The organism is Paenibacillus rhizoryzae, assembly GCF_059686995.1.
In genome coordinates this window covers 1-461,373 of sequence record NZ_JCAALT010000004.1, presented here as the reverse complement: position 1 = coordinate 461,373, position 461,373 = coordinate 1, and the positions used below count along the sequence as shown (strand labels likewise).

The window sequence follows — 461,373 nt, the reverse complement described above, 5'->3', positions numbered from 1 at the left end:
ACCTCCGACGTTACGAATGAACGATTGGTTCAAAGCAGCAAAGATTATGTGAATTATCTTAAAACAGTGAAGCCCGCTGAGAAATAATTCGCGATAGCATATAGGATAAAGGACAAGCAATTTTACTTAGCTGATTTTAGCGGTAGGATTGCTTTTATTCTATATACAACTTCGCCTTTGTAAGGTATCGTAAGTTTGAAAGGAACATTATATGTTTCTAACAAACATGGGTATGATCGATCTGGGAGGATGAACAGATGGCCAAGCTTCACTTGCTAAGCAACGCGCATTTGGATCCCGTATGGCAGTGGGAGTGGGAAGAAGGGGCTGCCGCTGCCGTCTCTACGTTCCGCGCCGCCGCTGAATTTTGCAGGGAGTATGACGGGTATGTTTTCAATCACAATGAAGTTATTCTCTACAAATGGATTGAAGAGTATGAGCCTGAATTGTTCGAGGACATTCAGGAGCTCGTGCGACTGGGCAAGTGGAACATCATGGGTGGCTGGTACCTGCAGCCGGACTGCAACATGCCGTCAGGGGAATCGATCGTCAGGCAGATGCTTCATGGGAGAGCCTATTTCTCGGAAAAGTTTGGCGCAAGGCCGACTACAGCGATCAACTTCGATTCGTTCGGACATTCCCGCGGGTTAGTGCAGCTTATGCGCAAAGCCGGCTATGATTCTTATCTGTTTATGCGACCCGATGATCATACTGTAGGACCGGAGCGCGAGTTTCGATGGATTGGCTTTGACGGGTCCGAGGTGATGGCTCACCAGACTTATTCGTATAATACACTTATGGGCCAAGCCCGTAAGTCGATCGAGAACTGGCTTAGCAGCCACGAGGGCAAGCCGCTCGGGCTCATGTTATGGGGTGTCGGCAATCATGGCGGCGGTCCATCTCGTGTAGATTTAGATGAAATCGGCAAGCTGATGGAAGCACGCAGCGATGTTCAAATCGTACATTCTTCACCGGAGCAGTATTTTGCTGAACTGGCTCCGCAGTCGGCGGAATTACCGGGCCATGCCAATGATTTGAATCCGCGGTTTGTCGGCTGTTATACATCCATCATTCGAATTAAGCAGAAGCATCGTTTGTTAGAGAATGAACTGTACGTAACCGAGAAAATGCTCTCTGCAGCCGCTATTGCCGGTAAATTCGCTTACCCAAGAGAAGAAATGCAGCAAGCAACCTATGATCTGCTTACTGCTCAATTCCATGATATATTGCCAGGCTCGTCGGTACAGCCTGCCGAGGACACGTCCTTGCGTCTGCTCGGACATGGACTCGAAATCGTCTCGAGACTGAAGGCAAGAGCCTTCTTCGCCTTGGCGTCCGGACAACCCAAAGCAGCGGAAGGCGAATATCCGATCCTGATTTATAACCCGCATCCGTTCCCGGTATCCGGCGTGTTCGCATGCGAATTCATGCTGGCGGACCAGAACTGGAAGGACGAATTCTCGATGCCTGTCGTTTATCAAGATGGGAAGCGAATTCCTTCTCAGCCTGAGAAGGAGCATAGCAATATTAATCTGGATTGGCGTAAACGCGCCGTGTTCTATGCGGAGCTCGCGCCTTCTTCGATGAATCGATTTGATTGCCGCATTGAGATGCTCCCTGCCAAACCGCAGCCGCAGCTTGAGGTCGATCAGCAAGCGATACGTTTCTCGAACGGCCGTATGGAAGCCGTTATAAATACCCGTACAGGTTTGCTGGATGCTTATCTGGTGGATGGTGTTTCCTATGTGAAGGAGCGGGCATTCCTGCCGGTTGTCGTGGCTGATAATGAGGATCCATGGCGCATGGATATGAATCGTTTCGAGCCGGATATTGGATCGTTCCAGCTAATGGACAAGGGGGCAGGCTCTGATTTCTCCGGATTGCGGCATGCGCTGCTGCCTTCCGTTCGGGTAATCGAAGACGGCGCAGTGCGAACCGTAGTTGAGGCTGTTCTTGCCTATCAGAACTCCAAGCTGGTTCTTACATACAAACTTCCTAAGCAGGGCAGCGAGCTCGAAGTGCATGTGCGGGTGTTCTGGAATGAGAAGGACAAAATGCTGAAGCTGTCCATTCCGACGATGTTTACGGATGCAGCGTATATCGGGCAAACGGTGTACGGTGTACAGACGCTGGATACGACAGGGCAAGAAACTGTGGCGCAGAAGTGGACCGCAGCTCATTCGGCGCAGCAGCAAGCCGCTTTGACTTTAATTAATAACGGCACTTATGGATCGGACTTTCAGGATGGCGCCATTCGCCCGACGCTGCTTCGCAGTCCCGGTTATACGACGCATCCGATTATGGATCGGCCGCTTATCGTGCAGGACCGATTCTCGCCGCGCATTGATCAAGGGGAACGCGAGTTTACGTATTGGCTGAATGGCGGTGCAGCGGAGGAACGGCTTAGCGCCATCGACCGTGAAGCGGTTCAGCGCAATGAAGCACCTTATGCGTTGTCCTTCTTCCCATCCGGCCGCGGAGAGCAAGTGAAGCCGCTCGTTATTCTGAAGGATGAAGTCGTTCAATTAGGTGCCTTCAAGCAAATGGAACGCAGCGATGATTACGTGCTTCGCCTGTTTGAACCAACCGGAAATGCGCGGGAAACGGAAGTGGAGATTCCACTGCTAGGAATTACTTGCACGGTTGCGCTTGGGCCATTTGAAGTGAAGACCTTCCGTGTTTCAGCTCGCGAAGGAACGATTGCTGAGGCGTCACTAATGGAAGAGGATTGAATGTGATGTGAAAAAACCCGCCAGAGAAGGAGCGTGCTTCCTTCTCTGGCGGGTTTTCTGTTGGAGGGTGATTAAGGCTCATCCATTGCATCCGGATAAACGTCTTCACCGGGGTAATCACGGTATATACCTGCATGCAGCTCACGGTTCTCGTAATCAAATCGATTCGGCGGCCGCTGATCGACTCGCCACGGTTTGCTTTTGGTAAGCGATTCGGACACGATCCTGGAACCATACGGTCCATCGGGAAACTCTTGTGCATTGAGATCGTTCCGCTGCGATTCGACCGACTTCACATCTGTGTAGGGCTGACGGTTTTCTTTCATAAACATGCAGATTCCTCCTGCGGCGGCTAATGGTTTAAATATAAGAAAGTATAAGTTGTTCTTTATACTCTGCTTATATTTCTGAAGAAGACACTAACTTCGCCACCTAAGGAGGCGGAAGCCGTTTCTTCATGACCGTTACAGTGTACCCGAGCTCAGTCGGTAAAATGCACCGTTCCCACCACAAATTCTAAAAATTGTTTAAGATCGGCGGCTTCCTCTTCCGTCAGTTTATACGTGAATTCCAGGTAGCCTTCTTCGTCCAAATCGTCTTGACCGACAATCGCGGTGCGACCGCTTTGCAGGTCGGTAATCAGCTTCTTGCCGTAGAAACGGTTGGTCGTCATAATGGCGAGATCGAAACGCTTAAGGTTGGGTGTTATAAAAGTGACGAAGCGGGTTGTCGTTTGCTCCGTCGTATCGGACATAAAATCATAATCAGGCAGCAGCATTTCGAGTTCCTCCTTTATTCTGCATCTATCATAGCATTCCTTTCTGCGACGGGGCAATCGGGCGTAAAGCCATGAATTGGAAAATTGACTCTTGTCACGCTTAGGACGGCTATGCTATGATGTGAGCAATCAAATCGTTGCATCGTGAGGAAGCACCTCTAACGCCATATCTATGGCGTTAGAGGTGCTTTTTTTTGTAAATATAAGAAAGTGTAAGTTTCACCTTATACCATCTTATATTTCACCTTGCTTGCGCCGCTTCGAAGTTTGATCAAACTAATCTATCGGGTGGAGGTGGGCCTGCATGCAGGTCGTATTTTTGAACACATTTGAGAAGGTAGGACAAGACAGCCGTGCCGAACAAGCGCAGCTGTCCATCTGCGAGCAAAACGGTGTATGGTCGGTCATTTGGACGGAATCGTATGTAAACGGGCAGGATGAGCAGCAAGCGGTTTGGTTTGAGGGCGGTTCCTGGGAAGAGATGATGACGGCTTTCCGCCATGGCATCGCCGTTCAGATGGGCGAAGGCTATACGCCGCTGATCGATGGCATGCTGGAGGAGCGCCGCGGCCAAGAAGGGCTCGGCAGTTTGTATTCGATGATTCAGTGTTATGGTGAAATGAACACCGATCCTGTTCTGTTTGAAGCCCTGCGCGAATGGCGCCGGACGAAAGCGGTGGAGGGGAAGAAGTCGGCTTATCTTATCGCCTCCAATCGGATGCTCTGGATGATTAGCAGCTTCGTGCCGCATCAGCCTGAGGAGCTTCTGCAAATTCCAGGTTGGGGCGAGACGAAGCAAACTGCTTATGCGGAAGAAGTACTTGCAATTACGCGCACCTATCAACGCGAACGGAGCTTTCCGCTGGACTGGGTGTCTACCGCAATCGATCCTAAGGTTTACATCAAGTGGGTGTATAAGCAGAAGGAAAATAAGTATAAGTCGCAGATGGATCGTCAACAGGAGAAACAGAAGCTGCTTCGCGGAATAGCCGAAGGCAACTCTATAGAAGGGCTGCTGGCTCAGATCGAACTTCCTCGCAGAGATCTCATGGAGCGTATCGAGAAGCTGGAGACGGAAGGGTACGATATTGAACCTCTGATTGAGAGAGAGCTGGAGTCGATGCCGGAGTCGGAGCAGCAGCTTGTATGGGATGCATTGCTTGCCGTTGGCGACCGTTATTTGAAGCCGGTTCTGCAGCGCGTGTATGGTGAAGAAGCTGCGCAGGGGAAGGGGAAATCGCTTGATTTGATCTACGATCGGTTAAGACTGATTCGTCTACGCTATCGCCGGATGAAGATCAATCAAGTATCCTAAGGTCATACGGTCGTCCAGATCGGATCTTCGAATTGAATGGATGCCCCGCAGTCGCAAGAAAGTCCTGTCTCGTAGGAGCGGTTGCCGATCAATTGAGCGACCGCTTCGCGGAGCTGATGTTTGGAGGGGGAAGGAAGTTCATTGCTGCCGAGAATCGGCTGCAGCGGGTCTTTCTCCCGAAGCCATACCAGAATAGCGCTTATGATTGTTGTTGCATCCGACATAGCCATGTCCCACAACTCCCAAACACTTTCCGTATGCAGCGTATGTCCATCGACAGGATCGAGCCAAGGCGCATGGGACTCGTTTAATATATCTAGTTGAAGCGAATCGCGTTTATAGACGAATGGTTCGATTTGGCCAAAAGTAAGCAGGCGTCTGATCCCCGTAGGATCATAGAATAAACGCTGCGCCGCAATCATATCTCGCATGGCGCCGGTCCAGTGCTCACGGCGAATCAGCGGAGCGAGCTGCGGGTAATGAACAGCGGCAATTTGCTCGAACGCATCCACGACGGAAGCGGGAAGCTCCCCTTTATTGTTAATTTCGCGCCATACCTCAGTCTTCCACGTCTCCGTACCAAGCAGCTTACGAACAATGAGTGTATCCATAATGACTTCAAAACGTTGATGATCCCATTTGCGAGAGCCGGAGCGGCTGAATACGTAAGGATGCATGACACGATCCAATAAATGATGCAGCACAAATCCCAGCGTGTAGACGAGCGCATCGCCTCCCGCTGCAGAATCTGCTTCGGATGTACTATCCAGAGCATCCAATAGGTCCAGAAGAACGGGGCCGCAGTGGAATTGATGCATTTCGCTCCCGAGCTGGGTCATCGTTTTCCCTTTCTGCCAAGGCAGGAAGCGATGATAGAATAGAAAATCCGGGCCTTGACAGCCCATATTAAACATATTTTTTCGGTGCGGTGCAGCAATTAATTGCTGTTCACCAATCACTTGCAGGCATTGCTGCCCAAATAGAAAATGGGTCCATACATTCGGCACGGTTATCCTCCCAGAGACTCTTGTTCGACGCATTTCTACAAATCTTTAAACTTCAGCTCTAATTGAGTAGTATACTTGACCTAACTATTCTTGTATAATCATTGGTAAAGATGAATGCCATCGAATTAAGTCGAAAAGGGGCGCTACCTCACGATGAAGGCTGAATATATTAATCCCTTCTTAGAGTCCGCTAAAATAGTCATCGAACAAGTCATCCAAATTCGGCCTTCAACTGGTCAGCTCGGTGTGAAAGAAGTTAAGTTTACCCAGGATTATATTTGGATACAAATCGGAATAAACGGTCAGATGAACGGTGATATTGTATTTGGATTAAGTGAAGAAGTAGCATTGAAAATGGTGTCGGCTATGATGGGCGGATATATCATTTCGGAAATGGATGAGATGGGCAAAAGCGCAATATCGGAGCTTGGCAATATGATTAGCGGAAATGCCAGCACGATGCTCTTTAATCAAGGCGTGCGCGTCGACATTACTCCTCCGAAGCTGGTGCTTTCATCGCAGGCGACTGATTTTAAAGCTACGAAAGCGTTAACCATTCCGCTGATTATGGATGGAATCGGAGAGCTGGACATCCAGGTACTAATTGCATCGTAACACGATTCGAGCTCCCAGTGGAGCTTTTTTTCGTGTTTAGGACCATAAGTAGCGGTCCTATTTTGCCTATTTGTACCTGTTGCAGTAAACTGAAAGTCAGGTGATCACGATGTTGCGTGGGAAAATTGTACTTATAACCGGTGCGGCGAGCGGGATTGGCGCGGAAACGGCCAAATTGCTGGCGGCTGCCGGAGCGATTCCGATCCTTACCGGACGAAGGCTGGATAAGCTTCGTGAGGTTGCGGCTGCTATCGGAGGCACGAATGGCTGCTATAAGATGGACGTGACCGACAACGAAGAGGTTGAGAGCGTCGTGCAGCAAATCGCGAAGGATTTTGGCCGGATCGATATATTGCTGAACAATGCGGGGTATGGGGTATTTGAGCTTTTCGCGGATGCTCCGATCGAGCGATTCCAAGAAATGATGGATACGAACTATATGGGTATCATTCGGTGTACCAAAGCGGTGCTGCCTATTATGCAAAAGCAAGGCGGGGGCCATATTATTAATGTTGCCTCTATGGCCGGGAAGCTTAGCACATCGAAGTCATCAGGTTATGCGGCAACCAAGCATGCCGTTCTTGGGCTAACTAATGCGATGCGATCGGAATTTGCTTCCATGAATATTTATGTTTCGGCGATTAATCCGGGGCCAATCGATACCCCCTTTCTACATATAGCAGACCCGCAAGGCCATTATGCGAGTAAAGTGCAAGGCTTTATGCTGAAGCCGGCGCGTGTGGCGGAAGTGATTGTGCAAGTGATGAAACGGAGAAAGCCGGAAGTGGATTTGCCGCGGTCGGCATCCATCGGCATTCGGATTTATGGATTATTTCCGCGTTTGGCAGATCGGCTCGCAGGGCGCTGGCTGAATCGGAAATAGGAAGCAAGCAGATGAGGAGTTTGATGAACGTGACATGGGAAACATTGCAGCTGCATCCGCAGCTAGTAGAAACACTGCTTTCGAACCAAATTGAAAAACCGACCCCGGTGCAATCGGCGACGATTCCCGTATTGTTAGCGGGGCATGATGTATCTGCAAAATCGCAGACGGGTACAGGTAAAACGCTTGCGTACATGCTGCCTGCGCTTCAGCGTGTGGATACGGCTAAACAGGATGTGCAGGTTATGGTGCTTGCGCCAACGCAGGAGCTGGCGATGCAGATTTTTCGCGTTGCGGAAATCTACGGCGAAGCGATCGGCGTGAAGACGCAGCAGCTCATCGGAGGCGCATCGATGCAGCGCCAAGTCGAGAAACTGCGGCAGCATCCGCATGTTGTCGTTGGTACACCGGGACGGATCCATGAACTAGTGAAGTCCGGTAAGCTGAAGCTGCATCATATAAGGCTTGTGATTATCGATGAAGCGGATCAAGTGTTTAATCTGGGCTCGACGGTCGAGGTTGAAACGCTGCTGCGGGGCATGGTACGCGATCGGCAGATTGCGTTCTTCTCGGCGACAAGGCCGCAGGCGATGGTCGATGTGGAAGCACGCTGGATGCAGGATCCGCAGCGCGTGGACGTGACGGCAGATCAGAATGCCGGCAAACAGGTGAAGCATTATTTTGTGGTGTGTGAACGTCGTGACAAAGCTGATACGGCGAGGAAGCTCATTCGGATGCTGAAGCCAGCCGCAGCGCTGCTGTTCATCAACGAAACCGATGAGATTGCCAATTATGAAGCGAAGCTGAGCTATGAAGGGTTTAGCGTGGAGACGCTGTATGGCGATGCGGATAAACAGAAGCGTGCTTCGACGCTGGCTCGTTTCCGTGAAGGGCGTCTTCAATTGCTGGTAGCAACGGATGTTGCGGCTCGCGGACTCGATATTGTGGATTTGCCCTTGGTTGTACATCTGGATCCTGCATTGGATGCGGATCATTATGTCCATCGCTCCGGCCGAACCGGGCGGATGGGCAAGCCGGGCACGGTTATCTCCATTGTGACGCGCCAACAGCTGTTCATTATGGATAAATTCCGCAAGCAGCTCGGCATTGAGCTGCAGGAGAAAACGATGTCTCACGGGAAGCTGTGGAATCCCGGTGAGGAGCAGGGAAGTCGCGATTCTTACAGTCGCGATGCTTCTCGCGGTGGGCAAGGCGGAGCGGGTGAACGCGGGGCAGGCTTCGGCGGCGCGGCGCGCGGCGCTGGTGCAGGCGCGGGTAGAGCCGGCGCCGCTCGGCCGATGCGCCCGGCTGCTGCGAGCGATTCGCGCCTGGCAGCGGCGAGCGAACGCGGAAGCGCGGAGGCAAGCGGCTCCGGCGGCGCGAGAGTCGGCACAACGGCGGGCCGACCGCAAGCAGCTGCTAAGACAGCAGCGAAGCAGCCGGTGAAGCCGACGAAGTCCAAGCGCGATCAAGAACGCGAACGCAAGAACAAAGGCGCGCCGAAATGGCTGAAAGCCAAGTGTGACGGCGAGCAGCAATAGATGAAAGCAAGGCCGTCTCAAAACAGCATGATGCTGTTTCTGGGACGGCCTTTTTTGGGCCGATGCCCTAACGAACCCTACAGGCTTTATTTGGTATAAAAAGGAACTTTTTCACTCCGTATTCCTACACTAGCGCCCCTAGGGTTCGTTAGATTTGTGAGGAGGCTATTTTCGTGTAAATAAGGCCCTCATGGTTCTTTAGCGCCTCAGATGCATACGAAGAAATGGAGATAATGCAAAAAAACTGTACCCGAGAATCTGAGGTACAGTTTTCTACAAACTAATCTAAAGCCACCCGCTGCATCGCCCGGTATTCTTGGGGCGAGACGCCTTCCTTGCCTTTGAACGTGCGGCTGAAATGCGCGCCGTCATAGAATCCGGCGGCGTGCGCGATGGCCGTGATCGGCATCGATGTCGTTTCGAGCAGCCGTTTGGCTTGCTCGAGGCGAATCGCGTTCATATAGATGCCGATCGTGACGCCGGTCTCTTGCTTGAACAGCTGATTAAGATAACGCTCATTCAGCGAATATCGCGCTGCAATCTCGCGCAGCAGCAGCCGCTCGCCGGCGTTATAAACTCGTTCGTGCAAATCGTTCATGACCGCATGAATGAGCTTATGATGCGGACTTTGTGAGGTTTGCGATATGCCATGATAGATACGCACGAGCAGATGCAGAAAGTGCTGCTTCACCAGGACCGAATCCTGGCGTCCTAAATTCAGCTCAGCCATAATTGCCTGGTAGTCCTGCTGCAAGCCTTGAACGGCCATTGGCCGCGTATCCAGTTTGAGTTTGGCGAACAGCTCGCGGAAAGCCTTATTGATCTCCGCTTTGTCCGAATAGAAGCCAATATAATAAAGCCGAAACTGCCCGCCTGCGCAGGAGCTATTCCGAAGCGTATCTTGTACAGCAAACAGATCACTTTGCTTCAACTGGACGGGCTGACCGTCTTGGATAACCAGCTGGCTCCCGCCGGCCAAGTAATTGAGCTCGAACCATCTGCCCGGACCATCCCAGCCTAAGTTCTCCCAGAATCCGCAGGAATGGATACGAATATGGTTCCAGTTCTGATCCACCAACTTGATCAGCGCCTCTACACCGAGGCGAGGCTGGTTGTCAGCATGCATGCGAACCCCTCCAATTCATCTTACAATTATACAAATGGAGAAGTAGACATACAATACATTACGTGTTTCCGACTGTATATTCTAGGTATGGATATACAAATTGATCGACTAGAGGGGACGACGATAACAATGAAACCAATCACTGCGGAACAAGCGAAGCTAGATCAACAATTCTACGAGGAAAACGGCTACTGGATTAGTCCGGTTGTCTTTGATGCGGAAGAGGTAGAGGCGCTGCGCAAAGCGCATGATCGCATTTGGAATCAAGATTTCGACGGTGACGCATACCCGCTTACGGAATGGTTCCCGAGTGATAACCCTACGCGTCTGCGCAAGATCGACAATGCTTGGTGGATCAACGACGAGGTGTACAAAACGGTAACCGCTCGCAAACTCGGCAAATTGGCGGCAAACTTGATGAATACGAGCGAAGTTCGCGTCTGGTATGACCAAGCGATCTACAAGCCGGGTACCGGCAAAGGCCAAGAAACATCCGTAGGCAATGTAGGCTGGCACCAGGATTATGTGTACTGGCAATGCACCAACACAACAAACCTAGTAACGGCGTGGATTGCACTGCAGGATACGGATCTCTCCAACGGCTGCATGCAAGTGATCCCAGGCTCGCACAAATGGGGATTGCTGAACTCCGACGGCTTCTTCAATACGGAGCTGGAGGCCGTGAAGAAACAAATGGAAGTCGATGAGAAGCCATGGCGCGAAGAGCCGCTTATTCTGAAAGCCGGCCAAGTCAGCTTCCACCATTCGTATACGATCCACGGATCCAGACAAAATTATTCCAACGACCCGCGTCTAAGCATCGTTGCGCATTATATCCCCCAAGGAACGGCTTATAAGAAGATTCAGAACGTCGATAATATTCGTCTGCTAGGTCCTCGTCCGAAGGAAGGCGACCTGTACGACAATCAATATTTCCCATTGGCATACTCGGCTTCCGAAGAAAAATAAGACTGATTTTTCCGCGTCAAACCTCGGTTTTTGACGAATGGACGAACTTTATTTTGACCATGACCCCCTTAAATGTCGTGCCACTCCCCGAACGATATGAGCGAAAGTAAAAAAGCGGCACGGACCGCATTCGCGAGGAGAGTGGCAGCACCATGAAAAAAGCCATTTTGAAAAAGGCGGCAATTACATCAGTGGCGTTACTAACCCTGGCAGGTGGCGCAGGCAGCGCTTTTGCTCACGGTAATGACAAAGGACACGATGGCGGGAAGAATAGTCACGAAGATAAGAAAGATAAACACGCGATCAACCTTCAGTTCAAGGATGAGAAAGAACTGAAATGGGCGCTTGAGTACATTATCCGTCTGGCATCCAAAGGCGTGTTCAACGGTTATGACGACGGTACGTTCAAACCGCAACAGAAGATTACGCGCATCGAATCCATCGTTGCAGCTGTTCGTTTGATGGGTTTGAAAGACCAAGCGGAATCGCAAGCTGAAATGAGCACAAAGCTTCACTTTAAAGACGCAGACGTGCTTGCAAAAAAATACCCATGGGCAGTCGGATACGTGGCTGTAGCGCTTGAGAAAGACTTGTTCAGCGAGACGGACGATGCCATTCAACCGGACAAGCCGGCAACTCGCCTGTTCGCGGCGACGCTGCTTGTGAAAGCATTGGGCCTGGAAGCGGAAGCGAAAGCGAAAGTGAACTCGGATCTGACATTCCGCGATGCGGATAAAATTCCTGCAGGTTCCGTTGGTTATGTTCAAGTAGCCATCGAGAAAGGTCTTATCACCGGTTACGAGGATAACACTTTCCGTCCAAACCAACCGGTAACACGTGCAGAACTTGCAGCTTTGCTTGACCGTACGGACGAGCAGCTTCCGGATCAAGACGCTCAAGCTATCACAGGTAAGCTGAAAGCTGATCCAGCAAGCAACGCAATCGTAGTTGTGAAACCGAACAACACTGAAGTGGCACTTGCGCTTGACCCGAACGTCTTCATCTTCCGCAATAACGTGAAGGTTGCCGTATCGGCACTGAAAGCAGGCGACGAGGTTCTTGTTCGTACGTACCAAAACAAAGTAGTCTTCATCGAAGTAACCAAGCTTGCTGCTGAGCAGCCTGCTGTTACAACTCAAGTTGGCTTGTTCAACTCCTATTCCTTGAATGCACAAGGTAAAATCGCAACGATTTCGATCACGCGTACTGAGAACGGTACTACACAAGCGTATGTGTTTAACACGGCTCCTGACGTAGCGATTGTTGGCGATGCATCCTTGCTCGTAGCCGGTCATGCGGTTGAACTAACTGTCCTTAATAACCTCGTTTATTCCATCAAAGTCGTATAATATACGAGCACGTAAAGGGCCCCATGTCCTGCATTGCTGCAGGCATGGGGCTTTTTGCTTGCGATTTTTCATTTAGCCGAAAATTTGGTAGTATCAGGGTGAGAATGTAGAGGTGATCAGGATGAAGCCAGTCTTAGAGGTAAAAGGGTTAACAGGCGGTTACAGCCCCCGCAGGCCGGTGCTCCATGACTTGTCCTTCGAAGTCGGTGCGGGCGAAATGGTTGGACTCATTGGTCTGAACGGTGCAGGCAAAAGTACGGCGATCAAGCATATTCTCGGGCTGATGCAGCCGCATAGCGGGGAGATCCGCATTAGCGGCCATACGCTGGCGGAGAATTCAGAGGCATATCGCAGCTCGCTGGCCTATGTGCCGGAGTCGCCGCTGCTCTTCGATGAGCTGACGGTTGAGGAGCATCTGGCATTGACGGGCATGGCCTACAATGTAGATGAATCCTTATACAAGCAGCGAACAGAGAGCTTGCTGGATGAGTTCTATATGACGCCGAAGAGAAGCGCTTTCGCGGCCCACTTGTCCAAAGGCATGCGGCAAAAGGTCATGATCATGAATGCGCTGCTCGCAAGACCTGCGCTGTATGTCATTGATGAGCCGTTCCTCGGTCTTGATCCGCTCGGTATTCGTTCCCTGCTGGATAAACTGGTCGAGGTAACGAAGGAAGGCTCCTCCGTGTTTATGAGCTCCCATATCTTATCGACGGTAGAATCGTATTGCAGCCGGTTTATCGTGCTGCATCAAGGCGCCGTTGTTGCGCAAGGCACGCTGCAGGATGTGTGCGAGGCAGCCGGAATGCCGCGCGAGAGCAGAGCCGGTTCGCTTGAAGAAGCCTTCTACCGGCTCGTGGCAGGTGGAGGGTCTAATGGAGCGATCGGTTGATTCCTTATGGCGTACGCGCTCAAGCACATTCTGGCGCGGAGCACTGCCTTATTTTCGCTATATTGTTCAGAGCGGGTTGCCAGGTGTAACGATCATGCTGCTGCTGGCCGGTTTGGCCGGTTACGGGATGCTGCTCCGAGATATGCCGGCATCCTTCCCGATCACGCTTGTTGGCGTGGCCGTGCTGACGCCGTTCATTTGCTGGAGTCCTCTGAGGACATGGCTGCGCGAAGCGGATGTGGTGTTTCTGGTGCCGCGTGAAGCGCAGCTGCCCTCCTATCTGAGACGGTCGTTTCGTTATAACGGGATGGGGATTACGGCTGCAGTTCTGCTGATGTGCGGCATTTATATTCCGCTCTACATCGCGGCGCATGGCCAGACAAGCTCCATCATGATCATAGTTGCAGCGCTGCTGCTAAAGCTGCTGCACATGGGGGCGGCTTGGCGCGAGCGTCAGCTTGTCCATGCTGGAAGCAGGCGCAGCATCAGACTGCTTCGTTGGTCCGCAACGGCGGTAGGTGTCGGCGCGCTGCTGCATACCGAGATAGGGAAGACAGCGATTTATCTCGCCGTTGTTGGTTGCCTCTTCGGACTTCTATACTTACGGATGCCGCGTTATCCGATTCCGTGGCTGCTGCTCATTGAGGAAGAGAAGCGCACTCGGCGCAGGTACGATGTTTTCTTCGGGGCGTTCACCGATGTGCCGACTGAATCGGCAGCGGTCAAATCACGGCCGTATGCGTCATGGATGGCAAGGCGAATTCGATACCGAAGAGAGCATGCATTTGTTTATCTTTATACGTTTACACTGATTCGTACCGAGCTTGGCGGCATATTGCTGCGTTTAACGGGACTTGGCGTGTTTACGGGCTGCTTATCTGCTTATTCCGGCCTGTGGTCAGGCTGGGGATCGGCAGGCGTCTGCATTCTGTTCGTGTGGTTAAGCGGGATTCAGTTGAGCGCGCTCACGCAAGCGCATCGCCATTCGGTCTGGCGGCATGTCTATCCGCTGCCGGAGCAGACTCGCCATGATGCGGTAGTGCGCGTCGATCGGCTGGCTGCTCTCCTATGTGCCATACTAATTTGGCTTCCGCAGATCCTGCTGCTGCCGGCTCAAGGATACACGGTACAGGCGTTGACCGCACTTGCGTTGTCGCTGCTCTACGTCCTGGCGCTCAGGCCGGGAAGAGTGAAACGCAAGCTCGTGTCTGATCCGGATGAGGATTAAACTTTTGCATAAAACCAGTTTGAAGTGTATAATAGACACTTATTGAAGACGTCGATTTACCGGAGGAGCCTGTCACTGACAGGCTCCTTTTTGTTGTCTTTATTTAGTAATATTTTACATCTCATCATCGAATTGGAGGAAGAAATGATGGAACAACAAGCGATTTGGGCAATTATGATTTTCTTAGTGGCATACGCGCTCATTCTATCAGAGAAAATACATCGGACGATCATCGCCATGTTAGGCGGCATCGCAGTGGTGCTGTTTGGTATCGTAGATCAATCTACGGCGCTGCATCACATTGATTTCAACACACTGGGTTTGCTGGTCGGCATGATGATCATCGTGTCGGTAACGGCTGAAACGGGTATTTTTACTTTCGTAGCGATAAGAGCGGCTAAGGTTGCGAAAGGGGAACCGATTCGTATATTGATTGCCCTATCACTCATCACAGCGGTCGGCTCCGCTTTCCTGGATAATGTGACGACCATTCTATTGATCATCCCGGTAACGTTTAGCATCACAAAGCAGCTGCGCGTTGCGCCGATGCCGTTTATTGTGACGCAGATTATTTCTTCAAATGTAGGCGGGACGGCGACGTTGATTGGAGATCCTCCGAATATTATGATCGGAAGCGCCGTGAAGGAGCTGACGTTCATTGCTTTTATCGAAAATTTGGCTCCGATTGCTGCACTGATCATGGCGCTCTATATCCCGCTGTTTATCGTTCTGTACCGAAAACAGCTCCATACGACGGATGAACGCAAGCAGCGCTTAATGGCGCTTGATGCAGCGAAGTTTATTACGGACCGTAAGCTGCTTATCACAAGCATGTCGGTATTAGCTGCGACGATCGCGTTCTTCTTCCTTCATCAGGCACTGCATGTGGAATCAGCGACTGTTGCTCTCGCCGGAGCGTTTGTGCTGCTGTTGCTTACAGGCGAACATAGGATGGAAGAAGCCATTCGCAAAGTGGAATGGACCACGATCTTCTTCTTTGTCGGTCTCTTCGTGCTCGTATCAGGTCTGGTCGAAACGGGAGTCATCGCGGAGCTTGCCGCCAAGGCGATTTCGTTAACGGAAGGCAATGTCGCAGCCAGCTCTATGCTCATCCTATGGCTTAGCGCGATTGCCTCGGCATTCTTGGACAATATTCCTTTCGTGGCTACGATGATTCCGATGATTCAAGAAATGGGAGCGATGGGAGTGGGAAATGTGGAGCCCTTATGGTGGAGTCTCGCGCTCGGTGCATGCCTGGGAGGAAACGGAACCTTAATCGGTGCGAGTGCCAATCTCATTGCAGCCGGCCTGTCTGCCAAGGAAGGGCATCCCATTCGGTTTCTTGCTTATTTCAAAATTGCGTTCCCCCTTATGCTCCTATCCATCGCCCTATCCAGCGCGTATATCTATGTTAGATATTTGCTTTAGACAACCTTGCCATTCAGGAAGCAATCTCAGTCCGTTATCAATAGGACTAAGGTTGCTTCTTTTTCTATGAAAATTAACGACAATCCGTCAAGAAATCGTCGTTAAAAGGAGACTAGTATTTGTGGCAGCGCTTCATCCATGCGTTCAAGCAAAATAGAGGTGCAATAATGCAAATTCTTTTCGACAACGTACATGCCTGAAGGGTTTTCATGGAAAATGACAGTTTTATGCAGGAAGAAAAAGAAACAACAATTTTTATGGACGTTCTGTGAAAAATTGGAGAGAAAAGCATAAATAATGCGTTCGTACATAGATTATTTTATCCATTGCAAGAATGGTAACTAGTTCATTTCGACATGCGTGCGAAGCGGGACTGTCGAAACGTAGGGCACGAATGTGCTGGAAGTAGGATTCAAACTTTATGGCTGGAAGGTATACTGAATAACGAATTGAGGGCATTTCTCAAACCTATCAACTAACCAATTAGACCTAGTTTAATAATTTAAAGCTGGATTTTAATGCTGTTTTTCATTTTCAAATAAATGGAAAATAGTATATGTAAATAAGGATATATATTGTAGTTGAATCTGAACCATGTGGCGGCAGTTTTGGTGGTACGTAAGCTCGATCAGAGAAGGAGAAGATGTTGTTGATGAGCAAAAAAAGAATGGTGGCTATGCTTCTTGCTGGAGGCGAAGGAAAGCGATTAGGCGTACTTACACAGGAGTTGGCGAAGCCTGCAGTGCATTTCGGAGGGAAGTATAGAATCATTGACTTCACGTTAAGCAACTGTGTACATTCGGGCATTGATACGGTCGGTGTGCTGACGCAATACCAGCCTCTTGTACTGAATAGTTATTTGGGCAACGGCAGCCCATGGGGACTGGATAGACGCGATGGCGGGATGTCCATTCTCCCTCCGTATATGAAACAAAAAGGCGGTAAATGGTATAAAGGCACGGCGAATGCGATCTATCAAAATATCGGTTTTATCGAGCAGTTCGAGCCCGAATATGTGCTAGTCATCTCCGGCGATCATATCTATAAAATGGATTACAATCGGATGCTGGAGCAGCATGAGGCGCGCGGAGCCGATGTTACGATCGCTTGTCTGCAAGTAGACTTGAAAGAAGCAAGTCGGTTTGGCATTATGCATGTCGACGATTCAGGGGCGATTACGTCCTTCGTTGAGAAGCCGAAGGTACCAACGAGCAATCTGGCCTCAATGGGTGTTTATATCTTCTCGTGGTCGGCACTTAAGAAATATTTGATTCGCGATGAAGCCAATGAACTTTCGGGTAATGATTTTGGTAAAGACGTTATTCCGGCTATGCTCGATGATGGGATGAAGCTGGATTCCTATACGTTTGACGGGTATTGGAAGGATGTCGGCACACTGGAGAGCTTATGGGAAGCGAACATGGATCTGCTCGCGGAGACGCCTTCCCTTAATTTGAATGATAATCATTGGCCGATTTATTCGGTTCAACCGAATCGTCCGGCACATTTTGCGGGAGCTGGGGCAAAGCTATCGAATTCGTTAGTCACGGAAGGCTGCATTGTGGAGGGGACGGTTGTAGGGTCGGTACTCTTCTGCGATGTTCAAGTGGGGCCGGACAGTCGAATCCAGGATTCGGTTATTATGCCGGGAGTGCGAATTGGCAAGGGAGCCAGCATCTACAAGGCAATCATCGCAGAGGGAACCGTTATCCCGGACGGTGCTACGATCGGCAGCCCGGAATTCAGTGAGGTTACGGTAGTGAATCATCATTCCATAACGGAGGTAGAGCAGCTGTGCAAGCAAATATTCTCGGCATAATCAATCTCATCCATGCACCGGATGAAATGGGGTCTCTTACGGCGAGTCGTTGCTTAGCTTCTGTTCCTTTCGGCGGCCAATATCGGCTGATCGATTTTGCACTATCGAGTATGGCAAACTCCGGTATTACGAAGGTTGGCATATTCGCCCATACGAAATACCGGGACTTGATGGATCATCTTGACTCGGGTAAACACTGGGATCTTACGCAGCGGGATAGCGGGTTGTCCATCATTCCGCCGTTCATAATGGAACATGCGCATGAAACGAAACGCGGCGACCTGTATCACTTTTATCAGAATCGCGATTACTTTATGCATCATTCCTGCGAGTATGTTGTGATTACACGCGGTTATATGATCTGTAACGTGGATTTTAAACCGGTAATTGCGGCTCATCAAGCTAGCGGGGCAGATATTACGATCATCTGCAAACAGATGAATAACCTGCTGGGCGGCAAAGCACGAAAGGTCATGACGAATCCTAGCGGCCGCATCACCTCCATTGAGAAGATGGCTGACGAGGCGGACAATGATCTGATTTCTATGGAAATGTATATCATGCGCAAGGAGCTGCTGCTTGATTTGGTCGATACCTCTTTGGCGCAAGGGCAGGATCATCTCGTGGAGCATGCCATCATGGGCGGGGTTGATCAGCTCCATATTCAGAGCTATGTGCATGAAGGCTGTTTAGGCGTGGTCAATACGTTAGCCAGCTATTATGAGAACAGCATGCAGCTGCTGCGTCCCGGTATTCGAAAAGGGTTGTTTGCTCAACGGGGAAGCATCCTAACGAAGCTGAATGACGAGCCGCCTGCACGGTATGTCGAAGGCTCGAGAGCAAGCAATTCGATTATCGCCAACGGCTGCATCATTGAAGGGACCGTGTTGAACAGCATCCTGTTTGAAGGGGTTCATGTACGCAAAGGAGCGGTCGTCCGCGATAGCGTAATCATGTCTAACAGCATTATTGATGCGGATGGATTCGTGGACCATGTGATCCTGGATAAAGACGTCCGTATGACGTCAGCAGAGAGGTATGCTTAAAGGGACTTGGTGCGGCGGAATATAAAAAGGGCAGTGAGGATAGGTCGTAATCATGACCTTCTCTCACTGCCCTTTCTGCTTTGCGGGAACTTAGCAGAAGCTTCGATTTATTTGCTGGCAACCGCGACATCTTGAACGGCTTTGTAGATCGTATCGAACAGCTCTTCGAGGTTGTCTTCTTCAATGCAAGAGAAGGCTACACGAAGGTCGGTTTCGCCAAGCGCGATTGTACCGATTTCGTAAGCGTCGAGCAGATGGGTACGGACGGTTTCAGCTTCTACGTTGTTCAGCTTGAGGCACATGAAGTAACCGGAGTTGAACGGATAGTAGGACCAAACATCGCCGTAGCGGCCGCTGTCGAGCAGCTCCTTCACGCGGTTGGCGCGGCCTTTCATAATCGCGTACTTCTCTTCCTTCTGCGGTTCGAAGTCCTTCGATTGCAGCGCATGAAGCACGAAGGTTTGGGAAGGATGCGGGCCGCTGGAAATCGTCGCACGTATGATGCCGAGTGTCTTCTGCTCAAGTGCAGCAAGCACGGCATCGGATGCACTCGCATACGTAATGAATCCTACGCGGAAGCCCCATACGTATTCTTCCTTCGTCGCGCCGTCGACTTTGATCGGCAGCACGCGAGGGTGAAGATCGGACAATTGACCAAACAGCGATTCATGCATGGAGCCCTCGAAGAACAGACCGAAGTACGCATCGTCGGTCACGACTACAACATTGATGCCGGCTTCTGCCGCATCGCGGATTGCCCCAACGATTTCAACCCCTTCTTGCGCGCCCGGTGTGTAACCGGTCGGGTTATTCGGGAAGTTGAGTACGACGATCGCTTTGCCTTTGCTCTTCTGAGCAAGCAGTGCTTCGCGAAGTCCGTCGCTATTGAAGCGGTTCTCGTTGTTATAGAGCGGGTATTGCACGATTTCAGCTCCGCGGCGAATGCCGAAGGTCAGCTCGTAATTTTCCCAGTTCTTGTTCGGAATAATAACGGCGTCCCCTGCATCCGCGAAGAGGTCCGCTACAATGCTGAGGCCATGCGTCAAGGCGTTCGTAACGACAGGATTGCCGTAGTTTTTATTTGCAAGCGAAGGGTTCTCCTTCAGCATTTTGCCGCGCCATGCGGCACGCAGCTCCGGCTTTCCCGCCGGTGGTGCATATTCATAGAGATCCTTCGGATTATAAGCGGAGAGCGTGTCTTGAATGACCTTCAAATGCATAGGCTGGCCGTTCTCAATGGCAATACCAATTGTTGCATTGTACTTCTTCGCCTTCGCTTTTGCTTCGGCTGATTGGCTCAAAATGCCTTCCTTCGGGAAATAAATAGCTTTACCGAGTGTTGACAACATGGCGAATACATGACCATTCTCTCGCTCTATCGTAGCGTTCAATTGCTGGGCAAGTGGGTTCATCGACTTCATTCATCCTTCCGGCGTTTCATTCTCGTTTGGTTTCCATTGGAAACCGTTTAGGAGATATTATATCACTTATTGGGAGTGGAAGGCCATGTTACAATCACATTTTTGTAACAATTATTTCATGGGGGCCTTCCATCCGGCAGGGTGTCCATATTGGCAAAGGAATCGCAGTATTGTATGATGACAACGATATTGTTTTTGCAAACGGAGGAAGCTGAGATGCTGCACTGTGCGCCCACATCTTTTCAATTAAAACCCGCGTTAGCCAAAATCGTCTGCGAGCCGGGCTGGAAGTGGCAAAAGCGCGAAAAACCGCTGGCGAATTACGACCTATTCTATGTATGGAGCGGCAGCGGAGAAGTTAAATTAAACGGCGTGCCTTTCTCTGTCAGTAAAGGGAGCTGTTTTCTGTTTAAGCCGGGGGATTATACGAGTGCGACTCATAACCCGCAGAAGCCGCTTGTGCTGACTTATATTCATTTTGACGTTTCGGATAACGTAGGCATCGTACCGCAATCTTATCGGATGCTCAAGGAAACGGTAGATTTCGAGCATCTGTTGTCCCGTTATGTACGACTGTTTCTTGTGAAGACCTTCGCCGCGGAGGAAGAGGCGCAATTGATCTTAAAGCAGCTCATGATCTACTTGCTGCGCGAGGATCTGGAAGGTCCGGTAGAGCGAAAGGTCAGCAACCAATTGACGGAAGCCATTCATGAAGTGGCCAACTATATTCGGCAAAACCCCGGGATCGCGCATCGTGTGGAAGATTTGGCACAGCGCGCCCAGCTGTCGCCGAGATATTTCTCGATCAAGTTCAAGGAACTGATCGGTTCATCGGTGCAGAACTACATGATTCGCACGCGAATCGATCGGGCGCAGCATTTGCTCATGCATGCCGGCATGAATGTGACGGAGGTCGCCGATGCGCTCGGGTATCGCGATATCTTTTTTTTCAGCAGGCAGTTTAAGCAGTATACAGGAAAGAGCCCGTCGGAAATCCGATAGGCTCTTTTTTTTTGTTCGTTATAGGTACAGGCAGTTCCTTAGTAGCTTCAGGCCAAATAATATACAATGCAGCATAGTCTGAATGAACGGAGAGAGGCGAAATTATGGCCGAGTCAGCTAAGAAAGCCCGTATTTCATTATCGGCTCCAGAATTTACGTACTTTAACGAAATCAAGTATTCTGTAGGGAATGACCCGCTTGTGCAAGTTGATCCCCTGCGTAAATTGGCAAGCGGCAATTATTTGGTTACGCTGCGCGTAAAAGGGACACTGAAAGCGAAAGCACTCGCTACACTTCTCGTGCTGAACAAAAATTTGGGAAGCTATCGGATACTGGTACGGGTACGAGACAGCCAAGGCAAGCTGGTAATGCCGATTACACGAAGCCTTACTCCGCGTGCCATCGCAATCCTCTTCCGGCGGGCATTTTGCACGAATCGGCTGTTCAAATTTGTTGCGGTAAGAAATAATTTCGGCCTAGTATCCGTATATCCGGTGTTTAAAGTATTTGTCGTCCAATTCTATAATGATGATCTATCGGACTTCTATAGCAACTATAATAACGTGGCCGCAGCAGTCTTCCGAAACGTCCTCAGAAAAACGATTCAAGGCGCGACGATTCAATGCTCAACAGCTCAGAAAAAGTAGGGTTGCAGGATCGCAGCAAGGCAGTCTGAGGCCTGCCTTGTTCGGCTGTGCTTACACATTGGCGTTAGTCTCCTATGGCTTTCGCATGAGGACAGTAGCGCTGCATGAGGGCAATGGTCTCCGCATCCATCGGAAGATCTCGCTTAACGAGCTGATCTGTGATCGTTGCTTTCTCTGCTGTCTTCAGGTTCTGTCCGAATTTGAACTTCCCTGTCATTCGGTCGGCATCAATCCTTACAACAGCTACACCCTTCAGACGAGGAATATAGTCGGGGTCGCTTGCATCGATTGATTTGTAGCCGCCTTCCGGCTGCAGCTTGCGCATGAGCGCTTCGAGTGCTTCTGCTTTCTCTTTCGGATCATCGACAACGGCAGCGCAGCCATCTATGCGGACCGATTTGAAGAAAGCCGTAGCCGGACAAGCCATCAGCGGATCGGTGAAGTAAGAAGGAATGATCGCATATTCTTTGGCGACCATGAAGCTGACGCGCTCGTTCGCTTTGAGCTGCGTCATTTTATTCCCGGCTCTGCTTCCGTGGAAATAAATGCTCCCGTTTACATAGACGAAATTCAGCGGAGTCATGTTTGGCTCGCCGCTTGCTGAAACGGTCCCCAGAAATCCGAAGCTCATCTCGCCCAGGAAGCTTTCGATTTCCTCGTAATTCTCTTCTTCATTCATCGCGAATTCTTTCCTGCGCATCGTGAATCCCCCCATTACTTTGCAAAATAGTGTCCGCGCGCCGGACTTAATAGGTATGAGCATACTGCGATTATTGACAATTAAAAAGATCCAATTTAGTCTATTTTCACTAGACCAATTATCAGGTGAGCGTTAGATGGGGCAGGTGGGTTTTATGGATATGGATTTTCGCATTCCCTATGAGCGGTACTACGAGGAACTCGGACGCAAGACAGAGGCGCTGTTTCATGCGCTGCGCGAAGGGATTATGAGCGGAACGTTGGCGGGAGGGACGCGGCTGCCTTCCAGCCGGAAGCTGGCTGAACTGTATGGCGTGTCGCGCGGTTCCGTGAATTAAGCGTACGATATGCTGATTGCGGAAGGGTTTGCGTGGGCTGAGGGCGGGAGTGGAACCTTTGTAAGTGCAGCTTCAACCGGGGAAGCGACTGGGAATGGTGCGTCTGGGGCAGCAACTGGTGCCAGTGCGGATATCGCGTTATCAGCTTGGGCGGAGCAGCTTACCGCATCCAGGAAGTTGTTCACGACCATCGAGAGTCACCCTGTCGTGGAAGCAGCCGGCGCGGAGGCGATCAGCTTCCGGATTGGACATGTGGATTCCTCGCAATTTCCGGTGGAGGAGTGGAAAGCCGCGATGCATGCCGAGATTCGCGAGATGATGGCTGCTTTCCCTGCTATAAGCAGTGAAGTCGAAGGCTACCTGCCACTTCGGGAAGCCATCGCGAAGGATCTGCGACGTGAACGGGGGATACGCGCGGCTGCATCGCATATTTACATTACAAACGGCTCCATGCATGCGATCGCTCTGTTGTCCATGCTGCTCGTACGTCCGGAATTGCCCGTAGTGGTGGAGAATCCGAGCTTTAATGGAATTCGCAGAGCGGTTGCCGCCGCTGGAGGTAAAATTCTTTCAGCGCCTGTGGACAATGAAGGCATAGTGCCGCAGGACTGGCCGTCTAAGCTGCTTGTAGTGACGCCTACGCGTCAATTTCCTACAGGCGCAGTGTTATCGGCAAAACGGAGAGTGGAGCTGCTCAAGTGGGCGGGGAGGCAAGGAGCCGTCATCATTGAGGATGATTACGACAGCGAGCTGCGCTGGGGAGGCAGGCCGGTAGAGCCGCTGAAGGCGCTCGATCGGGAGGATCGTGTCGTCTACATGGGAACCTTCTCGAAGACGATGTTCGTTGAATAGCGCATTGGTTATGTGGTATTGCCTGCTTCATTAGCAGAGCCGTTCCGCCTTGCGAAAGCGCTGCTGGAACCGCATCCTTCCGCGCTTGTTGAACAGCGTGCGCTTTCACATTTTATTATGAGCGGCTGTTACTCCCGTCATTTGCGGCGAATGAAGCGGGTCATCGGTCGGCGGCTGCTTGCGTTTCGCGAACACTTCGAGCCGCGTCTGACGAGGTGGTTCAGGTTTGTTCCTGCGGATGCGGGACTTCATGTGTATGCCGAGTGGCGAGGCGATAGGGCAAGCTATGCTCGTCTTAAGGATGCGTGTGAGACGGCGGGCATACTGTGGTCTGTCGGCGACTCTTCCTGGGAAGGGGAAGAGCCGTACAATTCGGTATTGTTTGGCTTCTCTCATCTGACAGAGGAGCGGATCAAGGCAGGAGCAGGGCGGATTGAAGCGATAGCAGTGTCGTTGTTTGGGGACGGGGCGGAGTGAGCGGTACCTTGTTTCTAATACACAAACAAAAAAGCTGCCTCAAAAGTCGGAAGCTAGACTTTTGAGGCAGCTTAATTCGCTATGTGTTGGAAAGGGTGCCGAGTTTCTCGCCCATGCGTACTTTAAGTCCTGTCTTCAAATCCGGACGCGGAGAGAAGCTGTCATCCTCGGTTAGCAGTACAACGGTTGAACCAAACTCGAAGTAAGCAAGATCTGCACCTTTGTCCATACGCTCCTGAAGGGGCAGTACATATTTGATACTGCTGACATTCATTGCGCCAACCTTAACGATGGCGGTCTCTGCGTTTGCATGTCGCATGTAGGTGATGAGCCTTTCATTGCGGCTCAGCACGCGGCGCATATGCCGGAGGCCGAAATCGTTGACGGGATAAACTTTGCCAAGTACATGCTCGCGTTCTACAATCGTGCCTGCAATAGGCGTATGTATGCGGTGATAGTCGGTCGGGCTAAGGTACAGCACCATATAGTAGCCATTCTTGTAATTCTCCATGCGGGGAGAGCGATTGAGCAGCTCTTCGATGGTGTAATCCTGGCCTTTGACATTAAGAATCGTGCCTTGCTCTATCGGACCGCAGCCTGTAATGAGTGCATCAACCGGACTGACAAGCGCAGCGGGTTCTGCATCAATCAAACGTGCGCCGGGCTTCAAGCGCCTTGTGAAAAACTCATTCAATGTAGAATAGTCATGCAGCTGTTTCTCGGCTTCCTCTATAGCGATCCCGTACATACGAGCGAATCTTGGAATAAATCGCCGGCTAGCGGGCGACTGGGCAAATCGACCGGTTATTCGCGAAATCCATTTGCGCGAGCTAAGCTCAGTCATGGATCGGAGCAGCCATTTGGTCATGCCGGTAGTTCACGTCCTCTCTGGATTAAACGGGGGTTTATCGTGGTGGTCTCCGACTAGTTTGACATATCGCGACTCATTTATCAATAGAGTTCCCTGGAAGCACGTTTAAGGGAGGAATATGTATGCAAATACTGTCATATGAGGTGATCGAATGACAGGCTTAATGCTTATTGGAGCGATTGTTGGGGGCTTTATTTTGGCGGTGCTTCGGGTCAAGTACGACAGTCTTCGAAAAATCATTGATGGGCTGGCGGTTCTGGCTTATCTGGGGTTCTTCAGTATTGCAGCGAACAGTGTGGCGAGGACATTGCTCGACGATACCGTTTTTATGACACAGGTGCATGAGGTGCTGCTGAGTCCGATTTTTCTGGGAAGCGGCGCTTATCTGGGACCGTATGGATTATGCATGCTTCTGCAGCAATTGTGGAGCAGACGCCGGTAAGTTGGATGCAGCGGAATCGTTGGAATGGGGCCTCTGTCGGAGTCAGCGAGCGAACCTTGTACGTATGATAGGAGAAGCAAGCTGTTGAAAGAGAGGCGGGCTTCGTTCATGGCTAGAGCTAGAGCTAAAATCGCATTTGTGACACCGGGTACGTATGTGCTGCCTTCTCAAAGCAGCAGCTCCGTGGAGCGCGTTGTAGAGAAGCTTGTGCCACTGCTTGTTCCTCGTGTGGAAGCCTATATATATGGGAGATCAAGCCGGTCGCTGGATAATAGGACGATGCTAGGAGGCGCGGCTGTTGTGCGATATCCGGCTCACAATAAACGGTTATATTTGAAGCGGGTGGGCCAATCCATTATGACTCACCAACCGGATTTACTCCAGATCGAGAATAGGCCTCATTATGCCTTGAAACTAAAAAGACTGCGGCCGCAGAGCAAAATATGGCTGAATCTGCATTCCTCGACTTTTATCCGCAAACAAGCCATAAGCAGCGCGCTCCTTACCCGGAGTTTCCGAGCGGCTGATCGCATTATCGTGAATAGCGAGTATTTGAAAGAGGACGTGGCCGCTCGGGTACCGGAATGCGCCGATAAGCTGCACGTCGTGTATCCCGGAGTCGATACGGAACGTTTTCAGTCGCAGTACTCCTTGACGGGGGCTTATCGCAGGGCTCAACTGCGAACTGAACGCGGTTGGTCGGGCAGAAGCGTGATCCTGTTTATGGGCAGGCTCCTTGCGATCAAAGGGGTCCACCATTTGCTGAAGCTCATGCCTAAGCTTGTGCAGCAGCATCCTTCGGCGCTTCTGGTTATTGTAGGCGGCGCGTTCTACGGTTCCAAGCGCTCAACTGCTTATGTGAGGCAGCTGCGGCAGCTTGGTCGGAAGCTGAAGGGGCATGTGCAGTTCGTGCCTTATGTACCATATTCCGAAGTGCCGAGCTGGTTCCTCGCAGCGGATGTCGCTGTGGTTCCGTCTGGGAAGCGGGAGGCGTTCGGCCTAGTGAATGTGGAGGCGATGTCCTGTGGGTTGCCTGTTGTCGCGACGCGGGCCGGCGGCATGAAGGAAATTATTGAGGACGGCGTAACCGGTTATTTGGTCAATCCGGACGATGTGGTGAATGAGATGCGGGAGCGATTGCTGGAGCTTCTGCGCGATGATCAGCTGCGAATGCGGATGGGGCGACAGAGCCGGGAGCGAGTGGAGCAGCATTTTACATGGCAGCATTCGGCTGAGCGATGGCTGGAATTGTTCCGAGACGCACAGGTGAAAGCCGATGATGGGAATGCGGGGGACTGATTGACGAGATAGTTAAGAGCGGAAGATAAGAACAGAAGATAAGAGCAGAAGATAAGAGCAGAAGATAAGAGCGAGAGATAAAAACTGTAAAATAAAGGTTGAAAATTGTCGAACTCCAAAGTAAGATAGGAAGTAACCAAAGAGAGAAGATAGTAGGCAGCAATGAATAACGTTGCGTGCGAATTTTATTGAGACGACATGCAGGAAGCACCTGCTTGCGGCTGATTATTCAGCTTGCGAGTAGGTGCTTTTTTTGTGTGACCGGTTGGATGAAATGGTAGAAAATGATAGATTTTTCTCGTCGAATTGTAGCAAAAAGTGGTAGAATATGTTAGTTCCGATAAAAGCTGCGTAGTCAAATTCAACTTAGAGGAGTGTTTGGAATGAAGATGTTTTATTCGCTTGTGGTTGTAATTATGTTGATGGTGATCTCTTTGGGCGTGATGGGGATTGTGCAGGCTAGTAATGAAAAGGCAGGCGCGCCGCGAGTGGATAGACCGGGAGAAAATGTGGTGGAAGATTAATAGGATCTGCTGGGACAACGAGAAAGTCTATTAAAAGTGGAGATTTTAATCCGAAGTGCTAGAACCCTGTTAACACTTAGAACCTTGGAGGTCTACGAAATGAAGAATCTATTAATGAAATTCAGCTATATTAGTTTATCTGTCTGCTTGCTTGTTTCTTCCCAGCTTTTCGCTACCAAAACAACTGCCTCTGGTACCGCCTTTGAGCATGTCGTCGAGACCACTCTTCCAATTCAAATTCTTTATAATGCTCGTAAACTTGATCTAGCTAATACCAAACCAGTATTTAAGGATTATACGGTATTTGTTCCATTGCGCGTAGTTTCAGAAGGATTATCTGCAAACATTAATCTTTCCGGGAAGAATGTCACTATCACAAGAAAAGGAACAGTTATTAAGCTTTTGATTGGATCTGATAACGTTACGGTGAACGATAAACAGATGACAAACATTAAACCGTCATATATGGCAAACGGAAGAACCTATGTGCCGATTAGAGTTGTTTCCGAGGGTTTTGGAGAATTGGTCGATTGGGATGGATTCAATCAGATGGTATGGATCGGAAATAAAAAGATTCCGAAGATTGAGGATATTACAGCAGCTAAGAAATCAGAGGATTATAAAGATTACTTTATTGGTTATGAAGAGAGAATCAAAGACTACACTGATAAATACGTCCCATTAAGAATCATCACTGTCGACGATTTTCCATTAGTTATCGAAGGTGCAACCTACTATCGCGCAGATCTATCTAACACGAATATTAAAACAAAAAAATATATCAGATTTTCTAGTAATTACTCCGTATCAATGGGAAGAAGGTTCGCTCTATTAAAGAAAGGTGTTAAGCCAGTAACTATTGCGGAGTCCGCTTTTCTGAGAGAAAAATCCGTCAACAAAATTAACGGGTTACACTTCCTTTACAGCGAACCAAGAAGAGAAAACGATCTTAGCTCCGCAGAATATATCAATATTCCAGAAGACTATACGACAATCCTTATTAAAAACCCTTGGAGGAAATAATTCAGCATGAATAGCAGGATAATTCGAACTATTTCATATACTTTATTATGTTCCTTACTTATTGGCCTAATATTCCCTCTAATATCCAGAGATGCTAATGCCGCTGTTGAGGACGGAAGCTCCAGTATACAGCCGACGTATGACGCTGCTAAGAAGAAATGGTACGGAGTTGCAATGCTGTATTACGACATTTGGACAGACAGCGCCGGGAATTGGACAACCGAATCACCTGGAGATAGTCCGAACATGGATTGGAATTATTCTTTTACATTTAAAGATAGATCTATACGAGATGTGAAGGTATATAAATTCAATTCATACACAGATATGCAGTATTTTGATAAATCAAGAATAGATCCTCTCGAAACATACGGTGACAAAGAGTTTTATATAAGCAAGAACATATCAACCGTTAGTAGATCCACTCCATCAGGAACAGGAACAAGCACTATTTCATTTATATTAAGTATTAAAGGATTACTTGATTCAAAAGAATTATATCTCATTAGAAACGAAACTGGCGCCTGCGGAAGCTGCGCCCCTCTTGTAGAAGGAAGACGTTACTTCTTTCCTGTTCTACTAGAATTTGAACTCGACGGACAAATGGTCATTAATCACTACAAAACAGATGGGACAAACCTTGCTTCTGTATGGCCGCAGAAAAAGATTAATATGACCGTAGGTAACCAATATCCTCCAACAAACGCGGAAACAAACGTAATTTACGATTATGTAGGGTACAAAAAAAGTACGACTGATCTCCCACCAGCTGGATCTATTACAGCGGGACAGCCACGAGTTACATATGATGGGTTATATGACACGTATACGTTGAACTATTATTATGAGAGTGTTGCTGCTGCTGATGGAAAGGCTTATATTCGTCATGTTACAACTACAGGTGAAAGCTTGGCTTCTATGTTTAATGATCGTGATGTTAATTTAAAGAATGGTGAATCTTTCTTGCCAACTCACCCGTCAGCTGCGGAGTACACCTATAAAGGTCATGTGAAAACGACATCAGGTACGAAACCTAACGATTTTAGCAGTCCGGCAGCTGGTGAGTATAGCATTCCTTCCTACAGTAGCTCCTCTTTCAAAACGCTCTATCTTTACTATGTTTACGATGTAGTCATCGCCGGTAAGATCCATGTTCGGCACATGGTTCGTAACAGTTCGTCCGAACCTTATGTGCAGCAGACCGATGAACTGATTCCAGTTACGACTTTACCGCATTCTCAAGTGGTTTCCGCCAATTCTGCAACATATGGAATACTTCAAGGTAAAAATCTTTCTTATTTTGCGTATTCGAATACCGTAACAGCTGGTTCGAGCGCCAGTGTGAATTTAACCGCAGCTCTTCCAGAAGCGTATGTAACATTCTTTTATGAAAAACCAAAGGATACCGGCCCTAATAATCCACCAACATTTCAAATTGGATTTGTTTATCCATATGCTCCAACCAAACCGCTGACCCAAGTCTTAGAGGGAACGGTGCTGGATCTCATTTATATTGAAGACCCATCCGTACCGACTCCCTATGATCCAGATGGTGACTCAGTTACGTTCTTGGGCTTTGATTTTGGAGTAGGGAATGCATTCGTGCAGTCAATCCCTTCGAAGAGCACCGATTATATGAACGGTCAGCATAGTTTGACCATGGACACGCGTGGTTCTCACCGAGTTTGCGCACAGATGAGAGATGAGCATGGAGCCTTGGCAACAGCGTGTACAACCATTCAAGTCGTACCGCCAAATCCAGTCCCGATCATCGATGGACCTTTAGAGGTTGTAGAGGGAAGGCCGCTGTCGAGTCCATTTGGTTCCACTCATAGTTACAGTCCCATTGCTGGCCGATCCATCGACCATGCAAGAGACGAGTGGACGAACAAAAAGACTATCTACACAACGCCTGGTACTGAAATTATTTCACTGCACGTTTATGATTCGATTGGATTGAAATCATTGGCACCTGCTCAGCATACGCTGACAGTAAAGCCGGACTTGCCTCCAGATGTGACGATCACCGGCCCTTTGAAGCTGCTTAGAAACGTCATAGGCAATTATTCAATCGATATATTCAGTATCGACGGTGACACGATCGTGTCCAAGCAAATTAAAGAGCGTTACGATAAAGACAATGATGGTAACTTTGTTGAAGAAACCCCTGTCACCATAAACTACGGGACTGGGAAAATCGATCTCAAATATGTAACCGTTGGAAAGCGCCAAATTGAAGTCTGCGGAACAGAAGACTGGGGAAAAAGCACCTGTGAATCCATCATCATAGACGTTATTAATGATGCTCCATTTGTTTCGTTTGAGATGAAAGGCGATAATTCTTCTCCGCCTATGTATGGGATGACGTACAAATTAAGGCCAAGTGATCTAGTGTCTTCAACGTGGAAAAATACAAGCCCAGTGAAGCGATGGATCTGGGATAGTGAGGAAAACTCGCTGTCTAGTGTGGTCTCAAACGGAGTTAACCTTTGGAGAGGGCCTTCAAAAACAGGAATAACGGTTAGTCCCATGATGGATCAAAGTGAGAGTATAGTCTTGTTTGATGATTACAAGATGGTTGTGGTTCCAAACAGCGCTAAATATGATCACGATATACAGATTTATAAAGGTTCGACTCTGCTACGCACCTATTCGCAAATAAGTGTAGCCGAAACCGATCGAAGTTCAGAGTTGGTCTATGTTTTAGACTCGAGCTACGATTACCTTTATACCTTTACACAGTTGGCACTAGGACAGACTCCAGAACTAAAGATTAGTAATCCTACTTCTGGCTGGGGCGTCGCGGGAAGTGATCATTTCATTATTGGCACCCATTCTTTGTTGGCTAACAAGCCCATTAAATTTAATCTGGATTACAAAAAGGTATACACGACCAGAAACTTTCCGCAAATGTCCTTTAGTGGGCAAGATGGATCTGAAAATTTCCCATACTCTTCATCGTATACATTAAATTCCACAACAACTTTCACAGAAGACTTACCGGCCGGGGTGTTTTATGTTCCTACGGGAAAGGCACATGAGGGAGTGTCTATATCTCCATTAGGTTATGACGCAAACGGAAATGTTTACTATGAGTCTTTCGATAAGTGGTCTAGAACGCCATCACAAGGATCTTCATCGAGTATGACTTTCTATGAGCTGGCATTGACTAAACTTGACGGCAAGACAGGAAAACTCATCTATACCATTAAGGATGGTACAATGTATGATTCTCAATTTGGCGGGTATAGTCGTAGTAACGGCTATAGTTTTGGAGGAAAGCTAGCCAATAGTTTCGACGGCAGTAAAATTGGCTATATTGTCCGTTATAGCGGTACGCATAACTTAATCACTAGAAAGGCAAGCGATGGCAGCCTGCTTCTCTCCAAAGCTTTAACTGCAACTGACTTCATTATTGGATCATACAAAGACTACATTATTGTTCAAGCAGCTAATGAGATTCGCGCCTATAAATTTAGCGATCTGTCACTTGCATGGACGACAACGGGAAGGATAAACGATGTTAAAGTCACGCCAAATGGATATATGTATGGCACCTATGATACACAGGTTCTGCAATTAGATTTAGAATCTGGTCAGTTAACGACACTTGCTACTATGGGAGCGTATATCTATTCTTTAACAACTTTAAAGGATGGACAACTAGACGTTGAATCAGGGTTTAAAAGTCATTACCTTCTGGCATCATCAACATTACTAGGTAGATATTATGATTCATACGGGCAGTTCTATAGCGATACGCTGCCCAAAGAAGATGATTTTTCATTAGGGTATAAGATGAAATACAATTTCAAATTTCAAGACACCGATAGTTCATCTGGTTTTTCATTCCGCATGGTAGATAAAGATAATATGTATCGGGTTGAAGCTTCTAATGATACCGTGCGTTTGGTGAAAATCGAAGATGGAACGAGAACCGTTCTATCGCAAGCTGCGTTCATCATGCGATCGGGGACGTACACGGCATTTACGGTTAAAGCATTGGCCGACAACATTAAAATTTATGTCAACGGTACTCCATTAATCGATGTTGAAGATCGTACATTTACTGAAGGCATGTATGGGCCCTATGGTAATACTGAATTAACGGAATTTAAGGATATGGAGCTTACGGAAATCACCATTAACAAGTCCTTGATGCTCAATACGGCTTTGGTTGGAGATAACGTATTCTATTCCCTTACCAATTTGGATACGGAGAATGACCCTTTAATCGATGCTAAGACGAAGTGGACGTATAACAAAGTAGCTGAGAAGTTCTTAGATGCAAGTGACGGCAAGTCAGGTCCTTCGAACTTATCGGGAAAAACGTTTACTACACCTAAATCTCCGTTTGATAAAATTGGCCTTTATGATGTGAGCTATATAACGACAGATGATCCAAATGCTGCTCATCTATTCCCGGATCTGACATTTGAAGATTATCGAAAGGAATCAAACACGCACAGCACTCAAGTCATTGTTCATCGCAGACCGATTTCAAACTTTGCACTTTCCATAAATGCAGATGGAACAATAAAGTGGACAGACAATAGTCACGATCCAGACCGATATTTAAGCGCAACAAACTACTCAATCGAGGCTACAGGCATTGACTACAAAGTGACTAAAGGTGTGATGGAGAAAGCATTTTACTACATAACGCCAAGTGGAACGATGGTTAATCAGAAATTGGTGGCACCTCAAGAGCTAGGGAAGTATGAGGTTGGTATGGCCGTGAGGGACGAGTATCAAGCATGGAGTACGTACTATGTGGTCACTATCACAGTATCTAAAATCGCGGGCGCAAATGACCCGCCGATCCCTGGTTTTACCACTACACCAATTAATACGTATCGCGGTGATCCCATCACAATTGACTCGACGGCAAGCGATAAAGAAGATGGCGGACGTGAAAATCTCGCCCATCAGTATTTTATCTTGAGTCAAACCACGGGCGTTGAAATCTTCCAGAGCGCGGTGAGGACGACATGGTCGAAAACATTCAATACCATGGGTACATTCAGTATCCGCCAAGTCGTCACGGATTCTCTTGGGCAGGAAACTCAAATAAGTAAAAACGTTCAAGTGATGAATCGGAAGCCGGTTGCGGATATGGATATTCCGAGCAGTACGGATCAAAACAATCCGACGAAGCTAACCATTCTTCGCCCAACCTTTAAATGGAATTATGGCGATCCGGACGACGATCCGCAAACCAAGTACCAGCTCAAAATTTATCGATATGGCGGCATCTTAGAGAAGGATTCCGGCGTTCAGAGTGGAGCGCTCCTCTATTGGAATCCTGATACCGATCTACCGGAGAAGGTCAATATGTACGTGATCGTCCGCGTGTTCGATGGGTATGACTGGAGCGCGTATAGCTCGCCTAAATACTTCTTTATTGAAACGAACCAGCCGCCTACCGCGGATTTTGACTGGCTCCCTAAACCCGTCTATGAAGGTGACCCTATTACGCTGACGCATGTTATTGCAGATCCGGATAAGGATCATTTGGATGTGCAGTACTCCATAACGGATTCAATCGGAGGCAGTCAGACGTACAATTACAACGGAGCCCATCCTTACTCCACTTCAGGTCCGAACTTCAAAGGTGTACTGCCTGGAGTTTATACTGCTCAGCTTACCGTTTCTGATGGGAAAGCCCCTCCGGTCATCGTTCGTAAAACCATCACCGTGCTGCCGCTGTCGGTTAGCGGACAAGTGAAGCATACGGCACTTTGGGATGAACGCCGTCAGGAAAGTAATCTGGCGGTTAGCGGCAACGCGAATAGTCCACGAGCCTACTCGGTGTATTGGGCGGGGGAGAAATTTATGTTGTCTGGGGCAACGACTGCTACCGGAACCGCGACGATTGCCGATCAAGTGAACGTTACGATGAATGGGATAGCGGTTGATCTTAATCCGACCCATGCAGCGAAAACCTCTTGGACTGGAGAGATGTGGGAGGAGAGCTTTGAGGAACTGGATGATGGACCGCTGACATTCACGTTCAAAGCCTTCTACAATAATGGTACAGTCAAGACAACGAATGTGACGATCACGATTGCCGGCGATGTGCAGCAAACGGTCGGCGTTCATCGCGTGCAGTAGGTGTAATCTTCAGTTAGAAATCGAGCAATAGGTGTTGTTATGCAAAAAGTGCAAAGGATTAGGACAAGGCTGCTCCTACTTGGGGGCAGCTTTTTCGCGCCTGCAATCTATGGCGGACAACAGGTTTCACCTTGCTGTCGACCATGTCCTGTCGTTTTCACGCAACATATTTATCCGAACGTTTTCAAGGCATAGGCCACCGTTTACAAATAATTTGACCTTTGACCATGTGACCAGCCCATGGGTGAATGCATATGATACCTATGACATTTGAGGTGGAAGAAGGAGAGGGCTATGGCGAAGAGCAGCAAAGGAAAAAGCCCCAAAGGGCGGAAGCCGTTATTTTATGTGGATAATCCGAACGCGTCGGAGTTGAAATGGCTCGAGGAATTGAAGAAGAAAAAGCCGACATCGGCGAAACCGGAAGAGAAAATGGTTCAAGTGAATGCAGCAGCACCTGTATTGGAATCTCCAGAAGAGGTTTCACAGCAAGTGGAGTCGGAGCAGCAGCCTCCTCAGCAAGAGGTTGAAGTTACCGCCGTGCAGGAAGCTTCGGAGGTCGTGGAACTTCAAATGCCGCAGCCGGAGCTAATTGTGGCTGTCTCGGAAGAGCCGGTCGCACAGATTCCACATAAACAAACGGAAGAAGAACTACAGGCTTTGACGGAAGAAATTGAGCGGCTGGCCCGCGAGAACGAAGAAGCAGAGCGACTTCATATTGAGCAAATGGAAGAGCTGTTGAAACAGGAGCTCTTGCGCAAAGAGGCGCTGGTGGCTGAGAAGCGTATGCCGGATTCACCGCTTCCTTTCATACACACCGATGACATCGCAGACAATGCAGTTACATCGAATAAATTGGCATTTGGTTCTGTTGACTCCGATCGGATTAAACAGAGTGCGGTCATTACGAACACGATTGCCGATTTCGCGGTGGAAAGTATCAAAATTGCCAATGGTGCCATCATTTCGTCCAAAATCGCATCGGAATCCATCACGGGCGACCATTTGACGAAGAATGCCATCTCAGGCACCAAAATTCGAGACCGTTCCATAACTGGCGATAAGCTGCGTGACAACAGCATTACGTCGGAGAAGCTGGCTGATCGGACAATTAGCGCCGATAAGCTTGCGGAAGGGTCCATTGAAGCGAAACATTTGAAGCCGCTCATTGTTACATCGGAGCTGCTCGAAGATCAAACGATTACATCCAGCAAAATCAAAAGTGCGGCGATCCGCACCGAAAATATTGCAAATGAAGCCGTCTCGACCTCCAAGCTAGCGGAAGGCTCGATAACCCGCTCAAAGCTGCGCGATGGCTCGATCACAGGTGAGAAGATCAGCATTGGAGCGATCGACTCCTCGCATCTTCAACCCGGACTTTTGCTTGCGGAGCATGTAGCCCCAGGCGTGCTGTTAGGGAAACATTTGGCGCTTGGCGAAATTACGGCTACCCATTTGGTCGAAGGCGCGGTCGGCACCAGAGAGCTGAAGGCTGGTTCCGTAACGTCTGAATCCATTGCCCACGGAGCAGTCAGTTCGAAGGAGCTGCAAGATGGCGCTGTGAAGTCGCAGCATATCGCTCCCGCCGAAATCGGCACCGAGCATGTGCAGGATTATGCAATCTCCTCTCCCAAAATTGCGGACCTGTCGATTTCCACGATTAAACTCGTCGATCATGCGGTTACAGCATCCAAGATCGCGGATCATAGCATTACGGCAAGTAAGCTGACTGACGATGCGGTACACGGCAAACACCTCAGCAGACTCAGCATCAGCGGCGACAAAATGTTATCCGACACGATCGAAGAACGCCACCTGGCGGAGAACTCGGTCGGTTCGAAGCAGTTGATTGATGACAGTGTAGCTACCGGTCATCTGACCAACGGTTCCGTAACGGATAAGAAGCTTGCGGCCCTGTCGGTGAAGCAGGTTCATATCAGCGCTGCTGCTGTCGGTCAAGTACAGCTGCAGGATGCATCGGTCAGCGAGCAGAAGCTTATCGATGGCAGCGTAAGCAGCGCTAAGCTGGCAGAGCTGTCCATTCAGACTAAGCATCTGGCGGATGAGTCCATTACGTTTGACAAAATCGCTCCGGAAGCGATTCGCGCCTTCCATCTCTCGCCGGGAACGGTAATGGAAGAAGCCATCTCACCGGAAGCAGTCTCCTCGCTGCATTTGCAGCCGGGACTTATCGAAGCGTATCACATCAGCGAAGGCGCAATTGAAACAAATGCGCTTCAAGACGGTGCAGTGAAGTCCATTAAGCTGGCAACCGGTTCCGTATCGGAGCGGCATTTGGCGGCGGGCTCGATTCACTCTCACCATTTGGCAGATCATATCGTGAATTCCCTCAAGCTTTCTCCGGAAAGTGTTTCTACGGATAAGCTGACGGATTGCGCGGTGACATCGAGCAAGCTGGCGGACAGCAGCGTAACGACTGCTAAGCTGGTGAACGGTTCGGTTACCGGAGATCAGTTGGCTTTTGGCTCCGTTACGCGTAAGCATCTGGCAAAAGGGGCAATCGATGCCGAGCATCTTGCGAAGGGCATTATCGGCGAACGTCATTTGTCCGCTGGTGTTATAGGCAGCGATGCGCTTGCACATGGTGCAGTTACGGGCGATAAGCTTGCGCTTGGATCCATTAGCAGCGGCCACCTGGGCAGCGAGTCAGTCAGCAGCAAGCACTTGGCAGAGCAATCCGTTTACGGCGCGCATCTTGCACCGGAGAGCGTTCGCGATGTTCATTTGAGCAACGATTCGGTAACCGCAGCGAAGCTGAGCGAAGGCAGTGTAGCGGGCTATCATTTGCAAAATGAAGCGGTAAGCTCCAGAGCGATTGAGCCTTCCGCGATTCATGGCCAGCATGTGGCCGCATCGGCGATTGATTCCAATCATATCGCGGAATCCTCGGTTGGGAGTATGCATCTCAAAATCGACAGCGTCCTGCAGCTTCATATGTCTGAGGAGTCTGTCGGCACGGATCAGCTTTGCGATGAAGCGGTAACAAGCTCGAAGCTGTCATCGTTGTCTGTGCATGGCGATCACATTCAACTGGAGACCATAGCGGGCAAACACTTGAAGGCAGAAGCCATTCAAGGGTATCACATCCGCAAAGGGTCGATCTCCCAAGCGCATCTGGCATCGGAGTTCTACACGTTTGATAAAGCTCCGGATGGCATTATCCATGGTATCAAAATCAAACGAGGTACCATCAGCAACGATACGCTGAGCGATGGAGCTGTCAGCAGCGCGAAGATCGCAAGCGGAGCGGTTGGGTCTGAAGCGATCGGCACATCGGCAGTCGGCGAAGGCCATCTGCAGCCAGGCGCGGTAACGCTTAGCAAAATTGCGCCGAAATCGATTGCCAGTGCGCATCTGACGGCAGGCGCTGTCGGAAGCGAAGCGCTGGGCGAAGGCGCGGTGATCAGCTCGAAGCTGGCAAACGGCGCAGTCGGCTCGGATGCGTTAAGCGAAGGCGCGGTCGAAAGCTCGCACCTAGCTAACGGTGCGGTTGGTACGGAAGCGCTGAGCGACAGCTCGGTTACGAGCGAGAAGCTGGCTAAAGGAGCAGTTGGCGCGAAAGCGATCAGCGACGGAGCGATAACAAGCGTGAAGCTTGCGCATGGAGCAGTGAACACAGATGCGCTTGGCAACAGCGTCATTACAAGCGCGAAGCTGGCGCTCGGAGCTGTAGGATCGAAAGCGCTCGGTGACGGCGTGGTAACAAGCGCGAAGCTGTCGAGCGGAGCAGTCGGCACGGATGCGCTCGGCGATGGTGTGGTAACAAGCGCGAAGCTGTCGAGCGGAGCGGTTAGCACAGAAGCGCTTAGCGATAGCTCCGTGACAGGCGTGAAGCTGGCGAACGGTGCGGTTGGCACGAAAGTGCTGAGCGACGGAGCGGTTACAACCGCGAAATTGGCACTGGGAGCAGTGAGCACGGAAGCGCTCAGCGATAGCGCAGTGACAAGCGAGAAGCTCGGAATAAGTGCGGTAAGTTCGCAAGCGATCAGCGATGGAGCGGTAACAAGTGCGAAGCTTGCGCTCGGATCGGTTAGCACGGAAGCGCTGATTGATGGCTCAGTGACCGGCGAGAAGCTGGCAAGCGGAGCTGTAAGCGCAGATGCGCTGGGCGACAACGCGGTAACGAGCACGAAGCTGGCACCCGGGTCGGTCGGCACGGATGTACTCGCCGATAACGCAGTAACAAGCGCGAAGCTGGCCAAAGGAGCCGTAAGTGCTGAAGCACTGGGCAACAGCTCGGTAACCAGCGCGAAGCTGTCGAGTGGGTCAGTCGGCACAGAGGCGCTTGGCGATAATGCGGTAACAAGTGCAAAGCTGGCAAGCGAATCGGTCGGTACGGCTGCGCTTATTGACAGCTCAGTGACCAGTGCGAAACTTGCAAGCGGAGCAGTCGGCACGGATTCACTCGGCGATAGTTCGGTGACAAAAGCGAAGCTCTCGAGCGGAGCAGTTGGCACGGATGCGCTCGGCGATAACGCGGTAACAAGCGCGAAACTGGCCGGCGGCTCGGTCGGCACGGCAGCACTCGGCGATAACGCGGTAACGAGCGCGAAGCTGGCAAGCGGAGCAGTCGGCACGGCAGCACTCGGCGACAGCGTGGTAACAAGCGAGAAGCTCGTAATCGGAGCAGTCGGCACAGAAGCGCTGAGCGATAACGCGGTGACAAGTGCGAAGCTGTCGATCGACTCGGTCGGTACGGAAGCGCTCATCGATAGCGCGGTAACAAGTGCGAAGCTTGCGCTTGGCTCGGTCGGCACAGCGGCACTCAGCGATAACGCAGTAACAAGCACGAAGCTGGCAGGCGGAGCGGTAAGTACGAAAGTGCTGTGTGACGGAGCGGTAACGAGTGAGAAGCTCTCAAGCGGAGCCGTTGGCTCGGAAGCACTGAGCGACCATGCGGTAACAAGTGTGAAACTGGCGAGCAGCGCGGTCGGCACGGAAGCACTCAGCGATAGTGCGGTAACGAGTGAGAAGCTGGCAAACGGAGCAGTCGGCACCAATACCATCGTCGACGCAGCCGTAACAAGCGAGAAACTGGCTGGCGGAGCAGTCATTACGGAAACGCTCGGCGATCATGCGGTAACGAGTGAGAAGCTGGCACTCGGGTCGGTTGGCACTGACGCGCTTAGCGACAGCTCCGTAACGAGCACGAAGCTCGCACTCGGCGTAGTGGGCGAAAGCCATCTGCAGCACGGGGCCGTAACCTCGAACATTATTGCGCACAAAGCCATAGGCTCAGCGCATTATGCAGTTGGTTCCGTTGGCAGCGAGGCGCTTAGTGATGGAGCTGTCAGCGGTAACAAGCTGGCTAACGGCGCAGTCGGCGAGAACCAGCTGCAAGCCGGTTCGGTTACGCTAAGCAAGATTGCGGCACGTTCCATTACCACTTCGCATCTTATCCCGGGCTCCATCGAAAGTGCAGCTTTATGCAACGGTTCGGTGACCACGGAGAAGCTGGCAGTAGGCGCAGTCGGCACAGAAGCACTCGCTGACGGGGCTATTACGGCCGAGAAGCTTGCACCTGGAGTGCTTGCACCTGCTCAGCAAACCTTGTCAAACGGCTGCATCGAGGAAGGCCACATCGCCAATGGCGCAGTAAACGCGGCTAAGCTTGCAGAAGGCGCGGTACAATCCAGCAAGCTGGAGGACGGATCGGTAACGACCGAGAAGCTTGCAGAAGGCGCGGTGCAATCCAGCAAGCTGGAGGACGGATCGGTAACCACCGAGAAGCTCGCAGAAGGCGCAGTAAACACAGCTAAGCTTGCAGATGGCGCGGTACAATCCAGCAAACTGGAGGATGGATCGGTAACCACCGAGAAGCTCGCAGAAGGCGCAGTAAACACAGCTAAGCTTGCAGATGGCGCGGTACAATCCAGCAAACTGGAGGACGGATCGGTAACCACCGAGAAGCTCGCAGAAGGCGCAGTAAACACAGCTAAGCTCGCAGAAGGCGCAGTAAACACAGCTAAGCTTGCAGATGGCGCGGTACAATCCAGCAAACTGGAGGATGGTTCCGTAACTGGTGTCAAAATCGCCCTCGGCAGCATCACTGCAGCTCACTTCGCCGAAGATGCATTCCCGGCTCAGACAGCTCCGGCTCCGGAATTCGCTTTGGAAGGCAGCTTGCTGCAAGACGGCAGCATCAGCAGCGAGAAGCTGGACTTCACGCCGGTTACGACGGTTAAACGGCAATCCGCCGTCATCCAGCAGTTCGGGCTTGCGCCATATAACTTCCAAGGCCAAGGCGAGCAGCTTGACGTGACGATCGGCTTCGATCAGCCTTTCAGCAACAATTCCTACGTGTTCGTTGCAACGACAGACCAGCCATCCTGCTACGCTGTGATCAAGACCAAAACAGCCGCGGCGGTTCAACTGACAATCGTGCGGACTCGAATCAGCCCAGAGCCAATCGGTCTGGTAAACTGGATCGGAATCGGCCTATAAACAATCGTTAATGAATAGCCGGGGTCTCCTAAGGGAGCTCCGGCTATTTGGCCGTTACGTATATTTCAGTTGACAGCGCTCTCTTTTCTCGCGTACGATGTACCTATCAGATAGGTAGCAAGGTGAAAGGGCGAACAGCGGACAATGAAGAAAATACAAAAAATACTCGTGCATGAACAAGTATCGCAAGAGATCCAGAACTTCATAGAAGCGAAGGAACTTTCCGAAGGCGATAAGCTACCCTCTGTAGAAGAGATGACGCAAATGTTCGGTGTCGGTCGCTCCTCGCTGCGCGAAGCACTTCGTTATTTGGAAGCCATGGACATTATCCAGGTTCATAATGGGAAAGGGATTTTCGTCAAAGACGTCAACACGTTCCGCTTTACCGGGAAAGTGAAGATCGAACGAGAGAAGAATTTCCTGCTATCCATTCTGGAAGTGCGTAGAGCGCTGGAAGGGCAGTCTGTTGCGCTGGCTTCCAAACGGATAACCAGCAAGCAAATTGCCGAAGTAGAAGAATGTTTGGAAGAATACCGCATTTTGAAAGAGGGCAATAAGGACACTTCGCAGATCGATTTAGCTTTTCATCATCACATTATTAAAGCTGCGAATAATCCGGTGCTAGAGACCGTACTAGATTCGATTTCAGGCTTATACGAGAAATTTTTTAACGATCCGCTTGGGGACAAGCAGCTCTTTGATGAGACGTATCCGTTTCATATTACTATGTTTAAAGGCATTGCAGCGCATGATACGAGGACCGCGATGGAAGAGTTCGGCAAGCTGATGGACTGCATCGAGGAGAAAATAAAAAGCGCCAAGTAAGCGCAATTTTTTCCTTGACAAGGTTTAAGCGCTTTCACTATAATCAACCTATCAGACAGGATGACTGCATGACTGTATGATACATGATAATAAATAGGGGGATGACATCAATGACAAGTCGCAACAAGCTTCTTACTACACTGCTTTGTGGTGTTGTATCAGTGGGTCTTTTGGCAGGATGCGGTAACAATTCGAATGACAGCACGGCTAGTAACTCAAACGCAAATGCAAACGCAGGTGACGAGAAAGTAAAGCTACGCATGATCGAAAGTTTAACAAGTCCGAACAGAACGAAACTGATTCAAGCCTCGATCGACAAGTTTGAAGCTGCGAATCCGAACATTGAAGTCGAATTCATTTCCCCTCCATTCGACCAAGCGGACAATAAAATCAGAACGATGCTGGGTGCCAAAGAGGATATCGACATCCTTGAGGTTCGTGACCTGAACGTTGCTGAAATGGTAAATAACGGCTTTGTTGAGCCGCTTAATGCATACACCGATAAATGGACCGATTTCGGAACATTGACACCGATCTCCCAATCCGTTGGTTCGGTAGGCGATAAAATCTACTTTATTCCAAACGGCCTCTACGAGAGACAATTGTTCTATCGTGCCGATTGGTTCAAAGAACTTGGGTTGACACCGCCAAAATCATGGGACGAGCTCTATGAAACAGCGAAGAAGCTGACTGACCCGGCGAAGAACCGTTTCGGTTTCTCCTTCCGTGGCGGTTCAGGTTCGACAGGTACGACAGATGCCATGATCCTCTCCTTTAACGGCGAGAAAGTAAATACAGAAGACTCCATGTTTACGAAAGACGGCACGACGATCTACTCGACGCCGGAAGCGAAAGCAGCAATGGAGCTCTACCTCAAGCTTTACAAGGATGCATCGCCGCCGGATTCCGTTAACTGGGGCTTCCAAGAGCAAGTACAGGCGTTTACTTCCGGCGTAACAGGCATGCTGCTTCAAGATCCGGACGTTATTCAATCGCTCAACGAGAAAATGCAAGCAGGCACATGGGCAACAGCTCCATTGCAAACAGGTCCAACAGGCAAAGCATTGCTCGCGGCAGGTGGAGCAGGCTGGGGTATCGCGGCAAACTCCGAGCATAAAGATGCGGCTTGGAAGCTGATCGAATTCCTGTCGAGCCCGGCTGAAAACACGCAATTCTCGAAAGACTACGGCCTAATTCCGATTCATTCCAGCGCTGCTGAAGATGAGTTCTTCAAAACAGGTCCATACAAAACATTGCTCGACATGTCCACTCAGCCAGATACGTTCGTAAACTTCAAACCGGCATTCCAGTACGCAGGTAATGCACAATGGGGACAAGTTGCAATGGAATCTACGCAAGCGCTTCTGCTTGGTCAAGCGAATCTAGATGATACGATGAAGAAGTGGGATAAGTACTGGGTAGATGAAAAAGCAAAAGCGACAAAATAATGATTAAACAGGAGGGCGGCGACAAGCCGCCCTTACTAAATTCCAAGAGCAAGGCGGTGTCTTATGAAAAATCAACGCATCTTTATACTATCGGGGCTGCTTCCCGCTTTGTGTCTCGTGCTGGTGTTTACGTATTATCCGTTCTTAAAAGGAATCTTAATGGCGTTCCAGGATTACAAGCTGTTTGATTTACGTAATGTGCATTTTGTCGGTTTGGCTAACTTTAAAGCAGCTTTCCACGATCCTAAAATTATCATGGCCATGAAGAACAGCGCCTACTGGGTGTTCTGTTCCTTGATTTTGCAATTTACATTCGGACTCCTTCTTGCTTTGGCAATGAAGAAGCAATTCAGAGGCAGAGGGATTTATCAAGGTTTTGCATTCTACTCTTGGGCATTATCCGGTTTCCTTATCGGGTTGATCTGGAAATGGATGTTTAACTCCCAAATCGGGGTTATCAACGATCTGCTTCTCAAGTTAGGCATTATTCACGAACGTATTGGTTTTCTATCGGATCCGAAATGGGCGATGGTTTCCGTTATTGTCGCCAACGTATGGTACGGCGTAGCCTTCTTCGCAATCATGCTGCTAGCTGCTCTGCAATCCGTTCCCGGCGAGCTCTACGAAGCTGCAGACATGGACGGTGCTTCCGATACGCGGAAGTTTTTGAACGTAACCTTGCCTTACATTATGCCGACTATTATCGCGACAACGCTGCTGCGTGCGATTTGGATATTCAACGATCCGACGATCATTTACGGCTTGACCAATGGCGGCCCTGCCGGAACTACACATATTTTGTCCTCGCTTATGCTGGATAAAATCCTATACGGCGGAGATTACGGTGCCGCATCAGCAATCGGTATTATTATGATAATTATTCTGCTGCTTTACACAATCTTCTTCCTAGCAGTCACAAAGGCTGAGAAAGTAGGTGATTTCTAATGAAGCAACGCCTTCTGAGCCTGTTTCGAATCGGTTACTTATCACTGTACTTAATCGGAATGATCTTCCCGCTTTATTGGATCGTCATCACGTCGCTGAAACCGCAGAAGGATATTTTCTCCTATCCGATTAAATATTGGCCGACTACATTTACCCTTGATAACTTCATTAACATTTTTAAAATATCCAAGTTTCACATTTACATCGGCAACAGCTTTCTGATTGCGATCTCGGCCGCATTCGTTGTATTGGTGATTGCGGTATTGAGTGCGTATGTACTTGCTCGCTTTACCTTTAGAGGACATCGCCAAATCATGCTTGCGTTCTTCATCACACAGATGCTGCCCGGATTTATCGCGCTTGCACCGCTGTATCTCATGATGAGCCACATGCATTTGCTTAACCACCGCATAGCTCTGGTTCTGATGTATACAGTCGGACTAATCCCATTCTCGACCATTATGCTGCGCGGCTTCTTCCAGCGGATTCCCGGCAGTCTTGAGGAAGCGGCTATGATTGATGGCTGCTCACGTTGGACGGCATTGATCCGGATTATTATACCCGTCATGCTGCCAGGTATTGCATCTACTTTTATTTTCGCTTTCGTACAGAACTGGAACGAGTTGTTCCTAGCCGCATTATTTATGGATAACGATTCACTCAAGACAATTCCGGTCGCCATGAACTCATTTATTCTCAAATTTGACGTCGATTGGGGCTCAATGTCAGCAGGAGTAGTATTGTCAATCATTCCAACGATTTTGATTTTCGCCTTTGCACAGCGTTTCATCGTTGAAGGTTTGACACAAGGAGCAGAAAAAGGATGAGTAAAACCGGGCACGATGCAGTTACCGATAGGGAAAAACAATTCACAAAAGTCTCTTATGATGAGCTTGATTCGAGGCATCACGGTGCGATCCATATGCCGATTTATCAGAATAGCTTGTTTGCTTTCCAAACGTACGAAGAATTCGACACTGCTTTTCAAGCTCTGCTAGACAATCATATTTATTCGCGCGGCAACAATCCGACGGTAACGTATCTGGAGCAAAAGCTTGCGGAGCTCGAAGGCGCGGATAAAGCGAAATGCTTCGCATCCGGTATGGCTGCCATTTCATCGGCCATCTTGTCTTCGGTACAGCAAGGGGATCACGTTATTTGCGTGGATCAGGCTTACGGACCGACGAGAGAGTTTCTGGGAAGCTACATGGTGAAGTTCGGCGTGGAAACGACGTTTGTCGACGGGACCTCCATTGACAGCTTCAGGGCTGCGGTACGTCCGAATACAAAGCTGTTGTATCTGGAGAGCCCGACCTCAGGACTGTTCGAGCTGCAAAATCTGCTTGAATGCGCTGCTTATGCCAAGCTTATTGGCGCACGGACGATTATTGATAATACGTGGGCAACGCCTTGCTTCCAGAGTCCGCTTGATCTCGGCGTGGATCTGGTCGTACATTCCATCACGAAATACATTAGCGGTCATAGTGACTGTGTCGGCGGCGTCATACTCGGCTCGCATGAGCTGATTGATCAAGTCGGGTATGCCGAGTATATGCTGCTTGGCGGTCTCATGACGCCGCAGACTGCAGCGCTCGTTTCCAAGGGGCTGCGCACATTGCCGCTGCGCATGCAAAGACACGAAGAGAGCGGGTTGCTGCTGGCAGAGTTTATGAGCCGCAAAGCGTATGTAAGCCGCGTCAATCATCCGGGCCTGTCTTCGCATCCGCAATATGAGCTGGGCAAAAGCCAGATGAAGGGCTATAGCAGCTTATTCTCCTTCGTAACGGATGAACCGCTTGCGAAGATGAGAGCTTGGGCGACGAAGCTGCAATATTTCAAGATCGCGGTCAGCTGGGGCGGTTTCGAGAGCCTCGTGACGGTAAATTCACTCCCACCGGGGAGTGACGGACAATCCGCTACGGTAGTTAGGCTGTACGTGGGAATGGAAGATCCGAAGGATCTCATGGCGGATATTGATCTCGCTTGGAATTCGCTGTAAGTAGGTTCGTGAACGGATATAAAAAGGCTGAGCGTCGGTTTTTCGATGCTCAGCCTTTTTTTCGTGGGACTGCGTCGAAAACAGCTATTTTGTGAGGGCAGAGAGTAGTGAAATCGAACTCTCAGCATCGAAAGCAGCGAATCCGGTGGCCAGGTGATTGTTGAGAGTGCGAAAAAGCGACTTTCAGCTGTGAAATCGAGCTGAAATGATGCTGAGAGTCGTGAAATCGAACTCTCAGCATCGAAAGGGCGAATCCGGCGGTCAGGTGATTGCTGAGAGTACGAAAATGGGACTTTCAGCTGCGAAATCGAGCTGAAATGATGCTGAAAGTCGTGAAATCGAACTCTCAGCATCGAAAGTAGCAAACTCGGCGGTCAGGTGATTGCTGAGAGTGCGAAAAAGCGACTTTCAGCTGTGAAATCGAGCTGAAATAATGCTGAGAGTAGGGAAATTGAACTCTCAGCATCGAAAGCGGCGGCTTGGGGAGGCTGAGTATCCTAGGAGGAAGTAATGTGATCTATCAGTTGTGAGATCCTTTCGCCGAAGTGGTGCACAATCCGTAATCCGCAACCTGCAACCGGCGTCGGAAACCCTCAATCGGCAGCCGCACGCACCAACCCCCAACCCCCAACCCCCAACTACTAGCTGTGAACCGCTAACGATCCACAGAGGTCTTAATTGCACCAAATGGCTGGTTTTAAAAATCTAACGAACCGTACGGGCGCTATTTGGCCTCTAGATGCCACTTTTCGCCCTATTTCCACTAAATAAGGGCTCTACGGTTCGTTAGGTTTGAAAAGCGGCTGTGTACCCCTGGATAACGCCCTCACGGTTCGTTAGAGCGGAATGACGGCAGCGAGCTTTTCTCGGACATAGCCATCCCGTTTTCTGGTTCGTCGATGAGGGAACCAAATCACAAATAATAAGAAAGGGATTGTCCTGTCATCCAACGATGACTTCGAGGACAATCCCTATTTTAGTTCTGAATCCCCGCTGCCCGATTACTGCTTGCCGCTTAAGAAACGGTAATCGTATTGTTTGCCGGTACGACTGATGATTTTGTACCCGCAAGAAGTGCGGGCAATGGTGTAGTAAATCGGCACATTGCCGTCGGGATCGCCGGATAACATAGCGCGGACCCGGATTCTGGTGCTCGTAATGCTCAGAATGCGTACGGATTCGACGAAGTCCGGGATGGGGCCGGGATCGCCCAAAATGACATAAACCCTCCCATTGTGCACGATGGACTTCAAGCTGCGAAGCTGCATGCGGCTGAAAGCTATGCCCCAATATTTGCGGAAATACGCGTAAATTTTGGTCCTGGTGCTGTAGCGTAAGGGCAGCTGGATGTATTCTGTTCCGCCAACTTTAATCTCTTTTCTATTAAAGCTGGAGTCATACACATCAAACCAAGCCGCTTCTGCTTTGTTTAGGAAGACACGGAGTGCTTGTCGAAGCTGTAAGCTTTCTACCATTTGGCATCACCTCCTCTATGCCAACAGCATATGTAATTAGGTAGATTCAGTGACGTGAAAAGCGCGTAAAATCAGCGCGGCTCTTGCCTTAACGTACATCAGCCGTTCCTCTTGCACTCTATCGTCCATAAACTAACTGGTAAAAAGATGAATATGGAGGTGAACGAGATCATGAAGCCTAGCAGCGGAAGAGTCAGCGAGCAGATTCCGAAGCAGCCGCTCCTAAATGATAGAGTCTATGCCGGGTTATCGAAGGCATCCGGGGGCTACGCCAATCGCGCAGTGTGGAACGAGACCTCCGCCGCACCTCCAATCGCAGCAGCAACTCCCCCAAGGCAACCGCCGCCTTCCCGAAAAAGCAAACCAGTGGCTAATTCCGTCCCACGAGCAAGCAAGAAGGCAAGTGTGAAGAAGTCCGTACCGAATAAACGGGCGGCCAAGCAGCCTACGATCGTTCAGCATTCGCCCTCTGCGAAAGTTGCGTCGACACAGCCTAAGAAGACATTCTCCAAAACTGCCTACCACCAGAAACAGAGGCAATCTCCGTCAATTGAACCCGTTAAGCGGCAGGCATTCGCGATAGCTGAGCCACAGCCAATGCCGGTTTCGCAATCGCAGCCGAAATCACACCAACAATCGTATCCGCTCCCGCAGCCTCATCAACAGCCGGAGCCTATAGTAACGGTATCTGCAGCACCGGCTAACCCGGTCGTTTCGGTTATCATCCCGGTCATGAATGAGCGCCGTACCATTGGCAAAGTGATTCAAGAAGCGAAGAAGGTTCATCCCAGCGTAGAAGTGATCGTCGTCATCAACGGATCGACTGACGGTTCGGCGGCAATTGCACGGCGTAAGGGAGTTAGGGTTATTACGTTCGCGGAGCCGCTTGGGCATGATGTCGGTCGAAGCGTCGGTGCTGCTGCCGCCAGCGGACAGGTGCTGCTGTTTCTCGACGGCGATATGATCATCAAGGCATCCGGGCTGAAACCCTTCGTTCAATCGGTACTCCAAGGGGGAGTGGATGTGGCACTGAACGATTATTCCGGCCCGACGAACAAATCATCCGTCCACAGTGTCGTCCTCGCCAAACATGCGCTGAATACGATTCTGAGGCGTCCCGATTTGAAAGGCACCTCGATGACGGCCGTCCCCCATGCCATCAGCCGAACCGCTCTAGCGAGAATCGGCGCCGATGCACTGGCGATTCCTCCGCTCGCGCATGCCAAAGCCGTACAGCGTGGACTTAGCGTGCAAGCAGTAAAACGCATTAATGTGGGGAAGCTCAACTTGCCCCGCAAGCAGAGAGAACGGACGAATCCGCTTGAGCTGCTTATTGTAGGCGATCACTTGGAAGCCATTGATTGGCTGACGAAGCAGACGGATGATCGCGGCGGCTACACGGATATGGAGCGAAAACGTTATTTGGCGAGGTGAACGTATGCAATCCAGGAAGTCAGGCCGCTCAGGCAAAAGAGCATCGATGACCCGCACGCATCGCTCGCGTGCGTCGCGAGCAGGCCAAGAGCGCGCTGCTGCCGGCAGCTATACCGGCAAGCTAAGAAATGCCTTTCATGCCGGCCATGCCGATGCTGCGCTTCTGCGCAAGAACGGGCATATCACGCAGGCCGGCACCACGGAGGCGAAGCTGCGAATGAATGAGCGCTGGACGCAGCGCTGCGCAGGCAGAAACCACACCGATGCGCTGCGAGTCAAGCTGCTCGCGGAAGGCAGAGCGTATGCCGACGGCTTCGCCGCCGCCCTGGATTTGCCGCGTGGCTTATGGCAGCCACTCGCGATGAGCAAATCAGTTTCGGCTGTCGTCCTCTCCGTCCCGGGCATGAATCCGTCCGCGATCAAGCAGCTGCTGCGACTGCCGCTGCAAGAAGTGATCGTCGTGCTGGAAGGTGGCGGCGAAGGTGGGTTTGCTGAGCTTCGCGCGGTACCGGAGATCACGATCATGCAGATCGGAGAGGCGCTCGGCTCAGATGTCGGGCGGGCGATCGGCGCACGAATGACAAGGTCCGACATTGTCCTGTTTGCCGACGGACAATCGCTTATCCCGGCAGAGCAGCTAGCCCTAATGCTCTCGATTGCAGAGACCGGTGCGGATATTGTCATGGCGGATCAGACGCCGCTGCTTGGGATTTTCAAGAGCTGGGATGAAGCTGCGCGGGTTAGAGCATTCATGAACTGGTCGCTCGGTCGCGCTGAACTACTGGCAAACTCGGTAGAGCTGCTGCCCCATGCCTGGTCACGGCACGGAATGGAAACCGTTGGCGTATCGACGCTTGCGGTCCCGCCGGTGGCCCACATGGCGGCTATCCAGCACAAGCTCTTAATCCGAAGCTGCTCGCTCAGCAAAGTAAGCAAAAACAAGTCGGTCGCGATTAGAGGGCCGGTAGGCGTGGTTTCCAAGGAACTATCCGTTGGCGACCACATCGAAGCACTGCAGACTGCAATGAGATCGAAGGGTCCAAGATTGGCATTTCCAGATCAGGTTCGGCGGCGCGCCGCTGCGGGAGGAACAGCAACATGAAGGGCATGACGAGCATCATTATACCGAGCTATAACGGCCTATCACTTCTCCAGGGTGCCATTGAAGCCATTCGCCGGTATACCGACCCGAAGGAGTCGCCTTATGAAGTGATCGTCGTCGACAACGGCTCTGATGACGGCACATGCAAATGGTGTATCCGTGAAGGGATTCCCTGTCTGTCACTGGCCAGAAACACAGGGTTTCCCTTTGCCTGCAACCGCGGATTGCGCATGGCACGCGGTGAATATCTGATGCTGCTGAACAACGACGTGACCGTCTCGGCCGGTTGGCTGCCTGCTTTGGTTAGAGCCCTGACGGCACGCGCAGATATCGGCATAGTTGGTCCTGTAACCAATTACATCAGCGGAAGACAGCAGGTGGATTACCCGTTCCATTCGATGGAAGAGTTTCATGGCCAGGCGGCCATAGCGCTCGTAAAAGAAGCGAAGCGCAGTGAGCCGATCATGCGGCTGGTTGGCTTCTGCATGCTGTTCAAGCGTTCAGTCTATGAACGGATCGGTGAGCTGGATGAGAGGTTCACGCCGGGTCACTACGAGGACGATGATTACTGCTTCCGGGCACGCATGCACGGGTACAGTCTGCTCATGTGCAGGGATGTGTTCGTTCATCATCGCGGCAGCGCCAGCTTCAAACGCAGCAATCCGCAGGAAGTGCAGCAGCTCGTCGAGCGCAATCGGCAGCATTTTATCTCCAAGTGGAAGGTAGACCCTGCTAAGTTCATGTATTGAGCGCAAAGGAGGTTATTTATTTGAAAGCTGTTATCTTGGCCGGTGGTACGGGAACGCGCCTTATGCCGCTGACGAAGCTCTTGAACAAACATTTGCTGCCGGTCGGGAGGCTCCCGATGATTTGCTATAGCATTAATAGCCTGCAAGAAGCCGGCATTACGGACATTTTGCTCATTACAAGCCGAGTCTCCGCGGGGATGTTTACTTCGTTTCTCGGAAGCGGTGCAGAGTACGGGGTATCACTTACTTACCGCATCCAGGAAGAAGCAGGAGGGATTGCGCAAGCGCTTGAGCTGGCGCGGACTTTCGTCGGCGAGGATGCCAAATTTATCGTACTGCTGGGTGACAATTTGTTCGAGGATTCACTGGCCCCTCATCTGGAAGCATTCATGGAGCAGGCTGAAGGTGCGATGGTGCTGCTCAAGCAAGTGCCTGATCCGGAGCGCTACGGGGTACCGGTCTTCGATGAAAGTGGACGGATTATTCATATCGATGAGAAGCCGCAGAAGCCTTCAACCGATAGCTGCGTAACCGGAATCTATATGTTTGACGGCGAAGTCTTTCATTTCATTGCGGCACAGACGCCATCACACCGCGGCGAACTGGAAATAACCGATGTGAACAACGTTTATGCGAGCATGGGAAAGCTGGCGCACCGGTATATCACCGGTTGGTGGACAGATGCCGGTACGTTTCAATCGCTGCTTGAGGCTTCGATAAAGTTTAGCGGGGATGATGGACCATGAAGGTGACGACGCATAGGGTGGCGGGTATTCATAAGAATGTGATGCTCACGAGCACTAGCCGTCAGGGGCAAGGTCAGATTGCCGCCAAACGGAATGCGCCTCCGCCGGCGTCTCAGCCGCAGCAGACCCGCACGCCTGCAGCGGCTAAGACGTCGGGAGGCCCTTCGCCGCAGAAGAGCGTGATGAAGCGGGCGGTCCCGGCGATAACCGGAGGAGGAGGCGGAGGCGGAGCTGCAAAAGCCGGGCAGTCGAGGAAATCAAGCTCGAGCGGATCCAAGAAAAGGACAAGAGGGCGGAAGTCGTCCCCAGTCAAGAAACGGGGACGCCGCCGGGGACAGCGTGTTGCTGCCTTGATGCAGCCGGGTATGGAACATGGGCAATTCCACGACAATGCTTTTACAGCCGGGTATGAGCTTGGCAAGTACGAAGGCGGAGAACTGCTGCTCGAACAAGCGCTGCCGATGAATTTGCTGCTCCCGGAGGTGCGGCTTCAAGACGTCATTGCCATCGGTGCCGAGCAGTTGCGGCCAAGGTGTCTGCCGCTAATGGATGTTCATGAGGTGTTTACCGAGATGGAGCAGGCCATTCATGAGCGCAGACCGTGTGCAGTCGTCAGGCTGGGAGACGGAGAGCTGCTGACGCTCGCTCAGGAAGTCGTCTACGACACGGGTACGATCCAGCGAGAGGGTACCTTTCTCCCGTATGCCGGCGTAAATCCACCCGATCTGCTGGCGAGGGACCAGCTCGTGCACGCTATACGCCATGCGCATATTGTCGGTGTGCCGCTGGCGCGCAGGAAGCATTTTCACCCGCTGCTCCATCCTGTGTTTCGCGCGCATCAGCTTGAACCCGCGACGCTCCGGATGACCAACTCGACGGTCAACTACGGGCTATCTCAAGCCGGATTGCTCGGCAGCCTGCTCGCCGGCAAGCAGCTGCTTGTCATCGGCAATGCGGCTCCGGCGCTGGCACATATGCTTACGGAACGAGGATTCATCGTGTCGGGGCTTATCAGCCCGGTACGGGGAGTGCGTGACGTGGAACGGGTCATCTATGAGATGCGGCATATTGAATTTGATTTGGCGCTCGTTTCCGCGGGAATTGCGGCTGTTATGATTTGCACGCGGATCGCGCACGAGCGGGGCAAGACGGCGCTTGATTTTGGCCATATGGCAGATGCCATTGTGAAGGGTCAGATCGCGCTTACGCATTAAGGATAGGAGAGGGCAGAGCGGATGAGAAGGCAAGCGCATGCGCATCGCAAGCGGAAGAAATCGGCGGCTACGAGTACCCCTGCGGCCCGCAAGACGAAGAAATCCGGCCGGTTTCCAATCGGAATGGCAGCCGGCTACCAAGAAGGCGTCCGCACGGGGTATTTTGGCTTCGGTACTTATTTTGAAGGCACAAGCATCATAATTCCAAGCTACAACAAGGTGGATTTCCTGAAGAAATGCATTATCAGCATTGAGCAGCATACGAGCAGTCCCTATGAAATCATCATCGTGGACAATGCGTCTACCGACGGTACGGCTGCTTATCTGCGCGGACTCGGCAACCGAGTGCGGTATCGGGTGCTGGAGACCAATCGCGGCTTCGCCGGAGCAACCAATATCGGGATGATGATGGCCAAAGGCACTTATTTGATGCTGCTGAACAACGATACGATCGTGACAGAGCGTTGGCTCGACAATATGATGGCCTGCTTAAACAGTGATCCCACCATCGGCATGGTTGGCCCCGTGACGAACTATATCAGCGGCGATCAGCGCATTGAAGTACCGTACAAGAGCGTGAAGGGCATAGCTCCGTTCGCAAGGCTTTATAATATTTCAAACCCGGCCAAATGGCAGCGAACCGACCGATTAACGGGCTTCTGCCTGCTGTTTCGACGCGAGCTGTGGGATCGAACGGGCTATCTGGACGAAGGCTACCGGATTGGCAATTATGAGGATGACGATTACAATATCCGTGTCCGCTTGCAGGGGTATGGGCTGGCTATCGCGCGCGATTCCTTCATTCATCATTTCGGCAGCGTAAGCATGAAGGCGCTTGGAGAGAAGCTTGTTGAGGTTAACGATCATAATTTGCAGGTGTACGTTGAGAAATGGGGCAACCCCCATGATCTTGTCCGGCAAGTTCTGGCGATGGGGACAGCGGTGGATCGGGTGCAGGGGGAGTCGCTCTTCTTCCCGCAGCATGTCGTCGTCCGCGGCGTATCCGGAGCGCTCTACTGGGTGGAAGGCGGAATGCGGCGCCCGATTGTGGGCCAAGTTGCCCTGCCTATTGTTCGGCTCTCGCAAGTGGATTTGCGCCGCTGGCCGATGGGGGAGAGCATAGCAGCCGAAGCTGTGGAAGCAGGCTGGCAAGGGAGAAGCATCGACGGCTCACTAACGATGCAAGGCGTGACTGCCGCCGGAGCGGATGGCAGCTTCTATGTGATCGAGAACGGCGTTCGGCGCAGAGTGGCCAGCGCGAAAGCAGCAGAGGCATGGTGCCTGCAGTGGAAGCCTGTCGGATTGGTGACGGAGGAGCAGCTCGGCATGCTGCCGGAAGGGCTGCCGATTATCGCTCCGGTCCAGGTTGCCGATCAGTTATAGCTTCTCTGCGGTCTTGGCTGTGCCAAGCGGAGAGGGCGGCGCATATGTTAACAAAGAGACCGATTCCTGATATTGCGATAGGTAAAGGAGGGACTGCGCCTTGCAGCATATCGTAACGGAAATGATTGAGCATATGTCACATTCCCATGAGCAGCTGGCGCGCGTCTTGGAGGCGAAGCGTCATGTCGCTGTCCGGATGGCACAGATTGTGCATGCGTTGCCGGATACGCACCCAAGCTTCGGCGGGGTCGGCGAGCTGATGGATAATTCGCAAGTGATGACGAAGAGTGTAGTCGCTTATTTAAACAGTATTGCAGAGCTGCAGGAGTCGCTTGCCCTAACGATTTCGGTCGTGATGAAAGAGATGGACATCGAGGACGAAGAATAAGCGGAGGAAAGGAAGCGTGCTGGTGATGAGTCGAGAAACCGCATATATCAGAATGCTGGATGCCTCCGCTAAGCTGCAGTGGAATGTGGCAATGATTCTGGAGGCAAAGGCTGTCGAAGCGGAGAAGGTTCGCGCTTGGCTGTGCAATCATATTACACCGGACGCATTTACGGAGCAGCAAGACCAATGGAAGTCCTCGATGATGGTCCACGACCAGCTTGTCGAAGTGATTGACGGACTTGCGAAGCTCAATCATGGGATGACCAACGTGCTGAAGGCAGCACTGCGCCAGGTGGATGATATGGGGATGGGAGCGGGACCGATGAACGGCATGGAAAATATGCTGGGCGGACCGTTCGATATGGGAGATCGGCGGCAATGAGTTGGAGCTTGAAGGAGCGGGAGGTACGAATTGAGCTGCTAGCGTCGCTCTCCCGCAGCCAGCAGGCCGTCGCTCGCATTCTGAACAGCGTCGCAGATGAGGCCGAGCGTGCATCCGGTCTGGCAGAAGCCATACAGCGCAACATGAAGCGCCTCGAGGCGATGCAGCTGACGCTTACGACAATGGTAAGCGCCATGGAGAGCAGTGAAAGCCAAAGACGATGCAGAGACAGCCGCTCTGCCGAACCGTGGCTGAATGCAGTCGTCCAGGTTGGTTCGCGTCCAATACGGGAAGGTAAAGGAGGAACCGGAAAGTGATTGCAGCGGGAATAAGCGGGAAGAAAAGCAGTAGGTTACCACTTTCACCACGAGTCACACCGAACAAGACTTCAAGTAAGCCAGAAGGAGCAGGCAGTCAGAAGAAACAGGCGACCTCTACGACGAAGCGCAGGCGTACGAAATCAGGCACCGGCAAATCTTCCATGCGAAAGCAGAAGCGTGGACGGAAGCGGGGGTTAAACAGTCACAGCTATAACCGGGCTTTCGACAATGCCTATAATCAAGGCTATAATCTCGGCTTTGCCAAAGGCTTCGAGGATGGCCATCAGCTTGCCTATGAGCAGCAGACCTAATGACGATCAAGCAGCTTGGAGGGAGTTCGGGCCATCATAGGAACGGGCTTGTACTCCCCTACGAATTGCTTGGCACAAGGGCCGGAAGCAGCAGCAGCTTCACTTCGTGTGCGGGAATGGGGTAGCCGATCAGATAGCCTTGCGCGCCGTCGCAGCCTTGCTCCTTCAAGAGAGCAAGCTGTGTCTCGTGCTCGACGCCTTCAGCAAGCACCTGAAGCTTAAGGCTGTGAGCCATGCCGATGATCGCAGTGACGATGGCCAAATCATCTCGATTGTGATCAATATTGCGAATAAAGCATTTGTCCATCTTGAGCGTGTCCACCGGAAATAGGCGCAGGTAGCTGAGTGATGAATAGCCGGTTCCAAAGTCATCAATAGAGATATGAACGCCGAGTGCCTTCATTTCGTGCAGTTTGCGAATAAGCGGGGCTTCGAAATTGGAAGAAGCAACGCTTTCTGTAATTTCAAGTTCAATGAGCTGCGGTTCGACCCCCGTGGAGAGCAGGATCGTCTTCAGCATCTCAATGAGGTTGTCCTGCTTGAATTGACGAACCGATAGGTTCACGGACACCGGCAGCGGGGACAAGCCCGTTTTCTTCCAAGCATTGATTTGATCACAGACCTGCCTTATCACCCATTCGCCAATCGGAACAATAAGCCCCGTTTCTTCAGCAAGCGGAATAAATTCAGCCGGCGAAACGATGCCGAACTTCGGATGCGTCCAACGCAGGAGAGCCTCGAAGCCGCTCAGACGGTTGCTCTGCAAATCTTTCTTGCCTTGATAGACCAAATGCAGCTCGTCTTGCTGCAGTGCTTTGCGCAAGTCCTGCTCCAGCATCATTTTCCGCAAATTGACCTCGTTCATCTCATTGCTATAGAAAGCGTAGTTATTTCTCCCCTGCCGCTTAGCCGCATACATAGCCGCATCCGCGTGAATCAGAAGCGTATCGGCATCCTGCCCGTCTTTCGGATACATCGCAATCCCGATACTCGTCGTAACAATAATATCTTGCCCTTTGAGAATAAAAGGTTCGGAGAGCCGCTCCAGCAGTGGCTCAACCAGCGTTCCCACTGCCCCAGCGTCGCTATTCGGCAGCAGGATGACGAACTCGTCGCCGGCCAATCTGGCCGCGAACACGGATTCTTGTAGCGTAGTCCGAAGCCGATTGGCGAAGCTCTTGAGCAGTCGATCTCCCAGGGGATGGCCGAATGTATCGTTAATGGATTTGAACCGGTCCATGTCCAGGAACAAGATCGCGAAGCTGCTTGGCTGGTTAGCGGCATTCCGAAGCTCTGCTTCCATCTTCATAATGAATTGATAGCGATTCGGCAAGTCGGTTAATGGATCGTGGTACGCCATATAGTTAATGGTTTCGCGTGCGATCTTCGTTTCCGATATATTACGGAAGTTCGAGAGGATGGCTGGGCGATTATTGAATAAAGTTGAGATGGAATTTGTTTCCACCTCGATCACGTCACCATTCAGCTTGTAAATACGGAGCTCGGTGTAATCCAAGGTGGTTTTGCCTGCGATGAGGTCAGCCGCTTTCGCGCGGATCAGCTCGTGATACTCCGGCAAAGCAAGGTCAAATACATCAACGCCGATTAATTCATCCAAGTGCTTCGCGCCGAGCATCGTCATTCCCGATCTATTCATATGTACAATCTTATTGTCGATTTGCACGATATTGGCTTCGGGAGACAGCTCGAATATTTGCCGGTACCGGTTCTCGTTATCCAGTGCTTTCTTCTCGCTGCGCTGCGCATTCGAAATGATTTTGCCTCCAATGATACATACGCTGACACAGGTGATACAACACATGGTAAACAACGTGAACTGTACAATTCGGTAGAGCAGATCCGTTTCGAGCAGATAAGGATTGAACAATTGATGGATGATGAGTACAAGGGTGCCGTATCCACTTGCCAGCAGCGTCACGTAGCGGTCCAGATAGATGAGGGAGAGTAGCGCGAAGAGGAAGACTACGTTTCCGGAATTCGGCGTCGGTATAAACCACATGACAATGAAGCAGAGCAGGAAGGAATAGGCTGAAATAATCAATTTCCCTTTAAGCGTTTTATAGGTTTGTCGGTAAACGAAATAGAGCACAAGGCCAAGCGGGATCACGGACGAGACGAATCGAATAAAGACCTGAAAGGTAATCAGCTCAAGCGAGAGAACGGTTACATAAATAGGGAGCGAGGTAAGGATCAGAAACATCAAGGTAAAGGTCAGAAGCTTCGAACTGAACTTCTCGTATGGGGTTGCCAAGCTGATCACATCCTTTCTACGTCGATATGGGTATGCAAAAAAGCCTCAGGCCCTCGGAGTGTAAGATGGCGGCAATAGACCGATACGCATCTTCACGCTTGGAGGAACCAAGGCCAGCAGATTAACTTCGGCAGTCTGGCAGTCGTATCTAATCTCTAATTAGGAGAAAAGACTTAGATCCAATGACTTTGCGTCCCCTGCTTTCGAAGGGTTTGCCTATGAGAATAGATTCAATTTGGCGAAAAATGTAGGAATATAGTTCTATTTCTATTTTCCATAATATCTCAGTGTCGTGAATGGGTCTCTGGAACCTATTTAAAAGGATAGAGTTGGTATTTATAGACGTGAATGACGACTGTCACTGCTAGGAATAAGGACTAAAGATATATATTGATAGGACTATATGCATAGTTCCGATTAAATATACACTCTCGATTGACACAGATGATACACATATCATATAGTCAAGCTAATCTAGTAGAGATGAAGGTGAATAGGCTGTCTACGTACCCGTATCACCGTATTAAGGAAGATATTCGAAAGCGCATACATGTAGGGGAGTGGCAAGGCGCTTCGCGCCTGCCATCGAGCCGCACTTTGGCGGAGTCCTATCAATCCAGCGTAAATACGATAGAAAAGGCTATTAAGGAACTGTGCGGGGAAGGTCTGCTCACGCGGGACAACCGCCGGGGTACTTATCTCGCAGATGGCGGGCTGAGTTCCGTATCCCAGAGGAATAGCCGCGGTGGGAACATAAGCGGAGGCGGGAGCGGACTAATCGCCGCTTCGGTTATCGGCATCGATAATCCGCTCTGGGGAGCCGCCCTGCGTGGGATCGAAGATGTGCTGCAGCCGAAGGGCTTTCAACTGATGAGCAGCAGCGATAACCGAAGCCTCGATAAGCTGGAGGCTTTCGTGACGAGCGCGATTGCAAGACAAGTGGATGGAATCATTCTTAGTCCGATCCACGATGGTCAGGATGGGCCTCGCAGTCGGCAGCTCTATGAGAGGTTGGCAGCAAGCGGCATCCCGGTCTTATTCCTGGATAGGCGCGTTTGGGATATCGATATTCCCTTTGTGACAAGTGACAATGCTTCGGGAGCCTATTCGCTCACGAAATTGCTGCTTGCCAAGGGACATCGGCGGATTGCTTTCGTACGCAATTCGGATCTCAGCACGTTCTATGAACGGCTGCTTGGCATGAGACAAGCCTTTATTGAGGCGGGTATTCCGTTCGGGTCTGACTACGACTTGTGCATCCCGACCCGGTTTGAGAATTTCGAGAGTGAGTTCGAATTCTTTGTTTCTCGGCTTGAGGAAGTGCTGGGTACGATGCGATATACGGCTGTTTTTGCAGCGAATGATCAGATTGCCGAGGCTGTACTTGTCGCACTTAAGCGTCTCAGCAAACGTGTCCCGGAAGACATTTCTCTTGTTTCTTATGATGCGCAAGGGTTGAATGGGAGGCTTCGATTGGATATTACGGGTGCAAACCAGCCTTTCTATGATATGGGACGAAGTGCTGCCCTTCAATTATTGCATGCGTCAGAAGGCAAGCAGCCGATCGCGGTTGCCGGACATATTTGCAAAGCGGACATTCATTACGGCAGCTCGGTTTGGGAAGCAAAGATTGAATAACAAGGGTGGTACTTGCTTATGAGCCTCATTCGTCTGTTTCAAGAGAAGAAATATTTGCTGCGCATATTCTTATGGATTACCAGTATTACTCTGCTAATCGTCGTATCGTTCTCCACGCTTGTTTATGTGAATGTGGAGAAGAAGGTGTTCAAGAGCGAATACGAGAACAGTCAGAAGGTGCTCTCGCAGATGAAATACAATATCGATTATCTCGATACGATGATTCGCAACATCACGCTCTCCACGTATGGCAGCAATGACGTGAAGGCGCTCATGTATTTGAACGATGAGGAAACGTACGAGCATTTGAATGTCATCAATAAACTAAACGCGACGATTGTGGCGAACAATCCGTTTATCCAATCTATCTACATTTATAACAATCATAAGAAATTGTATTACTCGACATACGGCGATTTATATCATAAAGACGCGGAGCTCGATAAGGTGCTGCAAAGCTACACGAGCATTCCGGTCCTTCGCGCAATCGTGCGCCGCAGCGCGGAAGCCGCAGACCAAGGCGCAGGCGGTGCTGCGAATACGGTATTAAGCTATATCATGTATGAGACGACGGATCGGGATAACCGCATGGATGGCGCCATTATTCTTAACATTAAGCTGGACTGGCTTGTCGATAATATTCGTGCGATTAACCGGATTGAAGCAGGTGCGAGAAGTGAGCTCTACATCCTGGACAGCGGCAATGGACTGATTGAGACGGATCCGGCGAATCCGGTACAAACGTCAACATTCGCGAATACGATCAGGCAAGCTTACGTAGACAAGGCGGGCAGCTCGGAAGCACAGTCTGCGCAGCCGTCTGGTTTCTTCAACCAGAGCATCGGCGGCGAGAAATATATCATCTCGTATATCCGGCTCGAGAAGACGGGATGGACACTGCTGGATGCAAAGCCGTACAAAGAGGCATATGCGAACCTGAAGCAGCTGCTGGATACGATTCTGCTCATTACAATGGCGATCTTTGCCGGAGCGCTGCTGTTGACCTTGTCTGTTTCAAGAGGGATCTACAAGCCGGTCAGAAGGCTGATGGAACAGACCTCGCGCGGAGGCTCCGTGACCCCGGGGGCGAAGGATGAATTCTCTTATTTAACCGAGGTGTACCAGAAATCGAGAGAGCAGCTGTATGAGTATCATCTGGAGAAAAACAACAACACCGGCATTATGAAGCTCTATTTTCTCAAGCGATTGCTCGTCGACAGCTTCAGTATGAGCAGTCCGGCTTTCGGTGAGGCGCTCCATTCCCTCCATCCTGCAATGTCGCAGGAGAAGCCGTTTCTCATCTGCGTGCTGCGCATCGACAACTATAAGCTGTTTATGACGAAGAGCTTGGTCGAACGGGAGCTGCTGCGCTTCGCGATTGCCAACATCACGACGGAAGTAATAAGCCGTTCATTCGCGCATCAAACGGTGGACATGAAGGATGATTCGTTCACGATTCTTCTCAATATCGATTCGGCCTCGCAGGCAGACGCGGTTAAGGAGCTGCTCATGGAAGCGCAGCACTACATTAAAGAGCATTACAAAATCTCGTTCTCTGTCGCTATCAGCGAGCCGATCGAGGACTATCAAGCTATCGCGGCGGCATATAGCCACACCTTCACGAACAGCTCTTATCGTTACGTGCGAGGACATATGGCGGTCATTACGCAAGCGGAAATCGATGAGCAGACGGGCAGTATTGATATGGAGCAGGTGATGGAGCTTACGGGCAAGTTCATCGAGGTTGTTAAGAAAGGCGATCCTGTTCGAACGGAAGAGAAGTTCCGCGAGCTGTTCCGGTATATCCGCAAGCTGGAGTACAGCGACATTATGCTCGTCAGCATGCAGGTTGTGCATCATTTGAAGAAGGCTGTATACGAAATGAACCGGACGCTCAAGGAGCCTATTCATATTCATGCGAAGCTGCTGAACAGGGAGTTGTATGAAGAGGAGACGGCGGAGCAGTTCGAGGAACAGCTGCTTGAAGCGGTTCAGACGATTACGAGTGAGCGAAAATCGGCTGCCGAGGAAGGGAATCAAGTCGCGGCGGATACGATTAAGGCTTTTATCGATTCGAATTATTTTGACTCCTCGCTGTCGGCGACCGATATATCGGGCATGATGCGGCTCTCAGCCTATAAACTGAGCAAGATATCCAAAGAGCATTTCGGCATGTCGATACCGGAGTACATCAATCAGATCCGGTTGACGAAAGCGGTAGAGTGGATGGAGAACTCGAAGCTGAGCATTCAGGAAATCATGCGCCGAGTCGGAATCGAGAATGAAAGCTATTTCTATAAATTGTTCAAAGCGAAGTTTGGCATGACGCCGCGGGAATATATTGCCGGGCGAGGGAAAGGGTAGAACCCATTTCCCCACCGTTGTGGAAGTTGAGATACGAAAGACCGCCGATTCCGCTATCGGCGGTCTTTTTGTATATAAGGTCAACCGGAATATACGGTTAACTTTAACGAACCGTACGGGCCTTATTTGATCAAAAAGTAGCGATTTGAAATTCTAACGAATCCTACAGGCCTTATTTGCTCCAAAACCCGTGTATTTCTATCTATTTCGACTAAATAAGGTCTCTGTGGTTCGTTAGAAAAAATGAGGAGCCCATTTCTCCCACATAAGGCTTCTACGGTTCGTTAGAATCGTGAGGGAATGCATTCGGCTGCTGCTGTGGAGGTGGCGATGAAGGAAGGAGATACACGGCGGTCGTGATCGCTTGCGCGAGCATGCTCGGCTGCTTCACGTTTATGCATCCACAGTACAAGCGAGCTCTATGTAAATCACAACGCTATTTATCCATAATCCTTCAGGTCTATGAAGGATTATTTGTTTTGCCTAAAAAGCAGGATTAGCTAGTTTTTTTGTTTTTGTACAGTGGATTTTCGGCGCATTTCAGTATCGTACAGTGCTTTTTTGACCCCGCAAAAATGAGCAGTTTCGCCGCTGCCCAAAAGCGCCGTATGCTCAGAATCGTAAACAACGAAATTGCAAAACCGCATAAAGGAGGAGCATATGAGCAGAGGAACCACTTTGGTTTTCAAGAAGGAATGGAAACATTTCATGAAAGGCAGAAGCTTATTACTGATTAGCCTGCCTGCGATCATCGTCGTCTTTATCTTCTATTACCTGCCGCTGTTTGGCATCGTGATCGCATTTAAAGACATCAATTATGCCGACGGCATTTGGGGCAGCGCCTGGTCAGGCTTAAACAACTTTAAGTTCTTCTTTAATTCCCAGGATGCGATGCGGATAACACGAAACACGCTCCTGTTGAATGGGGTATTCATCATCGTCGGGACGTTCTGCTCCGTTATCGTAGGACTGCTGATGGCGGAAATGGGCAGACGGCTCGTGAAGATTTTTCAAACGATCCTATTCTTCCCTTACTTTCTCTCATGGGTTGTCGTCGGGTTTGTTACTTATATTCTGCTGAACCCCACGTATGGCGTCATCAATAAGGCAGTGGAACAATTTCATGGCACAGCCATTGATTGGTATGGCAATCCGTCCTATTGGCCGCTCATTCTGACGCTGACTTATTTGTGGAAGAACGTCGGTTACACCGCGATTATTTTCTTCACCGGCTTAATTGCGATCGATTCGAGCTATTATGAAGCCGCTTCGATTGACGGAGCTTCCCGTCTTCAGCAGATTCGCAACATCTCGATTCCACTGATTACGCCGCTCATCACGATGCTGACCATGTTGAATATCGGACGTATTTTCTACTCGGACTTCGGCTTGTTCTACTTCATACCGAGGGACGCAGGGATGCTCTATTCGACAACCGATGTGATGGACACCTACGTGTATCGGTCGCTGCGCGTCGTCGGAGATCTCGGCATGGCCTCAGCGGCAAGCTTGTATCAGGCGGTTGTCGGACTCATCTTAGTCCTGACCACGAATCTGCTCGTTCGAAAATACAGCAAGGACAACGCGTTGTTCTAATGGAGGTGAGCGCAAATGCACGCAGCTAGAGCGGGCAGACTGGGCGGCAACAATGTACTGATCGTACTGGTTCTGACCCTGCTGTCGATTCTGATTGTTTTTCCGTTGCTGTACGTGGTATCGGTATCGCTCTCCTATGACGCCGACATCGCCAGGTACGGGTACCAGCTCATTCCGAAGCGGTTTACGTTTACCGCCTACTCTTATTTGCTCCAGAACCCGAAGCTGCTGCTGCAATCGTATTTCATAACGATTGTTGTGACAGTGGTCGGAACCGCAATCGCTCTGCTCCTTACGTCTTCCATTGCTTATGTCATGACGCGCAAGGATTACAGATACAGCAAGGCAACTACATTCTTCGTGTTCTTCACGCTCCTCTTTAATGCGGGACTTGTACCTTCCTACATGATCATGACGAATGTGCTGCATCTGCAGGATACGATTTGGGCGTTGATTCTTCCCTATGGCGTCAGTGCTTGGTTCGCGATGCTGATGAAGGGGTTTATGCAGGGGCTGCCGTTTGAAATCATCGAATCCGCAAAGATCGACGGCGCAACGGAGCTGAGTATTTTCGTGCGAATCATACTTCCGCTATCGAAGCCGGCTTTGGCGACGATCGGGTTGTTCTACGCGCTGGCGTTCTGGAATGATTGGTGGCTTGCCATGCTCTACATTCAGAACGAGAAGCTGATTCCGCTGCAGTTCTTCTTGAACCGCATTATGACCAATATCGAGTTCCTGACTAAGAATGTGCAAGCAGGAATCAGCGTCGATCTGAGCGCGATTCCAACAGAGTCATCCCGTATGGCGATCGCGATTCTCGCTGCTGGTCCAATGCTGTTTGCCTTCCCGTTCTTCCAAAAATATTTGGTCAAGGGATTAACGGTTGGCGCGGTCAAGGGTTAAAGCTCATGAATGAGGCTCGGCTTGAAAAGTTGTACTGGATTATCGGTCCGTTCTCGGATGATAATAAATAGTAATCACAGGAGGGTTATTTCAATGAGAAGAAGAGGGTTCAAGTTTGTTACGGCAACACTGACAGCGGTTCTTTCCGTTAGCATGCTGCTTAGCGGCTGCGGCAACAGTAACACAGAGAACGATGCAAAATCGTCTGCGAACAACGGCAGCACCAAGGCGGATAACACGGCAGCAAACAATTCGGCAGCGAACACGACTGCAACGGATGCATCGAAGCTCGATCCCTATGAAATTACATGGTATTTGCCGCAAAGCGTTTTCCCGGATGCGAAGCTCGTACAGGATGAGATGAGCAAGATTACGAAGGAGAAAATCAATGCGACGCTGAACATTCAGCTCGTCGATTGGGGCACCTACGATCAGAAGATGCAGGCCATTGCCGCTTCCGGTGAGAATGCGGATCTGATCTTCACCTCCAACTGGACCAACGATTATTTGCAAAATGTGAATAAAGGCGCGTTCCTGGACATTACGGATCTGCTCCCGCAGTACGGACCGGACATTCTAAAGCAGGTGCCGGAAGCAGCATGGGATGCGGCCAAAGTGAAAGGCAAGCTTTATGCCATCATTAATACTCAAGTACTGGCAAGAACACCTGGCGTTCTGATTAACAAGACTTTCCTCGATAAGTACGGCTTCACAGCGGATCAATTTAAGACCCTTCAAGATTTGACGCCGTTCTTCGAGAAAGTTAAAGCCGGCGAGCCGGATAAATTCCCGTTCAGCCTGAAAGGCGACACCGATGTCATGGGCAACTACGGCAGTGCGCTTGGCATTGAATATTTCTCGCAGAAAAACCCGGGTGTCGTCTATATCAACGATGACAGCTCGAAGGTTGTTAATTTGTACGAAACCCCTGAATTCACGAACTTCTTGAAGCTCATGCATGAATGGTTTGAGAAAGGCATTATCCGCAAGGATGCTTCCACGCTGAAAGATACAAACTCCGATGAGCTGGCAGGTAAATACGTGTCCTCCACATTTACCGTTATCAACCCGGATTCAGCGGCAAACCAGGCGGCAAAATTCGGCGGCGGGGATGCAGCGAACGTGGCAGCGGTTGAATTCTCCAAGCCTTACATGAGCACGGGCTCCATCATTGCAACGATGACGGCGATCTCCCGCACGTCCAAAGATCCGGCCAGAGCGATGATGTTCTACAACCTGCTCTATTCCGATCCGCAACTGTTTAATCTGATGAGCTTCGGTATCGAAGGCAAACATTACACGAAGGCTGGGGACGACCTCATTCAGAAGATCGACAACACCGGCTACTGGATGGATTCCGGCTGGGAGTATGGCAATATGTTCAACTCCTACCGCACAAGCCCGACACAGCCGAAATGGTTCCCGGCAGGTCCTGACAAGAATGCGGCTGCTATTCCTTCCAAGCTGCTTGGCTTCTCCTTTGATCCGAGCAATGTGAAGAGCGAGCTTGCGCAAACGGCCTCCGTCGTGGATGAGTTCTACGCAGGGCTGGTAACCGGCATCGCCGATCCGGATACGACACTGACGAAGATGAACGAGAAGCTGAAGAAGGCAGGTCTTGATAAGATTTTGTCGGAAATGCAATCACAGATCGATGCCTGGAAAGCATCGAAATAAATGACGAGGTCGGCGTTTCTTTCCTGATTAGGAGGAGGAATCGCCGGCCTTTTTTTGTCCGAAATGAAACGAGCTTCTCTGCTGCTAGGATGGCGAATGCCGGTTCATCTTTATGGAAAATTTACGCAGAATAGCGTCGAATAAAGGAGGTAAATGCTGAATTTTGTCGAAAATGTATCGTACTATTGAAGTGCTTGCTAGGGATGACCAAGATTAATAAGGAGGAAACACCATGATTACAACAATCTTCAATCCTGCTATTAAACTAATGAATCGCTTGAACTACGCGCAGAAATTTATCATTATTGGCGTTGTTCTGATCATCCCGGTCGCATTATTGATGTACTTCTACATTTCGGAGAAGAAGGTCGGCATTGAATTCGGCAGGAAGGAATTAATCGGAAACCAGTATAACGCAGGCATGAAGAATATGCTGCAGATTGCACTGGACCTGCGGGAGCAGACGACTTCCCTTCAATTAGGTGAAATCGGAAGCGAGGCCGCGATTGCTGAGAGTCAGAACTTGATGGAGATGGCGATGAAGCAGCAGCAAGCGCTTGAAGACAAATATGGATCAAAGCTTGGGACAGAGACGGCTTGGAAGAAGCTGCAGTCCGATTGGCAGGATTTCAAGAGCAGCATGCCCAAAGCAGGTGTAGTGGATGACGAGTACAAGAAATATGATGTGCTGGTACAGGATCATTTGGATTTAATTACATTAGTAGGCGATCATTCGAATTTGGTCTTGGATCCGGATTTGGATTCGTACTATATCATGGATATTAGCTTAGTGAAGCTTCCGTATATAACTGATTTGCTCAGCGCATCCGCCGTCATTGCAAACCGTGCGATCTATGACGGAGAGTTGACGCAATCGACGAAGCGGCGATTGGATCGCAATTTGACTCAAATCGAGAGTAATCTCGCGGAGATCGAGAAAAACCTGCAGACGGTTTACGCCTACAATCCTAGCTTGCGAGAGGATATGAGCCGCGTTGCAACGGAATCGGCTGCTTCATTCCATACGTTCGTGGAGCTGATGAATGAACGGTTTATGGAAGCGAATCGGGTACCTGTGGGAGCAGGGAGTAAGGATGATTTGAGTGGTGACGCGATATCCGCGGCTTTCTCTTTGTACGAGACCTCCTCGGATGTTCTGAATGACTTGCTGCATAAGCGGGTGGATGGCTTCACATCCGAACGGTTGCAGAGCACGCTCTTTATTTCGCTGCTCCTGCTGCTGGCGACGTATCTAACCATCGGATTCTGTATGTCCACGCGAAGTTCGCTTCGGCAGTTGGCGGACATTTCAGCGAAGGTGGCACGGGGCGATTTGACGGTGAACAGCGATTTTACGTCGAGGGATGAGGTCGGCCAGTTCTCGCGTTCGTTTAATGATATGGTGACGAGCCTGCGCAGCGTCATTGCTCATATGAAGGAGTCGGCGAATTCCGTTTCCGTTGCTTCCTTCGATATTACGAAAAGTACGGATGAGATCGCCAGAGGGAGCAATGAGCAGGCAAAATCCGCCCAGTCGATTAATGAGCTGATGCAGGAGCTATCGGTCGCGATCGATACGGTTGCCGTCAGTGCAGAAGGTGCTGCTAATCTGTGCGGCGATACGCGAAGTGTAGCAGAGGCGAGCGATCGGATCGTACAGCGCTCCATTCAAAGCATGGACGTACTCAGCGATAAGATGAGCACCTTGCAAACAGCATCGTCAAAGATCGGTGAAATTATCGGCGTGATCGATGAGATTGCGCAGCAAACCAACCTGCTTGCCTTGAATGCGGCGATTGAAGCGGCAAGAGCAGGGGAGAACGGCAAAGGTTTCTCCGTTGTAGCCGAAGAGGTACGTAAACTGGCCGAGCGCAGCAGCGAGGCGGCCAAACAAATTACCGGCATTATCGAAGAGATGCAAACCTTCGCTTCGGAGAGCTCGCAAGCGGCGCTCGATTCCGTCCTGTTCGCGAAACAAACGGGCGAATCCTTGGTACATATCACGCAAAAGGTGAGCGAGGTTACGGTGCAAGTAACCGATATCGCCGCAGCCAGCGAGGAGCAGTCGCGCCAAACAAGAGAAGTGCTCGAGGCCATCGAGAACATCGCGGCAGTCAGCGAGGAAGCTTCGGCCAGCTCCGAGCAGACGGCGATGAGCTCGCAAAGCCTCTCCGGGCTGTCGCAGCAACTGTCCCAGTCTGCGGCAAGGTTTACGGTTTAAATTTGTAGGTGCCAAGAAAGTCCCGTGGGGGGACTTTCTTGGCACTTTTGTTTTTTGGTTGGAGGTAGCGCCAACCGCTACTTTACCTCTGAGATGAAGCTGAGAGTCGGGAAAACAGACTAACCTAATACCTCCTGTGATGGATGCTGAGAGTGGGAAAATCCAACTCTCAGCGCTGAAAACATGCCGAAATGAAGCTGAGAGTCGGAAAAACCGACTTTCAGCGAACCAACTAACCTAATTCCTCCTACGTCGGATGCTGAGAGTGCGAAAACGGAACTCTCACCGCCGAAACCACATCGAAATGAAACTGAGAGTTCTAAAATTGAACTCTCAATGATCCAACTAACCCGTTTCCTACTGGGTCGGATGCCGAGAGTGCGAAAATTGAACTCTCACCGTCCAAACCACATCGAGATGAAGCTGAGAGCTCTAAATTCGAACTCTCAGTGAACAAACAACCAAATTTCCTCCTGAGTCGGATGCTGAGAGTACAAGAATTGAACTCTCACCGTCAGCGATGTCGGATATGCTGATTAGCGTTAACCCGCTAATAGCACCCAGAAAAGATGAGATTACTGGGTTTCGGCGATCGAGCTACTTTGAGAGCGATATATCCGCTTAAGCGCATCGATTCGACTACGTTTCAATGCTGTTAGCGGAATATCCGCTGACAGCCCCAGAATGGAGGGCACTGGCACAACCCAACTAGAACATGAAGAGGCTGACCTTTAATCATCATCGATGATTAAGTGTCAGCCTCTTCATGCTGTTTATCTCTCGCTGCCCCATAGGTCCAGCAGCTCTCTGAATGAGATGAATGCTGAGCTGACCGGAGTCACCTCAAACCAACATCTGAAGATGAATGCTGAGTTGACCGGAGTCACCTCAAACCAATCATCTACTGAAAGCTGCGCTTGGTGCCGTTGGTGAGGACGGGCAGGCATTTGATTTCGCTGGTCATGCTGGAATGGCAGATGGGGCAGCTTGGAAATTCGCCGAATGAGAAATCATTTCGCATCCAGCAGCTGCAGTCATCGTTACTGCATGTCCAAATGGACGTTTGCTCTTCCGGAATCGGTTCAACCACTTTCTTTGAGAAATGAATAATCAAGCCCTCCTTCATGTTCATGCCGTAACCTCTTTTAATATGTGACTGTACTGCCAGAAATATACTACTTTTTTCAAGACAATCTGCCTTAGGGGTCAAACGCCAATTTTGTAAGCCAAGCGGACAAGTGACCAAGAGCCTTGCCTGTCATTCGCATATATATGGAGACAGAATACTCGAAAATCAGGGGTGGAGCGCGTGCAGGCGAAGCGAAAATATTACGCCAAGGCAGCAAGAAAAGGATTCGCCGCTGGATACAGCAACGGCCAGCGGGATGGCGCTTGCGACTTCATCTACCGGCGAATGCATCCGGCCGCAGCATTCCCCAAAAGGAATGTCTGCGTACTGTACATTCCGCAGGGCTTTGAAGCCATCGACCAAGGCATCATTGAAGCGCTTCGCCAAACCGTGCGCGAGGTGCATGTAGCTGACGCTAAATTCATGGCCGAGCAAGCTTCGTTCATCAGACCGGATTGGATGCTGGTCCTCAACGGATTGCATGTGTTCCCGGACGATCATTTGCAGCAGGTGGATGCGGTGCGGGCCATGGGCATTCGTACGGCCATTTGGTTCGCGGATGATCCGTATGTAACGGCAGATACGGTGCATATCGCGCCGCATTACGATGTTGTGCTTACGCATGAGCTGAGCACAGTTGACCTGTACAGGGGACTTGGCTGTGCTGAGGTGGTCTACATGCCGCTGGCTGTCGATCCCAATTGGTTTAAGCCCATGAAAGTGGAGGCGGTGCATCGCAGCGATATTTGTTTTATCGGGCAAGCATTCTGGAACCGCGTGGAGCTGTTCGATGCCATCGCTCCTTACCTGAAGAACCGCAAGGTGTTTATTGCTGGCGGCCTATGGGATCGACTGCGCCACTATAAGCAATTGCAGAAATTCATTCGAATGGGCTGGCTGCCGGTCGATGAATCCATCCGCTACTACAACGGCGCCAAGATAGTCATTAATATGCATCGGACTACAGAGCAGGGCAAGGACAATAAAAACGAGCTGAACCTGCCGGGCAGATCCATCAATCCGCGCACGTACGAGATCGCAGCCTGCGGCACGCTTCAACTAACGGATGTGCGTGAAGATTTGCCAAACTACTATGTGCCTGGCGTGGAGCTCGATACCTTTCATTCACCGGATGAGCTCATTATGAAGCTGGACTACTACTTAAAACATGAAGAGCAGCGCAGACAAGTTGCCTTACGGGGGCTGCATCGCACCTTGAAGGACCACACATTCGCTCAACGTTTGCAGCTGGTAGCCGAGGTGCTGAAATGGTGATTAGGAGCAGAAGGAAAAGGTTCAAGCAGGGAGGGGCGAATCGAATGGCGACCAAAACACGAAGACGCCGGATCCGCAAGGGCAAAGTGGTTCGGGGACTTCGGGGTGAAGCGCGGGGCAGAGTAGACGGATTCCGGCTTGGCTGGCAGCACGGTCATTGGTTCGGCCAATGCGAGTCGGTCTTGCAAAATACGGCTCAGACTCAGATTTTCCCTGTGAGACAGGCGCATGTGCTGTTTGTCGCGACGGGCAAAGGATTCCCATATTCGCCGCTCGATGAGGCCATAGCGAATGCGCTTCGTGCGCAGGTGACCCAATTGACGATTACGGATACCTTGCAGCCGGTAGCAGATATCGCGCTTCGGATCAGACCGGATATTGTAATCGTGCTCGATGGCTTACAGTTCAATGTCGCCCATGCCGATGCCATGCGGGCAGCCGGAATTCGGACCGCCATCTGGTTTACAGATGATCCTTACTATACGGACATCACCTCAGGTATTGCGCCGCATTACGATGAAGTGTTTACCCTAGAGCTGGTCTGTGTCGACTACTACCGCAGGCTAGGGTGTCCGAATGTCTATTATTTGCCGCTCGGAGCAGATCCGGCAGCGTTCAGACCGCGCAATCCGCTGAGGTCGCAGCGTCACGATATTTGCTTTATCGGTTCGGCTTATTGGCGGCGCGTTGAGTTTTTTAATGAGGTTACGAAATTTCTTGCCACGAAGGATACGCATATCTCAGGTATCTGGTGGGAGCGGCTGAAAGACTTCCAACTCATGAAGAACAAGATTGAGCTTGGCCGCTGGATGGGACCCGAGGAAACCGCGAACATGTACAACGGCGCCAAAATCGTCATTAACATGCACCGTGCCCACGATGATGAAACCTTCAACAATAATAGTGCAGGCATCGGCGCAGTTTCACCGAACCCGCGGACATTTGAAATTTCGGCCTGTGCAGCACTGCAGCTGACAGATGTTCGCAGTGATCTCGTGTCCTTTTACACCCCGGATGTGGACATCGTGACCTACGCTTCGCCGCAAGAGATGATAGACAAAATTCACTATTATCTCGCGCACGAAGAAGAACGAAAGGCGATCGCCATGCGCGGGATGTACCGAACGATGCGGGAGCATACGTATGGCAAAAGGATCGAGAGACTGCTTGCGATATTGTTTCCCGGTTAATAGGGGGACAGCTGTCCATCACGGTGAGCAGCGGAGTTAGAATTGGCCGTATTTGTGCGTTTGGAAAGGTTCAAATGTCGTGCCGCGCAAGTAGCCTTCTCAATATATTGTACAACTAGGGTTTTGATAGCTGCGAAGAAACAGGTGGAGGGGAGTCAACCAATTGAAGCTTAGCAAACCAAAAATGCTAGTATTCTCGCATATTTGCAGCCCTCAATATGTGACCGGCGCTGAGAAATTGCTGCTGTTTATGGTCAGGGAGCTGTTGCCCTCCTTCGCCTGCACGCTCGTCGTTCCCAATGAGGGCATTATTGCCGTAAATGCTCGCAAGCTGGGAATAACGGTCATCGTGCATCAAATTCCGCTGGTCGTGCCTCTGTATCTAGGACTCTCTCATATGACCGATGAGATAGGCGCTCACCAGCAGGACCCGCTATGGCTGCAGTTGATCCAGCTCATCCACTATGAGCGGCCGAGCATCATCATCGCCAACACCTGCGTACATCCGATGCCTGCGATTGCCGGCAAGATGCTCGGCATTCCTGTCGTCTGGACCGTCATGGAAGCCATCCGTGAAACGCCTCACACGGCGCTGGCAGCTTCCATTATCGAGCAGTATTCCGACTACATCGTCGGCATCTCGGAGACGACTCTCGCACCGCTCCGCACCCCGGGGATGATTCCCAAATCGACGCTGATTCCGCCATCTTGGCAGCAGAGCGAGCTGAATCCCGAGAGCTGGCAGCAGCATCGTATCAATCGGCGAGGTCAGTTGGCGATACCCGATGATCGGCGGCTGGTGGGGTACATTTCATCGTCCATCTTCGAGGCGAAGGGACTAGAGCATTTCATGCAAATGGCCGTCAACACGGCCGAGCAGCATCCGCATGCCATGTATCTCATTGTAGGGAACCCCGTGGATCAGGGCTATTTTGACAAATGTATCGGGATTGCCAGAGACCGCGGACTGATGGAGCGATTTCGCTGGGTTCGGTTCGAGGAGCAGGTGGAGACGGTTTATCCGGCCATGGATGTACTCGTTGTACCCAGTTTAACGGTGGAAGGGTTCGGCATGACGGCGCTCGAGGGCATGGTGTTCGGGAAGCCGGTCGTCGTGTACGGCTCCGGCGGACTCTCTGAAATAGGCCGAGCTACCGGAAATGAAGCCTATGTTGTGCCGATGGGGGATACGGAAGGGCTGACACACCGTGTATCGTCCCTGCTCGCAGATGAGGCTGCACTTCAAACGATCGGTGCTCGCAATGCACAGAAGGCGCATGAAGTGTATGGGATTAGCGCTTATCGTGATCGACTAAGCAGGTTCATTGCTACGCTCGCCGTTCACGGATACTACCCGCCAACTGTGCTCAAGGGCAGCACGCCAACGATCTACAAGTTTGACAATGGCGTTCTCAGACCTTTTCGATCGAAACGCTCCTTCTATAGAGCAGGACATCGGATGGAAGAGATTCGCGAGGTACCGGATGTTTACATTGCCGCATGGCCGAAAGGCGCGCCGATTGGCACGGCGTACAGAAGTAGAAGAAAGGGTCGCAAACGGCTGGCAGGCCGAATAGGGAAGACCGGGCGCCGCCGCAACGGCGTTCGAAAGCAAGGCAGCTTGAAGCGCCGAAGGCAGCCGGGGCGCCAGAGAAATCGGGCAAGGGGCGCTAAGAAGAAACGATAGCAGCTCACCCGTAAGTTGAACGACGAAGGAGGGACGTTTCATGCGCGTTGTAACGATTTTGGGCACGCGCCCGGAAATTATACGACTGAGTCTTATCATTCAGAAGCTGGATGCGCTGGCCGAGAAGCATGTGCTCGTGCATACAAGACAGAACTTTTCGCCGTCGCTCAGCGATGTGTTCTTTCAGGAGATGGGGCTAAGGCAGCCGGATTATCTGTTCACGGAGACAAGGCAGACGCTCGGCGGGCAATTGTCCGTCATGTTTGCAGAGGTGGAGCGAATTCTGGTTGCCCATGAGCCGGATGTAGTTCTGCTGCTTGGCGATACGAACAGTGCACTCTGCGCCATCATCGCGGAAAGGATGGGGATTCCGGTTGTACACATGGAAGCGGGCAATCGCTGCTACGATCTATCGGTGCCGGAGGAGAAGAATCGCCGCATCATCGATGCCATTGCAAGTATTAACATGCCGTATACGTCATACAGCAAGAACAATTTGCTGCGCGAAGGGTTCCCAAGCAATCGAATTGTGCTGACGGGCAATCCCATCCATGAAGTCATTGAACATTACAAGCCGCAGATTGATGCCAGCGATGTGCTGGAACGCTTCAGTCTGCAGCCTGGCAGTTACGTGCTCGTGACAGCGCACCGCGCGGAGAACGTCGATGTGCCGGAGCGGTTGACCGGCATACTGGAGGGGTTAAATCGCGTAGCGGCGCGCTTTGACAAGCGTGTTATCTGCAGTGTTCATCCGCGGACGAGATCGCGGATCGACAGCGGTTCGGTGAGCGTGGAGATGGATGATCGGGTAGTTTTCTATGAGCCGCTGGGATTCTTCGACTTTGTTCGGCTGGAGCAGCATGCGTTTTGCGCCATCACGGACAGCGGCACCGTGCAGGAAGAATGCTGCCTGTTCGGAGTTCCGACCGTCACCATTCGGCAGACGACGGAGCGTCCGGAAACGATCGATTGCGGCAGCAACGTCGTATGCGGCTTGAAGGCAGAACGAATCGAGGAGGCTGCGGTCATCATGACTTCGCTGCCTGCAGCTTGGGAGTGTCCGGACGGATATTTGGCAAAAGATGTGTCGGATAAAGTGGTTAAATTTGTGCTTGGAGGGAAATGGAATGTTTACTAATCAGCGCATACTGGTCACCGGGGGAACAGGGTCCTGGGGCTACGAACTGATCCGCCAGCTGCTGCCTCAGCAGCCCAAACAAATTATTGTGTTTTCCCGTAACGAGTCCAGCCAGGTGGCGATGAGCCGCACGTTTGAGGATCCGCGTCTGTCCTTCTGTATCGGAGATATTCGTGATAAAGAGGCCTTGATGCGTGCTTGCGAGCGTGTCGATTACGTGTTTCATTTGGCAGCGCTGAAGCATGTGCCCGTTTGTGAGGATCAGCCGTATGAAGCGCTCAAAACGAACGTCATCGGAACGCAAAACGTCATCGAAGCCGCCATCGCAAACGGGGTCAAACGAGTGGTCTATATCTCTACCGACAAGGCGGCGAATCCGTCGAATTTCTATGGCATGACCAAAGCCATCGGCGAGAAGCTGATCGTGTACGCGAATTTGCTGCATTCCAATACGACATTTGTCTGCGTACGCGGTGGAAATGTACTTGGCACGAACGGTAGCGTCGTGCATCTGTTTATGAATCAGATCAGAGAAAAGGGGCAAGTGCGGATTACGGATATGAACATGACGCGGTTCTTCCTGACCTTGCAGGATGCAATCACGTTATTGTTCAAAGCATCGGAGGAAAGCATTGGCGGGGAAATCTTCGTGATGACGATGCCAACCTGCCGAATCGTGGACTTGGCTGCTGTGTTGATCGAGGATTTGGGCATTCCCGCGACAATGGTGACAACAGGGATCCGCCCAGGGGAGAAAATACATGAGATTCTGCTGACAGACCACGAAAGCACGACTACGGTTGTGTACGATGAAGAGTATTTGGTCATCCTGCCAACCCTAGATATTCCGGGGCTTCGTCAGCATTACAGCAGCTATCCGAGCGTCGATTTCGAGAGCTACAGCTCCAGTCAGTCGCTGCTGACGAAGGAAGAAATTCGTTCGATGCTAAACCGGGGCGGGTTTCTGTCATGAAGCTGCTCATTATCGGAGGAAGCGGCATGGCAGGTCATGTTCTGATCCAGTATTTTGAACAGCTGCATCCCGAAATGGATGTTGTGTACACGACGCGATCTGCAGAGGAGGGAGCTAACGGGCTTCATCTGGATGCTCTGGACCATGAGGCTGTAGCTGCACTTGTGCGTGCGGTTCAGCCGGATATCATTGTCAATGCGGTAGGCGTGCTGAATCAGGATGCGGAGCAGCACCCGCTGGCCGCTTATCAGGTGAACGGGTTTCTGCCTCACTGGCTGCGGCATCTGGCGGATCATCTAGACACGCCTGCACGCGTCATTCATATCAGCTCGGACTGCGTATTCAGCGGGATGAAAGGGGCGTATACGGAGCTGGATGTGCCAGATGGCACCTCCGTATATGCAAGGTCCAAGGCGCTTGGAGAAGCGCCGGGATCCCGTCATCTCACGATTCGCACTTCCATTATCGGTCCTGAAATCCGGCCGCAGGGGATCGGACTGCTAAAGTGGTTTCTGGAGCAAAAGGGAACTGTCAGCGGCTATGCGAGAGTTTGGTGGAACGGGGTCACCACGCTTGAGCTGGCCAAAGCGGTGGATTATGCAATTGCAAATCCGACGATTGGAGGATTGGTCCATTTGACAGCTGCCGAAACGGTAAGCAAGCTTACGCTGCTGCACTTGTTTCAATCCGCTTTCCAGGTGAGCGGAGTTAAGATCGTATCGGATGACCGGCTTTATTTGGATCGGACGCTTGTTTCCTCGCGCAATGATTGGGGTTATCTTGCACCAGGCTATGTGACGATGCTGGCGGAGCTTGCGAACTGGATGAATGAAGGTTGAGCCGCCCGCGCCTGCTAGTAACAGGGGCCGGCGGCTTCTGCGGCGAGCATGCCTGCCGGTACTTTAGCAGCGCAGGCTGGGAAGTGACGGCGGTCGTTCGCCGTCTGCCGCAGCAAGATGCGGAAGAATGGACGTGGCTGAACGCCGTTCATGCGGTCGAGGCCTGCGATCTGGCTGCGCAGTCCGAGGTGCTGGCGGTAATAGAGCGCGCCAAGCCGGAATATGTGCTGCATTTGGCAGGTGCCAATGCAGTTGGCGCTTCATGGAATGATCCTGCAGCTGTGCTGCAAAGTAATGTGATGGGAACCGTGCACGTGCTGGAAGGCGTGCGGCGGTTAGGGACTCCTTGCCGGGTCGTAGTAGCCGGCTCGATGCTGCGTTTTCCGCTCGTTGCATCTGATGACGGAGGTGCAGAACGGCCGCAGCCGCAGCATCCCTACAGCTTGAGCAAGACGATGCAGGTGCTGATTGCGCAGAGCTGGACGTCGCTCTACGGCATGGAGGTCGTGATCGCCGAGCCGTCGAATCTGATCGGCCCCGGCCGATCCGGCGGCTTGTGCGCGCTGCTTGCGCGCTACGCGGCCAAGGCGGAGCAGGCAGCAGCGAGCGGTGCTGCTGCGCCGGCGCCGTTCCGGCTGTCCTCGCGCAGCGAGCAGCGCGATCTGCTTGATGTGCGCGATGCGATTCGCGCCTATGAACTGCTGCTGCGCGCCGGAGAGAGCGGCCGCATCTACCCGGTCGCCTCGGGCGCGATGCGCACGCTTGGCGAGATCGCGGATGCGTTCGACGCGCTGGCGCGGCATCCGCTGCAGTGGGAGGTTGGCGAGTCGCAAGCCGCCTCGCCTGCACCGGTGAATTGCGAAGGCGTCATCGCCCTTGGCTGGACGCCTTTAATAAAGCTAGAGCAGTCGCTGCGCGAAACGCTGGAAGCGGCGCGGCTGCGCTGAAGCTGAAGTATGACAACTGAGAAGAAGCAGCAGGAGGCAGGTAGGATGGGAAACCCGAGGGTGAGTATCGTCATCCCCTTTTATAACGACCCCTATGTGACGGAAGCCATCGAGAGTGCACTCGCGCAAACCTATGACAATATCGAAATTATTGTCGTGGATGACGGCTCAACGATGCATGCAGAGAAGCTGCGTCCGTACGAGGGACGAATTCATTACGCCGGAAAAGTGAACGGCGGCACGGCAAGCGCGCTGAACGCGGGGTTCCGCCTAGCCAGCGGCAAGTATGTAGCATGGCTCAGCTCCGACGACCGCTTCTATCCAAACAAAATCAAACGCCAAGTCGAGGCGATGGAAGAGCAGGAAGCGCTCATCAGCCATACCGGCTTCGACATCATCGACGGCCGCGGCAAAATGACGGAGCTCGACCTCATTCCGCCAGGCTACGAGAACGGCGCGTTCTATCGCGCGCTTCAAACGAGCAACCCAATTAACGGCTGCACGGTCATGATGAGCAAAGCGCTCTATCGGATTACCGGCCCGTTCCATGAGGGGCTGAAGTATACGCATGATCTCGATTACTGGTACCGCGTGCTGCTGACCGGCATTCCGTTTCTGCTCATCCCCGAGCCGCTCAGCGCGTATCGCCGCCACGAGGAAATGGGGACTGTCCGCCACCGCGACGCGATTGCCATTGAGGTGAAGTCAACGTTCGCCCAATACGAGAAACGTTGGCGCTCTTATATTACGCAGCTCGGCTTCGGCCCTCCTCGAACGGCGAAGACACCGGCTTCGGTCAATCGCACAAGGACGAATCAGAAGCGCAAGTCGGCTCGCGGCTAGGGCGTATCGCCAATGGACATTGGCAGATCCACAAATTTAATGAAACTGCCGTGATTGCCGTGATCCACCCCCGTTGTAACTCAGCCGCCGCTGAATAATTCCGCAGCAGATTGCTTTTCACTCTAACGAACTCCAGAGGTCTTATTTGAGCGAAATAAGACGATTTGAAAATCTAACGAACCCTACAGGTCTTATTTCATGTTTTCATGCTCTTTTTCGTTCCAATTACCCTCAATAGCGTCTCTATGGTTCGTTAGAATAGATTTCGGGTTATTTTCCGGTAAATAAGGGCTCTATGGTTCGTTAGCATGTTTAATCGAAAACAGCGATGAAGTCAAAGTGGTGACGGTCTATCGGTATATCAACGGGCTAGCCGCTCCAGCTCGGCGTCTAGAAAATGCTGCACGAATCGCAACATTTGCTAACCAAACAGGGCTTTACCACTCCTTGCGGGGAGAAATGTTGCACACCGCGCAACAATTCTCCTAGAATGAGGGCCAAAACCAGCAAATGTTGTATATTTAGCAGCATTCTCTTCAGCAGCGCAAATACAGAGGCAGTGACGAGGTTATAGTGACTTCGCCGCTGTTTTTTTGTTGGCGGTCTTTGTTTTTCTAGCCATTTGCTTCGGCGTGTTTTTGATTTATCGCAAGAGTAAAGCTAGATTCTGGTGTCTGTCTAAGGTTCATGTTGGTGCATCCTTGTGGCTCCTACAGCTTGTAGGCCATACAGGCGCGACAGTTGTGAGGGTTTCGAGTTAATTCCGTGCCAACAAGTGGTATAATCACCTAAGACGGACGGAATCAGAAGGGGCATTGTCATGAGCGTAATACGATTGGAAGATGTAACGAAGAAATATGAAGAGACGCTGATCTTTCGCAATATTTATTTTAAAGTGACGCAAGGCGAACGAATCGGCTTGATTGGGCGCAATGGTGCCGGGAAGTCGACGGTATTCAAGCTCATTATGGGACAAGAAGAGCCTACATCCGGGAATGTGGAAATAGCGCCGCAGGTTAGAATCGGGTACTTCTCGCAATTCTCCGAAATGCACGGCAGCTTGTCTGTGCAGCAGGAACTGGAGAATTGCTTCGAGCAAGTCGCGCTGATCGAGCGTGAGCTGCAGGAGGTCGGGGAAAAGCTGGGTGTCGTCACCGATGACGGCGAAATGGAGCGGCTGCTTGCCAGACAGGCGGAGCTGTTCGAGCAAATGGAGCATCTGGATGGCTGGAACGTGTCCGTTGAAATTAACACGGTGCTGACGAAGCTTGGGTTTAATGACAGGTCGCGCCATCAGCCGGTTGATGAGCTTTCCGGAGGCTGGCGAAACCGTGCGGCACTGGCCAAAATGCTGATCGAGCTGCCTGACGTTGTTCTGCTCGACGAGCCGACGAATTACTTGGATATGGAAGGGATCGCGTGGCTGGAGCAGTGGCTGTACCGCTTCAAAGGCGCGATGATTCTCGTATCGCATGACCGGCAATTTATTGATAAAGTGGTGACGCGTACGATTGAGATTGAAAACTATCATTTTCAGGAATACGAAGGCAACTACACCGATTACATCCGCAAGAAAAAGATGCGCAAGAAGGAGCTCGACCGCCAGTTCGAGTGGGAGGAAGAGCTGCTCCTTATGGAGTCCGAAGCAATCGACAGCCGTGCAAGCCGCAAATCGTCCAAGGATCGCCTCTCCCGTCAGTTGGCGGATAATAAGAAGCGGATCGAACCGCATCCGGTTAACGTGCTGATTACGGATATCTATGAGAAGCTGCGTTTTCCGGACAAGCTGTGCGAAGTGAAGAATATCAGTCAATCCTATGAGGGACGGCAGATTTTCGAGCATGTTAGCTTCGATATTCAGAAGGAAGACCGGCTGGTCATCGTTGGCCCTAACGGAAGCGGGAAATCGACGATGATTAAGGTGCTCACAGGTCAGGAGAAGCCTGAATCCGGTGAGGTAACCTGGGAGAAGGGCGTCAGCTACGCGTACTTCAACCGCATGTGGGAGGAGCTTGATCCGAAGGATACGGTTAGCCATGCCGTGAACACCTATGGATTGGGCTTGGATGCACCGCGCAAGAAAGTAAACAAATTCCTCTCTATGCTGCAGTTTTCGGAGATGGATTTAAGCAAGTTCATTGGCAATTTATCCGGTGGACAGAAAGCCCGTGTGGCGCTGGCCAAATGTCTGCTCTCGGGAGCAGCCGTCATTATCTTGGATGAGCCGACGAACCATCTGGACCTGACGAGCATTCAGGTTATGGAGCAGGCGTTGATCCATTTCCCGGGGGCTGTCATAACCGTCAGCCATGACCGGTTCTTTATCGATAAGATCGGCACGAAAATGCTGACCTTCGACCCGGCAGCGGGAATAAGCATACAGAATCTTTAGTCATAGGGAGGCCGGACACTCGATGAAGTGCTTCCGGCCTTCCTATTTAGAGGGAGCGTATCGCAATGAAATTATCCATCTCAACAGAGTCGAATGCAGATGACAAAAGCTATGTTAGAAGCCAGATGGCCGCGTTTAATCAGAAGCATTTTCCACAGGACCGACGGTCACATCTATGGCGGCTTAGTCGGTGAGATATGCTGGAATTGGCTGGAGGTCCACCACCTGTATGTAAATGAGAAGCTGCGACATGGCGGCTACGGGACGATGCTGCTTGATGAAGCGGAGCGGATTGCCAGGGAGAAGAAGTGCGATTTCAGCAAACTGGATACACTAAGCTTCCAAGCGCTGGACTTCTACAAGAAACAGGGGTATGAAACTTATGGAGTAATACCGAATGCAGGCGGCTTTGACCGGGTATCCCCTTAGGAGGTACCCGGTTTTGCGTTTGCTAGGATCTCTCTATGACGCTACTGGTAATTCGGTGGTAGGTTGTCTAGGAAGACGTCTTAGAGGAAGTTAATATTTTGCTAATAACATGTCTGAATTTTACTTAGTTCACTATGGTATCTTTAGGATGTTGGGCTTTGAAAGGCCCGATTTCCTCTCGCAGTTTCATGAAAGCGCTTCAGTTTCGGAGTCAACGACATCCAGATTCATCTTACCTAATCCTAATCCGTTCGTGAGGGAGGTGGTGCAGAGAAATGTGATCGGCTTTGCAATGAAACGTAGGCTAGTGAAAACATGTGAAAAGGAGAGATGCAGCGATGTTCAGAAGAAAGTGGAAGCAAGGCATCTATGGTGCCATGGCATTTACGCTCATTGCCAGCGGTTTGCTTGCGAATGAAGGGAAATCCGAAGCGGCACCGATTCCCGAAACGGTAACGTACAGCGCATTTTCCTCCTTTGGTACATCACAAGGCGTGGGCAATTGGTTCAATATGAAGAAAACAGGAAGCACGTATTCCTATCTCAGCGTCTATGATGCCACTGCACCGGCTAAGTGGAAAGAAACCTCCGGTTATCCGTACGTGAGGGACTCCTTCTTCCATCCGGAGACAACCTATGATGCGGTGAAGAAATGGGTTGCGCCGCAGGCAGGCAATGTCGACATTACGGGCAATGTGCTCAAGGTCAATGCCAGCAGTAACGGCGTTGTGGCGAAGATTTTCAAAAATACGACGCAGCTCTGGAGCGCTACCGTGACGCCGTCAGCCGATGTCACGCCAAGCGGGGTATCGGACATTCATGTGGAGGCTGGGGATGCGCTGTATTTTGTCATCAATGCGAATGGCAATATGAACTTCGATGAAACGAATTGGTCGCCGGTCGTGACGATGACCACGGCAATCAAGATCGAAGCGGAGAGCTACAACGCGATGTCCGGCGTTACACCGGCGACGACCCCGGATACAGGCGGCGGCCAGCAAGTAGGCAGCTTCGATACGAATGATTATATGGTGTACAACAACGTGAATTTAAGCGGCGGCTATAAGACGCTTGAGGCTCGCGTTGCGGCGACAGCTACAGGCGGTAAATTCGAGGTTCGGCTCGACAGCCTGACTGGGCCGGTAATTAGCACGTTTACAGTGGCCAATACGGATAGCTGGAATACGTTCGAGACACAAACTTGGCCGATCACGGGCACTGCTACAGGCACGCATAATCTCTATGTGAAGGGGATATTGGGTTCCGGTATCGCGAATATCAACTGGTTCCGGCTGACGAACAACAATTCGCGCGGCGCAACGATGCCATTCACAACCTACGAAGCGGAAAATGGAACACTTGGCGGCGGAGCGACCACGAATAATGATACGACGATGAAGAAAGAAGCGGCTTCCGGCAAAAGCTATGTGCACCTCGATGCTACGGGCGAGTCTGTGCAGTGGACGAATGTTCGCGATGCGAACCGGATGATTCTGCGGTACAGCATTCCTCAGAATACGAGCGGGACACTGGCACTCTATGTCAACGGCGTGAAGCGCCAAGACTTATCGCTTACCTCCACGTTCAATTATGATACGGCGCCGGGTAACTCGTATGTACGCAGCTTTGACGATAAGGATTTTGCAATCGATATCAATGCAGGAGATACAATTAAGCTGCAAAAGGATTCCGGAAACGGACTCTCTTGGTACGGGATCGATCTGATTGATCTGGAGACAGCGGCGGCCCCAATTGCGATGCCGGCGAACTATATCTCGGTCAAATCGGCGCCATACAATGCGGTTGGCAATGGAATCGCCGATGATACAGCAGCGATTCAAAGTGCGGTTAACGCCGCGGCTTCGGCCGGCAAGAACGTCTGGTTCCCTCCAGGGACATACAACCAAAGCGATAAAATCGCTGTTCCTTCAGGCGTAAGCGTGAAAGGCGCAGGCATCTGGTATTCCCATTTGCATAGCACGGTTACGAATGGAATTTGGGGCGGCGAAGTAGGATTCACGCTGAATAATAACACGACGATCTCAGATCTTCGCATTAGCAGCGTGGATACGCAGCGGGATGCGCATTATGGCATCGTCGTGCTGACGAATCCCGGTACGGGCTCCAACAATGTGCTGCAGAATCTATGGGCAGAGCATATGGGCTGCTTGGAAGGCTGGACGGATTGGTCGAACTCGACCATTCAGAATGTGCGGCTGTACAATACGTACTTCGACGGCATTCATTGGGGAGATGACGGGAACTCCGGCAACCTCGCCCAGAACAACTTTATGCGCGGACTAGGCGATGATGGCGTCGCGCAGGTGAATCTGATGAACTTCCCGGGCGTCGCGCAGAATAACGTGGGGCAATTCAACACGATTATCGCCAGCTACTGGGGCCGCGGCATGTCCGATGTTGGCGGCAACAGCTTGATCTTCCGCGATAACTACATCGACAGCACATTCAACGCGGGCATGATTGTCACGACGGAGCCGGTTGAGCCGACGAAACCTTCGTATACGATCAGCGGCCTCAAATTCCAACGGAACACGATTAACAAAGCAGGCCATACCGGTCATAACCATGCGGGCATTCAGTTCTGGCTCTACGTGAATCCGATGCTCAATGTGCGAATCGAGCTCAACAACATTACAAACGGCGAGACGGAAGGCATTCATATCGACAACACGACTTACGGAGACAGCGGCGGTCGGACGCAGTTCAACTTTAACGTTGCCTCCGGCAACGCGCTGCCAAACTATACGAACGCGAATCCGTTAGTAGTGCCGGTGTTGAACGGGAATACAGGGTTCTAGCAATCTGAAGCTATTGCAGCGATAGGTAACATAAAGAAGATGCTGTCTCAAATGGGGGCTTCAGATAGGTATTGAAGCCCTCAGAGGCAATTTTCAGATGAAAAAGTGGCGTCATAGGTCTCCTACCTGTGGCGCCATTTCTCGTCTTCGTTCAACTGCGGCTTTCTTCAGCAAATTATGGGGCAAGCGAAAGCCACCTGACCTCTAAGCTTACTTTTTGCAAGCCTCGAAGCAGCAACCTTCGAAATCCTCGGTTGTTTTTGATTTGCGAAAAAGGCTTTCCGGTTCATACATGCGCCGAACGGACAGTGCGTAGCCTCCTTCACTTTTCAATCGCTCTCTTGCGACCTTTTTATGGCGCTGATACTCCATACTTATAGCTTGGCGAGGGGGCTGCTATATGACCGGTCGCCACTGGTAACGCAGGACTAGATTTGTCGCTAACGAATCGTAGGGGGCTTATTTGCTACAAAAAACCCGGTTTGAAATTCTAACGAATCCTACAGGCCTTATTGGCTCCAAAACCCGTGCATTTCTGCTTAATTCCGCTAAATAAGGCCTCTGTGGTTCGTTAGAATTTTAGAAGTGCTCAATTCTCCAAAATAAGACCTCCACGATTCGTTAGAGCGGCGAAGGTTGGAGAGAAGCCTTAACCTATTCATTCAGGGGAAAACAGGAACAACAGCGATCAGAAGAACATTCGACTGCGTAAAGAATGCGGCAAAACCAATGCCTATTAAGAGAAAAAGGGACTATCCCTTCGTCATCATCGATGACTTTTGGGACAGACCCTTTCCTTTGCCTTTCATTACCCGAAATAAGCGGAAGCGTTCAAGTTCTCCGGACCGACGCGGGCAATTCCTTCCGATCGAGCGATTGCGAATAACGTGTAGGGCTGAAGCCCCGATGCAGGCGCAGGGATATTATAATCGGATGCAGAGAATCCAACCGTGTGTATGCCGGAATCGAATGAATGCTGCGATTTGTAAATAAGCGAATCGTCGATCGCAAGACCTCTTACCATGTAAAGCTCAAGTAGGAAACCTTGCGGAAAATCCGTAGGAAGCGCGACGCCTGCCATCCCCGTCAATTGAACCCGGATAATTCCAGGGGTATCGTGTGGAATGTTCAGTCCTACCTGTCCAACGATGACAGGGGTATCGAGCGGGAAAATATCAAATTCCGTGAGAACGACGGGAATATTGCTGGATGTTCGTGCATCGATAAGTTGTCCCATAGCAGCACCTGCTCCTTTTCTACTAAGTTATGCAGAATCGCTAGAGATGGGAAGGGACATGTGTCAGTAGGATCGTGAAGAGGATTCATTTTATCGGCTCTCGAATATAGTTGAGATGCTTATGGCGGTGATAGAATAATGAAGCTCAGGAAAGGCGGTAATCAAACCGATGAACGACATTCGTTTCCCGATCGGACCATTTCAAGCGGCGCCGATGACTACACATGAAGAACGAGCAGCCCTCATCAAGGAGATTCCCAGCATTACCGTGTCGTTGAGGAAGCTGGTTCGCAGCCTCGGTTCGGAGCAGCTAGACACTCCTTATCGCGATGGCGGCTGGTCTGCCAGACAGATCGTGCATCATCTGGCCGACAATGATATGAATGCGTATTTGCGGTTCAAGCGGGCATTGACCGAGGAAGAGCCGCTCGGGGCTACGTACCGGGAGGATTTGTGGGCAGAACTGCATGATTATAGAGAGGTTGCGATCGAGGATGCGCTAGACTTGCTAGAGATCCTTCATCGGCGGTTTGTGACTTTACTTCAAGGTCTGAACCCGGAGCAATTCAGCAGAAAGCTGCGAACACTGGCGCTTGGCAGTATCACGCTGGATACAGCGCTGCAGCGGTTTGTCTGGCATAATCGGCATCACGCGGCGCAGATCGAGTCGCTATGGTATCGCTTAAACTGGAGCGGGTCAGCGGCGATCTGTTTCAATGCTTCCGGCCAGCTCCTCATGGTGCTGCAAGGGAAGCCGCATGAGGAGAAAAGATGGTCTGTCCCGTCAGGCGGGCGGGAGGCGGATGAATCCTATGAGGACTGCTGCATACGCGAGGTTTTCGAGGAAACAGGCTATCGCATTCAATTGGGGGAACAGCTCTTATTGAAACATGACAGAATCGCCTATTTCAAAGGCGATATTATCGGCGGCGAGCGCCGTATCCAAGATCCGGACGGGTTGATCTATGATATCGCATGGAAGTCAGCTGACGAAGTTAGGGAGCTGGCATTATCTTTCGAAGAGGATCGTGAGCTGCTTGTTAAATTAATAGAGGAGCGAAACGGCGTAGGAATCTAGCACTAGCCTTACACCATCTTTCCAATAGGTAGATAGAAGGGGGAGCAGCGTAAGCGGCCGGGATATTTTGTTGCCGCTTTCATTCGTGTAAGGTATGCTGAGAGTGGATTGAATGCTATCAAGTGAAGGTGGAATCTTATGCCATTTTGGCAATCCGTTCGGTTTAAGATCGTATTCGGTTTTCTCCTCATGACCGCACCTATGGTGCTCTTCCTTGTCTACAATAATATCTATGCGACTAAAGTCGTACGTGAGCAAATCTCGCTGCACTATAATAATTTGATGGAGCAGCAGGTGCAAAATAACGACGCGATCCTGCAGGAAACGATGCGTTATTTGTACCGGATGCAGGGCGACCCGAACATTCAATCGCTGCAGCAGCTGTCGCTGGCCGAAGATGACTCGGACTATACGATGGTGAAGATGGAGCTGACCAGACGGTTCCTGCTCGATACCGGCTACTATAATAAAGTGGACACCTTCTTCGTCTATTCCCGCAAGGACGACGATATGTTTTTTGCTACGCAATACAGCTTCCATTTCGCGGAAGTGCAGTCCGCCCTGCAGGACTATACCACGAAACTAGCCTCCAAAGCTTTACCGGAAGAGACGCAGCGCTGGGAGCGTTTCTCCATTCCCAACGACACCAATTACCTCATCAAAACCGTCGATCTGGGCTCAGGCGTCTATATTGGCGCACTCGTGCAGGTCGATCGTTTAAATGAGGTCTTAAGCAAATTTGACGTTGGACCCGATGGCGCTGCGTTCGTCGTGGATCCGGCGGGCAATCCGTTAACGAACTCCCCCTTGCCTGTCGTACAGGAATCCATCGTGCAGATGGATATTGTGGAGATGACCAAGCAGAACAGAACGACTTGGAACCAGAATCATTTTCTCGTCATCACGCAGCCTTCCGCCATTTCGGATATCCACTATATGATCGTGATTCCGGAAACTTATATTTTGAAAAACCTTCCTTATTTCCAAAAGATGCTCTACATCTGGATTCCGCTCACGGTAGCCATTGTCTTATCCTTCTATTTGCTATTCCTCCAGCGAGTGATGTTCAAGCCGCTCGTTGGGTTGGTACGGGGCATGCGGAAGCTGGGTCAAGGCCAGTTCAACGTAAGGATGCCGGTGAACACGGATAACAGTGAATTTGCGTTCATGTCAGGGACGTTCAACCAAATGGCTGAGCAAATCGAGAAGCTGAAGATCGACGTTTACGAGGAGCAGATTCGTGTCCAGAAGGCGGAGTACAAGCATCTGCAGATCCAGATCAATCCTCATTTCTATATGAATAGCTTGAATATTATTTATAATTTGGCCGCCTTGAAGGACTACAAGCTGGTTCAGAAAATGAGCCTGCACCTAGCGGATTACTTCCGCTTCGTGATGCTAGGCCATCGCGCCGTAGTTTCGCTCGAGGATGAAATTCGGCATATCGAGCATTATCTGGAAATTCAGAAAATCCGGTATGTGGCGAAGCTGGAATATGAAATCCAAATGATGCCCGAGCATGCGCCGGTGCCAATTGCTCCTTTATTACTGCAGCCTTTCGTCGAGAACTCGGTCATTCATGGTTTTAATAAAAAGGTTCAGGATGGGCTGCCTTTCCGCATTGGCATTTACTCGGAGCAGGATGAGGAGGACGCGGGCAGGTTCATTAAGCTGACGGTCATCGACAATGGTCCGGGATTCCCCGAGTCGGTTCTGGAGGGGCTGCAAACCGGTGTGGAGCTTGAAGGCGCCGGCGAGTATCACTTAGGCATATGGAACATTCTGCGTCGATTCCGCATGTTATACGGCAATGATGGCGGCATCACATTCATGAACGGAAAGCCGGGAGGGGCCATCGTGCAGATGCGTCTTCCCATAGAGAGACCAAATACGTTCGAAGGCCATGAATAACGGTCAGACATACGATGGAGGGCGATAATAGTGGTAAGCATGCTCGTTGTAGATGATGAGATCTATGCACTGAAAGGAATCGCGCAAGGTATCGATTGGAGTGACTTACCCATTCAGTCTATCTGGGAGGCCGAAGATGTAACGCAATCGATCCGGGTGCTGGAGGAGCATCCCGTGGATTTGGTGATATCCGATATCGAAATGCCCGGCATGAATGGACTTGAGCTTCTCCGCTGGATTCGAGACAACAAGCCGCAGACGCTGACGATATTCCTCACGGGGCATGCGAGGTTCGATTATGCGCAGGAGGCTATGCATAATGGCTGCTTTGACTACATCTTGAAGCCAGTCGATCATGATGATCTGAAGTCGATTGTGAAACGCGCGATTACGGAGATCGGGATGCGTAGGGAACGGCTGCAAATCGAGGAATTGGTGGATGCGAACCGCAGACAATGGACAAGCCAGCTTCCGATATTGGTCGAGCGCTTCTGGCAAGAGCTGCTGGCTGGCCGAGTGAGGCTGTCCCCGGAACGACTTGATCGCCAATTGGAGTCCTATCAAATCCCACTATCTGCGAGCAGCAAGGTTCTTCCGGTTCTGCTTAGTATCGAGCAATGGGATATTGAGCTGGATGCCCGTGATGAGAGCATTATGGAGTATGCGCTGCGCAAATCAGCTGCGGAGATCATCCTGGGGAACGGGCCGGGCACGGTGCTGCAGGACCGAAATGAGCTCAATATGGCGCTGCTCTATCTGAATGACAGCGAGACAGCCGATCGAGATAGACTTCTTCGGAGATGTGCCGAGTATGTGCAGGCTTGCCAAACCTATTTTCACTGCCGAGTCTCCTGTTATGTGGGGGAGCCGGCAGCTATTGGCGGATTAGCCGGCGCGCTCGAACGATTGCAGCAATTGGAACGCGCCAATGTATCCGCGCCGCAGTCCGTACAGGATGCGACAGCACAAGTGGGCTTGGAAGCAGTCGGTACGGATGCCGGAATCCCGATTCCTTCTTTTCCCGATTGGGGGGCGCTTCTCGATAATGGCGGACATGAACAGCTTATCATCCAATTGGAAGAGACGTTAAAACGCTGGCAGGCCGAGCAAGCCAGTCGTGAAGCACTGGAGCTGTTTCACTATGGTTTCCTGAACATGCTGTATCGCGCAGCCTATCTCAAAGGTTTCTCGATCTATGATGTGTTTACGGTCCAAGAATTGAAGGAAATCCAAGCCGCTCGTAACTCTCTGCAGCTGATGGTTTTGGCTGGGAGAATGGTAGCCAAGATGGGACAAGCGCTGGCAGAGCGTCCGCGTGATGCATCCGCCGTCATTGCGAAGGTGAAGTCATTCATTCAAGAGCATGTACATACGGAACTGACTCGTGACGATATAGCCGCGCACGTCTATCGTAATCCGGCCTATTTATCACGCTTATTCCGCAAAGAGACAGGGCTCTCGCTGTCGGACTACATGACGGAGCTGCGTATCGAACGAGCGAAGCGATTCCTGGTCGATACGAACGATAAAGTAAGCAACATAGCAGAGGAAGTCGGCTATGTCCATTTTTCCTATTTTGCCAAGCTGTTCAAGAAGATGACCGGATTATCTCCGCAAGATTACCGCAAGAAACATCAAAACCTCCGCTAAACGTCTAGCCCCCGCAATTCGATTCCCCAATGTCACCAAAGTGCTATGTGCGTCATCTCAGTAGATAGATGGAGTCGGTGCCCAGCCTTTACAATAAGTGTACAAGACAAGAAGAAACAGCCGTCGCCATCCTCGGTAGGGACGGTAAGTTTCTTCCCATAGACTTACTTTATAGAAATGGAGGGCAAACCTTCTAAATGCTATAAGGTGGACGAAAGGATGGTTATGGGGATGACTCCTTCAACGGAAGCCGCGGAAGTCGTAGCGAAGGCGAAGGCGCCTAAAACACGAACCAAGCAAAATATCGGCTATTGGAAAAGATACGGAGCTTTCTATATTATGATGGCTCCCGCGCTGCTCGTGTTGTTAATGAACAATTACCTTCCAATGATCGGCTCTTTAATCGCTTTTAAGCAAATCGAGTATACGTCAACGAGCTTCATCAAGAGCTTCCTGGAGAGCAAATGGGTCGGCATGGAAAACTTCAATTATCTGTTCAGCACGACCGACGCTTGGACCATCACCCGAAACACGCTGGCCTATAACGCGGTATTTATCGTCTTGAACCTGGTGATCGGAGTTACGCTGGCGCTTCTCTTCAATGCTATGCGAAACCGCCGGTTGGCGAAGCTCCACCAGACGGCCATGTTCCTGCCTTACTTTCTGTCGATGGTCGTTATCTCTTATCTTGTATACGCTTTCTTAAATCCGGATATCGGAATTCTCAACAAAATCGTGCTCCCCGCGTTTGGGATAGAGCCTGTAGATTGGTATACGGAGTCCAAGTGGTGGCCTTTCATTCTGCCCATCATTAACACCTGGAAAGGGATTGGCTATTATGCAGTCATCTTCCTTGCGGCCATTATTGGGATCGATAACGAGTATTATGAAGCGGCGACGATCGACGGTGCTTCCAAATGGCGTCAGATCTTCAGTATTACGCTCCCGTTGATCAGGCCGGTCATTATCATTCTCACCTTCCTGCAGATTGGACGTATTTTCTACTCGGATTTCGGGTTGTTCTTCCAAGTCACCCGAAATTCAGGCATTCTCTATGACACGACGCTCGTCATTGATACTTACGTGTACCAAGGATTTATCGTGAGCGGGGATATCGGGATGTCTTCTGCGGCCGGCTTGTACCAAGCGGTTGTTGGATTCGTACTGGTGCTGCTATCAAATCTGGTTATTCGTCGGATCAGCAGAGACGATGCCTTGTTCTAAGGGGGAACCATGTGAATGGCAACGACGATTGTGACCAAACGGAAAAAGGGACTTCATGAAATATCTAACCTTTCGAATTTCTTTATCAACGGATTCTTCTGGATTTACACGCTGATATGCGTTCTGCCGCTGCTGCTCGTCATTGCCGTTTCTTTCTCCGATGAGAACTTGGTTCTCGTTAACGGCTATAAGTTCTGGCCGGAGAAGTTCAGTGCATCAGCCTATGATTTTCTGCTGAGCGATTGGCAAAGCATCGTCAGATCGTATGGCACTTCGTTATTCGTTACGGTTGTCGGTACATTGATTGCGATCACGATGATGTCGCTGTTTGCGTATCCAATCTCAAGACCGGATTTCAAGCATCGCAAAGTATTTTCCTTCATCATGTTCTTCACTCTTCTATTCAATAGCGGACTGGTACCCTTCTATCTACTGTATGCACAAGGTCTCCACATGCGGGATAACATATGGGCGCTCATGATTCCGATGTTCGTTCAGCCGTTCTTCGTACTCGTGCTGCGAACCTTCTTTACGAACTCGGTTCCACCTGCTCTCCTCGAATCGGCCAAGATTGACGGTTCAGGCGAGTGGCGGATATTTGCTCAAATCGTACTTCCGCTCTCCTTACCCGTATTGGCGACGGTTGGCTTGTTCTGCACGCTGAGCTATTGGAATGATTGGTTCCTAAGCCTGCTGTTCATCAATCATGACACTTTGTACACGATCCAGTTCCGTATGTATCAAGCGCTGCTGGATATCACCTTCTTAAGCGCCAATTCGTCGGCCTACTCGGCCATTCTGGCTCAAAATCCGGATTACCAGCTGCCTACAGAGACCGTGACGATGGCGATGGCGGTGGTCGGAATTGGTCCGATCGTGTTTGCTTATCCGTTCTTCCAGCGGTACTTCATCAAGGGCTTGACCGTTGGAGCGATTAAGGGATAGGCGGGGAGAGAAGGCAGAAATGCAGGTATGCAGGAATGCAGGAATGCAGGAATGCAGGAATGCAGCAAGCGGTTCAATTCTATTGGCTCGTTCCGGTTTAGCCGGTTGAGTATACAGAGCACTTAATCTTATAAGGGAGGCACTACCGCATGTTCAAAGAAAAAAGCAAGCTGGGAAAAAGCATCTCTCTGATTTTAGGCGGAAGCCTTGTTTTATCCGCGTTACCGGTTGCCAGCGCCGCCGGTAGCAGCACTCTGGCTCCTTACAAGCTTACCTTGTATTATCCCGGCTCACCTGCCAAAGATGAGGCTCAGATCGAAGCGAAAATGAGCAGGTATCTGACAGACAAAATCAATGCGACGATTGACCTCATCCCGATCGATTGGGGCCAATGGGACAGCAAGATGAACCTGCTGAAAGCAAGCCGCGAGCCGATGGACGTCATCTTCACGGCACAATGGAACGGCCATGCCAACGATGTGGCGAAGAAAGTGTTCCTTGCGCTCGATGATGCGAAAGGTCCGGCCGGCAATTTGCTAAGCAAATACGGCAAAGACATTACGAAGTCGCTCGACCCGGCATTCCTGGCAGGAGCTAAAGTAAACGGGCATAACTACGGCGTGCCGACTAACAAAGAATTGGCAGCGCAAGGCGGCGTAATCTACCGCAAAGATATTGCGAGCAAGCTCGGCTTGACCGCTCAGCTGAATGCCGTGAAAACAGTCGATGATCTTGCGCCGATCCTGGCAAAGGTGAAAGCGAAAATGCCAAGCATGACGCCGCTGTTCCTGCGTGACGGCGAAACCTTCAACTCCCACTATTTCATTCAACAGGATTACCTTGGCGATACGACGATTGAAGGTCTGATTCGCAAAGACGGCACGAGCACGAAGGTTATTACACGCTTCGACGATAAGAAGTACATGGATCAGTTAAATGTTACACGCAGCTTCTACAAGAAAGGCTACATCAACAGAGATGCGGCAACAACGCAATTGTCCGGTCAAGATGCTTTGAAGAAGGGCAATGTGTTTATGATCGTGTCCTCCTTGAAGCCGGGCAAAGATGCTGAAATGGCCATAGCCGCGAATTTGGCAGGCAAGCTGCAGCAGATTAACATGACGGAGCGGACGGTTTCGACGGGTGAAACCGCAGGCTCCATGCTGGGGATTTCCACGACTTCGAAGGATCCGGCACGTGCGATGATGTTCATCAACCTGCTTCACTCCGACAAATACTTAAATAACCTGCTCAACTTCGGTATTCAAGGCGTGCATTATGAGAAAGTATCGGGCGAAATTATTAAACCAGGTCCGGATGCAGCGAACTACAATCCGGGAGCGACTTGGATGTTCGGCAATCAGTTCTTGAACTATGTTTGGAATACGGAAGCTCCGGATAAATGGGCAAAGTTCAAGAAGTTCAACAAAGGCGCGAAACTGTCGCCGGCGCTTGGATTCACGTTTAATGCCCAACCGGTCAAATCGCAAGTAGCCGCGCTCGTTACAGTGCGCAGCAAATACATCGCCGGTCTGGAAACAGGCGCAATCGATCCTTCGAAAGCGGCTGAGTTCCAGAAGAAAGAGAAAGCAAACGGGCTCGATAAAGTGCTCAAAGAGAAGCAAAAACAATTGAACGCGTTCCTTGCTTCGAAGTAATCTAGCAGCCGGAGTTGTCGGATTTGCTGGATTTGGAAACCCGCTGGGCCCTCGGCCCGGCGGGTTTTCTTGTTGGACTGGAATTAAGCGGATATGCCGCTTAAGAAGTGGAACAACCGCCGAACCCCCGGTAAACGCGCCTTATCGGGGAGCCGTAATTCGGATATACCGCTTACAGCCTCCAATCGAGGTCGATTGTTGCACCATAAGCGGATATGCCGCTTACAGCGTCCAAACAAGGTCGATTATTGCACCATAAGCGGATATAGCGCTTAAGAGGTGTAATAACCGCCGCAGCACCAATAAACTTGCTTTTTTGGGGGAGCTGAGAGTACGATTCACGAACTCTCAGCATTACATTTGCTCGTTTCCGCGTCTGAGAGCTCGAATATGAATCTCTCAGTCTCCGGCGTAGGCGGAAATGAGGAGATTGGTTAGTTGAGAGTACGATTTTGGAACTCTCAGCATCACATTTGCTCGTTTCCGCGTCTGAGAGTTCGAATATGAAACTCTCAGCCCCGGGCGTGAGCGGATATGGGGAAGTTAGCTAGCTGAGAGTACGATTTTCGAACTCTCAGCATCAATACTGCGCGTATTCGCGTCTGAGAGTTCGCATATGATACTCTCAGCCACAGACGTGAGCGGATATGGGAAGTTAGCTAGCTGAGAGTACGATTTTCGAACTCTCAGCATCAATACTGCGCGTATTCGCGTCTGAGAGTTCGCATATGAAACTCTCAGCCACAGGCGTGAGCGGATATGGGGGGAGTTAGCTAGCTAAGAGTACAATTTTCGAACTCTCAGCATCAATACTGCGCGTATTCGCGTCTGAGAGTTCGCATATGAAACTCTCAGCTACAGGCGTGAGCGGATATGGGGAGTTAGTTAGCTGAGAGTCGGATATGTAGACCGCGCCCCCAAAAAGGGCCAATGATCGGAAGCATTGCTTCCATTCATTGGCCCTTCGTTTTAATGACCGCTAGGTCGATCCAGCTGAAGCGATGCCGTTGAAGACGGCAGGGCCGATCAGGACGAGATCGAAGAATCCGTCTCTTGCAATAAACAGCGTGTAACGGATTTGTCCGGATAACACATCGGCCGCAGGCGGGAAGTCACCGGCAGTGATGCTGATTGGAAACAAAGCGCTCCAGAAGTGGATGTTAAATTGCTCACTTAGAATGGTGACGCCTGTTCCCGGAGTGCCATCGCCGCCTCGTTCGACGAAGAGGGAAACAACGGTTGGTTCCAGTGGGATCTCCAATGTCGGCTCCACGGATGATGCAAAATCAATAACAGCAGTTCCGGTCAAGGAAACGCGGACATTGTTCGTGTTCAAGGGGACTGCAGCTCCAACTTGTAAGCCGATGTCTCCGATCAAGATCGGCAAATTGTCTAACGGCTCATCTCCGCCAAAGTCGTTACGATGCACGGAAATACGTGTATCCAGAAATTGATTGGGCATATAATCACCTCCATTCAATACTATCATTCTATGAAAATGCAGAGAAAATGGACTAGTCTCTGGCGCATTTATTACGTTCGCAGGTCCTATCTTTCGCGGGAGCTGGGAATGCCAGGAAGGGATTCCAAACGATCGTGCAGAAGAAAGGGACTGAAACGATCAACGCGATCAGAAGCGAAAAGGAGAATCACGATGGTTGGAGCGATTTTACTATGGTTGTTTATGATGGCCGTTTTCTTCTTTATCCTGTACTCGGTTATTCAGGCCGCGCTGGATTCGTCGAATATGGCGAAGAACATTCAGGAGATTCGAGACTACTTATACGATTCAAATAGAGAAGGTAAAACAAACAGACGCGCTGTTGCCGAACAGCTCCTATCGACTCAGCCGGGCGCACCGCAAGACCTTTACGAGGAATGCCCCGCCTGCGGCGAGAAGGTCATCCAGCATGATCCGGAATGTCCAAGCTGCGGCTTGAGACTGAAGGATTAATCGCTATTCAGCATCCATTGAGAGGAGCAACACGACATGAACAAAGTATTGTTAACCGGCTTTGATCCGTTTGGAGGAGAAACGATCAACCCCGCTTGGGAGGTGGTCAGCCATTTTCAGCAAAAGGAATTTACCAATCTCGAACTGGAAGTCAGACAGATCCCGACGGTGTTCGCCAAATCCATAGCAGTACTAAAGCAGGCCATTCTGGAGGTGCAGCCGGATGTAGTCATCTGCGTTGGGCAAGCCGGCGGTCGCAGCGACATCGCCATAGAACGAGTCGCGATCAACTTGAACGATGCACGTATTCCGGATAATGAGGGAAATCAGCCAATCGATGAGGCAATTGTCGAAAATGGTCCGGCCGCGTACTGGTCCTCTTTGCCGATAAAGACGATTACCAAGCAACTGCGCGATTCCGGGATACCTGCTTCGGTATCCCATACCGCGGGAACGTTTGTATGCAATCATCTCTTCTATGGGCTTCAGCATATGATCGAGACGGAGTTTCCGGCAATAAGAGGCGGCTTCATCCATATCCCTTACCTACCCATCCAAACCGAGCAGAAGCCACAGATGCCGAGCATGATCCTAGAGGACATGATAAAAGCAGTTGAAATCGCCGTGATTACAAGCGTTCAGCATAATCACGATATTATCGCTCCCGAAGGTCAGCTGCACGGATAGAATGATCAAGATTTCTATGGCAAAATTGAAAAATCGGTCGTTTTTTTATATTGTCCACGTTTGCCCAAAAGCCTAGAATACAGACGAAAGGGGTGAGGCCGCACGATTTGTGTTCTAAGTCGATTAACCACACTCCGGCACTCTGAATTTGGATGGATCAACAGGTTCGGTTTCACGCCTGTCCATCGGCGAAGGCGTTCATTTGCAGTGAGTTTGGCTATGAGGGATCGGGAAGCGCATTCACGATTTTACGACCTGCCGTGGATGCCGGTAATGAGAGTAGTGGGCATGACAGTGAAGAGCGTGAGCGTAATAGTGAAAAGCATGAGAGAGATGAGCATGATAGCGACTGGGTGCTGTGTCTGAAGCAAGCCTAACAAAGGGGAGAGCGCGTGTTATGGTAAGTCAGGCAAGGGAGATATCCGTGTTGCGGTACGGTTCAACCGATCCGCTGCCGGAGCGGCGGCTGCTGAAAGCAGGTCCGCTGACTGCAGTGCTGGAAGAAGGCGGACTTCGATATATTCGCTATGGCGGGCAGGAAGTAGTGCGCGGCATTTATGCCGCTGTCCGTGATCAGAACTGGGGCACGATTAAGCCGGTTTTTCGGGAATTTCGAGTAGCGGAGCACAGGAATGGGTTTGAGGTCCGTTTTGTTGCGGAGCATCGGCAGGGCGAGATTGATTTTGAGTGGGAGGGATCCATCACCGGGTTGGAGGATGGAACCATTCGTTTTACATTCGACGGGGAAGCGCGGTCGGATTTTCTTCGTAACCGGATCGGCTTCTGTATCCTGCATCCTTCCGATCTGGCGGGTTGCAAGGTTGAAGTGGAGACGGAGGAAGGAACGGAGAAGCGGACAACTGCGGGAGTGTTCCCGGAGCGGATTTCGCCGCATCAACCATTCCTTGGCATGACAGCTATTCGCCACGAGATAACGCCGAAGCTGGTCGCAGAGGTGAAATTTAGCGGCGATTTGTTCGAGATGGAGGATCAGCGCAACTGGACGGATGCCTCTTACAAAACCTATTGTACGCCGCTCAGCATCCCTTACCCGGTAGCAGTTTCGATTGGGGCGCGAGTGAAGCAGTCGGTGACACTTAGGTTGATTGGTGAGAGAGCGGACGCGGCAGAGGCTGTGGGTTTGGGCTCTGATGAGGTTGGGGGAGACGTAGTGGCCACGGCGGAATTATCAGGCGCACAAGAAATGAAAGTGGAACTCCTTGACCATGCGGTTGGGCATGTTCCCGGAATTGGTTTAGGGATGGCGCCGGGCCGTCCGCTTGCGATTTCTGAAATTAATGCCCTTCATCCGCTTGCTCTGACTTTCCTTCGAGCAGTCATCCGATTGGCTGATGATGGCTGGGAGCAGGAGCTTGCGAATACGGTGGCGGCTGCAACGGCGCTCGGTGCCGGTGTAGAGCTTGAAGTGATTGTACCTGGAGAATGGAAAGGCGAAAGCCCAAGTCAACGTATGCTTGAGATGCTTGTTCAAGCTATCGCCGAGGCGGAGGCTGTCGTGGATACAGTGTTTGTATTCCCGGATGCCGGCTATGTGAGCCATTACGAGCTATCCTCCATGCTTATGAAACTGCGCGATTCGGCGAAGCTGTCTTTTCGCGTGGGCGGAGGGACCCGTGCTTACTTTACGGAGCTCAACCGCGCGGAGCTGCCGCTCGCTCCGCTGGAAGCGGCAATGTACACCATCAATCCTCAGGTGCACGCTTTCGATATCGCATCGCTCGCCGAAACGGTTTTCGCGCAGGCGGATACGGTTCGCAGCGCGCGCAGCATCGTACCTGATGTGCCGCTAAGCATTGGCCCAATTACGTTCAAGCCGCGTTTGAATCCGAACACGACTAGTGAGGAAGGCAGGCGCAAGTCCGAAGACCGCGCTAATCATACCGATGCGAGGCAATGGTCCTTGTTCGGCGCGGCGTGGACGCTCGGCAGTTTGCGCAGCTTATCGGAAGCAGGCGCGGAGCGGGTCTGCTATTTAGAGACGGTAGGGCCGCTTGGCGTTATGCGTGATGGCGGGGAAGGGAAGTATCCGCTCTATCATGTACTAGAGGCCGCGGCTAAGCTGCAAAGCGCAGAAGTGCTGGATTGCCGGGTGTCTGACCGATTATGCTGCGATGCGCTCGCTGTAAGAGGTAACGACGGCGCAGTGACGCTGCTCGCAGCGAATTATACTAACGAGACAATACGCGTTCGCGTGAAGTCAGCGGCGTTTCAGCCGGTGGAATTGCTCACCCTGGATGAGCGAGCGTTCCAGCCGCTGGCGCCGGTCGCATTTCCGGCACCGATGGTGCAGGATGACGGCTCATTTGAGCTCGAGCTGCTGCCGTTCGCGCTTGCAGTGTTGCGATAAGGCTGGAAAGAGAACAAGGATGCGAGCATCGGCCCGCATCCTTGCTTTTGTTATGTGGAGAAATGTTTCGGTACTAATCGGACACAGGTTTTAATTCGAAGTATTCGGAATGCGAGCTCCATTTTACCAGCATCTTCGCGGTTGTATTAGGCACTAATACCGTTTTCCCGATAGATGGAATCAACACATAAATTCCCTTCTCAGGTGCTTCGGAGATTATGGCCCCGGAGCCGCCGACAGCATCCCCAAATGAATATTCTGTAGAAAGCTGGCCGGTAGGCTTCGGATCTGGTCCGTTATACACGAGAACTTCTTTCATATTGAATTTATCTGCGCCTTTCAGCTTGTAGACGAACAGAACAGCACTCCAATTATCGGCATGCCCTCTATATTCGTAGACGTATTCAATATTGGCATCGATCAATTCGGGAAAATTTGTTTTGCTAATGCCCCCATAAATATCTGATGGCTTCGTACAGCCGCTAAGAACAACGATACTGCATAAAATGATAAGTGCGCTCATCAACCATCGTGCGATGTCCCTCACTCCTTTGCTTCCAGATATAACCATTATATCATCTGCTTATTAGTTGTTGAGTCGATTGGAGTAAGTTAATAAACAATCGGAATTTACAACAAAAGAAAGCCCTTTTGCAATGCTTCCTCACGGGCTTCGTACTACAATGTGAAGTAGAAGGGAGCGATAATAGTGAATCAATTTGTATATGAGGACGAGCGACTAAATGCGATTTCGTTTCCGATAGGCGGCATTGGCACAGGCTGCATCGGTCTGGCGGGTAATGGGAGATTGATGGATTGGGAGATTTTGAATCGTCCTAACAAGCGCAGCATGAATGCACTTAGCCATTTTGCAATCAAAGCAGAGGATGGCGAGCGTGTGCTTGACGCTCGGATTTTACAAGGGGAGCTGCATCCTCCGTATATGGGTGAACCGGTCCGGGGAGGCGCGCTGCATTCGGGTTATGGATTTGGCCCACATGCTGGGACGCTGGGTGGCATGCCCCATTTTGAGAAAACGGTCTTCACAGGGACGTTCCCGATGGCTGATATCGAGTTTCAAGATGCAGCTTTCCCGGGACAAGTGCGGATGAGCGCGTTTAATCCGTTCATTCCCTCGAATGAAGACGATTCCAGTCTGCCGGCAGCGTTCTTTACGATTACCGTGACGAATACGACCGAGCAGGCATTAACCTATACGGTCAACCTATCATCGGCAAATATGATGAAAACCTCGCCAAGTTTGCACCGTTATGTGAATGATAACGGCTTGAAACGAATACATATGGCAACGCAAACGGAGCAAAGCGACAATCCGGAGTATGGCGAACTAACAATGGCTACAGATCAAGCGGATGGCAGCTATCAATTGTACTGGTACCGCGGCGGCTGGTGTGATTCGCTGGAGATGTTTTGGCGGGATTTTACTGCATTTGGACCTTTCAACAATCGCGAATATGAGCCGGATGCAAAATTCCGCAATCAAGACATGGCTTCACTGGCAGCTTCGTTAAACGTTCCTGCAGGCGAGTCGCGCAGTGTGAGGTTCATGCTCGCGTGGAGCAGTCCGTTCATGTACAACCATTGGAATCCGGAAAAAGACGGCAAACGTACCATCTGGAAAAATCACTATGCCGTCCGATTCGAAGATTCTCTCGCCAGCAGTACGTATGCGTTTGCGGAGTGGGATCGACTGGAGCGTGAAACACGGCTTTTCCGTGATGCGCTATACGGGTCAACGCTTCCGGCGGCTGTGTTGGATGCAGTAGCGGCGAATTTATCGGTGCTGAAGTCACCAACCTGTCTGCGGCTTGAAGATGGTTCCTTCTATGGATTCGAGGGTTGCATCGAGGATGTTGGTTGCTGCGAAGGCTCCTGTACGCATGTTTGGAATTACGCTTATGCGCTGCCGTATTTGTTCCCACAGTTGGAGCGGAGCATGCGCGATCTGGACTTTAACTATAATCGCCGCGAAGACGGCCGGATGCAGTTCCGACTGGCGCTGCCGGTGGGCCGCGAACGCTCGAATTTCCACGCCTGCGCTGACGGACAATTCGGCGGGATCATCAAGCTGTACCGCGATTGGCGGATTAGTGGGGATGACGAGTGGCTGAAGGGGCATTGGGAAGCGGCAAAATCAATGATATCCTACGCCTGGGCTGAGACGAATGAGGATCAATGGGATGCAAATCAAGACGGCGTACTGGAAGGGCGGCAGCATCACACGCTCGATATGGAGCTGTTCGGGCCAAATTCGTGGCTGAACGGATTCTATCTGGCCGCTTTGAAGGCAGGTGCGGAGATTGCGGATTATCTCGGCGAGCCAGAAACGGCGGAGCTGTACCGCGGACTGTTCGAACGTGGTAAAGCTTATACCGACCGCGAACTGTTCAACGGAGAATATTATACGCAGTTGGTTCAATTGCAAGATTTGTCCCTGCTTACCCGTTATTCGGAGGGGAATTCGCTGTTCGGCGATGCAGTAGAGAAGGCATACTGGAATGCGGAAGCAGGCGAGATCAAATACCAAATCGGCGAAGGCTGCAGCATCGATCAGGTTGTCGCGCAGTGGCATGCCAACTTGTGCGGATTAGGCGAAATTTTCGATCCGGCGCAGACGAGAACAGCGCTGCAATCGCTCTATCGCTATAATTTCAAAAGCGAGATGAGAAAAGAAGCCAACCCATGGCGGCTGTATTCGCTTGGCGATGAAGGCGGGCTGCTCATTTGTACTTGGCCGGAAGGTCGAATGAAGCCTGCTGTTCCGCTTACCTATAATTCGGAGACGATGACCGGCTTCGAATATCAAGCAGCGGTGCACATGATTCAGGAGGGCTTGTACGAGGAAGGATTATCGGTTGTAGAAGCCATTCGCCGCCGCTATGACGGGAACCGCCGTAATCCGTGGAACGAAATCGAATGCGGCAGCAACTACGCCCGTTCCATGGCCAGCTACTCGCTGCTGCATGCATACAGTGGATTTCACTATCACAAAGGGCAGGGGCTGCTCGGTTTCGAACCTAAGGTTGCGGCCGGAGTGGAGTGCTATCAAGCGTTCTGGGCGCTCGACGGTGCTTGGGGAACGGTAAAACTTGGCGAAGATGCGCTTGAAATTGAAGTGCTCTACGGGGAATTCGCGCTTCAGCGCCTGCAGTTGGGGGAAGCGCTCGTAGATCGCGTTCAAGCCGTGCGCCTCGGTAACGAAGAGTTGCCATTCGAGCGCAGCGGAGTCCAGCTTTGCCTAGTAAGCGGCAGTGCGTTGATCACACCACATAGTACAATCCAGGTGGTATTGAGCTAGATGAATGGAGTGGCTCTGGGAGTAACACAGGTGGGATAGCGGTGAGTTTGGCGGAAGTGAGGCTCTGGGAGCAACAGATTAGTGGAAAACTGGTGAGTTCGGCTGAAGAGTGACTCTTAGAGCAACACATTGGCGGGAAACTGTTGATTTCGGCGAAAGAGTAGCTCCGAAGGCAACACATTAGTGGGAAACTGGTGATTTCGACGAAAGAGTGGCTCCGAGGGCAATACATTGGCGGGAAACCGGTGAATTTGGCGAAAGAGTAGCTCTCAGGGCAACACATTAGTGGAAAACTGGTGAGTTCGACGAAAGAGTGGCTATTAAAGTAACATATTAGTCCATGAGCCGAGTATCGGTGGAAACCGCAAAAGAAGACCACCCAGGGATCTACATGAGCGGAATATCGGTGGAAACCGCAAAAGAAGACCACCCAGGGATCTACATGAGCGGAATTTCGATGAAATCCGCGAAAGAAGAGCACCCAGGGATCTACATGAGCGGAATTCCAGCGGAAACCGCCAAAGAGAGGTATCCAATACCTCTCTTTGGCATCTCTACTGGCGCTACCAAGCTACCAAGCTGCCAAGCTGCCAAGCTTCACTTGCCCTCATTCACCCCGGCCCGGTATTGTCCGGGGGTGATCCCCGTCGTCCGCTTAAACGTGTTGGCAAAATGGTGATTGTCGGTAAAGCCGCAATAATCGGCGATTTCGTGCATGGTCAATTGGCTGGTGCGGAGCAGCTCCTTCGCGTGCTTGAGCCGGAGCGTTAGAAAATAATGATAAGGCGAAACGCCGAATGTCTCGCGGAACACAACGTTGAAGCGCGGCACGGACAGATTCGCCTTTTTTGCCATGTCGGCTACGCGCAGCGGCTCCGAGATATGCAGGGCAAAGTAGGACGTCACCCAGCCGAGCAGCGAATGGCTCTTATTCGGCGTCCGCTCCTCCTCGACATAGGGCTCAAGCAGCTGGAAAATCAATTGAAGAGCAGCACCCTGCGCCTTCATTCGATTATGCAGGCCGCAAGCTCCGTCATCCCATGCCTGAATGAGCGCGATTAGGGTTTCGACAAATGCCGATTTATTTTTGGGAGTAAAGATGGTCGGTACCTGCTGAAAGCCCTCCAACTCGGAGATCCGAGGCTGGATCAGCTCCTCTTGCCCAGCTAACTGAATTTGCCCGGGTAAGGTGACGAAGCTGCGCTCGCGATGCGGGTTATAGAACAGGTCCATATGGACATACGGAGAAATGGTATCCGTCGTCCCCTCCAGAATATGAATATCGCCGGGCTGCAGCATGCAGAACTGCCCTTTGGTTATGGTCAAAACCTTCATCTCGCGGGTAAGCGTCACGCGCATCGTTCCTTCTTGCACATAAAGAATGGCATAATCCAGCAAGGTGCGCTCGCCGAGGAAGAAGGGTTTGCGAATGGCATTCGACGCGGCGCGTATGTAGGGAACAAGATCAAGCTGAGTTGGATTCATAGGTAACCTGCCTAGTGTAAAATAGTCCGTCGACTCTATCATAGCAGGTCTAGCAGAGGGAATGCTCAATTGGATGATAATACGTAATCAGTAAAAATTTACTTGACGATCGCAATGGTAAGCGATTACACTAGGGTAAATTTGTAAGAGGATGGAGCGTGCAACGATGAACCAGTTCTTGACAGCAGTTATCGGTTAATCGATATCTGAATAGGCATGATAGCTACAACGCGTGAAAGACAGCTGCTTAGCAGCAGTTTGTTTGTGTTGTCAGCTACCGTGCACCTGTCATGAACATTCATCATAAACGCTTGGCCTAATCGGACGCGCAGCCCATGCTGCGTACTCGTGCTGCCTGAAGCCGTAGATGGACATTTGTTCATCTACGGCTTTTTTGCGTGCATTTTACTCTCTTCCTACAAAAAATCCATGACGAAAGCAGGAAACCCTTATGAAACCATCTCAATCGTATACGATCTTTTTCTCGCAACGAACCGGAAGTACTTTGCTCGCATCCGCATTAGAATCAACCGGTGTTGCGGGGGTTCCGAGAGAATGGATGCACTTTAACGATCCCGAAACAATCAGCTTACAAGAGATCGAGCAAAAATTGAAAGAAGGGACTACCCCGAACGGCGTCTTTGGCATCAAAGATTCGATATGTTTCCCTCAGTTTGATAAGTGGATCACGTGTTTCAGGAAGACCTATGGTCTGGCGGACGATGTATCGCGTCCAATAGCGTGGGAGAGCGCTTTTCCAAATTGCAAATATATCTTCATGACTAGGCGGAACAAGGTTCGCCTTGCCGTTTCCTGGTGGCGTGCGATCGTTTCGGACGAATGGCACCGCGGGCATGGGCAGCAACCTAGTGATGTCGATATTTCCAATCAGTATAACTTCGATGCGATCAATCATTTGGTAGCGGAATCGGTACTGCGCGAGGCGGCGATGGAAGAGTTCTTCCTAGAAGGCGGAATCACGCCGATGACTATCGTCTATGAGGATTTTATCCGAAATTACGAGGGAACTGTGCTGGATATCTTGACTTATTTGGGCTTGGAGACGGAGGGTGTTGTCGTAGCGCCGCCGCATTTCGATCAGATTGCAGACGACATAGCCGAGCAGTGGGTACAGCGCTACCGTGAGGAAAGACAGAAGGATTGGACGAATCGCGCTTGGTAATTAGGGGGACATACAGTGAACAAACACGCTGAAGAAGTATTAACGCATTATCCGATACTAGAACCGATTATTGCATTCATTAGACATAACGAAAATATGACTTATAAAGTAACCGAGTCGGCCAGCGGTATTAGCTATCTGCTGCGCATTCATAAGTCCGTTACTGAAGGGCTGTCGGGCATTCAGCATTCACGGGAAGGGCTGCAAACCGAGATGGAGCTGCTTCGCGAACTGAATCGGCATGAGGTCATGCGTGTGCAGAAGCCTGTTGCGAATACGAACGGCGAATGGGTGACGACGCATCAATCCGACGAACTGGGTACCGTCTATGCGACGATGCTGGCATGGGTTGAAGGTTCGATCCTGGATGATACGAATATCCATATCGGACAACTCGAATTCCGAATGGGTGAACAATTGGCGGATTTCCATAATTTCACGCGGCAGTATATGCTTCCTGTGGCCACTACTCGTCCGAGCTATGGTGCGGAGCGGCTGGACTCTGTATTAGCCGAGCTGCATTATGGCGTGGAGGCGGGCGTTTATAGCAGCGAGCATTTTGGCATTATCAAGGAAGTGCTAGGCGTCGTGAAGAAACAAATGCAAGAGTTGGACGCAAGAGGTGATGCGTGGGGCCTTATACATGCTGATTTTCAGCGGAATAATGTCATTCTTGCAGAGGGAGAAGGGAACCCGGTTTTCATCGATTTCTGCTTATCGGGGTTTGGCTACTTCCTATTTGACGTAGGCAGCGCGGTCACACTGTTTAAAGGTGCACAACGAAGAACGTTCCTGCAAGGCTACGCTTCTAAAACCAACTTCTCCAAGGAAGATATCCGTTATATTGAGGGTCAAATCTTCTATGATACTTTCATCGGCTACGCCTTCTTCATTCGTGATGCAGAGCGTAACGGTTGGATAAAAGCGCATGCGGCCAGAGTCTGCGACACACTATGCGGCGATTTTCTTGACGGCAACGAAGTGCTTGAGGCGATCTAGTAGGATAACGGAAAGAAAGAGAATGCCCGCCGAATTGTTTTCAGCAGGCATTCTCTTCTTTGCTAGTTGAATCCGGTTCGGTTACCCGGGCAGTGTTGCGAGCAGTTGATCGAGTAGAAGGGCGTATTTGGCATTCACCGCATTGGCTTCATTCATAACCGTGTTGAAGTTTCGGACCGTTCCCATCTGGGAATGGCGGCGGTACAACGTGAGCGGCTCATTCAGATAGTGAAAATCAACACGAGAAAGCAGCACGCGGATCCACATGTCGTAGTCATGAGTATAGGGCAGGCCTTCGTTAAAGCCTCCTAAACCGTGGAACAGCTCCTTCGTCATCATAACGGTACATCCGTTTACCGGACAACCGTGCCGAATGCCGTTGATGAACGCTTTGGCTGATGCATATTTGACTGCTGCTGTATATTCCGTAATGGTGCCGTGTTCATTGATGAGATGGTAATCCGTGTGGCAGATGCGCGCCTGCGTTTGTTCCATATAGGCTACTTGCCGCTCCACTTTATCGGGTGTAAAACGGTCGTCGGAACTAAGCCAAGCAACGTATTTGCCCGTGGCCATCGTGATGCCGTAGTTCAGCGCGCTGCCTGTTCCGCCGTTGCTTTTGCCGATATAATGAATGCGGCTTCGATAGGGAGCAATCACGTTCTGATGCCGAGTCGAGCCGTCATCGACGACGATGATTTCGATATTCGGATAAGTTTGATAGAGCGCACTGACGATAGCTTGATCAACATAAGGATCGTTATAGAAGGGGATGACGATCGACACTTTTGGCAGCATGATCTTTCTTTCACCTCGACAGTTTCATATCTATCCTTACTATATGGGGACAGGGCGAATGCAGACACAGCAGGTGTTCTTAGGTAGAGGACCATTTTTGCGGCAACCTTACTCAGGCATGAACCATTAATCGCAGGGCGACGAAAATATTGATTAGATCAGCCGCATATCGGCTTGGGGAAAAGGCGGTTTGGATATGGCCCTGCGCATTTCGAATGATGAGCTCTCTTAGCGGCCGATTATCCATGAGATCCTTTGCTTCGCGAACAGCCTCTTCTACCGTATGGCTCGCGAAAAATTTACCGGTCTGATTATGCGTAATGAAACAGCGCACGCCGTCGGAATCTGTGGAAAGCACCGGACAGAGGCAGCTCATCGCTTCTGCGACAGCATAACCGAAACCTTCGGTCGTCGAGGTGGAAAGCAGCATACCGCCGGAATCTCCGATTGCGGATAAGTAATGGGGGATGTGACTGTGCGGCATGTTGGAGCGTATCGTGATATTATTCTGAAGATTGAGCTCATACAGCTTGGCGTAGAATTTATCTCGCTCGCCCGGCTCCGAAATCGTCGCGTCTTCAAACATCCACAGCTGCAGATTCGGGCGTTCCTTGACCAATTGACCGCATATGGACAGGTAAAGCGGCCAGTTTTTGTTGTGTTCCAGTCGACCGATCCAGCCTAGAATCGGCGCACCTGTAGGGTTCAATAGAGGCACATGATGGTGGATGAAGCTGCCGGTGTCGATCATATTTTGCACATAGAATCGGGGGAGGTCACCCAAGTACGTCTGAAATAGCCCCATTAGATGCGACGTTGGCGGACTGATGGCCGCTCTGGCGTAAGTTCGAATATAGCCCGAGGCAAAAGCGAACGTAGCCAGCGCCTGCTCCTTCGTGCCCAGCCCTTGAGCTTCGTAAATCATGGTACCCCGGTAACCAAGTCCATACAGCCGCTCCAGCATCAGATGGTCACAGGTTACAACAATGGCATCATACTGTTGCGCGGCAAGAATCGATTGGATCTCCTCATTACTATTGGTGATAAAATGAGGGATTCCCGTCATATTCTGCCTACCTGCTCCATCCCACAAATAGAGTGCGTGCGCCTCAATGCCAACCGCGCGAAGCGCATGATAGCGCAGCCGATTCAGCGTTTCGATCCCGCCGCTTGGAATAAAATACGTGAACAGCAGCTTCATTACTTGCGAACCTCCCTATCTAGCAAACACTTATGAATACTATATGTGGAAGAGTAGGGGCGCGTGTGGGTAGTTGTTGGAGAGCGAGAAGCTTTTGGTGCGTTTCACGCGCAACGATGTATACTGAAAAGGACGAAGTTTCAGTGCCTATATCCATGCGAGAGGAAGGGTGAATATGAATATCCAATTGGCATTAGATGAAGTAAACGCTGCAGCCGGAGAGAAATCGGAGGGGGTAGTGTTTGCTCCTATAGTGATGGCAGGTGTGTTGGACTCAGGTGCGTTGCGGCAGGTCGCTCCTTTTGTGAGTGAACGGGCATATGGCGAGGTTGTACTTGTCGTCGATGCGAATACGTGGGAAGCAGCGGGGGAAGAGCTTGCCGCGCATCTTGATGAAGCGCGGGCGGCTTACCGGGTTTGTGTGTTGAAGCCAAATGCCCAAGGGGATGTCATCGCGGATGAGCGGACTATTGTGCAGCTCATGCTGGAAACGCCGCCTCATGTCGGGGCGATTCTGGCCGTTGGCTCCGGCACGATCCATGATATCGTGAGGTTCGTATGTTACCAGACGGGGCGCGATTTCGTGTCCGTTCCAACAGCGGCGTCGGTAGACGGGTTCACCTCGGTCGGCGCTCCGATCATTGTCGATGGCGTCAAAATAACGGTTCCGGCCGTCGCGCCCTGCGCCGTCTTCGCGGACGTGAACGTCCTTGCAGCTGCACCTCAGCGTCTTACGGCAGCAGGCTTCGCCGATATGCTCGGCAAGTTTACGTCGCTTGCCGATTGGAGGTTCTCGCATGAACTGGCTGGCGAGCCCTTCTGCCCGCTGGCTTATGAGCTCACCGAGCAGGCGCTCATGAAGTGCATCGCGAACGTAAACGAAATCGCTTCCGGCTCGCCCAAAGGTGTTGGCGTGCTGATGGAGGCGCTGCTGCTGTCCGGCTGGTCGATGCTGCTGGTCGGACATTCCCGCCCGGCGTCTGGGGGCGAGCATCATTTGTCGCATCATTTTGAGATGGCGTACATACGCGAAGGCCGCCGGCAGCTGCTGCACGGGGCCAAAGTCGGCGTGGCGTCGGTGCTGCTCGCCGAGCTGTACCGCGAGCAGCTGGCTGCGGAGTATCCCGCCATCTATGGCGAGCTTCCGCATGCTGACCAGCTGCGGGACTGGCTCCGCGCAGCCGGCGGACCCGCCGATCCGGACGAGATCGGCCTGTCCGAGGCGCTGATCGCCGAAGCGATGCAGGAAGCGCATAAGCTGCGGGATCGCTACACGGGCTTGAAGCATCTGGTGCTGCGGGCTGGTTCTTGAGAGCTGGGAGTTGAAAAAACCGACTCAAAGCACGAAAGCTAGACTGAAGGTGATTTCGACGAGAGCTGAGAATCGCAAAATCCGACTCTCAGCCCGAAAACTAAGCTGATTTCATATCGACGCTGTAAGCGGCTATTCCGCTAAGTTTCCCTCGCGTATCCGCGCCAAGTGCTCCCGCTCCTGCGCGCATCCGCCCCAACCAACAAGAAAGGGCCGTACCCAAGTCAACAAAAGTTGACCCCAGGTACGGCCCTTTCTTTTACTTCGCAGCAGGCTGCAAATAATTCGCGATAAACTTAAACGCGTTGTCGCGTTTCTCGCCGTTGATCCGGATGCCGGCAATATACTCTTTGCCGAAGACCGGAACGCCCTTCATCAGCGGGCTGTTGGTGATATCGACGCCGTACACATGCGGTTCCGGCACGTCTTCCGTCACGGTTTTCATAGCCTGCTCCGGCTTGTAGCCCGGGCCAAGCTTGCTTAGATTCTCGCCGTCAAGCGGAAGCAGCGAGCCATCCTGCGCGAGCTTGATGAAGTTATCCCGATCCATGATGTAGACGTCGGCTTTGTTCATCATGAGATCGATCATGCTTTTCTGAATCATAGCGGAGTCCTGCTGGCTGTTCATTTGGGAAGGCACGTACGTGAAGAACACGGTGACGCGCTTCCAATCCGGGAACTGCGAGAGGAACCGGTTCTCGAGCGGCTTCAAGTCCGACATCGGATAAGTGCCGTCCTCGCTGAAGTACTCGCCGAAGAAGGAAACGCTCACATCAACAGGCGGCAGCTTCGCAAGTTCAGCCATTTCATGGCGATGATCGATATAAGCACGCGTTCCGAAAATAATAATCAAAATGACAGCGATTACACCAAGAACATGAAACTTATAGTAATTAAAGAAGTGCTCGGTCTTCTGAACAAAAGGCCCCATTGCCTTATATTTTCCGTAATTCGCTTGATTAAACTGTTCCGTCGTCTTCTGGTCTTCCATCTCCAGGATCAGCTTGTACGCCCGGTTAATCTCTTCCAGACCGATACCTTGCTCTTCGGTATGCTCGGATGCTTCACGTTGCTTGGTTACACGGTCACGGCGGATCAGAATAAAATAGCGTTTCTCCACATCTTCCTTCGCTGCGCCTTCCGGCAGGCCAAGCAGCTCATAAGCCTGTTTCAGATCATTCATAAGCGGGCTACCTTCTCTTTCTCTTAAACTTAAACTGGTATTTCTACTAGTATACTTCCTTTGCCCCCATTCGACAAAATAAAACAAAACAGCCCCGCCATGTACATTATGGCAAAGGGCTGTCAGCCAGCTTTTATAGGGTCCAGCGAAGCAGGAGAGCGGACTCCGTCAAGCCGCCGCCGAAGCCGTAAAGCAAGACCACATCACCGGTTTTGATCTTATCATCCTTGATCGCAAGATCGAGAGCGAGCGGGATCGACGCGGCGGATGTATTGCCGTATTGCGCCATACTGGTCAGCGTGTGTTCGAGCGGAATCCCGGTTCGTTCGCAAACCGATTCAACGATCCGCATATTGGCGCTGTGCGGCACGAACCAGTTAATGTCCTCCAGCTTCAGGTTGTTTTGATCCATCAAGGCTTGAATGCCTTTAGGAACAGTCGTTACCGCCCAGCGGTACACCTCGCGTCCGTTCTGGACGATCATACCGTTCGTCTGAATCGGTACGCCATCGATGGCAGGAGCTAGCGAGTAACGGTAGAGATGCTGGCCGTCGTTGCCTTTCGTATTGTTATAGGAAGCAAGGAACGCTCCGTCTTCGCTGCGTTCCACGAGCATCGCTCCTGCACCGTCGCCGAACAGAATGCAAGTGGAACGGTCGGTGTAATCCGTCGCTTTGGACAGCGTCTCCGCGCCGATGACGAGAATTTTGTGATACGCGCCTGAGAGTAACAAGCCGTTGGCAAGCTGCAGAGCCGAGACAAACCCGGCGCAAGCCGCCTGAATATCGGCTGCCCCGCACGAAGTAATCCCGAACTCTGCCTGTACCCGGGCAGCCATACTCGGGAAGTAGGTATCCGGAGTAGTCGTTGCAACAAGGATGTAATCGACATCCTCAAGCACGACTCCATAGCGGAGCTGCAGATCCCGAACTGCGCCGAAGCAGAGGTCGCTGCAGAATTGATCTTCCGCGGCAATCCTTCTTTCTTTGATACCGGTCCGCTGGAAAATCCATTCGTCCGTCGTCTCTACCATCTGTTCTAAGTCGTGATTTGATAATATTCGTTCAGGGACGTAAGCGCCAAAAGCTGTAATGGATGCCAATGATCGTAAAGGGTGTTGCAGCATGTTCCTCATCTCCTTAGTACCTGGTACTATGATCTGATATTAATAAATTCAGCGTACACCTTTTTATTACACATGTCTATAGAGAATTGATTGCTAACGAGTCCGAATGGGTTCCTTGAAAAGGTATTTTGCGCATGTAAGCCTAAGTTTAACCAAAAGCATCATGAACATGCAGCACGCCGGCGAAGACTTAATAGAATTTTAAGATCGGGTTCACCAATTTTTCAGAAGCATCGTTTAACCTGAGTAGGCGATCCATTGTTAACGGGGACAGTCGAAAGGTTTAGTCTCAAGTTGCACTGGACTCGTTGCAATGCATTCCTCTTGTTTTTTGCACAAGGATACTTTATGTTTGTTCGCAAAGATGTATAAGCACGAAGGAGATTTCTGCAATGTCCATTCGTTTCAAATTGCTCTTATCTTACGCGGCGATGCTTGTTATTCCGCTCGTTTCTATTCTGCTTCTTTCGCTGCTTATGGTCGTTTTTTTCAAAGGGGACTTGCAGAACATCAAAGGGATCTACGAGACCACGGAGGATCGGTTCGATCATGAGGACGTGGAGCATATTGCCAAAGAAATCAAACGGTCCGTACAACGCCAGCCTGATTTATTGAAAGATCGCACGTATCTCGATGAAATGACGACAGAGCTTCGGGGCAAAAACGCCGGGATGGCCGTGCGTGTAAATGATGCGATTCTATATCGTTCACCGGACATTCAACCGGTTTTGAAAGCCACAGGGGCGTTGCCGCCATTTGAACGGGGGGATGCCTTCAAGCAATACCCGCTCAAGAAGATCGGGAATGCGAACTACTTGTTCCTTCAGTTTGATTTTAGTTATTTGAATAAAGGGCAGGGTACCATTTTCATCATTTCGAAGATCGATCCAACCACCTATTTTATCCGAAAATATTTCCCGACCTTATTCATAGCCATGCTCTGCATCTTGGTGCTGACTCACCTGTTCCTTACTTCAATGATGTCCAGAAGCATTATCCGTCCGCTTCAAGCGCTTCGGAATGCAGCCGGTGCAATCAAGGAAGGCCAGCTGGATTTCAAGCTCGATGTGTCAGGAAAAGATGAAATCGGCCAATTAGGTGTTGCATTCGAAGAGATGCGCTCACGCTTGCAGCAATCGATTCAGGTTCAAATGCAGTATGAGGAGAACCGCAAAGAATTGATCGCGAATATATCGCATGACCTGCGAACGCCGCTTACAGCCATAAGAGGTTACATCGATGGAATTATGGATGGCATAGCGGATACGCCGGAGAAAACCTTAAAGTATATGCAAACGATCGCCGCCAAAGGAGACGAACTCGATCATCTGATTCAGGAGCTGTTCCTCTACTCCAAATTAGACTTGAACCGTCAGCAGTTTCAATTTGAAGCGGTGAAAGTGGTGCCTTTCCTTATGGATTGGGCGGAAGAGCTGCAATTTGAGCTGGAGAAGCGCAACATGAAGTTTCACAGCGAGTTCAATCTTGACTCGGAAGTGATCGTTTCGCTGGACAGGGATCATTTTAGACGCGTGCTGAACAATATTATTCAGAATAGCTTGCGATATATGGACAAAGATCAACCGGAGATTAGGTTGTCGGCATATCGGGACGGTGATGCGGCCGTTCTTGAAATCGCGGATAACGGAATCGGCATTGAACCGAGTGCGCTTGAGCATATTTTCGAACGATTCTACCGGGCAGACGAATCACGCAGCGCCCAGACAGGCGGAAGCGGACTTGGTCTAGCTATCGCCAAACAAATAATGGAAGGGCATGGGGGCACAATCACAGCTTGGAGTAAGCTGTCTGTTGGCACAACGATTAAGCTTAGTATCCCCATCGCACCGAAGGAATGATCATGATGAAAACCATACTTCTTATTGAAGACGATGTATCCATTTCAGAGCTTCAACGGGATTACCTGGAGATAAACGGATTTAAAGTGGAAATGGCTTCCGATGGCGAAATAGGTTTGCAGATGAGTTTAGCTGAGACGTATGATCTGATCATTCTTGATCTGATGCTGCCGAAGCTGAACGGCTTTGAAGTATGCAAGAAAATTAGAGAAAAGAAGAATACGCCTATTCTGATGGTCTCTTCAAGGCGGGAAGATATTGATGTTATTCGGGGTCTGGGACTTGGCGCAGACGACTACATCACGAAGCCTTTTAAGCCTGCTGAACTTGTCGCCAGAGTGAAGGCCCACATTGCGCGATATGAACGTTTAGTGGGAACGGCGGAAACGAAGAACGATATTCATATTCGCGGGCTTCAGATCGATCCGGTTACGCGAAAGGTGTTCGTGAACGAGGCCGAAGCGGTGCTGACGACGAAGGAATTCGACCTGCTCTACTTCCTGGCGAAGCACCCGAACCATGTATTCAGCAAGGACCATTTGTTCGAAAATATTTGGGGTATCGATGCGCTTGGGGATATGCAGACGGTAACCGTTCATATTCGGAAAATCCGCGAAAAAATCGAAAGCAATCCCGCCGATCCGACTTATGTCGAGACTGTATGGGGGACGGGCTACCGTTTTAAAGGATAACGTAAAGTCTGATCATCGCGATCAGGCTTTTTTATTTAATAGAATATTAAGAAACGGTTCATAGCGGGTTTAGGAATAGGCACTAAAGTAGGATTAGCTTAGACAGGGACAACCATTACACAAAGGGAGTGTGCTCACGTTTTCATGCAAAATATAATTACTGCTATCGTCCAAGGAATTGTGGAGGGACTGACAGAGTTTCTGCCGGTATCCTCGACGGGACATTTGATATTGTCGGGTAAGCTTATGGGATTCTCCGGAGATAAGGCAGATACGTTCGAAATCATTATTCAGCTAGGCGCTATTCTGGCCGTAGCAGTCATTTATTGGCGGCGGATACTCAATCTGCTTGGCTTTACTCGTTTGAAGATCGATCCAAATGCACAGGCAAGCAATTCGGCGGCTCAGACTCATAAGCTGAATCTCATCCATGTGATCGTGGCTTGTTTCCCGGCTATGGCGCTTGGCTTGATTTTGCATTCCGTTATCAAAAGCTACTTGTTCTCCCCCTATACGGTGCTCGCCGGTTTGGTATTAGGCGGGGGGTTCATGCTGCTTGGCCAGAAGAAACAAGCCGTTGTTCAAGCAGAAGGCATCGACCAATTAACCTATAAACAGGCGCTGATGATCGGTTTATTTCAATGTTTGGCGTTATGGCCCGGCTTCTCCCGTTCCGGTGCTACGATTGCCGGTGGATTATTAGCCGGCGTTAGCTACCGGGCATCGACCAATTTCTCCTTCCTGATCGCGATTCCCATGATGGTTGCTGCAAGCGGGTATGAGCTGATCAAGAGTTACGACACGCTGACTGCCGCAGACGCAGGATTCTTTGCAACCGGATTTATTGTCGCCTTCCTCGTGGCGCTGCTAGCCGTTATTACCTTCTTGAAGCTGCTGGAACGATTCTCATTGAAGCCTTTTGCGTATTATCGTTTTGCGCTTGCAGCAGTGTTCCTGGTTTATCTCACGCTGACAGCATTTTAGATGACGGGGATGCGGGAGAGGAGAGTACGATATGTTACCAGCCCTGTCCGACCTCGTAATCGAACACTATGAATACCGCTACATGCCTTCGGGACAGCCTGTCATCGAACTGATCGTTAAGAATAGGGGGGCGGAAGAACAGCTTGGCGACCTATCGGTACAGATCGGCAAAGTGTTAAGTTCCGCTCAGAACGAGTATAGGTTCAAGAACGTCGGTGTTGCGATTACACGCAGCAATGTCGCCTTCCTGCCGGGAAAGCCGGAGCAGCTCGTTTTCCACAATGCCCCCATACTTAAACCTGGCGACTATGAATTCGATATTCGCTTACAGCGCAATAAGGACTCCAATCGGAATCAGTTTGATTTTCAAGTAGCACCGGAAGAATTTACGCTGGCCAAGGCAAGAAGAGAGAGCAACCAAGAGGTTTCGTCGAAACGGGGAGCGGGAAATGGGATTGTTCAGGACATTGCGATTCTTCTTATGGCCTGTTTGCTAGTTACGGTACTGGTAAAGAAAAGGCAATAGCCATGCATGCGAATCTCACATTCTGGAAAGCCTATATTGTTACTCGGATGTCATATCGAATTAGGGAGTCGGCATACATGAGCGTCATTCATAATTACCCATTGGTCGCCGGATTGGCTGCCATATTCATCGCGCAATTTATAAAGGTTCCCGTTTATTTGATTACGCATAGGACGCTGGATCTCAAGCTCGCATTCAGCACCGGTGGAATGCCGAGCTCGCATTCCGCGGCCGTGACGGCATTGACGACAGCAGTCGGCATCCAGGAGGGATTCTCTTCGAGTATGTTTGCAATCGCTTGTATGGTTGCGGTTATTACGATGTACGACGCGGCAGGCATTCGCAGGCATGCGGGAGAGCATGCCTCGCTGCTTAATCGGATCGCCAAGAAGCTCTCCGTGCAGCGGCATGAGAAAGTCGATCCCATGCTGAAAGAGATGCTCGGCCATCGCCCCATCGAAGTGTTTGTTGGCGCGCTCTTTGGCATAGGAATCAGTATTTTGCTTCAGTATGCTTATTAACAACACGAAAGTGATCGTCATTGAAATGTAAACCATCGCTATTCAATAGCGGTGGTTTTTTTGATTGCTGCAAAGCTGCTACTTTCTAATCTCCATATTCCCCTTGCTGCAAAGACATGTTATGGTGGGAGATGCCGAAATCGCTTTCAAAGGCGGATGGAAATATGAAAGGAAGGCTGACCGGGTATGTGGCCGAGGCTATTAAAGATGAATACACTTCGTAATCAAATGCTGTTTGGTTTTCTACTCGTCCTCATTATCATTCTGATCTTCATCGGCGGGGTTATTTTTAATTCGGTCTCAACCCTCCTTAAGAACAATGCGGAGAAACATATTCAGCAAACTGCAGTCCAAGCCAACGGGCGGCTCGAGAGCGTGCTTGATCAGATCGATTCCTTAACAACGCTTGTGTCAACGAACGGTTACGTGCAGCAATTGCTATTAAAGGAGTGGGCCGGTAAACCTTCGACTTTCACGGAGAAGCAGGCGCTTCCGCCCATTATAAATCTCGTCCAAATGTATACGGACGGCATAAAGTCGGTTGAATTGTACAATAAAGATCGCAATCGGCTGTATCCGCTGGATGGCGGCAATCTGGACGACAAGGTGAGCGAGGATTGGATTGAGCAGGCAACGGCAAGGAAAGGCAGCATTGTTTGGTTCGGGATTGACCCGTCAGATCCGTCCTCGCTCCTGGCCATACGGCGCATCAGTCTCATCCATCAATATTTTACTACGGGCGGCTATTTGCTCATTCGTGCCGATCGGAGCAAATTCGCGCTAAAGGGACCGTTATCCGGAGAAGGCGAATCCGAGACGATGCTGCTCATCGCCGGTGATGGTCAACTGATCACCTCAAACGATGACACCATCACGCAGTCTGAGGCAGTTGGGCTTATGGCATCCAAGAAGCAGACCGTCACAATGGGGCATCAATCTTTTATCGTCGTGAAACAGAGATCCTCCGTATCCGGGTGGACATTGCTTATTTTAACTCCTGTCGATGCCATCACGAAGGGGATCTCGGTCGTGCGGACAACCATTGTCGTATCGGCTTGTATCGGGGCATTCTTGTTCGTACTGCTATCCTTCTTCTTGTCGACCATCATAACCCGACCGATCTTTAAGTTGATCAAGACGATGAGAGGTTCCCGCCTTAGCATTCTGAAGCCGACAGAGAGCGTGTCTTCTACGATCGAAATCAAGGAATTGAACTACTCCTATAATCAGATGGTCGATAACATCAATGAGCTGATAAAGCTGGTTTACGAGAAAGAATTGTCGCAAAGCCGTACAGAATTGAAAGCACTGCAAGCCCAAATTCATCCTCATTTTCTATTCAATACCCTTGATACGCTGTATTGGTCCTTGCTCGAAAAGGACGAAGAAAAGCTTGCTTCCTATGTGGTGGCCATGTCCGATTTGTTCCGATACACCATCACAGGCTCGAGCAAGGATGAATGGGTCAGCCTTCGCGATGAGATGGAGCATATCGAACGATATCTACTGATCATGAAGATGCGCTTTGAGGATCGGCTAACCTGGAGCATCGAAGGCTCGCCGGAATTCGCCGATATTCAGCTCCCCAAACTGCTGCTTCAGCCGCTTGTGGAGAATGCAATTCTACACGGCGTGGAGAGCAAGATTGAGCCGGGACGTGTCGACTTGAGGGTTGATCGTGCCGCGGATAATATTAGGATAACCGTAAAGGACGACGGCGCAGGAATGGATGATGAGAATCTCCGTCTATTGGTTGAAGGCTTGCATAATGGGAAAGTAACTTCATCCAAAAATTCCGGAGTCGGCATCGCCAATGTAGAGCGGAGACTTCGACTGTATTTCGATCGTGAAGGAGATTTAGGTTCACGTATATCCATACACAGTCAGAAAGGTGTCGGCACGCAAATTACGGTTACGATACCCATTGATAGGGGGAGCTATTGAAAATGAGAAACCGAACTATTCTCATCGTGGATGATGAGCCGCGCTCAAGAGAAGGAATGAAGAAGATGCTCGGGACATTAACCGGTGGCCCATATGAGATCATAACCGCCGATAATGGTTTTGCAGCATTGGAGCGTTTGACGCAAATGACTGTCGATCTCATGATCACGGATATTCGCATGCCGGAGATGAATGGTCTGAGTCTTGTCGGTCATCTGAATGAGATGCAGCTGGCGCGCCGCCCCTCTGTTGTTCTGATCTCCGGTCATGCCGAATTTGAATACGCGCAACAAGCGATTCAACTCTCTGTCGTCAATTATTTGTTGAAGCCGGTCAGTCGGGAGAAGTTGTTTGCTGCCGTAGAAGAAGCACTGAAGGCAGGCGAAGAGTGGAACCGGATTGGGCTGATGCAGAAGATGTCCGATCCGAAATTAATGGCTGTTAATGACGATGAAGCCGGTTTAAGTGAAACGGTACGCAAAGCGATCCAATACGTGGATGCGCATATCGAAGAAGCGGTCAGCTTGAAGGATGTTGCCGCGCATGTCCATCTGAACGGAAGCTATTTCAGCTCGCTCTTCAAAGAACAGACCAATATGACCTTCAGTGAGTACGTCACCCGAAGGAAGCTGCAGAAAGCAAAAGAGCTTCTCGTCAAGACGAACGTGCCCATAGCGGAGATTGCCGAGCGTATCGGCTATCAGACGGCGAAATATTTTAATAAGCTATTCAAAGAATATGAAGATATGAGCCCGGGGCAATATCGATCTGTTATGAATCTTCCGGATTCGGAGACCCAAAAATAGTGGAAGTTTAGGCAAACGCCGTACCCTTATCCCCTTTGGGAACCGATGGTAGACTAAATCTAGAAGGAAAGCGCATACATCCTTCGCAAACGTTAAGGGGGAAATAAAGACATGAAGAGCAAAGTATTATCGCTTGGCACTCTGCTTATCGCCACACTGTTAGTTGTAACCGCTTGCGGAAGCAATTCCGGCACTAACAACTCTGCCAGTTCAAACAACGGCACCTCCGAATCAACGAATACGAATGCTGCGGCCGATAATTCCAATTCGAATGCCGCTACCGCATCTGACGAGAAAATCACGCTCAAAATGATGCATTTATGGCCGGACGGCAGCAACTCTGCCCAAAACAAAATGGTAACCGAAATCATTAAAGAATTCGAAGCAGCGAATCCGAATATTACGGTTGCTACAGAAGTCCTTGAGAACGAACAGTACAAGAACAAGCTGAAAGTATTGTCCGCTTCCAACGATCTGCCGGATGTCGGATTCACATGGGCGGCTGGCTTTATGGATCCCTATGTAAACGGTAACATGTTTGCACCGGTGGACGATCTTCTGCAAGGGGAATTGAAGGACAAGTTCGTAGCGGGCACGACTGAAGCGTACTCCTTCGGCGGCAAAACCTACGCGCTCCCAGTGGAGCTGAACATTGTACCGGTCTACTATAATAAAGATATTTTCGCAAAATATAATCTGCAAGCGCCGCAAACGTTGGATGATCTGAAAACCATCATCAAAACGCTGAACGACAACAAAGTAACGCCGATTACGCTGGGCGGCAAAGACGCATGGCCGTCCTCGTTCTGGTACATGTATCTGGCTGACCGTATCGGTGGTCCGGATGTCATGGACAAAGCGGTCGCGGGCAATGACTTCACGGATCCCTCCCTGCTCGAAGCGGCCAAACAAGCGCAAGAGCTCGTTAATCTGAACTCGTTTGTGAAAGGCTATAACGGACTTTCCAACGATGAAGCCAAATCGTTGTTCATGAACGAGCAGGCTGCGATGTTCGCAATGGGGACATGGGAAGTTCCGAACTATACGACAGCAGCGGATGTACCGCAAGAATTTAAAGACAAAATCGGCTACTTCAAATTCCCAACCGTTGCAGGCGGTAAAGGCAATGTGGACGATTGGGTAGGCGGACCGGGCGTAGGATTATTCGTTTCTCAGAACTCCAAGCATGTGGATGAAGCAAAGAAATTCGTTAGCTTCTTCGTTCAGAAGTGGGGAGAGCATTCCGTAACGGATGCAGGCGTTATTCCGGCAACGAAGGTGGATACTTCCGCAATCAAGCTGCCGCAAATGTTTATCGACTTACTGAACGAATTGAACAAGGCAAGCAAAGTTACGCTCTACTTGGATACCCAAATGAAGCCGGGGGCTTCCGATGCACATCACAACCTTGTGCAAGCGCTTCTTGGCAAAGCGGTCACAGCGGATGAATTTATTAAGAAACAAGATGAAGCTCTCAAGGCGGGCAAGTAATCAACGAGAACGAAGTGCGGAGAAAGGCGCAGCCGCCGGAGCGGATGCGCCTTTCCCTCTATTAACTTAGCAGGAGGCCATGACAATTATGAATTCAGTCATGTCGAACAAACGAATCATCGCGCTATACGTCCTGCCGTCCCTGTTGCTGATTCTCGCGATTATTTATATACCGATCGTGCTGACCGGATACTACGGCTTAATGAATTGGAACGGCATTGGCAAGATGGACTTTATCGGTTTGGATAATTACAAAACCTTGATGCAAGATAGCGTGTTTTGGCACAGTACGTACCATTCCCTCTTATTTGCATTGCTGTCTACAATATGCTTGGCCATCTATCTGGGAGTTGCGGTTATCCTGTCAGGCAAGATTAAGGGAGCCAACCTGATGCGCAAAATCTATTTGATTCCGATGCTGCTCTCATCCGTTGCGATCGCTCAGCTATGGCTGAAAGTGTACCATCCTACGAATGGTATTTTGAATGGCTTGCTGGAGAAGTTCGGGGTGGAGAATACGCCAACCTGGCTCGCAGATCCGAAGATCGTCCTTTATGCCATATTCATTCCGATATTGTGGCAATTTGCAGGCTTTTACATTCTCATTTATTATGCGGCGTTGAAAAATATCCCGGCTTCGCTCGTAGAAGCGGCGAAAATCGATGGAGCCAACTCCTGGCAGGTAGCGATGCGTATTAAGCTGCCGCTCATTTCGGAGGTTATCAAAGTGACCGTCGTTCTCGCCGTTGTAGGTTCACTGAAATACTTCGACTTAATCTACGTCATGACAGACGGTGGACCGAACCAAGCGAGTGAAGTGATGGCATCCTATATGTACCACAAAGCGTTTCGGGAATTCGACTTTGGCTACGGCAGCGCAATTGGTTTCTTCCTGCTCGTGATCTGCTTAATCGCTACTTGGGTGATTCGGCGGTTGACGGCGACAAAAGACACCATTCAATATTCTTAACCAGGAGGAGATCCCCTTGTCCGGTATAACTACCGCTATTCGCCGTCCCGAATTGAAAGTTTCATCCCGTTCGTTTGGCGGCCATATCGGCTACGGCATTCTATATGCGTTACTCGTCCTCACGGCGGTACTCCAACTGCTGCCGCTAGTCTGGCTGCTATTGTTCTCGCTGAAGAACAATCAGGAAATATTCAATCTTTCTCCATTTGCCTTGCCGGAGAAATTGCACTGGAGCAACTACGCCACGGTATGGTCTCAAGGAAGCATTGGCCGGTACTTCGTAAACAGCTTGTGGATTACGGCTGCATCCGTTATCCTAACGGTCCTGCTTGCTAATTTCGTTACCTTCGCGATGACACGAATGAAATGGAGACTTCATAAGGCAGTATTGGCGCTGTTCATGATCGCCATGATGATTCCTGTCCATTCCACGCTGATCCCGTTATTCAGTTTGTTCAAAAGCGTGCACCTGACGGATTCCCAGCTTAGCATCGTTTTATCTTACATCGCCTTTAACCTACCGCTCACGATCATGATTCTAATCGGCTTCTATTATTCCCTTCCACGCGAGGTGGAAGAAGCGGCGATTATGGATGGCTGCAGCGTCAATCGGATGTTCTTCTCCATCATTCTTCCTATGACCGCGTCTGTCAGCGTTACATCCGCGATTATCAACATGATCTATAACTGGAACGAATTTATTTTCGTGAACACCTTCCTAAGCGATGATACGAAAAAGACGTTGACGGTCGGCATCCAGAATTTCGTCGGGCAATATACGACGAATTGGGGCGCGATCGGTGCGACGCTCATGATCAGTATCCTGCCCATTCTGGTTATTTTCTTCCTGCTGAGCAATCGTATCGTGGAAGGAATAGCGGCCGGTTCCGTTAAAGGCTAAGAGCAAGTTCTAAAGTTTTATAAGTAAGTTCAATAGTTTACCTGATGAAGTGATGCGAAATCATTTCTATAATAGGATGAAAGCGATTACGCAATAGAGAAGGAGTGTTTATCAGATGAACACAAAAGCACGAGCAGCGTTACCTAACGAACCAATTGTCACGCACATATACACGGCAGATCCATCTGCCCATGTTTTTGAAGGGAAGCTGTATATCTATCCTTCCCATGACATCGACCATGACGGACCGACTAACGATAACGGCGATCAGTACGCGATGGAAGATTATCATGTGCTGTCGATGGACAATATAGATTCGCCTTGCGTGGATAACGGAGAAGCGCTTCATGTGAAAAACGTGCCTTGGGCGTCGAAGCAAATGTGGGCACCGGACGCTGCTTTTAAGAATAACCTGTACTATTTGTTCTTCCCGGCTAGAGACAAGGATGGCATCTTCCGTATTGGCGTCGCAACAAGCACTTCTCCTACTGGTCCGTTCAAGGCAGAGGAAAACTACATTCCGGGAAGCTTCAGCATCGATCCTGCGGTATACGTGAATGATGATGGCAAAGCATATATGTATTTCGGCGGCTTATGGGGCGGCCAATTGGAGAAGTGGCAGACCGGCACTTACTTGCCTGATGCTGCCGGGCCGGATGCGAATGCTCCGGCACTAGGACCTCAAGTAGCAGAGCTGAGCGACGATATGCTGACGTTCAAACAAGCGCCGAAGGAAATTTCGATCGTAGACGAGGATGGTAATCCGATCCTGGCAGGAGACGAGGATCGCCGATATTTCGAAGGACCTTGGATGCACAACTATAACGGCATGTATTATCTCTCCTACTCCACAGGAACAACGCATAAGCTCGTGTACGCCGTGAGCGACAATCCGGAAGGGCCGTTTGTGTTCAAAGGCACGATCCTAACGCCGGTTCTCGGCTGGACAACGCATCACTCCATCGTGGAATTTCAGGACAAATGGTATCTGTTCTACCATGATGCCTCCCTATCCGGCGGAGTCGATCATAAACGCAGCGTGAAATTCACGGAGCTGCATTACAATGAGGACGGTACGATCCAAACGATCGATCCGTATAAAGAATAGGTTAGGAGAAGGAACGCAGCCTTGGGGCTGGGTTCCTTTTTTTGTACCAGCGGCCGCTGAGAGTCTTAAAATCGTACTCTCAGCAGTAAAACTCCGCCGAAATGATGCTGAGAGTCGCAAAAACCGACTCTCAGCACGAAAACCAAACCTAAAAGAGATACCGGCTGCTGCTGAGAGTCTTAAAATCGTACTCTCAGCAGCAAAACTCCGCCGAAATGATGCTGAGAGTCGCAAAAACCGACTCTCAGCACGAAAACTAACCGTGTAGGCACAGTAAGCGGCTATTCCGCTAATAGAGTGTCATTTGGCCGGTTTGGGCAGCGATAAGAGGATATACCGCTTATTGAGCTAGCAAGTGGGAGATTGAAGCTAGTTTTGCAAGAATTTCGGCGTAATAAGCGGCTATTCCGCTAATGGAGTGTCATTTGGACGGTTTGGGCAACGATAAGCGGATATACCGCTTATCGAGCTGGCATGGGGGCACAATCCCCATAATTATTCAACTACACCCGGGGCGATAATCTGGCAACCCCGCAGTGGGATTTTCCTTCTTATAATTTCGCTAACCAGGAATGGCGCGACGAAGTGAAGAAATACCGCTGTCACCGTATGGCTCAAGAGTGAAGCTGAGCACGAATGATAATAACAAGTATTACGCGTTCAAACGAACGAACAAGACCGGTTCCAGCAAAGCGCTTGTTATCTTGAAGGATCAGAACTCCGCGCAGACGATTACGGTTAATCTGGCAAACACGGATATCAGCACCTCGCAGACTCCGATAGACCTCTTAAATGGCGGCGGAGCAACTGCTATCACGTCATCAAGCTACACGGTAACACTGCCTGCTTACGGATTTACTGTACTGGGTGTAAATTAATCCCAAAACTACCGCTTCATTTCCTAGTAGGGAATGAAGCGGTTTTTTTCGCGTTTCCTTGTAAACGGATATTTACTTTCTGCAAAATTCAAGCATACTTGAATTAACGCGAATTTTGTCAAATAAGGAGACGATCATGATTCGGAAACCTCTGTCCTTCCAGCATCGGTTAATGCTCGTTATCCTCCTGACCGTGCTGCTGCCATCGGTCCTCATCAATTTCCTTACCTTCTCTACCATAAAGACTCAGATGCAGAAGGATGCCATCACGTGGCTGAAAGGCATCACGAATAACTCGGGGCGAACGATGGATAGTTATATTCAGCTTGTCACCGGAATAACCAAAAACCCTGAATACGATAGTACGTTAATGAGCATTTTCGAAAGACATCGGACTAATAAGCATGGCCTGTACGGTTATCCCTATGATGAACGTGTGCAAATCAATGGTTGGCTGTCGATGCTCAGAGAAATGGATGATAACATCTATGCCGTTAATTTTGTCGACATAAATGGTAACCGCTTTCATCTGGGCAAGGATTATGTGGAAGCGAATAAAGATTGGATCGATCGCACCCGTGAACTGAATGGGGGCAGCCTTGTTTGGCCGCCGGTTAAGTTAGCGGATGGGGAAACTGTATTCTCGGTAACGCGCACGATTATCAACCCGAATACCTTTCACGTTACGGCAACGATCCAGCTCGCTTTTCAATTGAATTTCCTTACGCAGGAGGACAACGAGAACTTCTTGCAGGAGGGTGATTTACTGATCCTAGACAAATCAGATCGCGTCATCTTCGATCTGAACGGGAAGAGGACCGGAGAGCGGATGGATTGGAACAACCAAGAGCAGCAATTCCACGTCAGCTATGATTCGGAATTAACCGGTTGGAAGCTTGTCGGCATGGTCCCGGAGCATCTCTTATTTCAGAAGGTGGATCAGCTTCGCAAATGGATTTTACTCGCAAATATCGTCTTCATCCTGTTGACCATGGTCATTGTCTATCTGCTCAGCTATCGCATTACGCGGCCGCTCTGGAAATTAAGCAAGATTATGCAGCAGGCTTCGAAAACAAACTTCATTATCGATACGATCAGCTTCAAGCGCAAGGATGAAATCGGCATGATATCGAACAGCTTCAACCTCATGGTTCGGCGAATACATAATCTCATCGACACGGTTACGGATACGGAGCGAAGGCGCAAGAAGTCGGAAATCGAGGCGCTGCAATCGCAGATTAATCCTCATTTTCTCTACAACACCTTAAGTGCGATCACCATGCAGGCGGAGCTTGACGAGAACTATAAAATTTCGGACATGTCCTCTCTGCTCGGCAAGCTGCTGCGCTACTCGATCGGCAGCCAGGAGGAGTGGGTCGAGGTTCGGCAAGAATGCGATTATATCCGGACGTATATTCGGATTATGCAATTCCGCTTCCCATTCATTCAGTTCGACTTGCAAATCGACGAAAGCGTCAATAATTGGCTGGTCATTCGGCTATTGATTCAGCCCATCGTGGAGAATGCGATTATCCATGGGATTGTTCCGAAAGGGAAAGAAGGGCTGGTCAACATTCATGTAGGTGAGAAGCTGGCGGATTCCGGCGATAGTCGTTTGTTTATTTCGGTTAAGGACTCCGGCGTCGGCATGGATCAGCAGACTGTCAATGCAACGATGATGAAGCTGAGGGAATACGAGGATCAGTCTGGCGGCATCGGCTTGCAAAATGTGTACAATCGCATCGCGCTTTCGTACGAAGGGGATTTCGAATTCACGCTGCAAAGTACAGAAGGAATAGGAACATCATTTTATATCGAAATCCCTAGGAGGCTGCACAATGAGGATCATGATCGTTGAAGATGAAGATCTGCTCCGCGAGGGGCTTGTGAAGATGATTGGGCGGATGGGCTTGAATGGCTCAGTCGTTGCGGTGGCCAGCAATGGTGAAGAAGCATTGGAGCAGCTCTCTCATATCGGTGTGGATCTCATCATAACGGATATTCGGATGCCCAAGAAGGACGGGCTGCAGCTCTTGGAGGAAGTCATGCAGGTGAACCCCAACATACGCTCCATCGTGTTAAGCGGATACGATGATTTTGAGTACGCCAAGCGAGCGCTCAAATTGAACTGTAAGGATTATATTTTAAAGCCCATCATGTATCACGATCTCCTAGAGCTGCTGGGGAAGATAGAAGTTGAGTTTTCCGCTGTGCAGAAGAAAATGCTCGAAGAAGTGAAGCTCAAGGGGATTCTGAATCAGAATCAGTATCTCATCAGGCATGAGTTTCTGCGTAATTTTATTCAGCGCGATAAGGTGCAGCAGGTAGGGACCATCCTAACCGAAGCTGAGAATATTGGCATACGACTGAAGGCGGCCAGCTATTCGCTATTCGCGATTCAAATTGAAGAGAAGCTGGAGACGAAGAATAAATATGGCAAAAGTGATTGGACATTAATGAAATATGCCCTCCACAATATCGTAGAGGAGTTAACAGGTTATGCGCCTTGCTATTATGACGAGCAGGAAGCGCTGATCGTGCTGTACGAAGGCGTTGTGGACGAAGAAATCGTGCTTGCATTATGCAGCCAGATCGTAATGAAAAGCAGAGAGCTATTGAAAATAACCGTTTCGATCGGCATATCGAATACGCATGACCTGCGGAAGCTGTCGATCGGTTATCAAGAAGCGACGCGGGTTCTGAAGTACCGTCTCATCTCCGACAGTCATTTCATAATCTTCTATTCTCACGCAAGCCATAATACGAACCATTCCATTAAACCCTATATGGACCAATTGGCTGAGCTGTTCGATCTGGAGCAAGCAGATAGCGTTATCGAGCGGCTCAAGCAATGGTATGAAGGGCTGAAGCAAGCCGAATTGTCGCTAGACGCTGTTGCGAGCATGGAGAAAGAAGTGAGGATTGTTTTCCATTCTTTGCTGCGCCATTGCGTGAAGGAACTTGGGGATCAGGAGTATGATCTCGGCGCGGAAATCGGCATGATGGAGGCGGCAGATTCCTTCTATGCGAGGATGAATCCTTTAATCAAGGTGCTTAAGGAGATCAGCTCGGACAGCAAGAAGGGGAAAATCGAGAATCGGACGTCAGAGCAAGTGATGAAGTACATCCGGGAGCATTACAGCGAGAATATAACGTTAACTTCGATCTCGGAATACATCTACATGAATTCGGCTTATTTGAGCGTGATGTTCAAGAAGAAGACAGGTAAAAGCATCATTGAATACTTAACCGCGGTGCGGATGGCAGAAGCCAAGAAACAGTTAGTCCACACCGATTTGAAAACCTATCAAATTGCCGAAATGGTGGGATATAACGACGCGGCTTATTTTTCTACCCTGTTCAAGAAATACTGCGGCGCATCACCTCAAGAATACAGAACTATAAATACTCCAAGATAATCTATATTTCCTAGATGGGAACCTAAGCGATCCCCCTATACAATGAAGCAGTAGACAATTCACATGGTCCAGTCAAAACAAATGGGGGGAACCAAAGAATGAAGAAGAAAAACGTGGTGCTTAGCAGTTTGGTAGCGCTGTCAAGCTTATCTCTTGTGGTAGCTGGCTGCTCAAGCAACAACAATTCCGGCTCGAACAACACTGCAGCGTCAGAAACCAATACGGCGGCGACTACAAACAATACGACAAATAATGCGCCGGCAGCTGAAGAAGCAAAGCCGATCAAAGCGCAATTCTACTATGATTTCGCGCCACTTACCGATTACATAAAGGACATCAACCCTATCGTTCAAACATCAGATAACGTAACCTTCGAAGGGGTTCCTTACACGGACACAACGGCTTATCAAACGGCGGTGCGTATTGGATTTACGACACAAGAAGCACCCGATCTCTTCAAATGGTGGAACGGCTATAAATTAAAAGAGCTCGCGGACAGCGGCAACCTGGCCGATATGACAGAGCAATGGAAAGAGCTTAGCGCGGATGGCAATGGCATTCTGCCTTCACTCGCAGGTCCGTTGACGGTCGATGGCAAGGTTTACGGAATTCCGGCTTCTGCGCATTATTGGACGATCTTCTACAATAAGAAGGTATTCGCAGATAATGGCTTAACACCGCCTACAACTTGGGATGAACTGATGAAAATCAGCGATACGCTGAAAGCGAAGAACATTACCCCATTCGGGACTTCGATCAAAGATACTTGGAACGGTTTTATCTGGTTCGAGGATCTGCTGATCCACTCGTATCCTGATTTCTACAATAAGCTCGTTGTCGGTCAAGCGAAATACACGGATCCGGAAATGGTAGAAGTAATGGAGCTGTGGAAATCGATGTACGACAAAGGTTACTTCTCGAAACCGATGACAATGGATGCCGAAATTCCGCAAGCATTCGTGAAAGGCGAAATCGGCATGTACTTGGTTGGAACATGGTACGAGAGCTTCCTGAACGGCGTAGGTTTGAAACCTGAAGAAGGCTATGGCTCGTTCATCATGCCAGCCATTAAGCCGGAAGCCGGTCATACCGTCATCTCTGAGATTACACCGTTCCTAGTATCGCAAAATGCCAAAAACCGCGATGATGCCATTAAAGCTGCCATTTCCTTAACGAAAAAAGAAACGAATGAAAAGCTGCTCAAAGTGTTCGGCGGCGTGCCGACTCGTAAAGATGTGGAAGCAAGCAGCCCAACGATCAAAGCGCTTGTCGACAACATTTCCAAAGACAACTATACGGCGATCACACGTTACTGGGAAGCGACTCCATCCGAGCTTTCCGAGTACGGTTCAAGTGAATTTATCCGCTTCATGCTTAACCCGGATCAATATATGGATGTCCTGAACAACATCCAGAAGAAAGCAGATAAGTACTGGGCAGAACATAAATAATAGTCGATAGGGTTAAGGGGCGTTAGCTGCCTCTTAACCCTGCTTATTATCGGGACCTATGGGAGTGTGACAAGATGAACTACTTCAAGAAACATGGAGAAGCCTTGCTTTATGTATTACCTGCCGCCCTGATGATCACTGTTTTTTTTGTTTCCTCCGTTATCTACACGTTCTTTATCAGCTTTACGGATTGGGATGGATTAACGAGGTCTCACTGGGTCGGTTTGAGTAACTATATCGAAGTGTTTAGTGATGTTACATATATTACCTCGCTCAAGAATACTTTTATGTGGGTTGCATTGTCTCTGATCCTGCCGGTTGGGCTTGGACTTCTGCTCAGCATTCTGCTGCAGCAAATTAAGGGACAACGTTTTTTCAAAAATCTATTCTATCTGCCATACGCCATGTCGCTGACAGTTGTCGGTGTCATTTGGATCTTTCTGTTCTCCTCGAGCGGAATCAACTATCTTCTCACCCATATGGGGCTTGAATCCTGGGCTAAGGATTGGCTGCGTACGCCTTACTATAATACATTCGCCATGCTCGTCGCTTCCGTCTGGCAGGGAGCCGGCACGAATATGCTGCTGTTTCTCGTTGGTTTAGGATCCTTGCCGAAGGATCCGTTCGAGGCTGCCGCGATTGACGGTGCGAATCGGTTCCATATGTTCTGGAAAATAACGCTGCCTCTCTTAAATCCGGTCACGATTGTTGTGCTGGGGCTAGCGCTGGTTAATAGCTTTAAGACATTCGATATCATTTGGGTCATGACGCAAGGCGGGCCTTATCGTTCTTCGGAAACGCTGGCTGTTACGATGTATCGTGAATCCTTCATGCTGTTCCACTTTGGACAAGGTGCGGCGATCTCTATTCTCTTAACGGTATTATCCATTGTTGCATCTTGGTTCTATTTGAAGAAAACGATAGTGGAGGATTGAGGGCATGAAACAGCTTGCAAATGGGATCAAATATATCATTATCATCACATTATCCATATTATGGATTGCACCGGTTATATTAGTCCTGATGAATTCGACGAAATCGATAGGCGATTTCATGAATGGAAGTATGTGGGCATGGCCGAAGAGCTTTCACCTCTTTCAGAACTTAGAGGAAGCGTTGAATGCAGGGAAACTCACCAAATATGTGAAGAACAGCTTTACTTATGGTGTAGTGGGGGCTTCAGCTAGTATTCTAATCTCGGTCTTTGCTGCTTACGGCTTGGTTGTCCTTCGCTTAAAGGGTTCCTTCTACTGGTTCTTGCTGATCTATAGCGGCACAATCTTTCCTTTCCAAATGTATCTGGTTCCGTTATTCTCGGGGTATCAGAAAGTGGGTATCTATGATTCGTTCTTTGGCATGTGTCTGTTCTATACTGCCATCTGTATCCCGTTCTGCGTGTTCTTGCTGCGTAACTTCATGACAACGATCTCGCGTGAATATGTGGAAGCGGCGCAAATGGACGGCTATTCGACTATCGCCATTCTCTTTCGGATCATATTTCCATTCTTGGTGCCGCCGATATCTGTCTTGTTCTTGTTCCAGTTCACGTTTATCTGGAATGATCTCATCTTCGGACTAATCTTAACGCGAAGCGATGATATTCGTCCGATCATGTCGGGACTTGCCGCTATGCAGGGTACCTATATCTCGACTGGCATTACTACGCTGATGGCGGGCATCGTGGTAACGTCGATTCCGACGCTTATTCTGTTCTTTGCCCTTCAGAAGAACTTTATTAAAGGGATGCAGATTACGGTGAAATCGTAGAGGCTTGTGTAAAGGTACCGCTAAACAGAAAGGAGGAGCAAGAATAACGCTTGCTCCTCCTTTGATATGCTCGGCTTATTTATTTGGCTGCAATCAAGTCTTTCGCATAATCCGTTAGCACAATCGTCTTGCCGCCATTCAGGCGTGATTCCTCTGCTGCAAACGCCATTAAATGACTGCGAACAGATGCGGCAGCTGATGTTAAGCCTTCCTGACCGTTGTAGTGCCGCACTTCATTTAAGAAGCTGCGGACGATTCCGGCATCACCGCCGCCGTGTCCCGTTGTTTGGGGAGGAATCGTAATTTCCGTTTTCTGATGAGTCAGAAAATCATACAGCGTAATTTTATCCTCTTCCGCCCGAAGCTCGCCCCGCGTGCCCATAATTTGAATCCTTCGCTCCTGCTCGAACGTAAAGCCGCACATGCTGAACATCGCCGTGGCGCCGCCTTCGAATTCCATGTTCACGACCTGGTGGTCAACGACATTGTTATCGCTTCGATAGACGCAGCGGCCATAGTCGGTCTCCCGCATACCTTGAACAATATTTTCCTTAACCAGATCCGGCGTGAAATGCCGTGCCCAGCCTTTGAACTGATTGCTCAAATAGAATCGAGGTGCCGAATACGGACAGGTAGATTCAACCGAGCAGTCAAGGCAACGCTCCGCGGAGCCTTCGGGAGCATGGTCAGCGTTGAAGTGCATCAAGGAACCAAAGGAGCTGACACGGGTGCACGGTTTGTCCATGAGCCAGGAGAGAACGTCCATATCATGACAGGATTTGGCTAATATCATCGGACTGGATTTGTCCGAATTGTTCCAGTTGCCGCGTACGAAGCTGTGCGCGATGTGCCAATATCCTACATTCTCGTTCAATTGAATGGAGGCTACCTCCCCGATTCGCCCATCCGTAATCGCCTGTTTGATTGTTAACCAGAAGGGCGTATACCGCAGCACATGACAGATGGATAACAGACGATCATTGTCTTTGGCCGCTTGTTCCATATCCAGACACTCAAGCGGGTCCGGCGACATCGGCTTCTCTAGAAGGACGTGATATTTCGTATTCAACGCTTGCATCGTGGGCTCATAATGCATCCGATCCTGCGTGCAAATGACGGCAATGTTAGCAAGCTGGGGCTGTGCCAACAGTCCCTCCCAGGATTCGTAGCAGTGCTCGGGCGGGATGCCATGCGCCTGCGCCATTTTATCACGGCGTACCGGATCAGCTTCCGCTACGGCAACAAACTTCAGCTCATGCGGATAATCCAGTGCAAAAGGCGCGTAGCCCCCTGCACCTCTGGATCCGGCACCAATCAATACAGCAGTTAATGGACTCATTAGCTTCGTGCTCCTTCTTCTTATGTCATTCACTCGCAGTCAAGAAGCTTCGCACCGCGGAGTTCATTTATTGGGATGTGAAACGATCCAGTGCAGCTTGGTAGATTGCGATATAACGATCAAGTCCCATTTTGTTAAGTGTGGCAACATAATTGTCCCATTCATCGAAAGAAGCGTTGCCTACGATGAATTTATCTCTCATCTCATCTACGTAAGTTTGAATATCGGTAGCAAGTGTCGTAAGCTCGGTCTGCTCTTCGCCAGTGAAATTGAATGCCGGCCAAATTTGATCCTGCTTAAGTGTAAGTGCTTCGGATTTCTTCGCATTCTCTACCGACGTTGGAAGTCCTTCTGCGCCTTTAAAGAACTGCTGCTTTACAAATCCCGGATAGTAGCCGCCAGGCCATACTAAATATTGGCTGACTGCTTGATCGAGCGAGAGGCCGTTTGAATTGTTCTTGATCTCATCGGTGTAGTCGACCGTACCGTCTGCTTGCTCCTTGTACGTTTGATCCTTCCAGCCCATGAAGAACAATTTGATGCCTTCCTCGCTGTAGAAATAATCCATCCAACGCATCATCGCCTCTTGATTCTTAGCTTTATCCGTCAGTACGAACATCCCGATGTTTCCTAGGGGAGAACCGATATACGTATAGGTCTGATCGCCGTGAGGTCCTTTCAGCACCGGAAGACCGACATAGCCTTGCTGATTGTAAATGGCTACAGGATCTACGTTGTCGATGACTGCAAGAAGACCGCCTGTTCCTTTGGCGTCAATTTCTTCACTCTGCACGGAAACGATATCCTTCTCCAACAGACCATCCTTGTACAGCTTGTTTACATATTGGAGCAGCTCCTTGTAGTTGGGGTCCGTTGCAACGAAGCGAAGCTTGCCTGTTGAAGGATCCGTATCGACATAAGCATTGGAGTTGCCGTGATTATTAAGACCGAAGGAGCCCTTCAAGTATCCAAGCAGACCGGTTGTACCTACACCGCCCCAAGCAATCTCATCTTGCTTGCTGTTGCCGTTAGGATCCTTCTCCTTGAAGGCTTTCAGCATGTTATAGAAGTCATCCAGATTTTGCGGCTCTGCAATGCCCAGCTTGTCGAGCCATTCTTTCTTGACCCATGGCGTGTTATAGAAAACAGATTTGAATTCAGGATCATAGATAGTCGGAAGACCGTAGATATTACCGTCCGGCATCGTAATGCCTTTTCCGATGATCGGGTATTTATCCATGAGTGCTTTGAAATTAGGTGCATATTTATCGATTAGGTCGTTGAGCGGTACGAATACGCCTTGCTTCCCGTATTTGAACAGATCGGAGCGGGAGAAAGCGGACGCATAAAACAATTCGGGATATTCGCCGCCTGCGAGCAAAATATTCCGTTTTTCCTTGAGACTGTCTTTCTGTGTGGTGTCCCAAACCATATGAACGTTGGTCATCTTCTCGTATTCCTGCCACAGCTTCAAATTGTTCCAGTCCGCATTGGCAAATAGCTTCGCTGCGAACCCCTTCACCGTAATTTTGTCATTCACGATCGGGAAGCCAGCGGTGTTCAGCCCAGCTACTTCTTTTGTGCTTGCAGGTGCGCTCGTTTCATTGTTTGTCGCGGAGCCGGTGCCATTGCCATTGTTGTTCCCGCTATTGCTGCTGCAGGAAGAGACCATGGATACCGATAGAGCGCAGGTCAACAGAATACTCCCCATTTTTGCAACCTTCATTGTTTCTTCCTCCCTTAGCCATCCAATTTATATCCACGCAAAGGAATTATCCTTTTATGGCGCCAATCATAATGCCTTTTACAAAATAACGCTGCAGGAAGGGATAGAGGATGAGCATCGGAATGTTAGCCACGACGAGAACGGCGTACTTGATGCCTTCAACGGCGCGCTGCTGCTTAATTGCGGACTCCGTAGACGCTTTGATCATGTCATCCGTTTGACCTTGTATAAGGATTTCGCGCAGAATGAGCTGCAGCGGGAACTTGCTTTTATCAGATAAGTAGAGGAGGGCATTGAAGAACGCATTCCAATGTCCGACCGCATAGAAAAGAATCGTTACTGCAATGATAGGCATGGACAAAGGCAGGACTACCTTGCGCAAAATTTGAAAATTGGAGCAACCATCGATTGTGGCCGCTTCCTGCAGCTCGCTGGGAATGGTCTGCTGGAAGAATGTACGCATGATGATAATATTCCAGATCGATACCGCGCTTGGAATGACCATAACCCACAGGGTATTCAGCATGCCGAGCTTCTTGACGAGAATGAAGGTCGGGATGAGGCCTCCGCTGAAAAACATCGTGAATACGAGCAGGGCCATGATCACATTGCGTCCGACAAAATCACGCCGCGACAATGGATAAGCACCGCATATCGTCATCAGCAGATTAATGAACGTACCAAGCGAGGTGTACAGAAGCGTGTTGCCGAAACTTCGGACAATGTCGCTGTTATGGAAGATTTTACTGTAGGAATCCAGCGTCAATCCTTTCGGCCAAACCAGAATCTCGCCGCTCATTATGTATTGGGGATCGCTGAATGAGGCACTTAGGACAAACACAAGCGGATAAAGCACGGCAATCACGACAAGGATCAACACCGAATACGTTATGAAGCTAAAGAGGCGGTCACCTCGGGTCTGATCAGCCATTCGTATACCTCCTTACCATAAGCTGGTTTTACTGAGCCGTTTGGATATCGAGTTGACACTGACCAGAAGGGCGAAATTGATGATGGAGCTGAATAGTCCGACTGCGGTTGAGAAGCTGAAATCTGCCTCCTGAATACCGCTTCTGTAGACGTAGGTATCAATAATGTCCGAGCTGCCCATATTTAACGTGTTTTGCATAAGAAGAACCTTCTCGAAGCCGATCGACATCACGTTTCCGAGCTCCAAGATAAACAGAATGATAATTGTCGGCAGAATGCTGGGGATGTTAATATGCCAAATGCGCTGCAGCCGGGTTGCACCGTCTACGCGAGCCGCTTCATGCAATTGATGATCTACGCCGGCGAGTGCGGCCAGATAGATGATAGAGCTCCAGCCTGTCGTCTGCCAGACAGAGGACATCACATATAAGGTTTTAAACCAGGAGGGCTCGGTGAGGAAGTTAATCGGATTGCCCCCGAACAGTTCGATCATGGTATTGACTAGACCGTACCGTGGATTCAGGAACATCATCATCATGCCAACCACTACAACGGTGGATAAGAAGTGTGGCGCATAGGTAACGGTTTGAACAAATTTCTTAAACTTGGCTGCTCGAACTTCGTTCATCAGAAGAGCGAGGAGGATCGGAATTGGAAATCCTACTGCGAGTGAATAAAGGCCGAGACCAACCGTATTGCTGATTAAGCGTTTGAAGAAGTAGCTATTGAATAGCCGATGAAAATGGTCGAAGCCAACCCAGGGGCTTCCCCAAATCCCTTTGTTCGCAATGAAATCCTTGAATGCAATCTGAACACCGTACATGGGGATGTACTTGAACACGATGAAGTAGGCGAGAACAGGTGAAATGAGCAGATAGAGCTGCCAATTTCGAAAGATACGATTCCAAAAGGCTTTTTTCTTTCCCGTTTTGGCAGTCGTCCGAATGGGATTTTGCAGAGCCTGGGCAGTTCGGATAGCCATTTCTTATCACCTCGTCTGTAATTTAATCTTTGTGCGCCTCGCCGATCGATCTTTATGTGATGTTTCATGACATGCACCTATCATAAGAGCGGTGGAAACAAATTGTCAATGTTTTTATCCAAAAAATATAATATTTTTGGATAATGTTGCGGACTGTTTGGATAGAGGGGTGATCCACTGAAAACGCTGGATTTTCTCCTTTTCATCGGTTATATTTCAATATTCTATCATAAGATTAAGCGCTTTCAATATGTTTGGTGATCGATTTTCATAAAGTTTTGCATAAATTTTATCCAAACTATTCGGTCTTTTATCCAAAAATGTGCCTAATTACACGTGGGACCACATCGGTTTTTTGGATAAAAAAATGGCTGGATTTGGTGTTTGTGCAAATTAAAAAGCCCAACGGCGCTAGCCGTCGGGCATTCTAAAGTGAACAACTTAATTAGACGAACAAATTAGTTCGCACTTCGATGATAGTCTGATGACTCTCTGACGATCAAGGAGCACGGAAGCAATATTTTGGGCGGAATCGAAAAGTGACCATCTAAGTAATCCACCATCGCCTTCGCCGCTATACTGCCGATTTCAAATTTAGGAACATGAATAGATGAAAGTGGTGGAGATGTATATTGAGCGAAGGCAATATTGTCCATTCCAACAAAGGCAATATCCTCCGGAACGCGGCATTCCTTCTCCAGAGCGGCTCGCATGGCGGGGATAGCAAGCATATCGCTCGCACAGAAAATGGCGGTTGGCCAATTGGACTTCGGTACGCGTAGGAGCATTTGGGTCATTTGGGTATAGCTTTCGTTCACGTTCCAGTTGGTGTCGATGACCCAATCCGGATTGATGGTGAGATTGGACTGCAACATAGAGAATTGATAGCCGATATACCGCTCATCGTTCTCCATCTTTCGGTAGAAGGCGGGTCCGCCTATGTAACCGATTCTCGTATGCCCCTGCTCCACAAGATGGCGAATAACCATTCGGGCTGCAGCTACGCGATCGCAGTCGACTACCGGCACAGACAAGGATTCATCATTTAAGCTCACGCCAAGAAGGACGACACCTTCGTTCTGCATCAGCTCGAAAAATTCTTCATCGTACCAGCTGACAGCGAGAACTCCCTTCACGTTTGCTTCTCCAAGCATGGCTGCAAGACGCTGCGTATCCTTCAATTCCTCAACGGTACGAACGATGACCGGGGGCTGCCCTAGCTCACTCATTTTCCTGTGGAAGCCTTCCAGTACTTGCGAGAAATAAGGATGATCTCCCATAAGGGACTGGGGGATGATACATACGACTTGCTTCAATGGCGTGCTGCTCTGAGCCTCAGGATGGTCTGAATCAGCAAGCTTGTATCCCAGTTCGACAGCGACACTTCTTATTTTACGTTTCGTTTCCTCACTCACAGGTCGGCTCGTGTCGTCACTAAAGGCCCGAGAAACTGTCGAAATAGAAACGCCTACGCGTTCAGCGATATCTTTCAATGTAGGCACAACGATATCCTCCTTGCTAGGCTGACTGCGGGCAATTGACGCAATCCTCTCACAACGTATTGTAACTTGTGTTCGATGACAAATCCATCCCATTCGGATAGAAGAGGAAGCGTATTCAGAGAGGCAAAAACTTATTTAAACGGAAATGGATTTTTCTTCTTGCGCAATGAGCTGCCGTTGTTTAATATGAACTTATAAATTACCAAATGAACTTATATGAACGCAAAAGGAGATCATGCCCACATGGAAATCCGTTATGCTTCGCATCCCAATGAAGTTAAAGCTTTTGATACGACTCGCCTTCGTGAAGAGTTTCTGATTGAACAGCTATTCGCCCCTGACGAACTCAAGCTTAGCTACTCTCATGTGGATCGTTTTATTATCGGCGGCGCAGTTCCGGTGAGAGGTTCGGTGAACCTCGCAGTCGATCCTGCAACGATCGGCGCGGCTACGTTTCTGGAGCGCCGGGAGATTGGGATTATTAATGTCGGCGGCAAGGGCACGGTTACGGTGGACGGAGAAGTTTATGCCATGGACAGCAAGGATTGCCTATATATTGGCCGCGGCGCGAGAGATGTCAGCTTCGCAAGTGAAGATGGCTTGCAGCCTGCCAAATATTATTTGAATTCTGCTCCGGCGCATCAGACGTATCCGACGGTCAAAGCTGCGATCAGCGAAGCATCCCCTAATCATCTGGGAAGCTTGGAGAACTCCAATGAGCGAACCATCTACCGCTATATTCATACGGGAGGCATTCAAAGCTGCCAGCTCGTGATGGGGATGACGCTGCTGAAGCCGGGCAGCATGTGGAATACGATGCCTTGCCATACGCATAACCGCAGGTCGGAAGTGTATTTCTACTTCGACATGCCCGATAATGGCGCGGTGTTTCATCTCATGGGCGAAGCGGCTGAAACTCGCCACCTGGTCGTACGCAATGAACAAGCGGTAATCTCCCCGAGCTGGTCGATTCACAGCGGAGTGGGTACGAACAGCTACACGTTCATATGGGGGATGGCAGGCGAGAATCAAACCTTCGAGGACATGGACGCCGTCGCGATGAAGGACTTAAAATAAAGCTGCAATTCAGCATGAAAGTGATGGTTTCCGATGAACCCTTTGCGCAGATACGAGAAAATTATGGAACTATTGCTCGCTTCCCGAGAAGTGATGGTCACCGAACTTAGCGAGCAGCTGCAGGTAACAGGCAAGACCATTCGGGAGGACTTGGCGAAGCTGGAGCAGAAGGGACTGCTGCAGCGCATTCACGGCGGCGCGGTGCTGGCACAGGAGAATCAGCTCGGTATAATGTCGCTGAAGCAAGAAGAAGCGCCCTACACAGCCGAGCATCAAGAGATTGCAGAGCTGGCGGTCTCGCTCATTGAAGCTAACGAGGTTATCGCCTTGGATGGCGGGCGGACAACGCTTGCAATTGCCAAGCTGCTGCCGGATGAGCCGCTTACGGTCATCACGAATGATCTTCACATTATTGCGGAGCTGGCCCGCCGAACGTCGATTCGTTTGGTCGTACCGGGCGGTTATCAAATCCGCAATATGCTGATCAGCTCTGAGGCAGCAGCCTACATTCGCAAATTGAACATTGCCAAGGCGTTCCTATCCGCTACGGCTATCCACGCGCAGTCCGGCTTTACGATCTATTCCGGAGAATCGGCAGACATTAAGCGGGCATGGCTGGAGACAGCCAAGACCTCCTACGTCGTTGCGGATCATTACAAATTCGGTCAAGGTGCGCTCTTCTCATTCGCCAAGTTGAACGAGGTAAATGCGATCATAACGGATTCCGGCATTTCGCACGAGACGGCAGAGCAGTTCCGGCAAGAAGGAGCGACACTTCTTATGGGAGAGAAGGGAGCATGAGGATGAGCTTTGACTTAACAGGCAAAACAGCGCTGGTTACCGGCACATCAGGCGGGATCGGCCAAGCGATCGCAGTCGGTTTGGCTGAAGCGGGTGCGTCCATTGTAGCCGTATCCGCTTCGAACAGCGATGAGACGGTTCGGCTGATTCGCGGCAGCGGCGGCCTTGCTGCCCAAATTTCGGCGGATTTAAGTCAACTCGATAACTTGGAGCCGATGTTTAATGAAGCGGCATCGTATTTCGGCGGCGTTGATATTCTGGTCAACAATGCCGGAACGATTCGCCGCTCTCCGGCAGCAGCGCATTCGCGTTCCGATTGGTTCGATGTCATCGATCTGAATATGAACGCCGTCTTCTTCCTCAGCCAACTGGCAGGCAATCATATGATTAGCAGAGGCAGCGGTAAAATTATCAATATTGCCTCGATGCTCAGCTTCCAAGGCGGCATCAATGTACCCGGTTATACGGCAAGCAAACATGCCGTGACCGGTATTACGAAAGCGCTTGCCAATGAATGGGGCGGCAAAGGCATTCAAGTAAACGCGATCGCTCCCGGTTATATCGATACGCGCAATACGGCTCCGCTCATGGCGGATGAGAAGCGAAGCAAAGCAATCCTGGAGCGGATCCCTGCAGGACGCTGGGGATTGCCGAAAGACTTGCAGGGACCGGCCGTGTTCCTCGCTTCGGCTGCGTCGGATTATATGAACGGCCACGTCCTCTGTGTGGATGGCGGATGGCTGGCGCGCTAGTTTACTAGTTCAACTCAGCTGGAGGCGAGCGTGTGGCAGAGGCGATAGATTGGACGAAGGACAGGTTGAAGAGTTGGCTTGAGGAGCGACAACGGCATTCTGCCGAAGAGAGTATGTACGGCGCAAATGCAAGCAGCGCTGCCAAGTGGCAGGAGATCGCAGGTTCACCACATTATGCAGACAAGGTACGGGAAGTAGAGCAGGAAGGGAAGCTTCTTGAGCAAGAAGCAGTTCCGGAGCTTTCGCCTGAATTGTATCGGCTCTATGAGCGAACGGGGAACCGGTTGTTATATGAAGCTGTTTACTTTCAGCGAAGAAGAAGGCTGGCAACCTTCGCCATGCTCCACTTCTTGTATCCGAGTGAGAAGCGCTACTCCGGCGCTCTTGAGGAAATCATAGCTGCGGTTCTAGAGGAACCGACTTGGTGTTTGCCCGCACATATGAGAGGTCAAGCGATCGATCGCCATATTGATCTGTTCGCGGCAGAGACCGGTTTCGCGCTGGCAGAGATCTTAACGATATCGGGTGATAGGCATCTATCGATCCCGCTTCAGGCTGCAATACGTCTTGAAGTGGATCGGCGCCTGTTCGTTCCTTATTTGAACTATGGCCCGTACCACTGGGAAACGGCGGATCATAACTGGGCGTCGGTCTGTGCCGGTTCCATTGCCTCTGCTGCGCTTCTCATCGAATCGGATTCCGATCGATTGTCTGCAATCATAGAGAAAGCAATCATCACTATGGGGCATTATCTGTCCGGCTTTGGCGAGGATGGTGCATGCCTCGAAGGTCCGGGGTATTGGAATTACGGCTTCGGCTATTTTGTTACCTTCGCTGATCTGCTGAATCGCGGGACTGGCGGCCAAGCCAACCTGCTCGCCGATAACAAGGTGCGAGCAATTGCGCAGTTTCAGCAGCGCTGTTATCTTGCCCGCAACCGGCCTGCTAATTTCTCCGATGCGGTTCCAGTTGTGAATGTTCATATCGGACTCTCGGATTATTTGGCCTCCTACTATGAGGAAGTAGAATATCCTCCGCTCTCGGTACAGGCAAGCTTCGGCGATGATCATTGCTGGCGATTCGCCCATATCCTGCGCAATTTCATCTGGTATAAGCCGCATGTAAGTAGAGCAAAGAACTGGCAGCCCGGAAGCTGGTTTCTGCCGGATGCGGGGTGGCTCGTTTCGCGTTGTACAACAGCTGCAGGCAGCTTTGGGTTTGCGGCAAAAGGCGGAACAAATCAGGAGCCGCATAACCATATCGACGTTGGCCATTTTATAGTGCTGGCAGATGGGGACCCGGCTTTTGCGGCTGATCTTGGCAGCGGTGAATATACGGCAGACTACTTCGGCGAAGGTCGTTACGCCTATGATTGCAACGGAGCGCAAGGTCACTCGCTGCCGATCATTGGCGGGCATCTTCAAGAGGTTGGCGCGCAAAGTGCAGCAGTTGTGCTTGAAGCGCATACCAGTGACGAGGAAGATCGCTTCGAATTGGAGCTGGCTTCTTGTTATCCAAGAAGCGGGCTGACTTCGTACCGGCGGCGATTCTGCTGGCACAAGGAGTCCGAACGGCCGATTCTCGAACTGCGGGATACGTTTCATTTTGCCGGGAAGCCCTCCCCTATAACGGAGACGATCATAACCCGCTCCAAGCCGAAATTTATGGCCGACGGTGAAATTATGCTGCAAGGTGAAAGGCATTCCGTACGGCTTGCGTACGAACCGGGCTGTTACGAGGTGCGGATTGAAGAGCGGAGTTACTCAAATCACTTTGGTAAGGAAGAAAGCTTTTCTCGTATTTTCTTGGATCGAAGGGTAGAAAGGATAGAGGGCAGCGAGTTTCAGCTAGCGTTTCAATTCAAATTTCTGGAATAGGTAGGTGACTCGGCGTGGCGGAGACTGCACATTCGGAAACAACATCGATGCAATGGGTGAATGAAGCGTGGGAGCAGACGATTCTGAAGGTGAAACGAACAAGTGCCCGAATCGGAGCCGAATTCCCTCATGCAAGCCAGGGCGGCCGATATGGATTGGAGGAGCCGCATTGGTGGACGGCAGGGTTCTGGCCTGGGATGCTGTGGCTGCTGCGTGAAGGCGACCCAGCATTTCAAGCGTTAGCGGAGCAATGTGAGCTTAAGCTTGATGAAGTGCTAGACGGCTTCGACCATCTTGATCATGATTCAGGTTTCATGTGGACGCTAACCAGCATATTCAAATACAAGCTGGGCGGCGGTGAAGTTTCACGCAGGCGAGCCCTCAAAGCAGCGAGTCACTTGGCAGGCCGTTTTAATGTAAAAGGCAATTATATCCGCGCTTGGAATCCTTGGCGGGAAGGCGATAACAATGCAGGTCTGGCGATCATCGATTGCGCGATGAATCTGCCTCTGCTATATTTTGCTTCGCGGGAAAGCGGCGATCCGCGTTACGCTCATATCGCCGAAGCACATATGAGCACCGTACTCGCACATTTCATTCGGCCGGACGGGTCGGTTCGGCATATCGTACGGTTTGACCCGCAGACGGGGGAGGTTGCGGAATATATTGGCGGCCAAGGTTATGCCCCGGAATCTGCATGGTCACGTGGGACAGCATGGGCGCTTTATGGACTTGCTCTGGCCGCGAAGCATACGGGCCGTCAAGAATATATCGATGCCGCCAAGCGAGTGGCGCATTTCTTCCTCTCGCAGCTGCCCGAGGACGCCGTATCAGCATGGGATTTCCGCGCGCCATCCGAGACGAAGACACTTCGCGATTCTTCCGCAGGGGCATGTGCTGCATGCGGCTTATTGCTGCTCGCCGATCTTGTTCCTGAAACGGAATCGAGCAGTTATAGGCAAGCAGGCGAGCGGATATTGGAGTCGCTCTTCCGGAATTACGGAGCCTTCGACGACGAGAAGGAGGAAGGACTTATTTTGCACGGCACGAGTCATTATCCGGAGCGCAAAAATGTCGATGTGCCGCTGATTTACGGCGATTACTTCTTCGTAGAAGGACTGGCGAGGCTTAGAGGAAACAGCATAATTCCTTGGGAGTAATGGAAGCGGCTATAGGGCTGTCCCACACGGGGACAGCCCTTATTCATTCCTCTTGCTCTAAATTTCCGAAATTGTTGATGACGACTTTAACCTGATAATTCACTTTCAGCTTCGGATAAAAGTCGCTTCGCCAACGCTTCAGATCATTGAGCGGAAGCTTGCTTCTAAAGTGATTGCCTAAACCAAGGGGATCGCTCTTGTATTTCTGCAGCTTGGCTGTTAACCGTGTCAGCTGCTCGGTCATATACGATTCCATTTCCTTGGTTAATTCACTTTCGGAGGCATCCTTTCTGCTTTCAGTGACGGCAGCTTTTACGAAGAGCTTACCGTCTAATACAGGCCCTTCTTTAGTTAATCGAGCTTTCCATCTCGTTTTAGCGCTTAGAATCATTAGATTTGCATTCTTTAGAACCTCGATCGCAGCACCGTGATATCGGTTTGTAACCACGTTAGCGAACAGGGTCTCTTCCTTTCCCAGGCGCCCGACCATCTTACCTTCTCGCATAACGGCAGATCCGGGAAAGGCAAGCACTGTTTCCTTGCCTGGACGAATAATGGGGATAATCACGTCTTCGGTATAGGATTTCGTTGATTCATAGGCTTCCCACAGTTTGGTTTTGGCTGTTTTAGGTGTCCAGCCGGCCGCTTTATTGGAGTATTTAAAAAAAGTCGTCACATCGGATTGAATGGCATGATTCGTATTGGTAAACAGCTCCTTCATGTTCGCATCCGTAATGGCTACTAATGATCGGGGCGGAATGCCTCTCGTTCTGATGGCATTATTGAATTCATCCTCCAGCCCTTCGACAGCGACCGATTCATGAAAGACGACCATCTCGATATCCAACATATCGATGTAATTCTCGATATTGACTCTCATATTATCGAAGGCTGAGCTGACCGAACTGGATTCATGCGAAATCGTCTTGATCGAAAATGCTTTCTCGGCAGGAATTGGAATCTGCAAGGTGACTTCGAAGGCTTGAGACTCGCCTTTCGCAATACCAACGATAATGGGCATGGTTCGAAGATTGATATCATGGCTGTCCCAACATCCGCTCAGCAGCAGTACGCAGGAGAGGCTTACGAGGACATTCGCTGTTTTACAATGACGTAAGATCATCGAGTCGGGTCATCTCCTATGCCGCGCTTGTCTTCGGTAGTAAGCTCCGGCTATCGCAATCGCCAGCACTAGCCCAAATCGGGCAGGGGCTCCCCATTCTGACAATTTTTCCAGCTCCCCCATATTTACGATTAGCAGTGCCAATATAAGGACCAGCACGGATACCGTGATCGGATTCGTCATCCATTTGGTTAACCTCGATGAACGGCTTGCCATTGCCCGGGTGAGCCAGAGAAGCCCCGTGACGTTCATTAGTGTGCTCAATAAGACAGCCATCACATAGAACAAGGAGAGCCGGTCAAAGAAAAACCAATTTACCCGGATGGAATCCAAGACAATAATCAGCGGATATCGCAGCGGCGCTGCGCCTTCATGCCCGAACATACCAAGCGGGATATAAACGATAATCAAATAAAAGAACAACGAAAAACACCAAGCTCCCCAGAGCCAGCGCTTTGAGACGTTAGAGACCGGGCCAAAAAAACCGATTACACCGATCGTATGGGAGAAGATAAAGAACAAAGGCAATATTTTCGCTTCCCCCAAGAACGAAAATGTCGGTACGAGCGGACTGATCATGTTTAGCGATAAATTGCCATACGTACTCGCGAGGCTAATGATGATGAGTGGAAGTCCAAATATTCCTACGAGAATGGAGAGTCGCAATAACGAATTTCGCCCGGCATATGAAATACATAACGACGAGAAGAGCAGGAGCGCCATTAACACCCAGATCGGCGTATTCGGAAGAAATAACATTTTGAGCAATTGGGAGTGGCCGCGAATGATGATCGTGATGACCAGAACGTTGCTAATGGTTATCAGCCATAGCCAGATGAATCGGGATATTGCTTTCGTTTGTAAGAAACACAGCAGCAGATCCTCTTTGCTTTCCTTAAATCCCCCTATGAGCAAGCGAAGCAAGACGCCTTGGAGCAGCCATCCAAGCACGACTGTCAACCAATGACCGGAGGGTTGGGACTGGATAATGCTCTGGGGGAAAATAAACATGAGCAGACCATATTGAAGCACGATAAATAAAGCGGCGATCGAGATACCTTGCTTCATCGATTCGGTTTCCCTCCCCTCGGAGCTGTGGTAGGCATAAACGGCTTGCTGAGTATCGTGACATTGCTTATTAGGGAGAGCAGTAAAAATAAGCCGCAAACGATGCCGAGAGGGCCGAACAAGGCGGCAAAAAAGAGCATGATGTATCGCCACAGTCGAACAGTTAGCGCGAATTGATAGCCAATAATCGTAAAGTTGGCGATTGTAGAGGCGGCAAGCACGATAATCAGCAAATTGCTGACTAGCTGCGCTTCGACTACCGCTTGTCCGAGGATGATCCCGCCGACCATCGTCATGGCCGGGCCAATGCTCTTGGGCAATCGGACGATAGCTTCCAGGAGCATTTCAATAATAAAGAGCAGGATGAGCGCTTCCGTTAACGATGGATAAGGAACACCGACACGGCTGCGGGCGATGGAATATATCAATTCCAGCTTCATGACATCCGGATTGATAGAAACTAATGCGACATAAGCGGCAGGAGCGATTATGGCGATGAGCGCACCAAGTACGCGGAAGAAAATAATCATGACGGAAAGAGCTGAAGGTAAGTCTAGGTCCGTATCTAAGATAAATAAGTCGGCAAGATGTACGGGAATGATGAGCGCTTCCGGGTAACCCTCGATCAGCAGCGCAATCCGGCCTTGTTTCAGATAGTGGCAGGCTTCATGAGGCGACTCCGTTCTGTTATAGCAGGGGAGCGGGCTCCATAACGGCTGCTGGCGAAGCCACTTTGCTACTTGGCGAGTAGAGGTGAAGTCTTCGTTGGCATGGGCACGAATGGATGCCTCGCAATCCGCAAGCAGTGCCGCATCCACTGTGTTATCGAGAGATAGAATGAGCATACGCTGTTTGTGCGTAGAGCCGACGAGCACAAGCGATTGCTTCAGATGTGCGGAACGAAGCTCATTTCGGATCAAGCCCACGTTCGTCATAATATCTTCGATGAAGCCGGTTTGCGATGAGATAAGGATGTTTTGATTGTTCGGCACATTAATCGATCGGTTCAAGTTTTGAGACAGGGGCTGTACCCAAATGGCTTCCGAGCGGTTTGAGGTGAAGAGAAGAGCACGTCCTTCCAAAAGACCTTGAACGTGGTCCTCTGCCTTCGCCGCTTCTTCAGCGCCAAGTGTCCACTTCAGCTGTTCCCATGAATAGGATTCGGCAGAAGCGGTTTCCTTGATCCGCCATACGGTTGCCGCGACATCGACGAGGCTCGAAAGTGCGAAGAGTTCAACATGTTTGCCGCCGAGCAAAATATACTGATGTTGAAAATCGGGACTCTTCCCGAGTTTTTTGATGACATGTTCCACCATAACCCACCACCTGTGGGTAGTATTGGCAAAGCGCACCGAAATTATGAGACGACTGGTTCTAATAATAGCTACTGATTGTCACACTTTTCCTTTATGATGAAGAGAGAGTGAACATGAACGGTCAGAAGGGGCTGGGTCATCTTGAGTCAAACGTCTGAAATGAGTACGGCATCAATCCGGATAACGATGGAGAAGCAATTCCCGCAGCTCAAATCTAGCGTGTGGCAAATTTTATCCGATACGAACCGGCTCAACCGAGCGATCGGACTTGACCCGGTGAACAAACAGAAACATTCGCCCAGATCCGTCAGCCGCACGTTGAAATCGAAGGCGCTTCAGCTCATTCCGATGGAGTGGCAGGAGTATCCGTTTGAATGGATGCATGAGCAGTGGTATGAGGTGTTTCGACATTATGCCAAAGGGCCGATGAGCAAATTCCGTTCGGGCATTCGGCTGAAAGCTGTAGAAGTAGATGGGGAAGAACATACGATTGTAACTCTTTATTCCAACATCATACCCGCGGCTGCAGCTATGCATCTTCCGGTGAAACTAATTGCACAACGATCCATGCACAAAACATTTCGCTACATAGAGCACGCAATTGCGGCTGCGGGGAGCGAATCCGCCGTCGGAGGCGCCGCTGTCAGCATCAACGCAAATGCTAGTCGCGTTTACAAGGTTAATGAAAGCAAGCTAAGTCAAGTGCTGGAGCAGCTTGACGGACTTGGCTTTAGCGGTGATCCGGTTGAACGGCTGGCCGCGCTTATCAGGCACAGCGATGATCAAGACGTAGCGGACATTCGCCCCTATGTCCTTGCGCAGAAGTGGCAACTGCCGCGAAGTGAAGTGCTGAAGCTGATGCTGCATGGGACCAGGCTTGGTTTATTTAATCTGGAGTGGCGGTTGATCTGCCCGAATTGCCGGGTAGCGGAATCATCCTCCGATAAACTGGCTGCCATTACGGATCGTTATCATTGCGATTACTGCGGTATTCAATACGAAGTCATGTTTGACCGTTATGTCGAGCTGTGTTTCTCGGTTCATCCTGAGGTTAGACGAGCTGTTCGATCCGTTTATTGCGTCGGAGCTCCGGCGATGGCGCCACATATTCATACGCAGCGACTAATACGTGTGGGAGAGTCGATACGGATGGAGCTTCCTGAGCAGTCCATCGATTGGCGGCTGCGTGTTCTTCGCAGCAACGAGCGTCTTGAGGTAAGGCTGTCGGAGCGGGCAGAGGCGAAGGTTGAAGGTGATGCTAGGCGTGTTATTTTGGCGGATCAGGGATGGCAGCAAGAGGTCTTTCATGGAGAAACCGGAGGATGGTTGACGGTGACCAATGCGCGGGATCTCGATGTTATGGTTGTACTGGAACGCGAAGGCTGGGATGATGTTGTCGCGACTGCTTCCCAGGTGACGATGTTCCCTGAGTTCCGATCGCTGTTTGCGTCCGATGTATTGGCCCCGGGACAACAGGCTGGCGTCTCAAGTTTGACGGTACTGTTTACCGATTTATGCGGATCAACCGCTTATTACGAAAGTGTCGGCGATGCGAGCGCTTACGGTTATGTACGGCATATGTTTGATTTTCTGTCGGAGCAGGTTCAGAAGCATGAAGGAGTCGTTGTCAAAACAATCGGTGATGCGGTTATGGCGGTATTCGACAGTCCGGAAGCGGGGTTTAGAGCAGCGCTGAATATCCAGCAGGGCTGGCATTCGTTGAAAGGACTCGACCTGAGAATCGGGCTTCACCATGGACCTGCGGTAACGGTTGGGATGAACGGGCGAAATGATTATTTTGGACGAACGGTCAACATGGCGGCGCGAATTCAGGCTATCGGCGGTCCACGTGAAATCGTGCTCGAAGCGGAGCTGCTTGCAGGGCTGCCATCAGGCTCGATGGGGGCTGCTTTCGTAGTGACGGCGCCATTTACCGTGGAACTGAAAGGCATGCTTGAGCCTGTTCATTTGGTACGCGTGTTGTCGGAGCAGCAAGAGGAAGCAGTTGAGGACATTGCAGAAATCGCGCTGACTGCTACCTAAAAACTTGCCAGCATAGCTCCTCCCCGTTCGGCTAACCCTATATGTGGGCCGCATCAAACGGTTCATACGAAACGGAGGATGAGATGGAATGCAGCGAAAATTGGCAGTGCTCGCAGCCGGCGCGATGTTGACGACGATACTGACAGGCTGTATGGATAAACAAGGGGATCTCGGTAACCGCAATATCCGAAATAACAGTATTGCTTATGACATGAATGGCAACCGAATCATCCATTCCAGATTTGCAAACGATCAAATGAACGAAATGAATCGTGTGGACGGACACCGATTAAACAGTAATAATATTATCGGTCTTCACAAGAACTACAGGCTGGAAATGAGCCAGGAGATCTCAGACCGGCTGGAACGATTGCCTGAAGTGAATAAGGCCTATGTGATGCTGACTGATGACAACGCCTATGTTGGCGTATCGCTGAAGGACAACGCCGATATGAAGGGCATGGGTACGCGTGCCATGAATGTTCCTTCCGCACCGACTCCGCTCAGTCGTACGCAGCGAGCATACCAGCGTCCAAACATGACTACAAAATCGTTGGATACGAAGATCAGTGCAATTGCTACCGGTCCGAACATGCTGCGGGTGTATAACACTAATCCGGCACCAACGGTTCCTAGTGCTCCGAGCCGAATGACGCGGGATGCTGATGTGGCCGGCGGTCTGAAAGACCGAATTGCCAATGAAGTGAAACAGATGGCGCCGCAAGTGAAGAATGTGTACGTTTCGGCGAATCCGGATTTCTTCGATCGCATGGACGCGTACATGAGCGATGTGAAGCTTGGGCATCCAATTCAAGGCTTTATCGCTGAATTTAATGCCATGGTGGACCGCGTATTCCCGCATAGATCCGGATCTTAAACCCCGGAGTTTCGACCCTTCGGCTGCAGAGCTTAGACGAGGATTTATTACTAGTTACTATGAGCAATTAATCAGCAGCCAATTCACGTTCTCTGACGTGGATTGGCTGTTCCCCTTCATTACGCTAAGTTACCATGGAGGAACAAAACTGGCTGAAGCTTGTGCCCATCTTATTCTTGAACATCCGCCCGAACGTATGCACATCTGCATACCCCACGGCATTAGCGATTTCTCCGATCGACATATTCGTTTGAATGGCGAGCTCTTTGGCCCGTTCGATTCGAACGCGCGTTAAATACTCGAAAGGCGTTATGCCGAATGCATCACGGAATTTGATGATAATATAATTGCGGCTGAGCCCCGACATGGCTTCGAGCTCACTATGCTGAATGTTCTCGTTGCAGTGATTGGCAATGTAATTTCGGATGAGCACCATTTTGGTTTTAATCTTCTGCTGACCTTCAGTCTTCGTTTCCTGCTCCTGTTTAATACCCGACAAATCGGCCAAAATGCTCATCAGCAGACCCTGACACTGCGTATGATGCGTCAATCCGGGCTGATGATAATGCGTAATCAGCTGCGTGAGTTTCTTCTCGATATCATGCCCTGCGAAGTTACCTAAGTAACGCTCCTCGCCAAGCATACGCTCAACCGGATAGTTCGTTTCTCCGAAGTCGAATAGGATGGAGATGCAAATATATTTTTCCCCTGGAATCGTATGAACCTCATGAGCCTGGGACGGGGAGTGGTAGATCAAATCGCCGCGCCGTGTAATGTAAGTTCGATCCTCGATGCGATATTCGGCGGCACCTTCAACGACATATTGGAACTGATAGTTGTTCAGCATCCTTCTTGCGATATCCCAGTGCTGCGGCGCGTGAAACAGATGGGCGAGTGTGATGTAGGGGGGATGAAAATACAAACCTGCTACATGCTCGGGCAGTGAGTGATGATAGTAAGGGATTTTGGGCGGCATATTCGTGGTCATACGGGTCGGGATCACCTCTGTGGCGTTAGAGTAGGTGTTGACTATTCAAGATTACTATCGCAATATCGTGTGATTTCTGCAACCTCTTTGTTACTTTCAACTACATACACCTTTCGTCCAAATCCCTTATACTTAGCTCAGAAGCACTTATTATCCATGAGGGAGTGGAACAAATATGGGCACGATCCATGTGGAAATTCCTTTCGTCGATGCAGCGGCGCAGGACAGTATAACGGAGGAACAGGCGCAGTTTTTCTTGGATAACGGTTTTCTTGTCATTCGGAATGTGGTTGTAGGCGAAGAATTGAAGTTGGTGCAGTCTGAAATGCAAGCGCTTTATGAGAAAGGCGCGGCAGGCGTAGACGACGACCCGGATTTCATGTACGGCATTGGTGTGAAATCAGGCCAATCGATCTTTAAACGTGTTGAATATGTCATTGCAAAAAGCGATCCGATGAAGGTGCTGCTCGGTCATCCGTTTATCCTTCGTTCCGTGGAGAAGCTGCAGGGCCGCAACTTCATCGCAACCTGGGATTCCATGGTGTTGAAAGCGCCAAATGAAGGCATTATCGTTCCCTGGCATCGCGATGCGGCGGTACCGGAAGGCTGTACAGATACGCGGCCGATATTCAATGTGGATTTCTATTTGGATGAGGCGGATATGCAAACCTGCTTATGGGTGATCCCGGGGAGCAATAAGTGGAGCAAAGAAGAAGCGGACAACCGCTGCAAGCAGCCTGGTTTCACGACGGAGGATGCGATCCCGGTTCCGATGCAGCCCGGCGATGTGATCTTCCACAATATCGAGGTGCTGCACGGCTCGCCTGCAGGCGACGGCAACCCGCTGCGCCGCACCGTCTACTACGAATTCCGCCCCGGCGAAATCGAAGCCGAATTCGGCCCGCACACGCTGGAGTATCTGGCGCTAAAGCAGCATCTGCTGCAGGATTGCATCGAACGCCGCAAAGGCGCCTCATATGCGCAAGGCGAAACGCCGTTCGCGTATGAGCCCAGTGGCGCATTCGCGATCCGCTCACCGAAGCCGCCTGCGCAATATCGTTATGCGCACGAAGTGTATTGGCGCCGATAGGCGCTTGAGTGGGCCTGCGGCCCGGTCGCGATTTCGCGGCTGGGTCGCGGGTTTTTTGTTATTGCTCAACGAACTATCGCTCCAGATCGCGGTGATTAGTGAGCTTCCCCGCCAACAACCTTCGCGCGGCCGCTGGGCGTTCCTAAATGGAACTCTCCCCGCCGAAATCGCATATTAAAGCAACTGAGAATTCTGAAAAGGAACTCTCAGCAACCAAACTATCGCAACTAACCTCCGCGAGTTCGCTGAGCGTTCCAAAATGGAACGCTCACAGCTGAAATCGCATATTTCAGCAAATGAGAGTTCTGAAATGGAACGCTCGCAACCAAACTATCCCAACCAACCTCCGCGAGTTCGCTGAGCGTTCCAAAATGGAACTCTCCCCGCCGAAATCGCACATTTCAGCAAATGAGAGTTCTGAAATGGAACTCTCAGCAACCAAACTATCCCAACCAACTCCGCGAGTTCGCTGAGCGTTCCAAAATGGAACGCTCCCCGCCGAAATCGCACAAAAAAGTAGCTGAAAGTCCGGAAATGGAACTTTCAGCAACCAAACTAACCCATCCAACCTACGCGCGTTCGCTGAGAGTCGGAAAACCCGACTCTCGCTACCGAAAACGCTGCAAAAAGAAGCTGCAAGTCGGAAAATCCGCTTCTCAGCTCCCAAGCTGCCCCATAAACGTCAAAAAACCTTCTCGCAAACGTTTCCGAATAAATTCGGAAGCATTGCCAGAAGGCTGAGCAAGGTATGCGGTGATTTTCGTCAAATCTTTAATTCCCCAAGCTTTATAAGCTCGACAACCGCTTGTGAACGACCTTTAACGTTCAACTTCTGCATGACGTTGGAGATGTGGTTTCGAACAGTTTTCTCGCTGATGAACAGTTGCTGTGCGATATCCCTTGTGGTTTTATCCTGCACAAGCAGCTCGAAAACCTCGCGTTCACGATGAGTTAATAAGAACTTGCTCTTCTGGTCGCTACCCATTGATGTTTGTCACCCCTCCTTGCTCGGGTTTTTATGGTTTAACAAGGTTAAGGGATACAGTCAAATTATATTATGATCAGGCGCCTGTAGTGGTGCGGTATATTGAAAAAATGGGCGGGTATTTGTCGCCCCATGACAGGTGCGGGGACAATAGTCGAAACAACCAAAAATAGCCAAATATATATTGTGTACTAATGAATCAATATGATACATTAATTATCAAATAAGGACGCATGAATGAGGTGGTTGGCATCACGTTAACGGCAAGGCAAGTCGAAATTTTAAAGCTCGTGAAGCTGCATGCGCCGATTACGGGCGATCAGCTTGCGGAGATGCTGGGGACGGGGAAACCGACGCTGCGCGCGGATTTATCGCTGCTCGTGATGCTGCGGCTCTTGGAGGCGAAGCCGAGAGTGGGGTATTTTCCGGGGACGGCGGCGCAAGGAAGAGAGCAAGTGCTCAAGCGCTGGGAAGACGCATGTGTGAAGGATGTGCAGGGACTGCCAATCAGTGTGGCGGAGACCGCATCCGTCCATGACGCTGTTATTACCTTATTCATGGGCAATGCCGAGGTGCTCACCGTAGTGGATGAGAACCGGCATTTTGTAGGCGTAGTGACACCGAAGGATTTGCTCAAAATCACGCTCGGCAGCAGCAATGCCGCCTCGATTCCGGTAAGTATGGCGATGTCGCGTTTGCCGGCTATTGCAGCCGTGCAAGCCAATCATCCGCTGATGGACGCGGTGAAGAAGATGCTTGTACAGGAGCTGGACGGTTTACCGGTGGTTTCAGGTGAAGAACAGCCGGCGAATCGATATGAGGTCGTTGGGTGGATTAGCAAAACGAATATCCTCCGCTGGATGATGGAGCTGGAATCGGACAGGCAGGGATAAGGAGGCAGGACGTGGGGAGCTCGGGGAAACGTGTGCAGCCGATTTATATTTGCTCGGATGCAGTTGGGGAAACGGCGGAAGCGGTCGTGAAGGCGGCGATGCGGCAGTTCGCTTTTGAAGATGTGAAATTGATTCGGTGCGGCCACATCAAGACGGAGGACGAAATCGTCCATATTGTCGGAGATGCAGCCGGTGCTGGCGGATTCATCGCCTATACACTGGTGCAACCGGAGCTCCGTGAAACGATGAGAGAGGAAGCGCTGCTGAAAGGCGTGCGCGCCATTGATGTACTGGGACCGATGATGCAGGCTTTTATCGATACGTTCAACGATTCACCGAAACGGCAACCAGGCCTGCTTCATACGCTCGACGATGACTATTACCGCCGCATTGAAGCGATTGAATTCGCGGTGAAATACGATGACGGCAAGGACACGAAAGGGCTGCTGCTCGCAGAGGTTGTCATTGTGGGCGTATCCCGAACGTCGAAAACACCGCTAAGCATCTATCTTGCCCATAAAGGCATTCGGGTCGCCAACTTGCCGCTCGTGCCGGAAGTGAAGGTACCGCAGGAGCTTTATCAAGGAATACGGCTCGTCGTAGGGTTAACGATGCAGCCGGAGAAGCTTTCAGGAATACGAACCGAAAGACTTAAAGCGATGGGACTCCCCTTCTCCGCGAAATATGCATCCTCAGAGCGCATCGACGCAGAGCTGGCCTACGCGCAATCGATTATGAATTCGTTAAACTGTCCGATTATCGATGTCACCGAGAAAGCGATTGAAGAAACAGCGGGCATCATTATTGGTTGGCTGCAGCAAGCAAACTGAGGAGGCAGATGTACGATGGAGCGGGAACTGGCACTTGAAATTGTACGCGTAACGGAGCTGGCGGCCCTTGCTGCCGCTCCTTGGATGGGCCGAGGAGACAAGCATCGCGCCGATGAAGCGGCGACGAATGCGATGCGTGGTATGTTGGATTCCGTCTCGATTCGAGGGACGGTCGTCATTGGGGAAGGCGAAATGGATGAAGCGCCAATGCTCTACATTGGTGAAGTAGTCGGCAGCCTTCAAGGTCCGGAGGTGGATGTGGCGGTGGATCCGCTGGAAGGGACGGAGCTCGTAGCGAGAGGGCTCAACAACGCGATGGCCGTCATCGCCGTCGCTCCGAAAGGTCGGCTGCTGCATGCACCGGATATGTACATGGAGAAGCTTGCCGTTGGTCCGGCGCTTGCCGGTAAGCTGAAGCTGGAGGATCCAATCCGCACGACCGTGGAGAAAGCGGCGCTTGCCCTTCACAAGCAAGTTTCGGACTTAACGGTCATGATCCTTGACCGCGAGCGCCACGCGGAGCTGATCCGCTCGCTTCGAGAGGTCGGCGTACGCATTAAGTTTCTGTCGGACGGCGACGTTGCAGGCGCGATTGCTCCGGCATTTCCTGAAGCCGGCATCGACCTGTATGTCGGATCTGGAGGCGCGCCGGAGGGAGTGCTTGCCGCTGCCGCGCTCAAATGCCTTGGCGGCGAGATTCAAGGCCGGCTCATGCCCCTGAATGAGGAGCAGGAAGAACGCTGCAGAGCCATGGGACTTTCCGATCCGCGTAAGTTGCTGCGCATGGAGGATATGATCGGCAATGACGATGTTATCTTCGCTGCTACAGGCGTCACGCCGGGCGAGTTTCTTGGCGGTGTCTCCATGCTGCCGGATCAACGGGCCGAGACCCATTCTATCGTCATGCGTGTGAAGACCCGCACTATTCGCTACATTAAGTCCCAGCATTATTTGCCGAACAAGCCGATTTTGGGTCAGCTATAGGGATATCGATAGCGAAATAAAACTTAAACCATTCAACCAAATAAAGGACGCTGGCGAGCAAACCCTTTACCTACAAGGGAATTGCGCGTCAGCGTCCTTTTTGCAACTGCATTAACGTCCGAGGAATAGGCTACTGTAATAAGAAATGTACTTCGCCTTCATTTGTTCCGTTGTCTGTCCGCGATCGTCGGTGAAGTAGAGAAACGCAATCGGACTCATGGATATCGTAATATGGAAGGCTGCGAACTCGGTATCCACGTTAGGGGCCAAGCCGGATGCAACAGCTTCATCAAGGAGATTCTTCAGCACGCCCGTCACGAATTGAAAAGGCGGCGAGTTGACCATGTTATCCCGATCATCCGAACACCAGGCATCCGGCTGAATCGCATTAAACCACTGCATTTCAGTTGCGATAAAATCAATCCAGCGCGATAAGAACGTTTCCATTCGCTCGCGTACGGGCAGCTGCGCCTCAAGCGCAAGATAAGCGGACATATTGGATGCAAACCGCTCGAAGCGATCCGTGAGAAGTTCCATGCAGAGCTCGGCCTTTGAGGAATAACGTCTGTATAATGTGCCTTGCCCGACGCCTGCGCACTTGGCAATCTGATGCATGCTGACGCTTTCCACACCATGTTCATGAAACAGCTGGGAGGCTGTATCGAGTATAAGCTCTCGGTGTCTGGCGGCATCCTTTCGTTCGCTCCGTTGCTGCATATGCCATGAACCTCCTGAAATTGAAAAAAGTTCACATTGTCTTTCATTGACAATGTGCGTAGCGTTAGGTAAGCTGTATTTAAAGCGGACAATTGTCCATTTATAAAAAACCGAGATGTTCCGAACTAGGTTCCAATGCCTTTATTGTACTCCTCTCCCTAGGAAGGGTCAATGCAAGTGCGGGGATCGGAAGGAGCATAGGACGGGTAAAGGGAGCTGGAGAGTACGATGTCTGCACAAGCAATATCAGCTGCAAAGAGCGAAGAGCCGTTTTCCATTCGGAAAATATTAGGGCCGCTGGCAGCAATTATTATCGGGATTTTCATGGTCGTGCTGGACGGAACAGCCGTTAACGTGGCGCTTCCGGGTTTGCTTAAAGAGTTTAACACGACGTATCAGGTAGTATCCTGGACCGTTACGGGGTATGCACTGGCACAAGCAGCGGTTATCCCGCTTGCCGGATGGTTGTCTGACCGTTTTGGTGCGAAGCAAGTATTCCTCACATCCGTATTTCTATTTACGGTAGGCTCACTGCTTTGCGCATTGGCAACATCTGTTGAAACCTTGATTATTTTCCGTATCGTGCAAGGGATCGGCGGAGGGATGGTACTTCCGGTCGCGATGGCGTTCATTTATCGTCTTAGCCCACCGGAGAAGGTTGGCGCAGTAATGGGGATGATGGGGATTCCGATCCTTCTTGCTCCGGCGCTTGGACCTGTACTTGCCGGTTATCTGGTTGACTATGTCAGCTGGAAATGGTTGTTCCTGATCAACATTCCAATCGGTGTATTCGGCGTATTCCTTGGTATTCGCTCTTTGCCGCGCATTGAGCGTCAGGCAGTAGCCGCACTTGATAAGCTTGGATTCCTCTTGGCACCAATCGCTTTCGCTGGTCTTTCGTACGGTGTTAGTGAAGGCGCGACAAGCTGGACGGCGTCGAAGACGATTATCGGTATTGTTGTTGGTGCAGTAGCCCTTATCTTGTTCGTTATCGTTGAACTCAGACGTAAAGATCCACTGCTTGAGCTTCGTGTGTTCCGTTCAATGGACTTCACGAAAGGGATTGTCGTACAATGGATTTCCCAAATCGCATTGTTCGGCACGATGTTCCTAGTTCCTCTATTCCTGCAGCAAGCACAGCATTACAGTGCATTCGACACAGGACTTATTATGCTTCCGCAAGCGATCGCCGCAGCTTTGTTCATGCCAATAGGCGGGATGCTCTACGATAAGATCGGTGCAAGACCGCTAGTATTCGCAGGGATGCTGCTCGTAACAGTAGCGGCGTACATCTTCTCTCATGTTGATGCAGAATCCGGCAAAATGATGATTATGGGTCCGCTGGCCTTGCTTGGAGCAGGTATGGGGATGTCGATGATGCCATTGAATACGCATCTGATGCAATCCGCGCCGCGTGATCTCGTCAGCCGCGTAACTTCGCTTACGAATGCTGCGCAGCAAATCATGACTTCATTTGCAGTGGCAGGTTTGGCAACCATTCTTGCAAAACGCATGGTGTTCTACGGACCGACAGCTAAGAGTGAGCTTGAAGCTTATTCCCTCTCATTCGGAGATACGTTCCTGATCTTGACGTTCATCGCGATCTTCGGCGCTGTACTGGGCCTATTGCTTCGCAAACCGGCACCGATTGCCGGTGAAGAAGGCAATCAACAACCGGAAATGATGATGCACGTAGGTTAATTGCATCACATCTATATGAAAGAGGCTGAACAGGTGGGGTTTCCCACCAAGTTCAGCCTCTTTTCTCATTCCGCTGCTTAGAATATCCGCCAATCAAGTTCTGCCGACATTGTTTCCAGCAAGTGAACACCTGCTGTGCTGTTTCCTTTCGTACCGAGTGCCGGGCCGATGACGCCGATGCCGTACTTGCCGGGAACTAGGGCGAGTATGCCGCCGGACACGCCGCTTTTTGCCGGGATGCCGACTTTAATCGCGAATTCACCGGATGCGTTGTACATACCGCACATAATCATGAACGTTTTGGCGATCTGTACATAACGCTTCGGTACGATTTGTTTTCCCGCCAAGGGGTCGAAACCGTCGAAGGCCAGAAGCAGAGCCATTCGTGCAAGCTGATTACAGCTGACTTCGATGGAGCAATGCCGGAAGTAGACGCGGAGCACATCTTCAACGTCAATTTCTTCGCCTAGCACTTCGTTATCCTTAAGGAAATAAGCGAGTGAGCGATTCCGATGCGCCGTTGCCGATTCGGAACGAAAGACATCCTCGTTGACGGACAAAGCCGTACCGCCTGCCGCTTCCTCGAAGAAAGCCAGAATACGCTGCGTCTTGGCAGCGGGTGTATCGCCGTGAATCAATGAACTGATTGCAATTGCCCCGGCATTGATAAGCGGATTGAACGGTTTGCCCGGTTCAACAAGCTCAAGCTTCAGCATCGAGTTGAAATCGTCACCGGTCGGTTCCATGCCAACTTTGGCAAACACGCCGTCCTCCCCGTTATCCATAAGAGCCAGGAGCAGTGTGAACACCTTCGAAATACTCTGCATGGTAAACGGAAAATCAGTCTCTCCGGCGCTGATCGTCTCTCCGCCGGCACCCATAACCGTAATACCTAGCGCATCCGCGGGTGCTTTGGCTAGCTCCGGTATATAAGAGGCCACTTGTCCTTCGCTGGCATGCAGCCGGCTTGCATGTACCCATAACGGCAGCGCTTCTCGCAATAGCTCCATCATCATTGTCGCCTCATCCTCTTCGCTGTCCTTTTCTACTTCATAGTGTACGGCGCACCGGAGTTGCTCTGCAAGAGGGAAAAGAATTTCCACTATCTGAGAGCTAGGCCGATCGTGTACAATGATGACAGCAATAAACCTTATCATGGTTAGCAGGAGGCAATATGGTTAAAATCTTACTTTTCGGCGTAATATGGTGGCTGACGGGCAGTCCGTTCCTTGCTGTTCTTGTCCTATTAGCCCTACTCTATGTACTGGACCGCAGATTCATCGGACTCACGCCGAGTTTCGTGAAGCCGCTGCGCAGATTCAGTACGATCAGACGGCTGCGCCAACAAATTATCATGAATCCAAACGATATTCCGGCCAAACACGAGCTCGCACGATTGCTGATTGAACGCAAACGATATAAAGAAGCGAAGGAATGGCTGATGCCGCTGCAGGATGCGCTGGAGCATTCCGCGGAATTCTGGGATGATCTAGGAGCTTCGCTTAGTCACCTTGGTGAAACGGATGCAGCCGAAGCGGCAATCGGCAATGCGCTTTCGATTAATCCGAGAGTCAAATACGGGACGCCTTACTTGCGGTTAGCGGCGATTTATGCCAAAACCAATCCGGAGAAGGCAATCGGACATTTGCAATCCTTCCGTGCCATACATTCTTCTTCCATCGAAGCTTACTATAAGCTGGCTCTGCTCTATACGCAGCTGGGAAGAACGGAGGATGCGAAGCAAACATTGGTAGAATGCGGGACGCTTTACCGAGCATTGCCTCGTTACAAGAAGCGGCAAGAGCGCAAATGGGCGCTTCTAGCATTTTTCAAAAGACTTTCTTCCTAAAAGAAGCGGTGTCAGCATGGACTTTCATGTGCTGAGCCGCTTTTTTGGCGTTAAAAGCCTCCATATTTAGTACGTCACACCCATTATTGTTCAATTCTTTCATTGTCACTCTCTATGAAATCGTAGATAATTGAAGGAAATCTCGAATTTGATCGGAGAGTCTGTCGAAATGCGGCGAAATGCGTGGCTTCTTGCCATTTTATTGATCGCGCTGTTACTTGGCGTAAATAATACCATCTATTATTTTACAACCAAAGATTCATTGGAAGATGGCCTCGAACACGAAATGGAATCCGTTGCAAAGCAAATTGAAATTTCCATTGAGCTGTCACGGGGCGGCGCAGAGAAATATCAAGAGCAAATCGGACGTGAGCTTCGTGCTGCCTCGATCGCTACTCAATTTGCACTAAATCCGGATGTTGAGAAAGTATCCAACTCGCAACTGGTGGAGCTTTCCAAGAAGCTGGATATGGTGGGCATCACGTTGCTCAAACGAACCAAGGACAATATCATCCTCTATAAATCGTCCAGTCCCAAACAGATCGGATATAAGACAAATACATGGAAACCTTGGTACCAAGCCTTTAACCAATTGTTCGATGAGCATAAGGTTACGATTGACTGGGGCCAGCATTTGACGAATTATTGGACAGGTCCATTTGAGTTTGCCACGACGGAAACCAGCTCCATTCAGAAATGGGGTTACTATTACGACGGCACAACCAATTATATGATCGATCCTTACATCAGCTACGACAGCAGACAGCATGATTACGATGATGCGACCGGCGTCGATAAGCTGATCTCGCAGACGCTCAAAGAGAATACATCGTTAAGCGAAATTACAATCATTAACCCGGAAACCTTTGGTGACGGCGAGAAAACAACCATTACCGATAATGGCGAGGTTCTGCAGCACATGACGCAAAATCCGATCATCAATGGAACGTATACGTTTACGAATCCTGATGATTTGGCTAACGTAAAATTGGCGAATGAGAAGAACATAAAGGTCTATCAAAATGCTGTCATTAACGGCAAGCATGTGATCAAGCTGTTTATTCCGGTAGATATTACGAATAAATCAGCCAGTATGCTGGATGAGAACGGTGAACCGCTCAATCGCTATGTCATCTCGCTTGTATCGGATTATGCGACCATTCAACATACGCTGGATAAGCAATTCGTCAATATTGCAATCATTATCGGCATCGTGACGGTGATTAGCTTGATTCTGGTCTATCTGTTCGTTTCTGCTTACCGCAAATCGCAAGATAAGCTGATTCGTAAGGCGCAAGAAACGTATTTGGATGAAATAAACGGTCTGTTCCAGTCGATTCGTTCCCAGCGACATGATTTCGCGAATCATGTACAAACCATTCACGCGCTTGCAGAGCTTGGCAAGACGGAGGAATTGAAGTCGTACGCGGCTGAATTAACCGGCGAGATCAGGGAACTAAACGATATTATCGATATCGGCAATCCGGCCATTGCAGCGCTTATTCGTGCGAAAGGCTTGCAGGCTGAACTGCTCAAGGTGGAATTCAAGTCGGATTTCAATGACATCAATAAGCTTGAGCTTGGGATGAAGTCGCTTGACATGACAAGGCTGCTCGGCAATTTGATCGATAATGCGTTTGATGAGGTGCTCAATTACGCGGAGGGCCAACGTTCGGTTCACATTGCGGCATCCCAGAAGACCGGTTATTATGAATTTGCCGTAAGCAACACCTGTTTGCGCGCAGCCGAGCTTGCGAATAAACCGTTATTCCAAGCAGGCTACACGTCGAAGAAGGGCAGTCATTCCGGACTTGGCCTGCACATCGTGAAGTCCATTGTCGATAAGTACAAAGGAGCCATTAACCTGGCCATAAATGAACCGAATACGGTGACATTTATCGTGAAAGTGCCTTATTAAGTTGCGATTTTACTGAAAATCATACTTGGCCTCTTGCTCGGACTTTCCGGTCCGGACAAGGGGCTTTTATTTTATTCTCATCATGTCTGTCCCAGTTCAAAGCGAAACCGTTTGTGAATGTGGTATAATGGTTGGAATGGTTATTGAGGAACGGGGGACGCATCGTGAGCACGTTTTTTCAATTGGATGAACAGCGGCTGCAGGCTTTGGAAACAGCTGTCGCAAGCAGCATCCCCCTTGAGGTGATGCAGCTTGGCTTTGATTATTACCGCCGGGAGAAGGTGCTTTCCGTTCAAGTGATGGAAGGAACCTCTGTATATGGAACCGTCAAGGATGCTGCAATTTTTGCCGTTACGCTCGACTGCGATGAATTTTCTTTTAGCACTTGTACTTGCCCGGTAAAAGGGTATTGCAAGCACATGGCTGCTGTCTTCTACGCTTATTATGAATACGCGGGAAGAAGTGCGGATGAGGTGCATAACCGCTTGTTATATGGTCGTGATCCAATGTTTGCGGAAGGTCAGCAAGGAGCCGGGGATAGGGCTCCGGCATCGGAAGTCGCTGCTGCAGCTAAGACAGGGCTCGAAGGAGACCCTCGTCTATGGCAGCAAGATATGGAAGCGAAGCACGGTGAAGTATGGCGGCAATGCAGACATTCTTTGCACCCGCTGCAGCCTGTATTGCAGGCGATCAAGGCGGTTTCGAAGAATTGGGACGAAGGGCTCAGAAGGCTGCACTGGATGCATGGCATTATTTTTGTCGTGGAGCAATCCGAGCGGGCTTATTCCCATACGGACAGCTACAGCCGTTACTATTATGAGATGGCTTTTGCGCGGATGACGGAGCCTTGGATCAATCACTACCATGAACTTGCAGGGGAGCTTACACCGGAAACAATGACGGACCTCGAGCGTGTCGGGGTCGAACAATTGCTTGAGCTGTTTCATGAACGGGAAATGGATCGGGAGCAGCAGCTTCACAGGTGGGAGGCGCTGTATTTCTCGATTTGGGGGCAGCTTGTACACGATTCCACTTGGACCGGCAAGGAGAAGCAATGGCTGGAGCATAAGCTGGCAGAGGAGAAAGGCGCGGGGCATGCGAGCTTCTTCGCTCCGATGGCTCTTGCTTATCTGGCTTATGCAGAGGACAACGACGATTATGCGATGGAGCTGCTGTCCAGAACCCAATTTAATCGGACGGCGCTGCTTGCCTGCGATTGTGCATTGCAGCGGCTGGAGGAGCGGAATTGGGCGAAGCTGGAGAACTGGATTCGGTATTTGTATGGCGGTTTATCGATCGAACGGAAATCCAAAGCGTTCGGACCGTTCTTGTCGATGTGCCGTTTGGCAGATCTTCAGCAGCCGGACAATCCGAGCTGGCAGCAGTATTTGGTTTCATTCCTGCCGTATTCCTATTCGGCGTTGACGGAGCATTGGCTGGATCGCAAGCATTATGAGAAATGGGCCGATTTGCAGCTGCTATTCGGCATCGAGCCCGATGAGATGGATATCCAATTGGTGCGGGAGATCAGCAAGGCTGCTCCACGCGTGCTGTACCCGCTGTATCATCAAGCGATTGACGGCGCGATTAGATCGCGTAATCGGCAAGGCTACAGGCAAGCAGTCAAGCTGATGAAGAAGCTCGAGAAGCTGTACAAAGCGGAGGAGCACGGCGATAAATGGAGCCGCTATGTGGATGGTATCGTACGAAAGCATGGGCGCCTGCGCGCGCTGCAGGAAGAGCTTTGGAGGGGTAAAATCATCACATGAGAGGTTACACAGGTACTGAAACGGTCGTCGTTGACGGATTTTGGAATGAGGGCGAAGGCCTGGTGCTGGCAGCTGGGCATGTCGCTGGACTAACGCTTCGTCTGCGCCGCCTTCTCTTCGCTTGGCACGAGGCTTCTTGGTTTGGTGCAGAGATTGAGGAACGTACGGACGAGCGGCTCAAACGGACCGAGCTGCCGTTGTCGCCGGCGATTGCGATGGATTATTTATCTTCTCCGCGGCCGGTCAGGCTGCTTCAGGTGGAATGGACCGATAGGCTGGAGATACTGGCCAAGCTTGCTATGATGATGCGCGAGGCGCTGCTCCACGGCTGGTTCTCGCCGGATTGGTCGCGCTGGCGGGCTGAAGCGAGAGCTTGGCGCCTGGATGTGCCGCGAGATGAAGAGAACACGCGTATGGCGTGGAAACAGCTTGCAGCGCAGCTTGAGGAGCAAGGCGATAGCGGTGCGATACAAGGGTGGCTGACCGGCATTGTGGAAGAGTTGATTGCTTCCGATGATTCGGTAGGCGCTGCTTGGCGCAACGCCGCTTCGCAGGCCGGTGAAGGCGCGCTTATGATGAAAGCGGCCGATGAGGACGATTGGCTTGTTTCCATCGGCATGAAGCAGGACAATGCGCCGTTTCGTACCGCATTGCAGCTGCTGGAGCCGAGCGATGGGCATGGCTGGCGGCTTCGCCCGGCCGTTCGTGACCGCGAAGATGGCGGACGCTGGATGACGCTTGCGCTTAATGAAGCGGCTGGAGCACGGAGCGAAGAGCGGTTTGTGCTGCCGGCGGATGCTCCGGAAGCGTGGCGGGAGCATTTTGCCGAGCGTATGCGCAAGGAAGAGATGAAATGGGCTGCTGCGCTGCCGGAATGGACGCGATCGGAAGAGGGGCTGGGCGATCGTGAAGATGCGGGTCTCATCCGTATTGAGCTGAACGATGCGCAGGCGTATGCATTTCTGGAGCAGGAGAGCGTGAAGCTGCTTGCGGCAGGCTGCTCTGTCCTGCTGCCATCTTGGTGGGAGGCGGCGCGTAACCGCCGCATGAAGCTGAAAGCCAAAGTGAAATCGTCTGTCGGCTCTGCCGAGCAGTCGATGTTCGGCCTTCAGCAAATCGTTGATTTTGATTGGAAGCTTGCCGTAGGCAATGTCGATATGACGGAAGCGGAGTTCATGAAGCTGGCATCCGAGAACCGCAGACTGATGCAAGTTGGCGGCGAATGGGTGCATCTGGACCCGGGCGATATGGAGCGGCTGCGCAAGTGGTTGAAGAAGAATGGCGGCAAGCGCGGCTTAACGATGCGCGATGTGATGGAGATGCATCTGCGCGGCGGGGCAGAGCTGGAGCCGGAGGATGAGCTTCAAGAAGCGTTAACAGCCGAAATCGAGCTGAATGAGCATTTGGCGACTTGGATCGGGCAGCTCAATGAGTCGGCGGACTTGCCGCTTGTTGAAACGCCGGATGCGTTCCAAGGCGAGCTTCGCCATTATCAACTGCAAGGGGTATCGTGGCTTGCGTTTCTGCGGAAATTCGGACTTGGCGGCTGCTTAGCGGATGATATGGGTCTTGGCAAAACGATTCAGTTTACGGCGTATTTGCAGCATGTACTGGAGCATGGTAGCTTTGGGCCTTCGCTGCTCATTTGCCCGACGTCGGTTATCGGCAACTGGGAGAAGGAGCTGGAACGGTTCGCACCGGAGCTTCGCGTGATGGTGCATTATGGACCGAAACGTATGCGCGGCGAGGAGTTTGCGGCGGAAGCGACGGCGGTTGACCTTGTCATTACCTCGTATACGCTAGCTCCAATTGATGAGGAAGAGCTTGGCGCTGTTTCATGGGATGTTCTTTGTCTCGACGAAGCGCAGAATATTAAGAACTACTATACGAAGCAATCCTCCGCGATTCGCGGGTTCTCCGCGCATCACCGGGTTGCACTAACAGGTACGCCGATGGAGAATCGGTTGACGGAGCTTTGGTCGCTGTATGATTTCACAAATCCGGGTTATCTTGGGACGTTGACTGAATTCCGCAAAGCCGTTGTGCTTCCGATCGAGAAGGAGCGCGACGAGGCGCTTATTGCAGAGCTGCAGCGCTGGGTGAAGCCTTTCATGCTGCGGAGGCTTAAGAAAGATCCTGCCATTGCGCTTGCCCTGCCGGAGAAAAATGAGATGCGTACCTATTTGTCGCTGACCGTGGAGCAAGGTGCGCTATATGAGAATATTGTGTCTGAACTGATGAATCAGCTGGAGGCAGTCGGTGCGCTGCAGCGCCGGGGAATCATTCTCTCCGCGCTTACTCGCTTGAAGCAGGTATGCGATCATCCGAGCTTATTATTGAAGGAAGATCGCACGCTGTTCCCTTCCGCATGGGATGTCGATCGCTCCAACAAAGTGCTGCGCGTGCTTGAGATGGTGGAGGAGATTGCGGCGGAAGGCGAGCGCTGTTTGATTTTCACGCAGTATGTGGAGATGGGCTCTACGCTCAAGCGGCTCATTGAAGAACGGCTGGGCATTCCGACGCCGTATCTGTACGGAGCAGTGCCGAAGGCGGAACGCGATCAGATGATCGAGCGATTCCAAAATGAATCGGAGCCGGGCTGCGCATTCGTCCTCTCGCTGAAAGCCGGCGGCACCGGACTTAACTTGACGGCGGCGAACCATGTGATCCATTTCGACAGATGGTGGAACCCCGCAGTGGAGAACCAAGCGACAGACCGCGCATTCCGGATTGGCCAAAAACGCAATGTGCAGGTGCACAAATACGTGACGCTGGGCACACTGGAAGAGCGAATCGACGACATGATTACGCGGAAGCAGATGCTCAATGATCAAGTCGTAAGCCAATCGGAGAATTGGATTACCGAGATGTCGACTGATGAGCTGCGCGAGCTGTTCTCGCTACGTAAGCATCGGCTCAAGGGCTAAGCGATAATGAAGTGAAGAGTGTACAGCAACCGATGGAAGCTAAGCGATAGTAAGTGAGGTGCAAGGCAACCGATGGAAGAATGGACGGATAATCAGGTTCATGATGGTGAAGTAGAGGTTAGTCAGGCAGCGTTGGCGGCTGAGGTAGATGCAGCGGAGGCGAGCGATGCCACCTCCGAGGCAGTGACCGCAGATGCTGAGGTACGTGGGAAGGAAGATGCAGTGCGTGTGAGTGGCGCTGGCGCTGGCACTGGCACTGGCGTAGCAATAAAGGCTACTTCGCCTGCGGTTGATGTATCGCAGCGAACGAGCCGCCTCCATTTAAGCGGCCAACTGGCGGAAGCTTCGCCGGCAGCGGGCCAAGGCACGCCGGAAAGCGTGATCGGGCCAGCCGAGGCCGCGCCGCACTGGCGCGACTTTTACGGCGCGATTCGAACCGCAATTCAGGGGATGCGTGGTGGTGAGTAGTCTCACCACTTGCTATAGGTGATAGAGAAGACGGCGATGATGGTCATCGCCGTCTTTTTTGTACCCCGATAGATGAAGGGGAATGGTTACCGTACATTTGCATATCCCCCTCCTAAACAGGCTCAAGAGAGGTACCAGTTTCCGCTCATGAGCCTGTTTTTGCGTTTTTTTCTCCAAGAGAGGTAATAGGTACCTCTTTCCAATGCCGGAGAATATGGGGATGGGAGGAAGTAGCTAGTCTAGGGATCTAGATCAGCGGCAAAGTGGGGGAATAAGCGAAAGTAGCTCATCTAGGGATCTACATTAGTGGGAAAGTGGGTTAAGGAGAGAAAGAAGCTCAACCAGGGATCTTCATTGGCTGAAGCTCGGAGTAACAAACAACCGTCACAGATGCTCGATAGACAAAGTAGCTCACCTAGGGATCTACATCAGCGGTAAAGTGGGGGGAATGGGCGAAAGTAGCTTACCTAGGGTTCTACATTGGCGTGAATGTAGGGGAATGGGCGAAAGTAGCTCACATAGGGATCTACATTAGCATGAAAGTGGGGGAATGGGCGAAAGTAGCTCATCTAGGGATATAAATTGCCAGGAAAGTGGGGGATAGGCGAAAGTAGCTCACCTAGGGATCTACATTGGCGTGAATGTGGGGGAATGGGCGAAAGAAGCTTGACTAGGGATCTACATTGGCGTGAATGTAGGGGAATGGGCGAAAGTAGCTTACCTAGGGATCTACATTGGCGTGAATGTGGGGGAATGGGCGAAAGTAGCTTACCTAGGGATCTACATTGTCGCACATGCGCAGCAATCGCCGGATACAAGTAGATGTGTAGCTCTAGGAGCCACACATGCGCGGCAATCGCCGGATACGAGCAGATGTGTAGCTCTGGGAGCGACACATGCGCGGCAATCGCTGAACCTCAGCGTATGTGTAGCTCTGGGAGCCACACATACGCAACAATCGCCGATGCAGCGGCGCCTTCCCCAGCGCCAGGCCTCCAAACTAAACAGCAACTTCATTTTTCTTTCCTCGGCAATTTCTTTATAATAGGAAAGGGACTTATTTCCTTATCTCATTCATACATGGAAGAGGAGCTGTGAAATCAAGATGAAGTACACCTATTTGGGACGTTCTGGTTTGAAGGTTAGCCGCTTGTGCTTGGGAACGATGAATTTCGGAGTCGATACGGACGAGCAGGAAGCGTTTCGGATTATGGATGCGGCGCTCGATGCGGGCATCAACTTCTTTGACACGGCGAATATTTACGGTTGGGGCGAGAATGCCGGCCGTACGGAGGAAATCATCGGCCGTTGGTTCGCACAAGGCGGCGGACGCCGCGAGCGTACCGTGCTAGCTACGAAATTCTACGGCGATATGAGTAATAAGAATGACGGACCAAACCGCGATGGCGGCTTGTCTGCTTATAAGCTTCGCCGTCACCTGGAAGCCTCTCTTCAACGACTGCAAACGGATCATATCGAACTGTATCAAATGCATCACGTTGATCGCAATGTCAGCTGGGACGAGCTATGGCCTGCATTCCAAGCCGCTCAAACACAAGGTCAAATCGGCTACGTTGGCGCGAGCAACTTTGCCGGCTGGGATCTTGCCGTTGCGCAAGGCGAAGCAAAAGCTCGCGGTATACTCGGACTTGTGTCGGAGCAACATAAATATAACCTTCTTTGCCGCTTGCCGGAGCTGGAAGTATTGCCAGCTGCACAAGGACTAGGCATCGGCGTCATCCCATGGAGTCCGCTTGATGGCGGCCTGCTGGCTGGTAACGTCCGCCGCGGCGGCGCTGGCAAACGCAGCGGAGACCTTAAGCGCATCGAGCAGCATGCCGCTCAGCTTGAAGCTTACGGCGCGCTTTGCGATGAGCTTGGCGAACGCGAGGATGTCGTTTCGCTGGCATGGCTGCTTTCGAACCCAGCCGTAACAGCACCAATCATCGGCGTGCGTACGGCCGAGCAGTTCGAAAGCTCCTTGCGCGCAGTTGAGCTAGAGCTGGACGAGTCGACATTGAAACGGATCGATGAGATTTTCCCAGGACCAGGCGGAGAAGCGCCACGCGCGTACGCTTGGTAGTCTGTAACTGACTCTATCTGGTTGTCAGTAACCCATCTCTAATTTTCACTTTTAACGCCTAGAGTGTCATGTATGCTTACATCAAGGATACAATTCTCTGATTGAAAACGCTGCCCACAGGATTTTTACCTCCTGTGGGTCGTTTATTATTATCCCTTCCTCACATGCCCGCCCAAAAGTATCCCAAGCTCGTTGTAATTTCGACCTCTTGCGTTCTTTCTGCTCCATCTATAATTCAAAGTGTAAGGAAGAGCGCTAACAAATATACGATTACACATTGGGAGGTCTTTAAATGAAAAAAGGATTTACAGTCGCAGCCGTGACACTCATGTCGGCATCTCTTGTACTTTCCGCATGCGGTTCCAAAGACGACAACAACACAAACAATACAGCGACTAACGCTGGGTCTACTAATACGACGAATAATGGTTCAACAAACGAAACGCCGGCAGCGAAGGACGTTACGCTTTCCCTGCGTCATACACAAATTAAAGAAACAAGCAAAGTGCGTCTGAAAATTTTGCAAGACGTTGTAGCCAAAACAGAACAAGAAAACGCAGGCCTGAAATTCGAACTCGAAGGCATCGACGAAGTGGTAAACCGCGATCAGAAGCTGAAAGCGGAAATGGCAGCAGGCAACCCACCCGATATCTTTGAAGTATTCGGCGGCGCGGACCTGAACCTGTATGTAAAAGCGGGCCGCATGCTCGATCTGACGCCGATCATCGAAGAGCTTGGTATCAAGGACAAGTTCGCAAGCTTGGATGAGTTCACTGTAGACGGTAAAGTGTACGGCCTGCCATTCGGCGGTTACAGCGAAGGCGTGTTCTACAACAAGAAGATGTTCGCAGATTATGGCCTCGAAGTTCCTAAAACATTCGCAGATCTGATCAAAGTATCCGACGCTGTAAAAGCAAAAGGCAAAACGCCATTCGCGCTTGCGGCAAAAGACGGCTGGGTTAACGGTATGTTGTGGAACACGGTGATGGAGCGTCACGTTGGCATCGATGCGTTCAGCAAATTGGTGACTGGCGAGGCAAAATGGACAGATCCTGATTTCGTAGCAGGTTTCGCGGACTACGCAACATTGGTTAACAACGATTACTTCACGAAAGGTGCACTTGGCTTGCCATACGCAGAGCAAGGCGCGCAATTCCTGAAGGGCGACGCAGCTATGGTCTTCACGGGAAGCTGGGATGCGAACCGCTTTACAGGCGACGAAGCAGGCGACCTGAAAGGCAACATCGGGTACTTCTCCTTCCCGTCCATCGACGGCGGTAAAGGCGACCAATCTTCGATCAATGCGTCCTACTCCAACGGTTTCGGCTTCTCGTCGAACCTGAACGACGATCAAAAAGAAGCCGTGAAGAAATTCATCGCTAACTTCTTCAACGAAGAAATCCAAAAACGTACGCTTCTTGAAGACAAAGTACTTCCTTCCATGAAGCTGTCCGACCTGTCCGGCGTAGATCCGCTGATCTCTGACGTTCTGAACGTAATGGGCGGCGCATCGACTTCTTGGAAAGCATTCGACGCTATCGTACAACCGAGCGTTGGCGCCGATGTAGGCGTAGGTCTGCAAGAGCTGATCGGCAAAGTGAAGAAGCCGGAAGAAGTAGCAGCGAAAATCCAAGAGTCCCAAGACAAAGCAAACGCACAAAAATAAGCGCTTAAGCAGCGGCAACGCAGCTAAGCAAACACAACTTGTATGATGGATGGAGGGTGTCCTGCCGTAACAGGCACCCTCTTTTTATACGCCTAACCTGCTAGGAGGATCCCGATGAATCAAGCGCTGAGAAACCCATGGACATATCTGGCTTTTATCGTCCCAACACTAATGCTCTACGGTCTGTTCTTTATCTATCCGGTCATTGTGTCTTTCATTTATGGCTTTTATCAATGGGATGGCATTTCCGAGAAAGTATTTATCGGTATCGACAACTTTACAAGATTGATTCACGACGAAGTATTCTTGAAATCGCTCGGCAACAACTTCTATTTCATGGCTTTTTCCCTTATCGTCAATATCCCGCTCGTGTTTCTTATCGCCATTATGGTAAGCAAAGCAAGACGCATGCGCGGCTTCTATAAATCAGCAGTTTTCGTACCCGTTGTGATCTCCACGGCAACAGTCGCTATTCTGTTCGGCGTATTGTACAACTATGAATCCGGAATGATCAACCAAGTATTGCGCTCGATTGGCGGCGAAAGCTGGGCAAGAGAATGGCTCTCCGACCCACACCTGGCGATGATCTCGATTCTGATCGCGAACGCTTGGCAGAACATTGGTTTCTTCATTGTGCTTTGTCTTGCCGCCATTCTGAATATCCCGAAGGAAATCGGCGAGGCTGCAAAGATCGACGGGGTCAACGCTTGGAGCGAAACCTGGAGAATCACCTTGCCGCTCGTACGTCCGATTCTATTCGTTATGCTGCTGCTAACGGTGTCCGGTACATTAAAAGTGCTTGATATTGTGCAAATTATGACCAATGGCGGACCATTCCAGTCTACTGAGGTTATGTCTACTTATGCGCTCAAAATCGGCTTCCGCTCCTTGGAGCTTGGCTATGGCAGTTCAATCGGTGTAGCGATGTTTATTCTAATCCTAGCGATGACGGCTATCTTGCAGCGCGTATCGAAATCCGAGGAGGTGCAGTACTAATGGATCGCGTCCTAACAAACGGCAAAATCACACCATCGAACGAAGCGGCCCATAAACTGCACCGTTCGAACAAACTACGCAATAGCCAGTGGCCGCTGCATGTATCGCTTTGGGTGTACGTCATTGTCATCCTTTTCCCGCTGCTCTGGCTGCTCCTGTCCTCATTCAAGACGAATCGGGAGATTACGGTTAACACATGGGCATTGCCATCCAAGTTTAACTTCGATAATTACAAGGCTGCATGGGAAAGCGCGCATATCGGCGTGTATGCTCTTAACAGTCTTTATGTAACGGTTGCTGCGTGTTTGCTCACGATTGTGCTTTCATCGGCAACAGCTTTTGCTTTGTCCCGGATGAAATACAAAGTGCTGAGCAAACGCGTTTACGGCTTTATTCTCATGGGCTTGCTCGTGCCTCCGGGCGCGCTGTTCATTCCGCTGTACCGTTTGGTGAATGATCTGAATCTCTACGATACGCATCAGGCGCTCATTTTGGTATACTGCACTTATGCATTGCCAATTACAATCTTCATTCTGCATGCGTTCATGCAATCTGTTCCATCCGAGCTTGAAGAAGCCGGCATTATGGACGGGCTAAGTGCTGCGGGATTGTTCGCCAGAGTGATTATACCGGTGTCGATGCCGGCGCTCGTTACGGTCTTCATCCTTGCGTTCATCGGCAACTGGAACGAATATATACTCTCCCAGCTGCTCGTCACGACAGAATCGCTGCGTACGCTGCCAACCGGTATGGCTACCTTCAATGACGGCTATCGGACGAATTTTGCATCGCTCTCCGCGGCAGTCATTATCAGCATCATTCCGGTGCTGCTCGTGTACATGTTCCTGCAGCGTCAAATTATTGACGGGATGACAGCGGGCAGCGTGAAGGGCTAGGCTTCGCACATACATTGGGTGCGGACTCGCTCGTTTGAGGCTATAGCTGAAATGATAAAGGAGCCGTCCCATGAATCTGCGTCCGAAGCTGCTGCTCGCTTTTATAGGTTTGATTGTTGCACCGCTTATATTTCTAGGCATCGTATCCTTTCTCAATTCGGAGCAGCTGCTGGAGAAGAAATACAGTGAGCAAACGGAGATTACGCTCAAAGCGGTGGGCGGCAATATCCGTTATTTCTTCCGGGAGCTCGATCAGCTCAGTGATATCAGCGTTACGAACGCAACCGTTCAAGATGCGCTGCGCAGCTCCCGCAATTCGGTCAATGATGCAAGCAGGCTAATCGCAATCAGCCAATATGAGAAGTCGCTCGGGAAGCTGCTGTGGCAAAATCCGGCGCTCAGCATGGTGATGCTTTACGGCGCGGACGGGACGATGTTCCGTTCTTATCGTAATGATCCGACTACATTCAAGAACATCACTTACGATATGTTGAAGAACCATGCCATCTTTCCGGAAATAAAGCGGTATAACGGCCGGCCCATGTGGATCGGTCCTTACGAGCAGCCGGGGCTAACCGGCACCGGCGCTGCTTTATTTACGCAGCTGCGCATTGTACGGGACATGGATACGTTCAACGAATCCGGTGTTATGGTGACCCAAGTGAAGACCGATGAGGTCGACAACATGCTGCAGGATTTTACGCTAACAGGCGAACAAGAGACGCAGACGCGTTATTTGATCATCAATAACGGCGGTCTGGTCATGCTGGATAGCAAGCACGAATTAGAGGGAAGATACGCTCAAAATCAAACGCAGCTTCAATTGCAGCACACGCAGCGCTATGTAAGCTCTCGCACCATGTTCAATCATGAGGATTCTCTCGTATCGGCGTATAACCTCGACCGCAGCGGGTGGATCCTTATTTCCGTCAAATCGTGGGAGTCGCTAACGAGCGAGAATGTGCGTTTCGTGCAGTGGATTGGCGGGATTACGCTGTTATGTTTGATTTTTGCGATTCTATTTAATATCTTCTTCGTTAGTCGGGTAGCCAAATCGATTATTCGGGTGGTTCGCAAAATGCGCCTCGTTGAACAGGGCATGATGGACACCCGCGTTCCGGCAAAAGGCAAGGACGAAACCGTACTCCTAGCCCGCAGCTTTAACAGCATGGTGGAGACGATCGGCCGACTGCTGAGCGAGATCCGTACAGAGCAGGAACGGAAACAGCGTGCCGAAATGATGCTGATGCAAGCGCAGATCAAGCCGCATTTTCTATTTAATACGCTGGAGTCGATCAATGCGCTGGCAGCCCAGAACGAAGGCGGCAAAATCATGCAGATGGTGCGCAGATTGAGCATTCTCCTGCGAACGAGCATGCATCATTCGGAGATTATTACGGTGCGCCAAGAGATTGAACATGTACGCAGCTATCTGGAGATTCAGAAATACCGGTTCGAGGATGTATTCAGCTATGACCTGGCAATCCCGGATGAGGCGCTCGATTTTACCATTTTGAAGCTGTCTCTGCAGCCGCTTGTCGAGAACAGCATCCAGCACGGATTCGAAGGGCTTGAGCATGTTGGCGAAATTTCGATCTCGGTTCATCTGGAAGAAGGGTTGGTCATCTTCACCGTTTCCGATAACGGAATCGGCATGAATGAGGCGGCGTTGAAACGGATTAACGGACTGAGCCGCGAAGAAGAGCGGGATCTGGATCTGAACGTTGCCGAGCAAGGCGAGAGACGAGGGCTTGGACTTCGCAGCGTCGCGGATCGGCTGCGCATTCATTATGGATCGCCATACGGTTTGCTCCTGTGCAGCCAGGAGGGGTACGGCACCATTATCCGAATTAAGATCCCACGGAACAGAGGTGAACGGATATGAACGGAAAAGTGCTGCTTGTCGATGACGAACAACATATTACTCGAAACCTAGAGAAGGTTATCCCTTGGAGTATGCTTGGGCTTGAAATCATAGGTACGGCAAAGAACGGTGTAGAGGCATTGGAGCTGCTGCAGAAGGAGCCTGCGGATTTAATACTTTGTGACATCCGGATGCCGGTCATGGATGGACTTGAGCTCGTCAGGCAGATTCGGGAGCGGAGAATGGCTTGCGATATTATTATGCTCTCGGGTTATCAGGACTTCTCGTATACGAGGTCTGCGATTCAGTATGGGGTGAAGGATTATATCCTCAAACCGATTCCTTATGATGAATTGACAGGGGTTATTGCCCGTGTCATGTCGGAGCAGCGCAATAAGCGGCAGCAGGTCAAGGAAGAGCAGCGCAAGCTGGGTCGGATGATTGATTTGGCGAACGAAAAGATTTTGTATGATGTACTGATGGATTATACGGATATTACCCCGGACAACTGGCTGATGGCCGGACAGGAGCAGCTGCTCGGGGAGCCTCAATATACGCTGCTCGTGCTTGATATCGATGCCGGTTCAGCAGATGCGAGGGACTGGCGTGAATGGCCGGACAAAGAGCGCAAGATCTGGAATTTTGCCGTATGTAACGTGCTTCGTGAGACGCTCCAGCTGGCAGGTCTTCAGCAAGCCGTCATCCAAATGCGAGATGGCGAATGGTGCGTCTTGATCCATGGCGAGAAGGCTGTGAATAACGGAGACGGTTCTCCCGACGCCCGTGAGCTGCAGGTGAGGCAGTGGGCTGACATGCTGCTTGCTTCCGTTCGTAATAATGCCAAGCTCCAGCTGCATGCGGGCATTTATGATAAAGTGGCGGCGATGAATGAGCTTTCCTCTGCTTATAAAACAGTGCAGCGAGGTATGCAGCTGTCTATCGAATCGGTGCCGATCGCTGTATACAGCAGCGAGCTTACAGGCGGTTTTGATCCCGGGCGCACGCTATGGGATATAGCGGAGCGGCTGATCGGTGCGATGAAGCGCGGCGATGCGGCCGGCGTGGATGAAGAGCAGAAGCGGCTGGCGGAGCAGCTGCATAAAGCGGGCGGCAGCGCGGAAGGCCGGCTGAAGCCGATGCTGCATTTTCTGGCGCTGCATCTGATGCGGGAGCTGAAGGAAGCGGACTTGCTGCCGCGTGAGCAGGAAGAAGCGATGTGGCGCAAGATGGATTTGCATTTTGGCGTGAAGGATTTGTTTGCGGCGATTCGGCAGGCTTCCAGCGAAGGCGTCGCTCGTTCGACGGACAAACGCAAGCACTCCGAGCGGCAGATGACCGATGCGAAGCAGTTCATGGACCGTCATCTGTTCCGCGATCTCAGCGTGGAAGAGGCAGCTACATATGTCGGGTTGTCGACCTCGCATTTCAGCTTGCTGTTTAAGCAAACGTATGGTGAAACCTTCATCGAATATATTACGCGTCAGCGGATGGAGACTGCCAAGTCGCTGCTGCTTGAAACGCCGAAGAGCGTCGCGCAAATTGCCAAGGAAGTCGGTTATGCGGAGCGGCGGTATTTTACAAAAGTGTTTATGAAGTATGCGGGGCAGAAACCGACGGACTACCGAATGGCAGTTCAGGGGGGCGGAGCGCTGTTAGCGGTCTCCGAGGAATCTGAGGACGAGCATTAACGGGAGAGGTGCGATCGAATCATGGGAGAGCAAGTGCGGGTTGATTGGGGACAATTTAGTTTGCGGGAGAAAATCGGACAGCTGTTTGTGTTCGGATTCCACGGCCATGAGCCGTCTCCAGAGATTGAAGCGCTAATTGGGGACTACGGCGTTGGCGGCATCATCTATTTCACGCGTAACATCGTGGATGCGAAGCAGGTGCATGCGCTGTCTTCCGGTTTGATGGCTTCGGCTGAGCGTTCGGGCAGATCGCCGATGTTTATTGCGGTGGATCAAGAAGGCGGCATGGTGTCGCGTCTAGTGAAAGGCGTTACGCTGATGCCGGGCAATATGGCATTAGGCGCAGCGGGTTCTGCCGGAGGCGTATTCGAATCGGCGGCGATGTGCGGGGAGCAGCTTCGCGCACTCGGCATCAATTTGAACTATGCGCCATGCATCGACGTGAACAATAACCCGGACAATCCGGTTATTAACGTTCGCTCGTATAGCGACCGACCGGAGGTTGTCGGTGAGCTTGGTTTGGCGGCTGTTCGTGGTTACCAGCGGTCGCGCGTGTCGGCGACTGTGAAGCATTTTCCGGGACATGGCGACACAAGCGTCGATTCGCACCGGGATTTGCCTGTACTGCCGCATGACCGGGAGCGGCTGGATGCGATTGAGCTGGTGCCGTTCAAGATGGCAGCCGGCGAGACGGATATGATCATGACGGCACATGTTTGTTTGCCTGCGCTTGACCCGTCAGGCGTACCTTCGACGTTATCGCAGCCTGTATTGACAGGTTTGCTGCGCGAGGAGCTGGGGTATGAAGGCGTCATCGTGACGGACTGCTTGGAGATGAATGCCATCGACAAGTTCTATGGTCCGGAGCGCGGCGCTGTGATGGCGCTGCAGGCAGGCGCGGATATGGTGCTGATTTGCCACACGGCGGCGAAGCAGCGTGCGGCCATTGAAGCGGTCATTGCCGCGGTTGAAAGCGGCGAGCTGACCGAGGCGCGCATCGATGCTTCGTTGGCGCGCATCATGCGCTTGAAGGAGCAGCGCGCGGTAGGCGAGGCGCTTGCGCCATGGGCGGAGGTTGAGCCGACGCTGGATACGCCGGACCAACAGGCCGCTGCGCGTCACTGGAGCGCGGCTTCCGCGACGCTTGTGAAGAACGAGCGCGGCTTGCTGCCGCTGCGGCGCGAAGCGAAGACGCTCGTGCTCTGGCCTGAGATCGTGACCGTGTCGGAAGCAGACGAGCTGCTGACCGACGACGGTACACTCGGCGCCCGACTCGCGGCGCGCATGCCGCATGTAGCGGAGCGGCGCGTAAGCGATGCCGATGCGCTGCATGATCTTGCGGCGTTCGAGCAGATCGTGTTCGTGAGCTACGACGCGGCGAAGCACGCGGACGAGCGCGAGCTCGCGGCGCGGCTGCTCGCGGAAGCGGGAGATCGCACGGTTGCGGTATCTGTCCGCAACCCGCTCGATCTGCTCGCGTACCCGGACGTATCGGCGTTCCTCGCCGTATACGAATGCCGTCCACTCGCGCTGGAATCCGCCGCGGGTGCGCTGCTCGGCGAGTTCACGCCGACAGGCCGACTGCCGCTGACCCTGTCAGCGCAGTACCCGTTCGGCTGGCGCTGGGGCGAGTAGGATTTTGATAGTTGAGAGAGCTGCACCGGCCTTGGGCCGGTGTGGCTTTTTTTATTTGTGTTGCTGGGGAAGCAACACATTATCTTGAAAGTAACCAAATGAGCGAAAGAGTAGCACTAGGAGCAACACATCATCGGGAAAAGTAGCCAAATGAGAGAAAGAGTAGCACCAGGGGTGAAACATCGTCGAAAAGTGGCGGAATGAGAAAAAGAGTAGCTCCATGAGCAACACATTGTCTTAAAAGTAACCAAACGAGAGCAAGAGTAGCACTAGGAGCAACACATTGTTGGAAAAGTGGAGGAATGAGAGAAAGAGTAGCTCCACGAGCAACACATAATCTTGAAAGTAGCCAAATGAGCGAAATAGTAGGACTAAGAGCAACACAAGAGTAAGAGAGGTACCATGTACCTCAGATGAGCAGATATGCGGCGAAACGAGACAAAGAGAGGTATTAGGTACCTCACACGAGCAGATTATCGGCGAAATGAGAGTAAGAGAGGTACCAGTTACCGCACACGAGATAGAAAATCCAGTGGTTATCACAAAAGTAGCTCTCCCAGAGATCTACATGAGCGAAAAACCAGCGAATTCGTCATAAGAAGCTCTCCCAGAGATCTACATGAGATCTACCGCTCATTTTTTTCCCCAACCCTGTCACAAAACCCCCATCTCCCCCGCCTTAACTAATGAAAGCAATCAGGGAGGGTGACAATATTGAATAAAACCTATGACACAGCCGTGATCGGCGGCGGATTGGCCGGATTCATCGCAGCGATAAAGGTGGCGCAGAGCGGCCGCTCTGTCGTGCTGCTGGAGAAGTCGAGCCGCTTCGGGGGCCGGGCGATGACGAACCACAATAACGGCGTTTATCTCAATTTAGGTGGGCATGCGCTATATAAAGCGGGCCGCGCAAATCGTGTTCTGCAGGAGCTGGGCATACGGGTGGAAGGCGGAAAGCCTTCTGCCAAAATGAACGCGATCTGGAACAATCAGCTCGTCCCGATGGGGGCCGATCCGATTGGCATGCTGAAGACGAAGCTGCTCACTTGGTCCAGCAAAATGCAGCTTATGCGTCTGTTGGTCAAATTGACGCGATTAAACGCAACGAACCTCCCCACATCGAGCATTCGGGAATGGGCGGAGCGCGAAGTGCAGGATCCGATGGTGAGGCATGTATTCTACGCGCTGTGCAGGACAGCGACGTATGCATTTGATCCGGATCACCAGCTTGCCGGGCCGGCGTTGGGACAAATTCAGCGGTCGCTCAAAGGAGTAGTCTATCTGCATAAAGGCTGGCAGACGATCGTGGATCAACTGCGTAACCAAGCGCAGCAGATAGGCGTGCACATCGAAGCGGGCAAGTCGGTGAAGGAAATCACGCATCAAGAAGGTAGTGTGACGGGCCTTCTACTAGGCGATGGGGAACTGATAACTACTACTAATGTGATCAGCACAGCCTCCCCTTCCGAAACGTATAAACTTGTGTCCGGAGCCGATGCGACGGTATTAAAACAATGGAAAACAGAAGCCGTCGCTTCCATGGCGGCCTGCCTGGACATCGGACTGAAGAAGCTGCCGGTCAAAGAGCATGAATTTGCGCTCGGCCTCGATCAGCCGATCTTCTTCTCCAATCATTCGGCGCATGCCACAATGAGCGATAACGGTGCGGTTGTGGTCCATTTGATCAAATATAACGGTCCCGGCGAAAGCGATCCAAAGGCGGATGAGCAGCAACTGCTGCAAACGATGAACTGGCTGCAGCCGGGCTGGGAGAACGAAGTTCTCGCCAAGCAATTTCTGCCTAATATTACGGTTACGCACGGTTATCCGCGCATCGGTCAGAAGTCCAAGAACATCGGTCCGGCTGTTTCCGAAATTCAAGGCTTATATGTCGCAGGAGACTGGGCCGGCCATGGCGAATTGCTTGCTGATGCATCGGCCGCAAGCGCCGTTAGAGCAGCGGAAGCAATCGCGCATTCACGAAGTTTGGCTGCTGCAAGGTAACAACTGGGAGGTGCGAACATGAACACAGAATCTAGCGATGGAGCATCGTCAGCGGAGGATTATACGACCTACCGGCCGCTCCTGTTTTCATTAGCTTACCGGATGCTCGGCAGCGTAATGGATGCGGAGGATGTGGTGCAGGAGGCTTTTCTGTACATGAGCATGAAGAAGCCCGAGCATGTCAGCAGCATGAAGGCGTATTTATGCAAAATCGTCACGAACCGCTGCATCGATCTGCTGCGTTCATCTCGCAAGAAGCGGGAAGTCTACGTTGGTCCGTGGCTGCCGGAGCCGCTTGTCCGAGATTCTTCGCTATCTTCCGAAGAGCCGGATGACCGCTATCTTCAGAAGGAATCGATATCAACGGCATACTTGCTCTTACTTCAGCAGCTTTCTTGGGTGGAACGCGCTGTATTTCTGCTGCGCGAAGTGCTGCAGTACGAGTATGACGAGATTGCAGAGATTGTAGGCAAGAGCAGCGCGAATTGCCGGCAAATTTTCCGCAGAGCCAAGGTTGCCATCAGTCGAATACCAGAGCAAGATGATGAGTTGAAATCATCGCTGCAAACGACTCCAATCGCACAACAGCAGCCATCACAGCCGCCGGTCACCGAGAAAACAGCAACAATCGTAGAGCAGTTCGTGCAAGCCCTGATGACTGGGAATATGGGGCAATTGCTCAGCGTTGTCCATGCGGATGCCGTTCTCTACTCGGATGGCGGCGGTAAGGTGAAAGCAGCGATTCGTCCGATTGTGGGCTCCGAGCGCATTGCGGCATTCTTCTTCGGCCTGCTTGCTAAGCTGCCCCAAGATTATACCTACACCTTGTCCGAGGTGAACGGAGAAACCGGCATTGTCGGATACGATAGTCATGGACAGCCGAATAACGTGCATTCTTTTGCGATTGCAAATGGCCAAATCTCATCGATCTATGTTGTCGTCAATCCCGATAAACTGAAACATATAGCACCTGCCGCAGACCAGTAGACCTACCGGTGCAGCCCGAACCCATTATCGTCTTCTATTGATAATTCTGGATTCAATGGCTGCTACGATTTGGTACATGATGGTTGCAAAAGCAGCAATGATAAACAAGCTAGCAAGGACAAGGGTAAAGTTAAACACTTGGAAGCCATAAATAATTAAGTAACCCAGCCCTTCCTTGGCTACCAGAAATTCGCCTACAATAACCCCGACCCAGGCCAGACCGACATTTACTTTAAGCGTCGACACGATAGCGGGGAAGGAAGCGGGCAGAATGACTTTGCTGTACGATTGTGTTTTTGTCGCGCCGAACACCTTCACTACTTTCACATAGTTGGCGTCAACCTCATGGAAGGCGTTATAGATGACCAAAGTCGTAATGATGACGGTTATCGAAAGAATGGTTGCAATGATGGAGAGTATGCCGGAGCCGAGTGCCACGATGAACAGCGGACCGAGCGCTACCTTAGGTAAGGAATTCAGCACGACAAGATACGGATCGAGAACGCGAGCCAGAAAAGGACTCCACCAGATGATCGTTGCAATCAGCAGGCCGCATAACGTTCCTAGTGCAAAACCGGCCGCCGTTTCCCCCACCGTAACACCAATATGAGGCAGCAGCGACCCATCCATTGCTTTCGTGTACAATAGCTTAATGATTTTGCTAGGGTAACTGAACAGGAAGACATCGATCAGCCGAGCTCTCCCCGCATACTCCCAAGAGCCGAGGAAGAGGGCAAGCAGCAATACCTGGGTGATGTGAACAATGAGCTTCTCTTTATTTCTTGCTCGTTTGAATGCCTTATAGATGAGCTGCGGATCGACATTGCTCCGCGGTTCTTTGTTTTGTTCGATTCCAGATTGCTTCGATCCAGACTTCTCCGATCCAGACTGTTCTGATCCGAATGGTTCATTCCCCGATTTGTCGTTCCCCATCGGTGTATTCATCTCCTTCTCTCCAACGCTTCGAACTCCTTCCGCACAATCCGAAACCACTCCTGAAACCCGTCTTGCTCACGCGCGGCAGTGGGCGTCATTTCCGCCAAATAAGCAGGGATGGCAATCTCGCTCTTGATCCGTCCCGGATTTGGCGCAAGCACAATCACTCTGTCGCTCATGGCGATTGCCTCGGCGATATCGTGGGTGACGAGCAGCGAGGTTTTGCGGCGGGCTTTAAGCGTTTGGGAGATCAAGTTCTCGAGCTGCAGCTTCGTTTGAAAATCAAGCGACGAGAACGGTTCATCCAGAAACAAAATATCCGGTTCCGTAGCAAGCGTACGAGCAAGCGCCGCGCGCTGCCGCATGCCGCCTGACAGTTCAGCCGGATATTTGCCGGCAGACTGGCCAAGTCCCAGCTCTTCCAACAGATGAAGGGCGAACTCTTTCTTCTCGCGAGTGAGCTTGCCCATGATTTCCAGACCAATGGTTACATTCTCGCGAATCGTCCGCCACGGAAATAGAAAGTCCTGCTGCAGCATATAGCCGATCTTCGACGTCGGACCTGTGACGGGCTGCCCGAGGATCGAAACCTCCCCTTCGGTTGGAGGAATGAGGCCGGCGATGATGGATAGCAGCGTTGTTTTGCCGCAGCCGCTTGGACCGACGAGGGAGACAAATTCGCCGCTCCTGATCGATAATGCAATCCGATCCAGAGCAAGCGATGCACCTTTCTCATTGACGTACACATGCGTAACATCCTTTACTTCCACGACAGGAATCACAGCGGACACTCCTTCCCTGCGCTTGAAGAGGCCGCACGCAGGCGGCCTGTCTTTCAAGTCTTTCAGTCCTTCAAATCCTCGTTACTTCACATTCTTAATCGCTTGTTCCGCAAACGTATTGTTAACCAGCTTGCCGTAATCTGCCGGAGCATCCAGCTCGCCGGCCGATTTCATCACATCCTGCAGATTGGCCCATTCGGTTTCATCGATGATGGGGTCAGTTGCATAAGAGCCTTGGTCTTTATACCGCTTCACAACGCCGCGGATCAGCTCAATGTCCGTGTCCGGGAAGAATGGCGCGACGGCATCGGCGATTTCATTTACACTATGCTCTTGCACCCATTTTTGCCCTTTGTGAACCGCATTCGTAAACTTCTGGACCGTATCCGGATTGTCATCGATGTAGCTTTGTTTGGTCATGAACACGGTGTAAGGCAGATGGCCGCTCTCCGTACCGAATGACGCAACGACATATCCTTTGCCTTGCTGCTCGATCATGGTAGCAGATGGCTCGAAGAGCTGAACGTAATCGCCTGTACCCGATGTGAAGGCCGGTACGATGTTGGCGAACTCCACATTTTGAATAAGCTCGAGGTCTCTCTGCGGATCGATGCCGTGTTTCTTGAGCGTGAATTCACCTGCCATTTGCGGCATGCCGCCTTTGCGTTGACCGAGGAATTTGGACCCCTTTAGCATGTTCCAATCGAAATTGTCGACCTTGCTGCGGGAGATGAGGAAGGTGCCGTCGGTTTGCGTTAATTGTGCGAAGTTAATGACCGGATCTTCCGAGCCCTGAAGCGATACATAGATGGATGTTTCGGAGCCTACGAGTGCTACATCAATGTTGTTGCTGAGCAGTGCCGTCATCGTTTTATCTCCGCCCGGCGTTGTGGTCAACTCTACGTCCAGCCCTTCATCTTTGAAAAAGCCATTCGTAATAGCGACGTACTGCGGTGCATAGAAAATAGAACGTGTCACTTCACCGATTCGAACCTTGGTCGGTTCCGACTTTTTCCCGCCGCAGCCTGCCAGCAGAAGCGCTAAGCTGATTGCAATGACCGAAAGCCTCATCATACTTTTTCTCATGTAAACCCCTCCATAGACTTTCTGCAAACACGCCGGGGGCAGCTTGCCGTGCAGAAAAAATAAGTATGTTCTCATGCTATGCCGGTGCCCAGAAACGGTGCGTATAAATGGGATTGATTGGATTATTTATGGAAGGGATTGGACGGTTACTGTCGAATTATGGGATATAAGGTGACAAACATTTTGAAGGGATGAATGGAAAATGAGAAGGCGGAATCAAGCCGGAAGGTTATCGGTGCTTGCAATGGCATGGGCAACGGTGTTCCTTCTGGCAGCCGTAATACAAACGCCGGTCAGTGCAGCGGCAGCCCCGGTATCGCAGAAGAATGCAACAGCAATTGTGGTAGTCATCGATGGCAAGCCGCTCCAATTATCGACAGCAGCCCCGCTTATGTACAAAGGCAGTCTCATGCTGCCAATGAAATCGATTATGGATGCGCTGGGTGTCCAAACGGCGGTCAAGCTGGGCAGAATCGATTTGACGAGCGGATCGACCAAATGGAGCGCACATGTGAACGACACGATGCTTCAAACCGCTAAGCAGAATATTCGGCTAAGTCAGGCTCCGGTTATATTGAACGGACGTCTATACGTCTCGGCAAGGCTGGTTTCGATCGTGAGCGGGAAGAACGTGAGCTACGATTCGAAGCAGCAGAAGGTTGTCATCGGATATAGCGAAGCCGATTTGAAAATCTATCAACGCACGCTGTTTGAAGCTGCAATGAGCGGAGACGCTGCGACGATTGAGCGGATGCTGGATCGCGGCGTCGACCCGAATCTCAAGCTGGTCAGTATGTTCGGGAATAATGTTCCGATTGAATATACGGTGTTGAGGAACAGTACGGAAGGGACGCGAGTACTGCTGGAGCATGGTGCGGATGTCAAGCTTTCGTCGAGGGATTTGGTGTCGGAGGCGATATTGAACCAGAATGCCGAGCTGTTAGACCTCCTACTTCCGCAAGGATATAACGTGAATAAAGCGAACCGCGACGGTTATACCTATTTGGATTCCGCATCCGGTGTAATCGGTCGGTCCAGCAATGAAAGCCTATATGTGAACCAATATCCGAAAGTCGAGATCGTGCAGACCCTGCTCGCACATGGTGCTGATCCCGGCCTTGATAACTCCCTGTATGCAGCCATTCAGTGGTCGAGCTATCCCATTGTTCAGCTGCTTCTCAAAGCCGGCGCCGATCCCTACAAGGAAAATCTGAATCACGATACGCCTTATCGTATGGCTGCTTCTCTCGGCACGACCAAATGGTTAACGATTCAAGAGAAACAGCCACTTATTCCAGAGCTGCGCATCGTCGACGCTCAGGGAACTCCGGTTGAGAGCGGTACACTCTATGTGCAGTCCGCCGAAGGCAAATTCGACCGCGACCGCTGGGTGAACTGGGAAGGACTCACCGCATATGCGGACTTGCCTGACGGACTCTATACCATTGTAAGTGTCAGGAGTTACCGTACGACCAGTGTACTGAATAGGCAGATTCGTGTGCAGAACGGACAGTTTGAGAACGAGACGCTGCAGCTGCAGAAACCGAATGTGACCGGAACGGCTGTATTCGAGAACGCATCCGTTAATCGGTCCGGCCAGGTGAACATTTATAATGACCATAACAGTTACATTTGCGACGTCGTTTTGAACAACGGGAAATTCGAGCTCTTCCTGCCGCCGGGGACGTACAGCTTCGGCCAATACTTCGACTTTACCGGTGAAACGTATGCGGCTAAAGGAACATTGACCGTTCCCGCAGAGGGTTCCATCACGGCTAATTTAACCGTGTCTGCGAGCAAGTACGTGTATCCGCAGAACTAAGCGAAACCTTTCTACGAAGGGAATATAGCGAAGCACAAAGGCCGGCGTGTATTGCTAGTCACTCATGGCGGGATCTGCAGAATGATCCATGCTTATTTCAATGAACAATCGAATAAGGCGTACTCTAGCTTTCATACCGGAAATTGTGAGCTTAGATCATACGAAGTGAGAGCGGGCCAAATTAACTGAATACCAAGAGAATGTGCCGCAATACGCAAAGAGAGACGCTCTTATGCCGATGCGGCTTTTTCTTTGGGAGAATTTTAACGCCACTACCCCATGATATGGGATACAATACCAATTACAATGCCTTAGTGAGGTGCCGCAAATGAAAGCTGGCGAATTGGTTGGCAGAGGCCATACAGCGGATGTCTATGAGTGGGGCAAGAATGAGGTTATTAAGCTTTTTCATCATGCCCATGAAGCACCCAATGAAGCGAAGAATGCTGCGATTATTTCGGAGCTGGCTATACGGACACCGCGGTTCGGAGGACTTATCGAGTATGAAGGCCGCTCCGGTATCGTCTATGAGCGAATTAACGCACCTTCCATGCTAAGCAGGATTGAGCCCAATCGCGAGAGCATTATCCACTATGCGAAATTGATGGCGGAGCTTCAATTTCAGCTTCATGAACTGAAGGTTGATTTTACCCCGAATCTGAAGCAAGAGATGCTGAAACATACGATGGCAGCCGCCGAAATTACGGATCCTCAGAAGGATCGAATTATTGCCGTGCTTCGGCAATTGCCCGAAGGACGGGCGTTATGCCACTATGATTTTCACCCGGGTAACATTCTCATGGCGGAGGATGGACCTGTTATTATCGATTGGATGAACGTGTTAATCGGCGATAAGGTCGCGGATGTGGGCCGTACCTCAATGATACTAGCATCGCATTCCTTGCCGCCGGAAGCGCCAAGCTGGCTGCGTGAGGGGCGGAAGCTTTTCCATGAGGTATATAAGGAAGCATACATAGCTTTAAGTGGAGTAAAGGCAGATGAGCTGGAGGCTTGGAGGTTTCCTACTTTGGCCGTTCGTATCCATGAATTGGCTGGCAAGGAACAAGAAGAAATCATTGGATTGCTGCATGAATTATTAAAGGAATAAATTCGACTATGAAGAGGGGCTGAATATCATACTGCGGCCGCGTTATCTCGTGTTTCCCATTCTTATTCTCATTGGAGGAATGTGCTGGTATTTCAACTCGCCCAAATCCGCTGAGGATTCGATCATTAAGCTGTCGAGCGATATCCAAACCATCTATTATGACGATTTGAACGATGGTGTCGTGAAGCACAGCTCGATTCAGATGAATAACGAAGATCAGCATGAGCTGATGTCGATTCTTACAAGTGTTTCTTATTATCGCAGACTAGGCTCAACCAATATTCGTAATGATGGGAAGACGCTGCTGATCACTGTCGTTACGAAAGATAAGCGTAATTTCCAAATCGATATCAATGAACATGGCTATGTCGTTCGAGATAATAAGAAATATCAGGTTAATTCAACCCTCTATGATCGCTTATATGAATGGTTAGGAGAAGCAGCATGACAGCTAAGAAGCTTATTGTACTGGTAGGATTGATGTTCATAATGGGATGTTCTTCGCCCAAGCTTGTTCAGCCCGACTCTCCGGAAAATGTGGCTATGCTCGTGAAACAGGCGATCGATCATCAGAATTTGCAGCAATTGAATATGTACTTCACGGATGCGCTGAAGGGAACCCTTTCGATGGATGATTGGAGTCAATTGAAGGAAACCTCCGCGACCGGGGCCGAACTGCGAACCTATAGCTATCTGAGAATGGACGATGAGATTCTACTGCTGGATATTGTGAAAGACCCCGACTCAGATATGTACAAGGTGCAGGATATCATTCAAGTGCCGGAAGAGAGCAAGGCGATGTTTGATCTAACTGCAGTTAAATAAGCTGCGATATCGGATCCAATCGAACGAGAGTGATGCTGGTTAAGAAGGGCAGCCGGTATCACTCTTTTCTTGTGCCCAAACAATAAAAAAAGTGTAAATGTTCAAAATAGGGATTCCATTATTCAGAAATGATGGTAAATTAGGAATATACATTTCTGGTAACGATACCAGAAATGAGACAGACCATGTTACATGATGACTAACGATGATCACGGAGGTAGACATGAACCATTCGATGTTTAACGGAAGTATCAGCCGGGAGGCTCTGGAAGGCTATCTGTCCAGGGCGGTTACGGCCGCAGATTTGGTCAACAGCACTTCATTGGACGATGACTTGAGGATGATCAAGAATATCGGGGCTAAGTTTCTGGGACGGGCTTCGGGCGTATGGCTGCTGGAAGCTGATGATGCGGAGCATTTCCGGAAGTCCAGGACGCTTGCTGAACGTGTACACGATGTCGACCCGGACATTATGCTGCAAACTTGCATTTTCGAAGCTGTATTCCAAGATGTAGAGAAGATCAAGATCCCGGATTGGGTGTTCAAGGCTTTCCATTTGCCGGCCGAGGATCGCGCTTTCCGCATCGCGGATATGCTGTTTGACGGGAAACCGCAAGGGTTCGTCTGGGATGACGGCGGCGGTATTCCGAATATGAATAAGCTTGAGACACAGTTCTGGTTCTATTACCGGGCGGTAAACTATATCGATGCCGGATATGAAGCGATTCATATGGGGCAGATTCACCTCTATACCGCTGAAGACATCGGGCTCAAGAAGACGGTCTCTTTATTCCAAATGATAAGGGATTATGCGAGAAACCATGCGCGGCGTGGGATTGTGCTGCTGGATGCCCATACGCACGGCGTGAATATTGACGGCCGTTTGCTATTTGATCTTCATTCTATGCCCTACTCCCGGATGCCGATTCTAGATGTACCAGGTGATAAGCTGGCACTGGTGCAAGAAGGTTTCAGCGAAGGCGGTGTGACGCCTAGCGGATGGAGCTGCGAATCTTTACCGATGCTCATGGAGCTCGACAATTGGGGCGGCAAATTCTTCGATGAGCAGGACAAGATCCCAAACGAACGCAGAGCATGGCAGGAATGGTGGGGCTACGATCAGATTGCCTGGTTCGCATCGCAGGATGAAGAGAGCCGCAACCGGTTTCTTGAATACGCCTTCAAATGGACGGCTGTAAACAATACTAACGCTTATATGCAGATGCCGATTCGAAGAACGTTGGGCAGTTATCATGCTCCAATGCCGACTGGCCATGCGTCTGGATTAGAGCTCTCAAACTGCTATCAGGCGAATCGAGCAGGCGATGGCTGTCCGCTTGGTTTCGGACAGGAAGAGAAGATCCGAACGCTCTGGCAATCGGAACAAGATCTGAGGCAACGAGCGGGCAATCCGCTGCCGAACACCTCCTATGGAGCAGATGACAGCTATGATCCCGAGACAGGAATCAAACTTCCGGCTCGCGTCATCCTATACGGAAGCTTCCAGCATCATGTCGGTGCGTTCAATCATGATTCCAATAGCGAAACGACGCGGATGTACTACATCGGCAATGGCATCTACCGGCGCGCCTTTGTCATGCCGTTCAAAGGTTCTTACACCTATGCGGTGGCACCATACGGTACGTTGTCTCAAACCTATTCGATTGACGAATATCCGCGGAGCGGGTCATCGACGAAAGCGACGATGGACATTGAACGAGATAACACGGTTATTGAATTTGTTTTTGATTTCATGAAGCGGAGCCTCACGGTTCAAGTGATCGAAGGATTGTAATGCGGTCCTACTGGGAGGATTCGCTAAAAATAGCTATTGAGATTTGCAATCAATTTTCGTAAAATAAGTTAAGCGCTTAATCTACTGTGGAATAGTAAGAAGAGCGTTATTTTTATACCATAAGGTATAGCGCTTAACCTTATTTAACTAAGGAGGAGTAAAGCATAATGAACACGGTTCGGCTTACGATGGCGCAGGCGCTTCTGCGATTTCTGGATCAGCAATACATCTCGGTGGACGGCGAGGAAATCAAGTTTGTTAAAGGCGTTATGGGCATCTTCGGTCATGGTAATGTAACCGGTATCGGGGAAGCTTTGGAGCATAGCGCAGGTGAGCTGGTCTACATACAAGGAAAGAACGAGCAGGGCATGGTTCATGCCGCAGCTGCATTCGCGAAGCAAAGCAATCGCAAACAGATTTATGCCTGTACGTCCTCGATTGGACCGGGCGCTTTGAATATGATTACGGCCGCTGCAACCGCTACTGTAAACCGCATCCCGGTGTTGCTGCTTCCGGGCGACAACTTCGCCAGCAGACAGCCGGATCCCGTGCTGCAGCAGCTTGAAGTTGTAAGCGATTACACCATCTCCGCCAATGAACCGTTCAAATCGGTCAGTAAGTACTGGGACCGAATCGTAAGACCGGAGCAATTGATGACGGCTGCCGTGCAGGCTATGCGCGTATTGACGGATCCGGCAGAGACCGGTGCAGTGACGCTGGCATTGCCGCAGGATGTGCAGGCGGAAGCGTACGATTATCCGATCCATTTCTTTGACCGTAAAGTGCATTATTTGGATCGCCGTCCACCTGTGCCGGATGCGATCAAACGCGCGGTGAAGCTCATGGCAGGGAAGAAGAAGCCGCTGCTTATCGCCGGCGGCGGGGTCTTGTATTCCTCCGCATCGAGCGAGCTTGCTGCATTCGCTGAAGCATTCCATATTCCCGTTGCCGAAACGCAAGCAGGCAAAAGCGCCATTGCTTGGAACCATCCTCTGAACGTAGGCGCGATTGGGGTTACCGGTGCGCTTGCCGCAAACCAAATTGCGCAGGAAGCCGATCTCATTATCGGCGTAGGCACGCGCTATTCCGATTTCACGACGGCGTCCAAATCAGCTTTCGGTCATCCGGAGGTGCAATTCATTAATGTGAACGTGAGCGGATTCGATTCCTCGAAGCTGAACGGGGTGGCGATTACGGCGGATGCCAAAGAAGGTCTACTCGCGCTGCAAGCTGCACTCGAGGATGCTCGTTATCAGAGTGAACATGTTCTGCAGGATATCAGGGCGATCAAGCAGGTGTGGGATGACGAGGTCGATCGGCTGTTTGCAATGGAGCATGAGCTTGGTATGGCGCAGACTCGGGCGCTGGGCATTATTCAGGAGACGATTGCATCGAACTCGGTTATCGTATGCGCGGCGGGAAGTCTGCCCGGTGATCTTCACCGGCTTTGGCGTCCGACCGAACCCAAAACCTATCATATGGAATACGGGTTCTCCTGCATGGGGTATGAGATCGCCGGCGCATTTGGCGTCGCTTTGGCTGAGCCTCGCCGCGAGGTGTATGCGATTGTTGGAGACGGCGGCTACTTGATGCTTCACTCCGAGCTGGTGACCAGCCTGCAGGAAGGCCGCAAAATCACAGTGCTGCTGTTCGATAACCACGGGTTCCAGTGTATCCACAATTTGCAGAGAAGTCAGGGCAGCGACGGCTTCGGAAATGAATTCCGCTTCCGTTCTTCCGAGACAGGCAAGCTGACCGGCGCGTTTATGCCGATCGATTTCGCGGCGCATGCGCGCAGTCTCGGCGCGAAAGCCTACAAGGCGAGCAACGAGCAAGAATTGAAGGAAGCGCTGCAGCTCGCGAAGCAAGAAACGGTGACTACACTCATCGAGATTCCTGTTGTGCCGGGCACGAATACAGGCGGTTACGAGTCCTGGTGGAACGTCGCAGTTCCCGAGGTTTCAGAGAGCGATAACGTCATTAAAGCAGGCAAAGAGATGAATGCCAAAATAAAGTCCATCCAACTCCTATAAGAGAGGGGCGATCAGCCTATGAAACAGTTGCCATTCCGATTAGGGATTCATCCGATTAATTGGGTTGGAGAGGATGTAAAGGAGCACGGTGACGATACGTCGTTCGAGCGGATCGTGGATGACATCGTTGCGCTTGGTTTGACAGGGACGGAGATGGGACGGAAATTTCCGAGCGATCCGCAGGTGCTGAAGGATGAGCTGTCTCGCAGGGGAATTAGTTTGACGTCGCAGTGGAAATCGGTGCTCTTCTCAGATCCGGCATACCGCGAAGCAGAACTGGACGCCTATCGCTCGCATGCGGAGTTTCTGAAGGAAATGGGAAGCACCGTTATTAGCACCTGCGAGGCGGGAGGTTCATTGCACTTTGATCCGCGTCGTTCTCCAAGTGAAAAAGAGGTGCAGCGTTTAAGCGATGAACAGTGGAAGTCGCTGGCCGAAGGCTTGAATGCTGCCGGCGCGATTGCCAAGGAATATGGGCTGAAATTGACCTATCACCATCACGGAGGAACGGTAGTAGAGCGACCGGAAGAGATCGATCGCCTCATGGAACTGACTGATCCGGAGCTTGTCTACCTGCTCTTTGACACCGGCCATGCCTACTACGGGGGAGCGGATCCGCTGACCGTGCTGCAGAAGCATTACGACCGGATCGCTTATGTTCACCTGAAGGATATCCGGCCTCAGATATTGGAGGAAGCAAGAGCCGAGCAGGCGGACTTCATCACGTGCATTCGCAAAGGCGTGTTCACCGTACCGGGTGACGGCTGCATTGATTTTGGACCGATTCTATCTGAACTAGTAAAACGTAATTATAAGGGATGGGCTTTGCTGGAAGGGGAACAAGATCCCGCGCTGCATCCGGCCTATGAATATGCGAGGAATGCGCTTCAATACATCGATTCTCTGATTTCGGAAGAAAGAAGGTAATCTACGTCATGACCTATGTGTCCTTCAAGGCAGACAGCGCTTATGATTTCGCGGCAATTGGACGTCTCTGCATCGATTTGAATGCGAATGAGATTAATCGTCCGATGGAAGAGACGATGACATTTACCAAATACGTCGGCGGTTCTCCTGCGAATATTACAATCGGCATGGCAAGACTCGGACGCCAAACGGCGTTTATCGGTAAAATCGCGAATGATCAGATGGGCCGTTTCATCCTCGATTATTTGCAGCGCACCGGCATTGAAACGGAGCATGTTGTGACCGACCATACCGGCGCGGTTACGGGGCTTGCTTTTACAGAGATCAAGAGCCCTACCGATTGCAGCATTCTGATGTATCGCGACAACGTGGCCGATCTGCTGCTTGAGGCAGCGGAAGTCAGTGAGGCTGTGATCGCGCAGTCGAAGATGCTCTTAATCTCAGGCACTGCGCTTGCGCAGAGCCCTTCGCGGGAAGCGGTGTTCCAAGCGCTGCATTATGCGAAGAAACATGGAACCGTCATTGCCTTCGATCTGGATTACCGCCCATATACGTGGACGTCCAAGCAGGAAACGGCCGTCTATTATAATCTGGCCGCTGAGTATTGCGACATCATTCTGGGTACGCGCGAGGAGTTCGACATGATGGAGGTGTTCGAGCAAAATCCGCAGCACAGCGACAGCGTAACCGCCTCCAAGTGGTTCGACTATAACGCGAAGATCGTCATTATCAAGCATGGCAAAGAGGGCTCCATCGCCTACACAGCGGATAACAAGAGTCATAGAGCGAAGAGCTTTCCGGCGAAGGTGATCAAAACCTTCGGCGCGGGCGACTCCTATGCCGCCGGATTTCTCCATGGCATCATGGAGGGCTGGACGCTCGAGCAGTGCATGGAATTTGGCAGCGCGGCTGCCTGTATCGTCATTTCGAGTCATAGCTGCTCCGATGCCATGCCAACGGAGAGCCAGGTGCTTCACTATATCGAAGACTGCAATAACGGTAAAATAACGGCTTCATAGTCGCCGCTGACAGACTGTCGATTACGAAAGGGGAATTCGAATATGACTCAAGTGTTGAACAACTGGATCGGAGGCAATTGGGTACCATCTGCCACTGCCTCGCACGAGAACGTATATAATCCGGCAACGGAGGAAGTGCTGGCGCTAGTTCCGCTCTCGACCAAAGAAGACGTTGATCTTGCCGTTCGAACGGCTAAGGAAGCTTTCACGTCATGGAGCCGCACGCCGGTACCGCGCCGGGCTCGTATTTTATTCAAATATCAGCAGCTCTTGGTCGACAATTGGGAAGCGCTCGCCCGCCTAGTCACGCTCGAGAACGGCAAAAGCTACAGCGAAGCTTATGGCGAAGTGCAGCGCGGCATCGAATGCGTTGAGTTCGCCGCAGGAGCACCGACGCTGATGATGGGCAAACAGCTGCCTGATATTGCATCCAACCTTGAATCCGGCATGTACCGTTATCCGGTCGGAGTGGTTGCGGGCATTACGCCTTTTAACTTTCCGATGATGGTGCCATGTTGGATGTTCCCGCTTGCCATTGCCTGCGGAAATACATTTGTCATGAAGCCATCGGAACGTACGCCTCTTCTGGCGAACCGTCTCGCGGAGCTGTTCCAGGAAGCGGGATTGCCGGATGGCGTCCTCAATATTGTTCATGGCGCGCATGAAGTCGTGAATGGAATCCTGGAGCATCCGGATGTAACTGCTGTGTCATTCGTCGGCTCCCAGCCGGTAGCCGAATATGTCTACAAAACCGCATCCGAGAACGGGAAGCGGGTTCAAGCGCTTGCCGGAGCGAAGAATCATTCGATCGTGATGCCGGACGCTGATCTGGATTTGACCGTTAAAGAAATCGTCAATGCGGCATTCGGCTCCGCCGGCGAGCGCTGCATGGCTTGCTCCGTCGTAGTAGCCGTCGGCGAAGTTGCGGATACGCTCGTAAACAAGCTGGTAGAAGCAGCGGATCGCATTACGATCGGAAATGGCATGGAAGAGGGGATCTTCCTCGGCCCCGTTATTCGCGGACCGCACAAAGAACGCACATTGAAGTACATCGAGCTGGGCGAGTCGGAAGGCGCACTCCTAGTACGGGACGGACGCAAGGATGCAGCATCGTCAGGTGAAGGTTACTTCGTCGGACCTACGCTGTTCGATGAAGTGCAGTGCGGCATGAAAATTTGGGAAGATGAGATTTTCGCACCGGTTCTGTCCATCGTACGCGTGCAAACGTTGGAGGAAGCGATTGAGGTGGCCAATCGCTCGGATTTCGCCAATGGCGCATGTTTGTTTACGAAGAGCGGCGCCAATGTTCGCCAGTTCCGCGAAACGATCGATGCCGGCATGCTGGGCGTGAATCTAGGCGTACCTGCGCCGATGGCATTCTTCCCGTTCTCCGGCTGGAAGAAGTCGTTTTACGGCGACTTGCACGCGAACGGCAGCGACGGCGTAGAGTTCTACACGCGCAAGAAAATGATCACTACCCGCTGGTAAGAGGAGGCCTATCGATATGGCGAAGGGGAAAATCAAGATCGGCATTATCGGAGCAGGGCGAATCGGCAAAATACATGCCGACAATCTGCTGCGGATGCCTCAAGTGGAAGTCATCGCAGTGAGCGATTTATTCGCCGGTCCCGAGCTTGAGGAATGGGCGGCACTCCGAGACATTCCACTCGTGACGAAGGACAGCGGGGCGATCATTGCCCATCCGGATATCGATGCCGTGTTTATCTGCTCTTCGACGGACACGCATGTGCCTCTCATTAAGCAAGCGGCACTGGCAGGCAAGCATATCTTCTGCGAAAAGCCCGTCAGCATGGACATCAGACAGACGCAGGAGGCCGTCCAGACAGCGAAACAGGCAGGCGTTAAGCTGCAAATCGGGTTTAACAGGCGTTTCGATCATAACTTTCAACGGATCAGCGAGCATGTGCAGAGTGGCACGATAGGAACTCCGCATATCGTCAAAATCACCTCGCGCGACCCGAATCCGCCGCATAAAGACTACATTCGCGTATCCGGCGGTATTTTCATGGATATGATGATCCATGATTTCGATATGGCCCGTTTCGTGAGCGGCAGTGAAATCGAAGAGGTGTCCGCACATGGGGGCGTGTTGATCGACCCGGTATTCGCGGAATACGGAGATGTTGATACGGCGATTGTAACGCTGAAGTTCGCGTGCGGGGCGATGGGTGTCATTGATAACAGCCGTCAAGCAGTATACGGGTATGATCAGCGGGTCGAGGTGTTTGGCTCCAAAGGCGCGGTAGCCGTGACGAATGATTATCCGAATACAGCGGAGATCAGTACGGCTGAAGGCGTGTTCCGCGATAAACCGCTGCACTTCTTCTTGGAGCGGTATCAAGAGGCTTATCGAGCCGAGACTCGGATCTTTATCGATTGTATCCGGGAGGATCAGCCTGTTCCTGTCAGCGGTTCCGATGGAATGCAGGCTGAGCTGGCAGCACTTGCCGCCAAGTTATCGCTGCTGCTGCGGCGTCCCGTTAAAGTCGCGGAAGCCACGCAGCTTGCGGAGCAGCATTCGATCTTTATCTAGAAGGGGAGATAGGCGACGATGTCGAATTTAATTATTGCGCCGGCTGATCAACCGGATCACGAAGGTAGTATAATGAGCATTACACCGGAGTCGGCAGGCTGGCGGTATGTCGGTTTTCAAGTGATCCGACTGGAAGCAGGTCAAGCCTTTCGGCGTGATACCGGAGATCGAGAAGTATGCCTTGTCCTGCTCAGCGGGAAAGCGGATGTGACAACGCGGTCGCACGAGTGGCTCGCGATTGGAAGCAGAATGGATATATTCGAACGAACGCCGCCCTATTCGGTCTATGTACCGAATGATGATAAATACGAGATTCGCGCAGTTACGGATGTGGAAATCGCCATTTGTTCCGCTCCCGGTCATGGCAATCATGGAGCACGGCTGATTGAGCCTGCGCAAGTCGGCGTGGAAACACGCGGATATGGCAGCTTGGAACGGCAAATTCACAACATTTTGCCTGAGCAGCAGTCTGCTGACAGCATTCTGGTTGTTGAGGTGTTCACGCCTAACGGACATTGGTCCAGCTATCCGCCGCATAAGCATGATCAAGATGCGCTGCCGGCGGAGTCGCTGCTGGAGGAAACCTATTATTTCCGGATTCAGCAGGAGAGAGGATTTGCGATCCAGCGCGTTTACACGGACGATCGCTCCTTGGATGAGACCTTGGTCGTCAAAGACGGGCAAGCGGTGCTTGTACCGAAAGGCTATCATCCGGTTTCCGCGCCTCCTGGATATGATTGTTATTATTTGAATGTAATGGCCGGTCCGGTTCGCACATGGAAGTTCCACAACGATCCGGATCATGAATGGATTATGGTCAACCCGAATCGCTAACAGAATGGTAAGCGGCATAGAAGCAGGAGGAGTTACAAGAGTGAAAGCAACGATTTACGACGTAGCACGAGAAGCCGGGGTTTCCATAGCGGCCGTCTCCCAAGTCATTAACGGGAAAGGGAAAATCAGCGAAGAGCGCCGCGCTTCGATTATCAGCGTCATGGAACAGCTGAATTATAAGCCAAGCCTCATCGCCTCCGCATTGACCGGCAAGAAAACGTATACGCTTGGGCTGCTCATTCCGGATATCTCCAACCCCTTCTTCGCCGAAATCGCCCGGGCCGTGGAAGACCAGGGAGATGTGCACGGCTATAGCCTGGTCATCTGCAGCACGGATAACAAAGACGAGCGGGTCGAACGGTATTTGGATTTGCTTCAACAGAAAAGTGTTGACGGTATTATCATCGGCACGGGGATGGATAGCGGGGAGCTTCTGGAAAAGCTGCTCAAGAAATCCATACCGTTCGCGCTGATTGCGAGGGAGATGCCGGGTCATGATCTCGCAGCCGTCGTCGTTGACGATTATGAAGGAGGCCGAATGGCGGCTCGCCATTTGCTCGGATTAGGGCATACCCGGATGGCCGTTCTTGCCGAGCACCCGAAAGTAATCAGCTCGCGGGAGCGGATTCGCGGTTTCCAAGATGAAGTCGTCGAAGCAGGCATGCAGCTGCCCGAGTACATGGTGAAAATGGGCGGTCGCGACTTAGTTAGCGACGGCAGGCGCAGCGCTTCAGAGCTGCTTCGCTATGCGGATCGTCCGACGGCCGTGTTCTGCTGCAACGATCTGCTTGCGATTGGCGCGCTGCAGGCAGCGAAGGAGATGGGCGTTCGCGTTCCGGAAGAGCTGTCGATTGTCGGCTTCGACAATACGATATTGGCTTCCGTTACGGATCCGTCTCTGACGACGGTTTCGCAGCCGACCGAGCAGATGGGGCAGCTTGCGGTTGACCTGGTTCTGAATAAGAACAACGCAAGCATACCGGGAGAATCGAAGCGGATTATGCTGAAGCCGGAGCTTGTTATTCGGCAATCGACCGGGCGGCCAACCTCTCTCTAAGAGATTAGTGCGTCCGGTCGAATGCTTAGTGCTAAATATTCAGTCATAGCCCCATACAAGGGGCCATTGTCTCTGCTTTCTGGTATCGCTACCAGATATAATTGCACAATTGCATAAGGAGGACATGATCAATGAAGTTCATGGAAATCAATGGCGTTCGTCTGTCCCGGCTCATTATGGGAACCGGCGACTTAAGCAAGCTGAATGGAACGGATATGTTGGACACCTACGTTGCCGCAGGTGGAACGACAATTGACACCGCTCATCAATATAGACGCGCCGAGACCATTATCGGGCAATGGATGGCGGAGAAAGGAAACCGCAGCCAAATGGTCATTATGAGCAAAGGCGCTCACCACAATGACGGCAGCCCGGGGCCTCGTGTCAATGCGGAAGCGATCCGCAAGGATTTGTTCGAAAGCCTTGATCGATTAGAAACCCATTATATCGATTTGTATGCCCTGCATCGGGATGAACCGGGAACGCCGGTTGGACCGATTATGGAGGAGCTGAACCTGCATCTGAGCGAGGGCCGAGTACGGGCGATCGGCGCGTCTAACTGGACGCATCAGCGCATACAGGAGGCTAATGACTATGCGAAGGCGCATGGTCTGTCCGGATTCATGTTCAGCAGTACGAATCTGGCCCTGGCGGTAGCGAATGAGCCAAGATGGGAAGGCTGCGTGTCGGCGGATGAGCAGGCCAGCCAGTGGCATGAACGTCATCAATTGCCTCTGCTTGCATGGTCTGCGCAAGCAGGTGGCTTCTTTACAGGGCTATTCTCTCCCGAAGATCGGTCGAATGCGGAAATGGTTCGCGTCTATTATAACGAGGACAATTGGAAGCGTTATGAGAGAGCGAAGAAGCTCGCGGCAAGCAAAGGCGTTACGGCGCTGCATATTGCCCTTTCTTTCGTACTGAATCGTCCGTTCCCAACGGGCGCCATCATCGGCCCGCGCAGTGATGCGGAGCTGATGGATTCCGTGAAAGCGATGGAGATTGAACTCACAGAAGCAGAGCAGGAATGGCTGGATCTGAAACGAGAGGAGCTCACGGTATGAGAGAGAAGCTGGCAGCTCAGCTATATACGGTAAGAAATGAATTGAAGAAGGACTTTCCCGGTACGCTTCGCGAGCTGAAGAAGATGGGCTGGCATGCGGTGCAAATCGATGGCTTACATGGGAATGATCCGCGCGAAATCGCAGCAGTCATGGATGAGCTTGGCCTGCAAACCGCCGGGATGCATGTCGGCTTGGAGCGAATGAAACATGATTTGCCGGCCGTATTGGAAGAAGCGAGATTATTCAAGACCAGAGACTTTATCTGTCACTCGCTGCCCGATGAACTCATGAACCCGGACGGTTATCGAAATGTACGGGAATCGCTGCGCCAAGTTGCAGGTCAAGTAAGTGCGATGGGCTTCAGGGCCGGCTATCATAACCATGATTTTGAATTCCATACCTCCATGAATGGCCGATACGCGCTGGACTACGTGCTGGAGTTGGATCCGGAGAGTCCGGTCTACGCGGAAATCGATACGTATTGGGTGAAGAAAGCAAATGTGGATCCTCTCACGTACATTCAACCATACGCCGGTCGTATGCCTATTCTCCACTTGAAGGACATGACTGCCGACGAAAGATGTTATTTTGCTGAGGTTGGCAGCGGAATTATAGACTTTGTCCCGATCATCCAGTGGGGAGAAGCGAGCGGCGTAGAATGGTATGCCGTTGAGCAGGATTACTGTCCGGGCAGCCCGCTAGACAGTCTGGCTTTAAGTCTGGAGAATTTGCTCCGCATGGAGCCGGCAATCAAACGTGCCGTAAACAAACAAGCATAGTGGGATGAAGAGAGTGCGATTTCAATCATGAGAAGGAGCCGATTCACGATGCGCAAACCATTAACCGCAGCCCACACGGGCTGCGGCATTTACCCGGATAACACGTTAGCTTCGTTCTTCGAGGCGATGGAGAGCGGTGCCCATATTGCAGAAGTGGACGTACTTGTGACACTTGGGGGCACCGCGGTACTCCTGCATGATCATTCGCCGGCTCTGCTGACCCATACGTATGAGGAATTGAATGCTCCCGAAGTGAGAAAATCACTCTCGCCTGTTTATATCGAGCATGAAATTGCAACTCTGGAGCAGATCCTACGCCTATCAGATTCGGGCGAGATGCTGCTCAATTTGGATTTGAAAGCAAGCGATGCGATCGACTCGACAGCTAAGCTGATCTACAAGTTTGCTGCGCAGAAACGCGTCTTTATAACGGGAGCATCGGATTCGATGGCTTCGAAGTACCCGGATATAAGAGTCATGTACAACACACCTGACGCTTGGACGGAAGGGAAAGGCGAGCACTATGTCGAGTTCGCGGATTCCGTATGCCGGAAAGCGCAAATAGGCGGTTATGCAGGGCTGAACATGGAGAGCTCGACGTGCCGCCAAGAAGTGGTTGATCGCGCCCATGCCGCGGGACTGCTGGTTTGGGTGTACACCGTTAACGATCCGCAAGAGATGAAACGACTGATCGCATTAGGCGTAGATGCCATCACCACGCGGGTTCCAAGGCAACTGTTAAGTATTAATGAAGAGTAGAAAAACGTGTAGCCATATTTGAAATTAGTTGCTATAATAAAACCAATGGCAACGCTTACTTTCCGTTTTCTTGGAAAGTAAATTTTTTAGCCGTTTCTGGTATCGATACCAGAAAATAGAATCAACAAGCACATCATGAATTAGCCATTTCTCCGAAAAGAAGGTGATTCCCGACTCATGGCCAATGTCTCGACGACTTCGCAAGTGAAGCTGAGAAAACCCAGAGCTACTTTGTGGAAAAACATTATGCTGCATCGGTACTTGTATTTCATGCTACTGCCTTGTCTCGTGTTCTTCATCGTTTTCTCGTATATTCCGATGGGCGGCTTGTTGTTGGCCTTTAAGGAATATAAGTTCAACAAAGGCATACTCGGCAGCCCTTGGATCGGTTTAGACTATTTCGTAACCTTCTTCAACTCCTACCAAAGCAAGAGTCTTATCGAAAACACGCTTATTATCAGCAGTATGAAGCTGTTTCTGTACTTGCCTTTCCCAATCGTGCTTGCCCTTATGTTTAATGAAGTTCGCAACAAATGGTTCAAGAACGTGTCGCAGAGCGTGCTTTATCTGCCGCATTTCCTGTCCTGGGTCGTTGTTGTCGGCTTGATTCAGCGAATTCTCGCGCCGGACACCGGCTTGCTCAATCAATTCATTGCCAATATGGGCGGCGACGGTAGTATCTTCTATATGATGGACCCCAAGTACTTCTATCAAATCATGTTCGGCAGTCACCTGTGGAAATCCATCGGCTGGGACTCGATCATTTATATGGCAGCGATTTCAGGCGTTAACCCTGATATGTACGAAGCGGCTAAGATCGATGGCGCCGGCAAGCTTCGGGAGATCTGGAATATTACACTCCCATCCATCATGCCGACTGTCGTTATTTTGTTCATCTTATCGCTTGGAAACATTTTATCCGCCGGCTTCGATCAGCTTTACTTGCTGCGAACGCCGGGAAATATGCAGCTTTCCGATATCTTAGATACTTATATCATTCGCGTCGGCTTACAAGGCGGTCAATATGGCTATGCAACCGCTGTTGGTTTGCTGCAAGGGCTTATCGGTTTGATTCTGGTCGTACTGGCTAATCGGCTATCTCGTAAAGTATCAGACACCTCACTATGGTAGCGCTACCATGATTTGCGGAACGCTCTGATGACGGTGGAAACGTCAATTGACGTATTCATAAAAAAATCGAACTAAAGGGGAAAAACGCATGAGCAGAAAATGGACGAAGTTTTTAGCGATTCCTGTTATGGTTTCCATGCTACTCGCAGGTTGTTCCAACAATAACGGCGGCAACGACACGAGCAATGAACCTGCTGCAAACAGCAATACCGCTTCAGACAGCAATGCCACTGCTACAAATGCACCTGAAGGAAAGCCGGCAACATGGATTGCAGACCGTAAGATTAAGGGCCTCGTGTTCATGGGAACCGACGATTACACCGAGGATATGAACCCTGAAATCAAAGCCCAAATTAAAGAGAAAACCGGCATTGATTTCGAAATCGAAATTATGAAAGCGGAGCATTCGATTGATGGGCTGATTGCAGGACTTGCGGCGAACGATCTGCCGGATTTCGTTGCTTTCTATCTCAATAACAGCGGGCGACCGGAAATGCCGGTCGTGCTGAAAGCGGCTCGTGAAGGCATGTTCACGGACCTGACTCCTTTCTTCAAGGACTCGAAGGTGTACAGCAAGTACTTACAGGATGATTATCTGCCAATGGATACAAAGTTCGGCGTTATGTTCCGTCCGGAGTTCAACGGCTCGGCATACTTCGCACATATGAACATTCAACGTGAAGGCGGTCAAGTGACTTGGAAAGGCGTTGGAGGACCTTACATCCGTAAGGACATCGTAGACGCTCTTGGTATTGATCCGCGCACCATTACATCGACAGATCAGCTCTATGATTTGGCGAAGAAAATTAAAGACGGCAATTTTAAAGACAAGAATGGCGGTCCGGTTACGCCGATCGGTCCATCTTACTGGGGCGGTAAAGAAGTCGGAGCCTTGTTCAATGATCTGGAGTGGGGCGCAGACGACCAACGCATTAAGCAAACGAAAGACGGCAAAATTCTGCACGAAGCCCAAACTGAATTTGCTATGAAGAAAGTAGATTATGTACAGAAGCTAATCAAAGAAAAATTAATACATCCGGAATTCTTCACGATTGACGAAAGCCGTGCAACGGAAGGCGCATTAAACGGCTCATGGGCGATTATCGCCGATACGCACAGCTACCAAGAATACAACCAAGACATGCATTATGTTCCGCTTGGTCCTATTAACCAAGTAGATGGTCCTTATCAAATGCAAATTTCCTATAAATCCGGCTACTCCGCATGGGCAATTCCAACTACAACCGAGAAACCGGAAGAGGTTGTCAAGTTCGCTGATTTCCTTGCAAGCCGCGAAGGCAAACTGCTTTGGAAATACGGGATTGAAGGCCGTGACTACACTCTCGACGACAAAGGCAACCCGCTCGTGAAACAAGAAGTGATAGATTTGAAAGCGAAGGATCCTAACGAAGCGAAAAAACTTGGCTTTGGCGGCGTAGGCAACAACTGGGGAGATATCCTCGGCAGCACAGACAACGATAATAAAGCGGATTTCGGCGAAGAGAACTATGGCGATAACGCAAATTCAGGTCTGTTCCCGGCCGTAGAGAAAATCGCAACGTACTGGAATTTCGATGAGAAGGTTAAGAACGGCGTAGTATCCGATGCTTACCAGCCGAATTCGTTCATTGGCGAGTTTAGCAACGGCGGAGAATTGAAAACCGCACTTGATAATTACAACGACAGCTTGATTCAAGCCTATTACAGCAAAAGCCATGATGAAGCGAAGAAGATTCTGGACAATGCCCTGAAGCAAATGGAAGCTTCCGGCTTGGACGATTACTTGAAGCTTCTTGCTGAGAAGAATGCTGATCCAAAAACGAAGGTAAAGCTATAGCATCTGCCAGCAGCAAATGATTACCAGATGGTTAGGCGGTTTTATCCGCAGCCCGGATAAAGCCGCCTTTCTATTATAGTTTCGGAGTGCGGTTTCTTCGAGGTGTAGAGGAGGGAAGATCGTGAACGAATTTTATAAGATCAGCCTAGGTGAAAGAGTGTTCCGAATCATCAATTATATCCTGATTGTCCTCTTGTGCTTGTCTATCATTCTTCCATTCCTGAACATATTTGCATTAGCGTTTAACCCGGGCAAAGACGCGGAACGCGGCGGTATATTCTTCTGGCCTCGCATCTGGTCGTTCGAGAACTTCATGAAGGTATTTGAAGCTTCTAATATCGCATCCGCCTTCGGGATATCCATCTTCCGCACCGTGGTCGGTACTGTCTCCAGCGTATTTATGACGGCTATGGCCGCTTATGCCCTAAAGAGCAAAACACTGCCGGGCGGGAAGTTCTTCATGATGCTCATTTTCTTTACGATGCTGTTTGGCGGAGGCATCATCCCCTACTACATGCTGCTCAAATCGATTCATTTAACGAACAACATTTGGGTGTATGTGATACCAAGCTTATACAGCGCATGGAACTTGATTATCATTCGAACCTTCTTCCAGCAAATTCACCCGAGTTTAGAGGAGTCGGCGCGAATTGACGGCTACAATGATTTTGCCATCTTTCTGCGCATTATCATGCCGCTCAGCCGGCCCGTTATTGCCGTTATCGGTTTGTTCAACGCCGTAGGACATTGGAATGATTGGTTTACCGGTGCATTCTTCGTCCGCAAAGCCAGCCTGCGTCCGTTATCGACGCTGCTTCAGGAAATGCTGACCAGCGCCGAGGCGATGCGCGACACGCTGAATCAGGCTGCTGGAACGACCAAATACGAGCTGCTCGACAAAATCCAAATCACCGGTAATTCGCTGAAGATGGCGACCATTATAGTAGTGGTGGCTCCGATCATTATCATTTATCCTTTCGTACAGCGTTATTTTGCAAAAGGCATTATGATCGGTTCGATGAAAGAATAGCGGGAGAGAGGGAGAAATCGCAAATGAAGATCTTGAATAGCTACACGCAAACGGGCAAGTGGTGGAGAGGCAGCTTTCACAACCATACGACGAACAGCGATGGCTGGTTCCCGCTGGAAACGGTCTATAAGATGTATGGCGGCTACGATTTTCTGGGTATTTCCGATCATGATAAAATCACGAAACACGAAGGCGAACGCAGCATTCCCACTGTGTTTGATGCCATCGAAGTGAGCAGCAGGCAGACGCATATGCTGCTCGTTAATCCTCCGCTTAAGATGCTTGATCAATACAGCAACGAATTTACGATCGAGAATTATCAGCGGTTGGCCGATATGGCGGTCGATAACGGCGGGTTTGCCGTTCTTGTCCATCCGAACCGCTTTTTCTCCAATTACTGGACGCTGGAAGATATGATGAAGTTGGAACGTTATATTGGCATCGAAGTGTATAACGGTGACGGCAACCCGGAGTACGATATCGCCTTTGATAAATGGGATGCCTTATTGTCCAGCGGACGTAAGGTATGGGGCTTCGGTAACGATGATTCGCATGTGTACGGGCAAGAGAAGCGAGCCTGGAATATGGTTCAGGCGGAAGAAAATACGAATGAAGCGATTACGCAAGCGATCAAGGACGGCAATTTCTACGTATCTACGGGCTATGGATTCGATGCTATTCGCACGGAAGGCCATACAATTGAGATCGATCTCCGTTCGAACGAGCTGCTGGATAAAATGTATAAGTATGTAACGTTTTTCGGTAAAGACGGCCGCGTGCTGCAGGAAACGACGGGCAGAATCAAACAGGCTAAGTACGAATGTAAGGGCGATGAAGGGTATGTACGTGTTGCGGCCTATTTGGAAGGCGGTTATGCAGCATTCTCCCAGCCTTTATTTGTCGAAACCAGTAAATAATGCCCAGAAGTGAAAAGGAGTTTGTTCGCGAGCGGCGAACTGTTTTCAAATTGAATCTATATTAAGAGGGTGAGTAATGTGCAGCCAAAAATAAAAGACGTGGCGCGCCTCGCGGGCGTTTCGGTAACGACCGTTTCCCGTGTGTTAAATGGCGAGAAATATGTCAAAGACGATCTCAAGCACAAAGTGAATCAAGCAATCGAAGAATTGGGATATGCCCCTAGCCATATTGCCCGTAGTTTGGTGCGTAACAAAACGAACCTGATCGGTGTAATCGTACCTGATATTACCTCCAGCTTCTATGCGACGATTCTCAGCAGCATCGAAGAAGCCGCAAGCGCAAATGACTACAATTTGCTGGTGTGCAACATCAGTGAGGATATTGATAAGGAATATAAATACCTGAACGTCTTTCAAGAGATGCGTGTTGAAGGCATCATTATTATGCATGAGAAGATCAATGAGGAGATTCGCAATCTCATTCATAAGATGAAGATTCCGGTTATTTTCTCCAGCGTGAAACCGATGGATCAACAATTCGTATCCGTCATCGTCGACGATTACAAGGCTGCCTTCGATGCGACGAACTACCTAATCGAGCTTGGGCATGAAGAAATCGGTTTTATCGGCGGCGATATGCGAGATATCACATCGGGGCAGAATCGGTACAGCGGTTATCGGAATGCACTGACGAGCAAAGGGATCCGTATCATTCACGAGCATATCCGTTTCGGAGATTACAAGGTAAAAAGCGGTTATGCGCAAATGAAAGAGCTGCTGCGAGTGAGTCAGCGGCCTACTGCGGTTTTTGCGGTTAGTGATGATATGGCCGTCGGGGCGATGAACTGTATCCGTGACCATAATCTACGGGTACCCGAGGATATTTCGGTCATCGGCTTTGATGGCAGCCAGCTAACCGAGCTTACGAGACCCACATTAACATCGATGGAACAGCCGATTCATGAAATGGGCAAAGAAACGATGCGTATTCTGCTGAATCAAGTGGAAACCGGAGAGGTACCAAGAGGTGATCTCGTACTGGAGCATCGATTGGTGGCGCGCGAGAGCTGTATAGCACGGAAGAAATAGTGGAGCAGAGGCAAGCATATCAGGACTAGACGGAGATGAAGCAACCTTGAAAAAATACGACGCCATTGTAATTGGGGACGCGAACATCGATTTGGTCGTTGCCGGCTGCAACGAGCTCCCTAAGCCCGGACAAGAGGTGCTTGTCCAGAATATGTCGATTCACGTAGGCGGCGGTGCTGCGTTGTTCAGCATGGCCTTGGCGAAGCTGGGCTTAAAGATTGCCTTTAACGGCATACTCGGTGAGGATGGTTTCGGACAATATGTACGAGATCATTTTTCTGACTATGGAATCGATACCAGCTATATCCGCAGAAGCAGCAGCAATACCGGCATCTCCATTGCCATCAATCCGGAGAAAGATCGTTCCTTCATTACTTACATGGGATCAAACGCGGAGCTGAGCATGGAGCTGCTTGATATTGAAAGCGTAGCCCTGGCAAGACATGTGCATTTGACCGGTTATCGAGGAAGAGAGAATCATGCGGAATATATGAAAGTGGTTCGAAACATTAAGGCGCAAGGCGTGACGACCTCAATCGATGTAGGCTGGGACGATACCGGCGAATGGTTCACGGGTATTTATGAGCTGATGCGCGAAGTGAATGTATTCTTCATGAACGAGGTTGAGGCTGAGCATTATACGGGCTGTTCGAACATTAAGGACATCATTGCCAAATTGTCCGCTTACAGCAGCCATTTCGTAGTTAAGCTCGGTTCTGCCGGCGCGGTTGCCACCGTAAACGGGCAGGCTCAGTTCCGTTCGGGATTCAAAGTCCCTGTTGTGGATACGACAGGCGCGGGTGATTCCTTTAACGCCGGCTACATCTACGGTTTTCTTAGCGGCCAGCAGCCGGAACAGTGTTTATTGTACGGCAACGCTTGTGGAGCCTTGTCGGTGACGCAATCCGGCGGTAATACGGGAACACCGGATCAAATGGACATGGAACGCTTTCTGTTCGAAAAGGCTAACTGTACAACGGACATCTGGGAGAGCGCATAATTCGACCAAGCGAATGGAGGTCACGAACAGCAATGAATTTCGAAATTAGCCGCGAAACCGGGATTCAGACGGTGATTGTACCTGTATTTACGAATAGTTTGGCGGATTTGCCTACTAGCTGGGAAGCGCTGCGAGCGGCTTCCCTATTGCCGTATATGGGCGGCAGACATGCGATAACATGGTTTTATGGCACTGACAGCGGTCAGGCTGATCTCATGTTAGTTGGCCTAGGTGAAGCGGACCAGTTTAAGATGTCTGTTCTACGTGAGGCGGCAGGGAATGCGGGACGTGCGTTGTATAAGGAGAAGCGGACATGTGCAGCAGTTTCCTTTGAAGCGCTTGAAAGCGCCGATACCTCCAACGCGTGCAGCCTTTCAGGCTATATGGAGGCATGGGTTGAAGGCTCCCTGCTAGGCACTTATGTATTTGATAAGTACAAATCGACGCGAGCTGAGCAGCCTGCCGATATGAAGATCCAACTGTTAGGCGATAGATCGGAGGAACGGACCGAAGCGATTCGTCTGGGCCAGCTTAGAGCGGAGAGTACGATGTGGGCGCGAGACTTGACGAACGAGCCTCCCAACTACCTTCGTCCCCGCGATTTGGCGGATCGAACGGTAGAAAGGTTTGCCGGCACCAAGGCAACGGTTTCGGTATATGAAGGCGAGGAGCTCATGCGCCGCGGGTTTGCCGGATTAGCTGCAGTGGGGAAAGGAAGCATCCATCCGCCCGTATTTCTGGAGCTGCGTTATTGCACGGACGAGACAAAGCCCCTTGTCGCATTAATCGGAAAAGGCATCACGTTCGATACCGGCGGTATCAGCCTCAAACGAGATAATGACATTAGCGATATGCGCATGGACATGGCAGGGGCTGCAGGCGTGCTGGGTGCTCTCGATATGATCGTGCGTGCCGAGCACCCGGCGAATCTGGTTGTGCTTGTTCCATCGGCGGAGAATAGTCCTTCCGATCGTTCGATGCTGCCCGGTGAAATCATCCGATATGCGAACGGACTCACCGTTCAGGTTGGAAATACCGATTCAGAAGGCAGGCTGATTTTGGCGGATGCCCTGGTTTACGCCCATCAGCTTGGCGCTGAGCAGGTCATCGATATGGCGACGTTGACGTATTCGGTCGTTGGCGCGCTTGGTACTGCGGTCGCAGGCGCTTTTGGAGAGAATGAGCTTGTGCAAGCGTTGAAGTCTGCAGGTGAGCCTTATGACGAGAAGATCTGGCAGCTGCCGCTGATCGACGAATATGAAGGCTACTTGTCCAGCGACTATGCGGATACGTCGAATATTAGCAGCGGGAATGGCGGAGGCGCTATTATGGCGGCGTTATTCTTGCGGAAGTTTGTGCATCCCACGCTTACTTGGGCCCATATTGATATGAACGGTCCGAAGGACTGCGCTTCAGCTAAAGGCCAGCTCGCCGTTGGCGCGACAGGCTGGGGAGCTCGTCTATTAGCAGCTTACGTAATGAGTTTATAGCTTTTATAGCCCAGAGAGGAGATCTCCCATGGAACAAAATCGACTTCGCTTCCGATCGAACGGCAGCTTTTCCATTCTGCAATTTACCGATATGCATATCCAAGATGGGGGCGAGAAGGATGCCCGAACGCTCGCGCTTGTCGATCAAATGATCGCGGATGAGCAGCCGGATTTAATCGTCATTACCGGTGATGTCATTGCGAGCTACGATATTGAAGATCAAGAGGGAGCGTTCCGCCGCGCCATTGCCGGAATTGTGAAGTCCGGCATCCCGTTTGCCGTCATTTACGGCAATCATGATTCGGAGAAAGGCATTACGCGTCAGCGGTTGAACCAGATTCTGCAGGAGTACGAACATAACCTGTCCATCGATGGCCCTGAGGACATTCACGGTATTGGCAATTACGTGCTTACCGTCGGGGGTTCTGCCAGCGATGAGGATGCGGCTGCGTTGTATTTCTTTGACTCTGGGGACTACGCGCCTGAAACCATTGGCGGATACGCATGGATTCAGCCGGATCAAGTGGAGTGGTACCGCAATGAATCGGTGGCGCTGAGAGAGAAGAACGGCAATCATATGCTGCCCGCACTCGCATTCTTCCATATTCCGATCCCGGAATACGAGCAAGTTTGTCAGCTTGGCACAATAGAAGGAATCAAAGGCGAGGCGGTCTGCTGTCCGAAATTGAATAGCGGTTTATTCACGGCTATGCTTGAGATGGGCGATGTGATGGGGACCTTCGCCGGACATGATCACGATAACGATTATGTCGGTCAATTATTCGGCATTCGATTATGTTACGGACGCGTCACCGGATATAACACCTACGGCAAGCTTGAGCGAGGCGCGCGCGTGATTACATTAATAGAAGGTTCGCACGAGTTTGAAACTTCCATAAGACTGAACAAACAATAGCTGTACGATATGAAAAGGGAGAATCCGAGGAGGCAATTGCCTCCTCGGATTCTCCCTTTCTTATCTTTACCAACAAAACGCGCTGCACCTCCAAAATGGACGGCGACAGCCGTTTCACCTTATTAGGCTACGATCTCGCTGACGGCTGCGCCTTGCTGCAGCTGGTACATGGCGTAATATTTGCCGCCATGCTCCATAAGCTCGTCGTGATTGCCGCGTTCCACGATACGTCCGCGATCAAGCACGAGGATCTGGTCTGCTGCGCGGATCGTCGACAGACGGTGAGCGATGACGAAGGTTGTGCGTCCCCGCTTGAGCACGTCGAGCGCTTGTTGAATGATCGCTTCCGTCTCCGTGTCGATGCTCGCCGTGGCTTCATCGAGAATAAGGATCGCCGGATCGAAGGCCAGCGCTCGCGCGAAGGAGATGAGCTGGCGCTGACCCGCGGAGAGCGTGCTGCCTTTCTCGATGACTGGCTCATCGAGACCTCCTGGCAGCTGCACGAACATGTCATACGCGCCAACATCGCGAAGCGATTGTTCCACTCGCTCGCGCGTAATCGTCGGATCGTCCAGACTGACGTTCGAAGCGATTGTACCCGTGAAGAGGAAGGGCTCCTGCAATACGATGCCCATATGCTGACGAAGCTGCTGCTTCGCCATCTCGCGCACATCGGACCCGTCCACCGTGATCGTGCCGCGGTCGATATCGTAGAAGCGGAAGAGCAGATTCAGAATCGAACTCTTGCCCGAACCCGTATGGCCGACAAGCGCAACCGTTTCACCTTGCTTGGCGGTGAAGTTGATATTCTTCAGCACGTCTTCGCCTTCTTTGTACCCGAACGAAACGTTATTGAAGGCCACATGGCCCTTATAGCGGTCCAAACGCTGCTCCGATACAGGAATGCCGGGCTCATCAAGGAGTGCGAATACTCGCTCGGCCGATACACGCGCAACCTCCAGGTTGGATAGCTGATTGACCATACCGACAATTGGGGACATCATCCGGTTCATATAATCGATGAACGCGTAGAGGACGCCGACCGATACGGCCGCTCCGAACCAGCCGCCTGCAAACATCCATACCACGGAGATGAAAATAATATTACGGAAGATCGTAAGCAGGTTATGGCTCGTAAACGAGTTTAGATAGAGCAGCTTATTCTGGTACTTGAAATATTCGTCGTTCATTTCATGGAACTCCGCCATCGTTTGTTTCTCCCGGCGGAACACTTGAATAATCGGCATCCCTTGAATGGACTCATTGATCATGCCGTTAATATCGCTCAGACGCGAGCGAATGACATGATTGTAGCTGGATGCGAATTTGCGGTAAATGACAATCCACACATAGAGGATCGGCAGAAGAGGCAGTGCAATCAAGGCGAGCTTCGCATCGAGCACGAACAACGCGCCAATGATCGCGGTCATATAGATAATGCCGGAGAAGAAGTTCGCCAGTACCGATACGTATAGCTCGCGAATCGCTTCCGTGTCATTCGTTACCCGGGCGACGACCTTCCCAGCCGGAAGATTGTCAAAATACTGAACCGGCAGCTCCTGGATATGCCGGAACACGTCGTTGCGCATCTTGCGCACAATCCGGTTGGCGGATACTTGGAGCAGATATTTCTGCCCGTATGCCAGCAGTGCTCCGACAAGTAACAGGCCGACATAACCGGAAGCGAGGGTAATCATGCTCTTGATTTCCGGTTTGTAGAAGGCATAGGTTTCACTTCTGCTCATCTGTACCGAAGGGAACTGCTGCGTGCTGCCATCCTTCGCCGTGACGGTCAGCTGACCGTCCTTAAACGCGTGCGTTCCGGCGCTCGGAACACCCGGTGCATCCACAAAATAATACGTAAGCCCGGTTTGCAGCACATGCACCTCGCGGCCTTTCACTTCGCCTTCCGCCCAGTGGTCAGCTCGTTTGTACCAGCTGTCCTTATAAGGGACGGCGTAACGTCCGTCTTGCTTGCTTTCATACCATGGTTTCTCGATCCCCATAATGTTCGTATCGATCATTCGTTTGGCCAGAAATGGTCCTACAAGCTCGACGGAGATGGCCAAAGCCAGAAGCAGAAGCGCTAGCAGGATGGGCCTTTTATAATGCCAAGCATATTGAAATAATCGTTTTCCGTTGTTACCCATTTTAGTTGTCACCTTCATTTCATTTATCCTCGTATGCGTACAATGGAGCCGGCAATTGTTTATTCTTCCACCAGGGAAGCGAGCTGCTGCCGATCGTACTGCTCTTTATACCAGCCATTGTTCTGAATCAGCTGATCATGCGTGCCTTCTTCCGTAATGCGGCCCTCATCCAGCACAAGAATCCAATCCGCGTGCTGCACGGCCGATAGGCGGTGCGTCGTTATAAGCGTCGTTTTGCCTGCTCGTTCTCTTCGAATGCCTTCTAGGATTTCCGTCTCAGTCTTGGCATCAACAGCCGATAGAGCATCATCCAGCATTAGAATCTCGGGATTGGCAATGACGGCTCTTGCAATGCTGACGCGCTGCTTCTGTCCGCCCGAGAGCGCAACGCCCTTCTCGCCGACCAATGTTTCGAGGCCATCAGGCAGAAACGTGACGTCTTTGCGGAAAGCAGCTAACTCCAGCGCTTTGCCAAGCAGTTCGTCGTCCATGGTGACGCCCGAGGTGCCGTAAGCGATGTTCTCGCGAATCGTCTTACTGAACAGAATCGGCTGCTGCGGCACATAACCGATCCAGCTGCGGATTTGATCGAGCTCAATTTCCGTAATGGAGACGTCGCCGGCCTTCAAGCTGCCTTGGCCCATCGGATATTCGCGAAGCAATTGCTTAAGCAGCGTCGTCTTGCCGCTTCCCGTTCTCCCTACGATTCCGAGCGTCTCGCCTCTGCGCAGCTTAAACGAGATATCGACCAGATTGTCGATCGTCGAGGAAGGATAACGGAAGGTCAATTGCTCGTATGCGATGGATTCCGGAACCGCCATGGCTACCGGCGACTGCGCATCCTTCACATTTGGTTTCATGCCTAGTGTCTCATTGATACGATCAAGCGAGGCATTACCGCGCTGCATAATATTAATCAGTTCTCCAATGGCAAACATCGGCCAGATGAGCATACCGAGGAACATGTTGAACGATACCATTTCCCCAAGCGAAATTTCGCCGCGGAAGACGAGCACGCCGCCATAGCATAGACCGATTAAGTAACTGATTCCGACTAGAATTTTGAGTGCCGGCTCGAACAAAGCATCGATTCGAGCAACCGCAATGTTCTTGCTGAACACTTCATCCGTCATATCGCTAAACCGTTTCCGGTCTGCTTCTTCTTGGACGAAAGCGCGAATGACCCGAACGCCCGAAACGGATTCAAGCACCTGATCATTCAAGTTACCGAAGGCATCTTGCTGCACCGTGAACCGCTCATGGATTTTTTTGCCGAAATGCTGCATTACCAGTGCCAGAAGCGGCAGCGGCAGCATCGCCGCAAGTGTCAGCTTCCAGCTAATCATCACGGCCATAACGAAGAGAATCGTCGTCATGAACACGGTGGAATCGATCAGCGTCAGAATACCAAAACCTGCCGTAGTCGATACGGCGCCGAGATCGTTCGTAGCCCTGGCCATCAAATCCCCGGTACGGTTACGCTCGTAGAATGTAGGCGTCATCTTCAGGAGATGCCCCATCAGCTTGGAACGGAGCGTGCGTTCAAGCATGAAGGAAGACCCGAACAGCAGGGACCACCAGACACAAGTAATGAGATAGATGGCGACCGTAAGGCCGGCCCAGAACAGGAGCAGTTCGGTTAATTTGCCTGTCGTCATCGTGCCTTGCCCGATGCTGTCGACGGCATAACCAATTAATTTCGGAGGCGTAACCTCCATAATGCCAACGATTGTCAGCAGAACGCCTGCAACCGTGTAGCGTTTCCAATGCATTTTGAAAAACCAGCTTAGCTTCTTAAGTACAGAAAACACGTCGATCAACAACCTTTCTAAACTTCTGAGGAACAAAAAAAGGCATACCGCCGTAAGCGATACGCCTGAACCCGTTTGTGCAGAGACAGTTTGAGAACTGCCGCCGCCTGACCCGAGTGCAAATAAAAAGGCGCACGATTACGTCACCGTAACCATGCGCCTTCTACCGTTATTCAGCGAGAATCTGCCATTCTCCGCTTCTTAACGCCGGTTTGCGCGAGGGTTACGTCCAATTCGATTGTATGTTCCGCCTGCAGGCAGAAATGATGCAGCCATATGTCGGTTCAACATATTCGTAACCCTCCTTTCCGTTCTTCAAAGTATATGTGTGTACTTTATCATCGCCCCCTCAGAACTGTCAACGGGGTATTTTGAACGCGTACGCTTATTATTTTCTTGTGAAGAACCAGTAACGCACGGAATTTACATATTATGTTATTCTAGTAGCGATGCGTCTATTAAAGATAAGGTGGGTGTTCGCATGGCCATGGGAAGTCGGATCGCATTGTATCCGAAGGTGATTCGTGACGTGCTCGTCAATCCGGGCATCGGATTTTCGACGTTTCAACGGTTTAACGGGGATCAGCTGAATCCGGGAACAAGGCATTGGACGGAAGGACATCCGATCGAATATCAGAACAATAGCGGAAGCTTGGACAATAGCGAGTATCCCATGACATCGCTCGCCTATTATCGCGTGTACTGGAAGTATCTTGAGCCCGAAGCGGGTGACTATCGCTGGGATTTGATCGACACTGCGCTGACTGTGGCACGCGAGCGCAAACAAACCCTCCAGCTGCGCATTGCGCCATATGGAGTAGGAGAAGCGGAGGATGTACCGGCTTGGTTTCGTGCCCTAGTAGGCAACAGCAGCAGACCGCTGCCGGATGCCAAATGGCAGGTGGACCCGGAGAATCCGCTGTACGCGAAGCATTTTGGCGGCTTTATTCGGCTTATGGGGGAGCGGTATAACGGACATCCGGATTTGGAGACGGTGGATATGTCTATCCTCAGTGCGTGGGGGGAAGGCGAATCCTCTCACCTGTTGTCCGAGCATACGAGAGCGGCTCTAGTAGACTCCTATACCGATACGTTCCTAGATACGCCTTTAGTCATGCTGCTAACAGATCCCTATACCAATGCATATGGTCTGACGAAGGCGAATGTGGGCTATCGGATGGATTGTCTTGGTGATATGACTGAAGGCGCGGCTCATATGCTGGACTGTTACCCGCAGCAGATTATTCAATGCGGCATGCAGAATGCTTGGATGAAAGGCCATGTCTCCTTTGAATCGTGCGGGGTAATGTATTCTTGGTTCCACCGCGGAGTAGATATCGACTACGTGATCGATCAATCGCTGAAATGGCATATGTCCTCCTTTAATCCCAAATCATCGCCGGTTCCTCGAGAATGGGAGAGTCAGGTGAATCGCTGGCTGCGATCAATGGGTTACCGCTTCGCGCTGCGTAAGTGGACTTATCCTGATGTTGTGAAGCCCGGCGGCAAGCTTGATTTTACCTCCTGGTGGGAAAATCTTGGCGTTGCGCCGATTTATCGCAGGTTTCCTTTGGCGGTGCGACTGGTAAACGAACGTTGCTGCAAGGTGTATCTGACAGACGCCGATATTCGGGCATGGCTTCCGGGTGACATCACCTATGAGCGGTCGCTCGACATTCCGCCGGATATGCCCCTCGGTCATTATCGACTGGAAGTTGCGCTTGTCGACAGACTTACCGGTGAACCGTCCATCCGACTTGCATCTGAAGGAAGACAGCCGGACGGCTGGTATGCGGCGGGAACCGTCCACGTTCAGACCGAGCTCGATCCGCCGCCTTCGCCGCTTGGCGAGATTGTGGTGTCACCGTGGCAATGAGCTTATAAGAGCTGGAAAGCGCGGCTAGGGCGATGTTCATCTCCAAAGGGGGCAAGCCACGGCAGCCTTACCTGCACTATAAATACAAATGATAGGCAAACGAGAGTGATCGAGGTGTATATATTGATTGAGTTTCCGCCGATTGCGACAGATAGATTGATTCTGAGAGAGCTGACGCTGGAGGATGCCGAAGAAGTGCTCAAGCATTTCTCAGACCGTGAAGTAACTGCTTTTATGGATATCGAGCCGTGTCAGTCTATCCGGGAAGCTGAGGAGATTATCCGGTTCCATATCGAGGACAGCGGTTGTAGATACGGATTGTTTAGCAAAGAGACCGGATCGATGATCGGCACCTGTGGATACCATTGCTGGGTGAACGATGAAGGAGATGGGTCCCGAGCGGAGATTGGCTTTGATTTAGCCCGAGCTTACTGGGGTCAAGGGTATATGAAGGAAGTGCTCCGACCGATGCTCCAATTGGGATTCGATCTGATGAAGCTTGCTTACATTGAGGCCACTGTTGAAGAGGCGAATGTAAGATGCCGGAAGCTGCTGGAGGCCTTGCAGTTTGTGAGAGAAGAGGAACTGCGGGATCGGCTTATTCACTATAAGTTCATGAAGTCTTTTCATATCCAATAAAGACAGGAGGCTTTGTTTGAAACAAACGGAATACATCTGCGTAAACAACATTATCATTCAAAGGGGAGCGCCGAGGGAGGATAACAGAGTTGCAGCTAATATGTTCTAACGAACTGTGAAGGCGTTATTTAAGCGAAACCAACGGCAAATTGGATCTAACGAATCGTGAGGGCGTTATTGCGTGTAAATGGGGCGACAAGAGGCTGCTTTGCATGGAATAGCGACTGTAGGGTTCGTTAGAATTTTAAATCCGATCATTTTGCTGAAATAAGGCCCCTACGGTTCGTTAGAGAGAATCCTATGAGCATTCACACCGTGAGAGCTCCCTGTCAACTAACTTGCCATAAATACGAACTTATCTGGAGGTTATCTCATAATGGGAATTAAAGATTGGTTTCTGGAAGCCTTCTCCGGTCAAAAGGTTTGTCCGATCGAACATTTGGAAAGCTACAAGCGACTTGGCGAGCAAATTTATTCCCTCCACGTGGAGTTAGCAGACACTACGTCTCCACAAGCGTTGGCGTTTGTGCAAGCAGCCAGAAGCATTCAGAAAATGGCCGATGCTTTGCTGGGCGACGCCTTCTCCGGCGATGAACCAAAGCCGGTTCCGATCGTAACCCATGATCAAGCCGATGTCTGGTACGGGATGCTGCCTGAAATCATGGTTGCCGCAAGACAAGAGGCTTCTTTTGCCCAATCGGCGCGCATTGAGCTGCCTATCCGGCTCGGTGCCCAAATTGAAGGTCCAAAACCATGCCCGGTTCAACACATCGCCGGACTTCGGCATGCAGCCGCCGAAATGGAAGAAATGCTGGCATTGGAAATATCGCTTGCCCGCAATGAGAAGGATCGGTATAGAGAGTCAATTCTGCTCTACGAAGAAGCCCGAACACGGAAGCAGGCCGGGGATTCCATCGTGGGCACGATAACGAACGGTCGTCGTGTTTCGGAAGAAAGCCATGAAGATGCCGAGGAACAATATTGGATGGCGTTATCGAATTATTTGTTAATTGCACAAGGCTTAAAGGATCCCGAGCTGCTCAAATGTCCTTCTGTCGGATCGGGAACGCAGGGCTTGAGCTTCAAACGCTGTAAATTAGATTCGAACGATATTTGGAAAGTGACATCTCCGATGGCTGTTCCTGAGATCAAGCGTGCAGGCGAGTTTTTTCAGGCAGAACGTGATTTGATCGAGCATTGGGAATGTTTTGTGGAAACTCGGGTCGAACGGGATTACGAAACGACAGTGGAAGAGCTGGTGGCCAAAGGGCATATTTCCGAAGACTCCTACTGGTACTGCTGTCCCTTCCCCTCGGTTTACCGGGTGCAGACGGATGCTGTAACCGTATTGGGAAAAGTCATTCCAAGAGGTCATGTGTTTGTATTTGAATATGGCGATGACGGAGCTCCGGGGAAATTCATCACACAAGCCACCTTCCAACCGGCGGATTCACGTAAATACTGCGATGATTAATCGGCAACAGGAGTGGGATGATGGGAATCGTAGATCGGATTAAGGGGCTGTTTCGTCAAGGGCTGCAGCAGCAAGGGAAGCCAGATTCCTTCGAGGCTTACTTGGAGTCTGCGAACGAGCGGTTGCGTGAAATTACGGTGATCGTGCATCGGTTGGAATCAGAGCTGTTATCGGCTAAAGAGCGGATACGTGGTGTTGAGCAACAAAACCTGTCGTTTCGACAGCTGGCAGAACAAGCAGCAGAGCAGCAAAATACGGAAGTCGTACGCCGCTATCTAGAGCAGGAGTATACGGGGAAAGCGCGATTGGCTGCCATGCTCAAGGATATGAAGCAGATGGAAGATCGATTTGTCGGTATGAAAGAGCGTTATTTGCAATTCGTGCAAACGATACAAGAAGCGAGCAGCAAGCACGATGCGATATTGATTCGATCGTTAATGGCGACGACTGAGCTCGAAGCTAATCGCCTATCTTCGTCGAATCATCAGGCAGATGCCTTGCTCGCGAGCAAGGATGAGGAGCGCCGGGTGCTCGAAGCGAGACTGGAGCTCGCACGTTCCGGTCAAGCGGATTCGCTGGATCGGGAAATAGAGGATTTGATTCGAAGCAAACATAAATAAGCAAGTGGCAGCAGCCACGAAACCACTTCCTATCGAAGTGGTTTTTGTTTGTGTGGGCTTAAATGGTCCATTTTTCGTTGTTTCGTCCATTAATCTAAGCCTTTGAAAGCGTTATGGTAGTAGAAAACCCGAAATGGAGCTACATAATGAGCGCGAATCGCCTATTGAATCAAATAGAAAGTCCTTTCTTCATTGGATGCAATTATTGGGCTTCACATGCAGGGACGGCAATGTGGTCGGACTGGAGACCGGACGTCGTCGAAGCGGATTTGAAGAAGCTTGCAAGCGAAGGCATAGAAGTGCTGCGCGTATTTCCGCTCTGGCCGGATTTTCAACCTATTGAGCGCACGTATCGTGAGTTTGGCAATCATTCGTCTTACCGTTTCGGCGAAGAACATTTCCCCGATACAGACGCAGGCCAAGCCGGCATATCCGAAGTGATGATGCAGCGTTTTGAAGCATTCGCAGCGCTCTCGTGTAAATACGGCATCAAGCTGATCGTTGGATTAATTACGGGATGGATGAGCGGGAGGCTGTTCGTTCCGCCAGCGCTTCGCGGCAAGTCGATTATAACCGATGCGGATTCCATTCGTTGGCAGGTCAAATTCGTATCCTATTTTGTCTCGCGAATGAAGTCGGAGGCTGCCATTATTGCTTGGGACCTTGGCAATGAGTGCAATAGTATGGGAAAAGTCGAAAGCCGGGAGCAGGCTTATGTGTGGACAGCTTCATTGTCAGGGGCGATAAAACGCGCGGATGCCAGCCGTCCGCTAATCTCCGGCATGCATTGCCTATTTCCTAATGGGAACTGGACGATGCAGGATCAAGGGGAGCTGACCGACATTTTGACAACTCACCCGTATCCTTACTGGACGCCTTATATGGACTATGAACCGATGGATACGATGCGAGCGACTCTGCATGCCACGGCTGAAAGCTTATTTTATGAGGGAATTGGGGGGAAGCCTTGTTTTGCGGAAGAGATGGGCACGATGGGGCCAATGGTTTGTTCGGATGAAGTTGCAGTCGCGTTCGCCCGTACGAGCATGTTAGCCCAATGGGCTCACGGTTTGCATGGCTTGCAATGGTGGTGCGCTAATGACCAGACGAAGTTGAAGCATGCACCTTACGACGAAGTAGCCTGCGAGGGCGAACTGGGTCTGTTGACTGAGGATGGCCGGGTAAAACCAGTCCTAACAGAAATGGCGAAGTTAAAGCAGGATATCGCGGCTTATCCGATGAAAGAGCTGCCTCCAAGGCGAATCGAAGCGGTATGTATCTTGAATTCGGATCAAGACCATTGGGCGGTAGCTTATGGAAGCTTCATGCTGTCTAAGCAAGCCGGGTTTGATTTGACCTTCCGGTTCGAAGATCAGCCTTTGCCTGACGCAGAGCTATATTTGCTGCCTTCCGTAACAGGCGTTCGGGGAATGCCAAAGCGCAGATGGGAGCAGCTGCTGCAGCGCGTTCAGGAGGGGGCGAGCCTGTATGTGTCAGTCGATGACGGCTACATGCTTCAGTTCTCGGAGTTGACCGGGCTTTCTGTAGTGAACCGGCAGCGGCGTGCGGAGGCGGCACAAGTGATCCTGGGTTCGAAAGAAGATCAGATCTCGGTTCCTTCGTCGTTTCGCTGGACATTCAGCAGCGTTCGGGCGGAAGTGTTGGCGACGGAAGAGGACGGCAATCCGGTACTGACGCGAGCAGCATATGGCAAAGGAACGGTTTACTTTATGTCTCTTCCTATTGAGCTGGCCATGACACAAGGGAAAGCAACATGCGGCCAGCCGGACGAGAATCCCTATTGGAAAGTTTACCGTACGATATCCCGGGAAGCTGTGGAGGGCCGGGCTCTATGCAAGGAAGACCCGCTAGTCGGATTGACGGAGCATCCCGTTACGGATGGCAAGCGCATCGCGGTCCTCATTAACCACACACCTGAGGTAAAGTCAATTCGCGTACAGCTCGCGGAGGGGTGGCAGCTCGAAGAATGCTGGCGCGGCGATGCAGAGGATGCTGGAGATCATATGATCGTAAAGCTTGCTGCCAATGATGGAGCGGTCATTCTGCTGAGACCTCGTTAATTCGATCAGACTTGCTGAATAAGGTTCATGATTGAAGATTAGGCCCTTTAGAAAAGAGGGTCTTTTTTTTATTCGATTTCCACTCTTCACAAGCGAACATATGTTTGCTATTATTGATGGGTGGAACTAATTTCCAATAGAAGCGAGGGATTGTTGATGGGGAGAGTAATTGGATTCGAGCTAAGCAGCCAAGAGCCGGAGAAAGCAGCAGCATTTTATGAGAAGGTGTTTGGATGGCAGATTGCGGAACCGCAATGGGATTATTGGAACGTGACAACCGGCGGTTCCGAGAAGCCGGGAATTGACGGCGGTATCGGCAGAGGTCCGGCGGATCATCCGCATGGGACACGGATTCAAATTGAAGTAGCTTCAATTGATGAGGCCGTTACGAAAGCAAGAGACAACGGAGCGGTCATTGTTCGTGATAAAATGGAATTCGACGATTTCTATCTTGCCTATTTGGTTGACCCTGTCGGTCTGGGAATCGGGCTTATTCAGAAAAAGCAATGAAATGGTGGGTTACGATGCAAGGGATTGAATTATGCCGGCGTTTCTATGAGGAAATCGTCCAACCGCAGTTAGCTGCATTCCCATCGATTGCCTACTCGGCAGCCCTTATCGGACCAGGCAGCGAAGTGCTCGGTTTCGATACGGAGATGTCGCAGGACCATGATTGGGGTCCGCGAACGCTCCTTTTTCTTCACGATTCAGATGAGGAATTAGCGGATCGGCTCCGTGCCTACATAAGCGATAAATTGCCGGAAACGTTCTATGGTGTCCCGGTTGAATCGGAGAAGACTGTAATTACGACATTGCAGCAGTTCACGTGGGATTGTCTTGCTTACGACTTTAGCAAACCGATGGACTCGATTGATTGGCTAACATTCTCTTCGCAAACGCTGCTTGAGTTGACGAAGGGCACCGTGTTCCATGATGATCATGGACGGTTGACTGAGCTGCGCGGGCAATTGCAGTTCTACCCTGATGAGGTGTGGTACTATCTGCTGGCTTGCGTGTGGCAGCGTATCGGTCAAGAGGAGCATTTGATGCTTCGAGCCGGCTATGCCGGGGATGAGCTCGGTTCGGCCGTTATTGCAACCCGGCTAATCCGAGATGTTATGAACCTGTGTTTCCTCATGGAGCGTCAGTATGCACCGTATCCCAAATGGTTCGGTACAGCTTTTGGAAAGCTGCGCTGCGCGGAAACGCTGACGCCGCTCCTTTGGAAGGTTCAAACGGCGACAGTGTGGAAAGAGCGGGAGCAAGGGCTGAACAGCATTTATAAACATATGGCCCATATGCATAACGAACTTGGCATAACTGAACCGGTGCCGGATGAGGTGACGAGCTTCTTTACGCGTCCATTCCTAGTGATGAACGGCGGCGAAATCGGAGGACATTTAGCGAACCGGATTCAAGACGAGGGTCTGCAATGGTTGGTCCGGAACCGATTAATCGGCAGCTTGGATCAAATTACGGACAATACGGATTTCCGGATGCTGAACACGTGGAAGGACGGAGCGGGAAATAGCGCGAGGTCGATTCTGAAACAGCTTTATAGGTTCGGAGACGAAAGATAAAGTGGCAGCCGCAAGCGTGAAGAGGTCCATGGCTCGGGCAGCCAGAAAGAGCCTGGCGAATACTCACCAGGCTCTTACTGTTCTACCCAAGTAGGACTTGTTCCACTTCAAGCTCATATCCATCAGGCTTCACTAGCTGAAGCTCGATATGGGACGGTGCAACCACACGAAGCTGCATTACTTTCGTCTGCTCATCGACTTTCCAGGATACGCTGATGCTGCCGCTGCCCGGAACCGGGACAGAGCCGCGTGCCCAAGTCAGACCAACCGGCTTCGGTGCAACCTCAACCTTTGTCCAACCCGGTGTCAGCCCGCGAACGCCAAGCACCTCGGCACCGAGGAAATAGACCGGACCCGCGGACCAAGCGTGACAATGGCTGCGCGTGAGCATTTTGGAGTTTATCGTAATATTGCCGGTCGGATACACTTCCCAGACGGAAGTGGCGCCTTGGTCTACCATGACCCCATATTGCTCCAGGATATCGGCTGCCATCGTATCTGGAAGTCCGAGCTTGGCCAGCGCTTCATGGTAGAAGAAGGACATGAACGGGCTGCCGATTTGGACGAATGCTGCCGGCGGCTCTACGATGTAACGCTTCAACACTTGCAAGCGTTCCTCAGTAGTAATGTCGCACAAGCAAGCGACTACCTGCGTTTGCATACTGGTTGTAGACGACGGCGAACCGTCAGCATGAATGCAATCCAGATAAGCTTGGCGGCCCTCATCCCATAGGACGTTATTGATGGCATCGCGGATTTGCACGGCACGTTCACGGAATCCTGCTCCGATAAACTCGTCACCGGCGGTATCAGCCAGCTGCGCAGCATCGCGGAGCGCTTTGACGAGGAACATGTTTTGCGGTGCTACGATGCCTTCGCCCGGCTGTTCAAAGGCTGCCCAATCGAGCAGATTCCAGCCGCTAATGTTCAGCAGACCGCGCTCGTCGATCTTCTGCAAGTAATGCTGCAGCGTAAAGCGAACATGAGGCCACATTTCACGCGCAAAGGTTTCGTTGCCGGTGTATTGGTAATGCTCCAGGCAAGCCGAAACCCAGAATAGCGTCCAGTTCGGGATGACACTGCTCCAGCCGCTTGGCACCTGATCGCCATAGAGCGGCGATTGGAAGGCTGAGCCTGGCACAAGGCGTAAACAACGCTCCACGATTTCAGCAGAACCGAATGCATAATAGTTAATCAGTGAGGCATTGCGAGCATCGCCAACCCAATAGGTTTGCTCGAAAGCCGGGCAATCCACGAACGTATCCTCCATGCATAGCCGCGTGGTATCCCGGCTAATCCGCCAAATTTCGTTCAGCTTCGCATTGCTGGATTGGAAGGTACCGACATTGGCGACCGGGAAGTTGCTTTGGATCATTTTGACTTCAACCAGCTTCACCGGCCTTGTTGCACCGCGCACCGTAATCGCAAGATAACGCAGGCCTCGGCGAACGACGGAGACATAAGATTGTCTGCCTTCACGGCAAGTATAACGGAATGTATTGTCGAGCTCATATGTGTATTGGCGCCAGCCATCGCGCATATATTCAAAACCGTAGCCGTCCACGATGGTGCCTTCGGCGGCATCGATCGTAAAGGCCACATATCCGGTCAGCTCACGTCCAAAATCGATCAAGATTTCGGTATCCAGCTCCGCATGCAATGGCACAATGCCCGCATTTGACCCAGCGAGAACGGATTGCTGCAATTGAACCGGAACCGGCTGCGGCAGGTCCACTACACGCCAAGCGGTTTGGGTATAGACGTCGGTAAAATGAACCAGCTGAGGCGGGATCGGATGGATCCACTCGGCAAACTCACTCAGCTGCTCTACGGAATCAATTTGCTTCACAGCTTCATAGAGAGGCTGCTCCTGCTTCATCGACACGCCGGGCTGATGGTCGATATGCTCGGCTGAATCGAATGCTCCGATCTGGGCAAAAGGCACATTACTCATTTGCGCATGCGCAGCAATTGGGGAACGCAGCTCAAACGGTCCGTCGCAATGAAAACCGAGGTGATAGCCATGTCCGTGCGAGCCGCCACTCAGATCGAACAGGATGAAATGCTCGCCTGCCTGCAAGGATAGCTCGAGGAACATGTTTGGCCGCTCACCGGCGAAGTCGTCATCTCTATACCATTTGCCGCCAACGCGAACGCGGAACGGGACTCTGCCTCCGTCCACGGTGCCAATTGTAAAAGCAGCTGCTTCCGGAAGCGTGAGGACAGTAGCCATAAGCCCGATAAAAGAAATCGGATTCGCGTGATTCACGCTATCCGGAACGAGCATCGTGCGAACATCGAATACGGCACTCCAAGCAACCGGCTTTACGAATGACATCTCTTCCACCCGCGCCGGGTAGATCGGCTCTTCGGTTAGATAAGGAATCGATCTTGGCACAAGGCTTGTCCATGGGGCCATGCCGACGTTGCCAATGACCGTTGCCTGCTCCCAAGCTGCATCGTCATATTGCGCATTCACCCAAGCATCATCCCAGTTGCGTGCATCATACCGATCTGTGAACGGCAGCTGGCAAGAGATACGTGAAGAGGCCACATCATAAGCGGTGTGAATTGCAGTTGTCCAAGAATCGTCGGTGCAAAGTAAAGCAGTGCCATCCGTATCCTCGACTTGCAGCAGCAAGCCGCCTCTGCCTCTCAAATATTGAAAGGTAGAAATACCTGAATGCAGCACCAATACCGCGATTGTATTCATAGCGCCACTGTGCAGCAAATGGCCGATTTCATATTCATCGTAAGCCAGCTCAAACGGCCAAGAGCGGACCGGCCCGCGGCCAACCTGCGTTCCATTCACATAAAGAACGTAGCGGGAATCCGCTGTTAGCTTCAGCTTCGTTTCGCTGGTGCCGGTTGGCTCGAATTGAAAGGTTTTACGGAAGCAGCGCCATTCATTGCGAGGACTTTCCTCGCCGCTGCCCCAAATCCAGGATGCTTGCCACATAATAAATTGCCTCCTCTATCGTCATCGTCACCCTCATTGTAAACGATTACTAGCCGACTGAAAGGGCTCATTTCGGACATTTATATAGGGCGATTCGGACATGCTTGGCTTCAATTATTGGCAGCAGCGTCAGTCAAGCAGAACATGACAGCCTGAATCCCCTTTATCTGGGCAAAAAGACCGATTATACGGCGGAATTCAAGCAAGATTCTAGCAGAAGAGGTTATTTGGCCCAGAGCGGTTGGTTAAAGCGCTTACCTGAATTGGCTGCTATGTTACAATGACAGCAATTGGTAGCAGCTAAGTCGAAGGGTGGCCCCGTGCAGATGAAGGCAAGTTTAGGAATAAGATGGAATGCGATCAAAGGCAGTCCGGTTCCAAAGGAGAGAGAGCTTGGGAGGGAAGCGCTGGTTGCGCTGATCATCCACGGCTGCTTTCAATTCGGCGCCTCGATGTCGGGGTTGTTTCTGAACTTGTATTTGTGGCGGCTCACGCATGATTTGGCCGTAAATGGTTTCTATAATATGATCGTATTCTTGTTCACACCTGTTGCGTTCGCGCTAGGTGGATGGATCACGAAACGCAAGGATCGGATGGTCACCTATCGGCTCGGTATCCTCATGATTGCAATTTTCTATCTGCTGGTTGTTATCGCACAGGAGCAGGTAGCGGCGTGGTATGTGCTTTTTGCAATTTTTCACGGATTAGCGTCGGGCTTGTATTGGACCGGATATCTTGTTCTTATGTACGACGTATCGACGGAAAACAATCGTGTCCGATTTCTGGCTATTAATATGGTCGTCTTTAACTTGGCAGGTCTGCTTGGACCTGCGCTTGCCGGCTTTATCATCCAATTCAACGAAGGCTTGAGCGGTTATATCATCACCTTCCTGCTTGCATTCATCATGTTTCTGGTAGCTTCCATTATCAGTTTCCGAATTCCAACGATAGCGTCCCATCACCGCGTCTATCATTTGAAGTTAATGGGCATTGTCATGCGAAAGAACGTGCAATGGGTCAAAGGTCTGCTGGCGTTCTTTGTTCTGGGATTATTTCAAGGCATTATGCTGTTTCTGCCGAACATTCTGCTCTATCAAACCGTCGGAAGGGAAGACTTCGTCGGCTATCTGGGTGTATGCTTCTCCGCATTAACCGTCGCAACCGGGTATGTCATATCGCGTAAAGCGAAGAAGGAGCAGGTGCGCAAGCATGTGCTGTTTTCCACGAGTGGGATTTTGGTAGGTGCGGCATTCCTTCTCTATGATGTGTCTGCATGGACGGTTGTCTTCTATATGGTTGCCTTCTCGATTTGCAATCCGCTCGCAGTGAATACGCTAACCTCCTATTATTACAGGCTCATTGGCAAACTGCCGCTCAAAGGACAGCTCAAGGTTGAATCGGTTGTGATGCGGGAAGTGTTTCTGAATGCGGGCCGGATTATATCGATTACGCTGCTGCTCTTTGTTTCCAAAGACTTGGAATCGATCTGGCTTCCGGTTGTCGTTGCAGGGACGGCTGCAATGCAGTATGTAATGTTCTGGTTAATGAAGGACTAGACTCCGCGGCTATAGAAGAAGTAGGTAGCACCATCATTTTGAAGGAGGCTGAATATGAATCGAACCGCAGAGTGGATCAAAGCCGGCTCAGTCCAAGAATTGAAGGAGAAAGGATCGGCTGTCATTAAAGGCGGGATTGCCGTCTTCGTGCATGAGGAAGGCATCTTCGCCGTCGATAACCGTTGCCCGCATCTCGGGTTTCCGCTTCATATGGGAAGTTTGTGCGACGGTATCTTAACTTGTCACTGGCATCATGCCCGTTTCGACGTTTGCAGCGGCGGGACGCTCGATCCTTGGGCGGATGATGTGCCATCCTATGAAGTCAGTGTGGAAGAAGAGACCGTGTGGGTGAACCCGCAGCCGAAGATAGCGAACCATATTCAGAAATATAAAGATCGCCTCACGGAAGGTTTGGAGCAAAATATTAGCATCGTTATCGCCAAAGCAGTCGTTGGTCTGGTGGAAGCCAATGTGCCGGATGCCGAGATTGCCGGCGTCGGTATCGCCTTCGGAACGCGCAGCGGAAGCGGCTGGAATTCAGGATTGACGATTCTGACGGCGATGGTCCGCGTGATCCCGAAGCTGGACAAGACAGGGCGAATTCTGGCGCTCTATCAAGGCCTCGTACATGTAGCGAGGGGCAGCTCGGGCCGCGGCATTCATTATTTGCTCGGCGCATTGCCGGGTGCAGACGTTTCCTTCGAGCGGCTTGCGGGCTGGTACCGCAATTGCATCGAGGTTCGAGATACGCAAGGCGCCGAGAAGCTGGTCATTACAGCGATTGAGAAAGGAATGAGTCCGGAGCAATTGGCTGATATGATGCTGATTGCCGCAACGGATCATTTCTATCTGGACGGCGGTCATGTATTTGATTTTCACAATAAGGCGTTTGAAGCGCTTGAGCTTGTAGGTGCTGATCAATCCAAGCAGGTGCTCACCTCGCTGCTGCATATGATGGGAAATCCATCTCGGAGCGAAGAACAGCATCACTGGCAGGCACCGATCAATCTGGTTGAGCCGATTCATGAGGCTGTGAAAGAGCTAGCGGAGGCGCGGGCTGGAGGAGTTGCTGCCCTCGATGAAGAGGCCATTCTGCAACAGCTGCTCAGCGAAGAACCGCTTGAAACGATAGCGCTGCTGAAAGAGCTGCTATTGGCAGGCGCAGCACCGTCACAGCTGGCGCAGCTGGTCACGCTTGCCTCTGCCGAGCGCGTAGTCCGCTTCCACACGCAGAACGATCACCGTGATTGGATTGCGGTGCTCCATACGTTCACCTATTCGCATGCTTTGCATGAGCGTTTGTTACGCTCCGGGGAACCGCTGCTTGTTCGTGCTATTTTCCATGGCGCGATGAGTGTGTACTTGGATCGATTCTTGAATGTGCCGTCGGCGAAACGGCCGAAAGCGGCTCCCGGCGATGTGAATGCGGCGACGAATACGGCGGAGCTGCTTCAACTGCTCGATCAGCGCCAGCAAGTAGATCAGGCAGCGAAGTGGGTATTCGATTACTTGAGAAGCAGCGGCGAGATGAATGCGCTGCTGAATACACTCGGTCATGCGCTGCTCCGTGAGGATGCGGAGTTCCATACGTTCCAGATGGCGGAGGCTGCTTTTGCCGAATATGAGCGCTGGCGCTTAAGGTCGGATGAATTTGCGGCGAGGGCACAAGAGACGATGCTGCTTGCTTGTACAAGGTACTTGGCTGCACATGCGCCGACAGCGCGCGAACTGCCGCATACGGCACAAATTGCATGGCGTCTGCATAAGGGCGAACGGTTGTTTGAAGAGTAACGATTAATCGTGTGAGAGGGGATTAAGAAGATGAGTGAGAATTCGAATACGGCATTACTAGTCATTGACGTTCAATCGGCGATGTTCGCGGAGTCATATCCTGTTTATAATGGCGAGGCATTGCTGGAGCGGATCAACGGTTTGCTGGCGAGAGCGAGAGCGGCCGGCGTTCCGGTCATCTATGTCCAGCATAATGAAGGGGTAGGCGAAGAGCTGGAAACAGGTTCCCCGAACTGGGAAATTCACGCCGCGATTGCTCCGATAGGCGATGAGCCGCGAATCCAGAAGTATAAACCCGATTCTTTCTATGAAACGGAGCTTCAGCAAGTGTTGTCGGAGCGAGGCGTTGGCAAGCTCGTCATCGCGGGTCTTCAGACAGACATGTGCGTGAATGCGACGACGACAAGAGCTTCTGAGCTTGGCTATGAAATCATCGTGGCCGGAGATGCTCATAGTACATGGGGATCCGGCGGTCTCACCGCGGAGGAAATCATTGCAGAACATAACGCGCGTTTTTCCTCTTTTGCCCAAATCAGCCCTTCGGCAGACATCGAGTTTTAATAAAAAAAAGGGCGGTCGTCACTTCACTGAAGTGTCGAACCGCCTATTATTCCACCATCTGTGCAACCATCCGCGTTCCTTATTCGCTTGCTCGGATTCTGCCTGTTCGTCTGCTTCCTCCACGGCATTAATCCGTAATCCCCTGCGCAGGTTTTGTTCCAATTCCGCCTGTTGGTATTGCCCGAGCTTCTCTATCGTGTACGTGTTTGTGTGTTGTAACATGTTGTTTTCCTCCTCTCGTTTATAGTTCAATTATGCGCTCGCTAAAAGGGGATAAAAAGAGTAGAATCTTCATAAAACACTTCCCCTTTTCAACCGGGTACAGGAGGGATGATGCTATGCAAATGGCTGCCGCTGAACGCTATTTGGATCTGTATAGTCGATTCGCTGATGGGATCGCGGCGACTGGATCACCTGTTGAAGTTTCGCTTGATGAGCTTGCGCAAGTGCTGTATTGCACAACCCGTAACGTCAAGCTCGTACTGCGTAAGATGGAAGAGGAAAGCTGGATTCGCTGGCTGCCGGGGCGAGGAAGAGGGAATCGCTCGCAGCTGGTCTTTCTGCTGGAGCGCGATACGATGCTGCTTGAGCTCGCGCAGAGAATGGCGCAGCGAGGCGAATATAAGCCGGCATTCGAGTTGATTCATTCCCACGGGAGAGGCTCGCCGGTGAAGGATCGGTTCTCGGAATGGCTGGAGCTTCATTTTGGCTACCGGACGGAAGTGCTGGATGGCAAGCGTAGCGTGGATACGCTGCGGCTTCCCGTGCAAACTCCGATTGTGACGCTGGATCCGGGTGATGTGCTGTATGCGTTTGACGCGCATATGATCAAGCAGCTGTTTAATCAGCTCCTTTATTACGATGTGGTTGCCGGTCGGGTCGTCCCTGCAATCGCACATGCATGGGAGTCCAATAAGGAAGCGACCGTGTGGCAGTTTCATCTGCGCAAAGGCGTTTACTTTCATCATGGTCATGAAATGACGGCCGATGATGTTATCTTCTCGTTAGAGCGGCTGCGCTCCGGGAAGGCACATAGCTGGCTGCTTCGATCGGTGCTTAAGATCGAGAGCGTCGGCTTGCGAACCATTCGAATCGAATTGGAGAAGCCGAACCGTATTTTCCACCGATTCATGAGCTCGCCGGCAGCCTCCATTCTGCCTCGTGAATTACTCGAGCGCGATGAGGAACAGTTCTGGCGCAAGCCATCCGGTACGGGGCCATTCATGGCCGGGGAGTGGAATGAAGATCGGTTCGTGCTTACCGTGAACAAGAATTACTACAATGGCAGAGCGCATTTGGACGGTGTCGTCATCGCGTTCATGCCCCCGGAGCATGGAGATTCTTCGCGCAAATGCTGGGAGAAGCTCATCTGGGATCACGATCTGCAGGATCAGAAGCCGGAAGAGGATTGGGTTACGGTGGAGACGTTGTGCAAAGGCTGCACGATGCTGACTTGGAATTTGGGAAAAGAAGGGCCTCAGCAATCCGCGTTATTTCGCAAGGCGATTGATCTGCTGATTGACCGCCATACGATGATTCGAGAGCTGGGCGAAGACCGGATGTATGCGGCTCGCGGTTTCCGTCCCGACGATAACACGCCGCTTAGGAGCATCCGTCACGATTCTGCGATGGCGCGAGCGCTGCTGCGCGAGTCAGGCTATGATGGGACGCCGATTACGCTTTATACAACTAGCTTCAATATGCGGGATGCCAAATGGATTGCGGATCGCTGCGGGGAGCACGGAGTAGTCGTACATATTGAGCAGCATGACACCAATGATTTTAAGAAAAGGGATCTGATCAACGAGGCGGACACGATCCTGTACGGCATCTTATTTGCGCAGGATGAGGTGTGCGAGATTGAATCCTATGAGCAGCATGGGAGCTTCCTCAAGGAGCATTTGCATCCGGATTTCCGGGCATGGGCGAGGGACAAAATCGATTCGGCCTTAGCCTCGAAGACATCCGAAGAACGCCGACTAATTATGGGGGAAATCGAGGATCGGCTTCGCGAGGAGGGACATGTCGTGTTCCTGCTGCACAAGAAGACGAACACCTCCTACCATCCGGGGATTAAGGGGATCACCATGTCATCGCTCGGCTGGATCGACTTCAAGGATGTGTGGGTGCAGAGTGCGTCGGGATGATTGGGAAGGGAAGCAAGGAGGGCTGGCGGCATGAGAGATGATGCAATGATCGAGCTACTTCGAGGCTATGGGATTCAAGAGCCGCAGCTTCATTTCCTTAGGCATAATGAGAATCGGACGTACAAAGTGGTCGATTCGGAGACGGGTCAACGCTACTTATTTCGTGTTCATCAGCCGCTTACCATTAATTTCGAGGGGCTGCAGCAAACGGATAAGGGATTGTTGGCCGAGCTGCAGCTCATTGAAGAGCTGGGCAAATGTACGAAGCTTGTTGCTCAGAAACCTGTCTATCATAGCTCCGGGAATCTACTGACTCATATTGAACATGATGGGAAAAGGATCCCGTGTTCGCTGCTGACGTGGGTGGAGGGGACGGTTTTGAATAAGCAAACCTGTGAATCCGATCCAGCCATGGCGAAGGAACTCGGGGCTCATATTGCGTCGATGCACCGGTTCTTTCGAAGCTATCAATCGCAGTTCGATTCTGATAGCAGACCTTCGCAAGGTATCGAACGCAATCGCCTGATGATCACTCAAATTCGGCGCGGCGTTGAACAGGGACTTTTTGGCGAGGATGAATTTCATTGTGTGGAGCAAACGATTCGTCTCGTGAATGCTCGACTTGAGAGCTTAGGCAAGTCAGAGGAAACGTACGGAATCATCCATGGCGACTTGAACATGAGTAACATGATTTTGACCCCAGCGGGAGAGATTTGTTTCATAGATTATGGATTATGCGGGAGCGGCTACTACCTGTTTGATGTGGGGATGGGTGCATTGGTCGTCCCCGCGGAGCAACGACTGCATTTTCTTGCTGGCTATTATGGAGACACCGGCGACGTGCCGGATCAAGCGAAGGTGCTGCTGGAAGGCTGGATGCTGATCGCGGTCCTCGGCTACTACGCGTTCCAGATGGAGAATCGAGATGTCCATCCATGGATTCGCGAGCGCATGCCCGGATTCAGCGCGAATCTGTGCCGGCTTTATTTGTCGGGGGAGCCGGTGATGGAGAGGTTTAAAGTGTGAGGAAGCTTCTGCTCCGCTGCAGAGGTGGATTTATTTTAACGAACGACAGAGGTCTTATTTGAGCGTAAAAAGTGGCTTTGAAATTCTAACGAATTCTACAGGCGCTATTTGGTGCCGAAACGCCGTTTTTCGAGCCCAATCCCCTGAATAAGGCCCCTACGATTCGTTAGAAATCATTATCGGCTTATTTCGGGTAAATAAGGCCTCTACGGTTCGTTAGAAATTATGAACTGCTTATTTCGTGGCAATAGGCCTCAACAATGCTTTAGAAATTATGAACTGCTAATTTCGAGCAAATAAAGCCTCGTGGGTGCGTTAGCGTAAGGTGGTTACATACACCAGTTTAACAAAGGAGAGGAAACTCATGTCGGAGGATTTCTATTGCGAGGAAGTTTTAAGCGGTCGAACACAGGTTCAGAAAGTAATAGAGACGGATAATGTGCTTGCGTATTATCACACGCGTCCGTTCTATCCGGTGCACATCGTTGCGATTCCGAAGAAACACATTTCCTCCTTGCTCACTTTGGAGCCGAGCGACAATGACTTGCTTCTAGAATTGCTAGAGGTCGTGAAACAGGTGGCGTCCAAAGTTACGACAGAACACGGTGCATGCCGGGTCATTACGAACCTGGGCCAATACCAGGATTCGAAGCATCTCCATTGGCATGTCATTCATGGTGAGCCGTTGCGCCGCTGAGAACCGGCGTGAATCGGAATCAAGCCGCAGCGCAACAGCTTCAGCAGTTTCAATTTGCTACATCGAACGATGAAGATCATCCAACTCCGGCAGCAACGTTACGCTCTCCTGTTCGTTCGGATCGGTGCGGGCGATGACCGCCGTGCAAACCTCCGAATCCGAACGGTTATATGGCAGGTGTGGCACGCCTGCCGGAATATACATGAAATCCCCGGCTTCGACCTCCATATGCTGTTCAAGCCTCTCGCCATACCACATGCCGGCTCGGCCTGATAATACATAAATCGAAGATTCGTGATTCTCATGCAGATGCGCTTTGGCACGGCCGCCAGGTGGGATGGTTAGCAAGTGCATGCAGAGCCCGGTCGAGCCGACACTCTCAGCAGATATTGCCTCTTGATAGTCGAACCCTTGTTTCCCCTGATAGTTTCCCTTCGTACGAATCCGCATGCAAGTCCGGTTGTCTTCCATCACCGCTCACCTTTTCTTCCGCTCGATTTAGATTAAATGTGAAGCAGTTCCCAGCAAATAGGGGTCAGCAGCAGATTCATAGATATATCCCCAATCGCACCTTCTGCCAGCTTGAGGATAAGCTCCTAAGCTAAGCCTCATGTTCGGACAGCTCATCCAGCGTCTTGTTGAAGCTTGGCGCCATATAAGTCAGGAACCAATTGACCTCTTGCATGTTCAGATCAGCGAGCTTCTGCTCCGTCTGCCCCTTGGCGACAGCGAATTCGCGATTGCCGGAGGACAGCTCGGAGAGGCACTTCATGTACGCATCCAGCAGATCTGCGGCTTTCACCATCTTGAGCAGATCCTTCTCCTCGTCGTCATGTGCAGCTCCGATGACGAGCGGCTCATAAGCAGCCTGCAGCGGCTCCGGCACCATGCTGAGCAGCCGCTCGGCGGCAAGCGCCTCGATCTCGCGGAAGTTCGCGAGCATCTTCGGATTGTGATGCTTGACCGGCGTTGGGATATCGCCGGTGAACACTTCGGTGGCGTCGTGGAACAGCGCCATCGTAACAGCACGGTCGGCATTCAGCGAACGGCCGAACAGCTGATTGCCAATCTCGCAAAGCATATGCGAGAGAAGCGCAACATGATAGGAATGCTCCGCAACATTTTCACGGGTGGTATTGCGCATGAGGCTCCATCTCTCGATATAACGAAGCCGGTACATATAAGCGATAAATGGACTGTCCATATTTGGAAGTAAGCTCCTTCTACTCTAGAAATAGGAGAACATATGAGGCGCCGAAAGCGGTATGCCCGCTCGATTAGGATATGGTATGATATAGATTGATTATATAAGGAAAGACGATTAACGAATAGAGAGAGGAGCCATTTAGGCCTTATGCAGCATTTTGAACAGAGTGTGTATAACCTTATTGTTGAAACTTCTACGAATCTACCGGGAGACGTCCGGAAAGTGATTCAAGCCGCACAAGAGGCGGAGGACCGCGCAACTCGCGCAGGACTGTCGCTCTCCACGATTGCAACGAACATTGAGATGGCGGAGTGCAATGTCTCCCCGATCTGTCAGGATACAGGCATGCCGACCTTTGTCGTTCATACGCCGGTTGGCGCCAACCAAATTGTTATGAAGCAGCAGATTCGCAGTGCCATTGCACGCGCAACGAAAGACGGCAAACTGCGCACGAACTCCGTAGATTCGCTCACCGGCTCCAACACGGGTGACAACCTCGGACCGGGAACGCCGGTTATTCACTTCGAGCAATGGGAGAAGGACGATATTGATGTGCGCCTGATTCTCAAAGGCGGCGGCTGCGAGAACAAGAACATCCAGTACAGCCTGCCGATGGAGATTCCGGGTCTTGGCAAAGCAGGCCGCGACCTCGACGGTATTCGCAAATGTATCATGCATTCGATCTATCAAGCACAAGGTCAAGGCTGCAGCGCGGGCTTCATCGGCGTTGGCATCGGCGGCGACCGGACTACAGGCTATGAATTAGCGAAACAGCAATTATTCCGTCATACCGACGATACGAATACGATTCCCGAGCTTGCTCAGCTTGAAGAATATGTGATGGAGAATGCCAACAAGCTTGGCATCGGTACAATGGGCTTCGGCGGCCAAGTGACATTGCTCGGCTGTAAAGTCGGCGTCATGAACCGTCTGCCTGCGAGCTACTTCGTCTCCGTTGCGTACAATTGCTGGGCTTACCGCCGTCAAGGCGTACTGCTCTCCGCAGACAGCGGCGAGATCAAATCGTGGATTTATCCAAGCGGCTCCGATACACCGATGAAATCGCAGGCTGCTGATGAAGCGGCTGAGGCGGTAACGGAGAACAGTGCACGCCGTGAAGTGGTTCTGAACACGCCGCTTTCCGAAGAAGATGTGCGCAGCTTGAAAGTAGGCGACATCGTCATTATTAATGGTGAAATGCACACTGGCCGTGACGCGATTCACCACCATTTGATGGATCATGACGCGCCGATCGACCTGAATGGCTCCGTTATTTATCACTGCGGACCCGTCATGTTGAAGGATGAGAGCGGTTGGCACGTGAAGGCAGCAGGACCGACGACAAGTATTCGCGAGGAGCCTTACCAAGGCGATATCATTAAGAAGTTCGGCATCCGCGCCGTTATCGGCAAAGGCGGAATGGGACCGAAGACGCTTGCTGCCCTGCAGGAGCACGGTGCGGTTTATCTGAATGCAATCGGCGGTGCGGCACAGTACTATGCGGAATGCTTCAAGAATGTAAACGGCGTCGACTTTATGGAATTCGGTATTCCGGAAGCGATGTGGCATCTGAAGACGGAAGGCTTCGCTGCCGTCGTAACGATGGATTCCCATGGCAACAGCCTGCATGCGGATGTAGACAAGGACTCTTTTGCTAAGCTTGCCCAATTTAAAGAGCCTGTATTTAAATAATTACCAAAGTAGACAATAGAATGAGGGATGCGGTACGCGCAGCTTCGGACTCGCCTTCAATCGAAGGTATGAGCAATGGATGTTTCTTATTATCCCTGGATCACTTATCCTGGGATTCTTTTTTTCTTCGCACCTGCACAAATACGTGCATGCCGTTCCGTATTGCTTCGCCTTCGTCACCTTAACGATGGCGATCGGATGCGGGCTGCAGCAGCTGCGAGCCGTATTAAACCGGCCTGGCGTAATGATTTGGACATTCCTGCTCGCGCATGTCCTGTCGCCTCTAGTGGCGTACGCACTTGGGTATATGCTGTTCGGACCGGATTCCCCGTACGTCGTGGGGCTTGTCCTATTCACCATCATCCCGCTTGGGATTTCAACCGTGCTATGGGTCGGCATGTCGGCAGGAAGCGTGCCGCTTATGCTGGCCATGGTTGTCATTGATTCGGCACTGAGTCCCATCGTGGTACCAACCGGCATTCATCTGCTATTTCGTACCGATGTTGAGACGAATACGTTAGCCATGATGGGCGATCTGCTGCTCCTTATTGTGGCGCCTACGATCATTGGCGTCGCGTTGCACGAATGGTCCAAGGGACGCATTCAGAAAGCAGTTCAGCCGTATGCACCGCCCTTATCCAAGCTATGTTTCACAGCAGTTGTCATGCTGAATGCAGCAGCCATTGCCCCTTCCACAGAAGCGCTTCGCGGCGATCTCTTGAAGGTCGTGCCAGCGGCTCTAGTCATGGTGGGTCTCTGTTATGCAATTGGTTATTTCGGTACGGCGCATTACCGGAGCCGCGAGGTCCAAGTTACGGTCTCCTATGCGACCGGCATGCGGAACATCTCGCTTGGCGTAGTGCTCGCAATGGGTTATTTCAGCCCTCTGGCCGCTGTCCCGGTTGTGCTGTCGATTTTGATTCAACAGCCTCTTGCAACGCTGCATCATTATGTTTTACAAAAACTTAACAATCGCAGTGCTGGCGCAGGCGGCTGAGAACAAGGTACGATGGATGGTGCATGGAGCAACCCGGCTTGGAGGTAGGATGAGATGAACAGCTTTCGCGTGCGACTGACGATGATTCTGATCGGTATGATCGGACTTGCCGTTCTGGCTGCCGGTTTATTTATGGGCAAGACGTATAAGGAAAATCATCTGGATGCGCTGCAAGATAATATGGTGCGCGAAATGAAGATTATTCTTGATCAAATGGATTGGCGAAATGGGGAGCCTGCGTCGGTCTTCAACTATTACACCAGCAACGCAAAACGGCTAAAGGAGATCACGGATACTCGGATCACCTTCATTCGCGGCGACGGTGTCGTGCTTGGCGATTCCGATCATGATCCGCAAACGATGGACAACCATCTGAAGCGAGAAGAAGTGATAGAGGCCAAGAAGGACGGCATTGGCCGAACAACGCGTTACAGCGACACGATTAATGAGAATTTGCTTTATGTCGCGATGCTTGTTCATCCGAATGATCCGAATTCGGACATTATCCGGATGGCGCTCAGCTTGCAGAAGGTGGACGAGAGTGTACAGCGAATATGGATAACCCTCGTACTGGGGCTGCTCATTCTGTTTCTCGCTGCCGCGCTCATCAGCTACCGTGTTGCACTCGGATTAACGCGTCCGCTAGAGCAGATTACTCGCGTCGCAAAACGGATTAAGAGCTTGGATTATCGCGCGCGCGTTCATGTGAAGCGCAACGACGAAATCGGCGAGCTTGGCCTGGCCATCAACGCGATGGCAGATTCGCTGCAGGTGCAGATGACGCGAATACATCAGAACGAGAGCCAATTGGCAAGCGTTCTGGATAACATGATCAGCGGCGTTGTCATGATCGATGCCAGCGGGCATATTGTGCTGCTGAATCGGCGGGCCGAGGAAGTGCTAGGGTTCTCGGTGCGCGAGCTGGTCGGACATCATTTCACAGTGGCCAAGCAGCAGTATGAGCTGTCGCAAATTATTCAAGAGGCGATCGAGCGCAAAGAGCATCTGCGCGAAGAGGTCACCTTCTATTATCCGGAGGAGCGGCTGCTTGATCTTAACCTTGTGCCAATCTTCGAAGATGACGATTCTTTCGGCGGTGTGCTGCTTGTCCTTCAAGATGTGACGGCCATTCGCAGACTGGAGCGGATGCGCAGCGAGTTCGTTGCGAATGTGTCCCATGAGCTGAAGACGCCGATTACGGCTGTAAAAGGTTTCGCGGAAACGCTGCTTGGCGGCGCCGTGGATGATCCGGAAACAGCGCGTTCCTTCTTGCAGATCATCTATGACGAGAGCGATCGCTTGAACCGGCTTATCGGCGATATCTTGGAATTGTCCAAGATTGAATCACGCCGCGTACCGCTGCAATTCTCGCCGATCGAGCTGGCGTCTTTCGTAGAGAAGACGGTTGAACTGATGCGCGCGGAAGGGCTGCAGAAGCAAATCCGGTTATCTTATAAGGCGGATCGGGATGTTTATGTCGAGGCGGATGAAGATCGCCTGCGCCAAATCATCATGAACTTGCTCTCCAACGGAATTAACTACACGCCGGAAGGCGGTAGTGTTTCTATCGTCGTCGAGCCGGTTGGCGGAGAGAATTACGAATCCGTACGCATTCACATATCCGATACTGGCATTGGTATTCCGAAGAAAGATCTGCCGCGCATTTTCGAGCGTTTCTATCGCGTAGATAAAGCTAGATCCCGCAGTTCAGGCGGAACGGGGCTGGGCTTATCCATCGTGAAACATCTTGTAGAACTACACAAAGGAACGATCTCCGTCGAGAGCCGAGTAGGCAGCGGTTCGACGTTTACGATTGAGCTGCCGGTCCTACAATAGCAGCGAACCAGTAATTGGGGTTTCCCCTTCCTCTGAACAATGCTATCATGGTTATGAAAGTAGAACGAGTTACCATGCCGATTATGAACAGCGGCATGCGTGGAAGCCAGGGGGTCAACATGTCACAGAAAGTGTTGGTCATTGAGGATGAGCCGACGTTAGCCAGATTACTCTCGTATAACCTGTCGCAAGAGGGTTATGATACGACTGTCATCGATCATGGTGCGGAAGGCTTGCAGGTTGCTTTGCAGCGCGCATTTGATCTTATTATTCTAGATATCATGCTGCCCGGCATGAACGGTTTCGAGATTTTATCTCGCTTGCGGCAGAGCGGCAACCGTACGCCGGTTATCGTCCTGACAGCCCGCAATGCGGAGGAAGAAGTTGTACAAGGTCTTAAGCGCGGCGCCGATGACTATATGACCAAGCCATTTGGCGTGGCTGAGCTTCTTGCACGCGTATCTGCGGTTCTTCGCCGAACCGGTCAAGATGACGGCAAGCTAACGGAGTCTACGGACAAAGTGATTACGGCCGGCGATTTATCGATTTATCCGGAACGGTATGAGGTTGTCCTTAATGGAGAGACCGTACCGCTAAGGCCGAAGGAATTCGAGGTACTGCTCTATCTAGTTCAACGTCCAGGCGTTGTCGTAACCCGCGATGATCTTATGAATGTCGTATGGGGCTTCGATTATTTCGGCGGACAGCGAACGGTAGACGTACATGTCAGCTCCTTGCGCAAGAAATTGGAGCTGGGTCAGCAATCGGTCGAAATTGAATCCATACGCGGCGTTGGCTATAAGCTGGTTATGCCGAAGAAGCTAGGTTCACCTAAATAAGGTGAACTTTTTTTTTGTCCGCTACATCCAATTTCCGAAGCAAATGATGGTAAAATCACTTTAGAAACTAATGGAGGTGTTTGATCGAATGGTTGCTTACGGTTGGTGCAGAGGGATCGAGGACGCAGCGCTTCTTCACAAATACGGGTTTGATTACATCGAGTGTCCTCTGTCCGCCCTGCAGCTGGAGAACGAAGTCTTGCATCAAGAATTGCTGCCTGTTTATAAGGAGAGTCCGCTGCCTGTCTATGCGTTTAACTTGTTTTTCCCCGGTGATATTAAGGTCGTTGGTCCCGATGTAGAACCCGAGCGGATTCGGCGATATCTGTGCCGCGCCGCGAAGGCGATGAATCAAATCGGTTCGAAAATTTCCGTGCTTGGAAGCGGGAGAGCGCGTGACATACCGGATGGATGGGAACGTAATCGGGCGGAGGACCAGCTGCTCACTTTACTTAGCTGGATTTCGGAGGAATTTACGGGCAGCGGCGTAACGCTGGCTATTGAACCGCTGAACAAGAAAGAGACCAATTTGATTGGCTCTGTGGCGGAGGCTGTTCATTTCGCGAAACAAATTAATCATTCTTCCATTCGGGTGCTGGCTGACTTCTACCACATGGATGAGGAAAGCGAAGCGCTGGATACATTGACCGCACATAAGGACTGGCTTGCGCATATCCACATCGCAGATACGGGCAGATTATCACCGGGAACCGGGAAATATCCATATGCGGAATTTGCCGCGCAGCTAACGGCTGCAGGCTACAAAGGCGGGATCTCCGCAGAATGCAGCCTTCAGCGACTAGACGAAGAATTGCCGGCCAGTCTGACCTTCATGAAACAATCCTTCCAGCGGATTGGCTGATGCCCCGCCATTCCACGGAAGATTAGGCGCGGTTCCACTCCAGCATTTTCTTCTGGAATTGTTTTGGCGAGCAATCATTATATTTCTTAAACATTTTATAGAAATGGGCCATATTCGGCATGCCGATCCGATCGCCGACCTCGGACACGCTTAGGTCCTTCGTGAGCAGAATACGCTCGGCCCATTTGATCTTGCGATAGTTCACATACTCCGTGAAGGACATCCCGATCGCCTTCTTAAAAAACTTAACAAAGTAGTAGTAACTCATATTGGCTAGCTTCGATACTTCTTCTACCTGAATGCGGTCGGTTAGATGTTCTTCCACGTAGTCGATGACCCCTCTGAGGCGAGCGCGGTCAAAGTCATCATGATCAGCAAGCACTTTCCTGGAATCGCCCCGAATCAGAAGGAGGAGCAGCTTCTTTATGTACATGCTGACGGCTAGCTCATATCCGCTTTGCTTCGTCGTGACTTCCTGCAGAATGCCGCGGATACATTCCGACGCCTCTGCCCTTGTGGATTCATTCTCTTGAAAAATATAATTCGCCCGGCTGAGCGGATTCTTCGTCTCGGAGAAAAATCGCATATACGGCATCGAGCTTTGATCGATGAATTGCTCCAAATCAAACTGCAAAACGATATAATTCAAGGGGCTGCTTAAGCTGCGATCGCGATGAAGCTGCCTTGCGCCGATCAATGCGATGTCGCCCGTTTGTAGTTTTATGCACTCATCTTCGATATTTACGTCAAGCTCGCCGGTGATGACAAGCAGCAATTCGATTTCGCGATGATAGTGCCAATTGATAAACAGATCGTTATTCCGCAGGGATTGAAACACTTTTATGGAGAGCAGCGGGTTCTCGTAAACGACCTTCTCATTGTAAAATTCCACGGTACCATCCCTTCAATAACAAAATCACATAAAACCATACCTATATAGCGCCTATATTTTAGTGGACAAGTTCGTCTATACTGTAGTCAGTTGTGTCTCTCTATCTAGCTGACACGCATACTACAAATTATATCATTTCGAGGCTCATGGAGGTAGAAATTTAAAATGTCAAAAGTACGTGTAGGCATTATTGGCTGCGGCGGTATCGCCAACGGTAAACATCTCCCAAGTTTGGCCCAAGTCAAAGACGCTGAAATCGTTGCTTTCTGCGATATCATTGTTGAGAAGGCTGAACAAGCAAAAGCGAAATACGGCACTGAAGAGGCAAAAGTATATTCTGACTATAAACTACTGCTTCAAGACGCGTCGATCGACGTGATTCACGTTTGTACGCCTAACGATTCCCATGCGGTCATCTCCATCGACGCATTGGAAGCTGGCAAACACGTGCTTTGCGAGAAGCCAATGGCTAAAACAGCTGCTGACGCTCGCAAAATGCTTGAAGTTGCAAAACGTACCGGCAAAAAACTCAGCATCGGCTACAACAACCGTTACCGTGCAGACAGCCGTTACCTGAAAGAAGCTTGCGATGCAGGCGAGCTTGGCGAAATTTACTTCGCTAAAGCACATGCAATCCGTCGTCGTGCTGTTCCGACATGGGGCGTATTCTTGGATGAAGAGAAACAAGGCGGCGGACCGCTTATCGATATCGGTACTCACGCGCTTGACCTTGTATTGTGGATGATGGACAACTACAAGCCGAAAGTCGTTCTTGGCCGCGCTTACCACAAGCTGTCCCAAAACGAAAACGCTGCGAATGCTTGGGGCCCATGGGATCCAAAACAATTCACAGTTGAAGATTCCGCTTTCGCTATGATCACAATGGAGAACGGTGCAACTGTAATCCTTGAGTCCAGCTGGGCGCTTAACTCGCTTGAAGTCGATGAGGCTAAAGTTTCCCTCAGCGGTACTAAAGCAGGCGCTGACATGAAAGACGGTCTTCGTTTCAATGGCGAGCACAACAGCCGCCTTTATGTAAACAAAGTAGAACTTAACAGCGGCGGCGTTGCTTTCTATGAAGGCGCGAGCGAAACTGCAGAAGTTCTTGAAGCAAGCATGTGGATCGATGCCGTTAAAAACGACAAAGAAACGTTCGTTAAACCAGAGCAAGCGCTTGTGGTTTCCGAAATTCTTGAAGCGATCTACGAGTCTTCCCGTACGGGCAAGGCTGTATACTTCGAGTAGAATTACAAACAAGGGAGCCCGGGGATGGCGTTGTCATCCTCGGCTTTTTTTATTCAATTAATGATGTTACATATATTTTGTCGTTTCGACAAAATCAGCTAAACTTCTACGTATTTCGCTCTGTACAGTTCCGTGAAAAAACTTATAATGAGAATTAAATCCAGCGATTAGAAGAATTTTACAACTAAATACCTAAGTTAAAGGCAAACCATTTGGAAACGATGGGACGCAAAGCCGTGGCCTAAGGGATCACTCATTGTGATTGTGATTCTAAGGTAGACAAGGTTGCCGAGTAGATGTCATCCATCCTATTCGGGTGGTTTTTTTATTGCCAATTTGCATATAGCATGCTAAGTCAATGAACCGGAGGAAGGTTGGCATGGCATCCAGCGCACTCGTCGCCATATCATTTGTACTCGTATTCAGCTCTTCTTTAATCCTCTTTCATCTCTATCGGCGTATACATGCAGCCGGGCACACGACTTTCTTCTGGCTTATGAGTGCCGCCTTTGTATTTGGTATTGGGGTGTGGTCCATGCACTTTGTGGCCCTGCTGGCCTATCCATTCCCGGTTAAAGTGATGTACCATTTCGGTTATGTGTTTCTCTCCATGGGTGTGCTAATCACCTTGTCAGCGCTAGCGCTAATCTTGTTTGAACGTGCTGCGCAGCGACAACGGACGAGCCTGCTCGTTCTAGGCAGTTTGGTTCAGACGGGCGGCATCGTAACGATGCACTATATTGGGATGAAAGCAATCAAAGCCCATGCGACGCTCCACTACGAATCAACTACAGGTTTCCTATCCATCATCGTTCTGGCCGTTGTGCTGGGTTTCGTATTCACAAGTCAGCATCGCTTCCGCAAACTAAGCCGTAAGCGGCAGTTAGTCCACGCTATACTCCTTTCCGCAGCTGTTGAATTTCTTCATTATAGCAATATGCCAATGATGCATGGCACCACTTCACTGCGTGCAGGCGAATCGGTGGCCTTATCCCAAAATCAATTCTTTCTTGCCATTAGCATTAGTTTGATTGTATCCGTAATCTGCATGTATTCGATCGTCATCATGATGATCGACAGCCGCTTGAAGCAGAGCGAAGAACGTCTTAAACGGATGAATGAAGCGTATTCGCACATCTTGGATTCCGTGGCAGAGGGCATTTACCGGGTGGATGAGCGGGGCAAAGTCATCTTTTGGAATCAAGCGGCTGTCCATTTAACCGGGTTCGAGGCTTCTGATGTACTTGGGCGAAAGATTGGACTGCGGGCTTTACAGACGGAGGGCGAGGAATGGGATCCCATCGAGAAGGTTACACGCACGGGCAATCCTGAATATATAGCGGATGATTTGTTCCGTCGCAAGAATGGGTCGACATTTCCGGTGGAATATCATATTACGCCGATGCAGGGTAAAGGCGAGCAAGCCGGTGTCGTCATTAACTTTACCGATCTGACGCAGCGCAAGGCGCAAGAGTCGTTTATCGTGGAATCGGAGAAGCTTTCGATGGCAGGTCAGCTTGCGGCTGGGATTGCACATGAGATTCGAAATCCGCTCACGGCGATTAAAGGATTTATGAAGCTATTTCAAAACGGCATGAACAAAATGGAGTATGTAGCCATTATTAGTTCCGAAGTCGTTCGAATGGAAGGCATCATCAACGAGCTGCTTCTGCTTGCGAAGCCGCAAATCAGCCGGTTTCAAGCCGCCAATCTATGTGAGCTTCTGGCTGGTGTTTATACGCTGCTGGAATCACAGGCCATTCTGAAAGATGTGAACATCGAGCTGCAATTCTCGGAGCAGGAGCTGCTTATCTATTGCGATGAGAGTCAGATCAAACAGGTATTCATCAATCTCATCAAGAATGCGATCGAAGCAACGGAAGGCGGCGATATTCGAATTTCCGTAGCGCAGGTCGGCAACCAGATCATGACCTCGATTGCAGATAACGGCTGTGGGATTCCTCAAGAAATGCTCGATCAGGTAGGCAGACCGTTCTTTACGACCAAGGATCAGGGAACAGGCCTTGGACTTATGATCAGCAACAAAATCATTTCCAGTCATGGCGGAGCAATTTCAATTTCCAGCAAAATGGGAGAGGGCACGACGTTTCAAGTAACACTCCCTGGGGGGTATCGAAATGGTGCATAATCATATCGAAGGAAGCTACAACTGGTTCTTGGTATGTCTGTCGTTTATTATTGCGTTGTTCGCTTCGTATACGGCGTTGAATTTAGCGAGACATGTGCTGTTGTCCGAGGGCTGGAAGAAGAGAGGATGGCTGTTCGGCGGAGCAGTCGTCATGGGGATTGGGATCTGGTCGATGCATTTTATCGCGATGCTCGCTTTTCACCTGCCCACCGGCGTGACCTATGATTTTGTGACGGTTTTAGTATCGATTGGTGTGTCTATCGTCGGCGCATTTGTCGGTTTTGGAATTGCCAGCCATTCGGGCAGCGGAAGGCTAAGGCTGATTGTAGGCGGTACTATTATGGGACTTGCAATCACCGGAATGCATTACATAGGCATGTACGCCTTAGCGGGACTTACGGTTACTTATAATCCGTATCTATTCTCGCTCTCGATCCTTATCGCAGTGATGGCATCCATTGTCGCATTGATTTTCTCCTTCCGCAGAAATAATCACTACTGGCTAAGCGGCTTCATCATGGGCATTGCCGTTACAGGCATGCATTATACAGGTATGACGGCAGCCAAAATGTCGATGCCCGTACATATGCTTAGTCGTATGTCCGATGCGCAGGCGATGGATTTTATCGAAATGGCGATTTATGTAGCATTCGGTACGATCGTGATTATGGCGGTGAGCTTAATCAGTTCGATGAGTGTCGATAAGAAGTTATCGGAGCAAATGTCGCTTAAGGGTTCTATATTAGAGTCGGCTATCGATTGCGTCATTATGTTTGATCATAAAGGAACCATATTTGAATTTAATCCGGCAGCGGAGCACCTCTTCGGCTATCCGCGCAGCGAGGTTATCGGCAGGCTTATCGTTGAACTGCTCATGCCTGAGTTGCCCCGGGATAAGACATCCGTGAACTGGATGCTATGCAGCGGGGATAAGACCGTGCTCGGGACAAGGGTCGAGACGATCCTGTCGCGAGGTAATCAGGCTGCGTTTCCCGTGGAAATTATCGTTACGCGCATTCGGAAAGAGAAGTTCCCGATCTATACAATGTATTTGCGTGATTTATCGGAGCGCCGGCTTGTAGAAGAAGCGCTGCGCGAGAGCGAGGAGCGTTATCGGAAGCTGGTCGATTTCTCTCCGGAGCCGATTCTGGTTCATTATCAAGGTGTTATCTCCTTCGTAAACGAAGCGGCGCTGCGTACGTTCGGTGCCGAGCAGGATGGCTTGATCGGGAGAGGGTTTCTGGAACTCGTTCATCCGGAATGTCTTGCAGCAGCTTCGCAGTGGCTGGAGCACATTCAAGCCGGCTCAGCGAAAGGCGATCCTATTGAGCTGAAGATGCATAAGCTCAATGGCACGATGATCGATATCGAAGCGAAGTCGATTCTGGTTCATTTTGCCGGACAAGCCTTGATTCAAACGATCGCGTGGGATATTACGGATAAGAAACGTTACGAGAACACGATCAGGCAGCTGGCTTATTATGACATGCTGACCGGGCTGCCGAACCGGAATTGGTTCAACCTGTATTATCCCGAATTGCTTCAGGTTGTGAGCGCAAGAGGGCAGCAGGCGGCACTCATGTTTCTCGATTTGGATCGCTTCAAGCTGATTAATGATACGATGGGGCATTTGATGGGAGATCGGCTGCTGCAGCATTTTGCGATGATGCTCAGTGAGTCGATCGGTGACAACCGCATGGTTGCGCGTTTAAGCGGGGACGAGTTTGTGGCGATCATCCAGGACTGCGACCGCGCACAGCTGGAGGTCATGGCGGAAACGCTGATAAGACGAGTGGCTGAGCCGTTTCAAGTGGATAACCAGGAGATTTTCATCACATCGAGTATTGGTATTGCGATATATCCGGAGGATGGCGATACGCTTGAGATGCTGCTTCAGAATGCGGATACGGCGATGTATGCGGCGAAGGAGAAAGGAAAGAATCAGTTCCAATTCTTCGAATGGTCCATGAACCATTGTCAGGCGCGCCGTATGAACATCGAGCAGGCACTGCCCGCTGCGATCGAAGAGCAGGCGTTCCATCTTGTTTATCAACCGATGTTTAATGCGGAGGAAGGGCAGTTGATTGGCGTCGAAACGCTTGCCCGCTGGGAGCATCCGGTGCTGGGACCGGTGTCGCCCTGTGAATTCATCCCGGTGGCTGAGAGCACCGGTCATATTATTGTGCTTGGTGAATGGATTCTGCGCATGGCCTGCAAACAAATGAAAGAATGGCATGATGCCGGACTCCCTAAAATTCCGGTGGCTGTCAATTTCTCCGTCATCCAGTTTAATCAAGATCAAATTGTAGACATGATCGTTCGTGTATTGGGACAAACCGGTTTGGACGCCAAATATTTAGTGGTGGAAATTACGGAGAGTATGGCGATGCAAAATAACATTGCCATCATCAGCAAGTTCCATGAGCTCAAGCAGCTCGGGGTTTCCATCTCCATTGATGACTTTGGTACGGGCTATTCGTCCTTATGTTATCTGAGACGGTTTCCGATCGATACGCTCAAGATCGATAAATCCTTCGTACAGGATGTTACCGGTGCTGGCGAGGATACCGCGATCGTCGAGGCCATTATTGCGATGGCGCGCAGTCTGAAGCTGCAGGTGTTGGCTGAAGGGGTGGAAACGGAGCAGCAATCCGAACGCCTCTGCCAGCTGGGCTGCACGGCTATGCAAGGCTATTGGCACAGCAGGCCGCTCTCGATTCAGCATTTCGAGCAAACGTATCTAAGCGCGGCTTATCTGGCGCGAGTTGAAGCTGCTGCAGGTGCGGCGGCGGGATAAGCTATAGCTCAACAGAAGAAGCCACCTAAACCACAGAAGTTTGTGGTTTAGGTGGCTTTCTTTATTACGGACTAGTCGCCGTTATTGCGGGCATTCTCATAGCCGGCTACGCCGGAGGTGCCTTCATCAGAAAGTTCGGCGAGCGATTTGATCTCGCCATGAGGCTTCTGGTTCTGCTTTCGACTTTTCCATGCGTTCTCTCGGCGGTTCTTCGAAGATGTCATAGTCGGTGAATGCTCCTTTATCAATGAGTGTGATCGCTGGATCGGGATCGTCCCCATTTAGCGTGTGCGATTATGCCGCTTCTTATGACAAAATTAACGTTTCGGCTTCGGCTTCCGCGCCCCCCACCAGAACAGATATCCCACAGACAATGCCACAACTAGCAGCGGTGCAACGAAGATCAGAAATTGCTCCATTTCGGTTCAGCTCCTCCAGAAGGGTTATTTGCCGCGCTTACCCTGTACGTATTTGGTATCAAACAAGAATAATCGCATGAGCAGGTAAAGCGACGGAATCAGCAGCAGCAGCCCGAGAATGAAGACGGAAATGAGCGCAATGGCCATTGGCTCGCTTGTGAAATTATCGTGAATCGTTAAATACGGATACAGAATGTACGGTAAGTGAGCTGCGCCATAGCCGAAGAAGGCAAAGCCGAACTGCAGCATGACGAAGACGAAGGATAGTCCAAGACGTTTGCGCGTCCACACATGATAGACCGCGACCAGGAAGCAGGCGAAGGACACCACGAACATCCACGCGTGCTCCGTCATCCGCTGGTAATGCTCCGCGTTATGGCCGCGAATGGCGAAGAATACGAGCAGGCTGCTTAGAATTGTAGGTGCACTCCAAGCGAGCGCGTATTTGCGCACGACCTCGAAGGCGCCTCGGTCATTCGCACGGTCTGCATAATAGCTCAGAAACATGGCCGAAATGTAGAGCACACTGACAAGCGCTAGGAGCACTACAGTCCACGAGTACGTGCTGTGGAAAAGTTTACTGAAAAGGAAGCTGACTTGCCCGGAGTCACTGACCTCAATGTAGCCGCCTTCCGAAATCGTCATTACGGTTGACAAGGAAGCGGGAATAAGCAGGCCGCTTGCACCGTAGAGCAGCATGTAGAATCGGTTGTTCTTGTTCGTGCCATAGGTGTTGAAAGCGTAATACGAGCCCCGAATGGCGAGCAGGATTACTGCGACACTGCCCGGAACCAGCAGGGCGGTACCGTAATAATAAGCCGTATCCGGGAAGAACCCGACCATCCCAACGAAGAAGAAGACGAGAAAAACGTTCGTGACCTCCCAGACCGGAGAGAGATATCGTTCAATTATCTTGTTGATGACATGGCGCTTGCCTGTAATCGTGCTGTAGTAACTGAAGAAGCCTGCGCCAAAATCGATCGAAGCGACAATTAAGTAACCGAATAGGAAGATCCAGAGTACGGTTATGCCGAGTACTTCGTAGCTCATTCCGCGTCGCCTCCTTTGATGCCTTTCGCCTCGATTTCTTGTTCAGCCGAGTTACTGCGGAACATACGGATCAAGACGGTTACTGCCGAGAAGCCCAGTACAATGTATAGCAGTGCAAATACCCATAACATCGTATCCACATGATCGGATACGGTTGCGCCTTCCGATGTGCGCATAATGCCTCGAAGAATCCAAGGCTGACGGCCAACCTCCGAGAAAATCCAACCATGCTCAATGGTCATCATCGCCAGCGGAGCAGCAAGTATGATGCCGCGGAGAATCCATTTATTGCTGAAGGCGAGTTCGCGCTTGCGCCATAAGGTGAGCATGAAGGCTGAGGCAACCAGGACCATCAACGCGACGAAGCCCATTTTCAAATCGAACAGGTAATGAATATAGAGCGGCGGATGTTCGTCCTCCGGGATGTCATTTAGACCGGTTACTTCCGCATTAGGTAGTCCATGGGCGAGAATACTAAGCGCAAACGGGATTTTGAGCCCGTATTTGATTTCATTGTCGCCCGTCAATATCCCGCCGAGCACAAGCGGTGCTTCGGTTGCCGTGTCGAAATGCCACTCCATTGCCGCGAGCTTCTCCGGCTGATACTTAGCCAAATACTTGCCGGACAAATCGCCAATGATTGCGCTTGAGATTAAGAAAATAAAGGCGGAAACCATTGTTAGCTTGAGCGCTTTCTTATAATACACATGATTGCGGCCCTTAAGCAGCGACCAAGCGGATATTGCAGCAAGAACGAACGCGCAAGTAAGGTAAGCCGTAACGAGTACGTGCGAGACTTTGGTCGGCATTGCCGGGCTCAGCATTGCGCCGAATGGTGAAATGTCTGTGATTTTGCCGTCTTTCACGGTGATGCCGGCCGGTGCATTCATGAATGCGTTGACGACCGTAATGAAGAAGGCCGAAGCGGACGACCCGATGACGACAGGAACGAGCAGCCAGAAGTGTGTCATCTTGCTTTTGAATCGGTCCCAAGTGTACAGATAAATGCCGAGGAAAATAGCTTCGAAGAAGAACGCGAACGTCTCCATGAAGAGCGGCAATGCAATCGACTGCCCCGCTACCTTCATAAAGGTTGGCCACAGCAGACTGAGCTGCAACCCAATCGCAGTCCCCGTCACAACCCCAACCGCCACCGTAATGACGAAGCCCCGTGCCCATCTGCGCGCCATCAGCAAGTAATGCTCATCATTGCGTTTGATCCCGATCCACTCCGCGAGCGCAATCATAAGCGGGACCCCTACACCAATCGTCGCGAAAATAATATGGAAAGCAAGCGTGAGTCCCGTGAGCATTCGGCTGTACATGACCGGATCGTAACTGCTAAGCAGCATATGTAATCCCTCCCAAGTGCTTGATTTGTAGTGCGTGGTTACGATTTATTTAAACAAATAGCGAGACAGAGATAGCAGCATAATGACCGCAACGATGATGCAAAGCAGGATAAGGCGTTTCTCTTGTTTGGCTACACGGCTGCTGTTCTTCGGGTTTTGCGGATGACCGGCCAATAGAATCCCTTCTCTCATTTTGATGTCATGTGGTGGTTACACGCTTATTATATCCGATCTATGTGATTATTTTCACATGAATTGTGACGAGGCTTTGAATTCTGGCGCCCAGACTTTTGTCTAGCTGAGTGCTGCAGTCTTTTATTTTCTGTCATATCTTCCTCTATCGGAACATAGCTATGAAATTAATTGATAGTTTCACAGCTGAGGAGGCGGATGATATGACCTATGAGCTTATGTTCACTGTGGAAGAAGTCGCAATTATGCTAAATAAGGATAAGCGCATTATTTATCAGTGGTTGGCAGCGGGCACCCTGCATGGGAAGCGCAGAAACAAGGGAAGAAAAAGCAGATGGGAGATTCCTGCTTCTACAGTCAAACCATTCATCCCCGGCAAGTTAAGTGAGCATGATAAAGCCATTTTGGACATATCGGATAAAATTCTTGAGCTGAGAGAACGACAGATCAGCGAATCCAGCATGGCTCTTCTAGATGAGTTACTCCTGCACTTCCTCAGTCTACAAGACAAGCACGATTCTGAAAAGGAAAGGAAGAAGAGTCGGTGCCATGAGCTTGGAATCGCAGCAAGAGATTGTATCGGATGGGACAAGCTAGCCCTGCATCAATTGATTAGTATGAATCGGAAGGGGCTAGTAAGCAATGAGGCGTTAAGCGAGCTTTTAATTTCTAACGAGTGGGTTGCTTCATACGAATATCTTACTAATGAAATCGTCGTATTTATAAGAGATGCTGAACGAATAGCTGATCACTAAAAAGAGACTTCCGAAAAGGTCTCTTTGGTTCAGTAGCCTGACCATTAAAATACGATGTCAAAATTGTCTTGAACAAAGGTACCTGAAACGATGGAATGCCTCGACCTAGACTAAAGATGTAAAGAGGAAGCTAAATAAATAGCTGATGGTTATGATTGCTGACCACTGGAAGGTTTGAGTAACTCCAAGTAAACAGTAAATGAATATAATATTGAATTCGATTGTTTAGGAGAATCAGCAGCGATAAGTCCATCACTTACTCTTAAGGGTAGCCTCTAGTTTCTACAAGCTCGATTCAGCTGAAGGTGTTGTTGTATGATTTGATCTTGTCTTACGACCAATCCTCTTCTATAATAAATCGTGTATGATATATTAAAGGGCCGGTGATCACTGTGAAAAAGGGTTTAAGCCGATATGTGCTTACCGATGAGATCTATGCTTTGCTCAAGAGACAGATTATGAATCACGAAATCCCTCCTGGCGAGAAGATCAATATTGATCAATTGGCTCGCGAGCTGGAGGTCAGTAATATCCCAATTCGAGAAGCGCTGTCCCGATTAACAGCTGAAGGATTAGTTCACATGGTACCTTTCAAAGGCATGTACGCAACTGAGATGACGCTGCAAGAGTTGGATGAAATTTTTGAAATTCGAATGAACCTGGAAACGCTTGCTCTATCTAAAGCAGCACCTCTCATCCCCGACAACAGAATTAGAGATATCGTCCGGGACATGGAAGAATGGTCTAATAACAAGCCAACGGAAAAAGAAGAGAAGCTTAAGCGGATTGCGGAAATGAATCGGAACCTTCACGGTTTACTTTTGCAATTCTGCGATAACGAAACGCTAAAAAATCTAATCAACATGTATATCGAGCGCATACATAGATATTTATCGTTTATCCATAAAGAGATGGAGCTTCAAGTCATTGAAGAAGAGTGGGCGGAGCACATGCTTGTCGTCAATGCTTTGGTGTCCCGCGATTTTGATGGTGCAGCAAACCACCTTCTTCAGCATTTGAAAAACTCGCATATACGTACGAGAAACTTCTTCCTATAATTTTTTTTTTTTGAAATAAATCATACATGATTAATGATTAATTATTGTGGGGCGATTAGACGAGTTAGTGGGGAAAACGGCTATCGTGACCCGGGGAGGTCCACTCCTCAATCCGGTTTCATTACGGGCGTAGCTCTTCCAGTAGATGGGGGAGTGTCACTCGGTTACTAATAGTTTCATACTTTCATATCCAATGAATGGAGCGGTTACAAATGAAAATTACGAATGTAGAAACGTTTGTCCTGCACGTACCGATCACACCTCCGATTACTGATGCCATTAACGTCGCGACGCATTGGGGCTTAGCTGGTGTCCGCATCTATACGGATGAAGGCTTTATCGGTTATGGATATACGGGAACTTGTGCCCATGGCGACGATATGATCGCCGATACAATTGAAAAGTATTACAAACCTCTATTAATCGGTAAAGATCCGTATATGGTAAAAGAGCTGTGGGACGAGATGCGCTTTGGTAAAATGCACTGGATTGGCAGAGCTGGAGTTACGCACATGGCACTCGCGGCGGTGGACATTGCACTGTGGGACATTATGGCAAAAGCATCGAATAAGCCGCTCTGGCAACTGCTTGGCGGAGCGAAGTCCAAGCCGATTAAAGCGTACAACACGAACGGCGGATGGCTCAATTGGTCGAAAGAGCGCCTGCTGAAGGATGTGGCAGCGATCGTCGAGTCGGGCTTTACGGGTGTCAAAATTAAGGTCGGAAAGCAGGATCCGCGCGAAGATTACGACCGCTGTAAAGCGGTTCGCAAGTTAATCGGTGACGATATTATATTTATGATCGACGTCAACCAACAATGGAACATCAATACAGCGATGACGTGGGGCAAGAAGCTTGAAGAATTCGATCTGTTCTGGCTCGAGGAGCCGCTCAATCCGGACGATATCATGGGTCATAAGAAGTTGGCCGATGAACTGAACGTACCGATTGCGCTTGGCGAGCATGTTTATAACAAATACGCCTTCCGCGATTATATTCATCAAGGTGCCGTAGAATACTGCCAGGTAGATGTGACGCGCGTAGCCGGCATTACCGAGTGGCTGCAGGTTGCGGGACTGGCTGCATCTTACGATGTACCGATCTGTCCGCATGTCGGGGATATGGGTCAAATCCATCAGCATCTCGTTGCCTCCACTCAGAATGCGATAATGCTGGAGTATATCCCTTGGATTCGTCACATCTTTGAAGAGCCGGCTACCGTCAAGGAAGGATTCTACGTGCTGCCTGAAATGCCAGGTGCATCAACGACTATTTTGCCGATGTTCTTTGATGAATACCGTGTAAGGTAAAACGAAAGAAAAATGGATAAGTTCCCGATGGCTTCCTTCATCGGGGAACTTTCCTAGATGGAAAGAACCCGAACGTGGGAAATTGTTCGGGTTCTTTTAGTTACCTAATGGTCTTATTCAGCTTTTTCTGATCTTCCGGCAGCTTTGCGAACTTCTCGCGGTACATGTTCAACACGCGCTGGTAGCCCATTCTGCCAAGCTCTTCTTGAAATGAGTTCCAGTCGCTATCCATGTTCAGCTCGCCCGTGACGAACTTGATCAGCTTCACCGTTATAAATTTGTCTAGCGGGGTCATAATCTTCGTAATCGTGTTTAGCTCATCCTGCTTAAACGGAACAGCCGGCCCATCGAAGAAACCGATCTGGCTTGCGTTTTCGTTATAGGACTGCTGCGCTTCGAGCCCCAATGCTCCCCAACGTCTCTTATATTCAGCGTCTTGGTCATAGGGAGCCCATATACCCGATCGACCGTCGACGCCTAGCTGCTCCGGTGTTACTGTCCCCGTCGGGTTCATTTTCGTTTGAACCTTGGACGTATACGTACGCTCCCCGTTAGCCCAGACAAACGTATCTCCTTCGATCCCCCAATTGGTCAGCTCCATCATTGCATCCGAATATTGCGCATCAAGCAAGCGGATTAATTCGTCGATATGTTTGGATTTGGCGTTGATCGCGATGACCCACGTTCCCTGCGTATTCGGATACTGAACTTTCTCGAGTGCTTGAAGGCCGGTATCGGTAACGAAAGGGAGGACTGCTTTCAGGTTAAACATGGAATCTTGTTTTTTGCCTTTCTCCTGCCATCCATCCATCTCAATAAAATAATCGTTAAATATAGCGAATGTTTTGCCGGATGTAATGTTCTCGAAATACTGCGACTCCGCGGCCGTTGCAAAATCGGGATCAATCAGCTTCGCCTCGTAAAACTTCCTGGCAAGCTCGACCGCCTTCTTGTAGTTGGTCTCCACAGGGCCGAACTTATAAACCAACTCTTCGTTATTAAAGTAAATTCCGCCGTGCGTGTGATAGGCCATGAAGAAGCTTTCCAAGAGCCGGTTCGGCCCCCAGCGATTCGAAATCGGCTTCGAATCCGGATATATGTGCTTGAGCTGCTTGAGCGAATCGTATAACTCATCGAACGTCTTCGGCAGCAGCATCCCGTTGCGATAGAAGATATCCGCACGCAGCATATAGCCGACCGGCATTTGCCCGTACGTGTTGAAACCGTCAATCCCATACAACTTACCATCCTCGGTAACGATGCTGCGATAGATTTCCGGGTACTTGCTTATCCAGTGCTGCAAATTAGGCATCCGATCTAAGTAGGGCTGCAGATCGAGCAGCATCCCTTGCGGACCGAATCGCTGCACCATATCTTTATCGATGATGAAGATATCCGGTTTCTCTCCGGACGAGGCCAGCAGCTGCTTGATGCGTTTCATATAATCGTTCACCGGAAACTGAATCCAATCGAACTTCAACTGCGTAAGCCGCTCGTACTCGAGGTCAATCATTGTATTCCGTTCCCTGGCGAAGGAAGGGACGGCCGCTTTAATTACGATCGGCGGCTCAGCTTGCTTGCCTTCAGCCTTCTTATCGAATAAGACGAACAGACAAGCAGCTGCAAGCAGAAGTACCGCGGTCAGAAAGGATACTAGGATGATGGTTCGATGTCTGTACAGCATATATCTCATCACCTCTCTGCTGCTGCTTGTTGATGCAGCGCTTGGTTGCCCTTGCGGTACTCGTTAGGCGTCACGGCTTCGAGCTTCTTGAACATGCGAATAAAGGCGTTCGCATTATTGAAGCCAACCTGCTTGCCGATGTCATTTACCGTAAGCGCCGAGCCAACCAAGAGTTCCTTCGCTTTATCGATTCTTAGCCCATTAATGTGGTCGGTAAACGTAACGCCTAGCTGCTTCTTGAAATATTGCGAAACATAGTTGGCATTCATGTTGAAACGATCGGCAATCATCGTCAAATTGGCCTCCGTTAAATGCTGCGCAATATAATCCAGCATCCCATTAATCGCCTTCGACGATTGGAGCTGGTTCTGGATATGAACGGATAGCGCGCGATAGATATCTCGGCATAAGGACTCCATGATCCGGTGATCTTGAACGGTGCCGATGTAAGGGATGACTTCGTCGGCGTCATGTCAAATAAAGATTGATCGTCTATGCCGCGAACATAGACGATCTCGACCGCAAGATAGAGCAGATCGCTCGCCAGCTGTTTGAACGATTTAAACGGCATGTCCTGATTGTGCGCCTCCCCAAGCAGCTGTTCCAACAAATGAGCGGCGCCTTCCACATTTCCGTGATCCAAATGCTTGTATAGCAATTCTTTCTTGTCTGCCGCGAGATAAGCGCTAGCTCTGCCGCCTCGGGATTCATCCGCATCCGTAAATAGGACGCCATCTTTGTTCACGCTTCGCAAATCCAAGACAGCACAAGCTTCTTTATAGGCCTTCGAGGTTTGCTCTAATTGATGAAATATCGGGCTGATGCCTACAGCTAGATTTACGCTATCACGATGATCCTCTAGGAATGCCGCGAATAAATTGCCTAACCGCTGGACACTCGCATGGATGTCCTCCGCGTTATGTTCCTGTAAGAAGAGAACGCTCTCATGCTCTGAAATATCAAGCGCAGGTTTGTTGAAGTCGGCTAAACGCCGTCTCAAATCTGCAGGCGACCGCTCGCTCCAAGCGGAGAAGCCGACTCTGACGACCGCAAGGGCGAAGAAGTCCCCGCCCCGAAAAAAATCGTATTTCTGCTGCAGGCGGTCGATGTCTGCCTGATCAATCTGCTGATTCAGCGCACGGTAAAGCAAGATTTGCAGGAGCGAGGGCATGCTTTCCTGATGAAACTGCTGCAATGACGTCATATTTTCTTTTATATAATCGTATTCTGATACGCCATGCTCGAAAGGGGACATTGCAAAGCGTTTCATCTGAATGACAATCTCTGCCAGCGGCGAATAGATGCCCCGCGTGAATACGGCCGAAATGAACGTCCCGATCAGCATGAACAAGACCATTACACCGATGGTCCAATATAGAAAATGGTTCGTTGGGCCGGTCAGCATGTGCTCCGGAGTCACGATCAGGAATCCAAGATTACTCCAGGTCGAATGTTGAAAAGACAGCATGTACCGTTCACTGCCGATTTTCACGGTCGATTCGGTGCTGCCGTCGGTCACATTCAAGCGGAGTAACTTCGCATCGAACGTTTCGCCAAGCTTTTTGCGGTCTGTTGTGCTAATAAATCGGTTATGAAGCGTATCGACGAGGTAAATATCTCCCTTTTTCGTAATGTTCATGTCATCAATCAATCGATAGATTTTTTGTTCGTCTATATTAATGGTCATGTAGCTGCGCGCATGAGCAAGGCTTTCGATGTTGAGAAGAAGCGGAACGATGCTCTTATATCGTTTCTCTCCGGATTCGCCGCTCTGCGTCGTTACGTCGGTAGCGGGGAAGATGGAAGAATCGCTGCCACTCTCGGGCGCGTTGTTCCAGAAGCCTTGCGGGTAGTCCTTGTAGCGATAATGACGATAGAAATAAAAAGTCGGATCGTATGATCCGGAACCGGCCAGTACAGTATTAAGGTTCTGGAAATAGATAAAGGCATCATCGACTACATCATCGCTAATATACAGATCGTACAGCTTATTGCTCAATTCGTAAGAGGTGGAGCTATAATTCTTTTGCGATTTGTCCGTCATGGCAACCAGATTGAGAAAATCGGTATCGGAGGCAATGCTATAGCCTTTGTCTTTAAGCTTGTTGAACAAGCCATCAAGCGACGAGGAGACAGCGCGCAAATAGTTCCGGTTCGATTCTTTCGCGTCGTCGATCATCCGGTAGTTCGAATAAACAGCTATCGTGGCGGACGAAACCATCAGCAGCACAGTCAGCACAAAAAAGCGCAGGAAAATGCTAACCAGCGTCTTCTTCTTCATGCTAGCCGTCGCTTTGCGCGGAATTGACTTCAACAGTTGTATCATGATTTCCTCCTAGGACGAATAAAGGACAGGCATGTAGGTTTCACCTTACATGATAAGAACGGATAGCGTCAAGAAGCTTATTTCGCCTAAGGTACCTAACAAAAGTTATATGGCCGAATCTAACATTTTGATGATGATCTAACATCTTTTAAATTGCGGTTGAAAGCGGTTTCTACTATCGTTAGGTCAGACAGCGGACGTTCGAAATGAACGATAACGGGTCTAAGCATAGAGAAGGAGGAATCGCGTCGTGAATCAGACGGCATCTGCGAAGGGCATAATGAAAGCGCGTTCCGGCACAAGCGGAGTAAACCGATTTTTGCGTGAATGCATGCAGCAAAAATATTTGTACCTCATGGTACTCCCCGGCTTTTTAATCGTGCTGGTGTTTGCCTACTTTCCAATGTACGGCGTGCTTGTAGCATTCAAGGATTACAACGTGGCAAAGGGAATATGGGGGAGCGAGTGGGTCGGTCACAAATACTTTAAGCAATTTCTGGACAATCCAATGGCCTTGCGAACGATCAAAAACACGCTCATTCTCGGCGCGTACGGACTCGTATTCGGATTTCCGGCACCTATCATTCTAGCGCTGCTGCTTAATGAGATCAGGCATACGGCGTTAAAGAAGTTCGTGCAGACCGTCTCATATTTCCCGCACTTCATATCTACCGTCATTATCGTGGGGATGCTCAAAGAGTTTACATCGCTCGATGGCTTGTTTAACCAGATTACGGGGCTGTTCGGCCTAGAGCCAATTAACTTTATGACAGAATCGAAATACTTCCGCACGTTGTTCATCGGCTCGGGCATCTGGCAGGGGATTGGATGGGGAACCATTCTATACTTAGCCGCTCTCAGCAATGCGGATCCCACGCTTTATGACGTGGCATCGATCGACGGAGCGAACCGGTGGCAGAAGATCAGGAATATATCGATTCCGGCTATTATGCCTACGATTATCATTTTGTTCATTTTGTCCGTAGGTGGAATTCTAGGTACCGATTTCATGAAAGTGCTGCTCATGTACAACCCGAGTACTTACGAGAAGGCTGATGTAATCGATACGTATGTGTACAGATTAGGGATTGAAGGTGGACGATTCGAGTATGCGGCAGCCGTCGGATTGATGATATCGGCGGTATCCTTCCTATTCGTCCTCATTACGAATCGACTGTCACGCAAATACTCGGAAACGAGCTTATGGTAGGTGAATCGCATGGTATATAAATCAAGTTTGGGATCCCGTATTTTTGATGCGGTTAATATCGGACTCATGCTGTTGCTAGTGGTTGTTACGGTATACCCGCTGCTCAATGTAATTTCGGTTTCCTTAAGTCACTCCGATTATATTTCGCTAGGGAAGGTAACATGGTTCCCAAGAGGGTTTAACACGATGGGATATAGCGTCATCTTCGAGAAGCCGATGCTCTACATCAGCTATCGCAATACGGTGCTTTACGCCGCGGCGGGTACACTGTTGACGCTGTTTCTGACATCGCTGATGGCATATCCGCTCACGATTTCGAAATTTCAGCTCAAGAAAAGCATCACCGTATTTCTAGCAATTACGATGTTCTTCAGCGGGGGCATGATACCGACCTACTTGATCATCAAACAGCTGCATATGTTGAATACCTTCTGGGTTATGGTCGTGCCTGGCTGCATCAGCGCCTATAACGTCATTATTTTTCGGACATTCTTTCAAAATATTTCATCGGAGCTTCGGGAATCGGCTTATATCGACGGAGCGAATGACTTGGTCGTACTGTTCCGCATCTATTTGCCGCTGTCCAAGGCGCTGCTAGCCACCTTCGCCTTGTTCACTGTCGTGGCGCACTGGAATGTATGGTTTAATGCACTGATTTATTTGAAGGATGAGAACCGGTATCCGCTGCAAATGTTCCTGCGCTCCATCATTTTCACGCAGCAGGAAGGGCAAAGCTCGCGGGTAAAGGAGATGATCCTGAACCGGCAGATCAATCCGAAAAACATCCAGATGGCGGCGATCGTCATCACCATGGCTCCGATTCTATGCATCTATCCGTTCGTGCAAAAGTATTTCGTCAAGGGCGTCATGGTAGGTTCTATCAAAGGGTAACGAGCTTCATCTCTGATTGTGTTGCATGCCCCATGAAAGGAGGTGAACGTTTCAACGAGGTTTGCGGCAGGGATAGAGAGTTGCATTTGCATTCCAAACCATTTCGTTCAACTTAGAGGGGGATCTAGTATGAAAAAATCGTTTTCGATCTTGAGAGTACTGATACTGATTACGCTTATTTCGACTGTATTTCTAAGTGCATGCAGCAAATCGAATGATGGGAATACCGCTTCATCCAATAATTCCGAAGCGAACGCACCTGCGAACGAAGCTTCCGCACCCGAAGAATTGAAGCTCAAGGTTGTGATCCCGCACTTCGGAGGCGATCCGACAGGAACGCTCATCCAGCAGCAATATGAGAAAGAAATCGAAGCCTACATGGGGACTAAAGTCTCGATCGAGTGGACGCGCATTCCATGGGGCGAGTACAGGGAAAAAACGCAAATCATGCTGACAAGCAGCGATATTCCGGACGTTATGCTCGTGCTCGGCAATGATAATATTGTCAAATACGGCGAGCAAGGTCTTTTCCTTGACCTGAACAAATATATCGATCAAGAGGAGAACTACAAAACCTTCGTCGACGCTACCGAGAACAAAGAACAATACTTGATGACCGAGAACAATCAATTGTTTGCCTTCTACGACGGTTATTCGAATCCTTCTGATGTAGAGCCAAGCCAATACGCTGCCGCCTACCGTCTTGATGTATTCGAGAAGAACAACATCAAAGTACCGGCTACGCAAGAAGAAATGTATGCGGCCGCGAAGCAGCTGAAGGCGTTGTATCCGGATTCTTATCCGATCGGTCAAAGCGAACAGTATTTGGGCTACGACGGCATTCTGAACGCCAACCATACGTCGAGCGGCATCTACTGGAATGGCACGCAGTATGTTTACGGACCGACTGAAGATGCGTACAAAGAGGGGCTTATGTTCCTTAACAAGCTTTATTCCGAGAAGCTGATTGATCCGGCCTTCTGGTCGGACGAGATCGATCAGGCGAAACCGAAAGCAACGAGCGGCAAAACGTTCATTTATCCGCAGCTGTGGTCTGGTTACGTTGCTGATTTCAATGCGAATAAGGAAGCGGGCGTAACATGGACGCTTGCGATGACGGCAGATAATCCAACATACGGTAAAGCGTGGAAGTACGACAGCGAGCCTAAAGGAAAAGGGCTGCGAAACGGCACTGGCCTCGTCATTTCCGCGAAGACGAAACATCCGGAACAGGTCGTGAAACTGCTTGATTATCAATACAGCGACCAAATGATCGATCTGTTGATGTGGGGTATCGAAGGCAAATCATACGAAGTGAAGGACGGACAAAAGCAGTATCTGCCAGCGCTCAAATCCGCTCCGGACTTCGTAGACCAGCTCGCGAAGATGGGGGTTTCCGCATCCATGAGCACGCGTCCTGGCATCGTCTTTACGCCGCAAGAGAGAATCGCCGTTTATACTTCGATTCCGGATGTGCTGTTCTACCACGACGGCAAGGCGCAATTGGAAAACTATTATATGGCGTCGAATAACTATGGCGGCAGCGAATCGATCTCGCCGAATGACAGAGCGCCGAAGGTGATGCTGTCGAAAGACGAAACCGATGAAGTAGCGAATACGATGACGCCGATCGACACGTATGTCAAAGAATCAGCGGTCAAATTTATTAAAGGCGAGATGGGCTTTGACCAGTGGGATAACTACCTGGATACGATCAATAAAATGGGAGACTTGCAAGCGATTCTCGATTTGCAGAATAGTAAAGTGAAGAAATAATAAGGCAAATAAACCATTTCCTCCTTTGATGCTTCCGAACAAAGGGGGGATGGTTTATTCATACCGGGGGGCAGAAGCGATGAGCAAGCATGACTTGATAGTTGATCAACCAATCGCCAGATGGGATGAGGCGCTGCCTCTAGGCAACGGATTGACCGGTTGCCTCTTATGGGGAAATGGGAAGCCGCTCCGATTCAGCTTGGACCGCGGCGATATTTGGGATTTACGGCTGGCACCTGAGGCGCTGGATAACGGGTTCACCTATGCGGAAATGATCGATTGCGTGCGCCGCGGTGATCAAGAGTCGCTTCTTAACCGGTTCGACAGCTTCTATGAGACTTATCCTTACCCGACGAAATTGCCAGCGGGCAGTCTGGAACTGTGCTTCAGTAAGCACGCTGACAAGATGAGGAGTCATCTGGCCTTAGAAGAAGCTTGCGCGCATGTCCAGCTTACGTTCGGCGATCAGATTGTTGGTGTATCCAGCTTTCTGCACGCCTTGAACGGACTCGGTTATATCAGAATGACCGGGGCTGCGGAAACAGATGGACTTTTGGAAGTTCTGCCTCCGGATTACACGGGAGCGTTTCAGGAAGAAAGCAACGACCCCGTCTTTGCTACAAGCCTTACTCGGCTGGAGTACCCGGCCGCGGCTAAACACTCGGAAGGCAGCTTGCAATGGTTCTATCAGCGGACGTGCCATGAGCTGGAATATGCAATTGTCGTTGCGCAGCGGAAGAGCGATGACGGTACGCGAGAATGGGTTTATGCGATAACGGCCAATCATGACGGAGAGAATTGGTTAGAGAATGCCAAGCGTAAAGTAACGGACGCGAGTATTGATGGATTCGATCATGCGTTCCGCGAGCATGGTGCTTGGTGGGGGCGTTATTGGGCGAAGAGCTCTATCTCGCTGCCGGACGCAGAAGCGGAGAAGCAGTGGTATTTGAATAACTATTTATTTGCTTCATGCTCGCGCAAAGGGGCGCCGCCGATGCCGCTGCAAGGCGTATGGACGGCGGATGAAGGGCTTCTGCCGCCGTGGAAAGGCGATTATCATCACGACTTGAATACAGAGCTTTGTTACTGGCACTATTTGAAGGCGAACCACCTGGAAGAAGGAGAAAGCTTTATCGATTTCTTGTGGGATCTGCGGCCTCAGGGCCATCGGTTCGCGCAAAGCTTCTTCGATGCCCCGGGTCTCAACCTGCCTTCGGTCATGACGCTTACTGGCGGAGCAATGGGCGGTTGGCCCATGTACGCCATGAGTATTACGAATGTCATCTGGGTGTGCCAGGCGTTCGATCATTACTGGCTGTATACAGGAGACCGTGATTTTCTGCGCGATAAAGCTTATGTCTATTTCAAGGAAACCGCTGACTGCGTGCAGCGATGGCTAGTACCTGGCGAAGACGGCAAGCTGCGTCTGCCGGTATCGAGCTCGCCCGAGGTTCACGACAATTTGCTTGAGGCTTGGTTTGATCCCATGAGCAACTACGACCTTGCGCTTCTGATTTACTTGTTCCGTCGATTGAAGGATATGGCTGATTGGCTTGATCATGAAGCTGATGCCGATAGATGGGCGAACGTGCTAGCGGGTCTTCCAGAGCTTGCCGTTAATGAGCGTAATGTGCTGATGCTGAATCCGAAAGAATCGCTTCAAGAAAGCCATCGGCACCACTCGCACATGATGGCGATTTATCCGCTGCAGCTGCTTGACCATCGAGGGTCTGAGCGTGATCGCAAAATCACCGATGCAACGATTGCGAACCTAGAGCGTCTCGGCAAAGGTCAATGGGTGGGCTACAGCTTTGCTTGGGCAGCTGCTTTCTATGCGCGGCAAGGCAACGGAGAAGCGGCGATTTATCATCTTCGGCAAATGTGGCAGCATACATGCTCGCCGAACGGTTTTCATCTGAACGGGGACTACAAGCGAGCAGGCGTCTGCATGTTTCATTATCGTCCCTTTACACTGGAAGGCAACTTCGCTGCCGTTAGTGCACTGCAGGAAATGCTTTTGCATACGGACGGAGAAACGATTCGCGCATTTCCAGCTATTCCTCGCGATTGGGCAAAGCGAAGCGTCGAATTCCGCGATTTTCGCGGCGAGATGGGCGTGCTTGTTTCGGCTAGGCTTCATGCAGACAAGCTTGAATATGTCGAACTTCGTGCCGAACGCGAAGGAATCTTCCGCGTACAGAATAGTTTCGCTGGAGAAAGGCTGATGTTGCGAATTGGCTCTAGCGGTCAAGAGGTTCATTGCAGCAGGAACGAGATATTCTCGATCGCGCTGGTAGCGGGCGAAACGTGCATGATTACTTCACTCTAAGGCGAAGCTGCGGATGCTGACAAGGATGCTCGGGCTGGATTCGGATGAGCGGAAGCAAGTATTCTCCGATGTAGACGGAAGCGCATGGTACGCATGCGCCGTCAACGCCGCATACCGCGCAGGTTTGATAACCGGCTACTTTCTGCGTACAGCCATTTCGTTGAGATTTGAATTCGTATACAGAGCCAATGGACTGGAAATAATTAGGATGTCAGGACTCAATCGGAGAGAACTGACCTTCAGATAAAGGCGCTAGCAACACAGCAGGACCTAAACGTAGATAGGCTATCGTCAGCAGTGAAGTAAACAGACTCAATTTTTGGGTCTGTTTTTTATTTATCTGTCTTTATTGAGGGGCTTGCTACACGGTAGCTCCTTTTCATTTGTTGAAGTAATGGGCAGTTTCGTTTAATCATTTTCGCGAATAACTTCAATTAGTTGATTCATAAATATGACCGTATTTCGGATCAAATTTGAAGGAGAAACAAATAAACCGAATGGCTTTTTCTTTATAAATAACTTGTTGGACTCAAGCGAAGGAATCAATACATTTTTATTGTAAAACGATAAATGAAGTGATAAAATCAAAAATGAGGTGAAATAGATGAAAAAAGAGACGCTCTTTTTAAAAGTTGTTCTGGTTGTTATGGCAATTCCTGCATTAGTGATGTGTTTTTATGGACTCCCCGCGATGGCGCATAGTATGATGCCGGATTTCCCGGATATTAAAGTTTATCTTTCCGCTTTGGCTGCATATGTGGCGTCTATTGCGTATTCATTTACGCTACTTCAGGCATTTAAGCTTCTCAGGTACATCGATACAAATACCGCTTTTTCGCAAACCTCTGTTTTAGCGCTTAAGAAAATAAAGCGAGCGGCGGTTGTCGTATCGCTCATGTTTGCATGTAATCTCCCGCTTTTCTACTTTGTAGCTGACGGCGCAGAGGCACCAGGCGTCATGGTCATCGGGTTATTTATAACCTGTGCGCCAGTCGTTATCGCAGTATTTGCCGCAGTTCTTGAGAAACTGCTCAAAAACGCGATCGAGCTCAAAGAAGAACAGGAGTTGACCGTATGATAGTGGTTAACATTGACGTCATGCTTGCAAAGCGGAAAATGAGCGTTACTGAGCTATCGGAGAAAGTCGGCATTACAATGGCGAACCTGTCGATACTTAAAAACGGAAAAGCGAAAGCCATTCGAATCTCAACACTCGAAGCGGTCTGCAAAGCACTCGATTGCCAACCTGGAGATATTCTCGAGTATCGGCAGGATTGAATAAAGTAAAAAAAACCGCCGTACGTCGCAGCCACCGCCACAGCTACCAGTTTTGTTTTTCATATCGAATGGTGACGGGATTGGTCTTGGTTATACTAAAGAACAATGGCAAGGGTTCCAAATCTCTTATCTTTCAAAAATAGCGAATAGCAAGTATGTGTTAATGGACGACTGCGGACATTATCTTCAAGATCTTGCACTTGATGTACTTGCACAGAAAATCAAAGAATTTATACCTGCTGACTAACTGGAACCTCGGATTAACTTTGACTTGAGCATACATACGAACGCTGCCGGTTTCATAAGGATAGTAAGACGGTTGAACCTTGCAAGGATGGTGAACTGCAGATGTCCTTGGCTGTGCGGTATAAGAAAATGAACATCGAAGGGCTGGAAGTCTTCTTTCGCGAAGCAGGGAATCCGCGGAACCCGGCTATTATTCTTCTTCATGGATTTCCGAGTTCTTCCCACATGTTTCGGGATTTGATACCGCTATTGGCTGATCGTTACTATGTCATTGCACCGGACTATCCCGGTTACGGATACAGTAGTATGCCGTCGGTGGTTGAATTCTCATATACGTTCGAGCATCTTTCCTTGGTTATCGAACAATTGATTCATGGACTTTGCATTCCTCGCTATATTCTGTATTGCCATGACTACGGCGGCCCTATCGGTTTCAGACTCGCCGTACGCCATCCGGAGCGGGTACTCGGTTTCGTAATCCAGAACGCAGTTGCACATGCTATAGGGCTAGGACAACCATTTGATTTGTTCAAGGCACTTTGGGCCGATCCGAGCCCCGAGAACAAGGCAGCGTTTGCCACGCTTGTCGATAAGGAGTTCACGAAGAAGCAATATACCTTTGGCGCATGTAATCCTTTTCTAATTAGTTCGGACGGGTATACGATGGACCAGCTTTTCCTGGATCGGCCGGGAAATGCCGCCATTCAGTTGGCACTGGGCTACGATTACCGAAAAAATGTGGAACAATATCCGAAATGGCAGCAGTATTTGCGGATTTATCAGCCTCCCACCTTGATTGCCTGGGGCAAAAATGATTTTATTTTCACTTTGGCAGGGGCGTATGCGCTCGAACGGGAGCTAATCTGTGTCGAGCTCGTGCCGTTGTGCGGAGGGCACTTTGTCCTCGAAGAAGCAAGCTTCACGGTTGCTGGATTAATTGAATCGTTTTTTTGCCGGGTTTACGGATTTTAGTGATGTACGATTGGAAATGAACAAATGAAACGGACGGCGTCCAGCCGATCCGTTTTTTGTTGTGTTAAATTAATCCGACTTTGATCGTAATTGCAGCATGACGCGACTGCGACAAGGCATAAATTGTCATTGACGGTTATATTTAATTTATAGTAACATACAAAAAGTAAGAAGCTTAATAAAAAGAAATATACGTTTATTAGGAATAGACGTAAACGGATAAATTCCGAATAAAAAACGAAAGAAGGATTATGATTATGTCCACTGTTTTGTATATCACCGCACATCCGAATGAAACCGAAGCCTCGTATAGCTTGGCGGTTGGTAAACAATTTCTCGAAGCCTATGCGGCGGCTAACCCGAGCGACGATATCGTGCATCTTGACCTGTTTAAGATGGATATCCCGCGCATCGATGCTGACGTATTTAGCGCCTGGGAGAAACTGGGGTCCGGAACGGCATTCGATCAATTAACGAGCGAGGAACAAACGAAAGTCGCTCGACTCGGCGAGTTGGTGGATCAATTCGTAGAAGCAGACAAGTATGTATTCGTGAATCCGACGTGGAACTTCTCGTACCCTCCGGTGCTGAAAGCATATATTGACTCGATCTGCGTTGCCGGAAAAACGTTTAATTATACCGATAAAGGTCCTGTCGGCCTTCTAGACAACAAAAAAGCCATCCACATTCAAGCTAGCGGAAGCGTATTATCCCCAGGTTCCGATTATGCTGATTTTGAAATCGGCCATCGTCATTTGGACGTGATTATGAAATTCATCGGTGTTCCGAGCTTTGAAGCTATCTTCGTAGAAGGTATGGCTGCTGCGGCGGACCAAGCTCGCCAAATTAAAGAAAATGCCATTCAACAAGCTTGGAAGCTGGCAAAAACATTCTAAGTATTGAAGGAGTCCAGTTAACGTGATCCAACTTCTCAAAAAAATATTCAGCTCTAATAACGGCGATGGCCGTAAAGAAAAAGTGTTGTATATAACAGCTCATCCCAAAAATCAAGATACTTCATATAGCATGTCCGTCGGTGCTGCATTTATAGAGACTTACCGAAAAGCAAATCCGAACGATGAAGTGATACACCTGGATCTTTATAAATCGAACATTCCGGAGATCGATGCCGATGTCATGAACGGTTGGAAGAAAGCGGGGGAAGGAAAGCCATTATCCGCTGCGGAACAAACCAAAATCGATCGCCTGAACGAGCTCGTTGATCAATTTGTGGATGTAGATAAATATGTTTTCGTGAATCCGATATGGAACTTTTCGTTTCCGCCCGTGTTGAAGGCTTATATCGATTCCATCTGCGTAGCTGGGAAAACGTTTCAGTATGTGGCAGGCAAAGGTCCGGTTGGATTAATGAATGGTAAAAAAGCGGTTCATATCCAAGCCAGCGGAAGCGTATTGTCGCCTGGATCGGACTTTGCCGCATTCGAAATGGGGCATCGCCACCTGAACGTGATCATGAAATTTCTTGGCGTTCCGACCTTGGAAGGAATCTTCGTGGAGGGCACGGCTTCAGCCTCCGATCAAGCGAAGACGATAATAGATAAGACGATTCGAAAAGCGCGTGAAATAGCAAAGACTTTCTAAATGGAAGCGAATATAGCAAGAAGGATATAATGAGCCGCTTTTAGCGGCTCATTTTTTTACGAAGTCACTTAGTCTAGCCGTTTGTGCTCGAATATGAATCCAAAAAAGTGATGGGGAGGCATCGGCTCTTCCGCGTCTAATACATTTTGTTATGATCCATAATCCATACGGAACCGTATATGACGACCACGACGATGATCAAGCCGAGAATAAGCGTTATGAGGTTATAACGCGGTCCATTTTCTTCGCGCAAGTGCATGAAGAATAGCAACTGCACCGCGAATTGCAATACCGCCGTGACCAGCAGGACAACGATCGTTGAGGTTTTCCCGAACCAGCCGTTCATGACGGCCAGAATCGGGATGATCGTCAGGATGATCGAGAGCGCGAAACCGATCACATACTCCTTGAGCGAGCCATGGTGACCGTGATCTCCATGTCCGATAGCATTGTTATGCGCCAATTTACATCACTCCCATCAAGTAAACGAACGTGAATACAAAGATCCATACGGCATCTAGAAAGTGCCAATACAGGCTTGTGATATGTACTTTGCGCTGGGTCACCGGTGTAATGCCATGCTGTGTTAACTGGATAATCAACGAAGTGATCCAGCAGACGCCCAGCGAGACGTGCAGCCCGTGCGTACCAACAAGCGTGAAGAAGCCTGACAGAAACGCGCTGGAATGAATCGTATGGCCCTCATGGATGAGCTTCAGAAATTCAGTCACTTCCATGCCAATAAAGCAGGCACCGAGCAAGATGGTTACCACAAGCCAGCCTATCAGTCCTTTCTTGCTGCCCGCATTCATTGCCAGCACAGCCAGACCGCTTGTGAAGCTGCTTGTCAGAAGGATGAACGTTTCGGCGATGACGCCGGGCATCTCGAAGATTTCTTTGGCCCCCGGACCGCCTGCCGTATTCTCATGAAGGACGAGAAAGGTGGCAAACAGCGTCGCGAACAAGATACAGTCGGTGATCAAGAAGATCCAGAAGCCGAATTTACGGAGCTCTTCCAGATCGTGATGGCCTTCATGGCCGCCTTCATGCGCATGAGCGTGCGCCATTAGATACTCCCCCTTGCATTGGCTTCGGTGCGCTTGATTTCATCGACAGGGATATAGTAATCGGTATCGTAGTTGAACGAATGAGCCAGCATTGTCAGCGCAATGCCGATGAAACCGGGAATCGCGATCCAGAGCCAGTGAAAAACAAGGCCAAAGCCGACTGTAAACCAGCAGATGGATTGTATAAAAGGGATCGGTGAATTTTTCGGCATATGAATGGGCTCAAGAGCCGGCTTTTTCTTAGGCGCTTTCCCTGCGGCGATGCGCTCTTTCTCCTCCCACCAATCATCTCTGTCCGTAACGAGAGGTGTAGTCGCGAAGTTATAGAGCGGTGCCGGCGATGGAATGGACCATTCCAGTGTACGGGCTCCCCACGGATCGCCGGTTGTGTCCTTCTCCATGAACTTGATGCTGTGCGCGATCTGCCATACCTGGAACAGGAAGCCAAGACCCATCAGGAAACCGCCGATGGTCGATGTGAAATTGAGCGCCCACCAGCCGGTATCCCAGTCGTATGAATTGAGCCGTCGAGTCATGCCGTCAAGTCCGACCACGTACTGAGGCATGAAACATACATAGAAACCAATGTTCCATATCCAGAACGCCCACTTGCCGATGGGTTCGTTCAGCTTGAAGCCGAACATCTTCGGCCACCAGTAATACAAGCCCGCAAAGTAACCGAAAGCTACCCCGCCGATGAGTACTTGATGGAAGTGGGCAATGAGGAAATAGCTGTTATGAAACTGGAAATCCGCAGGCGCTACCGAGAGCATCACGCCGGTCATGCCGCCAACGACGAAGCAGGGGATGAACGCGATCGTCCAGAGCATCGGCGTTGCAAACGAGATTCGCCCGCGGAACATGGTGAACAGCCAGTTGAATATTTTCACGCCTGTGGGAATCGCGATGATCATCGTTGATATGGCAAAGAAGATGTTGACGCTCGCTCCCGAACCCATCGTGAAGAAGTGATGGAGCCATGTGAAATACGCCATCAGACTTATGCTCATCATTGCAAACACCATGGATCCATAACCAAACAAGCGTTTCCTCGAGAAGGCCGCCACCACTTCGGAGAAAACGCCGAAGGCCGGCAGAACGACAATGTATACCTCCGGATGGCCCCACATCCAGATCAGGTTGACGAACATCATGGCATTGCCGCCGCCGTCCATCGTGAAGAAGTGCGCACCTAAGAAGCGGTCCAGGAACAGCAGCGCCAGCGTTACCGTCAGCACAGGGAATGCGACAATAATCGCAATGCAGCTTGAAAGGACAGACCATGTAAAGATCGGAACTCTAGACCATGTCATGCCGGGAGCACGCATTTTGACAATGGTAACAATGAAGTTAATGCCCGTCATCAGGGAACCGATTCCGGAAATTTGAATGCCCCAGATGTAGAAGTCTTCCCCTACCCCGGGACTGCCCGTCATCTCCGAGAGCGGCGGATACGACAGCCAGCCGGCATTCGGCGAGCCGCCGATCACGAATGACATATTGAACAGCATCGCGCCGAAGAAGAACAGCCAGAAACTTAGCGAGTTCAGGAACGGAAATGCGACGTCACGGGCACCGAGTTGCAGCGGCACGGCGATGTTGAATAAGCCGAACATGAGCGGCATCGCCATGAACAGGATCATAATGACGCCATGTGTGGTGAACACCTCGTTATAGTGTTCCGGCGATAAAAATTTCATTTCGGGAAAAGCAAGCTGCGTCCGCATCATCAGCGCATCGACGCCGCCGCGGAACAGCATAAGCAGCGAAGCGATGATGTACATAATCCCGACGCGCTTATGATCGACGGTCGTCAGCCATTCCCTCCACAGCCAGCCCCATTTGCCAAAATAGCTAAGCACGAAGATGATAGCCACCGTCGTCAGCGCGATCGCCACATCCGCCCCGTAAATCAACGGATCGCCTGTGACAAAGAACCACGAGACGAAATCTTTAATTTGGTCCATCACGGAAGCCTCTCCTCTCATTTGCCATGATTCATATGCTTCATAGGTTTGTTGTCCAATTTAGGGTAGGAATGCCCAGAGCCGAAGCTGCCTAAATTCGGGTTATCCTTTTGCGCGTTATTTCCAGGCGGCAGCTGGCCGCCTTCCGTATGCTCGGCTGCTTTTTCTCCGCTGAGTGTTTGTGCCTTCTGGGTATAGCCCGGAGGTGTGCCGCGGCTCATGGAGTAGACATGGACGATTCGCTCGAATAAGCCGGACGGGATGGAAGCGAACGTCAACGGGCCAGAAGTGCCTGGCTGCGCAAGCGTTTGATAGCCCTCTTCGGATAATGCATTCCCGCTAGCTTTCGCTTCTGCCACCCATTGATCGAAATCCTTCTGCGGAATAGCTTTAGCAGTAAAGCCCATTCTCGCGAAATCGCGGCCTGTGAAATTTGCTCCAGTGCCCATATAGTTACCGGGTTCATCGGCTTGAAGGTATAGCGTAGTTGCCATGCCGGACATGGTGTAAATCATCCCCCCAAGCTGTGGCACCCAGAACGAATTCATTGGGCCGTCTGAGGTAAGCTCAAACTTAATGGGCGTCTGCTCGGGAATAACGAGATGGTTGACCGTGGCGATACCTTGATCCGGATACTGGAACAGCCATTTCCAGTCCAGCGATGTTACCTGGATCGTGACAGGCTTCTTGTCGGACGTGATCGGTTTAGCCGGATCCAGCGCGTAGGTGTAGTGTACAGTCACAATGGCCAAGATCAGAATGACAAGGATGGGAATGCTCCACCAGATGATTTCCAGTTTGGTACTGTGAGACCATATCGGCTGGTATGGCGCATTGTTGCCTTTCTTGTCGCGGTAGCGCCATACGATCCAGGCCGTAATGATGAGCACCGGAACCAATATGATGAGGCAAAGCAGCACTGTGAAGTAGATAAGGTCGCGCTGTTGGTGGCCGATCGGCCCTTTCGGATCGAAGACAATCATCGATTTGCAACTCGATGTAAACAGGATGGTGCTTGCCAAGACGCCGCTTGTAGATAACAGCCGCATGAGCTTTGAAATATTCATTAGTTCCTCATCTCCTAAACATCACCTTGGATTAACTTAATTTTCCCCGGAATGCGGATCAATATTACAGCGGCTTCTGCTGTTAGTCTTATCCATACAAAAAGGGCTGCTCCCATTTGAAGGAAGCAGCCTCTAATTCGGATCCATATGATGTTACTTATTCGGATTCGGCCTTTCGTTTTTGCACCAGGCTGATTGCCGTACCAATCGTATAGATGAACACACTGCCGACCAAGAAGCCGATGCCAGTCATTAATGACTTATTATTGTCGCTAAAATCTTCATAATTGATGAGACACAACACCACACCAATAATTAGCGCTAACCAAGCGGCAATTTTCATGGTTAGAAACAGGGCGTTACCTTCGCGTTCCGTTTTTTCATTGGATACCGATTTCGTCGTCAATGGACGTTCACTTCCTCAAAAGGATCTTTTTCATATTCTTCCTGTATAGTATGGACATCTATTTGTTTTTTAGTTCATCAAAGCAGGACTATATCGTCAGAGCATAACGCCTGAGTTCAATAAAGTGATCTTGATCTGTGGATGAATCGGAAGCAGCGGGTACTCTTTGCGCCAATCCATTCGGCTCCATTGCTTATAGTGGTAAGCATGGAGTTCGCGAGCGAGGCCCAAGAAGTCGCAATTCGCCTTTTGCATGTTTAAAATCGTTTTAAGTGCTTGTTTATTGACTTCAGCTGTCAGTTCTTTTTCCAGTTCTTTCAGATCCTTCTCCGTTAATGCCTTATCGGTTGTTTTCGTATCCAATAAGACCGCTCGAATCTCACTAGGAAGCGTTACTTCAGTCACTTTATCACCCTTAATACTGACGTGGATGTCTCGTTTGACATCCTTCACCCAGAATTGAATGGGAGATTTGTCGATATCGAATATGAGGTAAACGCCGGTTCGGTGTCCATTCCTCATAAATAAAGCCAATTTGGTTTGATCCATCGAAAGATCAACGCCGGAATATTTGCCCTCCCGAAATAAAGCCAAGCCGTCTATGAAAATCTTGTCTTTCTCTGATCGAATTAAAGGTAAAGCGACATCAACGAATGGATCCGGTTTATCTAGAATGAAACGAAGCAAGGTTTTTTTCGGTATGAAATTGGATTCTTCCGCTTCTTTGAGCATGACGACCAAGTAATTCGCGACCGTCTTTCCTTGAATCCTGCCTTTTGTGAGGAGTTCGGATACGTTACCGTCATAGACAGCGACGCTTGAGGTAAGCGGAAATGTTGAGATTCGTCCAAGAACATTCATTTCATTCGCAGGATTAGTGGATGCATACGCTTTGCTCAGAATATATAATCGACTTTGATTAAAGGTCAATTCCCCGGCCGTAGAGAGATCGGCGTGCTCTTTGGCATCGGACAAGTTTGCACCTTTTACGGAGATTATTTCTTTCTGTGGCTTCCCTCCTCCTTGATGAGCTTCGTTTAAAAACGAAATCGCAAGGCTAATATTGGTTAATTTATTATTCTCCACCTTGTCTAAGCCTACAACATCGATCATTTGAAGGTTATTGATTGCAGTATTATCCCAACAACCACACAACGTAAGAAACAGTACGATAACCCCGCAGATCTTTTTCATGTCTTATCCCGCCTTGACGTTAATCTTTTTTGGAAATAGGAGCAGTAGGAGTGGGATGCCTGCGACGCAGATGAGGCTGTAGATATTGTAGGGAACGCCTGCCAGAGTGGAGATAACGCTTTGTTTAGACAAGCAGCATCCGATTGCAAAACAGAATCCCGTGCATATCCATACCCAACGAATATGGCTGCTCCCGGCAGGTTTGCCGATATAGCTGAGGCCTTTGGCAGCCAAATGCAAATAAACGTAGACAGTTGCGGAAATGATTGTCCACCACATTGTAATAAATACGATGTCCAGACTTTGCACGACATCCCATTCGATTTGTTTAATGATGAAGACGATTGGTTCCGGAATTAGGCTCATTTGTTCCGTAGTGAAATTTAAGGTGCAAGCGATGACGACTGTAAAATAAATCAGCGTCGTCATCCCGTTTGCCAAAGTCATGACGCCAAGAAGCTTCTTGGGACTTGTGCTCTTGACGAGTGGAAAAGCAAAGAGCAGCAGGTCGTAGCCCAGGCAAGCCGAAAACCCTTGCAACACTCCGTAGACGAATGAAGTTCCTCCGCCGTGATGGAGGGGCAAGAGATTGCGAAATTCGAGATTCGTAAAGCTGCTATATATGATTAATACATAGCCCGCAACAAGAATGTATACGAGCGAATAGCTGATAAATGTAAGCACACGCAAAGAAGAAGTGGCGGCATATCCGCAAAGAAAGAAAAACAAGAGCAGCAGCGTCCACCATGGAGTCTTTGGCAGCACCCATCGGTTTACGATCTCCAAGTAAATAATGGTGACGATTAGAGCCGAGTAAATATAATAGACTGCGAATAGGAGGGATAATACGCCGCCTATGAACTTCCCTGTCAGCATGTGAACGTATTGAAATAGATTTTGGGTAGCATGTTTTTTGGCGAGCAACCAGATCAATACAATACCCAATTGGGCCACGAGTCCCCCGAGCAGTACAGCCGCCCACCCGAGTGTGCCTGCATATTTCGCTTCCGCGAAGGGCAAAGACAAGACGCGCGTGCCTACCTGCATGAACAGCACGAGGAATAGCAATTGCCTGTAGGAAATAGACTCTTCCTTCATCATCGTTACGTCCACCCTTTATCATTGCGATTTCGCTGTTTATCTAGAGGTGCGGCTTCTTTCGGACGTTTATTGATAAGCCAGAAAGGCGCTCTCAGCAGTGTGTCTTTAATGGCCCCATCGGTGAAGACGGGATAGAAATAAGGAAGACCCATGGTATTCATTCGGCAGAGATAAATAATCACGAATAAGAAAGAGGCGGTAAGCCCAATTAATCCGAATAGCTGGGATAGCAAGAGAACCGGTATGGAGACGATTCTGACGGAGTTGCTCATCTCGTAAGACGGCAAAATGTACGACGCCAAACCGGTGAAAGCAGCGACAATCACGGCAGTATTTGAAATCATATTGGATTGAACGACCGCGGTTCCGACGACGATACCTCCGACGACACCGATCGCTTGTCCGATCGGACTAGGAAGTCGTACCGTCGCTTCTCTTAATATTTCAAGTGCAATCATCATGAGAAACACCTCCGCTATCGGCTGTAAGGTGATATACTTTAGTGCTCCTTGCAGCGTTAATGCGAGATTTAGCGGAAGTATGTACGTTTGATTGGATGCAAGCGAAATATAGAGTCCAGGCAACCCAATCGCAATTAGAAAACAAATTGCGCGCAGCATTCGAAATGTACTGCCGATTAACCAATTGATTTGATAATCGTCCGGCGATTGCAGAAAGGACCAGAAAGAAACCGGCAAAATAGACGCTTCCGGGGACCCGTCCGTTATGATGGCGACTTTGCCTTCCAATAAGTAAGCTTTCGTCCGATCCGGGCGCTCCGTTGTCAGGATCTGCGGAAACAAACTGAACGGCTTGTCCTGAATATATTCCTGAATGAACCCGGGCGCATACACGTAATCGACATCGATCTGTTGAAGTCTTTGTTCGATGAGTCGAATCACGTCGGGGTTCGCGACTCCCTGCAAGTAGACGACAGAGACTTTCGTACGCGATAATTTGCCCAATGTGAAATTTTTAACGACGACATCGGAAGAGGCGGAACGTCTCCTTACTAAATTGATGTTCGTATCCAAGTCCTCGATGAACGCTTCTTTGGAGCCCCGCAATACCCGCTCAATTGTGGAAACGTTGATCGTGCGTTCTTTATGCAGCTCAGTGCTGAGCAGCCATAATTCAGGTTCCCCTTCTTTTTCCAGCACCGTTTTCCCTTGCACGATTTCTTGTACAGCTTCTTCGAAATTCTTCGCCGGGAGAATCTCTTGCACGGTGACGACTTCTGGGATGTTTCCGTCCGGATTTTGCGATAATGGCTTAATGATGTGATCTTGAAAAACGGATGAATCTACCATCGTATCCAAGTAGAATAGTCGATATTCAGCGTCCGGAAAGCTCATCGTTTTCATGGTTAAATCCGAGCTGGACGATAACGCCTTCACGAACTTTTGATAGGTTTCTTGAGGGGGAGAACTGGTTTTCATAGCCGTTCCTTCCGTGAGCGTGCTGGTTTATGTATTGTTTAACTATTTCCAATACCTCAGCCCATTATGCAATCCTTGGAAGTACTGTGCCACGTGTTCGGTTTGAATGCCAAGCCGAGGCAAATATTCCCGATCGATCGGTGTCACATATGCTCCTCGTCAATCGTTTAATCAATAAGCAACCGGAAGCAAGTCATCATTGAGAGGTGGAGGAATATGAAAGGAAATGCCTATTACTGGCGCAAGCTGCACTCATTGTTCGGGGTAATTCCTCTCGGAGGTTTTATTCTTGTGCATGTATCGATCAACTTTCAAGCGTTTGAACGCGGACCCGAGGGGTTCGCTACCTATGTGCATTTCATTAACAGTCTGCCGCTGAAGCCGCTGCTAGAGATTTTTGGAATCTACCTTCCGATTCTATTTCACGGCGTTTATGGGCTGTACATGGCTTATCGGTCCAATATGAACGCGGGGCAATATTCCTATGGTCGTAACTGGGCATTCATTCTGCAGCGCATGACAGGCGTTCTTACGTTTATCTTCGTTTTCTGGCATTTCTATAATACGCGCCTGCAAATTTATTTGGGCAACATTACGCATGAAGAGCTTGGTTCGACAATGCATCAAATTGCCACGAATCCGCTGTACTTTAGCCTTTATGTCATTGGTGTCTTGTCGGCCGTATTCCATTTCAGCAACGGACTCTGGGCATTCATGATCAGCTGGGGAATTACCATTTCGCCACGTTCACAGAAACTTTCTTCTTATATCTGCATGGGCGTATTTGCACTGGTCTCCTTGCTGTTCATTCTTTCGCTCGTTGCTTTTACAGGCAATGAATTCCTATCATCGTAAGAATCATCGAATTGCGTTAACACATCTTAGGAGGCACTCATATGAAAATCGTAGTTATTGGCGGCAGCGGTCTTATCGGGAAAAAAGTTGTAAACCTTCTTCGTCAGCTTGGTCATGAGGTAGTGCCGGCATCGCCATCATTAGGCGTAAATACGTTGACCGGTGAGGGGGTGAACGAAGCGCTATTCGGTGCACGGGTTGTCGTAGACGTGTCTAACTCGCCATCATTTGAAGATAAGGCGGTTATGGAATTCTTCGAGACATCAACGCGCAATCTCCTTGCTGCCGAAGCAGCTGCCGGCGTCAGTCATCACGTGGCGCTGTCGGTTGTTGGCACCGATCGCCTACTGCAAAGCGGTTATTTCCGTGCAAAAATGGCGCAAGAAGAGCTGATCGAATCTTCGAAAATCCCTTATACGATCATCCGCGTGACGCAATTCTTCGAGTTTGTTGGCAGTATTGCATTTGTGGCTACGCAAGGGGATACCGTACGGTTGCCTTCGGTTCTTACGCAGCCTATGGCTTCGGATGATGTAGCTGCAGCCCTCGTTGATTTCATTGAGGAACCGGTGAATGGCATCGTCGAGGCGGCTGGCCCGGACCAGATTCGTCTCGATGAGCTCGTTCGGCTGTACTTGCATGCAACCGGGGACTCGCGAAAGGTAATCACAGATCACAATGCGCTTTATTTCGCATCCGTAGAGGTGAATGATCAATCTCTCGTTCCTAGTGCTGATAACGCACGCATTAGCTCGACACACTATAAGGAATGGCTCAGCCGGTCCGTCTAATTTAAGCAAGAAAGGGATCGTTGCATCATGACAAAGGTAGCGCAGTACACTTCAATCGTTCTGGGCATTCTGTTGTTCGTACTTGTTTTTGCCATGGTTCCTGATGTTCTTATACAAGGTCGTATGGACGGTTCCATCTATTTTCTTTGGTACAATGGGCTGGCAAGCTTGAAGGAATATATAGAAGAATTGGCGGGCGGCAATGCCTTTCATTATCTGTCCGGCAAGACGGAACGATCGTTCTGGGAGCAGATTGGAAGCAGCATCACGCTCTCTTTTTCCTATTTGGCGGTCGGTGCCGTCATCGGCATGACTTTAGGTATTTTGCTCGGCATCTACTTCTCGTTAACGCGTAAACAGTGGCTCAAAGGGCTGCTGGAACTGACGAGCGTGCTCCCGGACTTTGTTATCGTGCTGCTGCTGCAGTTTCTTATTGTCATAGTTGCGGATAAAACGGGGCTTGTCATCTTTCAGGTGGCAAGCTTCTCTACGGATGAACCGGCGATTGCGCTTCCGTTAATTTCGACGATCATCATTCCTGGAACCTATATGATTCGCAATGTGGCCCTTCACATGAGTCATACGCTGACCGAGGATTATATCAGTTTTGCCAAAGCACGTGGGCTTGGTAAACGCTATATCATTTTCTTTCATGCGCTGCCGAACGTACTGCCCTTCGTCAAAGCGGATTTGCATAAGTTCCTGGGGATATTGTTCGGAAACTTGTTTATTTTCGAATATTTGTACAATCTGAACGGCGTGACGCTGTTAGTCTTCTCCAATGCTTACGCATTTGAAGGGTACCAGTACAATCTGGTCGTGAATGGCATCTTCACATTGCTGCTGTTATACGCCGTTATGTATCTCCTTATGAGAGCTTTGATTTACGGCTGGGAGAAGGTGATCGTGCGATGAATAAAACGCTGATTGCCGGCCTATCGATTACCATTCTGATCATCTTGGCTTCCTTCTTCGGCCACTATGTTGCACCTCATGAGCTAAGCGACACGGCTAAAGTCGACTATGTGGTTGATGAGAATGGCACTAGCATCCTTCTGGCTCCGCCTTTCTCGCCGAATGCCAGCTATCCGTTCGGAACCGATAAATTCAGCGTCGATATGATGGCGAAGCTGCTGGATGGAGCGAAATTTACGATACTCGCGTCGCTGTCGATTGCCGCATTTCGTATTATCGTTGGCGGCGTGCTGGGGATGCTGCTTGGATTTCTCGGCAAAGACAAGACCGATCGCGATAAACGTCCGCCAATCTGGGGTGTATTAAACGGGATCCCGACCTTTATTCTGGTCTGGATGATTATGGTCGGCATTTCTATTGAACCCTCGGCTTCACCTTTGAAGCTGACCATCATCATTTCCGTCGTATTGGCGCTGATCGGGGTTCCGGCAGTTGCCTCTACGATCAAAGAGAAAACGATGGTGCTCCGCGAGCAGCAATTCGTACTCTCCGCCAAGTCAATCGGAGCAAGCCGCTTCACGATTATCCGGAAGCATCTGTTTCCTCATTTGAAGGAAAGCTTCCTGATCTTATTCGTCCAAGAGATCGTCATGATAATGGGTTTGTTCGGACAGCTGGCGATCTTCCATATCTTCGTAGGGGGCACGAAGGTGTACTACAATCCACCGGACCCGCCTGAGTTTGTGAGCCTCTCGAACGAATGGAGCGGATTGGTCGGACAAGCACGCAGTTATTTGTTTATTTATCAGTGGGTGCTGGTTATTCCGCTGCTTGCCTATATCATGTATATCCTCGGCTTTCATATGATTTCGATTGGGCTTGAGAAGATGTACAAGAAGAGATTTTCCAAGTTCTCGCACTTCTGACTCCGGCGGACTTTCTATCGTTTCATTTACCGTACTTTTACCTTTTGTATGGTATTCTAAACGAAATAGGCTATTGTCGGCGGTGAAACGAAATGAATATTCTGCTTGCGGAAGATGATAAGAAGCTGGGGAAATTGATGAAATATGTATTGGAGAAGAAAGGCGATTATCACGTCGATTGGGTAGATAACGGTGATGATGCGCTCCACTACGCAGGCGGATCGACTTATGATGTGCTCGTTTTGGATTGGATGATGCCCCGTAAGGATGGGATTGACGTTTGTAAAAGCTTACGGGCGGCCAACTACGGTCAGGCCATCCTATTATTAACCGCGAAGGATGCGCTGCAGGATAAAATCGTTGGCTTGGATGCCGGGGCGGATGACTATCTCACGAAACCCTTTGAGATGGACGAGCTGCTTGCTCGTCTTCGCTCACTGACACGGCGGAATTTTGCCCCTATCCAAGCGGAGGTGGTAACGTTCGGGCCGTTTATGCTGAAGCGGACGTCCCGTCAGCTGTTCAGAAGAGGGGAAGAGATCTTCCTCAGCCAGCGGGAGTATCAGCTGCTCGATTTATTTCTGCAGAATCCCGGCCGTGCGCTGACGCGGGACGTCATTTTGGACCGGGTCTGGGGCGTTGGCAGCGAGGTATCCAATAAGAATGTGGATGTAACGGTCAAAATGCTTCGCGACAAGCTGGAGGCATCGCAAGGGGAAACGATGATCCAGAGCGTCCGAGGGGTAGGCTACCGATTTGAAGCATAAACGTCGAGGGCCAAAGACAGACCTGTTCGTTCAAACGCGAAGGAAGTTAACCTACACCTACACGTGGCTGATTATCCTCTTCTTGATGGTGTTCTCGATCATCGTTTCCGCGTTATTTCTGGGGATGGCTTATCGGGAGCAGCATGAATCCCTCATGTCCACCTTGTTTGCGACAGAGAATGGAAACTTGGTGATCCCTGATTTGACGAACTCCCGCGGTGACGATTTGTACTTTTTCTATGTCGTGGATGAGCAGGGGAATGTGCTTGCAGGCAGCTCCGCTTTTCCTCAATTTAATAACATTCATTTGCAGAAATTGATGGGATGGCAGCCTCGAGAAGTTTCGTTTCAATTGGAATGGCAGCCGGAGACGCATGTGAAGATGCGCCAGCGTGTTTTGAAAGAACCGAGATTACCGGAAGCAACAGGAGTTCCTGCCGTACCGAAAGCACCGGAATTGATGATGGCTGGGGAGCGGCTCCTCTTTGTCGGCGCGCGTCCGGTTATGCTCGATAATGGTTCGAGAGCCGTCATCTATGCAGCTAAAGACGTGACCTTCTATTATGAAGTATTTCGTAATCTGCTTATCGTGTTCCTACTTATTCTCGTCCTCTTTATCATGGCTGCCGTATGGTTGAGTAATTCGATGTCCAAGAAAGCGATGATCCCGATCCAGCAAGCGTATCGGCAGCAGCAGCAGTTTCTGGCCGATGCGTCACATGAACTTCGAACGCCGCTTAGTATTATGAATACGTCGCTGGATGTCATTGAGCTGGAGAACGGGCAAGACTTCACAGTCTATACCAAAGAAGTCGTCGTAGATATGAAAGAGGAAGTCGGGCGCATGAGCCGCATGGTTCAGCATTTGCTGCTGCTCGCTCGATCCGATGCCGGATCAGTCGAATTTGAGAAGGTTTCGTTTGATTTGGTTCCGAAGGTCAGGCAGTGGGTGCAGGCGATCGAAGCAGTTGCCCACAAGAAGCAGATTTCGTTAAAGGCTGAGCTGCCGGATAAGTTGGCGGTTACGGGAGATATCGAGCGTCTCAAGCAGCTGGTGTACATCCTCTTGGACAATGCGATCAAGTATACACCGGAGAGCGGGGCAGTTAAAGTAGCCCTGAGCAGCAATCCTAAACAATGGTCGCTTTCCATCAGCGATACGGGCATTGGCATCCCGGAGCACGCGACGCAGCGGATTTTCGACCGATTCTATCGGGTAGAGGAGCATCGTTCGCGGGAAGAAGGAAGTGCGGGACTAGGGTTATCGATTGCAAAATGGATTGTCGAATCCCATCAGGGTTCGATCGAGGTGAAGAGCTCGTTAGGCGAAGGAAGTACGTTTATGATGAGGTTCCCCCACATCTAGAATCATGTGCCCTTCCTCAATGCATGTTGAGGAAGGGTGTTTTTTTGCCTATTTACCGTACTTTTACTTTTGGCGTCTATAGTGAGAGTTGTAAAGAAGATAAACGTCACGAGAGGATGGATGAGAGATGAGATCCGGTAGATCTTGGATCAAGAAAGTACTTCTCATAGCTGTAGTTATTGTCGTTGTTGGAGTTGGCGTGAAATTCGCATCAGGCGATGAAATGTCGGTTCATAAGCAGGCGTTCACGCAAGTGAAAATAAACGCCGAACCTTTCATGGCCGGTGGCGAAGGGATTGGCGGCAGGAGCAAAGGAGAGGACAAAGGAATCACAATCATGCCCAGAGGCGATGACAGAGGTATAGCGGGTCCGGGTACTCTTCATGTGAAGGACTTGCGTTTCGAGGGTCATCACCACGAAGATTGGGATGCCGGAATTGCTATCGTCGGTACGATTCTTATTGCCGGATTGCTCTTCCTGATCATTAAGAGAAGAAAGAGACCGCGTGACCGTTTTGCAGCAAGTGCAGCAGCTCCCGTGCTTCCTTCCACATCCGATTTCCTAGACCAATGGGAAAGAAATCATTCTGCTAATTCAAAGGAGTCGAATTAAATATGGGCATTTTCAAACGCGTGAAAGATTTGTTTCTGGCGGAAACGAATGGGCTTCTGGATAAGTGCGAACAACCCCTCAAGATGGTAGATCAATATATTCGCGAGTTTGAACAAGAGCTTGCGAAAGGGCAGCGGGCATTGGCGAATCAATTGTTTATAGAGAAAAGACAAGCTGCCCTTATTGCCGAGACCGAAGCGATCATTGAGAAGAGAGATCGCCAAGCGAAGCTAGCCGTGAAGCAAGATGAGGAGCATATTGCGAAGCTGGCGCTGCAAGAAAAGCTGATGCATGAGAAGAAACTAGCGGCTTACAGTACCCAGTATGCGACGATTCAGGAGCAAACGAAGCTCTTGGAAGAGAGAATCGGCCAGCTGCTTGTGCAATCGGAGGAATATAATCATCGTCGCCTGCTGCTCGCATCTCGCGCCAACGTTGCCAGTTCGCTGAAGGAGTTGAATCAGAACGTCGTATCCTTTCAAACCGAGAATGTATCCAAAGGATTTGCTCGCGCGGAAGAGAGAATTCTGATGATCGAAGCAGAGATGGAAGCCATGGCTCATTTCTCCTCCCCGGTCAAACGTTCTGCCCCTCAATATTTGGATCCAAGTCTTACGGCCGACATCGACAAGGCGTTGGTTGAGTTGAAACAGCAGCATACAGAGGAGTAGCTGGCAGCTTAGCCAGAGAATACGTAATGAATCGAGGCGTCCCTTACGGGGCGCCTTTTACTGCTCGATACGGAGCTAATGTTTCATATCAATACCAGGAGGGTAAGTATTGGCTTGCCGAAAGAAGAGATGATTATGGCAAATTATTCTTCTCATTATTCTCACTTTTTTCTCATTATTAATTCCTTTTTGCACTTGTTCAGTATGCAAAAGAACCATGTCCGGTACTACTATGGGGAGTGTTTACGCTAAAATATGTAAATAATCTTTAAAATTTATCTAAAGATATGATGTTGATGATTGCTTATAGTCCCACTTCTAAGCGGTTCTTTCCACGCTCGATTTGGGTAATGAGGCCCAAGTGCCGGAAGGGCTAAGAATGGATCTATTTGAGGCTATTGAGAATCGTTCTCTTTCCAAGCGGAGTGCTCTTCTATCAAGATTTCACGCTTACAAAAAGATTACAAGACCTGACCTCGGTCGTTAGCTATGTCCTTCGTATTCGACAAATGGCGGGTATCAGCGATTGAGTCCAAGGTCACTGTTTACCTGTAAACGAACGGTTAACAAAATCAGTACTCCTGCAGTATGTCCATGTCAACCTTCTCAAGGTATGTTGAGATGAGGAGCCCATTGTCCGAATTTGGATATCTATGACGAAACCTTAAGACTCTCTCATTTTATTCATAGTATGAGCACTCCATAACCGGAAGTGGTTTTCAATGAATGGCAAGAAAGGTGATGATAACGATGGCAATTCAGATCGAGTCAGAACGATTCTTAATGGAGGAGCGTAACCGGATCGCTGAGGAACTGCATGATCGTGTTTCCCAGCATTTGTTCGGTATCATTTACGCCATTCAGTCAATGAAAGGTGACTGTAGCGGTATGAATGACGACCGGACTCAAGAGCAGATGCAAGAAATTCAAGAGGCGGCAATGGCTGCTTCTCGTGAACTGCGTGCATCGATTTACAATCTGAGCTCTCGTGAGAGCAATGAGAACGACAATGCTTCCTGGATCAGTATCGTAAAATCACATCTGGCCAATCAGGCCAAGTTGAACGGTGTCCAAATCCGTATCAACGCACCTAATTCTGACAACCGCATTTCTATAACGCATCAAAAAGCGCTGTATCGGATGATCCTGGAAGGGGTAGGCAATGCAATCCGTCATGGAGCGAGCAGCAGTATTGCAATCCATTTGACTGTGGAGCAGCGTATCTTAAGACTCACCATCGAAGATAACGGACGCGGCTTTAACCCTTGGCTGCTTAAGCCAAGCAAACCGGATTCCGGTTTCGGTTTATCCAATATGCGTACGCTTGCCGCATCTCTGGGCGGCCAGTATCAGATAAGCAGTAAACAAGGGAGCGGGACCATCATTCGGGTCTTGCTGCCGATAACCGGCGTTCATCAAGGAACTGGCCAAACTACGAAAAGCGGGTGATCGACTTGAAAATCGTGATTGTGGATGACCATCATGTGGTTCGCAAAGGCTTGATAGCCGTACTAGCGCAAGAAGAGGGAATCGAAATTATGGGGGAAGCAGAGACGGTCGAGGAGGCTGTGCAGCTCATAGAGACGATAGAGCCGGATCTGGCCATTGTCGATATTCGACTTGGCGATCAATGCGGCTTTGACGTGGTTGAAAGGCTTCGTCAACATAGCTGCCGTTTCATGATGCTCACATCATCTGCGGCAGAAGCGGATATTCGCAGGGCAGAGGAGTGCGGCGCTGACGGATATGTACTTAAAGACTCGATGCCCGAAGAGCTGCTGCTCGCCATCAAGATGATTGATCGCGGAAGAAAGTACTTCGATCAAGGGCTCATGGAAGTTCTAATTCGCAAGGACCCGGATGATCCGCTCGAGAAGCTGACGCCGAAGGAACGTAACGTGCTGTCTTCACTGGGCGAAGGATTGTCCAACAGCGCTTTGGCGCAGAAGCTGATGATAAGCGAGTCTACGGTCAAGAAACATATCAGCAATATTTTTCAAAAATTGAATGTTAGTGACCGCACACAAGCTGCACTTTATGCGCAGTCGCGGGGAGTAGCTGGCTACGCATTGTCGGATGAGCTATCCGGAACTACTTAAGAGAGCGGCGACGGCCGCTCTTTTTGTATTATTAGGTCAACTAGAATATATGACCCCATACTTTTAACGAACCGTACAGGCCTTATTTGATCAAAAAGTAGCGATTTGTAATTCTAACGAACCGTACGGGCGCTATTTGGCTAAAAGTTCGTGAGTTTTGCCTATTTCGTCTCAATAAGGCCTCTGAGGTTCGTTAGAATAATTGAGGTGCCCTTTTCTCCCAAATAAGGTCTCTATGGTTCGTTAGAGGAGTGCGGACTGCAGTGGTTGGCTTCCAGACGCTGGTCTGGTGTGGTATGGAGGTGGCGATGCAAATTCAAGCTGTGAAGCGGCTTGTGGGCTTGCGCAGGTCTGGATTCCGGTACTTGTGGTACGAAAGTATAAGCCGGGTTTATCCTATGAGGCGGCTCGGTGTACAACTTGAGATGAAACAAAATCATCCTGCCGTTCAATAGTCTTGAAGCGTAGAGTCGCTATACAATTAAGTTGCACCGGGAAATAGCCTAACCAAGCAGGGGAGGGCTGATCCCAGGAAGTCAGACAGCAACACTTAAATATTTCTGAATATTCAGACAAAAAATAGTGTTCAATCCCCAACTATGAACGCGGTATCGGAGGAACTAGCTTTGGAATTGCAACGATATTGGAGCATTGTCAGAAAGAAGCTGTGGTTGATTGCGTTGCTGGTCATTGTCAGCTGTACGCTTGTCGGCTACTACACGAGCCACTTCGTGAAACCGCAGTATGAAGCTTCGACGAAGCTGATCGTAGGTCAGAGCAAGGACGCGGATCCGAACAAATCAAACATCGATGTCGGATCGATTAACTCCAATATTTTGCTGATCAAAACTTATAAAGAAATTATCAGGACGCCGCTTGTCATGGAGAAGGTTGTAAAGGAGCATCCGGAGCTTGGCGCAAGCGCAGGTGAGCTTGCTTCGAAAGTGACTGTCAGCTCCATCAATGATACGCAGGTGATGACGATTACCGTCCGAGATCAATCTTCTGAGCGGGCAGCCAATATGGCCAATGCGTTGTCGGAGGTCTTCCGCAAAGAAATTCGGACGCTCATGAAATTGGACAATATAGCGGTTCTGAATTTAGCTGATCCGGCGGAGCACCGTGGTCAAGTATCGCCTAATCCGACGATGAACGTGATGGTCACATTCGTACTGACATTGATGGCCGGCATCGTAGCTGCTTTCATTCTGGATCAGCTGGATAACACGGTTAAGACAGAGTCGGACGTTCAGGAACAGTTCGGAATTCCGGTGCTTGCGGATATCCCGAGAATAAAACGAGGCGATAAAGCCGCAAGCGGCCATAATGCTCAGATGAAGCCTCTGTCAGGGAGGAAGAACAATGTCTCGCTTGATGCATAGAAGTCGTAGTCTCGTTACCGAGAATAATCCGAAGTCGGCTGCCTCCGAGATCTATCGCAGCTTGAGGACCAAGATCACCTACTCGAATCGGGAGGCGGCATTGAAAACGGTCATGATCACTTCAGCTCTTCCCGGTGAAGGTAAAAGCACAACAGCCGCCAATGTTGCGGTAGCCTACGCTCAAGCCAATAAGAAGGTGCTGCTCATTGACGCCGATCTGCGAACGCCGGTTCAGCATCAGATCTTTGAACTAAATAACGATCGCTATGGGCTCAGTACGGCGCTAGCGGATCGCAGCGAGCTAGAAGCGGTTATTCAACAGACAAGCATCGAGAACCTCTACGTGGTGAGTGCGGGGCCGGAACCGGATGGTCCGTCCGAGCTGCTTGATTCACCTGAGATGACGGCTTTGCTTGAGAAGGCTAAGGAGCGGTTCGATATGGTCATCATCGATACGCCTCCGGTTATGACGGTGACGGATGCACTGGTAATAGCCAGCAAGAGCGACGGTGTCGTCCTAGTCGTGAAGCCGGGCAAAGTGAAGAACGATATAGCGGCTAAAGCGATGGCAGCGCTGGAGTATGGCCATGCGACCGTTATCGGAGCTGTTCTCAACCGCGCAGGCCGTTAGCATACAACATCTCAGCCGATTTTAAGGAAATGTCTCCTGCTCCTCTATCACCGGAGGCACTCGGTTATGCTGTGGGTCAAGCGGCCTTAGACGTTTATCGTCAGGGGTATGACGTGAGGAAGGGTTCGATGCCCTACTCTATTTTTAGATCCGATTCTGCTTATCTAGAAATACGAGCTATGTTTTCCTCCATGGTGAGAAAACATAGCTCGTGTTTTTAGAACACGACATAGATACAGAAATAAATTGGATAGGGTGAGATCAATGAAAAAAGTGAGAAAAGCAATTATCCCTGCGGCTGGACTCGGTACTAGGTTTCTACCCGCAACCAAAGCAATGCCCAAAGAAATGCTTCCGATTGTCGACAAACCGACAATCCAGTACATCGTGGAGGAAGCGATCGCATCCGGTATTGAAGACATCATCGTCGTCACGGGCAAAGGAAAACGTGCAATTGAGGATCACTTCGATATTGCCTTTGAGCTTGAGCATACGCTCGAGGAGAAAGGGAAACACGATATCCTCCGGAAGGTACAGCAGTCTTCAAACGTAGAGCTTCACTATATCCGGCAGAAAGAGGCAAAAGGCCTCGGGCATGCCGTATGGTGCGCGCGTAATTTTATCGGTGACGAGCCGTTCGCCGTTCTGCTTGGCGACGACATTGTCAAAGCTGATGTTCCGTGCACCAGGCAGCTCATTGAACAATATGAACGGACTGGGAAATCGGTTATTGGCGTTCAAGCCGTTGGCGCTCACCAAACGCATCGTTACGGGATCGTAGATCCAATGGAAAGCGTAGGACGGCTGTGCACGGTCAACCGTTTTGTGGAGAAGCCGCCATTTGGACAAGCGCCGTCGAATCTGGCAATTATGGGACGCTATATTCTGACACCGGATATTTTCGAATATTTGGGCCGTCATGAGACGGGAGCGGGCGGGGAAATTCAGTTGACTGATGCGATTCAGAAGCTGAATGAGGACTCGGGCGTATACGCCTACGATTTCGAGGGGACTCGCTACGATGTTGGCGAGAAGCTCGGATTTATTATGACAACCATAGATTTCGCGCTCGGCAATCGCGAGCTGCGCTATCAACTAATAGAAGAGCTTGAGGAGATCCTCGAGCGGGAAAGAGCGAGTGTATCTCATGAATCGACAATTTGATCAGGAAGCTGTCGTGAAGGTGTCGGAACATCGGGCTCTGCAAACGTACAACAATTTGGTTTTCTATACGTTAGTGAAACGCATCATCGATATTACCTGCGCACTGCTCGGGTTAATTATTCTATTGCCGCTGTTCGTACTCATTGTGCTCCTGATTAAACTGGAAGATCCAAAAGGTTCAGCGTTCTTCTACCAGACCAGGATCGGCAAAGACGAGAAACCGTTCAAGATGTACAAGTTCCGCTCCATGGTGTCAAACGCGGAGGAGAAGCTGAAGGAACTGCTGGATAAGAATGAAATACAAGGTGCCATGTTCAAGATGAAGGATGATCCTCGCATTACGAGAGTCGGCAAATTCATTCGGAAAACAAGCATCGACGAGCTTCCGCAGCTGGTGAATGTACTGAAAGGCGACATGTCGCTGGTCGGCCCAAGACCGCCGCTGCCAAGGGAAGTAGCCGAGTATTCGGAGTACGACAAGCTGAGGCTGACGGTAACGTCGGGCTGTACGGGCTTATGGCAGGTCAGCGGACGCAATGAGCTGAGCTTCGAAGAAATGGTAGAGCTCGACCTCGAATATATCCAGAAAAGAAGCGTTACCGGCGATTTGAAAATCATCTTCAAAACCTTCAAGCTGCTGCTTGGTGCGAAGGATGCTTTCTGATAGGGGGTAGGGACTGCACATGAAAACCATCATGTTTATTACGAACCGGTTTCCCTTCCCGAATACGGATGGACGGAAAAACATGCTTCTGCAATACATTCGGCAAATGAAAGAGATTTATCCGGGCAGTGAAATTGTCAATTTATCCTTCGTGGATGACGACCGGTACCTCAAACATCGGCCGGACGAAATTGACCGGCTGGTATGTCTCGAGCTGCCCGGTTTGGCCGAGAAGCTCTTCAATGTGGCGTTTTATTCCTTGCTGCTGCGAAGATGGCCGCTTCAGGTATCCGTCTATTACAGCCGGAAGACACACCGGAAAATCAAAGAAATTGTGCAATCGGAGAAACCGGAGCTAATCCTGTACGACATGGTAAGGGTGGCGGAATATGTATCCGGGGAACAGGGAACGCAGGTTCTGAGCTACGACGATCTGTTATCGCTGCGCTATCGGCGGCAGCTGGAATGGTTTCACTACATTCCCTCCGCACTTGGAGGGTTTGCGGACAAATTGCCGGGTAAGCTGAAGCGGTTTGCGGATGTGAAGTTTATTCAGAAATGGCTGATTGATCTGGAGAGCCGGCTGCTCGCCAAGTACGAGAAGCGGGTTGCGGCTCATTTTCACCATCTCATCTTCACTTCGCCGACCGAAGCGGAAAGCTTCCAGAAGGTTACTCGCCACGAGTCCTGCTACGGCATTCCGATGAAATTCGAAGCGGATGGGCAGCGGGGCAGCGGTCCTCGCAGATACGACCGGAACAAGCTGGTGTTCGTTGGGAAGATGGATATTCCGCATAACAGCTCAGCCGTTGTCTATTTCTGCGAGCGCATATGGCCCAAGATCAAGCGGCAAGCGCCGGAGGCGACCTTCTATATTGTCGGGAAGAGCCCGACCGCCGAGGTGCTGCAGCTGCAGGAAACCTATCCGGGCGTTGTTGTCACCGGAGAAGTGGACGATGTGAAAGAGATCGTCAGCGAATGCGCGCTCATGATCGCTCCGCTGCTGTTCGGGACGGGCATCAAAACGAAAATCGTCGAAGCCATGTCCTGGGGTGTCCCGGTCGTGACCAACCAGATCGGCGTTGAAGGCATCAGCGCGAATCACAGCGAGGATCTGTTTATCTGCGATTCGGACGACGAAATCGTTCAGAACGTATTGCTTCTACTCAACAACCCAGAGATTAACGATAAAGTATCGCGCAATTCGGTACGCTATGTCGCAGGTCATTTCAGCAGCTCCGTCACGCGCAAACATATGGAGCTGATCTTATCATAGCTCCGCTTGCGTCAAGAGCAGGTGCATACATGGTTCTTCGAAATCTTATTATTATGCTGTTTCTCTTCTCCTTGGCCGTTCTAACCTACGATAGCTTGCCGTATTTTCACTTCTCGGTCTATCGTCCGGTGGCCATGTTCCCGATGTTCGCAGCCTCGTTTCTGCTATTGTTCTGCGATTTCCGGTTCAAGCCCGGCGATCTCTTCTTCCTTGCGTTCGTCATCTACAGCATCTCGCATTCTTTAGTGGCGGCGATTGGCTATGAGGATGCAGGCAGCAGCTTTAAGCATGTGATTACGCTGCTGTTTGGCTTATCGATGTACCGGGTGTCCGTTTATATCGCCGAACAAACGAAAACGGATCCTGCCCTGAAGGGGTGGATCGCGAAGAGTCTGCTAATCGGATTTATCCCGCCGCTCGCTTTCGGATTCTTGCAGCTTGTGGATGCGCTTGTTGTTCACAGCGGGTTCTCCTTATCTTTAACCGGGTTGTTCTCGGAGAAGGTGTATCGCGGACGGATTCAGATGCTGTCCGGTGAGCCTTCGTGGGGAGCGATTCATATGCTGAGCGGCGGCATTCTCATGTTCTACTTCTTTAAACAAGGCTTCCGCAAGCATCTGGTGCTGCTGATCGGCACGGCGGTGCTGCTGGTGCTGTCCTTCTCGGCTTATGCCTACAGCGTACTGCTGACCGCTCTGCTCATCTATGTGCTGATCACGAGCAAGAACCGAGGGAAAATGCTGCTTGTGCTTGCGGCATGTGTGCTTGTCGTTGGGTTTGGGGTCCCGTTCTTATTGGAGGCTTTCCACGTCAGCGGTTACTTTACGGATCGGTTCCAGTTTGATTTTCAATCCCTGATCAAGACCGATAATTCCTTCTTCATCCGGGTTGTTTTTCCGGCTATCGGATTCTTGGAGTTCGCCCACCACCCGCTCTTCGGCGTTGGGGGAGGGTTTTACTACAGGGATTTCGCGGAACTGCTGCTGAAGCATTTCAATGATGGATTGGTATTCGACGAGGTTCATGATCTTGTCTTCGACACTCCTGAGATGGCAACGTCACGGAATCTGCTGTCCAAAGTGTTCGCAGAGGAAGGCCTGATCGGCGCCGCGCTGTTCTTCGGCTTTATGATCTCCGCCTTAAGGAGCGCGGGGGCGAATCCTTACGCTAAATTCGCTTTTGCGCTATGCGTTTCGCTCGTCATGAACTTCGATTCCTATTCCTTTGTGAACTTTTGGCTGTTAATCGGATTCATCCGAGGCGGTTTTTTCAATGAACGGCCGGCTGCCGTGGCAGTAGGAAGCGTGATGCAGCGCATGAAGGGAATGAAACGAATTGCATGAGAATTTTAATTGTAAATAGCCTGTATACGCCGTACATCATTGGCGGCGCGGAAATATCGACTCAAATCTTAGCGGAATCGTTGGCTTCCGCAGCAGAGGTTCATGTCCTGACCGTTGGCGGGCAGAAACGAAGCGCCGGTATCCAGAGAGAGGTTATCAACGGTGTCACCGTGCATCGTCTGCCTTACAACAATCTGTATTGGATTGGCGAGCCTCAGGGACGCGGAACACTGATGAAAGCAGCCCGCAGGATGATTGATCTCTACAATCCGGTGCAAATCAAGACGTTCCGGAGCCTATTGTCATCGATCAAACCGGATCTGGTGCATACTCAGAATTTATCCGGGTTTGGCTCGGCGGTCTGGTCAGCTTGTGCCGAGGAAGGGTTGCCGGTGGCGCATACGCTCCGGGATTACTCGCTTCTCTCGCCGGTCGGCTCGCCGATCAAGAATCAGACATTAGCGCGTGTGTATCACTCGACTTCACTGGGCTACAGTAAACGGGTATCCGCCGTTGTCGGGATCTCATCGCATATTCTGAAGCGTCATACCGATGCCGGATTGTTTCCTAACGCAGCGAAGCTGGTCATTCCGAATGCCGTGGACGGCGCTATCGAAGGCGGAGCGAAAGACTTCCACCGGGAGCCGCTGCGCATCGGTTACTTCGGAAGAATCGAAACCGAGAAAGGCGTCCGCGAGCTTGTTGACGCCGTCCGTTTCCTGCCGCGCAAGATGGTCGAGCAAGTGATGATCTGCGGCGATGGAGGCCTAAAGAAACAGCTTGAGGAGTTATGCGCTTCCGATGACCGCTTCGTGTTTACCGGCAAAGTTACACCGGAAGAAGCCCGTCGTAATATGGCAAGCGTGGATGTTACATTCGTGCCTTCCATCTGGGAGGAGCCATTCGGAAGGGTAATCATCGAGTCCTATCAGGTTGGGACGCCGGTCTATGCTTCAGCTGTCGGCGGCATTCCGGATGCGGTCTGGAATCCGGAAGATTATCTCTTCGCTCCGGGGAGTTCGGAAGCCATCCAAGCCAAAATTATCGCGTTCCATTCCTTAGGGGGCGCCGAGAGAAGACGGGTCGGGGAGCAATGTCTGAAGCATTGCCGGAACTTTACGACACAATCGCTGCTCGACAAGCACCTCTACCTCTATGAACAAATTCAATATGGCCGGTATGAATATGCGCTGGCAGGGGTGAACGGGAGATGAAAGCCATGAGCAAGTCGACCGTTTACATGTGGCCGAAAGCGAGTCCGGATAACAAATACAGTGAGCTGCTGACTCAATCGATCGAACAGGCAGGGCTGCATGTCGAGCATTACGACAAAGAAACGGTTTTGCGGCCGGGCAGAGGGGACATCGTCCATATGCATTGGCCGAGTAACTCCTACCAACATGCATCCGGAATTGCTTTGACTGTCGTAAAGTCGCTGTTCTTCGCGCTCTTGCTGCTCTATTACAGAGTCAGAGGCGTTCGCTTGTTCTGGACCGTCCACAACATCTGGCCGCATAGAGGCAGAACACGCTGGGACTATATCATGCGCAAGTATATTTTAACCGTGTGCCATCGGGGATTTGTCCTGAGCGAATCGGTTAAGCAGGAAGTTGCCGGCGTGTTCGGTATATCGCCCGGGAAGTTAGTGGTTACGCCGCATGGCCATTATGTCGGTGCCTATCCGGGAACAGGAACAGATATCCGTCAGAAATTCGGCATCAGGCCGGATCGGTTTCTATTCTTGTTTGTCGGCCGGATCAATCCGTACAAAGGCGTTGATCGGCTCGTCGAGGCGTTCTCGTCGCTCAAGCTTGCGAACTGCAGTTTACTGATCGCCGGCCGGGTCGATTCGGGATACAGCCTGGACTTTATCGACCGCTTTAACGGGGATGGGGCAATCAGCGTCTACCCGCATTTTGTGGGGGATGACGAACTGGCTGACTACCTGCAGGCGGCCGATCGGGTTGTGCTGCCGTACAACCAAATCACGACATCCGGGAGCGCGATTCTTGCATTATCCCATCATAAGCCGGTGATTGCGCCAAACTTAGGCGCGCTCGGTGAGTATATATCCGGCGATTGCGGCATTTTGTACAATCCGGATGATCCGGACGGTTTACGGAATGCGCTTCGAAAGTCCATGGACATGGATATGAAGCAAACGGAGAAGCAGATCGAGGCCAAGCTGCGAGAGCTGGATTGGAGCCGCATCGCCGGTAAAATGATCCCTATTTATAGCGGTACAAAGCTGCACGAGGTGAAAGCATGAAAGCAACGATAGCGATTTGTACACATAATCGGGCTGCGGATGTGAAGGATGCACTGCTGAGCCTGCTGCAGCAAAGCTACAAACAACCTTTCGAGGTCATTGTGATCGACAATCGCTCCACGGATAACACCAAACAAACCGTACTGGACTTCCGGAATATGGTCGACATCCAGGTTCGCTACGTGTATGAGGAACGGCTTGGTTTATCGGTCGCCCGGAATCGTGCGATTCGCGAAGCTAGAGGCGAGTTCATCCTATTCCTGGATGACGACGCGAAGGCGTCGAAGGATTGGATCTCCGGCATTGTTGACTTGTTCGAGGGGAATCCGCGAATCGGCTGCGTCGGCGGCAAAATCGAGCCCGCATGGGAAGGCAGCCCGCCAAGGTGGCTCTCCCGGGACAACCACTCCCTCTACAGCATCTTGGATTATTCGGATGACATTGTGGAGATGCAGGAGCCGGCGATCCCGTTTGGAGCCAATGTGGCTTTCCGCATGTCGGTGTTCGATCACTTAGATGCCTTCCGCGAGGATCTTGGCAGAGTGGGAAGCAATTTGCTTTCCAGTGAGGAGGCTGAACTGATTGCGCGTATCCGTACTCGTTATGCGGTCTACTACACGCCCCATGCCTCCGTGCTGCACAAGATTCCGCGAAGCCGGATCAGCCGGAAATGGCTGCTAAGACGCATTTATTGGCAAGGCGTCAGCAGCGCGGTGTCCTCGAAGCAAAAAACGGGGATTATCATGAAATCGCTCGTTAAACTGCCGATTTTTACCGTGCTGACGATCTTGTTCTTCTTCGATAAACGGCGAATATTTCGCAATATCAGCAAGATTATTTATAACAACGGGTTGATCAGCGGCGTGCTGCGAAGCTACCAACCGAAGCGAATCTAACCTTTGAGGATGTTTTGAATCATGAATCAAATGGCTGTCAAAAGAGTTGGAGCAGGTCGGAGCGTATTCCAAACCATCCTGCATACCAGCGCCGCCAATCTGCTCATTATGGTGTTAAGCACCGTAACCTCTATCGTGACCGCACGATTGTTCGGCGTCGAAGGGAAAGGGATGTTCTCGGCCATTCTATTCTGGCCGACCTTGCTGGCAGGGCTTGTCTCATTCGGGCTGCCGACCTCCCTGATCTACAATATGAAGATCAATGCGGGTAAAGCGGCGGAGTACATCCGGGCAGGATTCATGTTTCAGCTGCCTGTCAGTTTACTTGTCGGTACGGTTGCTTGGATCTATCTGCCCGTCTGGCTGGGGAACTATCCGGATGATGTCATCCGGACAGCCCAGTGGTACACCGTCTTGACGCTGCCGATTCTGTTAGCGGTAAATCTGCTTACGGCGCTCACGCAAAGCATGGATAAATTCGTGCTGTATAACGGACTGCGTTTATACGTTCCGCTTAGTAACCTGCTTGGTCTGCTGGTCCTGTGGGCGATCGGCAAATTATCGCTGAATGGCGCGGCCTTCGTTTTCTTCGGGACCAGTCTAATGGTTATCTTCTGGGCGCTGCACCGGCTGCGGCATGAATTGTCGTTCAACTGGCTGCGCAGATTCTCGGATCGGCTCGTACTGGGGACGCTGTTTGGCTACGGTGGAAGGGTGTTCGGAGTAGAGCTGCTCGGTACGCTGTACTCGCAATGCGACAAGCTGATTATTTTGTCTTTATTAACACCGAGGGATTTCGGACTTTATACGGTTGTCTATACGTTATCCCGCGTGTTTAATGTCGTGCAGACGGCGATATCGAACGTCATTTTTCCGAAGGTGACAGGGCTTAGCCAAGACCGAATCATAACAGCCGTCAGCAGAGCCTTCCGGCTGTCCTTCCTGCTCATGACCATCGCGGTTATTCCGGGGATGCTCATCGGTCATTATTTGCTGGGCCTCCTGTATGGGGAGCAATTTCTGGAAGCCGGTACCGCTTTCTATCTGCTGTCGCTCGAATGCATCATCGGTGGCGGTTCATGGATTCTCGCCTCATCCTTCAATGCGATGGGGCGTCCCGGATTGGTCGCAATGCGGCAAGCGATCGCGCTGGCCATCACGATTGGGCTGTTTTTCATCCTTACACCGCTGTATGGCTTGAACGGGATCGCGATTGCTTTGCTGCTCGGCGCGGTCATCCGCATTCTGATTACGATCGCTGCCATGAGAATCGTGTTCAAGGTACGCATTCTCGACATTCTGTATGACAAAAACGATATACGCTTTCTATTCGAGCACCTCTCGCGAAGAATGCATACCTAGGAAGGCGGCAACACCGCAATGAACAAAAGCAAGAGAAGCATCAAGGATTACTTCAAATTCGGTTATCGCGTAGTGCTCGGCGCGCTGTTTCGGAGGCATGTCGATCAATGCGGGAAGCTGCTGCGGGTAGGCGGAAGCATGACGGTGTCGAAGGCCAAACGAGCCAAACTCTTCATCGGCGATTACGTCATCCTGCACAAACATGCCGGGTTTTACTTGGATTCCAACGAGGCTGTCATCGAGATCGGCGACCATACCTTCATTAATCGAAGATCCGAAATCAGATGCAAGAAGCAGGTGAAAATCGGCAGTCACTGCGCCATCTCGTGGGATGTCACCATTATGGATACGGATTACCACTGTATCGAGGGAAGCGTGGCGACCAAGCCGACGATCATCGGCAATCATGTCTGGATCGGCAATAAGGCGGTTATTTTGAAAGGCGTCACGATCGGGGAAGGCGCCGTTGTGGCTGCAGGGGCGGTCGTGTCGAGAGACGTGCCAGCCCATACGCTTGTCGCAGGCGTCCCCGCGAAGCCCATTAAGAAGAACGTCAAGTGGACCAAGTGACGGAACGAAAGAGAGCTTGTTCAAAAAGCGCGGAAGGGATCAGAAATTGTGCCGGAGGCACATCCCTGATCCCTGCAGCACTGGCTTTTTGAACAAGTTCGAGAGAGAGAGAGAGAAGAGACACAAAGGAGACGGATGAATGGAAAGCGTACAGTTTGCTCATCCGATGGACGAGCTCAAGGACAAGCTTCGGCAGATTTTGCAGGTGATTCCGCCGCATTCCAAGATTTACTACATCGATTATCCGGTTCATGGAAATGGCGGAGACCTGTTGATTATGAAAGGTACCGAAGCTTTCTTCAAAGATAATCATATTCGCGTTGCGGCGCGTTATAGCGTGCTTGATTTTCCGAGCGGCGTGAAGATCCCGAAGGATCATATTATCGTGCTGCACGGAGGCGGGAACTTCGGCGACCTGTATCCCGCTCATCAGAAGCTGCGCGAGAAAATCGTGTCCGACTATCCCGGTCACCGGGTGGTCATGCTGCCGCAGACGATTTTCTATAAGAATGAGGCTGAATTCGATAAGACGGCAAGGATCTTTAACACACATAAGGATTTGCATCTCTACGTTCGCGACATCTACTCGCAGGAGATGGCTACCGTGAAATTCACGACCTGCCATGTCTATCTATCTCCGGATATGGCGCACCAACTATGGCCGATTCGGAGCCATACGAGCCCGGACAAGGAACTGCTTTGTTTCCTCCGGACTGACATCGAGAAGACGGCAGAGCAGGAGCGGCTTGAAGCTTCCGGCCAAGGGGACTACCTGGACTGGGCTACGCTGTTCAGCGGATTTGAGCATAAATCGATTCGCGCCATTTTCAAAATGTCGGCAGCAAGCAGCGGCAAGCTGCCCGTGAGCATGATCTGGGGCAAATATACCGACTACCTGGTAAACAAAGCCGTCAACCGATTCAGCAAATACAAGAATGTACAGACCTCAAGGCTTCATGGACATATTCTGTCTTGTCTCATGGATAAACCGAATACGCTGCTGGACAACTCTTACGGCAAGAACGCCAGCTATTATCGCACGTGGACGAATGGTATAACGTCAGCGAAACTATTGTCGCAGCAGACTTCAGCAGAGAGAGTTTGAGCCCAATCTGAACGAGTTTGATTCCAAGCAGAGAGAGTTTGACTCCGTCAAACTCCCTATTACCGTCAGCAGAGAGAGTTTGACTCCGTCAAACTCCCTATTACAGGAGGGATATCATGAAAGTCGTATTGCTTTCGGGAGGATCGGGGAAACGGCTGTGGCCGCTGTCGAATGACGCCCGGTCGAAACAGTTTTTGAAAATCTTGAAAAAAGACGATGACCACCTGGAGTCCATGATACAACGAGTCTGGGGGCAAATCGGTGAAGCCGATTTGAGGAATCACGCCTACGTCACGACGAGCAAACCTCAAGTTGAAATGATTCAAAGTCAGCTTGGGAGTGAAATCAACCTGATCGTCGAGCCGGAGCGCAGGGATACATTCCCAGCCATCGCGCTTGCAGCCACTTATCTATACTCTGTCGAAGGCGTGAGTCTGGACGAAGCCATTGTCGTCATGCCCGTCGACCCTTTCGTGGAAATCGGCTTCTTCCAGAAGCTGAAAGAGCTGGAGCATGTGCTTGCCAGCTCCGATGCCGACTTAGCGCTGATGGGGGTTAAGCCGACTTACCCATCCGAGAAATACGGGTATATCCTTCCGAAACAGGATGGCGATCCTAACCGCTCGTTCATGGATGTTCAGAGCTTCCGCGAGAAACCTCGCGAAAAAGAAGCCGTCGAGATGATCAGTCAGGATGCCTTGTGGAATTGCGGCGTTTTCGCATTCAAGCTGGATCTGATCATTAACATCCTGATCGTGAACGGGCTGCCGATCCAGTACGATGAAATGTTGAAACAGTACGGCAAGCTGCCGAAGATCAGCTTCGACTATAAAGTAGTGGAGAAAGCGAACCGGATTGCGGCGATTCAATATGACGGGTCCTGGAAGGATCTTGGCACATGGAACACGCTGACGGAGGAAATTGAAACCTCTCTAATCGGAAAAGGCATTATTACGGAAGATTCCATAAATACCCATGTCATTAATGAGTTGGAAGTTCCGATTACGCTGCTTGGTTTGTCCGATGTCATTGTTGCGGCAAGCCCGGACGGCATCCTTGTTGCAGACAAAGCTTCAAGTCCGCGGATTAAGGATGTCATGAAGCATTCGGAGCAGCGCCCGATGTACGAAGAGCGACGCTGGGGCCGGTACCGGGTGCTGGATTACGCGACCTATCCGGATGGCCGGGAAGTGCTGACCAAGCGGATCTTTATTAATGAGGGCAGCAATCTGAGCTACCAGTACCACAGTCTTCGGGACGAGGTATGGACGGTGGTTGCCGGACATGGAGAGATGGTGCTTAACGGGAAGCGGTTTTCCATTACTACGGGCGACGTTCTCATGATACCGAAGGAAAATCGACATAGCCTGCGTGCGCAAGCGGATATCGAAATCATCGAAATCCAAACCGGCACGCAGCTCATTGAAGAAGATATCGTAAGGCTTGAACATGATTGGAACGAAATTATGCAGCTCTGTATGAAGTAACGAAGCGTGTGCTGCTGCGTTTTCTCCGAAAATTCTAAGGAGTTGTTGAATATGAACATCACGGTTATCGGTGCTGGTTATGTCGGGCTTGTGTCAGGCGTTTGTTATGCGGAGCTTGGGAATCAAGTGATCTGCGTCGACAAGGATCAATCCAAGCTGGAGATTTTGCGAAACGGAGCCATTCCTATTTACGAACCGGATCTGCAGGAGCTCTCACTAAAGAATATGGCCGCCGGAAAGCTGAGCTACACGTCCGATCTTCATCGTGCGGTTCAACTGTCGGATATCGTGATCATCGCGGTCGGGACACCTTCCCTGCCTAATGGCGAGGCGGATTTATCTTATATTGATCAAGCGGCTGATGAAATTGCGGAAGCTATGAACGGGTATAAGATCATCGCCGTGAAGAGCACGGTTCCCGTCGGAACGAACGAACGCGTTCGTGACCGGATCCGCAAGCTGACCCATGAACAGTTCGACAGCATCTCGCTGCCGGAGTTTCTGAGAGAAGGCTCGGCCGTGCAGGATACGCTTCATCCGGACCGGATCGTCATTGGGGCCGATTGTCAGCATGCCGCAGACACGATGACGAAGCTGCATGCTTCATTGACGGATCAAATCGTGGTAACGGACATCCGCAGCAGCGAGATGCTGAAGTATGCGTCCAATGCCTTTCTGGCTACGAAAATATCGTTTATCAATGAAATTGCGAACATCTGCGAGAAGGTAGGCGCCGACGTCACCCAGGTGGCCAAAGGAATGGGGTACGACAACCGGATCGGCCATTCGTTTCTGAAAGCAGGGATTGGCTACGGGGGCTCCTGTTTCCCGAAGGATACGCGGGCTCTCATCCAAATTGCCGGCCATGTCGACTACGAGTTCAAATTGCTTCGTGCGGTAGTTGAGGTGAATCAGGACCAGCGGTTCAAAATGATCAAGAAGCTGGAAACGATATTTGACGGCAACCTGCAGGGCAAGACGATTGCCATATGGGGACTTTCCTTTAAACCGAATACGGACGATGTGAGGGAATCACCCGCGCTCGAAATTGTTAACCATTTGGTGAATTGCGGTGCTGTGGTGAAGGTGTATGATCCGATTGCCATTCCGAACTTCCGCCGGATGTACGGCGAGAACGGCGTGGTCTGGTGCGAAGGGGCACTAGAGGCGGCAGCGGATGCAGATGCGCTCTGTCTGTTGACGGAATGGGATGAATTCATCCATGTGGATCTGAATCAGCTGCAAACAGTATTGCGGAAGCCTATTCTGATTGACGGCCGCAATGTTTTCAAAGAAGAGGATTTGGCAGGTACAGCATTTATTTACTATTCCATCGGCCGTCCCAGCTTGAATCAAGGCGTCAAGGAGGAAGTGTTGGCTTTACATTACTAAAGGATGATGAGGGCCTTTATTGTGAAAAAAAATGCTTCAATGCTGTTATTGTACGGACTGATCGCTTGCTTGTATCCGTTATCCGCTACCGGGGACGCCGCTCCACTATCATTCTATGAGATCGAAGTCGATCATCTTCGAGATTGGGAGCAGGTGTACAAGCATACGGATACGCTCTTTCTGACGAAGGTTCCGGGTGATGCCGCGGATCCGACCCGTGTGAAACGCAGCGGCGTTTCAGGCGAGAACATGGTGTACAAAGCGGAAGGTTATCTGCGTTCCTTCGCGGTTTACGCCTATTATCAGCCGAACGCAGGCAAGACCTATGACCATCCGGCATTCTACATTTCCAAGGATGGCGTGACTTATAGCCAGGTCATCCCGGACATCCATGAAGAAGACAGCGCAGCGGTGAACATCGAGTATGAATCGAGGAAGTTCCCGGCAGGCACGAAGTTTCTGAAAATCGTCTATCAAGGCAGCAGCGTCGGCAGATCGCCAGCCATTGGGAAGGTCGTATTGAACGGACCTTCCAGCGCTGACACCAGCGTGCCTTCGGGGACGGTACCTTACGGCCGCATGGTCATGCTGAATCAAGGCGAGAAGGGTGAAACCATCTATTACACAACGGATGGCAGCGATCCCAGAACCTCGGTTACCCGCTTGCATTACAGCTCGCCGATTGCCGTCGTAAACAACTTGCTGCTTCAAATCACGGCTGTGAGCCATTCGAGTACAGGCCATTCGGCAGCGACCGGCGTATCGACTTATCGGTACGTACCGGCTCCTAAGACGGCGCCGCCAGTCGGGTTGATCGATCCGCTTGATAATTTCAAGCTGCTTGCCAATCGTACCAATCTGTATGTGGCTACGAACCAACCCGGCTACTTCGATAACGACAAGGGCCGGCTCGTGCGAACGACAAGTGCGCCGGGCAGCATGGTGTACCATACCGATTACGACATGAATTCGTTTACGGTGTACAGCAGCTTTTTTACCGGGATTCCGATAGAGGAGCATCAGTTGTTGGTTTCCTCGGACGGCAAACAATACAAGCAAATTCCCGCGACGGTGAATCTTGTCGGTTATCCGACCGGAAATTGGCAGCAATACGCGTATGAAGCGTCGGCACTGCCGGAACATACGAGGTATTTGAAAATCGTATTGCTCGGCACGAAAGCCTGGTCGCCTCAAGTTTCGAAGGTTGTCCTTAATCAAAACACGGCTTCCGTGAAGCTGGCCACGTCCCGAAGCGGTACTTCGGTCAAGACCGAATTGACCTCGACTACGAAAGGGTCGCGCATTTATTACCGGTTGAACAAAGGGCCGGATTTCGTACCTTATTCGAAACCGCTCCAGCTCCAAGGATATAACGTGCTGGAAACGTATGCGGTGAAAGACGGCTGGGTACCAAGTCCAATCCGCAAATATACGGTCAATGCGAGCAATGAAATCCTTGTCGATCGGTTCGGTCAAATGAATGCCGCGAATTTCACAGGGAAGGTGACCAGTGAGAAGGATTTGGAGGCAGACGCGGCGGCAGATGCAGCCTATTACGGCAGCCTGAAGCCGCCGGGAGGACGCGACCCATACGGCGGGCTGGCCGGCAGCGCGAAGAAATACAATTTGGCTGCCAAAGGTTACTTCGCGATCCAGCGGATGGGTGAACGCAAAGTGATGACGACGCCTGACGGCAATCTCTATTTCAGCTTAGCCGTAAATGGCGTGACGTCTCATGAAACCTACACGAGCATTGCGGGTAGGGAGCAGAAATTCGAATCGCTATTCCCGAATCAAGGGATCTACAAAAACGCGTATATCGGCAAGGACAATTATTCGTTCTTTATGGCGAATGTGTTCCGGAAGAAAGGCGTTTTCCCGACCGAGCATGCGATCTATTCGGAAGCGATATCCCGGCTGCCTAAATGGGGATTTAACGGCGTAGGCAACTATTCGACCGAGAAGTACGGCGAGGAGGGCAAGCTGCCTTACGTAAGGATGCTGCCGCTGAGCGGGATGGCATGGGCCAAGATAAACGGATTATCGCTATTTGACATCTTTGCTCCGAACGCCGCAGAGCAGATCGATAAGGCATTCAAGAACGCGCTCTCGCCAAATAAAAACGACAAGAATCTGATCGGTTATTTCATCGACAACGAATACGATTTCCACAAATTTTATACGAATGTACCGAAGCTCAAAGCGAGCTCGGCTGCAATGAAAGGGAAGCTGGTTCAGAGGCTGAAGGACAAGTATCAATCGATCGGCGCATTCAACTCGAATTGGAAGACGACATTCAAATCGTTTGAGGAGATGAAGGAAGCGGAGCTGCCTGTTTCAACCTCTGCATCCTGGCGCGATATGGAAGATTTCTTCGACTACTATCTGGACACGTTCTTCGGAACGGTTTCCCGGACGTACCGCAAATACGATCCGAACCATCTCCTCCTTGGGGACCGATGGATTACAACAACGTTCCATAATGAGAAAATCAGCAGCGCGCTCGCTAAAGCGGAAGGCAAATACGTGGATGTCATCAGCATCAACTATTACACCTACAAGCTCGAGCCTGATCTTCTGAAAAAAGTCTACGACCTCTCAGGCGGTAAACCGATTCTGTTCAGTGAATTCGGTTACGGAACGAGTGAGCAAGGGCTTGCGCCGCTTCTTCCAAATTCGGCACTGAATCAATTCCAGCGGGGCATGCGCTATCGCAATTATGTGGAAGGTGCGGTCACTCTGCCTTATGTAGTCGGTGCACACGTGTTTAATTATGTGGATCAAGCGGGGCTGGGCAGGTACTGGCAGGGCGAAGGAGGAGAGCATTACAACTCCGGTCTGATCAATGTGGCGGATCGCCCTTACAAGGATTATTTGAAAGCCATCATGGATACGAACTATGACATCTATAAGGTCATGCTCGGGGAGCGTGCGAAATTTTATTATGATTTCAATAAAGGATAAGGTCGGCTGTTTCGCGATCTTTGCCTTGAAGGAGGTACACCTTGGTCGATTCCAGCGGCAACAACCTTGTTTTTCTACTCTGTACGCCGAGGAGCGGAAGCTCTCTGGCCACGGTTATGCTCCAAAATCACAGTAAATTGTTCGCTACCCAGGAAATGTGGTTTCTGATGAGCTTGTACGATTTGCAATCGCCGCAGCGGCGCGCTTATGGCGGGACAGGCATCCTGAATCAGTTCTATAACGGTGTGCTGCCGCAACACAGCTTTGAGCAGGCTTGCCGAGCTTTCGCTCTCCAAGTATACAACGGCTTAATGCAAAGCAGCGCCGGTGCGGAGATGGTGATCGACAAGTCGCCTCGGTACTATTATCTGCTGGAGTTTCTGGATGGGCTGTTCCCGCAGTCTCGGCGGATCTGGCTCATGCGTAATCCGTTCGCGGTCCTCTCTTCCCATAAGAAGGTGAACGGGAAACGGGGAACAAGCTTCAATCTGAGGGAAGATATGCGAAATGCGAGCTTCGATATGAAGATTGCTGACCTGACGATCGGACTGTTCCGGTATTTTCATTATTTTGCTCAGGATAATCCCTACACGCACCGGTTGTCCTACGAGAAACTGGTAACCAGCCCCAGAGAGCAGATGATTGAGGTTTGCCGATTCCTGGGCGTTGCTTATGAGGAAGGGTTAGAGACATACGGGAACTTTAGAAATACCGCTAAGTCCGACTTGTATTTCAGCATGGGGGTCGGTGACCCGTTTGTCGCGAATCATACGGAGGCGAATCAGGATTCCGTCGCGATCTGGAAAGAGGTGCTGGACAAGCAGGAGATCGAAATGTACGGCCGCGTGTTAGGCGCTCAAATCTTCCATGATCTCGGCTATAGCGAGGAACTAGCTGAAGCCGAGAAGCTGACAGGCGTACGCTTCGAGCTTGAACCGGATGCGGAGCTGCTTGCCCTGTACACGAAGCAACTAGTGGATGCGACGGGCTGCAGGTGGGAAGCGGACTATAAGATGCGCACGGAACCAGGTTCAACGGGGAGTTTTCTGCTGCCGGACCAATTTAGCGGTGAGAAATGGCTGCATCCCGAGGAGCTTCAGCTGCAGATGACGGTGCGTATGCTTGAGAAGCGGTTGGAGAATAGCGCTAAAGAGCGAAGACAGTTGAAATTGCAGCTGGATACCATGAGGAGAAAGGCGAATCGGTTGAAAATGCTGATTCCCTTCGGCAATCGCTTGTCCCAGCTGGCTTCGACCTACTTCAATAACAGCAGGCTGAACAAATGAGCGCCATTGTCGGTATTTATCAGCACAAGGGGCATCCGGTCAGCAGCAGGGACAGCGATGGGATGATGGAAGCCTTGGAGCGGTACGATGCCGACGATGCCCAAACGTGGACGAACGGCGCGGTATTCCTCGGCTGCCGAGCCAAGTGGATTACGCCCGAGTCCGTAGGCGAGCGGATGCCCTATTACGACGCTGAGCGCAAGCTCGGGATCACGGCGGATGCCATCCTTGATAACCGCCGGGAATTGTTCGAGCTGCTGCAGATTTATCCGGCTCATCGCAGGAAGATCACGGACAGTGAGCTTATTCTGCTCGCTTATCGGAAATGGGGGCGGAAAGCTCCGGAATACCTGATCGGCGATTTCGCGTTCGTCATCTGGGACATGGAGAAGCGGGAGTTGTTCGGTGCCAGGGATTTGCTCGGGCATCGCACGCTCTACTATGTTCACGGAAGCGATCGGTTTGCCTTCGGTACGACAATGGCTCCGTTATTCGCTTTACCGGAAGTTGTCAAAGCGCTCCATGAACCATGGCTCGCGGAGTTTATGGCGATTCCGGAAATGTTCGAATCTACGGAAGTTACCTCTACGCCTTACCGGAATATTCATCAGTTGCCGCCGGCCCATACGATAACCGTTTCGGATGGACGCGTCTCGCTCGCTAGGTATGGTTCCTTGGAACCGAAGTCGATGCTTCGGCTTCAATCCGATCATGAGTACGAGGAGGCATTCCGCGAGGTGTTCGATGAAGCAGTGAAGTCGAGGCTGCGCACGCATCGTCAAGTAGCGGCCACCTTAAGCGGCGGCCTGGACTCCGGTTCCGTCGCAAGCTTCGCCGCACGTGCGCTTCGTGAGGAAGGGAAGCAATTGCATACCTACAGCTACATTCCAACCCGCGATTTCACGGATTGGACGCCGAGCAGCACAGCGGCAGATGAAAGCCGGTTCATCGATGCCACGATTCGGCATGTCGGCAACATTTCGCACCAGGCGATGGATTTCCAAGGCATCAGCCCGTTATCCGAGGTAGATGAAATGCTGGATATGCTCGAGATGCCTTACAAATTCTTCGAGAATTCCTATTGGTTGAAAGGGATACACGAGCGAGCCGGCGCGCAAGGTGCAAATGTTCTGCTAACCGGAGCTAGAGGAAACTTTACGGTTTCGTGGGGACCGGCGCTCTATTATTACGCTACGCTGCTTAGAAGGCTGAAATGGCTGCAATTCATGCGGGAGCTTCGGCTCTACAGCGTGAATAAAGGGATTAGCAGATCGCGTCTACTGTCCGTGATCGGCAAGCAGGCATTCCCGATTCTGGCTAAACGATCGCAGCAGGGGAGCGAGGTTCCGGATATTCCGACGATGCTGATCCATCCCGAGTTTGCCAGACGAACCGATGTGTTCGCCAAGCTGCAGGCCAACCAGATCGGGGTGAATGGCTCTACCATTAACGATCCGCTGGAGCTGCGCAAGGAGAAGATGCAGAATCTAGCTGTCGGCAACAAGAATGGCGCCTCGGCTACGAAATTGTCCTTGCGTTACGGCGCATGGGAACGCGATCCGACCTGCGATCCCAGAGTCGTCCGGTTCTGCTTCTCGGTGCCGGTGGAGCAGTATGTGCAGGGCGGCTTGGATCGCGCGCTTATCCGCAGGGCGACGAAACATTATTTGCCCGACGAAGTACGGCTAAATCAGCGTATCCGCGGCATCCAGGGAGCGGATTGGGTCCACCGTATTGCGCCGTCCTGGAAGCCGTTGACCGATGAACTGAGGCAGCTCTGCTCAGACCCGATCGCCTCGGGGTACCTTCACGTCGACCGAATCCGGGAAGCCGTTTCGCGACTTGGCGAGGTCCCGCGTCCGGAGCACGCGTTCAACCCCGAGATGAGAATGCTCATGCGCAGCCTGATCATCTACCGGTTCCTAAAACGGTTTTAAAAGATTTTAAGAAGCAACTAAAAGTTGCGTAAGGGTGAAAGGGATTGTGCCGGAGAGTTTACGTTGGCCGCAGGCACATCCCTGATCCCTGGAGCGCTTACTTTTAGATCGCTTTTAAAATAACTATAAAACTCGTTGACTCCATTGAGAGGGGGTGAAAAACCATGACGAACAAAAAAGAATGGCAAGTTCCGACTGTTGAAATGCTTGACGTTAGCGAAACGATGTACGGAAAAGGTATGACGAATATTGACTTCGTGACAACGGACGATATGGACATCTATAACCCGAGCTAGGTTCGGGACAGCGCCCTTATACAATCCGCGCACCGGATTGTATAAGGGATTTATTATTATTGCCCTGAAAGGAGTGGTTGATCTGATATCTGCCGGTGAACATGCGATATACAAGGCTTTCGGTCTGCAGATAGCGAGTTCAATTCCGCTGCCTGAACTACCGGTATCCGGTTCGATGGTAGAAGAGGAGCACCCGGATGTGGTCATTGAAGCAGCTGAACCAGATAAATTATGGGAAGAGCTGCAGCTTGGCGGCAGCAACTTCATGTACAAAGACGGCCGATTCCTGTTCCTCATTCCGGAGACAGCGATTTATTGTATCGAAGAAGGGTATCGCATTACTGTCGCTCCGCTAGAAGGTGCTGATCAGGAGAAAGTGCGTGTATATTTGCTCGGTACCTGCATGGGCGCACTGCTAATGATCCGCAATGTGATGCCGCTGCACGGAAGCGCCATTGTGATCGGAGGCAAAGCCTACGCGTTTGTTGGGGATTCGGGAGCAGGTAAATCCACACTTGCCGCCACGCTGGTAAGCAAAGGCTATGAGCTAATAAGCGACGATGTCATCCCGGTTTCCTCGACGGGCAAAGGCGGAAGGCTTACCGTTATGCCGGCTTATCCGCAGCAGAAGCTGTGGCAGGAAAGTATCGATCAGCTGGGGCTGGCTTCCGGGCACTACCAATCGGTTTATCGGGAAACGACAAAATATGCTGTACCAGTGCTTTCAAGATTTTGCAATGAACCCGTTCCGCTTGGAGGGGTGTTCGAACTGGTGAAGTCGGAATCAGCGGCAGCAGTTTCGATCCGACAATTGCCCAATCTGGATCGGCTGCGTATCGTGCTGATGCATACGTACCGAAACATGCTGATCCCGCGGCTAGGCCTTGCGCAGTGGCATTTTAAGGTTTCGTCCAATATGGCGGATCAGGTTAACGTTTATCAGCTCATTCGGCCGACGGCAGGATTTACGGCGCATGACCTTGCATCTGAAATTATTCGTACCATTGAAGAAGGAGGCGTATAAACATGACGAACGTGAACTACGCGGAACAACAGATTATCCAATCGCCTGACAGCATTGTGAGTGACATGAATGGGGAGAAGGTGATGTTCAGCATTCGCAGTGGAAAATATTACAATCTCGGCGTAATTGGCGGCCGAATTTGGGAGCTCATCACTTCGCCGATTACGGCCAGCCAATTGGTAGACAAGCTCGTAGAGGAATATAACGTGACACGGGCTGCCTGTGAGGAACAGGTGGATGCTTTCCTTCGGAAAATGCATCAGGAATCGCTGATCGAGGTTCGGAATCTTGAAGCGCATCGTTAGGAAGTTTCTAGCTCTGCCTGCGGAGAAGAAACGGTTCATGCTCGAAGCGTTCATCTACTTGGGCTGGGCGCGTGTATTGAAGGTCATACCGTTCTCCCGACTCGCGCCATCCTTGGGCGGTCGGATGTCCGAAACTCCGCTAGTATATGATCCGTCGAACGAAATGCCGATCCGCCAAATTGCGCAAGCGATTCAGGTGATGAGCCGTCATACCATCTGGGAAAGCCAGTGCATGGTCAGGGCGATCGCAGCCAAGAAAATGCTGAAACGGCGTCAGATTGAAAGCACGCTCTATCTGGGTACGGCAAGGGATGATCAAGGGAATATGATCGCGCATGCTTGGCTGCGCAGCGGGCCATTCTATGTGACCGGAGCCGAGGAGATGAAGAGGTTCACGATGGTGGCCGCATTCGGATCGGACAAAACGCAAGGAAAGGAATGAAGGTGTCCCGTTATGGAGAACAATCGTCGTACCCTGGATCTAAGCGCTTTTCCCGAAGAATTAAACATCATGCTGGCGTTCATGCAGATGAATGCCGATCAAGCGCAGCGATGGGGCAATCCATCGATGCCTGACATCGATTGGAATCAACTTCTGAAGCTGATCCGACATCATCGCGTCTATCCGCAGCTGTATTCGAAGCTGAAGAACAACAACCGGATTCCTGCCGATGTCTTGCAGGCCCTTCATCAGGATTACGGTAAGAATACGTTTCAGATGCTCCGTTTAAGCGGCGAAATGGGCCTTGTGTGCAGCTCCTTTCGGGACCGAGGGATTCCTTCATTAGTTCTTAAAGGACCGGTGCTTGCCGATCTGCTTTATGGTGATATCTCACTCCGAACATCCAAGGATTTGGATATTCTGGTTCCCATGGAGAGTGTGGAGAACGCGGAAGAGATGCTGACCAAGCTTGGCTATGTAAGCGATAGTCATGCGCCGCGTTTATTCAATTGGAAGTGGAAGATGCATCATATCTCCTATACGCACCCGCAAACGAGAATTCAAGTGGAGCTTCATTGGCGCCTTAATTCCGATATGGGCAAAGAACCTTCATTCGAGGAGCTCTGGGAACGGAGAAGACGCAGTACTCTTACGAGGAATGAGATTTATATGCTGGGAAGCGAAGATCTCTTCATGTATCTGGTCTCGCACGGCGCCCGTCACGGCTGGTTTAGGCTCCGCTGGCTGGCGGATATTGATCGCTTGGTGCGCCAAGGTGTAAACTTTGAAACGCTCATCTTGCTTATGCGACGCTATGAATGCCTTCAGCTTGGAGGACAGGCTCTAATTCTTGCTTCCGCACTGCTTGGCACGCCGATACCAAGCTCAACCAAACCGTTGATGACTAGCAGCTACCATCGCGAGTTGGCTCAACGTTCACTCTATTTCATTCGGGATGTCATCGCTTTCTCGCCTGTGCCGAGCTCCCAAGAATTAGCCAAGACCTATAAACGTTACTTGTTTGCATTGAAAACGACCCGGCAAAAGTCGGTTTATATAGTTGGTCAATTTTACCCCAGCTTTAGGGATACGGAAGCGATGCCGCTTCCGAAACAATTGCATTTTCTATACTTTCCCTTAAGGCCGTTCGTCTGGTTATGGCGGCAAATGAGGCAGGAAGCCTAAAGGAATCCGGCCTAATCAAATGTGACATGAATGCACAAAGAAGAATGACAAGCACCTCGGAGGCAAACATGAGCGCAATTGCAGGTATTCTTTGTTACAACGAAGAGATTGTATCGATAGAGGATAGCAAGAAGCTTATGCAAGCTTTGCAAATATATCCTGCCGATGATGTGCAAACCTGGTATGGCGGGTCCGTATTTCTGGGTTGCCATGCCCAGTGGATTACACCGGAATCGGTTCATGAACGTCTGCCGTTCTATGATGAGCTAAATAAACTGGCCATTACCGCCGATGCGATCATCGACAACCGGGATGAATTGTTTAACCGGCTGCAAATTGCACATTCCCGGCGGAAAGGGATGACCGACAGTGAGCTTATTTTGTCGGCTTACCTAAAGTGGGGGAAGGAAGTCCCGCGCTATTTGATCGGCGATTTCGCTTTTGTCATCTGGGACGAGAAGAAGTGTCTTCTTTTCGGAGCACGCGACTTATTGGGAAACCGCACGCTCTACTATCACCGTCAAGAGCGGCAGTTCGCTTTTTGCACGGCGGTCAATCCGTTATTCGAGATCACCGGCGGCAGGAAGGAGCTTAATGAGTCATGGTTTGCAGAGTTTTTGGCCATTCCCATTATTCTCGATTCCGTCGACGTGAACGGATCAGTATACCGTAATATCGAGCAAATTCCTCCGGCACACAGCTTTACGGTGCAGGATCGTAAAATGACGCTGGAGCAGTACGAGACGCTGGAAGCGCCCGGGGATCAGCTTCGGCTGAAATCAAACGGCGAATACGAGGAAGCGTTTCGCGATGTTTTTCAGGAGGCCGTAACATCGAAGCTTCGGACATTCCGTTCGGTAGGTGCAAGCTTAAGCGGCGGATTGGATTCAGGCGCAGTCATAAGCTTTGCCGCCGACCCCTTGCGTAAGGAAGGAAAATCATTGCATACCTACAGTTTCGTTCCTTCGCCCGATTTCGTGGATTGGACTTCGAGAAGCATGATGCCTGACGAAAGTCCGCACATTGGAGCCACGGTTCGTCACGTAGGGAATATATCGCACAACGGCTTGGATTTTTCGGACAGGAACTCGTTCGGGGAAATCGACGACTTGGTCGGGCTTCTGGAAGCTCCTTATAAGTTCTTCGAGAATTCGTTCTGGATCAAAGGGATTCTTGAAAAAGCGCGGCAGGATGGGGTCGGCGTGCTGCTTACGGGCGCACGGGGAAATTACACCGTTTCTTGGGGACCGGCCATGGACTACTACGCCAAGCTTTTAAGGAAGCTGCGCTTGTTCCATTTTTACCGCGAGCTAAAGCACTACGGGAGACAGATGAATGTAAGAAGATCCCGGCTGCTGCCCATTATCGCTAAACAAGCCTTTCCATTTGCGACCAGATCTTTTTACGCCAAGGAACCGAAGAACGAAATACCGAATCTCATCCATCCGGATTTGGCCGCAAGAACAAATGTCTTTGAAAAGCTAAAACACCATGACGTCGGCTTGGACGTGGCTGCCTTCGATGAATTCGAAGCGAGAGACTATCAATTCAGAAATTTGGCAACCTCAAACCATCAAGGCACATCTGTAACCAAGTTTTCCCTGCGTTATGGCGTCTGGGAAAGGGACCCGACCTCCGATCCGAGAGTGGTACGCTTCTGCCTGTCCGTGCCGATCGAGCAGTATGTACAAAACGGGATGGACCGATCGCTTGTCCGGAGGGCAACCGAATCGTATTTGCCTGATGAAGTACGGTTAAACCAACGCATTCACGGCGTTCAAGGAGCGGATTGGGTCCATCGCATGATTCCGATATGGGGCTTATTTAACGAAGAGATTCGGAAGCTTTGCCGGGATCCCATGGCCTCGCATTATTTGAACGTAGATCAAATCAAGGCATCGCTTGAGAAAATCGGCGATGCGCCAAAGCCGAAGCATGCATACGATCCAGATGCGAGATTATTAATGCGTGGTTTGATAGCTTACCGGTTCTTGAAGCAATTTACGTGATTGATTCCATTTGAAGGGAGGTGACACATATGGAAAAGCAAACACGGAAAGAATGGCAGCAACCAATGCTGGAAGTACTCGACGTAAACATGACGATGGGTGGACCGAATGGTGTATTCCCCGACAAGAACGGCAAAGGTTCCAACAAAGGGCACGCTTTTGAATCCTAAATGCACCTGAAACATGGCAAACCAATTGGTCCTTATACGAAGAAAAGCGTATAAGGGCCTCTTCAAGTTTCTTCTTGATTATTTATAGCTACTCTACTGAAATTGAGGTGAGGAAGATGAACTCTGCTGTCAAACGAACGATTTATAGAGCATTTGGGCTGACGATGGCAAGTGAAATCGCCTTGCCGGAGCTGCTTCGGGAAGCGGATCAAGCATGCGAAGCGGATGTTTATATCGACAAGGATGACTTGTATCAAGCCTGGAACGAGCGCAGCGGCAGTGACAGCGACGATTATTATGCTCTTGAAGGCGACGATCTTATGCTGAACATAGAAGGCACGGCCATTTACAGAGTCCGGGGAGGGAATCGGATCACCGTCTCGCAGGCAATCGGAGCGGAGGATACCGTCGTTCGGCTATATTTGCTCGGAACCTGCATGGGTGCGTTGCTGTTCCAGCGTAAGCTGATGCCCTTACATGGAAGCGCCGTTGTTATAAACGGCAAGGCGTATGCGTTCGTCGGCGATTCCGGCGCGGGCAAATCCACCCTTGCCGCCGCCTTTCTCAAGCGCGGCTATCCGCTTCTTACCGACGATGTAATTGCCGTAACGTTGAACCGCGACGGAGTCCCCGTCGTCATTCCCTCTTACCCGCAGCAGAAGCTTTGGCAGGAGAGCATCGACAAGCTTGGGATGCAGTCCGATCGTTATGTTCCGCTGTACGAGACCAAATATGCGATACCCTCAGCGTCAATGTTTTGGAACGAGCCGGTCCCTCTGGCAGGCATCTTCGAACTCGTGAAGACAGACAAGTGTGGCGCGGAACTTCGCCATCTCCAAGGGCTTGAGAGACTTCCTACCATCCGATATCATACCTACCGCCATTTTCTGATTCCTCAGCTTGGCTTGGATCAGTGGCATTTCTCTGCCTCCGTCTCGATCGTCAATCGCATTAACATGTACCAATTATGCAGGCCGGCTGAGGGATTTACTGCCTACGATTTAGTAAGCCGAGTCCTGAATGCGGTTGAAGAAGGAATATGGATCTCGCACGGATAGGGGGAAAAGAAAAATGGAGCATCTGCTGCTATACATCAAAAAAATGCATCATTTTGCCGGTACCAAGCTCTATGTCAATCTAGTCGGTATGATGGTGATCAGTTTTCTGGAGGGTATTGGAATCTTTCTGTTGATTCCGGTGCTTGGTTTAATTGGGGTACTGGGTTTGAACACGGATGGAATCCCGTTCGTTGCTGTTTTGGTGAAACCGTTAGAGGCTATACCGGACGGAATGAGACTGCTTGTTGTTCTAGGGGGGTTCATTCTATTAATTGCAGGTCAGGCTCATCTGCAGCGAAAGCAAACGCATTTGAACCTGGACATTCAGCATGGGTTTATAAGGTACCTCCGAATGGAAATGTACCAGGGCTTGCTGCAGGCTAAGTGGGCGTTCTATCTGCAAAGAAGAAGATCGGATTTCTATAATATCATGACCAATGAGCTGTCGCGTGTCAGTCAAGGCGCCTATCTCGCGATGCGTTTAATGACCACAATTCTGTTTACCGCCGTACAAATCGGCTTTGCGCTGTGGTTGTCGGCAAAACTGACGGTCATGGTCTTGCTCTGCGGAGTAGCGCTTGCCGTGTATGCAAGGCGGTTCATTAAACGGTCCAAAAGCATCGGGGACGAAACTTCCGAGCTTGCTCAGCATTATATGGGCGGGATGACCGATCATTTTAACGGGATGAAAGATATTAAAAGCAATCGATCAGAAGCGCAGCATTTGGCTTGGTTTCGCGCGCTTTGCGGCAAAATGGAGTATAATCTCGTTCATTTTGGGAAAACGCAGGCTACCTCCCAATACATTTATAAAGTGGCGTCCGTCATTATCATTACGCTTTTTGTTTACGTATCGCTGGAAGTATTCCATGTACAGGCTGAGAAGCTCATGCTGATCATCATCATATTTTCCCGTCTTTGGCCGAAGTTTTCGACCTTGCAGTCGAATTGGGAACAAATTGCCCAAACGCTTCCCGCATTCAAAAACCTTGCGGATCTACAGAAGGATTGCGACTTGGCAAAGGAATTGGAAGTGCATGACTATCCGGCGGGCGGAGATCCGATAAGCATGGAGCAAGGAATCGAGTGCCGAGGGATCTCTTATCGATATGATGGCAGCCAATCCTCCTATGCGCTTCACAATATCAATCTGTCCATTCCGGTGAATCGGATGACAGCTATCGTTGGAAAATCCGGTGCCGGGAAAAGCACCTTGATCGATATTATTATTGGACTGATTCAACCGGATGAAGGAGAAGTGCTTGTAGACGGACGCAATCTGGCCAATGACGACAGCTTCTCGCTCAGGAGATCCGTCAGCTATGTCTCTCAGGATCCTTTCTTGTTCCATGCCAGTATCAGAGAGAACCTGTTAATCGCAGCCCCGGATGCAACGGAAGCGCAAATGTGGGAGGCGCTGCAGTTCTCCGCCTCCGATGAATTTGTTCGAAACCTGCCTCAGGGACTGGATACTGTTCTGGGCGATCGCGGAGTCAGACTTTCTGGCGGGGAGAGACAGAGGATCGTTCTCGCTAGGGCTGTATTAAGGAAGCCGAGCATTCTGATTTTGGATGAGGCAACAAGTAGCTTAGATAGCGAGAATGAAGCGCGAATTCAAGGGGCATTGGATCGTTTAAAAGGGAGAATGACCATTATTGTCATTGCTCATAGGCTGTCGACCATTCGCAGCGCGGATCAAGTCGTTGTATTGGAGAAAGGCGAGGTGATTCAGCGAGGCGGCTATCAGCAGCTTTCCGCGGACATGAAAGGTACGTTTAGCAAGTTATTGCATTTTCAATCGGATAAAGTTGTGCCTTAACGAACAAAAGAGGGAGCCAGTAGGCTCCCTCTTTTGTCAGGATGATATCGAGTCGAAGGCAATTTACAGAAGGGAATCAATGGCTTATGAGGTAGTTCCGTTCTTCGAGGTAGTTCATAATGGCTGCTATAGATTGCTCTATCGTTAATTGTTCCGTATCAATAATAAGCTCCGGCGCGCTTGGGATGTCGTACTGCCCGCTAATCCCCGTGAAATTGGGAATTTGTCCGCTCCTCGCTTTAACGTACAAGCCTTTCGGATCTCTCTTCTCGCATTCCTCTAACGAACATTTCACGTAAATTTCGTTGAAATCCCCCGGTTGCAGCAGCTCTCTGACCATGTTGCGGTCTTTCTCGTTCGGAGAGATGAACGCCGCAAGCACGACCAGGCCTGCATCCACGAACAGCTTCGACATTTCGCCGATTCTGCGGATGTTTTCTTGACGATCCTCATTTGAGAATCCGAGGTCGCGATTGAGTCCATGCCGGATATTGTCCCCATCGAGCACGTAAGAGGCAACTCCTCTTGCATATAATTCCTTCTCCAGTGCGAACGCAAGCGTCGACTTGCCCGAGCCCGATAAACCCGTCAGCCATAATGTACAGCTTCTGTGACGATTTCGCTTCTGCCGATCGTCCCTCGAAATATTAGAGTGATGCCATGTGATATTGTCGCTCTTGTGGTCCAACGTTCTCCCTCTCCCTCCAAAATCTGTACACCTGATTAATTAAACGTAGAGGAAGTTGGCCGAATCACTTCCCTGAAATTAAGAGGCAGATCACCCTTTATTAATAGAATCTTAAGAACTGATCCCTATGCTTAGCTCATTACAATCATTTATTCAAGCATAGGGGGCGGAATGGTGGAAAATCAAAATCAAGTCAGAGGCTTATTAAGCAAAGTGCCGGAAGTGACGCTATTCTTCTGGATGATCAAGGTGTTATGTACAACGGTGGGGGAAACGTTCGCAGACTTTCTCAATATCAATCTTGGATTAGGGTTAACGTTCACTACCGTCATTATGGGGGTCGCATTTGTTGCTGCTTTGTACCTGCAATTCCGAGTTTCCCACTATGTACCCGGGATTTATTGGCTGACTGTTGTCCTGATTAGCGTATTTGGAACGCTGGTCACCGATAACTTAACAGATGCCATGGGCATACCGCTTGAGCTTAGTACCATCGTATTCAGCATCCTGCTTGGCGCAACTTTCCTGCTGTGGTATCGAAGCGAAGGCACGCTCTCGATCCATTCCATCTATACCGGGAAAAGAGAAGCGTTCTACTGGCTCACCATTCTATTTACATTTGCACTGGGCACAGCGGTCGGCGATTTATATTCGGAGCAGCTTGGCCTGGGTTATCTGGACACCGGAATTTTCGTTGTCATTATCATTGCATGTGTAGCTGTAGCCTGGAAAATGAAGCTTCATGAGATAGTAGCGTTTTGGATTGCGTATATTTTAACTCGTCCGCTCGGAGCTTCTTTAGGGGATTACCTGTCTCAGTCCAAGGTCAATGGGGGATTGGACTTAGGCGCGACAGTAACAAGTGTTATCTTTCTCATGGCTATCGTTGCGATTACCATATACCTGGCCTATACCCGAATAGATACCATTCCTAATGAGGATGCGGCATCACCGAGCCCAGCCACCTCAAATCCGCGAAGGGTATGGATTCAAACGATTGGCGTTGGATGTGTGTTCGTCATTATCGGCTGCAGTGGTTATGCTCTCCTAAATCAAAATCTCAGCCCCTCTTCCCAATCGACATTAGTTGGACAATTGACTGATTTTATTCAAATTGAGAATGATATGCTTAGTGCGGTGAACGCAAATGACCTTGATTCGGCAGACACACAGGCAGACACGCTGGAGCATGATTGGGATACGGCAGAGCCGATGCTCAGGAAAATCGATCGAACAACATGGACCGACATTGATGGGACGATTGACAGTGTATTGGCAGCGGTTCGTTCGAAGAGCCATGACGCGGACAAATGCAAATCTGCTTTAGAAGAGTCGCTTGCCGTATTAGATGAAGCCAATCAATAGAAACGTAAAATGGCTTGACATGGAGTAAACTCCACACGATACGATACGACTGAAATCGCATTGGAAGGAGGGGGAAGATGGAGCAGCCACTGACGATCGCTGAGCTATCCAAGAGGACTAAACTTAGTTACGATACGATCCGCTATTATGAGAAAATCGGCCTGCTGCCGCCTGTCAGGCGCAAGGATAACGGGCAGAAGGACTACGATCAGCTCCATCTCGAACGTCTTATTTTCATTACCCATCTGAAACGTACCCAGATGCCGTTAAAGGATATTGAGAAATATATGGCTTTGGCGACGGCTCGGAATTACGAGAGCTGCTACAGCATTCTTCTGGAACATAAACAAAAGATTGAGTCGCAGATTGCCGAAATGAACGCTACTCTGGACGTGATGAAATACAAGCTGGACCATTTCAAAGACCTGATGGAACGTTCAGGCTTAGGAGGAGAATGAACGATGCTAACCGATAATCATTATTCAATAACACCGCAAGCACCGATCCCGTCGGGCTTCGGTTCACAGACAACCGCGCGTGAGGTGCTAGCCGGACACGACTTGAGCGGTAAAGTCGCCATTGTAACCGGCGGGTATTCGGGAGTCGGATTGGAGACAACCCGGGCATTAGCGGAAGCAGGTGCGACCGTTATTGTACCTGCGCGCACGCCGGAGAAAGCCCGCGCTTTGGTCGCGGATATTCCGAACGCGGAGCTGGAGGAGCTGGACTTGATCGCACCTGAATCCATCGATGACTTTGCGCAGCGGTTTCTGGATACAGGCCGGGCGCTGGATATCCTCATCAATAATGCAGGTATTATGGCTCCGCCGCTCGTGCGTGATGCACGTGGCTACGAATCCCAGTTTGCAACGAATCACTTGGGACATTTCCAGCTGACTGCCCGGCTCTGGCCTGCTTTGATCCGATCGGGAAACGCGCGTGTCGTCTCTGTCTCTTCAACGGGCATTCGTTTCGGCGGCGTAGATTTCGAGGATCCGAACTTCGAGCGTCAGGCGTATTCGAAGTGGAAGGCATATGGGCAGTCCAAGTCGGCCAATGCGTTGTTTGCTGTTGAGCTGGATCGTTTAGCTTATACGCATGGCGTTCGTGCCTTCTCCTTGCATCCCGGCAGAATTATTACCGATTTGATGCGGTATATGTCCGATGAAGAGAAGCATTCGGTTGGAGGAGAATTTAAGAACACGGAGCAGGGGGCAGCTACCAGCGTGTGGTGTGCGACCAGTCCGCAGCTTGATGGCAAAGGCGGCGTGTATTGCTTGGATGTCGATATTGCCAACGTCATTACGGCAGAAGTCATTGAGGGTCTTGCACAAGTGATGACAGGCGTCCTTCCTTGGGCGATCGATCCGATCTTGGCTGAGCGGCTGTGGCTGATGAGCGAGGAGATGACTGGCGTGAAATTCAGGCCTTGAAAAAAAGCTAGCGAATCCCAGAGCCGCTATACCGCGCAGGGAGCTGCATTGGCGTGACTGTGGGGGAATGGGAGGAAGCAGCTCACCTGGTGATCTACATTAGCGGGAAATTGGGGGAATGAGAGAAAGTAGCTCACCTCGGAATCTACATTGGCGGGAAATTGGGGGAATGGGAGAAAGTAGCTCACCTCGGGATCTACATTAGCGTGAAATTGCGGGAATGGGAGAAGGTAGCTCACCTGGGGATCTACATTAGCGTGAAATTACGGGAATGGGAGAAAGTAGCTCATCTGGGGATCTACATTACCGACATAATCTCAGTTGTGTAGCTCTAGGAGCCACACATGCGTCGCAATTGCTGGTTTCGTACAGATGTGTAGCTCAAGGAGCCACACATGCGTCGCAATTGCCGGTTTCGTACAAATGTGTAGCTCTAAAAGCCACACATCTGCCGCAATTGCAGGTTTCGCGCAGATGTGTAGCTCTGGAAGCCACACATACGCCGCAGCGGCACCTAGCGCCAGCCACGAAATGCCCTTTTCCGCTTTATCCCCCTAAATAACACCTCGACGGTTCGCTAGAAAAGAAAAGTGGCGATTTTCGCGAAAATAAAGCCCTGTGGGTTTAGAATCCTAGCAGCTTCAACAAGTGCCGACAATAAACACAAGGAAAGCTGGAGCGATTCCATAACATTCATCAAATTTTTGAAAAAATTGGGTTGAAAGCGCTGCAACCGTTGATGTATTCTGGAGATATGTGAAACGTTTCAATTGGTAGCGAAAATGTCTGTGCAAATAGAGTTTGAGGGAGAGGGAGTACGAAGTGAACACATCATCCGTTTATAAAGTAGCCTTTATCGGCTGTGGCAAACGCGCGCATGAACACGCGATCGGTGTACAAGCCGACAGCAGATTAGAGGTTGTTGCGTTGTCTGATATTTCAGCTGCTTCGGCCGAAACGCTGAACACTGCATTTGGTTTTCAAGCCAACATCTATACGGATCATAAGGAAATGCTGGCCAAGGAAAAGCCTGATGTTGTCCTGATCTGTCTGTGGACTCCGTTGCACTTACCGGTATTCCGTGACTGTGCGGAAGCAGGTGCCAAAGCCGTATTGTGTGAGAAGCCGATGTCCGCGACTTGGGGCGAGTGCCAAGAGATGGGCAAGATTGCAGACGAGTTTGGCTGCCAGCTGACCTTCTCGCTTCAACGCCGTTTCGCCAAGGGAAATCAAACCGTGCGCCGCTTCATCAAGGAAGGCAAAATCGGTCAGGTGCTTCGCCTAGACCTCTACTCACCGCCTAATCTGCTCGATTGCGGCATCCACACCTTTGATCAGGCGATCAGCTACATGGAAGAAACGCCTGCGAAATCGGTGCTTGGTGCTGTCGATACGACTGAAATTTATAACTGGTTCAACGTACCATCCGAATGCGGCGCGTCCGGACAAATTCTGTTCGCTAACGGTGTTCAAGCGAGCCTGTATTCCGGCTCCATCGATACATGGGAACCGAGCGAGGATATGACCAAGATTTGGGCCGGCGTTCGCGTTATCGGCACCGAAGGTTTTATCGAAGTGATGTGGGATGGTCAAATCGTCAAAGCCGTTAACTACGATGATCCATCCTGGAAGCCGGAGATGGAGCTCTCTTCTATGTCCGATCAGATGATCGGTTATGTCCGCCATGCGATCGACTGCTTGGGGACGGGGGAAGAGCCCCAGGCGTCGCATCAGAAGGCGACTCGCGCTTCGGAAATTATTTTTGCCGTATATGAGTCGGTTCGACGTAATGCTCGGGTTGAGCTTCCGCTTACCGGCGTTTCGGACAGCCCGTTCATCACCATGCTTAATGAAGGCCACTTTGCGAAATAAAGGAGCGGGAAACGAACCATGACAAGACCGAAGCTCGGTTTAATTGGAATCGTGCATGAAGAAGCACAACAGGATTTCTGGGGAACGATGAAACGTGTCGCTGAAATCGGCTATAAGGGAATCGAAGGCGGCGGCGAGCTGCTTAAGGGCGATGTCGATGCCAATGTCGCACGTTTCCACGAACTGGGACTCCAAGTAGTAACTCACAGTGTTCCAAGCAAGGAGCTGCTTCGCGACGAGAAGGAAGTAGACCGCCTCATTCGCGAGGCTCATGCCCTGCAAACGAAGGATGTTACGTTCTGGTGGGACGTAGTCGATAATCGGGAGCAGCTGCTTCGCGATGCTGAATTGTACGATGCCGCAGGTGCTCGTTTTGCGGCTGAGGGTCTGCGTTTCTGCTATCACAACCATGCGCATGAATTCGAGAGAACGTTCAACGGCGTATATTCGCTGGACATTCTGGCTGAGCATACCGATCCGAAACATCTCTTCTTCCGTATGGACGTGGCTTGGATTACACTGGGCGGTGCAGATCCGGCACATATTCTTCGCAAGATGGCGGGCCGTGTACCGGCGATTCACTTGAAAGATGTATATGGCACAGACGAAGTCGGGAAGTGGACCGCTGTCGGAACAGGCGTGGTCAACATCCAGGCATCGATTGAGGCCGCTACCGAAATCGGTGTGGAATGGATGACGGTCGAGCAGGATCAGCTCCGCAACCTCTCGGGAATCGAGACGGCAACAGCCAGCTATCTGAACTTGAAGGAAAAAGGCTTGCTCTAATTGATCTTATAAAATCGCACGAAACACAGGCTGCCGAGATGAATCTCGGCAGCCTGTTCGTTTAAGGGGAAATTAATATCCCTTGCACACTTTTCTCGCCCCTACACGTCTAGATAATGAGCTATTCTACATGTTATTGGAAAATAAGGGGGCAATCAAATGCTGAAACGGGTCGCAGCTATCGCTGCAATGATGCTTACGATGATAAGTATTGCTTGGGTGGCGCACGGACAGGCAGAGATGTCTGTCACTGGTAAACCGACGGCCGCTGTGCAGAAGCCAGCCGCGGAACGACTTTATCGCGTCGAACTGGATGGCAAATATGGACTTATTAATAGTAAAGGTGAGCCGGTTGTTGCACCGATATACGATGGAATATGGTACGACAACGAACCGGGGAATGCTTATGCAATCACGAATCTTGCAGAGAAGAAGCAGACGTACTATAGCCTTGCAGGAGACAAGTTGTTCGAATGCCCGTTAAATACTTGCAGCTTGATGTACGATGGGCTGACACTATTTGGAACGAAGATTCAAGGGGCTAGCGGGAAGTCTGAACTCCGGTACGGGTTTAAGGACAGCCGGGGGCAAACCGCGATTGAGCCGATCTATGTGAATGCCTATCATTTCTCGGAGGGGCTCGCCCGCGTCAATCTTGGTAAAGCTTCCGGTTTCATCAATACGAAGGGCCAATTGGTGATTCCGTATCAATTCAGCTACACCACAGACTTCTCAGAGGGAATGGCGGCCGTTAAGCTGGCCTTCAATGGCAAGTTCGGCTTTATCAACACATCGGGGAAGCTGGTGGTATCTCCTCGCTTTACCCAAGCAGGGTCATACTCGGATGGCGTTGCCGCCGTGTATGAGAATGGCAAGTATGGCTATATCGATAAAGCCGGGAAATATATATTGAAGCCGCAGTTCTCGATGGCGCAGCCGTTCTCAGAGGGGCTGGCCTTTGTTGAGCGCAATGGTGTGACCTTCTATATCAACAAGAAAGGACAGAAGATCATTCAGAATATGAAAGCGGGCGGAACCTTCTCCGGCGGTCTGGCACCGGCAAGCACGGGGCAGAAATACGGCTTTATCAACACGTCCGGCAAGTTTGTGATCAAGGAGCAGCTCGAATGGGCGGCCTCGTTCGCCGGGGAGTTAGCAGAGGTTTATATTAACGTCCCGGACTCACGGGATTATGTACGAGGTTATATGAACCGAAGCGGAACAATCGTATGGCCGCCGCAGCAGAAGTGAAGGGAGTCAATAGTGTGAGCAAGGGGGTGTCCCGCTGTCATCCTTGATGACGGCGGGTCACCTCCTTTTTTGTCGTGCAGTCATGGAAGAAAGTGAGAGCGACAGGGCGGCTTCACATTCGGTCCGATGCCTCGCGTATATGTTCATTGGAATCGCATATTCGGATGACATTGCGGAAACAGTCCGGTTCTACAATGAAGGGATTGAAGGATGGCTTCTACCGAATCGGGAGGTGATGAAGTGGTGGCGGTGCTTCGGAAATTGGCGCCGGCGGCGGTCAAAATCGCGCTCTTGGGCATTATTGTCTATTTCGTAGTGTGGAACATTCCGCTTCGACTGGCGGACATCGCAACCTTCCTGTTGCACGCGAACGCGAAATTCTACATGTCCTTGTTGGTGTTTGCTTTATTTCTGATGCTGCAGGCCGGCATTTGGGTGCTGATCGTGAACGCTGCGGCGAGTGCAACGGCAAGCAAGTCGGCAAGCACGGCGGATAGCCCGAAGCTGCGGCTGCTCCTCGGTTTGCGGATCTTCATCGATTCCCAATTCGCCAAGTATATCCCCGGCGGCTTCTGGAACTATGCGGGCCGCGTCGTACTCGCCACGCGCGAAGGGGTTGCGATGGATGCGCAGCTCGCGTCTATCGTCTACGAGAATATTCTGCTTGTTTCCGCGGCGCTAAGCTATACCCTTATTCTGCTGGTCAGCCTGGATATCGCGCCGATCGCCAGTACGGTCGCGATTCTGGCCGTATTTGCGCTGACATACGTTTACTACGATAAGGGGTCCGCGTGGCTGCGCCGGCGTTTCAGCCAACTGTCGCGTTGGAAAGTGCTGCGGCAGGTCTTCGGCAAGCTTCAGACTTCCTTAGGCACGACGGCGGAAACGAAAGCAGCGGCGGAAGGCGTTCGGGCGAGTTTAACGCGCAAACAGTTTTTCGGCTATTTGGCCTGCTTTCTCGGCAGCCATTTTGTAATGGGCATCGCCTTCTGGATGATGACGAACAGCTTTGACCGAGGCAACATCGGTTTGCTGTACGCCGCAGGGACCTTCGCCACCTCCTGGCTGCTCGGGTTATTCAGTCCGCTTCCGGGCGGACTTGGGGTCAGAGAGGGGTTCTTGGTCTACTTCCTGTCGCTCCGATTGGGTACGGAGACGGCGCTTTATATTTCGGTGATCGCACGCTTATGGAACATGATGGCGGAGGTACTGTTCTGGGCTGTCGTGCGGGCGGCAAGCTACTTGACGAGAAAGGTGAGGACCTATGATGAAGCGTAGAAAAATCGTTCTCGTAACAGGCGTGTTTCCGCCGGGCATCGGCGGCATGCAGAACTATTACTATAATTTATCGATGCACAGCAAACATGAGATGACTGTCGTTGCGCCGGAATACCCGGAGAGCGGCGCTTTCGACGAGGGCGTGCCTTTCCGGATCGTCAGAGGTCCTTTCTTGCGGGACGAACGCGTGGACGCGGCCAGTTGGGGCCGCTTGTTCCGTCAGGTGCGCAGGACGCTTCGCGGCGAAGAACCGGATGTTACCTTATACGGCTATGATCTGATCGGGTTTATTGGACTGCTGCTTCGGATGTTCGGCGGCCGGCGCTACATCATATCCACGCACGGGATGGATATGCTGATGTTCCGCCGATTCGTCGGTTTGAACGCAGTCGTGAAGCTGATTTTGCGCAAAGCAGATGGCGTGCTCACGAACAGCCAGTTTACGAAGAAACTCGTCGAGGACTATGGGGTCGACCCTCGCAGAATCGGACTCGTCCATCCCGGGGTCGAGCGCGTATACGGGAAGTGTTCGGTTGACGGCGAGTGGGTCCGGCAGCAAGGACTTGAAGGGAAATATGTGCTGTTGACGGTCGGAAGGCTGGTGACGCGCAAAGGCCATGATTCGGTGATCCGGTCTATGCCGGCCATTCTAAGGCATATTCCGCATGCCATATACGTGATCGTCGGAGAGGGACCGGACCGAGAGCGACTAGAGCAGCTTGCACGGACGACGGGGGTTGCGGAAGCGGTGCTGTTCGTCGGCAGCGTAAGCGGAAGCAGGCGTTTGAACGATTATTATAATGCAGCGCATCAGTTCATCATGGTGAGCCGGGAGCTGGAGCGGGGAGACGCGGAAGGATTCGGGATTGTGTATTTGGAAGCGGCCTCCGTAGGCGTTCCGGTCATCGCCGGGCGTTCCGGCGGAGCATCCGAGGCGGTACTGGATGGGGTAACGGGTCTGCTTGTCGATCCGGAGTCGCCGATTGAAATCGCCGGCAGCGTCGTTCGGCTTGCCAGCGATGCCGCACTGCGGGAGCGTCTTGTGCGGGCCGGGTATAAACGGGCCAAGTCGGAGTTCCAGCATAAGGTGCTCGCGGAGGGATTTGATCAATATATCGGGCGGATATGTTCGCTTCCGGCAACCAGCATGGTGCGCAGACGTTTGACGGGGGAGTCTGCCCGGGAGAACGCTAGGTAAGAATGGATGCCAACTATTACTGCAGCCGCGTTGAACGATATTCGCAGAAGAAGCCTCCCATTCCACTTGACCGGTGGATTGGGAGGCTTCTTGCATTAACAGACGGCTATTTCAACACATGCATTCCAGATGCGTGCATTCGTTGTATAATGGATTTGTCTGAAAGCGATTACAGGGAGGGGGAGCAGGGTGATTAACTTAATGATAGTCGATGATGAAGAAACGACGCGCGATAGCTTGATGGAGTTGGTGCCCTGGTCCGATTGGGGAATTACAGAAGCGCATTCGGCGGAGAATGGCATTGCAGCGCTTGCGCTTGCGGAGAAGTTCAAGCCGTCGATATTGCTGACCGATATTCGCATGCCGAAGATGAATGGCATTGAGCTGGCACAAAGAGTCCGCGACCTCTATCCGGAGTGTGAGATTGTATTCCTAAGCGGTTTCTCGGACAAGGAGTACTTGAAATCGGCCATTCAATTGCATGCTGTCGATTATTTAGACAAGCCGGTCGATATGGAACAACTGAAAACCCTGTTCACAGCCGTGGTGAAGAAGATTGTCATTGCGGCGAATAAAACCGTGGATATCCAGTACCGGCGTGAAGAAATCGTTGTGGATGCGATCTGCAACAAAACCGATCTATCCGACTGGATGGAGCGTGTTGACGCCAGCATCCTGCCGTTATCCAAAGAAGAACCCTATCGCGTCTATACGTTTCTGTTTAATTGGTCCTCGGCGACGGCTGAAGACGAGAAAACCATAATCAAACAGCGAATTCTGCAGCTGCTCAATCATGCCCCTGACGCCGCGAATCGAAGCTATATCGCCGGATTCGTGGGGGATAAATGTTTGGCAATCATCGCGAATGACGCCACATCGCCTGCCTCAACCGCATCGCAGCAGACCAAAGCAGAGGAATTCGCCTACCATTTGCTGATGCTGATTCAAGAGGCTTCGCAGGGCACCTATTCGCTATCTGCCGGCTGCAGCTACCAAACTGTCCGAACGGATGAATTCTCCGTGCTATATAAGGCTGCGTCCGAGGCAGCGAAGCGTCAATTTTACTCCGGAACGAATCGGATCTATTTTCCGAATTCCGCTGTGCCTGCCTGTTATGAGCTGGACAAGACCGTCTATACGCGGTTTAAGAAAATGCTTAGAAGCGAGCCTCCTGAAGCGATTGTCGCCTATGTGAGTCAGATGACAGAAGCCATTGCCGCTGCCGGAGATCCCGACACCAACAAAATCAGAAATCTCTATTTCAATCATCTCCGTATTCTGTTTGAGGTGACCATGCAATGGGACGCGGCCGATTCAGGGGATGAACAGGAAACTACCTATATGTGGCGTGAAATCGATACGCGCATCACTCTTCGCGAGCTCACCGAGTTTCTGCTGTCGAATATCGAAATGACGATGCAGAGGTCGGAGAACAAGGCAGGCGGCATCGAGAAAATCGATGAGATCAAGAAGTATATCGCAAGCCACTTCGACAGCAATCAATTGTCGATTCAGACCATCGCGCAGCACACCTTCTTGAGTCAAACGTATTTATGCGCTTTTTTCAAGAAATCGACCGGCCGTACGTTGAACGAGTTCATTACGGAGCTTCGAATTGGGAAAGCGAAGGAGCTGCTGCAGGATCGCAATAAGAAGCTGTACGATATTACGACCGAGATCGGACTTACGGATACGAACTATTTCTCAACGCTGTTCAAGAAATATACGGGCTCCACACCATCCGAGTATAGGATGAAGCAACTCTATGAGAGTTAACATCTACCGCGATTTAAAAATGCATTACAAGCTTTTCCTGCAATATTTACTGCTGCTTGCGATCCCGTTTACGTTGTTTATTATCGTGAATTACCGCATCTCGTCTAAGGATCTCGAGGCGCAAGCAAGGTATTCCTCCCGGCAAGTATTCGAACAGAGCCGTTCCTTCATGGAGTTTAAGCTTTATGTAGCCAAGAACTTCTTAACGATCTTAGCCTCGAATGAGAAGATCCAAGATATTTTGCATCGCGGCGCGAGCTATTACTACAACAGTTATGGATTATGGAGCTTCGATGTGGAAGGCATCCGTAAGCAATTTTATATTACGAAACCGAGCGAAGACATTATTAAAACAAGCTTATATACCTCTCAGGCCGTTGCGAGCACGAACGAAACCGACGATGTCATGAGCACGGATCGCATCGCGGACACCGCCTGGTATGCGAATTTGAATAAGAGCAGCACCACGTTTGAGGTTTTCCCCAGCATGATCATGTTGAACGAATTGCAGAAGGAAAAGACGCCAACGTTTACGATCGCAAGAAGTATCTTCGATAATGAAAGCTTCCAGAATGTCATAGGGGTACTCAGTGTCGATATTCCGAAGAGCATCTTCGAATCCATTCTGGATCGCGTTGCGTTTACGAAGGAATCTTCTGTTTTCCTCATCAACCAAGCCGGCGAGATTATGGTCCATTCCTCCCATGCGAATTCGGGCATGCTGTCGTTCAAGACGGACATTCTGAAAGGAAGTACGAACGATCAGTTCAAGGAAGGCGTCTGGGGCAAGCGGGTTTTTGACAATGCAGAGTATTTGGTGGGGGCACAGCTGGTCGAGGATTCGGATTGGTATTTGGTCAGTTTGACCCCGTATAAGGAGATTCTAGGCTCGCAAAAGAAAGCGATGGAGCAAATGCTCCTCATTGCGTTCTTAATCGCCATATTCCTGCTGCCGTTGGCCTTTCTGGCTGCTGCGTCGGGCACGCGCAGAATCCGCGGCTTGATCTCACAGATGAAGAGTGTCAAGCAGGGGGATTTCGACCTGCAAATTCAGCATGAAGGCAAGGATGAGATCGGGGAATTATCGCGGAACTTCAAGTCGATGATCGCCAAGGTCGCTCAGCTGCTCGATGAGAAATATGCGCTCGGCCAAGAAGTGAAGTCGATGGAGCTCAAGGCGCTGCAGGCACAGATTAATCCTCATTTTCTCTATAATACGCTCGACCTGATTTACTGGAAGGCGATGCGGATTCAGGAGCAAGGCATCTATGATCTGGTCCAATCGCTGTCCAAATTCTATAAGCTTAGCTTAAGCAAAGGGGAGGACATCGTCTCCTTGCGCAATGAAGTGGAGCATATCGCGGCCTACATTGACATTCAGAACGCCAGATTCAAGAACGGAATTACGCTGGTAGTTGATATTCCGGAAGCCTTATACGAGCATCCGATGCCCAAGATCACCCTGCAGCCGCTGGTCGAAAATTCGATTATACACGGCATTCTGGAGACGGAGAGCGAGACAGGGACCATTACGATCAGCGCAAATGCAGTCCCTGGCAAGCTCGTCATTATGGTGAGGGACGATGGGGTAGGTATTTCGCAGCAAAATCTGGAGCGTATTTTCAATATGGATCGAACGGATCCCTTCCACGGATATGGCGCCAACAATATCAATAAACGAATCAAGCTTCTCTATGGGGAGGAATATGGGCTTACTTATCGGCGCAATGAGGGTTCCGGTGTCACCGTCATGATTGAGCTGCCGTGGTGAACGAGAAGGCACTTTTCCTGCGTGGAATCCGCGAGATCCCATTGACAACATTCAAACCGGCATGTGACAATTAAAGATGAAATGAAAATACAACTGAAACGAGTGGGTCGCGATGAAGTATTGGCGAAAGCATAATACGGGACAATCGCATATCCCCTTTTCAAAAAGGGACCGCGTGGAAGCTTAAAGCTTCCGCTCGGTCCCTTTCTTATATTAAAGCAAGAAAGGGGATCACTCGCCATGTTAGTCGCTGAACAACAAGAGAGGGGTGTTGACATGACGCCTATCGTGCTGGATGGAAAGAAGCTAACGCCTGAAATGGTCATGGAAGTGGCATTCGCGAAAAGAGCTGTCGTCTTGTGTATGGAAGCGGCCGGGCGCGTGAACAGCTGCCGTGAAATGGTGGAGGAGCTGGTTGACGCCGGTAAAGTCGTTTACGGCGTAAGTACGGGTTTCGGTAAATTCAGTGATGTGCACATCTCGCCTCAAGACGCCGCGAAGCTGCAAATCAACTTAATTCGCAGTCACGCCTGCGCGGTAGGGAGCCCTTTGCCGGAAGCGACGGTTCGGGCACTCATGCTTCTTCGCGCCAATGCGCTTGCCAAAGGGTATTCGGGCATTCGTCCGGTCACGCTGCAATTGCTGATCGATTGTATCAATTTAGGCGTACATCCCGTTATACCCGAGCAAGGCTCGCTCGGCGCCAGCGGCGATTTAGCGCCGCTTTCCCATCTGGCGCTTGTGCTGATGGGCGAAGGGGAGGCTTTCTATCAAGGGGAGCGGCTTCCGGGTGCTGCGGCGCTAACCAAAGCAGGGCTGCAACCGATCACCTTGCAAGCCAAAGAGGGGTTGGCGCTCATTAATGGCACCCAGATCATGACATCCATCGGCACTCTCACCTTCATAAAAGCACAGCGATTGGCCCAAATTGCAGACGCGATTGCTTCGCTCACTTTGGAAAGCTTGCGCGGGATCCCGGAAGCATTCGCGGAGGAAGTACATCTCGCGCGGCCTTATCCCGAGCAGATCGGCGTAGCCAAGAATCTCCGGACGCTGCTGAACGGCAGTCAATTAACGACGCGGCAGGGAGAGATCCGGGTTCAAGATGCTTATTCGCTTCGCTGTCTGCCGCAGGTACATGGCGCTACTCGCCAAGTGCTGGATTACGTGCAGGATAAACTGACCATCGAAATCAATTCCGCTACCGATAATCCGCTCTTATTCCTAGAGGATGGGAAAGTCATCTCGGGAGGCAATTTCCATGGTCAGCCGATTGCGTTTGCCATGGATTTTCTAAAAATCGGCATGAGCGAGCTCGCGAATATTTCGGAACGCCGAACGGAACGACTCGTTAATCCGGCGCTGTCCGGCGGCCTGCCTGCTTTCCTCAGCCACAACCCGGGCATCGGATCAGGTTTGATGATTACGCAGTATGTGAGCGCATCGCTCGTTTCGGAGAATAAAGTGCTCGCCCATCCGGCAAGCGTGGATTCCATTCCGTCATCGGCCAACCAGGAGGATCATGTTTCCATGGGGACAACGGCCGCCAGACATGCGGTACAAGTGATTGACAACGTTTCCAAAGTGCTGGCGATTGAATTGATATGCGCTGCTGAAGCAGCCGAATTTATCGGCGTTGACGGGTTAGCTCCAGCAACGCGCGCGTTATATGGGAAGCTGAGATCCCTCGTTCCGCCGGTTGTTGATGACCGCTCTACTTCAGCAGATATCGAAAGAACGGCTGCCGCCTTGCTGTCCGGCGAATTTCTGGTCGCGGTGGAAGCTATAACGGGACCGCTCTATTAACCAATCATGTTCCATGGGAGGATCCGATATGACAACGTATAATCAACCGGAACCAAAACGCGTAATTCGTGCCCCGCGCGGTACGGAATTGTCTTGCAAAGGCTGGGTGCAGGAAGCAGCTCTCAGAATGCTGATGAATAATCTTGACCCTGAGGTTGCGGAGCGTCCGGAAGACCTGGTCGTCTATGGCGGTATTGGCAAAGCAGCCCGCAACTGGCCTTCCTATGATGCTATCGTGCGTGAGCTGCAGCGATTAGAGAACGACGAAACGCTGCTGATCCAATCCGGCAAGCCGGTCGGCGTCTTCAGAACCCATGAACGCGCACCTCGCGTATTGTTGTCCAACTCCGTACTCGTGCCGAAATGGGCAACTTGGGAGCACTTTCGCGAGCTGGAGCAGAAGGGGCTTATGATGTACGGCCAGATGACTGCCGGAAGCTGGATTTATATTGGGACCCAGGGAATTCTGCAAGGGACGTATGAAACCTTCGCCGAAGCCGCCCGCCAGCATGCAGGCGGTACGCTTAAAGGCACGCTGACTCTGACGGCGGGGCTAGGCGGTATGGGCGGCGCTCAGCCGCTGGCTGTCACGATGAACGAAGGCGTCGTCATCGCTGTTGAAGTCGATCGTACGCGCATCGATCGGCGCATTCAAACGAGGTACTGCGATGTTCTTGCGGAAACGCTGGATGAAGCCTTGGCACTGGCGAACAAAGCCATTTCAGAAGGAGAAGCGCTTGCCATTGGCCTACTGGGGAACGCGGCCGATATCTATCCGGAATTCGTGCGGCGCGGCATCAAGCCGGATTTCGTGACAGACCAAACCTCCGCGCATGATCCGCTTGTGGGTTACATTCCCGCCGGTTATTCCATGGAAGAAGCGGCGGCACTGCGAGCGAGTGATCCGATGCAATACATGAAGCTGTCCAAGGCAAGCATGGCAACCCACGTTCAGGCGATGCTGGACTTGCAGAAGCTCGGCTCGGTCGTGTTCGATTACGGGAACAACATTCGTCAAGTCGCGTTTGATGAGGGGGTAGCGAATGCCTTCGAATTTCCCGGCTTCGTGCCCGCCTATATCCGTCCTCTGTTCTGCGAAGGCAAAGGTCCGTTCCGGTGGGCAGCGCTCTCCGGCGACCCGGAAGACATTCGCAAAACGGATGAGCTCGTCCTCCGCATGTTTCCGGAGAATGATCATCTCCGCCGCTGGATTGAGATGGCCGGCGAGCGCGTAGCGTTCCAGGGTCTTCCGGCACGTATCTGCTGGCTCGGTTACGGAGAACGGGAAAAGTTCGGTCTCGCGCTCAACGACATGGTGAAGAACGGCGAGTTGAAAGCACCGATCGTCATCGGCCGCGACCATCTGGACTGCGGCTCCGTGGCATCGCCGAACCGGGAGACGGAAGCGATGAAGGACGGATCTGACGCGGTTGGCGACTGGGCGATTCTGAACGCGCTCATCAACACATCGGCTGGGGCATCTTGGGTGTCCGTCCATCATGGAGGAGGCGTCGGTATGGGCTACTCCTTGCATGCGGGCATGGTTGTCGTTGCGGATGGAACCGATGAAGCAGCCGAACGCCTTCGCTGCGTATTGACATCAGACCCGGGAATGGGCGTCATCCGTCACGTGGATGCCGGTTACGACGAAGCCGTCGACAGCGCGGAGAAACACGGAATCCGTATCCCTATGCGCGACTAGGATGCCGCGCAATAACCTTAAGGAGCGTGACGATCATAGAACGGATAGACTTACTGCTGACAGGAATCGGCCGCTTGGTAACCCCAATTGGTAACGCACCTCGTTACGGAGGAGAGATGAAGGAGCTCCGGGAGATTACAAACGCTGCGATCGCGATCCAGGGCGGCCGAATTGCGGTTGTCGGTTCCGAAGAGGAAGTGACAAACCAGCTGCAGGGCATCGAAATTACGGAGACGCTAGACGCTCGCGGGTGTCTGGTCACGCCGGGCCTCGTGGATCCGCATACGCATCTGGTTCATGGCGGCTCTAGGGAGCATGAACTCGCTCTCAAACGTTCCGGTGTCCCGTATCTGGATATTCTGGCTCAAGGCGGCGGTATACTCAGCACCGTTCAAGCGACCCGTACGTCAAGCGAGCAGCAATTATATGAGAAGGCCTATCGAAGCCTCGATATTATGCTCTTGCAGGGGGTCACGACGGTAGAAGCGAAGAGCGGGTATGGCCTTACCTTAGCGGATGAGCTTAAGCAGCTGCGAACGGCGAAACGGCTGGATGAAACGCATCCGATTGACGTGGTTTCAACGTTTATGGGTGCGCATGCCGTGCCGCCTGAGTATAAAGGCAGGACGCAGGATTATGTGGACCTCGTGTGCGACATGCTTCCCGAAGTGGCGAAAGAAGGGTTGGCTGCGTTTTGCGACGTATTTTGCGAGCATGGGGTTTTTACCGTCGAACAATCTCGCCGCATTTTGCTCGAAGGGCTGCGGCAAGGCTTGCTTCCCAAAATCCATGCCGATGAAATCGAATCGCTCGGCGGTACTGAATTAGCGAGTGAAATCGGCGCGATTTCCGCTGAGCATTTGCTGGCTGCATCCGATGAAGGCTTGCGCTTGCTTGCGGCAAACGGAGTCATCCCGGTGCTGCTGCCTGGCACTTCGTTTAACCTTGGACTAAACAAACATGCCCGTGCTCGGGAAATGATCGACCACTTCAACCTGCCGGTGTCCCTGTCGACCGATTATAATCCGGGATCTTGTCCGACCGAATCCATTCAGCTCGTGATCATGCTTGCCTCACTAAATTTGAAGATGACGCCGGAAGAGATACTGACGGCCTGCACGATCAATGCGGCAAACGCGATTGGGCGAGGCGATCAAATAGGCTCGATTGAAGTAGGGAAACGCGCGGACATTACGATATTCGACGCGCCGAATCTTGCTTATCTGCCCTATCATTTCGGCATCAACCATACGTATGGCGTGATCAAGAACGGGAATGCCGCGGTTTGGGATCGGCAAATCGTGACAAAGCAAGCTAAGAAGGAGGGGACGTTGCCATGAGCCTGGAGATCCCTAATCTTAAAAGACCCGATGAGGCTGTGTTTAGAGATCATCTGGAGACAAAGGTTGCTCACTGGATTCGAGAGTGGGACGGCAAGGAGCAATTGCTTGCGGGCATCATCGGAGTACCGCTCTCCAAACCTTCCATTTCAATATCGAGCGCTTCGACGACGCCGGCTGCGATTCGTACGGCATTCAAGTCGTTTACGACATACTCGCTCGAATATGGCGTTGATTTGCAGGACATGGCCGTCCGCGACCTCGGCGACATTCAGATGCACGTGACGGATATCGCGGAATGCCACCGTCGCATCGAGGAAAGCATGAACGCGATTTACGGGGCTCAGCCTTCAATAGTTCCGATCATTCTGGGCGGGGACCATTCGACAAGCTGCCCATCCATTAAAGCTTTCAGCCGGCGGTATCCGGGCAAGAAAGTAGGGATCATCCATTTCGATGCCCACCATGACGTGCGGAATTTCGAAGACGGCGGCGTTACGAATGGCACTCCTTTCCGTGGGATATTGGAATCGGGCGCAGTAGACGGGCACAATATCGTGCAAGTCGGCATCCGAGGTTTTATGAATGCGAAGCCCTATCACGATTATGTGAAGAGTAAGGGCGTACACGTGTTTACCTCGCGGGATGTGCGCCGCATGGGCATCGATCCGGTCATCGATCAAGCGCTCGCGCTTGCGGGCGACGGAACGGAAGCAATCTATGTCAGCTTCGATGTAGACGTCATCGATCAAGCCTTCGCGCCGGGCTGCCCGGCTATCGGGACTGGGGGAATGAATCCGTGGGATGCGCTTGATGCGTTGTACCGTCTCGGGGCTTTGCCGCAGGTGATGGGGATTGATTTTGTTTGCATTGACCCATCCGTGGATGTGCGCAACGTGACTTCTCGCCTCGCGGTACAGTTCATGCTTAGTTTCTTGGCAGGAATGGCAAGTCGAATTGGTTGAACCGTTAGTTTGAAGCTTTTGAATGAGGAGCTTACTTGAATTTTCCGAAAGAGCATGCGTGCTCGGAGGAGAAATTCCAGTAAGCTTTCTTTGCGATTAGGACGCCGTGATTGTACAATTGCACATCACCCTATGATAAGATGGGCCGTATAGTCAGTCGACCGTAGTCTCTTGGGGGTGTTGCGTAAGATTGCAAAGGGATCGTAATTTTCTCTCGTAGCACGGACTTTGAAAACGCTTTATTATGAATTATGAAAGCGCAACCAATAAACGACATTCGGTAAGAGGTGGTTGAATGCAAGCGGTTCAGAAGAAAAAAGGCTTCTTCTATGAGATTATGAAAAACCGAATTCTCTATCTGATGTTTTTGCCCGTCGGGATCTACTTTCTCGTGCTGGCTTATCTTCCGATGCCGGGTATCGTCATCGCATTCAAGGAGTACTCCTACGACGGCGGCATTTTCGGAAGCAAATGGAATGGAATCGAAAACTTCAAATACTTCTTCGAATCCGGCAAGCTATGGCTCGTTACGAAGAACACGGTGCTGTACAATCTCGTGTTTCTGACGGTAAGCACGCTCTTATCGGTGCTGGTGGCCATCCTAATCGCGGAAATGATGGGCAAATACTTCAAGAAGACGGCACAAACCTTCATGTTCCTGCCTTACTTCATCTCCTGGGTTACCGTCTCGGCGTTTTTCTACAATATCTTCAACTATGATTACGGCGCGCTCAACTCGTGGCTGAAGTCGCTCGGCGCAGAGCCGATCGATATCTACTCGAATCCGAATATATGGCTCATCCTTCTGCCTCTATTCTATGTATGGAAGGGCATCGGCTTTTCCAGCGTGCTGTACCTGTCGGCAATTATGGGAATTGACCATGAAAGCTACGAATCGGCCAAAATCGACGGCGCGAATTTGTTCCAACGCATCTGGTACATTACGATTCCGATGCTGAAGCCGACCATCATTACGCTTGTTCTGCTCGGACTGTCCCGAATCATGCGCGGCGAATTCGATATGTTCTATCAACTAATCGGCGACAATGGCCTCTTGGCCGATAAGACGGACATTATCGATACGTTCGTCTTCCGCTCCCTCGTCTTCGCGAACGACTTCGGCATGGCTTCCGCCGGCGGCGTGTACCAATCTGTTCTGAGCTTCTTTATTATCTACGCGGTTAACTGGGGCGTTAAGAAATGGAACAGCGATTATGCGCTCTATTAATCACTCTCGGTTCGAGCAGGGAAGGCGGATCAAATCTATGAAAATGGGAAAAGACGTCATCACCTTTAATATTATCGCGTTCATCGTCGTGGGTTTCATTGGCATCGCCACAATACTGCCGTTCATTATGCTGCTGGTGGGATCCTTTCAATCCGAGAGCTCGATCCTGCAGTATGGCTACTCGCTTCTTCCGAGGACATTCGATCTTGGCGCTTATAAATTCATTTTTCTGGAGCCGGAGAAGATCTTTCACAGTTATCTGGTCACGATATTCCTTACGGTAGCAGGTACCGGAATATCCATCTTCTTCTCATCGATGACCGCTTATGTACTCGCCAGAAAAGATGTGAAGTACCGCAATGGGATGGCTTTCTACCTCTTCTTCACCACGTTGTTCAGCGGCGGCTTAGTTCCCTATTATCTGCTGATGTCCAACTATCTGCAGCTGCGCAATACGATGATGATTCTGCTCTTGAACGGGATGTTCAATGTCATCTACATCCTGATTCTGAGAACCTATATCGCGAACAGCATTCCGGATTCCATCTCCGAATCGGCGAAGATCGACGGCGCGAATGACTTCTCCATCTTCATCAGAGTCGTGTTCCCGCTGCTCAAGCCGGCACTCGCATCGATCGGGTTATTCATCGCCCTCGGTTATTGGAACGATTGGTATACGGCAACGCTGTTCATCACCAAAGACAACCTGTTTCCGCTACAGTACACGCTTTACAGAATTCTGAGCTCCACGACCTTTGCGAAGCAGATGCTCCAGAATAATGGTGCTGCGTCTGCCATTGAGCTCCCGCAGCAAACGGTTAAGCTTGCTCTGACAGTCGTAGCGACAGGGCCAATCGTATTCGCGTATCCTTTCGTTCAGAAGTATTTTGTAGCCGGTCTCACGATTGGATCAGTCAAAGGCTAGTAGAGTTTGGTTAATTCCGCAAGAGCGGTTTAACATAGTTCATTCAATAATTGGGAGGTTAAACAAAGATGAGCAAGAAATCGAAAGCATTAAGTCTTGGTTTATCGCTAATGCTCTGCTTGATGTTAATCTTGTCCGCTTGTTCCAAGAATGACAATACCAACAATGCTGCAGCAAACAACAAGCCTGCCAATGAGACGAAGAACAACGCTGCGGCAAGCAACACGGAAGACAGCGCCGGTGCCGATAACACAGCTGCCGACAACACAGAGAAACCGCAATTGGATAAGGTAACGTTGAAATTCGTTCTGCTCGGCGAAGCTCCGAAGGACAATGAGGCGGTCATGGCTGAAGTCAACAAGAAGCTCGAAGCCGACATTAACGCGACAATTGAATTGACTTATATTCCATTCGCAGACATTAACACCAAGTATCCGCTCGTACTGGCTTCCCCGCAGGATTGGGATGTCATCTACGGAAACATCAACTACGGCTCCAATGCATCCAAAGGCGGTTATCATGAAATCACGATGGATGACGTCAATAAGTTCATGCCTTTGACGACAGCGGCAACGTCCGAAGGCCAATGGACGGATGCCCGCGTAAACGGAAAAATCTACATGATTCCGCAAACGTTTAAGGAGTTGGATGTAGGTACAGGTTTCTTCCGCGAAGATCTTCGTAAAAAGTACAATGTACCTGAAATCAAAACCTTCAAGGACTTGGGAGCTTACTTCCAAGCGCTGAAAGACAATGAGAAAGGCATGCTTCCTGTTGACGGTTCCGCTTCCGATATTCAAGGCATTTTCGGCGGCTTGATGAAGAACTATGTACTTAAAGAAGCGCCGTATATCACCGGATTCTTCCCTGACGATCCGAACTATACGATAACCGGCTTACTCGACGATGCTTTCAAAGCGAAGTTCATCGATGCTGCCAAAACGATGAAGGATTGGGCGGACAAAGGTTTGCTGCCTAAGAACGCATTCGCGCAGAAGACGGCAGCGGCTGACCTTGCCAAAGAAGGGAAATCCGGCTACTGGGCAAACGCGTTCGAGAACTATGCCCAATACAGCTCCGACATGATCGCTAAAGGCTGGGAGCTTGGAGCGGTCAACAACCTGACAGACAGCGGAGTCGTCATGACTCGTCCAGCTACAGGTAACGGTTTCGCATTCTCGCCGAAATCGAAAAACTACGAAAGAGCGCTGATGGCAATCGATCTGCTGCATCAAGACAAAGCTTATAACATGCTGCTCGCATTCGGTATCGAAGGCAAGAACTACACGATGAATGCCGATGGCAAAATGGTAATCGCCCAATCCGATCCGAATCCATATCCGATGTACGGTGCAGGCTGGTGGTCCAACAACCGCGACCAATGGCCGCCGCTTGAGAGCTATACGCAGCAATACATCGACACGAAGAAAGCGTTGCTTGAGAAGGCGCAGCCATTCCTGCTGAACGGCTTCAACATCGACACGACTAACATCAAGACGGAGCTTGCGAACATCGTGAACATCGATAAACAATACTCTGCACCGATCCAAATGGGTCTTGTAAAAGATGTAGACGCGGCAGTCAATGACCTGATCGAAAGATACAAGAAAGCCGGTGCCGAGAAGGTGCTGGAGGAAGTGAAGAAACAAGCAGCGGCATTCGTTGCTTCGAAACAAGCGCAGTAATGATAACGGAAGAGGGCTGCTCCCGGAAGGTGGCAGCCCTTTTTTTGAACAAATGGAGGTAATCATGGAGAAGAAGAAGATGTTCCTTACACCGACGACGCATTGGGACCGGGAATGGGTCATGACGAAAGGGCAATTTCAGGTTCGTTTGGTTCATCTGATTGATCGGCTGCTAACCATCATGGACGAACATCCGACTTATCGGTTTCTGCTTGATGGGCAAGCGATCGTGCTTGAGGATTATTTAGCCATCAAACCGGAACAGAGGGAACGGATGGCTGCCCTGATGGAGTCGGGCAGGCTGGTTACCGGTCCTTGGTATGTGCTGGCTGATCAGTTTCTGGAGAATGGAGAGTCTGCGATTCGGAATTTGTTAATGGGCATGGAATTGATCCGGCAAATGCGCGGCAGGCCAATGATGCTCGGTTATGTGCCGGACTCCTTCGGGAGTATTGCGAGTTTGCCGATGATTCTCAATGGCTTCGGAATTCAATATGCAACGTTTGGGCGTGGACGTCCGAAGTGGGATGATGAGCTTCCCCAGTATGAATTTTGGTGGCAGGGACCGGCAAATGCTAAAGTTTTAGCTGCCAATCACGGTTACAGTCACGGCATATTTCTGAGTTATCCGGATATTTGGTCCGATATTAGCCAGCCGTCTTCGCTTTCACCTGATGCCGAGATGACTTTACGCAGCTTCCTTGAAGAGGCACAGAAACAGCTGGATTTGGCAGCAACCTCAAATCTATACATGTCCGTTGGAATTGACCATATGGAGCCCCGGCCTTCATTGCCTGGGATAGTTGATTATATGAATCAGCAACAAGAAGCGTTTGAGCTGCATTATGCAATGCCGGAAGATTATCTCGCCGCGGTGGCAGAAGCAGCCGAAGGGCTGTCCACGTATACGGGAGAGATGCGCGGCTCAGATGTCTTTCCGATGGATTTGGTAGGCACATTATCTTCTCATATGAGATTGAAGCAGCAGAACGATGCCAGCGAAATTCTGTTGCAGCGATTAGTAGAGCCATTGTGGGTAATGGCTTCCAGTGCAAGCGGCGTAGCTTATCCGAAAGGGCTCATTCATAACCTATGGAAGCTGCTGCTTGCGAACCATCCGCATGATTCCATCTGCGGCTGCAGCCTGGATCAGGTTCACAAGGATATGCAGAACCGATTCGAGGAAATAGAGCATACCGGAGCTTACTTGATCAAGGATGGTCTCCACCATTTGATAGGGGCTATCGATACGACTACTTCGGAAGAAGAAGCTGCGATTGCCGTTGTGGTGGTCAATCCGCTTGGCCGCACGCATGGAGGGCCTGTGAAGCGTTATGTGCGAGTTCCGAGGCGATTCAAGCATGACTCTTATAGACTGGTCGACGAGAAAGGGCAGCCCATTGCTGCGAGAATACGCCATATCGCGGACAAAAATAAAGATTTGGAAAGCGAATATATGACCGCTGACATGCTGGCGGTGTTGATTTCGAAGACGAGTGAGGACACGCGCGCGGACGATCAGGTGTTTACGGTATTGGAGGTTGATTTTATCGCGGATCATGTTCCGGCAGCCGGTTATCGCACCTATTGGATCAAGCCCGGTTCACCGAGGAATGAAGACGTATCTATTGAAGCAGCAACAGCTCCCTCTGGGGTTTCCTTGTGCGAGAACGGTATGGAGAATGACGCGATCCGGGTTCGCTTCCATGAGAATGGCACGTTCGATCTTCTCTATAAGCGCACAGGGCGTGAGTATCGCCAGCTTCATTATTTGCTCGATCGGGAAGAGACGGGCGATTTGTACGACCATCATGAATTTGCGGAGCACGATGAACGAGATTCCAGAGATTGCGGAGCCGGAGTTGGAGCTGGGAAGAGGACGGCGACGGGATGGCGGCTTCATGAACATGTTGAAGATCGTATCGTCTATAAAGCCGGCATGACCTGGGAGCTGCCTGAAGCGAATCAAGCTGGTAAACGATCCTCGGTGATGGTTGGGCTTCCGATCACGATGTATGCAACGCTATATGAGAAGTTGGAGAGGCTGGACCTCGTGCTCGAAATCGATAATACCTGCAAGGACCATATGCTGCGAGTCGCTTTCGAGACGGGACTTCCGGCGCATAAGGTATCGGCCTACGATCATTTTCTAGTCGTGGATCGGAAGGTCAGAGATGGCGGCGGGGAATGGAGAGACGAGCCGTTCCAGGAATTTATTGATGTATCGGATGGACGAGAAGGACTATGTATATCGACAAAAGGGCTCCCGGCTTATGAGGCTGTTCATGGCGGCGGAGATAAAGGAACCGTTGTGCAGGTTACGTTAGTCAGATCGGCAGGCAGCATCGGGCAAGCAGCCGGCGCCAACTATCCGGCTCCGGGAGGGCAATGCCAAGGACCGCATCGTTTCGAATATGCGTTAATTCCGCACGAAGGGGATTGGCGCCAAGGACAATGTTTGGGGAATGCTTCCGATTTCCGGACACCTCTTCTGGTAGAAGCCTCGTTGCAGCATGCTGGTCATTGGCCATCTTGCGGCTCCTTACTGTCTGTCCAATCGACGGCAGGCGCCCATCCATTCATGAGCTGTCTGAAACAAGCGGAGGATCGGGGAGGTTGGGTCGCTCGTCTATGGAATCCGGATCAATCGGGCCACTTGCAAGTAGAAGGCGTGCTTCTCGGTGGGGCTAGTGACGTCTATTCCACAATGTTAGATGAAAGTGTGAAGGAAAAGGTCGATGACGCATCAACTACCGGCATCGCGATGCAAGCCGGGGAGCTGGTTACGATTAAATTTCAGGAGCGAATTCAAGGACAAGAGGGAGAGCGATGATGGCTGGATACCGGTTGACCTACGAGGATTATCTGGATAAAGTGTATGGCGCATGGCTGGGCAAAAGCATTGCCGGAACGATCGGCGCCCCTTTCGAAGGCAGGAAGGAACTGTTCGATTACGAGTATGACCCCCGCGCCATTAAAGAAATGCTGCCGAATGATGATTTGGATCTTCAAGTGTTATGGCTGCATGTGCTAGAGCAGAAAGGGGTTTATTTCACATCGATGGATTTGGCGGAGGCCTTCTATGAGCGTTATCCGTTCGTACCGGGGGAATATGCTTGGTTCAAGAAAAACTATAATCGTGGTATCTATCCGCCTGTATCGGGGGCGTTCAATAATCGCTATTATATCAACGGAATGGGCTGTCCCATCCGTTCCGAAATATGGGCTTGCGTCGCTCCGGGCAATCCCGAGCTCGCGGCAGTGTTCGCAGGACGCGACGGCATGCTAGATCATGAAGGTGATTCCATCTATGCAGAGCAGTACTTAGCGGCAGTTGAAGCCATGGCATTCGTCGAAAACGATCTCATGAAGGTACTGCGGGACGGCATGGTGTATTTGCCTGCGGGCACGAGAATTCGCCGGCGTGTGGAGGACACGATGGCATGGTCCTCGCAGGATTTGACCTGGCAGCAGGTCCGCTCTCGGATCATTCGCGATTACGGACACCCGGACTGTACGAACCTCTATCAGAATATCGGTTTTACGCTGGTATGTTTGTTTTACGGTAAAGGGGATTTCCTCGCGACGACGATGATCGCTTTGAATTGCGGCTTTGATACCGATTGCAGCTGCGCGACGGCAGGCGCTCTTCTCGGAATTATGTTTGGGGCACGCAGCTTAATTGAGAAGCATGCCTTCTATGACACGAGCTATAAGCTTGATGTGAAAGTAACTCGCCGCTCCAATCAGCTGGCGGACTTGGCTGAGGATACTTGCGTAGCTGGCTTGACCATCTTGAGGGAGCTTAATTCGGCCATCGAGATCACGGACCTGCCATCCGAGCTCGGTTCGATTCCATCGTATGAACCGCAGCCTTCGATTGTCCTTTCCGTGGATTATCAAGGGATTCCCGTCGTTGGATGGCGCGAGAGCAAGACGATCGCAATCGGACTGTCGAACGAGACGGAGTTTGTCGCTGTGGATCAATTGACAGTCGACTTGCCTGGTGGCTGGCTAAGTGATTGGACTTCGCAGCATATCGTTCTACAGCCAGGGGAAATCAAATCGGTTACGCTCACGGTAAGCGTACCGGAGCAGATCACCTACTTGTCGGAGAAAAACTTGCTGACGGCCAGATATGGCGAAGCTACCTTTGTCTTCGGTCTGAATGGGGCCCAAGTCTGGAAGGTATACGGACCTTTCTGGGAAAATCATATCGATCTTCCTCGCACGGAGCTCGGTGAATGGTATTACGGCGCCTTCAAAGGCACCAGAGACGAAGTTGCCGATCTGACGCGTCAATTCCATCTCAATACGAAGGCCGATGCGAGCAAAGATTATCGGAGCCAGGCCGATCCGAAGGACTATCGGCTAATGAATGTGACCGAGGATTTGTTCTCGGTTTCAGATTTGATCGGCTTCCAGGGACCTTGCGTCGTATACGCGGAGCGGGAGATCGAGCTTCCGGAGGACCGTGAGGTCAATATTATATTCGGGCATACCGAAGCCTATCGTTTGTGGATCAACGATCAATTAATCAGTGAGTCCGATCACCATGATTGGTGGACGGCCGAGAACCGGCATCATGCTGAGGTTAAGCTGCGTCAGGGCAGGAATAAAATCGTGCTGCAAGCGATTCGGCGCGGGCGTCATGCGGAGTACAGTCTAATCTTCACGGAGCTCGGTCAATCGTTCCCGCATCACATCACGGATCTTGGTTCGTGGATTGAACACGATATCGAATAACTGAATGCAATGCAATAAGATAGAGGCTGATGTGCAATAGATCGGCCTCTTTTCTTACGCACAGTAAGCAGGAGGGAAACAACTTTAATTAAATTTTACTTAAAACATGCCCACTTTCTTACCAAACGAATTGTTGCATAATCAGCAGCAATTTATATTTGCCAGTATGAGAACGATGAAAATGCTGCCTTTCGAGCAACATTTTCATCGAGAGGCAGGTGGAAGCTTCAATTGCAATATTCTCAGACTATTGCTAGGCTGAAACATATAGTCTGGCAGAGTCAGCAAAACGAGAAGGAGCCATTATACATGAAACAGAATAACTATCAAGCCTTAATCCATGATCGAATCTTTATGGGCGGAGCTGCGGATGTAGAGGATATGATCAAGAACGAAGAGGTGGATGTCGTCATCGACTTGCGTGCCGAGGCTACCGGCTGTGCGTATGAGGGTGCGGCTGTCGATTGGATTCAAATCCCGCTTGGCGACAATACGGCTGAAGACCATCTCCTATTTAAAAAAGCAATTGATGAAGTTGTTGGTGCGTATAAGAGCGGCAAGAAGGTAGCGTTCCATTGCGCCGGCGGCGGTGGCCGAACAGGTGTAGTCGCAGTGGGTACACTAATCGAGCTTGCCCAAGCAGCCGGAATTGAAGAAGCGGAAGCGAAGGCAATCGATATTCGTGCCAAAATCAATATAAAACCACCGCAGCGTGTAGCGCTTGAGAAGCTGTACGGGAAGTAAGCGTGCAGCAATTTCGAGTTTGAAACGAACAGTTATTGTCATACTCCTTTTGTTGATACATAATGTATCTATAACGAAGGAGGAGTGATCATTTTTGAAGAAGCTGCTATCGTCCGTCTTGATTGCTTGTTTATGGCTAGCTACGCTCAGCATTGTACCGGCAAGTGCGGCAGCACCGAGTAACGGCAGCATATTGCTGCAGCTTGATGGGATATCCGGCGAATCTACCATGAAAGGGTATGAGAAGTGGAGTGCAATTACAGGTGCTTCTTTCTCCATAACCAGTCAGGGCTCCGTTACTGCAGGTGCAGGTGCAGGTTCAGGGGCTGGTAAAGTCAGTCTGTCCTCTCTCACCATTACCAAATCGACCGATGCAGCTTCCATACCGATCATGCTGACTGCGATGAAAGGCTTACATATTCCGAAAGGCAAGCTTGTCTATACACGCAATGCTGCAGATGGGAATCAACCATTCCTGATGCTCGAGCTTGAAGATGTAACCATAAACAGCTACACCTTCGATGATACCGAAGAGACCGCGGTGCTGAATTACGGTAAAATCAAGTGGACGTACTGGATTACGAATGCGAAAGGGATACGTACTCCGATCACAGGCGGCTGGGATGCTAAGAAAAATATACCCGCCGCTTAATAGACAAAAGAAGGCAGCCGCACCGGTTGCCTTTTTGTCGTGCGTGAAAAAGGGTTTCCGCCGAATGTGTCGAAACAACCAGACATACATCTATAAATGGAGAGTGCGTGCAAGTTGAAAGCAAATCGAATGGAAGCGTTCAGCGATGGCGTATTAGCCATCATTATTACGATCATGGTGCTTGAATTGAAAGTGCCGGAGGGACACGAGTGGCATTCGCTGGTAAGTTTGGCTCCGAAGCTGCTCAGTTATTTATTCAGCTTTATCTACGTTGGGATCTACTGGAATAACCATCATCATCTGCTTCATGCCGTTCATACGATGAACGGAAAACTGATGTGGCTTAATATGCTGTTGCTATTCTGGTTATCTCTCGTGCCTTTCTCTACGGCGTGGATTGGAGAGAGTCACTTTGCTCCCACGCCAACAGCGTTGTATGGCATCGTGCTGCTGCTGGCCTCCCTTTCATATTGGTTATTGCAGCGCGCGATTCTGGGCCAGCATCCATCCGACTCTGCGATTCTGGCGGCGATGGGTAAAGATTTCAAAGGAAAGATATCGCCTTTGATCTATCTATTAGCCACCGTGACGGCCTATCTTAACGCATGGGTATCTTGCTTCTTCTTCGCGCTTGTTGCGGTGCTTTGGTTTGTGCCCGATAAGCGAATTGAACGCGTGTTGCTGAGAAAGTCAAATTAGAAGGGAAAGCCGGTTCGATCAGTGCTCTGATCGAACCGGCTTTTTTGCGTTGTGGCCGAATTTTCATAATTATAAGCTCGGCTGCAAACAATAAGGAAATAATTAACTTTCGGCAGGCGGTGATGGCATGTTTCGCTTCAAGAAAACAATCCGGAAATCCGGTAAACCACAATCCGTTGAAATGGAATCCGGAACTCTCGATAAGAAGATTGCCCAAATTCAGAACTATTTTGTACAAACCGAAGATCTGAAGATGCAGAAGCTCGCATGCTCGAATCAAAACTGCGCATTGATCTATCTGGAGTCACTTGTACAATCGGCTTCCATTCAAACGCTTGTCATTGATGCATTGCTGGAATCCAGCCCCGATGATATCGAGCAGAAGTTAACTGCAGTCGAAGTCAAAAAGTCATCCGATTTAATCCAAATCGGAAAATATATGCTTGAAGGACATTGCGTCATTGTAACGGAAAGTGACTCGGCCGCGATCGTGATACCCGTAGCAAAGTCGCAAGACCGAGCCATACAGGAACCGAAAGGCGAGCAGATCATCAAGGGAGCACATGATGGATTTATCGAAAGCTTGAGTACCAATCTATATTTGCTTCGCACCCGCATGACGAATCCAAAATTAAAAGTGAAGTACCTTACGCTGGGCCGTGTGACAAATACAAAAGTCGCGATGATTTACATGGCTGGCTTTGCGGATCCCAAAGTCGTTGCAGAATGCGAGAAACGTCTTTCCTCAATCGATCTGGAATATCTGTATTCCACAGAAAACATTGATGAGATGCTCGAAGAACATCCGCTCTCACCATTTCCGCAAGCGCTGCAGACCGAGAGGCCGGATAGGACGGTAGCTTACTTAATGGAAGGCAAAATCTCAATTTTCGTCGATGGTAATCCTGTCGCTTTGATACTGCCTATTACGTTCTTCTCCTTTTTTCAGACACCGGATGATTACAACAGACGCTGGATTATCGGGTCCTTTTACCGGTTGCTTCGTTTAGTTAGTTTTCTATTAGCCATTTGCTTACCGGCCATCTATATCGCTACCGTATCGTACCATTCTGAAGTGCTGCCGATCGGAATTCTTTATTCGGTAAAGGTGGCGTTAACTTACGTTCCTTTACCGCCTATATTAGAAGCGCTTGTTATGCAAATCATTCTGGAGCTGCTCAAAGAAGCTGCTATCAGGCTGCCCTCGCCGATTTCCCAAACGATCGGTATTGTAGGCGGTTTAGTCATCGGTACGGCTGTGGTAGAAGCCCAATTGGTATCGAACACGATGATCGTCGTCATCGGGCTGACTGCGATTGCGTCTTTCGGCAACCCAGTCAACGAATTTGGAACCAGTCTTCGGGTATTGGGATTTCCCATGATGATAGCTGCATCTTTGTTTGGTTTTTTCGGCATTTCCATAATGCTGATGCTGATCTTTATTCATCTCTGCAAAATCGAAACAATGGGAATCCCGTATTTTGCGCCGTTCGGTCCGTTTCAAGGAAAAGAGAATTTTAAAGATGTGTTGCTCAGACTGCCGCTGTGGATGGTCAATAAAAGCTCGCGAAAAGCGGAAGGCCTCGTTAAGCAGACGATATTCGGGAGGTGGAAGCGTCCATGAAAATGAGCATAAGCAGAACCCAGCTGTTTTTTTTGATTATCAAAACGCAAATTGGAATAGGCTTATTATCCTTGCCCTCTGAAATTCAGAGCATTGCGAATGGAGATTCTTGGATTTCGGTTCTTTTGGCCGGAGCAATTATCCAGATTTTGCTATTCGTCTATTGGCGACTGCTCAAGAAATTTCCGAATGAAACCTTGAGCGAAATTATAAATCGCCTGCTTGGGCGATATGTGGGAAAAGTGATCAATCTCGTTTATTTTGGCTTCTTCGTATTCATCGCGGCGTATGCATGTTCACTCTACGTACAGCTGATCCATACATGGATGCTGCCTTTAACTCCGGGATGGGTATTGCTTCTGCTTATCGTCGGGACGAGCGTTTATTTGGCCCATGATAATTTACGTGTTATCGCAAGGTTTTTTGTCTTAGCTTCAGTGCTGTTCCTTGTGTTGCTTCTAATCAGCATTTTAAACTTTAAGAATAGTATACATATTACGAATATATTGCCTATAGGCCATACAGGTATGCTGCGAATGTTTAGGGGAAGCGACAAAACGTTCTTCTCCATGCTTGGGTTTGAGGTGACACTATTTTTCTTCTCCCATGTACAAGATAATAAGAAAGGCATGTTTACCTTAATTTCATTAGCCAATTGCTTTGTTACGTTTTTTTATACCTACTTTGTTTTCATCTGCCTGATCGGAATTACTCCAAAGGCGTTAGATTCGGTGAATGAACCGGTCTTGTTTATTTTAAAAGGGTTGTCCTATCAGCTGTTTGATCGAATAGACCTTATTTTCTTAACGATTTGGATTATTCCGATGACCGCCACGATAGTTTCTTATTTATGTATCGCCGGAAAGGCCATAACCGCCAAAGAAAGCTCCTATCGGAAACTGGTTTGGTTCAGCGGGGGAATTGTATTCACTGCGGCGTGGTATTTATCGACAATTGAAAATGTCGATCCCTTTAGTAAATGGCTGGAATATGGATACTTAGTTATGATTGCAGCAGTGCCTGTGTTGTTGTGGCTGGGATCCTTCCTTGTTAAATATCATGCAGAGGTCGGTTCAACATGAGAAGAGGATTATTGCTAACGGTTTGGATCTCATTATGCTCGATGATCCTTTCAGGATGTTGGGACAGCCAATATTTATCCACTAAAAAAATGGTAAACGGACTTAGCCTTGATATTGCCAAAGACAACTCCTTAATGATGACAATCAGAGCCATCCAGCTGAAGAGTAAAGGCGGCGGCCAATTCGATGTAAAAGATCAAGAGATGCAGGCAACCGGGGAATCGACATATAGTGTAGGAAGGAAAATCGACAGCATGCTTCCCGGTACCGTCGAAGCCACCAAAACACATATTATCATCGTTGGAGAAGAACTGGCCAAACAAGGTTTATTAGCACCTTTGGAATATTTTTACCGCAATCCGAAAGGATATCTGAATTCGAATATTCTTGTAAGTAAAGGCGTTGGGGCTGAAGTTTTATCGTTCAAAAAGATTGACAATAGCCCTATCGCCTTTGGCATTATGCAGTTGATTCATGGAGCAGTCCGTTCGACAGTCGCTCCGGATCAAACCCTGTATTCGATCTGGAGTCAACTGTTTGATCCGGGAGAAGACATGATTCTGCCTATCATCTATAAATTAGGAAATAAAGCGCTAGTCGTTGACAGTGTAGGACTATTCGATGGAGATAAATATTCAGGTGCCTCTTTGTCTAATGATGACAGCATATTATTATTGCTCCTGCTCGGTAAATTGAACAAATTTGCAAACTTGAATATCCCCATAGACAATAGCTTGCTTACCCTGCAAACGAGAAAAATGAAGCGAGCTATCCATTTAGCTGTTAATAAGAAAACGTCAGAGATCGAGTTTGTCGTAAAGGTAGATCTCTATGGCGTTATTAGCAGTTTTCCGAACCATCTAGGCCAAGAAATCGATCGAGAGCAAGTAGAGAAGGAAATTAGTGAAAACCTAAACAAACGCGCCATGGGCGTAACAAGCAAGTTGCAGAAAGCGAACTGCGATGCATTTGGCATTGGAAGAAGGCTTAAAGCCCATCATGCCAAGCTGTGGAAAACCACCGATTGGAAGAAAACATACAAGGAAGTAAAGATAAGGACGGAAGTCCAAGTCCATATTAAAAGTACAGGCATTATTAAGTAAAAGGAGCCGGCGCGCAAGCGCAGGCTCTTTTTTGTCGATGCCGGGAATGAGTAAGATTTTATGTAATTTTCACCAGTAGTTCACAACTGGCATTTACGATATTATATGTATGGGCTTATAATGAGATTGATTATCATTACTAGGGGGAAATAATAGGTGAAAGCGTGGTATAGAGGTGCAATTCTAATTACTGCAGCAGCAATTGTATTGTCCGGCTGCGGTAAGAATGACAACAAAACGACTAATGTGTCCAATGCGACGAATGCAGCAGCTGCGAATGTAGAAGGAACTGCTGACCTAACGGAGGCGCAGGCTAAATATCAGACTTACGGCATTGAACAGTGCGATCTACTGATCGCGGATACGGAGAAATTAGTAACGGCCGTGAAAGCAGGCAATATCGATCAGGCTAAGAAGCTTTATGCCCCTGCACGTATGTATTATGAACGTATAGAACCGATCGCGGAGTCGCTTGGCGATTTCGATCCGAATATCGATGCACGTGAAGGCGATGTGGCGGATGCGGACTGGCGCGGATTCCATCGCATTGAGAAAGCGCTGTGGGCCGATAACACGACTGACGGCATGACAGAGTACGCGGATCGCCTGCTCAGCGATGTTAAAGCGCTTCGCGCTCTGATGGAAACCGTTGAAGTGGACAGCACGATGCTTGTGACCGGAGCCGTGGAACTGCTTAACGAGGTTTCCTCCTCGAAGGTAACCGGGGAAGAAGAGCGTTATTCCCGCACGGACCTCTATGATTTTGCAGCTAATGTAGAAGGCGCGAAGAAAATCTATGAACTGCTGAAGCCTGCGCTTGCGAAGAAGGATGCCGATCTTGAGAAACAAATCGGTGAACGTTTTACGGACCTGGAAGGTCTTCTGGATAAATACAAATCAGGCGATGGTTTTGTCTTGTTTACCGAGTTGAAGGATGCGGATACCAAATCGTTAAGTCAATCTCTTGATGCGCTTGCAGAGCCGCTTTCACAGATGGGAACTATTTTGGGGGCGTAATGGGATATGAAGGACCTGGATAAGAAGAAGGGGCGGCCCGAAGAGGGGCAAGGCGGAATTTGGAAAAAGCCGGTCAGTCGGCGTGATTTGCTTAAGATGGCCGGAATCGGCGGAGCCGGACTTCTGCTGGGCGGCCTTGGAACAGGCGGGCTTCTGGAAGCAAGCGGGCGTCTGCTTGGCAACGAGACCCCGTCGTCCGAAGATGAGACTGTTGCGTTCTACGGTCCGAATCAGGCGGGCATTGCGACGCCTTCTCAGAATTTTGTTTGTTTTGCCGCATTCGATTTGAAAACAACGGATATTGCGGATGTACGCGAGCTGTTCAAGAAGTGGACGGAAGCTTCCGTTGCAATGACCCGCGGACAACTAATCGGAGAACCGGTCCATGAGAACGAGAACGTGCCGCCGACCGATACCGGAGAAGCGGTTGGACTGAATGCTTCCCGGACGACGATTACGTTCGGGGTAGGACCAAGCTTCTTCGACGAACGGTTCGGTCTTGCAGGGAAACGCCCGGCGAACTTCGCTGAACTGCCGCTCTTTAATGGAGATGCGCTGCGTGAGGAATGGACAGGTGGAGATATCGGCGTACAAGTGTGCGCCGATGATCTGCAGGTTGCTTTCCATGCGGTTCGCAACCTCGCCCGCATAGCGCGCGGGAAGGCCGTGCTTCGCTGGACGCAAGAGGGCTTTCAACGGACGGGTCAGTCGGATCCGTCCGGAGGCACGCCGCGAAATCTCATGGGCTTCAAGGACGGTACCGGCAATCCCGATATTCGCGATGCGCAGACGATGAATGAGGTCGTTTGGGCCGGGGCGGGCGATGGCGCTCCTTGGATGGCTGGGGGAAGCTATATGGTGGTGAGGCGCATTCGGATTCGCGTTGAGGTGTGGGATCGTTCGACGCTTAAGGATCAGGAAGATACCTTTGGCCGCCATCGGCACAGCGGAGCACCGATTGGCAGTCAGAATGAGCTGGATAAGGTGGATCTTGCCGCGAAGGATGAGAAAGGAAAACCGTTAATCCCAATGGATTCCCATGTGCGCCTGGCAAGAGGCGACAGCTCGATTCGGATACTTCGTCGCTCCTACTCGTACTCCAGCGGACTCGATAATGTGACCGGACAATTGGATGCGGGCCTGCTGTTCATCAGCTATCAACGCGACATTGCCAAACAGTTTATTCCAATGCAGCAGCGGCTTGCGACCGACAAGCTGAACGAATACATCCTTCACCATGGAAGTGCCGTATTTGCTTGTTTCCCAGGCGTACGCAAAGGCGGCTATATTGGGGATACGCTGTTGTGATCAGAAGGGGAAAAGAAACATGAAGTTTAGGTCTCATCCATTAAAGCATTGGATAAAGCGGGGAGCGAGCGTGCTCCCCATTGTTTTTATAGCACTTATGCTATGGTTTCCTCTGGGAAGCATAGCGATGGCAGCAGGCGAACAAACTCCAGTTGAGCGTATGCTCCCTCTGATCGGCGATGCCCTTGTAGATATCGGTCAAGAGAAGTTTACGGAAGCGCAGGATGCGTTAGCTGAGGCGAACCAGCTGTGGGTAGACGTTCAAGCCGACAATTCGGACTTGGCTGCGAATGTGAATTCGACACTTGCTCTCGCTTCCAAAGCGGTAGCGGATGCGAAGGGTGATCCGGCTGCAGCGAAGAAAGCATTGGCAGCAGCCGCGAAGGCGATCAATGCCTACTCCAAAGCGAACAGCAGCAAGTCGCAGATGTCCGGTCCTGAAGCTGCGGCAACGCTGATTCCCTTGTTGGAGCAGTTGACTACGCATATTAAGGCTGCTTCTTGGTCAGCAGCGAATGCGGATTACAGACAGATCGACAGCGGCTGGAAGAAGATTGAACAGCCGATTCGGGGCGATAATGTTACGGTATACGCTTCACTTGAGACGAGTATGAGCATGATTCGAATTGCACTGCGCTCGGACCCTCCGCGCGCCGCGCAGGCGGAGTCGGAAACCGCTGCATTGCTGAAGCAGGTTAAGGATTACGCATCCGGCAAAATCGCGCAGGCTTCCGTGGATACGAGTTTAACGCTTACCGATGCATTCGAGGCGCTGAATCAAGCGGAGGCGGATGCGAAAGCAGGGCATGCAGCGGAAGCGAACGGCCAGATGCAAGCTTTCATCCGGATGTGGCCGAGCGTTGAAGGGGATGTTCAGCTGCGATCGGCAACCGTTTATCGCGATATCGAGAATCGGATGACGGAAGCGGCCGGTTATCTGCTATCTGATCCGCCTGAAACGGAGAAAGCCAGTACGACTATCGCAGAAATGAAGGAACAGCTGGCACCGATGCTGGAGGAAGCGACTTATAACGCTTTCGATGCAGGAGCGATTTTGCTCAGAGAAGGGTTTGAGGCGATCCTGGTTCTGGCGGCTCTCATCTCGTATTTGAACAAAGCCGGGCACGCGGATAAGCGCAAATGGATCTGGGGCGGAGCGGGTACGGGGCTGCTGCTGAGCGCCATCATGGCAGTCGTGCTGACGTATGCGGTTTCGCAAGCGATATCAGGCACCATGCGGGAGAAAATCGAAGGCTTAAGCGGTCTCGCCGCGGTTCTCTTCATGCTCTTGGTGGGAAACTGGCTCCATAATAAATCGAATATCCGCGCATGGAATGCTTTCATCGATAAGCAAGTCGGAGGCGCTTTGGCAAGGGGAAGCTTATGGTCTTTGTTTGTCGTATCGGGGCTTTCCATCTTCCGTGAAGGCGCAGAAACGGCTATATTCTATGTCGGAATGGCTCCGTCGATCGATCCGATGCAAATGCTGCTCGGTATCGCGGTGGCGCTGCTGTTGCTCCTGATTCTTGCCGTACTGATGATCAAGTACAGCGTGAAGCTGCCGCTTCGTCCGTTCTTCCTGTCGGCCTCGGCATTCATCTACTTGCTGGTGTTTCGGTTCATCGGCGAGAGCATTCATTCGCTGCAAGTGGCAACATGGGTACCGGCTCATTCGCTGCCAAGAAGCTTCTCCGTGAATGCACTGGGGATCTACCCGACCCTTGAAACCGCTATTCCGCAAGCTGCTCTGCTTCTATATTTGCTCATTCGGTATAGTTCCGTCTTTATCATCGGTGCGCGCCGAGCAGGAATGACCAAAACCACTCTAAAATAAACATGATTAAGCTTAATCCAATTCCTGAAAGGGGATAGATTAAGCTTTTTCGTTATGGCTTTTCAGATTTCTTTCATCTTTTGCAGGTATAATGATGGGAGCTATATTTTCGACTATTATAAGGGTCTACGGTTACATAGGAGGAACAGACGTTGCGGATATTGTTTGCGGAGGACGATGAGACGCTGGGAGAGCTGACAGAGCATCAGCTGCTGCGGCGTTATCATGTTGTGGATTGGATGAAGGATGGGGCAGAAGCGCGTCAAGCAATGGGTCCCGGCCGATATGACGTCTATGTGCTGGATTGGATGCTTCCCGGTGCAACGGGGATGGACCTGATTCGCGCTGCCCGGAAGAAGGAAGATCATACGCCGATTCTGCTGCTTACAGCGCGGGACGCCGTTCAGGATCGAGTAGAAGGATTGTTAGCAGGCGCGGACGATTATATGATCAAGCCGTTTGCGTTCGAAGAATTAGAAGCACGGCTTCTCGCATTGTTCCGACGTCAAGAACGTGTGATTCAATCCGATTCCTTGCAGGTTGGCGAGCTGGTTGCCCATTTGAATCGGTTCGAAGTGACGCGCGGTGGAGCCGCGATTACGTTAACCCGGCGAGAATTTCAGCTGCTTGTCTGCCTGATGCGTCATGAAGGGCAGGTGCTGTCGCGCGAGCAGCTGCTGGATCAAGTTTGGGGTGTGGGAGCAGAGGTAACACTGAATACCGTGGATGCCACGGTCAAGCTGCTTCGCAAGAAAGTCGATGGGCCGTACGGGCATAAATGCATTCACAGCGTATACGGCGCAGGCTACCGACTCTCGCAGAACGGCGGGGAGCATCATGTTTAAACGAACGCAGACCAAGCTGACACGGCAATTTTCAATCACGATCGGAATTATTCTTCTCGTTACCGTCTTCTTCGCGCATTGGATGGTCCAATATATCCTTACGTCAACGGAGAATAATCAGCTGCGATCACTTAGTCATCAGTATGCCAAGGATCTTCAACAACTGCTGGATTCGCCGAAAGCGGCTGTATTGTTTGACCAAAATATGAATGACAAGAAGCTTAACGAGGCTTTCTCGCCGACGGGGCTGCAACTCAATCAGATGACCTGGCTTGTTTCGGATCAAGGGGAAATTCTGCTTCAATCTCCCTGGGGGAAGAATGGCAGTCTTATTGCAAGCGACTTTCCCATTCTGCCGCTGCTTCCGAACATACTAAGCAAGCCGGATGATAAGTATCACAATGTGCGGTCCGATGGTAGAACGTTTCGCATTGGAGGGCTGACAATCAACGCCTCAACCGGTGATGACTATCGAGTCATCGTCGCGCAGGAGGTGACAAGCGACGTCGCCCTGCTTGTTCAATTGCGATGGGCGTTCGCAGGTTTTGCCCTCGTTATGCTGCTCGCGGGAGCAGCCGCCGGCTACTTGCTTGCAGGCCGGGCAATGGTTCCGATATTCCATGCTTACCGGCGCCAAGAGCAGTTCACGGCAGATGCATCCCATGAACTGCGTACTCCGCTCAGCATATTAAGGTCCTCCGTGGAGGTGCTTAATGAACAGCGAGAGACGCTGCCTGAGTTCTACCGGAATGTGCTTGCGAAATCAGGCAAGGAAATTCATCATTTGATCCGACTTGTCGACAATTTGCTGACGCTTGCACGCAGCGAGAACGGGCGGATTGAAATTATGAAGCGGCCGTTCTCGCTGCGCGGCATGGTTCTGCAAGTCTTGGAGCAGCTGGAGCCGATTGCACAGGGAAAGCAGGTGCGCTTGCTTTTAGCGGAAAGCTCCGAGACGGTGGAACGGGAATTTTGCGGCGATGAGGTGCGAATCAGGCAGCTAACGTTCATTCTCGCGGAGAATGCGATTCAGTACAATCGTCCGGGGGGCACAGTCACCGTTGCAATCGAATGCAGGCCGGATGAAGCCGCAATCATGGTAACCGATACCGGCATCGGCATTGCGAAGGAGCATTTAACCGGTATATTCGAGCGGTTTTACCGTTTGGATCAAGCTCGTACTCGCCGCTCGGAAGGGACGGGACTCGGTCTTGCCATTGCGAAGCAAATTGTTCTGTCTCATAGAGGAAGATTGCAGGTATGGAGTGAACCAGAGGTCGGCACAACGTTTCGCGTGAACATGCCGAACGTTTCAGATTAGTTTCAGAATGTCCCGATAGAATCAGTATTGTAACCGCCAGATGGGCGGAATTAAGGTACAGGAGGTTAACATCACCATGAACAAGAAGTGGAAGCTGGCCGGAGCGGCCATTGCACTGGCTGTAGCGATTCCGGTATCGGCATATGCGGCAGCGGATGGGGCAAGCCAGAAGAACCCGGACAAAAAATATCATGTGATTTCGATCAACAAAAGCGGCGTCAAATCGGAACGGAAGGATGCAAGAATTGACGTACTCGAACTCGCGGTGACGAAGCTCGGGCTGGACAAGGCAGCGATCGAGGCTGCGGCCAAAGCCGGCAAATCGCTTACAGACCTTGCGAAAGAGAAAGGGATCGCGATTCAGCCGATTATCGACGAATTGACTGCGCAGCTGGTGGCAGAGATACAGAAGTCCCGAGGCTCCGAGGGACAATTGACGGACGAAGAGAAGAACAATATTAATCTGAAAGTCACCACCGAAGTGAATCGGGTTGTCACCGTGCCGCTGTCTGAGCAGTTGAAGGATAATAAGAGCAATGCGGTTTATATCGAAGATCATGGAGGATTTGGAATCGACATCGCCGAGTTGACCGTGACGAAGTTCGGTCTGGACAAAGCTGCCTTCGAGAAAGCGGTCCAAGACGGCAAATCACTCACCGATCTTGCGAAAGAAAAGGGGATCGCGATTCAGCCGATTATCGACGAATTAACCAAACAACTGCTGGCAGGCATACAGAAGCCCAATGATGCCGAGAAGTTGACGGCTGAGGAGAAGAGCAATATCACGAAGAAGGTTGGCCTTGAGGCGAAGCGGATTGTAACCGAGCCATTGGCGGAGCAACTGAAAGCTGCTAAGCGTGAAGAGGTTATAAAAGTGGATCGCGGCGGCGTGGGAGTCGACGTAGCCGAAATTGCGATATCGAAGCTCGGTCTAGACAAAGCAGCCTATGTGAAGGCAGTCAAAGACGGCAAATCGCTCGCTGACCTTGCGAAAGAGAAAGGGATCGCGATTCAGCCGATTATCGATGACGTGACGAACAAGCTCTTGAGCAGCCTGCAAAAGTCTGACGACTCCGAGAAACTGACGGATGAAGAGAAGAATAATCGGAAGAAGAAGATCAGCTTCGAGGCAGCCCGGATTGTAAACGAGCCTCTGAATAAGCAACAGTCGGATGCTAAGTATGGTCTGAATATGAAAGCAGCGATCGAGTTCCTTGGACTGGATAAAGCCGCTCTCGAAGAACTTGTTCATTCCGGTAAATCCCTAACCGAAATCGCCAAAGACAAAGGCTTTACCCGTCAGCAGCTCATCGATGCTTTGCTTATTGACGTGGACGCGCAGCTGAAGAAACTTGTGGCTAACAAGCAACTGACTCAAGCAGAGGCAGATCGGGAGAAAAAGGATGCCCGTGCTTTCGTCGATAAGTTTGTCGATGACAAGCTTAATCTAAAGGGTAACTCTAAAAAATAAGTCTACCTATAAAACAAAGGAGCTGCCATTACCGGCAGCTCCTTCTTTGCGTAATATTTATTGTTTCGTTCGTCCCCCGACATGGAGGATGGAAGCGACCAGGTTGTCATGATCCTGCTCACTCACGCCGCCCGAGAATCCGCAGGACTGTCTCGCGATAAGCTGGGTTGGAAGGATAATGGAATCTTCTTCCTTGCGTGCATTGAAGACGAGCTGGGTGGCAATTGCGCCAACCTCAAATTTAGAATGGCCGATCGTCGATAAAGCCGGCCTGATAAGAGGGGCTAGGTTAATGTTATCGAAACCGACGATGGCAATATCCTCAGGCACGCGCAGGCCTGCTTCGTGCAGGGCACGAATAGCGCCGATAGCCATCTCATCATTGGCTGCGAATATAGCATCCGGGAGCCGCTTACTTGCAATTAGCAGCTTGACTGCTTGATAACCGCCGGCTTCGAGGAAGCGCCCGTGCATCGCAATCCGCTTGGGGACGGGCAGGTCATGCTCAAGCAAAGCACGTTTGTAGCCTTCGTATCGCTGCGTATTATCGAAGGCTGCCGTCGGTCCGCTCAGAAATTCAATGTTGCGTCGCCCCAGCTTGATCAGATGCGCAACCGCATCATAGCCGCCTTGCTCATTGGTAATGAGGACATTATGTACGTAATCGCCTCTTAGCTCCCGATCGAGAACGACAATAGGGAAGGATTCGGAGGCTACTTGAAGGATAAGGCTGTCGCTGATCGCGGTTCCCATGATGATAGCGCCATCAACAAATTTTTCCCTTAAGAAACGATGTGCAGAGCTGTTCTCGCCGCCATAGGTGCTGCAGACGATTAAATTGTAATCATGTGAGGCTACAATTTCTTGGACGCCTTCAATGACTTGGCTGTAGAAAGGACCGCCAAGGTCGTTCAGGAATAGTCCGATTGTTTCACTCTTGCGTTTCTTCAAATTACGAGCAGCCCCGCTTGGACGGAAATTCAGCGCCTCTGCGGCCCGAACGACTTTACGGCGCGTCTCTTCACTGATCTTAGGCGAGTTGTTCAGTGCGTAGGAGACGGTCGAAACGGCAACGCCCGCCATCTTCGCTACATCCTTGATTGTAGCTGACATGTTATCCTCCCGGTCGAGTACGAATTTTAGATAAACGAAAAAAGAAGGCTAACAATTTCGTAATATTTAATGATTATTATAACATTTGATTCTGCAACGTGTGAATGATTATGCAGGAATAATAGGTGCCCGAGGCACATCTATCTATCCATTTATTAGCTTAAATAGATAAATTATTCGCGTATAGGGTGTTGAGAGATTGTTGCTGATGGAAACTCCGAATTTCTTTATAATGGAAGATGACAGCCTGATGGCAACTTACTTAGAGGAATGGCTAACATGAGCTATGAGAAGGAGTTGGAAACCAAGCATGGAAGAGAACCTCAATTGGCAGGCCAAATGGATCTGGCCGAGCCGTACCGGCATCGAGCAGATTGCGGGTGAGAGAGAGCCGGAGCTGGCTTATTTTCGCCGCGGTTTTCACGTTTCGGATAAGTCGGACGCTCGTTTGACTGTACGCGTTTCGGCAGACAGCCGGTATCGGATCTGGCTGAATGGAGAATCGCTTGTAAGCGGTCCGCTTAAAGGGGACATGAACACGCACTACTATGAAGTGATCGACGTGACGGACAAGCTCCGTGACGGGGAGAATGTATGGGCGGCTCAAGTCATTTACTATGCCGGTCGAACCGGACCTGCTTCCGTCTGGCGGTCAGATCGGGGAGCTTTCCTGCTGGATGGCCATTTGGCAGATGGGGCGGGCAATATACTGGAGGATGTCAGCACGGATACGCGCTGGCAGGCACTGCGTCTTGCGGCAGGAGCATTCACGTTCGAGCGGGAGACGTTTACGTTATTTATTGGCGGCGGGGAACGAGTGAATGGCAGCGAGCTGCCGATCGGATTTATGAATGCTGATTATGATGACAGCGGCTGGGCGAATGCAGTGGTCGTCAGCGAAATTATGGACGGCATGTACGGTCAATTGACGAACTGGCAGTTAACCGAACGGTCGATCCCGTTTATGCGAGAGACCCTTTGTTCGTTTGCGCGAGTTATGCAGGCGCGGAGCGGCAATCAGACATGGAACGAAGGCGATTCCCCGGAACAGGTATTCGGCGTGGTGCTGGCTCCGGGAGAGAAGCTGATTGTCGAGCTGGATGCTTCACGTATGACAAGCGGATATCCGCGCGTCCAGTTCTATGGAGGCAGAGGCGCACAGGCATCCATACTCTATGCCGAATCTTACGAGCTCCCTCCCGGTGAAGATGGTAACCGCCATAAAGGGGTTCGTGATGATAAAGAAGGCAAGGCGCTGTATGGCTTCGAAGACTTCTATTCACTTGCCGGAGTCGGCGATCCGAATACGGCTGGAAGTGAAGTGTACGAGCCTATACACCGAAGAGGGTTTCGGTTTATACGTTTGACGCTGCAGGCGGGAGATGAGCCCGTTACGCTGGCCGGTATCGACTATCGCCAAAGCGGATATCCGCTGGAGGAATTGGCGGCGTTTGATGGATCGGATCCTACATTCGCCCCGTTATGGGAAATCAGCTTAAATACACTACGCGGCTGCATGCATGAAACGTATGAGGACACCCCGTTTTATGAGCAAATGCAGTATGAGCTGGACAGCCGTCTTCAAGCGCTGTTTACTTATTCCGTAAGCGGTGATGACAAGCTTGGCCGGAAGACGATTCGCGACTTCCACAGCTCCTTGCTGCCTAGCGGCATGCTGCAAAGCCGTTATCCGTCTGTCGACAGACAGGTCATCCCGGGTTTTGCCTTGTTTTGGCTCATGATGGTGTACGATCATTACAGCCATTACGGCGATGCCGCGCTTGTGAAAGCGTATCGTCCGACGATGGATGCGGTGCTCGGCTGGTTCGAGAATCGCCGTGAGGAGAGCGGACTCGTTGGGCAAATCCCGACGGCCTATTGGTCATTCGTCGATTGGACTATGGCATGGAAGGACAATGCCGGTGCGCCGCATGCAGCACGCCGCGGTCCTCTTACGGTGTACAATCTCATGTACGCGGATGCGCTCGTTAAAGCGGCGGAGCTGAATGAGCGGACCGGACGAAGCGAAACGGGTGCGGAATACCGCGAGCGGGCAGCATCCGTACGCGATGCTGTTCGCCTTCACTGCTGGTCGGAGTCGCGGCAGATGTTCCGGGACGGTCCAGCCGTGGAAGCTTACAGCCAGCATGCTCAGATGTGGGCCGTACTCACAGGAACGGTAGTCGGAGATGAAGCAAAATCCCTGACCGTGCGGATGTTGGACGGAGAAGGAGACGGAGCTGACCTCGCGCAAATCTCGACGGCGATGTCGTACTATCTGTTCCGTGCGCTGGCGATGACGGGTATGTATGAGCGAACGTTCAAGCTGTGGGATTCATGGCGTAAACAGGTCGATCTGCATTTGACGGCTTGGGTGGAAGATCCCGTGTCGGAACGCAGTGATTGCCATGCCTGGGGAGCCCTGCCTCTCTATGAATTCCCTGCCGAAATCCTCGGCATTAAGCCGCTGACTCCCGGTTTTGCCGAAATCGACATTTCACCTGTGATCGGGCCGCTCAGTTGGGCGAAAGGAAGTACATCAACGCCGCATGGCCTTGTTGAAGTGGCCTGGCAGCACGAAGGCAGCCGCTTTACGATGCAAGTGAATGGTCCTGCAGGCATTCCGGTTGCGATCACGCTGCCAAGCGGTGAAAAAAGATCCTTCGCCGAAGCGCGGGAACTGGAAGTCGAGTGCGATTACGCGGGGAAGTAGGATGAATCGATTTCGAAGGAGCGTGAATCCTTGTTCAGCTTCACGATAAACGCGGACTTGAAATTACAAATCTTGCAGCTCCATCACGCCGATGAAATCTTCGGTGTGATTAAGAAGAACCGAGAACATATTGGCGAGTTTCTGCCTTGGGCGCTCACGACGAGCAGTGTGGATGAAGTGAAGCTGTACATTGAATATGAACTGAAGAGATTCGCCGGTAACAACGGCGTTTCGTGCGGGATCTTCTATCAAGAGCGCTACATCGGCAATATTAGCGTCCAAGATATAAACTGGAAGCATAGGAAGACTTCGATCGGCTATTGGTTGGATGCGGATTTTCAAGGGAAGGGATTTATGACGGAGGCTTGCAAGAAGATCCTCCATTATATCTTTCAAGACCTGGAACTAAACCGAGTCGAGGTTCGAGTAAGAGTGGATAATGGGAGGAGTAAAGCGATCCCGCTGCGGCTTGGATTTGTACAAGAAGGAAGCATTAGAGCGGCGGAGTATAACAAAGGAGAGTATTACGACCACCTGGTATACGGGCTGTTGAAATCGGAATGGGAAACAACCCACACGTGACATGGCACTTTATCCAAAAGAAGCCTCCTGAGCGAACCATTTCGGTTGCGTGCGGGAGGCTTCTTCCTGCTTGTTTGCTTGACTTGAGGGCTATTCGAGAAGTGCTGGAAAACGCAGCGTAAACGTAGTTTCTTTACGATTCGTTTCGAACGTGATGGTGCCGTTATTTCGTTCCACGATTTGCTTGCATATGGCGAGCCCAAGTCCGGTACCGTCTGATTTGCTCGTGACGAACGGATCGAATAAGGTAGCATGAATATCAGTCGGAATTTCCGGTCCGGTATTAATGAAGCGGATATAGATATGTGCACCGTCAGCGAACGTGAGAACCGTAATTTTGCGATGATGGATATCGGTTTCGCGCAGCGCGTCAATTGCATTATTCAGCAGATTCGAGAACACCTGAATAATGGCAAGGTTCTGGACCTCCACATGCAGATCATCCTGCAGCTTCAATGAAAGCTCGATATTCTCATTCAACAGCAGCGGATTGACGAGGAGAAGTGTTTTCTCAATGACCTCATGCAGTGGCATGAGAATGCGCTGCTCATCTGCGATCGGCTTTCGGGAGAAGCTGAGAAAGCCGGTGACTTGCATTTCGATATTCCGGAATTCATTATCAATGATGTCTAGGTATTTCTCGATGCTGCCAAGCGAGTCGGATGGAAGCGATTTGCGAATTAATACGAGGAAACCTTTGATGGACGTTAAAGGATTGCGAATCTCATGAGCCATGCTGGATGCCATTTTGCCGATTAAGTTGAGCTTGTCCGCATGAATATCCTCGATTAGTTTATCCTGCAGTTCCATTTTCCCGCGTGCATGATCGAAGAAATAGGTGTAAACCGTCGCTTGGAAGGCATCTATTCTGGAGATGATCGTTGAGATAATCTCGGCAAGCTGAGAAGCTTCGACTTGGAAAATCGATATTTTCTCGAGAAACGCTTCCCGGAAAAATAGCGAGCTTTTCAAAATATGGTCAATAGGAATGCCTTTATTAAACAGCAAGTCGCACCAGGTTCGATATTCAGCAAATATCGGATGCTCCTCAATCGGGATCCGGATATCCGAGATCAGCGTGATGTAGCGTTTGCCTTGTTCTTGAAGTTGAGGGATATCGTATTGATTGGGATACGATTGTTCCAACCGATGAATCCAGTTGTGAATAATTTCTGTCTGATAGCTCTCGAAGAATCGATTGATTTCAGTTATTTTCTCAATCATGAGTTCGCTCACTCCAGGTATTCATATTTGGAATAGGCAGGTCAAAGGGCAAATGACGTTAGAATAAGCTGCGACAACTCAAGTGGGAGAATCAACCTACGGATAACACGATTCAGATGCATCGCGGCGGTATGCTGAAAGAATATTTGAACTTATGAGATTGAGCGAGAGCTGTAGCTGAAATGGCTTGGAGAGCTGAGCGGAGTCTATCGTTCGCGGCTGTTAATCTTGAAGCCCTGGTTTATAAGCATCCAAGCCCCATGCCCACTCGTTCCGGACGAGGGGGCATGAGCTGCAGCAGTTTGATTTGCGCGATAAGCGTTCCCTCAATAATCGTGCGCGGTATTGTATCGATGGTATAAGAGCGCTATTCGGCTAGGGTCAGTTCGTCAATCTTCACGAGGCAGCCTGTCCCTTGCGGAGACTGCGCGACTACGCCTGCCAAGCAAGTAGAAGGAAGATTCATGCCAAAATACCGGATTTGCCGCCACAGCTCACCGTCCGCCGAATAGTGGAAGGAGATGCAATTCCCGTCCCGAGTTATTCGCAAGTACGGCGTCTCTACATCGACCCGCTCGGAATTGCAGTCGTCGGAGCTGCCATCCTTTGTGACAACAGACACGATAGTGGGGTATTCGCCGTTATATTCGAAGCAAAGCTTCGCCCAATTGCGGTCGTCTACCATCAGCATCAGACAGCCGGAGTCGTATTTGTGCGTCATGACGGCACTCAGTCTGGTCGTCAGCACGAAGGACCCGCTAACCGGTCTATACAGGAATGGTGCGGAGCTGACTATGTGTTTGCCAGCCGGATCCTGATAGAAGTCAGCATTCGCCGGGGCCTCAATAATGAGCTCGCCGTTCTCGCCTCGCCTCGAATGACTCGGTTCATTCAACCACTGCATCGTCTGTTCCGGCAGTTGGTCCAGCAATAAATTAGCTTCCACCATCATCCCTCGCTTCATTGGAATATTCTCTCTTACATACATTCTCCTCTTAAACGAAATGTCCTGCCCTCAGCTTAATCCTTGCCGCGATCTGCGGTAATCTCCCGGCGTCTGGCCGGTCGTTTCCCTGAACATGCGAATGAAATAATTATAGTCTTCCATGCCGATGGCCTCGGCTATGACCGGAACGGGTAGCTCGCTAGCCGCGAGAAGCCGCTTGGCTTCTTCAATCTTCAGATAACGGATGTATTGGACAGGTGTCTTGCCGGTATGTTTCTTTAGACAGCGTGCCAGATATTCAGCGTTAAAATGAAACTGCTCCTCTAGCGAAGCCGAATGAAACGGTTCCTTGATGAAGCGGGTCAAGAAATCCTCCAGCTGGCGGCTCAGTGTAAGTGAACGCGAGGGCTTCGTCGATTCTACCGTTAGCTGCTGCAGCTGCTCCAGCAATCGAGCGAGCAGCCCGTGCAGACGCGTTGCATTTTCCAAATTCAGTTTGTGCTGAATCGACAGCATTTCGCGAAGAACGGGCAGCAGCGGCTTTGGGTCGATGTTCGCCCATTTAGGTAAAAATAAGGATTGTCTGCGCGGAAGGAAATCGGCATCGGTTCCCGGTTCAAGAATGGAAGACCATGAGATTTGTTGGCTGCTCAGCGAGGCCGCAGGCAGCGGGTGATAGAAATGAATCCAATAAATCTCGGTATCCTCCTCACAAGGGCGATGACCGACGTGGGTGCGACCGGGCTCGAGCAGCAGCAGATCGCCTGCACCTACCGAATAGGGCTGCTCATCTTCCGTGATATAAATGGCGCCTTTGATCACCAGCAGCATGTCATACATGGGGAAATTACGCTTGAAATGCCGGTTTCCCGGTCGCCATATGGAATGGCCGATGGTTACGAATTGCGGAAGCGGCGGGATGGGAAGCTGCAAACATTCCATCGTGGAGGAATCTCTCCTGTTTGGTCGATTTTATGCTATAACAAGTCTATTCCATCTCTATCCTCCTGTGCAATGACTATGTAATAGTGAAGAAAGAGTGACTACGAGGATAGGGGCGAAGCGTATGCGGTTTAGACAGGTTCATCTTGATTTTCATACCTCAGAGGCAATTCCGGGCATTGGCAGTCAATTCTCCAAAGGGCAGTTCCAAGAGATGCTGCGCAAAGGCCATGTCGATTCCATTACAGTGTTCTCCAAATGCCATCATGGCTGGGCTTACCACCCGAGCGAGGCGAATGAGCGCCATCCGGGTTTGGCATTCGATTTGCTCGGCGCGATGATAGAAGCTGCGCATGAAATTGGCGTCAAGACGCCTGTCTATATTTCCGCGGGGCTCGATGAGAAGATGGCCAGACGCCATCCCGAGTGGCTGTTCCGAGATCAGGAGGATAAAACGAGCTGGGTCAAGAACTTCATGCAGCCCGGTTATCATGAGTTCTGCATGAACTCGCCTTATTTAGAGTTGCTGCTGAAACAGATCGAAGAGGTCGTTCGAGGGTATGATGCAGACGGTATCTTCCTGGATATCGTAGGCGTCCGTCCATGCTATTGCCAATATTGCGTGGCGGATCTGCGCCGCGAAGGCAAAGACCCGCGCAATGCGGAAGATGTGCTGGCTCTTGGCGAACGCACCTATGCGCATTATGGGAGAGCGGTGAAGGAGCTGATCCATGGCTTAAAGCCGGGGATGCCTATTTTCCAAAATGGCGGCCATATTCGCCGCGGCCGGCGCGACTTGGCACAGCTGAACACACATCTGGAGCTGGAATCGCTGCCTACCGGCGGCTGGGGCTATGATCACTTCCCATTGTCGGCGCGCTATTCGCAGACGCTTGGCATGCCTTATCTGGGCATGACCGGTAAGTTCCATACGTCATGGGGGGAGTTCGGCGGCTATAAGCATCCAAACGCGCTGCGTTATGAGACCGCTCTCAGCATTGCGAACGGTGCCCGCTGTTCTATTGGCGATCAGCTCCATCCGGACGGTGTTATGGATGAAGCGACTTATGAGCTGATTGGTCATGCCTACCGCGAAGTGGAGCAGAAGGAAGCGTGGTGCACGGATACCGTGAATGTGGCCGATGTTGCCTTGCTCTCTCTTGAAGCTGTCGGCGTTCACAAGACGACCGGGCAAGTGGATTTCACCGGGCATTCCGATGCCGGTGCGGTAAGGATGCTGCTGGAAGGGAAAGTTCTGTTCGATGTTATCGATATGGAAGCGGACTTCTCCGGCTATAAAGTCGTTATTTTGCCTGATGAAGTGGTGCTGAGCAGTCAGTTAGCAGCAAGTCTTAAGCGCTATCTGGAGAACGGCGGTAAGGTGCTGGCAACGGGGCGGTCAGGTTTGAAGGAAGACGGCAGCGGGTTTGGCCTCGAATTCGGCGCGAAGTGGCTGGGCGAGAACGGCTTCCAGCCGGATTATTTCCGTCCAGCGTTTGAGGTTCAGAGCCTTGGCAAGGCTGCATTTATTTTCTATGGCAAAGGTCAGCGTATTGAGCTTGAAGATGGAGCAGGCGTTGCTGTGCATGGACGGCGGGAAGATCCTTATTTCAATCGGGATGTCTTCACATTCTGCTCGCATCAGCATACGCCAAGCTCGCGCAGCGACGGTGGACCCGGCATGGTGGAAGGGCCGGATGGCATCTATATCGCTTGGAATGTCTTCGAGGATTACGGGACGAAAGGCAGCTTGATCCTGAGGGAAACGGTGCTCTACGCCCTTAATAAATTGCTGGGCGACAGGAAAACGATCGAAACCTCCTTGCCTGCGCAAGGCATTGTGACGCTGCAGCAACAGCCGGCAGAGAGCCGCTACATTAACCATTTGCTGTATGTGACACCGGTCAAACGCGGGAATGGGATTGAGATTATTGAAGATATTGTGCCAGTATTTGATACGAAGGTTTCGCTTCAATTGCAAGAAGAGGTGAAGAACGTTTACTTGGCTCCACAGCTGACAACGCTGCCGTTCGTGCAGGAAGATGGAAAGTTGGCGTATGCCGTAGATCGTCTGGAATGCCACCAGATGGTTGTGATCGATATCGTGAAGTAGAAGGATGGAATATGCAGCAGGAGCGGGGGATGGAATGCCGTTTCTGCTGTTTTTTTGCTGTTAATGATGGCGGCTTGGGAAGGATTTCGGGTTGTGACCAAGGAATATTTGCAGTAGGCAAAATATGACAGAGAGGAATGATCCCCCATGAGACTCGGAGGCCCAATACTGACTAGGGAAACGCTTGATCCGGAACGTTGGATAGCTGCACATGTGGAGCGCGGTTATACGGCTGCTTATTTTCCGGATGTGGATGATTCGGCACAAATCGAGGATTACGTTCGCGCTGCAGCTAAGGCGGACATTGTTATTGCAGAAGCGGGGGCATGGAGCAACCCGTTAAGCCAAGACCCTGATGTGCGGGAGCAGGCAATCCGCTACTGCAAGAAGAAGCTGGCGACGGCCGAACTTGCGGGGGCGCGCTGTTGCGTCAACATCGCCGGTTCGTTAGGCGAGCAGTGGGATGGACATGATCCGGCGAATTTGACAGCGGACACCTTCGAATTGATTGTTGAAACCGTCCGCGGAATTATCGATCACGTGAAACCGGAACGCACGTATTATACGCTGGAAATGATGCCTTGGATGTATCCCGATACTGTGGAGAGCTACTTGCAGCTTATTAAGGCGATTGATCGGCAGGCATTCGCTGTCCATTTGGATCCCGTCAACATTGTCACTAGTCCGCAGCTGTTTTATCGAAACGGAGCTTTGATCGAGGAGTGTTTCACCAAGCTTGGTCCTTATATTCGCAGCTGCCACGCCAAGGATATTGTGCTCGGCTCGTCGATGATGGTTCATTTGGACGAAACGCGTCCAGGGCTTGGGAAGCTGGATTATGGCCAGTATCTCCGCCAATTAGCGAAGCTGGACCGTGATGTGCCGCTCATGCTGGAGCATCTGGATAGTGACTCCGAATACCGGCAGGCTGCTGACTATATCCGAGCAACAGCGGATTCGATTGGGGTGAAGTGGGAATGACGACGTCAACAAATCGGCAGGATATTGGGCTTGTCCTAACAGGCGTTCGCCAAATCGCGCTTCAGTCGATGGATCGCGGAGCAGAGCCGCTGCAAGAGAACGAGATTATTGGTGAAACCTTGTTCACGTTAATTAGTACGGGAACGGAGCTCGCCTTGTATCTGGGGCGTGCAGATTTCACAAGCATTCCGGGGTATGCCGCTGTGTTTCGTGTGCAGGAAGTTGGCAGCGAAGTGCAAGCTTTCAGGCCCGGCGATCTGGCTTTCTGCATGGGGCCGCATCGCTCCGTGCAGCGTGTAAGCGAGAAGGAAGCGCTGCTGCTGCCGGAGGGCTTGTCCCCGGCGGCGGCCGTGTTCGCGAGAATGATGAGCGTTAGCATGTCGACGCTATCGACGACCAAGGCAAGACCGCCGCAGCAGGTGATGGTCAGCGGGCTGGGGTTGGTCGGTAATATGGCGGCGCAGCTGTTCGCGGCGAGCGGGTATTCCGTTACAGCGTATGACCCGGTTTCGTGGAAGCGGGAAGCTGCAGCCGGCAGTTTCGGTGGTGGTTCCGATGGTACTGATGGTGCCGGAGCAATGATAGCCAGTCTGCCGCCTGTGGATGATCCTGCTCAGAGAGGGCAATTCGCACTCGTCGTGGAATGCTCGGGGCATGAGCAGGCTGTACTCGACGGCTGCCGCATGGTTGGCAAGAACGGCGAGGTCGTCATGGTAGGGGTGCCATGGAGACGGCAGACCGAAGCGTATGCGCATGAGCTGCTGCAGTTTGTTTTCTACAACTATGCCGTGCTGCGCAGCGGCTGGGAGTGGGATATTCCAACGCATGCCGGAAGCGCGGTAGAACCCGGTATTTTCACGAATCTTGCAGGGGCGCTGCGATGGCTGGCTGCCGGTAAGGTGAAGGTAGATGGCTTGTACGAAGTCGTTTCACCGAAGGAAGCGGCTGCTGTCTATGAAGATTTAGCCGAGCAACGAAATCAATCGCTTGGCCTTGTGTTTGATTGGTCGCTTGTTTGAGTAGAACATGATCCACACTATAGTCCAATCATTGGCCGAATAATGAACACGGCGGCACCGCACACGGCCGAACACGTTGCAGAACACACTCACAGACACACACACAAAAACACTGCCAAACACAAAGACCAACAAACGGCCCAACACTCTGCCATTAACGCAGCATGAGCCCAATGCCTGCAACGTAGCTCAAACCCAAGACATCGCTGACTCTCAGCGTTTCTTGGGTTTCTTCTTGCCGACGGCAGACGCGGACTTTTTGCCTTTCTTGGACTTTCGGCGATTCGCGTTAACTTCTTCATCGACGACGATATCTTCTCCGTCCAGCTCTTCGTCTACTTCTTCCTCAGCCTCTGCATTCTCACCGAACTCCGGTAAAATATTGGCATCGCCGAACAGGACGGTACCATTGTTCTTCACGATGATGACTTTGCCGATCCAGCAGAACATGGCCCTGATGCCTCCTTCTGACATACTGCTGGTCTATGATATGAACCGTATAGCCTGCCCGTATTGGCGCATGTCCGTAGTTAGCAACATAAAAAAGGCAGGCTAATCGTCAATAAACTGACGTTCAGCCCGCCTTGGCTAATGTAGATCCCTAGATGAGAGAGGGACCCAGTACCTCTCTTCGCTCAATATCAATAGAAAAAGCCGCCCCCATCATCTAAACGATGACGGAAGCAGCTCCGATCCACTACAACACTAGTATCCGAGCCCCGTATGCGAGATGCTCAACCATGCGCCGACTCGCTTCTTCGGCGTTGCCCTCGAGAATGAGCTCGAAGATTTCCAAATGATCGCGATAGGACATTCCGATCCGATTCGTGTCCTTGCGTAGCACCTTCAGTGCCATCTGGAACAGCCGGTCCTGCAAATTGTCCATCATCTGCACCATCTCGGTGTTGTCATAGACGATGGCGAGGCGGCGATGGAATTCGGAATCCGCATGCGTGAATGCCAGGTAGTCATGCTGCGCGGCGGTCTGCTCCTGAATGTGTAAATTAGCGCGGAACCAAGCAATCTCATCCTGCGGGAGCTTGCGATTCGCCAGCTTTTGCACGATATGACCTTCCAGTGCGATTCGAAAATCGAAGAAATCCGCCACTCGCTGCAGCGACAATTCGGGAAGGCTCAGCCCTTTGTTAGGCGCAATGTTAAGCAGCCCTTCCGCAGCCAGCTTCTCCAGAGCGGAACGAATCGGGGTACGGCTCATCTGGAGCAGCTCCACCAAATATTTCTCCGTCAGCTGATCATTGGAATTAATCGTTCCTTCTAATATATAAGCGCGAAGCTGTTCATACGCTTTCTCTTTCAATGTTACGGTTGCCATAGTCAGTATCCTTTTCTTCCATAAAATGAATGGATTTCAAATATGCGATCGATTGCGACATCCAGCTTCGTTCGCGTGCAGCCGTCTGCTCCACGGACTCCGTGAATGGCGTCCATAATTCAAGTATAGCCGTGGCGGATGATTTGCCATGCTCCCGAATCGTTGCGCGCAGAAGCTCATAATCGAGCCGGCCTGCTCCGGCAGGTGCGCCGAGGATCGTAAAGCCGAGCTGGTGATCCGCCCGTTTAATATCAAAATCTTTAATATGCAGGTTGACCAGATAGGGAACTAACCGTTTAATGACGACATCCGGACTCTCCAGCGCGCCAAAAGAATTCACCGTATCCAAGCAGCAGCCTACAAGAGGATGGTTCAAGCTCTCAAATAATTGTACCAGTTGCTGCGTCGTATGCAACCCATGATTTTCAATGGCAAGCGCAATGTTCTCTGCTTCGAAGGCAGGGAGCACCTCGCGCAGCTGTTGTTCGGCTGAAGCCAGATCAGGAGTCGTAATGATCGTTCGCACAATAGGGGATCGCAGGGTCCGAGCGATGGCTAGATAAGCCAACAGCAATGCGGGTTCCGTTCCCCGCGTGCCAACTTCGATCGAGACGTTCTGTTCGTCAGCGACTTGCTTTAACTGCAATAGCTCTTCTGACGAAAGCGGGTGGAGCGGCAGATTGTCCGCGATTTGCACGAGATCGAGACCGCTGCTTCGCGTAAGTTTGATAAGTCCTTCGTGCGTAAGCGGTTCAGCCGGCTGCTCATAGCCGGGAATGCCAATCGACCAAGTAACAGTGAAAGAGCTAAGTCCAAGTCTCACACAGATTCCTCCCTAGCATTTGTGAACTTAGAATAACAGGTATTTTCTAGGACAGCAATAAATATATATGTATTGTATACATTTTGTATTGAATGTCCAATGTCGATCAGTTATGCTAGTTTCAACAACACTTATTCTATTAATAAGGAGCAGGATGCATGAGTATACAACCCAATGACATTACGATTGCCGTACTTGGCGCCGGGGGGAAGATGGGCTGCCGGATCACGGATAATTTGAAGCAAACGGATTATCGGCTGCTTCTATGTGAGCAAGCTGAGCATGGAATCGCCCGTATCGCCGAGCGAGGATTGTCCATCACGCCAAACGACGAAGCGCTTGCCGTAGCTGACTTCATCATCCTCGCTGTACCGGATGCGGTAATCGGACCGCTAAGCGAAAAGATCGTTTCACAGTTAAAGCCCGGTGCGACCGTCATTCTACTTGATCCGGCAGCAGCCTATGCGAATCAAGTCGCACTGCGCGATGATTGTACGTTTGTCGTTACGCATCCATGCCATCCGGCTTTGTTCGAAGAGCAGGATTCACCGGAAGCGCGCAAAGACATGTTCGGCGGCATTGCGGCGAAGCAGGATATCGTCATAGCGCTTCAGCAAGGCAGCGAGGCGAATTTCGAGATCGCGGAGCAGATTTGCATTCGCATGTTTGCGCCGGTCACGCAATGTCACCGCATAACGGTAGAGCATATGGCGCTGCTTGAGCCTGCGGCGGCAGAAGTAGTTGCGGCAGCGGCCGCTTGCATTATGAAAGAAGCGATGGATGAAGTTATCCGGATGGGCGTGCCGGAGGCTGCAGCCAGATCGTTTATGCTGGGCCATATCCAGATTCCGCTGGCGATTGCATTCAATAATGTGAATCCGTTCTCCGATGCGGCGAAGATTGCGATCAATTACGGCTACGATAAGATTTTCAAACCGGACTGGAAGCAAGTGTTTACGAAGGAATCATTAGATGAAGTGCTGCGTCTCATGCTGCATCTTGACGAGAAGCCGGCCTTGAAATAATCCATCGCCATAGAAAGGGAGATAGCTGCATGTGGAAGGTTGGACTAATCGGTACCGGCTTCTGGTCGGATAAACATCTGCAGGCGTGGAGCCGAATTCCGGGCGTTCAAATAACAGCGCTTTGCAACCGCTCACCGGAGAAGCTGATGAAGGCTGCGGAAAAATACAACATTTCTTCCGATCAATTGTACAGCCATATCGACGATATGCTCGCTCATGCGGATTTAGACATTATTGATATCGTAACGGGCGCTGAAACGCATGTTGAATTCGTTCGGAAAGCCGCGCAGGCAGGCAAGCATATCATGTGCCAGAAGCCGTTTGCGCCGACAATGGAAGAAGCAGAAGAGATGGTATCACTTGCAGAGCGCAACGGCGTGAGACTGATGGTTACGGAGAATTGGCGCTGGCTGGAGCCTTTTCAAACGATCAAAGCGGTCATCGACAGCGGCGAGCTAGGTAAGCTGCATGTGGCAAGATACATTCATACGGATTATTACACCCCGCGCATGGAGCCGGGAGCTGAACTGCCACAGCCGTTCTTCCGCACGATGCCCAAGCTGCTTTTCTACGAAATGGGCGTGCATTGGTTTGATACATGGCGGTTTCTATTTGGGACGCCGCAGCGATTGACGGCAGAACTAACGCGGGTCAGCGACCATATTATTGGGGAAGACAGCGGCATCGTCATCCTTGGCCATGCCGGGTTCTATGGATTTATGGACATGAGCTGGGCGACAAGGCAGAGGCTGGACCGTGAGCTTGGCGAGCAAGTTAGAGCTGTCCACCTGGAGCAATTTATCATTGATGGCAGCCTCGGAAGCTTGAAAATGTACACTGACGGCAAAATCACCATCGTTTCGAAGGACGGAGCTTCGGAGCGCGTAGTGAAAGAGGAAACAACACTCGATCACGAAGAGAGTCATTTCCGGCTGCAGTCGCATTTTATTGCCTGCTTGGCAAGCGGCGAGCCGTTCCAAACCAGCGGAGAAGATAACTTGATTACGCTTCGTTTGGCTTTCTCTGTCTATGAGAGTGCTGCTGAGCACAGGACGATATCGATCCCTTAATCCAGAACTGATTCGACAGATAGAAATCGAAGATTTAGTCGAATATTTCCGGGGAAATGATGGGGAGCTAATAGTACGCAAATTTACGGTCTTAAACGAGATAACCCGGAGCGGCAGCATGCTGCTTTCCGGGTTTTCTCACCTAGTAGAATCTTAGCTCACTACGAAAAAAAGGATTGACGGAATTATCCAGCTTCATTACTATATTGTTGTATACAACATACAACAAGAATGTTCACATATAGAAAGTAGGAGGTTAGCAGCGTGTCCTCAAGTCAGCTTCCACCGCAGCCGTTAGCGAAACTGGATGTCAGTAATATTTGGGATCAAACCTATCAAGTGCTTAAGGAGCGTATACTTGCCAGACATTTCGGTGCAAATGAGAAGCTGCTTATTCCGGAGTTGGCTAAACAGCTTGGCGTGAGCCGTACTCCGATTCGCGATGCACTGAACCGGCTTGAGATGGAGGGGCTTGTCCGCACGGTATCCAAAGTAGGGACTTTCGTTAATCCCGTACTGGTGGATAACGTCAACGACATCATGAACAGTCGGCTGATGATTGATTTATGGACCATTGATCAGCTGAGCGCCATGGACGAAGAAGCGCTTGCCTCCAAATTCGGTGCATTGGATGCACTCGTTGACCATGCTGCTGCATCCGTTGCAGAAGGCAATGGCATTAACGTTGAATTGCAATCCAACTTTGACCTGATGTTTCATTTGGAGCTTGTCCGGATGAGCGGCAATCGCAAAAATGTGGAGATTTACAAATCGCTGATGCATTATCGTTACTTGAATCTTGGCGAGCCGCATGTGACGGACGAGATGATGATGCTTGCTTTTCGCCAGCATCTGTCTATCTATGAAGCGCTTCGGGCACGGGACTTTCAAGCGGCGAAGGAGGCTGTCACGAAACATCTGGCGTACTCCAGGCAAAATATATTGAATGTCATCATTCGCAGCGGCGGGGAAATCTAGCATCCGAAGGAGCAAGGTGAAGCAGAGCTATGATGAACTTACATAACCAGGTAGCGATTATTACCGGCTCAACGAGCGGGATCGGTGAAGCAACGGCCTATAAACTAGCTGAGCATGGCGCCAAAGTACTGGTTACCGGCAGAGATCAAGAAAGAGGATCGAAGGTTGCATCGGAGATAATCCGACAAAGCGGAGAAGCATTGTTCGTGCAAGCAGATCTCAGTGATCCTTCGGTGCCTGGCAAACTGGTGCAGGCTGCGATTACGCAATGGGGACGGCTTGATATCGTTGTTAATAATGCCGCGCTGGTCTGCAGCAAGCCGCTAGCTGACGTGACCCATCAAGATTGGGACCGGCTGTTTGCGGTCAATGTGAAATCAGGTTTTTTTCTGATTCAGGAGGCGCTGCCTTATTTGAGAGAGACGCAGGGTGCTGTCGTCAACGTAAGCTCGATAAACGGAGAAATCAATGCGCATGACAATCTCGTCTATGACACGATGAAGGCAGCTTTAAACCATATGACGCGCGGATTAGCATTTGAGCTGCGCAAGGACGGGGTAAGGTTTAATGCCTTGCTTCCGGCAGGCGTCGCAACGCCTCTCCTAGAGCAGTGGCTGCAGCAGAAGCTCGGCGATCCTGAAGCAGCGAAGCAAGCGGCAGAGCGGAGTTATGACGATCCCCGTGTAGGCAAGCCGGAGCAAATTGCAAGCGCTGTCGCGTTTCTCGTGAGCCAGGCGTCTTCATGGGTAAACGGAGCGATTATCCCGATTGAAGGCGGGTTTACATTAGGGAACACCAAGGACTAAATGAATCTCTGCCCTAGCATGAATCACATAAATTCATAAGAAGGATGTGTTTCAAGTGAGTTTGAGTCCACTTCAACTTCCGCTTCCCCTGCAAACAAGTCTGAAAGCAACGAGTCGCAGCACCGCACCTGCTTGGGCTGTGAAACAGCGGCAATTGTTCGACCTGCTAAACGAGTCGGCGAAACGTTTTATCGAGAAATATACCAGGCCGGACGGTACGCTCATTTGGCGGAATGATTGGCCGGGAATGGACGGCTCCGACGATCCGTATGAGGGCTTTATGAACTTGGCGCTGCTTCACGCATTAGGCGGAGACGATTTCCTGCACGAGGCATCCCGCCGTATATGGGAAGGGATTACCTTCCAGTGGACGGAATATGGACAGATTCATCGGGAGTTTGACGCTTATTATGATTGGATGCATCACGGCGAGGGGTATTTATATTTTTATTTTCTGGGACTCTCCGGACCTGCTCTCTTGAAAGATCGGCAGCGCGCCGTGCGATTCGCGAACATGTATACCGGCGATGATGCGGAAGCGCCGAACTACGATAAGGAGAAGAAGCTGATTCGTTCTCCCCTCAACGGCAGCAAAGGACCGCGTTTTATCGCTTCTGCCGAGGATTGGTCAACGCATCGGGGCATTCTGGATAACTATTTAGCGCCGTATGAAGATATTCCGGGCGTGGATTTTGCATCGCGCAAATGTAAGTGGAGTGACGATACGATCTACGGCCATCTGCTTGCGATGATGAATGAGCGCATGAACCGCGGTGACGTACCGCTCAACTTAAATGCTACCGGACTTGTGGCGAATGCGTTCATGCACACAGCCGATGACAAGTATAAGCAATGGGTGCTCGACTATTTGTCGGCTTGGTGTGAGCGGGCAGAACGCAACGGAGGGCTGATCCCGGATAACGTAGGCTTGAATGACGAAATCGGGGAGTACAACGACGGCAAATGGTGGGGAGGCTACTACGGCTATCGCTGGCCTCACGGGTACATGACAGTCATTGAGCCGATCACGAATGCAACAATGAACGCGGTTCTGCTTACAGGCGATATGGAACAGCTCGGATTAGCGCGCAGGCAAATCGATTTGAACTGGTCGCTTCGCAAGCAGTCGGAGGATGGCAGGACGGTCGTGCCTTATAAGCATTTTGATGCAGGCTGGGCGGATTTCCGTGAAGCAAGTGTTCGGTATCCCATTTATCTATGGACGGTTTCGATGGCGGAAGAAGATCTCGAGCGCATTAATCGCATTCCGAAGAGCTACAACTGGGATGAGGTGGTGATCCCGAACGTATCCGGCAAGGATGCGCTGACCGGGCGCGATACGAAACATTTTATCAGTAATACGGAGCCTTGGTTCCGCTATATGAATGGCGAGCTGCCGGATTATCCGGATCGCATACTGGATGCCAATTTCAAGCTGATTATGAAGCAGCTGGACCGGATGGATTCTCCAATGGGCGATCCGGCGCAGTGGTCGGCATCGTACAATGATGATGATTTCTCCAGCATCCATATTTGGCAGGAGCTGTGCCCGGTCTATATGGAAAGTCTCGTGCAGCTGACGCTTGGCGGACCGATGCATATTTCGCATGGCGGTTTCCAGCACGGCAGGTTCCGTTATTTCGATGGGGACCGCAAGCGAGTGGGACTTCCGCAAGATACGGCAGCGCTGGTCGAGCAACTGGGTGACGATTCCGCCACGCTGCATCTGGTGAATACGTCGATGTTCGATTCGCATACGGTAGTCATTCAAGGCGGAACATTCGGGGAGCATGACATTATAGCTGCAACGGTGTTGGACGCCGTGGATCAGGCTGAACAAACGGTTCAGGTAAACAACAAATGGCTGCAAGTGGAATTGCTTCCGGGTGCATCGATTCGCCTCTCGCTCGTCATGTCACGCTATGTGAATGAACCTACCTATGATGGGCCTTGGTCACGTCAAACAACGGAGCCGTTGCTGACAGGACGGACGGAATAACGAACCAACTAATGCGAACGGGCGGTCGAGGCTGCCCGTTTTTACGCATTTTGCAGCGATCATGGTATAATTTAGGCAAGTCATTCCGCCGGCAGGCATCGGAACAGGAGCAGGTGCCTAATTGCGGAAGCATGTCCACCATTTTGGAGGTTAACGAACGATGAACATTACGATTATTCAAGCAGCGATGACGCACGACAAGGAAAATGGCTACAAAGGAAGCGTCCAATTCGAGGTAGAAGGCCATAAACATCCCTACGAAATTACGCTTCAGCTGAACAGCTTGCGCGGGACAACGTGGGATTACAGCCTGCTTTTCGCCAAAGAGCCCGGCTCCGAAGAGCAAATCAATGCGGTTGAAGCCGCAATCGAGCAGGACGATGATCTGTTTGACAGCCTAATTGATGCAGCAGCTGCTACATTACCGGAAGAAGAGGAGGCACAATCATGATTGGAATTGATCTGACCGGGCGCACCGCGCTCGTCACCGGAGCAACCGGTGAACTGGGCCGAGTGATGGTTCGAACGCTGGCAGCTTGCGGAGCGGATGTTGCCATACATTACAATCGTAATGAGGGACAAGCCGTAGAACTGCAGAAGGAGATCATCGCCACAGGCAGACGTGCTGCGATTGTACAAGCAGATATTACGAATTTGGATTCCATTGTTGCGATGAGAGACAAAGTGAATGCAGAGCTGGGCCATGTTGATATCGTGGTCGCTAACGCCGTCATTCAATATGGATGGACATCCATATTGGAGCAGTCGCCTGAGGATTATCGCAGCCAGTTTGATTCCTGCGTCATGCAGAGCGTCTATTTGGCAAAAGCCTTCGCACCGGCCATGATTGAGAAACAAGCCGGCCGTTTCATTGGCATCAACACCGAATGCGCGATGCAAAACTTCGAAACCCAGTCCGCCTATGTGGCTGGGAAACGGGGGATGGACGGCGTTTATCGGATTTTGGCCAAGGAAATTGGCAAAGATCAGATTACGGTCAACCAAGTGGCGCCGGGGTGGACCATTTCGGACCGCGACCGTGCAAACGGGACGGAGCGCAATGAAGCGTATGAGAAAAGCGTGGCGTTGAAGCGCAGAGGAACCGATCAGGATATTGCGAATACAGTCGCATACCTGGCTTCCGATCTGGCAGGATTCATTACCGGAGCTTATATTCCCGTTTGCGGCGGCAACGTTATGCCTGCGATCTAATGCACTTATAATACTAATCATGTTTGAAATAAAGACCATCCTGAATACGGGATGGTCTTTTGTGTTGTTTCCCGTCCGCCCGGCGGATTAGGTGGATAACTTCTAACGAATCGTACAGGGCTTAATTGAGCAAAAATAGCTCCGAAGAAATTCTAACGAATTGTAGAAGCCTTATTTAGGGGTTTTTGGGTGAAATGGAGCTGATTTACCCCGAATAAGACCTGTACGGTTCGTTAGAATCTCCAAGCTCTGAATTTCGGCCGAATAAGGCCTGTAAGATTCGTTAGAATTTCGGAACATAGTTGAAGGAAGAACGTGGAAAGTTGAGTGCGTGGAATGTGGACATCTCTATTCGCTGCATCTCATCAGTTGCCAACATCTGATTTATGAAGTAAGATAACGCTTTCAGGAGCTGATAGCCGCTTATTGGTGAAATTGCCTTTAAAATCACCGCACTAAACGACTTCCTTGCAGCTGCTGACTAAGGTCATTTATGGCAGTCTCAATTTCTGTTTGTCGAAACGTTTCACTTAGCGAAAAAAACATGTATATTATTTATAGGGCGCCGGGAACGGCATCGTCGTAAGTCACACTTTTGATTCATCCATGTTTGTCATCGTTTCGGGTATAACCCATTAAATGGGTTGCTTCTTCACGAAACGAAGCGGTCTTCCCTGCGATCGCCGCATATCTGTTCTTCCCGATGTCGATGCTAATCGAGGGATAAAATTGGAATCGTTGGCTAACCGCCATTGATCTTATACAACACACCTAAAGGAGACGATTGATATGAGAATCAAATTGACAGAGCAAGAATTGGCAAGTGGGCAGCTTAGCCCGGAAACGCTGGAAACAGCAGCGGAGCAAGTAAAAGTTAACGGCTATATTCTATTTGAGAAAGTGCTGAGCGACGAGAAAATCAAAACAATTCGTGACTCATTCGATCCGATCTTCGACGAATATATCGAAAAACGCGGCTACAACACAGGTACAAACCGTGCGCAAATGTTCCTGCCTTTCATGGCGCCGTTCAATGACAGCGAAGTCATTGCTCACCCGATTGTCATGAGCGTTATCGAGAAGGTGCTTGGCAGAGGCTTCCACTGTTCTTATTTTGCATCCGATACACCTATGCCAGGCTCTGATTATCAAGCTGTACACTGCGACATCATGCCTTTGTTCCCAGAGCTTACTGTTCCGCTTCCGGCGTTCAGCCTTGTTGTGAACATTCCGCTTGTTGATGTGAACGAAGTGAACGGTCCGCTTGAAATTTGGCCGGGCGGCACGCACCTGAATCCGGACAATGCGAACCACGATACGCTTGATGGCAGCGTGAACCCGAATCTGCACATCGTTCGCGCAGCAGAAGGAATGCTGTCGGAGAAAGTATTCATGCCAGCAGGCTCCATCGTTATCCGCGATATCCGTATGTGGCACCGCGGCACGCCGAACCGTTCCGACGATCGTCGTACGAACCTGGCTATGATCTTCAACCGTCACTGGTACAATTCCAGCACACATACTCCGATTCCGCGCGAAACATACGATGCGATGACTGCTAAGGAAAAAGAAGTATACCGTAACTTCCGCATTGGACAACCAGTGGCAATGCCTTGGGAATAGGAAGGGGACTTTCACAATCATGCGATTTTATTTAATTGGAGCAGGTGTCATTAACCGGACTCACGCTGAAGCGATCTATAAGATCGAAGGCGAAGAAGTCATTGAGATCAAAGTAGCGGATCCGAACCCAGCGGCGCTTGCGAGCTTCGCTGAACGTTTCCCGGAAGTTACGACGTTTGCCGATGCCAAAGAAATGCTGAACGAAGAGCCTCGTGAAGATGATATCGTAATCGTCGGCACGCCTCCGTTTACGCATTTCCCATTGTCGCGCATGGCGCTGGAGTCCGGCCGTCATACGCTTTGCGAGAAACCGCTTGTGATGAATCGCGAAGAAGCAGAAGCACTGCTGGAAATCGCGAAAGCGAATAACCGCATGCTCGGCTGCTGCAGTGTTCGCTTCTTGCAGGTGCCGAAGACGGATGAAGTGAAACGTATTTTGAATTCGGGCGAGCTTGGCGATGTCTACAAAATCTCGTTCGTTTTCCGCGGTCAACGCGGCCGTCCCGGCATTGAGCATCAGCCTGAGAGCCGCTGGTTCTTGGATAAATCGAAAGCTGCCGGCGGCATCGTCATGGACTGGGGTCCCTATGACTTCACGCTCCTTAATGATATGCTTCAGCCGGTTAGCGTTGAGGTTGCTTCTGCTTGGACAGCGAAGCCGGAAACCGACATTGATCCGACGGATGTTGTGTATGACATCGAAGGACATGTCGGCGCTATGCTGAAATTCCAGCAAGCGAGCGGCAAATCGGTCTGGGTTCAGTATGAACGCGCTTCCTGTACGCATGGCGAGCCGTATTACACGGTTGAAATCGAGGGCACGAAAGGCGCGGTGAAATGGTCGCCGTACTTCGAGACCGACCAAGTTCTGGTTAAATCGGACAAGAATGGTGAAGTTATTACTAACGAAAATACCATTCCATACGAAGGTCAGATCGGTTATATGGATCACCCGATTCACTTCTTCTACCAGAAAGTAAAAGGCCAGCAGTCTCCTGCGGTCGTGAACGAGCAGGCTGTCTTCAATTTCTTGTGTTTACAATCGATCTATGATGCTGCTGCAAGTCAACAGGCAGTTGTGCTGAGGAGGAAATAAGCATGATTACAAATAAAGGCTTCTCCACGGGGCTTTACGGCTACCAGTGTGAATATTGGAAGGATGGCAAAGATCCGTCCATGGAAGAAATTTTCCGCAACTGCGCGGAAGCGGGCATGAATGCGCTTGAGCTGGATCCGACTCCGGAGATGGTGGCATTGGCCAAACAATTCGGATTAGCGATTTCCGGTGCGTACGTTGGCTTGCAGCTGCATGAGCCGTTCGAAACGTTGAACATCGAAGAAACAGTTATCCCTGTTGCCAAGCGCGTAGTTGAAGCAGGAGGTACAGACCTGGTTATTAATGCGGATCCGAAAGGCGGCTGGGATGCTCCGCAGGCGAAGACGGAAGAAGAGTTTAAGCAAATCGGCGACAATTTGTCCCGCATTGCGGCTGCCGTCAGCGATCTTGGTCTTAAAGTCAGCTTGCACAATCATGCTTCGGACAAACACAATGCGGAAGGCGATCTGCGTGCCGTTATCGAGTACGCTAGCCAAGACGTTGGGCTTTGCGTAGATACCGGTTGGGCGCATGTTGCGGGTCTGAATCCTGTGGAATTGCTTCGCGCTTATCCCGATCGGATTTATGCCTTCCACTTCCGTAATCAAATCGGACGCATCTACAGCGAAGATCTGCGTGTAGGTGATATCGATATGAACCAAGTGCTGGAAGCCGCTTCCGACATCAACTATAAAGGCTGGCTGACATTCGAGCTGGTGCATGAGGAAGGTACAGGCGCGAAGGGGAATCTTGCAGAAGCGACTGCGAATTCGATTGCCTATATGAAGTCTTGCATCGCGGAACTCGAATAGAAAGGCGGCTTACTATGGATAACAACAAGAAGAAATTGCCTTTCCGGCTGGACTCAGAGAAAGAAGCAGCAATCGAGTCGCTGCTTGCTCAGATGACGCTGCAGGAGAAAATCGGCCAACTGACGCAGCTGGGTACATTTGACGAAGAGTCCGATGGCGAGCTGATCGAAGAAGGTATGGTCGGCTCTATTCTTGGCGTGCGCGGAGCGGATACGGTGAATGAGCTCCAGCGTATTGCGATTGAGGAGTCCAGACTGGGCATTCCGCTGCTGTTTGCAGATGACGTCATCCACGGCTACCGGTCGACTTTCCCGATTCCGCTTGCGGAGGTGTGCAGCTGGAATCCGGAGCTGCTGGAAGAAACGGCAGCGATTGCTGCCCGTGAAGCTTCATCCGACGGTATCAACTGGATTCTTGCGCCGATGGTCGATATCGCCCGCGACGCAAGATGGGGAAGAATCGCGGAAGGTGCAGGGGAAGATACCTACCTGGCATCCTCCGTTGCCGGAGCTCGCGTTAGAGGGATTCAGCGAAATGATTGGACAGATCGTCCGCATGTGATGGCTTGTCCGAAGCATTTTGCCGCGTATGGACTTGCTGAAGGCGGCCGTGACTACAACACGGTTGACGTGTCGGAGACGCGCATGCGGGAAACGTATTTCCCGCCGTTTCAAGCGGCACTAGATGCCGGTGCAGGCACGATTATGGCGGCTTTCAATGAAATTAACGGGGTACCGGCTTCCGGTAACCGTTGGTTGCTCAAAGATGTGCTGCAAGGCGAGTGGGACTTCAACGGTTTCGTCGTCAGCGACTGGGAATCCGTAGATGAGCTCGTTCAGCATGGCTATGCCGCTAACCGTGAACAAGCAGGACTGCAAGCGATAAAAGCAGGTATGCATATGGACATGCATTCCCTTATTTATCATGAGCATCTGGCTGCGTTGATCGAGAGAGGCGAGGTGAACGAGAGCGAGATTGACGATGCGGTTCGCCGTATTTTGCGCGTGAAGCATCAGCTCGGCCTATTCACGCACCCTTATGTGGACAATAAATTGGCAAGCTCCTTCATGCTTCATTCCGCGCATCTGGATACAGCGCGCGAAATGGCGCGTCAATCGATTGTGCTGCTTAAGAATGAAAACGACACGCTACCGCTCAAGTCGTCCGTTCGCAAGCTGGCGGTTATCGGTCCTTTTGCCGAGGATTCTGAGGCACAGCTCGGCTGCTGGCGCGGACAAGGAAGACCGGAAGACGTGATTACGGTACTGGCAGGTATTCGGGCGCTTGCTCATCAGCATCAAACCGAAGTTGTTTATGCACGGGGTTCAGGCGTGCTCGACGGTACGGCTGAAGAGCTGGAGCAAGCGGTATCGGCTGCGTTTAGCAGTGATGTCGCCATTCTCGTACTAGGCGAGAATGCGGATATGAGCGGCGAGAATAACAGCCGCGTATCGCTCGATATTCCGGCTAGTCAGCAGAAGCTGCTTGAAGCGATTCATGCGACAGGCGTTCCGGTTGTTCTTGTACTTGCAAACGGGCGTCCGCTTACGCTTGAATGGGCAGATGCGAATATTCCGGCTATCGTTGAAGCATGGCAGCTCGGCGTACAAGCAGGCCCGGCAATCGCCGACATCCTGTTTGGCGCAGCCAGCCCAAGCGGCAAGCTGCCGGTGACGTTCCCAAGACACGCAGGCCAAGTGCCGATCTATTACAATGCGAAGAAAACAGGCAGACCACATATGAGACGTTATGTAGATGCCGATATTACGCCTTTATATCCGTTCGGACACGGTCTAACGTATACAAGCTTCAGCTATGAAGAGCTGCAGATCGAGCAAGCCGAGCTTCCGCTCGGCCAAACGCTGCACGTATCTGCAAAGGTGCAAAATACAGGAACGCGCGAAGGCGTCGAAATCGTACAGCTGTATATTTGCGATGAGGCGGCAAGCGTTACCAGACCTGTGAAAGAACTCAAGGGCTTCAGCAGAATTACGCTGAAAGCCGGCGAAAGCACGACCGTTTCATTCCAGCTGGCGAAGGAAGAGCTCGGATTTATCAATCAGGAGCATCAATTTGTTGTTGAGCCGGGGAAATTCAAGCTCTGGATCGGTCCAAGCAGTGCTGAAGGTTTGGAAGGACAATTCGAAGTCATTTAAATCATCATTAGGAAAAACCCCCGATATCTCGGGGGTTTTTCCATTTTTTATCGAATCGTTTCGACGGTATCCGGAATTCAATTGGGAACCAAAGACAGGAACTAACAATTTTCTAACAAAAAAAAGTGACATTTTATCATTTGAAAGCCTTTTCACTTCCAAAACTTTATGATATTATGTGTTTGTGAAACGTTTCTATGACAGAAAAGGTTAGTTCTTTAAATAAAAATCCCTCTGCGAGCATGAATCCAAGTCGGAGCGCCGATCAGGAATGTAAGCGTTTCATATGGGGGAATTTTACTTTATTCTTTCGAAACGTTTCAACAGGCTGAACCCGAGGTGGAATTGATGATGGCTGCTACGATCAAAGATGTTGCTAAAATGGCCGGAGTTGCCGTATCAACTGTTTCTTACGCACTGAATAACTCACCGAAGATAAGTGAGGAAACGCGAAAGAAAGTCATTCGAGCTGCAGAAGAGTTAAGCTACCGGCCAAGCGGCGCGGCACGAAATTTGAAGAAACGCAAGAGTGAAACGATCGGACTGTTCCTGAATGATCTGGGCGGACCTTTCTATAGTCAAGTCATCGAAGGTGTACAGGAAGTCGTTGCTTCGCACGATTACAATCTCATTGTTTGCAGTACGTATGGCGGTGAGAACAGCTCGGCGAATCGGTTCCTGAGAGAAAAGTTCGTGGATGGCGCCATTATTATGGGTACCGCGATTGCGGACAGTTTAATCCTTCAGGTTGCGGCAGAGTCATTCCCGATCGTGGTACTTGACCGAGAACTTAAGAGCGATTATGTACACAGCGTACTGATCACTAACGAACAAGGCGCCTACGATGCGGTTACGCATCTCATTAAACTGGGGCGCAAGAAAATTGAATTCCTTAGCGGACCGCTCGCAGCGTATGACAATTCCAAACGCTATGAAGGCTACAAGCGTGCACTAACCGAACATAATTTGCCTGTACCTGCCAAGATCACCTTGCAAGGACGTTACTTGGAAGCGGGCGGCTATCAGACGGTAAAGGTCATGATGGCATGCAATCGACTGCCTGATGCCATATTCGCTGCGAATGATGAAATGGCGATTGGGGCTATGCGGGCGCTGCGCGAAGGCGGAGTTCGAGTGCCTGAAGATGTCGCAGTGGTCGGCTTTGACAACATTAGTTTTGGACCGTTGGTTCGGCCTTCATTGACGACCATCGGCCATTCTAAATATGAAATGGGAGCGATTGCCACACAGCTCGTGTTCAATGTACAGAAAGAAGAGAACTCGATCTTACTTCCGACACAGCTGGTCATCCGTCAATCCTGTGGATTCAAAGGCGCTCACAATGAACAAGAAGAAAATTATATATTCCATGAAGGGAGGCGAAACCAGAGTTAACCGGGCAGTAAATAAGCAAGTCGAGCATGATAGTGCTTATGGGGAAGTCGACTAAGAAATACCAAATCTACATTCACGAGCTGGGGGAGAATTGGAATGAAAAAGTCAATGAGTATGTTGCTTTTGATGGTACTGGCTTTATCGTTTGTACTTGCCGGCTGCGGAAGCAGCAATAACAATACAAACAACACAGCAACTAATGCAAATGCGGGTAACACAACAGAGACCAATAACACAGCGGCAAATACGACTACGGAACCAGCAGAAGAGCCGGCGGCTGAAGAGCCTGCTGCAACGGATGAAGTCGTAACACTTACTTATGGAACATGGGGCGATAAAGCAGAGAATGGTGCTGAGATGAAACGTATCAAAGCATTCGAAGCGGCTCACCCGAACATTAAAGTTCAAATCGATAAATCGATGGACTGGCCTTGGGATGAGAAATTGGCAGCAGCGGCAGCAGCCAACAAACTCCCAGACGTAACATTCCTATTCAATGTGCCTCTGGCAGTAGGAAGCGGCTGGCTTGAAGATTTGACACCTTACTTGGAACAAGATCCTGACTTTGCTCCGGACAAGATTTACGGAAACTTGAGCGACACAGGTAAATATAACGGTAAACAATTTGCACTGCCAACGGGTCTATTCTCGTGGGGCATCTACATCAACAAAGATTTGTTCGCCAAAGCAAATATTCCAATCCCTAGTCCTAACTGGACCGTATCTGACTTGGAAGAAATCTCCAAGAAACTGACGAACTATAATGAACATCAGTTCGGTATCGATGGCGCAGCGGGCATGGCCGACGTATTGATCCCTAACATTGATAATACGCTTGGCGCTTCGACATGGGACGGCACTCAGTATAACTACACGAACCCGGCATGGGCACAAGCTGTTAACTGGGCAACCAACTTCGGTATGAAAGACAAATCGTCGCTTCAAAGCTACAAGAAAGAAGAGAAAGACAAATGGTACGGCAAAGACATCAGCGGCTTTAACATCGGTAAAGTCGGTATGGTGTACGATGCAACTTGGAGCTTGTCTTGGTACAAACAAAACTTGAAATTCAACTGGGACATCCTTCCGATTCCGGGTTTTGACGGACAACAGCAAAAAGCCGGTCTGGTTACGGACTATGCAGGCGTAACGAAGAGCTCGAAGCATAAGAAAGAAGCAGTTGAGTTCCTGAAATGGATGACTTATTCCAAAGACGGCTGGATGGCACGTATTAAAGACGAGTCTCCACTGGCTTCCATGCCTCTTGTTAACGATCCTTCCGTATGGGAAGCATGGTTGGCTCAAGATTTCGTAACGACAGGCGTTAAAGATATCGTTAAAGCGATCCCAACTGGCGTGCTTGAAACGTTCAAGTACCAACCGGGCTTTGCGGATTTCCAAGCCAAAGTAAAAGACAAGTACAACGAGAAGTTCCAAAAGGGCGAAGCAAGACCTGAAGACGTAGCTGCTGAACTTCAAGAGAAATCGATGGAGTACTACAACAACGCCATGGCCAAAATTTCCGAAGCAACCAAATAAAAGCAAGTAATCACAATTTTTCCTCCCCTCTTAGGGGAGGAAAAATTGTTCTACTGGGGTGAAAGCATGAAGTTCAAACCTTTATTAGCTGCCATTATATTTGTATCGCTTCTGGCGACAACAGTACCTGTATCGTACGATGGCCGTTCCATCGCGCAGGCTGCTGAGGCGACTACGCCTGACAAAGATAAACAAGAGAATGACGATATTTTGAGTGGTTTATTTGGCGGTGGCAGCGAAATCTCTTCCGGCGCCGGCAAGCAAGACGATGTAAAGGATACGGCAGAGGACGAAGAAGAAGACTCCCCTGTTAAGAAGGTCGTAGAGGATGCCTATAGCGACGTGCTTAAAGCATGGCAGGACAAAGGGATCAAAGACGCGGCAAATGATATCATTATTCATCCTAATCAGTTTATTACGCCTAACGGCAAAGCTTCACTGACTTCGGATTCGAACGGCTATGACGAGCCGGTGTTTTCTTGGACGGACGACTTGAATGCGATCGATTTGAATGTAACTGCGCCTCAAGATGGGCTCTACCAAATTAAAATCGACTATTACTCGACATCGGATAAAATTATTCCGATTGAGCGGGCTATTGAAGTAAACGGAAAATATCCGTTTTTTGAATCCAGAAGAGTTGTGCTTCCGAAGCTGTGGGCAGATGAGAACGCGACATTCGACCGCGATGCACTCGGGAATGAGACGCCGGCCAGCCAGAAGCAAATCAAGCAATGGCAAACGGCTCCCTTAATGGATGCCAGTTTTTTCACAGCGGAACCGCTGCGGTTCTATCTGAAACAAGGTTCCAACAGCATTAAACTCATGAACTTGCGCGAAGCGGCTCTAATTGGCCGAATCGTCATTTCCTCTCCGGAGGTACTGCCGAAGTACGAGCAATACGCGAAAGCGAATAGCTTGTCTAAAGCAGACTCATCCATTCTAGTCGTGGAAGCCGAGCATCCGATTTCGAAATCGGAGCCGTCGATTCGCGCGATTGCAAGCGGAGATGCAACTGTTGTTCCCCATAGAGACGGCAAAGTCACGTTGAACACGCTCGGCGGAGAAACAATTGCAACCAGTGGCAACGCCGAAGAGAACGAGCAGGCGTGGCAAGTGGGCGGACAGCAAGCTACTTGGAAAGTGAAAGTGGATAAGGCGGGCTCTTACCAACTGGCATTCAAGTATTTGCAGACTGGAAAAACGAGCATGCCTGTATATCGCACGTTGATGATAGATGGTAAAGTGCCGTTCAAAGAAGTGAATGAGTACGCCTTCCCGTACACGGATGAATGGCGTAATGAAATCATGTCAGGCAAAGACGGTAAAGCGTATTTATTCGCGCTTACAGCAGGCGAACATGAAATATCGCTTAGAGCTGACGCTGCGCCATATGGACAAGTCATCCAAACGATTAAGAATGTCATGTGGGACATTAACACATTGGCTCTGGAGATTAAGATGGCGACAGGCAATACGATGGACGTGAATCGGGACTGGGACATTACGAAACAGATGCCTGATTTGCCGAAGAAGCTGGAAGGATTCGCTTCTACATTGCGCAAGCAATACGACGCGCTTAAGAAGCTTGCGGGCGCCAATCCGGACCAAGCGAGTAATTTGCTCGTTGCGGCGGAAACGCTTGAACGGATGTCGAAGGAACCGGAGAAAATTCCGTATCAATTTAACCGATTGTCCGAAGGCTCGGGTTCTGTGCTGCAGACGCTTGGCGTGATTAACACGAAGCTGCCGAGACAGCCGCTTCAATTGGATCGGTTCTATATTTATTCGGACAGCAAGCTGCCAAGCGAGAAAGCAAGCTTCTTTAAATCGCTATGGAACAGCATCGCCGCATTCTTCAAATCGTTTACACGGGATTACTCCAAAGTAAACGCTGACGATAAGGATGCCGTGCAGGTATGGGTAAACCGTTCGCGTCAGAACGTGACCCAGATGCAGCAGCTGATCAACCAAGAATTCACGAAGAAAACCGGCATTAAAGTGACGCTTTCGATTATGCCGGACGAAGGTAAGCTGGTGCTTGCCAGCGCTGCGGGAAATGCGCCTGATGCTGCACTCGGCGTCAGCAACTATATTCCTTTCCGTCTTGCCGCGCGCGGAGCGTTAGCGGACATGAATCAATTCGAAGGCTTTGACGACGTACAGAAGCGGTTCTCGCCGGGTGCACTGGTTCCGGTCACTTTCGATCAGAAGCTGTACGCATTGCCGGAAACGCAAAGCTTCTGGGTCTTGTTCTACCGGAAGGATATTCTCGATGCGCTTAATATCCCTGTTCCCGATACGATGGAAGAGGTAAAGCAAATCTTGCCGGAGCTGCAGCGTTTCGGGATGAACTTCTATCTGCCGCTGTCGCAAACAGGCGGATTTAAGCCGTACAACAACACCGTTCCGTTCATCTATCAAACGGGCGGTAAGCTGTACACCGATGACGGCCTCCACACCGCGATCGATCAGGATGCGGCATTGGCGGGATTGAAGCAAATGACAGACATGTTTACGGTATACAGCGTTCCGCTGCAGGTACCAAGCTTCTATAACCAGTTCCGCGATGGCAGCTTGCCTATCGGTATTGCGGATGCATCTACTTATATTCAATTGACGGCCGCAGCTCCTGAGCTCGCCGGTTGGTGGAAGATTGCCCCTTACCCTGGCGTTAAAGGCAAGGACGGCGTCGTAAACCGCACGGCTCCGGGAACAGGCGCAACTGCGATCATGTTCAATAGCAGCAAGAAGAAAGACAACACGTGGGAGTTCCTGAAGTGGTGGACCTCCGAAGAAACTCAAGTTCGCTTCGGTAACAATCTGGAAGCGATCTATGGTCCGACCTACAAATGGAATACGGCCAATGTTGAGGCGTTCAGCCAGCTGTCCTGGCCGAAGGAAGATATTGAAGTTATCCAAGAGCAATGGAAATGGTTATGGGATATTCCGCGCTTCTTCGGCGACTACATGGTCGAGCGGGAAATAAGCGACGCTTGGAACAAAGTCGTCTTCGACGGCTACAACGCGCGAAGGGCGATGGAAGACGCCGTCATTAACGGCAATCGCGAAATTAAGAAGCAGCTTACGGATTTCGGTTATCTCAAGAACGGTAAAGTTGTCAAACCGCTTCATGTGCCGATAATGCCGAATATGTCAGACATGGCCAAACGAGGTGATGAAAAGTGAAGCCTGCGACTGCAAAAGCAATAAAAAACGAATTAAACGCCTTTGTTTTCATAAGTCCGTTTTTTATCATTTTTTCACTGCTTGTCGTAGTTCCGGTCGTTTCTGCCATTTACTTGTCGTTTACCGATTTCAACTCGATTCAAACGCCTAAGTTTATTGGACTGACCAACTATGTAAACCTGATTACGCAAGATAATGCCTTTATGATGTACGTCTTGCCCAACACGCTTAAATTCGCGTTGCTGGTCGGCCCGGGAGGATATTTATTATCCTTCTGGCTCGCTTGGCTGCTGGCGCAAATTCCGAAGAAATCGCGTACGGTAATCGCTTTGGCGATTTACTCGCCGTCTTTGACAGCAGCGGTAGCGATGGCTGTCGTGTGGCTTGTTATTTTCAGCGGTAACGCTTCCGGTTATTTGAATCATTTCTTAATGAGTCTTGCAATTATTAACGAGCCGATTCAGTGGACACAATCGCCGCATTATCTGATGCCGATCATGGTGACCGTATCGCTCTGGAACAGTATGGGCGTTGGCTTCCTTGCGATGCTCGCAGGTATCCTCAACATTAACGGCGAGATGTATGAAGCCGGGTATATCGATGGCATTCGCAACCGACTTCAAGAGGTGTGGTACATTACCATTCCTAGTATGAAGCCGCAAATGCTCTTCGGAGCCGTTATGGCCGTCGTCGGTACATTCCAGGCCGGAGCCATTGGCGTGCAGCTATCCGGCGCCAATCCGACACCGCAAAATGCCGGTCAGCTGATGATCAATCATATCGAGGACTATGGTTTCCTGCGCTATGACATGGGTTATGCGTCTGCGGTTTCCGTCGTCTTGCTCATCATTGTTTACGGATTTTCTAAACTGTGCTGGCGTTTGTTCGGTGACTCCGACTAGTCCGCAGTGTATCACGAATTGGGAGAAGGTGATTGCGTAAATGGCTTCTTTTCATAGTAATAAAATCAATCCGGATCGGTTCAGCTTCGGTCAATGGAAGTTCTTTCTCTTCCTCATTTCTCTGTCCGTGTTTATGATCTTGCCGATTATCTTTATTTTCTCTCAGGCGCTCAAGCCTGTAGACGAGCTGTTTCTCTATCCGCCGAAGCTGTTTGTTCAGCATCCGACGTGGAGTAACTTCGCAACGCTGTTCAGCGTCGGCGACGTGGCAGCTGTTCCAAAAACGAAATATTTGTTCAACAGCATCTTGGTAACAGGCTCGGTCGTGTTCCTGTCTATCGTGATCTGTTCCATGACGGGGTTCGCTTTGTCCAAAAAAGAATTCAAAATGAAAAAAGTAGTGTTCGAAGTCAATATTATCGCGCTCATGTTCGTACCGGCAGCGGTAACGATTCCGCGTTATTTGGTCATTGAGAAGCTGGGGCTGACGGATAACTTCCTCGGACATATCTTGCCGATGCTTTCCTTGCCGGTAGGCGTGTTCCTGGTTAAGCAATTCGTCGATCAAATCCCGAATGCGCTTATCGAGGCAGCGCAGCTTGACGGAGCGAACGATTATTACGTATTCCGTAAGCTCGTTATTCCGATGATTATGCCGGCGCTTGCGACCGTAGCGATTCTATCGTTCCAATTGGCTTGGAACAACGCGGAAACCTCCTCGCTATTCATGAGCAAGGAAACGCTGAAGACGTTTGCTTTCTACATGAGTACGCTGACGACGACTACCGCGATGGAAAATAATATTGCCGGTCAGGGGATGGCAGCGGCGGCAGCGCTTCTGATGTTTATTCCGAACTTGGCCATCTTCATATTCATGCAAAGTAAAGTAATGGATACGATGGCGCATTCCGGTTTGAAGTGAGGAGGAGAACAATGTTCAGATTCAGATGGCTCACACTTCTCGTTGCGGCTGCGCTATTGGTTGGTTCGACTACTGCTTATGCGGACGTGCCTTATCCTACCTTCACGATCGATGAAAAAGGTCATGGCATTATGATGCAGAACGCCTACATGCCAGTAGGCGCAATCGACGGGTACAGCATCTTTGGCGAAAATGAAGCGCTAAGCAACGGAAAAGTGGAGCTGAATAGCCCGCAGGATATTTTTGTAGATAACGAAGACCATGTGTACGTTGCCGATACCGGCAACGCTCGAATTGTAGAGTTGGACTCATGGGGGAACTTCATCCGCATTATCGGCGAAGGGAATTTGAAGCAGCCGAAGGGCGTGTTCGTAACGGAACAGAAAGATATCTACGTTGCGGATTATGCCAAGCAAAGCGTAGTTGTATTTGGTCCAGACGGTAAGTTGAAGCAGACCATCGGCAAGCCGAAGTCCAAGCTGTACGGCAAAGATACGCCGTTCAAGCCGCAGAAGGTCATTGTCGATAAACGCGGGAGCATCTACATTATCGGTGAGGGTCTGATTCAAGGTCTTGTCCGACTGGACAAGGAAGGCAAATTCCTTGGCTACTTCGGCGGCAACCGGGCGGGCTTTAGCCTGCTGAAGACGCTGCAGCGTATGTTCTATACCAAAAGTCAGCTAAGCAAAATGACGCGCGAAATGCCGATTTCGCCGACGAATATCTCGGTTGACTCCGAAGGCCTTATCTATACGAGTACGACAGGCATTAACGGCGGCGCCATTAAGAAGCTGAACGTAGCGGGCAAGGATTTGCTCGGCGGCACGTGGTCGCTTAATCAGGTTGCCGATATTACGACCGACGTGATGGGCAATATTTATGCGGTTGATGCCGGCGAAGGCATGATCCTGGAATATAACCGCGACGGTAACTTGATGTTCCTCTTCAGTTACAACGACACGGGCGAACAACGACTTGGCTTGCTGCGTGCTCCGACAGGGATTGCTGTTACGTCGGATGGCAGATTGCTCGTGCTTAGCGGCGAGCGGGCCAACATCCAAGTGTTCCAGCCTACGGCGTTCACGAAGCTGGTGCACGAAGCGCTGGGCCTTTATTTGGACGGCAAATACGTCCAGAGCCGTGAACCGTGGAATGAAGTACTGCGTCAGAACAGCTTGTTCTCGCTAGCGCACACCGGTATCGGTCTTGCCTACTTTAAAGAAGGCAAATATCAGGAAGCGTTCGAGAAATTCAAGTTTTCCAAAAACAAGAAAGAATATTCCAATGCGTACTGGGAACTGCGGCGCGAATGGATTATGAACCATGCGGTTGACGTAGCATTCTCCGTCATTGGCGCCATTATCGCCTTGATGGCCGTTCGTTTCGCATACCGGAAGTACCAATTCGGCAAGCCGGTTGTTGTTGCTTGGCTAAAGGTGGCAAGACAATGGTTCATTGCGCAGCTGCTGCATATTTTCCGTATGCTGCGGCATCCGATCGAAGGGTATTACGAGCTGGAGCATAACAACAAAGCTTCCGTGGGATCGGCTACTGTCCTGCTGGTCGTGCTGTTCGGCGTTCGGTTGTTCAGTCTATACACGACCAACTTCCTGTTCGCAACGATAGAGCCGCTGCAGATCAACATCTTGAGCGAGCTTCTCAAGCTGCTTATCCCTCTGTTCGCATGGGTGATTTCCAACTACCTCGTCAGCGTTATCAACGATGGGGAAGGCAGCTTCAAGAACATCTATAAAGGGACGATTTACGCGCTGTCCCCTTACATTATCTTTGCAATTCCGCTGGCAATTCTGTCACGTGGCCTTACCCTGATGGAGGGTGTCATTTATAACTACTCCTACAATGTCGTCATTCTGTGGTGTGCTATTCTCATCTTCATCATGGTGAAAGAGATCCACGGCTACGAAATTAAGGAGACTGTTAGAAACATCGTTCTCACGATCATCGGCATGCTCATTATGGCCTTTGTAGCGTTTATCCTGTTCGGCTTGTCGAACCAGGTGTGGGAATTTGTTTACTCGTTATTCCAAGAGGTGAATCTGCGTGTCCATTAAGAAGAAACCGATTGTCCTGGTCGCATCTGCTGCGCTTGCAGCGGTTGGGTTGTATCAGTTCGCATATGGGGCTACAGTTGAGCAGCAATCCACAGAGGGTCAGAGCAAGATCGTTCTTAATAAGCAGGAAGGCTCATTCCCTTATCGTTCAAACAATTACACCATGCCGGAGAAAACGGCAAGCGCCATTGCGAATCGCACGATTCCGTCCGACTATAAGAAGATCGGCGAGTCCGGCTCGCTGGAGCTGTATATGTCAAACGCTTCGCTTGCCATTATGGTAAAGAACAAGGAGAACGGCTATGTGTGGGCTTCCACGCCAAGCGACGCCGATCTGCAAAATGCCGAGTTAAACGATGAGTGGCAGACAGCCGTCAAGTCGCCGGTCCTACTCGAATACTACAACGAAGAAGAGATGCTGAGCACGGGGAATTTCTTGTCGCTCGGCGGCAAAGTCGACGGCATCGAGCCGATCGAGCAAGGGGTGCGCGTGAAGCTTACGTTCGGTACGTTGAACGCAGGCATCGCACTTGAAGTCAAGATCGAGAACGATTCGCTCGTTGTCTCCATTCCGTCGGATTCGATGTGGGAGAAAGGCAACAGCAAGCTGGCTTCGATCCAGGCCTACCCGTTCCTCGGCGCGGTGCACAAGGCGGATATCCCGGGTTATCTGTTTATTCCGGACCGTTCAGGCGCACTCATTCGCTTCAACAAAGCGCATTCCCGTTTTGACGAGCCGTATGTCGGCAAAATTTACGGCACGGACTACACCTCCGATGGCAACATGAATACCGGCCGTACATCGGTTCCGGTGTTCGGGATCGTGCACGGCGCGGGGCAGAACGGCGTACTCGGCATCGTCGAGGATGGCCGATTCAATGCCAAGATTGTCGCTTATCCAAGCGGACTAAGCACGGATTTCTATTGGGTTGCCCCGAAATTCGAAATTCGTTACGGCTACTTCCAGCCGACGAGTAAATCGATGGGCGGCTACAACACATTCCAGAAAGACGCGCTGAAGACAGACCGTCAGGTCCGCTACAATTTCCTCAGCGGCAAGGAAGCGGATTATGTAGGGATGGCGAAGTCGTACAGAACCTACTTGCAGGATAATGGCGAGCTGGTTAAAGAGAAATCGACGAAGAGCAAAGCAGACGTTCCGATGCAGCTTCGCCTGCTGGGCGGCGAAACGGAAGCCAGCGCATTCGGTGCCAAAGTCGTGCCAATGACGACGTTTAGCCAAGCGAAGTCGGTTGTCGACAGCCTGGAGAAGAACGGCATTACGAACTTGAAGACGGTGCTGGAGGGCTGGAATGACGGCGGCTTGAACGGTGCACGCCCTGCGGAGTTCCCGGTTGAGTCCAAGCTTGGCGGCGCTTCGGGTCTGAAGGATCTGAAGAAGTATTTGGCAAGCAAGGACATTCCGCTCTATCTATACAACAACTATACGATTGCTTTCGGAAATTCCGATTTGGTTAATTTCAGGTCCGACGCCGTTCGGGCGATCAACAACGAAATTAACGAGTTTCCGTTCTTCGGCTGGGGCGACAGCGATTTCTTCTCCGATATTATGGCGCGCGACATTAGCCCGGTGAAATCGGTTGAAATTGCGAAGGACGATACCGAGGATATGAAGGATCTTGGCGTAGACGGGCTCGCGCTCGACATTACGGGCAGCACACTCGTTTCCGACTATAACAAGAAGCATCCCTATACGCGTGAGCAGACCGCGGAGGCTTACCGCGAGCTTGCCGCTAACGTTAAGAAAAACTTGAACGAGCTGGCGATTTATCAGGCCAACGACTATCTGTGGAAATACACGGATACGATGTTCGGCATGGGCTCCGGTGCTTCGCAGTACATGTACGAAACGGATACGATCCCGTTCTTGCAAATCGTCCTGCACGGCTACATCGACTATTTCGGCTATCCGTCGAATTCGGCTTCCAGTCCTCGCGAGGATACGCTGCGCATGATCGATTACGGTCAATATCCGTCGTTCTTGCTTACGCATGAGCCGTATTGGAAGCTGAGAGACACGCCTTCGGTAGATTTGCTGACAACGCAGTATTCCGATTTGGAGCAGCCGATTAAAGAAACATACAAAGCTGTGAACCAAGCGCTAAGCAAGGTTCAGAATGCAACGATCGAAGCGCGCCTTGTGCCGGACTACGGCATATCGGCAGTCAAATATTCCAATGGCGTGGAAATTGTAGTGAATTATACATCAAGCGACTACACATACAACGAAGTCAGCGTCAAGGCGAAGAGCTTCGCTGTCATCGGGGGTGAGTAAGTTGAAAGTGACCAAAAAAATGAGAGAGGCGCTCACCGGTTATGCACTGGTGTCGCCTTGGATAATCGGCTTCATCCTGTTTATGGCCTATCCGATTTATTACTCGGTATATTTGAGCTTACACAAGGTCACCATCAGTGCGGATGGCATCGTGACTGAATATACCAAAGGGGAAAACTACAAATATGCGTTCTTGTCCGATCCGGAATTTGTAGAGAAGCTGCTGCTGTTTGTTAAATCAGCCGTAGGTATGATCCCGATTATTATCGTGTTCTCGATGCTCGTAGCCTTGCTTATTAACCAGCCGATTCGAATGAAGGGGCTGTTCAGAGCGATTTTCTTCTTACCGGTCGTTATTACGAGCGGCGAGGTTGTCAATGAGCTGTTCAGCCAAGGGGCAACGGCGATTCCGCTCGTTGAGAAGTACGGCATCATCGAGATTATTAAAGACAATTTGAGCCCGGCATGGTCGTCGCCGATCATCAGCCTGATTCAACAGCTCATCTTGATTCTGTGGTTCTCCGGCGTACAAATTTTGATCTTCCTTGCAGGCTTGCAGAAGGTCAATAAGCAAGTATATGAAGCGGCTGCAATCGATGGCGCATCGCCATGGGTAAGTTTCTGGAAAGTAACGCTGCCTGCCATTAAGCCGTTTATCGCCGTTAATTTGATTTACACGACGGTTGATTTGTTCACGAACTCGTTCAGCGATGTCATCGAGTTAATCAAAGAGAATATGTTCAACCTGACCACAGGCTTCGGTTACGCGACCGCAATCGCCTGGATTTACTTCGGTGTCATATTTGTCTTCTTGCTGTTAATTCTGCTGATGTTCCGAAATAACGATGACGTGAATGTGAGACCGAAGAGGAGGAGAGCTTAATGGAACGAAGAATGAAGTTGCAGAAAGCTTTTCTGCTTGGTGCTTACAATCGCGGCAAACGTATTCTGATGGGGAGACAGGGCAACGACGGAATTGTATTCAAATTGCTGGTCTATGCGCTGCTCATTAGTATCGGATTCGTTTATTTGTATCCGATTCTCTATCTTGTCTCGCAAAGCTTTAAGAGTTTATCGGACTTGCTGGACCCGACGGTGTTATGGCTTCCACAGAAGCTGTACCTAGAGAACTTCTCGCAGGCTTGGCATGTACTCGATTATATGGATACGTTCTGGAATTCGGTCTTGAACTCCGTGCTTCCGGCGATCGGACAAACCGTTTCCTGCGCAGTTGTTGGATACGGCATTGCGAAATTCCGTTTCCCGGGCAAATCGATCGTGCTTGGCCTGATGATGATTACGTTCATCGTTCCGTCCCAGGTCGTTATGATTCCGCTCTACCTGATGTTCAATGAGTATCACATGCTCGGCTCATCGCTGCCGTTCATCGTTCCGACGATCTTCGCGCAAGGGATTAAGGGCGTCCTCTTCATCTTGATTTATACGCAGTTTTTCCGGACGATCCCCGCATCGCTCGAAGAAGCGGCGCAGATGGATGGAGCGGGCTTTATCCGAACCTTCTTCACGGTGATCCTGCCAATCTCGACACCGGCTATCGTCGTAGTATTGCTCTTCTCGACGGTATGGCATTGGAATGAAACGTATTTGACCTCCCTTTATTTGGGTGACAGCATGACGACGCTTCCGCTGCAATTGAAGACCTTCAACGACTCGTTTACGAAGCTATACGGAGGCGGAGCGGCAGTGGGCGGCGGTCAGACGAAAAATATCAATGAGTCGATCCGGATGGCAGGCACGCTGCTAATCGTACTGCCGCTGCTAATCCTTTATATGTTCGCTCAGAGACGATTCGTAGAAGTAGTAGATAAAACAGGGATTACCGGCGAGTAATGCAATAGGATCACAGACGGTTAGAGAGGGTGTTTACGATGACGAAGAAGTTAAAGGTTGCTGTAATTGGCGCAGGTGGGATATTCCAATGGGCGCACTCCGCTCCGCTGAAGAAACATGAAGAGCTTGAAATCGTCGCCATCGTGGATATCGACCTGGCTAAAGCACAAGCTGCAGCCGAGCAGCATGGCATTCCGCAAGCGTTCAGCGATTATCGCGATGTGCTCAAGATGGACGAAGTCGATATTATCGATATTTGCACGCCTAACCTGTTCCACTCCGAAATCGCCGTTGCAGCGCTTGAAGCGGGCAAACATGTCTTCTGCGAGAAGCCGGATGCCGTTAATCCGGCAGAAGCCATCAAGATGCAGCAAGCGGCGGAGAAAAGCGGCAAAGTGCTCATGGTTATGCGCAACAATCGCTTCCGTCCGGCGTCGAAGTTCATCAAGCAGTGGATTGAACAAGGCAACCTCGGCGAAGCTTATGCAGGCCGCTGCGGTTGGACTCGCCGCCGCGGTATTCCCGGCAAGGGCGGCTGGTTTACGACGAAGGAGCTGTCAGGCGGCGGCCCGTTGATCGACCTTGGCGTTCACTTCATCGACTTGTCGATCTGGTTCATGGGCAATCCGAAGCCGGTATCGGTAACAGGCGCAACCTACACGAAGTTCGCGGACGCGGACGATATTGCAGGCTCCGAGCACAGCAAGTTCGGTGAGAAATCGGAAGGTCAAGGGATCTTCGATGTGGAGGACCTTGCGATCGGATTTATCCGCTTCGACAACGGCGCATCGCTCCAAATCGAGTTCAGCTGGGCTTCCAACATCGAACAAGAAGAGAATTTCGTAGAGCTTCGCGGTACGAAAGCCGGATTCCGATTCAGTAACGGCAAGCTTGGTCTCTTCGGCGAATCCAATGGCACTGTAACTGACACTGTTCCACACCTAGGCGAAGACACAGGCGGACATGGCGAGAACCTGTACCATTTTGTGGATGTTGTGCAAGGACGGGAGAACCCGATCTTTACCATCGACCAAGGCGTGGATATGATCAAAATTTTATCTGCTATCTATGAATCCGCCCGTACAGGATCAGAAGTTAAACTGTAAGGGAATGCGTGATTGATGTTCAGGGATTGCTCTCGATCGAATGAGGGCGGTCCCGTACATCTGCCGCATCAAGGATTCTTTTTTTATTAGGAGGCTAACAAAGTGAAATTAACGGATGAACAATTGTTGGAGCTGGAAAGCAAACGCAGCTTCTACTTCTTCTGGGAAGAAGCGAACAGCGATAAAGAGAGCCCGGGATACGGCCTAATCGTCGACCGTGCGCCGGGTGATGCCTCGATGTGCAGCGTTGCTTCTGTCGGATTTGGATTAACCGCACTCCTGATTGGCGTGGAGCGCGAGTGGATTTCCCGCAGCCAAGGCTATGAACGGGCAGTGGGAACGCTGAACACCTTGCTGGAGAATGCGGAGCAGGTGAATGGGTTCTTCTATCATTTCCTTGATATGACAACCGGCAAGCGCTATCGCGACTGCGAGGTTTCCGTCATCGATACGGCTATCGCCCTTTGCGGTGCTATTGCTGCCGGCGAATATTTTGGCTGCGATGTGCGGGAGAAAGCGCAGAAGCTCTATGAGCGCATTGATTGGAACTGGTATCGGGACCCTGAAACGAACCAGTTCTATATGGGGTATGCCCCGGAACGCGGATTCTTCGGCAGATGGGATCTGTATGCCGAACAGTTCATGATGTACTTCCTTGCTGCCGCCTCACCTACGCATCCGGTCGATCCTAGCATGTTCTATGATTTTGGCCGCCAATACGGGACGTATGGCAGTAATCCGCCTTTTATTTACACATGGCTGGGTTCGCTGTTTGCCTTCCAATTCTCTCATGCCTGGTTTGATCTTCGGAATAAGGTAGACCGCGATCAAGTCGATTGGTGGGAGAACTCCGTTGTAGCTACTAGAGTCAACCGGGATTATTGCATCGCGAACGAAGCGACATTCAGCACTTTCGGCCCTGATGCTTGGGGGCTTACGGCATGTGACGGACCAAACGGCTACAGCGGTCGATACGGTGTGGCGCCTTCCGGCCGTGACAGTGCGAACGATCAGCATGTGCCGGATGGCACGGTACCGCCTGCGGGGGCAGCAGGATCTCTTCCGTTTATGCCGCAGGAAGTGATCAGCGCCATGCGGAATTATTATGAGAACTACCCGCAGCTATGGGGCCAATATGGCTTCAAGGACAGCTACAACTTAGATGTGACGCCGGCGTGGTTCGCGGACGATGTCATCGGCATCGATAAGGGAATTACGCTGCTCATGATTGAGAATTACAGAAGCGGGCTGGTTTGGCACTATTTTATGAAAAACCGCTTTGTCCAAGAAGGCTTGATGAAATGTGAAATTCGTGAGAAGCAGCACTCATAGAACGCGATTTGGAGGCTGGCAGGCATATGAAATATTCCATTCCGTCTTATTCGTTTCACGGTTTACACAGCGAAGGCAAGATCGACCTCTTTGGCTATTTCGAAACGGTAAAATACCGGTTTCACCTGAATTGCGCTGATATTTGGAACATGATGTTTGAGAGCTACGACGAGGATTATTTGCGGAAACTGAGAGAAGCGCTGGATGAGAAGGAAATGTATGTAGCCAACCTTTGCGTGGATGCGGCTGAGGTCTGGGATGCAGACCCGGTTAAGCGCGAACAGTTCTATCAGAACGGACTCAAGAATTTGCGTGCTGCAGTCATTCTCGGCGCTAAGACGGTTCGGATTGATATGGGCGGTCGGGAGCGTGAAATGACGGAGGAGCAGTTTGAATATACCGTCATGCGGTATAAGGAATATGCAGCCTTTGCAGCGGAGCACGGCTTCATGGTTGGACCGGAGAACCATTGGGGTTCATCCAGAGTGCCGGCGAACATTCGCAAAGTGTATGAGGCCGTCGATCATCCGAATTTCGGCATTCTGCTGCACTTTGAGAATTGGGATGTGGACAAGGAGAACGGCGATCGCCTCTGCGCGAAGTATGCCTTCCATACGCATCTGGCGGCATGGGTCATACCGGCTTGTGAAGAGAAGATTACGATTTTGCAGGAGGCTGGCTACCAAGGGCATCTTGGCATCGAGCACCACTCGTCGAAGAATGAATACGCTCAAGTGGCGTGGCAATTCGCGGCAGCGCGCAACACCTGGGCTTTGATGCAAGCCAAACAAACGGAGGTGCTTGAAGCGTGAGCGCGAAGACAATCAGAATCGGTATTATTGGCGCGGGGCTGATCGGCAAGGAACATTTGGAGCGATATGCGAAAATCGAGGGTGCTGAAGTAGTGGCGCTCTGCGACACCAATGAAACGCAGCTGAAGAAGATAGCCGAGCAGTTCGGCGTTCCGAATACCTACACTGATTTCCGAGCGCTGATTGCGCGCGATGATCTGGATGCGGTTGATGTGTGTTTGCACAACAACCTCCATGCACCTATTACAATCGCCGCGCTTGAAGCAGGCAAGCATGTGTATTGCGAGAAGCCGATTGCGGGCTCTTACGCGGACGGCAAACGCATGATCGATGCTGCCAAGCAAGCCGGCCGCATGCTGCATGTGCAGCTAAGCTTTCTCTATCTCATCGAGACGATTGCGGCGAAGATGCTGATTGAGGAGGGGAAGCTGGGCAAGCTCTATCATGCCCGCTCGACCGGCCACCGCAGACGCGGGCGTCCTTTCGTAGACGGGTATGCGACGAAGGAATTTAATCGCAAAGCCACGGCTTCCGGCGGCGCTTTGTTCGATATGGGCGTTTACCGCATCTCGCAGCTGCTCTACTTGATGGATCTGCCGAAGGTGAAGACCATTACCGGCAAGACGTATCAGGAAGTGGCGATGGATGAGACGCGAAGGGCGATAAGCGGCTTCGATGTGGAAGAGCTCGGCGTCGGGTTCGTCCGGTTCGAAGGCGGATTGACGCTGGACATTATCGAAGCATGGGCTATTCATCTGAACGGCTTCGAAGGAAGCAGCATTGTCGGCAATATCGGCGGCGTGCGGCTTCCCGGACATACCAGTCAAGGCAAAACACCATTCAGCTACCATACGCAATTAAGCGATATGGATATGGACGCGACCTTTGATCTTGGTTACGCCAATTACCGCTGGCATCAGCTTCGGGAGAATACAGATGCCTATGATTCGTCGCAGGAGCACTGGATTGCGGCATTGCAAGGCCGAGTAGAGCTGCTGCCAACGGCAGAGATCGCGCTGCAAACCATTCTGGTCAGTGAAGGGATCTACTTATCCGACCAGTTGGAGCGGGAAGTGACAGCCGAGGAAGTTATCGCGGCGTCCCAATCGACCGCACTGAACCTATAAACGAAACCTTAAACTTTACACGTTAACTTTACACAGTCAGAGTCAGGAGAATCGTATCCCCATGATTGAAATTATAAATAAACAAATTGTAATTGATGGAAAACCTGAGCTTATTATGTGCGGAGAGGTTCATTATTATCGCCTTGCTCGCAGTGAATGGCAGGATCGGATTGATAAACTGAAAGCTGCTGGCTGCAACGCAGTTGCCTCTTATGTCCCATGGCTATGTCATGAACCGCTCGAAGGACAATTTGATCTTGATGGGCATACACGCCCAGAGCTCGATCTTGGCGGATTTATTGATCTTTGTGAAGCGAATGGGCTCTATTTCTTCGTTCGTCCGGGTCCGTTCATTATGGCGGAAATGAAAAATGAAGGCATTCCGTTCTGGGTGTATGAGAAGCATCCGGAAGTCATCCCATATGGCTGGGATGGAGCTGCGGCGACGACGCGCACGCTCGACTATCTGGCACCGGGGTTCTTAGCGGCAGCTCGCAGCTGGTACGCGGCCGTTATGGCTGTTGTAGCGCCTCGCCTGCACGGACAAGGCGGGAGCATTATCGGCGTTCAGCTTGATAATGAGATTGGCATGCTGTCGTGGGTAAGCAACTGCCCGGATTTGACGGAGCATGTCGTAGGCGACTTCACGGAATGGCTTAGCCGAACGTATGAAGCGGACAAACTGCAAGAGCGTTATCCGTTCGATCTGCATGAAACGGATATGAATGCTCGCTTGACCGCGATTCGTTCGCCGAAGGAAAGCTATGCTGCTGAGCTTCTGCATGATTTGGGCTACTATATGCGAAACCGTTTTGCTCGTTATATTGCAGTGCTTCGCGAATATGCGGAAGAGTTCGGCGTTCGAGACGTGCCGTTCTTCGTGAATATTCACGGCACCGGCGGCGGCCGCGGGTTCACGTACCCCATCGGAATCAGCCAATTGTATGAGGCGTATACGCAGGCGCCGGGTTATTTGTCCGGCTCCGATATCTATTTCGGCGATCTGACGATGAGTAATTTCCAAGACTTATACTTGATTAACGGTTTCATGGATGCTGTGCATCTGCCGGATCAGCCGCTCACTTCGCTGGAATTTGAATGCGGCGACGGGAACTATGGCAATAATTTCGGCGGTCGCTACGATGTGTCCGCTGCTGACTTCAAGACCCGGATGTGTATTGCCCAAGGAAATCGGATGATCAACTATTATCTGATGACCGGCGGTATCAATTATCGGATGGATGAGAAGCTCGGCGACGGCAATGACCGTGTTGCTTTCACCGGCGAACGCCATGGCTTCGCGGCTCCGGTTAGCCCGGAAGGGGAACTGAACTACACCTATCCGCGGATGCGGCGCGCGATCAAAACGATGATGGCCGTGAAGGATAAGCTGGCTGTGATGAACGAAGAGCACGACGGAGTAGCTTTCGCATTCATTCCCGACTACTACATGACGGAATATCGCTATCCGAAGAGCGAGAAGATGAATGAGATTCTGAAGAACATCGAAGCGAACCGCGCGTACGGCGGTTGGGAAATCATGGCCCGCGGCATGCTGCTGGCAGGCTATCGATTCACTTCCGTTGATATTCAGAATAAACCGCTTGATCCGGCAGTTACGCCGGTCCTTGCATTGCCTTGCGCGCGTTACTTGAGCGCGGATATTCAGCGGAAGATTGCGGACTATCTGAATATCGGCGGCAGGATGCTGCTGTACGGAGAGGTACCGCAGTTTGACATGGAAGGCAAGCCTTGCACGATTCTTAGCGACGCAATGGGCATCCAAGTTGAAGGGTTCATACAGAACGGGCCGCATTCCTGGCCGTCCATCATCGCGGAAGGCTGGGCGGCGGGCCGCCCTGAGGTGCATACGCATTTTGCTCAGCGCCTGTCGCCAGGCCAAAACGAAGTTATCCTGCGGTTGTATGAAAGCGGATTTGTTTGCGGCGTTGAGGCAAAGGCTGGCAGAGGCCGCGCCATTGTTATCGCGACAGCTTACAGCGGCGATGTATCCTTGTTCAAGACAGCGCTTGAACGTTTGGGTGCTGAGGCTGGATTGACGCATGACAATCGCTACCTAGGCGTCTTCACCACGTCGACGATTAACAGCGATGGCGAACGTTTCGTGCATGTACTTAATCTGGATGGCTTCGGTAAGGAGCTTCATCTGACGGGCCGCGGAGAGACGCTGTTTGGCGGCCGCAGCATTCATATTGCCAGCAAAGACGGCTTTATGCTGCCGATTAACATGACCTTTGGCGATGTGCGAATTGCCTATTCCACCGCTGAAATTACAGCGGTGTCGGAGCAAGCGATATCGTTCCGCCTGACACAGGCAGAAGATGTCATTGCAATTGAAACCGCGCGCGAAATCGAACCGAGCGCAGCGTATTCGGTTGAAGAACAGGCAGGCGTGAAGCTGGTTGTCTCGCGCAAGCATGCCAAGGTGGATGACCAACTTACCATTTCTTTCAAGTAGTCTCATTCATTAAGCTCCTGTTAAGGGGGCTAAAGGGAGGAAGTAAGCAAAAACCCCGTGAAAACGGGGTTTTTGCTTATTTATTGTCGAAACGTTTCACCGAAATCAGGATTCAATAGCAACTTCGTGACAATTTTGCATGGAAAAAGTCATAAATTTTATGTTGAAAGCCTTTTCCCATCGAGAACAATGTGCTAATATGGGTTTTGTGAAACGTTTCGACAACGTAACTGCGAAAATTGTCACCTTTTGTAAATCGAAGTTAAATATCGATCAAAATTCCTTTTTATGTTGTGAAAGCGGTTCATTTGGATCGTTTTATCAAATAAATTCATCGAATCGTTTCGATGGAAATTGTCGTTTCGGCAGTCGGTCAGACCTACGGGTTTGGGACATAATAGGTGTGGTTAATACGCAACTGAAATAGGAGGATTTACCGATGGCTATGTCAACAAGCAAACAAAACGTGAGGCCCAAAAAACGCAGTGGGCTGCAAACGCAGAACATAAAGATTCTGTATCTGTTCTTGGTTCCTGCGATGGTATTAACTTTCATTTTCTCGTACTTGCCCATGTTCTCCAACTACATCGCGTTCTTGGATTATGATTTCAACAAAGGCTGGTTCGGCTTCGGCAGCGAATTTGTCGGGTTTGACAACTTCTCCAAGTTCTTGACGGATCATAAATTTTATACGCTGATCGGCCGTACGCTGCTGTACAGCGTGACGATGATGATCGCGACATTCCCGGCTCCGTTAATTTTCGCGCTGCTCCTCAATGAGCTTCGCGGCGAACGTTTCAAACGTATTGTTCAAACCACTTCCTATATTCCGCATTTCGTGTCATGGGTAACGGTTGCCGGTTTGTTCTACATGTTCCTGACTGTCGATGCTACGGGGATTATCAATAACCTGCGCCAACTGATTGATCCGGCTGCTGAGCGTATTTCGTTCATGCAGGATGCGAAGAACTTCCTTCCGGTTCTCGTTATCTCCGAAGTGTGGAAAGAAACAGGCTGGGGCACAATCTTGTATCTTGCCGCGCTAACAAGTATCGATCCGCAGCAATACGAAGCAGCACAAGTGGACGGCGCGAGCCGCTGGCAGCGTTTGATGTACATCACGCTTCCGGGTTTGATTCCGACGATGTGTATCCTTCTGATCTTCTCGCTTAGCGGATTGCTTGCAACAAACTTCGACCAAGTGTTCAACTTGCAAAATAAAATGATTCGTCTGGATACGGACACCATCGGCGTTTATACGTACTATCAAGGTCTTGTAAGCGGACAGTATTCGTACTCTGCCGCGGTTGGGTTATTCCAAGGCGTAATCTCCTTTATTCTGATTATGGCTACAAACTACACGACGAAGCGCCTCAGTAACGTAGGTATCATATAAAGGAAGGGGTTACCGGAAGCTATGAAAGCGAACAGAATTAAACGAACAACAGGTGAACGCACATTCGATTTATTCAACATCCTACTCATGTTGGTCTGGGCGGTAACCGCGATATATCCGTTCTGGTATATCTTGGTGATGTCCTTCAATACAGGAGCTGACGCGGCTGCAGGCCCGATCTGGTTCTTCCCTCGCGTATTTACGCTAGAGAACTATGCCTTTGTGTTTCAGTATGATCGTCTTCACTCTGCGTTTATCGTAACGACGCTGCGCTGTATCATCGGACCTGTTCTGTCGGTAATCGTCACGATGCTGGCTGCCTTCGCGCTTTCGAAGCGGTTCTTGCCGGGTCGTAAGACCATTCTTTTCTTCTTTATGATTCCGATGTTTATCGGCGGCACGATCATTTCCAACTATGTGGTTATTTCGAAGCTGGATCTGGTCAACAATTTCTTGGTTTACGTTCTCCCGGGTGCGTTTGGATTCTTCAGCATGATCATCATGCGTACGCACATTGAAGACCTTCCGGCAGAGCTGCAGGAATCGGCTTTCATCGATGGTGCCGGTTATGTCCGCATCTTCGTGCAAATTATTTTCCCGCTTTGTATGCCGGTCATTGCCGCATTTGCCTTCTTCGCTGTTGTAGGCAACTGGCTGGATTACTACACAAACTTGATTTATGTGACGGACCGCAGCTTGAGTACGCTGCAGTTCGTATTGTATGAAATCATCAACCGCGCTGAGGCCAATACGATGATCGATTTCACGAAGACTTCGGGGGCTGCTGCACGTAGACTCCTGGCTCAGCGCAATAACACGGTTCCAACGCCTGAGGTTATCAAAATGACGGTAATGGTCGTGGTCACATTCCCGCTGCTATTCGTTTACCCGTTCTTCCAGAAGTATTTTGTTAAAGGGATGTTAACTGGAGCAGTTAAGGCTTAATTAGGCCGCTGCTTTTCCATAGTTAATCAAACAACATCAAAGGGAGGCTTTACGGTATTATGAAAAAGGTAGTCATGATTATGTTTGCTGTTCTACTGGCTGTTTCTCTGGCTGGCTGCGGCAGCTCCAAGAACGAAAACAACGCACCGAACAATACGGGCACAAACGCAGGCGCACCGGTTGATCCGGCTAATTTCAAGGAAATGCATTTGGAAGTTCTTAGCCAATTGCCGACAAACCCACGTAAGCCCGTTGAAGACAAACTAACGCCAATCTGGCGCGAGAAGACAAAAGTTATTCCTGATTTCGTTGAAATTCCGGCAGGCACCGACTATAAAAGCTGGCTGCAAATGCAAATTCTTGCTGACACGGTTCCAGCGGTAATCGCAAACCAGAACGGTATCGCAGACGATGCCGACAACATGGAAATGCTCAAGAAAGCAGGCATGGTTCGCGAAATCACGCTTGATGAAATGACGAAGTATATGCCGCTTACAGCTGCGCGTTTATCTGAGCTGGGCGTTACGATGGAACAATGGTACAAAGCAAGCGTAGATCCGACTGACGGTAAGCTATGGGCGATTCCTTCGCTGCCAAGCCCGTTGCTGAAAGAAGAATACCGCAAAACGCCTTACGGCGATTCCCGTCTGGGCAACGGCGGTTACGGCGTATGGATGCGCGATGATATTTTGAAAAAAATCTTCCCGAACGCCATGAGCGCAGCTGATTTGAAGAAGCTGGCGGTTGCCAACAAAGGTAAATTGTCGCTGGAGCAAATCATGGATATCCCGATCAAAAATTTGGATGACTTGTATGCTTACTTGGAAAAAGTAAAAGCGTTGAACATTCAAGAAAACGGCAAAACCATTACGCCTGGTCACCTTCAATTGGATAACACAAGAGGCGCGCTTCAATGGTCCTTGTTCACGGCTACCGGCTTGAATATGAGCCAAGCTTATCCGCTGGTAATCAACGAGTCCAAAAACCTGTACTCGGATTATGAGCTGACGCCGGAATGGAAATCGTACATTTCGTTTATGAACAAAGGCTTCAAAGACGGTTTGTTCGGCAAGGAATTCTACATTCAAAAGAACGAACAGCGCGATGCGAAAGTTATCAATGGTGAGTACGCCGTCGTTAATATGTGGGCTCCTATTGCAGCTAACCAAGAAAAAGTGAAAAAAGAAGGCAAAAACTATGATTGGAGATTCTATCCAATCTTTGCAACCGAGCTTGACCCAAGCAATCAAGATGCGGCTAATCAGTACTTCCCGTTGACGACAAAATGGAACTCCAAAGCCATTAACCCGAAAAAGGTTACGGACGATATGATTCCGCAAGTATTGAACTGGATCGACTGGAATAACTCCTTGGAAGCAGCTGATCTGCGTTCATGGGGAACTCCGGACATGTACACAGGCGAAGGTATGGAACGCCGTTACAAACCGGAATTCAAGAAGGTCGAAGAGTACAAGCTGCTTGGCAAGCAAGATGAAACAGGCGATGGCTGGTACTACGGTATTCAAGGTCAAGACAACACAATGACGAACCCTGAAGTTTACGGCCTTGCAATGGCGGACGAAATGGGCTTTGTATACTCGCCGCAAATCGTTTATCCATTCAGCGTAAGCAACTACGATCAAGCTACTTTGGTAAACACAGCTTGGCAGCAGCACAACATGAAGAACATGTCGCTATATGCGGAGCTTCCTGTTGACGAAGCAACGCAGCAAGCCCGTGCAGAGTACGACACCGTTACAAACGATCTGAACAACAACCTGATCGCTCCTCATAATGACGAGCTCGACAACCTGATTGTTAAAGCGATCACTAGTCCGGTTGCTGATTTCGACAAAACGTATAAAGAATATACAGACGTACTGGCGGAAAGCGATATTGCCGACGGTATTAAGAAACAAACCGATGCTTGGATGAAATATTACAAGCTGCGTGAGGGCTTCTTGAAGAAATTGAACTAATGAATCAACTTGGCAGCGCTCCGGCCGCTCGGCCGGAGCCTGTTCATTTCATCTTGAGAGGATGTTAATCATGACGAAGAAACTTAAAGTAGGCGTAATCGGTGCGGGCGGTATTTTCCAATGGGCGCACTCCGAGCCTTTGAAAAACCACCCCGAGCTTGAAATTGTAGCCATTTGCGATATTGATCTTGAGAAAGCCAAAGCAGCAGCAGAGCAGCACGGCATTCCGCAAGCATTCAGCGACTACCGTGACGTTATTGCTCTTGCAGACGTCGATATTATCGATATTTGCACACCAAACCTGTTCCACTCCGAAATCGCTGTTGCCGCTCTTGAAGCTGGCAAACATGTATTCTGCGAAAAGCCGGACGCCGTTAGCCCGGAAGAAGCGCTCCGCATGAAGGCAGCTTCGGAGAAAAGCGGCAAGACGCTGATGGTTATGCGTAACAACCGTTTCCGTCCGGCTTCCCAGTACATCAAACGTTGGATCGACCAAGGCAACCTGGGCGAAGCTTATGCGGGTCGCTGTGGTTGGACTCGTCGCCGCGGTATTCCGGGTAAAGGCGGCTGGTTCACGACGAAAGAATTGTCCGGCGGCGGTCCGTTGATCGATCTGGGCGTTCACTTCATCGACTTGTCGATCTGGTTCATGGGCAATCCGAAGCCCGTATCCGTTACAGGTGCAACTTACACGAAATTCGCGGATGCAGAAGATATCGCTGGCTCCGAGCACAGCAAATTCGGTTCAAAATCCGAAGGCGAAGGTACATTCGACGTTGAGGATTTGGCAATCGGCTTTATTCGTTTCGACAACGGCGCATCGCTTCAAATCGAGTTCAGCTGGGCTTCGAACATCGAGCAAGAAGAGAACTTCGTTGAGCTTCGCGGTACGAAAGCCGGCTTCAAATTCAGCAACGGCAAGCTTGGTATCTTCGGTGAAGACCAAGGCGTTGTGACCGATATGGTTCCTCACGTAGGCGAAGACAACGGTGGACACGGTGCGAACCTGTATCACTTCGTTGATGTCATTCAAGGCCGCGAGAAACCAATCTTTACGATCGATCAAGGCGTGGATATGATCAAAATATTGTCCGCGATCTATGAATCCGCTCGTACAGGTTCTGAAGTTAAACTGTAAAGCAGGGAATGCGGCAGAAGCCCGTACCGTCCAATTGGGCTGGTATGGGCTTCTTCTTTATGATTTAGATGTCGACCTGAAGGAGAGTGGCTGAAGGATGAAGAGGAAGCTTGTATGCGTGTACGATTTGGAAGCGAAGCACAGAGAACGAATTCGTGAGGCTGCGCGCGGGTTTGAGCTGGTTTTTGGCGGCGATGCCGATGAACAGGGCATGGCTGCGCATTTGGCCGAGGCTGAAATTATAGCCGGCTGGGATGATCAAGCAGCGGCTAGCGCGCTGCGGCCGGGCACTCCGCTGCGCTGGGTGCAGGCTTGGGGCGCAGGCGTCGAGCAGATGCCTTTCGAAGCATTTGCGGCGCATGGAATAACGCTAACCAATGCTAGCGGCGTTCATGCGAACGGGATATCGGAGACCGTGCTCGGCATGATGCTTAGCTTCACGCGCAAGCTGCATTTGACGATGCGTAATCAGGTGGAGAAGAAATGGGACTGGCTCGGCGGCTTAGGCGAAATCCATGGCAAGGTGCTTGGGATCGTCGGAGTAGGCGCGATTGGCGAGGAGCTTGCTAGGCTCGCACAAGTGTTTAACATGCGCGTACTGGGCCTACGGAATTCCGGCAAGTCATCGCCCTATGTTGATCAAATGTACGGTGCTGAGGGACTGGATACCTTGCTGCAGGAGAGCGATTATGTGGTGGTTACGCTGCCGATTACGAAGGATACCCGCCATTTGTTCGACCTTGCAAAGTTTAAACAGATGAAGCCGTCCGCTTTCTTCGTTAATATTGGCCGCGGACAGACGGTTGTAACCGAAGATATGGTGGAGGCGCTGCAATCCGGTGTCATTGCCGGGGCTGGGCTCGATGTGTTCGAGCAGGAGCCGCTGCCAGCCTCGCATCCGCTCTGGGAGCTGGACAATGTGATATTGACTCCGCATAACTCCGGCAATTCGATCTATTACACGGACCGTGCAGTTGATATCCTCGTTCATAATCTAGGCGTTTATTTGCGGAGCGGGGCAGAACCGATGCGCAACCTCGTTAGTTTGACGAATCAGTACTAGCAGATTTCAATTCAAACAGCTTCTCCATTTGCCCTAGAATGGCCGTTAATTCATGCTGAGCATGTAATAGACCGATTAGCGCGCGGACAAGCACCATTCGGGGCTTGTCCGCGTCAGCTTCTTCTTGTAGAAGCACGGCCGCTTCGTACAGCTCCGTCTTTCTGGCGTTAGTCGCCTGGAGTTCTTGAATGGCGGCGAGCAGCCTTGTGATTCCTTCGCCCAGCTGTTCCTCCGCAGGGACAAAACACCCCTTGATACCGCATGCTACAAATTGAGTCATGGCAGCAGCCTCCAGAATCGGAGCATCCTTCGATTGAGCCATACCCGCAGCCATTTCATCCATGCGATCCACTACGAACGACGCCATTCGTTCATAATCGAACGGACTGTTTATTAACTCGGTCATCACCATATATTGCTTGATAATGCCGATGTAGAGCGCAATGAGATCCCATTTATACGTTTCGATGCCCGGGCCGTAAGCATGGACAAGGCTTTCTTCCAAATAAGTGAACATTTGCGACCGAACCTGCTGCAGAAATTTTGAAAAAACGCCGGCATCGTTAATCGGCAGTTCATAAAAGTCTTTTATACTGGATTTAAATTCCTTGAAATAAGCGAATTGGTTCAACGTTTCTTGCACAAAACGTGCTTTGGGTGAGAGTAGGGGATCTGCTTTGATGCGATCTACCTGATCTAACATCTGCTGGATATGGTGACGATACACCTCAACGAGCAAATCCTCCTTGGAAGCAAAAAATTTATATAGCGATCCCTTTGCTATACCGCAATCGTTCGCAATATCTTGAATGGAAGTCGCAGCAAAACCTTTCTGCGCAAAAATCCGCATCGCAGATCCGATGATTTTATCTCTAAGTAAGCTCAAAGGCGTTCCTCTTTTCAGAAAAAGATTGACAAGTGACTGTCCAGTGTTGAGAATATTATATATCGTGACTTATCGGTTTTCAATAAAAACGGTCGGTCACAGTATAGATAATAAGGATTTTATGGAGAGAAGGTAGAGAGATGTCATCACCAACTGCAACAACGTCATCATCCGAAGCGTTTTCAATCAAGACCATCATCGCACCGTTAATGGCTGTAATCGTCGGAATGATCATGGTTATTCTGGACAGCACCGTCGTCAACGTAGCGCTGGCGAAATTCCAGACCGAATTCGACGCTACGATTAACACGGTTCAGTGGACATTCACAGGCTATACGCTTGCCCTGTCAGCTGTTATACCCCTCGCCGGCTGGATGACCGATAAATTTGGCTCTAAACGCATATTCTTGATTACCATTGCGTTATTTACGATTGGTTCCGTGCTTTGCGGAGCTGCGCAAACCGTTGAACAGCTTATCGCGTTCCGTGTCATTCAAGGGCTCGGCGGCGGTATGGTGATGCCGATCGGTATGGCAATCATTTTCCGTCTCGCACCGCAGGAGAAACGCGGCGCCGTTATGGGGATGCTTGGGATCCCGATGCTGCTTGCGCCTGCACTTGGACCGATTTTGTCGGGCTGGTTGATCGAAGCGGTCTCATGGCACTGGATTTTCTTGATTAACCTGCCAATCGGTATTGTCGGTATGATTGTCGGGATCAAATATCTTCCGAATTTCGCGCAAAACAAAGCGCCTGCACTGGACATCATTGGGATGATTCTAGCGCCAATCGCGTTTGCATCGCTTGCTTACGGCGTAAGTGAAGGCGGCCGCACAAGCTGGACGGCAGACAATACGTTAACCGGTTTGATCGTCGGCGGCGTTGCCTTGCTCTTGTTCATCATCGTGGAGCTTCGTCACAAACAACCGCTTCTCGAATTGCGCGTATTCCGCTCTTCGGACTTTACACGCGGCACACTGCTCGTGTGGATCGTTCAAATCGCACTGTTCGGCGCCATGATTCTAATGCCGGTATTCCTGCAAAATATTCGTCATTATTCACCGCTCGAAACAGGCGTTATTATGCTTCCGCAAGCGATCGGTTCGATGCTCTTTATGCCGATCGGCGGACGTTTGTTTGATAAAATCGGTGCACGTCCGCTTGCACTGATCGGTCTTTCACTCGTTTCCGGAGCGTTGTTCCTTCTTCATAACATCAACGCCGAGACGCAGCTAATCATGATCATTATCCCGCTATTCATGATCGGCTCGGGCATGGGCTTATCGATGATGTCACTGAACACGCATGTGCTCAACTCCGCACCGCGTCATCTCGTTTCCCGTGTTACTCCGCTCACGACGGCAGCGCAACAAGTCGTCACATCGTTCGCGGTTGCGGGTCTGACGGGCTATATGACGACACGCGCCGCCGATCATATCGCTAATCTAGGTGCGAACGGCAATCCGATCGATGCTGCAGTTAACGCCTACAGCGATACGTTTATGCTGTCGTTTGGTCTGGCGCTCTTCGGTGTTGTGTTCAGCCTTATTCTCCGCAAACCGAAGCCGCAGAAAGAAATGGCCGGTGCTGAACAGGTTGATCCGGCTATGATGATGGGTCACTAAACTTGCGACGATTAGCATGCGATAATTAAAAAGCTGCACCCCGGCGTCATTGGACGATGGGGTGCAGCTTTTTGCTCTCTATTACATATTTGCGCGCTGCGTCATTGGTTTCGGCTTGCGAACCGCAGCGGAGCGTTCGATTAGAGCCACTAGTCGGTAAACGACATCGGCGAGAATAATGCCGGCGAAAGCATCGAAGATGACATGCTGTTTGATAAAGAAGGTCGAGAGAATAATAATCGAAGACATGCCGTAAATCAATGTCTGGTTGATGCGGTTACGGAAGCGGCTGGTGTATAGTGCTTTCATCACCATATAACTGGAGAAGCAATGAATGCTCGGGAAGCAGTTGAACGGCTCATCTCGCCCATACACATAACCCAGCAGGCGGGTAAACGGATCGTTCCCGACCAACGCAGGCCGCGGTACGGTCGTTTGGAAGACCATATAGATCCCATAGCAGATCAGTGCGCAAACCACATAGGTAATGAGCGAACGTCTGTATACGGCTGGGTCCTTAATGAAGAAATACACCAAACACAAATAAATATAAAAAATCCATACGGAATAGGGCAGCACGAAAATTTTGACGAGCGGAATCGCTCGGTCCAGATCAGTCACCAAGCTGTAGACTTGGGCGCCCGGCCGATTCGTTAAAGCGTACAGCCAGCCCATTATCGGAAAGATTAGCATGCTGATCAACGGTAAAAAACGTTTCATTGGATCCTCCCCTGAAAAAAAAGCATGAAGGCACTCTAGCAACTCTTCTAGCAATCTTGTAATAATAAGATATTGTGATTGCGGATGCAAGCACCAAAAGCATACAAAAACGTGAGGCGGTTCATTTATGGTCAAAATTGCTCTAGTCGATGATGATGTACATATCCGGGAATTGGTCAGACTTTATTTAAGCGACGAGGGTTTTGATATTCTGGAATTCGCCAATGGCGAAGAAGCATGGCTCTATGTCAATGAAAACGCCGTTGACATGGTCATTATGGACATTATGATGCCGCGCATGGATGGCTACGAATTGTGCAGGAAGCTGCGGGAGTCAGGCGATATGCCTATTCTCATGATAACTGCCAAGGGAGAATCCGAGGAGAAAATTAAAGGGTTCCAGCTAGGCACCGACGATTATTTGACGAAACCTTTTGATCCAATGGAGCTTGTGGTCCGCGTTAAAGCGCTGCTCAAGCGTTACCGCATTACTTCTTCACAGATGGTGGCGATCGGCAGTATCGTGATGGATCGGATCGGCTACCAGGTCATTTATAAAGACACGGACACGGCTGTCACCATTCCGCTTAAAGAATTTGAGCTGCTGTACAAATTGGCGAGCCATCCGGGTCAATTGTTTACGCGGGCAACGTTGATTGAGCAGATATGGGGCTTCGAATATGAGGGTGATGAGCGGACGGTGGATGTACATATCAAACGTTTAAGGGAACGCTTTGCAGAATATGAAACCGCGTTCCGAATTGTGACACTTCGCGGACTCGGCTACAGGCTAGAGGTGCCGCATGATTAAGTCGCTGTATGTCCGGACGGTTATGATATTTATTGCCGTGGTCATTCTCAGCCTGACGTTCGCCTTCTTTCTTGCTACCTGGCTGTACAGCAATAACATTAAATCCTTGGCCGAGGATCAAATCATTGCTAACGGCAAACGCGTCATCGAGATGATTCAGAAGTCGCCGGAGGCCGGGGTTACTGCTAATTTGGAAAATTTGAAAAGCAATATCATGCTGCCCGGCTTCAGAGTCAAAGTCATCGATCAGCATGGCGCAACGGTTAAATACAGCAGCGAGGTTGGCATAAGCGAGAAGATGCCGATAACACCTGAGCAGTACAAGCCCGTTATTAATGGCGGTATCTACAGAGGTCTGGTGAAGGAGTATCAAGGCGATCGCCATGGACCGGATCATATTGTCGTCGGCCTTCCGTTTGAGTTTGGCAACAAGCCGTATGCGCTGTTTATTTCGCCGGAAGTCGGCAACCTGCTCAATGTGTTTCGCAGCGTGCTCTTGACCGTACTCTGCGGCGTCCTCGTAGTTGGCAGCTTGCTTATTCTGCTGGCCTCGCAATTCATCGTAAAACCGGTACAGCGATTGACCCGAGCGACCAAAAGGATGGCACAAGGCGATTTCGGCATCAAGCTCCAAACGAAACGGAAGGATGAGATCGGCGTTCTGACTGCCAGCTTCAATGAGATGGCGAAGTCGCTCCGGATGCTGGATCAGATGCGGTCCGATTTTGTAAACAATGTAGCGCATGAATTTCAGTCGCCGCTTACGTCCATTACCGGGTTCTCGAAAGCACTCCGTACGAAACCGATGGATGAGGCCGGTCGTCAGCATTATTTGACCATTATCGAAGAGGAGAGCCAGCGCCTCGCGAGGCTGAGCGCGAATTTGCTGAAGCTATCCGTCCTTCAGCAGGATCAGGGTCCGGTACATCCCACCTATTATCGGCTGGACGAGCAAATCCGCCGCATTATCATTGCCAGCGAGCCGCAGTGGAGCGTTCGTGGGATTGAATTCGAGCTGGAACTTGAAGATTTGACCATCCACGGGGACGAGGATAGTTTGGATCAGGTGTGGCATAATTTGATTAGCAACAGCATCAAGTTTTCACAGCATAATGGCTGCATTGGGATCACGCTGCAACAAGTCGGCGAGATGGCTGTAATTACGGTACGAGACCACGGAAAAGGAATACCGCCGGAGGAGGAGCAGCATATTTTCACCCCATTTTACAAAGTGGATAAATCAAGGGATTATGCCGTGAAAGGAAATGGACTGGGACTTTCCATTGTGAAACGAATTGTCGATCTGCATCATGGCGAAATTACGGTCACGAGCGTACCGGGCGTAGAAACGGTATTTATGGTGCGGCTTCCGCTTTATGCTGAGAATCAGGCTCGTAATTTGTAACGTCCAGTACATATTCAGTTCAAACTTCTCCTGTATACTGACCTCTAGATAGAGAAAGAGGAGAGATAACATTCATGAGTTGGTTAAGTCGATTCAGTCTAAAGAACAGTGTAGCAGTCGTTATTCTCTGCTTGATGGTGCTGGGGTTTGGCTTCTTCTCCGCTACCCAGATCAAGCAGCAAACCTTCCCGGACGTGGAATTCCCGGCCGTATTCGTACAAGTCGTCTACCCCGGCGCTTCTACGGAAGAAATCGAGTCCGAGGTTACGAAACCGGTCGAAGAAAGCTTGCAGGGGCTTAAAGGCTATGATGCTTTAACGAGCACCACTTCCGAGAATTCCGCAAGCGTCATTCTGCAGTATCCGTTCGGAACGAACATGGACGATAAAGTAAAGGATATTGAGGCGGCAGTCGCTAAGCTTCAAACACCCGAGAAAGCCAAAGTAACGATACAGCGCCTGAATATAAACGCGGCGCCAATCTATGAAGCCGCAATCTTCTCGTCGAAGGATACAGACCCGGCTGCTTTGCAGAAAGTGCTTGAAGAGCAAGTGGTGCCGAAGCTGAAGAAGGTTACCGGCGTAAGCGCAGTTGAGCTGAAGGGTGTCGTATCCCAAGAGCTTCGCATCGAAGTCGATAAAGATAAAGCCGCGCAGCACGGCATTTCGCTTAATACGATCCAAACGGCGATCCAGCAGCTGGACTATGCGCTTCCGCTTGGTTCGGTAAGTCAAGACAGCACGTCGATTCCGATTCGCCTTGTGGGCAAACTAACGAAGCTTCAACAAATCAATGATCTTGAACTGAGCCCTGGAGCGGGTCTTGGCGGAGGTGCTGCCGGAGCGCCCGGAGCAGGCGGACAAGCAGCTGCGGCGAAGGTTAAGCTGTCGGATGTTGCTAAGATCACTACAGTTTCAACCCAGAACGAAATTACTCGTTTTGACGGCCAAGCCAGCTTCGTCGTACAAATCGTGAAGACGCAGGATGCCAATACGGCAGAAGTATCCGATGATGTGAAAGATGTGCTGGAAACCTATAAGACGAAAGCCAACCTTGATATTCACCTGATCCAAGACCAAGGCGCTGAAATCAAGAAGTCGGTTTCCTCGCTAATTCGCGAAGGACTGTTCGGTGCGCTGTTTTGTGTCATCATTATATTCCTGTTTTTACGCAATATACGGGCAACCCTGATTTCGATCATCTCGCTGCCGATTTCGATCTTCGCAACGATTGCTTTGATGAACGAAATGGGGTATACCCTCAACATTATGACGCTCGGCGGTATCGCGGTATCGATCGGCCGGATTGTGGATGACAGTATCGTCGTCATTGAGAACATTTACAGATGGCGTCAAGAGAAAGGACGCGACATGAATGGCAAGGAGCTTGCCTACAAAGCGACCAAGGAAGTTATCGGCGCTGTCGGTTCCTCCACAATTGCAACTGTAGTCGTGTTCTTACCGCTCGCTTTTGTCACAGGTATCATCGGCGAGTTCTTCCGTCCATTCGCCATTTCGGTTGTTATCTCGATTGTCAGCTCCTTGCTGGTTGCGATGATGCTGATTCCGGTACTGGGCGCGAAATTCTTCAACCACATCAAGCCGCATAAAGAAGGCGGCAAGTTCATGGACTTCTACGAGAAACTGATTCGCGGCGCGCTCAAACGCAAAGTCTGGGTATTAGTCTTATCCATTGTGATTTTGATTGGTTCATTCGGTACAATTCCGTTGCTTGGCGTAGCGTTCTTGCCGGCCGGTTCCGTACCTTCGATCGGTATCGAATTGAAACTGCCGACGCAAAGCACGATTGAGCAAACGAATGAGGCAGCCGAGAAAGTAGAAGGCTACCTGAAGGATCTGAAGGGCGTCGATAATTACCAAGCCTCCATTGGCGGAGCGGATAATCCGTTCATCCAAATCGGCTCCACTGCGAACAGAGCTGCATTCACCGTTCAATTCGCAGAAGGAACATCGATGGACACTATGATCGATGATGTCGGCAAGGACTTGAAAGCGATGCTGGCTAAAGAAGTACCGGACGCTACGGTTAATGTCAAAGAAGGCGAGCAGAACGGCCCGCCGACAGGTACCAGCGTGGAGGTAAGCTTGTATTCCGAAGATATGGCGGCACTCACGACAGCTTCGCAGCAAGTTGAGAAGCTCATGACCGCTAATACAGATATGAAGGATATTTCGAACAACCTGAAGGACACAACGCCTAAATGGGTCATCTCGCTTAACCAAACAGCGAAGGATTTGAACGTGTCGGCGTTCCAAATCATGGGTGCTGTAAACGAGCAGCTGCGTCCGACAGATGTAGGCAGTTACGTGCTTGATAGCAAGAACTGGGATATTACGATGTCCTATGCACAGCAAATTACATCCAAGGCACAGCTCGAAGCGATTACGATTCCGACAGTAGGCGGCATGAAGCAGCTGAAGGATCTCGTTGAGCTGAACGAATCGATCGCTCCGATTGCGATCAACCATGAAGATGGCAAAATGTCCGCGAAAGTAACGGGTAACGTGAAGGATGCCAACAAGACGGCAGCTGTAACGAAAACAATTACGGACGATATCGACAGCTTGTCCCTGCCAAGCAATGTGGAAATGAAAATCGGCGGTGGCCAGGATATGATCAACAGCGGCTTCCAAAGCATCGGTATTGCAATGGCAGCAGCAATTGGACTTGTGTTCCTGGTCATGAGCATGACCTTCGGCGGCTTGCTTACGCCGCTTATCATTCTCTCCTCGCTGCTATTCGTACCGGTTGGCTCCTTAGGAGCGCTTCTGATCACCGGCCAATCGCTATCGATGAGCTCGATGATCGGGATGCTGATGCTCGTAGGTATCGTAGTCACGAACGCAGTCGTATTGCTCGATCGCGTAGAGAAGAACCGCAAGGATGGCATTCCGCTTCGCGAAGCGCTGGTTGAAGCTTCTAAGACAAGGCTGAGACCGATTCTGATGACGGCATGCGCAACGATCCTGGCGCTAGTGCCGCTAGCTCTTTCGGAATCGACAACAAGCTTGATCTCAGGCGGACTTGCGATTACCGTAATCGGCGGTTTGACCACGTCGACGCTGCTTACACTGATTGTAGTGCCGGTCATTTATGAATTGACAGGCAAGCGTCGCAAGATTGAGAAGGAACTGGATCTATAAGGTTTGGTGACGGAGCAGGTTTTATCACTGCTCCGTTTTTTTGTGTTTTTGTGGCGGGGCAAACACTGACATCCGCGATGACTTGGAATAATTAAGCACGCGGAATGCTCTAACGAACTGTACAGGTCTTATTTGCTCGAAAACAGCGTCGGATAATTCTAACGAACCGTGGAGGTCTTATTTGAAGGTTTTTGCGTGTTTGGGAGCCAAATAACCCAAAATAAGACCCGTACAGTTCGTTAGAATCTCAAAGTTCGCTAATTCGGGTAAATAAGACCTCTACGGTTCGTTAGAAGTCGGAGGCAGGCAGCTGAAAGACACCAAATGAACTCTCAGCGTCCAAACTAACCCCCCAATCCCCCGTTCCGGCAGCTGAAAGTCTCCAAATGGAACTCTCAGCACGAAAACCAACCTAAATTATAACTGAGAGTACTGAATTGGAACTCTCAGCGTCCAAACTAACCCCCAATCCCCCGTTCCGGTAGCAGAAAGTCTCCAAATGGAACTCTCAGCACGAAAACCTAGCTTAACTATAACTGAGAGTACGGAAATAGAACTCTCAGCGTCCAAACTAACCCCCAATCCCCCGTTCCGGTAGCTGAAAGTCTCCAAATGGAACTCTCAGCACGAAAACCAACCTAAATTATAACTGAGAGTACTGAATTGGAACTCTCAGCGTCCAAACTAACCCCCAATCCCCCGTTCCGGCAGCTGAAAATCTCCAAATGGAACTCTCAGCTGGAAACTAACTCGGTTAATTAAGGTTCTACGGCTCGTTAGGTTTTTCGAAGGGGAAACGGTAAGTGGTTAGTGCGTGAATACGTAATGGAGTTGGTTTACTATGTGCTCTTATGTGGTTTGTGCGAGGAGGAGGCGGTGTGAAGGTGGTACAGATGGTTAGTTTATGTGACTTAGGGGCAGCGATTTCAGAACAAACTAAAAGAAGCTGAGCGCACGGATAGCCGTGTTCTCAGCTTCTAACTTTTAATGGGTTACTGTAGCTGTTTTTTGCTGCATCGCAGCTGCTTGTTTCTTCATCCATCGCTGGTTGACCAGCGAATGTATAACGAAGAACAGCGCGGATGCAGTCGCTGTAATAACAGCCAGCCAAGCTACCGGCGTCAGTTGGCCGATATCGTACAGATGGCCCATCATGTATGGACCGAGGACACGCCCCGCGGAGCCGATGCCGCCGGCAAGTCCGAGGTAGAATGGAGCTTGTTTGCCGCCGTTCTCACTGAGGAATGCGGGAATTGCAGGCGCGATCAGCATCTCGCCGAAGGTGGTAAGCACCATGCCGAAGACCATGCCCGGAAAGCTGTGAAACATGAGAATGGCGGCATATCCGGATAAATAGAACAGCGCGCTTGCCGTGAGCTGAGCCGTAATCGTTTGGGCTACCAGGCGTTTGATCAAGCTGATCAGCGGCTGTGCGACGAAGATGAGTACGCCATTCAACGTCCACAGATAGCCGAACATTTGCTTCGGAAGTCCTTCGCTGATGATGAACGGCGAGACGCCGGTATTCCAAATGCTGTTGCCCAGATTGAGCAGCATGGCGCCAACCGCCATGAATAAGTAGACTCGAACGTCGAGGAGCAGCGCCCAGGCACTTTCATTTTGAGGGGATAGCCGCTTCATCTTCACCGCACCTGTATCGCTGCCCGTGCCAACTTGCTTCAAATAGAACAGGAAGAAGATGGCGAATACGGCCGACGTTACGCCATTCATCGAGAAGCTGAGCGAATAGGAGATATCGGCAAGGAAACCGCTGAGTGCTGTCCCAATCGCGACTCCGATATTGTTGGCGACGTAGACGATGTTGAACAGCTCACCGCGTTGATCCGCGAAGCGGAAGCCAATGAACGCTTGAATGGCCGGCATCGACAGCGCGTTGAACAGTCCGATCAGACCCATCATCGCGATAAAAACAGGCCAATTATGGCTGAGAACAGGCAGCAGCAGCAACCCGGTCGCGTTGAGTGCGAGTGCGCCGATGATCAGCTTCTTCACGCCAACTTTGTGGTAAAGCGCGCCGCCGAGCAGCTGTCCGGCGATACCGCCGATCGATTGAATAAGAATGACGAATCCGGCATCGGTCATGCTGCGTCCGAGTTCATCGAAGACAAACATCGTCACAAGCGGCCACATCAGCGCGCTTCCGATGGCATTGATCAAACTGGCTGCGAGAAAAACTTTGATTTCCTTCGGGTATTGATTAAGTATGCGCATAGAAGTGTTCTCCTGTTTTTTCCTTGTTGAAATAAACGCAGTAAGCTTTTATTATACTTGATTACGGCTGATCGAGGGAGTGCCCGGAATTTTCCACATGCAGATCACGAGACGAGACTCCTTGACTCCTCATTAGGATGACGAGCGCCAGCTGGAAGGCGACACCCCAATATATTTCTTAAACACCGTCGCAAAATGCTGACTGGTCTTATAACCTAGGTCAAGCGCAACCGCCGTCACGTTGGCGCCGGGCTGCCGAAGAAGCTCGCAGGCTCGGTTGATTCGGATCCGGTCGATATAATTAGCCGGCGATTGGCCGTGCAAATTGTGAAACAGCCGATAGAAGTGCGATTCGCTGACGCCTGCGAGCGCGGCGAGCTCCTTGTTGCTCCAGCGACGCTCCGGCGCAGCGTCGATCTGGGCGGTAAGCGCGAGCATCGTTTCCTTCAGATCGAGCGGGAGTTGACGGGCTGCAGCGGGCGGATAGAGCAGATGCAGCAGGATATCAACCAGATGATGACGCACGCGAAACGCTGCGCTGTCTTCTTCCATCAGCAGACTGCGTAGTTTGTAGAACTGCTCGCGGACACGGCTGTCTACCGAAACAATGCGGGGCAGCTGCAGCAAGGCCTTATGAATTTGCAGGCGGTCTTCATCGCGTAACGACAGCCAATCCGGGTAGTCCGCGGGATCGCGTAAGATGAACCACCAGATGCTGCAGGGTTCAATGAAATTCAGCCGTGCCCGATGCCATTCCCCTGGGCGGGTATGGAAGACCTGTCCCGTGATCGAGGGATAATAATCGCCATCGACTTCCCAGGTCACGCGGCCATTCTCGACATACACAAATTCGTAGCAGCCGTCATGCTGATGGTCCGATAAGGGAGAGGCTTCTTGGAAGCGGTCATAGCCCAGCATCATTAACTCAGGAAAGTCTGCTGTACGATTCGCGGCGTGGTTGTTGATCTCCCAGCGAACCGCATCGTTTCTGCCTCTAGCCATATGGAATTGCAGCTCCATTCGTGTCTAATTATCTCTTATGTTTCTAATCCTATTTGATAGGTTTTCGGAAGTCAACGATAGCTGCCTTGCTCTACAATGAAAGCAGTTACACTTAACTTATATTGATGAGAGTGAAAGAGGTGTCTTACGTAATGGCAGTTATCGATTACAACATTACCGAAGAGGATAGACAACGCTTTAATACCGATGGCTACTGGATCAGCCCAAAGCTGATCGATGATGATACAATTGCACGGCTTCGTGATGCGCATGAGCGAGTATGGAGCAGAAAATATGACGGCTACGGCCTTCCGATGCACCATTACCACCCAACGGACAATCCGTTTGCATTGCGTAAATTCGATAATGGCTGGTGGATTAACGATGAGGTCCGCTCCGTCGTAACCGACCGTAATTTAGGTAAAATGGCAGCTGAGCTGCTGGACGAGGAATCCATCCGTTTGTGGCATGATCAGGTTATCTACAAACCGGGTACAGCCGGCCAGGAAACATCGGCAGGCAATGTAGGCTGGCATCAAGACTACGGTTACTGGCGCTGCAGCAGCACGGCTAATATGTGTACCGTCTGGATCGCTTTGCAAGATACGGATCTGACGAACGGCGGGATGATGACGATTCTCGGCTCGCATAAATGGGGCGCCGTAGAAGGCAGCGACACTTTCTTCGAGCAAGATATGGGCAAGCTGAAGGCGAAGTTTGCCACGAGGGATTGGGTGGAGGAGCCTTGTATTCTGAAAGCCGGGCAGGCGAGCTTCCACCATGCGCTTACGTTCCATGGCTCGGGAACGAACTACTCCCCAGACCCAAGACTTTCCGTTGTCGCGCATTTGATGCCAGGCAATACGTACTTCCGTGAGCACAGTCAGCGTCACCCAAATCTGATTCACCTAAGTGCGCGCCCGGTTCCCGGAATGAAATTCGACAACGAAGAATTTTTCCCAACGCTATATTCGAAATCATAAAGCGGTAACCTAGAGAATGACCGGAACATCCTTCGCAGGGAGGAGGAGGCCGGTCATTCTTTGTTGTATAATGAACGGGTGTCTTTTGTTAATATTCCGTTCACAAAGATGGTTTACGATGAACAAAGGCATCAAGAAAAGGGGGGTTACGGTTTGAAGCAGAAAGAAAGCAATAAAACATTAATATTGATCGGGTTGATGATCGGGGTCATCTTCGCAGAGCTTGACGAAACGGTTGTTTCGACGGCGATGCCCACGATTATCCGCGATCTGGGCGGCTTAGCGCTGTATGGCTGGGTTGGCGGCGTTTATATGCTGGCCATGACTTCTTTTATGGCTGTACTCGGCAAGCTGGCCGATTTGTACGGACGCAAGAAAATTTACATTCTAAGCATGGGCTTATTTATCGGAGGCTCCATTATTAGCGGTCTGGCACCTTCAATGGAGGTGCTGCTCATCGGACGGGGGATCCAAGGGATTGGTGCAGGGGGACTCATGCCGCTTGCGATGGTCATCTTCGGCGATACGTTCCCGGTTGAACAAAGGGCCAAGATTCAAGGGATATTCGGTGCTGTCATGTTTATCCCGCAGCTGCTCGGACCGCTTGTCGGCGGATATTTTGCCCAGCATATCTCATGGCACTGGATCTTCCTCGTTAATATTCCGGTTGGCGTATTAGCTGCAATTATCTTATCGCTTGGACTCCAAGAGACGAAGGTGGAGCGCAAAGTAAGTGTCGACTGGTTCGGTGCCATACTCCTTGTAGCCGCGTTAGTCAGTCTGCTGCTCACTCCGGTGCTGCATCAGACAGAGGGCTATGCTTGGACGGAGCCTGTAATGCTCAGCCTCATGGCAGTCGGATTGCTGTTGCTCGCCTTATTCGTCTTCGTGGAATCCAAGGTGAAAGAGCCGATCCTGCCGCTACACCTCTTCAAAAACCGCAATTTCGTTGTGCTGTCATCGCTCGTATTCGTCTTCGTTCTTGCCGTAATGGGCGCACTTTCTTCGTTCCCATTCTTCGCGCAAAATGTGCTCGGGCTGACGCCAACGGCAGCGGGCTACCTGACACTTCCACTTATGGTAGGCGCAATCGCAGCAAGTGTGGTTGCAGGTCGGATGATGACCAAATTTCCATACCGGAACATCTATGGCATTTCATTTATTCTTCCGGTCATCGGCTTCTATCTGTTGTCGACAACACATGTCGATACGCCGATTTATATTTTCGTCATTTACTTCATCATTCTAGGACTTGGTTTCGGTACTTTGTTCGGCAATCAGCTGATTGTTCAGGAATCGGTTGAGAAAGAGAACAGCGGTATCGCATTATCGTCGATCACGCTCTTCCAATCCATCGGGATGACAATCGGTTTCAGCTTGTTCGGCTCCGTACTTGCGGCTAATGTGACGTCCGGACTGAAAGGCTTATCTGGTTCCATGACGGCAGATCAAGCGGCGAAGCTGGGCGACATCTCGACAGGCGCGATTCCCAAAGATATCGATCCAACACTGCTCGATCAAATCAAAATCGTCTTCGCTGACGCGTTTACGCACCTTTACTGGATCTCATTCGTTCTTGCTATCGTGTCCTTCCTGATCTGCTGGTTCTTGAAGAAGGAAGTGCTTGTAACGAAGAAGGATGACGAAGCGGGAGCACAAGAAAGCGTGATGGAAGCGACGGTATGATCAAGCAGCTTGATCTGACGGATCCGTCGGTTGCCCGGCAGCTGCTAGATGTTCAGCTGCCTTCGTACCGAATCGAGGCCGAGCTTATCGGCTTCGATGGTATTCCGGGGCTTCATGACACGGTAGAAAAGCTTGGGAAATGCCAAGAAATTTTCTTCGGCTGTTACCTCGATGGCGAATTGGCCGGAGCGATTTCCTACAAATTAGAGGAGGACGGCCGCGTTGTCGATATTCATCGACTCGTTGTCCATCCGAATTTTTTTCGCAGAGGGATCGGTGAAAAGCTGGTACAGTTCGTCCTGGAATCCCACCGGGATCGGGCAAACTCGTTCCTTGTAGCAACGGGGGCCGCGAACGCGCCGGCGAAGCGACTGTACACGAAGCTCGGTTTCGAGGAAGCCCGAGACGTGGAAGCCGCGCCAGGATTATTCATCACGGAGTTCACCAGAAGAGGAGATTGCTGAGCAGTTATAGCCGGCAATCTCCTCTTTGCTTTTGACATTGGCAGGGGAGGAGAGATTGACTTACAATAAGTGGGACTATTGGCGACGGGAGAGATGAAGCGGTTGAAACCTTCAAAGGCGGCACACGCTCCTCTTGTAAAACAAGGCGTGAGCGCATACTTTCTACTCGGTGTTATCGCATTTCTTTGGGGACTGAATTATGCTGTCGTTCGGGTAGGTTTGGAGTCGCTCGATCCGATGCTTTTCTTAGTGCTGCGCTTCGGCGTATCCGCATTACTGATGTTCGGCCTGCTCAGATGGAAAGAAGGCAGCGTAGGCATTAACCCAAGCGATCTGTGGAAATTCATTGCCCTCGGACTGATTGGCACAACGATGCTGGAGAGTTTCGTCGTTGTATCCATCGACTATACGACGCTGGCGAATTCTTCTATCCTTAGCATCGCACCTTGGCCGATCTTCGCGGCGATCTTTGCACCGCTTTTTACGAAGGAGCGAATCAGACGTTCGCTGCTCGGTTACGGATTTGTATCGATGCTGGGCGTCATTCTGGTCATCTTGGCCGGAGGCAGCTTCTCTCTTGATTCGGATTTGCTGCTGGGCAATTTGCTCGCTTTCGCCGTTAGTATCTGCGGTGGTTTCTACTCGGCTGCTTGCATCCCAATCCTCAAGAAATATTCGGCGCTGCGGATGACCACTTGGATGTTCAGCTTCGGCACACTGTTTATGCTGCCTTTTACAACTGAGGCTTGGGGAGCAACCGATTGGACAGGCATGGGCTGGTCCACGATTGGGGCACTCGCATGCAATATTTTCGTCATCACGATCCTATGCTTCCTGCTGTGGAACAAAGCAATGCCTCAGATCGGCGCAGCGACGGCAAGCTTTTATCGGTATTTGACGCCGCTTGCGGCAGCCTTGTCCGGCGTGTTGTTTTTCCGGGAGCACGTTTATCCCGGCCAACTCGTTGGCGCATGTCTGATGTTTATGGGACTGATCGGCATCAGCCTGCCGGCGACTGGAAAGAGGAACGTGAAGCAGAAAGCCGGAAGCAGCCTAAACTAGCCCATACGCAGAGGAACACGAGAATACATAATTCATTCCCTGCAAATACTTTTATTACCGAAAATGCCGGAGTTGTTCTATGCATGAACTAGATGTAAAATAGTTGAAGCATCAGGAGCCCCTTCAAGCAGCCATGGCAGAGCAGATCAACCGTAAGCTCATCCTCACCTCCTTGTTCGTAAAGCTGATGCTTTGCGTGCATGGAGGTTTTCTTATTTGAAGGAGGATGTTATGGCATTTCGAAGCTCGAAAGGCAAGCTTGATCTACTGCCTTATACACTGAAGCACCGGCTGTTCGCCATGCTGGCGCTGTCCGTTATTATTCCGCTCACCTTAATCGGACTCATCTCATTCTTTGGCATCTACAACGTGCTTCAGAACAAGGTGGAGAAGGGGGTCGAGAAAAGTCTGGAGCAAGAACGCAAGGGGATTGAGTCCATCTTAAGCAACTTGGATTACTCCTCGCGCCAGCTCGCCTTCGAAGGAAAGGTCGGTAAAGACCTTAAGAGCTACCTGACTACACCCGATCCCCTTGATCGCAAAGATTTGGCGGAGGAAATCGAGAATTACATTTCCCTGATTAATTACACCAATCCGCTGCTTGGTTTGACGACTTATTATTTGCCCGATACCAAGGAATTCCTGTTTGAGAATTTGTATATCAACCCGAAGCTCGACATTAACGACTTCGCGAAAATTAATCAGAATACGAGCAATTATACGATTCACGGCCCGCATCGCACGCTGTATACGAATAGCCGCAATTCCGTCTTCTCGATCATGCGGCAAACGGAAACCAGCTCCGGCGAGAAGAACACGGTGCCGATCTATGTCTATATCGAAACGAACGTTTCCGCGATCACGAGTCTGTTCAACAATGACCCGTACGGGATGCCGGTCCGGCACTTGATGCTGGACGCGAAAGGCCGCATTATCTATAACAGCCAAGAGGACACCGAGTTCCCGATTGGTGCCGATATCACTTCACTCAAAGATCGGCTCGGGGATAAGTTCGTTTTCTTCGAGACCTCAAGCAATTATGGGATCAAAGTTGCCGTCGTGATCGACCGCGACGATTACCATAAAGAAATGAACGCTTGGCTGAAGCGCTTCGCAGCCGTTGGTGTTCTCTCGCTTGTCATCGGTTTAGTCATCGGTTGGATCATCTGGAGCATGATCTATGGTCCGCTGCAGCGGATTCGCAAACAGTTCAAGATGCTGGGCGAGAATCGGTTCAATGAACCGCCGGTATCGCTGCATATGAAGGAATTTGACGAGCTGCTGTATCACTTCTACGAAATGCGTCAGCGCATTCGGGGACTGATGTCTGAGATTGAACAGAAGGAATCACGGAAAAGACAGCTTGAAGTGGAGAAGCTCATGTATCAGATGAATCCCCATTTTATCCATAACACGCTTAACACGGCTCAGTGGCTTGCTCGGATTAACGGCCAGGACGAGATCGTCCGGCTGCTCATGATCTTTACACGCGTGCTTAATTACAATCTGGGCAAGGAAGGCAAGATCGTCACTGTCGGCGATGAAATCCAGACGGTCAAAGACTACATGGAGCTGCAGCAAATCCGTTACAATCATCAATTCAATGTGGAGATTGAACTCGAGGAAGGGACAAGCACGGTTGAAATGCCTCGGTTTATTTTGCAGCCGCTTGTCGAGAATGCCCTCTATCATGGGTTCAAGCAGAAGGATGGCACCATTATCGTTCGTGTCAGCAGGGTAGATGAAGAGCATCTGTTCATCAGCGTGAAGGACAATGGGGAAGGGATGTCGGAGGAGGTAATCGAGACGCTGTTTCATTCCAATGACCCTAACCGCCGTAAGGTCGGGCTTGGGATTGGGCTTAATTTTGTAAACAATATTGTGAAAATGTATTACGGTGATCCGTATGGACTCGAGGTTACAAGCACGATCGGAGTGGGTACGGAAATGCGGCTGCGGCTGCCGATCACAGTGAAGGAGGTGTGGGATGATTAGGACATTGATCGTAGATGATGAGCATTTGGTGCGCAAAGGACTGGTCTTTACCGTTCCGTGGAAGGAATGCGGCTTTGAAATCGTTGCGGAGGCGGACAATGGGGAGAGTGCGCTCGACATTATAGATCGGGTGCCGATCGACCTGCTGTTGACCGATTTGACGATGCCGGTCATGGACGGATTCGAATTGATGCGCATTGTGAAGGAGCGTCACCCGGCGGTACGGACCGTCGTGCTGACCTGCCATCAGGATTTTCATTTCTTGCAGGATGCAATGCGCTTAGGCGCGATCGATTATGTCGTGAAGACCGATATCGCCGACAATGTACTGGAAGAAATGCTGCTGCGCATATCGGAGCGAATTGTTGCGGAGCAAGCACAAGGAGGACTGGCTGAAGCAGCCGGTCAAGCAAAGCAGCTTGAGTCACGGCAGTCTCTCGTCGTAATCGTACCGGAGCATGGCGCGTCACAAGTTCGTCCGGCAGGATTGGAAGGCGCAGTCCACATTCAAGATTCGATCTGGATGGTTCCCGGCAAAACAAGCTCCGAAATCGATGAGCTGCTTTCTCGAATGGAAAGTGAGGGGGAAGCGGACAAGCTTTGTTACGCACGCGTAACGAATTGGCCGGATAAGCCTAGAACCTCGGATTGGCTTCCTATGCTGAAGGAACGCATGTTTTACGAGTCCTATGCAAACGATGAATATACCGTTTCCCTTTCCGAGCTCACAGGAGAGAAGCCAAGCACTATGGTTGTGCCTTCTGATAGTAAGCAAGCATGGCGCAATCAGCGCTGGTTGTTCGATAAGAAGGAATTCGAGGAATTGATGCAGTCCATCCGCGACAACAAGCCTTCCTATCGCAGTGTCGTAGCGATGTTCGAGGAGCTCGCAGCGGCTTGGGACTTGCTGGCCGTTAACAATCGACTGTGGCCGAATTGGCGAACGGCTACGGCGGCTTTTACCACGCTTGCCGAATGGCAGCGCTGGTTCGAGCAGGCTTCAAGCAGCATTACGGGGTATGCGAGAAGCCGTGGATTCTCGAATGATGTCTTTATCGCAATCATGCGAGCACTTGAGATGCTGCATACCGATTCCGGTGAAAGCGCCAATCGGACAGAACTTTCCGCCAAAGTGAATCTCAGCCAGAGCTATTTCAGTACGATTTTCAAAGAGATCATCGGCAAGTCGTTCCATGAAGCGGTTAAGGAAGCGCGGCTGGAGAAAGCCAAGCATATGCTGGTTCAGCATGCAGATATGCCGATCTATTGGATCGCGGAGAAAACGGGTTTCCAAGATGAGAAGTACTTCAGTAAGATATTCAGGCTGCAAACCGGCATGGTGCCATCGGAGTTCAGAGAACGTCAATTACGGCGGTAAGGTAGAAAAAAAACGAATGCAGGTGAGAAAAAAGTCGTCTGGCGTCGACAATGATGCCCGATGGGCAGACGTTCTTCTCCCATGCATAAGTCCCGATTCTCTCACGATTCGGCTTGATGAAGCGGTATGATGGTCATGTACCAAATAACATTAAACAGCCGAAAGAAGGGGTAGCATTGAAAAAGGCAGCATTGTTGTCGGCAGTAGCATTAATGCTTGTTGTAACCGCTTGCGGAGATAAAACAAACGAGACCGCAAACTCGAACAACTCGAATAACACACAAGCAGACGCGCCGGCAAACACGCCGGTAGAGAAAGCGGATCCGTTTGGTAAATACGCAGAAACCGTTGAGTTCACGACAATCGTGAACAACAACCCTGAGGCAGCAAAGAAGTTCCCTGAAGGCGAATCCTTCGAAAACAATAAATACAAGTCCTACCTGGAAACATCGCTTAACGTAAAATCCACGCCGCTTTGGGAAGCGAATGGATCGGCATACTCCAATAAATTCAACCTGATGATCGCAAGTAACGATCTGCCGGACATCTTCGTAGTGGAGAACATCGACAAGACGCCAGCTAAAACGTTGCTGAAGCGTATGTACGATGCAGGCATGCTTGAAGACCTGACAACGGTTTATGACCAATACGCTAGCGACGCGGTTAAAGAAGTTAATGCGTCGGTTGACAACAAAGCGCTAGAGAACGCATCGTTCGATGGCAAGCTGTACGGCCTGCCAAGCGTTAACGATATGAACAACGCGCAGATGGTTTGGATTCGCCAAGATTGGCTGGACAAGCTGCAATTGAAAGCTCCTACAACGACGGATGAGCTGATGGCAGTTGCCAAAGCGTTCAAAGAACAAGATCCGGACGGCAACGGTAAAGCCGATACACTTGGTCTTGCTGTACAAGGCGCTCAATTGTTCAACAACGATCCGTTTACTTTGACAGGTTTCGTATGGGCAGAGAACGCGTTCCCGAACATGTGGGTCAAAGACGCTTCCGGCAAACTCGTGTACGGTTCCACAACGCCTGAAATGAAAACAGCGCTTGGCAAACTGGCGCAAATGTACAAAGACGGCTCGATCGACAGCGAATTCGCGCTTCGTGACGGTAACAAGACAGCGGAATTCCTGGTTAGCGACCGTGCAGGTATGATGATGGGCATGTGGTGGAACCCGTACTGGCCAATCGGCGGTGCAATCGACAACAACCCTAAAGGCGAATGGAAAGCTTATCCGATTCTAACGGGCGACCATGTTAACGTAGGGAACGAGTTCTACTCCAACTCCTTCATGGTTGTTAAGAAAGGCTTTGCACACCCGGAGCTTGCCGTGAAAATCATGAACACGATGAAAGCAAACTCGACGAAGAAAATTCCGGAGCTGCTTGAGCTTGAAACGACAGGCATCTACAAAGCAAGCGATTCGACAAGAAACCAATGGGGGCTGAACGCGCAAATTTCCCCTGCATTCCCGGATACAACAGCTCGTACGGTTAAGAAATTCGATGAGATTTTCGCAGGTACAGCACAAGCGGATATTCTGGATATCGCGGAGAAACCGATCTTCGATCAAGTGAAATCCGAGAAGGACAATCCGAAGAAAGATCTGAACAACTACAAGACGTTCCTGGCTTGGATGGAAGGTAACGGCGTAGTATCGCATAACAAGCTTAACAACGTATTCAACGAATTCACCGGCACAACGCCAACCATGGAGCAAAGCAACACGACGCTTACGGATCTGCAAACGAAAGTGTTCCTCGAAATCATCATGGGCAAGAAAGATATTTCGGAGTTCGACAACTTCGTAACGCAGTGGAAGAAGCTTGGCGGCGAGAAGATCACGGAAGAAGTAAACGCAGAATATACAAAAACGCATTAAGGTTAGTTCAAGCGGATGGAGAATGAAAGGCGTTAATCCTCACGGTTAACGCCTTTCGTTTCCTAAGCGTGATGGGAGGATTATAGAGATGGCAAAGCTGTGGCAGAAGGAATCCATACATTTTCATATCATGCTGTTGCCGGCACTCGCATTGGTCTTGATTTTTCAAATCTATCCGATGTCAGGTATCGTATTGGCATTCAAAGATTTTGTGCCTACTAAAGGAATCTGGGGCTCGCCATGGGCAGGCTTCAAGCATTTTCTCTTCGTGCTCGACAATCCGGAAAGTGCCACGATTTTGCGCAACACCTTAATTATTTCGTTCGGTAAAATCATTACCCTCATTATTGTGCCGGTCGTATTCGCGCTGATGCTCAATGAAATTAGACTGCGCTGGTTTAAACGCACCGTTCAAACCGTCGTTTATCTGCCCCACTTCCTGTCATGGGTCGTCGTAGCCGGTATTCTGAAGGATGTTCTCTCACTTAGCGGCCCTGTTAACTGGGTGCTTCACAGCTGGTTTGGCTTCGAACCGCAAATGTTCCTAGGGAGCAATGAGTGGTTCCGCACGATCATCGTGTCTTCAAACGTATGGAAAGAGTTTGGTTTCTCTACGATTATCTACTTAGCGGCTCTCACCAACATCAACCCTTCGCTCTATGAAGCGGCTGAAATCGACGGAGCAGGACGTTTCCAAAAACTAATGAATATTACATTGCCGGGTATTGCGATGACCATCGCGCTGCTTGCTACGCTTAGCCTAAATGGCGTACTTAATGCGGGCTTCGACCAAGTCTTCAACATGTACAACGTACTGGTCATGGAATCCGGCGATATTATTGATACTTATGTGTACCGCTCAGGGCTGATGTCCGCCCAGTATGAGATGGCAACCGCGATCGGGCTGCTCAATTCCGGCGTGAGCTTCATCCTAGTCATTCTGACTTATACGATGGCTTATCGTTTTGCAAATTATCGTATCTTCTAGTGTATACAAGCGAGGTGAAAGGGTATGGTTCAAAATAAAACGCTCGGTTCGCGGTCATTTGATGTGCTGCTGCTGCTGTTCATGGTAGTCGTATCGCTTCTGTCCGTTGCGCCAATTATTCATACGCTGGCGTTGTCGCTGAGTAAAGCTTCCTTCGCAATGGCTGGACAAGTATTTCTATGGCCGAAAGGCTTTGATATCAGTTCCTATCAGAAAGTGTTTACGGATAAGCAATTCTTTCTCTCTTTCTGGGTTTCGGTAAAACGAACGTTCCTTTATACTGGACTTAGTTTGTTGGTTACGGTGTTGATGTCCTATCCGCTTTCGCGTGAAACGAAACAGTTTAAATCGCGGAATGTCTACATGTGGGTATTCGTCTTCGTCATGATGTTTAACGGCGGACTTGTGCCAACGTACCTGACGATCAAATCGCTCGGTTTGATGAACAACTTCTGGGTACTGATTCTACCGGGTCTGGTAAACGTGTATAATGCGATTCTGGTCATGAACTTCTTCCGCAACCTGCCCAAAGAGCTGGATGAATCGGCCGGTATGGACGGTGCAGGCGCTTGGCGGAAGCTGGTTCTCATTTACTTGCCGCTCTCGCTGCCGGTACTTGCGACCATTACGCTCTTCAACGTGGTGATGACATGGAATGAGTACTTCTCCGCGATGATCTACGTTACGAAGAGCAACTTGATTCCGCTGCAAACGTATTTGCAGCAGGTCGTCGTTACGATCGATCCGACCAAGATCACAACAGAGAACGTAAGCCAGCTTACGAAAGTATCGAGCGAGACCCTGAATTCGGCCAAAATCGCGGTAACGATGCTGCCGATTCTCATTATTTATCCACTGCTTCAGCGCTACTTCATCACGGGGATAACGATGGGTTCTGTCAAAGAATAAATCAAAGCGCGAAGCGAGGATCTTTCATGGCGAACAGTACAGTTTCATTAATTACAAGAGCCGATGATTGCGGCAATAGCGAGTCCCATAACTTAGCGATCGCGGAGAGCTGCAGGCACGGTATCGTGCGCAACGTCTCCGTGATGGCAACAGGCGCCGCGCTTGACCATGCGGCGGCTTTGTTTGCCGGAGACCGGAGCATATGCTTCGGTCTTCATGCTACGATGAATGCGGAATGGGAGACGTTCCGCTGGAAGCCGCTGCTCCCGGCATCGGAAGTATCGACGCTTGTCGATGCCGATGGTTATTTCATGCAGCATCCGGGCCTGTGGCTTGCCGCGCCGCCGGATATCGAGCAGATCCTGGGCGAGATGAAGGCACAGCTGGACAAGCTGCGCACTGCGGGCTTTGAAATTACCTATGCGGATTCGCATATGTTCTTCGAGTGGGCGGTTAAAGGGCTCGATGCTGCTTTTGACGCATGGTGCGAGCAAGAAGGGCTTATCAGTCATCGGCCTTTTGTAGGCAGGTTGCCTGAGATTGGCGGAAATGGCGCTGATGCTGGTGAAGGTGCTGGAGCGGGTGACAGTGCGAGCGCAGGGATCGGAGCTGGGGATCCGGTGGATCAGTTCGTCGCGCGGTTGAAGCTTGCCGTGCCGGGACAATATTTGATCGTTGGCCATCCCGGCTATGACGATGAAGAGACTCGGAGCTGGGGCAACTCGGATTATCCGGGTACGAAGGTAGCGCAAGATCGCCACTGGGAGCGTTTGATGTATACGGATTCGCGCGTGCTCGAAGCCGTGAGGAGCGGTGGCGTTCGATTGCTTCGCTATGACGAGGCGCAGGTCCTTTAGAAACGATTGCGGATTCTATCGCAGCTACAGGAGGAGAATGAAACGATGGCAGTCATTCATATGGATTTTTTTTCAAGCGTGTTGGGGATGACCTCCTCGGTATCGATCGTGATGCCGCAGGACGTGCAGCCGGGCGAGAAGCTGCCGGTGCTGTACATGCTCCATGGTTTAAGCGATAACGAAAATACATGGCTTCGCCAAACGACGCTGGAGTACCAGCTCTCGAAATACCGCATGTTCGTCGTCATGCCGAACGTGCACCGCAGCTTCTACTCCGATATGGCACATGGCGGCAAGTATTGGACGTACGTGAGTGAGGAGCTTCCGAAGATCGTTAAAGCGATGTTCCCGATTTCGGATCGCAGAGAGGATACCTTTGCAGCTGGCCTATCGATGGGCGGCTACGGCGCCATGAAATTGGCGCTTGCCTATCCGGAGCGTTACGCTGCCGCGGCTAGTTTCTCCGGCGCGCTGGATATTCGCGCGATCGAGAACTTGTTTGAAGGCAGTGAGTTCACCGATATTTTCGGTGATGTGGCAGGCACGAAGGAGCACAAGGACGACTTGTTCCACCTTGCGAATGTCGCAGCGAAATCCGGCAAAGAGCTCCCGGCGCTGTATCAATGCTGCGGCACGGAAGACTTCCTCTATGCCGACAATATCCGTTTCTTAAACCATATCAAATCGCTTGGCATCGAGCTCACCTACGAGGAAGAAACAGGCTTGCACGAGTGGGGCTACTGGAACATGAAACTGCCTCGTGTGCTCGAATTTCTTACCGGCGCAGCGAAGAAAGATGCTGTAACCAAATAGAGTGCTAAAGGAATGCCCGTTAGTCGATTCGTGGACTAGCGGGTGTTTTTTGTTGTTGGGAGCTACGAGTAGCTCCCAGAGCAACACATTCCCCTTAAACTTGGTGGAAACGAGCAAAGAGTAGCTCCTAGAGCAACACATCCCCCGAAACCTGGTGGAAATGAGCAAAGAGTAGCTACTAGAGCAACACATTCACCAAAACCTAGTGGAAATGATGAGCAAAGAGTAGCTCCCAGAGCAACACATTCCCCTTAAACTTGGTGGATACGATCAAAGAGTAGCTCCTAGAGCAACACATTAGTTGAAGTATGGTGGATTTAGAGAAAGAGTAGCTCCCAGAGCAACACAGTGGTGGAAGTAGGGGGAAATCAGAGAAGCTCACCTAGAGATCTACATTGGCGGGAATGTGGGAAAACGAGGGAATGTAGCTCGCGCAGAGATCTACATTGGCCAAAAATCGGCGAAATGAGAGAAAGTAGCTCATACAGAGATCTACGTTGTGCGAAACACGGATAGATGAAGTAGCTCCCAGGGCAACACATTGGCAGAAATAGTGTGGTTTTGAGCATGAATACTTCCAGTGCAACACATCTGCAGGAACTGTCGGATGGAAAACGGCGAATCGAGCAGCAAGAGAGGTAGCGGATACCGCAGATTGGCGGGAAATCGGTGAACAAGCAACAAGAGAGGTAGCAGATACCGCATATGGTGGGAAAACCGGAGTTCGAGCAACTAGAGAGGTAGCACATACCGCACATTAGCGGGGATTGGCGGTGTAGTATAGCTATTTACGAGGAAACAACAGTAAAACAAAAAAGGGCTGCCTCCCAAGCCGCATAAATGCAGCGTTTTGTGAGGTAGCCCTTCTGTTTTAAGCAAAGCGGATTTCGACGAGTACTTCTGCGGCGTTTGAGTCGCAGGCGATAGAGTAGAAGCCCTGTTCGGAGCGGATTTCTGCTGCTTGTCCGTTCACAGTTGCGGATACGGGCGCGGACTTAGACGTGAAGCCGTAAACGCCGCCTTCATGAAGCAGCACGGTTGCGCGATCCGGCTGGGCGAGCATCCATTTGACGGTGGCGGCCGAGACGTACTTATCGATTAAGCCGAAGCTTGCAAAGCCGCTACGGTAAGGAGCGGCCGTGAACAGCTGCGGCTTACCGCGTTCCACCGTGAAGCGATGCAACTCCGACTCTACCAGCAGCGATGCGCTGCGGCCGAAGTGAGAATATACAGCATACTCGGCAGCAGCCTCCATCCCAGTAATGTCCGTCAAGCGGAACTCGCCTTCAAGCGGCGCAGCATCCTTGTGAATGTGGAAACATGCGAGCAGCCCGCTATCGCCGGAGCGACTCATGATTTTGAGCGGCACCGCGGTTTCGACGGGGTTCACCAGAAGTACGTCCTCTGTCGGTACGCCCGGCTTGTCGGCACGAAGAATGCGGCCATCAGACAGAATAAGCGGGCGAAGTACTTCAGCATCGGTCTCGCCGACTTTATCGCTAACATAAACGGGGCCGCCGCTAATTGCACGGAGAACGGCATGATCCCGGCTATCCTCATGGGATGTCCACCAAATATCCCAATCGCCCCAATACAGCGTGCTGTGATAGAACGAATTGTAGGCGTTCTGCAGCGCATGCTCGCGGAACCATTCCGGTTTCGACGGATAGAAGTCGTCGCTGTTGCGCGAAATGGCGGAGTTGACGCGGCTCCACACATTCTCCTGCGCCATGCCCATGCAATTGATCAATCGGCCGTCAAAGTATAGCGATGCCGATGCTTCGAGCGCTTCATGTAATCCCTTCGCCGCTTGTCCAAGCGGCTGCTGGCCTTTGACAAATTCGATCAGAGAGCTCTGGCTATCGACCTTCAGCATGTCGATGCCTTGTGCGGCCAACCAGCTATACCATTGCTTCCAGAAACCGAAACCGATCTTTGCATCAGGACTCGGAACCAGACGCCCGGCAGTGTCAGCTTGCAGCAGGTCACGATGTTTAAAGGCGATTTCACCTTCCGGATCAACACCGTGCCAATACCCCGTGAACGCATGCCAGACACCAACCCATTTGACGCCGTATTCGTTCTTAAGCCTGCTTACCGTACCGGCAAGTCCATCCGGGAACTTCGAACGATCTTCCTCGAATGAGACGAGCGTTTTCTCGCGAACCGGAGACCAGCCGTCGTCAACCATGACCCATTTGACCGGAACTTGCTTCGCTCTCAGCTCCTTAGCTTTCTCCTCAATGCCTTGCTGCGAAACATCATGGTAGAACGCATCCCACGTGCACCAGCCCAAGTATTCGAAAACCTCCGGATAACGCTTCGACTCGCGAAGGCGAACCGGCTCTTGCCGAGCGAGGAATACCGCTTCAGCGGCTTTCTCCACAACTTCATAAGCGCTGTCGCCTTCGTGCAGGACAAACAGCAGCTCGCGACCGGTTCGAACTCCGCGAAGCAGAGGAGAAATTACAAATTGCAGCCCTTGGCCATCGCCGCGCGCGGTGGTCTTAAACACATTCGAGCATTGCGGGAACAGCTGCGTGTAGCGGCCGGCCGCTTTCCAGAGCAGCGCTTGTGTTTTCTCGGGGAGAGCAGCTGTGCTCTTCGCCATATAAGGCCGGGTCCACCACCATTTGTACGCATTATAGTGGGCCAATACGCCTTCCAAGCTGCCGACGGGCTCGCCTACGGAAAGCAGAATGCCGTCATCCGCTGCCAGCGCATGCGTAACGCCGAAGATATCCTGCTTTAATTGAACGGACATATATGCACTCACGGTGTGCGCGTAACATCGAAGCTCTAGCGTCAAATGGCTTGTTTCCTCCGCATCATGGAAAGGCAATAAGTACGTTTCATAGGCGCCCATTTCATCGCTGCCGCCATCCCCTTGCACCCAGCCTGCTGTTTCATAACTTGGAGTATCGCCATTCTCATAAGTAACGGTAAGTCCGTATTGGTTAAATAATTGCTGTGGTTTCATCGGTTATTCTCCTTTGCCGCTTCAATCGTGCTCTGCCAGCCGAGCAGAGTACATCTGTAATCATAACGGAAATGCCTCGCACGCTAGGAGGGAAATAGGTCTTGCAAAGGTGGAAAATCGTCTGTAGTTGCATGGGGCGAAAAGTCTGACCGCGTCATCATTGAACCGGCGATTCCGTGCGGAAGCTGCTATCCGTGTCGAAGCGGGAAATACAATTGCTGCATCGATATGAAATTCGTCGGCTCCTTTGGCGGGCAGGGCGGGTTTGCCGACTATGTAGCGGTGCCGGAGCGGTGCATTCATCCGATGCCGGATGAGATGGATTATCGCATCGGCGCCTTGTGCGAGACGTTCACGATTGGGGCACAGGCGGTCAAGCAGGGAATGTGAAGGATGGCATGACAGTCACCATACTCGGCATGGGTCCGATCGGGCTGACGATTCTGATTCTGCTCAAGCGGCTTTACGCTGTGCGCGTGTTTGCCGTCGATGTCGTGCCGGAGCGGCTGCTGACCGCGAAGCATTCGGTGCGGACGTCCTGATCAATCCGCTGGAAGCCGATCCAGTTCAGCGGGTAAAGGAATTGACCGGCGGGGAATACTCCAATGCCGTCATCGAGGTGGCCGGACTGAAGCGCACGATGGAGCAGACGATTCATCTGGTCAGCGCTGGCGGCCATGTTGTAATCGTGGGGTGACCTCTGACGATGTGAGTTTTCCCGGCATCCTGTTTACGAAGAAGGAAGTCGAAATCCGCGGCAGCCGGAACAGCGTGGATCAATTTCCGTTTATTATTGACTTCCTGAGCCGCAACCGCGAGCTGGCGGAAGCATTATTACCGCGACGATGCCGTTCCAGGACATCGCGCATGCTTTCCATGAGGCCAAGACGAAACCGAATGCGTTTAATAAGATTATTTTGATGTTCGATGAGGTGTAAACGAGGCGGCTAGGCGCAAGATGCACATGAGGGAGTAGCTGATTCGCCAACTAACTTATAAAGAGTAGCCCTGGGGGCAACTCTTTCGTAAAACAAGCTTAGATTCCGCCAAAGAGTTCCTCTAGGAGCAACACTTTAGCTTGATTCACCAACTAACTTCAAATGAGTAGCCCTGGGGGCTACTCTATCGTAAAACTAACTTAGTTTCCGCGAAAGAGTTGCACTAGGAGCGACTCTTTCGCTTGATTCGTCAACTAACTTCCAATGTGTTGCTCTAGGAGCTACTATTTCGCTTGAAAAGCGAATTCGGCGAAATGAGCGAATGAAGGGAACCAGGGGATCTACATGAGAGTAAATTCGGCGAAATGAGCGAATGAAGGGAACCAGGGGATCTACATGAGAGTAAATTCGGCGAAATGAGCGAATGAAGGGTACCAGGGGATCTACATGAGAGTAAATTCGGCGAAATGAGCGCAAGAAGCGCACCAGTGGATCTACATGGTAGCGAATTCGGCGAAATGAGCGCAAGAAGCGCACCAGTGGATCTACATGGCAGCAACTCCGGCGAAATGAGCCCATGAAGCGCACCAGGAGAACTACATGATAGCCGCTCAGTTCCTTCGAGCCTAGCCCAACAAACAAGCCCGAAAACAGAGCGAAGTTTCATCTTCGCTGTGTTTTCGGGATGTTTTTGTTTTTGTTTGAATTTCTGTATTCAAAAACAAACAAACATGATAAACTGATTTTAACATCATATATCAAACTCATTCGGAGGTATTCACAATGGTACAAAGTTTGTGGGAGCAAGAGAAAGCATCGGAACTGCAAGGCGGACTTGCACAGCTGGTTTATCGCTCTAATATCATCGGTACGGATCGCCGCGTTTGCAACTGGGGCGGCGGTAACACATCAAGCAAGACAACGGTGCAGGATTTCCGCGGTCGCGACATTGAAGTGATGTATGTGAAAGGCAGCGGCTCTGACCTTGCTACGATGAAAGCGGGCAACTTCACGGGTCTGCGCATGGAGGATATTCGTCCATTGTTCGAGCGCGATGAAATGTCCGACGAGGAAATGGTTGGCTACCTCGCACATTGTATGATCGACAGCAAGCACCCGCGCGCTTCGATCGAAACGCTGCTGCATGCGTTCCTGCCGTTCAAACACGTGGATCACACGCACCCGGATTCCATCATCAGCCTATGCTGCGCGGATAACGGCAGAGAGCTGGCCAAAGAAATTTTCGGCGACCGTTTCGTATGGGTCCCTTATGTACGCCCAGGCTTTACCCTTTCCAAAATGATTGCGCAAGGCGTGCTCTCGAATCCGAAAGCAGAGCTCGTGCTCATGGAGAAACACGGTCTCGTTACTTGGGGCGAGACATCCGAGGAAGCTTACGCGCAAACGATCAAAATCATCACAGAAGCAGAAGATTTCATCGAAGCTCGCGTCAACGAAGCGAAGCTGTTCGGCGGCGTGAAATACGCAGCGCTTGAAGCAGATGTCCGCAAAAGCATTGCTGCACAAGTGATGCCAACGATTCGCGGCGCGGTAAGCGATGCGAAGAAAATGATTCTGACCTTCGACGATGCAGACGACGTGCTGGCATTCGTAGGCGGCGCAAAATCCCCTGAGCTGTCCCAAGTCGGCGCGGCTTGCCCGGATCACCTCGTTCACACGAAGGTTGTACCTCTGTTCATCGATTGGACGCCGAACGTAGAGGATATCGACGGGTTGAAAGCGATTCTTAAAGAAAGCATCGCTGCGTATAAGAAACAATATGAAGCCTATTTCGAACGGAATAAGAACGAAGGCGACGTGATGTTCGAAGCCGCGCCGCGCGTTATTCTAATTCCGGGAATCGGCATGATTAATACAGGCAAAAGCTGGTCCAACTCCAAAGTGAGCGGCGCGCTTTACCACCGTGCCATTGCCGTTATGCGCGGCGCAACAGCGCTTGGCGACTTCGTCTCCCTAAGCGAGAACGAATCCTACAACGTCGAGTACTGGCCGCTTGAGCTGTACAAACTGTCGCTTGCTCCTGCAGAAGCGGAATTCTCCCGCAAAGTCGCGTTCATTACCGGCGGTGCCGGCGGCATCGGCAGTGAAACGGCTCGCCGCCTCGTCTCCGAAGGCGCTCATGTGGTACTTGCCGACCTGAATTTGGAAGGTGCGGAGCGGGTAGCCGGCGAAATTAATGGGAAGTACGGCGAAGGCCGTGCGGCAGCTGTGAAGATGGACGTAACGAGCGAAGAAGCGGTTATGGCGGCTATCGCAGAAACAGCACTCACGTATGGCGGTATCGACATCATCGTGAACAACGCAGGTCTCGCAACCTCGAGTCCGTTTGACCAGACATCCTTGAAAGAATGGAACCTGAACATGAACGTGCTTGGCACAGGCTACTTCCTGGTCGCACGCGAGGCGTTCAAGCTGATGAAAGAGCAAGCAATCGGCGGCAACATGGTATTCATCGGTTCCAAAAACTCCGTGTATGCGGGCAAGAGCGCATCTGCGTACAGCTCGGCAAAAGCATTGGAGGCTCACTTGGCACGCTGCGTGGCAGCAGAAGGCGGAGAGTTCGGCATTCGCTGCAATACGATTTTGCCGGATGCGATTCTGCAAGGCTCTACGATCTGGAACGGCAGCTGGCGCAATGAGCGGGCAGCCGCTTACGGCATCGAACCGGATCAGCTGGAAGAGTACTACCGTAAACGGACGACGCTGCTCGTTAACATCTATCCGCGCGATATCGCCGAAGGCGTTGCGTTCTTCGCTTCCTCCAAGGCAGATAAAACGACCGGCTGTATGTTGACCATTGACGGCGGAGTTCCGGCAGCATTCACACGATAAGAGAGGTTGGTGCGGGCATGTATCAAGCAAGAGGCGAGAAACACTGGATTATTCCGGACGGCTATATTCCGCCAACAAGCAAAGGTTCACTTGAAAGCCATGAATCGGTATGTGTGCTCAACTGTGCTTCGGAAGACGCACTGATCCGGATGACCATTTTCTTCGAGGATCGCAATCCCATTGAAAACATTCTTGTTGTCGTACCAGGCAGACGAACCAAACATATCCGTACCTCTACCCTGTCGTCGAGTGGGGAGTTCATTCCGGTCGGCGTTCCTTATGCGATAGAGGTATTGAGCGATATTCCGATTATCGTGCAATACAGCCGATTAGATGCAACCCAGGCGGAGAATGCATTAATGTCAGTCGTAGCTCATCCTCTAAAATAACGTTAAAAGGAGCATGTGAGATGGACCAAACCATTCAAGCTAATTACGAGGCAGCCAAAGCGCTGTATGCACGCCATGGTATTGATGTGGATGCGGCACTGGAGCAGCTGGCTCAAATTAAAATATCGATGCACTGCTGGCAGGGAGACGATGTACGCGGCTTTCTGAATAAAGGCCAAGCACTGACAGGAGGCATCTCGGTTACCGGTAATTATCCTGGGGCTGCCGGTACGCCGGAAGAGCTGCGCGCGGATTTGGAGCTGGCATTCTCCTTGATTCCGGGCAAACACAAGCTGAACCTGCACGCCATTTATGTAGACACCAATGAGCAAGTTGAGCTGGACAAAATCGAACCGAAGCATTTTCAGAAGTGGGTCGATTGGGCGAAGGAGCAAGGACTCGGTCTTGATTTTAATCCAACCTGCTTCTCCCACGAGAAGTCGAAGGACGGCTTCACGCTGAGCCATCCGGACCCGGAAATTCGTCAATTCTGGATCGACCACTGCAAGGCATCCCGCAAAATCGGAGCTTATTTCGGCGAGCAGCTCGGCCAAACCTGCGTCACGAACGTATGGATTCCGGACGGCTTCAAGGATACGCCGGTTGATCGTTTGGCACCGCGTAAACGGTTGAAGGATGCGCTCGATGAAGTATTCGAGGAAGAATTGAACCCTGCTCATAACCTGGATGCGGTGGAAAGCAAGCTGTTCGGCTTGGGCTCGGAAGCCTATGTTGTCGGTTCGCATGAATTCTATATGGGTTATGGGATGCAGAACAATAAGCTGATCTGTTTGGATGCGGGCCATTTCCATCCGACGGAAGTCATTTCGAATAAGCTGTCCGCGATTTCGCTGTTCACAGATGGCATTCTGCTTCATGTCAGCCGCCCTATGCGCTGGGACAGCGATCATGTCGTGACGATGGACGATGAGCTGATTGATATCGGCCGTGAGCTTGTCCGCGGCGACCTGCTTAGCAAAACGCATATCGGCCTTGATTTCTTCGATGCCAGCATTAACCGCGTTGCAGCATGGGTTATCGGGACGCGCAACACGATTAAAGCCGTGATGAGAGCGATGCTGGATCCGGTTGAAGCGCTGCGCCAAGCTGAAAACGATGGCGACTATACGACTCGCCTTGCGCTGCAAGAAGAATTCAAGTCGTATCCGTTCGGCGCAGTTTGGGATTACTACTGCGAGAAGAACGGTGTGCCTGTGCGTGAAGCATGGCTTGCCGAAGTGAAAGCTTACGAGCAAGCGGTATTGCTGCAGCGGGGCAAAGAACCGGTCGAAGCAGCAGAATCTAACGTATAGGAGGATGCAGCTTGCCAAGCATTCTGGCTTATGACCTTGGAGCCAGCAGCGGAAGAGCGCTGTTAGGCCGATTGAATAATCGCACTATCGAGGTGGAGGAGCTTCACCGATTCGGCAATGACCCGGTCGGCGTAGGCGACCGATTGCAGTGGGACATTCTCCGCTTGTTTCATGAGATCAAACAAGGACTGCTAAAGGCGAAGCATGCCGGCGAAACGCCGGCAAGTCTAGCCATCGACTCCTGGGCGGTCGACTTTGGACTCATCGGCCGAGGCGGCGAGCTGCTTGGCAATCCGTATCACTATCGGGATCATCATACCGACGGTGTGATGGAACGCACGAAGGCGCGCCTCACGACGGAGCTGATTTTCGGCCGGACAGGAATTCAGTTTCTGCCGTTCAATACGATTTACCAGCTGGCTGCGCTGAAGGAAGCGAACTCTCCGCTGCTTGAGGGAGCGGAACGTTTTCTCATGATTCCGGATCTGCTTCGTTACTTCCTGACCGGCGAGATGCATAACGAATTCTCCAATGCGACAACGACGCAGCTGTACAACCCGCTCGAAGGCCGCTGGGACCAGCCGCTGCTTGAAGCGATTGGGATTTCGCCTTCACTGTTCGGCGACGTTGTTCAGCCTGGTGCGCGAGTGGGGCAATTGCGGCCTTCGCTTATGGAAGAGCTCGGCATCGGCGCAGTTCCGGTGTATGCGGCAGCCGAACACGACACAGGTTCTGCGGTTGCGGCGGTACCGGCGCTGGAGCGTGATTTTGCCTACTTAAGCTGTGGCACTTGGTCGCTGATGGGGACGGAAATCGATCGTCCGATCATCAACGAGCTCGCGCAGGAGCTGAATTTCACGAATGAAGGCGGCGTTTACGGGACTTACCGTCTGCTCAAGAATATTATGGGGCTGTGGATTTTGCAGGAAAGCCGCAGAGCATGGGAACGTGCCGGTCAATCGTACAGTTTCCCTGAACTGATCGCGATGGCGGAGAAGGCGCCGGCGTTCGGTGCCCTCATCGAGCCGGATGATCCGTTGTTCCTGCATGCAGGCGATATGCCGGCGCGAATCCGCCGGTATTGCGTGTCGACGGGGCAGACGGCGCCTGCAACGCCGGGCGAAATCGTCCGCTGCATACTGGAAAGTCTTGCGCTGAAATACCGTTATGTGCTTGAATTAACAGAGCGGCTGTCAGGCAAATCGTTCAGCGGTTTGCATATGGTAGGCGGCGGCATTCAAAACGTACTGCTGTGCCAGTGGTCGGCGAATGCGATCGGCAAGCCGGTTTGGGCCGGTCCGGTTGAAGGCAGCGCCCTTGGCAACCTAGTCGTGCAATGGATTGCGCAAGGTGAGCTCTCCGATATTTGGGAAGCGCGCAAGGTGATCCGGGAGTCGTTCCCTGTCGTGGTGTACGAGCCGCAGGAACGCCAATTATGGGATGATGCATACGGGAAATTCCGTGCGTTAACGGGACTTATTGAATAGAAGATAGCAATATGAGCAGTTCGCGAGAAGAGGATGACTATGCTGGTTGCAGAGCGTTATGAGAAAATAGTGGGACTGGTAAATGAACGGGGCAGCATCCGGGTAACGGAGCTCAGCGAGCTGTGCCAGGTGACGGAGGAGACGATCCGCCGCGATCTGGACCGGCTGGAGCAGGCGGGCAGACTTCGCCGTTCGCACGGCGGTGCGGTAAGCGTCAAGGATCTGCCGCAGCAGCAGCAGCCGGAAATTCCGTATGCGGAGCGGGAAATTACGCACGCGGAGGAGAAGAAGCGTATTGCGCAGGAGGCGGTCAAGCTCATTCGCCCGAAAGACCGCATCTTGCTCGACGCGAGCTCGACCGCGTGGTATATGGCTTCGTATTTGCCGGATTTTCCGCTCACGGTGCTGACCAATTCGATCAAAGTAGCGACAGAGCTGAGCAGCAAGGAGCGCATCGAAGTTATTTCGACAGGCGGCTTGCTGGCGCAGCGCTCGTTATCTTTTGTCGGTCCGCTGGCGGAACGGTCGCTCGACCTTTACCATGTCGATAAAGTATTTCTCTCCTGCAAAGGGGTTCACTTGGACCGCGGCATTAGCGAGTCGAATGAACTGCAAGCGCGCATCAAGCAGAAAATGATCGGTATGGCGGACGAGGTTGTCTTGCTGGCCGATGCCAGCAAGTTTGGGGTACAGGCGTTCACGCATGTTGCGGACATCGGCGAAATCGATCGGATCATTACCGATCAGCGGCTTCCGCAAGAGATCCGATTGCAGCTTGCTGAGCGAACAACGATTTCGGTATTAACCGTGTAAGCAGCAAAGATGACTTCTGATCGATTCAGAAGTCATCTTTTTTTTACGTTATTTCATTCTCCGTTTATACACTTTCTTTTAGCATTTCCGTAAGGTTTTCCAAAGGAGTCCTCCAAGCTGCTATGCATCGCTTATTACCACTACTTCGTGTCACTATGTAGCGTTAATGTAAACAGGGGAGTGTGCCAAGTATCCGCACTTTTCTATTGTCAACATGTCTGACAACCTGATAAAATGATATCATAACTATTTCATAAGGCGAGGTGCCGATGCGCGTGAAAGTTTCCTTATTTATAACTTGTTTAAGCGATGCCTTATATCCTCCGGTCGGTGAAGCAATGGTGCGTTTGTTAGCTAGATACGGTGTGACGGTGGAATTCCCGACGGTACAAACCTGCTGCGGCCAGCCTGCTTTCAACAGCGGCTATTGGAAGGAAGCACGGGAGACGGCGGCTACGATTTTGGCTGCTTTTGAAGATTGTGATTTCGTCATTTCCCCATCCGGCTCTTGTACCGGCATGATTCATCATTATCCGAAGCTGTTCGAGAACGATCCTGTCATGCTGGAGAAAGCGATTAAGCTGCAGGAGAAGTCCTACGAGTTTACGCAATTTCTGGTGCAGGTGCTGGGGATTACGGATGTTGGCGCGAGCTTCCCGCACAAAGTCACGTATCATCCTTCCTGCCACGGCAGTCGTCTGCTGGGCGTGAAGGAGGAGCCGCTAATGCTGATGAAGCAGGTGCAGGGGATGGAGCTTATTCCGCTTCCTTTTGCCAATGATTGCTGCGGATTCGGGGGAACGTTTGCGGTCAAAATGTCGGATATTTCCGGTGCGATGGTGAGCGAGAAGAGCGATCATGTGCTGGAGACGGAAGCGGAAGTGCTTGTTGGCTTAGATATGGCATGCCTGATGAACATTGCGGGCAATTTGCGTTACCGGGATAAGCCGGTGCGCGTGATGCATCTGGCGGAGCTTCTCTATGAAGGAGTGAAAGGCGCATGAGCGGAGCAGGAGCGGTTGGCGGCAACACGGTCAAAGATCGGGCGGATATCGCGCTGAACAATGATTTTCTGCGTAAAGCGGTTCGGTTTACGACAGAGCGTTTGCGTACGGGCAAGGAAAAAGCGGCCGAGGATCATGGCAACTGGGATGATTGGCGTGAGCGCGGACGGCAAATCCGTCTGCATACCATTGCGCATCTCGATTATTACTTGAATCTGTTTGTGAACAATGCGCGGGCGAACGGCGTCCATGTCCATTTTGCCGAGACGGCAGCGGATGCGGTGAAGATCTCCCTTGATATTGCGAAGCATGTTGAGGCTAAGTCGGTCGTGAAGTCCAAGTCGATGGTGACCGAGGAGCTTCATCTGAACACGGCACTGGAATCGATCGGGGTCGAAGCGATTGAGACCGATCTAGGTGAATATATCATTCAATTGGCTGGCCAAACGCCATCCCATATAATCATTCCGGCTATTCACTTGAATCGCTATCAAATTGCGGATTTACTTTCGGCTGATGCCGGAGAGACGCTTGAACCGGATACGCAGATTCTTGCCGGCTTCGTGCGCCGCAAATTGCGTGAACGGTTTCTGGAAGCGGACATTGGCATGACGGGCTGTAACTTTGCCATCGCCGAGACGGGCTCGATGGTCTTGTTCGAGAATGAGGGCAATGCGCGGATGGTGACGACCGTTCCGAAGACGCAAATTACGCTGATGGGGATGGAGCGTATTATTCCGTCGTTCGCCGATCTGGAAGTGATGGCGACGCTGCTGCCGCGTTCGGCGACCGGGCAGAAGCTTACGGTGTATATGTCGGCTATTTCCGGGCCGCGCCGCGAGGTCGATGCGGATGGTCCGGATGAGATGCATATTATTATCGTCGATAACGGGCGTTCGCTGCAGCTTGGCGACCCTGAGTTCCAGGAGCTGCTGAACTGCATTCGCTGCGGCGCATGTCTGAATGCTTGTCCGGTTTATCGCCATATTGGCGGTCATGCCTACGGCGGCACTTATAGCGGACCGATTGGTGCAGTGCTTACTCCGGCGCTGAAGAAAAATGTAGCGGAGTGGGACGATATCGCCAATGCTTCGAGCTTGTGCGGTGCATGTTATGAGGCTTGTCCGGTGAAGATTCCGCTGCACGAAATGCTCGTTTATTTGCGCCGCCGCAAGCTGGAGAGCGGACGCGGCGATAAGCTGGAAGCGCTCGGCATGAAGGGCTTTGCTGCGGTTATGAAGAATTCGAAGCGGTTTAAAGCGGTGCTGAAGATCGGTCAATTGGGTCAAAAGCTTGTCGTTCGCGATGGCGGTATTCGCACAAAAGTCGGTCCGTTAAAGGGCTGGAACACGTACCGCGTTGCGCCGAGCTTGCCTAAGGCATCATTTAGGGAGAAATGGCCGACGATGGAAGCGGAAATCCGCAGCGGCTTGCAGGAGATGGATCCTGCGATGAAGAGCCGAATGGAAGCGATTGTGAAAGACCGCGGAACAGGCAAAAGAGGAGGTCATGGTCATGGCAGCTAGGTCAAAGGAGCATCAAGCATGGCTCGACGGGCTTGCCGCGGAGTCGCGCGCAAAGCAGACGGGTTTCATCGACGGCATTTCCGCGAAGCTGAGACGTCCGCGCGAGATTGAGCCGCCGGCGCATCCGTATCGCGGCGCGCCGGATTTCTGGAAAGACTTTGAGTGGCCGCTCGAGGAGCGCGTGCTCAAGTTTATGGAGAATTTCAAGGCCGTCGGGGGGCATCCCGTTCGGCTTGCCGATATGGAAGAAGCGAAATCGTTTATTGCGGGCAAAGCGGCAGAGATGAGCGCGAAGTACGTAATCCGCCAAAATCAACCGGAGCTGAACGAGCTGGGCTTGGAAGCGGCCATTCCGGATGCGAAGATTTCCGTTTGGAACAGCGATCCGGAGGAATACTGGAAAGCACGCGCTGCCGAAGCGGATTTCGGGGTTGTTGTCGCTGATTATGCGGCGGCGTATACCGCTTCGATTACGGTATTGTCGTCGAAGGACAAGGGACGCTCCGTTAGTTTGCTGCCGACGGTACTGATGGCGATTATTCCGATTGAGCGATTGCATACACGTTTAGGGCAAGTTTTGATAAACTTTGATCAGGCAGGGCGCGCGAACTTGCCGGCAGGCATTCATTTTATATCCGGACCAAGCCGATCTGCCGATATCGAGAACGACCTGACCATTGGCGTACATGGTCCCGGTGTCGTCTATGCGATCATTGTTGGCTAATAGAAGGGAATTCTACCGATGGAAGTTACCCGTTTATCGAAACGCAACCATTATGAGGAGATTGCTGAGCAGCTCAAGCGCTTGGTGATTGACGGCAAGCTGAAAGTCGGCGACAAGCTGCCTTCGACGAAGGAGATGTCGGAGCAGTTCGGCGTCGGACGCTCGACCATGCGCGAGGCGCTGAGCGCGCTGAAAGCGATGGGCTATATCGAGATCAAGCAGGGCGGCGGTTGCACGGTCATCAGCAGCGCACCGCCTGAGGTGGAGCTGCCCGAATTGCAGTCGCTGCGAATGAACCGCGAGACGCTGCTCGAGCTGCTCGAAGCGAGGCAGTCCTTGGAGGTGTCGAACGCCTCCATCGCTGCGATGAAGGCGACGGACGCGGATTTGGCTGAGCTCCACCGGATCATGCTGGAGATGGAAGCATCCGTCGGCGATGATCTGGAAGGGGAACGCACCGACGTGGAGTTCCATGCAACGCTGGCACAAGCGACGCATAACTCCATTATGGTGCGGCTGTTCGATTCCATCGTGAGCCAGCTCGAAATGGCGATCCGCGAGATTCGGCGAGTCGAGATTTACGCGAATCGCTCGGTCTCCGAGCGATTGTACCGCGAGCATCTCGCTATATACGAGGCGATCTCAAGCCGGGATGCCGATCTCGCGGGCGAGCGGATGAAGCAGCACCTTGTGCATGTGGTGAGTAATTTGTTGAAGCATTTGTAAGGATATGCGATGAAATGCCCGCCGGGATCAGATTTGATCTTGAGCGGGCATTTTGTTGTTTGGCTAGTTGTAGCTCCAATTCACATTCAGTCATTGTAACAGTGCTAGTTTGGCGGTACGAGCAAGGAGATCTACATTGTAGCTAGTTTGGCAGAATGAGCGCATGAAGTGCACGAGGAGATCTACATCGTAGCTAGTTTGGCGAAACGAGCGCATGAAGCGCGCAGGGAGATCTACATCGTAGTTAGTTTGGCGAAACGAGCGCATGAAGTGCACGAGGAGATCTACATCGTAGCTAGTTTGGCGTAACGAGCGCATGAAGCACACGGGGAGATCTACATCGTAGCTAGTTGGCGAAACGAGCGCATGAAGCGCACGAGGAGATGTTACAGCCCAGTCACAGCACCAATCACGACACGGGAAGATGAGCAGAGTTCGAGACTAGAGACTGAGGCTGCGGTGTAGTAAAATAAGGAATAATGCTTGTCCAAAAGGAGACTCGATATGTGCCGTAATATTAAGACGCTGTTCAACTTTGACCCGCCCGCAACAGAAGAAGAGGTTCATGCAGCCGCGGTGCAATTTGTCCGTAAACTCTCAGGTTTCACTGCACCATCCAAAGCAAATGAGGCTGCCTTCCACACTGCGATTGACGAAGTTACCGCAGTGGCTCAGAAGCTGCTGAGCTCTCTTGTAACCAACGCCGAACCGCGCAATCGCCAAATCGAGATCGAACGCGCCAAAATCCGGTCGATCAAGCGGTTCGGTACGAAGTAGCAACGAATAAATGTCGTGTTACGTTATTGGCTAGATGAGTTAGGACGCGGTCGGTTAAATAACATAGGAGAAGCCGCAACGGATGTTTTGGTTTCTCCGCGAAATCCTCCCTGGCGCGCAGTAATTGAATCCACTATAATCGAAGAATAAATGTAAACATAATTAGTCCTGAAGCACAGGCTGCTCTTCTCGGAAGTTTTCCGAGCGGGCAGCCTATTTTTATTTGTCGGGGAGTGTGACGAGATGATGGAGCAAAAGTTCGAACAGGCATATGTGCGTATGATGGAGCAGGCAATGATAGGTGTGAGCGAGGAGCGAAAACGGAGGTTGTCGGAGCACGGAGAGGCAGAGAAAGCTCTGCTTCAGCAGGTGTGGTGGCCGGCAGTCGGGAGCATGGATTATTTGCATCCCGAGTATGAGCTAGTGGATATGAAAGGCGGAACAAGATTCGTAGACTTCGCTTATTGTCCGCCGTTGTCTTATCAACTAATTCTGGAGGTTGACGGCTTCGGACCGCACTGGCGAGACATTTCTCGTTGGAAATTCGCTGATGACCTGAGCCGCCAAAACCATCTGCTGATCGAAGGCTGGAAATTGCTGCGTTTCGCCTATGACGAGGTCATGGAGAAACCGCGCCGCGGCCAACAAACCCTACTTATGGGACTGGCAAAATGGGGCGGGATCTCTCGCCCCGCCGGCGAGGAGTTGAGCGTGTATGAGCGAGCACTCTTGCATCTGATGCAGGAGTGCTGGGGCGAGCTGACTCCTGTTCTTGCAGCTAAGAAGATGGGGATTTCAAGAGGTTCCGCTGCAAAACACCTTCGTTCTCTTGCAAGTAAAGGCTTCATTGTAGCAAAAGTGTCATTATCAGGCAGAGTAATGCGCTACAAACTTTCTAGCTCAAACTGGAGTAGCAAGTAAGAGATGGTGGTCTACACGCGCACGAGGAGATCTACATAGAAGCTAGTTTGGCGAAACGAGCGCATGAAGCGGACCAGGAGATCTACATAGTAGCTAGTTAGGTGGAATGAGCGAATGAAGCACACGAGGAGATCTACATAATAGCTAGTTGGATGGAATGAGCGCATGAAGCGCACGAGGAGAGCTACATCCATCCCCCCACCACTTTTGGCCTACGGCCCAAAATGGTTTATACTGGGTAGGGAGTGCAATGATGATGCAAGCATTCGAGGAGAGGCATGCCGATGCTTACGTTTGGGAATTTTTTTACGTATTTGATGGTTGTTAATATTCCGCTTGCGATTGCGGTTATTTTCATGGAAAGGCGCAACGTGGGCGTGACGTGGGCCTGGTTGATGGTCCTTCTTTTTCTGCCTGCGGTTGGATTCGTGGTGTACCTGGTCCTGGGGCAGAATTTGAGCAAGAAGAAGATTTATAAGCTGAACAAGCGCACGAAAGAAACGATGAACGCGATGATCGAGAATCAGCGGCGGGAGTTTCGGGATAATCAGGTCGTGTTTAACGATGCAGCAGCTGCGAACTACGCGGATATGATCTACATGAATTTGACGAGCGGTTTCGCGCTGTACACGCAGAACAACAAGGTTGAAATTTTTACCGACGGCAATGATAAATTCGGTGCACTGTTCGACGATATTGAGCGGGCGAGCAGTCATATTCATCTCATGTACTACATCGTACAGAACGACAAGCTGGGCAATCGACTACTCGATGTGCTTGCCGCCAAAGCCAAACAAGGGGTCAAGGTCAGATTCCTCGTCGATGACATCGGGTGCTCGCTGCTCCCGCGTCACTTCTTCGATCGGCTGAAGGCAGCGGGAGGAGAGGTCGCATTCTTCTTCCCATCCAAAATCCCTTATCTGAACATTCGCGTCAATTACCGCAATCACCGGAAGCTTGCGATTATCGACGGGCAAATTGGCTATATTGGCGGCTTCAACATTGGCGATGAATATTTAGGACAAGACGAGCGCTATGGCGCGTGGCGAGATTCGCATCTTCGCATCACCGGCCATGCAGTGCTCCAAATGCAGGCGCATTATATGCTGGATTGGAATATGGCTTCATCGTCGCCGATTACAAGGGATGTACTGGAGCTGTTCCCGCCGGCCGCCAACACAGGAAACGCGGGCATTCAGATTGTGTCGAGCGGACCGGACCAGACGCTGGAGCAAATCAAGAACGCGTATATCAAAATGATCAATTCCGCAAAGGAAACGATCTATATCCAAACGCCTTATTTTATACCCGACGAGAGTTTATTAACCGCATTGAAAATGGCCGTATTATCCGGAATCGACGTGCGCATGATGCTGCCAAGCAAACCGGATCACAAAATGGTGTACTGGGCATCGTACTCGTATCTGGGGGACTTACTCTGCGAAGGCATGAAATGCTACCTCTATGAGAAGGGTTTCCTGCACGCGAAAACGATCGTGGTGGATGGTCATGTCGCCTCGGTAGGGACGGCAAACGTGGACATTCGCAGCTTCAAATTGAATTTTGAAGTCAACGCGATTTTATATGATACCGAAACGGCGGCACAGCTGAAACGTATATTCGAAGATGACATGAAGGTCAGCACGGAGCTGACTTACGAAGCCTATACGCAACGGTCGACGTTCCAGAGGTTCAGGGAATCCTGTGTACGGTTGTTATCACCGATCTTGTAGTGGGTAATACAGATGAGAGCATCAAGGAGTGTGAGCGACGATGATGGACAAGCAAATGGTGATGGAATGGGCCAAAATGCTCATGAGCTATAAGTTTGCATTGGATGAAATAAGCACGAAGCTGACCATTCTCAATGAAGAACTTCAATTTGTTCAGCATTACAACCCCATCGAGCATGTGAAAACAAGGATTAAATCGCCTGAGAGCATCGTGGAGAAACTGCAGCGCAAAGGGGTGGAAGTGTCCAAAGAAAATGCGGCCGCACATATTCGGGATATTGCCGGCGTTCGTGTCATTTGCTCATTCACAACTGACGTATACCGCGTTTACGAGATGATTCTCAGACAAGGTGACGTGAAGGTGATCGAGGTTAAGGATTACATAAAAGATCCGAAGCCAAACGGGTATCAAAGCTTGCACATGATTATTGAAATCCCGGTGTTCTTATCCGAGCGCATTGAGCATGTGAAAGTGGAAATTCAGCTGCGGACCATCGCCATGGATTTCTGGGCCAGTTTAGAGCACAAAATTTATTACCAATTTCACGATGATATGCCGGAGTCCATTCGCGATCAGCTGAAGGAAACGGCCGATATGATCGGAGCGCTCGACAAACGGATGCTCGGCTTGAAAGAGGAGGTTCAGCGCTTCAGCGAAGGTGCGCTGAATGCCACAACATCTTCACTTACGTTGTCGCCACCCGCACCGCCTGCGAAACCTCAAATTGTGCCGAAACCGGCACCTGTGGCTGCACTTTCACCTAAGCCAGCGCCTGCGCAATCCCCTCTTTATAAGTAACCGAAGCGAAAGAACGATACCTAGCCGGTATCGTTCTTTTTTACGTTTCATACAGAAATCACTAATTATTACATGAAAAATGGAACAAATTTTACCTGTTCTTTCGAGTTTCAATTGATTAGAATGGAGAATATGCTTTTGAGCATCATAAATAACCAACTATTTTGTAAACGCTTCCAGAACGAGACAGTTCACAAACAGAAGGGAAGGCCATAGCTATGTTCCGTATCCTAATCCGCAGCATGAATGACATGAAGCTGAGAACAAAGCTTATTTTATCCTGTATCGTCGTTGTTTTCGTACCGGTTATGATGGTCGGGGTCTTTCTGACAAGTGAGCTGCGGCATATGGCGCTTGAAAATGCGCTTGAACAGACAGCTGCCAACGTGGAGCGGGTGAAGAAACGAACGGCCGAGGTGATCAACGTCTCGAATGATATTTCCTACCGGATGTCCAATGACAGCCGGCTGGCGGGACTCGCGAATGGCCAATATGAAACGGTCTACGACGTCGTGAAGGCTTACAAAGATTATCCGGATATCAAAGAATATATCCGTTTGTATAAAGAAATCACCAACATTCGGTTCTACATTAACAATAAGACGCTGCTTAACAATTGGGAGTTCATCCAGCCGACAAGCGCGATTATTCGCACGAACTGGTATCAGACGGCCATCAACAGCAGCGGGCTGATTGGCTGGAACTACATCGAGGATGAACGCGATCATAAACAATATTTGAGCCTTATTCGCAAAATCGATTTTCTGAGCCAGCACAACATCGGTGTACTTGTGATCAATGTGAACGGGCGCATGCTCGATTCGATCCTCAATCAAGAAACCTTCGAGACGATGATCGTGGATGATGACAATCATATCGTTTCCGCGAATCGTCCGAATCGGGTAGGGAAGACGCTTGCCGACATTTCATTCGATCCGAACGTCGTCGATAAGCAAAGCGGGAGATTCCAAGCCATTGTGGATGGAAAGTCCTCGCAAATCCAAATCGAACAGCTCGTTCCGGCATCAAGCTTGAATGGGATTCGCATTATTTCCGTATTTTCCATCGAAAGCATCGTGAAGGATGCGAATCAAATTATTGTGCTTGCGCTGACAGTCGTTGCGATCAGTCTCGTAGTGGCAATCGGCTTGATATATGGGTTTGCGACGTTCCTTTCGAATCGTCTGCTGCGTCTTAGCAAACACATTACGAAGGTGGCGACCGGTAACCTCGATATCGCGCTCGAAATTGACGGCAAGGATGAGATTGGACAGCTGTCGAGGCAGTTCAATGCGATGGTGGTCAGTATTAACGAGCTCCTCATCGAAGTCCAGGAATCCAATAAGCAGAAGGTGCAAATCCAGTCGAAGCAAAATGAGATCAAATTCAAAATGATGGCCAGTCAAATCAATCCTCATTTCTTATTCAATGCGCTTGAATCGATCCGAATGAAAGCCCATTTGAAGGGAGAGAAGGAAATTTCGAACGTCGTCAGGCTGCTGGGCAAAATGATGCGCAAAAATCTCGAAGCCGGCAATCGAACCGTAATGCTCCGCAATGAAATCGATATGGTTCGCTGTTATTTGGACATTCAGAAATTCAGATATGAAGACCGGCTAATGTACGAGCTTCTGGTTGATCCCGCTGCCGAGCAAGCACCGATTCTTCCGCTTATCATTCAGCCTTTAGTCGAGAATGCAGTCATTCATGGTCTTGAGAACAGGGAAGAAGGCGGACTTGTTCGCATTAAAGCCGAGTTGCAAGGGGATATGATTCACGTTGAAGTCATTGATAATGGCGAAGGCATGGCGCGCGCGAGGCTGGAAGAGGTGCTTCAAACGTTTGGCGATCAAGAGGATGGGGAAGGCAACCGTATCGGGCTGCGAAATGTCCATATGCGATTAAAGCTCCTTTATGGAAGCGAGTATGGACTCGATATTTGGAGCGAGCCGGGCATTGGTACCAGAGTTCAATTTACGATTCCTATTGGAGGCGAATCTGCTTATGTATAAAGTGCTCATTACGGATGATGAACCTACGATCCGCGAAGGCTTAAGAACGCTAATCGACTGGCATGGACTTGGTTATGAAGTGGTGGACACCGCAGCAAACGGGAAAGATGCGCTTATCAAATACGAACGGCATAAACCCGACCTGATGATCGTGGATATTCGCATGCCGGGCATGAGCGGGCTTGAGCTGATCGAACAGCTGAGGAGAAACGAGCAGACTGTACATGTATTAATCCTGAGCGGCTATGCAGACTTTGATTATGCCAAGAAGGCGATTGCGCTGGATACAGACGGATATCTGCTTAAGCCGGTCGACGAAGACGAATTGGTCGATTATTTGAACAAGCTGCATATCACACTTAAGCGAGAAACCGCAGAGAAACTGAAGAATGATATGAAGGAAGTATGGAACCGCGAGCGAGTCGTATTATCCTATTTGATTCCGGGTAGTCAGGCGCCGGTTGCTTTGCAGGAGCATGAATTAGCGGATGCGGACCTCAATTGGGACAGCTACACGGTCGTGCTCCTGAAGCTGCAAGGCAAAGGGCATGAGATTGAGCATGGACAGCTAATGAAGCTGAAGGGGCTGTTTGTTCAAGCGTTTGAAGAGAAAGGCATCGGTGTCGTGTTCGCCGTGGATTCCTTTATCGGGCTGCTCGTGAAGAAGGATCTACAGATCGATCAGAAGCGACAAGCGTTATACAAAGATATGACAGCGCTATTATCAGATGAGGATCTCGTGGTTACAGCTGCCGCAGGATCAAGCGTGAGGCGATTAGAGGACATTAGCAGCTCCTACGAGGAAGCTGCGAAATACGTGAGTTTGCGTTTCTTCTATGCGAGCGGTCAGCTTATAACGGCGGAGACGGCTTCCATTGCCCAAGCGGCTCCGATAGTCGATGCCACGGCTGAGGAAACGGTGATGGATTGCGGGGAAACAGCGGGCAAGCTATATTTTGCTATTGATATCGGGAATGCCAAGGCCATAGCCGAATTGGTTACGGAGAAGGGCAGATGTCTGCTTGCGCGCGGCAGCTCGGAGCAAACGATTAAGGCTACGCTTGCCGAGATTGTCACCTGCGTGATCAGCAAGCTGTCGCAGCATGATCCCGACATGCAGACAAGAGGCGGACAGCTATCTGCGAGCATCCATGCCATATTCGAGCAAACCCATTATAACGAGATGGAGCAGCATGTCATTGCTTTTCTGCAAGGATTAAAGCCGGAATCGGCAATAGTGGGAACCGACAAACAAATCAAGAAAATGCTTGATTTGATTCAGCGCAATTATGTGGAGAATTTGAAGCTGGATTCCTTGGCGGATGTATTTAACTATAACAGCGCTTATCTAGGCAAGCTGTTCAAGAACGAAACAGGGGAATATTTCAACACCTATCTGGATAAAGTTCGGGTCGAGAAAGCGAAAGAATTGCTCAGCCAAGGGATGAAGGTGTACCAGGTTGCGGAGAAGGTTGGGTACTCCAACGTCGATTATTTTCATAGCAAATTTAGAAAATACGTCGGCAGCTCTCCATCGGCCTATCGGAAAATGTGAGATTTTTATATGATTTTGAGCAAAATTGTTAGGGTATTGAAAACGCTTTATTTTCCTTATCATTAGATCATACAGCAAGGAGGAATTGCTTATGAACTACCGGAAGCCGCGTTTCTGGCACACATTTATGCAGCAAAAATATTTGTATCTGATGTCTCTTCCCTTTATAGCGTGGGTGTTCGTATTCAGCTATTTGCCGCTCTGGGGATGGACAATGGCGTTCCAGAAATTCAAGCCCGCCAAGTCGTTTTTCGAACAAAAATGGGTGGGGTTCGAATATTTCAAGGAACTGTTCCATGACGATTCGTTCTTCCAAGCGCTGCGTAACACGCTGGCGATGAGTGTGATGGGTTTGATTGCCGGATTTACGATCCCGATTATTTTCGCCATCTTGCTCAATGAAGTGCGTATCCAAGTGTTCAAGCGTTTCGTTCAAACGATTTCGTACTTACCGCATTTCGTGTCCTGGGTCGTTGCGGCAGGTATCGTCACGAAGATGCTCTCCACCGATAACGGTGCAGTGAACGATCTGTTAGTCGGTCTTCATCTGATTCACGAGCCGATTCAGTTCTCGGCGAAAGGCAATTTGTTCTGGAGTATCGTTACCGCTTCTGACGTATGGAAAGAAACCGGTTGGAACACGATTATCTATCTGGCCGCGATTGCCGGTATCGGACCGGAACTGTACGAAGCAGCGAGAGTGGATGGCGCTAGCAGGCTGCAGCAGGTTTGGAACATTACGCTGCCTGGTATTCGCTCCACGATCATCATTTTGGTTATCATCTCGATCGGTCACTTGATCAGCATCGGGTTTGAGAAGCAGTTCTTGCTAGGCAACAATCTAGTCCGTGATTACTCACAAACGCTTGATTTGTATGCGCTTAACTACGGGTTAGGAATGGGTCGATATTCATTCGGTACCGCGATTAACATCTTCAACTCCGTCGTCAGCGTCATCTTGCTCTTCACGGCTAACGGCATTTTCAAGAAAATTACGAAAGAAAGCATCATATAGGAGGCTGCCAAATGGAAACTCGCTCACTATCCAGCGGTACGCCTTGGTCTGACCGCATCTTCGATATCGTTGTCTACACAGCAATCGTCATTGTAACCGTCGCTACACTCTATCCGTTTCTAAACGTGCTGGCGATCTCGCTAAATGATTCTACTGACAGTGTGCGCGGCGGCATTACCATCTTCCCTCGGCAATTCACACTGAAGAATTACGAAACCATATTTGCCTTCTCCGGGTTAATTACCGGGCTTAAGATATCGATTCTTCGGACGGTAATCGGCACGCTGCTTGGTCTCATCAGTGCTTCCATGCTGGCGTTCACACTTAGCCGTGTTGACTTCCAAGGACGGAAATTCGTATCCACGTTCTTGGCGCTCACGATGTATGTATCCGGCGGATTGATTCCGTTCTACATCTTAATCAAGGATCTTCATATGATGGGCACCTTCGCCGTCTATGTGTTACCCGGACTTGTTAGCGCATTCAACGTCTTCGTTATTCGATCCTTTATCGATGGGATCCCTTATGCGCTGCAAGAATCGGCCAAGCTCGATGGCGCCAACGACTTCACGATTTACTGGCGTGTCATTCTGCCGCTGACGAAGCCGGCGCTTGCCACGATTGCCTTGTTCCTTGCAGTCGGTCAGTGGAATTCCTGGTTCGATACTTATCTGTACAACGGCTCAAAGGATCATCTGACAACGCTTCAATACGAGCTCATGAAAGTCATTCAGAGCACAACAACGAACGTCGATAATTTCCGCGGCCGCAACATGGTCGAGGTCATGGCGCAGATTTCACCGGAATCCGTGAAGATGGCCATTACGATTATCGTTACGGTACCGATCCTGATTGTGTATCCGTTCTTGCAGAGCTATTTTGTCAAAGGGATGACGCTTGGTGCGGTAAAAAGCTAAACTCGCTTCGGTTCACCAGACTTTGGTATTAGCAGGTTTCCTGTTTATACAATATAATTTTTACCATAATGGGAGGGTTTGCAACATGCAAAGAAAGACAGCCAAAACAGCTTCGATTCTAATGTCGCTCACTATGCTTGCTGGATTACTTGCTGGCTGCGGTGGCAACAACAATGAGAAAAACAACGAAACGAGCAATACTGCGGTAACATCGGAAGGCAACGCCAATACGAACGCAGCAAACGCTGATGCTAACAAAGATGCAGCAGCAGAAGATACATCTCCGCTTACGTTGTCCATGTTTGCTGAAGACCCGAATCCGAACTGGAACAACATGCAAGATGAAGTCAGTAAAGAAATTACGAAGAAAACCGGCGTAACGCTGGATGCTGAATTCGCAGTCGGCGACCCTGCGCAGAAGGTAGCGCTCATCGCAACAAGCGGCGAATACCCGGATATTATTTCGGCTAAAGGCGATATCGGCAAGCTGGTTGACGCTGGCGCTGTCATCGACCTTACAGATCTGATCGATAAATATGCTCCGAACATTAAGAAAGTACTGGGCGATTACCTGGTGCGCGCTAAATATACAAATGAAGACCAAGCGATCTACGCGATTCCTACATGGGCAGCGGCTGATGAGCAGCGTTTCGTGGCAGGCGGCGGCTTCGAGCTTCAACACCGTGTTGTCAAAGAAGCAGGCTACCCGGAAATTCGTACGGTTCAAGACTATGAAGCAGCAATCAAATCGTACTTGGAGAAACACCCAACGGACGAGAACGGCAACAAAAACATCGGTGTATCCTTGAATGCGGATGACTGGCATATGTACATTTCCGTAACGAACCCAGCCGTAGCAACAACAGGCGGTTCCGATGATGGCGAATATTTCGTTAACCAAGATACGCATGAAGCCATCTACCACTTCCGTCGTCCGGAAGAGAAAGAATACTTCCGCTGGTTGAACCATATGAACGATATCGGCTTGCTTGACAAAGAAAGCTTCGTTCAAAAATATGATCAATACAAAGCGAAAGTTGCAACTGGCCGCGTTCTGGGTCTGATCGACCAAGACTGGGATTACAATGATGGTCAGCAAGCGTTGAAAACAGCAGGCAAATTCGATCAAACGTATGGTCACTATCCGGTTACGATGTCCAAAGATATCAAAGAAGCATCGTTCTGGCCAACTGGTTTCATGGGCGGCTACGGAATCTCGATCTCCAGCACGAATCCGGATCCGGTTCGTACCATTAAATTCTTGGATTACCTGGCTTCCGACGAGTTCCAAGTGCTTAACAACTGGGGTATCGAAGGCAAGCACTATAATGTTGTTGATGGCAAACGCGTTGTACCGCAAGAAGTACAAGATCGCATCAACAACGACAACACGGCATTCACGAAAGAAACAGGTATCGGCTTCTACTGGAACATGATGGTTCACTACGGCGATGGCGCTAAAGATCCATCCGGCAACTACTATACGAAGAACTTCCCTGAGCAGCTGGTTCTTGGCTACAGCGATGTAGAGAAAGAAACACTTGCTGCTTACAAAGCAACAACTTGGAAAGACCTGTTCCCGAAAGAGGACGAGTTCAAAGTTAAAGCTTACGGCGCTGCATGGAACATCTCCATTCCGGGCGAAGATGAAGTATCTATTCTTGGCACGAAAATGAGAGACATCACATGGAAACGTATCCCTGAAGCGATCCTGGCTAAACCAGCTGACTTCGACAAAGTATGGGATGCTTACATGGCAGACCTCGACAAAGCCGGCGTGAAGAAAATGGAAGAAGGCTACACCAAGTATGTGAAAGACCGCGTTGAGCTCTGGAGCGCGAAGTAAGTAGTAGCGAGTCAAGCTAGACTAGCGAGACCAGCGAGAGTAGCAAAACAAGAAAGCCTCCTACACCTTTTGGTGTGGGAGGCTTTCTGTTATGCTCCGTTATTTTTTTGGAAATCGCTGATTTAGCTCGTAAGTAGATCTCTAGGTGAGCTTCATGAGTGAAATTCGCCGAATCAGCTCGCAAGTAGATCTCTAGGTGAGATTCATGAGTGAAATTCGCCGATTCGGCTCACAAGTAGATCTCTAGGTGAGCTTCATGAGTGAAATTCGCTGATTGGGGCTCGCAAGTAGACCTCTAGGTGAGCTTCATGAGTGAAATTCGCCGAATCAGCTCGCAAGTAGATCTCTAGGTGAGCTTCATGAGTGAAATTCGCCGAATCAGCTCGCAAGTAGATCTCTAGGTGAGATTCATGAGTGAAATTCGCCGATTCGGCTCACAAGTAGATC

The 461,373-nt window shown here is 50.6% G+C and carries 377 protein-coding genes, 4 pseudogenes and 2 riboswitches (1 of these 383 only partly in view); of the genes and pseudogenes, 311 read left to right on the top strand and 70 right to left on the bottom strand.

Translation table 11 applies throughout. The features are described from left to right. Positions 1–87, top strand: partial view of an NAD(P)H-dependent oxidoreductase gene (locus AC6ESO_RS14570; protein WP_497091971.1) — the final stretch only. The gene continues 453 nt to the left of window position 1, outside the view; the window shows 87 of its 540 coding nt (coding positions 454–540); the start codon falls outside the window, past its left edge; it ends in the stop codon at positions 85–87. A 170-nt stretch (positions 88–257) separates the two neighbouring features. After that, the gene (locus AC6ESO_RS14565) at positions 258–2,732 is read left to right on the top strand and encodes a glycoside hydrolase family 38 N-terminal domain-containing protein (protein WP_497091970.1); all 2,475 of its coding nucleotides are present in this window, start codon (positions 258–260) and stop codon (positions 2,730–2,732) included. A 71-nt stretch (positions 2,733–2,803) separates the two neighbouring features. Here the strand turns inward: AC6ESO_RS14565 and AC6ESO_RS14560 are convergent, their stop codons facing one another. Beyond that, a complete protein-coding gene (locus AC6ESO_RS14560) occupies positions 2,804–3,064 on the bottom strand; it encodes a hypothetical protein (RefSeq protein WP_497091969.1) in 261 nt (86 codons plus the stop codon). Positions 3,065–3,213: 149 nt separating this feature from the next. Next, positions 3,214–3,510, bottom strand: coding sequence for an SAV0927 family protein (locus tag AC6ESO_RS14555; protein WP_494821881.1), 297 nt, complete (start codon positions 3,508–3,510; stop codon positions 3,214–3,216). Positions 3,511–3,814: 304 nt separating this feature from the next. Here AC6ESO_RS14555 and AC6ESO_RS14550 point away from each other — a divergent pair, with 304 nt between their 5' ends. Continuing rightward, positions 3,815–4,825, top strand: a complete 1,011-nt coding sequence (locus AC6ESO_RS14550) for an HRDC domain-containing protein (protein ID WP_497091968.1) — start codon at positions 3,815–3,817, stop codon at positions 4,823–4,825. Positions 4,826–4,827: 2 nt separating this feature from the next. Here the strand turns inward: AC6ESO_RS14550 and AC6ESO_RS14545 are convergent, their stop codons facing one another. Continuing rightward, on the bottom strand, positions 4,828–5,832 hold the full coding sequence (locus tag AC6ESO_RS14545; protein WP_497091967.1) for a zinc dependent phospholipase C family protein: 1,005 nt from the start codon (positions 5,830–5,832) through the stop codon (positions 4,828–4,830). A 153-nt stretch (positions 5,833–5,985) separates the two neighbouring features. On the opposite strand from AC6ESO_RS14545, the gene AC6ESO_RS14540 reads away from it, so the two are divergent. The 3 genes from AC6ESO_RS14540 to AC6ESO_RS14530 all read left to right on the top strand — a co-directional run bounded on the left by AC6ESO_RS14540 (position 5,986) and on the right by AC6ESO_RS14530 (position 8,871). Continuing rightward, positions 5,986–6,447: a chemotaxis protein CheX gene (locus AC6ESO_RS14540; RefSeq protein ID WP_494821878.1), complete on the top strand. Its 462-nt coding sequence runs from the start codon at positions 5,986–5,988 to the stop codon at positions 6,445–6,447. Positions 6,448–6,556: 109 nt separating this feature from the next. Next, on the top strand, positions 6,557–7,330 hold the full coding sequence (locus AC6ESO_RS14535; protein WP_497091966.1) for an SDR family NAD(P)-dependent oxidoreductase: 774 nt from the start codon (positions 6,557–6,559) through the stop codon (positions 7,328–7,330). A 23-nt stretch (positions 7,331–7,353) separates the two neighbouring features. After that, on the top strand, positions 7,354–8,871 hold the full coding sequence (locus AC6ESO_RS14530) for a DEAD/DEAH box helicase (protein WP_497091965.1): 1,518 nt from the start codon (positions 7,354–7,356) through the stop codon (positions 8,869–8,871). A gap of 280 nt (positions 8,872–9,151) precedes the next feature. Here the strand turns inward: AC6ESO_RS14530 and AC6ESO_RS14525 are convergent, their stop codons facing one another. Beyond that, positions 9,152–9,997 carry a helix-turn-helix domain-containing protein gene (locus tag AC6ESO_RS14525; protein ID WP_497091964.1) on the bottom strand — a complete coding sequence of 282 codons (846 nt, stop codon included), beginning with the start codon at positions 9,995–9,997 and terminating at the stop codon, positions 9,152–9,154. A gap of 129 nt (positions 9,998–10,126) precedes the next feature. Between AC6ESO_RS14525 and AC6ESO_RS14520 the strand changes: the two genes are divergently transcribed. The 7 genes from AC6ESO_RS14520 to glgD all read left to right on the top strand — a co-directional run bounded on the left by AC6ESO_RS14520 (position 10,127) and on the right by glgD (position 18,728). Next, positions 10,127–10,966 (top strand): phytanoyl-CoA dioxygenase family protein, encoded by an 840-nt coding sequence (locus AC6ESO_RS14520; RefSeq protein WP_494821874.1) that lies wholly within the window; start codon positions 10,127–10,129, stop codon positions 10,964–10,966. Between the two features lie 152 nt (positions 10,967–11,118). Next, complete coding sequence (locus AC6ESO_RS14515; RefSeq protein ID WP_497091963.1) at positions 11,119–12,315, top strand: S-layer homology domain-containing protein; 1,197 nt, start codon at positions 11,119–11,121, stop codon at positions 12,313–12,315. Between the two features lie 121 nt (positions 12,316–12,436). After that, on the top strand, positions 12,437–13,207 hold the full coding sequence (locus tag AC6ESO_RS14510) for an ABC transporter ATP-binding protein (RefSeq protein ID WP_497091962.1): 771 nt from the start codon (positions 12,437–12,439) through the stop codon (positions 13,205–13,207). After that, positions 13,191–14,435 carry an ABC transporter permease gene (locus AC6ESO_RS14505; protein WP_497091961.1) on the top strand — a complete coding sequence of 415 codons (1,245 nt, stop codon included), beginning with the start codon at positions 13,191–13,193 and terminating at the stop codon, positions 14,433–14,435. Before AC6ESO_RS14510 ends, AC6ESO_RS14505 begins: the two co-directional genes overlap by 17 nt. Before the next feature lie 147 nt (positions 14,436–14,582). Continuing rightward, positions 14,583–15,863: an ArsB/NhaD family transporter gene (locus tag AC6ESO_RS14500; protein WP_497092147.1), complete on the top strand. Its 1,281-nt coding sequence runs from the start codon at positions 14,583–14,585 to the stop codon at positions 15,861–15,863. Positions 15,864–16,515: 652 nt separating this feature from the next. Beyond that, the gene (locus tag AC6ESO_RS14495; RefSeq protein WP_497091960.1) at positions 16,516–17,682 is read left to right on the top strand and encodes a glucose-1-phosphate adenylyltransferase; all 1,167 of its coding nucleotides are present in this window, start codon (positions 16,516–16,518) and stop codon (positions 17,680–17,682) included. Beyond that, on the top strand, positions 17,658–18,728 hold the full coding sequence (gene glgD, locus AC6ESO_RS14490) for a glucose-1-phosphate adenylyltransferase subunit GlgD (protein WP_497091959.1): 1,071 nt from the start codon (positions 17,658–17,660) through the stop codon (positions 18,726–18,728). Before AC6ESO_RS14495 ends, glgD begins: the two co-directional genes overlap by 25 nt. 107 nt (positions 18,729–18,835) lie before the next feature. Here glgD and AC6ESO_RS14485 read toward each other — a convergent pair whose 3' ends face one another. Continuing rightward, positions 18,836–20,140 (bottom strand): aminotransferase class I/II-fold pyridoxal phosphate-dependent enzyme, encoded by a 1,305-nt coding sequence (locus tag AC6ESO_RS14485; protein WP_497091958.1) that lies wholly within the window; start codon positions 20,138–20,140, stop codon positions 18,836–18,838. Between the two features lie 225 nt (positions 20,141–20,365). Between AC6ESO_RS14485 and AC6ESO_RS14480 the strand changes: the two genes are divergently transcribed. Further along, complete coding sequence (locus AC6ESO_RS14480; protein WP_497092146.1) at positions 20,366–21,151, top strand: helix-turn-helix domain-containing protein; 786 nt, start codon at positions 20,366–20,368, stop codon at positions 21,149–21,151. Positions 21,152–21,255: 104 nt separating this feature from the next. Next, the gene (locus tag AC6ESO_RS14475; protein WP_497091957.1) at positions 21,256–21,798 is read left to right on the top strand and encodes a hypothetical protein; all 543 of its coding nucleotides are present in this window, start codon (positions 21,256–21,258) and stop codon (positions 21,796–21,798) included. Positions 21,799–21,862: 64 nt separating this feature from the next. Here the strand turns inward: AC6ESO_RS14475 and AC6ESO_RS14470 are convergent, their stop codons facing one another. Next, on the bottom strand, positions 21,863–22,498 hold the full coding sequence (locus tag AC6ESO_RS14470; protein ID WP_497091956.1) for a pyridoxamine 5'-phosphate oxidase family protein: 636 nt from the start codon (positions 22,496–22,498) through the stop codon (positions 21,863–21,865). A 160-nt stretch (positions 22,499–22,658) separates the two neighbouring features. Between AC6ESO_RS14470 and AC6ESO_RS14465 the strand changes: the two genes are divergently transcribed. The 3 genes from AC6ESO_RS14465 to AC6ESO_RS14455 are packed head-to-tail and all read left to right on the top strand — an operon-like array spanning position 22,659 to position 24,164. Beyond that, positions 22,659–22,835, top strand: a complete 177-nt coding sequence (locus tag AC6ESO_RS14465; protein ID WP_497091955.1) for a GntR family transcriptional regulator — start codon at positions 22,659–22,661, stop codon at positions 22,833–22,835. A gap of 9 nt (positions 22,836–22,844) precedes the next feature. Further along, entirely contained in the window at positions 22,845–23,687 is an 843-nt protein-coding gene (locus AC6ESO_RS14460) for an aminotransferase-like domain-containing protein (protein WP_497091954.1), read from the top strand. Between the two features lie 18 nt (positions 23,688–23,705). Further along, entirely contained in the window at positions 23,706–24,164 is a 459-nt protein-coding gene (locus AC6ESO_RS14455; RefSeq protein ID WP_497091953.1) for a hypothetical protein, read from the top strand. A 79-nt stretch (positions 24,165–24,243) separates the two neighbouring features. Here AC6ESO_RS14455 and asd read toward each other — a convergent pair whose 3' ends face one another. Further along, positions 24,244–25,032 (bottom strand): archaetidylserine decarboxylase, encoded by a 789-nt coding sequence (asd, locus tag AC6ESO_RS14450; protein ID WP_497091952.1) that lies wholly within the window; start codon positions 25,030–25,032, stop codon positions 24,244–24,246. 154 nt (positions 25,033–25,186) lie between these two features. Here asd and AC6ESO_RS14445 point away from each other — a divergent pair, with 154 nt between their 5' ends. From AC6ESO_RS14445 to AC6ESO_RS14395, 11 genes are all read left to right on the top strand, one after another. Next, entirely contained in the window at positions 25,187–25,477 is a 291-nt protein-coding gene (locus AC6ESO_RS14445; RefSeq protein WP_497091951.1) for a transposase, read from the top strand. A 108-nt stretch (positions 25,478–25,585) separates the two neighbouring features. After that, on the top strand, positions 25,586–26,776 hold the full coding sequence (locus tag AC6ESO_RS14440; protein ID WP_497091950.1) for a glycosyltransferase family 4 protein: 1,191 nt from the start codon (positions 25,586–25,588) through the stop codon (positions 26,774–26,776). A gap of 383 nt (positions 26,777–27,159) precedes the next feature. After that, positions 27,160–27,300 carry a hypothetical protein gene (locus tag AC6ESO_RS14435; RefSeq protein WP_497091949.1) on the top strand — a complete coding sequence of 47 codons (141 nt, stop codon included), beginning with the start codon at positions 27,160–27,162 and terminating at the stop codon, positions 27,298–27,300. A 99-nt stretch (positions 27,301–27,399) separates the two neighbouring features. Then, positions 27,400–28,323: a copper amine oxidase N-terminal domain-containing protein gene (locus tag AC6ESO_RS14430; RefSeq protein ID WP_497091948.1), complete on the top strand. Its 924-nt coding sequence runs from the start codon at positions 27,400–27,402 to the stop codon at positions 28,321–28,323. Positions 28,324–28,569: 246 nt separating this feature from the next. Further along, entirely contained in the window at positions 28,570–34,437 is a 5,868-nt protein-coding gene (locus tag AC6ESO_RS14425) for a hypothetical protein (RefSeq protein ID WP_497091947.1), read from the top strand. 294 nt (positions 34,438–34,731) lie between these two features. Next, the gene (locus tag AC6ESO_RS14420) at positions 34,732–40,902 is read left to right on the top strand and encodes a WIAG-tail domain (RefSeq protein ID WP_497091946.1); all 6,171 of its coding nucleotides are present in this window, start codon (positions 34,732–34,734) and stop codon (positions 40,900–40,902) included. Between the two features lie 144 nt (positions 40,903–41,046). After that, a complete protein-coding gene (locus tag AC6ESO_RS14415) occupies positions 41,047–41,727 on the top strand; it encodes a FadR/GntR family transcriptional regulator (RefSeq protein ID WP_497091945.1) in 681 nt (226 codons plus the stop codon). Between the two features lie 110 nt (positions 41,728–41,837). Then, positions 41,838–43,175 (top strand): extracellular solute-binding protein, encoded by a 1,338-nt coding sequence (locus AC6ESO_RS14410; RefSeq protein WP_494820701.1) that lies wholly within the window; start codon positions 41,838–41,840, stop codon positions 43,173–43,175. 63 nt (positions 43,176–43,238) lie between these two features. Continuing rightward, positions 43,239–44,120, top strand: a complete 882-nt coding sequence (locus AC6ESO_RS14405; protein WP_494820700.1) for an ABC transporter permease subunit — start codon at positions 43,239–43,241, stop codon at positions 44,118–44,120. Then, entirely contained in the window at positions 44,120–44,947 is an 828-nt protein-coding gene (locus AC6ESO_RS14400; RefSeq protein WP_494820699.1) for an ABC transporter permease subunit, read from the top strand. The genes AC6ESO_RS14405 and AC6ESO_RS14400 overlap by 1 nt, the downstream gene beginning before the upstream one ends. Continuing rightward, complete coding sequence (locus AC6ESO_RS14395) at positions 44,944–46,119, top strand: trans-sulfuration enzyme family protein (protein WP_497091944.1); 1,176 nt, start codon at positions 44,944–44,946, stop codon at positions 46,117–46,119. The genes AC6ESO_RS14400 and AC6ESO_RS14395 overlap by 4 nt, the downstream gene beginning before the upstream one ends. Positions 46,120–47,120: 1,001 nt before the next feature. Here the strand turns inward: AC6ESO_RS14395 and AC6ESO_RS14390 are convergent. Further along, a complete protein-coding gene (locus AC6ESO_RS14390; RefSeq protein ID WP_497091943.1) occupies positions 47,121–47,594 on the bottom strand; it encodes a DL-endopeptidase inhibitor IseA family protein in 474 nt (157 codons plus the stop codon). 171 nt (positions 47,595–47,765) lie between these two features. On the opposite strand from AC6ESO_RS14390, the gene AC6ESO_RS14385 reads away from it, so the two are divergent. From AC6ESO_RS14385 to AC6ESO_RS14340, 10 genes are all read left to right on the top strand, one after another. Beyond that, on the top strand, positions 47,766–49,028 hold the full coding sequence (locus AC6ESO_RS14385; RefSeq protein ID WP_497091942.1) for a glycosyltransferase family 2 protein: 1,263 nt from the start codon (positions 47,766–47,768) through the stop codon (positions 49,026–49,028). Positions 49,029–49,032: 4 nt separating this feature from the next. Beyond that, positions 49,033–50,130, top strand: coding sequence for a hypothetical protein (locus AC6ESO_RS14380; protein WP_497091941.1), 1,098 nt, complete (start codon positions 49,033–49,035; stop codon positions 50,128–50,130). Beyond that, positions 50,127–50,879, top strand: a complete 753-nt coding sequence (locus AC6ESO_RS14375; protein ID WP_497091940.1) for a glycosyltransferase family 2 protein — start codon at positions 50,127–50,129, stop codon at positions 50,877–50,879. The genes AC6ESO_RS14380 and AC6ESO_RS14375 overlap by 4 nt, the downstream gene beginning before the upstream one ends. Positions 50,880–50,899: 20 nt before the next feature. Continuing rightward, the gene (locus AC6ESO_RS14370; RefSeq protein WP_497091939.1) at positions 50,900–51,625 is read left to right on the top strand and encodes a sugar phosphate nucleotidyltransferase; all 726 of its coding nucleotides are present in this window, start codon (positions 50,900–50,902) and stop codon (positions 51,623–51,625) included. Further along, on the top strand, positions 51,622–52,839 hold the full coding sequence (locus tag AC6ESO_RS14365; RefSeq protein ID WP_497091938.1) for a GT-D fold domain-containing protein: 1,218 nt from the start codon (positions 51,622–51,624) through the stop codon (positions 52,837–52,839). Before AC6ESO_RS14370 ends, AC6ESO_RS14365 begins: the two co-directional genes overlap by 4 nt. A 21-nt stretch (positions 52,840–52,860) precedes the next feature. Then, positions 52,861–54,222 (top strand): glycosyltransferase family 2 protein, encoded by a 1,362-nt coding sequence (locus AC6ESO_RS14360; RefSeq protein WP_497091937.1) that lies wholly within the window; start codon positions 52,861–52,863, stop codon positions 54,220–54,222. A gap of 100 nt (positions 54,223–54,322) precedes the next feature. Beyond that, complete coding sequence (locus AC6ESO_RS14355) at positions 54,323–54,610, top strand: nucleoside-diphosphate sugar epimerase (protein ID WP_494820690.1); 288 nt, start codon at positions 54,323–54,325, stop codon at positions 54,608–54,610. Between the two features lie 25 nt (positions 54,611–54,635). Beyond that, on the top strand, positions 54,636–54,992 hold the full coding sequence (locus AC6ESO_RS14350; RefSeq protein ID WP_497092145.1) for an alpha-helical endospore appendage domain-containing protein: 357 nt from the start codon (positions 54,636–54,638) through the stop codon (positions 54,990–54,992). Next, a complete protein-coding gene (locus tag AC6ESO_RS14345; RefSeq protein ID WP_497091936.1) occupies positions 54,989–55,309 on the top strand; it encodes a hypothetical protein in 321 nt (106 codons plus the stop codon). Before AC6ESO_RS14350 ends, AC6ESO_RS14345 begins: the two co-directional genes overlap by 4 nt. Beyond that, positions 55,306–55,623, top strand: coding sequence for a hypothetical protein (locus tag AC6ESO_RS14340; protein ID WP_497091935.1), 318 nt, complete (start codon positions 55,306–55,308; stop codon positions 55,621–55,623). The genes AC6ESO_RS14345 and AC6ESO_RS14340 overlap by 4 nt, the downstream gene beginning before the upstream one ends. A gap of 58 nt (positions 55,624–55,681) precedes the next feature. On the opposite strand, the gene AC6ESO_RS14335 is transcribed toward AC6ESO_RS14340, so the two are convergent. Continuing rightward, complete coding sequence (locus tag AC6ESO_RS14335; RefSeq protein ID WP_497091934.1) at positions 55,682–57,895, bottom strand: putative bifunctional diguanylate cyclase/phosphodiesterase; 2,214 nt, start codon at positions 57,893–57,895, stop codon at positions 55,682–55,684. Positions 57,896–58,021: 126 nt separating this feature from the next. Then, a riboswitch (cyclic di-GMP riboswitch) is annotated at positions 58,022–58,122 on the bottom strand. Between the two features lie 262 nt (positions 58,123–58,384). On the opposite strand from AC6ESO_RS14335, the gene AC6ESO_RS14330 reads away from it, so the two are divergent. The 6 genes from AC6ESO_RS14330 (at position 58,385) to AC6ESO_RS14305 (ending at position 68,297) form a co-directional block, all read left to right on the top strand. Next, entirely contained in the window at positions 58,385–59,533 is a 1,149-nt protein-coding gene (locus tag AC6ESO_RS14330; protein ID WP_497091933.1) for a GntR family transcriptional regulator, read from the top strand. An 18-nt stretch (positions 59,534–59,551) separates the two neighbouring features. Then, positions 59,552–61,897, top strand: coding sequence for a helix-turn-helix domain-containing protein (locus AC6ESO_RS14325; RefSeq protein ID WP_497091932.1), 2,346 nt, complete (start codon positions 59,552–59,554; stop codon positions 61,895–61,897). A 660-nt stretch (positions 61,898–62,557) separates the two neighbouring features. Further along, positions 62,558–63,493: an ABC transporter permease gene (locus AC6ESO_RS14320; protein WP_497091931.1), complete on the top strand. Its 936-nt coding sequence runs from the start codon at positions 62,558–62,560 to the stop codon at positions 63,491–63,493. Positions 63,494–63,508: 15 nt separating this feature from the next. Then, positions 63,509–64,399 carry a carbohydrate ABC transporter permease gene (locus AC6ESO_RS14315; protein WP_497091930.1) on the top strand — a complete coding sequence of 297 codons (891 nt, stop codon included), beginning with the start codon at positions 63,509–63,511 and terminating at the stop codon, positions 64,397–64,399. Positions 64,400–64,492: 93 nt separating this feature from the next. Next, positions 64,493–66,076, top strand: coding sequence for a DUF3502 domain-containing protein (locus tag AC6ESO_RS14310; RefSeq protein WP_497091929.1), 1,584 nt, complete (start codon positions 64,493–64,495; stop codon positions 66,074–66,076). Between the two features lie 232 nt (positions 66,077–66,308). Then, positions 66,309–68,297, top strand: a complete 1,989-nt coding sequence (locus tag AC6ESO_RS14305; protein ID WP_497091928.1) for a methyl-accepting chemotaxis protein — start codon at positions 66,309–66,311, stop codon at positions 68,295–68,297. A gap of 901 nt (positions 68,298–69,198) precedes the next feature. On the opposite strand, the gene AC6ESO_RS14300 is transcribed toward AC6ESO_RS14305, so the two are convergent. Next, positions 69,199–69,405 (bottom strand): cold-shock protein, encoded by a 207-nt coding sequence (locus tag AC6ESO_RS14300; protein WP_091220103.1) that lies wholly within the window; start codon positions 69,403–69,405, stop codon positions 69,199–69,201. Positions 69,406–69,606: 201 nt separating this feature from the next. On the opposite strand from AC6ESO_RS14300, the gene AC6ESO_RS14295 reads away from it, so the two are divergent. From AC6ESO_RS14295 to AC6ESO_RS14245, 11 genes and pseudogenes are all read left to right on the top strand, one after another. Further along, positions 69,607–70,701, top strand: a complete 1,095-nt coding sequence (locus tag AC6ESO_RS14295) for a CgeB family protein (protein ID WP_497091927.1) — start codon at positions 69,607–69,609, stop codon at positions 70,699–70,701. Positions 70,702–70,745: 44 nt separating this feature from the next. After that, a complete protein-coding gene (locus AC6ESO_RS14290; protein WP_494820679.1) occupies positions 70,746–71,891 on the top strand; it encodes a glycosyltransferase family protein in 1,146 nt (381 codons plus the stop codon). Positions 71,892–72,054: 163 nt separating this feature from the next. Then, positions 72,055–73,578, top strand: coding sequence for a glycosyltransferase family 4 protein (locus tag AC6ESO_RS14285; protein WP_497091926.1), 1,524 nt, complete (start codon positions 72,055–72,057; stop codon positions 73,576–73,578). Positions 73,579–73,618: 40 nt separating this feature from the next. Further along, positions 73,619–74,716, top strand: coding sequence for a non-hydrolyzing UDP-N-acetylglucosamine 2-epimerase (gene wecB / locus AC6ESO_RS14280; protein WP_497091925.1), 1,098 nt, complete (start codon positions 73,619–73,621; stop codon positions 74,714–74,716). Next, positions 74,706–75,689 carry a polysaccharide biosynthesis protein gene (locus tag AC6ESO_RS14275; protein ID WP_497091924.1) on the top strand — a complete coding sequence of 328 codons (984 nt, stop codon included), beginning with the start codon at positions 74,706–74,708 and terminating at the stop codon, positions 75,687–75,689. Before wecB ends, AC6ESO_RS14275 begins: the two co-directional genes overlap by 11 nt. Further along, the gene (locus AC6ESO_RS14270) at positions 75,686–76,528 is read left to right on the top strand and encodes a dTDP-4-dehydrorhamnose reductase family protein (protein WP_497091923.1); all 843 of its coding nucleotides are present in this window, start codon (positions 75,686–75,688) and stop codon (positions 76,526–76,528) included. The genes AC6ESO_RS14275 and AC6ESO_RS14270 overlap by 4 nt, the downstream gene beginning before the upstream one ends. Beyond that, complete coding sequence (locus AC6ESO_RS14265) at positions 76,525–77,475, top strand: NAD-dependent epimerase/dehydratase family protein (protein ID WP_497091922.1); 951 nt, start codon at positions 76,525–76,527, stop codon at positions 77,473–77,475. The genes AC6ESO_RS14270 and AC6ESO_RS14265 overlap by 4 nt, the downstream gene beginning before the upstream one ends. 45 nt (positions 77,476–77,520) lie before the next feature. Continuing rightward, the gene (locus AC6ESO_RS14260; RefSeq protein WP_497091921.1) at positions 77,521–78,318 is read left to right on the top strand and encodes a glycosyltransferase family 2 protein; all 798 of its coding nucleotides are present in this window, start codon (positions 77,521–77,523) and stop codon (positions 78,316–78,318) included. Positions 78,319–79,138: 820 nt separating this feature from the next. Continuing rightward, the gene (locus tag AC6ESO_RS14255) at positions 79,139–80,710 is read left to right on the top strand and encodes an ABC-F family ATP-binding cassette domain-containing protein (protein WP_497091920.1); all 1,572 of its coding nucleotides are present in this window, start codon (positions 79,139–79,141) and stop codon (positions 80,708–80,710) included. Positions 80,711–80,775: 65 nt separating this feature from the next. Beyond that, positions 80,776–81,139, top strand: a pseudogene (locus tag AC6ESO_RS14250) (GNAT family N-acetyltransferase). 338 nt (positions 81,140–81,477) lie between these two features. Further along, positions 81,478–83,958: a carbohydrate-binding protein gene (locus tag AC6ESO_RS14245; RefSeq protein WP_497091919.1), complete on the top strand. Its 2,481-nt coding sequence runs from the start codon at positions 81,478–81,480 to the stop codon at positions 83,956–83,958. 111 nt (positions 83,959–84,069) lie between these two features. Here the strand turns inward: AC6ESO_RS14245 and AC6ESO_RS14240 are convergent. Beyond that, positions 84,070–84,336 (bottom strand): annotated as a pseudogene (locus AC6ESO_RS14240) (transposase); the annotation flags it as partial. Between the two features lie 430 nt (positions 84,337–84,766). After that, positions 84,767–85,195, bottom strand: coding sequence for a hypothetical protein (locus AC6ESO_RS14235; protein WP_497091918.1), 429 nt, complete (start codon positions 85,193–85,195; stop codon positions 84,767–84,769). Between the two features lie 169 nt (positions 85,196–85,364). Here AC6ESO_RS14235 and AC6ESO_RS14230 point away from each other — a divergent pair, with 169 nt between their 5' ends. The 6 genes from AC6ESO_RS14230 (at position 85,365) to AC6ESO_RS14205 (ending at position 93,661) form a co-directional block, all read left to right on the top strand. Then, positions 85,365–86,273 carry a YfiT family bacillithiol transferase gene (locus AC6ESO_RS14230; protein ID WP_497091917.1) on the top strand — a complete coding sequence of 303 codons (909 nt, stop codon included), beginning with the start codon at positions 85,365–85,367 and terminating at the stop codon, positions 86,271–86,273. A gap of 138 nt (positions 86,274–86,411) precedes the next feature. Next, positions 86,412–88,184, top strand: a complete 1,773-nt coding sequence (locus AC6ESO_RS14225) for a cache domain-containing sensor histidine kinase (RefSeq protein WP_497091916.1) — start codon at positions 86,412–86,414, stop codon at positions 88,182–88,184. A gap of 39 nt (positions 88,185–88,223) precedes the next feature. Then, complete coding sequence (locus AC6ESO_RS14220; protein WP_497092144.1) at positions 88,224–89,834, top strand: response regulator; 1,611 nt, start codon at positions 88,224–88,226, stop codon at positions 89,832–89,834. Between the two features lie 219 nt (positions 89,835–90,053). After that, the gene (locus AC6ESO_RS14215; protein WP_497091915.1) at positions 90,054–91,058 is read left to right on the top strand and encodes an ABC transporter permease; all 1,005 of its coding nucleotides are present in this window, start codon (positions 90,054–90,056) and stop codon (positions 91,056–91,058) included. A 15-nt stretch (positions 91,059–91,073) separates the two neighbouring features. Continuing rightward, a complete protein-coding gene (locus tag AC6ESO_RS14210) occupies positions 91,074–92,003 on the top strand; it encodes a carbohydrate ABC transporter permease (protein ID WP_497091914.1) in 930 nt (309 codons plus the stop codon). Positions 92,004–92,152: 149 nt separating this feature from the next. Next, the gene (locus AC6ESO_RS14205) at positions 92,153–93,661 is read left to right on the top strand and encodes an ABC transporter substrate-binding protein (protein WP_497091913.1); all 1,509 of its coding nucleotides are present in this window, start codon (positions 92,153–92,155) and stop codon (positions 93,659–93,661) included. A gap of 979 nt (positions 93,662–94,640) precedes the next feature. Here the strand turns inward: AC6ESO_RS14205 and AC6ESO_RS14200 are convergent. Next, positions 94,641–95,123 (bottom strand): hypothetical protein, encoded by a 483-nt coding sequence (locus tag AC6ESO_RS14200; protein WP_497091912.1) that lies wholly within the window; start codon positions 95,121–95,123, stop codon positions 94,641–94,643. Between the two features lie 192 nt (positions 95,124–95,315). On the opposite strand from AC6ESO_RS14200, the gene AC6ESO_RS14195 reads away from it, so the two are divergent. The 4 genes from AC6ESO_RS14195 to AC6ESO_RS14180 all read left to right on the top strand — a co-directional run bounded on the left by AC6ESO_RS14195 (position 95,316) and on the right by AC6ESO_RS14180 (position 98,670). Next, entirely contained in the window at positions 95,316–95,615 is a 300-nt protein-coding gene (locus tag AC6ESO_RS14195) for a hypothetical protein (protein WP_497091911.1), read from the top strand. Positions 95,616–95,651: 36 nt separating this feature from the next. After that, a complete protein-coding gene (gene pcp, locus AC6ESO_RS14190; protein WP_497091910.1) occupies positions 95,652–96,302 on the top strand; it encodes a pyroglutamyl-peptidase I in 651 nt (216 codons plus the stop codon). Positions 96,303–96,454: 152 nt separating this feature from the next. Further along, positions 96,455–96,679 (top strand): hypothetical protein, encoded by a 225-nt coding sequence (locus tag AC6ESO_RS14185; protein ID WP_497091909.1) that lies wholly within the window; start codon positions 96,455–96,457, stop codon positions 96,677–96,679. A 20-nt stretch (positions 96,680–96,699) separates the two neighbouring features. Next, entirely contained in the window at positions 96,700–98,670 is a 1,971-nt protein-coding gene (locus tag AC6ESO_RS14180; RefSeq protein ID WP_497091908.1) for a D-apionate lactonase family protein, read from the top strand. Between the two features lie 73 nt (positions 98,671–98,743). Here the strand turns inward: AC6ESO_RS14180 and AC6ESO_RS14175 are convergent, their stop codons facing one another. Beyond that, the gene (locus AC6ESO_RS14175) at positions 98,744–99,217 is read right to left on the bottom strand and encodes a hypothetical protein (protein ID WP_497091907.1); all 474 of its coding nucleotides are present in this window, start codon (positions 99,215–99,217) and stop codon (positions 98,744–98,746) included. A gap of 162 nt (positions 99,218–99,379) precedes the next feature. Here AC6ESO_RS14175 and AC6ESO_RS14170 point away from each other — a divergent pair, with 162 nt between their 5' ends. Then, positions 99,380–101,989 (top strand): GH116 family glycosyl-hydrolase, encoded by a 2,610-nt coding sequence (locus tag AC6ESO_RS14170; protein WP_497091906.1) that lies wholly within the window; start codon positions 99,380–99,382, stop codon positions 101,987–101,989. A 597-nt stretch (positions 101,990–102,586) separates the two neighbouring features. On the opposite strand, the gene AC6ESO_RS14165 is transcribed toward AC6ESO_RS14170, so the two are convergent. After that, complete coding sequence (locus tag AC6ESO_RS14165) at positions 102,587–103,474, bottom strand: helix-turn-helix domain-containing protein (RefSeq protein WP_497091905.1); 888 nt, start codon at positions 103,472–103,474, stop codon at positions 102,587–102,589. A 451-nt stretch (positions 103,475–103,925) separates the two neighbouring features. On the opposite strand from AC6ESO_RS14165, the gene AC6ESO_RS14160 reads away from it, so the two are divergent. Both AC6ESO_RS14160 and AC6ESO_RS14155 read left to right on the top strand, forming a co-directional pair. Continuing rightward, positions 103,926–104,657 carry a Stf0 family sulfotransferase gene (locus tag AC6ESO_RS14160; protein WP_497091904.1) on the top strand — a complete coding sequence of 244 codons (732 nt, stop codon included), beginning with the start codon at positions 103,926–103,928 and terminating at the stop codon, positions 104,655–104,657. A 15-nt stretch (positions 104,658–104,672) separates the two neighbouring features. Further along, a complete protein-coding gene (locus tag AC6ESO_RS14155; protein ID WP_497091903.1) occupies positions 104,673–105,656 on the top strand; it encodes a phosphotransferase enzyme family protein in 984 nt (327 codons plus the stop codon). 81 nt (positions 105,657–105,737) lie between these two features. Here the strand turns inward: AC6ESO_RS14155 and AC6ESO_RS14150 are convergent, their stop codons facing one another. Next, complete coding sequence (locus AC6ESO_RS14150; RefSeq protein ID WP_497091902.1) at positions 105,738–106,454, bottom strand: glycosyltransferase family 2 protein; 717 nt, start codon at positions 106,452–106,454, stop codon at positions 105,738–105,740. Between the two features lie 112 nt (positions 106,455–106,566). Then, positions 106,567–107,655 (bottom strand): glycosyltransferase family 4 protein, encoded by a 1,089-nt coding sequence (locus AC6ESO_RS14145; RefSeq protein WP_497091901.1) that lies wholly within the window; start codon positions 107,653–107,655, stop codon positions 106,567–106,569. Positions 107,656–107,830: 175 nt separating this feature from the next. Here AC6ESO_RS14145 and AC6ESO_RS14140 point away from each other — a divergent pair, with 175 nt between their 5' ends. Beyond that, entirely contained in the window at positions 107,831–108,967 is a 1,137-nt protein-coding gene (locus AC6ESO_RS14140; protein WP_497091900.1) for a sn-glycerol-1-phosphate dehydrogenase, read from the top strand. A gap of 259 nt (positions 108,968–109,226) precedes the next feature. On the opposite strand, the gene AC6ESO_RS14135 is transcribed toward AC6ESO_RS14140, so the two are convergent. Further along, positions 109,227–110,150: a J domain-containing protein gene (locus AC6ESO_RS14135; RefSeq protein WP_497091899.1), complete on the bottom strand. Its 924-nt coding sequence runs from the start codon at positions 110,148–110,150 to the stop codon at positions 109,227–109,229. A gap of 133 nt (positions 110,151–110,283) precedes the next feature. Beyond that, positions 110,284–111,276: a beta-ketoacyl-ACP synthase 3 gene (locus tag AC6ESO_RS14130; RefSeq protein WP_494820651.1), complete on the bottom strand. Its 993-nt coding sequence runs from the start codon at positions 111,274–111,276 to the stop codon at positions 110,284–110,286. A gap of 392 nt (positions 111,277–111,668) precedes the next feature. Here AC6ESO_RS14130 and AC6ESO_RS14125 point away from each other — a divergent pair, with 392 nt between their 5' ends. The 17 genes from AC6ESO_RS14125 to AC6ESO_RS14045 all read left to right on the top strand — a co-directional run bounded on the left by AC6ESO_RS14125 (position 111,669) and on the right by AC6ESO_RS14045 (position 130,593). Beyond that, the gene (locus tag AC6ESO_RS14125; RefSeq protein WP_497091898.1) at positions 111,669–113,135 is read left to right on the top strand and encodes a HAMP domain-containing sensor histidine kinase; all 1,467 of its coding nucleotides are present in this window, start codon (positions 111,669–111,671) and stop codon (positions 113,133–113,135) included. Positions 113,136–113,140: 5 nt separating this feature from the next. Continuing rightward, positions 113,141–113,827, top strand: coding sequence for a response regulator transcription factor (locus AC6ESO_RS14120; protein WP_497092143.1), 687 nt, complete (start codon positions 113,141–113,143; stop codon positions 113,825–113,827). Between the two features lie 144 nt (positions 113,828–113,971). Then, complete coding sequence (locus AC6ESO_RS14115; RefSeq protein WP_497091897.1) at positions 113,972–114,811, top strand: undecaprenyl-diphosphate phosphatase; 840 nt, start codon at positions 113,972–113,974, stop codon at positions 114,809–114,811. A gap of 31 nt (positions 114,812–114,842) precedes the next feature. After that, complete coding sequence (locus tag AC6ESO_RS14110) at positions 114,843–115,337, top strand: hypothetical protein (protein WP_497091896.1); 495 nt, start codon at positions 114,843–114,845, stop codon at positions 115,335–115,337. Between the two features lie 77 nt (positions 115,338–115,414). Beyond that, complete coding sequence (locus AC6ESO_RS14105) at positions 115,415–115,858, top strand: divergent PAP2 family protein (RefSeq protein ID WP_497091895.1); 444 nt, start codon at positions 115,415–115,417, stop codon at positions 115,856–115,858. Between the two features lie 207 nt (positions 115,859–116,065). Beyond that, positions 116,066–117,802 carry a sensor histidine kinase gene (locus tag AC6ESO_RS14100; protein WP_497091894.1) on the top strand — a complete coding sequence of 579 codons (1,737 nt, stop codon included), beginning with the start codon at positions 116,066–116,068 and terminating at the stop codon, positions 117,800–117,802. A 2-nt stretch (positions 117,803–117,804) separates the two neighbouring features. Continuing rightward, entirely contained in the window at positions 117,805–118,608 is an 804-nt protein-coding gene (locus AC6ESO_RS14095) for a response regulator transcription factor (protein WP_497091893.1), read from the top strand. Between the two features lie 111 nt (positions 118,609–118,719). Next, a complete protein-coding gene (locus AC6ESO_RS14090) occupies positions 118,720–120,099 on the top strand; it encodes an extracellular solute-binding protein (protein ID WP_497091892.1) in 1,380 nt (459 codons plus the stop codon). Between the two features lie 88 nt (positions 120,100–120,187). Next, positions 120,188–121,069 (top strand): carbohydrate ABC transporter permease, encoded by an 882-nt coding sequence (locus AC6ESO_RS14085; protein ID WP_497091891.1) that lies wholly within the window; start codon positions 120,188–120,190, stop codon positions 121,067–121,069. Positions 121,070–121,094: 25 nt separating this feature from the next. Further along, entirely contained in the window at positions 121,095–121,970 is an 876-nt protein-coding gene (locus AC6ESO_RS14080; protein WP_497092142.1) for a carbohydrate ABC transporter permease, read from the top strand. Positions 121,971–122,085: 115 nt separating this feature from the next. Next, complete coding sequence (locus AC6ESO_RS14075) at positions 122,086–123,078, top strand: glycoside hydrolase family 43 protein (RefSeq protein ID WP_497091890.1); 993 nt, start codon at positions 122,086–122,088, stop codon at positions 123,076–123,078. Between the two features lie 572 nt (positions 123,079–123,650). After that, positions 123,651–123,956: an alpha-glucosidase C-terminal domain-containing protein gene (locus AC6ESO_RS14070; RefSeq protein ID WP_497091889.1), complete on the top strand. Its 306-nt coding sequence runs from the start codon at positions 123,651–123,653 to the stop codon at positions 123,954–123,956. Positions 123,957–124,092: 136 nt separating this feature from the next. Beyond that, positions 124,093–125,814 carry a sensor histidine kinase gene (locus AC6ESO_RS14065; RefSeq protein WP_497091888.1) on the top strand — a complete coding sequence of 574 codons (1,722 nt, stop codon included), beginning with the start codon at positions 124,093–124,095 and terminating at the stop codon, positions 125,812–125,814. After that, entirely contained in the window at positions 125,795–127,375 is a 1,581-nt protein-coding gene (locus AC6ESO_RS14060; RefSeq protein WP_497091887.1) for a response regulator, read from the top strand. The genes AC6ESO_RS14065 and AC6ESO_RS14060 overlap by 20 nt, the downstream gene beginning before the upstream one ends. A 98-nt stretch (positions 127,376–127,473) precedes the next feature. Next, on the top strand, positions 127,474–128,826 hold the full coding sequence (locus AC6ESO_RS14055) for an ABC transporter substrate-binding protein (RefSeq protein ID WP_497091886.1): 1,353 nt from the start codon (positions 127,474–127,476) through the stop codon (positions 128,824–128,826). 74 nt (positions 128,827–128,900) lie between these two features. Then, positions 128,901–129,761: a carbohydrate ABC transporter permease gene (locus AC6ESO_RS14050; protein WP_497091885.1), complete on the top strand. Its 861-nt coding sequence runs from the start codon at positions 128,901–128,903 to the stop codon at positions 129,759–129,761. A 4-nt stretch (positions 129,762–129,765) separates the two neighbouring features. Further along, on the top strand, positions 129,766–130,593 hold the full coding sequence (locus AC6ESO_RS14045) for a carbohydrate ABC transporter permease (RefSeq protein ID WP_497091884.1): 828 nt from the start codon (positions 129,766–129,768) through the stop codon (positions 130,591–130,593). 79 nt (positions 130,594–130,672) lie between these two features. On the opposite strand, the gene AC6ESO_RS14040 is transcribed toward AC6ESO_RS14045, so the two are convergent. From AC6ESO_RS14040 to AC6ESO_RS14020, 5 genes are all read right to left on the bottom strand, one after another. Continuing rightward, positions 130,673–131,932, bottom strand: a complete 1,260-nt coding sequence (locus AC6ESO_RS14040) for a Gfo/Idh/MocA family protein (RefSeq protein ID WP_497091883.1) — start codon at positions 131,930–131,932, stop codon at positions 130,673–130,675. Between the two features lie 67 nt (positions 131,933–131,999). After that, positions 132,000–133,658 carry a type 2 periplasmic-binding domain-containing protein gene (locus AC6ESO_RS14035; RefSeq protein ID WP_497091882.1) on the bottom strand — a complete coding sequence of 553 codons (1,659 nt, stop codon included), beginning with the start codon at positions 133,656–133,658 and terminating at the stop codon, positions 132,000–132,002. Between the two features lie 46 nt (positions 133,659–133,704). Beyond that, positions 133,705–134,589 carry a carbohydrate ABC transporter permease gene (locus tag AC6ESO_RS14030; protein ID WP_497091881.1) on the bottom strand — a complete coding sequence of 295 codons (885 nt, stop codon included), beginning with the start codon at positions 134,587–134,589 and terminating at the stop codon, positions 133,705–133,707. 12 nt (positions 134,590–134,601) lie between these two features. Next, positions 134,602–135,570 (bottom strand): ABC transporter permease, encoded by a 969-nt coding sequence (locus AC6ESO_RS14025; protein WP_497091880.1) that lies wholly within the window; start codon positions 135,568–135,570, stop codon positions 134,602–134,604. 458 nt (positions 135,571–136,028) lie between these two features. Then, complete coding sequence (locus AC6ESO_RS14020) at positions 136,029–137,072, bottom strand: LacI family DNA-binding transcriptional regulator (RefSeq protein ID WP_497091879.1); 1,044 nt, start codon at positions 137,070–137,072, stop codon at positions 136,029–136,031. A 243-nt stretch (positions 137,073–137,315) separates the two neighbouring features. Between AC6ESO_RS14020 and kduI the strand changes: the two genes are divergently transcribed. Genes kduI through AC6ESO_RS13995 form a run of 5 tightly spaced genes read left to right on the top strand, consistent with a single transcriptional unit; the run spans position 137,316 to position 142,739 of the window. Further along, positions 137,316–138,149, top strand: coding sequence for a 5-dehydro-4-deoxy-D-glucuronate isomerase (gene kduI / locus AC6ESO_RS14015; protein ID WP_497091878.1), 834 nt, complete (start codon positions 137,316–137,318; stop codon positions 138,147–138,149). Positions 138,150–138,182: 33 nt separating this feature from the next. After that, positions 138,183–138,950, top strand: coding sequence for a DeoR/GlpR family DNA-binding transcription regulator (locus tag AC6ESO_RS14010; protein ID WP_497091877.1), 768 nt, complete (start codon positions 138,183–138,185; stop codon positions 138,948–138,950). Further along, positions 138,947–139,702, top strand: coding sequence for a 2-dehydro-3-deoxy-D-gluconate 5-dehydrogenase KduD (gene kduD / locus AC6ESO_RS14005; RefSeq protein WP_497091876.1), 756 nt, complete (start codon positions 138,947–138,949; stop codon positions 139,700–139,702). The genes AC6ESO_RS14010 and kduD overlap by 4 nt, the downstream gene beginning before the upstream one ends. 32 nt (positions 139,703–139,734) lie before the next feature. Beyond that, on the top strand, positions 139,735–141,579 hold the full coding sequence (locus AC6ESO_RS14000) for a heparinase II/III family protein (RefSeq protein ID WP_497091875.1): 1,845 nt from the start codon (positions 139,735–139,737) through the stop codon (positions 141,577–141,579). Between the two features lie 47 nt (positions 141,580–141,626). Next, positions 141,627–142,739 carry a glycoside hydrolase family 88 protein gene (locus AC6ESO_RS13995; RefSeq protein ID WP_497092141.1) on the top strand — a complete coding sequence of 371 codons (1,113 nt, stop codon included), beginning with the start codon at positions 141,627–141,629 and terminating at the stop codon, positions 142,737–142,739. Between the two features lie 43 nt (positions 142,740–142,782). Here AC6ESO_RS13995 and AC6ESO_RS13990 read toward each other — a convergent pair whose 3' ends face one another. From AC6ESO_RS13990 to AC6ESO_RS13980, 3 genes are read right to left on the bottom strand one after another with little or no spacing between them, the layout of a single operon-like run. Further along, on the bottom strand, positions 142,783–143,862 hold the full coding sequence (locus AC6ESO_RS13990; RefSeq protein ID WP_497091874.1) for a Ger(x)C family spore germination protein: 1,080 nt from the start codon (positions 143,860–143,862) through the stop codon (positions 142,783–142,785). 9 nt (positions 143,863–143,871) lie between these two features. Further along, positions 143,872–144,930, bottom strand: coding sequence for a GerAB/ArcD/ProY family transporter (locus AC6ESO_RS13985; protein ID WP_497091873.1), 1,059 nt, complete (start codon positions 144,928–144,930; stop codon positions 143,872–143,874). After that, positions 144,927–146,246, bottom strand: coding sequence for a spore germination protein (locus tag AC6ESO_RS13980; protein ID WP_497091872.1), 1,320 nt, complete (start codon positions 146,244–146,246; stop codon positions 144,927–144,929). Before AC6ESO_RS13980 ends, AC6ESO_RS13985 begins: the two co-directional genes overlap by 4 nt. A 141-nt stretch (positions 146,247–146,387) precedes the next feature. On the opposite strand from AC6ESO_RS13980, the gene AC6ESO_RS13975 reads away from it, so the two are divergent. Next, entirely contained in the window at positions 146,388–148,289 is a 1,902-nt protein-coding gene (locus AC6ESO_RS13975) for an adenylate/guanylate cyclase domain-containing protein (protein ID WP_497091871.1), read from the top strand. Between the two features lie 88 nt (positions 148,290–148,377). Next, positions 148,378–149,166, top strand: a complete 789-nt coding sequence (locus AC6ESO_RS13970; protein WP_497091870.1) for a YhcN/YlaJ family sporulation lipoprotein — start codon at positions 148,378–148,380, stop codon at positions 149,164–149,166. A 124-nt stretch (positions 149,167–149,290) separates the two neighbouring features. Here AC6ESO_RS13970 and AC6ESO_RS13965 read toward each other — a convergent pair whose 3' ends face one another. Beyond that, positions 149,291–150,154 carry a helix-turn-helix transcriptional regulator gene (locus AC6ESO_RS13965; protein ID WP_497091869.1) on the bottom strand — a complete coding sequence of 288 codons (864 nt, stop codon included), beginning with the start codon at positions 150,152–150,154 and terminating at the stop codon, positions 149,291–149,293. A 175-nt stretch (positions 150,155–150,329) separates the two neighbouring features. Between AC6ESO_RS13965 and AC6ESO_RS13960 the strand changes: the two genes are divergently transcribed. Then, positions 150,330–151,244, top strand: a complete 915-nt coding sequence (locus tag AC6ESO_RS13960; protein ID WP_497091868.1) for a phytanoyl-CoA dioxygenase family protein — start codon at positions 150,330–150,332, stop codon at positions 151,242–151,244. Positions 151,245–152,007: 763 nt separating this feature from the next. Here the strand turns inward: AC6ESO_RS13960 and AC6ESO_RS13955 are convergent. Beyond that, complete coding sequence (locus tag AC6ESO_RS13955; protein ID WP_090641524.1) at positions 152,008–152,229, bottom strand: helix-turn-helix domain-containing protein; 222 nt, start codon at positions 152,227–152,229, stop codon at positions 152,008–152,010. 233 nt (positions 152,230–152,462) lie between these two features. Here AC6ESO_RS13955 and AC6ESO_RS13950 point away from each other — a divergent pair, with 233 nt between their 5' ends. Genes AC6ESO_RS13950 through glpX form a run of 3 tightly spaced genes read left to right on the top strand, consistent with a single transcriptional unit; the run spans position 152,463 to position 154,936 of the window. Next, positions 152,463–153,122, top strand: coding sequence for a CBS domain-containing protein (locus AC6ESO_RS13950; protein WP_497091867.1), 660 nt, complete (start codon positions 152,463–152,465; stop codon positions 153,120–153,122). 11 nt (positions 153,123–153,133) lie between these two features. Continuing rightward, a complete protein-coding gene (locus AC6ESO_RS13945) occupies positions 153,134–153,952 on the top strand; it encodes a pyruvate, water dikinase regulatory protein (RefSeq protein WP_497091866.1) in 819 nt (272 codons plus the stop codon). Positions 153,953–153,967: 15 nt separating this feature from the next. Next, positions 153,968–154,936, top strand: coding sequence for a class II fructose-bisphosphatase (gene glpX / locus AC6ESO_RS13940; RefSeq protein WP_497091865.1), 969 nt, complete (start codon positions 153,968–153,970; stop codon positions 154,934–154,936). Positions 154,937–155,047: 111 nt separating this feature from the next. On the opposite strand, the gene AC6ESO_RS13935 is transcribed toward glpX, so the two are convergent. Continuing rightward, a complete protein-coding gene (locus AC6ESO_RS13935; protein ID WP_497091864.1) occupies positions 155,048–155,653 on the bottom strand; it encodes a TetR/AcrR family transcriptional regulator in 606 nt (201 codons plus the stop codon). A gap of 228 nt (positions 155,654–155,881) precedes the next feature. On the opposite strand from AC6ESO_RS13935, the gene AC6ESO_RS13930 reads away from it, so the two are divergent. Further along, on the top strand, positions 155,882–157,354 hold the full coding sequence (locus AC6ESO_RS13930; RefSeq protein ID WP_497091863.1) for a DHA2 family efflux MFS transporter permease subunit: 1,473 nt from the start codon (positions 155,882–155,884) through the stop codon (positions 157,352–157,354). 77 nt (positions 157,355–157,431) lie between these two features. Here AC6ESO_RS13930 and glsA read toward each other — a convergent pair whose 3' ends face one another. After that, positions 157,432–158,370, bottom strand: a complete 939-nt coding sequence (gene glsA / locus AC6ESO_RS13925; RefSeq protein ID WP_497091862.1) for a glutaminase A — start codon at positions 158,368–158,370, stop codon at positions 157,432–157,434. Positions 158,371–158,528: 158 nt separating this feature from the next. Between glsA and AC6ESO_RS13920 the strand changes: the two genes are divergently transcribed. From AC6ESO_RS13920 to AC6ESO_RS13855, 14 genes are all read left to right on the top strand, one after another. Beyond that, positions 158,529–159,203, top strand: coding sequence for a tetratricopeptide repeat protein (locus tag AC6ESO_RS13920; protein ID WP_497091861.1), 675 nt, complete (start codon positions 158,529–158,531; stop codon positions 159,201–159,203). A gap of 169 nt (positions 159,204–159,372) precedes the next feature. After that, positions 159,373–161,121 (top strand): sensor histidine kinase, encoded by a 1,749-nt coding sequence (locus tag AC6ESO_RS13915; RefSeq protein WP_497091860.1) that lies wholly within the window; start codon positions 159,373–159,375, stop codon positions 161,119–161,121. Positions 161,122–161,285: 164 nt separating this feature from the next. Beyond that, entirely contained in the window at positions 161,286–162,890 is a 1,605-nt protein-coding gene (locus AC6ESO_RS13910; RefSeq protein WP_497091859.1) for an SWIM zinc finger family protein, read from the top strand. Next, entirely contained in the window at positions 162,887–165,817 is a 2,931-nt protein-coding gene (locus AC6ESO_RS13905; RefSeq protein WP_497091858.1) for a DEAD/DEAH box helicase, read from the top strand. The genes AC6ESO_RS13910 and AC6ESO_RS13905 overlap by 4 nt, the downstream gene beginning before the upstream one ends. A gap of 72 nt (positions 165,818–165,889) precedes the next feature. Next, entirely contained in the window at positions 165,890–166,285 is a 396-nt protein-coding gene (locus tag AC6ESO_RS13900; RefSeq protein ID WP_497091857.1) for a hypothetical protein, read from the top strand. A 1,105-nt stretch (positions 166,286–167,390) separates the two neighbouring features. Next, on the top strand, positions 167,391–168,368 hold the full coding sequence (locus AC6ESO_RS13895; RefSeq protein WP_210655688.1) for an aldo/keto reductase: 978 nt from the start codon (positions 167,391–167,393) through the stop codon (positions 168,366–168,368). 292 nt (positions 168,369–168,660) lie between these two features. Continuing rightward, entirely contained in the window at positions 168,661–170,034 is a 1,374-nt protein-coding gene (locus tag AC6ESO_RS13890) for an ABC transporter substrate-binding protein (RefSeq protein ID WP_497091856.1), read from the top strand. 114 nt (positions 170,035–170,148) lie between these two features. After that, positions 170,149–171,030, top strand: coding sequence for a carbohydrate ABC transporter permease (locus AC6ESO_RS13885; protein ID WP_497091855.1), 882 nt, complete (start codon positions 170,149–170,151; stop codon positions 171,028–171,030). Continuing rightward, the gene (locus tag AC6ESO_RS13880) at positions 171,030–171,926 is read left to right on the top strand and encodes a carbohydrate ABC transporter permease (protein WP_497091854.1); all 897 of its coding nucleotides are present in this window, start codon (positions 171,030–171,032) and stop codon (positions 171,924–171,926) included. The genes AC6ESO_RS13885 and AC6ESO_RS13880 overlap by 1 nt, the downstream gene beginning before the upstream one ends. A gap of 70 nt (positions 171,927–171,996) precedes the next feature. Continuing rightward, positions 171,997–173,811 carry a sensor histidine kinase gene (locus AC6ESO_RS13875; protein ID WP_497091853.1) on the top strand — a complete coding sequence of 605 codons (1,815 nt, stop codon included), beginning with the start codon at positions 171,997–171,999 and terminating at the stop codon, positions 173,809–173,811. Next, positions 173,808–175,478: a response regulator transcription factor gene (locus AC6ESO_RS13870; RefSeq protein ID WP_497091852.1), complete on the top strand. Its 1,671-nt coding sequence runs from the start codon at positions 173,808–173,810 to the stop codon at positions 175,476–175,478. Before AC6ESO_RS13875 ends, AC6ESO_RS13870 begins: the two co-directional genes overlap by 4 nt. A 21-nt stretch (positions 175,479–175,499) precedes the next feature. Next, positions 175,500–177,113 carry a glycoside hydrolase family 3 protein gene (locus AC6ESO_RS13865; RefSeq protein ID WP_497091851.1) on the top strand — a complete coding sequence of 538 codons (1,614 nt, stop codon included), beginning with the start codon at positions 175,500–175,502 and terminating at the stop codon, positions 177,111–177,113. A gap of 705 nt (positions 177,114–177,818) precedes the next feature. Next, entirely contained in the window at positions 177,819–179,117 is a 1,299-nt protein-coding gene (locus tag AC6ESO_RS13860; RefSeq protein ID WP_497091850.1) for a phytoene desaturase family protein, read from the top strand. An 18-nt stretch (positions 179,118–179,135) separates the two neighbouring features. Then, a complete protein-coding gene (locus tag AC6ESO_RS13855) occupies positions 179,136–180,104 on the top strand; it encodes an RNA polymerase sigma-70 factor (RefSeq protein ID WP_497091849.1) in 969 nt (322 codons plus the stop codon). 24 nt (positions 180,105–180,128) lie between these two features. Here the strand turns inward: AC6ESO_RS13855 and AC6ESO_RS13850 are convergent, their stop codons facing one another. From AC6ESO_RS13850 to AC6ESO_RS13840, 3 genes are all read right to left on the bottom strand, one after another. After that, positions 180,129–181,049, bottom strand: coding sequence for an ABC transporter permease (locus AC6ESO_RS13850; RefSeq protein ID WP_497091848.1), 921 nt, complete (start codon positions 181,047–181,049; stop codon positions 180,129–180,131). Then, a complete protein-coding gene (locus tag AC6ESO_RS13845) occupies positions 181,046–181,822 on the bottom strand; it encodes an ABC transporter ATP-binding protein (protein ID WP_497091847.1) in 777 nt (258 codons plus the stop codon). Before AC6ESO_RS13845 ends, AC6ESO_RS13850 begins: the two co-directional genes overlap by 4 nt. Positions 181,823–181,903: 81 nt before the next feature. Further along, positions 181,904–182,908 (bottom strand): ABC transporter substrate-binding protein, encoded by a 1,005-nt coding sequence (locus AC6ESO_RS13840; RefSeq protein WP_497091846.1) that lies wholly within the window; start codon positions 182,906–182,908, stop codon positions 181,904–181,906. A gap of 202 nt (positions 182,909–183,110) precedes the next feature. Here AC6ESO_RS13840 and AC6ESO_RS13835 point away from each other — a divergent pair, with 202 nt between their 5' ends. From AC6ESO_RS13835 to AC6ESO_RS13720, 24 genes and pseudogenes are all read left to right on the top strand, one after another. After that, complete coding sequence (locus AC6ESO_RS13835) at positions 183,111–184,730, top strand: stalk domain-containing protein (RefSeq protein WP_497091845.1); 1,620 nt, start codon at positions 183,111–183,113, stop codon at positions 184,728–184,730. Positions 184,731–184,745: 15 nt separating this feature from the next. Next, positions 184,746–184,919 (top strand): annotated as a pseudogene (locus AC6ESO_RS13830) (histidine phosphatase family protein); the annotation flags it as partial. A gap of 139 nt (positions 184,920–185,058) precedes the next feature. Next, a complete protein-coding gene (locus AC6ESO_RS13825) occupies positions 185,059–185,838 on the top strand; it encodes a phosphotransferase family protein (protein ID WP_497091844.1) in 780 nt (259 codons plus the stop codon). Between the two features lie 79 nt (positions 185,839–185,917). Next, the gene (locus AC6ESO_RS13820) at positions 185,918–186,286 is read left to right on the top strand and encodes a hypothetical protein (RefSeq protein WP_497091843.1); all 369 of its coding nucleotides are present in this window, start codon (positions 185,918–185,920) and stop codon (positions 186,284–186,286) included. Then, positions 186,283–186,663 carry a hypothetical protein gene (locus AC6ESO_RS13815; protein WP_497091842.1) on the top strand — a complete coding sequence of 127 codons (381 nt, stop codon included), beginning with the start codon at positions 186,283–186,285 and terminating at the stop codon, positions 186,661–186,663. Before AC6ESO_RS13820 ends, AC6ESO_RS13815 begins: the two co-directional genes overlap by 4 nt. Positions 186,664–186,886: 223 nt before the next feature. Beyond that, entirely contained in the window at positions 186,887–188,458 is a 1,572-nt protein-coding gene (locus AC6ESO_RS13810) for a hypothetical protein (protein WP_497091841.1), read from the top strand. A 167-nt stretch (positions 188,459–188,625) separates the two neighbouring features. Further along, the gene (iolD, locus tag AC6ESO_RS13805) at positions 188,626–190,491 is read left to right on the top strand and encodes a 3D-(3,5/4)-trihydroxycyclohexane-1,2-dione acylhydrolase (decyclizing) (protein WP_497091840.1); all 1,866 of its coding nucleotides are present in this window, start codon (positions 188,626–188,628) and stop codon (positions 190,489–190,491) included. A gap of 18 nt (positions 190,492–190,509) precedes the next feature. Next, a complete protein-coding gene (gene iolE, locus AC6ESO_RS13800) occupies positions 190,510–191,418 on the top strand; it encodes a myo-inosose-2 dehydratase (protein ID WP_497091839.1) in 909 nt (302 codons plus the stop codon). 8 nt (positions 191,419–191,426) lie between these two features. Beyond that, entirely contained in the window at positions 191,427–192,437 is a 1,011-nt protein-coding gene (gene iolC / locus AC6ESO_RS13795) for a 5-dehydro-2-deoxygluconokinase (protein ID WP_497091838.1), read from the top strand. 42 nt (positions 192,438–192,479) lie between these two features. Next, entirely contained in the window at positions 192,480–193,925 is a 1,446-nt protein-coding gene (locus AC6ESO_RS13790) for a CoA-acylating methylmalonate-semialdehyde dehydrogenase (RefSeq protein ID WP_497091837.1), read from the top strand. Positions 193,926–193,941: 16 nt separating this feature from the next. Continuing rightward, positions 193,942–194,991, top strand: coding sequence for an inositol 2-dehydrogenase (gene iolG, locus AC6ESO_RS13785; RefSeq protein WP_497091836.1), 1,050 nt, complete (start codon positions 193,942–193,944; stop codon positions 194,989–194,991). A gap of 18 nt (positions 194,992–195,009) precedes the next feature. Continuing rightward, positions 195,010–195,825, top strand: coding sequence for a 5-deoxy-glucuronate isomerase (iolB, locus tag AC6ESO_RS13780; protein ID WP_497091835.1), 816 nt, complete (start codon positions 195,010–195,012; stop codon positions 195,823–195,825). Positions 195,826–195,865: 40 nt separating this feature from the next. Continuing rightward, on the top strand, positions 195,866–196,882 hold the full coding sequence (locus AC6ESO_RS13775) for a LacI family DNA-binding transcriptional regulator (RefSeq protein WP_497091834.1): 1,017 nt from the start codon (positions 195,866–195,868) through the stop codon (positions 196,880–196,882). A gap of 131 nt (positions 196,883–197,013) precedes the next feature. Further along, on the top strand, positions 197,014–197,943 hold the full coding sequence (locus AC6ESO_RS13770) for an aldo/keto reductase (protein ID WP_497091833.1): 930 nt from the start codon (positions 197,014–197,016) through the stop codon (positions 197,941–197,943). Further along, complete coding sequence (locus AC6ESO_RS13765) at positions 197,940–198,722, top strand: sugar phosphate isomerase/epimerase family protein (RefSeq protein WP_497091832.1); 783 nt, start codon at positions 197,940–197,942, stop codon at positions 198,720–198,722. Before AC6ESO_RS13770 ends, AC6ESO_RS13765 begins: the two co-directional genes overlap by 4 nt. Before the next feature lie 48 nt (positions 198,723–198,770). Beyond that, entirely contained in the window at positions 198,771–199,481 is a 711-nt protein-coding gene (locus AC6ESO_RS13760; RefSeq protein WP_497091831.1) for a glycerophosphodiester phosphodiesterase, read from the top strand. Between the two features lie 177 nt (positions 199,482–199,658). Then, positions 199,659–200,612 carry an ABC transporter permease gene (locus AC6ESO_RS13755; protein ID WP_497091830.1) on the top strand — a complete coding sequence of 318 codons (954 nt, stop codon included), beginning with the start codon at positions 199,659–199,661 and terminating at the stop codon, positions 200,610–200,612. Positions 200,613–200,700: 88 nt separating this feature from the next. Beyond that, positions 200,701–202,449: an extracellular solute-binding protein gene (locus tag AC6ESO_RS13750; protein WP_497091829.1), complete on the top strand. Its 1,749-nt coding sequence runs from the start codon at positions 200,701–200,703 to the stop codon at positions 202,447–202,449. 121 nt (positions 202,450–202,570) lie between these two features. Continuing rightward, positions 202,571–203,479 (top strand): ABC transporter permease subunit, encoded by a 909-nt coding sequence (locus tag AC6ESO_RS13745; RefSeq protein ID WP_494820586.1) that lies wholly within the window; start codon positions 202,571–202,573, stop codon positions 203,477–203,479. Between the two features lie 23 nt (positions 203,480–203,502). Next, on the top strand, positions 203,503–204,396 hold the full coding sequence (locus tag AC6ESO_RS13740; protein ID WP_497091828.1) for a CehA/McbA family metallohydrolase: 894 nt from the start codon (positions 203,503–203,505) through the stop codon (positions 204,394–204,396). Between the two features lie 78 nt (positions 204,397–204,474). Next, the gene (locus AC6ESO_RS13735; RefSeq protein WP_494820584.1) at positions 204,475–205,485 is read left to right on the top strand and encodes a substrate-binding domain-containing protein; all 1,011 of its coding nucleotides are present in this window, start codon (positions 204,475–204,477) and stop codon (positions 205,483–205,485) included. Positions 205,486–205,531: 46 nt separating this feature from the next. Further along, on the top strand, positions 205,532–206,485 hold the full coding sequence (locus tag AC6ESO_RS13730; RefSeq protein WP_497091827.1) for a carbohydrate kinase family protein: 954 nt from the start codon (positions 205,532–205,534) through the stop codon (positions 206,483–206,485). Positions 206,486–206,517: 32 nt separating this feature from the next. Further along, positions 206,518–207,975 (top strand): leucyl aminopeptidase family protein, encoded by a 1,458-nt coding sequence (locus AC6ESO_RS13725; RefSeq protein WP_497091826.1) that lies wholly within the window; start codon positions 206,518–206,520, stop codon positions 207,973–207,975. 28 nt (positions 207,976–208,003) lie between these two features. Then, on the top strand, positions 208,004–208,891 hold the full coding sequence (locus tag AC6ESO_RS13720; RefSeq protein ID WP_497091825.1) for a metallophosphoesterase family protein: 888 nt from the start codon (positions 208,004–208,006) through the stop codon (positions 208,889–208,891). 122 nt (positions 208,892–209,013) lie between these two features. On the opposite strand, the gene AC6ESO_RS13715 is transcribed toward AC6ESO_RS13720, so the two are convergent. Then, a complete protein-coding gene (locus AC6ESO_RS13715; protein WP_497091824.1) occupies positions 209,014–211,041 on the bottom strand; it encodes an ABC transporter ATP-binding protein in 2,028 nt (675 codons plus the stop codon). Between the two features lie 59 nt (positions 211,042–211,100). Continuing rightward, entirely contained in the window at positions 211,101–212,852 is a 1,752-nt protein-coding gene (locus tag AC6ESO_RS13710) for an ABC transporter ATP-binding protein (protein WP_497091823.1), read from the bottom strand. Between AC6ESO_RS13710 and AC6ESO_RS13705 the strand changes: the two genes are divergently transcribed. From AC6ESO_RS13705 to AC6ESO_RS13670, 8 genes are all read left to right on the top strand, one after another. Next, complete coding sequence (locus tag AC6ESO_RS13705; RefSeq protein ID WP_494820578.1) at positions 212,815–212,946, top strand: hypothetical protein; 132 nt, start codon at positions 212,815–212,817, stop codon at positions 212,944–212,946. The genes AC6ESO_RS13710 and AC6ESO_RS13705 overlap by 38 nt on opposite strands. 387 nt (positions 212,947–213,333) lie before the next feature. Further along, complete coding sequence (locus tag AC6ESO_RS13700) at positions 213,334–214,728, top strand: DUF4832 domain-containing protein (protein WP_497091822.1); 1,395 nt, start codon at positions 213,334–213,336, stop codon at positions 214,726–214,728. A 114-nt stretch (positions 214,729–214,842) separates the two neighbouring features. Beyond that, the gene (locus tag AC6ESO_RS13695; RefSeq protein WP_497091821.1) at positions 214,843–215,367 is read left to right on the top strand and encodes a GNAT family N-acetyltransferase; all 525 of its coding nucleotides are present in this window, start codon (positions 214,843–214,845) and stop codon (positions 215,365–215,367) included. Between the two features lie 376 nt (positions 215,368–215,743). Beyond that, positions 215,744–216,841: a hypothetical protein gene (locus AC6ESO_RS13690; RefSeq protein ID WP_497091820.1), complete on the top strand. Its 1,098-nt coding sequence runs from the start codon at positions 215,744–215,746 to the stop codon at positions 216,839–216,841. A gap of 17 nt (positions 216,842–216,858) precedes the next feature. Continuing rightward, positions 216,859–217,461 (top strand): hypothetical protein, encoded by a 603-nt coding sequence (locus tag AC6ESO_RS13685; protein WP_497091819.1) that lies wholly within the window; start codon positions 216,859–216,861, stop codon positions 217,459–217,461. Between the two features lie 146 nt (positions 217,462–217,607). After that, positions 217,608–219,542: a glycoside hydrolase 5 family protein gene (locus AC6ESO_RS13680; RefSeq protein ID WP_497091818.1), complete on the top strand. Its 1,935-nt coding sequence runs from the start codon at positions 217,608–217,610 to the stop codon at positions 219,540–219,542. A 156-nt stretch (positions 219,543–219,698) separates the two neighbouring features. Beyond that, on the top strand, positions 219,699–220,052 hold the full coding sequence (locus tag AC6ESO_RS13675) for a VOC family protein (protein WP_497091817.1): 354 nt from the start codon (positions 219,699–219,701) through the stop codon (positions 220,050–220,052). 14 nt (positions 220,053–220,066) lie between these two features. Next, the gene (locus tag AC6ESO_RS13670; RefSeq protein WP_497091816.1) at positions 220,067–221,122 is read left to right on the top strand and encodes a DUF4037 domain-containing protein; all 1,056 of its coding nucleotides are present in this window, start codon (positions 220,067–220,069) and stop codon (positions 221,120–221,122) included. 82 nt (positions 221,123–221,204) lie between these two features. Here AC6ESO_RS13670 and AC6ESO_RS13665 read toward each other — a convergent pair whose 3' ends face one another. Further along, positions 221,205–224,081: a family 78 glycoside hydrolase catalytic domain gene (locus AC6ESO_RS13665; RefSeq protein ID WP_497091815.1), complete on the bottom strand. Its 2,877-nt coding sequence runs from the start codon at positions 224,079–224,081 to the stop codon at positions 221,205–221,207. A 326-nt stretch (positions 224,082–224,407) separates the two neighbouring features. Between AC6ESO_RS13665 and AC6ESO_RS13660 the strand changes: the two genes are divergently transcribed. Genes AC6ESO_RS13660 through AC6ESO_RS13650 form a run of 3 tightly spaced genes read left to right on the top strand, consistent with a single transcriptional unit; the run spans position 224,408 to position 227,989 of the window. After that, positions 224,408–225,637: an MFS transporter gene (locus AC6ESO_RS13660; protein WP_497091814.1), complete on the top strand. Its 1,230-nt coding sequence runs from the start codon at positions 224,408–224,410 to the stop codon at positions 225,635–225,637. Between the two features lie 54 nt (positions 225,638–225,691). Continuing rightward, positions 225,692–227,428, top strand: coding sequence for a Rieske (2Fe-2S) protein (locus AC6ESO_RS13655; RefSeq protein ID WP_497091813.1), 1,737 nt, complete (start codon positions 225,692–225,694; stop codon positions 227,426–227,428). 30 nt (positions 227,429–227,458) lie between these two features. Next, positions 227,459–227,989, top strand: coding sequence for a cysteine hydrolase family protein (locus AC6ESO_RS13650; RefSeq protein WP_497091812.1), 531 nt, complete (start codon positions 227,459–227,461; stop codon positions 227,987–227,989). Positions 227,990–228,007: 18 nt separating this feature from the next. Here the strand turns inward: AC6ESO_RS13650 and AC6ESO_RS13645 are convergent, their stop codons facing one another. Further along, positions 228,008–228,211 carry a hypothetical protein gene (locus AC6ESO_RS13645; protein ID WP_497091811.1) on the bottom strand — a complete coding sequence of 68 codons (204 nt, stop codon included), beginning with the start codon at positions 228,209–228,211 and terminating at the stop codon, positions 228,008–228,010. 116 nt (positions 228,212–228,327) lie between these two features. Here AC6ESO_RS13645 and AC6ESO_RS13640 point away from each other — a divergent pair, with 116 nt between their 5' ends. The 3 genes from AC6ESO_RS13640 (at position 228,328) to AC6ESO_RS13630 (ending at position 231,859) form a co-directional block, all read left to right on the top strand. Further along, positions 228,328–230,136 carry an ABC transporter substrate-binding protein gene (locus AC6ESO_RS13640; RefSeq protein ID WP_497091810.1) on the top strand — a complete coding sequence of 603 codons (1,809 nt, stop codon included), beginning with the start codon at positions 228,328–228,330 and terminating at the stop codon, positions 230,134–230,136. Between the two features lie 30 nt (positions 230,137–230,166). Continuing rightward, on the top strand, positions 230,167–231,162 hold the full coding sequence (locus AC6ESO_RS13635; RefSeq protein ID WP_497091809.1) for a phosphotransferase enzyme family protein: 996 nt from the start codon (positions 230,167–230,169) through the stop codon (positions 231,160–231,162). 364 nt (positions 231,163–231,526) lie between these two features. After that, complete coding sequence (locus AC6ESO_RS13630; protein WP_497091808.1) at positions 231,527–231,859, top strand: HIT domain-containing protein; 333 nt, start codon at positions 231,527–231,529, stop codon at positions 231,857–231,859. Positions 231,860–231,916: 57 nt separating this feature from the next. On the opposite strand, the gene AC6ESO_RS13625 is transcribed toward AC6ESO_RS13630, so the two are convergent. Then, complete coding sequence (locus AC6ESO_RS13625) at positions 231,917–232,330, bottom strand: cupin domain-containing protein (protein ID WP_497091807.1); 414 nt, start codon at positions 232,328–232,330, stop codon at positions 231,917–231,919. Positions 232,331–232,460: 130 nt separating this feature from the next. Further along, positions 232,461–233,063 carry a 5'-deoxynucleotidase gene (gene yfbR / locus AC6ESO_RS13620; protein ID WP_497091806.1) on the bottom strand — a complete coding sequence of 201 codons (603 nt, stop codon included), beginning with the start codon at positions 233,061–233,063 and terminating at the stop codon, positions 232,461–232,463. Between the two features lie 150 nt (positions 233,064–233,213). Here yfbR and AC6ESO_RS13615 point away from each other — a divergent pair, with 150 nt between their 5' ends. The 5 genes from AC6ESO_RS13615 (at position 233,214) to AC6ESO_RS13595 (ending at position 239,292) form a co-directional block, all read left to right on the top strand. After that, positions 233,214–234,758 (top strand): fumarate hydratase, encoded by a 1,545-nt coding sequence (locus AC6ESO_RS13615; protein ID WP_497091805.1) that lies wholly within the window; start codon positions 233,214–233,216, stop codon positions 234,756–234,758. A 79-nt stretch (positions 234,759–234,837) separates the two neighbouring features. Continuing rightward, positions 234,838–235,755: a bile acid:sodium symporter family protein gene (locus tag AC6ESO_RS13610; protein ID WP_497091804.1), complete on the top strand. Its 918-nt coding sequence runs from the start codon at positions 234,838–234,840 to the stop codon at positions 235,753–235,755. A gap of 54 nt (positions 235,756–235,809) precedes the next feature. Continuing rightward, the gene (gene pnpS, locus AC6ESO_RS13605) at positions 235,810–237,591 is read left to right on the top strand and encodes a two-component system histidine kinase PnpS (protein ID WP_497091803.1); all 1,782 of its coding nucleotides are present in this window, start codon (positions 235,810–235,812) and stop codon (positions 237,589–237,591) included. Between the two features lie 119 nt (positions 237,592–237,710). Beyond that, the gene (locus tag AC6ESO_RS13600; protein WP_494820557.1) at positions 237,711–238,430 is read left to right on the top strand and encodes a response regulator; all 720 of its coding nucleotides are present in this window, start codon (positions 237,711–237,713) and stop codon (positions 238,428–238,430) included. 88 nt (positions 238,431–238,518) lie between these two features. Then, positions 238,519–239,292 (top strand): sugar phosphate isomerase/epimerase family protein, encoded by a 774-nt coding sequence (locus AC6ESO_RS13595; RefSeq protein ID WP_497091802.1) that lies wholly within the window; start codon positions 238,519–238,521, stop codon positions 239,290–239,292. A gap of 22 nt (positions 239,293–239,314) precedes the next feature. Here AC6ESO_RS13595 and AC6ESO_RS13590 read toward each other — a convergent pair whose 3' ends face one another. Further along, positions 239,315–240,184, bottom strand: coding sequence for a helix-turn-helix domain-containing protein (locus AC6ESO_RS13590; protein WP_494820555.1), 870 nt, complete (start codon positions 240,182–240,184; stop codon positions 239,315–239,317). 165 nt (positions 240,185–240,349) lie between these two features. On the opposite strand from AC6ESO_RS13590, the gene AC6ESO_RS13585 reads away from it, so the two are divergent. The 3 genes from AC6ESO_RS13585 to AC6ESO_RS13575 all read left to right on the top strand — a co-directional run bounded on the left by AC6ESO_RS13585 (position 240,350) and on the right by AC6ESO_RS13575 (position 246,375). Further along, complete coding sequence (locus AC6ESO_RS13585) at positions 240,350–241,429, top strand: Gfo/Idh/MocA family protein (RefSeq protein WP_210655585.1); 1,080 nt, start codon at positions 240,350–240,352, stop codon at positions 241,427–241,429. Positions 241,430–241,621: 192 nt separating this feature from the next. Beyond that, a riboswitch (cyclic di-GMP riboswitch) is annotated at positions 241,622–241,722 on the top strand. 86 nt (positions 241,723–241,808) lie between these two features. Continuing rightward, positions 241,809–243,578 carry an ATP-binding protein gene (locus tag AC6ESO_RS13580; protein WP_497091801.1) on the top strand — a complete coding sequence of 590 codons (1,770 nt, stop codon included), beginning with the start codon at positions 241,809–241,811 and terminating at the stop codon, positions 243,576–243,578. Continuing rightward, the gene (locus AC6ESO_RS13575) at positions 243,568–246,375 is read left to right on the top strand and encodes a bifunctional diguanylate cyclase/phosphodiesterase (protein ID WP_497091800.1); all 2,808 of its coding nucleotides are present in this window, start codon (positions 243,568–243,570) and stop codon (positions 246,373–246,375) included. The genes AC6ESO_RS13580 and AC6ESO_RS13575 overlap by 11 nt, the downstream gene beginning before the upstream one ends. 71 nt (positions 246,376–246,446) lie before the next feature. On the opposite strand, the gene AC6ESO_RS13570 is transcribed toward AC6ESO_RS13575, so the two are convergent. The 5 genes from AC6ESO_RS13570 to AC6ESO_RS13550 all read right to left on the bottom strand — a co-directional run bounded on the left by AC6ESO_RS13570 (position 246,447) and on the right by AC6ESO_RS13550 (position 249,370). Further along, positions 246,447–246,599 carry a DUF6254 family protein gene (locus AC6ESO_RS13570; RefSeq protein WP_497091799.1) on the bottom strand — a complete coding sequence of 51 codons (153 nt, stop codon included), beginning with the start codon at positions 246,597–246,599 and terminating at the stop codon, positions 246,447–246,449. A 93-nt stretch (positions 246,600–246,692) separates the two neighbouring features. Then, positions 246,693–246,794 carry a cytochrome bd oxidase small subunit CydS family protein gene (cydS, locus tag AC6ESO_RS13565; protein WP_497091798.1) on the bottom strand — a complete coding sequence of 34 codons (102 nt, stop codon included), beginning with the start codon at positions 246,792–246,794 and terminating at the stop codon, positions 246,693–246,695. A gap of 24 nt (positions 246,795–246,818) precedes the next feature. Continuing rightward, the gene (locus AC6ESO_RS13560) at positions 246,819–247,844 is read right to left on the bottom strand and encodes a cytochrome d ubiquinol oxidase subunit II (RefSeq protein WP_497091797.1); all 1,026 of its coding nucleotides are present in this window, start codon (positions 247,842–247,844) and stop codon (positions 246,819–246,821) included. Then, on the bottom strand, positions 247,841–249,196 hold the full coding sequence (locus AC6ESO_RS13555) for a cytochrome ubiquinol oxidase subunit I (protein WP_497091796.1): 1,356 nt from the start codon (positions 249,194–249,196) through the stop codon (positions 247,841–247,843). Before AC6ESO_RS13555 ends, AC6ESO_RS13560 begins: the two co-directional genes overlap by 4 nt. Positions 249,197–249,241: 45 nt before the next feature. After that, positions 249,242–249,370 (bottom strand): hypothetical protein, encoded by a 129-nt coding sequence (locus tag AC6ESO_RS13550; RefSeq protein WP_497091795.1) that lies wholly within the window; start codon positions 249,368–249,370, stop codon positions 249,242–249,244. 221 nt (positions 249,371–249,591) lie between these two features. On the opposite strand from AC6ESO_RS13550, the gene AC6ESO_RS13545 reads away from it, so the two are divergent. From AC6ESO_RS13545 to AC6ESO_RS13535, 3 genes are all read left to right on the top strand, one after another. Continuing rightward, complete coding sequence (locus AC6ESO_RS13545; protein WP_497091794.1) at positions 249,592–250,143, top strand: hypothetical protein; 552 nt, start codon at positions 249,592–249,594, stop codon at positions 250,141–250,143. Positions 250,144–250,535: 392 nt separating this feature from the next. Beyond that, positions 250,536–251,201 carry a GntR family transcriptional regulator gene (locus tag AC6ESO_RS13540; RefSeq protein ID WP_497091793.1) on the top strand — a complete coding sequence of 222 codons (666 nt, stop codon included), beginning with the start codon at positions 250,536–250,538 and terminating at the stop codon, positions 251,199–251,201. A 212-nt stretch (positions 251,202–251,413) separates the two neighbouring features. Then, a complete protein-coding gene (locus AC6ESO_RS13535) occupies positions 251,414–252,511 on the top strand; it encodes a mandelate racemase/muconate lactonizing enzyme family protein (protein ID WP_475783351.1) in 1,098 nt (365 codons plus the stop codon). Positions 252,512–252,611: 100 nt separating this feature from the next. Here the strand turns inward: AC6ESO_RS13535 and AC6ESO_RS13530 are convergent, their stop codons facing one another. Genes AC6ESO_RS13530 through AC6ESO_RS13520 form a run of 3 tightly spaced genes read right to left on the bottom strand, consistent with a single transcriptional unit; the run spans position 252,612 to position 256,521 of the window. After that, entirely contained in the window at positions 252,612–254,195 is a 1,584-nt protein-coding gene (locus tag AC6ESO_RS13530; RefSeq protein WP_497091792.1) for an extracellular solute-binding protein, read from the bottom strand. 8 nt (positions 254,196–254,203) lie between these two features. Next, positions 254,204–254,530: a helix-turn-helix domain-containing protein gene (locus AC6ESO_RS13525; RefSeq protein ID WP_497091791.1), complete on the bottom strand. Its 327-nt coding sequence runs from the start codon at positions 254,528–254,530 to the stop codon at positions 254,204–254,206. After that, on the bottom strand, positions 254,503–256,521 hold the full coding sequence (locus tag AC6ESO_RS13520; RefSeq protein WP_497091790.1) for a PDC sensor domain-containing protein: 2,019 nt from the start codon (positions 256,519–256,521) through the stop codon (positions 254,503–254,505). Before AC6ESO_RS13520 ends, AC6ESO_RS13525 begins: the two co-directional genes overlap by 28 nt. Positions 256,522–256,801: 280 nt before the next feature. Here AC6ESO_RS13520 and AC6ESO_RS13515 point away from each other — a divergent pair, with 280 nt between their 5' ends. From AC6ESO_RS13515 to AC6ESO_RS13470, 10 genes are all read left to right on the top strand, one after another. Next, positions 256,802–257,731, top strand: coding sequence for an ABC transporter permease (locus AC6ESO_RS13515; RefSeq protein ID WP_497092140.1), 930 nt, complete (start codon positions 256,802–256,804; stop codon positions 257,729–257,731). A gap of 9 nt (positions 257,732–257,740) precedes the next feature. Continuing rightward, positions 257,741–258,622: a carbohydrate ABC transporter permease gene (locus AC6ESO_RS13510; RefSeq protein WP_497091789.1), complete on the top strand. Its 882-nt coding sequence runs from the start codon at positions 257,741–257,743 to the stop codon at positions 258,620–258,622. 129 nt (positions 258,623–258,751) lie between these two features. Next, positions 258,752–260,398 (top strand): extracellular solute-binding protein, encoded by a 1,647-nt coding sequence (locus AC6ESO_RS13505; RefSeq protein ID WP_497091788.1) that lies wholly within the window; start codon positions 258,752–258,754, stop codon positions 260,396–260,398. 79 nt (positions 260,399–260,477) lie between these two features. Next, entirely contained in the window at positions 260,478–262,727 is a 2,250-nt protein-coding gene (locus AC6ESO_RS13500; protein WP_497091787.1) for a glycosyl hydrolase family 95 catalytic domain-containing protein, read from the top strand. Between the two features lie 13 nt (positions 262,728–262,740). Beyond that, the gene (locus AC6ESO_RS13495) at positions 262,741–262,974 is read left to right on the top strand and encodes an S-layer homology domain-containing protein (RefSeq protein ID WP_497091786.1); all 234 of its coding nucleotides are present in this window, start codon (positions 262,741–262,743) and stop codon (positions 262,972–262,974) included. A gap of 357 nt (positions 262,975–263,331) precedes the next feature. Continuing rightward, positions 263,332–263,805: a DUF2975 domain-containing protein gene (locus AC6ESO_RS13490; protein ID WP_495461811.1), complete on the top strand. Its 474-nt coding sequence runs from the start codon at positions 263,332–263,334 to the stop codon at positions 263,803–263,805. Further along, on the top strand, positions 263,802–264,005 hold the full coding sequence (locus AC6ESO_RS13485; protein ID WP_497091785.1) for a helix-turn-helix domain-containing protein: 204 nt from the start codon (positions 263,802–263,804) through the stop codon (positions 264,003–264,005). Before AC6ESO_RS13490 ends, AC6ESO_RS13485 begins: the two co-directional genes overlap by 4 nt. Positions 264,006–264,353: 348 nt before the next feature. Next, positions 264,354–265,223 (top strand): alpha/beta fold hydrolase, encoded by an 870-nt coding sequence (locus AC6ESO_RS13480; RefSeq protein WP_497091784.1) that lies wholly within the window; start codon positions 264,354–264,356, stop codon positions 265,221–265,223. Between the two features lie 257 nt (positions 265,224–265,480). Then, on the top strand, positions 265,481–266,119 hold the full coding sequence (locus AC6ESO_RS13475; protein WP_497091783.1) for an NAD(P)H-dependent oxidoreductase: 639 nt from the start codon (positions 265,481–265,483) through the stop codon (positions 266,117–266,119). Between the two features lie 22 nt (positions 266,120–266,141). After that, positions 266,142–266,825, top strand: coding sequence for an NAD(P)H-dependent oxidoreductase (locus tag AC6ESO_RS13470; RefSeq protein ID WP_497091782.1), 684 nt, complete (start codon positions 266,142–266,144; stop codon positions 266,823–266,825). Positions 266,826–266,961: 136 nt separating this feature from the next. On the opposite strand, the gene cyoD is transcribed toward AC6ESO_RS13470, so the two are convergent. From cyoD to AC6ESO_RS13430, 8 genes are all read right to left on the bottom strand, one after another. Beyond that, positions 266,962–267,288, bottom strand: coding sequence for a cytochrome o ubiquinol oxidase subunit IV (gene cyoD, locus AC6ESO_RS13465; RefSeq protein WP_494820545.1), 327 nt, complete (start codon positions 267,286–267,288; stop codon positions 266,962–266,964). 1 nt (position 267,289) lies between these two features. Beyond that, positions 267,290–267,892 (bottom strand): cytochrome o ubiquinol oxidase subunit III, encoded by a 603-nt coding sequence (cyoC, locus tag AC6ESO_RS13460; protein WP_497091781.1) that lies wholly within the window; start codon positions 267,890–267,892, stop codon positions 267,290–267,292. Further along, a complete protein-coding gene (locus tag AC6ESO_RS13455; RefSeq protein ID WP_497091780.1) occupies positions 267,892–269,859 on the bottom strand; it encodes a cbb3-type cytochrome c oxidase subunit I in 1,968 nt (655 codons plus the stop codon). Before AC6ESO_RS13455 ends, cyoC begins: the two co-directional genes overlap by 1 nt. A gap of 17 nt (positions 269,860–269,876) precedes the next feature. Continuing rightward, positions 269,877–270,926 (bottom strand): ubiquinol oxidase subunit II, encoded by a 1,050-nt coding sequence (gene cyoA / locus AC6ESO_RS13450; RefSeq protein ID WP_497091779.1) that lies wholly within the window; start codon positions 270,924–270,926, stop codon positions 269,877–269,879. Positions 270,927–271,083: 157 nt separating this feature from the next. Beyond that, a complete protein-coding gene (locus tag AC6ESO_RS13445; RefSeq protein WP_494820541.1) occupies positions 271,084–271,332 on the bottom strand; it encodes a hypothetical protein in 249 nt (82 codons plus the stop codon). Between the two features lie 96 nt (positions 271,333–271,428). Next, complete coding sequence (locus tag AC6ESO_RS13440; RefSeq protein ID WP_497091778.1) at positions 271,429–272,526, bottom strand: Ger(x)C family spore germination protein; 1,098 nt, start codon at positions 272,524–272,526, stop codon at positions 271,429–271,431. Between the two features lie 3 nt (positions 272,527–272,529). Beyond that, positions 272,530–273,627 carry a GerAB/ArcD/ProY family transporter gene (locus AC6ESO_RS13435; RefSeq protein WP_497091777.1) on the bottom strand — a complete coding sequence of 366 codons (1,098 nt, stop codon included), beginning with the start codon at positions 273,625–273,627 and terminating at the stop codon, positions 272,530–272,532. 2 nt (positions 273,628–273,629) lie between these two features. Next, the gene (locus tag AC6ESO_RS13430; protein ID WP_497091776.1) at positions 273,630–275,066 is read right to left on the bottom strand and encodes a spore germination protein; all 1,437 of its coding nucleotides are present in this window, start codon (positions 275,064–275,066) and stop codon (positions 273,630–273,632) included. 216 nt (positions 275,067–275,282) lie between these two features. On the opposite strand from AC6ESO_RS13430, the gene AC6ESO_RS13425 reads away from it, so the two are divergent. From AC6ESO_RS13425 to AC6ESO_RS13250, 36 genes are all read left to right on the top strand, one after another. Beyond that, entirely contained in the window at positions 275,283–275,921 is a 639-nt protein-coding gene (locus tag AC6ESO_RS13425; RefSeq protein ID WP_494820537.1) for a succinate dehydrogenase cytochrome b558 subunit, read from the top strand. 41 nt (positions 275,922–275,962) lie between these two features. Beyond that, positions 275,963–276,712 carry an SDR family oxidoreductase gene (locus tag AC6ESO_RS13420; RefSeq protein ID WP_497091775.1) on the top strand — a complete coding sequence of 250 codons (750 nt, stop codon included), beginning with the start codon at positions 275,963–275,965 and terminating at the stop codon, positions 276,710–276,712. 27 nt (positions 276,713–276,739) lie between these two features. Further along, the gene (locus AC6ESO_RS13415; protein ID WP_497091774.1) at positions 276,740–277,627 is read left to right on the top strand and encodes an ABC transporter permease subunit; all 888 of its coding nucleotides are present in this window, start codon (positions 276,740–276,742) and stop codon (positions 277,625–277,627) included. Beyond that, the gene (locus AC6ESO_RS13410) at positions 277,624–278,553 is read left to right on the top strand and encodes an ABC transporter permease (protein ID WP_497091773.1); all 930 of its coding nucleotides are present in this window, start codon (positions 277,624–277,626) and stop codon (positions 278,551–278,553) included. The genes AC6ESO_RS13415 and AC6ESO_RS13410 overlap by 4 nt, the downstream gene beginning before the upstream one ends. Positions 278,554–278,645: 92 nt before the next feature. Then, entirely contained in the window at positions 278,646–279,320 is a 675-nt protein-coding gene (locus AC6ESO_RS13405) for a response regulator transcription factor (RefSeq protein ID WP_497091772.1), read from the top strand. After that, complete coding sequence (locus AC6ESO_RS13400) at positions 279,310–280,686, top strand: sensor histidine kinase (RefSeq protein ID WP_497091771.1); 1,377 nt, start codon at positions 279,310–279,312, stop codon at positions 280,684–280,686. Before AC6ESO_RS13405 ends, AC6ESO_RS13400 begins: the two co-directional genes overlap by 11 nt. Before the next feature lie 127 nt (positions 280,687–280,813). Beyond that, positions 280,814–281,299, top strand: coding sequence for an LPXTG cell wall anchor domain-containing protein (locus AC6ESO_RS13395; protein WP_497091770.1), 486 nt, complete (start codon positions 280,814–280,816; stop codon positions 281,297–281,299). Positions 281,300–281,301: 2 nt separating this feature from the next. Further along, positions 281,302–281,970 carry a PspA/IM30 family protein gene (locus AC6ESO_RS13390; RefSeq protein WP_497091769.1) on the top strand — a complete coding sequence of 223 codons (669 nt, stop codon included), beginning with the start codon at positions 281,302–281,304 and terminating at the stop codon, positions 281,968–281,970. A gap of 750 nt (positions 281,971–282,720) precedes the next feature. Next, positions 282,721–283,419 (top strand): sensor histidine kinase, encoded by a 699-nt coding sequence (locus AC6ESO_RS13385; protein WP_497091768.1) that lies wholly within the window; start codon positions 282,721–282,723, stop codon positions 283,417–283,419. A gap of 14 nt (positions 283,420–283,433) precedes the next feature. Further along, entirely contained in the window at positions 283,434–284,069 is a 636-nt protein-coding gene (locus tag AC6ESO_RS13380) for a response regulator (RefSeq protein ID WP_497092139.1), read from the top strand. Positions 284,070–284,695: 626 nt separating this feature from the next. Continuing rightward, on the top strand, positions 284,696–285,451 hold the full coding sequence (locus tag AC6ESO_RS13375; RefSeq protein ID WP_497091767.1) for a YveK family protein: 756 nt from the start codon (positions 284,696–284,698) through the stop codon (positions 285,449–285,451). Next, complete coding sequence (locus AC6ESO_RS13370) at positions 285,432–286,082, top strand: CpsD/CapB family tyrosine-protein kinase (RefSeq protein WP_497091766.1); 651 nt, start codon at positions 285,432–285,434, stop codon at positions 286,080–286,082. Before AC6ESO_RS13375 ends, AC6ESO_RS13370 begins: the two co-directional genes overlap by 20 nt. Before the next feature lie 264 nt (positions 286,083–286,346). Continuing rightward, the gene (gene galU / locus AC6ESO_RS13365) at positions 286,347–287,246 is read left to right on the top strand and encodes a UTP--glucose-1-phosphate uridylyltransferase GalU (RefSeq protein WP_497091765.1); all 900 of its coding nucleotides are present in this window, start codon (positions 286,347–286,349) and stop codon (positions 287,244–287,246) included. After that, positions 287,230–287,910: a sugar transferase gene (locus AC6ESO_RS13360; protein WP_494820526.1), complete on the top strand. Its 681-nt coding sequence runs from the start codon at positions 287,230–287,232 to the stop codon at positions 287,908–287,910. Before galU ends, AC6ESO_RS13360 begins: the two co-directional genes overlap by 17 nt. Positions 287,911–287,929: 19 nt before the next feature. Further along, on the top strand, positions 287,930–289,186 hold the full coding sequence (locus tag AC6ESO_RS13355) for a glycosyltransferase family 4 protein (RefSeq protein WP_497091764.1): 1,257 nt from the start codon (positions 287,930–287,932) through the stop codon (positions 289,184–289,186). Positions 289,187–289,215: 29 nt separating this feature from the next. Continuing rightward, positions 289,216–290,529, top strand: coding sequence for an O-antigen ligase family protein (locus AC6ESO_RS13350; RefSeq protein ID WP_497091763.1), 1,314 nt, complete (start codon positions 289,216–289,218; stop codon positions 290,527–290,529). Further along, positions 290,526–291,743 (top strand): glycosyltransferase family 4 protein, encoded by a 1,218-nt coding sequence (locus tag AC6ESO_RS13345; protein ID WP_497091762.1) that lies wholly within the window; start codon positions 290,526–290,528, stop codon positions 291,741–291,743. Before AC6ESO_RS13350 ends, AC6ESO_RS13345 begins: the two co-directional genes overlap by 4 nt. 5 nt (positions 291,744–291,748) lie before the next feature. Beyond that, positions 291,749–292,798 carry a glycosyltransferase gene (locus AC6ESO_RS13340; protein WP_497091761.1) on the top strand — a complete coding sequence of 350 codons (1,050 nt, stop codon included), beginning with the start codon at positions 291,749–291,751 and terminating at the stop codon, positions 292,796–292,798. Further along, positions 292,795–293,694, top strand: coding sequence for a glycosyltransferase (locus AC6ESO_RS13335; RefSeq protein ID WP_497091760.1), 900 nt, complete (start codon positions 292,795–292,797; stop codon positions 293,692–293,694). The genes AC6ESO_RS13340 and AC6ESO_RS13335 overlap by 4 nt, the downstream gene beginning before the upstream one ends. Before the next feature lie 21 nt (positions 293,695–293,715). Continuing rightward, entirely contained in the window at positions 293,716–295,056 is a 1,341-nt protein-coding gene (locus tag AC6ESO_RS13330) for an oligosaccharide flippase family protein (protein WP_494820520.1), read from the top strand. An 18-nt stretch (positions 295,057–295,074) separates the two neighbouring features. Beyond that, positions 295,075–295,626: an acyltransferase gene (locus AC6ESO_RS13325; RefSeq protein ID WP_497091759.1), complete on the top strand. Its 552-nt coding sequence runs from the start codon at positions 295,075–295,077 to the stop codon at positions 295,624–295,626. Between the two features lie 139 nt (positions 295,627–295,765). After that, positions 295,766–296,731 carry a polysaccharide pyruvyl transferase family protein gene (locus tag AC6ESO_RS13320; protein ID WP_497091758.1) on the top strand — a complete coding sequence of 322 codons (966 nt, stop codon included), beginning with the start codon at positions 295,766–295,768 and terminating at the stop codon, positions 296,729–296,731. Between the two features lie 116 nt (positions 296,732–296,847). Next, positions 296,848–298,218: a sugar phosphate nucleotidyltransferase gene (locus AC6ESO_RS13315; protein ID WP_497091757.1), complete on the top strand. Its 1,371-nt coding sequence runs from the start codon at positions 296,848–296,850 to the stop codon at positions 298,216–298,218. 51 nt (positions 298,219–298,269) lie between these two features. Beyond that, positions 298,270–299,610, top strand: coding sequence for a UDP-glucose dehydrogenase family protein (locus AC6ESO_RS13310; protein ID WP_497091756.1), 1,341 nt, complete (start codon positions 298,270–298,272; stop codon positions 299,608–299,610). A 21-nt stretch (positions 299,611–299,631) separates the two neighbouring features. Further along, the gene (locus AC6ESO_RS13305) at positions 299,632–302,574 is read left to right on the top strand and encodes a chitobiase/beta-hexosaminidase C-terminal domain-containing protein (RefSeq protein ID WP_497091755.1); all 2,943 of its coding nucleotides are present in this window, start codon (positions 299,632–299,634) and stop codon (positions 302,572–302,574) included. 41 nt (positions 302,575–302,615) lie between these two features. Continuing rightward, positions 302,616–303,860 carry a sulfotransferase family protein gene (locus AC6ESO_RS13300; protein ID WP_497091754.1) on the top strand — a complete coding sequence of 415 codons (1,245 nt, stop codon included), beginning with the start codon at positions 302,616–302,618 and terminating at the stop codon, positions 303,858–303,860. Beyond that, the gene (locus AC6ESO_RS13295; RefSeq protein WP_497091753.1) at positions 303,857–305,797 is read left to right on the top strand and encodes an asparagine synthase-related protein; all 1,941 of its coding nucleotides are present in this window, start codon (positions 303,857–303,859) and stop codon (positions 305,795–305,797) included. Before AC6ESO_RS13300 ends, AC6ESO_RS13295 begins: the two co-directional genes overlap by 4 nt. Before the next feature lie 164 nt (positions 305,798–305,961). Next, the gene (locus tag AC6ESO_RS13290) at positions 305,962–306,093 is read left to right on the top strand and encodes a paeninodin family lasso peptide (RefSeq protein ID WP_143111553.1); all 132 of its coding nucleotides are present in this window, start codon (positions 305,962–305,964) and stop codon (positions 306,091–306,093) included. Between the two features lie 199 nt (positions 306,094–306,292). Beyond that, the gene (locus AC6ESO_RS13285; RefSeq protein WP_497091752.1) at positions 306,293–307,117 is read left to right on the top strand and encodes an aldolase; all 825 of its coding nucleotides are present in this window, start codon (positions 306,293–306,295) and stop codon (positions 307,115–307,117) included. Between the two features lie 2 nt (positions 307,118–307,119). After that, the gene (locus AC6ESO_RS13280) at positions 307,120–307,422 is read left to right on the top strand and encodes a lasso peptide biosynthesis PqqD family chaperone (protein ID WP_497091751.1); all 303 of its coding nucleotides are present in this window, start codon (positions 307,120–307,122) and stop codon (positions 307,420–307,422) included. A gap of 37 nt (positions 307,423–307,459) precedes the next feature. Further along, a complete protein-coding gene (locus AC6ESO_RS13275; RefSeq protein WP_497092138.1) occupies positions 307,460–307,864 on the top strand; it encodes a lasso peptide biosynthesis B2 protein in 405 nt (134 codons plus the stop codon). A 12-nt stretch (positions 307,865–307,876) separates the two neighbouring features. Continuing rightward, complete coding sequence (locus tag AC6ESO_RS13270; protein ID WP_497091750.1) at positions 307,877–309,049, top strand: nucleotidyltransferase domain-containing protein; 1,173 nt, start codon at positions 307,877–307,879, stop codon at positions 309,047–309,049. A 68-nt stretch (positions 309,050–309,117) separates the two neighbouring features. Continuing rightward, positions 309,118–311,058 (top strand): asparagine synthase-related protein, encoded by a 1,941-nt coding sequence (locus tag AC6ESO_RS13265; RefSeq protein WP_497091749.1) that lies wholly within the window; start codon positions 309,118–309,120, stop codon positions 311,056–311,058. Between the two features lie 29 nt (positions 311,059–311,087). Continuing rightward, a complete protein-coding gene (locus AC6ESO_RS13260; RefSeq protein WP_143111554.1) occupies positions 311,088–311,228 on the top strand; it encodes a paeninodin family lasso peptide in 141 nt (46 codons plus the stop codon). A gap of 116 nt (positions 311,229–311,344) precedes the next feature. After that, on the top strand, positions 311,345–312,286 hold the full coding sequence (locus AC6ESO_RS13255; protein ID WP_497091748.1) for an aldolase: 942 nt from the start codon (positions 311,345–311,347) through the stop codon (positions 312,284–312,286). A 13-nt stretch (positions 312,287–312,299) separates the two neighbouring features. After that, complete coding sequence (locus AC6ESO_RS13250) at positions 312,300–314,105, top strand: ABC transporter ATP-binding protein (RefSeq protein WP_497091747.1); 1,806 nt, start codon at positions 312,300–312,302, stop codon at positions 314,103–314,105. Between the two features lie 76 nt (positions 314,106–314,181). Here the strand turns inward: AC6ESO_RS13250 and cysC are convergent, their stop codons facing one another. Next, entirely contained in the window at positions 314,182–314,793 is a 612-nt protein-coding gene (gene cysC, locus AC6ESO_RS13245; RefSeq protein ID WP_497091746.1) for an adenylyl-sulfate kinase, read from the bottom strand. Positions 314,794–314,964: 171 nt separating this feature from the next. Between cysC and AC6ESO_RS13240 the strand changes: the two genes are divergently transcribed. From AC6ESO_RS13240 to AC6ESO_RS13090, 31 genes are all read left to right on the top strand, one after another. After that, positions 314,965–316,158 (top strand): COG4705 family protein, encoded by a 1,194-nt coding sequence (locus AC6ESO_RS13240; RefSeq protein ID WP_497091745.1) that lies wholly within the window; start codon positions 314,965–314,967, stop codon positions 316,156–316,158. 77 nt (positions 316,159–316,235) lie between these two features. Continuing rightward, positions 316,236–316,616 carry a MerR family transcriptional regulator gene (locus tag AC6ESO_RS13235; protein ID WP_497091744.1) on the top strand — a complete coding sequence of 127 codons (381 nt, stop codon included), beginning with the start codon at positions 316,236–316,238 and terminating at the stop codon, positions 316,614–316,616. A 3-nt stretch (positions 316,617–316,619) separates the two neighbouring features. Then, positions 316,620–317,591, top strand: a complete 972-nt coding sequence (locus tag AC6ESO_RS13230) for an oxidoreductase (protein WP_497091743.1) — start codon at positions 316,620–316,622, stop codon at positions 317,589–317,591. A gap of 822 nt (positions 317,592–318,413) precedes the next feature. Next, complete coding sequence (locus tag AC6ESO_RS13225) at positions 318,414–319,463, top strand: Gfo/Idh/MocA family protein (RefSeq protein WP_497091742.1); 1,050 nt, start codon at positions 318,414–318,416, stop codon at positions 319,461–319,463. Between the two features lie 18 nt (positions 319,464–319,481). Next, positions 319,482–320,249: a sugar phosphate isomerase/epimerase family protein gene (locus AC6ESO_RS13220; protein ID WP_497091741.1), complete on the top strand. Its 768-nt coding sequence runs from the start codon at positions 319,482–319,484 to the stop codon at positions 320,247–320,249. Between the two features lie 159 nt (positions 320,250–320,408). Beyond that, a complete protein-coding gene (locus AC6ESO_RS13215; protein ID WP_497091740.1) occupies positions 320,409–321,500 on the top strand; it encodes a WG repeat-containing protein in 1,092 nt (363 codons plus the stop codon). 210 nt (positions 321,501–321,710) lie between these two features. Continuing rightward, on the top strand, positions 321,711–322,778 hold the full coding sequence (locus tag AC6ESO_RS13210; protein ID WP_497091739.1) for a lysylphosphatidylglycerol synthase domain-containing protein: 1,068 nt from the start codon (positions 321,711–321,713) through the stop codon (positions 322,776–322,778). Then, entirely contained in the window at positions 322,765–323,976 is a 1,212-nt protein-coding gene (locus tag AC6ESO_RS13205; protein WP_497091738.1) for a glycosyltransferase family 4 protein, read from the top strand. Before AC6ESO_RS13210 ends, AC6ESO_RS13205 begins: the two co-directional genes overlap by 14 nt. Positions 323,977–324,165: 189 nt before the next feature. After that, positions 324,166–325,752 carry a response regulator gene (locus tag AC6ESO_RS13200; RefSeq protein WP_497091737.1) on the top strand — a complete coding sequence of 529 codons (1,587 nt, stop codon included), beginning with the start codon at positions 324,166–324,168 and terminating at the stop codon, positions 325,750–325,752. Further along, a complete protein-coding gene (locus AC6ESO_RS13195; protein WP_497091736.1) occupies positions 325,742–327,523 on the top strand; it encodes a cache domain-containing sensor histidine kinase in 1,782 nt (593 codons plus the stop codon). Before AC6ESO_RS13200 ends, AC6ESO_RS13195 begins: the two co-directional genes overlap by 11 nt. Before the next feature lie 276 nt (positions 327,524–327,799). Continuing rightward, the gene (gene hutH / locus AC6ESO_RS13190) at positions 327,800–329,329 is read left to right on the top strand and encodes a histidine ammonia-lyase (RefSeq protein ID WP_497091735.1); all 1,530 of its coding nucleotides are present in this window, start codon (positions 327,800–327,802) and stop codon (positions 329,327–329,329) included. Between the two features lie 28 nt (positions 329,330–329,357). After that, positions 329,358–331,031, top strand: a complete 1,674-nt coding sequence (gene hutU / locus AC6ESO_RS13185) for a urocanate hydratase (protein WP_497091734.1) — start codon at positions 329,358–329,360, stop codon at positions 331,029–331,031. Positions 331,032–331,066: 35 nt separating this feature from the next. Continuing rightward, the gene (gene hutI, locus AC6ESO_RS13180) at positions 331,067–332,371 is read left to right on the top strand and encodes an imidazolonepropionase (protein WP_497092137.1); all 1,305 of its coding nucleotides are present in this window, start codon (positions 331,067–331,069) and stop codon (positions 332,369–332,371) included. Continuing rightward, a complete protein-coding gene (gene hutG, locus AC6ESO_RS13175; RefSeq protein WP_497091733.1) occupies positions 332,368–333,336 on the top strand; it encodes a formimidoylglutamase in 969 nt (322 codons plus the stop codon). The genes hutI and hutG overlap by 4 nt, the downstream gene beginning before the upstream one ends. Before the next feature lie 295 nt (positions 333,337–333,631). After that, positions 333,632–334,564, top strand: a complete 933-nt coding sequence (locus AC6ESO_RS13170; protein WP_497091732.1) for an ABC transporter permease — start codon at positions 333,632–333,634, stop codon at positions 334,562–334,564. Positions 334,565–334,601: 37 nt separating this feature from the next. After that, entirely contained in the window at positions 334,602–335,489 is an 888-nt protein-coding gene (locus AC6ESO_RS13165; RefSeq protein WP_494820493.1) for a carbohydrate ABC transporter permease, read from the top strand. Positions 335,490–335,557: 68 nt separating this feature from the next. After that, positions 335,558–337,174: an ABC transporter substrate-binding protein gene (locus tag AC6ESO_RS13160; RefSeq protein ID WP_497091731.1), complete on the top strand. Its 1,617-nt coding sequence runs from the start codon at positions 335,558–335,560 to the stop codon at positions 337,172–337,174. A 64-nt stretch (positions 337,175–337,238) separates the two neighbouring features. After that, positions 337,239–340,007, top strand: a complete 2,769-nt coding sequence (locus tag AC6ESO_RS13155; protein WP_497091730.1) for an alpha-mannosidase — start codon at positions 337,239–337,241, stop codon at positions 340,005–340,007. Then, positions 340,004–341,920 carry an ADP-ribosylglycohydrolase family protein gene (locus AC6ESO_RS13150; RefSeq protein ID WP_497091729.1) on the top strand — a complete coding sequence of 639 codons (1,917 nt, stop codon included), beginning with the start codon at positions 340,004–340,006 and terminating at the stop codon, positions 341,918–341,920. Before AC6ESO_RS13155 ends, AC6ESO_RS13150 begins: the two co-directional genes overlap by 4 nt. 309 nt (positions 341,921–342,229) lie before the next feature. Beyond that, positions 342,230–342,664 carry a protein-tyrosine phosphatase family protein gene (locus AC6ESO_RS13145; protein WP_497091728.1) on the top strand — a complete coding sequence of 145 codons (435 nt, stop codon included), beginning with the start codon at positions 342,230–342,232 and terminating at the stop codon, positions 342,662–342,664. A gap of 94 nt (positions 342,665–342,758) precedes the next feature. Then, a complete protein-coding gene (locus AC6ESO_RS13140) occupies positions 342,759–343,316 on the top strand; it encodes an Hcp family type VI secretion system effector (RefSeq protein WP_497091727.1) in 558 nt (185 codons plus the stop codon). Between the two features lie 114 nt (positions 343,317–343,430). Beyond that, positions 343,431–344,015 carry a TMEM175 family protein gene (locus tag AC6ESO_RS13135; RefSeq protein ID WP_497091726.1) on the top strand — a complete coding sequence of 195 codons (585 nt, stop codon included), beginning with the start codon at positions 343,431–343,433 and terminating at the stop codon, positions 344,013–344,015. 127 nt (positions 344,016–344,142) lie between these two features. Further along, positions 344,143–345,639, top strand: a complete 1,497-nt coding sequence (locus AC6ESO_RS13130) for a spore germination protein (protein ID WP_497091725.1) — start codon at positions 344,143–344,145, stop codon at positions 345,637–345,639. Then, entirely contained in the window at positions 345,636–346,721 is a 1,086-nt protein-coding gene (locus AC6ESO_RS13125; protein ID WP_497091724.1) for a GerAB/ArcD/ProY family transporter, read from the top strand. The genes AC6ESO_RS13130 and AC6ESO_RS13125 overlap by 4 nt, the downstream gene beginning before the upstream one ends. Continuing rightward, positions 346,718–347,824 (top strand): Ger(x)C family spore germination protein, encoded by a 1,107-nt coding sequence (locus tag AC6ESO_RS13120; protein ID WP_497091723.1) that lies wholly within the window; start codon positions 346,718–346,720, stop codon positions 347,822–347,824. Before AC6ESO_RS13125 ends, AC6ESO_RS13120 begins: the two co-directional genes overlap by 4 nt. Positions 347,825–347,980: 156 nt before the next feature. Then, complete coding sequence (gene efeO, locus AC6ESO_RS13115) at positions 347,981–348,841, top strand: iron uptake system protein EfeO (RefSeq protein WP_497091722.1); 861 nt, start codon at positions 347,981–347,983, stop codon at positions 348,839–348,841. Positions 348,842–348,847: 6 nt separating this feature from the next. Then, on the top strand, positions 348,848–350,149 hold the full coding sequence (gene efeB, locus AC6ESO_RS13110; RefSeq protein ID WP_497091721.1) for an iron uptake transporter deferrochelatase/peroxidase subunit: 1,302 nt from the start codon (positions 348,848–348,850) through the stop codon (positions 350,147–350,149). A gap of 127 nt (positions 350,150–350,276) precedes the next feature. Continuing rightward, positions 350,277–351,983, top strand: coding sequence for an FTR1 family iron permease (locus tag AC6ESO_RS13105; RefSeq protein ID WP_497091720.1), 1,707 nt, complete (start codon positions 350,277–350,279; stop codon positions 351,981–351,983). 152 nt (positions 351,984–352,135) lie between these two features. Continuing rightward, on the top strand, positions 352,136–352,828 hold the full coding sequence (locus AC6ESO_RS13100) for a response regulator transcription factor (protein ID WP_497091719.1): 693 nt from the start codon (positions 352,136–352,138) through the stop codon (positions 352,826–352,828). Then, positions 352,821–354,149: a sensor histidine kinase gene (locus AC6ESO_RS13095; protein ID WP_497091718.1), complete on the top strand. Its 1,329-nt coding sequence runs from the start codon at positions 352,821–352,823 to the stop codon at positions 354,147–354,149. Before AC6ESO_RS13100 ends, AC6ESO_RS13095 begins: the two co-directional genes overlap by 8 nt. 76 nt (positions 354,150–354,225) lie before the next feature. Beyond that, entirely contained in the window at positions 354,226–355,620 is a 1,395-nt protein-coding gene (locus AC6ESO_RS13090; protein WP_497091717.1) for a hypothetical protein, read from the top strand. 57 nt (positions 355,621–355,677) lie between these two features. Here the strand turns inward: AC6ESO_RS13090 and AC6ESO_RS13085 are convergent, their stop codons facing one another. Beyond that, positions 355,678–356,733, bottom strand: a complete 1,056-nt coding sequence (locus AC6ESO_RS13085) for a substrate-binding domain-containing protein (protein ID WP_494820477.1) — start codon at positions 356,731–356,733, stop codon at positions 355,678–355,680. A gap of 310 nt (positions 356,734–357,043) precedes the next feature. Here AC6ESO_RS13085 and AC6ESO_RS13080 point away from each other — a divergent pair, with 310 nt between their 5' ends. Together AC6ESO_RS13080 and AC6ESO_RS13075 are read left to right on the top strand one after the other, a co-directional pair. Beyond that, positions 357,044–359,446: an alpha-L-rhamnosidase-related protein gene (locus AC6ESO_RS13080; RefSeq protein WP_497091716.1), complete on the top strand. Its 2,403-nt coding sequence runs from the start codon at positions 357,044–357,046 to the stop codon at positions 359,444–359,446. Between the two features lie 30 nt (positions 359,447–359,476). After that, positions 359,477–360,028: a GNAT family N-acetyltransferase gene (locus tag AC6ESO_RS13075; protein WP_497091715.1), complete on the top strand. Its 552-nt coding sequence runs from the start codon at positions 359,477–359,479 to the stop codon at positions 360,026–360,028. Positions 360,029–360,118: 90 nt separating this feature from the next. Here AC6ESO_RS13075 and AC6ESO_RS13070 read toward each other — a convergent pair whose 3' ends face one another. The 3 genes from AC6ESO_RS13070 to AC6ESO_RS13060 all read right to left on the bottom strand — a co-directional run bounded on the left by AC6ESO_RS13070 (position 360,119) and on the right by AC6ESO_RS13060 (position 363,140). After that, positions 360,119–361,252 carry a sensor histidine kinase gene (locus tag AC6ESO_RS13070; RefSeq protein WP_497091714.1) on the bottom strand — a complete coding sequence of 378 codons (1,134 nt, stop codon included), beginning with the start codon at positions 361,250–361,252 and terminating at the stop codon, positions 360,119–360,121. 367 nt (positions 361,253–361,619) lie between these two features. Further along, a complete protein-coding gene (locus tag AC6ESO_RS13065) occupies positions 361,620–362,216 on the bottom strand; it encodes a DUF1349 domain-containing protein (protein WP_497091713.1) in 597 nt (198 codons plus the stop codon). 51 nt (positions 362,217–362,267) lie between these two features. Further along, complete coding sequence (locus AC6ESO_RS13060) at positions 362,268–363,140, bottom strand: helix-turn-helix domain-containing protein (RefSeq protein WP_497091712.1); 873 nt, start codon at positions 363,138–363,140, stop codon at positions 362,268–362,270. A gap of 124 nt (positions 363,141–363,264) precedes the next feature. Here AC6ESO_RS13060 and AC6ESO_RS13055 point away from each other — a divergent pair, with 124 nt between their 5' ends. The 3 genes from AC6ESO_RS13055 (at position 363,265) to AC6ESO_RS13045 (ending at position 367,253) form a co-directional block, all read left to right on the top strand. Beyond that, positions 363,265–365,253: a beta-galactosidase trimerization domain-containing protein gene (locus AC6ESO_RS13055; protein WP_497091711.1), complete on the top strand. Its 1,989-nt coding sequence runs from the start codon at positions 363,265–363,267 to the stop codon at positions 365,251–365,253. 147 nt (positions 365,254–365,400) lie between these two features. Continuing rightward, positions 365,401–366,234 carry a sugar phosphate isomerase/epimerase family protein gene (locus tag AC6ESO_RS13050; RefSeq protein WP_497091710.1) on the top strand — a complete coding sequence of 278 codons (834 nt, stop codon included), beginning with the start codon at positions 365,401–365,403 and terminating at the stop codon, positions 366,232–366,234. Next, positions 366,231–367,253: a zinc-dependent alcohol dehydrogenase gene (locus AC6ESO_RS13045; protein ID WP_497091709.1), complete on the top strand. Its 1,023-nt coding sequence runs from the start codon at positions 366,231–366,233 to the stop codon at positions 367,251–367,253. The genes AC6ESO_RS13050 and AC6ESO_RS13045 overlap by 4 nt, the downstream gene beginning before the upstream one ends. 213 nt (positions 367,254–367,466) lie before the next feature. Here the strand turns inward: AC6ESO_RS13045 and AC6ESO_RS13040 are convergent, their stop codons facing one another. The 3 genes from AC6ESO_RS13040 to AC6ESO_RS13030 form a co-directional block, all read right to left on the bottom strand. After that, positions 367,467–367,703: a hypothetical protein gene (locus AC6ESO_RS13040; protein ID WP_497091708.1), complete on the bottom strand. Its 237-nt coding sequence runs from the start codon at positions 367,701–367,703 to the stop codon at positions 367,467–367,469. A gap of 247 nt (positions 367,704–367,950) precedes the next feature. After that, the gene (locus AC6ESO_RS13035; RefSeq protein WP_497091707.1) at positions 367,951–368,586 is read right to left on the bottom strand and encodes a GntR family transcriptional regulator; all 636 of its coding nucleotides are present in this window, start codon (positions 368,584–368,586) and stop codon (positions 367,951–367,953) included. Further along, entirely contained in the window at positions 368,552–369,409 is an 858-nt protein-coding gene (locus tag AC6ESO_RS13030; RefSeq protein WP_497091706.1) for a sugar phosphate isomerase/epimerase family protein, read from the bottom strand. The genes AC6ESO_RS13035 and AC6ESO_RS13030 overlap by 35 nt, the downstream gene beginning before the upstream one ends. 158 nt (positions 369,410–369,567) lie before the next feature. On the opposite strand from AC6ESO_RS13030, the gene AC6ESO_RS13025 reads away from it, so the two are divergent. The 30 genes from AC6ESO_RS13025 to AC6ESO_RS12880 all read left to right on the top strand — a co-directional run bounded on the left by AC6ESO_RS13025 (position 369,568) and on the right by AC6ESO_RS12880 (position 409,729). Next, complete coding sequence (locus AC6ESO_RS13025; protein WP_497091705.1) at positions 369,568–370,434, top strand: phosphogluconate dehydrogenase C-terminal domain-containing protein; 867 nt, start codon at positions 369,568–369,570, stop codon at positions 370,432–370,434. 29 nt (positions 370,435–370,463) lie between these two features. After that, the gene (locus AC6ESO_RS13020; RefSeq protein WP_497091704.1) at positions 370,464–371,504 is read left to right on the top strand and encodes a Gfo/Idh/MocA family protein; all 1,041 of its coding nucleotides are present in this window, start codon (positions 370,464–370,466) and stop codon (positions 371,502–371,504) included. A 264-nt stretch (positions 371,505–371,768) separates the two neighbouring features. Then, the gene (locus tag AC6ESO_RS13015) at positions 371,769–372,482 is read left to right on the top strand and encodes a GntR family transcriptional regulator (protein WP_497091703.1); all 714 of its coding nucleotides are present in this window, start codon (positions 371,769–371,771) and stop codon (positions 372,480–372,482) included. A gap of 29 nt (positions 372,483–372,511) precedes the next feature. Next, positions 372,512–373,288, top strand: coding sequence for an SDR family NAD(P)-dependent oxidoreductase (locus AC6ESO_RS13010; protein WP_497091702.1), 777 nt, complete (start codon positions 372,512–372,514; stop codon positions 373,286–373,288). Between the two features lie 55 nt (positions 373,289–373,343). Further along, positions 373,344–375,287 (top strand): DUF8034 domain-containing protein, encoded by a 1,944-nt coding sequence (locus AC6ESO_RS13005; protein WP_497091701.1) that lies wholly within the window; start codon positions 373,344–373,346, stop codon positions 375,285–375,287. 160 nt (positions 375,288–375,447) lie between these two features. Continuing rightward, a complete protein-coding gene (locus AC6ESO_RS13000) occupies positions 375,448–375,738 on the top strand; it encodes a hypothetical protein (RefSeq protein WP_494820461.1) in 291 nt (96 codons plus the stop codon). Beyond that, positions 375,735–376,499: an SDR family NAD(P)-dependent oxidoreductase gene (locus AC6ESO_RS12995; RefSeq protein WP_497091700.1), complete on the top strand. Its 765-nt coding sequence runs from the start codon at positions 375,735–375,737 to the stop codon at positions 376,497–376,499. Before AC6ESO_RS13000 ends, AC6ESO_RS12995 begins: the two co-directional genes overlap by 4 nt. A gap of 789 nt (positions 376,500–377,288) precedes the next feature. Then, positions 377,289–378,122: a phytanoyl-CoA dioxygenase family protein gene (locus AC6ESO_RS12990; RefSeq protein WP_497091699.1), complete on the top strand. Its 834-nt coding sequence runs from the start codon at positions 377,289–377,291 to the stop codon at positions 378,120–378,122. A 19-nt stretch (positions 378,123–378,141) separates the two neighbouring features. Next, positions 378,142–379,218 (top strand): Gfo/Idh/MocA family protein, encoded by a 1,077-nt coding sequence (locus AC6ESO_RS12985; protein ID WP_497091698.1) that lies wholly within the window; start codon positions 378,142–378,144, stop codon positions 379,216–379,218. Between the two features lie 2 nt (positions 379,219–379,220). Further along, positions 379,221–380,030 carry a sugar phosphate isomerase/epimerase family protein gene (locus AC6ESO_RS12980; protein ID WP_497091697.1) on the top strand — a complete coding sequence of 270 codons (810 nt, stop codon included), beginning with the start codon at positions 379,221–379,223 and terminating at the stop codon, positions 380,028–380,030. Positions 380,031–380,044: 14 nt separating this feature from the next. Further along, the gene (locus AC6ESO_RS12975) at positions 380,045–382,186 is read left to right on the top strand and encodes a glycoside hydrolase family 3 N-terminal domain-containing protein (protein WP_497091696.1); all 2,142 of its coding nucleotides are present in this window, start codon (positions 380,045–380,047) and stop codon (positions 382,184–382,186) included. A 348-nt stretch (positions 382,187–382,534) separates the two neighbouring features. Then, positions 382,535–383,581 (top strand): substrate-binding domain-containing protein, encoded by a 1,047-nt coding sequence (locus AC6ESO_RS12970; protein ID WP_494820455.1) that lies wholly within the window; start codon positions 382,535–382,537, stop codon positions 383,579–383,581. Positions 383,582–383,677: 96 nt separating this feature from the next. Then, entirely contained in the window at positions 383,678–385,120 is a 1,443-nt protein-coding gene (locus tag AC6ESO_RS12965; RefSeq protein ID WP_497091695.1) for an extracellular solute-binding protein, read from the top strand. Positions 385,121–385,186: 66 nt separating this feature from the next. Next, the gene (locus AC6ESO_RS12960) at positions 385,187–388,309 is read left to right on the top strand and encodes an extracellular solute-binding protein (RefSeq protein WP_497091694.1); all 3,123 of its coding nucleotides are present in this window, start codon (positions 385,187–385,189) and stop codon (positions 388,307–388,309) included. Then, positions 388,306–389,211, top strand: a complete 906-nt coding sequence (locus tag AC6ESO_RS12955) for an ABC transporter permease subunit (RefSeq protein ID WP_494820452.1) — start codon at positions 388,306–388,308, stop codon at positions 389,209–389,211. The genes AC6ESO_RS12960 and AC6ESO_RS12955 overlap by 4 nt, the downstream gene beginning before the upstream one ends. A gap of 40 nt (positions 389,212–389,251) precedes the next feature. Continuing rightward, positions 389,252–390,133 (top strand): ABC transporter permease subunit, encoded by an 882-nt coding sequence (locus tag AC6ESO_RS12950; RefSeq protein WP_494820451.1) that lies wholly within the window; start codon positions 389,252–389,254, stop codon positions 390,131–390,133. 11 nt (positions 390,134–390,144) lie between these two features. Next, entirely contained in the window at positions 390,145–392,205 is a 2,061-nt protein-coding gene (locus AC6ESO_RS12945; protein ID WP_497091693.1) for a YIP1 family protein, read from the top strand. After that, complete coding sequence (locus AC6ESO_RS12940; RefSeq protein WP_497091692.1) at positions 392,195–394,501, top strand: DUF5696 domain-containing protein; 2,307 nt, start codon at positions 392,195–392,197, stop codon at positions 394,499–394,501. Before AC6ESO_RS12945 ends, AC6ESO_RS12940 begins: the two co-directional genes overlap by 11 nt. A gap of 7 nt (positions 394,502–394,508) precedes the next feature. Beyond that, a complete protein-coding gene (locus AC6ESO_RS12935; RefSeq protein ID WP_497092136.1) occupies positions 394,509–395,384 on the top strand; it encodes a carbohydrate ABC transporter permease in 876 nt (291 codons plus the stop codon). Continuing rightward, positions 395,384–396,352 carry a carbohydrate ABC transporter permease gene (locus tag AC6ESO_RS12930; RefSeq protein ID WP_497091691.1) on the top strand — a complete coding sequence of 323 codons (969 nt, stop codon included), beginning with the start codon at positions 395,384–395,386 and terminating at the stop codon, positions 396,350–396,352. The genes AC6ESO_RS12935 and AC6ESO_RS12930 overlap by 1 nt, the downstream gene beginning before the upstream one ends. A 38-nt stretch (positions 396,353–396,390) precedes the next feature. After that, entirely contained in the window at positions 396,391–397,458 is a 1,068-nt protein-coding gene (locus AC6ESO_RS12925) for a Gfo/Idh/MocA family protein (RefSeq protein ID WP_497091690.1), read from the top strand. Positions 397,459–397,560: 102 nt separating this feature from the next. Continuing rightward, a complete protein-coding gene (locus AC6ESO_RS12920; protein ID WP_497091689.1) occupies positions 397,561–398,790 on the top strand; it encodes a glucoamylase family protein in 1,230 nt (409 codons plus the stop codon). Positions 398,791–398,816: 26 nt separating this feature from the next. Beyond that, the gene (locus AC6ESO_RS12915; protein ID WP_497091688.1) at positions 398,817–399,602 is read left to right on the top strand and encodes a sugar phosphate isomerase/epimerase family protein; all 786 of its coding nucleotides are present in this window, start codon (positions 398,817–398,819) and stop codon (positions 399,600–399,602) included. Continuing rightward, the gene (locus AC6ESO_RS12910) at positions 399,599–400,729 is read left to right on the top strand and encodes a Gfo/Idh/MocA family protein (protein ID WP_497091687.1); all 1,131 of its coding nucleotides are present in this window, start codon (positions 399,599–399,601) and stop codon (positions 400,727–400,729) included. Before AC6ESO_RS12915 ends, AC6ESO_RS12910 begins: the two co-directional genes overlap by 4 nt. Positions 400,730–400,790: 61 nt before the next feature. Then, on the top strand, positions 400,791–403,208 hold the full coding sequence (locus AC6ESO_RS12905; RefSeq protein ID WP_497091686.1) for a beta-galactosidase: 2,418 nt from the start codon (positions 400,791–400,793) through the stop codon (positions 403,206–403,208). Positions 403,209–403,647: 439 nt separating this feature from the next. Then, a complete protein-coding gene (locus AC6ESO_RS12900) occupies positions 403,648–404,604 on the top strand; it encodes an ABC transporter permease subunit (RefSeq protein ID WP_494820442.1) in 957 nt (318 codons plus the stop codon). A gap of 21 nt (positions 404,605–404,625) precedes the next feature. Then, positions 404,626–405,549, top strand: coding sequence for a carbohydrate ABC transporter permease (locus AC6ESO_RS12895; protein WP_497091685.1), 924 nt, complete (start codon positions 404,626–404,628; stop codon positions 405,547–405,549). 59 nt (positions 405,550–405,608) lie between these two features. Next, positions 405,609–407,528: a type 2 periplasmic-binding domain-containing protein gene (locus tag AC6ESO_RS12890; RefSeq protein ID WP_494820440.1), complete on the top strand. Its 1,920-nt coding sequence runs from the start codon at positions 405,609–405,611 to the stop codon at positions 407,526–407,528. A gap of 70 nt (positions 407,529–407,598) precedes the next feature. After that, positions 407,599–408,666 (top strand): Gfo/Idh/MocA family protein, encoded by a 1,068-nt coding sequence (locus AC6ESO_RS12885; RefSeq protein ID WP_497091684.1) that lies wholly within the window; start codon positions 407,599–407,601, stop codon positions 408,664–408,666. Positions 408,667–408,763: 97 nt separating this feature from the next. After that, a complete protein-coding gene (locus AC6ESO_RS12880) occupies positions 408,764–409,729 on the top strand; it encodes a D-2-hydroxyacid dehydrogenase (RefSeq protein ID WP_497091683.1) in 966 nt (321 codons plus the stop codon). Here the strand turns inward: AC6ESO_RS12880 and AC6ESO_RS12875 are convergent. After that, the gene (locus tag AC6ESO_RS12875; RefSeq protein WP_497091682.1) at positions 409,707–410,615 is read right to left on the bottom strand and encodes a TetR/AcrR family transcriptional regulator; all 909 of its coding nucleotides are present in this window, start codon (positions 410,613–410,615) and stop codon (positions 409,707–409,709) included. The two genes, AC6ESO_RS12880 and AC6ESO_RS12875, sit on opposite strands and share 23 nt — an antisense overlap. A 140-nt stretch (positions 410,616–410,755) precedes the next feature. Here AC6ESO_RS12875 and AC6ESO_RS12870 point away from each other — a divergent pair, with 140 nt between their 5' ends. Beyond that, positions 410,756–412,240 carry a DHA2 family efflux MFS transporter permease subunit gene (locus tag AC6ESO_RS12870; protein ID WP_497091681.1) on the top strand — a complete coding sequence of 495 codons (1,485 nt, stop codon included), beginning with the start codon at positions 410,756–410,758 and terminating at the stop codon, positions 412,238–412,240. Positions 412,241–412,321: 81 nt separating this feature from the next. On the opposite strand, the gene AC6ESO_RS12865 is transcribed toward AC6ESO_RS12870, so the two are convergent. After that, entirely contained in the window at positions 412,322–412,960 is a 639-nt protein-coding gene (locus tag AC6ESO_RS12865) for a phosphatase PAP2 family protein (RefSeq protein ID WP_497091680.1), read from the bottom strand. 127 nt (positions 412,961–413,087) lie between these two features. Between AC6ESO_RS12865 and AC6ESO_RS12860 the strand changes: the two genes are divergently transcribed. The 3 genes from AC6ESO_RS12860 (at position 413,088) to AC6ESO_RS12850 (ending at position 418,340) form a co-directional block, all read left to right on the top strand. Continuing rightward, positions 413,088–413,771: a response regulator transcription factor gene (locus tag AC6ESO_RS12860; protein WP_497091679.1), complete on the top strand. Its 684-nt coding sequence runs from the start codon at positions 413,088–413,090 to the stop codon at positions 413,769–413,771. Further along, on the top strand, positions 413,764–415,176 hold the full coding sequence (locus AC6ESO_RS12855; protein ID WP_497091678.1) for an ATP-binding protein: 1,413 nt from the start codon (positions 413,764–413,766) through the stop codon (positions 415,174–415,176). Before AC6ESO_RS12860 ends, AC6ESO_RS12855 begins: the two co-directional genes overlap by 8 nt. Before the next feature lie 74 nt (positions 415,177–415,250). Next, positions 415,251–418,340, top strand: coding sequence for an efflux RND transporter permease subunit (locus AC6ESO_RS12850; RefSeq protein ID WP_497091677.1), 3,090 nt, complete (start codon positions 415,251–415,253; stop codon positions 418,338–418,340). 984 nt (positions 418,341–419,324) lie between these two features. Here AC6ESO_RS12850 and AC6ESO_RS12845 read toward each other — a convergent pair. Together AC6ESO_RS12845 and AC6ESO_RS12840 are read right to left on the bottom strand one after the other, a co-directional pair. Continuing rightward, the gene (locus AC6ESO_RS12845) at positions 419,325–420,572 is read right to left on the bottom strand and encodes an MFS transporter (protein WP_497091676.1); all 1,248 of its coding nucleotides are present in this window, start codon (positions 420,570–420,572) and stop codon (positions 419,325–419,327) included. A gap of 132 nt (positions 420,573–420,704) precedes the next feature. Further along, positions 420,705–421,574, bottom strand: coding sequence for a helix-turn-helix transcriptional regulator (locus AC6ESO_RS12840; protein ID WP_497091675.1), 870 nt, complete (start codon positions 421,572–421,574; stop codon positions 420,705–420,707). Between the two features lie 152 nt (positions 421,575–421,726). Between AC6ESO_RS12840 and AC6ESO_RS12835 the strand changes: the two genes are divergently transcribed. The 11 genes from AC6ESO_RS12835 to AC6ESO_RS12785 all read left to right on the top strand — a co-directional run bounded on the left by AC6ESO_RS12835 (position 421,727) and on the right by AC6ESO_RS12785 (position 434,598). After that, the gene (locus AC6ESO_RS12835) at positions 421,727–422,557 is read left to right on the top strand and encodes a phytanoyl-CoA dioxygenase family protein (RefSeq protein ID WP_497091674.1); all 831 of its coding nucleotides are present in this window, start codon (positions 421,727–421,729) and stop codon (positions 422,555–422,557) included. A gap of 153 nt (positions 422,558–422,710) precedes the next feature. Next, on the top strand, positions 422,711–424,243 hold the full coding sequence (locus AC6ESO_RS12830; RefSeq protein ID WP_497091673.1) for an MDR family MFS transporter: 1,533 nt from the start codon (positions 422,711–422,713) through the stop codon (positions 424,241–424,243). Continuing rightward, positions 424,240–424,707 carry a GNAT family N-acetyltransferase gene (locus tag AC6ESO_RS12825; RefSeq protein ID WP_497091672.1) on the top strand — a complete coding sequence of 156 codons (468 nt, stop codon included), beginning with the start codon at positions 424,240–424,242 and terminating at the stop codon, positions 424,705–424,707. The genes AC6ESO_RS12830 and AC6ESO_RS12825 overlap by 4 nt, the downstream gene beginning before the upstream one ends. Positions 424,708–424,809: 102 nt before the next feature. Then, positions 424,810–425,769, top strand: coding sequence for a DMT family transporter (locus AC6ESO_RS12820; protein ID WP_497091671.1), 960 nt, complete (start codon positions 424,810–424,812; stop codon positions 425,767–425,769). Between the two features lie 231 nt (positions 425,770–426,000). Beyond that, positions 426,001–427,764, top strand: coding sequence for a sensor histidine kinase (locus tag AC6ESO_RS12815; protein ID WP_497091670.1), 1,764 nt, complete (start codon positions 426,001–426,003; stop codon positions 427,762–427,764). After that, a complete protein-coding gene (locus tag AC6ESO_RS12810) occupies positions 427,757–429,142 on the top strand; it encodes a response regulator (protein ID WP_497091669.1) in 1,386 nt (461 codons plus the stop codon). Before AC6ESO_RS12815 ends, AC6ESO_RS12810 begins: the two co-directional genes overlap by 8 nt. A gap of 176 nt (positions 429,143–429,318) precedes the next feature. Continuing rightward, a complete protein-coding gene (locus AC6ESO_RS12805; RefSeq protein WP_497091668.1) occupies positions 429,319–431,031 on the top strand; it encodes an extracellular solute-binding protein in 1,713 nt (570 codons plus the stop codon). Between the two features lie 88 nt (positions 431,032–431,119). Then, positions 431,120–432,019: an ABC transporter permease subunit gene (locus AC6ESO_RS12800; RefSeq protein ID WP_494820422.1), complete on the top strand. Its 900-nt coding sequence runs from the start codon at positions 431,120–431,122 to the stop codon at positions 432,017–432,019. A 24-nt stretch (positions 432,020–432,043) separates the two neighbouring features. After that, a complete protein-coding gene (locus AC6ESO_RS12795) occupies positions 432,044–432,928 on the top strand; it encodes a carbohydrate ABC transporter permease (RefSeq protein ID WP_497091667.1) in 885 nt (294 codons plus the stop codon). Between the two features lie 26 nt (positions 432,929–432,954). Then, positions 432,955–433,785, top strand: coding sequence for a ChbG/HpnK family deacetylase (locus AC6ESO_RS12790; protein ID WP_497091666.1), 831 nt, complete (start codon positions 432,955–432,957; stop codon positions 433,783–433,785). A 45-nt stretch (positions 433,786–433,830) separates the two neighbouring features. Continuing rightward, positions 433,831–434,598, top strand: coding sequence for an alpha/beta hydrolase (locus tag AC6ESO_RS12785; protein WP_497091665.1), 768 nt, complete (start codon positions 433,831–433,833; stop codon positions 434,596–434,598). Between the two features lie 871 nt (positions 434,599–435,469). Here AC6ESO_RS12785 and AC6ESO_RS12780 read toward each other — a convergent pair. Beyond that, a complete protein-coding gene (locus AC6ESO_RS12780; protein WP_497091664.1) occupies positions 435,470–437,578 on the bottom strand; it encodes a Sip1-related alpha-galactosidase in 2,109 nt (702 codons plus the stop codon). A 153-nt stretch (positions 437,579–437,731) separates the two neighbouring features. Between AC6ESO_RS12780 and AC6ESO_RS12775 the strand changes: the two are divergent. From AC6ESO_RS12775 to AC6ESO_RS12670, 22 genes and pseudogenes are all read left to right on the top strand, one after another. Beyond that, positions 437,732–437,968: pseudogene (locus AC6ESO_RS12775) on the top strand (alcohol dehydrogenase catalytic domain-containing protein); the annotation flags it as partial. Between the two features lie 8 nt (positions 437,969–437,976). After that, positions 437,977–438,120, top strand: coding sequence for a hypothetical protein (locus AC6ESO_RS12770; protein WP_497092158.1), 144 nt, complete (start codon positions 437,977–437,979; stop codon positions 438,118–438,120). Next, positions 438,117–438,275 carry a zinc-binding dehydrogenase gene (locus AC6ESO_RS12765; RefSeq protein WP_497092135.1) on the top strand — a complete coding sequence of 53 codons (159 nt, stop codon included), beginning with the start codon at positions 438,117–438,119 and terminating at the stop codon, positions 438,273–438,275. The genes AC6ESO_RS12770 and AC6ESO_RS12765 overlap by 4 nt, the downstream gene beginning before the upstream one ends. A gap of 1,024 nt (positions 438,276–439,299) precedes the next feature. Next, positions 439,300–441,369 (top strand): bifunctional aldolase/short-chain dehydrogenase, encoded by a 2,070-nt coding sequence (locus AC6ESO_RS12760; RefSeq protein WP_497091663.1) that lies wholly within the window; start codon positions 439,300–439,302, stop codon positions 441,367–441,369. A gap of 17 nt (positions 441,370–441,386) precedes the next feature. Next, the gene (locus tag AC6ESO_RS12755) at positions 441,387–441,758 is read left to right on the top strand and encodes a sensory rhodopsin transducer (protein WP_497091662.1); all 372 of its coding nucleotides are present in this window, start codon (positions 441,387–441,389) and stop codon (positions 441,756–441,758) included. Positions 441,759–441,778: 20 nt separating this feature from the next. Then, positions 441,779–443,071, top strand: a complete 1,293-nt coding sequence (rhaA, locus tag AC6ESO_RS12750; protein WP_497091661.1) for an L-rhamnose isomerase — start codon at positions 441,779–441,781, stop codon at positions 443,069–443,071. An 11-nt stretch (positions 443,072–443,082) separates the two neighbouring features. Then, a complete protein-coding gene (locus AC6ESO_RS12745) occupies positions 443,083–444,558 on the top strand; it encodes a rhamnulokinase (protein WP_497091660.1) in 1,476 nt (491 codons plus the stop codon). Positions 444,559–444,597: 39 nt separating this feature from the next. After that, positions 444,598–445,371, top strand: coding sequence for a DeoR family transcriptional regulator (locus AC6ESO_RS12740; protein ID WP_494820404.1), 774 nt, complete (start codon positions 444,598–444,600; stop codon positions 445,369–445,371). 275 nt (positions 445,372–445,646) lie between these two features. Beyond that, positions 445,647–446,375, top strand: a complete 729-nt coding sequence (locus tag AC6ESO_RS12735) for a (Fe-S)-binding protein (RefSeq protein ID WP_497092134.1) — start codon at positions 445,647–445,649, stop codon at positions 446,373–446,375. After that, positions 446,372–447,901 carry a LutB/LldF family L-lactate oxidation iron-sulfur protein gene (locus AC6ESO_RS12730; protein WP_497091659.1) on the top strand — a complete coding sequence of 510 codons (1,530 nt, stop codon included), beginning with the start codon at positions 446,372–446,374 and terminating at the stop codon, positions 447,899–447,901. Before AC6ESO_RS12735 ends, AC6ESO_RS12730 begins: the two co-directional genes overlap by 4 nt. Continuing rightward, complete coding sequence (locus AC6ESO_RS12725) at positions 447,891–448,625, top strand: LutC/YkgG family protein (protein WP_497091658.1); 735 nt, start codon at positions 447,891–447,893, stop codon at positions 448,623–448,625. Before AC6ESO_RS12730 ends, AC6ESO_RS12725 begins: the two co-directional genes overlap by 11 nt. An 18-nt stretch (positions 448,626–448,643) precedes the next feature. After that, a complete protein-coding gene (locus tag AC6ESO_RS12720; protein ID WP_497091657.1) occupies positions 448,644–449,351 on the top strand; it encodes a FadR/GntR family transcriptional regulator in 708 nt (235 codons plus the stop codon). Between the two features lie 168 nt (positions 449,352–449,519). After that, the gene (locus AC6ESO_RS12715) at positions 449,520–449,660 is read left to right on the top strand and encodes a hypothetical protein (RefSeq protein WP_497091656.1); all 141 of its coding nucleotides are present in this window, start codon (positions 449,520–449,522) and stop codon (positions 449,658–449,660) included. Between the two features lie 195 nt (positions 449,661–449,855). Beyond that, the gene (locus AC6ESO_RS12710; RefSeq protein WP_494820395.1) at positions 449,856–450,128 is read left to right on the top strand and encodes a DUF2277 family protein; all 273 of its coding nucleotides are present in this window, start codon (positions 449,856–449,858) and stop codon (positions 450,126–450,128) included. Positions 450,129–450,371: 243 nt separating this feature from the next. Continuing rightward, positions 450,372–451,049, top strand: coding sequence for a DUF559 domain-containing protein (locus AC6ESO_RS12705; protein WP_497091655.1), 678 nt, complete (start codon positions 450,372–450,374; stop codon positions 451,047–451,049). 284 nt (positions 451,050–451,333) lie between these two features. Then, the gene (cls, locus tag AC6ESO_RS12700) at positions 451,334–452,782 is read left to right on the top strand and encodes a cardiolipin synthase (protein WP_497091654.1); all 1,449 of its coding nucleotides are present in this window, start codon (positions 451,334–451,336) and stop codon (positions 452,780–452,782) included. 40 nt (positions 452,783–452,822) lie between these two features. Beyond that, the gene (locus tag AC6ESO_RS12695; protein ID WP_497091653.1) at positions 452,823–453,581 is read left to right on the top strand and encodes a GTP pyrophosphokinase; all 759 of its coding nucleotides are present in this window, start codon (positions 452,823–452,825) and stop codon (positions 453,579–453,581) included. A 218-nt stretch (positions 453,582–453,799) separates the two neighbouring features. Next, positions 453,800–455,593, top strand: a complete 1,794-nt coding sequence (locus tag AC6ESO_RS12690; protein WP_497091652.1) for a sensor histidine kinase — start codon at positions 453,800–453,802, stop codon at positions 455,591–455,593. Then, positions 455,586–457,148 carry a response regulator gene (locus AC6ESO_RS12685; RefSeq protein WP_497091651.1) on the top strand — a complete coding sequence of 521 codons (1,563 nt, stop codon included), beginning with the start codon at positions 455,586–455,588 and terminating at the stop codon, positions 457,146–457,148. Before AC6ESO_RS12690 ends, AC6ESO_RS12685 begins: the two co-directional genes overlap by 8 nt. Before the next feature lie 91 nt (positions 457,149–457,239). Continuing rightward, entirely contained in the window at positions 457,240–458,163 is a 924-nt protein-coding gene (locus AC6ESO_RS12680) for an ABC transporter permease subunit (protein WP_494820389.1), read from the top strand. 11 nt (positions 458,164–458,174) lie between these two features. Next, positions 458,175–459,080 carry an ABC transporter permease subunit gene (locus AC6ESO_RS12675; RefSeq protein ID WP_494820388.1) on the top strand — a complete coding sequence of 302 codons (906 nt, stop codon included), beginning with the start codon at positions 458,175–458,177 and terminating at the stop codon, positions 459,078–459,080. 85 nt (positions 459,081–459,165) lie between these two features. Continuing rightward, positions 459,166–460,926 carry an ABC transporter substrate-binding protein gene (locus AC6ESO_RS12670; RefSeq protein WP_497091650.1) on the top strand — a complete coding sequence of 587 codons (1,761 nt, stop codon included), beginning with the start codon at positions 459,166–459,168 and terminating at the stop codon, positions 460,924–460,926. Positions 460,927–461,373: the final 447 nt, after the last annotated feature.

Bases quoted from the DNA above. Each gene is read 5' to 3' on its own strand.
- AC6ESO_RS12825 (WP_497091672.1), top strand. From the start codon at position 424,240: ATGATCAAGCAGCTTGATCTGACGGATCCGTCGGTTGCCCGGCAGCTG.
- AC6ESO_RS12840 (WP_497091675.1), bottom strand. From the start codon at position 421,574: ATGGCTAGAGGCAGAAACGATGCGGTTCGCTGGGAGATCAACAACCAC.
- AC6ESO_RS14085 (WP_497091891.1), top strand. From the start codon at position 120,188: ATGAATTCAGTCATGTCGAACAAACGAATCATCGCGCTATACGTCCTG.
- AC6ESO_RS13490 (WP_495461811.1), top strand. From the start codon at position 263,332: ATGAAAAAAGAGACGCTCTTTTTAAAAGTTGTTCTGGTTGTTATGGCA.
- AC6ESO_RS14475 (WP_497091957.1), top strand. From the start codon at position 21,256: ATGGCCGAGTCAGCTAAGAAAGCCCGTATTTCATTATCGGCTCCAGAA.
- AC6ESO_RS13395 (WP_497091770.1), top strand. From the start codon at position 280,814: ATGAGATCCGGTAGATCTTGGATCAAGAAAGTACTTCTCATAGCTGTA.
- AC6ESO_RS13235 (WP_497091744.1), top strand. From the start codon at position 316,236: ATGGAGCAGCCACTGACGATCGCTGAGCTATCCAAGAGGACTAAACTT.
- AC6ESO_RS13025 (WP_497091705.1), top strand. From the start codon at position 369,568: ATGAGTATACAACCCAATGACATTACGATTGCCGTACTTGGCGCCGGG.
- AC6ESO_RS12815 (WP_497091670.1), top strand. From the start codon at position 426,001: ATGGCATTTCGAAGCTCGAAAGGCAAGCTTGATCTACTGCCTTATACA.
- AC6ESO_RS13205 (WP_497091738.1), top strand. From the start codon at position 322,765: ATGATGAAGCGTAGAAAAATCGTTCTCGTAACAGGCGTGTTTCCGCCG.
- AC6ESO_RS12790 (WP_497091666.1), top strand. From the start codon at position 432,955: ATGGCGAACAGTACAGTTTCATTAATTACAAGAGCCGATGATTGCGGC.
- AC6ESO_RS14415 (WP_497091945.1), top strand. From the start codon at position 41,047: ATGAAGAAAATACAAAAAATACTCGTGCATGAACAAGTATCGCAAGAG.
- AC6ESO_RS14425 (WP_497091947.1), top strand. From the start codon at position 28,570: ATGGATTGGAATTATTCTTTTACATTTAAAGATAGATCTATACGAGAT.
- AC6ESO_RS14525 (WP_497091964.1), bottom strand. From the start codon at position 9,997: ATGCATGCTGACAACCAGCCTCGCCTCGGTGTAGAGGCGCTGATCAAG.
- AC6ESO_RS12850 (WP_497091677.1), top strand. From the start codon at position 415,251: ATGAGTTGGTTAAGTCGATTCAGTCTAAAGAACAGTGTAGCAGTCGTT.
- AC6ESO_RS12950 (WP_494820451.1), top strand. From the start codon at position 389,252: ATGGCTTCTTTTCATAGTAATAAAATCAATCCGGATCGGTTCAGCTTC.
- AC6ESO_RS13580 (WP_497091801.1), top strand. From the start codon at position 241,809: ATGGCATCCAGCGCACTCGTCGCCATATCATTTGTACTCGTATTCAGC.
- AC6ESO_RS13055 (WP_497091711.1), top strand. From the start codon at position 363,265: ATGCGGTTTAGACAGGTTCATCTTGATTTTCATACCTCAGAGGCAATT.
- AC6ESO_RS14180 (WP_497091908.1), top strand. From the start codon at position 96,700: ATGGTAAGTCAGGCAAGGGAGATATCCGTGTTGCGGTACGGTTCAACC.
- AC6ESO_RS13065 (WP_497091713.1), bottom strand. From the start codon at position 362,216: ATGAAGCGAGGGATGATGGTGGAAGCTAATTTATTGCTGGACCAACTG.
- AC6ESO_RS13010 (WP_497091702.1), top strand. From the start codon at position 372,512: ATGATGAACTTACATAACCAGGTAGCGATTATTACCGGCTCAACGAGC.
- AC6ESO_RS14255 (WP_497091920.1), top strand. From the start codon at position 79,139: ATGAGCGTAATACGATTGGAAGATGTAACGAAGAAATATGAAGAGACG.
- AC6ESO_RS13275 (WP_497092138.1), top strand. From the start codon at position 307,460: ATGCTCGAAGCGTTCATCTACTTGGGCTGGGCGCGTGTATTGAAGGTC.
- AC6ESO_RS13970 (WP_497091870.1), top strand. From the start codon at position 148,378: ATGCAGCGAAAATTGGCAGTGCTCGCAGCCGGCGCGATGTTGACGACG.
- AC6ESO_RS14025 (WP_497091880.1), bottom strand. From the start codon at position 135,570: ATGGCTATCCGAACTGCCCAGGCTCTGCAAAATCCCATTCGGACGACT.
- AC6ESO_RS13425 (WP_494820537.1), top strand. From the start codon at position 275,283: ATGAAAGGAAATGCCTATTACTGGCGCAAGCTGCACTCATTGTTCGGG.
- AC6ESO_RS14320 (WP_497091931.1), top strand. From the start codon at position 62,558: ATGAGCAGAGGAACCACTTTGGTTTTCAAGAAGGAATGGAAACATTTC.
- AC6ESO_RS13280 (WP_497091751.1), top strand. From the start codon at position 307,120: ATGACGAACGTGAACTACGCGGAACAACAGATTATCCAATCGCCTGAC.
- AC6ESO_RS13985 (WP_497091873.1), bottom strand. From the start codon at position 144,930: ATGAAGCAAGGTATCTCGATCGCCGCTTTATTTATCGTGCTTCAATAT.
- AC6ESO_RS14345 (WP_497091936.1), top strand. From the start codon at position 54,989: ATGAGTTGGAGCTTGAAGGAGCGGGAGGTACGAATTGAGCTGCTAGCG.
- AC6ESO_RS13875 (WP_497091853.1), top strand. From the start codon at position 171,997: ATGAATCTGCGTCCGAAGCTGCTGCTCGCTTTTATAGGTTTGATTGTT.
- AC6ESO_RS14260 (WP_497091921.1), top strand. From the start codon at position 77,521: ATGGGAAACCCGAGGGTGAGTATCGTCATCCCCTTTTATAACGACCCC.
- AC6ESO_RS12690 (WP_497091652.1), top strand. From the start codon at position 453,800: ATGTTCCGTATCCTAATCCGCAGCATGAATGACATGAAGCTGAGAACA.
- cydS (WP_497091798.1), bottom strand. From the start codon at position 246,794: ATGGAGCAATTTCTGATCTTCGTTGCACCGCTGCTAGTTGTGGCATTG.
- AC6ESO_RS13035 (WP_497091707.1), bottom strand. From the start codon at position 368,586: ATGGCAACCGTAACATTGAAAGAGAAAGCGTATGAACAGCTTCGCGCT.
- AC6ESO_RS13230 (WP_497091743.1), top strand. From the start codon at position 316,620: ATGCTAACCGATAATCATTATTCAATAACACCGCAAGCACCGATCCCG.
- AC6ESO_RS14360 (WP_497091937.1), top strand. From the start codon at position 52,861: ATGAGAAGGCAAGCGCATGCGCATCGCAAGCGGAAGAAATCGGCGGCT.
- iolB (WP_497091835.1), top strand. From the start codon at position 195,010: ATGTCGAATTTAATTATTGCGCCGGCTGATCAACCGGATCACGAAGGT.
- AC6ESO_RS13360 (WP_494820526.1), top strand. From the start codon at position 287,230: ATGAATCGACAATTTGATCAGGAAGCTGTCGTGAAGGTGTCGGAACAT.
- AC6ESO_RS14310 (WP_497091929.1), top strand. From the start codon at position 64,493: ATGAGAAGAAGAGGGTTCAAGTTTGTTACGGCAACACTGACAGCGGTT.
- AC6ESO_RS12900 (WP_494820442.1), top strand. From the start codon at position 403,648: ATGGCTATGTCAACAAGCAAACAAAACGTGAGGCCCAAAAAACGCAGT.
- AC6ESO_RS12865 (WP_497091680.1), bottom strand. From the start codon at position 412,960: ATGAAACGTTTTTTACCGTTGATCAGCATGCTAATCTTTCCGATAATG.
- hutH (WP_497091735.1), top strand. From the start codon at position 327,800: ATGACGCCTATCGTGCTGGATGGAAAGAAGCTAACGCCTGAAATGGTC.
- AC6ESO_RS14125 (WP_497091898.1), top strand. From the start codon at position 111,669: ATGTCCATTCGTTTCAAATTGCTCTTATCTTACGCGGCGATGCTTGTT.
- AC6ESO_RS13060 (WP_497091712.1), bottom strand. From the start codon at position 363,140: ATGGAATGTTTGCAGCTTCCCATCCCGCCGCTTCCGCAATTCGTAACC.
- AC6ESO_RS13850 (WP_497091848.1), bottom strand. From the start codon at position 181,049: ATGAATACACCGATGGGGAACGACAAATCGGGGAATGAACCATTCGGA.
- AC6ESO_RS13270 (WP_497091750.1), top strand. From the start codon at position 307,877: ATGGAGAACAATCGTCGTACCCTGGATCTAAGCGCTTTTCCCGAAGAA.
- AC6ESO_RS13810 (WP_497091841.1), top strand. From the start codon at position 186,887: ATGAACCATTCGATGTTTAACGGAAGTATCAGCCGGGAGGCTCTGGAA.
- AC6ESO_RS14480 (WP_497092146.1), top strand. From the start codon at position 20,366: ATGCTGCACTGTGCGCCCACATCTTTTCAATTAAAACCCGCGTTAGCC.
- AC6ESO_RS12710 (WP_494820395.1), top strand. From the start codon at position 449,856: ATGTGCCGTAATATTAAGACGCTGTTCAACTTTGACCCGCCCGCAACA.
- glsA (WP_497091862.1), bottom strand. From the start codon at position 158,370: ATGATGATGGAGCTATTGCGAGAAGCGCTGCCGTTATGGGTACATGCA.
- AC6ESO_RS13585 (WP_210655585.1), top strand. From the start codon at position 240,350: ATGTCAAAAGTACGTGTAGGCATTATTGGCTGCGGCGGTATCGCCAAC.
- AC6ESO_RS12760 (WP_497091663.1), top strand. From the start codon at position 439,300: ATGGTACAAAGTTTGTGGGAGCAAGAGAAAGCATCGGAACTGCAAGGC.
- AC6ESO_RS13640 (WP_497091810.1), top strand. From the start codon at position 228,328: ATGCAAATGGCTGCCGCTGAACGCTATTTGGATCTGTATAGTCGATTC.
- AC6ESO_RS14090 (WP_497091892.1), top strand. From the start codon at position 118,720: ATGAAGAGCAAAGTATTATCGCTTGGCACTCTGCTTATCGCCACACTG.
- AC6ESO_RS14305 (WP_497091928.1), top strand. From the start codon at position 66,309: ATGATTACAACAATCTTCAATCCTGCTATTAAACTAATGAATCGCTTG.
- AC6ESO_RS12720 (WP_497091657.1), top strand. From the start codon at position 448,644: ATGGAAGTTACCCGTTTATCGAAACGCAACCATTATGAGGAGATTGCT.
- AC6ESO_RS14365 (WP_497091938.1), top strand. From the start codon at position 51,622: ATGAAGGTGACGACGCATAGGGTGGCGGGTATTCATAAGAATGTGATG.
- AC6ESO_RS12860 (WP_497091679.1), top strand. From the start codon at position 413,088: ATGGTCAAAATTGCTCTAGTCGATGATGATGTACATATCCGGGAATTG.
- pnpS (WP_497091803.1), top strand. From the start codon at position 235,810: ATGAACAGCTTTCGCGTGCGACTGACGATGATTCTGATCGGTATGATC.
- AC6ESO_RS14510 (WP_497091962.1), top strand. From the start codon at position 12,437: ATGAAGCCAGTCTTAGAGGTAAAAGGGTTAACAGGCGGTTACAGCCCC.
- AC6ESO_RS14520 (WP_494821874.1), top strand. From the start codon at position 10,127: ATGAAACCAATCACTGCGGAACAAGCGAAGCTAGATCAACAATTCTAC.
- AC6ESO_RS13125 (WP_497091724.1), top strand. From the start codon at position 345,636: ATGAAAATGAGCATAAGCAGAACCCAGCTGTTTTTTTTGATTATCAAA.
- AC6ESO_RS12695 (WP_497091653.1), top strand. From the start codon at position 452,823: ATGATGGACAAGCAAATGGTGATGGAATGGGCCAAAATGCTCATGAGC.
- AC6ESO_RS13090 (WP_497091717.1), top strand. From the start codon at position 354,226: ATGAACAAGAAGTGGAAGCTGGCCGGAGCGGCCATTGCACTGGCTGTA.
- AC6ESO_RS13480 (WP_497091784.1), top strand. From the start codon at position 264,354: ATGTCCTTGGCTGTGCGGTATAAGAAAATGAACATCGAAGGGCTGGAA.
- AC6ESO_RS14555 (WP_494821881.1), bottom strand. From the start codon at position 3,510: ATGCTGCTGCCTGATTATGATTTTATGTCCGATACGACGGAGCAAACG.
- AC6ESO_RS13570 (WP_497091799.1), bottom strand. From the start codon at position 246,599: ATGACATCTTCGAAGAACCGCCGAGAGAACGCATGGAAAAGTCGAAAG.
- AC6ESO_RS13920 (WP_497091861.1), top strand. From the start codon at position 158,529: ATGGTTAAAATCTTACTTTTCGGCGTAATATGGTGGCTGACGGGCAGT.
- AC6ESO_RS13250 (WP_497091747.1), top strand. From the start codon at position 312,300: ATGGAGCATCTGCTGCTATACATCAAAAAAATGCATCATTTTGCCGGT.
- iolG (WP_497091836.1), top strand. From the start codon at position 193,942: ATGGCGAAGGGGAAAATCAAGATCGGCATTATCGGAGCAGGGCGAATC.
- AC6ESO_RS14375 (WP_497091940.1), top strand. From the start codon at position 50,127: ATGAAGGGCATGACGAGCATCATTATACCGAGCTATAACGGCCTATCA.
- AC6ESO_RS13870 (WP_497091852.1), top strand. From the start codon at position 173,808: ATGAACGGAAAAGTGCTGCTTGTCGATGACGAACAACATATTACTCGA.
- AC6ESO_RS13670 (WP_497091816.1), top strand. From the start codon at position 220,067: ATGCAAGGGATTGAATTATGCCGGCGTTTCTATGAGGAAATCGTCCAA.
- AC6ESO_RS13390 (WP_497091769.1), top strand. From the start codon at position 281,302: ATGGGCATTTTCAAACGCGTGAAAGATTTGTTTCTGGCGGAAACGAAT.
- AC6ESO_RS12725 (WP_497091658.1), top strand. From the start codon at position 447,891: ATGGCAGCTAGGTCAAAGGAGCATCAAGCATGGCTCGACGGGCTTGCC.
- AC6ESO_RS14500 (WP_497092147.1), top strand. From the start codon at position 14,583: ATGGAACAACAAGCGATTTGGGCAATTATGATTTTCTTAGTGGCATAC.
- AC6ESO_RS12885 (WP_497091684.1), top strand. From the start codon at position 407,599: ATGACGAAGAAACTTAAAGTAGGCGTAATCGGTGCGGGCGGTATTTTC.
- kduD (WP_497091876.1), top strand. From the start codon at position 138,947: ATGAGGATGAGCTTTGACTTAACAGGCAAAACAGCGCTGGTTACCGGC.
- AC6ESO_RS14070 (WP_497091889.1), top strand. From the start codon at position 123,651: ATGGCGCGACGAAGTGAAGAAATACCGCTGTCACCGTATGGCTCAAGA.
- AC6ESO_RS14470 (WP_497091956.1), bottom strand. From the start codon at position 22,498: ATGCGCAGGAAAGAATTCGCGATGAATGAAGAAGAGAATTACGAGGAA.
- AC6ESO_RS14065 (WP_497091888.1), top strand. From the start codon at position 124,093: ATGATTCGGAAACCTCTGTCCTTCCAGCATCGGTTAATGCTCGTTATC.
- AC6ESO_RS13170 (WP_497091732.1), top strand. From the start codon at position 333,632: ATGCAAGCGGTTCAGAAGAAAAAAGGCTTCTTCTATGAGATTATGAAA.
- hutU (WP_497091734.1), top strand. From the start codon at position 329,358: ATGACAACGTATAATCAACCGGAACCAAAACGCGTAATTCGTGCCCCG.
- AC6ESO_RS13815 (WP_497091842.1), top strand. From the start codon at position 186,283: ATGACAGCTAAGAAGCTTATTGTACTGGTAGGATTGATGTTCATAATG.
- pcp (WP_497091910.1), top strand. From the start codon at position 95,652: ATGAACAAAGTATTGTTAACCGGCTTTGATCCGTTTGGAGGAGAAACG.
- AC6ESO_RS12785 (WP_497091665.1), top strand. From the start codon at position 433,831: ATGGCAGTCATTCATATGGATTTTTTTTCAAGCGTGTTGGGGATGACC.
- AC6ESO_RS13715 (WP_497091824.1), bottom strand. From the start codon at position 211,041: ATGGGTAACAACGGAAAACGATTATTTCAATATGCTTGGCATTATAAA.
- AC6ESO_RS13835 (WP_497091845.1), top strand. From the start codon at position 183,111: ATGAGAAGGCGGAATCAAGCCGGAAGGTTATCGGTGCTTGCAATGGCA.
- AC6ESO_RS14395 (WP_497091944.1), top strand. From the start codon at position 44,944: ATGAGTAAAACCGGGCACGATGCAGTTACCGATAGGGAAAAACAATTC.
- AC6ESO_RS13525 (WP_497091791.1), bottom strand. From the start codon at position 254,530: ATGCTGGATTATATTGCGCAGCATTTAACGGAGGCCAATTTGACGATG.
- AC6ESO_RS13310 (WP_497091756.1), top strand. From the start codon at position 298,270: ATGAACATCACGGTTATCGGTGCTGGTTATGTCGGGCTTGTGTCAGGC.
- AC6ESO_RS13295 (WP_497091753.1), top strand. From the start codon at position 303,857: ATGAGCGCCATTGTCGGTATTTATCAGCACAAGGGGCATCCGGTCAGC.
- AC6ESO_RS13950 (WP_497091867.1), top strand. From the start codon at position 152,463: ATGAATGAGGTGGTTGGCATCACGTTAACGGCAAGGCAAGTCGAAATT.
- AC6ESO_RS13105 (WP_497091720.1), top strand. From the start codon at position 350,277: ATGGCAGCAGGCGAACAAACTCCAGTTGAGCGTATGCTCCCTCTGATC.
- AC6ESO_RS13820 (WP_497091843.1), top strand. From the start codon at position 185,918: ATGTGCTGGTATTTCAACTCGCCCAAATCCGCTGAGGATTCGATCATT.
- AC6ESO_RS13595 (WP_497091802.1), top strand. From the start codon at position 238,519: ATGGTTGCTTACGGTTGGTGCAGAGGGATCGAGGACGCAGCGCTTCTT.
- AC6ESO_RS13430 (WP_497091776.1), bottom strand. From the start codon at position 275,066: ATGAAAACCAGTTCTCCCCCTCAAGAAACCTATCAAAAGTTCGTGAAG.
- AC6ESO_RS13980 (WP_497091872.1), bottom strand. From the start codon at position 146,246: ATGGTGGAACATGTCATCAAAAAACTCGGGAAGAGTCCCGATTTTCAA.
- AC6ESO_RS13840 (WP_497091846.1), bottom strand. From the start codon at position 182,908: ATGAGAAAAAGTATGATGAGGCTTTCGGTCATTGCAATCAGCTTAGCG.
- AC6ESO_RS14505 (WP_497091961.1), top strand. From the start codon at position 13,191: ATGGAGCGATCGGTTGATTCCTTATGGCGTACGCGCTCAAGCACATTC.
- AC6ESO_RS13530 (WP_497091792.1), bottom strand. From the start codon at position 254,195: ATGCTGTACAGACATCGAACCATCATCCTAGTATCCTTTCTGACCGCG.
- cyoC (WP_497091781.1), bottom strand. From the start codon at position 267,892: ATGGCGCACGCTCATGCGCATGAAGGCGGCCATGAAGGCCATCACGAT.
- AC6ESO_RS14040 (WP_497091883.1), bottom strand. From the start codon at position 131,932: ATGAGTCCATTAACTGCTGTATTGATTGGTGCCGGATCCAGAGGTGCA.
- AC6ESO_RS13475 (WP_497091783.1), top strand. From the start codon at position 265,481: ATGTCCACTGTTTTGTATATCACCGCACATCCGAATGAAACCGAAGCC.
- AC6ESO_RS13630 (WP_497091808.1), top strand. From the start codon at position 231,527: ATGTCGGAGGATTTCTATTGCGAGGAAGTTTTAAGCGGTCGAACACAG.
- AC6ESO_RS13700 (WP_497091822.1), top strand. From the start codon at position 213,334: ATGGCCATGGGAAGTCGGATCGCATTGTATCCGAAGGTGATTCGTGAC.
- AC6ESO_RS12780 (WP_497091664.1), bottom strand. From the start codon at position 437,578: ATGAAACCACAGCAATTATTTAACCAATACGGACTTACCGTTACTTAT.
- AC6ESO_RS13095 (WP_497091718.1), top strand. From the start codon at position 352,821: ATGTTTAAACGAACGCAGACCAAGCTGACACGGCAATTTTCAATCACG.
- AC6ESO_RS14380 (WP_497091941.1), top strand. From the start codon at position 49,033: ATGCAATCCAGGAAGTCAGGCCGCTCAGGCAAAAGAGCATCGATGACC.
- AC6ESO_RS13145 (WP_497091728.1), top strand. From the start codon at position 342,230: ATGAAACAGAATAACTATCAAGCCTTAATCCATGATCGAATCTTTATG.
- AC6ESO_RS13150 (WP_497091729.1), top strand. From the start codon at position 340,004: ATGATGGCTGGATACCGGTTGACCTACGAGGATTATCTGGATAAAGTG.
- AC6ESO_RS13345 (WP_497091762.1), top strand. From the start codon at position 290,526: ATGAGAATTTTAATTGTAAATAGCCTGTATACGCCGTACATCATTGGC.
- AC6ESO_RS13130 (WP_497091725.1), top strand. From the start codon at position 344,143: ATGTTTCGCTTCAAGAAAACAATCCGGAAATCCGGTAAACCACAATCC.
- AC6ESO_RS14350 (WP_497092145.1), top strand. From the start codon at position 54,636: ATGAGTCGAGAAACCGCATATATCAGAATGCTGGATGCCTCCGCTAAG.
- AC6ESO_RS13485 (WP_497091785.1), top strand. From the start codon at position 263,802: ATGATAGTGGTTAACATTGACGTCATGCTTGCAAAGCGGAAAATGAGC.
- AC6ESO_RS14270 (WP_497091923.1), top strand. From the start codon at position 75,686: ATGAAGCTGCTCATTATCGGAGGAAGCGGCATGGCAGGTCATGTTCTG.
- AC6ESO_RS13600 (WP_494820557.1), top strand. From the start codon at position 237,711: ATGTCACAGAAAGTGTTGGTCATTGAGGATGAGCCGACGTTAGCCAGA.
- cls (WP_497091654.1), top strand. From the start codon at position 451,334: ATGCTTACGTTTGGGAATTTTTTTACGTATTTGATGGTTGTTAATATT.
- AC6ESO_RS14225 (WP_497091916.1), top strand. From the start codon at position 86,412: ATGCCATTTTGGCAATCCGTTCGGTTTAAGATCGTATTCGGTTTTCTC.
- AC6ESO_RS12670 (WP_497091650.1), top strand. From the start codon at position 459,166: ATGCAAAGAAAGACAGCCAAAACAGCTTCGATTCTAATGTCGCTCACT.
- AC6ESO_RS13455 (WP_497091780.1), bottom strand. From the start codon at position 269,859: ATGGACCAAATTAAAGATTTCGTCTCGTGGTTCTTTGTCACAGGCGAT.
- AC6ESO_RS12770 (WP_497092158.1), top strand. From the start codon at position 437,977: ATGACAGTCACCATACTCGGCATGGGTCCGATCGGGCTGACGATTCTG.
- AC6ESO_RS14430 (WP_497091948.1), top strand. From the start codon at position 27,400: ATGAAGAATCTATTAATGAAATTCAGCTATATTAGTTTATCTGTCTGC.
- AC6ESO_RS12970 (WP_494820455.1), top strand. From the start codon at position 382,535: ATGATGGCTGCTACGATCAAAGATGTTGCTAAAATGGCCGGAGTTGCC.
- AC6ESO_RS14075 (WP_497091890.1), top strand. From the start codon at position 122,086: ATGAACACAAAAGCACGAGCAGCGTTACCTAACGAACCAATTGTCACG.
- galU (WP_497091765.1), top strand. From the start codon at position 286,347: ATGAAAAAAGTGAGAAAAGCAATTATCCCTGCGGCTGGACTCGGTACT.
- AC6ESO_RS13085 (WP_494820477.1), bottom strand. From the start codon at position 356,733: ATGTCAGCTACAATCAAGGATGTAGCGAAGATGGCGGGCGTTGCCGTT.
- AC6ESO_RS14010 (WP_497091877.1), top strand. From the start codon at position 138,183: ATGAACCCTTTGCGCAGATACGAGAAAATTATGGAACTATTGCTCGCT.
- AC6ESO_RS14145 (WP_497091901.1), bottom strand. From the start codon at position 107,655: ATGAAGCTGCTGTTCACGTATTTTATTCCAAGCGGCGGGATCGAAACG.
- AC6ESO_RS14445 (WP_497091951.1), top strand. From the start codon at position 25,187: ATGACAGGCTTAATGCTTATTGGAGCGATTGTTGGGGGCTTTATTTTG.
- AC6ESO_RS13755 (WP_497091830.1), top strand. From the start codon at position 199,659: ATGGCCAATGTCTCGACGACTTCGCAAGTGAAGCTGAGAAAACCCAGA.
- AC6ESO_RS13960 (WP_497091868.1), top strand. From the start codon at position 150,330: ATGGGCACGATCCATGTGGAAATTCCTTTCGTCGATGCAGCGGCGCAG.
- AC6ESO_RS14140 (WP_497091900.1), top strand. From the start codon at position 107,831: ATGAATATCCAATTGGCATTAGATGAAGTAAACGCTGCAGCCGGAGAG.
- AC6ESO_RS14565 (WP_497091970.1), top strand. From the start codon at position 258: ATGGCCAAGCTTCACTTGCTAAGCAACGCGCATTTGGATCCCGTATGG.
- AC6ESO_RS14055 (WP_497091886.1), top strand. From the start codon at position 127,474: ATGAAGAAGAAAAACGTGGTGCTTAGCAGTTTGGTAGCGCTGTCAAGC.
- AC6ESO_RS14095 (WP_497091893.1), top strand. From the start codon at position 117,805: ATGAGAAACCGAACTATTCTCATCGTGGATGATGAGCCGCGCTCAAGA.
- AC6ESO_RS12685 (WP_497091651.1), top strand. From the start codon at position 455,586: ATGTATAAAGTGCTCATTACGGATGATGAACCTACGATCCGCGAAGGC.
- wecB (WP_497091925.1), top strand. From the start codon at position 73,619: ATGCGCGTTGTAACGATTTTGGGCACGCGCCCGGAAATTATACGACTG.
- iolC (WP_497091838.1), top strand. From the start codon at position 191,427: ATGACCTATGTGTCCTTCAAGGCAGACAGCGCTTATGATTTCGCGGCA.
- AC6ESO_RS13160 (WP_497091731.1), top strand. From the start codon at position 335,558: ATGAGCAAGAAATCGAAAGCATTAAGTCTTGGTTTATCGCTAATGCTC.
- AC6ESO_RS12680 (WP_494820389.1), top strand. From the start codon at position 457,240: ATGAACTACCGGAAGCCGCGTTTCTGGCACACATTTATGCAGCAAAAA.
- AC6ESO_RS13510 (WP_497091789.1), top strand. From the start codon at position 257,741: ATGGTATATAAATCAAGTTTGGGATCCCGTATTTTTGATGCGGTTAAT.
- AC6ESO_RS13685 (WP_497091819.1), top strand. From the start codon at position 216,859: ATGATGGGAATCGTAGATCGGATTAAGGGGCTGTTTCGTCAAGGGCTG.
- AC6ESO_RS12795 (WP_497091667.1), top strand. From the start codon at position 432,044: ATGGTTCAAAATAAAACGCTCGGTTCGCGGTCATTTGATGTGCTGCTG.
- AC6ESO_RS13320 (WP_497091758.1), top strand. From the start codon at position 295,766: ATGGAAAGCGTACAGTTTGCTCATCCGATGGACGAGCTCAAGGACAAG.
- AC6ESO_RS14035 (WP_497091882.1), bottom strand. From the start codon at position 133,658: ATGAAGGTTGCAAAAATGGGGAGTATTCTGTTGACCTGCGCTCTATCG.
- AC6ESO_RS12960 (WP_497091694.1), top strand. From the start codon at position 385,187: ATGAAGTTCAAACCTTTATTAGCTGCCATTATATTTGTATCGCTTCTG.
- AC6ESO_RS13890 (WP_497091856.1), top strand. From the start codon at position 168,661: ATGAAAAAAGGATTTACAGTCGCAGCCGTGACACTCATGTCGGCATCT.
- AC6ESO_RS14560 (WP_497091969.1), bottom strand. From the start codon at position 3,064: ATGTTTATGAAAGAAAACCGTCAGCCCTACACAGATGTGAAGTCGGTC.
- AC6ESO_RS13790 (WP_497091837.1), top strand. From the start codon at position 192,480: ATGACTCAAGTGTTGAACAACTGGATCGGAGGCAATTGGGTACCATCT.
- AC6ESO_RS13825 (WP_497091844.1), top strand. From the start codon at position 185,059: ATGAAAGCTGGCGAATTGGTTGGCAGAGGCCATACAGCGGATGTCTAT.
- yfbR (WP_497091806.1), bottom strand. From the start codon at position 233,063: ATGGACAGTCCATTTATCGCTTATATGTACCGGCTTCGTTATATCGAG.
- AC6ESO_RS13895 (WP_210655688.1), top strand. From the start codon at position 167,391: ATGAAGTACACCTATTTGGGACGTTCTGGTTTGAAGGTTAGCCGCTTG.
- AC6ESO_RS14460 (WP_497091954.1), top strand. From the start codon at position 22,845: ATGCTGATTGCGGAAGGGTTTGCGTGGGCTGAGGGCGGGAGTGGAACC.
- glpX (WP_497091865.1), top strand. From the start codon at position 153,968: ATGGAGCGGGAACTGGCACTTGAAATTGTACGCGTAACGGAGCTGGCG.
- AC6ESO_RS13905 (WP_497091858.1), top strand. From the start codon at position 162,887: ATGAGAGGTTACACAGGTACTGAAACGGTCGTCGTTGACGGATTTTGG.
- AC6ESO_RS12835 (WP_497091674.1), top strand. From the start codon at position 421,727: ATGGCAGTTATCGATTACAACATTACCGAAGAGGATAGACAACGCTTT.
- AC6ESO_RS13330 (WP_494820520.1), top strand. From the start codon at position 293,716: ATGAATCAAATGGCTGTCAAAAGAGTTGGAGCAGGTCGGAGCGTATTC.
- AC6ESO_RS13515 (WP_497092140.1), top strand. From the start codon at position 256,802: ATGAAAGCGCGTTCCGGCACAAGCGGAGTAAACCGATTTTTGCGTGAA.
- AC6ESO_RS13575 (WP_497091800.1), top strand. From the start codon at position 243,568: ATGGTGCATAATCATATCGAAGGAAGCTACAACTGGTTCTTGGTATGT.
- AC6ESO_RS13955 (WP_090641524.1), bottom strand. From the start codon at position 152,229: ATGGGTAGCGACCAGAAGAGCAAGTTCTTATTAACTCATCGTGAACGC.
- AC6ESO_RS13045 (WP_497091709.1), top strand. From the start codon at position 366,231: ATGACGACGTCAACAAATCGGCAGGATATTGGGCTTGTCCTAACAGGC.
- AC6ESO_RS12975 (WP_497091696.1), top strand. From the start codon at position 380,045: ATGGATAACAACAAGAAGAAATTGCCTTTCCGGCTGGACTCAGAGAAA.
- AC6ESO_RS13765 (WP_497091832.1), top strand. From the start codon at position 197,940: ATGAGAGAGAAGCTGGCAGCTCAGCTATATACGGTAAGAAATGAATTG.
- AC6ESO_RS14485 (WP_497091958.1), bottom strand. From the start codon at position 20,140: ATGAACCCACTTGCCCAGCAATTGAACGCTACGATAGAGCGAGAGAAT.
- asd (WP_497091952.1), bottom strand. From the start codon at position 25,032: ATGACCAAATGGCTGCTCCGATCCATGACTGAGCTTAGCTCGCGCAAA.
- AC6ESO_RS13220 (WP_497091741.1), top strand. From the start codon at position 319,482: ATGACAAGACCGAAGCTCGGTTTAATTGGAATCGTGCATGAAGAAGCA.
- AC6ESO_RS13865 (WP_497091851.1), top strand. From the start codon at position 175,500: ATGGGAGAGCAAGTGCGGGTTGATTGGGGACAATTTAGTTTGCGGGAG.
- AC6ESO_RS12675 (WP_494820388.1), top strand. From the start codon at position 458,175: ATGGAAACTCGCTCACTATCCAGCGGTACGCCTTGGTCTGACCGCATC.
- AC6ESO_RS13915 (WP_497091860.1), top strand. From the start codon at position 159,373: ATGCGGCGAAATGCGTGGCTTCTTGCCATTTTATTGATCGCGCTGTTA.
- AC6ESO_RS14235 (WP_497091918.1), bottom strand. From the start codon at position 85,195: ATGGGACAACTTATCGATGCACGAACATCCAGCAATATTCCCGTCGTT.
- AC6ESO_RS13340 (WP_497091761.1), top strand. From the start codon at position 291,749: ATGAGCAAGTCGACCGTTTACATGTGGCCGAAAGCGAGTCCGGATAAC.
- hutG (WP_497091733.1), top strand. From the start codon at position 332,368: ATGAGCCTGGAGATCCCTAATCTTAAAAGACCCGATGAGGCTGTGTTT.
- AC6ESO_RS13930 (WP_497091863.1), top strand. From the start codon at position 155,882: ATGTCTGCACAAGCAATATCAGCTGCAAAGAGCGAAGAGCCGTTTTCC.
- AC6ESO_RS14160 (WP_497091904.1), top strand. From the start codon at position 103,926: ATGAAACCATCTCAATCGTATACGATCTTTTTCTCGCAACGAACCGGA.
- AC6ESO_RS12705 (WP_497091655.1), top strand. From the start codon at position 450,372: ATGATGGAGCAAAAGTTCGAACAGGCATATGTGCGTATGATGGAGCAG.
- AC6ESO_RS13165 (WP_494820493.1), top strand. From the start codon at position 334,602: ATGAAAATGGGAAAAGACGTCATCACCTTTAATATTATCGCGTTCATC.
- AC6ESO_RS14120 (WP_497092143.1), top strand. From the start codon at position 113,141: ATGAAAACCATACTTCTTATTGAAGACGATGTATCCATTTCAGAGCTT.
- AC6ESO_RS14515 (WP_497091963.1), top strand. From the start codon at position 11,119: ATGAAAAAAGCCATTTTGAAAAAGGCGGCAATTACATCAGTGGCGTTA.
- AC6ESO_RS13720 (WP_497091825.1), top strand. From the start codon at position 208,004: ATGGAACAAAATCGACTTCGCTTCCGATCGAACGGCAGCTTTTCCATT.
- AC6ESO_RS14045 (WP_497091884.1), top strand. From the start codon at position 129,766: ATGAAACAGCTTGCAAATGGGATCAAATATATCATTATCATCACATTA.
- AC6ESO_RS13555 (WP_497091796.1), bottom strand. From the start codon at position 249,196: ATGCTGCTTAGCAGTTACGATCCGGTCATGTACAGCCGAATGCTCACG.
- AC6ESO_RS14420 (WP_497091946.1), top strand. From the start codon at position 34,732: ATGGCGAAGAGCAGCAAAGGAAAAAGCCCCAAAGGGCGGAAGCCGTTA.
- AC6ESO_RS13880 (WP_497091854.1), top strand. From the start codon at position 171,030: ATGGATCGCGTCCTAACAAACGGCAAAATCACACCATCGAACGAAGCG.
- AC6ESO_RS13020 (WP_497091704.1), top strand. From the start codon at position 370,464: ATGTGGAAGGTTGGACTAATCGGTACCGGCTTCTGGTCGGATAAACAT.
- AC6ESO_RS12855 (WP_497091678.1), top strand. From the start codon at position 413,764: ATGATTAAGTCGCTGTATGTCCGGACGGTTATGATATTTATTGCCGTG.
- AC6ESO_RS14200 (WP_497091912.1), bottom strand. From the start codon at position 95,123: ATGCCCAATCAATTTCTGGATACACGTATTTCCGTGCATCGTAACGAC.
- AC6ESO_RS14390 (WP_497091943.1), bottom strand. From the start codon at position 47,594: ATGGTAGAAAGCTTACAGCTTCGACAAGCACTCCGTGTCTTCCTAAAC.
- AC6ESO_RS14405 (WP_494820700.1), top strand. From the start codon at position 43,239: ATGAAAAATCAACGCATCTTTATACTATCGGGGCTGCTTCCCGCTTTG.
- AC6ESO_RS13610 (WP_497091804.1), top strand. From the start codon at position 234,838: ATGTTTCTTATTATCCCTGGATCACTTATCCTGGGATTCTTTTTTTCT.
- AC6ESO_RS12980 (WP_497091697.1), top strand. From the start codon at position 379,221: ATGATTACAAATAAAGGCTTCTCCACGGGGCTTTACGGCTACCAGTGT.
- AC6ESO_RS13050 (WP_497091710.1), top strand. From the start codon at position 365,401: ATGAGACTCGGAGGCCCAATACTGACTAGGGAAACGCTTGATCCGGAA.
- AC6ESO_RS13645 (WP_497091811.1), bottom strand. From the start codon at position 228,211: ATGTTACAACACACAAACACGTACACGATAGAGAAGCTCGGGCAATAC.
- AC6ESO_RS13990 (WP_497091874.1), bottom strand. From the start codon at position 143,862: ATGATCTTACGTCATTGTAAAACAGCGAATGTCCTCGTAAGCCTCTCC.
- AC6ESO_RS14550 (WP_497091968.1), top strand. From the start codon at position 3,815: ATGCAGGTCGTATTTTTGAACACATTTGAGAAGGTAGGACAAGACAGC.
- AC6ESO_RS13410 (WP_497091773.1), top strand. From the start codon at position 277,624: ATGAATAAAACGCTGATTGCCGGCCTATCGATTACCATTCTGATCATC.
- AC6ESO_RS13350 (WP_497091763.1), top strand. From the start codon at position 289,216: ATGGTTCTTCGAAATCTTATTATTATGCTGTTTCTCTTCTCCTTGGCC.
- AC6ESO_RS13210 (WP_497091739.1), top strand. From the start codon at position 321,711: ATGGCTTCTACCGAATCGGGAGGTGATGAAGTGGTGGCGGTGCTTCGG.
- AC6ESO_RS13420 (WP_497091775.1), top strand. From the start codon at position 275,963: ATGAAAATCGTAGTTATTGGCGGCAGCGGTCTTATCGGGAAAAAAGTT.
- AC6ESO_RS14495 (WP_497091960.1), top strand. From the start codon at position 16,516: ATGAGCAAAAAAAGAATGGTGGCTATGCTTCTTGCTGGAGGCGAAGGA.
- AC6ESO_RS13520 (WP_497091790.1), bottom strand. From the start codon at position 256,521: ATGATACAACTGTTGAAGTCAATTCCGCGCAAAGCGACGGCTAGCATG.
- cyoA (WP_497091779.1), bottom strand. From the start codon at position 270,926: ATGAATATTTCAAAGCTCATGCGGCTGTTATCTACAAGCGGCGTCTTG.
- AC6ESO_RS13725 (WP_497091826.1), top strand. From the start codon at position 206,518: ATGAATTTCGAAATTAGCCGCGAAACCGGGATTCAGACGGTGATTGTA.
- AC6ESO_RS14435 (WP_497091949.1), top strand. From the start codon at position 27,160: ATGAAGATGTTTTATTCGCTTGTGGTTGTAATTATGTTGATGGTGATC.
- AC6ESO_RS12905 (WP_497091686.1), top strand. From the start codon at position 400,791: ATGATTGAAATTATAAATAAACAAATTGTAATTGATGGAAAACCTGAG.
- AC6ESO_RS13740 (WP_497091828.1), top strand. From the start codon at position 203,503: ATGAAGATCTTGAATAGCTACACGCAAACGGGCAAGTGGTGGAGAGGC.
- AC6ESO_RS13265 (WP_497091749.1), top strand. From the start codon at position 309,118: ATGAGCGCAATTGCAGGTATTCTTTGTTACAACGAAGAGATTGTATCG.
- AC6ESO_RS13355 (WP_497091764.1), top strand. From the start codon at position 287,930: ATGAAAACCATCATGTTTATTACGAACCGGTTTCCCTTCCCGAATACG.
- AC6ESO_RS12740 (WP_494820404.1), top strand. From the start codon at position 444,598: ATGCTGGTTGCAGAGCGTTATGAGAAAATAGTGGGACTGGTAAATGAA.
- AC6ESO_RS14110 (WP_497091896.1), top strand. From the start codon at position 114,843: ATGTTACCAGCCCTGTCCGACCTCGTAATCGAACACTATGAATACCGC.
- AC6ESO_RS13665 (WP_497091815.1), bottom strand. From the start codon at position 224,081: ATGTGGCAAGCATCCTGGATTTGGGGCAGCGGCGAGGAAAGTCCTCGC.
- iolD (WP_497091840.1), top strand. From the start codon at position 188,626: ATGAACACGGTTCGGCTTACGATGGCGCAGGCGCTTCTGCGATTTCTG.
- AC6ESO_RS13650 (WP_497091812.1), top strand. From the start codon at position 227,459: ATGAGTGAGAATTCGAATACGGCATTACTAGTCATTGACGTTCAATCG.
- AC6ESO_RS13760 (WP_497091831.1), top strand. From the start codon at position 198,771: ATGCGCAAACCATTAACCGCAGCCCACACGGGCTGCGGCATTTACCCG.
- AC6ESO_RS13965 (WP_497091869.1), bottom strand. From the start codon at position 150,154: ATGACCACGAATATGCCGCCCAAAATCCCTTACTATCATCACTCACTG.
- AC6ESO_RS13505 (WP_497091788.1), top strand. From the start codon at position 258,752: ATGAAAAAATCGTTTTCGATCTTGAGAGTACTGATACTGATTACGCTT.
- AC6ESO_RS13855 (WP_497091849.1), top strand. From the start codon at position 179,136: ATGAACACAGAATCTAGCGATGGAGCATCGTCAGCGGAGGATTATACG.
- AC6ESO_RS13625 (WP_497091807.1), bottom strand. From the start codon at position 232,330: ATGGAAGACAACCGGACTTGCATGCGGATTCGTACGAAGGGAAACTAT.
- AC6ESO_RS14205 (WP_497091913.1), top strand. From the start codon at position 92,153: ATGTTCAAAGAAAAAAGCAAGCTGGGAAAAAGCATCTCTCTGATTTTA.
- AC6ESO_RS12810 (WP_497091669.1), top strand. From the start codon at position 427,757: ATGATTAGGACATTGATCGTAGATGATGAGCATTTGGTGCGCAAAGGA.
- rhaA (WP_497091661.1), top strand. From the start codon at position 441,779: ATGGACCAAACCATTCAAGCTAATTACGAGGCAGCCAAAGCGCTGTAT.
- AC6ESO_RS14030 (WP_497091881.1), bottom strand. From the start codon at position 134,589: ATGGCTGATCAGACCCGAGGTGACCGCCTCTTTAGCTTCATAACGTAT.
- AC6ESO_RS14540 (WP_494821878.1), top strand. From the start codon at position 5,986: ATGAAGGCTGAATATATTAATCCCTTCTTAGAGTCCGCTAAAATAGTC.
- AC6ESO_RS13315 (WP_497091757.1), top strand. From the start codon at position 296,848: ATGAAAGTCGTATTGCTTTCGGGAGGATCGGGGAAACGGCTGTGGCCG.
- AC6ESO_RS13655 (WP_497091813.1), top strand. From the start codon at position 225,692: ATGAATCGAACCGCAGAGTGGATCAAAGCCGGCTCAGTCCAAGAATTG.
- iolE (WP_497091839.1), top strand. From the start codon at position 190,510: ATGAAACAGTTGCCATTCCGATTAGGGATTCATCCGATTAATTGGGTT.
- AC6ESO_RS12985 (WP_497091698.1), top strand. From the start codon at position 378,142: ATGCGATTTTATTTAATTGGAGCAGGTGTCATTAACCGGACTCACGCT.
- AC6ESO_RS13560 (WP_497091797.1), bottom strand. From the start codon at position 247,844: ATGAGCTACGAAGTACTCGGCATAACCGTACTCTGGATCTTCCTATTC.
- AC6ESO_RS12990 (WP_497091699.1), top strand. From the start codon at position 377,289: ATGAGAATCAAATTGACAGAGCAAGAATTGGCAAGTGGGCAGCTTAGC.
- AC6ESO_RS13995 (WP_497092141.1), top strand. From the start codon at position 141,627: ATGCAATGGGTGAATGAAGCGTGGGAGCAGACGATTCTGAAGGTGAAA.
- AC6ESO_RS14440 (WP_497091950.1), top strand. From the start codon at position 25,586: ATGGCTAGAGCTAGAGCTAAAATCGCATTTGTGACACCGGGTACGTAT.
- AC6ESO_RS14385 (WP_497091942.1), top strand. From the start codon at position 47,766: ATGAAGCCTAGCAGCGGAAGAGTCAGCGAGCAGATTCCGAAGCAGCCG.
- AC6ESO_RS13935 (WP_497091864.1), bottom strand. From the start codon at position 155,653: ATGCAGCAACGGAGCGAACGAAAGGATGCCGCCAGACACCGAGAGCTT.
- AC6ESO_RS14400 (WP_494820699.1), top strand. From the start codon at position 44,120: ATGAAGCAACGCCTTCTGAGCCTGTTTCGAATCGGTTACTTATCACTG.
- AC6ESO_RS12755 (WP_497091662.1), top strand. From the start codon at position 441,387: ATGTATCAAGCAAGAGGCGAGAAACACTGGATTATTCCGGACGGCTAT.
- AC6ESO_RS14210 (WP_497091914.1), top strand. From the start codon at position 91,074: ATGGCAACGACGATTGTGACCAAACGGAAAAAGGGACTTCATGAAATA.
- AC6ESO_RS13690 (WP_497091820.1), top strand. From the start codon at position 215,744: ATGGGAATTAAAGATTGGTTTCTGGAAGCCTTCTCCGGTCAAAAGGTT.
- AC6ESO_RS13495 (WP_497091786.1), top strand. From the start codon at position 262,741: ATGCTGACAAGGATGCTCGGGCTGGATTCGGATGAGCGGAAGCAAGTA.
- AC6ESO_RS14165 (WP_497091905.1), bottom strand. From the start codon at position 103,474: ATGAATCCAACTCAGCTTGATCTTGTTCCCTACATACGCGCCGCGTCG.
- AC6ESO_RS13415 (WP_497091774.1), top strand. From the start codon at position 276,740: ATGACAAAGGTAGCGCAGTACACTTCAATCGTTCTGGGCATTCTGTTG.
- AC6ESO_RS13040 (WP_497091708.1), bottom strand. From the start codon at position 367,703: ATGTTCTGCTGGATCGGCAAAGTCATCATCGTGAAGAACAATGGTACC.
- AC6ESO_RS14290 (WP_494820679.1), top strand. From the start codon at position 70,746: ATGGCGACCAAAACACGAAGACGCCGGATCCGCAAGGGCAAAGTGGTT.
- AC6ESO_RS12890 (WP_494820440.1), top strand. From the start codon at position 405,609: ATGAAAAAGGTAGTCATGATTATGTTTGCTGTTCTACTGGCTGTTTCT.
- AC6ESO_RS14130 (WP_494820651.1), bottom strand. From the start codon at position 111,276: ATGCTGCAACACCCTTTACGATCATTGGCATCCATTACAGCTTTTGGC.
- AC6ESO_RS12925 (WP_497091690.1), top strand. From the start codon at position 396,391: ATGACGAAGAAGTTAAAGGTTGCTGTAATTGGCGCAGGTGGGATATTC.
- AC6ESO_RS14115 (WP_497091897.1), top strand. From the start codon at position 113,972: ATGCAAAATATAATTACTGCTATCGTCCAAGGAATTGTGGAGGGACTG.
- AC6ESO_RS13770 (WP_497091833.1), top strand. From the start codon at position 197,014: ATGAAGTTCATGGAAATCAATGGCGTTCGTCTGTCCCGGCTCATTATG.
- AC6ESO_RS14060 (WP_497091887.1), top strand. From the start codon at position 125,795: ATGAGGATCATGATCGTTGAAGATGAAGATCTGCTCCGCGAGGGGCTT.
- AC6ESO_RS12965 (WP_497091695.1), top strand. From the start codon at position 383,678: ATGAAAAAGTCAATGAGTATGTTGCTTTTGATGGTACTGGCTTTATCG.
- AC6ESO_RS13240 (WP_497091745.1), top strand. From the start codon at position 314,965: ATGGTGGAAAATCAAAATCAAGTCAGAGGCTTATTAAGCAAAGTGCCG.
- AC6ESO_RS13405 (WP_497091772.1), top strand. From the start codon at position 278,646: ATGAATATTCTGCTTGCGGAAGATGATAAGAAGCTGGGGAAATTGATG.
- AC6ESO_RS12895 (WP_497091685.1), top strand. From the start codon at position 404,626: ATGAAAGCGAACAGAATTAAACGAACAACAGGTGAACGCACATTCGAT.
- AC6ESO_RS13260 (WP_143111554.1), top strand. From the start codon at position 311,088: ATGGAAAAGCAAACACGGAAAGAATGGCAGCAACCAATGCTGGAAGTA.
- AC6ESO_RS13370 (WP_497091766.1), top strand. From the start codon at position 285,432: ATGTCTCGCTTGATGCATAGAAGTCGTAGTCTCGTTACCGAGAATAAT.
- AC6ESO_RS13255 (WP_497091748.1), top strand. From the start codon at position 311,345: ATGAACTCTGCTGTCAAACGAACGATTTATAGAGCATTTGGGCTGACG.
- efeB (WP_497091721.1), top strand. From the start codon at position 348,848: ATGAAGGACCTGGATAAGAAGAAGGGGCGGCCCGAAGAGGGGCAAGGC.
- AC6ESO_RS13385 (WP_497091768.1), top strand. From the start codon at position 282,721: ATGGCAATTCAGATCGAGTCAGAACGATTCTTAATGGAGGAGCGTAAC.
- AC6ESO_RS13335 (WP_497091760.1), top strand. From the start codon at position 292,795: ATGAAAGCAACGATAGCGATTTGTACACATAATCGGGCTGCGGATGTG.
- AC6ESO_RS14245 (WP_497091919.1), top strand. From the start codon at position 81,478: ATGTTCAGAAGAAAGTGGAAGCAAGGCATCTATGGTGCCATGGCATTT.
- AC6ESO_RS13195 (WP_497091736.1), top strand. From the start codon at position 325,742: ATGAGAGTTAACATCTACCGCGATTTAAAAATGCATTACAAGCTTTTC.
- AC6ESO_RS12730 (WP_497091659.1), top strand. From the start codon at position 446,372: ATGAGCGGAGCAGGAGCGGTTGGCGGCAACACGGTCAAAGATCGGGCG.
- AC6ESO_RS13080 (WP_497091716.1), top strand. From the start codon at position 357,044: ATGGAAGAGAACCTCAATTGGCAGGCCAAATGGATCTGGCCGAGCCGT.
- AC6ESO_RS13900 (WP_497091857.1), top strand. From the start codon at position 165,890: ATGGAAGAATGGACGGATAATCAGGTTCATGATGGTGAAGTAGAGGTT.
- AC6ESO_RS14050 (WP_497091885.1), top strand. From the start codon at position 128,901: ATGAACTACTTCAAGAAACATGGAGAAGCCTTGCTTTATGTATTACCT.
- kduI (WP_497091878.1), top strand. From the start codon at position 137,316: ATGGAAATCCGTTATGCTTCGCATCCCAATGAAGTTAAAGCTTTTGAT.
- AC6ESO_RS14135 (WP_497091899.1), bottom strand. From the start codon at position 110,150: ATGAATGATCTGAAACAGGCTTATGAGCTGCTTGGCCTGCCGGAAGGC.
- AC6ESO_RS13215 (WP_497091740.1), top strand. From the start codon at position 320,409: ATGCTGAAACGGGTCGCAGCTATCGCTGCAATGATGCTTACGATGATA.
- AC6ESO_RS14275 (WP_497091924.1), top strand. From the start codon at position 74,706: ATGTTTACTAATCAGCGCATACTGGTCACCGGGGGAACAGGGTCCTGG.
- AC6ESO_RS13070 (WP_497091714.1), bottom strand. From the start codon at position 361,252: ATGATTGAGAAAATAACTGAAATCAATCGATTCTTCGAGAGCTATCAG.
- AC6ESO_RS13500 (WP_497091787.1), top strand. From the start codon at position 260,478: ATGAGCAAGCATGACTTGATAGTTGATCAACCAATCGCCAGATGGGAT.
- AC6ESO_RS13535 (WP_475783351.1), top strand. From the start codon at position 251,414: ATGAAAATTACGAATGTAGAAACGTTTGTCCTGCACGTACCGATCACA.
- AC6ESO_RS13675 (WP_497091817.1), top strand. From the start codon at position 219,699: ATGGGGAGAGTAATTGGATTCGAGCTAAGCAGCCAAGAGCCGGAGAAA.
- AC6ESO_RS14410 (WP_494820701.1), top strand. From the start codon at position 41,838: ATGACAAGTCGCAACAAGCTTCTTACTACACTGCTTTGTGGTGTTGTA.
- AC6ESO_RS13885 (WP_497091855.1), top strand. From the start codon at position 170,149: ATGAATCAAGCGCTGAGAAACCCATGGACATATCTGGCTTTTATCGTC.
- AC6ESO_RS13155 (WP_497091730.1), top strand. From the start codon at position 337,239: ATGGAGAAGAAGAAGATGTTCCTTACACCGACGACGCATTGGGACCGG.
- AC6ESO_RS14100 (WP_497091894.1), top strand. From the start codon at position 116,066: ATGAATACACTTCGTAATCAAATGCTGTTTGGTTTTCTACTCGTCCTC.
- AC6ESO_RS13680 (WP_497091818.1), top strand. From the start codon at position 217,608: ATGAGCGCGAATCGCCTATTGAATCAAATAGAAAGTCCTTTCTTCATT.
- AC6ESO_RS12800 (WP_494820422.1), top strand. From the start codon at position 431,120: ATGGCAAAGCTGTGGCAGAAGGAATCCATACATTTTCATATCATGCTG.
- AC6ESO_RS13750 (WP_497091829.1), top strand. From the start codon at position 200,701: ATGAGCAGAAAATGGACGAAGTTTTTAGCGATTCCTGTTATGGTTTCC.
- AC6ESO_RS14530 (WP_497091965.1), top strand. From the start codon at position 7,354: ATGAACGTGACATGGGAAACATTGCAGCTGCATCCGCAGCTAGTAGAA.
- AC6ESO_RS12930 (WP_497091691.1), top strand. From the start codon at position 395,384: ATGGAACGAAGAATGAAGTTGCAGAAAGCTTTTCTGCTTGGTGCTTAC.
- AC6ESO_RS14315 (WP_497091930.1), top strand. From the start codon at position 63,509: ATGCACGCAGCTAGAGCGGGCAGACTGGGCGGCAACAATGTACTGATC.
- AC6ESO_RS14150 (WP_497091902.1), bottom strand. From the start codon at position 106,454: ATGCTGCCAAAAGTGTCGATCGTCATCCCCTTCTATAACGATCCTTAT.
- AC6ESO_RS13435 (WP_497091777.1), bottom strand. From the start codon at position 273,627: ATGATGAAGGAAGAGTCTATTTCCTACAGGCAATTGCTATTCCTCGTG.
- AC6ESO_RS13440 (WP_497091778.1), bottom strand. From the start codon at position 272,526: ATGAAAAAGATCTGCGGGGTTATCGTACTGTTTCTTACGTTGTGTGGT.
- AC6ESO_RS14215 (WP_497091915.1), top strand. From the start codon at position 90,054: ATGGTTATGGGGATGACTCCTTCAACGGAAGCCGCGGAAGTCGTAGCG.
- AC6ESO_RS12995 (WP_497091700.1), top strand. From the start codon at position 375,735: ATGATTGGAATTGATCTGACCGGGCGCACCGCGCTCGTCACCGGAGCA.
- AC6ESO_RS14220 (WP_497092144.1), top strand. From the start codon at position 88,224: ATGCTCGTTGTAGATGATGAGATCTATGCACTGAAAGGAATCGCGCAA.
- AC6ESO_RS14230 (WP_497091917.1), top strand. From the start codon at position 85,365: ATGAACGACATTCGTTTCCCGATCGGACCATTTCAAGCGGCGCCGATG.
- AC6ESO_RS13290 (WP_143111553.1), top strand. From the start codon at position 305,962: ATGACGAACAAAAAAGAATGGCAAGTTCCGACTGTTGAAATGCTTGAC.
- AC6ESO_RS14535 (WP_497091966.1), top strand. From the start codon at position 6,557: ATGTTGCGTGGGAAAATTGTACTTATAACCGGTGCGGCGAGCGGGATT.
- AC6ESO_RS12945 (WP_497091693.1), top strand. From the start codon at position 390,145: ATGTTCAGATTCAGATGGCTCACACTTCTCGTTGCGGCTGCGCTATTG.
- AC6ESO_RS14185 (WP_497091909.1), top strand. From the start codon at position 96,455: ATGGATCAACAGGTTCGGTTTCACGCCTGTCCATCGGCGAAGGCGTTC.
- AC6ESO_RS13000 (WP_494820461.1), top strand. From the start codon at position 375,448: ATGAACATTACGATTATTCAAGCAGCGATGACGCACGACAAGGAAAAT.
- AC6ESO_RS13325 (WP_497091759.1), top strand. From the start codon at position 295,075: ATGAACAAAAGCAAGAGAAGCATCAAGGATTACTTCAAATTCGGTTAT.
- AC6ESO_RS13615 (WP_497091805.1), top strand. From the start codon at position 233,214: ATGCAGCATTTTGAACAGAGTGTGTATAACCTTATTGTTGAAACTTCT.
- AC6ESO_RS13635 (WP_497091809.1), top strand. From the start codon at position 230,167: ATGAGAGATGATGCAATGATCGAGCTACTTCGAGGCTATGGGATTCAA.
- AC6ESO_RS12880 (WP_497091683.1), top strand. From the start codon at position 408,764: ATGAAGAGGAAGCTTGTATGCGTGTACGATTTGGAAGCGAAGCACAGA.
- AC6ESO_RS13660 (WP_497091814.1), top strand. From the start codon at position 224,408: ATGAAGGCAAGTTTAGGAATAAGATGGAATGCGATCAAAGGCAGTCCG.
- AC6ESO_RS14105 (WP_497091895.1), top strand. From the start codon at position 115,415: ATGAGCGTCATTCATAATTACCCATTGGTCGCCGGATTGGCTGCCATA.
- AC6ESO_RS12870 (WP_497091681.1), top strand. From the start codon at position 410,756: ATGTCATCACCAACTGCAACAACGTCATCATCCGAAGCGTTTTCAATC.
- AC6ESO_RS12915 (WP_497091688.1), top strand. From the start codon at position 398,817: ATGAAATATTCCATTCCGTCTTATTCGTTTCACGGTTTACACAGCGAA.
- AC6ESO_RS12845 (WP_497091676.1), bottom strand. From the start codon at position 420,572: ATGCGCATACTTAATCAATACCCGAAGGAAATCAAAGTTTTTCTCGCA.
- AC6ESO_RS14465 (WP_497091955.1), top strand. From the start codon at position 22,659: ATGGATTTTCGCATTCCCTATGAGCGGTACTACGAGGAACTCGGACGC.
- AC6ESO_RS13545 (WP_497091794.1), top strand. From the start codon at position 249,592: ATGACCTATGAGCTTATGTTCACTGTGGAAGAAGTCGCAATTATGCTA.
- AC6ESO_RS13120 (WP_497091723.1), top strand. From the start codon at position 346,718: ATGAGAAGAGGATTATTGCTAACGGTTTGGATCTCATTATGCTCGATG.
- AC6ESO_RS14195 (WP_497091911.1), top strand. From the start codon at position 95,316: ATGGTTGGAGCGATTTTACTATGGTTGTTTATGATGGCCGTTTTCTTC.
- AC6ESO_RS14325 (WP_497091932.1), top strand. From the start codon at position 59,552: ATGAGCCTCATTCGTCTGTTTCAAGAGAAGAAATATTTGCTGCGCATA.